This window comes from Leifsonia naganoensis (genome assembly GCF_013410615.1).
Lineage (GTDB): Bacteria > Actinomycetota > Actinomycetes > Actinomycetales > Microbacteriaceae > Leifsonia > Leifsonia aquatica.
In genome coordinates this window covers 1297499-1748627 of the sequence record NZ_JACCHJ010000001.1, presented here as the reverse complement: position 1 = coordinate 1748627, position 451129 = coordinate 1297499, and the positions used below count along the sequence as shown (strand labels likewise).

Genomic DNA, 451129 nt, shown 5'->3' with positions numbered 1-451129 from the left:
GACGCGACGTTCGAGCAGGACGTCCTCAACAACGAGAAGACCATCCTCGTGGACTTCTGGGCAGAGTGGTGCGGCCCGTGTCGCGCCGTCGGCCCGATCCTCGACCAGATCGCGGCGGAGCACTCCGACAAGATCGAGATCGTCAAGCTCAACGTCGACGAGAACCCGCAGACCGCTGCGAAGTACCAGATCACCTCCATCCCCGCGATGAAGGTCTACCAGGGTGGAGAGGTCGTCAAGACCGTCATCGGCGCCAAGCCGAAGCCCGCCCTCGAAGCCGACCTGGCCGCCTACCTCGCGTAGCCGACCAGCCTCTTCGCAGACCCGTCCGGCGCTCACCCGCCGGGCGGGTCTTTTTCGTATCCGCCGCGCCCAGCGGATTTTCCGCAGGGCGCACCACCCAAATAGCATGACTAAACGCCACTAGAAATGGAATGACTCGTGACCGAACAGGGCATCCCGCCACAGCGGGGCAACAATCTGGACCCGTGGTACAGCCACTACGCGCAGCGCACCAGCGGCCTGGCCGCCAGTGAGGTCCGAGCCCTGTTCGCCGTCGCCAGCCGCCCCGAGGTGGTCTCCCTGGCCGGCGGCATGCCCTACGTCGCCGCGCTGCCCGAGGACCTCGTCGTGGGCGCGATGGACCGCGTCATGCGCGAGCAGGGCCCTGTCGCCCTGCAATACGGCTCCGGCCAGGGCGTACCCGCGCTGCGGGAGCAGATCCTCGACGTGATGGCCCTGGAGGGCATCAGCGGCAGCGCCGACGACGTCGTCGTCACGACGGGCTCGCAGCACGCGCTCGAGCTCTTCAGCAAGCTCTTCATCGACCCGGGGGATGTCGTCCTCGCCGAGGGGCCGAGCTACGTCACCGCGATGGTGATCTTCCGGTCGTACCAGGCCGAGGTGGACCACGTGCCGATGGACGAGCACGGACTCATCCCGGAGGCGCTCCGCGAGCACATCGCGCGCCTGAAGGCCGCGGGGCGTCGCGTGAAGTTCCTGTACACGGTGCCGACCTTCCACAACCCGGCCGGTGTGACGCTCTCCTGGGAGCGGCGCCTCGAGATCCTCGAGATCGCGCGGGCGAACGACATCCTGGTGCTCGAGGACAACCCGTACGGCCTCCTCTACTTCGGAGAGCGCCCGCCGGCGGCGATGCGCTCGGTCGAGAAGGAGGGCGTCGTCTACCTCGGCACGTTCTCGAAGACGCTCGCTCCCGGCTTCCGGGTGGGCTGGGCTCTCGCGCCGCACGCCATCCGCGAGAAGCTCATCCTCGCGAACGAGGCCGCCGTGCTGAGCCCGAGCTCGTTCAGTCAGCTGGTGATCTCGGAGTACCTGCGCGACGCCGACTGGAAAGGTCAGATCGACACCTTCCGCGGGGTGTACCGGGAGCGCAAGGAGGCGATGATCTCCGCGCTCGAGGAGCACCTGCCCGAGCTCAGCTGGACGAACCCCAACGGCGGCTTCTACGTCTGGCTGACCCTGCCGTCGCATCTCGACTCCAAGGCGATGCTCCCGCGTGCGGTCACCGAACTCGTCGCCTACACGCCCGGCACCGCCTTCTACGCGGACGGGTCGGGTTCCCAGAACATCCGCCTCTCGTTCTGCTATCCCACGCCGGAGAACATCCGGGTCGGGATCCGCCGCCTCGCCAATGTGATCAACGGCGAGCAGGACCTGCTCGACACCTTCGCCGGCACCGGCCCGCTCACCGCAGCGCGCACCAACCGGACCAGCGCCAACCCGCCGACCGACCTGCGCTGAGCGCACGCTCCACAAGAAAGAGCTGATCATGGCAGAAAAAGAAGCCTCCGAAGCCCTGGAGATCGTCGTGCTCGCCGGCGGGATCTCGCACGAACGGGACATCTCGCTGCGGAGCGGCCGCCGTGTCGCCGACGGCCTGAACTCGCTGGGCCACCGCGTGAGCGTCCGCGAGCCCGACAGCGCCCTGCTCGGATTCCTGACCGAGACGCGTCCCGATGTCGTCTGGCCCGCGCTGCACGGCGCCAGCGGTGAGGACGGTGCCCTGCGGGCGCTGCTCGAACTCACCGGCATCCCGTTCGTCGGCTCGCGCACCGACGCCGCCCGTCTCGCGTGGTCTAAGCCGACCGCGAAGACGGTGGTCGCCCGCGCCGGCGTTGCGACCCCTGACGCGGTCACGCTGCCCAAGGAGACGTTCCGCGAGCTCGGCGCCAACAGCGTCCTGGCGACGATCATCGACGGGCTCGGGATGCCGGTGGTCGTCAAGCCGGCGCAGGGAGGCTCGGCGCAGGGCGTCACCATCGTGACCGCCGCCGAGGAGCTGCCCCGGGCGATGGTCGATGCGTACACCTACTCCGAGGTCGCGCTCATCGAGCGCAAGGTCGAGGGTGTGGAGGTCTCGGTCGCCGTGATCGACACCGGCGACGGCGCCGAGGCGCTCCCCGCCGTCGAGATCGAGCCGGTCGACGGCGAGTACACCTTCGACGCCCGGTACAACGCGGGGGAGACCCGCTTCTACGTGCCGGCGCGCCTGTCCCCGGAGGTCGCAGCGGCCGTCGCGCAGGCCGCGTCCACCGCCCATACGGCGCTGGGCCTGCGGCATCTCTCCCGCATCGACCTGATCGTCGACGACGCGGGGGTGCCGTGGTTCCTGGAGGCCAACGTGCTCCCCGGGCTGACGGAGACCTCCATCATGCCGCAGGCGATCGCGGCGTCCGGCCGGGACCTCGGCGACGTCTACGCCGCCCTCGCGGTGGCGGCGATCGCCGAGGGGTAGCCTCCCGGATACATCCTCCGGGGATCGGCCGGCCCGCAGCGTCAGCTGTAGCTGGGCTGGCCGATCTCGTCGAGGATGCGGTTGAGGTCCTGGATCGTGGCGAAGTCGACCACGATCTGGCCCTTGCGCGCGCCGAGCGTGATCTTGACGCGCGTGTTCAGGCGGTCACCGAGCTTCTCGGCGATCTCGTCCAGGTGTCCGCGGTGCTTTCCCGGAGTGGCCTTCGAGCGCGCCGGCTTCGGGGACTTGCTGGCGACGGCCTCCGCGGCGCGCACCGAGAGGTCCTCGTTGACGATCTTGTCGGCGAGCTTGACCATCGCCTCTTCGCCCTCACCGAGGGAGAGGATGGCGCGCGCGTGCCCGGCACTGAGGACGCCGGCTGCCACCCGGCTCTGAACCGGGGCGGGGAGCTTCAGCAGACGGATCGTGTTGGTGATCTGGGGGCGGGAGCGTCCGATCCGGGTCGCCAGCTCGTCCTGTGTGATGCCGAAGTCGGCGAGGAGCTGCTGGTAGGCCGACGCCTCTTCGAGCGGGTTGAGCTGCGAGCGGTGGAGGTTCTCGAGCAGGGCGTCCCGGAGCATCGCGTCGTCCGCGGTGTCTTTGATGACCGCGGGGATATTGGCGAGCCCGAGCTCCTTGGTCGCGCGCAGGCGGCGCTCGCCCATGATGAGCTCGTACTTGTCGGTCTGTCCGGCGAGCGGGCGGACGACGATGGGCTGCAGGACGCCGACCTCGCGGATGCTGGCGACCAGCTCCTCGAGCGCCTCCTGGTCGAACTCGGTGCGCGGCTGCACGGGGTTCGGCACGATGTCGGCGGGGGAGAGGTAGGCCAGGCGGGCACCGGGCACCGCGACGAGCTCCTCCGCCGCGGCGGCATTGGAGTCGGGGAAGAACACGTCGACGGGGCGGGCCGACTGGTCGGACGTGGGGATGAGGGCGCCGATGCCGCGGCCCAGTCCGGTGCGCTTCGCTGCCATTAGCGGGGTACTCCTCTTCGTGCGATTTCGGCGGCCGCCTCGAGATACGAGAGCGAGCCGGACGAGTTGGCGTCGTAACTGATGACACTCTGGCCGTAGCTCGGCGCCTCCGAGATGCGGACCGAGCGCGGGATGATCGTGTCGAGCACCTCGTCGGGGAAGTGATCGCGCACGTCCGCGGCGACCTGGTGCGCGAGGTTGGTGCGCGAGTCGTACATCGTCAGCAGGATGGTCGAGACCCGGAGCTTGGGATTCAGGTGCCGTTCGATCAGCTGGATGTTCTTCAGCAGCTGGCTCAGGCCCTCCAGTGCGTAGTACTCGCACTGGATCGGGATGAGCACCTCGGTCGCCGCGACGAACGCGTTGATCGTGAGGAGACCCAGGGAGGGCGGGCAGTCGATCAGGACGTAGTCGATGTCATATTCGTCGAGGAAGCGCTTCAGGGCGCGCTCCAGGCGCTGCTCCCGCGCGACCATCGAGACGAGCTCGATCTCGGCGCCGGCGAGGTCGATCGTGGCGGGGATCACGAACAGCCCGTCGAACTCGGGGCTCTTCTGGATGACCTCCTCGAGCTCCTTGTCGTTGACGATCACGTCGTAGACGCTGGGAGTACCCTCGCGGTGCTCGACACTCAGCGCCGTCGAGGCGTTCCCCTGCGGATCGAGGTCGATCACAAGGACACGCGCACCCGACTTGGCCAGGGCAGCGGACAGGTTGACCACAGTCGTGGTCTTGCCGACACCACCCTTCTGGTTCGAGATGGTGAACACCCGTGTCCGCGAGGGGAGGGGAAGGGTTGTCGCTGCGATCGCTTGCCTCCTGCGCGCCAGGTCCTCGATCTCCCGAGCCAGGGGTGTCGATTCATCGAAGGCGGGCTTTTCCGCCTCGATGGACGGATCCTGATCCGGTTGTTTCACGTGAAACCTCGTCGCTCGATCTGGTGCGCGGCACCGGTCTGGTCGGGTCGGCGCGGGTCGATTGCGCCTACTTCCAACTCTAGCTTGCGCATCCGACGCGACCCTCGATCCGGGGGAGAAGTGGGGGAATCGGCGCCGATCGGGCGAGAGCTGGGTGTCGGTGAGCGGGATGTTTCACGTGAAACCCCCGGGATGCGCGCACGCGAGGGCTGGCTGAGGCGGACCCACGCACGACGGTCGCGGCACCAATGCCGGCCGCGGAGCGCTGCGAGGTCGGTTCTGCTAGCAAGCCTCTCGGGCACGAGCACACAGCCCAAGGTTTCACGTGAAACGTGATGCACTGAAGCGGATACATGCTGGTCGGCACTCTCGCATCGTCGTGTTGGGGGACTGGAGGAAAGGCCTGGCGACTATCATCCGCGCCTCTGCTTCACCCACCCATCCTCCGCCTGGCTCCGTCTCCGTGGTGACGGCAAGCTCCCGCTGATCTGAGTACCGACCTAACCGTGGCGACAGCCGGCTTCACGAGCAGCCGGATCTCGGGGGCTGACGCGGACCCGCGTGGGCCACCATGCAGCCGCGAGGTTTGTGGCGCCGTAGGGAAGCGGCTGACAGTAGCTCATGACATCGGAGCCACCCGCTGTGTCGCACCGACAGTCCCGGTCCCGCCTGCGAGGTACCCCTGGTTGCTCACATCTCGGAAGGTTTCACGTGAAACGAAAAGAGGGTTAGTGAAGGTGGCGGCCCTCCGCACGCTCGGCCTCACAACCGCCCGGGAAACGACCCTCGCAGACCCGAGTCTTCTGCCCACGTTTCACGTGAAACGTTAACCCCGTAGAGCGCACCCGACGTGGAGTGTGCCCTCCCGGCATGGTGATGCGACGGCGCTCAAGAGGCACCGTCGCCAGATGCCCTGTCAGGCCAGCATGGCCCGGGGAGGCAGTGGTCCGCGCGGGAGCCCGTGGCCTCGCGGGGGAGTGGGTGGCGATCTTCATGATCTCGCGGCCAGCAACCGTGGGGTCCGGGGGCTCATGCCCCGCCAGCACGGCACTTCGAGGCGAGCGGTTGTCGACAGGTCTCACCTGAAGGCGACAATGAGTCAGGGTCAACACGACACCGCCCTGAGCACCCGGCTTCCGGATGCTGCGAGACGTGAGCACGACATTGACACGTCCCGCCGAGCATCCACGCGCCGCCTGTCTGCGTCGCAGTACTAGTGCGCCAGACGCGCGTTCCGGCCCTTGGGGCTGGTCGAATCAGTCCATCCCTTTCCGATGAATTCGCCCCTCGCTGCCGACGGGGATCGGACCCAGGCGACATCGCACGACCATGTTCCACGTGAAACGCACGACCGGAGCGCGCGAGAGCCCTTCCGCGACGGGTCGAACACGGACGCTCCGAGAATGCGTCGAGCGGTCCAGAATGCGGATGCCGGAGACCCTGCTTCACGTGACACAGCGCCGATGCCCTATTTGGCAGAACCAGGGGAGGGCACACGCCAGTGCCCGATCAGGGAGGGGGAGTGATCACCGCGCGGGCGTGACACGATGGATTCATGCCGAGCGCCGTCACCCTGATCAGATCGTCCGCACTGAGTGATGTCGCGCAGTACGCGTACGCGGCGACCGCACCGAAAGACGCGCGACTCATCTTCCTCGCCGGCGCGTGTCCGCTCGAGTCCGATGGATCGACCGCCGCCGTGGGCGACTACGGGGGCCAGGCTGCGAAGTGCATCGAGACCATGACGACAGCTCTGCACGCGGCCGGTGCGACCTTAACCGATGTGATCAGCACCCGCGTGCTCGTCGCATCGACCCAACAGTCCGACCTCGTGACCGCGTGGGAGGTCGTTCGTGATGCGTTCGGCGATCACGATGTGCCGAGCACCCTGTTCGGAGTGACCGTCCTCGGCTACGACGATCAGCTCGTGGAGATCGAGACAATCGCGGCTGTCGTCGACTGACACCGGCCTCGACCCGGCCAGGTCGTCCGAGCCGAGAAATCGTCGAAAACGACCGATTTGAACGCCGAATCCGGCCGATCCCTCCCGCCGAAACGGAGCGGAGAATGGCTCCCACAGCGCCGAAGCACCCCACTTCCGCGCTGTCAGAGCCATTCTGCGCCTCGATCGCGAAGTCCGGCCGGACGGAAAATCGGCACGAATCGCCGAGAAATCCAGGAAATCGGAAGAGGACTCAGCGCACCGACGCGCGGATGACCCGGGTGACCTCGTCCAGCACACCCTCACCGAGCGTCTCGACGACGATGTCGTGCACTTTGTACTTGCGCATCTCCTTGGTCGCCGCATCCACCTCGGCCTGAGCGCCGGCGCCCTTCATGAGGACGAGCTCGCCGCCATCACGAACCAGGGGCGCGGTGAGGGGGAGGAGCTTGCGGAACGCGCTCACCGCGCGCGCCGTGACCTGATCGAGCGGAGCCGAGAGCTTGGCCTCTTCCGCTCGCGCGCGAACGACGGTCACGTTCGACAGGCCGAGCTCATCGACCTGCTCGTTGAGCCAGGCGATGCGGCGCTCCATCGGCTCGATCAGCACGAACGAGACGTCCGGGCGCGCGATCGCGAGCACCAGCCCGGGAAGTCCGGCGCCACTTCCGATGTCACCGACCACCCCGGGCCGCAGAAGCGGAGAGACGATGGCGCAGTTCAGGATGTGGCGGGACCACAGCCGAGGGAGCTCGAGCGGGCCGATGAGACCGCGCTCCTCACCCTGGGCCGCGAGGTTCCCAGTGAACGCTCGAGCAACATCCAGCCGGTCCCCGAACAGGACGGCTGCTGCGGGCGGCTCGGTTTCCAGCGTGTCCGTCACGGTCTCAGCTGAAAACTAGGCGGCGGTGATGACCGTGTGGCGGTCGCGACCCTCGCCGCGCGAGTTCGACACGAAGCCCCGCTCCGAGACGATGTCGTGGACGAGCTTGCGCTCGTAGGAGGACATCGGCGGCAGTGCCGCCTCCGCCGCACCCTCTTCGATCCGCGCGATGGCGCGGGCGACGAGCTGGCCGAGTTCGGCCTGGCGGGCATCGCGGGAGCCGGCGATGTCGAGGATGAGCCGCGAGAAGCCGCCGGTCTGGTTCTGGACCGCGAGACGGGTGAGCTCCTGCAGCGCGGCCACGGTGTCGGGCTTGGCGAGCAGCTGGAGGTTGGTGCCGTCCTCGGCGTTCACGGAGATGTAGGCGCGTCCGTTGCGGGCGTCGATGTCGATGTCGCCATCGATGTCGGCGATGTCGAGCAGCTCCTCGATGTAGTCGGCTGCGATGTCACCCTCACGGTCGAGTTCGCCGGCCGTCGGCTCCGCCGCGGTCGTGTCCGCCGCCTCGGTGTCCACGGCGGGCGCCTCGTCGGCGGGGGAGGTGGTCTCGGTCTGCACGTCGGTCATGGCTGTCCCTACTTCTTTCCGGCCTGCTTCTTGGCGCGGTTCTTGCTCACCGGCTGAACGCGCTGCGTGGTGATGGGCTTCTCCGGCTCCGACTCCTGCACGCTCAGGACGATCGAACCGTCCTGTGCGACGAGCTTGCCCTTCTTCGCGAGGCGAGCCTCACGCGCCTTGGCGGCGTCCGAACCGGGGGTCGGCATGTTGCGGATGACGAGGAACTGCTGGCCCATGGTCCAGATGTTCGAGGTCAGCCAGTAGAACATGACACCGAGCGGGAAGGCGAAGCCCGAGAAGAGGAAGACGAAGGGGAGCAGGTAGAGCAGGATGCGCTGCTGCTTGAACTGCGGGCTCGCCTTGGTCTCCGGCGACATGTTCTTGGAGACGATCTGGAGCTGCGTCAGGAACTGCGAACCCGTCATGAGCACGACCATCACGGCCGCGATGACCATGACGACGACCTGCGGCGGGTTGGCGTTCATCGCACCCTGGAAGCTCTGGTGCAGGGGAGCGACGCCGAACAGGCTCGCGTTTCCGAACTGCACGGCGAGCGTCTCGTTGAGCGGACCGACGCCGGCCTTGCCGCTCTGGGCGCCGTTGAGCACCTGGAAGAGGGAGAAGAAGATCGGCATCTGCAGCAGCAGGGGGAGGCAGGAGCTGAGCGGGTTCGTGCCCGTCTTCTTGTAGAGCTCCATGGTCTCGCGCGACATGGCCTCGCGGGAGAACTGGTCCTTCTTGCCCTTGTACTTGTCCTGGATCTTCTTGAGCTGCGGCGCCACCTCGAGCATGCGCCGCTGGTTCTTGATCTGGCGGACGAAGATGGGGATGAGGGCGGCACGGACCACGACGGTCAGTCCCACGATCGACAGCACCCAGGTGAGACCCGCGGCCGGGTCGAGCCCGATCTGCGAGAACAGCCAGTGGAAGGCGACCAGGATCAGCTCCACGACCCATTTGATGGGCCAGAGGATCGTACCGATGATGTCCATGTCTGCTTGCTAGGCCCTTCTCTGGCTAAAGCTGCTGCCGCCCGTGGCGACGACGAATCCGAACGGAGTGACCCGGTAGCGCTGGCGCTTCTTCACGGGGACGTCGTCGACCCCGCCCGCTGCCCACGGATGGCAGCGGATGATGCGGCGCACGCCGAGCACGCTCCCGACCACGACGCCGTGCTGCTGGATGGCCTGGAGTGCATAGGCCGAGCACGACGGGTAGTAGCGGCAGACGTCTCCGTAGAGCGGCGAGATGACCGCCCGGTACGCCCGCAGGATCAGCACGGCGACGTTCCGCGGAACGAGCAGAACTGCGGTGATCGCGGCGTACATGGACGGACGTTGCCCTTTTATCTGGTGGAGCTACGACGGACGTAGCGGCTGACGGCTCGGGTGAGCTCTTCGTGCAGGGTAGCCCACCGGGCCTCCGCAGAAGCTGGTAATGCTCTGATCACGATGTCCACTCCGCCCACCGTCCCGGCGCTCTCTCGGAGAGCCGGGAGCACCTCGTACGCAGCTGCCTTGAGGCGGCGGCGCACCAGGTTGCGGCGCACGGCGTTACCGACCGCCTTGCTCACGATAAAACCGAATCGCACCACGTCGGGGTCGGCGTTCGGACGGACGTACGCGATGGTGTTGTCCGCGGTGAAGCGGGCACCCTTGCGCACCGTCGCCCGGTAGTCCGCCCCCCGCGTGATGCGATTGGCTTTCGCGAGCACCGGCCGGTACTACGCCGAGAGCTTCTCGCGGCCCTTGGAGCGACGGGCCGAGAGGATGGCGCGGCCGGCACGCGTGCGCATGCGGAGGCGGAAGCCGTGGGTCTTGGCGCGCTTGCGGTTGTTCGGCTGGAACGTTCTCTTGCTCATAATCTCTATCTCCGTGGTGGTGTCTTCGCAGGCCGGTGCTGATGGATATCGCCAGCACGGGGAGGCCAGAAAAGTTTCAGGGCAGCCTGAACGGCTGAAGTCAACTGATTAAAACTACGGCCTATAAAGGACCGAGGTCAAACCGATCGAGTCAAATCCACTGATTATGCACGGGATTTGCAGGATCCGTCGCGGCGACGCGCCGTGGATCCGCGACGTATTCCAGGAGTCGAATTTGATCCACAACCTGTGGACAAGTTACCGTGAGGACCAAAGTTATCCCCAGCCTGACTCACAAAAGGCCGGAGATCACTACGGTATTGCAGACACATCAGTGGATAACTCTGTGAATACCCACCGACGGCACATCTGCTGCAGCCTGACTCGAGCCCTCCGGGGGACGAATCGTCTCCGTCGGGCGACGGCATCCACACGAAGAACGAAGACGGGGAACGATGGCAGGCGGCGAAGAGTCCATTTCTGCGGCATGGCAGTCCGTGCTGGGAAAGCTCGAGACGGACGACCGCATCACGCCGCAGCTCTACGGATTCCTCAGCCTGGTCGAGCCCAAGGGCATCATGGCCGGGACCTTCTATCTGGAGGTCCCGAACGAGTTCACCCGGGGCATGATCGAGCAGCGCAGCCGCGTCCCCCTCCTGAGCGCGATCGGCGCCCTGGACGAGGCTCTCGCGGTCAACACCTTCGCGATCGTGGTCAATCCCGAGATCCAGCAAGAGACGATGGCCGGCCCGGTCGAGCCGGAGCCCGCCCCCTACCTCGAGAACGCGTCGCCGATGGTGTCCCCTCCCACGGAGATCACGGCGCCCCCGCGCAACGGCGACACGCGCCTCAACTCCAAGTACAGCTTCGACAACTTCGTCATCGGCCAGTCGAACCGGTTCGCTCACGCGGCCGCCGTCGCTGTGGCCGAAGCGCCCGCCAAGGCGTACAACCCCCTCTTCATCTACGGGGACTCCGGACTCGGCAAGACGCACCTCCTCCACGCCATCGGGCACTACGCGATGAGCCTCTACCCCGGGATCCGCGTCCGGTACGTGTCAAGTGAGGAGTTCACGAACGACTTCATCAACTCGATCGCCAACAACCGCGGCTCCTCCTTCCAGGCGCGCTACCGCAACATCGACATCCTGCTGATCGACGACATCCAGTTCCTCCAGCGTGCGGTCGAGACGCAGGAGGCGTTCTTCCACACCTTCAACACCCTCCACGACCACAACAAGCAGGTGGTCATCACCAGCGACCTGCCGCCGAAGCACCTCACGGGCTTCGAGGACCGCATGCGGTCGCGCTTCGAGTGGGGCCTGATCACCGACGTGCAGGTGCCCGACCTCGAGACCCGCATCGCCATCCTGCGCAAGAAGGCGCAGAGCGAGAAGATCCAGGTGCCCGACGACATCCTCGAGTTCATGGCGTCGAAGGTGTCGAGCAACATCCGCGAGCTGGAGGGCACGCTCATCCGCGTCACCGCGTTCGCGAGCCTGAACCGCACGCCGGTCGATATGCCCCTCGTTCAGACCGTCCTGAAGGACCTGATCACGCTCGACGACGACAACGTGATCGCGCCGACGGACATCATCACCAACACCGCCGAGTACTTCAAGCTCAGCGTCGACGACCTCTACGGCTCGAGCCGGTCGCAGGCCGTGGCAACGGCTCGCCAGATCGCCATGTACCTGTGCCGGGAGCTCACGAACCTCTCGCTGCCCAAGATCGGCCAGCTGTTCGGCGGCCGCGACCACACCACGGTGATGTACGCCAACAAGAAGATCAGCGAACTCATGAAGGAGCGGCGCTCGATCTACAACCAGGTCACCGAGCTGACCAGCCGGATCAAGCAGAACCACCGCTACGGCAAGTAGCCCTCCGACGCGCGCCACACCGTCGTCTCCGGATCAGTTATCCACAATTTCATCCCCAGAGTGGGGAGAGATCGTTATTAACACGTGTGGATAACTTGTGGAGAAGTTCCGGAAACTCCGCCGTTTAATGGGGACGAACGACCGGGCCCTGTGAAAAGCGCTTCGGAGCGCCCTCGGCTCCCCTGCTTGTGAACAAGCGGATTCCTCAGGTCATCAACAGGGGCGACCCCCGCGCTTCCCTGTCATTTCCTGGTCTCAACAGAGTTATCCACAGTTTCCACAGCGGTTAACACGATTAATGATTAACTCTTCTCAGTTAAGGCCGGTCGACAACCTCAAGCGCTGGACCGAATGACAAACTCCTCGCCTAGAGGGCAAGCGCTAGGATTCTTTCGATCCGTATCCGTCAGCTGGCAGGGGTGTCTTCGTGAAGTTCCAAGCAAACCGGGATGTCTTCAGCGAGGCCGTCTCCTTCGCCGTGAAGCTCCTTCCGCAGCGGACGACACTGCCAATCCTCAGCGGCGTTCTCATCGAGACCACCGACACGGGCCTCCAGCTCTCCTCCTTCGACTACGAGGTCTCCGCTCAGACGCAGATCCCTGCCGAGGTCGAGGAACCGGGTCGCGTCCTCGTCTCCGGACGACTCCTGGCTGAGATCGCCTCGAAGCTCCCGAACGCACCCGTGCAGTTCTCGACCGACGAGTCCAAGATCAGCGTGCGCGCCGGATCCGCGAACTTCACGCTGCTCTCCATGCCCGTCGAGGAATACCCGAGCATCCCCCAGGTCAGCGGGGAGGCGGGCCTCGTTCCGGCCGAGGAGTTCGCGGAGGCCGTCGCGCAGGTCGGTGTCGCCGCCTCCCGCGACGACGTGACGCCGGTCATCACGGGTGTGCAGCTCGAGGTCGGCGACAACACGCTCGGCCTCGTGGCCACCGACCGGTACCGCGTCGCCGTCCGCCAGATCGACTGGGATAACGGCACCACCTCGGGCGAGACGCAGACCGCGCTCGTCCCCGCCCGCACCCTCACCGAGATCGGTAAGACCTTCGGTCACAGCGGCACTGTCTCGGTCTCGATCACCAACCGCGACGACCGTGAGCTCATCGCGTTCACGGCCGACAAGAAGACCGTGACCTCGCTCCTGATCAAGGGAAACTTCCCGCCCGTGCGCCGGCTCTTCCCCGAGCAGGTCGACAACTACGCGGTGCTGAACACCGCGGAGCTCATCGAGGCGACCCGTCGCGTCGCCCTCGTGCTGGAGCGCGAGGCCGCGCTCCGCTACACCTTCACCGCCGACGGACTGACGCTGGAAGCGATCGGCTCCGAGCAGGCTCAAGCATCCGAGAGCATCGACGCTCTCCTCACAGGCCAGGAGACCGTGGTTTCATTGAAGCCGCAGTTCCTGCTCGATGGTCTCGGTGCCGTGCACTCCGAATTCGTGCGCATCTCTTTCACCAAGACCGAGAACCCCAACAAACCGGGACCTGTGCTCATCACGAGCCAGACGTCCAAGGACCAGGCGGGCTCGGACTCCTACAAGTACCTGCTGCAGCCCAACCTGCTCCTGCGCTAGGACACGGTCCCACTCCACGAGAGAAGAAGGACAATCATGCACATCGGCCTCATCGGTCTCGGACGCATGGGCAACAACATGCGTGCCCGCCTCGAGAAGAACGACATCGAGGTCACCGGCTACGACACCAACCCCGAGGTGTCGGATGTCGCCACCCTGGCCGACCTGGTCGCCGCGCTCCCCGCGCCGCGCACGGTCTGGGTCATGGTGCCGGCCGGCGAGATCACCGATAACGTCATCCGCGACCTGGAGCCGCTGCTGGAGAAGGGCGACCTCGTCATCGACGGCGGCAACTCCCGCTTCACCGAGGACTTCACGCACGCCGAACTTCTCGCCCCCAAGGGAATCGACTTCATGGACGCCGGCGTCTCCGGCGGCATCTGGGGCCTCGAGAACGGCTACGGCCTGATGGTCGGCGGCAGCAAGGAGCAGGTCGAGCGGGTCATGCCGGTGTTCGACGCGCTCCGTCCGGAGGGTCCGCGCGAAGAGGGCTTCGTCCACGTCGGCGACGTCGGTGCCGGCCACTACGCGAAGATGGTGCACAACGGCATCGAGTACGCGCTGATGCAGGCGTACGCCGAGGGCTACGAGCTGCTGGACACGCGTAAGGACATCATCCACGACGTCACAGGCACCTTCAAGGCGTGGCAGCGCGGAACCGTCGTGCGCTCCTGGCTGCTCGACCTCCTGGTGCGCGCGCTCGAGCAGGACCCGGAGTTCGAGCACATCGAGGGCTTCGTGCAGGACTCGGGCGAGGGCCGTTGGACCGTGGAGGAGGCGCTCAACAACGCCGTCCCCGTGCCGACGATCAGCGCCTCGATCTTCGCCCGCTTCGTCTCCCGTCAGACGGACTCGCCCGCCATGAAGGCCGTCGCCGCGCTGCGCAACCAGTTCGGCGGCCACGCGGTGAAGGCCGTCGACTGACGAGCTAACCCTCTGTGCGAGTTACACATCTCTCCCTGACCGACTTCCGCAACTACCGCACCGCGGAGGTGCCGTTCGCGGCCGGCGCGAATCTCTTCGTCGGCCGCAACGGCCAGGGAAAGACGAATCTGGTCGAGTCGCTCGGCTACCTGAGCACCCTCGGGTCGCATCGGGTGTCGAGCGACCAGGCCATGATCCGCAAGGGGGCGGACGCCGCGATCGTCCGCTCCCGGATCCAGCACGAGGGACGCGAACTCCTCGTGGAGGTGCAGCTCAACCGGAGTTCCCCCAACCGCGCGCAGGTCAACCGCGGCGCGATCAAGCCGCGTGAGCTGCCGCGCTACTTCTCGAGCGTGCTCTTCGCTCCCGAGGACCTCGCGCTCGTCCGGGGCGAGCCGGGGATCCGGCGCCGGTTCCTCGACCAGCTGCTGATTCAGCGCAACCCGCGGTACGCCGCGGTGATCGCCGACTACGAGCGCGTGCTCAAGCAGCGCAACACCCTGCTGAAGTCGGCCAGGGCCTCCCGGATCAAGGCCGACCAGCTCGGAACGCTCGACATCTGGGACGACCGGCTGGTCGCGCTCGGCTCGGAGCTGATCGACGCGCGGCTCGATCTGGTGGCGCGGCTGAGCGACCCGCTCGTCGCCGCCTATCGCTCCGTCGCCGGCGACGACCACCACCCGCGCCTGCTGCCGCAGCTGACGATCCGCGGGGCGCACGTCGAGGACGACGACGACGACGAGGCGGAGCCCGTAACCGACTCGTCCGGTGTCGATACTCCGACCGTCTTCCGCCAGGGTCTCGCGGCCGTGCGCCCGAAGGAGCTCGAGCGCGGCCTGACCCTGGTCGGGCCGCACCGTGACGACCTGCTCTTCGAGCTCAACGGGCTGCCGGCCAAGGGGTATGCAAGCCATGGGGAATCGTGGTCGTTCGCCCTCGCCCTCAAACTGGCGTCGGCCGAGCTCCTGCGCCATGAGTCCAGCACCGGCGACCCCGTGCTCATCCTCGACGACGTCTTCGCCGAGCTGGATCAGGCGCGGAGGCGGATGCTTGCAACCGCCGTAGCCGGTTACGAGCAGGTGCTCATCACCGCCGCGGTCTACGACGATGTGCCTGCGGAACTGGCCGCCCACACCGTGCGGATCGAGGCGGGGGCGGTGGTGGAGGCCACGGATGCCTGAGCGCGCTGCCCTCAGCGAGGCGAGCATCGTCTACCTCCGGATGAAGGAGCTCTTCACCGGGTCCCCGTCGCGACGCCGCACCAGAGTCCGTCCCGACGAGGTCGGCGGGAGCAAGCCGTTCACCGCCGGGCGCGATCCGCGCGGGCTCGGCGAGGTGGTCGACGCCCTCGCGTCGCAGCTGGGCTGGACCTCCGCGCTCGCGCAGTCCGACCTCCTCGAGGGATGGCGCGAACTGGCCGGCGAGGAGACGGCGAAGCACGCCATCCCGGATGCCATCACCGACGGGGTCCTGGTCGTGCGCTGCGAGTCGACGGCATGGGCGACGCAGCTGCGCATGATGCGCTCCGAACTGCTCGTGCGCATCGGCGAGAGGTTTCCGGAGGCGGACATCCAGTCGATCCGCTTCCAAGGGCCGGACGCCCCCACCTGGAAACGCGGTCCCAGGTCGATTCCAGGGCGCGGCCCACGCGATACTTACGGCTGAGTGCACAAAAGAGGTAGACCGAGCGAAGAAAACGCGTCAGAAGGGCATTTTCCGCCATTTCTCCAGTCCGCTCTTGGTAGAATGGAGAGTCACTGTTGAGTGCGGTCAGGAGCCTAATTTCATATGACGACGGAACCGAACAGCGCCGAGACGGATCACGAGTACGGCGCGAATGAGATCCAGGTCCTCGAGGGTCTCGAAGCGGTCCGCAAGCGACCCGGAATGTACATCGGCTCCACCGGTCCACGAGGTCTCCACCACCTCGTCTACGAGATCGTCGACAACTCCGTCGACGAGGCGCTCGCGGGCCACGCCGACAACATCGAGGTGACCATCCTCCCCGACGGCGCCGTGCGCGTCATCGACAACGGCCGTGGCATCCCGGTCGACGAGCACCCCGTGCAGAAGAAGTCGACCGTGGAGGTCGTGCTCACGATCCTGCACGCCGGCGGCAAGTTCGGCGGCGGCGGGTACGCGGTCTCCGGCGGTCTGCACGGCGTCGGCAGCTCGGTCGTCAACGCGCTCTCGTCGCGACTCGACATCGAGGTCTACCGGCAGGGCTCGGTCTGGCGGCAGAGCTACCGCGACGGTGTGCCGCAGGCGCCGCTCGAGCAGGGCGAGGCATCGGACCGCACGGGCACGACGATCACCTTCTGGCCCAGTGCCGAGACGTTCGAGACCACGGTCTTCGACTACGACACGCTGCGCACCCGATTCCAGCAGATGGCGTTCCTGAACAAGGGACTCCGCATCGCGATCACCGACGAGCGCACCGACCTCGGCGAGGTCGAGCCCGTCGAAGGCGAGGTCGTCGACGGCGAGGTCGCCGAGGAGTTCACCCCGCGCAGCGAGGTGTTCCTCTACGAGCAGGGCCTCACGGACTACGTGCACTACCTCAACTCCGCCAAGAAGGCGGAGGTCGTGCACGACGAGATCATCTCGTTCGAGTCCGAGGACACCGAGCGCAAGATCGCGCTCGAGGTGGCCATGCAGTGGACCACGAGCTACAACGAGAGCGTCTTCACCTACGCGAACACGATCAACACGCACGAGGGAGGCACGCACGAGGAAGGCTTCCGCGCTGCGCTGACGACCCTCGTCAACAAGTACGCCCGCGAGAAGAACATCCTCAAGGAGAAGGACGACAACCTCTCCGGCGACGACGTGCGCGAGGGTCTGACGGCGGTCGTGTCCGTGAAGCTCTCCGAGCCGCAGTTCGAGGGTCAGACCAAGACCAAGCTCGGCAACACGGAAGCGAAGGCGTTCGTGCAGAAGGTCGTCGGCGACCAGCTGGGCGACTGGTTCGACCGCAACCCGAACCAGGCCAAGGACATCATCCGCAAGGCTCTCCAGGCCGCGACCGCTCGTCTCGCCGCCCGCAAGGCGCGCGAGACCGCACGGCGCAAGGGCCTCCTCGAGAGCGGCGGCATGCCCGGCAAGCTCAAGGACTGCCAGTCGAAGGACCCGACGGTGTCCGAGATCTTCATCGTCGAGGGCGACTCGGCCGGCGGCTCCGCCGTGCAGGGCCGCAACCCCGAGACGCAGGCGATCCTCCCGCTGCGCGGCAAGATCCTGAACGTCGAGAAGGCCCGCCTCGACCGCGCCCTCGCGAACAACGAGGTGCAGGCGATGATCACGGCGTTCGGCGCCGGCATCGGCGAGGACTTCAATCCCGAGAAGGCGCGGTACCACAAGATCGTGCTGATGGCCGACGCCGATGTCGACGGCCAGCACATCACCACGCTCCTGCTCACCCTGCTGTTCCGCTACATGCGCCCGCTGGTCGACCTCGGCTACGTGTACCTCGCGCAGCCGCCGCTCTACCGCCTCAAGTGGTCGAACGCCGAGCACGAGTACGTCTACTCGGACCGGGAGCGCGACGCGTACCTGGCCGAGGGCCTGGCCGCCGGCAAGCGCATCCCCAAGGACAACGGCGTGCAGCGCTACAAGGGTCTGGGCGAGATGGACTACAAGGAGCTGTGGGAGACCACCATGAACCCGGAGTCGCGCACGCTGCTTCAGGTGACGCTCGACGATGCGGCCGCGGCCGACGAGATCTTCGCCACGCTGATGGGCGAGGACGTCGAATCGCGCCGCTCGTTCATCCAGAAGAACGCGAAGGACGTGCGCTTCCTTGACATCTGATGAGACCGGAACCCCGGGAGAAGAGAACATCGTGACCGACGAAGAGACCGCCGCCGGCGCAGGCTTCGGCATCCACGGCCGCATCGACCAGGTCGATCTGCAGTCCGAGATGCAGCGCTCCTACCTCGACTACGCGATGAGCGTCATCGTGGGCCGTGCGCTCCCCGAGGTGCGCGACGGCCTGAAGCCGGTGCACCGCCGCGTGATCTACGCCATGTTCGACGGCGGCTACCGCCCCGACAAGGCGTTCTCGAAGTGCGCCCGTGTCGTCGGCGACGTGATGGGCCAGTTCCACCCGCACGGCGACTCGGCGATCTACGACGCGCTCGTGCGACTCGTGCAGCCGTGGAGCCTCCGCTACCCGCTCGCGCTCGGCCAGGGCAACTTCGGCTCGCCGGGCAACGACGGTGCCGCGGCCCCTCGGTACACCGAGACGAAGATGGCCCCGCTCGCCCTCGAGATGGTCCGCGACATCGACGAGGAGACCGTCGACTTCCAGGACAACTACGACGGTCGCACCCAGGAGCCGGCCGTGCTGCCGGCGCGGTTCCCGAACCTGCTGGTCAACGGCTCGGTCGGCATCGCGGTCGGCATGGCCACCAACATCCCCCCGCACAATCTCCGCGAGGTCGCGGACGGTGCGCTCTGGCACCTCGCCAACCCTGACGCATCTCGCGAGGAGCTCCTCGAGGAGCTCATCAAGCGGATCAAGGGCCCGGACTTCCCGACCGGTGCCCAGATCCTCGGCATCAAGGGCATCCAGGACACCTACCGCACCGGCCGCGGCTCCATCACGATGCGTGCCGTCGTCAGCATCGAGGAGATCCAGGGCCGCGTGTGTCTGGTCGTCACCGAACTGCCGTACCAGGTGAACCCGGACAACCTCGCGATCAAGATCGCCGAGCTCGTGAAGGACGGCCGTGTCGGCGGCATCGCCGACATCCGCGACGAGACCTCGGGCCGCACCGGTCAGCGCCTCGTCATCGTGCTCAAGCGCGACGCGGTCGCCAAGGTCGTGCTCAACAACCTGTACAAGCACACGCAGCTGCAGGAGAACTTCGGCGCGAACATGCTGGCGATCGTGGACAACGTCCCGCGCACGCTCGCGCTCGACGGCTTCATCACCGCGTGGGTCGATCACCAGATCGAGGTCATCGTCCGTCGCACCCGGTACCGGCTGCGCAAGAAGGAGGAGCGGGCGCACATCCTGCGCGGCTACCTCAAGGCGCTCGACGCGCTCGACGAGGTCATCGCCCTCATCCGCCGGTCGCCCACGGTCGACGACGCGCGCGAAGGCCTGAAGACGCTGCTCGACGTCGACGACATCCAGGCCGACGCGATCCTGACGATGCAGCTGCGCCGTCTCGCCGCCCTCGAGCGTCAGAAGATCATCGAGGAGCACGACCAGATCGAGCTCGAGATCGCCGAGCTCAAGGCGATCCTCGAGGACCCGGCGCGTCAGCGCTCGATCGTGAGCGAGGAGCTCACCGAGATCGTCGACCGCTTCGGCGACGACCGTCGTACCGAGATCATGTTCGGCTTCGACGGCGACATGAGCGTCGAGGACCTCATCCCCGAAGAGGAGATGGTGGTCACCGTCACCCGCGGCGGCTACATCAAGCGCACCCGCAGCGACAACTACCGTTCGCAGCACCGCGGCGGCAAGGGCGTCAAGGGTGCTCAGTTGCGCGGCGAGGACGTCGTCGACCACTTCTTCGTGACGACGACCCACCACTGGCTCCTCTTCTTCACGAACAAGGGACGCGTCTACCGCGCCAAGGCATACGAGGTGCAGGAGGCCGGCCGCGATGCGAAGGGTCAGCACGTCGCCAACCTGCTCGCGATGCAGCCGGACGAGGAGATCGCCGAGATCCTGGACATCCGGGACTACGAGGCCGCGAAGTACCTGGTGCTCGCGACCCGTGACGGCCTGATCAAGAAGACCGCGCTGAGCGAGTACGACACGAACCGCTCCGGCGGCATCATCGCGATCAAGCTCCGCGACGAGGACGAGCTCGTCTCGGCCCTGCTGGTGGAGGAGGACTCCGACCTGCTGCTCGTCTCGCGCAAGGGCATGTCCATCCGCTTCACCGCCAGCGACGAGGCGCTGCGTCCCATGGGCCGCTCGACCTCCGGTGTGATCGGGATGCACTTCCGCGGCGAGGACAGCCTGCTCGACGCGTCGGTCGTCTCCGACGAGGGCTACGTCTTCGTGGTGACCGAGGGAGGCTACGCGAAGCGCACCTCCGCCGACCAGTACCGCCTCCAGGGGCGCGGCGGTCTGGGCATCAAGGTGGCCAAGTTGAGCGACGATCGAGGCGACCTCGTGGGCGCTCTGATCGTGGATGAGGACGACGAGGTCTTGGTGGTTCTTGCCAGCGGCAAGGTGGTACGCTCTGCCGTGGCCGAGGTACCTGCCAAGGGCCGCGACACCATGGGTGTCGTCTTTGCACGTTTCGCCGAGACCGACAAGATCATCGCTCTGGCAAAGAACACCGAACGAAACCTCGATTCGCAGGATCCAGCGGATGACCAGCCTGATGGGTCAGAATCGGAGGCCGTCGGGAAGGAAGAGACCGTAGATGAGCAGTAGCGTCGCCGAGAAACTGGCCAAGAAGTCGTCGCGCCGGCCCGCATCCTCCAAGCAGGTGCGGCTCAAGCTGGTGTATATCGACTTCTGGTCGACCGTGAAGCTCTCGTTCCTCGCCGGCATCTGCCTTGCGATCATCGCGGTCGTCGGGACCTTCCTCATCTGGACGGTGCTCGACCGCACGGGCATCTTCGACCAGGTCAACAGCCTGGTCAAGGACATCTCCGGCGCCGGAGGCGGCGACCTGCGGGCCGTGCTCGGCCTCGGTCAGGTGATGGGCTTCTCGCTCGTGGTTGCCGTCCTCGACATCGTCGTGGTCACCGCTCTCGGCGCGGTCTTCGCGCTCCTCTACAACCTTTCCGTGAAGATCACCGGCGGCCTGCTCGTCGGCTTCACCAACAACTGACGGATCGAGCCCCGCTCGATTTCGTTTGCGGTGACAGATCAGGTACCCTCTAATCTGTTGCCCATTCGGGGATATAGCTCAGGCGGTTAGAGCGCTTCGCTGATAACGAAGAGGTCCGAGGTTCAAGTCCTCGTATCCCCACCATTCACCCTCCCGGGGCCTTAGCTCAGTTGGTAGAGCGCCTGCTTTGCAAGCAGGATGTCAGGAGTTCGAATCTCCTAGGCTCCACCCTCATCCGGCGGGATGATCGTCCGCGTCGGGAACGGACTCGAGTACGAGACGCTCGTCGTCACGCTGCCGAGCGTTCCGATCTTCCCGCTCACCTGCTCCAGGTGCCGCATCGACGTCGCCACGACCTTCAGGATGAAGCAGTCGTCCCCCGTGACATGATGTGCCTCCACCACCTCCGGCGTCTCGGCCAGGAGGTCGTGGAGCGGACCGTAGACGCTGCTCGGGTAGCGCAGCCGCAGGAACGCGAGGATGCCGTAGCCCAGGCGTTCGGGATCCACGAGTGCGCGGTATCCGCCGATGACGCCGACGTCCTCGAGGCGGCGTATCCGCTCCGCGACGGCGCTGCCGGACATGTGGACCGTGCGCGCGAGCTCGGCGATCGACTGGCGGCCGTCGCGCTGCAGCTCGGCGAGGAGCGCGCGGTCGACCGCGTCGGCAACGAATGGAGGATTCACGGCCATGCGCCGATTCTTCCACGAGAAGCGCGGTGGACGCTCGCGCATGCCGTGGATAATCTCTTCAGATCGCGGATCCGCTTCCCTAACGTGGTGTGCATGACCGAAACCTCAGAAGCATCCCGTCACTTCGCCGCCAAACTTCGCTTCGAGACCGACCCGTCCGATGTGCGTTCGGCGCAGGAGGCGGGCGACGCCTTCGTGCTGATCGACAGCCGCGGGGAGGAGGCCTGGCGGCAGGGACGCGCGGTCGGGGCCATTCACCTCCCGACGGCGCAGATCGCGGACCGCGCGATGTCGCTCGTACCGGCGGGGACGCCCGTGGTCGTCTACTGCTGGGGTCCGGGATGCAACGGGTCCACGAAGGCGGCCCTCGCCTTCAGCCTGCTCGGGTACGACGTGCGCGAGATGATCGGCGGCTTCGAGTACTGGGCACGCGAGGGGCTCCCGGTCGAGGACGACCACGGAGTCGTGACGCGCGACGCCGATCCTCTGACCGCTCCGGTCGACGGGGTCAGCTGCGCGTGCTGAGGCGCGCGTCGCGCGCTACTTGAGCAGCCGGGACAGCACTCGATCGGCCAGCGGCTTGCCACCGGTCTGACACGTGGGGCAGTACTGCAGGGTGGAGTCGGCGAAGATCACCTGACGGATGGTGTCACCGCACACCGGGCAGGCCTGCCCCGTGCGGCCGTGCACGCGGAGGCCGGACTTCTTCTCGCTCTTGAGCTCGGAGGCGGCGAGACCGTCCGCTCGCGCGAGCGCGTCGCGCAGCGTGGACTGGACGGCGTCGTAGAGACGGTCGAGCTCGTCGTCCGACATGGCCGCAGGCTTGAACGGCGACATCTTGGCGACGTGCAGGATCTCGTCCGAATAGGCGTTGCCGATGCCGGCGATCAGGGACTGGTTGCGCAGCACCCCCTTGATCTGCGCACGGCCCTGTTGCGCGAGGATCCCGGCGAAGACGTCCCGGGTGAAGGCGGGGTCGAATGGATCCGGTCCGAGCCGCGCGACACCGGGGACGTCCGCAGGGTCGTGCACCACGGAGATCGACAGACTCTTCTTGGTACCGGCCTCGGTGATGTCGAGACCGGTCCCGTCGTCGAGGACGAGCCGGGCGGCCAACGGTCCCTTGCCGGGCCGTCCGGTGGGCGGAGGCGGAGGCGCATCCCGCCAGCGGATCCAGCCCGCTCGCGCCAGGTGGAGGACGACGTGGAGGTCGCCGGCAGCGACGTCGAGGAACTTGCCGTGGCGCGAGACGCCGGCGATCGTCAGCCCGTGGAGCGCATCCACCGGGGGATCGAACGTCTTGAGGGCCGCGAACGCGACGACGCTCAGCCGGTCGATGACACGACCGGCCAGTCGCGCGTCGAGGTCGGCGGCGAGTGCTGTGACTTCCGGAAGTTCGGGCACCACCCCAGTCTGCCCTTCTCCTCCGACAACGGCAGTAGGGTGTCGGCATGGATATCAGGGTTGCGGCATACGGAGTCATCGTCGACAACGACCGCATCCTCCTCGCGCACTGGAACGAGGGAGGCCGATCCGGCTGGACGCTCCCGGGCGGAGGGATCGACCCGGGGGAGGACCCGATCGACGCCGTCGTGCGGGAGATCGCCGAAGAGACCGGCTACGCGGCGCAGGCAGAAGAGCTGCTGGGCATCGACTCGAAGATCGTCCCTGCCGAGCAGAGGTTCACACCGGACGCGGGACCGCTCCACGCGCTCCGCATCATCTACCGGGCGACCGTCACCGGCGGCAAGCTCACGAACGAGCTCGACGGCTCGACGGACGAAGCGGCCTGGTTCGCGCTGACGGGCATCCCGAACCGACGGGTCGACCTCGTCGACGTGGCGCTCGGGATGGCCGGGCTCCGCTGACGCACCGCCGGCGTCGCGCCCGCGTCAGAGCGTGACAACTTCGCGTCGTTCGCTCGGGATGATGATCCACATCGCGATGTAGGCGATGAACTGCGGCCCGGGCAACAGGCACGACACGAGGAAGAGCACGCGGACCGTGGTGGGCGTGAGCCCGAACCGCTGCGCCAGCCCGGCGCAGACCCCGCCGAGGACTCGACCCTGGAGTGGACGCTGGAGAATGTTCATGACTCCAGCCTCGCGTCCCGATGCCCGGCCCACCATCGGGGAAACCCCCCAATCCACCCCGGGGCGAACCCCGGGGTGGACTCTTCTCGTGGTCGGGGGGACTACTCCGCAGCGGGAGCAGTCGGCTCTTCGTCGGCGACCCACAGCTCGTCGTCGGCGCGGAACGTCTGCCAGACCGCATACAGCAGCCCGGCGGCCGCGACGACCCCGAGGCCGATCGCGATCACGGTGCCGGCACCCGGGCCGGACTTCTGCGGAGCGACCTGCACCTTGCGGGTGAGCTCCTTGCGCGCCTTGGTGAAGTCGCCGTTGAACGCCGCAGCGCGTGCAGCGCGGGCGTGGTCGACCACCGAGAGCGCGGTGCCGACGGCGGAGCCCACGGCGGGGATCACGTCGCCGACGAAGCGGTCGCGCGCGGCACCGGCCACGTGGCCGGCCGTCTGGGCGGCGGGACGCACGTAGGAGTCGTAGCCGTCACGGACGCGCGGTGCGATCTCCTCGCGGGTGTAGTAGGCGGCCTGCTTGCGGGCTTCCGCCGCAACGGCGTTCGCGTTCGCGAGCACCTCCTGCTGCTTGCCCCACAGCTCCTCCGCGCTGCTGCGCAGTCGCTTGAGCTCCTTCTTGCGCTTCCGTGTCAGGCTCATTCTGGACCTCCATTGCGTCGGAATAGCGAACCGTCTCCATCTTGCCACCGAAAGGGCTGGGGATGGACCGAGAGGTGAAGTCCTCTGCCGATAACCAGCTAACCCCCTGTGCAAGAATTGGACTCATGTCTAAGCACACCGCCGTCGCCACTCTCCACACCAACTACGGAGACATCAAGGTCAACCTCTTCGGCAACCACGCGCCGAAGACGGTGCGCAACTTCGTCGGCCTGGCGACCGGTGAGACCGAGTGGACCCACCCGGCCACCGGCGAGAAGACCACCACGCCGCTCTACGACGGCGTCATCTTCCACCGCATCATCCCAGGCTTCATGATCCAGGGCGGCGACCCGCTCGGTCAGGGAATCGGCGGCCCCGGCTACCAGTTCGACGACGAGATCAGCCCCGAGCTCGACTTCACCCAGCCGTACATGCTCGCAATGGCCAACGCCGGCATCCAGGGCGGCCACGGCACCAACGGCTCGCAGTTCTTCATCACCGTCGGCCCGACCACGTGGCTGCAGGGCAAGCACTCCATCTTCGGCGAGGTCGCCGACGACGCTTCGCGCAAGATCGTCGACAAGCTGGCCGAGGTCCCGACCGACGCACGCGACCGGCCGCTCGACGACGTCGTCATCGAGTCGGTCGAGATCGAGCAGGTCTGAGACCGGACGGGCGAGTCGGAAGGATGTCTCAGCCCGTCGACGCGCGAGCAAGCTATTGCTACCGCCACCCGGACCGGGTCAGCTACGTGCTGTGCCAGCGGTGCGGGCGCACGATCTGCGGTGAGTGCCAGACGCCCGCTGCGGTCGGATTCGTCTGCCCGGAGTGCATGGCCCAGCAGCGCGCGACCGCACCCAAGACCAAGCCGGCCTGGATCCCGCGCCTGACAGGTGCGGGCGCGCCCGTCGTCACGTACGCGATCATCGCGGTGTGCGTCGTCGTGTTCATCCTGCAGTCGCTGCCGTTCATCGGCGGACAGGTCACACAGGCGATCCAGTACGCCGGCGTGTACTCCGATCCGCGCGCCTTCGAGCCGTGGCGGATGCTGACGTCGGTGTTCGCGCACGCGAGCATCATCCACATCCTGCTCAACATGTACACGCTGTGGATCTTCGGCAGCATCCTCGAGCCGATGCTCGGGCGTCTGCGGTTCCTCGGCCTGTTCCTCATCAGCGGGTTCGCCGGATCGGTGGGCGTTCTGCTCCTGGGCAACCCGCTCCAGCCGGTGGTCGGCGCCTCCGGTGCCATCTTCGGCATGTTCGGCGCATTCTTCATCATCCAACGACGCCTGGGCGGCAACGCGACGCAGATCCTGGTGCTGGTCGCCCTGAACATCGGTATCGGATTCCTCCCGGGCCTCAACATCGCCTGGCAGGCGCACGTCGGCGGCCTGATCGGCGGCGTGCTGGTGGGGCTGATCTACGTGGAGACCCGCACGGCGTCGCGGCGCGCCCTCCAGCTCCCGCTCATCATCGTGCTGAGCGTCCTGCTGATCGCGCTGAGCCTCATCCGCTTCCTCTGAGCGGCTCTCCCAGGCGCCCGCACGACGTGGATAAGTTATCCACAGGGTTGTTAACAGTGGGGATAATTACACACGTGTAACTCTCCACAGGCTTATTAACACTGGGGAGAACCGCCCTCGGGGAGTTCTCCTCAGTGTGGATAAGCACCTGTGGACAACTGTGGAAACGGAAGAAGCCCGGTCCTCGACGGACCGGGCTTCTCGACGCGCAGCGTCAGTGACGGGGAGGGGCGTCAACGCCACCTGGTGGTCATGAGGAAGCCGATGAAGGCGATGCCGAAGCCGACGAGGATGTTCCAGGCGCCGAGGGCCGGGATCGGGTACTGGTTCTGGCTCACGTAGAACACGATGATCCAGACGAGCCCGAGCAGCATGAAGCCGAACATGACCGGCTTGAACCAGACGGGGTTGGGCGCTTCCTCTCCGGAGGCGGCTGCGGTCCGCTGGGTGCGCTCGGGCTTGATCTTCGACTTGCTGCGTGCCATAGCACCACAGTGTAGCGGGACCGGTCTGAGGGTTCCGCCAGCTTTTCCTCTTAGAATCTGTCATATGGCCGACCCGACCGAACCCGAGCTGCGACGCCCGCGCGGCGCCGACCGGCGCGAAGGCGGTGGCCGGAAGACGAAGAAGCCTCGCAAGCCCCCTCGAAGGCCGACCGTGGTCGGAGTGCTCGGGGAGCTGCTCATCACCGCGGGCGTGCTCGTCCTGCTCTTCCTGGGCTGGCAGATGTGGTGGAACAACCTCGTCGTCGACAACCAGCAGAGCTCGGCGGCCGCGACCCAGAGCCAGAAGTGGATCGACGACGCGATCAAGGCACCTCGCCCGACGCCGACGCCGGACGAGAACGGTGTCACCGACATCCCCGTGATGGCGCAGCCGGCCGACTACCAGGCGTTCGCGGTCATCTACATCCCCCGCCTCGGCGCGGACTGGAAGCGGACGATCCGCCAGACCGTCGACGTGGAGAAGGTGCTCAACAGCTACACGGCCGGTGTCGGCCACTACGCGGACACGCAGATGCCCGGCCAGATCGGCAACTTCGCGGTGGCGGGGCACGACAGCGGCTGGGGCAACACGTTCATCGACCTCTCCAAGCTGCACATCGGCGACCACATCTACGTGCAGACGCAAGACGGCTGGTACACCTACACGTTCCGCAACTTCGAGTACGTGCAGCCGTCCGCCGTGCAGGTCCTCTTGCCGGTCCCGCGACAGCCCGAGGCGACGCCGACCGAGCGACTGATGACGATCACCACCTGCAATCCGCCCTTCGCTGCCGGTGAGCGACTCATCGCCTACAACGTCTTCGACAACTACGCCCCGCCGCAGGACGTGCCCAGCGAGCTCGCCGGCGTCCTGAACACGAGCCAGGGAGGCTGACATGTACGCAGCGCTGTGGCGCATCCTGCCCGGACCGGTCTGGGTGCGCATCATCATCGTGCTGGTCCTCGTGGCCGTCGTGCTGTTCGCACTCGTGACCTGGGTCTTCCCCTGGGTGGATTCGCTCTTGGGTCCGCAGGAAGGTACCGTGGGCCCGTGACCCGCGTACTCGTCATCGACAACTACGACAGCTTCGTCTACACGCTGAACGGCTACCTCCGGGAGCTCGGCGCGCAGACGGAGGTCGTGCGCAACGACGACATCGCGGTAGAGGACATCCCCGCCCGTCTCGCCGAGTTCGACGCGGTGCTGATCTCTCCCGGGCCGGGCAAGCCGGCCGACGCCGGTGTCTCGATCCCGGTGGTCGAGCAGGCGCTCGCGACCGGCCAGCCGCTGCTCGGCGTGTGCCTCGGGCACCAGGCGATCGCGGAGGCGTTCGGCGGCGTGGTCACCAACGCCGAAGAGCTGATGCACGGCAAGACCTCGCAGGTCGGCCACGACGACAGCACGCTCTTCGACGGCGTGCCCCAGCCCTTCACCGCGACGCGCTACCACTCGCTGGCGGTCGTCGACGGCACCCTCCCGGACGACCTTGTCGTCACGGCTCGCACACCCGGGGGCGTGATCATGGCTCTGCAGCACAGCGACGCACCGATCTACGGCGTGCAGTTCCACCCGGAGTCCGTGCTCACCGAGGGCGGCTACCGGATGCTGGGCAACTGGCTCGAGGTCGCCGGCCTCGCCGGCGCTGCCGAGGCGTCGCGCGCGCTGAACCCGCTCGTCAAGCTGGGCTGATCAGCCCGAGCAGTAGGTCAGGTCGACCGTCGATCCCTGCGGCACGTCGCCGGGCGCCACGGACTGCGTGTGCACCAGCGGGGCTCCGCTGTCCTGCGGGCAGGAGGGATCGGGTTTCGGGTTCGCGGTGAGACCCTGCTGCGACAGGATGCCGGTGGCCGCCTGGATCGTCTGCCCCGTCAGATCGGCGAGGGTGACCTTGCCGCTCGACACGGTGAGCGAGATCGGGTCGCCCTCGTGCGCCTTGCCGGTCGCATCGGGATCGGTCGAGATCACGATGTTGGCGGCGACGGAGGAGGAGTTCTCGGTCGTGACCGGGCCGACGGTGAGCCCGGCGGCCGTGATCGCCGCCTTGGCCGCGTCCAGATTCATGTTGTGGACGTCCGGGACGGCGACGGTCTTCTTGCCGGTCGAGACGTAGAGGTTGATCGTGTCACCCGTCGCGACGACGATGCCAGCGCCGGGGTCGCTGCGGATGATCTGGCCCTCGGGATAGGTCGCGCTCGTTTCGGTGGTCTGCGTCCACTTGAGCTTCATCTTCTCGAGGGTCGCCGTCGCCTCGTCGACCGTCTGGCCGGCCATGGTGGGCACGGTGCGCGACGTCTCGGGCATCGTGGTCGTGGGGGCGAGCCGCAGCACCCACGCGAGCACGGCGACGATCACCACCGCCATGACGGCGATGCCGGCCCAGATCCAGATGACCGGGGGACGGCGCTGCGTGCGCGTCATCGTCTGGTCCTCGGCGAGCTGGCGGAACGCCGCCTCCGGGCCGGAGACCGAGCTCGGCGGGGCGCCGAACAGGGTCTCGGAGAGCTCGTCGCTCTCCTTGTGGACCGGGACGCGGCCCGCGGCGGCCTCTTCGAGGTCGGCGCGGAATTCGGCGACGGTCTGGTAGCGCTCGAACCGGTCCTTGGTCAGTGCGCGTGCGACGACGACATCCATCGCCGGAGACACCTTGGGGTTGAGCGTGCTCGGCGCGACGGCCGCCTCGCTCACGTGCTGATAGGCCACCGCGACCGGGGTGTCCCCGCGGAAGGGCGGGCGGCCAGCCAGCATTTCGAACAGCACGACGCCGGTCGAGTACAGGTCGGTGCGCGCGTCGACCGACTCGCCCTTCGCCTGCTCGGGCGAGAAGTAGCTGGCCGTGCCGAGCACGGCGGTGGTCTGCGCGACGGTCGCCGAGGAGTCGCTGATCGCACGGGCGATGCCGAAGTCCATCACCTTGACCTGGCCGGTCTTGGTGATCATCACGTTGCCCGGCTTGATATCGCGGTGCACCACGCCCGCGCGGTGCGAGTACTCGAGGGCGGTCAGGATGCCCTCGGTGATCCGCACGGCCTCCGAGACCTCGAGCGGTCCCTTCTTGATGAGGTCCTTCAGCAGGATGCCGTCGACGAACTCCATCACGATGAAGGGCAGCTGCGCCTCGTGGCCGTTCGGCTCGCGCACCGTCTCTTCGCCCGCGTCGAACACACGGACGATGGTCGGGTGCGCCATGCGCGCGGCCGCCTGGGCCTCCTGGCGGAACCGTGTTCGGAACGCCGGGTCGGTGGCCAGAGAAGGCTTCAGCAGCTTGATCGCGACCGTGCGGCCGAGCCGTGTGTCGGTTCCGCGGTGCACGTCCGACATGCCGCCGCGCCCCACCAGCTCGCCCAGCTGATATCGGCCTGCGAGCAGGCGGCTATCTGGGCTCAAAGCGGACTCCTTCTCGGGCGGTGGCTGTCGGATAGTGTATCGGGCTGTTTCTGAAGATCTCCCTCGTGCGGGGGCCAGGCGTACCGGGTGGGACGAACCGGGGTCAGCCGTTTCCGCTCGCGCCTCCGGTGCCGCCCTGCGCCGGCGGGGTGCTCGACGAGATCACGTAGTCGACCGTGGGTGACTGGCCCGACTCCACGGACTCGCCGCAGAAGATCGTGTACGAGAGCTTGTACGTGCCGGCTGCGGTCGGAGCCCACACGGTGGTGTTGCCGGACGTCGGAGTCTGCTGGGCGCCGTTCACATAGAGCGCGCGGCCGACCAGGTTCTGACCGGCCGGGCAGCCCGCCGAGCCGAAGGTGACGGTGATCTGCGTGGCCGGGTCGGCCAGCTGCTGCGGCGACGCCGGGTTGGCAGACACGGTGTCGGTGGGCGTCGGGATGGCGGCGACGTCACCGTAGACCTGGACCGTCACGGTCGAGCCCTTCGGGACCGGACCGGTCGGGTTCACGCGGTAGACCGTGTTGACCGCATCCTTCGACGTGGCCGGCGAGCCGGTCTGCACGTCGGCGACCATGCCGAGGCCCTGGAGCATCTGGCGCGCTTCATCGGCCGTCTTGCCGAGGAACTCGCTCTCGGTGATCTGCGCGGTGTTGGCGGTCGGAGTCGGGGTCGGTGTCGTCGGCTTGGGCGTCGGCGTCTGGCTCGTGGTGGTCGTCGCCGTCGGCTTGGTGCCACTCGGCTGAGCGACCAGCGCGATGATGGTGCCGATCAGCACCAGCGCGAGCAGCGCGATCAGGGCGATGAGCGGCCAGGTCCACGGGCTGCGCTTCTTCTCCTCGACCGGCTCCTCCGGCGTCTCGTCCGCAGCCTGGGCGGCGGTCGCGGACGGCAGCACGGTGGTGGCCTGCGTCGGCGAGCCTCCCGGAGACGGCATGAGCATGGTCGCGGCGTCCGTCGCGGCGGCACCGCCGAGGATGGCCGGGACCGACGCGGCCGCGGCGCGGACGTCGCCGCGGCGCAGTGCCTGAGCCGCACGCGCAAGGTGGGCCGCGGACGCCGGACGGTCGGCCGGGTTCTTGGCGATGCAGGCGAAGACGAGGTTGCGCACGGGCTCGGCGACCGTGGCAGGGAGCTCGGGCGGGGCCTCGTTGATCTGGGCCATCGCGATGGCGACCTGCGACTCGCCCGTGAAGGGGCGGCGTCCGGCGAGGCACTCGTATGCGACGATGCCGAGCGAGTAGATGTCGGTCGTGGGCGACGCGGGGTGGCCCGACGCCTGCTCCGGCGAGAGGTACTGCACGGTGCCCATGACCTGGCCGGTGGCGGTCAGCGGCACCTGGTCGGCGATGCGGGCGATGCCGAAGTCCGTGATCTTCACGCGGCCGTCCGGCGTGATCAGCAGGTTGCCCGGCTTGATGTCGCGGTGCACGAGACCGGCCGCGTGCGCGGCGTGCAGGGCGGCGGCGGTCTGCGCGACGATGTCGAGCGTGCGGTCGGTGCTGAGCACGTGCTCCCGCTCGAGGATGCTCGAGAGCGCCTCGCCGGGGACGAGCTCCATGACGAGGAAGGCGCTGCCCTCCTCCTCGCCGTAGTCGTAGACGTTCGCGATGCCCTCGTGGTTGACGAGCGCGGCGTGGCGGGCCTCGGCGCGGAAGCGCTCGAGGAACCCGGGGTCGCCGAGGTACTCGTCCTTGAGGATCTTGATCGCGACCGTGCGGCCGATCACGAGGTCCGTGGCCTGCCACACCTCGCCCATGCCGCCGATCGCTATGCGCGACTGCAGCTCGTAACGTCCTCCGAAGGTGAGCCCTGCTGTGGGTCTCATTTATTCAGCACCGCCTCTAGTACTTTCTTCGCGATCGGCGCGGCGATGGAGTTACCCGTGCCGCTCTGACCTCGTCCACCGCCATTTTCAACGACTACTGCCACAGCGAACTGAGGATCGTTCGCCGGCGCGAAACCCGTGAACCAGAGCGTGTACGGCTCATCGTCGCCGTTCTGCGCCGTCCCCGTCTTCCCGCCGACCTGGACCCCACCTATTCTTGCATTGCTGGCCACGCCTTCATTGACGCCGTCGACCATCATCTGCTTGATCGTGTCGGCGTTCTCCTGGCTCATCGGCTCCGACAGCTGCTTCGCCTGGAAGCTCTCGATCGTCTGCAGATCGGACGAGCGGATGGAGTCCACCAGGTTGGGGTACATCAGCTTGCCGCCGTTCGCCACCGCGGCCGACACCATCGCCATCTGCAGCGGCGACGCCTTGTCGTCCTTCTGCCCGAAAGAGCCGAGTGCGCGGTACGCGTCGTTCTCGTAGAGCGGGTACACGCTCTTCTCGACCGGGATCGGGATCTTCAGGGCCTGGTTGAAGCCGAACTTGTCGGCCTGGTCCTTGATCACCTGCGGGTCCAGCTGCATCCCGAGCTCGGCGAACGGGATGTTGCACGAGAGGATCTGCGCGGTCGCGATCGACACGGTGTCGCCCGAGCCGCACGTGGTCAGCGAGTCGTTCTTGACCACGGTGGGGGAGTCGGGGAGCTGGAGGCTCGACGGGTTGGGCAGCTGGCTGTCCTTGGTGTACTTGCCGGTGCCGAAGGCGGTCGCGCTCATGACCGGCTTGAAGGTGGACCCGGGCGGGTTCAGGTTTCCGCCGATGGTGCGGTTGATCAGGGGATCGCCGGACGCGTCGAGCAGCTGCTGATACGTGTCGTTGACGGCCGCCGTGTCGTGGGACGCGAGCACATTGGGGTCGTAGTTCGGCTTGGACACCATGGCGAGGATGCGGCCGGTCTTGGGCTCCAGCAGCACGACGGCGCCCTGGTAGTCGCCGAGGGCGTCCCACGCGGCCTGCTGGGCGACCGGGTCGATGGTCGTCTCCACCGTCGCGCCCTGCGGGTTCTTGCCCGTGAGGATCGAGTTGATGCGGTCGAAGAACTGCGAGTTGGAGGTGCCGCTGAGCTGCTGGTCGAGCGCGCCCTCCAGCCCCGTGGCCTCGCCGTTTATCGGGTAGAAGCCGGTGACGGCCGAGTAGAGCGGGCCGTTGCTGTAGACGCGCTGCCACTTGTAGACGTCGTCGGAGGGGACGGACTGGGCGATGGGCTGTCCGGCGACCAGGATCGCGCCGCGCTGGGCGGCGTAGCTGTCGTTGCGGGCACGGGTGTTGCGCGCGTCCGCCGAGAGCGAGTCCGCCTGGAAGACGGTGAGGATCGACGTCGACACCAGCAGGGCGACGAACATCGCCAGGACGATCGTGCTGACGCGCTTGATCTCGCGGTTCATGGGCTAGCTCACCACCAGACGGGGCTGATTGCGGACCGTGTCCGACAGGCGTAGCAGCAGCGCGACGATGATCCAGTTGGCCACCAGCGACGAGCCGCCGGCGGCGAGGAACGGCGTGGTCAGACCGGTCAGCGGGATGACGCGGGTGACGCCGCCGATCACGATGAAGCACTGCAGGCCGACCGTGAACGCGAGGCCCACGGCGAGCAGCTTGCCGAAGTCGTCCTGGCCGGCGAAGCCGATGCGGAGGCCGCGGGCGACGAAGACGAGGTAAAGGGCGAAGATCGCGAACAGGCCGGCGAGGCCGAGCTCTTCGCCCAGGCTCGCGATGATGTAGTCGCTCTGCGAGACCGGGGTGACCCACGGCTGGCCCTGGCCGAGTCCGGTGCCGATGAGGCCGCCGTGCGCCAGGCCGAAGAGCCCCTGCACCAGCTGGAAGCTGCCGCCGTCGGCGTCGTAGACCTTCTGCGCGAACGGGTTGAGCCAGTTCTCGAACCGGTCGTGCACATAGACGAGCACCTGGCTGGCGACGATCGCACCGCCGACGATGAGGAGCACGCCGAGGATGACCCAGCTGATGCGCGCCGTCGCGACGTACAGCATCACGAGGAACAGGCCGAAGATGAGCAGACCGGTGCCGAGGTCGCGCTGGAACACGATCACGGCCATCGACATCAGCCAGACGATGAGGATGGGGCCGAGGTCCCTGGCGCGCGGGAAGCGGATCCCGAGGATCTTCTTGCCGACCATGGAGAGCGAGTCGCGGGCCTGCACGAGGTAGCCGGCGAAGAAGATCGCGAGGCACAGCTTGGCGATCTCACCCGGCTGGAAGCTGAACGGGCCGATCCCGATCCAGACCCGCGCGCCATAGATCTCCTTGCCGATGCCGGGCAGCATCGGCAGCAGCAGGAGGATCAGGGCGGCGAAGCCGAAGATGTAGGTGTACCGCTGCAGCACGCGGTGGTTGCGGATGACGATGATGACCGCGAGCGCGCAGACGATCGCGATCGCCGTCCACGCGATCTGCTTGACGCCCGCGCTGTCCCAGCCGGCATCGCCGTAGTGGATGTCGATGCGGTAGATCTCGGCGATGCCGATGCCGGTGAGCACCGTGGCGATCGGCAGGAGGAACGGGTCGGCCTGCGGCGCCACGAAGCGGAGGGCGATGTGCATCCCGATCACCAGCGCCGAGAGCCCGGCGCCGAGGTAGACCAGGGTGAGGTCGACGTGGCCGATCGCTCCGAGCTGCACGAGCACGACCGCGGCCGCGTTGATCGCGCAGGCGATGAGGAGCAGGAAGAGCTCGAGGTTGCGGAGCTTGGCGGGCAGGCGCAGCCGCTTGACCGGCCCGGTGGCGGCCTTCGCCGTGGCTCTGGCGGTGGAGCGGGACTCCGCGACGCTACTGTTTGACGGCATCGCTCAACTGCTCCACGATCGATCGGGCCGCCGTGAGGTCGTCCGCGTTGATGGTCTGCTTCACCAGCTGCTTGTCGTAGGCCGGGAGGTCGTTCACGACGACGGGAGTCTCCTCGTAGACGTGCGAGAGGCTGATGGGGCCGAGGTCCTGCTGGACGCCCTGGAAGATGGCGACCTTGCCGGCGGAGGACGCCCCGACGAAGTAGCGCGACTGCGTCCACTGGTAGCCGATGAAAGCCGCTGCGACGATCGCCAGGACGAGGACGACGAGGCCCACCATCCACGTGACGCGGCGGCGGCGGGCGCGGCGGGCATCCTCCTCGATGAGCTCGTCGAGGTAGTCCTCCGACTGCGGCTCGAAGTGGGTGGGACCGGACGACGGGCGCACGGGGTGCAGGCGCAGGGTCGGCAGCCGCGACGCCCGGGTCGCGGGCTTGGGCTCGCCGAACTGGAGCGGGGCGGCGGCCGAGCCGACCGTCACCGGGTCCTTCACGACGTCGCCGGGTATGACGTCCGCGATGTCGAGGATGACCACGGTCACGTTGTCGGGGGCACCGGCGTCGAGGCTCTGCTTGAGGAGCTTCTCCGCGACCTGCTTCGGCGCGTCGCGCGTCGCCAGCGCGGCCTGGAGCTCGTCGTTCTTGACCACTCCGCTGAGGCCGTCGGAGCAGATCAGCCAGCGGTCGCCCGGCTTGGTGTCGAGCACCCAGGTGTCGATCTCGGGGGAGGCGTCCACGTCGCCCAGCACGCGCATCAGCACGGAGCGGCGCGGGTGGACCATCGCCTCCTCCTCGGTGATGCGGCCGCTGTCGACGAGCCGCTGCACGAAGGTGTGGTCGGTCGAGACCTGCTTGAGCTCGCCGTCGCGATAGAGGTAGATGCGGGAGTCGCCGATGTGGGCGAGCGCGATCTGGTCGCCGACGCGGATCATCGCGCTGACCGTGGTGCCCATCCCGGTGAGCTCGGGGTGCTCGAACACGGTCTCGGCGAGCAGCGAGTTCGCGGCGATCAGCGCGGACTGCAGCGCGAACTCGGCTTCCGTCGCCGATGCGTACTCGGTGTCCGCCTCGCGGATGCGGTTGACCGCGATGGCGCTGGCGACGTCCCCTCCCGCGTGGCCGCCCATCCCGTCGGCGACGACGAACAGCCCGTGACCCGCGTAGCCGGAGTCCTGGTTGTTCGATCGGATCTTGCCGACGTGCGAGAGCGCCGCCGCTCGGTTGGAGTTCGCCACGGCTACCGTCGCAGCTCGAAGGTGGTCGTCCCGATCTTGATCGGGGTGTCGAGCGGGACCTGGGTCGGGACGGTGACCCGGCGGCCGTCGAGGAACGTGCCGTTGGTGGAGTCCAGATCCTGGATCATCCACTCGTCGTTCCAGAGGAGCAGCCGGGCGTGGTGGGTGGAGGTGTAGTCGTCGCGGATGACCAGTCCGGACTCGCTGGAGCGGCCGATCGTGATGGGGTCGCGGCCGAGGGAGAGCTCGGTGCCGGCGCGCGGGCCGGACGTGATGACGAGACGGTGCGCGGTCTGCACGCTGGCCTTCGTGCCCCCGGTGACGGTGTTCGCACCGGAGGGGAGGCTGGAGACGGGGGCGTGGCGCTGCACCGGCTCGGTGACGGCGGCCGCGGCGGCTGCACCTACCGGGGGAGCGGGCGCGGCGGAGGCCGGGAACGGCGAGAGGGGCGCCGCCGCCGCCTGGGCCTCGGGGAGCTTGCGGACGCGTTGCCCGAACAGGTCGGTGCGCAGCGCGTAGACGATGCCGAAGACGAACAGCCAGAGCAGCAGCAGGAAGCCGAACCGCAGGACCAGCAGCGTCAGCTCGCTCGGGTTCACGAGGTGCTCCAGAAGTTGCCGGCGTCGTGGCGGCGGGTCGCGTCGTCGACGGGCGCCTGCGGTCGGCTCGGCGCGGCCTGCGGCAGCACGCGGAACACGATGCGGGTGCGGCCGATGGTCACGACCGACTCCGGCTCGAGGATGCCCTTGCGCACGGGCTCGCCGTTGAGCTTGGAGCCGTTCGTCGAGCCGAGGTCCTCGACCTGGGCGCGGTGACCGTCCCAGGTGATCATCACGTGGCGGCGCGAGATGCCCGTGTCGTCGACGGTGATGTCGGCGTCGCCACCGCGGCCGACGACCGTGCGGGCGCGCGTGATCGGGTAGTGGGTGCCGTTGATGTCGAGCACCGGGGTCCAGGCGACGTCGCCCTTCACGTTCTCGGAGTCGACCTGCAGCATCCCCACCGAGATGTCCGTGTCCTGCGCCAACTCGATCGAGATGCCGCCGGCGAACTGGTAGTGCTGGGTCGTCGCGTGCTTCTGCACGAAGCTGATGAGCTCGTCCGTCAGCGCGGCGCCCATGGAATGCATGCGCTGATAGTCGGCGGGCGACATCCGCAGCACGAAACGGTTGGGCGCGAGCACCCGGTCACGGGCCACGACGGCGGCCTTCGTGTCGAGCTCCTTGCGCAGCGCGCTCGTGAGTTCGACCGGCTGCAGACCGGAACGGAAGGTCTTCGCGAACGCGCCATTGACAGCGCGCTCGAGCCCCCGCTCGAAGTTGTCCAGTATGCCCACAGTCTCCCGCTCCCGGCTCGCCAGCTACATGCATGTTAGTCGGAACCCTTGCGAAGAGGCCTCCCGGCGCCTGACCGTCCGGTGAAGATACACCCCGAGATGCAGGCGCGCGAGCCCTTCGGCCACGGTGCACCCGCCGGCGGAGCGCCCCGGATTCGTGGTCGGGACGGCTGCCGTGTTAGTCTTCCTTGGTTCGCGCGAGTGGCGGAATTGGCAGACGCGCTGGCTTCAGGTGCCAGTGCTCGAAAGGGCGTGGGGGTTCAAGTCCCCCCTCGCGCACGAACGAAGGGCCGGTACGACGGAAACGTCAGACCGGCCCTTCTTGTATCTCGCTGCGGCGTGTCGGAGGCCGAGGCCCGCGCCGCTACTCCGCCAGGTTGGTGCTGATCGCGTCGAGGGCGAGGCTCTTGGCGTGGAGGGCGGCGTCGCCGAGGCGGTCCGTGGTGGCGGCGACGAGGCCCTCGATGAGGATGGCCTGGGGGAGGCGCGAGGCGAGAGTGATCTCGTCGCGGAACGTCAGGTCGGGCATGGTGACGACGAGGGCCAGGGTGGCGGCCAGGGCGATCGGGCTGCGGCCGAAGGCGGTGACGGCGATGACGTCGGCGCCGGCGGCGTTCGCGGCGGCGACGGTGCGCAGAGTGACGGCGTTGGAGCCGCTGCCGCTGATGACGAGCAGCAGGTCGCCCGGCTGGAGCAGGCGGGCCGTGATCTGCTGGCCGATGACGTCGGACTGGGCCTCGGCGGCGCGGCCGATGCTGGTCAGGCGGGCGGCGGCATCCCAGGCGAGCGGGGCCGAGAGGCCGTTGCCGACGACCACGACGCGGCGGGCGCCCGCGAGCAGGGTGACGGCCTGCTCGATCGATTCGGGGTCGAGGAGGGCGAGCATGTCGGAGACGCGGTCGGCCAGCTGGGTGAAGGTGTGCGCGACGATGCCGGCGGCTCCGGTGGGGGAAGTGGCGGCCGACGCGGGCAGGGCGGCGGCATCCCGGGCGAGCAGCACGCGCAACTGCTGGTAGCCGGTGAAGCCGAGGCTCTGGCAGGTGCGCACGACGGTGGCGCGCGAGGCGCCGGAGAGGTCGGCGACCTGCTGGGAGCTGAGCTCGACGATCTCGGCGGAGCGCTCGAGCAGCACGGCCGCGACGGCGCGCTCGGTCGGCAGCAGGGACGGCAGGAGGCTGCGGATCGTCGCGATGACGGCGCCGGGCCGCTGCTCGGCCGGGCGCGACGGTTCGGGTGTCGTCGGTTCGCTCATGCGCCGCTCCCGGCGGCAACGGCGATCCGCGCGACCTCTGCGGCGTCGAGATCGAAGATCTCCACGCCGTCCTCCGGCCCGGGAGCGGGGAGGAAGACGGCGCGGGGCTCGCCCTCGACCGGCAGATCGACGACGGCGAAGCCCGAACCGATGACCGCTCTCTCGGTTCCGGCGGCGGCGATCGGGTCGGAGCTGTTCGCGACACCGGGAGCGACGACGACGGGGATGCCGCGTGCCTCGGCCGCGAGGGCGTGGTGGTAGTGCCCGCCGAGGATGAGACGCACGTCGCCGGCGGCGCACACGTCGAGCAGGGCCTCCGGGTTGGTCAGCTCGAGCGCGGCGAGCAGGGCGCTCGCTGCGGGCACGGGCGGGTGGTGCAGGACGACGACGGTGCCGTGCGGAGCGGGGACGGCCAGGATCCCGGCGAGGCGATCGAGCTGCTCGGCGTCGAGGGCGCCGTAGCCGGCTCCGGGCACCGAGGTGTCAAGCGTCACGACGCGGAATCCGCCCCGGAGGGTGACCGTCTCGCGCGCGCCGAGCACGGTCTCGAAGCCGCTCCGGAGGTCGTGGTTGCCCATGGCGTACACGACATCGGCACCACGGTCGTCGGCGAAGGGAGCGAGTCGCGAGGCGAGCAGCCGGTAGCTCTCGTCGCCTCCGTCGTCGGAGAGATCCCCGCTCGCGACGACGAGGTCGATCGCGTCGAGCGCGGCGGCCCGCGCGAGCGTCCGGTCCAGAGCCGCGAGGGTGTCCACGCGGCCGTAGTGGAGGCTGCCGTCGCTGAAGAGGTGGGTGTCGCTCAGGTGCAGGATGCGGAGGCCGGCGGGCGTCTCGGCGAGGGTCACGAGGTCACCCTACTGGCTCGGCGGCGCAGCGCGGAGACCACGGGGAGCTCCCACCGGCCGGCGATGATGCGGTGCCGCACCATGCCCGACAGCTGGTCGATGATCATCGTGACCACGACGACCACGAGCATCAGGATGCCGACGACGTCCCACACCCGGAACTGGATGTTGTCGATCAGCATCTTGCCGATGCCGCCCGCGCCGATCAGGCCCAGGATGGCGGACGCGCGCACGTTGATCTCGAAGCGGTAGAGCCAGAACGCGAGCACATCGGGCTTGGCGCTCGGCCAGACGCCCCAGCGCATGATGCGCACCCGGGAGGCGCCGGCCGCGGTGGCGGCCTCGATGGGGCCGCGGTCGACCGACTCGAAGCTCTCGTAGCCCCACTTGCCGAGCGTTCCGATGGAGCCGATCGCGATGGCCAGGGCGCCGGTGTAGGCGGTCAGGCCGGTCACGGAGAGCATGAGCACCGCGATGACGACCTCCGGCACGGCCCGGAGCACGGCGAACACCGCGCGCAGCGGCCAGCGCACGAAGGCGGGCGTGAGCCCGCGGGTCGCGAGCAGGCTGAGCGGGAACGAGACGATCACGCCGAGCACGGTACCGAACCACGCCATGGCGACGGAGAGCATGGTGGCGGAGAGGGCGTCGGGCAGCTTGGACCACGCCGGCGGCAGGAACATCAGCCCGAGGTAGTGGGCGAGCTTCTGCGGCAGCTGGAGGAGGGCGTCCCACGAGATGTCGACGCCCCAGAAGGCGGCCACGACGACCACGGTGATGACGACCCACACGATCGCGCGACCGACGCGCAGGGGACGCTTCGGGCGCTCCTGCCCGGGGCGGCGGGGCGCGTCCGGCGCAGTGCGGGGAGCGGCGCCGGAGGCGGAGCCGGTGTCGGTGATCGCGGTCATCGGAGCAGCCTCCGGCGGGCGAAGGAGCTGAGCAGCTCGAGCAGCACGACGAGCACCAGGACCTCCAGGATGATCATGCTCAGGTAGTGGTACTGGTAGAAGGTCCGCACCTTGTCGATGAGCATGCCGAGACCGCCGGCGCCCACGAGACCGATGACGGTCGACGCGCGGATGTTCAGCTCCAGCACGTAGATCGTCTGCGAGAGGTAGGTGGGTGCGACCTCCGGGACCATCGCGGCCCGGTTGGCGCGGAACCAGGTGGCGCCGGACGCGAGCGCCGCCTCCTGGCCGCCGCGGTCGAGGCCGTCGAGGGCCTCCGACACGAGCTTCACCAGGATGCCCACGTTGAACAGCACGAGGGCGAGGATGCCGGAGAGCGCGCCCGTGCCGACGACGGTGACGAACAGGGACGCGTAAAGGAGGTCGGGCACGCTGCGCACGATGTTCATCACGAAGCGCACGACGCCGAGCACCGGCCCGTTGGGGTTCGTCGCGCGCGACGCGAGGAACGAGAGCGGCAGGGCGATCACCACGCTGACGGCGGTCGCGATGACCGCCATCTGGATGGTCTGGAGGAGGGCGGGCAGGGTCTCCGGGAAGAAGGAGTAGTCGGGCTGGAAGAGCTGGATGAACGTGTTCGAGGCGTTCTGCGCGTTGGCGAACAGCGCCCCGACGTCGACCTGCACGGCGAACGCCGACCACACGGTGATGCCCGCGATGACGACGACGGCGATCAGCGCCTTCCAGCCGGTGCGCGGCCGCGCGGGGCGCAGCGAACCGGGTGCCGTCGTCACAGCTGCACCGTGGGGGCGTCGAGCACATCGTCGGCGGTGAGCGAGCGGCCGTAGATCGACTCGAACACGCCCTCGTCGGCATCGGCGCCGGTGCCGTCGAAGACGATCTCGCCGCTCCGGAGGCCGATCAGGCGGGAGCCGTAGCGCCGGGCGAGGTCGAGGAAGTGGAGGTTGACCACGACCGTGATGCCCAGCTCGGCGTTGATGCGCTGCAGATCGCGCATCACGACGTGCGAGGTGGGCGGGTCGAGGGAGGCCACCGGCTCGTCGGCGAGGATGACCTTCGGTCGCTGGGCGAGCGTGCGCGCGATGGCGACGCGTTGCTGCTGACCGCCGGACAGCTCGGACGCGCTGGAGTACGCCTTGGGCACGATCTCCACGCGCTCGAGGGCCTGCATCGCGAGCTCGACGTCGTCCTTCGCCCACGCGCCGAGCAGGGCGCGCCAGGCGGACGTGTGGTAGAGCCGGCCCATCAGCACGTTGTTGAGCACGGTCGTGCGTTTGGCCAGGTTGAAGCTCTGGAAGACCATCCCGACGTCGCTGCGCAGGGCGCGCAGCTTGCGGCCGCCGAGCCCGCGCAGGCGAGCGTCGCCGACGGTGATCTCCCCGGAGGTGATGGGCACGAGGCCGTTGATCGTGCGGATGAGCGTCGACTTGCCCGCCCCCGAGAGGCCGACGACCGCGGCCATCTCGCCGGGGGCGATGTCGAGGCTCACGTCGCGCAGCCCCACGTAGCCGTTGGGGTAGGTGACCCCGACGTTCTCGAACCGGACGCCGGCGCCGGTGGATGCGGCGGTGGATGTGGTCACGTCTCTCCCTCTTCTCCTGCTCGTGTTTCGTGCGTCGTGCGGAAGACCCCGCCGGCGAGAGGCGCCGGCGGGGTCGAACGCGGTCGTCAGCCGAGGCCGATGCTGGCCGCGGCCTCCTGGGTCTTCTTGAGGCTGGACGGGTCGGCGTCGACGAGGCCGGTGATCTGGTAGATCGCGGTGAGCGCCTTCACGCCCTCCTCGGTGCCGGCGTAGTCCTTCATCGCGTCGGCGATCTTGGTCTGCCACTTGGCGCTGATCTTGCCGGTGATCGAGACGCCGTCGTTCGGGATCTCGTCGGTCAGGGCGAAGACGACGACTTTCTGGCCGACGTCGGGGGTGTCCTTCGCGACGACGCTCCGGGCGTCCCAGTAGCTGGTGCCGACCTCGGCGTCGCCGTTGTAGACGGCGAGCACGCTGGCGTCGTTGGCCGTGACCTGGACGGTCTTGATGTCCTTGTCGACGTCGAGACCGGCCTTCTTCATCGCCGCGACCGGGAAGATGTACCCGGCCGGGGAGGCCGCCTGGAGCAGCGAGACGGTCGCTCCCTTGATCTTGGTGATGCTGTCGAGCCCGGCGGGGCCGGTGCCCTTCTCGGTGCCGTTGCAGTAGAGCATCCCGTTGGCGCCCGCGACGGGCTTGTCGGAGCAGTACTTGTCGGGCTCGTTGGTGAAGAACTGCGCCGCGTAGGTGCTCTTGCCGTTGCGCTGCGTCTGCAGGGCGGGGACCGCGCCGTACTTGTCGCACGCCTGGCTCATCTGCAGGCTCGGGAGCATGCCGATCTGGGCCTGGTTGCTGCCGATGGCCTCGACGGCCGCCTGGTAGTCCTGCGTGATGACGCCCTTGACGGGGATGCCGAGGCGCTGGGTGAGGGCGTCCTCCAGGGGCTTGACCGTCTCGACGAGCTTGCTGGCGTCGCCCGACGGGACGAGCGCGAGCGTGAGCTGCGTGGGGTCGGCCGCCTTGTCGTCCGAGCTGCCGGAGCAGACGGAGGCCGGGGTGCTGGTGCCGCCCGCGGCGGCGGTCTGCTGGCTCACGCCGCAGCCGCTGAGGGCCAGGACGGTGAGGAGCGCGAGGCCGGTGGCGCTCGCGGCGGCGGTCGTGCGGAGTTTCATTGCGGTTCCCATTCTGTGCGGGTGGTCGGTTCGAACGGTGCGGTGCGATGGATCGGTGGAGAAGTCGTCAGGCGGAGGGGATGTGGGAGGGGGTCATGCGGTCGACGGGGTGTGCGAGTGCGAACGCGATCGGGTCCTCAGCCCAGGCGGCGATGCCCGGGTAGAGCTCCGGGAACGTCGGCGCGACCAGGTGGGCGGGCCCGGCGCGGTGCCCGAACCGGTCGATGAGCGCGGTCGCGCATCCCGCCGCGAGGGGTTCGGCGAGGTCGTTGCCCCAGATGTCGCCGACCGAGAGCAGGGTGCGCGGATCGCGGCCGTCGAGCAACCGCGGGAGGAGATCCGCCCAGCCGGCGGGCTTGCGGGCCTCGGCGTGGACGCGATCGATCGACCCGGCGAGGCCGAGGGCCTCCAGCGTCTCGGTCACACCGTCGAGCGGGGCGTTCGTCACCAGCACCCGCTCGGCCGTGCCGGCGAGCCCCTCGAGGAAGTCGGCGAGGCCCTCCGGAGCGGAGACGTCCAGGCGGCCGCCGGCCAGCTCGCGCCGGCTGCGCTGGTAGGCGCGCTGCAGAAGCTCCTCGTCGGCGTGGCCGGCGGCGAGCTCGGCGACCGCGGCATAGCCGTCGGCGTATGCGGGCGACCCCGGCTCGCCGTCGAGGAACGCCCCGAGACGGGCGCGCAGTCCGGCGTCGAGCTCTCGGCCGGCGATGTCGTCCCGGTCGAGGATGCCCGCGATGACCGCCTCGGCGTACGCCCACACGGGGGCGTCGCCGACGCACACCGTCCCGTCGAAGTCGAGGACGAGCAGGGGCAGGATGGAGGTGGTTCCGTCGGTCACGTTCAGCAGCATAGGCGTCCATGAACGTTTCGTTCATAGAAATCTGTGTGATGAAACGATCGTTCACGCAGTGTTCACACGCCCGCCCGCTCGTAGACTCGGGACGTGACCGAAGGCATCCCGGCGTCGAGCGAGGAGCTGTTCGAGCTGTTCGGGACCGGCAGCTGGGTCTTCCTGCCCCAGGCTCCGGCACGGGCGATCGCGGCGGAGCTCACGGCCGAGATCGTCGACGAGCGGTTCGCGTGGGGCGAGAACCCGCATGTCGGCGAGGGTGGCGCGATCCTCGTGCTCACGGCGCCGATGAACGGGTGGATGCTGCTGCACGGGGCCAGCGAGACGGTCGGCGTCGTGGCGGCCGAGCTGAGCGAGCGGCGCGACGTCTACCGCGCGATGATCGACGTGCGGCTGCCGGCGATGAGCTGGGCGTACCTGGAGGGCGGGATGCCGGTCCGCACCGTGTCGGTGGAGCTCGGCGACGACGGCGACCTGGTCACCCGCACCGCGGGCGATCCGCTGCCGTTCGAGCGCGACGGAGCCCTGGGTGCGGGAGGTCCGCACGGGCTCGACTCCTTCTTCTACCCGCTGGCCGTGCTCGGCGAGCACGGAGTGACGCTGGATGAGCTGCGGCGCGGCCTCGGCCTCCCGAGCGTCACCTTGCGGATCGGTTGACGCGGTAGCGCAGCAGCACGGTCCCGCCCGAGAAGGCCCGCTCGTCGAGGAGTTCGAGGTGGAGTGACAGGGCACGCGGGAGGGCGGGGGTGCCGCCACCGACGGTGACCGGCACGACGAACAGCGAGAACTCGTCGATCAGCCCGGCACGGAAGGCGGCCGCCGCGAGCGTCGGGCCGCCGATGGACACGTCCCGATCGGATCCCTCGACCAGCGCCCGCACGATGTCGGGGTCGAAGGAGCGCTCGAGGCGGCTGCGCTCCATGTCGACCGTGTCGAGAGTGGAGGAGTACACGATTTTGTCGATGCCGCGCCAGACCTCGGCGAAGCCGGCGACCACCGCCGGGTCGCCGGGGCCCGGGAGGGTGTCCCACGCGCGCATGGTCTCGTACATGCGGCGCCCGAAGAGGTAGGTGCCGACCGTGCGCTCGCGCTCGTTGATGAAGGCGTGCACGTCGTCGGTGGGCGCCGTCCAGTCGAAGGAACCGGCGGCGTCCGCGGTGTACCCGTCGAGCGAGGCGCTCACGGAGTAGAGGAGGCGGCCCATGCGCCGACCCTAGGACGCCGGGCCGCCTGCGGCCAGCCCTAGCCGCCGATCCGCGGGAAGAGCGCGGCCAGCGCGGCGAGCTGCTCGCCGAAGAACAGCGGCACGATCAGATCGATCACGACGGCTATCCCGACGGCGAGCAGTGCCGCGCCGGCAGCGATGACGACGAGGACCGCGAACAGCCTGAGGTAGGCGTTCTCCGCCACGGCCGCGAGCACCCCTCGTGCCCGGCGGCCCGGCGAGCTCACCCGAGGGACGGGCGAAGTGGCCGTGAGGCGGTGGTCCAGTGTCGTCATGATTCTCTCCCTGCTTCCCCCTGAAGCGGCCGGACCCCCGTCCGGCCGATGAATCCAGTCAAGCCGGGCGCGGGCGGCGGGGCATCCACCCGCGGTCGGGATCGTGTCATCCCTCGGTATGATTCCTCGTGCGCCGGAGGGTCGGGGGCGCACGAGCGAGGGGGCGCCGATGACGTCACGCAGACCGCTGTGGATCGCGGTGATCGCGGTGGGCACCGCGCTGGTGCTGGGGCTGGGGGCGACGACGCTCGCGCTCTACTTCACCGCGCGCGACGCGGCGCGCCCGGAGGCGCTGGTTTCGCGTTACCTGACGCACGTGCAGCACGGCGAGATCGAGGCCGCGATGAAACTGGAGGGGCGCAAGCCCGATGCGACGCAGGTGCTCCTCACCGACGCCGCGTACGCGAAGGTCTCGCAGCAGCTCTCCTCGTTCCGCATCGAGCGGGTCCGTTCCGTGGGTGAGAACCAGCTGCGCGTCGACGTGCAGACCGTCGCGGGTGGGAAGACGGGGGCGGCGTCGTTCACGGTGGCGCACGGCGACGACGGGCCGGTCGGATGGCTCGGCGTGCACGCCTGGAAGCTGAAGCCGGTCTCGCTCTCGACCGTGACGGTCGCGGTGGGAACGCACGACGCCGTGGATGCGACGATCGGCGGTGCGACGCTGCACTGGGACGGGAAGGTACGGCGGCTGCTGGCCTTCCCCGGACGCTATTCGCTGACGGTCCCGGGAGGGAACGCCTGGTACTCGGTCACCGGCGCCGACGCGGCCGTGACCGGGTTCGGCCAGAGCGCGGATCTGCGCGCGAGCAGCACGCTGACGCCGGCGGGCGTCGAGGCGGCGACGGCGGCGACGAACGCCTGGGTGAACACCTGCCTCGCCGGGGGCGCGCAGCCGCAGGGGTGCTCGTTCGGCCTGGATTCGGGGCAGCCCGACGACGAGACGTGGACCAACGTCCGCTGGGAGCTCACGGCGCCTCCCGCCGTCGCGTTCGGCGCGTGGGACTTCGACTGCACCCAGGGCACCGTCCTCACGGCCGGCTGCTGGCCCGTGACGACCACGACGTCGGGGTCGGCCGACTTCCACGCCGACTACCGCGTCGCGGCCAACGGTGAGACCGGGGAGATCTACTCGACGACGCCGGGGGAGGTCGAGGTGCAGGGATCCATCCTCACCATCGGCCCCGCCGGCGCGACCTTCCAGTCGATCAGCTGGGGGTGACGTCGCAGCCGCAGCCGAGCTCCGGCGACGGGATGCTGTCGTCGCGGGCGGCCAGCCGCCGCGCGAGCTGATCGCGCCGGCGCTCCAGGTCGGCGATCGCTGCGTCGAGCTCGGCGATCCCCTCGCGGTAGGCGGCGACGGAGGCGGGGCACTCGTCGCTGCGGGCGTGCCCGGAGCCGAGGCAGTCGATGAACGGCGCGGCCTTGCCCGGCGGGATGCCGGTCAGGGCCAGCTCCCGGATCTCGAGCACCGCGCGGAGCTGCTCGTCGTCGTAGTCCCGGTATCCGTTCGGCAGGCGCTCGGGCGCGACCAGACCGAGCTGCTCGTAGTACCGGACCGCCTTCACCGTCACGCCCGCCCGGCCGGCGAGCTCGCTGATCTGCATGGGAGCCTCCGCCGACAGCGTAAACCTCTCCCCTGAGGTCAGGGTCAAGCGCGCTACACTATTAGTTAGTGCCCTAATGAATCGAGGAGACATGTCCGGTGGGTTTGCGCGGTGGTACGCGCGCTGGAACGAGAAGCTGATCCGCGTCGCCGGTCCCGCTCAGCTCGGCGCCGGACATCCCGAGGGCCCCGACCACCGCTCGCCCGCTGCGCCGTGCCCGATGTGCGGGCGGCCGATGACCGAGCACACGGTACTGCGCCCGGGCGGTCAGCGGGACGCGACCCGCTTGGTGTGCCCCGAGGTGCAGGGCGCCGCCTGACCGACCGCGGTCACGGCCGGCGCGGGTGTCACTGAGCCTGCGTCGCCGCCGCGATGATGCCGTGCAGGCTGCCCCGCAGGCTCTCCAGCTCGCTGATGGGCAGGCCGAGGCGCTCGACGATGCGGTGCGGGATCTTCTCCGCCTCCGCGCGCAGCTCGCGTCCCGCTGGCGTCAGCCGCACCTCCAGCGCGCGCTCGTCGGCGGTGCTGCGCTTGCGCTCGACATAGCCCGTCGTCTCCAGGCGCTTGAGCAGCGGGGAGAGCGTGGCCGGCTCCAGCTGCAGCGCCTCGCTGAGGTCCTTGACCGACCGCGGCTCGCGCTCCCAGAGGGCGAGCATCACGAGGTACTGGGGATGCGTCAGCGACAGCGGCTCGAGCACCGGGCGGTAGAGCGCGATCACGCTCCGGGCCGCCACGGCGAGGCCGTAGCAGACCTGGTTCTCCAGGGCGAGCAGGTCATCGGACACGGGGACAGTCTAGGCGGGGCCCGGGTCCGCTCACTCGGCGCGCGAGAACTCCGAGGCCCGGGCGACCTGGTCCGCGGTGAGTGTCACGCCGGTGTAGCGCTCGAACTGGCGCGCGGCCTGCAGGGCGATCACCTCGGCTCCCGTGATGAGGGTCTTGCCGGCCGCGCGTCCCGCCTGGACCAGCGGCGTCTCGGACGGGAACGCGACCACGTCGAAGACGGTCGTCGCACGCTCGATGTGCTCCTCGCCGAAGGCCAGAGCGGTCTCGTGGTCGCCGCGCATCCCGAGCGGCGTCACGTTCACGATCACGTCGTACTCGGCGCGCGGCTCGTCGGCGGTCCACGTGTAGTCGTAGCGTTCGGCGAGGGCCCGGCCCGCATCCGCGTTGCGCGCGAGCACCGTCAGGTCGTCGAAGCCGGCGCCACGGAATGCTGCAACGACGGCCTTGGCCATGCCGCCCGAGCCGCGCAGCAGCACGCGCTGCGCCGGGTCGACGGCGTGCTCGGCGAGCAGCTGCTCGACGGCCTCGTAGTCGGTGTTGGAGGCGGTCAGCAGGCCGTCCTCGTTGACGACCGTGTTGACCGACTCGATAGCGACGGCCGAGGGCTCGAGGTTGTCGACCAGCGGGATGATCGCCTCCTTGAACGGCATCGACACCGAGCAGCCGCGGAAGCCGAGCGCACGGATGCCGCGCACCGCTCCCTCCAGGTCGCTCGTCGTGAACGCCTTGTAGACGAAGTTCAGGCCGAGCTCGTCGTAGAGGTAGTTGTGGAACCGGGTGCCGATGTTGCTCGGACGCGCAGCCAGCGAGATGCAGACCTGCATGTCCTTGTTCAGGATGGGCATGGCTTCATTGTCGCAGGACGGGCCGGGCGACTCACCCCTCGGCGGCGGCCCCCAGCTCGTCCAGCCGCAGGACCGCGGACGGCCCCGCCGGGTCGAGCAGCAGGCCGGCATAGCCGTCCTCGCGGGCGACGCGGGCGACCGCCTCGACGGTCGTGCCGCGTGCGGTCAGCCCGGGGGACCAGGCGAAGACCTCGGCAGGAGAGGTGAAGACCGGATGCAGGAGGTCGCCGTCCTGACCGACGGCGGAGGGGATGGCGCCCTGGCCCTCGTCGAGGCCGACGTAGACGACCGGGGCGGCGGTGACGAGCGCGAGGAACGACGGCCACGGCAGGTCGCGGTCGACCAGGGCGTTCTTGAGAGCGGCGTTGCCGCCCGGCTCGTCGGTCACCTGGCCGCGCAGCTCGTCGGCGTAGGCGATGAGGAGGGCGTCGTCGCCCGGGTCGAGGGCGAGGCCGTCCGCGCGGTTCATCGCCTCCGCGAGCACCGACCAGCCGGGCTGCGCGAGGGAGCGGAACTCGGCGCCCCCGCGATAGGCCGCGAGTCGCTCGTTGCTCGTGAAGGCGACGAGGAGGTCCTTGCCCGCCGCGTCGGTCTGCTTGGCGAGCGCGAGCGTGTCTCCCGCCCGGAACCCGGCCGACGGGTCGGCGAAGACGGACGCGCTGATGTCGAGCAGCAGTTCGCCCGCGACGCACTGCCGCAGGACGCCGGAGAAGGTGCGGGCGTCCTTCAGATCGGCCCACGCCTCCAGAGCGGTCTGGACGGGGAGGTTGCGCACCAGGCGATCGTTCACGCGTCCCAGTATCCCCGAGACGGCCGTCTGGGAACTCTCTCAGCGCCGTGACAGCCGACCGTTACGTTCACAGCTTGACTCCAACCCGAGGATGATTCACGCTTGTCCCTATGACCGCCACTCCGGGCCTCGCGCCCCGTGGCGCTCGCAATCCCGGGTCGCAGGGCGCATTGAGGCACTTGAACCAGGAGCGGCTCGTCGAGTTCCTGCTGGCGAACGGTCCCTCCACCCAGGCTGAGCTGGCGCGCGGGACGGGGCTGTCGACCGCCACCGTCTCGAACATCGTCCGCGACATGGCCGTCAAAGGCGTCGTCGCCACGAGTCCCGTCACGTCGAGCGGCCGCCGGGCGCTGCTCGTGCAGCTCACCGACACCGGCGACATCGCCGTCGGGGTCGACTTCGGCCGCCGCCACGTGCGGATCGTGCTCTGCACGCTGGGCTACGCGGTGCTCGCCGAGCAGGAGCTCGCGCTCCCGCTCGGTTACGACGTCGCCGGTGCGGTCGTCGACGCCTCCGGTCTGCTCGACAGGATGCTGGCCGACGGCGGCCACGACCGCGAGTCCGTGCTCTCGGTGGGCATCGGCATCCCGGGCCCGATCGACCGACGGACCGGCACGGTGCTGCAGGGCGCCATCCTGCCGGAGTGGGTGGGCGTCAACCTGCGCGACCTGGAGAACGCCTTCCGCTTCCCGGTCGTGCTCGACAACGACGCCAACCTCGGCGCCCTGGGCGAAGTCACCTGGGGTGCGCATCGCGGCGCGCGCAACATCATCTTCGTGAAGATCGGATCGGGCATCGGCGCCGGGCTGATCATCAACGGCCAGACCTACTACGGCAACCTCGGCATCACCGGCGAGCTGGGGCACACGCCCGTCGTCGATCCGGGCGTGATCTGCCGGTGCGGCAACCGCGGATGCCTCGAGACGGTGGCATCGACCACCGTCATGATCGAGTCGCTCGGCCGGAGCGGGACGGAGCCGGTCACGACCGCCGACATCCTGCGCCGCGGCCTCGAACGCGACCCCGCGGCCCTCCGCGTCGTGGGCGACGCCGGCCAGGCCATCGGCCAGGCGATCGGCAGCATCGCGAACGTCATCAACCCCGAGCTGGTGCTGATCGGCGGCCCGCTCGTCGGGCTGGGAGAGGCGCTGCTCGAGCCGATCCGCCGCGGCATCCAGCACAACGCCATCCCGATCATCGCCGAGACCACCACGGTGAGCGTCTCGTCCCTCGGCGACCGGGCCGAGTCGCTCGGCGCCGCCGCTCTCGTGATCCAGGGCGCCCTCGCCGGAGCGGAGTAGTCGACCGCACCGCAGGCGCGTACCGTGGCGGTCACAGCAAACCGTTATCGTCTCGTTGTCTTCACTATTTGACGCCAAGTCCAGACATAGCGTTTACTACTTAGGCACATGACCGAACATGTGCGGCAGGAATCCGAAACCAAGGAGCGACGATGTCGTCGAACGCAGTCATCCTCGAGATGCGCGCGATCACCAAGGAGTTCCCCGGTGTCAAAGCGCTGGAGGATGTGTCCCTGACCGTCAAGGCCGATGAGATCCACGCGATCTGCGGCGAGAACGGTGCAGGCAAGTCCACCCTCATGAAGGTCCTCTCGGGCGTGTACCCGTACGGCACCTACTCCGGCGACATCGTCTACCAGGGCGAGGTCATGCGCTTCAAGGACATCAAGTCCAGCGAGCAGCAGGGCATCGTGATCATCCACCAGGAGCTCGCCCTCATCCCCGAGCTCTCGATCACCGAGAACATCTTCCTCGGCAACGAGCCGCGCCGCTGGGGCGTCATCGACTGGAACGAGGCCAAGAAGCGCGCGGTCGAGCTGCTCGCCCGCGTCGGCCTCACCGACGACCCCGAGACCCAGATCAAGAACATCGGCGTCGGCAAGCAGCAGCTGGTCGAGATCGCCAAGGCGCTCAACAAGTCGGTGAAGCTGCTCATCCTCGACGAGCCGACCGCCGCGCTGAACGAGGCCGAGTCGGCCCACCTGCTCGACCTCATCCTGGGGCTGAAGAGCAAGGGCATCAGCTCGATCATCATCAGCCACAAGCTCAACGAGATCGAGCGCGTCGCCGACGAGATCACGATCATCCGCGACGGCCACAGCATCGAGACGCTCAACGTCAAGGCCGACGGCGTCGACGAGGACCGCATCATCCGCGGGATGGTCGGCCGCACGCTCGAGAGCCGCTTCCCCGAGCGCACTCCGAACATCGGCGAGACCTTCTTCGAGGTGCGCGACTGGGTCGTCCAGCACCCGCAGGTCGCGGACCGCCTCGTCGTCAAGAACTCCAGCTTCACCGTCCGCCGCGGCGAGATCGTCGGCTTCGCCGGCCTGATGGGCGCCGGCCGCACCGAGCTCGCGATGAGCGTCTTCGGCCGCTCCTACGGCAACTTCATCTCCGGCGAGATCTACAAGGACGGCCGGCAGATCCAGGTCCGCAACGTCTCCGAGGCGATCGACAACGGCATGGCCTACGTGAGCGAGGACCGCAAGGTGCTCGGCCTCAACCTCCTCGACGACATCAAGGAGTCGATCGTCGCGGCCAAGCTCAGCAAGATCGCCAAGCGCGGCGTCGTCGACGACCTGCAGGAGTACGCGGTCGCCGAGCAGTACCGCAAGAGCCTGCGCATCAAGACGCCGGACGTCGACCGCGGCGTCAGCACGCTCTCCGGCGGCAACCAGCAGAAGGTCGTCCTGGCCCGGTGGATGTTCACCGACCCCGACCTCCTCATCCTCGACGAGCCCACCCGCGGCATCGACGTCGGGGCCAAGTACGAGATCTACGGGATCATCCAGGAGCTCGCCGCTCAGGGGAAGGGCGTCGTCGTCATCTCCTCCGAACTGCCCGAGCTCCTCGGCATCTCCGACCGCATCTACACGATCTTCGAGGGTCAGATCACCAACGAACTCCCGATCGCGGAGGCGACCCCCGAGACGCTCCTGAAGAGCATGACATCCGCCAAGAAGAGGGTGACCGCATAATCATGACCACACAGATTCCCGAGAAGAAGAAGTCCGGAGGGATCCGCGACCTCGGCAAGATGTTCGGCAACGGCCAGTCCACCGGGCGTCAGTTCGGCATCCTGGGCGCGCTCGTCGTCATCGTCGTGTTCTTCGAGATCATGACCGGCGGCAAGACGCTCGACCCGGTGAACCTCATCAACCTGGTCAACCAGAACACCTACGTGCTGATCCTCGCGATCGGCATGGTGATGGTCATCATCGCCGGCCACATCGACCTGTCGGTCGGCTCGGTCGCGGCGGTGGTCGGCATCGTGGTGGCGCAGGCGATGACGCAGTGGAACATGCCCTGGCCGCTCGCGGTCGTCCTCGGTCTCGTGCTCGGCGCCGTGATCGGCGCGTGGCAGGGCTGGTGGGTCGCCTACGTGGGCGTCCCCGCGTTCATCGTGACGCTGGCCGGCATGCTCATCTTCCGCGGCCTCAACCAGTTCATCGGAAACGCCAACACGATCCCCGTGCCGGACGGCTTCACCTACATCGGCGGCGGCTTCCTCCCCGAGTGGGGCCCGGACACCGGCTTCAACAACTCGACTCTGCTGCTCGGCCTCATCATCGTGATCGCGATCGTGCTGATCGAGGTCCGCACCCGCCGCAACCAGACGAAGATGGGCTCCGAGAAGGCGCCGCTCTGGGTCAGCGTGTTCAAGGTGATCGTGCTCGGCGCCGTCGTGATCTACTTCACCTTCGTCTTCGCGGGCGGCCGCGTCGGGACCTCGTTCCCCGTCGCCGGTGTCATCCTCGGCGTGCTGATCATCCTGTACTCGTTCGTGACCCGCAGCACGATCTTCGGCCGCCACATCTACGCGGTCGGCGGCAACTGGCACGCGGCCGAGCTCTCCGGCGTCAAGATCAAGCGGATCAACTTCTTCGTCATGATGAACATGTCCGTGCTCGCCGCGCTGGCCGGCATGATCTCGGTCGCCCGGTCGGTCTCCTCCGGCCCGCAGGACGGCCTCGGCTGGGAGCTCGACGCGATCGCCGCCGTCTTCATCGGTGGCGCTGCGGTCTCGGGCGGCATCGGAACGGTCGCCGGCTCCATCGTCGGTGGTCTGGTCATCGCCGTCCTCAACAACGGCCTCCAGCTGCTCGGCGTCACCACGGACAAGGTCCAGATCATCAAGGGCCTCGTCCTCCTCATCGCGGTCGGCATCGACGTCTACTCCAAGCGTCGCGGCGGCCCCTCCTTGATCGGCCGGATGTTCGGCGGCGGCAAGAAGCAGGAGGCCGACGCCCTGGGCGCCGACCAGCCCGCCGTCGCCCCCTCGGACGACTCCGCCGAGGCCTCGTCCCGTTCACTGACGAACTGACTTCCACCTCACACCTGCACCATCCAACACACAGAAAGTAGAAACGCCATGCGCAAATTCGCACTCGCGACAGTGGCTGTCGCAGCTGCCGCCGCGCTCGCCCTGACGGGTTGCTCGAGCCGTGACAGCTCGTCCGGCTCGTCGTCGGCTGCCGGCTTCGACAAGGGCGCCACCATCGGCGTCGCCCTCCCGACCAAGACGTCGGAGAACTGGGTGCTCGCCGGTGACCTCTTCACCAACGACCTCAAGGACGCCGGCTTCAAGGGCGACGTGCAGTACGCCGGTGCCTCGGGCGCCGTCGCCGACCAGCAGTCGCAGATCCAGTCGATGATCACCAACGGCGCGAAGGTCGTCATCATCGGCGCCGTCGACGGTGGCCAGCTGGCCGCCCAGGCCAAGGCCGCGCACGACGCCGGCGCCGTGGTCATCGCCTACGACCGCCTGATCCTCAACACGAACGACGTCGACTACTACGTCGCGTACGACAACGAGAAGGTCGGCGAGCTGCAGGGCCAGGCCCTCCTCGACGGGATGAAGAAGCGCTTCCCGGACAAGAAGACGTACAACATCGAGCTCTTCTCCGGCTCGCCGGACGACGCGAACTCGAAGGTCTTCTTCGACGGCGCGATGAAGATCCTCCAGCCGAAGATCGACGACGGCACCCTGAAGGTCGTCTCGGGCCAGACCGACATCAAGCAGACCGCCACCCAGGGCTGGCTGCCGGCGAACGCGCAGACCCGCATGGACAACCTCCTCGCGGCCAACTACGCGTCGACCGAGCTCGACGGCGTCCTGTCGCCGAACGACACCCTCGCTCGCGCGATCATCACCTCGGTGCAGGGTGCGGGCAAGCCCGTCCCCGTCGTGACCGGACAGGACTCGGAGGCCGAGTCGGTCAAGTCGATCATGGCCGGCGTGCAGTACTCGACCATCAACAAGGACACCCGCAACCTCGTGAAGCAGGCCGTCGCGATGGTCTCCTCGCTGCAGAAGGGTGAGAAGCCGAAGACGAACGACGACAAGTCGTACAACAACGGCAAGAAGGTCGTCCCGGCCTACCTGCTCACCCCGGTCGTCGTGACCAAGGAGAACGCGGCGGAGGCGTACGCCAACGACCCGACCCTGGAGCCGCTGACCAAGTAACACCGGTCTCGCCCGCCGAGAGGCGGGAAGGCGAGAAGGGCCGGAGCGACGATGTCGCTCCGGCCCTTTCGGTATCCCCCTGGATGTGTCCCCCTGGCCGAAAACCTGTGACAACCCTATGAGCCCGTGGCGGGAGTGGGCATCGGGGCTTCCACTGATTTCCGGGCCCGTGGTGGCCCGTACCGAAAAGTTTGTTTTGACGGGAGAGCCCTGAGTGAACTAAACATATATCAGGGTACCCGCATCCCATCCGCCTCACCCGGCGAAAGTACGACATGACCCTCGACAGCGTCACCGACCACTATCCCGCTCCGAACCGCTCCGCCGATCGGAGGCTGCTGCGCAACGACGTGTTCGAGCTGCTGCTGGAACGCATCATGGACGGCTCCCTGGAACCCGGCTCCCGCCTGAAGGACGCCGAACTCACGGCCTGGATGCGCGTGTCCCGCACGCCGGTCCGCGAGGCGCTCGGCAAGCTCGGCAGCATCGGCCTCGTCCAGACCTCGCCCAACCGGTACACGATCGTGGCGCCCCTCGAAGGAGCGGAGGCCGCCGATGCGATCCAGGTGCTCCGGCAGCTCTACCCGGACGCCATCCGTGCGGGCATGCCCGGCCTGGACGCCGACGCCGAGCTCGAAGTGGGGCTGCTCGCCGGGCGGCTCGACCGCGATCCCGACCAGAACCCGGTCGACGTGTTCGTCCGCATCGTGCAGGTCGTGCTCGACGCGCTGCCCAACGGCGTGCTCGTCGAGGCGGTGGACACGGTCCACCTCCGCGTGCTGCGCTACCTCCGCCTCGCACCGTGCGCCGCGGACGTGCTGTCGCGGGAGCGGGTGCTCGCGTTCGCCGCTGCGCTGTGCGCGCACGACGACCGGGCGGGCACGATCATCGAGAGCGTGCTCGACGATGCGGAGCGGGCGGTCACCGCGCAGTGACGGGCGCGCGCCGCGCCGTCGCCGCCTCGGTGCGGCGCATCGCCGCCCGGTAGAAGCGCACCAACTCCGCCGCGCGCGGGCGTTGCGCGGCCATGGTGGCGGCATCGACCCGCCGCGAGGCCATGTGGTGCCGCCACGACTCGGAGGCGCACCGGTAGTCCCACGCCACTTTCGCGGCCGCCTCGAGGGTGCGGCACCAGCCGATCAGCTCCCGTTCCGCCGACGCGGCGGCCCAGGTGACGACGCGGAACCAGACCTCCGGGCGTCCAGGGTCGCCGAACGCGAAGCGGCGCACCACCGCGTACGCCATCCCCGCCGCGCCCTGCCGCAGCACCCACTCGGTGGGGTGGGCGTTCGCCACGGGATGCCAGGATGCGGTCACGGCGAAACTGTACGAAACGCCCCCGACACCGGCCTCAGGTGAAGAGGCGGATGAGGGCCGCGACGACGGCGGCGGCCGGCACGACCACGATGAACGGCACCCGCAGGGCGTAGAGGCCGGCGGCGATCGCAACGGCGGGCAGGCGAGCGTCGAGCTGCAGCGATTGACCGGCGCCGAAGGTCTGCACCGCGATGAGCGCCGCGAGGAGCGCCGCGGTCAGCAGGTCGCTCACGCGCGTGACGGTCGGGTGGTCGAGCGCCTTGGGCGGGACCAGCCACCCCACCGCCTTGAGGGCGAGCACGGCGATGGACGCGAGCAGGATGATGTTCCAGGTGGTCACGGCTCGACCTCCCGTTCCATCGGGATGGCTTCGGGATGCGGCGGATCATCGCGCCTCCCGAACAGGTTGAGCACGCCGACGATGATCGCCACCGCCGCGGCAGCGAGCACGGGGAGGCCCGGCAGGATGAACGGGGTCAACAGGGTGGCGACGAAGCCGGCGGCGACCGCGACCGCCTGCGTCTGACGTGCCTTGAGCCGCGGCCAGAGGAGGCCGAGGAAGGCCGCTGCGGCAGCGGCATCCAACCCGTAGGCCCGCACGTCGCCGATGAGGTTGCCGAGCAGGGCGCCGGCGAGGGTGGTCAGGTTCCAGCCGATGTAGACGACCAGGCCGGTGACCCAGAAGCCCACGCGCTGGGCCCGGGGATCGGTCTGCGCCGTCGCGACCGCCGTCGACTCGTCGATCGTGAGCTGCACGGCCGCGGTGCGGCGCCAGAGACCGCGGTCGATGATCCGGGAGAGCCGGAGGGCGTAGAAGGAGTTGCGCACGCCCAGCAGGGCCGCGCTCGCGATGGCGGTCGCGCCGGCAGCGGTGCCGCCCGAGGCGAGGACGCCGATCAACGCGAACTGCGACCCGCCGCTGAACATCAGCAGGCTCAGCACGCAGGCCTGCCAGACGTCGAGACCGGACGCCGTGGCGAGGGCCCCGAACGAGATCCCGTACGCCGCCGTCGCGAGCCCCACGGCCCAGCCGGAGCGCGCCGCGGCCCGGACCTCTGGGGAGCGGTCGACGGCCATCCTGCGAGACTAGCGCGCCGACGGATCGGGCGACGGTCGGATGTCTAGCGCCCGGGTCGGCCCCCGACGGCGAGCTCTCGGTCGCCGACGACGACCGTCAACTCACCGGTGAGCGATTCCGCTCCCGGTACCCGCACCTCGTGCGTGACCAGGGCCAGATCGGCCGTGCACACTCCGAACGGGCTTTCACGACGGTCGACCGTGATCTCCACGCGGTCACGTCGGAGCTCGCGCAGCCCCGTCGGCTCGGGCGGGCAGCTCGAACTGCCCCACAGTGAGATCGCCAGCAGACCGGGTTCCGTCGCCCACTGCACTCGAGGACCGAGATCCGGGTCGGGCAGGTCGATCGCGCCCGATTCCGGAGCGACGGTGGCCAGCGGAGCGGCGTCCTCCGGTAGCCCGGGGTAGGACCTCTCGGCGATGGAGGCGGAGGCGCATCTCGTGACCGCGAGCAGGGCTGCAGTCGCCGCGAAAGCCGCGATGCCGCCTCTGCCCCAGGGGATCATGACCGCACTCTACCGATATCGTGCGCGCGGAGGACTACCGGAAGAGGCGGGCGACGAGTCCGTCGGCGGTGCTGTCGTCGAGGGTCCAGGGCAGGAAGATCGTCCGGTAGACGATCGGCGCGACGACGACGTCGACGATGTCGTCGACGGTGATCGTGGCGTCGGGGTGGCGCGCCAGCAGCATCCCCGCCTCCGCGCGGCGGTTGCGGAGGCAGTCGGACTGGCGTTCGCCCGCGCTGGAGGCCCCGCCGCGGAGCAGGGCGGCGTTGACCGGCTTGCGGTAGTGGGCAGCGATCTCGCGCGCCCAGCCGGCCAGGTCGTCGTGGAGGCTGTCCGTCTGCGCGATCGGCCGCTCGGGGTCGAGCTGGTAGGTCACGATGTCGTTGATGAGCGTCGGGAGGTCGCCCCAGCGGCGGTAGATGCTGGTCGGGTTGACGCCGGCGCGCTCGGCGATCATCGGCACGGTGACGCGCTCCCGGCCCTTCTCCTTCACGAGCTGCTCGACGGCGGTGCGCACGTTGTGGATGACGGCGGCGCTGCGACCGCCCGTGCGCTTGGAGGTGGCCTCGTCGATCGTGGAATCGGACATGGGAATAGCTTAAAGCAAATCCTGTTGCTTTAACTCGAACAAGGCCTTAGAGTCCACTAAAGCAACGGTATTTGCTTTAAGGAGGCAGTCATGACGACCACAGCGGACGAGCTCTGCGCAACCGGCTCCACCGCCGCCGTCCCGGGCGCGGTGCGGTCCTCCCGCCGTGGGTTCCGGCTGCGGCCCGTCGCGGCGTTCGCGGGCACGGCCCTGGCGTTCGTAGCGGTCGCGCTGGCCGTGGGCGCCCCGAGCCCGCTCTTCGTGCTCTACGAGCAGGAGTGGGGCTTCGCGCCGTGGCTGCTCACGGTCGCCTTCGCGATCTACGCGGTCACGCTCCTCATCACCCTCCTGGTGGCGGGATCGCTCTCCGACCACATCGGTCGCCGGCCCGTGCTGATCGGCGCGCTGGCGCTCCAGGTCGTGGCGATGCTGATGTTCCTGTTCGCGTCCGACATCGGCTGGATCATCGCGGCGCGCTCGGTGCAGGGCGTGGCGACGGGCGCCGCCATGAGCACGTTCACGGCCGCGCTGGTCGAGCTGGCGCCCGAGAAGCAGAAGAAGCTCGGGGCCACCATCGGCAGCACCGCGCCGGTCGGCGGGATCGCGCTCGGCGCCTTCTTCACCGGCCTGGCCGTGCAGTTCGCCTCCGCACCGACGGTGCTCGTCTTCGTCACGCTGGCCCTGCTCTTCGCCGCCGGCATCGTCGTGGTCGCGGCCTCGCCCGAGACGGTCCGCCGCCGCCCCGGAGCGGTGCGGTCGCTCGTGCCGCGGCTCGTGATCCCGCGTGCCGCACGGAGCGAGTTCGTCGGGGCGATCCCGCTCTTCCTCGCCACGTGGATGCTGGCCGGGCTGTTCATCGGGCTCTCGCCCTCCATCCTCCACGGCGTCTTCCACCTCGACAGCGGACTGCTGAACGGCGCGATCGTCGCCGTGCCGCCCGCGGTCGGCGCCGTCGCGGGCCTGGCGCTCACGCGCGCGCCCGCTCGGCGCACTACGGTGTGGGCGATGGCCGCGATCGTCGCGGGGATCGTGCTGGCGGGTGCGGGGATCGCTGGTGCGATCCTGCCCCTGCTGTTCGCCGGGGCGACCGTGGCGGGTGCGGGATTCGGCGCCGGCTTCTCGGCGATGCTCCGCATCCTGGCTCCGCTGGCCCCGAACGACAAGCGGGCGGAGCTGTTCGCCGGGATCTTCCTGGTCAGCTACCTCGCGTACGGGGTGCCCGCCCTGGTCGCGGGCGAGCTGATCGCCACGGTCGGGCTGCTGCCGACGGTGCTCGGCTACGCCGTCGCGATCGCGGGCGCCGCCGTCGTGGCCCTGGTCGTGCAGGCGGCGCGCGTGCGCCGCGAGTTCACACCAGGTCGATGAGCACCTTGCCCACGATGCCGCCTTCGACGGCGTCGTGGGCGGCGGCCGTCTCGGCCAGCGGGAAGCGGGTGATCGGGAGGCCGTGCTCCGCCCCGACCGGCAGCGCGCCGTCGGCGACCGCGGCCGCCACGGCGCGCACCGCGGCATCCTTCACATCCGCCGACGTCGTGTAGGTCAGCACGAACTGCCAGCGCAGGTTCTTCGACATGCTGGGGCGGACGGGGACGCTCACCTCGGACTCGCCGGGGGTGTCCGCGTAGACCGCGATCGTGGCGCCGGTGGCCGCCACGCGAACGTCGAGCTCGGCGTTGGCGGCAGGGTTGACCTCCACCACGATGTCGACGCCGCGTGGAGCCAGCGCACCGATCGCCTGGGCCGTGTCCGGGTCCGTGTAGTTGACGACGTGGTGGGCACCCGCCGCGCGGGCGAGCTCGGCCTTGTCGTGACTGCTCACCGTCGAGACCACGGTCGCTCCGGCCCACACGGCCAGCTGGATGGCGGCGTGGCCGACGGCTCCGGCGCCACCGGCCACGAGGACCGTGCGGCCCTCGAGACTGCCGCGGGAGAGCTCGGTGGGTGCGTGCTCGTACGACGTCAGCGCGCGATGCGCCGTCAGCGCCGGGATGCCGAGGCTGGCTCCCACGTCGAAGCCGACGTCGTCCGGCAGGGCGACGACCTGGCGCTCGGGCAGTACGACCAGCTCCTGCGCGGTGCCGTCCGGACGCTGGTACGCCGCGTCCCACACCCAGACGCGGTCGCCGGCGCGCAGCGACGTCACGCCGTCGCCGACCTCGTCGACGATGCCGGCTCCGTCTTGGTTCGGAACCTGCGGGCGGGGGAGCGGGGCCTTGTCGCCGCCGCCGCGCCGCGACTTCCAGTCCGTCGGGTTCACCCCGGAGACGTGGATGCGCACGCGCACCTGGCCGGGGCCGGCGTGCGGCTCCTCCCGCTCGCCGAGCACGAGCACGTCGGAGTCGCCGGTGGAGGAGTACGTGACAGCCTGCATGCCCCTAGCCAACCACGGGTCAGCCCGCAGAGCACGCCCCCGAACTGATCGGTGCGCTGCCGACGGAGGAGAGCACCGGCCGCAGCTCGGACAGGGCGAGCGCGTACCCGGTGTCGGGGTCGACGGTCGACCGGGCGAACACGACGCCGACCACATCCCCCGCCGAGTCGAGGAGGGGGCCACCGGAGTTGCCGGGGCGGATGGTGCCGCGGAGCGAGTAGATCTCGCGCTCCACGGATCCGCTCTGATAGATGTCGGTGCCGCGGGCGACGAGCTGGTCGCGCACGCGCTGCGGGCTCACGGTGAAGGGTCCGTTTCCCGGGTAGCCGACCGCGTACGCCTGCGCGCCGGACGTGAGGTCCTGGCCGATGTCGAGCGCGGGGGCGCCGAGCCCGGTCACGTCGAGCACCGCGAGGTCGCGGGAGGGGTCGAAGGCCACCAGCGTCGCGCGGTCGAGCGTGTTGCTCCCGGCCTCCCGGACGACGATCGAGGAGGCGCCGGCCACGACGTGCGCGTTCGTGACGACGCGGCCGCGCTGCACCACCCAGCCGCTGCCCTCGGAGTCGACACCGCACGCGGGCTTGGAGGCGAGCACGGTCACCACGGACTGCTCGGACTTCGCGATGTCCGCCGGAACGGAGGCATCGGGCGCCGCGATGGTCTTGATCGACTCCTCGCCCTCGAAGACCTTCGGCAGTCCGGCGCTGGCGAGCGCATCATCCATCGCTCCGAGCACCGTCGAGGCGGGGAGCGGGGCGATGCCGTTGAGGGTGGCGACGACGCGGGACGAGTTCGCGGCCTGGACGACGGTCGCGAGGCTCGTCGACATGGCGAAACCGGCGACCAGCCACACCACGACCGCCCAGGTCGCGAGGCCGAGCACCGCGCCGATCAGCGAATCGAGCCAGCGGATCGGGCCGCGCCGGAGCACCTTGCCGAGCAGGGCGGCGATGCCCCCGGCGATCGCGTAGACGACGCCCGCGCAGACCAGGATGACGACACCGGCCACGATCGATCGCTGCGTGACGCCGGTGAGTCCGTACGAGACGCCCCAGCCGACGACGGTCGGGGCGAGGAACAGGCCGAGCGCGACGCCGCAGCCGAGACCGACCAGGGAGCCGGCCGCGCGGATGGCGCCGTTGGTGTATCCGGCGACCACGGCCAGCACGCCGAGCACCAGAAGCACGACGTCGACCACGATCTCCACGCGCCTTACGATGCCGCACCAGGCTGTGCGGAGCCTCCACTCCCGGTGAGCATCCTCTGGCCCTTGCCTCCGAGCCACCCGGGGCCTACCGTCCGAGGCTCAGAGAGCGAGAGGAACGGACATGAGCGACGAGCAGCGCGGAGACCTCGACCCCGGAGAGCGGGAGATGACGAGCGCGGACCTGACGGCCCACGACGGAGAGCACGGCGAGCTGCCGGACGGCGCGGAGCCGTCGCAGCAGAGCCACCACGACGCCGAGACCGAGGAGGACACCGCCTCGGGCGGCGCTCCCGACTGAGCCGGCACCGCAGCTATCGGACGAGACACGCCGCGCGGTCAGACGACCGCGCGGCGTGTTGCGTCAACTGGAAGGAGGAGTGTTCGCGTCGGCGCCGGCCGCCGCCTCGGCCGCCGGGGGCTTGCGCCGGGCGGTCAGGATGACGATGACGACGCCGATGATGGCCAGCACGACGATAGCGACCGCGATCCCGATGACCAGTCCCAGCCCCGAGTCGTTCGCCGCCGCGGCGGGCTGCGGCGTGGAGGCTGTGACGAGCGGCTCCGAACCGCCGGCGGTCGCCTCCGGGGTCGCCGGATCGGAGGCCGCCGGGGTTTCCGTGCCCGAGCCTCCCGCTGCCGCACCGCACGGGGTCTTCTCGCTGCCCGCCGCCTCCGTGGCGCCCGCGGGCGGCTGGTAGGCGAACGCGTACGAGTTCGAGACCGTGTGGCCGTCGGCCGACACGATCTGGTACGTCACCGTGTACGACCCTGCGCCGCCCAGGGCGACCGGGGCGCTGACGTTGACGTCCGCGACCGTGGCGCAGCCCGTCTCGAAGTGGCGCGTGCCCGCGTCGGGCCCGGTGACCGTCAGCAGCGTGCTGGAGCCGTCGCCGGCCAGGTCGAGCACCCGGTCGTTGAAGGTCAGTGTCACCGTGCTCGGCGGTGCCGTGACCGTCGAGTCCGCCGCCGGGTCGCTGCTCACGAGGTAGTCGTGGGCCGAAGCGGCGACGGCGGGGAGCAGGGCGAGCGCGACGGCGGCGGCGAGGCCGGCCGTCGCGGCGAGGGCGCGGCGCATCATGCCCGCACCTTACCCCGGCGCACGAGCGCCAGCACCGAGATCACCAGGGCGATCGCGCCGAGCGCGAGGCCGCCGATCCCGAGCCCGATCGAGACGGCGGTCGCGGTCGTACCGGCAGCGGGCGCCGGTGCCTCGGTGCTCGTGGCGACCTGGGTCGTCATCGTGCCGCCGTCCTCGGCGGGTGCCGGGGTGTTGACGTAGAGCGTCGGCGCCGGGTGCTCCGGCTCCTTGCCCGAGGCGGGCGTCGCCTCCGCCCAGTCCACGACGCTGCCGTCCGAGTAGTACTGGTGGGTCGGGAGCAGGATCGAGCCGGTGTCGGGCACGGCGCCCGCCGAGATGGTGAACTCCTGGAACTGCCCGGGAGCGATCTGGGTGCCGCTGTCGGCCGTCCAGGTGATGCGCACCGGGGCCTGGGTGATGGTGCCGTCGTCGGTCTTCACCGGCTTCGCGAGCGTCTCGGTGTCGACGGAGGCCGACCATCCCGGGATCGGCTGGTAGCTGACCGAGGTGAACGGCGTCTCGGTCGGCAGGTCGACCACGAGCTTCACCGTGCCCGCAGTCGCGGACTCGGTGGGCACCTTGAACGTGAGGGTGGCGTAGCTGCCGGGGGTCGCCGCGTCGGGGGTGACGTGCACGTGCGCGCTGGCCGCGAGCGGCGCGGCGAGCAGCAGGAGGGCGGTGGAGGTCGCCGCGACGGAGGCGGCGAAGGTCGTCTTCTTCATGAGGGTCCTTAAGTACGGTGCAGGGTCGTCGGATGCGCGTGCGCGCACGCGGACGAGCCCGATCGCGACCGGGACGCCCGTCAGAACGCGCTGGCGAGCGCCGGAGGACCGCGGTGCCGCAGCCGGGCGAGGGGGAGACCGAGGTCGCGCAGGCGGGCCGGCTCGGCCGCGGCGACGGCGGAGACGACCGCGACGACGCGGACGGGGATGGGTGTGGCTCCCGCGACCAGCGCGGCGAAGCGCAGGACGCCGACGCGGGCCGTCGCGAAGAGGCCCCAGAACGCGCGCTCGCCGAACCGGAGCGCCACGACGGTGACGAGCACGGCCGTCGCGTGCGTCAGCCACATCGAGGGGGAGGCGGGGTCGCTGTGCGACGCGGGCATGGCCGCACCGGTCATCGTGAGGTGCGCGCCGGTGTGCAGGTGCCCGAGCGTCGACGTGCCGTCCGCGCCGACGAACCGCGCCGTCCCGTCGCCCAGGCTGAACAGCGCGTGGAAGAGGAACTGGCTCAGCACGACCGAGACGGTCAGCCGCCAGAGCGAGAGCCGCCGCGACGTGAGCGCGATGGAGGCGAGAGTGGCGAACGCGAGGCTGAGCGCCACCGGCACGATGCCGGGCGCAGCGCCGCCGCCTGCGACGTGGAAGAGGGCGGCGACGAAGATCGCGACGGCGGACGCGAGAGTGCCGCGCATTGCGCGTGCCGGCCTCGATCCCATCGGTCCGTCCTCACTCGTCGCCCTCGCGGGCCGCCCTCGTCCGTCGTGGGGCATTCGGAACCAGTCTAGAGAACGGATCGCCGCCGCCATCGCGGTCTGGCGTCGCGGGCCGCGGCCGCAGTATCGTGCGGATCGTGGAGGTGGCCGGATGACATTCCGAGCAGTGCTGCAGCTGGACGGTGCGACCGCGACCGGGATCGTCGTCCCGCCCGAGGTGGTGGAGGCTCTCGGCGGAGGGGGTCGCATCCCCGTGCGGGCGACCGTCGCCGGGGTCGAGTACCCGAGCACGATCGCGATGCGTGCCGGCCAGGCGAAGCTCCCGGTCAGCGCCGACATCCGCACCCGGGCCGGCATCGCGGCGGGCGACGACGTCGAGGTCGACCTCGTCCGCGACGACCAGCCGCGCACGGTGGAGGTGCCGGAGGATCTGGCGGCGGCGCTCGCCGCGGTGCCCGGCTCGCGCGAGCGGTTCGACGCCCTGTCGGTCAGCAACCGCAAGCGCCACGTGCTCGCGGTCGAGGGCGCCAAGGCCGCGGAGACCCGCGCGCGCCGCGTCGCCAAGGTACTGGAGGAACTCGCGGGCTGAGCGCCGCGCGCCGGTTATCCTGTGCTGGATGGCCGAGGAGAGCAAGGGCGTGTGGAGCAGGCGGGTGCTCGTTGTGGAGGACCACGCCCTCATGCGCTCCCTGGTCGCCGACGCCTTCCGTCAGCGCGGGTTCGAGGCGACCGCCGCCGCGTCGGCTCCGGAGGCGCTCGCGGCCCTCGACCAGGCCGACCCCGACCTCCTCGTCACCGACATCGATCTGGGGGAGCGCCCGAACGGCGTCGAGCTCGCGACCATCGTCCGGGAGCGTGCGCCCCACGTCGCCGTCCTCTTCCTGAGCAACCTGTCGCGCGAGGCCGCCGCCGCGCGCGCCAAGGACACCGTCGCCGACGCGTCGTACGTCAACAAGTCCGCCGTGGAGTCGGTCGACGAGCTGGTGGATGCCGCCGAGGCCGTGCTCGCCGACCGTCCCGTTTCCCACGACCGGCCCGGGACGGAGCGCCGCGACGCGCTGCTCCGTCTCAGCGAGGCCCAGCTCGAGACCGCCCGGCTGCTGGCCGCAGGGCTCACCAACGCCGAGATCGCCCGCCGTCGCGGCATCTCCGTGCGGGCGGTCGAGAAGAGCGTCGAACGCGTCTTCCACGCCCTCGGCCTCTCGGCGGGGGAGAGCACGACGCCCCGGGTCGCGGCGGCCACGCTGTACGTCACGACCTTCGGCGATCCCACGTCCGGCCTATGACCGGCCTCGCCCGGGTGCGCGCACGCCGGCTGCTCGCGCGGGCCACGGGCCGGTCGGCGATCACCGTCTGGACCTGGGCGATCACGGCGCCCTTCGCGCTGACCGTCATGTCGGGGCTCCAGTACGTGCGTGGCGGTCCGGGCGCCGTGCTGGCCCTCTCGATCACCCAGCACGTCGTCGTCGGGCTGCTGCTCGCCGCGGGCTGGGGTGTGCTGCGGGTCACGCCGCCGCGGATCCGCGTCGTCACCGTGTTCGTGCTCTTCGCCGCCATCGGCGTGCTGCGGCCCCTGATCTTCCTCGGGGTCGGGCGGGTGCTCGACATCACGGTCGAGACGGGCGACCTCGGCGGCCGGATCGGCATCAACGTCGTCACGACCGTCACGATCTTCACCCTCATCGCCGTCGCGGTCGACCTCGTGCGCGACCATCTCGGCGTCTACCGGCGTCTGCGCGCGGCGCAGCGCGCGTCCGAGCTGGATGCGGAACGCGCGGCCCTGCGCGTCAGCAGCCTGCGGCACGCGGCCGTCGACGACGTGCTCGCCGAGATCGAGCGCGCGGCCGCGATCGCCGACGCGCCGCTGCCCCCGCGCGAAGCCGCCCGCGTGCTGCGCGGGCTCGCGACGGACGTCGTGCGGCCGGTCAGCCACTGGCTGTACGAGAACGACGACACGGCACCGGCGGGTGACGCCGAGGCGCCGCCGGTGCGGTGGCGCGACTGGGTCGCCTCCGTCCTGGGCGGGATGCAGCCCGCGCCGCCCCTCCTGCTCGCCGTGCTCTTCGCGGCGCTCGTCACGCCGTTCGGCTTGTCGCAGTACGGGCTGCTGCAGTGCCTGCCGGCCATCGTGGGCGGCCTGGTCGTCGTCGGGGCGGGCAACCTCGTGGTCTCCCGTGTCGCCGACCGCACGGCCCGGCCGTATCGGGGCATCGTCCTCGTCGTCGGTTACCTCGTCGTCGGAGTGGCGCTGTCCGTGACGACCGACGCGGCCATCCGGGTGCAGGGATTGCGCCCCCATTTCATCTGGTTCGAGGCGGGCACCTACCCCCTGATCGCTCTCGGGGTGGCGCTGGTCGTCTCGCTCTCGGCGCGCATCCGGCTCGACCAGCAGGGGCTCGAGGCCGCGGTGCAGGCGAGCGTGTTCGACGCCGCGCGGCTGCGCGCCGACTACGACCACCAGCGCGCCGCCTTCGCCCGCGTGCTCCACTCGGGCGTGCAGTCCGAGCTGATCGCGGCCGCTCTGGCACTCGGCGCGGGAGGCGGGGACGACGCTTCGGGCGAGCTGCGGAGCGTGGTCGACCGCATCCGTACGGAGCTGCTCGCCCCGCCCGCCGCGCCCGACCCCGAGACCCGCGTCCGCGCGCTCGTGGAGAGCTGGCGGTCGGCCATCGCGCTGCAGGCGAGCGTGGCGCCGGACGCCTGGGACCGCCTGCGCGAGCCGGCGCGCTGCGAGGCCGTGGTCGACGCCATCTCGGAGGGGCTCGCCAATGCCGTCCGCCACGGCGACGGCGGCCCGGTGACCCTGGACGTCCGCTCTGCATCGCCATCAGGGGTCACCGTCGTCGTGTCGTCGGGCGGGACCCTCTCGACGGCGTCGCCCGGGATCGGTCTGCGGCAGCTCGCCGAGCAGGGGACGGTGGAGCTGCGGGAGCTCGGCGGGCGGGTCGAGCTCGCCGTCGTCGTCCCCTGATCCCCGTCGTACCAGCCGTACCCGGGCCGGGGATGTCCGTCGGGCCGGGTTAGATTCTGTCGGTCGGAGCCCCGCATCCGTGCACGGAAAGCCGGGGCGCTTCTGCGCGACCCGAACGCGCGGGATGCGCCCCAGCAGCGGGCCTGCGCGAAAGAATCCGGAATCCATTCGTCTGCATTGATAGAACGTTCAGGCGAAATGGGGTAGAAAGGATCGGGTACGCCCCCGCCCCCTGCCCCACAGGAAGACCAGCTTGCCCCGTTCCACTGCCTCCACGCGGCCCCGCCGCGGATCTCGCGCACCCCTCGTTGTGGACGTCGAGCAGCAGTCGGAACTCACGGCGGACCCGGTCGAGGACTTCACCCGCGGTGAGCACCTGACCGCAGCGGAGGAGCCCGCGGAACAGGTCTTCGGCAGCCGTCGCGCCCGTCTCGAGGCGGAGCGCTCGCGTCCGCGCAAGCGGGAGCGGATCGTCGTCAAGCCGACCACCGCCCCACGCGACGTCGCGAAGAAGTCCGCCGCGCGCGCCGCGGCCGCGAACACCGGCGGTGGCGTCGCCCGCCGACTGCGCGGGACCGGGCGCCCCGGAGAGCACCGTCGCCGCGGCTTCCACGTCGTCGTCATGCTCGCCCTGACCGCCTTCTTCGGCACCGCCGCGCTGCCGGCCTACGCGACCACCAGTGAGGGCTCGGCCATCGGCACAGCCCGCACCGCCCTCGCCGTGCAGACCCTCACCGGCGGCAACACCGACGCGGTCCAGGTCGTCGCGCGCGACGGCATGGACATCCAGGAGAGCCCGCAGGCGCTCGACTCGACCATGAACTCCACGGTCTCGCCGACCGTCCAGGCGCTCGCCATCCAGCTGATGGGCGCCGTGTCGTCGGGCCGGCTCGTCGGATCCACGCCGAACCACCTCCCGGAGATCGCGAACCTGGCGGAGGGCAAGGCCGTCCCGGGCTGCGGCATCGACTACCGCGTGCTGCAGACCATCTCCTTCGCTCTGGCGCACTTCAGCCAGGTGGGCATCTCGGACATCAACCGCCGCTGCACCGGCCAGATCGAGGGCGCCGGAACCGAGTCGGCGCACTACGCCGACGGCGGCGGTCACGCCCTCGACTTCTACCTGCTCAACGGCTCGCCCCTCACCGGTGGCGACGCGAGGTCCATCGAACTGATCCAGCTGCTCGACCCGATCGTCCCGGCCGGTACCGGCCTCGGTCAGATCGGCTGCCGGGCCTCGATCTCGCTCGACAACTTCAAGCCGTTCGACGATACGTGCAACCACGTGCACATCGACTTCCTCAACTCGCAGGGCACCACGATCAAGTACTGATCGGGGGCCGCCCGGCCGCCGTCCACAGCCCGCTCATAGGCGTGACCTGGAGTCCGCCCATCGCTGCGCGGATAGTGGAAGGCATGGACCAGAACCCGAGCCTCTCCCGTCGCGCCCTCATCACGGGAGGCGGTGTGGTCGTGGTCGGGATCGCGTCCGCGCTCGTCGTGGCCTCGCGTTCGACGGCGGGCTCGAACCCCTCTCCGACGGCCACACCCTCCGCGGCCGGTCCGACGATGCGCACCTTCCACTCGACCGACCTCACCGTGCCCGCGGTGTCGACGGTGAAGACGGGCACCACGGCGGCGGGGCTGGTGTTCGTGACGCAGCAGGTGTCGGGATTCAACGGGCTGATCATGGACGACGACGGCGAGCCGGTCTGGATCGAGCCGACGAAGGCCAACGTGACCGACCTGCGGGTCCAGTCGTACGGCGGTGCCCCGGTGCTCACCTACTGGACCGGGAAGAGCACAGGCGGTCACGGCGCAGGGACGGGTGTCATCCTGGACACGTCGTACGCGCAGGTCGCGACCGTCTCCGCGGGCGGCGGCCTGGATGCGGATCTGCACGAGTTCAACCTCACGGATCGCGGCACCGCGCTCATCACGGTCTACGAGACGGTCCCGGCCGACCTCAGCTCCATCGGCGGCCCGAAGCAGGGCTTCATGTACGACTGCCGGGCGCAGGAGATCGACGTCGCGACCGGAGCGGTGCTGCTGGACTGGAAGGCCAGCGACCACATCCCCGTCTCCGAGACGTATCTGGGGCTCAGCCAGGACGCCGGCCACGACGGGACGACGGCCGGACGCGCCTTCGATCCGTACCATCTCAACGCGGTCGACGACGCCGGCGAGCGGCTGCTCGTCTCCTCCCGGCACACGCACACCGTCTACGCGATCGACCGTTCGACCGGCGAGGTGGAGTGGCGGTTCGGCGGCAAGAAGAGCGACATCGCCGTACCCGATGACGCGGCGTTCGCCTGGCAGCACGACGTGCGCGCGCAGGACGACGGCACGATCACCCTCTTCGACAACCATCTCTACTCCAGCAGCGCCGGAGGGACCTCCCGCGGGCTCGCGTTCCGCGTCGACGAGACGGCGAAGACGGCGACGCTCCTCCAGGAGTACGCCACCGCCGGCCATCTCGGCACCGCGATGGGGAGCACCCAGGTGCTTCCGGGCGGGAACGTGCTCGTCGGGTGGGGCACCGACCCGACCGTCACCGAGTTCACGGCCGCCGGCGACGTGGTCTGGGAGGCCACCCTCGGCGCGATCTCCTACCGGGCGGCGCGCAACGAGTGGGCGGCGCATCCCGCGTCCGCACCGGACGTCGCGGCGAAGGCGGAGTCCGGAGGGACCCGCGTCTACGCGAGCTGGAACGGCGCGACGGAGGTGGCCGCCTGGCGCGTGCTCGCCGCCACGACCGGCGACCCGAGAGCCGTCGGCCAGGTGACGCGCTCCGGGTTCGAGACGTCGCTGCTCGTGCCGGCGGCGGCCACGGTGGCCGTGCAGGCCCTGGATACCGGCGACGCGGTCCTCGGGACGTCGAAGACGGTCACGGTCTGAGCGCGGCCGGCGCACGGACTCAGCCGAACAGGTTCAGCGCCGCCCACTGCAACAGGATGACCGTCTTGCCGTCGGCGATGCGGCCGTCGGCGATCATCGCGAGGGCGTCGTCGTAGGGGACGACGACCGGCTCGATCTCCTCGCCCTCGGCCTCCACTCCGCCGCCGCCGTCGATGTCGGCCGGTCGGTAGGGCGCCGCGTAGAAGTGGACGCGTTCGGTCACCGAGCCGGGGCTCATGTAGAGGTCGAAGAGGTGCTCGAGCTCGCCGATGCGTACGCCGAGCTCCTCGGCGGCCTCGCGGCGGATGGCCTCGTCGGGCGCGTCGCCGTCGAGCAGGCCGGCGGCGGCCTCCACCAGCATGCCGTCGGGATGGCCGTTGACGTAGACCGGGAAGCGGAACTGGCGGGTCAGCAGCACCGTGCGCGCCTCGGGGTCGTAGAGCAGCACGGTCGCGCCGTTGCCGCGGTCGTAGGTCTCGCGGGACTGCGTGGTCCAGGAGCCGTCGCGGCCGCGGTAGTCGAAGGTGGTGCGGCGCAGCACGTGCCAGCCGTCGGAGGTGACCTCGACGTCGCGCACGCGCACGTCCGCGTTGCCCGTGAGGTCGCGCCCGGTCAGGTGGAGGCCGGTGCGTCCGCGCGCGTCCGCCCGGTCGTGTCCCGCTCGCTCGTCCCGTGCATCCTGCTGATCGTTCACGTTCGGACTATTCGCCGTCTCGGGCGGCGTGCTCCTTGCGGAGCTTGCGGGCCGCGAGGACGACGCCCGCCTCCGCGTCGCGCGCCTTGACGATCGCGGCGTCGGACTTGAGCGGCAGGCTCAGCCCGTACTCCGCCTCCTCGCCGGCCAGGATCTCGCGGGCGCGCTCGACCTCCCGATCGAGCTCGGCGCCGAGGAGCAGCGCGACGTTGGCGATCCAGATCCAGAGCAGGAAGACGATGATGCCAGCGAGTGCTCCGTAGGTCTTGTCGTAGCTGCCGAAGTTGGCGACGTAGAACGCGAACCCGGTCGACGCGATCCCGATCACGACGATCGCGGCGATGGCTCCCGTCGTCAGCCAGCGCAGGCGCGGGTAGCGCACGTTCGGCGACACCCCGTAGAGCAGGGCGACGAGCACCACCAGCGCGGCGACCACGATCGGCCAGCGCAGGATCGACCACGCCGTCTGCGCGGCGTCCCCGAGCCCGATGGCGTCGCCGATGGCCTGCGCGATGGGGCCGGAGACGACCAGCAGGATCGCGACGATGGCCACGAGGGCGAGGGCGGCGATGGTGACGAGGAGCTGCGCGGGGCGCAGCGCGAACGTCGTGCGGCCCTCCTCCACGTGGTAGACGCGGTTGAGGGCGCGGCCGAACCCGCCGACGTACCCGGAGGCCGACCACACGGAGCCCACGATGCCGATGGCCAGGGCGATCCCGGTCGCGGGGGACTCGGCCAACGCCTCGATCGGCCCGCGCACCACGTCGAGCATCCCCGGCGCCAGCTGGTTCACCATCCCGAACAGTGCGTCGATGCCGGTCTTGCTCTGACCGACCAGGCCCAGGATGCTGACGAGCGCGATCATCGCCGGGAACAGCGACAGCACGCCGAAGTAGGTCAGACCGGCAGCGAGGTCGGTGCAGGCGTCACGGGAGAAGCGGCGGAGCGTGCCCTTCAGGATGAAGCCCCAAGGGAGCCTGACCCAGGGGACCGTGGGGCGCTCAGCCGTCACGCCGGCGCTTCCGGATGAGCAGGGCCGCGATGCCGGCCGTGGCCGCGACCACGCCGAGGAGCACGCTGCCGGCGGCGACTGGGTGCGAACGGATCTGGATGCGCGGGTTGAAGGTGGCGAAGATGTCGTCGAGGGTGCGCGCGAGCTCGCTGCGGGTGACCTCGAGGTCGAGCTGGATGGTGTTCATCCCGGCGCCCTTCGGCAGGGGCGGGCGGGTGGTGGTCGGCGCGGTCACGGCTGCTCCCCCTTCAGGGCGTGTGCGTCGGCCCGCAGTTCGGAGCCGAGGTCGTCGGGGATCGGCGGCACGCCGCGCTTGAGGCTGGCGCGGCCGATCAGGGCGGCGATGATCGCGAGCACGATGAGGATGCCCGCGACGATCAGGGCGGCGAGCCAGGCCGGCACGATGAGGGCGAACCCGAGCACCGCGGCGGTCACCAGCACGCAGAGGGCGAAGAACACGAAGACCAGCGCACCGACGAGCAGGCCGGCGCCGATCCCGGCGGCCTTGGCCTTCGCCGACATCTCGGCCTTGAAGAGGGCGAGCTCGGAGCTGACGAGCCGCTTGAGCTGCGCGACCAGATCCCGGGTCAACTCGGGCAGGGGGCGCAGCCCGCGCGTCGTGCGCCGACGCTCTCGGGGGATGGCGGAGCCCGCCGTGGGGGCTCCGGTGCTCGTGTTGTCGTGACTCATCCTGTGCCGTCTCACCTTTCGCGTGTACCGCGACCGTACCCCGATGGGATGGTGCACACTAGGGACATGAGCGGCAACGACTCCCTCGGGCGTGGCGGCGTGCTGGTCGCGGTGGTCGCCGGGCAGCCGGTGGCGGTGCTCGAGCAGGCGGCCCGTCTGGCCGGCGATCTCGGGGTTCCGTTGGTGTGCGCCACGGTCGACCCGAACCGGTACCTGGTCTCGAACTACGTCGACGGCACGGTCGTCGCCCTGCCGTACGACCCCGATCTGCCGGAGGCGGCCGAGGAGGAGTTCGACGCCGAGCTGGAGGAGCGCGTCCGGGCCGTGCTCGAGGGTCGCGGGGTCCCGTTCGGCTTCAGGCAGCTCGCGGGCGACCCCGCGTGGGCGCTGACCAGGCTCGCCGACGAGGTGGACGCGCGGTACATCGTGGTGGGCACGCGCGAGGCGGGCCTGCGCGGGAGCCTGCGCGAGTTCTTCAACGGGTCGGTCGCCGTGCACCTGGCGCACCGCCAGCACCGGCCGGTGATCGTGGTGCCGCTGGCGCCGGTCGCCGGCGCCGAGTCCCTGCCGTGGGAAGACCCCACGGAGAAGTGACGCCGCGCCCTCCCGTTCCCGTCCACCTCCACTGGCGCTCCGTGCTGCTCGTGTTCGTGGGGGGAGCGCTCGGCACGACCGTGCGCTACCTGATCTCCGGTGCCGTCCCTTCCGTGTACGGCCTCCCTCTCGCGACGTTCGGGATCAACGTGGTGGGCGCGTTCGTGCTGGGCTGGCTGCTCGAGGCGCTCGCCCTCCGCGGGCCGGACGAGGGCCGTCGCCGCTCGGTGCGTCTCTTCGTCGGCACTGGCATCCTGGGGGGCTTCACGACGTACAGCGCGTTCGCCGTGGACACGGACGGGCTGATCGTGGCGCAGAACGTCGGCGGCAGCATCCTCTACGCCGTCGCCACGATCGCCGTGGGTGCACTCGCGTCCCTCGCCGGCATCGCCCTCGGCGCCGCGCTCGGACGTCGCCGAGCTGGCCGTCTCCGGCGCAATGAGGACGCCTCGTGACGCCCCTCCTGGTGCTCGCCGTCGCCGTGGCGGGCGGCCTCGGCGCCGTCGCACGCCTCGTGTTGGACGGCGTCACCCGCAGCCTGGTGCGGGTGAACTTCCCGCTCGGCACCACGGTCATCAATGTGACGGGTTCGTTCCTGCTCGGACTCGTCACCGGGCTGGCACTCGCGAACGGGCTGCCCGCGGAGTGGCGCGCCGTTCTCGGCACCGGCTTCCTCGGCGGGTACACGACCTTCAGCACGGCCAGCTTCGAGACCGTGCGGCTGGCACAGCAGCGCCGCTACCGGGCGGCGGCGTTCAACGGCGTCGGGATGCTGCTGCTCGCGCTCGCCGCGGCCGGGCTCGGCCTGTGGGTCGGGCAGCTCTGACGGCAGGCGACGGGGCGCACCGGCAGTGTCGCTCCCCGGCGCTCACTCTTCGCCGGCGTCCTGCTCCATCCACCACTCCGTGAACTCCTGCGCGCGCCCGTCGGGTGCCAGCAGGATGATCCAGAGGTTGCTGTAGGTGGGGCCGTCCCGGTAGTCGGTGACGCCCTCCACGAAGTACTGGGGGCCGTCCTGCCCGACCACCCGCCACTCGAACGCCGCCGCGCCGGGCTCGTCGCGCGCGTCGAGCCACCCCTCCACGATTTCGATGTGGCCGTCCCACGGCTCGGCGAAGGGTTCGGTGCGGTAGCTCGCGTCCTCGGTGAAGAGCGCCCGGATGTCGTCCGGGTCGTTCGACTCCCACGCGCGTCGGTAGTCGTCGATCCAGCTGGTGATCGCGTCGGCCATGACCCCGTTATACGCCTTGCCCGCACCGGCCCACCAGCCTGGTGCGCGGCCGGCCGATACGATATGCGCCATGGATCCGCTGTTCGAGGACTGGGTGCCGTTCAACACCGCCGTCGCGGGCGCCGGCGCGGCCCTCGGCGGCCTGCTCATCGTGGCGCTGTCGGTGAACATCAAGCAGATCGCCGAGTCGCGCGGACTGGCCGCGCGGGCGGGTGCGTCCATCGCCTCCCTCATCCTGGGCGTCGTGCTCTGCTGCCTCGCGCTCATCCCGCGCCAGGAGCCGGTCGGCTACGCGATCCAGGTGCTGGTCGGCGGCCTCGCGGTCGCCGTGGTGGCCGCCCTCGCCGCGCGGGCGATCCGCCACGACGAGACGCGGGCCGGATTCCACCAGTACGACGCGTCGCAGATCGTCCCGTTCGTGATCCCGGTGCTGACCTACCTCGCCGGGGGTGTGCTCCTGCTGATCGCGCAGCCGGCCGTCGGGCTCGTCGTCGTGGCCGCGGCGAGCATCCTGGCGATCGTCGCCACGGTGCTGTTCTCGTGGGTGGCGCTGATCGAAGTGCTGCGCTGACGCCTCAGGGGCGACTCAGCGCAGCGCGAACGGAGGCGTCTCGACGCCGGGGGTGAGCGCTTCGGCCGGATCGGAGCCGAGAGCGACGATGCGGTTGCGCTCGTCGACGTGGACCACGCGAGGCACATAGGAGCGGGCCTCCGTGTCATCCATCTGCCCGTAGGCCATGACGATCACCAGGTCGCCGACGTGGGCGAGGTGCGCGGCCGCACCGTTCACGCCGATCACTCCGCTGCCGCGCTCGCCCGGGATGAGGTACGTCTCGAACCGATTGCCGTTGGCGATGTCGACGACGGAGACCTGCTGACCGGGCAGGAGGTCGGCGGCGTCGAGGAGGTCCTGGTCGACGGTGAGGGAGCCGACGTAGTGCAAGGCGGCGTGGGTCACGGTCGCGCGGTGGATCTTGGACGTGAACATGGTGCGGAGCATGCGGGCCTCTCTCAGGCGGTCGCGAGGGTGAGCTGCGGCAGGGCGGCCACGAGCGCGGCCAGCTCGGGCACATCGGTGGCTTCGGCGAGGGCGCGCTCGAGGGCGGCGTCGTGCACCGGGCGTGCGGTGTCGAGCAGCGCGTGGCCCGGCCGGGTCAGCTCGGTGTAGATGCCGCGGCGGTCGTCGAGGCAGTCGACCCGGGTGAGCAGGCCGCGCTCCTCGAGCCGGTTGACGAGGCGGGTGGTGGCGCTGGGGCTCAGGGCGCTCGCGCGGGCCAGCTGCTGCATGCGCATGTGCCAGCCGTCCTGGCGGTTGAGGGCGTCGAGCACCGTGTACTCGACCACGGAGAGCCCGGCGTCGCGGGTCAGGGCGCGTTCGAGCTCGGTCTCGATGAAGTTGTGCAGCGCGGCGAGCGTGCGCCAGCCCTGCGCGCGCACCTCGACGGCGTCGTCTCCGATCCCCACGGGGTCTCCTGTCTGGTCGTGCAGAGGCGCCGGGGTTGCGCAAAGTAATTGCACGTGCAACTATTTATAGCGCGTCTGCAAGTAACAGGATAACGCGCTCACCCCATCCACCCCCTCACTCACGGAGTCTTCACATGCCTGCTGGCCTGATCGCCCTCGCCCTCGGCGGATTCGGCATCGGCTTGACCGAGTTCGTCATCGCCGGGCTGCTGCCCGAGGTGGCCGCCGACTTCCACGTCGACGAGGCCGCCGCCGGCTGGCTCATCTCCGGCTACGCGCTCGCCGTGGCCGTCGGCGCCATCGCCCTGACCGCCGCGGCGACCCGCATCCCGCGCAAGGCCGCCCTCCTCGGGCTGATGGTGCTGTTCATCGTCGGCAACCTCCTCTCGGCCCTCGCCCCGACCTACGCGATGATGCTCGGGGGACGCGTCGTCGCCGCGCTCTGCCACGGTGCCTTCTTCGGCATCGGCTCGGTCGTCGCGGCCGGTCTCGTCGGGCCCGAGAAGCGCGCCCGCGCCATCGCGATCATGTTCACCGGCCTGACCGCCGCCAACGTGCTCGGAGTACCCCTCGGGACGCTGCTCGGACAGGCGGCGGGGTGGCGCTCCACCTTCTGGGCCATCACGGGCATCGGTGTCATCGCCCTGATCGGCGTGGCCGTCCTCGTTCCCCGCGAGGCGGCGGACTCCGGCACCACCAGCCTCCGCCGCGAGCTCAGCGCCTTCCGCTCGGGCCAGGTGTGGCTCTCGCTGGTCGCCACCGTGCTCGGCTTCGGCGGGATGTTCGGCGCCTTCACCTACATCGCCTACACGCTCACCGGCGTCTCGGGCTTCGCGGCCGGCGCCGTGCCGTGGCTGCTCATTCTGTTCGGCCTCGGGCTCTTCGCGGGCAACTGGGTCGGCGGCCGCCTCGCCGACCGGTCGATCGACCGGACGCTGCTCGTGCTGCTCGCCGTGCTCGCGGTCGTGCTGGTGGGCTTCGCGCTCGTCGCCGGGATGCCCGTCCCGGCCGTGATCGCGCTGGTGCTGATGGGCGCGGCCGGCTTCGCCACCGTCCCCGCGCTGCAGCTGCGGGTGCTGACCTACGCCGACCACGCGCCGACCCTGGCGTCGGGTGCGAACATCGCCGCCTTCAACGTCGGCAACGCGATCGGCGCCTGGCTGGGCGGCCTCACGATCGCGGCCGGGCTGGGCTACACCTCGCCGCTCTGGGTCGGTGCCGCCATGACCGTGGGGGCGCTCATCGTCGTGGCGCTGGCCGCCGGGGCCGCCCGGTCGGCAGCGCGACGCGGGGGAGCGGTGTCCGACGGGGTTTCCGATGTGAAGCTTCCGGTCTAGTAGACGGAGGCGTACACTCTGGCTTGTCCCGAACGAACCGGACACCAGAAGTATCTGAAGCGTGACGATCAGGGGGTGATCGTGATGGTTGATGTGGCTGAGGAGCTGCTCCCGTCACGCCTGCGCCTCCGCGTCCTGCTCGGTTCGATGATCGGCGGCGCCGCCCTGGTCGGTCTCGGCCTGCTGTTCGGCGGCGGGTCCGCGCACGCCGACGAGGCCGCGCCCCCGCCTCCGCCGCCCGCCGCCTCCTCCGGTCTCGGCGGAGTCGTGACGGGACTGACGAGCGGCCTCGGCCAGACGGTCGGCGCGGTCACCTCGAGCGTCGCCCCGGTCCTTCCGGAGCCGGTCACGGAGGTCGTCTCGGCCGTCGTGACGCCCGTCACCTCGGCCGTCTCCGGCATCGCGGACTCCGCGCCCGTGACCGCCGTCGTCCAGCCCGTCGCCACGACGGTGGACACGGTCGTCACCTCGACGCCGGTCGTCGGCGACGTCGTGACCGGCCTGCTGGGAAGCACCCCGGTCCAGTCCGTCACCACGCCGGTCACCGGTCTCGTCGATCAGACGGTCTCGGGAGTCGCGGGCGTGGTCACCGACACCGTCACCCCGCTCGCGCCGGGTGCCTCCGAGCCCCCGGTCGTCTCGCAGCCGCCCGCCGGCAGCGGGGTCGACGGGCCGGCCGTCAACGCACCGGCCGCGACCTCCGTATCCGGCTCCACCGCGGCTCCCGCAGCCACACTCGATCTGCCGATCGGCTTCGCCGCCGCCGGCTCGTCGGGCCTCGGCATCGCCGGATCGGCGCTTGTCGGCGGCGTCGCATCCAGTGCGCCCGCAGACCCGTCGTCCCCTGTTCCCGGATACCCGGGCGGGGGCGGCCAGGCGCCGCCTCCCGGTGTGCCCTCGGGCAGTGCCGGTGCCGGCTCGACCTCGGCAGGCGGTGGCGGCGCCGCGCTCTCGGCGGTCGCCGACGGCATCGCCCTGCCCTCCTGCGCCCTGGGCGGCGCGACCAGCGCTTCAACGGACGACCGTATCCCGGCGTCCCCCGTCGCCGACCACGACACCAGCCCCGACTGAGTGGGTCCCGTCTGCCTTCGGGCAGAACGCGACCATGCCTCCCACGCGGAGGCGACATCACTCATTCGAAAGGCTGAACCATGAACAAGTACGTCTCGCGAGGGTTGTGGATCACCCTCTGCACCGGCGGGCTGTGGCTGGCGGGGACGGCGGCGGCGAACGCCGCTGAGGCCCCCACCGCCGACAGCGCCGGCTCCGGCACCCAAGCGGTGGTCGGACTCTCCGTCCCGGTCACGATCTCCGGCAACGGGATCTCGGTCCTGGGCGACTCGTCCTCGGCCGGGGCGACGACGAGCGCTCCGGCGCCCGCCGCGGCTCCGTCCGTGACGATCGACCCGTCCGCCATCGGCGGCGTGCTCGACGGCACGCAGGCCGTCGCCGACGTCTCGGTGCCGGTCACCGTCACCGGGAACGCGATCAGCGTGGCCGGCGATGCCGGCAGCGACCAGTCGCAGACGGCTCCGGCCGCCCCTGCCGCGGCCCCGGCGCCGACGGCGACCACGGCCGACTCGTCCGGTGACGGCGGCCTGCTCGGCGACGTGCAGGCGCCGGTGAACGCGGCCGTCCCGGTGACGGTCGGCGGCAACGCGATCAGCGTGCTGGGCGACTCGTCGTCGTCCGGTTCGACCGCGACCGCCCCGGCGGCGGCTCCCGGCGCGACGGTGACGTCGACCGGAGGCGGCTCGGACGACGGACTGCTGGGCGGCCTGCTCGGCGACGTGCAGGCGCCGGTGGATGCCGCGGTACCGGTGACGGTCGGCGGCAACGCGATCAGCGTGCTGGGCGACTCGTCGTCGACCGGCTCGCAGACCTCCGCTCCGGCGGCGGGAGCCGGCACCACGGTGACGAGCGACCCGGCCTCCGGCTCGGGCGACAGCGGCCTCCTGGGCGGCCTGCTCGGCAACGTGCAGGCGCCGGTGGATGCGGCACTGCCCGTGACAGCGGGCGGCAACGCGATCAGCGTGCTCGGCGACTCCACCACGACGGGGTCGACGACCTCGGCGCCGGCGACGGGCTCGGGCACCACGGTGACGAGCGGCCCGGCCTCCGGCTCGGGTGACTCCGGCCTCCTGGGCGGCCTGCTCGGCGGCGTGCAGGCTCCCGTGAACGCGGGTGTCCCCGTGACCGCGGGCGGCAACGCGATCAGCGTGGTCGGCGACTCGTCGTCGACCGGCTCCTCCACCACCGCCCCGGCGGGATCCGGTACCGGCACCACCGTCACCAGCGGCGGGACCGGCACCGGAACGGACGGCGGCCTGCTCGGCGGCCTGATCGGCGGCGTCCAGCTGCCGATCGACGCCGGTGTCCCCGTGACGGCCGGCGGCAACGCGGTGAGCGTCGTGGGCGACTCGTCCAGCGGCGACTCCACGGTGACGGCGCCCACCACGGGCGGCGGCACCACCGTCACCGGCGGAACCGGCACGGGTGACTCCGGCACCGGCCTCCTCGGCGGTCTGCTCCCCGTCGAGCTGCCGATCGGGCTGGATGTGCCCGTGACGGTCGGCGGCAACGCGATCAGCGTCATCGGCGACAGCGGCACGACCGGGTCGACCACGACCCCGACGACGCCGACCACCCCGACGACGCCGACCACCCCCACCACGCCCACCACGCCCACCACGCCGACGACCCCGGTCGTCCCGGGTGACGGCGGCATCGGAACCGGCGCGGGCACCGGCACGACGACGGCCTCGGTCGGCGCCGTGATGGCGCTCGGCTCCGGCGGTTCGGCGATGCTCGCCTCGACCGGCTCGAACGAACTGGCCCTGGGCGGGCTCGCCGCGCTTCTGGCGCTCTTCGGAGTGCTGGCGCTCTTCACGGCGGCCAGCCGCGAACGGCGGCACCACCGCACGCGCTAGTCGCGTGCGAACGGCGCGCGGGCCGTCGGTCGATCCGGTCGACGGCCCGCTTCGCCACGCCCGCCGTGAGGCGTGGTCTCGCCCGCGAATGCATCTTTCCGCCGCTCCGCCCGACCACTACGGTGTGAGTCATGATGAGCCTGAGACCCGCCCGCGCCGCCCTCGCCCTCGCCGCTGTCGCCGCGGTCGTCGCCCTCAGTGGGTGTTCGTCGCCCGGTTCGTCCTTCACCGGCACCTGGGGGTCGTCGGCAGCGGGACAGCCGAACCTGACGATCAAGGACGACGGCACCTTCAGCGGCAACGACGGCTGCAACGACATGTCGGGCAAGGGGACGGTGAGCGGCGACACGTTCACCTTCGGCCCCTTCGCCTCGACCCTCAAGGCGTGCGACGGCGTGAACCCCTGGCTCAGCCGGGCGAACACGGCGAAGATCTCCGGCGGCGACCTCGTCGTCTATGCGAACGGTGGAGAGAAGGTCGGCACGCTCGCCAAGGGCTGAGCGTGCCGACCGGGGAGTGAGAGGGCGCCCCGCGGGGAGTTGGGGGGATCCGCCAGGCGGGACGCCCTCTCGGCCCGGTCAGAACCCGATGGGTCTGCCGGGGGTCAATGGTTCGTCGGTGATGACGAAGGGTTCGCCGTCGTTGTGCTCGAGCTCGCGGCGCTCGACCTCGGCGAGGAGCGCTTTGGTGAGCATCTCGGACCAGCTGCTGTCTCGCTCGGCGAACGAGGTGGCCCGATAGACGGACCGGGCGCGATTGCGCAGGGCGTCGGTCAGATAGAACGTGATGGTCGTGCGGCGGCGCGACCCCGTAGGGCTGCCGACCGCGCTGGGCTGGGCGCGAAACGGCGAGGTGTCGGGAGGCTTGCGCCGACGGGCTGAGGAGCTCTCATCGGAGGGTCGGCTCATGAAGACCTCACAGAATATCAGTAGGTGATAATCGATCTTCTATATTCTAACCGGCAGACACCGGCGAGCACACCATTTAGACCCTCCTATGCATGCATTGTCAGCGCGAGAGGCGCTCGACGATGGAGCCGAAGAGCTCGGGCCGCGCCGCGGCGGTCGGCACGATGCGGGGCCGGAATCGCGAGCGCGCCGCGATCACCAGCGCCGAGGTCAGCATCCGGAAATCCCGGGTCGTCGCCCGCCACGCCCGCTCGTACTGCTCGGTGTCGCCCGCGCGCACGGCAGCGACCGCGGCCCGTGCCTGCGCGAAGCCGACGCGCATCCCCTCGCCCGTGAGGGCGTCCACGTACCCGGATGCGTCGCCGGCGAGCAGCGTGCGCCCGGACGACCGCGATCGGGCGCGCTGCAGCAGGGGGCCGGCGCCGCGCAGCGAGCCGATCGTCTCGACGCCGGTGAGCCGGGAGGCGAGCCCGGGCAGCGACGCGAGCACGGCCTCCTGATCCAGCGGCCGCCGCCCCAGCACGGCGACCCCGACCGTGCGCTCGTCCACCGGGGTGACGTAGGCCTCGGCGACCGGGGACCAGTGCACCTCCACCAGATCGCTCCACGGCTCGACCGCATAGTGCCGCCGGACGCCGAACCGGCGCCGGGCCTCGGCCTGCGGGCGCCGCTCGAGCCCGAGCAGCCGGCGCATCGGGGAGTGGAGGCCGTCGGCTGCGATCGCCCAGGGGGCCTCGAGCGAGCCGCCGTCCGCGAGCTCGAGCCGCACGCGGTCGCCGCGATGGGAGACCCCGGTGACCCGGCCCTCCGCCCTCCGTGCGCCCAGCGACTCGGCGCGCTCCGCGAGGGCGGCGTGGAGGACCGTGCGCCGCACTCCGCGCCCCGGGCGCTCGGCGAACCGGTGCTCGACCCGCGCGTCGCCATCGATGTACGCGATCCCGGCCAGAGGACGACCGTCGGGATCGACGCCGATCCGGTGCAGGGCCGCGAGCGCGCCCGGCATGAGCCCCTCCCCGCACGCCTTGTCGATGGGGCCGCTGCGCGGTTCGACGACGAGCACGTCCATCCCGTCGAGCCGCGCCTCGATCGCGCACGCCAGCCCCACCGGGCCGGCGCCGACGACGATCAGGTCGGGGGCTGTCATGCCCGTGCGGGGGCGACGGTCGCCAGGGCGCGGTTCTCGCAGGGGATGCGCACGGCCAGCAGCAGCACCGCGTTCAGCACGGTGAAGGCGAGCGCGGTGATCCACGCGGTGTGCACGAGGGGGAGTGCGAATCCCTCCACCACGACGGCGATGTAGTTGGGATGCTTCAGCCAGCGATACGGGCCGCCCGCGACGAGCGGGAGGTCGCGCACGATGATGACCCGCGTGTTCCAGCGCGGTCCGAGCGACGCGATGCACCACCAGCGCAGGGCCTGGCTGGCGAGCACCAGCGCGAACATCGGCCAGCCGAGCCAGGGGAGGAACGGCCGGTCGCCGAACCACACCTCGGCCAGGCAGGCGAGCAGCAGGCCCGTGTGAAGGGCGACCATCGGCGGGAAGTGCCCGCGGCCGAACTCCACCCCGCCGCGCGCGAACGACCAGCGGGCGTTGCGGGCGGAGACGACCAGCTCGGCGATGCGCTCGCCGCCGGTCGCCAGCACGAGCAGTGTGTACCAGATCACGACGCCGCCCAGATCACGCGGCCGCGCCGATCGCCGCGGGGGCCTGCGCAGCACCGGCCGCCCAACGCAGCAGCACGAGCTCGCTCGTCACGCCGGGGCCGAGGGCGAAGAGCAGGCCGACCGTGCCGGGTTCGTGGGCGTCCAACTGCTCGGCGAGCACGTGGAGCACGGCGGCCGACGACAGGTTGCCGACACGGGCCAGCGACCGCCAGCTCGCATCCAGGGCTCCTTCGGGCAGGTCGAGCGCTTGCGCGAACGCCTCCAGCACCTTCGGGCCGCCGGGATGCGCGGCCCACGCCCCGACGTCGGAGACCTCGAGGCCGTGCGCCGCGAGGATCCCGCGGGCGTCCCCCGCGAAGTTGCGCTCGATCACGTCGGGCACGCCCGCGCTCAAGACGATGCGGAAGCCGGTGCCGCCGATGTCCCAGCCGATGACGTCGGCGGTGTCGGGGTAGATGTGGCTGCGGGTGTCGACGACCTCGGGGCCCGGGAGTCCCAGGGCCTCGGCCCGCTCGTCGCCGACCATCACGACCGCCGCGGCGCCGTCGCCGAAGAGGCCGCTGGCGACGATGTTCGCCATCGAGTCGTCGCTGGCCTGCACCGTGAGAGAGCAGAGCTCCACCGACAGCAGCACGGCGACCTCCCCGGGATGACCGGCCAGATAGTCGTGCACCCGGGCGATGCCCGCGGCGCCGGCGACGCAGCCGAGACCGAAGCTCGGCAGCCGCTTGACGTCGGGGCGCAGCCCCAGCCGCGCGACGAGCTGCGCGTCGATCGACGGGGCGGCGATGCCGGTCACCGAGGTGAAGAGCAGGAAGTCGACGTCGGCCGGTTCGAGCCCGGCCGACGCGAGCGCCCCGGTGATGGCGCGCTCGGCCAGGGTCGTGCCCTCGGCGATGAAGAAGTCGTTCGACTCCTGGAACGACGCGATCGAGCTGTACCGCTCCAGCGGCATGACCAGACTGCGCGTCTCGACCCCGCTGGAGGCGTGGATGCGGCGCATCACGGCCTGGCGCTTCGGGTCCGGTGTGATCATCCCCAGAAGCGCGGTCGTGATCTCCTGCTGGGGGTAGCTGCGGGCCGGGAGCACCGGCGCCACCGACACGATTCGGCTCACAAGCGCAACGTACACCCCGTGGCTCCGTGCGCCACAGGGAGCGCGCAGGCCGGGTCCCCCACCCCCAGATTTGGACCAAATGCGGTGTTAGCGGCGCCCTTTCACGACATTCGGCACAAATCTGCGGAGGCGAGGGGCGGCGTATCAGGCCAGGACGGCGAGGGCGTCGATCTCGACGAGCATCTCCTCGCGCGGCAGGCCGGTGAAGACCGTGGTGCGGGCCGGGAGCACGCCCGACGCGACGCGCGCGCCGACGAACTCGCCGTACGCCTCGTTCATGAGGCCGAAGTCGTCGCGGGTGGTGAGGTAGACGCGCAGCATCATCACGTCGTCGAAAGTCGCGCCCCCGGCGGCGAGGATGGCCTCCACGTTCTGGAGGGTGCGGATGGTCTGCGCCTTCACGTCGCCCGGGTGCAGGTACTCGTTGGTGGCGGGGTCCACGGGCCCCTGGCCGGAGACCTGGAGGAACGGTCCGCGGCGGACGCCCTGCGAGAAGGTGTGGGCGGGCGCGGGCGCGTCGGTGGTGGAGACGGCGATGCGGTCGGTCATGCGGAGCCTTTCGGTGCGGCGGGCGCGCTCGCGCCCGGCAGGGTGGCGGTCGGGATGCTGGAGGCGGGCGCCCCCAGCTCGGCGGAGATGCGCGCGGTCGCCGCGAGCAGCGACGGGAGGAGGCCGAGCACACCCTCGTAGGGCAGCACGACGTTCGGCACCGAGACCGAGACGGCCGCCGCGATGCGCCCGTCGGCCCCGAAGACCGGGGCGCCGACGCAGTTCATGAACGTCTCGTGCTCCTCGTGGTCCTCGGCCCAGCCGCGGTCGGCGCTCCGGCGCACCTCGGCCACGAGCTCGGGGACGCTGGCGATGGTGCGCTCGGTGTAGCGCTCGAACGGCACGGCGGAGACGACGCGATCGAGCTCCGCGGCATCCAGCGCGCCCAGCAGCACCTTGCCGACGGCGGTCGCGTGCAGGGCGGCGGGGAGGCCGACGCGGGAGTACATGCGCAGCGGCTGCCGCGACTCCACCTTGTCGATGTAGGTGACGACGCCGTCCTGGTAGGTCGCCAGGTGCACGGTCTGACCGGTTTCGGCGGCTAGCTCGCGCAGCGCGGGGGCCGCGGCGGTGCGCACGTCGCGGGCGTCGAGCGCGCTCTCGGCGAGGGCGAAGACCGCGGGGCCGAGGTGGTAGCGGTGGGAGCTGTCTCGCCCGACGAAGCCGCGCTGCTCCAGGGTCTGGAGGAGGCGGAGGACCGTCGTCTTGTGCACCCCGACCTCCTCGGCCAGGGCGTCGAGCGTCGCGATGCCGCGGGAGACGAGGTCGAGCACGTCGAGCGCACGGGCGAGGGACTGACTCATGCGGACCTCCAGGGAATCTCGCCGGGATGCACGCGCCACCCGGCCCACTCGTCGCCGGCCGCGGCGATCGTCTCGCGCTCGGCCGCGGTCGGCACCGTGAGCGGTCGGTCGCCGTGGCCGATCAGGGTCAGCGCAGCGAGGGCGTGCCCGAGGCGCAGGGAGGCCGCGTCGTCGCGTCCCTCGGCGAGGCCGGCGAGGAACCCGGCCGCGAACGCATCGCCCGCGCCGACCGGCTCCACGACCTCCACGGTCAGGCAGGGCACGTGCGTCGCGTGGCCGTCGCGGCGGTGCACGGAGGCGCGGTGCGCGTCCTCCTTGAGCACCACCGCGTCGAGGTGCGGGTAGGCGGCGAACAGGCGCGCGGGTTCGGTGTGGCCGAAGTGGGCCTGCGCCTCGTCGTGGCCGGCGAAGAGCAGGTCGGCTTGGGCGACGAGGGCGTCGAGCGGCGCGGTGTCGCGGTCGTGCCAGAGCCGGGGACGGAAGTTGAGGTCCACGCTGATGAGCGTCTCCGGGCCGACGACCTCCCGGAGCCCGGCGGTCACCTCCGCGGCGCTCGGCGAGAGTGCCGCGGTGATGCCGCTGGTGTGGAGGTGGGAGGCGCGGCGCAGCAGGGCGGCGGCCGGGGCGGCGTGCAACTGCTCCAGCCCGAGGGCGGACGCGGCGGAGTCGCGGCGGTAGTAGTGCATCCGGGTCGCGACGCCGTCGGCGCCGGGCGTGGACTCCTTGACGTAGAGGCCCGTCGGGCGCTGCTCGTCGAGCTCGACGGCCCGCGTGTCGAGGCCGGCGTCCGCGGCGACGCGCAGGATGCGCTCGCCGAAGCCGTCCGCGCCGAGGCGGGAGATCCACGCGGTCGGCAGGCCGAGCCGGGCGAGGGAGGTGGCGACGTTGAACTCGGCGCCGCCCACGTCGGAGCCGAAGGCCGTCGCCTCGGCGAGCGGGCGGTGCGCCTCGGGGTAGAGCACGACCATGGCCTCGCCGAGGGTGACGAGCAGGGGGGACGGCATTGCCCCTCCTCTCTGCGGTGGCTCTCGGTGACACTCGGCGGATCTGATCGTGGCTCGCGCCGGTCTTGGCGGACGCCCAGAGGCATGCTAGAACAGAACGAGCACACACTGCAACGCGCGTTGCAAAATACGCAACGCAGTCGTTCAGTCCACCCGCATCCACGCCCCATCCCGGAGGACCGACGTGAGAGAGTACAAGGCCGTACCCCTCGGCTACGCCGCCACCGATGTCGCCGCGCTCAGCGACGCGCGCGCCGCGCTCCGCGACTTCCCGACCCCGCTCGTCACTCTCAGCGAGAGCGCGGTCGCGCACAACCTCGCGACGATGGCGGAATGGTGCCGCACCGCGGGCGTCGGCCTCGCGCCGCACGGCAAGACCACGATGAGCCGGGAGCTCTGGCAGCGCCAGCTCGACGCGGGCGCCTGGGGCATCACGGTGGCGACGCCGTGGCAGGCCTCCGTCGCGCTCGGCTGGGGCATCCCGCGGGTGCTGCTCGCGAACGCGCTCGTGCAGCCTGCGGCGCTGCGAGCCCTCGCTCCCGACACCGACCGGCTGACCGTCTGGGCCGACTCCCTGCGGGGCGTCGAGATCATGACGGAGGCGCTCACCGACCTCGACCTCCCGGAGCCGCTCGCCGTGCTCGTCGAGCTGGGCGCTCCCGGCGGCCGCACCGGTGCGCGAACGGCGGACGAGGCGGTCGCGATCGCACGCGCCGTCGCCGCGTCGCCCGTGCTGCGGCTGGCCGGGGTCGCGGGCTACGAGGGCGCGCTCGCGCACGACGCCCGCCCGGAGTCGCTGGCGACCGTGCGCGGCTACCTCCAGTCGCTCAGCGAACTGCACGACGGCTTCGAAGCCGAGGGCCTGTACGCCGCCGCTGCGCCGGCGATCATCACGGCCGGAGGGAGCGCCTACTTCGACGTCGTCGCCGAGGTGCTCGCTCCGCGCCGGGATCTCGACGGCACCCGTGGTCGCGTGGTCGACGTGCTGCTGCGCTCCGGCGCGTACATCACCCACGACGACGGCTTCTACAGCGTCATCACCCCGCTCGGCCGGGTGGGCGGAGACGCGTTCCGCTCCGCCATCCACGGCTGGGCGACGGTCGTCTCGCGCCCGGAGCCCGGTCTCGCGCTGGTCGACGCGGGCAAGCGCGACTTCCCCTACGACGAGGGGATGCCCGTCCCGCAGGCGATCCGGGCGCTGGGGGCCGCGAGCGGCATCCCGCTCGACGGCGCCGTCGTCACCGCGATGAACGACCAGCACACCTTCGTGCGGCTGCCTTCCCACGCCCGCGTCGAGGTCGGCGACGTGATCCGCTTCGGCCTCTCGCACCCCTGCACGACCTTCGACAAGTGGCGCGCGCTCGCCGTCGTCGACGACGCGCTCGCCGCCGAGCCGCACGTCACCGGCTTGCTCGAGACCGCCTTCGGCTGAACGGACCCCGGATGCTCCTCGACACCCTCCGCCACGACCGCGCGCTCGCCGTCGTGCGCGCGCCCCGCATCGACGACCCCGTCGGGCTCTGCCGTGCGCTGGCCGCGGGCGGCATCCGCACGGTCGAGTTCACCTTCACGACTCCCGGCGTCGAAGACGTGATCGCCGAGGCGGTCGCGGGGGAGCACGACGCCCTCGTCGGGGCCGGCACGGTGACCGACGCGCGCACCGCCGAGGCGGCCATCGCCGCGGGTGCGCGCTTCCTGGTGACGCCCGGGCTCAGCGAGAGCGCGGCGGCCGTCGCACGGGAGGCGGGCGTCCCCATCCTGCTCGGCGCGCTCAGCCCCACCGAGGTGATGCGCGCGGTCGAGCTGGGCGCCGCCGCCGTGAAGGTCTTCCCGGCCTCGCTCGTCGGCCCGCGCTACCTGCGCGATCTCGGCGGGCCGTTCACCGGCACCGCGTTCGTGCCGTCCGGCGGCCTCGACGCCGGCAACGCGCGCGCGTGGATGGAAGCGGGCGCCCTCGCGGTGACCGCCGGTTCGAGCGTGGTGAGCGCGGCTGACATCGCCGCCGCCTCCTGGGCCGCCGTGACCGAGCGCGCGCGCGAGTTCGGCGCCGCCGCGACGGGCGCATGACCGGGCCGGCGCCGACGCTCCTCCGCGGAGCGCTGGTGCTCGACGGCACCGGACGGCCGGGGCGGACCGGGGATGTGCTGCTCGCCGAGGGACGGATCCAGCGGGTCGGCGGCCGGATCGACGCACCCGACGCACGGGTCGTCGACGCCGACGGCCTCGCCGTCGCTCCCGGTTTCATCGACATGCACGCCCACTCCGACCTCGCGGTGCTCACCGACCCGGTCCACCTGGCGAAGGTCTCGCAGGGGGTGACCACCGAGGTCGTCGGTCAGGACGGACTCTCGTACGCTCCCGCGACGCCCGCCGCGATCGAGGTGCTCCGCGAGCAGCTCGCGGGCTGGAACGGCGTGCCGGCCGGCCTCGCCCTCGGCTGGGAGACCGTCGGCGACTACCTCGCGGCCGTCGATGCCGCACGCCCGGCCGCCAACGTCGCCGCGCTCGTCCCGCAGGGCACCGTGCGGCTGGACGTCGTCGGTGCCGCCGACCGCCCCGCCACCGACGCGGAGATCGCGGCGATGCGCGCCCTCGTCGACCGCGGGATGCGGGACGGCGCGTTCGGGATGTCGTCCGGCCTCACCTACGTGCCCGGGATGTTCGCCGGGACGGATGAGCTCGTCGCCCTCTGCGAGGTGGTCGCGCGCCACGGCGGTGTCTACGTGCCGCACCAGCGCTCCTACGGCGCCGGGGCGCTGGAGGCGTACGCCGAGATGGTCGAGGTGGCCCGTCGGTCCGGGGTCGCCCTGCATCTCGCGCACGCCACGATGAACTTCGGCGTCAACCGCGGGCGCGCGGGCGAACTGGTGGCGCTGCTGGATGCGGCTCTAGCCTCCGGTGTCGACCTCACCTTCGACACCTACCCGTACCTCCCGGGCTCGACGACGCTCGCCGCCCTGCTGCCGTCGTGGGCCGCGGCCGGCGGCCCTGCCGCCACACTCGGCCGCCTGCGCGACCCCGCCTCCCGGGCGCGCATCGCGTACGAGCTCGACGTCGTCGGCACCGACGGCTGCCACGGCGTCCCCGTGGAGTGGGGGACCATCGAGATCTCCGGCGTGCGCGATCCCGCACTCTCCGGCCGGGTCGGGCGCACCGTCGCCGCCCTCGCCGCTGAGACGGGTCGGCCCGCCTCCACGGTCGCCCTCGAGCTGCTGGTGGCCGACCGGCTCGGTACCGGCATCCTGCAGCACGTCGGCGACGAGGCCAACGTGCGCACGATGATGGCGCACCCGCGGCACACGGGCGGCAGCGACGGCATCCTCGTCGGCGACAAGCCGCATCCCCGCGCCTGGGGCACCTTCCCGCGCTTTCTCGGCCACTACGTGCGCGGGGAGGGCGTGCTGCGCCTCGAGGACGCGATCGTGCACCTCTCCGCTCGCCCGGCGGCCCTGCTCGGACTCACCGACCGCGGTCGCATCGCTCCCGGGATGGTCGCCGACCTCGTGCTCTTCGACCCGGCGACCGTCGCGGACCGCGCGTCCTTCGCCGAGCCCCGGCGGCAGGCGGCCGGCATCCCGTGGGTATTCGTCGCGGGTGAGGCGGTCATCGCCGACGGGGAGCGCACCGAGGCCCGCCCGGGCCGCGCGCTACGCTCGACGGCATGCGCAGCTTCCTGATCCTGCACGGCTGGGACAACCACCGACCGCCCGGGCACTGGCAGCACGAGCTGGCCACGGCGCTGCGTTCGCGCGGCGAGCGGGTGGAGTACCCGCAGCTGCCGAGCGCGTCGGCGCCGTCCGTCCCGGCGTGGCGGGATGCGGTGGCGCAGTCGCTGCGCGCCGCGGCGGCCGACGGCGCCGAGGTCACCGTGATCTGCCACAGCCTCGCCTGCCTGCTCTGGCTCGGCGCGCGCCCGCTCGACACGGTGGTGGACCGCGTCATGCTCGTCGCTCCGCCGTCGCGGGAGGTCGTGGTCGGCATCCCCGAGATCGCAGCCTTCGCGTCGCCCGACCCGGCCCGGCCGGCGTACGCGACGACCATCGTCGCCTCGGACGACGACCCGTACTGCCCCGAGGGTGCCCAGGCCGCCTACGGTGCGCCGCTGGGCATCCCGGTCCAGATCATCCCCGGCGGCGGCCACCTGGAGCTCAGCGCGGGCTACGGCGAGTGGCCGTCGATGCTCGCGTGGTGCTTCGACCCGACCACGACGCTGCAGCCGCGCTGAGCAGAGGAGCCGAGCTCAGCCCTGCACCTCGCGCACGACCGCGACGAGCGGCTCGTAGAGGGCCTCGCCCGGCACGACCCCGGTGATCTCGGTGACGATGTCCTCCGGGGTGGCCTCCTCGAGCAGGCGCCGCAGCTCCACGCTCTGGGTGTCCTCCGGCACGTCGAAGCGGAGCGCCGCGCCGACCGCTGCCAGCAACGCCTGCGGCACGGAGCCGACGTAGGCGACGTGGTCGATGGCCGGCCCGATGAACCGGTCGTTGCGGCCGAGCTTGCGCAGCGGCTCGCGGCCGACGCGGGTCACCTCGTCCACCAGGTGCGGATTCGTGAAGCGGTCGAGGATCTTCGCGCGGTACGCGGCCATCTCGTCCTCGTCCAGCCCGTGCTTGGCGACGAGCGCCGCCGACGTCTCGCGCAGCGCGTCCTCGGCGGCCTCGCGCACGAGCGGGATCGCGATGGCCTCACTGATGGTCTTCGCGCCCTGCAGGAAGCCGGTGTACGCCACGGTCGCGTGGCCGGTGTTCACCGTGAAGAGCTTGCGCTCGATGTACGGCGCCAGCGAGTCGACGAAGTGCGCGCCCGGGATGACGGGCTCGTGCCCGGCGAACGGGCTGCGGTCGACGACCCACTCGTAGAACGTCTCGACGGTCACGTCCACGCCCGACCCGGGGGCCTGCGCGGGCACGATCCGGTCGACCGCGGTGTCGGCGAAGACCGCCTTGGCGCCCAGCGCCTCCCGGGTCTCGTCGTCCGGCAGGCCGTCCATCAGCTCGGCGGCCAGCAGATCGGTCGCGCCGATCGCGTTCTCGCATGCCATCACGGCGAGGCGGGGTGCGTCGTCCGCGCGGGCGGCGAGGCCCTTCGCGATCACCGGCGCGACGAAGCGCAGGATGCGCGGGCCGACGGCGGTCGTGACGATGTCGGCCGTCGCGATCTCGGCGACCAGCGCCTCCTCGTCGGTCGCGCTGTTGATGGCGCGGAACCCGGTGACCGTCTTGGTCTCCGACTCCTCGCCGACGAGGTGCACGTCGTACGAGTCGGCGGCGGCCAGCGCGTCGATCAGCTCGGCGTTGACGTCGGCGAACACGACCTCGTACCCGGCTTCGTGGAGCAGGAGCCCCACGAAGCCGCGGCCGATGTTGCCCGCACCGAAATGGACGGCCTTCATGCGTTCGGTCACCTCACTCGTTCACGTCGCCGAGGAGCGCGAACAGGGCGTCCGCGTCCGGGGCGTCGATGAGCTTCTGCACGTCGTCCTCCTCCGAGAAGAGGATGGCGATCTTGGACAGGATCTCGAGGTGCTCGTTGTTCTGCCCGGCGATGCCCACGACGAACCGCACCTCCTCGCCGCCCCAGTCGAGCGGCGAGGAGTAGCGGATGAAGGAGAGCGCCGAGCGGGTGATCTCGTCCTTGGACTCGTTGGTGCCGTGCGGGATGGCGAGCCCGTTCCCCATGAAGGTGGAGACCGTGTTCTCGCGGTCCTGCATCGAGTCGACGTAGCCGGGGAGGACGGCGCCGGCGTTCACCAGCAGCGCGCCCGCCTCGCGGATCGCGTCCTCCCGCGTGGTCGCGGAACCCGCGGCCACGACGTTCGCCCGGTCGAGAATCGTGTCGGTCATTTGTTGGCGTCCTCCGGTGCTGCTTGGGCCTGCTTGGCGACGAGGTCCACGACCTCGTCGTACCGCGGGCTGTTCATGAAGTTGTCGACGGACACGTGGACCGAGTCCGGGGACTGGCCCTTCGCGCGGTCGGTCAGCTCGCGCTGCGTGATGACGAGATCGGCCGTGCCGTCGAGGTTCGCGATGGCCTGGTTGGTCACCGTGACGCCCTCGACGCCCGCCTTCTTGATCTTGTTGCGCAGCACGGACGCGCCCATCGCGCTCGAGCCCATCCCAGCGTCGCACGCGAACACGATGTTGCGCACCAGTCGATCGGTGCCGTCCCCCTGGGCGTCGCCGGCGTCGTGCTCGGCCTCGTCCACGAGGCCGCCGAGGACGCTGGACGACTTGCCCTTGTTGGCCTCGGTCTGTGCGACGGCGGCCGAGAGGTCGCCCGCGTTGCCGGCGGCGAGGTCGCGCTTGCGGCTGGCCCGCAGGATGATCGACGCGACGATGAACGACACGGCCGCGGCGCCGACCACCGACAGGATGACGCCGACGAAGCTGTCCGCCGGGGTCTGCAGCAGGACCGCGATGATCGATCCCGGGGAGGCCGGGGCGCGCAGGCCCGAGCTGAAGGTGACGTTGATCGCGATGCCGGTCATGCCGCCGAGGATCGCCGCGATGATGATCATCGGCTTCATGAGCACGTACGGGAAGTAGATCTCGTGGATGCCGCCGACGAACTGGATCAGCGCGGCGCCCGGGGCGCTCGCACGGGCGATGCCGAGACCGAAGATCGAGTAGGCGATCAGGATGCCGAAGCCGGGGCCGGGGTTCGCCTCCAGCAGGAACAGGATCGACTTTCCGGTCTGCTGCGCCTGCTCGATGCCGAGCGGGGTGAGCACGCCGTGGTTGATGGCGTTGTTGAGGAACAGCACCTTGCCCGGCTCGATCAGGATGCTGGCGAGCGGCAGGAGGTGCGCCGACACCAGCCAGTTGACCGCGCCGCCGAGCACGGAGCTCAGCCATTCGACGATCGGCGCGATGCCGAAGAAGGCGCCGATCGAGAGCAGCATGCCGACGATGCCCGCCGAGAAGTTGTTGACCAGCATCTCGAAGCCGGCCTTGATCTTGCCGTCCCAGATCCCGTCGACCTTCTTCATGATCCACGCGGCGAGGGGGCCGAGGATCATGGCGCCGATGAACATCGGGATGGTCGAGCCGACGATGACGCCCATGGTGGCGATCGAGCCGACCACGCCGCCGCGGACGCCGTAGACCATCCGGCCGCCGGTGTTCGCGATGAGCAGGGGCAGCAGGTAGGTGATCATCGGGCCCACGAGGCCGACGTACTGCTGGAAGGTGCGGCCGTCGCCGTCCTGCGCGAGCACCGTCGCCGCGCCCTGCCAGCCGATCTTCGCCTGGTCCCCGAAGCCGCCGAGGATGCCGTTGATGTCCCAGCCGGTGTTCTGCAACCAGCCGGTCGCGATGAACAGCGCCGTGATGAACCCCCACGCGATGAACGCGGGGATGTTCGGCATGACCATGTTCGAGAGGAAGGTCCCGAAGCGCTGCACGTGGACGCGTGCGCCTCCGGGCTTCTTCGGCGTCGTCGCTGTCGCCGATGTCATGATGGGGCCTCGTTTCTGTCGGGGATCACGGTGAGGTGGATCACTGAGGGGGTGGGGTCGCGGCCGCACGGACCGCGTCCCGGGCTTCGGCCGCGCCGTCGGCGGCCAGGGCGACCTCGGCCAGGGCTCGTGCCTGGTCGAGGGTGTAGCGGGTGAGGGAGAGCCGCACGTCGGCGAGCGCCGCCGGCGACATCGAGAGCGTGGTGGCGCCGAGGCCGACGAGCACGACCGCCAGCAGGGGGTCGGCCGCGGCCTCGCCGCAGATGCCGACCGGCTTGCCGTGGGCAGCGCCCGCAGCGCCGACCTCGCCGATGAGGCGGAGGACGGCGGGGTGCCACGGGTCCTGGAAGCCGGCGACCGAGCCGAGGAGGCGGTCGGCGGCGAGCGTGTACTGGGTGAGGTCGTTCGTGCCGATGGAGGCGAACGCGGCCGTCTGCAGCACGCGGTCGGCGAGCAGGGCGGCGGAGGGGACCTCCACCATGACGCCGACGGTCTTCAGTCCGTACTCGGTCGCCAGCTCGACGAAGTAGCGCGTCTCCTCGACGGTCGACACCATCGGCGCCATGACCCAGAGGTCGGCCTCGGTGGCGGCGTCCGCCTCGGCGAGGGCGGTGAGCTGCTCGCGGAGGAGGTCCTCGTTGGCCCGCAGTGCGCGCAGGCCGCGCAGGCCGAGCGCCGGGTTGTCCTCGTGGGCGTCGTTCAGGAAGGCGAGCGGCTTGTCGGCGCCGGCGTCGAGCACGCGCACGACGACCTTCTTGCCGGGGAAGGCGGAGAGGAGCGCGATGTAGTGCTCGCGCTGCTGCTCCACCGTCGGGGCCATGCGCTGGTCGAGGAAGAGGAACTCGGTGCGGAACAGCCCGACGCCTTCGGCTCCGGCGTCGAGGGCCTTCTGGGTGCCATCGGCCGAGCCCAGGTTGGCGAGCAGGGGGATGGGCGTGCCGTCGGCGAGGGCGCCGGGCTCGAGACCGCCGGCCAGGGCGGCCGCACGCTCCTCGATGCGGTGCTGCGCGTCGGCGCGCTGGTCGTCGGCCGGGGCGACCGTGACCGTGCCGGAGGCCGCATCCACGATGACCTCGGTGCCGTCGGCGAGCGAATCCGCACCGGCCACGCCGACGATGGCGACGATCGCCTTCTCCCGGGCGAGGATCGCGGTGTGGGAGGTCGGGCCTCCCTCGCGCGTGACGAGGCCGAGGACCTTGGTCAGGTCGAGCAGGGCGGTGTCGGCCGGGGCGAGGTCGTGCGCGACGAGCACGTACGGCTCGTCGGACTCCGGAACCCCGGGAGCGGGACGACCGGCGAGAGCGGCGATGACGCGCTGGGCGACGTCGTCGAGGTCGGTGGCGCGCTCGCCCATGTAGCCGCCCAGGTCGATGAGCATGTCGCGGAACACCGCGAAGCCCTCGAACACGGCGCGCTCGGCGGTCGTGCCGCCGTCGATCCGGGTGGCGACGTCGTCGGCGAGGGTGGAGTCCTCCGCCATCATCGACTGCGCCTCCAGCACGTCCGCAGCGACGCCGGTGACCTTCGCCGCGCGGGACCGCAGGTCGTCCGCGACGGCCGCGACCGCCTCGGCGACGCGCGCCTTCTCTTCGTCGGGGGTGCGGGTGCTGGGCGTCTCGGCGGGCTCGGGGAGCGGGTCGGACATGCGGAGCACCCGGCCGAGGGCGACGCCCTGGCCGATGCCGGCGCCGGTGAGCTGAGTGGTCGTCTCGGCCATGATCAGGCGTCGTGGTCGGTGGTCAGGATGTCGGCGAGGTCGTCGAGCACCGCGTCCGCGTCCGCCGCGTCGGTGGTGAGGACGATCTTGTCGCCGTGGTCGATGCCCAGCGAGATCACGCCGAGGATGCTGCCGGCGTCGACGGTCTTGCCGCCCTCCTTCGACAGCTTCACCGCGGCGCCGGAGCTCTTGACCGCCTCGACGAAGAGTTTCGCCGGTCGGGCGTGCAGTCCGTGGGTCGATCCGACGGTGATGATCCGCTCAGCCATGTGTGTTCTCCTTCGATCGTTCGATGCCCCGGGTGCCCGGGCGAGTGGCTCGTGCTCTCATAGTGCCGCCGTCCGGGCGCCGAGAGCCAGATCCAGCGCCTGGGCGCCGTCGAGGGCGGCCGGGGAGATGGGCGGGAGCACGGCGACCGACGTGCCGGAGGCGGCGGCGCGTTCGCGCAGAGCGGGCACCGAGGCTTCGAGGTGCGCCCCGACGAGGATCACGTCGACGCCGGTCAGCGCGTCGAGCTGGGAGACGCTCCCCGCCTCGACGGTCACCGGGACGCCGCGCGATGCAGCCGCGTTGCGGAGCTTGACGGCGACGAAGGTGCTCGAGGCACCCGCGCCGCAGACGACCACGATCTTCATCGACCTGTGCCTTTCGGTAACGCGGAGTTGCTGGGTGGAGCGGATGGATCTGGTGGATCGTCTTTCATGCTCGTCCGGTCGCATCAGTCGCTCCAGCCGGCTTTCTTCCGGGGGAGCGGAAGTCGAAGAGCGTGGACGCTATATATATGCAATACCGACTACGGAACTCGGCGGTTCCCGCTTCGGTTAATCCCGTCCGCCTGCGGAGTCCGAGCATCCGGACCACCAGGTTGGGAGCATCATGCGCATCTCTCCGATCTCCCACCCTCGTCGTGCCCGGCGCCACGCCACCAGGCTCGCCGGCGTCGTCGGCGCTCTCGCCGCTGCCGTCGCCCTGGCATTGGCAGCGCCCTCGGCGGCCGTCGCCGACGAGACGATCACGTCCAGCGGGCCACTCGTCGACGTCAAAATCACCCCGTACCTCAACTGCGCCGTCAACTACGCAGGAGACACGCACACGGAGTTCTACGGCGGGACCGCGTGCGGGACCTTCGTCGCCTTCGACGAGGGAGGCACTCGCTCGCTGGCCGGGCCGGCGTCCGTGCCGGCGGGGCAGGCGGCCGTCGAGGCCGGAAGCCCCTACATCCCGGTGAGCCAGAGCCGAGCCGGGTCCGGAACGAGAGCGGACCCGCACTCGATCACGACGACCGTCCGCGCCCGGAACGCCGCGGGCGTCGACGTGCTCGAGCTGACCCAGGTGGACAGCTACGTGGTCGGCGACAACTTCTATGCGACCAGCACCAGTGTCCGCTCCCTCGACGCGCAGGGCCACGACATCATCCTCTATCACGGAGGGGATTGCTACCTCGGCAACACCGATGTGGGCTACGGGGACTACTCCTCCGCGACCGGCGCCGTGACCTGCAAGGCATCGCCGGGCTCCTCGTCCCGCATCGAGCAGTTCATCCCGAAGACCCCGGGATCGGCGTTCTACTACGGCAGCTACACGTCGATGTGGCTGAACATCGCCTCCAAGGAGCCGCTCCCGAGCCGGTTGGACGGGGCGGACACGGCCCAGGACAACGCCATCGCGCTGTCCTGGAACCTCCACGTGCCGGTCGAGGGGGCAGCGACCGCGTCGATGCTGACGAACTTCTCCCCGGTCGACCTGCGGGCCCTGCCCACCACGATCACGCCCGACCCGTCATCGGTCGCCGCCGGTTCGAGGGTCTCCCTCCGGGCGGAGGTCAGCAATGCGGCCAACACGGCCGACGTGTCGATGGACGCGCTCGCCGTCCGGCTGCCGCGTGGCGGCGCGTATGTCGACGGATCCCTCGTGGGAGCTTCGGGTCCCGCCTCGCAGACGGGTGACACGCTGACGATCCCGCTCGTGCAGGAGATCGCCGGTCAGGCGTCGGCAGCGGTGACGTTCGACGTCGTGCTCAGCGAGCAGGGCGCGGCCGCGTTCGAGCTCAGCGGTTCGGCCCTGCTCGCGCCGGTCCTCGAGTCGTCTACCACGGTGACGGTGACGGCTCCCCTGGAGGATGCGGCGGCGGCCGATGACACGGCGTCGACTCCCTACGCGACCGCGGTGACCATCCCGGTGCTCGCCAACGACCGCGGAGACGGGATCGTCGTCTCCGCGATCGGCGCGAGCCCCGACGGAACCGCGACGGCGAACGCGGACGGCACCGTGACCTTCATGCCGAATGCCGGCTTCGCGGGCGAGGCGTCCTTCGTCTACACGATCACGGACGAGCGGGGGAACCGCTCGCAGGCGACGGTCGTCGTGACGGTCGCGGATCCCGCGGCTCCGGTGGCGGCGGACGACACGGCGTCGACGCCGTACGCGACGGCCGTGACGATCCCGGTGCTCACCAACGACGACGGCACGGATCTCACTGTCTCGGCGGTGAGCGAGAGTGCGGATGGAGTGGTGACGCTGAACGCGGACGGCACGGTGACGTTCGTGCCGAACGCGGGATTCGCGGGCGAAGCCTCGTTCGGGTACACGGTCGAGGATGTGGTGGGGCAGCGCGCCACCGCGACGGTCACCGTGACCGTGGAGGCGCCGGCAGCGCCGGTCGCCGCGGATGATGCGGCACGCACCGGCGCGGGCATGGGCGTCGTCATCCCCGTCCTCGACAACGACTCGGGCGAGGCGATCGTCGTCGCCGAGGCCGAGACGCCGGAGGACGGCACGGTGACCCTGAACGACGGTACGGTCACCTTCGCCCCGAACGACGGCTTCGCCGGGACGGCGACGTTCGGCTACACGATCGAGGACGCGGTCGGGCAGCGGGACACGGCGACGGTCAGAGTGGTCGTCGACCCGGCGCCCACGACGGCTCCCGCAGCGACGGAGCCGGGCGGACTCGCGGTGACGGGATCCACGCTCCCGATGGGCCTGGGAGCGGCAGCGGCGGTGTGCCTCGTCGCGGGCCTGACGCTCCTGATCGTCCGGCGCCGTCGCACCGACCGGGCGTAGCGCGACGCCCGGTGAAGGGGCCGCATCCGCGAGGGTGCGGCCCTTTCGCGCGCCCGGCGACCCGGCGATCCCGCGGCAGCCTTCCGGGGGGAGCGGAAGATCTTCTCCGTGCGCGAGCCCCCACCGATGCCCTCGTGGTTGACTCGGTGCAGAAAGGTGGTTCGGGTGGCGCTCTCGGCACAGCAGACGAGGATGCTGGACATCCTGGCGCGCCGTGCTGCCTGGGTGACCGCGGCCGAGCTCGCACACGATCTGGGCGTCACGACACGCAGCATCCGCACCTACGCCGCCGCACTGGGAGACCTGGTCGAGTCGGGCGCCAGCGGATACCGGGTGCGGACCGAGGCGTACGCTGCCCACCTCGACGACGCAGAGGCCGCCGAACCGAGCGTCGGCTCACCCCAGGAGCGCCTGGTCTTCCTCGCCCGTCGCCTCCTCGACGAGCCCGAGGGCGTCGACGTGTACGAGGCGGCCGAGAGCCTGTTCGTCAGCGAATCCACCATCGAGTCCGACCTGACCCGGCTGCGCGGCATCCTCGCCGACACCGAGCTCGCGCTGCAGCGGCAGGGCCCCGTCGTGCAGCTCACCGGCCCGGAGATCGCGCGCCGCAAGCTCATCAGCCGGCTGTTCCGCGATGAGATGCGGCAGGGTGTCGTCGACGTTGCGCGCATCCAGGAGGCGTTCGCGTCCCGCGGGCTGGCCGAGTTCAAGTCCGACCTGGTCGGGATGCTCGACGCCCGCGGCTTCTTCGTCAACGAATACGGGATCAACGACGTGCTGCTGCACATGGCCGTCGCACTCGACCGCGTCGCCAAGGACCGCGTGCTGCCCGCCGCGGGCGATCCGGAGGTCAGCGAGGCCATCCGTGCGCTCGCCGACGACCTCGGCGGATTGATCGACACGCACTTCGACGTGGTGCTCGACCCGACCGAGCTGCGCTACCTCGCCATCCTGCTGCGCACGCGGGTCATCGCGCCGGGAGCCGGCCGCGATCCGGTCGAGGAGTTCGTGAGCGAGCACGATCTGGAGGTCGTGCGCGGCATCGTGGCACGCGCCTCCACCGAGTACCTGGTCGACCTGCGCGACGAGAACTTCATCGTGCGTCTGACCCTGCACGTGCAGAACCTCGTCGCGCGCGCCCACGAGAAGACGTACTCGCGCAACCCGCTGACCCGCTCGATCAAGAGCTCCTACCCGATGATCTACGAGCTGGCGGTCTACATCGCGAGCCGCCTGCAGACGGCCGAGGGCATCGAGGTCAACGAGGACGAGATCGCCTACATCGCCATGCACGTCGGCGCTTACCTCGAGCAGCAGTCCCGGCGCCGGGATGCGGTGACCTGCGCCGTCGTCTGCCCGAACTACTACGACATGCACATCCTGCTGCGGGAGCGGCTCGAGAGCGCCCTCGGCGACGAGCTCGACGTCACGAGCGTGATCACCTCGACCGACGTGGACTGGGCCGCCCTCGACGCCGATCTGGTGCTCACGACGATCGACCCCCGCGGCCGCCGCGAGAACGCGGTCATCGTGCAGCCGTTCGTGACCGAGACGGATGTGGAGCACATCCGCCAGGCCGTCGCCCGCATCCGCCGGCAGCGCCGGCGCGCGCGCATCAAGAACGACCTGCTGGAGTACTTCGACGAGCGCCTCTTCCTGCGCAACTTCTACGCCCGCGACGCGATCACGATGATCCGCGCGCTCGGCGACCGGATGATCGCGGTCGGAGCCATCGACCAGGACTACGTCGACCAGACGATCGAGCGCGAGCAGATGTCGTCCACGGCGTTCACGGACTCCCTCGCGGTGCCGCACGCCATGACGATGAGCGCCAAGCGCACGGCGATCGCGATCGTGGTCAACGACACGGCGATGGACTGGGGCGACGCGCGCGTCAACGTCATCGCCTTCATCGCGTTCGACGCCGGTGGTCGCGCGTCGTTCCAGACCGTGTTCGATCAGTTCGTCGAGGTCTTCGGCGATCGGGAGGCCGTGCTCGGCCTTATCCGCCGCGCCGACACCTTCACTGCCTTCATCGACGAGCTCGTCCGCATCATCGACTCGTAAGCCCGCCGCCTGTTCGGCCCTCGAGTACGCGGATTCTCTGCGCACTCGGCGGTTTTCGCCCCACTTTCTGCGTACTCGCGGGCCGCGCGGGGGAGAAACGACGAACCGCCGGCGCACGAGGCGGCCGGCGGTCCGGGAGGCGAAGCGGCGCGGAGCCTAGTTCGCCGTGACGGTGTAGGTCACCGAGACGCCGGGGGTGCCCACGGCGACGGTGTACTTGTCGTTGGTGTAGACGGCCTTGGTGTCCGTCGAACCGGCCTGCTTCGTGTAGCCGGCCTTCTCGAGGGCGGCGGTCGCGTCGGCGAAGCCGGTCTTGGTGGTGGGCTGGACGGTGACCGACCAGCCGTTGTCCTTGTCCCCGCGGGCGACGACGACCTGGCCGTCGACGAGCGGGACGTCGTTCTTCGGGAAGTCCGAGGGCAGCGTGGCCGAGGCCTGCGACTGCGACGAGCTGGGGGTGGACGACGAGTCCGATCCGGTGCTGGAGCAGCCGGCGAGGGTGGCGATGGAGAGAGCCGCGACGAGGGCGGCGGGAGCGAACAGAGAGGTACGGGTGCGCATGATCTTCCTAGTGCTGTATGTCTGGTGGTGCGGTGTTGCAACAACACTCCAGCGTACTCGCGCCCCCGCTCGGGCTCCGCCTCCGCTCAGCCGAGGAGCAGGCTCCGCAGCTGATCCGCCGAGTGCACGACGGCGATCGCGCCGGCGGCCTCGGCGGGGGAGCCGTAGCCCCACTCGACGAGGATGGTCGGCAGCCCGTGCGCACCCGCACCCTCGACGTCGTACTGGCGGTCGCCCACCATGACGGTGTGGTCGAGGTCGACGCCCTCCGCGGTGAGGCGGCGCAGGGCCTCCTCGACCACGTCCGCCTTGGCGCTGCGGGACTCGTCCTCGCTGGCGCCGGTGATGACCGTGAAGTACTGGGCCAGGCCGAAGTGCTCCAGGATGCGGGTCGCCTGCGACTCGGGCTTGCTGGTCGCGATGGCGAGCGGGATGCCGGAGGCGTGGAGGCGCTCGAGCAGGCCGCGGATGCCGGGGAACACCGCGCTGTCGAAGGCGCCGTGCTCGGCGTAGTGGGTGCGGTAGACCGCGAGCGCGGCACGCGCCTCGGCCTCGTCCATGCCGGCGAACTTCTCGAGGGAGTCCAGCAGCGGCGGGCCGACGTACTCGACGAGCTCGGCGGGGGTGGGGACGGGGCGGCCGAGGTCCTCGAACATGCTGACGAGGGAGCCGGTGATGCCGGGGGCGGAGTCGGTGAGGGTGCCGTCGAGGTCGAACAGCACGCACGTCCACGTCCGGGTGACGGTGGGGGTGGGGGTGGTGGTCATAGCCCACCCATCGTATGTGGCGTTCGTGAACGTTCGCTCAGCGGTCGCCGAGTGCCGTCTCGATGTGCGATCGGGCCACGACCATCGTCTGCTCCGAGCCCGGGTCGAACTGTACGGCGACGAACTCCGCGGTGCGGACGAATCCGAGCGCTTCGACGGCCGGGACGATGACGGCCTGCACCTTCGTGCCCGCGCCCTCCGCGGTCTGCCCGACCGCCGAGCGCAGTGCCTTCATCGAGGTGAAGAGGGGGAGCACCGGTTCGCCCGTGGTCGAGCTGATCGTGCGCAGGCGGGTGTCCTCCGGGGTGGACCCGGTGACGTCGACGACCAGGCCGCCCTTGACCGCGGCGGCGAGCAGCGCCTCCAGGTTCGGGAGGGTCGGCTCGGCGGCGATGTCCGCGAGCGCCTTGCGCACGGGGACGTTCTCGTAGGTCTGCGGGAAGCGGGGGGAGGGTGCCATCAGAAGAGCCTGCTGTCGCTGTCGTCGAGGCCGCGCATCGCGTCGTAGTCGAGGACCAGGCAGCGGATGCCGCGGTCCTCGGCGAGCGTGCGCGCCTGGGGCTTGATCTCCTGCGCGGCGAAGACGCCGGAGACGGGCGCGAGGAGGGGGTCGCGGTTCATCAGCTCGAGGTAGCGGGTCAGCTGCTCGACGCCGTCGATGTCGCCGCGGCGCTTGAGCTCCACGGCGACGGACGCTCCGGCGGCGTCGCGGGCCAGGATGTCGACCGGACCGATCGCCGTCATGTACTCACGGCGCACGAGCACGTGCCCGTCGCCGAGCAGGTGGATCTGCTCCGCGAGCAGTTTCTGCAGGTGCGCCTCCACGCCGTCCTTCTGCAGGCCGGGGTCGATGCCGAGCTCGTGCGCCGAATCGTGCAGCACCTCGTGGATGGAGACGATCAGCATGTCGGCGGTCTTCGCCTGGGTGACGCGCCAGACCTCGGTGACGCCGGCCTCCCGCTGCAGCTCGTCGGGCTCCATGACCGCGAGCGTGCAGGGCGGGCTCATCCAGTTGAGCGGCTTGTACGAGCCGCCGTCGGAGTGGACGAGCAGGCTGCCGTCGGACTTGAGCATGAGCAGCCGCTTCGCCAGCGGCAGGTGCGCGCTCAGGCGTCCGGCGTAGTCCACGGAGCAGTTGGCAATGACGAGACGCACCGGAACATCCTACGGGGGCGCCCTGGCAGGATGGGGGCATGCCCCACGATCTCGTCATCGGCACGTACACCGAGCAGCTCCCGCACGTCGACGGTCACGCGGAGGGCGTGCTGGCCGCCCGGTTCGACGGGTCGGAGGTGTCGGGCGTCTCCGTCGCCGCGCGCGTGCGCAACCCCTCGTGGGTGGCCGTGTCGCCCGACGGCACCCGGGTCTACGCGGTCGCCGAGACGGGACCGGACGGCGGCCTCCTCGCGTTCTCCCGCTCGGGCGACGGCGCGCTCGCCCTGCTCGGCGAGGTGTCGAGTGGAGGCGCGGATCCCGCGCACCTGGCCGTCCACCCCTCCGGTCGGCGGTTGATCGCCGGCACCTACAGCGGCGGCACCGTCTCCGTCTTCACACTCAACGGGGACGGATCGATCGGCGCCCGCACCGCGTTCGTGCAGCACGAGGGCCGCGGTCCGGACGATGCGCGGCAGGAGGCGCCGCACGTCCATCAGCTCAGCGTCGACCCCGTGACCGGCGACGTCGTGGTCGTCGACCTGGGCCTCGGCGAGGTGCGCTGGTACGCGCTGGACGACGACGGCGGTCTCACCCTCCGGCCTGAGGCGACGCTCTCCTCGGGCGCGGCCGGTCCGCGGCACCTCGCCTTCCACCCGGACGGCCGTCACGCCGTCGTGGTCAACGAGCTGGACAGCACGCTGGACGTGCTGCGACGCGACGGCGACCGCTTCGTGCGCGTCTCCACCGTCTCCACCCGCGAGCCGGGCGCGACCGGGGACAACTCGCCAGCCGCCGTGCGCGTCAGCGACGACGGCGGCACCGTCTTCGTGACCAATCGCGGCGACGACACGATCGCCGTCTTCTCGTTCGACCCGGACGTCTCGCGCGCGGCGCTCGTCGCGACCGAGCCGGCGCGCGGGCGCTCCCCGCGCGACCTCGTGATCGCGCCCGAGGGCGACCGCGTGCTCGCCGCCTGCCAGGACAGCGACGAGGTCACCGTCTTCGCGTTCGACGCGCGCACCCGCTCCCTGCGCTTCCTCGGCGCCTCGTCCGTCCCGACCCCGGTCTGCCTGGCCTTCGTCTGACCCGCGCCGACCGGCCGGACCGCCAAGGGAACGGAGGGGATCCCGGCCTCAACGGCCCGGATCCCCTCCGTTCCCTGCGTTTTGGGCGTCCCCACCCCGGAATCTCCTCCGTTGCCGACGCGGCTCAGGCCGCGACGCGCTGCTTCTGCGGCCGCACCGCCGGTGCCGCGAGGAACGACGCGAGCAGCAGCAACAGGATGAGGTAGAGCGCGTTCAGGAGGCCGAAGTCTTTGCCGAGGAAGCCGATGAGCGGCGGCCCGACGAGGAAGGCGCAGTAGCCGATGATCGCGACGGCGGAGACGCGCGCGGCCGGGTTCTTCGCGCCGTCCGCCGCAGCCGACATCCCGAGCGGGAAGCCGAGCGAGACGCCGAAGCCCCAGAGCACCGTGCCGATCACGACCACCCACATCGGGCCGCCCAGGATGAACAGCAGGAGGCCGACCACGCCCATCCCCGCCGTGATGCGGATGGCGTTCACGCGGCCGATGCGGTCGACGATGGGTCCGCCGGCGACGCGGCCGACGGTCATGGCGGCCACGAAGCAGCCGAACACGACTGCCCCGGTGGAGTTCGCCTGGCCGTGGCCGTCGACCACCGCGAGCGAGATCCAGTCGTTCGCCGATCCCTCGCCGAAGGCCATGCCGAGCATGACGACGCCGATGAGGATGAGGCGCCAGTCGGCCCAGACGGCGAGAGCGGTGCGCATGCGCTCGCCGAAGGGGACGCGCGTGGTCGCGGCCTCGTCGCCGAGCTCGGCTTCGCGCGGGATGAAGCGGATGGCGACCGCGATGCCCGCGACCAGAACGACAGCGATGCCGATCAGGTGCCAGGCGACGCCGATGTGGAGGGCGGCGGCCGCGGCGCCGACGCCCGCGCCGATCACGGTGCCGAGGCTGAAGCAGGCGTGCATCAGCGGCATGAGGGTCTTGCCGATCTCGCGCTCGACCGCGGTTCCCTCGACGTTCATCATGACGTCGAGCATCCCGTTGCCGAAGCCGAGCAGGATGAGGCCGATCGCCACCATCGGCACGGCGTGGAAGACCGTCGAGCCGAGTCCGAGCACGACGGTGCCGGCGGCGGCGATCGTCAGCGAGCCGAACATCCCCTTGTGCGGCCCGAAGCGGACCAGGACGGGCGAGGAGAGGGCGAGGCCGAGCACGGCGCCGGCCGACATGCCCAGGATGAGCAGGCCGACAGCGGACGGGTCCTTGCCGAGCCCGAGATCGTCGCGGACGCCCGGGATGCGGGCCACCCACGTCGCCATCGCGAGACCGCTCAGCACGAAGACGGCGAAGACGGCGTTGCGCCAGGCGACGAGTTCGCGGCGGCTGCGCGCCGGCACGGAGGTGGATGAGGTCGGGGTCGGCTGTGACATCGGCTGTCCTGGTGGTTCGAGCGGGCGACGGGTGGGTTTTTTGGCTATCGAATCGTTTCGATCGAAACGATTCGACTAAGCTACCACACGTGAACGACAGCAGCACAGCCCCTGTGACCGCCCGGCCGACGCTGGCCGCGGTCGCCCGCCTCGCCGGCGTCTCCAACTCGACCGCCTCGCTCGCCTTCTCGGGCACGGGCCCGGTCTCCGATGCGACGCGCGACCGTGTGCTCGCCGCGGCGAAGCAGCTCAACTACGCCGGACCCGACCCGCGGGCGCGCTCGCTGCGCCGCGGCCGCTCGGGCATCGTCGGCGTGGTGATGGAGGAACGGGTCGGGGATGCGTTCCGCGACCCGATCAAGATCGCGCTGCTCGACGGCATCACCGAGGAGATCGGGGCGATCGACGCCGGCCTGCTCATCCTCACCGACGCGGGCGACGCCGCCCAGCGCATCGAGGACGCCCCGATGGACGCGGTCGTGCTCGTCGGCTGCAGCCCGCGCCTCGACGAGTCGGTCGCCATGCTCCGCCAGCGCGGCATCCCGCTGATCGCGATCGAGGGCGACCCGGCTGTCGGCGTGCCCGTCATCGGCCAGGACAACCGGGAGGCGTCTCGCATCGCCGCGCAGCACCTCCACGATCTCGGCCACCGCGACGTCGCCGTGGTGGCGCTGCCGCTCACGCGCGACCGCAATCGCGGCCGGTTCACCACCGAGTCGGCCCGCAGCGCCAGCTCGACCACCGCCGTCGACCGCCTCGCCGGGGTGCAGGACGTCTTCCCGGGAGTCGGGGGATGGGTCACCCGCGGTTCCTTCGTCGAGGAGGGCCGCCTGGCCGGCACCGCCCTGCTCGAGCGGGCGCAGGACCGCCCCACCGCGATCGTCGCGCAGAGCGACCTGCTCGCCGCCGGCGTCATCCGCGCCGCCGAGGAGCTCGGACTCGAGGTGCCGTGGGACGTCAGCGTCGTCGGCTTCGACGGCGTGCGCGTCGACGGCCTCTGGCCCTACGACCTCACCACCCTCGTGCAGCCCGCCATCGACAAGGGCCGCGCGGCCGGCCGCGCCGTCGTCGACATGCTGGAGGGCCGCGAGATCACTCCCGAGTCGTTCACCTCCGAGTTCCACCAGGGCAACACGACCGCCGCCCCCGCGCGCCGCTAGCGCTGCGCCTCTCGCGACCCGTCTCCCTCCCCACCCTCCCGCCGACATTTGTGCCAAATGTCGCGAAAGCGCGGCGCTTTCCCCGCATTTGTGCCGAATGTGCAGCCCGCACAACGCACCTGACGGCCCGCGCCTCCGGGTGCGTAGGGTGAGGGGTATGGATCTTGAGGCCCTCTACCGCGATCTCCACGCCCACCCCGAGCTCTCGTTCGCCGAGCACCGCACCGCCGGCATCGTCGCCGACCAGCTGACCGCGCTGGGGGTGGAGGTGCACACGGGCATCGCCGGCACCGGCGTCGCCGGCGTGCTCCGCAACGGGGAGGGCCCGACGGTGCTCCTCCGCGCCGATATGGACGCCCTGCCCGTCCGCGAGCTGACCGGCCTGCCCTGGGCCTCGACCGTCACCACCGAGGATGAGGAGGGCAACCCGGTCCCCGTCATGCACGCGTGCGGCCACGACATCCACATCACCTGCCTGCTGGGCGCGGTGGAGGATCTCGTCGGCTCCCGCGACGCCTGGTCCGGCACCGTGGTCGCCGTCTTCCAGCCCGCCGAGGAGCACGGCGGCGGGGCGCAGGTCATGGTCGACAGCGGGCTCTACGACACCGTACCCACGCCGGACGTCGTGCTCGGCCAGCACGTCACCCCGCTGCCCGCCGGCATGCTCGGCGCGCACTCCGGCGCCGCGATGGCCGCCGTCGACACGATGGAGGTCACCCTCCACGGCCGCGGCGGTCACGGCTCCCGCCCCGAGACGACCATCGACCCGGTCGTGATGGCGGCCTCCGCGGTCATGCGCCTGCAGACCGTCGTCTCGCGCGAGATCGCGCCGCAGGACACCGCGGTCGTCACCGTCGGCACCCTGCACGCCGGCACCAAGAACAACATCATCGCGGCGGAGGCGACGCTCGGGATCAGCGTGCGCAGCTTCAACGAGGAGGTGCGCGAGCGCGTGCTCGGCGGTGTCGACCGCATCCTGCGCGCCGAGTCCGAGGCCTCCGGCGCGCCGCAGGCTCCGGATGTGGTGTGGGGCGAGCGCTACCCCGTCACCGTGAACGAGCCCGAGGCGACCGCGCGCGTGACGGCGGCCTTCACCGCCGAGTTCGGCGCCGACCGCATCTTCGACCCGGGCGCGCTCTCGGGCAGCGAGGACGTCGGCAACCTCGCGACTGCAGCCGGCGCTCCGCTGGTCTACTGGATGCTGGGAGGCGGCGACCCGGAGGTCGTGCAGGCCGCGATCGCAGCGGGGACGGCCGACACCGACATCCCGTCGAACCACTCGCCGTATTTCGCGCCGCTCGCGCAGCCGACCATCCCGACCGGCGTGCGCGCCCTGGTCGTGGCCGCGCGCGAATGGCTCGACTGAGACGCGCCCGACGGAGCGGCCCCGAGTTCGCCGCTAGAGCTCCGCCCCCGCGCGCATCCACACCCGCCGCGGGCGCGGAGCCCGAGCGTGACCGCGCGCGCCCCGAGGTACCCGAACACGAACGCCGCGGTGAGCCACGCCAGCCCGGCGGCGTCGTGGCCACCCCAGGCGACCACCGCGAGGGCGAGCGGCACGAACACGGCGACGTTCGCGATTCCCGTGAGCGCCAGATAGCGAGCGTCTCCCGCGCCGATCAGCACGCCGTCGAGCACGAACACGTACCCGCCGAGCGGAGCGCTGATCCCGACCAGGGCCAGGCCGACCGGCAGCAGGGAGGCGACGGTCGCGTCGTTCGTGAACAGCCCGACGGCGACGGGGCTGAGCAGCACGGTCACCGCTCCGAGCACGACGCCCGCGCCGACGCCCCACTGCAGGCAGCGGCGCAGGACGGCACGCACCTGCTCGAGGTCGCCCGCGCCGAGTCCCTTGCCGATCAGCGCCTGCGCGGCGATCGCGAGCGCGTCGAGCGCGAAGGCGAGCGTCGCGAAGATCGTCATCGTCACCTGGAACGCCGCGAGCTCGTCCGGGCCGAGCCGGGTGGCGGCGAACACCGCGAGCAGCATGGCTGCGCGCAGGCTCGCGGTGCGCAGCAGCAGCCAGCCTCCGGCCCGCGCGCTCCGGCCGATGCCGGAGTGATGGGGGAGGAGCGGCGCGCCCACCCGCCGCGCGTGCCGCGCCACGACGACCACGTAGACCACCACCATTCCCCATTGGGCGGCGACGGTGCCCGCGGCCGATCCCGCGATGCCCCAGCCCGCGACGTAGATGAAGAGGTAGTTCAGGGCGATGTTGGCCGCGAAGCCCGCGACGGCGACCGCAAGGGGCGTGCGGGTGTCCTGCAGGCCGCGCAGCAGGCCGGTGGCGGCGAACACGATCAGCATCGCGGGCAGCCCGAGCATCGAGAGCTCCAGGTAGCGCGTCGCTTGCGCGGAGATCTCGGCCGAGGCGCCGAAGAGGTCGACGAGCGCGGGCGCCGCGAACCATCCCGCCGCCGCGAGCACCACACCGAGGCCCAACGCCAGCCAGGTGCCGTCGACACCGGCCGCGACCGCGCCCCGCTCGTCCCCGGCGCCGAGGCGCCGCGCGACTGCGGGGGTCGTGGAGTACGCCAGGAACACCATCAGCCCGACGATCGTCTGCAGCACCGCGCTGGCGATCCCGAGCCCGGCGAGCGGGGCGACGCCCAGGTGCCCGACCATCGCCGAGTCGGCGAGCAGGAAGACGGGCTCCGCGATCAGCGACCCGAGCGCGGGGACGGCGAGGCGGAGGATCTCCCGGTCGACCGGGCGGCGGAGGAGGGCTTTCACGGCGAGGTCAACGGTAGCGCGGAACCCCGACACCCGTTCGGCGCGCCGGATACGATCGCCGGATGCGGCTCACCACCCTCGGCGTCTCCAGCCACTATCCCGTGCCGGGCGCACCATGCACCGGGATGCTACTGGAGCACGGCGACGTCTCCGTCTGGGTCGACGCCGGCCCCGGCACCCTCGCCGAGCTGCAGCGTCACGTTGCACTCGCAGACCTGTCGGCCGTCTGGATCTCGCACGGGCACGCCGACCACGCGGCCGATCTGCTGCCCGCCTTCTACGGCTACCGGTACGGCGACATCCCTGCTCCCGCCGCCGTCCCCCTCCTGGCGCCCGAGGATGTGCGCGGGAGGCTGATCGGCTTCCTCGGCCCGGCATCCGGATCGGAGCTCGATCGGGTCTTCGCGTTCGACCCGCTGACCGACAGCGCTGGGCGCGAGCTCGGTGGGATGAACCTCCGCTGGGTCGCCGTGCAGCACGACGTGCCCGCCTTCGCCCTGCGCGCGGAGGCGGGCGGAGCATCCCTCGTCTACACCGGCGATTCCGGGCCGTGCTCCGCGCTCGACGAGCTCGCGCGCGGCTGCGATCTGCTGGTGAGCGAGGCCGGGACCGACCGGCGCGAGCCCGGCGAGGCTTCCGTGCACCTGACTCCGGAGGAGGCCGGCGAGCTCGCTCAGCGGGCCGGGGCGCGGCGCCTGCTGTTGACGCACCTCGCACTCGGCATCGATCCCGCAGAGGCCGTGCGGCGCGCATCCGAGCGCTTCGACGGCACCGTGGAGGCCGCGGTCGTGTCGGGGTCGCCGATGTCGGTGGTCCTTCCTACAGTGGACACATGAGCACCCTCATGCCGCAGCTCCTCGCCACCTGGACCTGGCGTCTGGAGCGCGTGCGCAGCGGGCGCACCATCCTGAGCCGTTCCCAGGCGTCCACCGCGCGGTCCGACCTGGTCAACGACCGGGCCGCGCAGCCCGAGGCCTACGTGGATTACGACGAGGAGTACACCGCCGCGGTCGACGCGCTGCAGGTGCTCGCGCAGCAGCAGAACCGACGCGACGACCTGCTCTCCGTGCTCTCGACGGAGCGTCGCCGCCGCGAGGGCGACGACGCGCCCATCGCGTCGACCGACCGCGGCCGGGTGTCGCTCGCGCCCGAGCACGACCGTGTGCCCAGCGGTCTTCCCGAGATGCTGGACCAGTGGGTGCACCGGCTCATCCGGTACCGCAACGGCGCCAAGATCATCGACCCGGTGGAGGCCGCGCGCGCCGAGATCCGCCTGCGCAACGAAGCCGACCTGCACCCGGGCGCGTACCGCAACTCCACCGCCAACCCGTACTACGGCCGCGTGATGCGCGAGCTCGGCGAGATCTCCACCAGCGAGCGTCCCGGCGTGCACCTGGGCGGTCGCGGGCTGCACCGCGGCATCCCGAGCGACAGCATCCGGTGACGCGGCGGCGTTCCCCCGCCCGGCTCGTGACGACCCTGGCGGGGATGGCTCTCGCCGTCGTGCTCGGGCTCTGCGGGTACGCCGTGGTGACGGGCGGAGGTGCGGGAGGTGCGGGCGCGTTCGACGGCTCGGCGGCTGCGACGCCGGGAACGGCGACCGAGGTCGCCCCCGCAACGCCGGGCGCCCGGGATGCGGGCGTCCCGTCGGCGGCGGAGGCCCGCACCCTGCTCGCCGGCCTCCCGGTCAAGGGCAGCGCGCCGAAGACGGGCTACGACCGTGTCGCCGATTTCGGCGAAGCGTGGCTCGACGTGGATGGCAACGGGTGCGACACCCGCGACGACATCCTCGCCCGCGACCTGACCGGCGTCGTGGGCCGGGGAAGCTGCACCGTGCTCTCGGGCACGCTCGACGACCCGTACACCGGCACGCGCATCGCCTTCGAACGCGGGGTCGACACGTCGGCGCGGGTGCAGATCGACCACGTCGTCCCGCTCATGGACGCGTGGCGCACGGGGGCGCAGGGCCTCTCGCAGGAGGCGCGGGAGCACCTCGCGAACGACCCGCTCAACCTGGTCGCGGTCGACGGCCCGACCAACCAGCAGAAGGGCGCCGGTGACGCGGCGACCTGGTTGCCGCCCGCGAAGGCCTACCGCTGCACGTACGCGGCCCGGCAGGTCGCGGTGAAGTCGGCCTACGGCCTCTGGGTCGTGCCCGCCGAACGCGCCGCGCTCGAGCGCATCCTCGCGGCCTGCTGAGAGCGCCGTTCGGCGCGGGCGGGATGTGACTTTCCGGGGATGCGCCTGGCGCGGCCGATCGTCTAGCTTCGTCTCATGACCGAAGCGCTTCGTGCCCGCGCGCGCTGGAACCCCGCCGTCGTCGTCCTGCTGGTGCTCGGCGTGGCGCTGGCTGCCGGAGGGGCGACCCGGGCGCTGATGGCGAAGTTCTCGATCGACCATCCGGCCCCGCTCGACCTCACCATCCGGCCCCTCCCGGTCTTCGTGTACACGCAGTACACGCAGCGCCTGCCGCCCCCCGACTACGCCGGCCTGTGGATGGGCGTCACCGTCGCTGTGATTGGTGCGGCCGTCGTCGCCGTCGGGATCGTGGTCGCGCGGCGCGGGTCGCTGCGCCATCCCGGGCACTAGCATCGAGCCATGCTGAGCCCTGTCGAGGCCGCGGCGCTCCTCGGAGTGAGCCCGTCCGCCGCCTCCCACGACGTCGAGAGCGCCTACCTCGCCCGGTTGAACGTCGTGCCCGCATCCGATATCGAGACGCGCGATCGTCTCACCGCCGCACGGGATGCGCTGGTGGCGGCGGCCCGATGGCAGGCGCCGGGCGTGCCCGGGGCTCCGCTGGGCCAGCCGGCCGCTCCCGCGCAGCAGTCGGCCGCCCCCGTGCAGCCCGGGCCGCCGCAGCAGGTCACCGCGCCCCCGTATCCGCAGCAGCCATACGGCACCCAGCCGTACCCGCAGCAGCCCTACGGCACCCAGTCGTATCCGCAGCAGCCCTACGGCGCGCAGCCGTATCCGCAGCAGCCCTACGGCGCGCAGCCCTACGGCGCGCAGCCCTACGGCGCGGAGCCTCAGCCGCAGCCGGGTCAGCCGCCCTACGCCCCGTACCCGTACGCGCAGCCGCACCAGCCGCACCAGCCGTACCCTGCTTACGCGCCGCCTCGGCGCGGCCCCTCCACCGGCGCGATCGTCGGCTGGGTGCTCGGTGGGTTCGCGGTGCTCCTCGTGATCGTGGTGGTCGCCGTCGTCGCGATCGTGGGATCCGCGCGGTCGCAGGTCTCGTATACCGACGCGGGTGGCGGCTCCAGCGACTCCGCGTCCGGCGAGTATGTCGTCGACGGGGTGCGCGTCGAGTACAACGAGGACGGCTGGGACTTCACCCTCACCTCCCCGCGCGACTGCCCGGCCGCCACCGTGACCATCGGATTCGGCGACGACGTCAGCGGGCCGGCCCAGGAGGAGTTCACCGACACCGTCGCGCTCGAGGCGGGTCAACCGCACGTGTACTCGGTGCCCTACGACGCGTCGAGCCTGCAGTACGCGAGCATCGACGCGATCGACTGCGGCACCTGACTCCCCGGCACCTGCCGCCCGTAAGGATTCCGTTAGAGTTTTCACAAATTAGTGAAACAAGCGTAGAGTCCCGCGCATGGACACAGTGATCAAGGCCACCGGCCTCGAGAAGCGGTTCGGGCGCGTGCGCGCCCTCGACGGGCTCGACCTGTCCGTCGCGGCGGGCGAGGTGCACGGCTTCCTCGGCCCCAACGGTGCAGGCAAGTCGACCACCATCCGCATCCTGCTCGGTCTCGCCCGCTCGACGGGCGGCAGCGCGACCGTGTTCGGGCGCGACCCGTGGACGGATGCGGTCAGCCTCCATCACCGCATCGCGTACGTGCCGGGCGACGTGAACCTCTGGCCGAATCTCTCCGGCGGGGAGGCCATCGACCTGCTCTCCCGACTGCGCGGCGGGACAGCCGACCGTGCGGCCTACGCCGAGCGCAAGAAGCGCCTGATCGACGTCTTCCAGCTCGACCCGACGAAGAAGGGACGCGCCTACTCCAAGGGCAACCGCCAGAAGGTCGCCCTCGTCGCAGCGTTCGCGACTCCCGCCGACCTCTACATCCTCGACGAACCGACCAGCGGTCTCGACCCGCTGATGGAGGCGACGTTCGACGCCGAGATCGCCCGCATCGCCCGGGCGGGCGCGACCGTCCTGCTGTCGAGCCACATCCTCTCCGAGGTGGAGCAGCTCTGCGATCGCGTCAGCATCATCCGGGAAGGCCGGACGGTCGAGACCGGCACCCTCGACCAGCTGCGCCACCTGACCCGCACCGAGGTCTCGTTCGCGGCCGACGGGGTCACGGAGGCCGCGCTCGCGAGCATCCCGGACGCCCACGATCTGCGCGTGCAGAACGGCCGCGTGACGTTCACGGCCGACAGCGACGCCCTGCCGCCGGTGCTCACCGCCCTGGCCGCGCTGGACGCGAAGAGCCTGACGGTCGCGCCGCCCTCGCTGGAGGAGCTGTTCCTGCGGCACTACGACGCCGAGGCGGCGACGGCGCGATGAGCGCCACCACCGCGACCGGTCGCCCGGCCGGTCATCAGTCCGCAGCACCCGCGCGCGCCGGTACGGGAGGCACGCTGGGCGCGCTGCTCCGCCAGCGTCTGCGCCGCGACCGCTGGCAGCTGGTCATCTGGCTCGTCAGCATCGCGGTCCTGGCCCTGTTCTCCGCCGCCGCCATCCAGCAGACCTATGGCGACGAGGCCAGCCGCACCGAGCTGCTGCGTCTCGCGATCGCCAATCCGACCGTCCTGCTGCTGCGCGGCCTGCCCGCGGGCACGGGCCTCGCGGCGGTCACGTTCTTCGAGATCTTCACCTTCCTCGCGCTGCTCGCGGGCCTGATGAACACCTTCCTGGCCGTGCGGCACTCCCGGGCGGAGGAGGAGTCGGGACGCGCCGAGCTCATCGGCTCGACCCCGGCCGGTCGCCTGCTGCCGACGGCCGCGACGGTCGTGCACGGCGTCCTCGTCGATGTGGTGCTCGCGCTCGTGACGGCTCTCGGCTTCATCGCGGCCGGGCTGCCGGCGGGCGGATCGTTCGCAGCCGGTGCGGCGGTCGGCGGTGTCGGGATCGCGTTCCTCGCGGTCGGTCTGCTGCTCGCCCAGATCATGAGCACCTCCCGCGGCGCCAACGGTTTCGCCGCCGCGCTCGTCGTGCTGGCGTACGTGCTGCGCGGCATCGGCGACGCCACCGGCACGATCACCGGCGACGGCACGCACATGGTGACCGGATGGCTCAGCTGGCTGAGCCCCATCGGCTGGGGCGAGCAGTTCTCGCCGTACTCGGGAGCGGACTGGTGGCCTTTGCTGCTCCAGCTCGGCTTCGCCGCGGTGCTGATCGCCGTCACCTTCTGGATCCAGACGGTGCGCGACTCCGGCGCCGGCGTCATCCCGGAGCGGGCCGGGCGCCGGGACGCGCTTCCCGCCCTGCGCGGCCCGATCGGCCTCGCGTGGCGGCTGCAGTGGCCGACCATCCTCGGCTGGACGATCGGCGGCGCCGCGACCGGTGCCCTCGCGGGGGCGCTCGGCAGCGTGGTCAGCAGTTCGATCGCGAACGACCCGAGCCTCTCCGACATCCGCTCCGCGATCGGTCGCATCGGCGCCGGGGGCAGCGGACCGCTCACGCAGCTCTTCATCGCGGCGATCTTCTCGATCGTGGGCGTGCTCGCGGCCGCGTGCGCCGTGCAGGCGATCATCCGGCTGCGGCAGGAGGAGGCCGCCGGCACCGCGGAGGTCATGCTCACGACGCCCGTGTCGCGGGTCCGCTGGCTCTTCGGGTTCGTCGTCGTCGGCGTGGTCGCGGTGCTGCTCGTGCTGGTCGCGGCCGCTCTCGCCTCGGGGCTTTCGGCGGTGGCGGCCGGGGAGGATGCGGCGCGCATCGGGGACTCCTTCGTCGCGGCGACTGCGCAGCTCCCGGTGGCGCTCGTCTATCTCGGCGTCCTTACGTTGGTGTTCGTCCTGCTCCCGAGCTGGACCGTCGCGGTCGGCTGGGCGACGCTCGGACTCGGCGCGTTCATCGGCATCTTCGGAGGCCTGATCGACCTGCCCGACGCCGTGCGGCACCTCTCGCCGTTCGCCGACGTCCCGGTCGTCGTGGGACACGTGGACTGGACCGGGGGATACTGGATGCTCGGCATCGCGGTCGTCGCCCTGGCCGCTGCGGCAGCGCTCATCCGCCGCCGAGACGTCGCGATCGGATAGGGAGCAGGCATGGCGAAGGACCCGATCGCGCTCGGCGATGTGCGGGAGCACTCGTCGGCGATCCTCACCGCGGCCGGCTTCCCCAAGATGCCGGCCCGCGTGCTCATGGCGCTCACGGTCACCGAGCAGCCGGGCCTCACCGCCGCCGAGCTCGCCGAGACCCTCTCCGCGAGCGCCGCCGCGATCTCGGGCGCCGTCCGCTACCTCCAGACCCTCGGCATCATCCGACGGGTCTCGCAGTCCACCAGCCGCCGCGACCGCTACGAACTGCCGTCCGACTGGTACGCGCTCATGGTCCGCAACAGCCCGATCTACGCCGCCCTCGCCGACCAGGCCGACCTCGGCCTCGCGGCCGTCGGCGACCCGGATTCGCCGGCCACCGAGCGCCTCCGCGACATGGCCGGCTTCTACCGCTTCCTCCAGGGGCGGCTGCCGGAGATGATCGGGGAGTGGGAAGCGCTGCGCGCGGGTTCCGCCCCACGCTGACCCGCCTCCACCGCTCCGGGCCGTTCGTCGGCGAGACTGGGCGTGGAGCATCACCAGGCTCCACGCACCGCACGCACCACGCACCGCACGCACCACCAGGGGGACCCATGCGTTTCACCACGCCCACGCAGAAGGCGATCGTCATCGCCGTCCTGGTCGCGGTCGACATCGTGCTCGTCCTCCTCTTCGACGCCCTGCACTCGGAGGCCGGGTCCATCGTCCTGACCGTGCTGCAGGCGCTCGGCTGGTACATCGCCACGCGCACGTTCCGCGGTCCGGGGGAGTCGCCGTCCGCCGCGCGGCCCTGGTGGCGGATGACGAACCGGTGGTTGCTCTCGGCCGTACTCGGCGGTGTGTACGCGTTGTCGGCGCTGGCGAACGCGGTGTTCTCGGTCGCCGGTTACGGGAGCCTCTCCGGCTGGGTGTCGGTGCTCGCGCAGGCCGCGCTCGCCGCGCTGTTCCTCACCTCGGCCAGCCGGTTGCGCGCCCTGGCCCGCGTCCCGGCCTGAGCCGTAGGCTGGGGGCATGACGCTCGCCTCCGGTATCGCCTCCGACGAACTCGACCCCACGATCCGCCCGCAGGACGACCTGTTCCGCCACGTGAACGGCAAGTGGATCGCCCGCACCGAGATCCCCGACGACAAGGCCCGCTGGGGCTCGTTCATGGTCCTCGCCGAGCAGTCGGAGGCGGCGGTGCGCGAGATCATCGAAGCCGCGCAGACGGCGCCGGAGGGCACGGAGGAGCGCAAGTTCGGCGACCTGTTCGCGAGCTTCATGGACGAGGAGCGCGTGGATGCGCTGGGCATCCGCCCGATCGAGGCGCAGCTCGCCCTCGCGAGCGACGTGAGCTCGGTCGCCGAGCTGCTGCAGACCCTCGGCAAGCTGGAGCGCCACGGCGTCGGCGGCTTCTACCAGCTGTTCGTCGACAACGACCCGGGCGACCCCGAGCGCTACCTGGTGTTCGCCGAGCAGGGCGGCATCTCGCTGCCCGACGAGTCCTACTTCCGCGAGGAGCGCTTCGCGCCCATCCGCGAGGCGTTCGTCGCGCACATCCAGCGCCTGTTCGAGCTGGCCGGGCTGGAAGGCGCCCCGGAGCGCGCGCAGCGCGTCTTCGACCTCGAGACCGAGATCGCGGCCCAGCACTGGGACAACGTGACCTCCCGCGACTCCGAGAAGACCTACAACCTCTACAGCTGGGCCGACGCCGACGCGCTGTTCGCAGGCGGCGCCGGCGACCCCGCGGCGAGCCTCGACGTGTGGGCCACCGCCCTGGGCGCTCCGGAGGGTGCGCTCGCCGAGGTCGTGCTGCGCCAGCCATCGTTCACCTCCGGCCTCGCCGGTCTGCTCACCGAGTCCCGCCTGGACGCGTGGAAGGACTGGCTCGCGTGGCAGATCATCCACGGTGCGGCCCCGTACCTCCCGGGCGACTTCGTCGACGCGAACTTCGACTTCTACGGCCGCACCCTCACCGGCACGCCGCAGATGCGGGCCCGCTGGAAGCGCGGCGTCTCGCTGGTGGAGGGCGCGATGGGGGAGGCCGTCGGCCGCATCTACGTCGAGAAGCACTTCCCGCCCGCCGCGAAGGACGCGATGGACGCCCTGGTCGCGAACCTCATCGAGGCCTACCGGCAGAGCATCCGCACCCTCGAGTGGATGGGCGAGGACACCCGCGACCGCGCCCTCGACAAGCTCGAGAAGTTCACGCCCAAGATCGGGTACCCGGTGAAGTGGCGCGACTACTCGGCCCTGCAGGTCGACCCGACCGACCTCGTCGGCAACGTGCGGGCCGCTGCGCTGTTCGAGTTCGACCGGGAGCTGGGCAAGATCGGAAAGCCGCTGGACCGCGACGAGTGGTTCATGACGCCGCAGACGATCAACGCGTACTACAACCCCGGCTTCAACGAGATCGTGTTCCCGGCAGCCATCCTGCAGTACCCGTTCTTCGACGCCGACCGGGACGCCGCCGCCAACTACGGCGCCATCGGCGCGGTCATCGGCCACGAGATCGGTCACGGCTTCGACGACCAGGGCTCCAAGTTCGACGGCGACGGCCGGCTCGAGGACTGGTGGACCGCCGCCGACCGCGCCGCGTTCGAGAAGCGCACCGCCAGCCTCATCGAGCAGTACAACGCCCTCGCCCCGGAGCAGGTGCCCGACCACCACGTGAACGGCGCGCTCACCATCGGCGAGAACATCGGCGACCTGGGCGGCCTCGGCATCGCCTGGAAGGCGTACCTGCTGTCGCTCGACGGCCAGGAGCCTCCCGTCGTCGACGGCCTCACCGGCGCCGAGCGGTTCTTCCTCTCCTGGGCGCAGGCTTGGCAGCAGAAGGGGCGCGACGCCGAGGTGATCCGCCTGCTCGCGATCGACCCGCACTCGCCGAACGAGTTCCGCTGCAACCAGATCGTGCGCAACATCGACGCGTTCTACGACACCTTCGGGGTCGTCGAGGGCGACGCGCTCTGGCTCGACCCGGCCTCCCGCGTCACGATCTGGTGAGGTGGACGCGTGCGTCGCCGATCGGTGACGCACGCGTCCCCCGATCGGGGTAGCATCGACCCCAGCCGCGGCTTCGGGGGGACCGCGCGCACCCGAAGAACGCTCGCAGGAGAGACCCGAACCACGTGACGATGCAGACCCAGGAGTCCGAGCGCCGCCGGCGCCATGCCACGGCCCGGCGCGCCCGCCACCGCGGCCCCGCGACGCCCGACGACGCCTTCGCGCGCAGCTTCAACAGCCTCGGCCAGCTCGCGCTGCAAGGCGTGCAGGTCTCGGCCCGCGCGACGGATCTCAGCACGGGGGCGGTGCTCTTCTCGGTCGACGACCACGTCGTGATGCCGACGGCCAGCATCGGCAAGGTGCTGCTGCTGGTGGAGGTCGCGGCGCGCCTGGAGTCGGGGCAGCTGAGCCCGCTCGTGCAGCTCGACCGCCTGCCGCAGGACGCCGCCGGCGACTCCGGCATCTGGCAGCACCTCCAGGTCCCGGCCCTGCCGGTCGCCGATCTCGCGGCCCTCGTCGGCGCCTCCAGCGACAACCTCGCCACCAACGTCCTCCTGCGCCGCGTCGGCCTGGAGGCCGTCAGCGCCCGCACCGAGGCGCTCGGCCTCACGCGCACCGGGCTGCTGGACCTCGCCCGCGACCACCGCGGACCGGACGACGCCCCGCAGCTCTCGGTCGGCAGCGCCAACGAGCTCACCTGGCTGTTCTCGGCGCTCGCGCGCGGGGAGGTCGTGGATGCGGCCACCAGCCAGCGCGTCATCTCCTGGCTGTCCCTGAACAGCGACTTCTCCCTGGTCTCGAGCGCGTTCGGGCTCGACCCGCACTCGCACCGCCACGCGGAGCACGGCATCCTGCTCGTCAACAAGACCGGCATCGATGCAGGCGTGCGCAGCGAGGTCGGCGTGCTGCGCGGACCGAACGCCGGTGTGACGTACGCGGTCTCGACCTACTTCGACGACACCGAGCTGCCCGAACGCCTCGCGGTCATCGAGGGCATGCGCACGGTCGGCATCGACCTGCTGGAGTACGTGTTCTGAGTGATCCCGTGACGGCTCAGCGCGCCGCCACGAACGCGTCCTCCGCCGCGTAGTCGAACCAGCGGTCGGCTTCCGCCCTCTTCGCGAGACCCGGGAACGCCGCCGTCCAGTCCTCCTGGCGCAGCTCCGCCGCCTTCACCTCGCGGACGGCCCAGTCGACGGCGGCCGCGACGGCCTCCTCGTAGTGCACCTGCTGACGGTAGCCGAGCTCGACCGCGGCGCCCGCCATGCTGAGGAGCAGGGGATGCGCGACCGTCCAGGGCGTGCTGCCGACGCCGTCGACGGGCGGACCGGGGAAGGCGACGACCTCCAGGTCGCGGTCGAGCGCGCGGTAGACGGCGCCGGCGATGTCGGCGACGCTGAGGTCGTCCGTGTCGACGGCGTTCAGCACGCGCTTGCCCGGCCGGTCGGCGCACAGGGCGACGAGTTCGGCGATGTTGACGGTCGAGGAGGTGCTGAAGCGGTTGGCGCCGTCGTCGGAGAGCACGACCCGGTCGCGGCCGTCCAGCGCGCGCTTGATGAAGTACCACTCGCGCAACGCGGGGCTGAACGGCCCGTACACGGCGCCGGGGCGGAGGATGCTGACCGGGAGGTCGTCGACGGCGAGCAGCGTGCGCTCCAGCGCGGCCTTGAGCGGCGAGTAGGTGCGCTCGTCGTTGTCGACCGTCGGATCCGTCTCGCGCAGCGGCACGGGATAGTCGGGGAAGTCGTCGGGGCCGGTCACGATGTCCAGGTAGCCGCCGTCGCGGCCGGTGTAGACCGAGCCGGTGGAGATCACGACGAGTGAGCCCACCTCCCCGGCAAGGCGGGCGAGCTGTTCGCCGTGGCGCGGTTCGTACGCCACGGTGTCGAGCACGAGATCGTGGCCGCGGGCCCGCTCGATGAGGGCGTCGGTGTCGTCGCGGTCGAGCCGGATGGAGGTGACGTCCAGCTCCGTCAACTCGGTGTCGCCATGGTGCTCGCCCCGGTGCGCGACGAGGACGGACCAGCCGTCCGCTGCGAGCCGCCGGGCCACGGCGGAGCCGATCTGCCCGGTGCCGCCGATGAGCATGGCCGTGCGCGTGGTGTCCGACATGGCACCACCGTACGCCGGGCCCGGCGACGGGGAGGCGGTGTCTGCCGTCAGCGAAGAAGGGTGCGCGCCAGCGCCACGTACTCGCGTGCGTTCGCGTCGGGCAGGTACGCCTTGCCGATCGCGCTGCCGATCGCCGGCAGGGCCAGCGGATCCGCGTACGTCATGTAGATGGTCTCGTACGTCGGGTTGAACTTGCTCTTGAACTTGAAGAGCGACGCGAAGCCGTAGGCGGGCTCCAGCGTCTTCGCGAGGAAGCCGAGGAGGCGGTCCATGGTGTCGGGCTCGCCGGGCTCCTCACCGGGCGCCAGCGGCTTGCTGGCGAGGGGTGCGCCCGACAGGCTCAGCACCTCCACGCCTTCCTCCCGCATGCGCAGTGCGGCCGACGCGATGATGAACTCCATGATGCCCGGGATGCTGCCGTCGGCCCGGCGCATGAAGTCGATCGTGTAGGCGACCACCCGGCCGTCGCGCCAGCTGGGCATCCAGCTCGTGACCGCCTGCAGCGCGCCGGACGGGTCGAACGCGAGGTAGAGCTGCACGTCCGGATCCTTGAGCTCGGCCATCCCGCCGAGGGTGAAGCCCATCTCGGGCAGCTCCTTCTCGGCCACCCACTGCTCGCTGATCGCGGCGATCTGGGTCTGGTAGAGCGGGGGCAGGTCGTCCCAGGTGGACCACACCGTGGTGATGCCCTCCTTGAGCCCGCGGTTGTGGGCCTGGCGCACCTTCTGCCAGGGCTTGCCCTGCATGTCGAAGGTCTGCGGGTGCATCAGCGTCTCCTCGCCGACGGAGACCGACTGCCAGCCGAGCGAATCGAAGACCGGCAGGTACTCGCCGTGGACGCTGTAGAAGACGGGAGTCCAGCCGTTCGCGTCGCAGAAGCCGATGAACTCGATGATCGTCCGCTCGGCACGATCGGGACGGCAGACCGGGTCGGAGAGGGTGATCGCGATCCCGTTGATCACCCGGTAGGCGACCGCTGCGTCGTTCTCCTCGCTGAACCAGTAGACGTTGCCCGGCCAGGTGCCCATGAAGCCGAGCGTCCCGCCTCCTCCCGCCCGCAGCAGCTCGCGGAAGTGCAGCTCGTCGCCGACCGTGCGTCCGGTCGATGTGGCGCGGTAGAGCCGCAGTGTCGCGAGCACGAAGATCAGCCAGAAGACCGGCCCCACCCACTGGTAGAGCACGATCACGATCGGTGTGGTGGGCACGATGACCTGCCCGAGCACCGACTCGAAGCCGGACGGCACGAAGCGCCGGACGGTGGAGACGAAGACGTCGCCGATGGTTGCGTCCGGCACGAACTCGACGAGGGAGGCCAGCGCGGCGATGAGGTACGCCACGGCCAGCAGCACGAACGACGAGACCGCGAGCAGGGTGAACCGCACCACCGCCTCCCGGGGCGCGCGGATCTGGAACTGGCGACGGGTGAGCAGCAGCAGGACGATCGAGGCGAGCGGAACGACGACGACGGCCAGCAGCCAGGCGAGCGCTTCGATCGCGGGCGCGAGGGCGTCGATGCCGTCCACGTCGATGCGGAGGTCGCCGTCGGGCAGCGCCGTGAAGGGGAGGACCATCATCCCGGCGTTGACCACGATGCCCAGGATGAGCGCGAAGTGCCGTCCGCGGCGCAGGCCGATCGCGGTCACCAGCAGCAGCACCAGGGGCAGCAGGGTCAGCAGCAGCGGGCCGAGACCCTGCACCGACACGACCGCCAACTCCAGCCGGCAGTTCGAGGTGTACACCTGGTCGCACTGCTGCAGCACGCTCGCGGTGTCCACCTGCTGGTGCTGAAACAGGCTGGCGATGAAGGAGAACGGACCCAGACCCCCGGGCGGCAGCAGCGCCACCAGCGGACCCAGCGCCGTGATCGCGACGATCGCCGCGACCAGGTTGCGCGTCTCCCCGTGCGAGCTGCGCCGGATGCGCTGGATGCGGCCGCCGCGCAGGATCGCCCCGAGCGCCAGCCCGAGCAGCGCGGCGAAGAGCCGGTAGACGTTGTTCTGGTCGCCGTTGTAGAGCACGAACGCCAGGACCGTCGCGAAGGTCAGGAGGCGGATGCGCCGTCGCCAGAGGGCGGAGGCGAAGGCGCTCGCCGTGATGAGCGCGCCGACGATGCCGATGGTCGGGTCGAGCGTGAAGTCGTACTCGGTCGCCGAGGCCAGCAGCTCGCCGACGCTCGCAGCGGCCCATTGGCCGATGACCCCGATCGTGATCCCGAGCACGCCGGTCGCCACGAACGCGATCGAGGCGCGCAGCGTGCCGAGCAGCCGCTCCGCGACGGCCATCAGGGTGAGGGCGAGGATCACCGTCACGATCAGCTGGACGGCGTTCTCGGGCACGAACAGCGCGGTCAGCGGCGTCCACCAGAAGCCGCCCTGGACGGTCGTCGTCACGCCGGCCGCCCAGACCAGCGCAGTGCCGCTCTCGGTGGCCGGGCTCCACATCGTCGCCGTCACGATGGAGGTCGCGATGACGACCAGCGCCAGCACGATGCTCGCGGGAGCCACCCGGGCGTATCGGCCGAGGGCCACCCAGAAGGCGGCCGGGGGCTTGCGGCCGCGGCCGGGCTGCGCGGTCGCCGGGTCGGCGCGTCGGTCGCTCGCGGGAGGTGCGCTGCTCATGCTCGGTTCCGGTCGTCGGCGGGGAGACCCGTGCGGATCCCTGAGACGAGTATGGCCCGGGGAGGCGCACCGGCCTACCCGCCGGGCGCGGCGTCGCGTGTCGCCGCGAGGTGCCTCAGAACTCGCGCAGGCGCTCCGCCAGGTAGCGGTCGAGGCCCTCGAGGGGGATGCGCTCCTGCTTCATCGTGTCGCGGTCGCGCACGGTCACGGCGTCGTCCTCGAGCGAGTCGAAGTCGACGGTCACCGCGAGCGGCGTTCCGATCTCGTCCTGGCGGCGGTACCGGCGGCCGATCGCGCCCGAGTCGTCGAAGTCGACGTTGCGGCGCTGGCGGAGCCGGTCGGCCAGGGAGCGGGCGAGCGGCGACAGTGCCTCGTTGCGCGAGAGCGGCAGCACGGCGACCTTCACCGGCGCGAGGCGCGGGTCGAGGTGCAGCACGGTGCGCTTGTCGGTGCCGCCCTTTGCGTTCGGCACCTCCTCCTCGTCGTACGCGTCGACCAGGAAGGCCATCAGCGCGCGCGTGAGGCCGAAGGACGGCTCGATCACGAACGGCACGTAGCGCTCGTTCTTGTTCTGGTCGAAGTAGCTGAGGTCCTTGCCGGAGTTCTCGATGTGCGTCTTCAGGTCGTAATCGGTGCGGTTGGCGACACCCATGAGCTCGCCCCACTCGCTACCCGCGAACTCGAACTTGTACTCGATGTCGATGGTGCGCTTCGAGTAGTGGGCGAGCTTGTCCTTCGGGTGCTCGAACCGGCGGATGTTGGCCGGGTCGATGCCGAGGTCGACGAACCAGTCCCAGCAGAGGTCGATCCAGGTCTGGAACCAGTCCTCGTCGGTGCCGGGCTCGACGAAGAACTCGATCTCCATCTGCTCGAACTCGCGGGTGCGGAAGATGAAGTTGCCGGGCGTGATCTCGTTGCGGAACGCCTTGCCGATCTGGCCGATGCCGAACGGCGGCTTCTTGCGCGACGTCTGCAGCACCGAGGCGAAGTCGGTGAAGATGCCCTGCGCCGTCTCCGGGCGCATGTAGTGGAGGCCGGACTCGTCGTCCACGACGCCGAGGTAGGTCTTCATCAGGCCCGAGAACTGGCGGATCGGCGTCCACTGGCCCACCTTGTCCGGGTGGTCCGGGTCGGCGATGTCGTCCAGGCCGTTCACCGGCGGGTGGCCGTGCTGCGCCTCGTACGCCTCGAAGAGGTGGTCGGCGCGGTAGCGCTTGTGGGTGATGAGCGACTCGGTGAGGGGGTCGCTGAAGACCTTGACGTGGCCGGAGGCCTCCCACACCGCGGTCGGCAGGATGATCGCCGAGTCGAGGCCGACCATGTCGCCGCGGCCGCGCACGAAGCGGTTCCACCACTCGCGCTTGATGTTCTCCTTCAGCTCGACGCCGAGGGGGCCGTAGTCCCACGCCGAGCGGGTACCGCCGTAGATCTCACCGGACGGGAAGACGAATCCGCGGTGCTGTGCCAGCGTGATGACGGAATCCAGCTTCGACGTGGCGGCCATGGTGCTCCCTGCTCGTGGGGTCGGTGCGGGTGGGTGGAGAAGTCCGCAACCATCCTAACGAGGATGCGCCTGTGCCCGCGCCGGGCGGCCCGGCTCAGCGGGCGCGCCACTCCTCTTCGAGCAGGGCGTAGACCGCGGTGTCGGACCATTCGCCCTTGAAGATCTCGGTCTCGCGCAGGAGAGCCTCCTGCTTCATCCCGATGCGCTCGCACAGGCGTGCTGATGCCTCGTTGCGGGCGTCGAGCTGGGCGAAGACGCGGTGCGCGCCGAGGGTGTCGAAGCAGAGACCCAGGACGGCGTCGGCCGCCTCGCTGGCGAAGCCGTTGCCGTGGAAGGCGGGATGGAAGACCCAGCCGATCTCGAACTTGCCCCACGCGGCCGACTTGAGGAAGACGCTCATGTCGCCGATGACCCGGCCGTGGCCGCCGTCGGCGTCGGGCAGCTCGACGGCGTAGACGATGCCCTCGCCGTCCTTCTCGAGGCGGTTCATCGCGATGCGCTTGCGCAGGTGCTTTGCCGACTCCTCGTGGTCGTGCACCTCCCAGTAGAGGTAGCGCACGACGTCCTTGAGCTTCTGGTACGCGTGCACGTCGTCCAGGTCGCCGGTGTTGAGCGGGCGCAGCACGAGGCGCTCGGTGCGCAGCTCCTGCGCGGCGTAGGGGAGGCCGGTCGCGCCGTGCGGCTCGACGGTCTCGGTGGGGGCTGCGGCGTCGTTGCTCACGTGTCCTCCGATGGGATGGTCAGGCGGTCTGGTCGTCGATCGCGCTGAGGCGCGGCCGGACGGATTCGGGTTCGATCTCGAGACCGAAGAGGGCGGCGGCGCCGGCGACGAACGTCTCGGCCTCGCCGCTCCGGGCGAGCTCGCGGGCACGCACCGACGGCGTGTGCAGGAGCACCCCGGCGAGGTGGCGCAGGGCGACCTCCGTCTGCTCGTCCGCTCCGCGCGAGCGGGCTCGCTCGATCTCGGCGTCGAGCACGTCGAACACGTGCTTGCGCAGGGCGACGAGCGCCGGCGTCACGGCCTGCTCGGCGGTCTGCGCCGCGAACTCGGCAGCGGCGGCGCCGACGATGCTGCGGGCGTCGTCGGCGGCCGAGAGCTCCTCGAGCGGCGCGTGGATGCTGATGGTCTCGAGGTCGAGCAGCTCGGCCCCGTCCAGCTCGGCGACGGCGGGGTCGACGTTGCGCGGCAGGCCGAGGTCGACGATGAGGCGGCGCTCTGCGGCGCCCGGCTGTGCGGCGGCTTCGGCGAGCAGATCGCGGGTGAGCACGTAGTCGGTGACCGTGGTGCAGGTGACGACGAGGTCGGCGCGGCCGAGCGCCTCGAGCAGACCGCCCTCGACGACCGGGCGCACGTCGTGCGAGAGCGCGAACTTGGCGGCGCGGCCGGACGCGGAGTAGACGCGCACGTCCTCCGCTCCCTTGTCGCGCAGGGCGGCGAGGCTGGCGCCGGCGTACTTGCCGGTGCCCACGAGCAGCACCTTGGTCTGCGACCAGTCGGTGATGCGGCTCTCGGCCAGGTCGAGCGCGAGGCGGACCATCGAGCGGCCGGCGGTCATGATCCCGGTGCGGTTCTTCACGCCCCGGGAGGTGCGGGAGGCGACCTGGAACAGGCGCTCCAGATCGCTGGTGACGGTGCCGGCGGCGCGGGCCGACTCGAGCGAGCGGCGCACCTGGCCGGCGATCTCGCCTTCGCCCACGACGACCGACTCGAGTCCGCTGGAGACGGCGAAGAGGTGCTCGGCGACCGAGTGGTCGCAGTAGACGGCGCTGGCCCGGCGCAGCTCGTCGGCGGAGATGCCGCTGGCCGCGCTCACCGCGTCGATCACGGTCTCGGACGACACCGCGCGCGCCGAGGGCAGCGGGTCGTCGATGTCGAGATAGGCCTCGAAGCGGTTGCAAGTGGCGACGACCACCGACCCGGCGACGAGCTCGCTGTGCTCCGCGAGCGCCGCGGTGACGGCAGGAGCGGATCGCTCGAGCCGTTCGAGGAGGTCGAAATCCGCCGTCCGGTGGCTCGACGAGAAGCAGAGAAGCACGAGCGGAAGCCTACGCTCGCGCGACGCGAACCTCGAATCCGCGAGGGCCCGGATCGGGACCGTCGCCCGGATTCCCGGGGGATTGGCAGATTCCCCCCTGGCAGAATCAGGGGGTGACCGCACTCGCCCCCGCCCATCCCCTCGCCTCCGGCCTCACCGCCTCCAGCCGGCTCGTCCGCGCCTACCGGGCCGATCGTCCCGAGACCACGCCCGTCTGGTTCATGCGCCAGGCCGGCCGCTCCCTGCCGGAGTACCGCGAACTGCGCGTCGGCACGCGCATGCTCGACGCGTGCCTCGACCCCGCGATGGCGAGCGAGATCACGCTGCAGCCGGTGCGCCGCCACGGCGTCGATGCGGGCATCTTCTTCAGCGACATCGTGGTCCCGCTCAAGCTCGCGGGCGTGGAGGTCGAGATCCAGCCCGGCAAGGGTCCCGTGTTCGCGCAGGCGGTGCGCACGGCGGACGACGTCGACCGGCTGACCGCCGTCGACCCCGCCTCCCTCGGCATCGACGCGTTCGCCCCGATCGCCGAGGCCGTGCGGCTCACCATCGCCGAGCTGCGGGAAACCCCCTTGATCGGTTTCGCCGGTGCGCCGTTCACCCTCGCCGCCTATCTGGTCGAGGGCGGGCCGTCCAAGGACCACATCCGCGCCCGCACCCTGATGCACGCCGACCCCGAGGCCTGGGCGCGCCTGATGGCGTGGACGGCCGACATCACCGGCATGTTCCTGCGCGCGCAGGTCCTGGCGGGCACGAGCGCCGCCCAGCTGTTCGACTCCTGGGCCGGGTCCCTCTCGCTCCACGACTACGTGCAGCACGTCGCGCCGGCGTCCGCGCGGGCGCTGTCCCACGTGCGCGACCTGACCTACGAGGTGCCCGCCGCCGAGGGCAGCGCGACGGGCGAGGCCGAGGCCCGCAACGTGCCGATCGTGCACTTCGGCGTCGGCACCGGCGAGCTGCTCAAGGCGATGCACGATGTCGGGGCCGACACGGTCGGCGTCGACTACCGCATCCCGCTCGACGAGGCCAGCCGCCGCCTGGGCCACGTGGTGCCGCTGCAGGGCAACGTCGACCCGGCGATGCTGGATGCGCCGTGGGAGGTGCTGCAGGCCCACGTCGCCGATGTGCTCGAGCGCGGCCGCGACGCCCCGGCGCACGTCCTGAACCTCGGCCACGGCGTCCCGCCCGAGACCGACCCGACCGTGCTGACCCGCCTGGTCGAGTTCGTGCACGGCTGGCGGCCCGAATGAGCGAGGACGCGCTCGCCGACGAGATCCGGCACGCCGTCGAGGCGCCGCCGACCCGCATCGTCGTCGTCGGCGGCGGGGTCGCCGGCCTGGTCGTCGCGCGCGAGTGCGCACGGCCGGGATTCGCGGTGACGCTGCTGGAGGCCTCCGGCCGCGTGGGAGGTTCGGTCGCGCCCCTGGAGCTCGACGGCCTCACGCTCGACGCCGGTGCCGAGAGCTTCGCCACCCGCGGCGGCCACGTCGCCGCGCTGCTGGAGTCGCTCGGCCTCTCGGACGACGTCGTCCAGCCGAACGCGGCGGGCGCCTGGGTGCGCCACGGCAGCCGGTCCGTCCCGCTGCCCAAGGCCGGGCTGCTCGGCATCCCGAGTTCGCCGCTCGCGCGCGACGTGGTGGCGGCGATCGGCCGCCGCGGCGCCTTCCGCGCCTATCTGGACCGGCTCAAGCCCGTGCTCAAGATCGGCCAGGAGAAGCGGCTGGGCGCACTCGTCCGCCAGCGGATGGGCGACAAGGTGCTCGACCTCCTGGTCGCCCCCGTCGTCACCGGCGTGTACTCCGCCAGCCCCGACGACCTCGACGTCGACGTGGTGGCGCCCGGCCTCAACGCCGCCCTGACGCGCCTCGGCTCCCTGTCCGGCGCGGTCGGCGAGCTGCGCTCGACGGCCAAGGCCGGCAGCGCGGTCGGCGGCATCCGCGGCGGGATGTGGCGGCTTCCGGCGGCGCTCGCCGACGACATCCGCGAGCGGGGCGGCTCCATCCGGGTGGACGCACCCGTCGTCGCGATCGATCCCGTCGTCGCGCCCACGGAGGAGGAACTCGCCGCCGATGCCGTCGAGGCCGTGCTCGAGACCATCGTCTCCGGAGAGCTCGACGCCATCCCCTCGGTCGACGAGGCGGACCGCCCGGCGCGCTGGACCGTGCGCCTCGCGGACGGCGAGGAGATCCCCGCCGACGTCGTCGTGGTCGCCGCCCCCGCCGACCCGGCCCTCGACCTCCTGGCGACCGCCGATCCCGCGCTCGCCGAGCTGGCCGAGCTGGAGTGGCCCGCCGCGTCCAGCGTGGAGCTGGTCACCCTCGTCCTCGCCGACGACCGGCTGGCCGCGGCGCCGCAGGGTACCGGCGTGCTCGTCGCCGACACCGAGGACGCCGACGTGACGGCGAAGGCCATGACGCACTCCAGCGCCAAGTGGGCGTGGGTCGCAGAGGCCGCCGGATCCGGCCACCACGTGGTCCGGCTCTCGTACGGACGGGCAGGCCGCCCGGCCGAATCACGCGACCTGGACGACGCCCGATTGCGTGAACTGGCCATCGCCGACGCGAGCCGCCTGCTCAATATTCCGCTGCGGGCATCCGATCTCGTCGCATTCGCCCGCACCCCCTGGACGAACGCCCTGCCCTATGCAACAGTGGGGCAGCGGGACCGCATCCAGCGGGTCCGCGAGGGAGCCCACGCCATCGAAGGCCTCGAGGTGACCGGCTCCTGGCTGACCGGCACGGGCCTCGCCTCGGTCGTCCCGGACGCACGCCGGGTCGCCGAGAATGCACGGGGTCTACGCTGGAAGGCACTGACCGACAACCTGTAGGCCGAGCAAAGGGGACCACATGCGCGGAAAGCTTCTCTTCGTCACGGGCGCGGCGGTGGGCTACGTGCTCGGCACGCGTGCCGGGCGCAAGCGCTACGACCAGATGAAGGCGGCCGCGACCAAGGTCTGGGAGTCGCAGGGCGTGCAGAAGCAGGTCCACGCGGTCGAGGATTTCGTGGCCGAGAAGGTGGGCGAGCTGCCCGAGACGGTGTATGTCACTGTCAAGAAGTTCGTCGTCCGCGCCAACGAGCGCCGTCGCGAGTCGCGCGGCACGTACCCGTCCCCGGCCGCCGAAGCCGCACTGCGAGCCGAACGGGACGCCTGAGCGCGTCCGTCCGAAGGGAGTGAGCGGAATGACAGATCGTGAACGTGCAGGGTCGAAGTCCCTCGTCGAGCTGATCTCCGACCTGCCTCGGCTGCTGATCGAGCTACTGAAGGCCGAGTTCGCACACTTGAAGGCGGAGTTCGCCGCGAAGGCGAAGTATGCCGGCGTGGGCATAGGCCTCTTCGTCGTCGCGGCGGTGTTCCTGTTCTTCGCGCTCGGCGTGCTCGTCGCCGCGGCCATCCTGGGCCTGGCGGTCGTGCTCCCTGGCTGGGCCTCCGCGTTGATCGTGTTCGGCGCCCTGCTGGTCATCGCCGCGGTGCTGGCGCTGATCGGGGTGTCCTCGCTGAAGAAGATCCAGGGCGTCGCCCCGCAGAAGACCATCGACAGCATCAAGGAAGACGCCGACGCTCTGAAGGGACTGGGCAAGTATGACCACTGACCGCAGCGACGTCGACCGCGCCCGCGCCGAGCTGGCCGCGACCCTCGACGCCATCGAGTACAAGCTGAACGCCCCGAAGCGCGCCACGCAGCGCGTGAAGACGCTGGCCTCGCAGAACCCCCTCGCCTTCACCGGCGTCGTGGTGGGCGTGGCCGCCGCCGTCGGCGGGGTCGTCTGGGGCATCGCGCGCCTCACCCGGCGCTGACGCGCCTCCCTCACCGCCGGTGCCGCGCCGGCGGTCCCGTCGCGTGGTTTTGGCCTTCACAGGATTGAGAGAGAGACTGTGGGTATGAGTACCCCGGCTGCCGTACCGGCAGAGTCGACCGCCCCCGAAGAAACCAGCGACACTCCAACCGGCTTCGCCCTGTGGGCGGTGCTCCGGCGAGACCCCGCCCGCCCCGACGACCTCGACGGGACCGACGTGCCCAAGGCCGTCGCCGAGCTCGAGGGCGTCATCGCGGACATCACGCTGCAGGGTGTCACCACCCGCGGCCTCTACGACGTCTCCGGCCTGCGCGCCGACGCCGACCTGATGATCTGGCTGCACGGCCCCGATGCCGAGGGACTGCAGTGGGCGCTCCGCCAGCTGCGCCGCACCCAGCTGCTGAAGGCGCTGCTGCCGACGTGGAACGCGATGGGCGTGCACCGCGACGCCGAGTTCAACAAGGCGCATGTGCCCGGCTTCCTCCGCGGCAAGGAGCCGAAGGCGTGGCTCTGCGTCTACCCGTTCGTGCGCAGCTACGAGTGGTACCTGCTCCCCGACGAGGAGCGCGGCCGGATGCTCTCCGAGCACGGCCGCAAGGGCGCCGCGTTCCGCAGCGTGCTCGCCAACACCGTCGCGTCGTTCGCACTCGGCGACTACGAGTGGATCCTCCCGCTGGAGTCCGACGAGCTCGTCGACCTGGTCGACCTGATGCGCGACCTGCGCCAGACCGACGCCCGCCTGCACGTGCGCGAAGAGGTCCCGTTCTTCACGGGCCGCCGCGTCGAGCCGGCCGAGGTCGTGGAGGTGCTCCAGTGAGCGCCGAGACCACCGCGCGCGTCCTCGGCGCGACGCCCGCCGCCGCCGACGGCCCCGAGCACGTCACCGAGCCGGTCGCGTACGACGCCATCCTGCTCGCCGGCTTCGGCGGTCCCGAGGGCCAGGACGACGTCATCCCGTTCCTCCGCAACGTCACCCGTGGGCGCGGCATCCCCGAGGAGCGCCTGGAGGAGGTCGCGCACCACTACCGCCATTTCGGCGGCGTGAGCCCGATCAACGACCAGAACCGCGAGCTCAAGGCCGCGCTGGAGGCCGAGCTGGCCTCCCGGGGCATCGACCTGCCCGTGCTGTGGGGCAACCGCAACTGGGACCCGTACATCGAGGACGCGCTGAAAGAGGCGCAGGAGCAGGGTTTCACGAAGCTCATCGCCATCGCCACGAGCGCGTACTCCTCGTACTCCAGCTGCCGTCAGTACCGTGAGGACTTCGCGCGCGTCCTGGAGGAGACCGGCCTCGAGGGCACCATCCAGATCGACAAGGTCCGCCAGTTCTTCGACCACCCCGGCTTCGTCGAGCCCTTCATCGAGGGCGTGAAGAACGCAGTAACCGAGCTGCAGGAGAAGATCCCCGGCATCGACCCGGCGACCGAGATCCGCATCCTCTACTCGACCCACTCCATCCCCTCGACCGACGCGGCGAAGTCCGGGCCGGCCGAGCGCGGCTTCGGCGAGGGCGGCGCCTACGCGGCTCAGCATCTCGCGGTGGCCGAGGTCGTGTCGCAGGCCGCGACCGGCGGCGTGATCGGCTGGGATCTGGTCTACCAGTCCCGCTCCGGCCCGCCGTCGATGCCGTGGCTCGAGCCCGACATCAACGACCGGATCGCCGAGCTGCCCGCCACGGGCGTCAAGGCCGTCATCATCGTGCCGCTGGGCTTCGTGAGCGACCACATGGAGGTCCTCTGGGACCTCGACAACGAGGCGATGGAGAGCAGCGAGGAGAACGGCCTCGTCGCCGTCCGCGTGCCCACCCCCGGCACGCACGCGAAGTACGTGAAGGGCCTCGTCGACCTGGTGCTCGAACGCCGCGACGGCGTCCCGGTGGACCAGCGCCCCGCACTGACGGACCTCGGGCCCTGGTACGACGTGTGCCGCCCGGGCTGCTGCGAGAACGTGCGCCTCGGCTTCAAGCCCGCCGCTGCCGGACTGGCGCCGTGAGCGGCTCCGTGCGCCGTGCCGAGGGGCCGGCCGAGCGTCGCGACGGCGTGCTACGCGTGGGGACACGCGGCAGCGCGCTCGCGGTCGCGCAGACGACGGCGGTCGCCGAGGCGATCGCCCGCGCGACCGGCCTGGACGTCGAGCTGGTCACGATCACGACGCACGGGGACACCTCCCGCGAGTCGCTCTCCGAGCTGGGCGGGACGGGCGTCTTCGCCACCGCGCTGCGGGAGGCGCTGCTCGCCGACGAGTGCGACCTCCTGGTCCACTCGCTGAAGGACCTCCCGACCGCCGCCGCCCCCGGTCTCGTGATCGGCGCGGTGCCCAAGCGCGCCGACGCCCGTGACACCCTGTGCGCCCGCGATGGCCTCACCTTCGAGACGCTTCCCGAGGGCGCCCGAGTCGGGACAGGCTCGCCGCGTCGCGTCGCCCAGCTGAAGTCCGCGCGTCCCGACCTCGAGGTCGTCGACATCCGCGGCAACGTCGACACCCGGCTCGGCCGCGTCGCCGAGGGCGACCTCGACGCCGTGGTGCTCGCCGCCGCCGGTCTCGGCCGTCTCGGCCGTCTCGACGCCGTCACCGACTACTTCGCCCTCTCCCAGATGCCGACCGCACCGGGGCAGGGCGCGCTCGCCCTGGAGGTCCGCGCCGGCGACGAGAAGGGCCGCGGGCCGATCGCCCGGGCCCTGCACGCCGTCGACCACGTCACCACCCACGCCGTCGTCACCGCGGAGCGCGCGGTGCTCGCCGGACTGCAGGCGGGGTGCGCAGCCCCGATCGGCGCGACTGCCCTCGTCGACGACGGCCTGCTGTTCCTGACCGCCTCGGTCTACCGTCCCGACGGGTCCGAGCGGATCACCGCATCCCACGCCGCCACTCCCGAGTCCCTCAGCGCCGGCCACCTCGATGAGGCCGCACGCGACGTGGGGGAGCGCGTGGTCTCCGAACTGCTCGGCGCGGGGGCCGCCGGCCTGGCCCCCCTGGGGAGTACCCGATGACCCAGCCGTCCGCTGCACCCAAACCCCTCGCCGGTTGGCGCGTCCTCGTGCCGCGCGGCGGCCCCTGGGGCGACTCGGTCGCGGCGGACCTGCGCTCGAAGGGCGCATCCCCGCTCGTCGCGGCCATGATCAACTTCGCCCCGACGGCTGACGCGCCCGCTCTGGAGCGTGCCCTGGAGCGCCTCGCGGCCGGTGAGTTCGACTGGATGACCGTGACCAGCGCGACCACGGTCGACGTGCTGAGCGCTCAGCGCGCCGTCGTGCCGTCGACGACCCGGATCGCCGCGGTCGGCGAGACCACGGCGGCGGCGCTCGCGGCTGCCGGCTACAAGGTCGACCTCGTGCCGTCGGAGGACAACTCTGCTCGCGGCCTCCTGGAGGAGTGGGAAGCGGCCACGCAGGGCGTCGTGCCGCTGCGCATCCTGACGCTCCGCTCCGAGATCGCGAAGCCCCTGCTGACCGAGGGCCTGAAGCGGATCGGGCACGACGTCGAGTCCGTCGTCGCCTACCGGACCGTCGGCGTCTCGGTGCCCGAGAACGTCGTGACGGATGTGCACGACGGGCTCGTGCAGGCCATCCTCGTCACCAGCGGCTCGGTCGCCGAGCAGGTGCAGCTGCAGCTCGGCCCGGTGCCCGAGTCGACGCTCGTCGCCGCCATCGGCCCGCAGACGGCCCGCGACGCCCGCTCCTTCGGCCTGCGCGTCGACGTCATCGCCGAGGAGCGCACCGCCGCCTCCCTCATCGACGCCGTCGTCGCGGTGGCGGTGGCGCGCGCGTGAACTAATCCCCCCTTTCGGGCCACAGTCAAGTGTTCATGAGGATTTTCTCATGAAATATAGGTATCGCTCAGATTCTTCGAACCGATAGCTTTCCTCTGCATCCAGTCGAGGATGGATTCGGGGGAGTGCGATGCAACGGTGTTCGACCATGGCGTCTGTCGCGGATGGAGTAGGCCGCGAAAGCACCGAACGGTGAGCGGGGCGAAGCTGCGGGCGATTATCGAATCGTCCGCTGTCCTTTCGCTGCTTGCGATCGGCCTGCCCTTCTTGGCTGCCCCGGTTCCGGCGCGCGCGGAGGAAGCGACGCCGACGATCGCGGACACCGATCGTGCCGCTGACGAGGCGACAGCCAAGGCGGTGGCAGCGGAGTACGGGCATGCTGTCGCGATCGACAGCATGACAACTCCGACCTCTCAGACTTCGGCCGAGGCGGACGGCTCGATGGAGCTGATGTCCAGTTCGGTCCCGGTACGGGTCGAGAAGGACCACGGCTGGGTCCCGGTCGACGTGTCGCTGGCGCCGACGGTGGATGGGATGGTGGCACCCAAGACAGCTGCCGTCCCGGTCGAGTTCTCCGCCGGTGGATCCTCGACCCTCGCGCGGGTACAGACTGCGAGCGGGCAGTGGGTGACCGAGACCTGGCCATCCGCTCTTCCGGCACCGAGTCTCGACCGAGCGACCGCGACCTACAGCGAGGTGTTCTCCGGGGTCGATCTGAAGCTCATCGCCACGCCGGCCGGCATGTCTGAGGTGCTCGTCGTGAAGTCGGAGACGGCTGCGGCAAACCCTGCACTGGAGAGCCTGAACCTCGGCGTCACAGGCGCCACCCTCTCGCGGGCCGCCAGCCAGTCGATCACCGCGACGACCCCCAGCGGGTCGGTCGCGTCCTCGGCGGCGCCCTCGTGGTGGGACTCCTCGTCACCTGACTCCGGACCGGAAGGTCCGGGCGGCGATGGCGGTCTGCGCCCGCTCGATCACACCGCCTCTGCATCTGCCGTCGAGCTCGACGTCACGAGCGCGACCGACACTCCGGATGTCACCTACCCCGTGTACGTCGACTTCATGGTCCACGAGCTCACGGAGAAGGCGCTAATGGATCGCGGCGTGCCCCAGGACGTGGCCCACTCGACTGCGTTGGAGACACATCCCTTCGGGAAGAACTTCGATCCAGACATTCTCCGCGATAGTGGGTACTTCAACGAAAAATATCTGAGAGCTTGGGAATAGTCGGAATGCCCCAAGCCGAGGAGTGAATACGTGGACTATCGCCCCTGGGTCGGGGTGTCTCGACGTTCAAGATCTAGATCACCGAAAGGAGCCTGAAGAGTGGTATGGGGACAAGGGCGGCTGCTCGTCCGAACGACGAATCGGCAGGCCGCAATCAGCTCGGCCGACCAAGGGCTCCCGACAACAGGGGAGAACTCGTTCATCGCGACGATACCGTTTGCAGACCATGGCGGCGGATCCGCGCGAAGCGTAGTAGTGGAGACGCGCAAGAACTATGGTGGGTTCTCGGCCGCCGCGTGTCTGGGGGGCAGATTCGACCCCGGAGGCGACAGCCTCATCCTTCAGCTCGCTGACATGTCTCTTCCGATACCGGCGAAGCTCGACTTTCGCATGACCAGTGATCTCGGCAGTGATCTTGTCGTGGGCCTGCCGCGTGAATACGCGCGTGGTGCGTTCATCGGCCTCGTCGACGCTGCGATGTTTCTCCCGCTGCCCGCCGGACGGCTTCGCGTTGATATCGCAGCACACGATGAGCGTGATTCATCACCCATGGCGTTCAAGATGGTTGCCGGCCTACTCATGTGGGTGGTCTGCGCGAATGAATCCGTACACGACCTAGCCGACGTTGCCGTCACAGAGCAACTCGCGAAGTGGACAGGTGACACGTACCGCAAGAGCGCATGGCGCCAGGGGTCGCCGCAGTCGCGGTAGGTACGGCCAGCGAATCGGTAGAATATCTCAGAAAACCCGGCCCGGCGTCACAACCGAAGCTGGGTGCCGCGTTGTTGCAAACGGACCCGATCGGTGGGAGCACACTGTTCCTCGGAGCCTCCGAGCTTCATCTTGCGAACGGGGCCACGACCGCCAGTCTGACCCGCACGTACACCGCTGCCGGGGTGCCGGTCGCGGAGCGGACCACCCAGGCCGGTGTGAGCGGGGCGACGCTGCAGTGGATATCCGGGGATGCCAACCACACCCAAGACATCGAGGTCAACTCGACAACCGGTGCAGTCACGCGACGGTATGCCGATCCCTACGGAAACAACCGCGGCACCGCGGCTGCCTGGAGCAGCAGCCACACTTATCTCAACGCTGCCGCCAACGCGTTCGCCAGCCTGGTACAGCTCGGCGCGAGGGCCTACGACGCGACACTGGGGAGGTTCCTCTCCGTCGACGCGATACTCGCACCATTGAATCCGCAGCAGAACAACGGGTACAGCTACTCCGCCAACAACCCGATCACAAATAGTGATCCGGACGGGAACTGCTACGACGTCGGATCCGACTCACTCAGCTTTCACACGAGCTGCGTTGGCTCGACAGGCAGCGCTGCGGGCAATGGTGCCGGAGTAGCACAAGGTGGCGGACCCTCCTCCCGCGGAACCTCAAGCAATGACTACGTGCCGCCGACGAAGGGTGCCTCGTCAGCGACGACAGTCACCCTGGTCCCGCCTGCGACATTTGTCTCCCCCCTAACCGGAGCGTTTCTGAGCCGCCTGTTCACGGCGGCACTCGCGGGTGCACTTGCGGGTGAGGGGCTCATTATCTTGTCGATGAGAGGCGACACCGCCGATGGTCCTTCCCGTGACACGAGCAAAGATACGATTGCCGCTGATCCAGGAGGCTTGTGCCCACCAGGGCGCGAGCTTGGCCCCGGAGGGTGTGTCCCCTCTTCTCGACCTGCGAAACCCACTAATGAGGGTACGGAGATCCAGGGCGAGGCTTCAAACTTTGACCTTGAAGAGCTCGCCGAACTTGCAAACTCCCACGCTGGGGACGGCTGGGCCAACAGCCTGACGCGCCCAGATGCGAAGCAGATTCTCGATGTGCTTCAGAAGGGAACTAGAACTCGACTGCCCAACCAGAATGCCATTAAAATCGAAGGCCAGTCGGGGCTGAATTGGGTGCGTGTGATTATCAATGAGGATATGCCGTGGCGTAGCACGGCGTACTTTCCATATAGGTAGGAGAGAAGTCTTGGCCGATACCTCTAACGCCAATGAACTGGGTCCAGCTTCAGCCCAACTCCTGGACTACTGGGTGAAGAGTGTGGCCGGTTTTGCTCACGACACCGTAACCGGTCGGAATCCGACCGACCGTACGGTGCACGACCTGATAGCAGTCTTATACGCCCGTAACGAATTGGTCGGTGATTTGCGGGCCGATGACCGGTCGCGACTGCAGCAGGCTGATGCACTCTACGAGTCCGTGACTATTGCCGATCCCCGAAGCCTTGGCGAATTGGTCGGCGATGTGTCAGCGTCGACAAACCACTGGTGGTTTCGGCGCGTCCCGAAGTCAGGCGCAATTCGAGAGGAGATTGACAAAATACGCGCAGGCTAGGCGTGCGACCGGGGGAGTTCGCTTGAATCGATGGACTATGGGAACGGAATAGACCCGAATTAGGACACATCTGATGCCAGACCAGCCCTACTCGGCCCCCACGTCGCTTTGAAGAACGCAGACGGTCAGAGAATTGACCCCGATGAAAACTTGGTGCAGCGCCGGGACATTGGCAACCACACCCCGATCGTCTGGGATCTCCCATGAAGCCCTCATGGGAGCATCCCGTATTCCGCGACATCCTCCTCACGGAGACCTACGTGTTTGATTTCGAGCTTCATCCTGGCTTATTTGAGTTGCAAGTTGATTTCGTGCTTGCTTCATCGCATCCTCTCTACGAGGGCGCCGCACCGGGCGAAGCGTTCGATTATCGTCGGGGGAAGATCATCTTCAGCGGCGTGTCCGCGTTCCGATGGGAGTCGACCGGCGGTCGGGTCACGGTAGATCTCGACGGTTCCAGCGATTGGGATACCTTCGACAGCGCCGATTGGGACGATTCTGTGTGGGAACTTCGCGGCCAATTCGGAAACATCACACTGACTGCGGACACCGTCGAAGCCGTATTCAGTCATGTTGCTCGAAGGCGCGCGGATAGTTGACTCCGTCGAGTTGAATTGGCCCAAGGCTGTCGGCTTGATCTGACCCAGGGCTTAGCGCGTTATGGCTGCCGAGGCTAGGGTGTGGGGGAGGCGGCAGGACTCGGTTCCGGTTCGATGATGTGGCCGTTGAAGAAAATATGCTCATCCCAACGGCTGCGTCGTCTATATGAACAAGCGTGGCCAAACCCTCAACCCGTTCACAGGGCGAACCACCAGCGGGAAGGATGAGCCCTGGGCACACGTCGAATTGCCTGGATGGTGATCTGAGGACATCGATCAGGGTGCGTGGGACTGCTTCGCCACGCACGTCTGTCCCCGCTAGCGAGCATCAGATCAGCGCGGTGGCTGCAGCCGTGCTCTCCGGAAGGGACTGCCGATTCTCGATGTACTTCCCCGGTGCGGCACGTACAAGTGAAGCCGCATTCAGGCGCGCGAGATTGTGAATGGTGAGTAGCCAACGGGAACTTGATCTACTCGCAGATCGGAGAAGATCAGAGTCAGGTTGTGACCGTTCGACCCCATCCGCGCCTCATGGAACGGAATGCCGAGCTTGTCCGACCATTCCTGCGCGACCGGCGAGTCCGCGATCAGCTCGAAGCCCGGATAAACCGGCTGCCACTTGACGCCCCACACGAAACCATAAAGGTCAGCCCCGGTCTGGTATTCGATCAGCCGCTCATCCAGTGATCGAGACCACCCGTCCACCGACAACGCTGTCGTCGTCTGAGCGAAAACACAGTCGACGAACCGATACCGCACGTACTCACGGGGGAGCCCCAGGTTGGAAGGCGGAGAAACGTCGATGATCATGTCGTAATCACGCATGTAATCGGTGAACCCGTGGAAGAGCAGACCCTCGTCGAAGACCTCGGTGAACGCTGCCCTTATCTCATCACTATTCACACACCCCACAGTACGGGAGGAGCACATCGGTGTGCCACGTGAAATGTCACGGGCAGATGCACGCCTTTGTTTCAACGACGCGATCGATCGCAGAGGTGAGCGTGAACGCGAGCTGCGGGACCTCGTGCGAGCCAACGGCCTGGATCTGCACCCGGAGCGCTCGTCGATATTGGCCATCGGCAGATGGATTTGTGGAGAACGTCGTCGAAGACCCACAGAAGTCCTGCAGACGGGACTCGACGTTGGATCGAGCATCGTTGCGATCTCGACAATCGCGTCCGAGCTTCATCTCGCGTACGGGGCCACGGCGGCCAGTCTGACCCGCACGTACAGTGCTGCCGGTGTGCCGGTCGCGGAGCGGACCACGCAGGCGGGGGTGAGCGGGGCGACGCTGCAGTGGATCTCCGGCGATGCCAACAACACCCAGGACCTTGAGGTCAATGCGACAACCGGTGCGGTCACGCGACGGTATGCGGATCCCTACGGAAACAACCGCGGGGCCGCGGCTACCTGGAGTAGCGGGCACACCTACCTCAACGCTGCCGCCAACGCGTTCGCCGGCCTCGTGCAACTCGGCGCGAGGGCCTACGACACGACACTAGGCAGGTTCCTTTCCGTCGACGCCGTACTCGCACCATTGAACCCGCAGCAGAACAACGGGTACAGCTACTCGGCGAACAACCCGCTCACAAATAGTGATCCGGACGGTCGCTGTTACCTAGCAGGTTCTGACTTCCTCAGCCATTTCACCAGCTGCGATGGTGGAAAAGGGGGTCACTGCTGCACAGGTCAAGGGTTAGGATCAGTACGGGGTTGCGTGAATGAACCTAGACAGCGAAGACCAGGCGTGGGCCGAGCGGGAACAGGAGCTTCGGGAACGGATCTGGCCAGCGTTCGAATCGATGGACATTGTCCTCGAAGCCAACTCGCAAGCAGGCACCCTCTTGATTGTTGAACCTGGCGTCGAGAATGCGCATCAGATGCGAGTCAGCTTCACGGCCTCTCAAGCAGTTGCCGACTGGGATGATCTGCTCAATGAGCCAATAGCTCCGCGCAGTCGGGTCGGCATTTCGGACGTTGACTTCATTGTCGGTGAGTTATGTCGACGACTGTGGGAGGCTTCGGTTGTGGTCTCCTCGGTCGTGCACCGGCTCGTCTATGAGAGGGGTTACTTCGAGGGTGTCGTGGAGCCCGATCTCCCGCCATCTCGTCGCCCCACTGAAGGTCTTTCGCTGCGCTGGGAGATTGATCGCAGCGATGACAAGGGAGAACCTCGATCCCAGCGCTGAGACGGCCACGACGCGTGGATGTTGTCGGTGACCCAATGTGGACGGCAGGTTGGCTACGCGTATCCGGGCGGCCGGCGCGAGCCAACCGCACGCCAGCTACGACGCTGCAGGAAACACGGTCGCGGTCGGATCCGACACCCAGTCGAGCATCTACGACGCCGGCGGGACCTTGTTGCTGCAGACGGATCCGACCGGCGGGACCATGCTGTTCCTCGGAGACGACATCGGCTTCTCCGGCAACATTTCGGGTAGCGCTGTTCGGGGCGGAGGGGGCCTCGTTTCCGGAGGTATGCAGAACGACTACTCCGGCAGCTCAGAGATGATTTACTCAGGTGGAACGGCGGTCGGTCTTGGACTCGGCGCATCGGCGAATTTTCTGTGGAGCTGGTAATTCAAACTATCGATGCGAACAACCCGTTCCTGATCGCGGCAAGCATTGCGTGTCCGTTGATGGGCGCGGTCCTCATTGTCGCCCTCCGCCGGAGGATTGTTCCGTGGCTCCTGCAGATCGTCCCGCAGAAGAACCAGACAAAGGTCCGCGCCTCGGTGTATGTAGCTGCATTCGCGATCGCAGCATTCATCGCCGGCTGGTTTCTCGCGCTATTCGTTCCAATCGCCCCGCCTGCTTTATGGCTCTCAATCCTGGGCGCAGCACTACTGGCGTGGCTAGTTGTGTGGGCACTCCTGGCTAACGAGAACTGAGCGAGCCCTTGAGGGTGGGAGCATGGTGGCGTTGAGAGTCCGATCCGATCGGTATCGGGTGAGCCATTCAAGTCCGATGAGGGCGATCCGCTTGAGGATCTCGACGTCGGAGCGCCATAGGTGTATCGAAATGAACCTGGAGCCGACATGACTATTTTGCTGACGCCATTCGCAGGCGGCGGATGGCGGGTGCGCCTTTCCGGTGGCGATGAAGTGATTGTAGTGGCGGACGGTGTTGGTCTCGACATGGATCCACTTGTATTCTCCGGCGGAATTGCGCGGGATGGCAGGCGTGAAGAAATGCCAGTCGTTGTGACTCGAAGGTCCGATACTCGAGGGATCGTTTGGACGCATCGTATTCCGATGGCATCGCGCCAGCCCCCGAATGGAGATTGTGAGCAGCCCCTTACCCCTATGGGAAGTTGCGCTCCGCGGCGGCACGCATTTCCAGGTTCGAGCCAATCAGATGGCGCGATGTGGACCGTGGCACGCCTTTTCATTCCGAGTTCGAAGTGCCGGATTCGAGCTGGATGAGCCTGTGGCTTTCGTGCGCGCGAATCGGCTTCTGAATCTGAGCCAATCGGACTAGCAGACTGCGACTGGACCGCCAACATTTCTCGACGAGAACGGAGTGGATCGCGTGGTGATAGGGAGAGCTAGCGTGGGACTCCTGGCAGCGAGACCCCCACGTCGCTTTGAAGAACGCAGACGGTCAGAGAATTGACCCCGATGGAAACGTGGTGCAGCGCCGGGACATTGGCAACCACACCCCGATCGTCTGGGATCTCCCATGAAGCCCTCGTGGGAGCATCCCGTATTCCGCGACATCCTCCTCACGGAGACCTACGTGTTTGATTTCGAGCTTCATCCTGGCTTATTTGAGTTGCAAGTTGATTTCGTGCTTGCTTCATCGCATCCTCTCTACGAGGGCGCCGCACCGGGCGAAGCGTTCGATTATCGTCGGGGGAAGATCATCTTCAGCGGCGTGTCCGCGTTCCGATGGGAGTCGACCGGCGGTCGGGTCACGGTAGATCTCGACGGTTCCAGCGATTGGGATACCTTCGACAGCGCCGATTGGGACGATTCTGTGTGGGCGTTTCGCGGCCAGTTCGGAAACATCACACTGGTCGCGGAGACCGTCGATGCCGTGTTCAGTCATGTAGCCCGAGGCGCGGGATACTGAATGTCGCGCTCAACAGGTTGTTCGCGCGCGAGGCTGGGGCGTCGCGGCACCGCAGCTGTCATGGATACGACATCCGCGAGATGATCGGGGCGGGCGATGTCCGGACGGGGATGCGCGGGATGTCGAACCGGCCCGCGCGCCACATCCCAGTGTCCCCGACATTCGTCGACATCGCTGCGGCCATCGCTCGCGGATCCGTGGAACAGCCCAGGATGTCGAGCGGTTCGCCTGGCGCCTGCGGAGCGTCCGGTCGCCGCTGTCACCTTCACCCGCACCTCCCGGCCCCACGCCCCGGGCCGGCGCACAGCCCCGCAGGCGTAGGGTGGTGAGAGTGAGTGAGCTGCATCCCGTCATCCGCCCGCGTCGCCTCCGGCAGAGTCCGGCCCTCCGCCGCCTGACCGCGGAGACGCGGCTTCACCCGGCGGAGCTGATCCTGCCGATGTTCGTGCGCGAGGGCACCTCCGAGCCCGTTCCGATCGGCTCGATGCCCGGTGTGCAGCAGCACTCCATCGACTCCCTGAAGCGTGCCGCCGTCGAGGCGGCCGAGGCCGGCGTCGGCGGTGTGATGCTCTTCGGTGTGCCGGAGATGCGGGACGCCGTCGGCAGCGCAGCGACCGACCCCGAGGGCATCCTCAACGTCGCCACCCGCGCCCTCGTGGCCGAGGTGGGCGACGCGCTGGTCGTGCAGACCGACTTGTGCCTCGACGAGTTCACCGATCACGGCCACTGCGGCGTGCTCGACGATGCGGGCCACGTCGACAACGACGCGACCCTCGAGCGGTACCGCGACATGGCGCTCGCCCAGGCGGAGGCCGGCTCGCAGCTGCTCGGTCTCTCCGGGATGATGGACGGCCAGGTCGGCGCCGTGCGCGACGCGCTCGATGCCGTGGGCCGCCACGACGTCGTCCTGCTCGCCTACGCGGCGAAGTACGCGTCCGCGTTCTACGGCCCGTTCCGCGAGGCCGTCGACTCCCAGCTCTCGGGCGACCGGCGCGCGTACCAGCAGGACCCGGCCAACCGCCGCGAGGGCCTCCGCGAGGCGCGGCTCGACCTCGACGAGGGCGCCGACATCCTCATGGTCAAGCCGGCGCTCAGCTACCTCGACGTGCTCAGCGACGTGGCTTCGATCAGCGACGTGCCGGTCTGGGCCTACCAGGTGTCTGGCGAGTACGCGATGGTGGAGGCCGCGGCCGCACACGGCTGGATCGACCGCCGCCGCATCGTGGAGGAGACGCTGATCGGCGCCCGCCGGGCCGGAGCCGACGCCATCATGACCTATTGGGCGACCGAGGTCGCGGGGTGGCTGCGATGAGCGGCGTGCAGGGCGCAGACATCCAGGGACTCGCGGACGGCGCCGTGCTCGGCGACGTGAACCTCGCCCAGTTCGAGCGCGCGCAGCGCGTCATCCCGGGCGGCGTGAACTCGCCCGTGCGCGCGTTCCGCTCCGTCGGCGGCACACCGCGCTTCATGGTGTCGGCGCAGGGCCCGTACATCACCGACGCGCAGGGTCGCGAGTACGTCGATCTCGTCGCGTCGTGGGGGCCGGCCATCCTCGGCCACGCGCATCCCGCGGTCGTCGCCGCCGTGCAGGAGGCCGCCGCCAAGGGGCTGTCCTTCGGCGCGTCCACCCCGGCTGAGACCGAGCTCGCCGAGGCCGTGCTCGGCCGCGTGCCGTTCGTCGAGAAGCTGCGCCTCGTCTCCACTGGGACCGAGGCGACCATGACCGCCATCCGGCTCGCCCGCGGCTTCACCGGCCGCCCGCTGCTCATCAAGTTCGCCGGCCACTACCACGGCCACTCCGACGGCCTCCTCGCCGAGGCCGGCTCCGGTCTCGCGACCCTGTCGCTCCCCGGCTCGGCCGGGGTGACCGAGGCGACCGCCGCCCAGACCCTCGTGCTGCCGTACAACGACCTCGACGCGGTCCGCGCCGCCTTCGAGGCGAACGGCCCCGACATCGCCGCGGTCATCACCGAGGCCGCCGCAGCCAACATGGGCGTCGTCCCGCCGGACGCCGGCTTCAACGCCGCGCTGGCCGACCTCGCTCACGAGTACGGGGCGCTGCTCATCTTGGACGAGGTGCTCACCGGCTTCCGCGTCGGCGCATCCGGCTTCTGGGGCCTCGACCGCGGCTACACGCCCGACCTGGTGACGTTCGGCAAGGTCATCGGCGGCGGGATGCCGCTGGCGGCGCTCGGCGGACGTGCCGAGCTGATGGACTTCCTCGCCCCGACGGGCCCCGTCTACCAGGCGGGCACCCTCTCTGGGAATCCGGTCGCCGTCGCCGCCGGACTGGCGACGCTCGCGCACGCCGACCAGGCCGTCTACGACCGCCTGGACGCCGTCGCCGGGACCGTCTCCGCCGCCGTCTCCGACGCGCTCGCGGCCGAAGGCGTCGCGCACCGCGTGCAGCGCGCCGGCAACCTGTTCAGCTTCGTCTTCGGCGACTTCGCCTCGGCACCGCGCACGTACGCCGAGGTGCAGACGCAGGAGGCGTTCCGCTACCGGCCGTTCTTCCACGCGATGCTCGACGAGGGCGTCTCGCTCCCGCCGAGCGTCTTCGAGGCGTGGTTCGTGACCGCGGCCCACGACGACGCCGCGGTCGGCCGCATCCTGGACGCGCTGCCCGGCGCAGCCCGCGCGGCGGCGGCTGCCACCCCCGACGAGAACGCCTAGCGGCAAGGCCGCCAAGCGCCGAACCCGTCTAGTCGTCCGCCGCGGAACGGGCGGGCGAGAGCGTCTGCACGAAGCTGTAGGTGGCCGTCGCCGGCCAGCCCTCGGCGTCGAGCAGCGTGTAGATGTCGTAGATCCCGCTCCCGGACGCGCTGCGCCGCAGGGTACGCGGCGGCACGTCCGACGGCGCGCGCTCGGTCACCGTGCGCGGCGGCTCGCCCTCACGCAGAAGGCGGGCGCGGAAGGTGGTGGTGCGGGTCACCCGACCACCTTCTCACACCCGCCCGCGCCTAGGCCTGGCCGTGCGACGCCCTCGACCGGCGCGACAGCGAGTCGATGATGACCGCGAGCAGCAGCACCGCTCCGGTGATCATGAAGCGGTACGAGGAGTCGAGGTTCATCAGGGTCAGGCCGTTCGAGATCGACTGGATGACCAGGATGCCGAGCAGTGCCGACCACGCGGATCCGCGCCCGCCGAAGAGGCTCGTCCCGCCGATGACCGCGGCCGCGATGGCGTTGAGGTTGGTGTCCGTGCCACCGGAGCCGGCGCCCACCGACGCGAGCCGGGCTGCCGCGAGCAGGCCGCCGACCGCCGCGAAGGTCGAGCAGAGGATGAACACGCTGATGAAGACGCGGTTCACCTTGATGCCGGCGCGACGGGCCGCCTCCACCGAGCCGCCGACCGCGAAGACCGAACGACCCCACTGGGTGCGGGTGAGGAAGAAGTTCATCACGATCACCAGGATCACGAAGAACAGGAACATCGCCCCGGTCCCGCGGTCGGTCGAGAGGTACCAGACGCTGATGCAGAGGCCGACGAGCAACAGGACCGCCTTGATCGCCATGACCGAGAACGCCCCCTCCGAGAGGCCGGCGCGACGGCGGCGCGCGTTGCGGCGCACGTCGGAGAGGAACATCCCGCCCGCGGCGATCACGGCCAGTGCGTAGGCGGCCCACGGCGGCAGGAACGTCTGCTGGGCGAACTGCACGATCCAGGAGTCGTACGGGATGTTGATCGAGCTGTTCGGGCCGAGGATCCACAGCTGCACGCCGAGGAAGCCGAGGAGGCCGGCCAGCGTGATGACGAAGCTGGGGACGCCGAAGCGGGTGAACAGCAGGCCGTAGACGTAGCCGATGAGGCCGCCCGCGAGGATCGCCACGATCACGGTCGCCCACAGCGGCCAGTGGAGCTGGGTGAAGCCGACGCCGAGGATCGCGGCGGAGACGCCGCTGACCGAGCCGACGGACAGGTCGATCTGGCCGAGGAGCAGCACGAGCACGATGCCGATCGAGATGGTGCCGATCGCGGCGCACTGCAGCGTGAGGTTCACCAGGTTGTTGGCGCTCAGGAAGTTGGGGTTGAGCACCTGGAACACGACCCAGATGACCACGAGGCCGATGACGACCGGGAGGGAGCCGAGGTCGCCGCCCCGCACGCGGCGCCCGAAGGTGCGCATGGCGCCGCCGAGTCCCTCGTCGCGGATGAGGCGCTCGTCCTGCAGGTCGGCCGCGGCCTCCGCGGGGGTCTCCGCTGTTGCCTTCGTCATGCGTCGGCCTTCCCTTCGCTGGTGCCGGTGGTCCCGTCGGCCTCGGCGCCGCGGCCGGCCCGGCGGCTCACGACGTTGTCGGTGGCGCCGGTGATGGCGGAGATGATCTCCTCGTAGCTGACGTCGGCCACGTGGAAGTCACCGTTGTTGCGACCGAGGCGCAGCACGGCGACGCGGTCGGCGACGGCCTGCACGTCGGCCATGTTGTGGCTGATGAGCAGCACGCCGAGCCCGCGCTCGCGCAGGCGCTCGATCAGGTTGAGCACCTCGGCCGTCTGGGCGACGCCGAGCGCTGCGGTGGGCTCGTCGAGGATGACGACGCGCGGGTCGCCGATGAGCGAGCGGGCGATCGCGACCGTCTGCCGCTGGCCTCCGGAGAGGGAGGCGACGGCGATGCGGACGGAGGGGATCCGCGCCGACAGCTGCCGGAGCAGGCTCCACGACCGCTTCTCCATCTCCTCCTCGTCGAGGGTGCCGTGGGTGATCTCGCGGCCCAGGAAGAGGTTCGAGACGACGTCGAGGTTGTCGCAGAGGGCGAGGTCCTGGAACACCGTCGCGATTCCGAGTTCGCGCGAGGCGGACGGCGACGGGATGCTGACCTCCTGGCCGTCGAACGTGATCGTCCCGGAGTCCTGCGGGTGCACGCCCGCCAGGATCTTGACGAGCGTGGACTTGCCGGCGCCGTTGTCGCCGACGAGGGCGACCACCTCGCCGGGGTAGACATCGAGGCTGATGTCGGTGAGCGCCTGCACGGCGCCGAAGCCTTTCGAGACGCCGCTCAGCGAGAGCACGGGCCGACGCTCGGTCCGCTCCTCCTCGGCGATCGCGGTTTCCATGGTCACGGCGTTCTCTCCTTCGAGGTGAGCTGGGTGGTTCGGGTCCATCGTAGGGCGGGTGCACACGGCCCTCCAGGTGCGTCGATCCGCATCTGGAGGGCCGTGCTGCCAGGTGTTACTTGATTCCGTACTTGTCGCACGCCGCCTTGTAGTCCGCGGTGCAGATCTTCGCGGCCGAGTCGGCCCCGTAGAACTCGTCCTTGACGACGGTGCTCTCGATGTTGTCGGTCGTGACCGCGACCGGCTTCAGGAGGAACGACGCGATCTTCGCGCCGCCCGCCGTGTCGACGCTCGTGTCACCGGCGGGCTTCTGGGCCTTGGTGAGCGCGATGGCCAGCTCGGCCGCCTTCTCGGCCTCCGGCTGGATGGCCTTGTAGACGGTCATGTACTGGTCGCCGGCGAGGATGCGCTGGATGCCCGCGAGCTCGGCGTCCTGACCGGTGACCGGCGGGATCGGGGAGACGTTGGCCGCCTTCAGCGCCGCGATGGCGCCGCCGCCCGTGCCGTCGTTGGCCGCGTAGACGGCCTTGATCTGGCTGCCGAACTGCGTGATCTGGCCGGATACCCAGTTCTGGGCCTGTGCCGGGTCCCATCCTGGTGTGTCGTACTCGGCGAGCACCTTGTAGCCGCTCGTGTCGATGACGCTGTGGGCGCCCTTCTTGAACAGGGTCGCGTTGTTGTCGGTCGGCGAGCCGTTGACCATCAGGATGCCGCTGCCGGCGGGGACGCCGTCCTTCTTGAGCTTGTCGACCAGGGCCGTGCCCTGCAGCTTGCCGACCTCCTCGTTGTCGAAGGAGATGTAGTAGTTGACGTCCTTGCTGTTGATGAGGCGGTCGTAGGAGATGACCGGGACGCTCTTGGCCTTGGCCTCGCCGACGATGGAGGCCGCGGCCTCGCCGTCGAACGGGTCGAGGACGAGCACCTTGACGCCCTGCGTCAGCATGGACTCCGCCTGCTGCTGCTGCTTGCTGGCGTCGCCGTCGGCGTTCGCGTAGAGCACCTTGCAGTCGGGGCAGAGGCTCTTGATCTTGGCCTCGAAGAAGGGCTTGTCCGCTGCCTCGTAGCGGGCGGTGACGGAGTCGGGGAGGAGAAGGCCGATCTGGGCCTTGGAGGCGTCCGCAGTGGAGGAGCTTCCACTCCCGGAGCCGTTCGAACAGGCAGTGAGACTGAGTGCTGCGAGGAGGACCGCGGATGCCGCGATCATTCCTCTCTTGGTGGCGATCTTCATTGAAAAACCTCCGGTTCGAGCCCGCCGTCCTTGGCGGCTGGGTTGAGTGTGTCAGGTGCGGGTCTTGGCGTCAATACTTGAAGTCAACGCATTCGATAACGGTTGGTCACGTTCGGGGGACGGCGGGGGACAGCGGGGTGCGCAGGGTCAGAGCGACGCGCTCTGCGGCGTCAGCGAGACCCGGTCGACCGCGTACGCGACGGCGCCGAGGGTCGCCGCACGCGTGCCGAGCTGGCCTTGCACGATGTCGGGCATCAGATCCTCGCCGACGATGATGGAGCGCTCGACCGCGTGGCGCATCGGGCCGAGCAGGAGCTCGCCGGCGCGGGCCAGTTCGCCGCCCACCACGACGCGCTCGGGATCGAGCAGGTTGCAGAGGTTCGCGGTGGCGACGCCGATGTGCTTGCCGGCGTCGGCGATCGCGCGGATGCAGCGCGCATCCCCGGCCATGGCCTGCAGCACCACGTCGCCGAGCTTGAGGCTGCCGAGGTGGTCGCGCAGCTCGTCCAGGATGGCGGGGCCCCCGGCGATCGCCTCCAGGCAGCCGCGGTTGCCGCAGCGGCAGAGGGGCCCGTTCTCGCGGATGGTGGTGTGGCCGAACTCGCCGGCGACGCCGTTGTTGCCCCGGAAGAGTTGGCCGTTCACGAGCAGTCCGGCGCCGATCCCGTCGCCGATGTCGAGCGTGATCGAGTTGCCCTTGCCGCGTCCCGCGCCGAAGCGCGACTCGGCCAGCGCGGTCAGATTGGCCGCGTTGTCGACGAACACCGGGCGCTTCACCCGGCGCTCCATGGCGTCGGCCACGACCACGCCGTCCCAGCCGCGCATGATGCCGCTGCGGGCGATGGTCCCGCTCGCGCGGTCGAGCGGCGCCGGGAGGGCGATGCCGACGGCGAGGACCTCGTCGCGGGAGGCCTCGACCGAGTCGAGCATGTCGCTCAGCAGCATCGAGACCTTGTCGAGCTCGTTGTCGGCGCGGTGGTCACGGGCGAGCGGCATGTGGTTCTCGGCGACGACGGTGTGCGCGACGTCGGCGAGCGCGACGCGCAGGTGCCGGGTGGAGAAATGGACGCCGACGACGAGGCCGAGGGCGTGCGCCAGGGTGACGTGCTGGGCGCGTCGACCGCTGCGGATGCTCTGCGTGGTGTGCAGCACGCCGGAGGTCGACAGCTCCTTGACGATGTTCGACACCGTCGCGGGGGAGAGGCCGGTCGCGCCCGCCAGTTCGACCTGGGTCAGACCGCCGTGCTTCTTGATGGCATCGACGATTCGAGCCCGGTTGGCTTCACGAAGTGAAGTCTGCGAGCCCGGAGTCCGTCTCTGGGTTGCCACGACGAGAAGGATACATGCAGCGTCGACGCACGGACTCGTCGAGCGTCACCCGACGAGCACAACCCAAGGGTTATGGCTTTGTGAGGTTCGGCACTGCCGCACGACCCGAGGGCTTGGCAGGATAGAGGCATGGCCGACCTGTACGTGCACCCCGACCGCCTGGAGGTCCATCTCACGCGGGCCGAGAAGGTGCTCGCGCTCAAGCGGGACGACCTGGTCATCCCGCGCGACAGCATCCGTTCGGTCGCCATCACCGAGGACCCGTGGATCTGGATCCGCGGCATCCGCGCCCCCGGGGCGGCCGTGCCCCTCACGCTGTCGGTCGGCACGTGGAAGTTCCACGGCGGCCAGGACTTCCTGCTCATCAAGGGCAAGCAGCGCGCCGCGGTCGTGATCGACCTCGACGGCGAGGACTACTCGCGGGTGATCGTCTCGACGCCGCACGCCGCCAAGCTGGTCGAGGCGCTCCGCGTCGACGTCGATGACCTCCCGGCCGAGGGCGAGATCATCGAGTAGACCGCGCGGCGCTCAGCCGGCCTGGGCGACGATGAAGAGCACGAGCCCGACGAGCGGCGGGAGGCCCTGCACCAGTGCCGCCAGCGGTTTACGGCCGCCGACGGTCAGCTGCACCACCGCGGCGAGCACCATGCAGGCGCAGGTGAAGAACATCAGCCCGAACCCGACGTGCCGCAGGGTCGTCCAGTAGAGCACCAGGCCCACGATGGCGCCGCCCGCCAGGAACAGGTTGTGGAAGCCCTGCGTGTAGGCGAGCGGCCGGGTGACCTCGGCATCGTGTTGCGAGGCGACGCCGTAGCGCCGCCAGACGGACGGCGACGACCAGCCGATCGTCTGCGACGCGAACACGGCGAGGTGCACCACCGCGGCGAGGGAGACGAAGACGGACGCGACGATGGCCATGGCGGGAGGATACGCTGCGGAAGCATGGATGTGCTTCAGGCGGACTGCGTGATCTCCGGAGGCGGCCCGGCCGGCGTCATGCTCGGCCTCCTCCTCGCCCGCAACGGGCTCGATGTCGTCGTGCTCGAGAAGCACGCGGACTTCTTCCGCGACTTCCGCGGCGACACCATCCACCCCTCGACCATCGGCGTGCTCGGGGAGCTGGGGCTGCGCGACCGGTTCCTCGGCCTGCCGCACACGAGTGTGCGCACGCTCGACGCGGTGGTGAGCGGCACCCGGCTGCACCCGGTCGATTTCGCGCGCCTCGGGCCGCCGGACGACTTCCTCGTGCTGGCGCCGCAGTGGGACTTCCTGTCCTTCCTCGCGGGCGAGGCCGCGCAGTATCCAGGCTTCCGGCTGCTGATGGAGACCACCGCGACCGGGCTGACCTGGGCTGACGGCGCTGTCACCGGGGTGACGGCGCACGGCCCGGATGGCGACCTCACGATCGCGGCAACGCTGACCGTCGCCGCGGACGGCCGGGACTCGGCGCTCCGGGAGGCCGCCGCGCTCCGGCCGCGCCGGTTCGGGGTGCCGATCGATGTGCTCTGGTTCCGGGTGCCCAAACCGACTGATCCGCCGCCGAGCACCCTCGCCTACCTCCGGCACGGTTCGATGGTGATCACGATCGACCGCGGCGACTACTACCAGACCGGTCTCATCATCGCGAAGGGCGGCATCGACCAGCTGAAGACGGCGGGGCTCGACGCGTTCCGGCGGGCGGTGGAGGCGGCCGCGCCGTTCCTCCATGAGTCTCTGGCGACGATCGACGACTGGGAGCAGGTCAAGCTCCTGAGCGTGCAGATCGACCGGCTCGACCGCTGGTACCGGCGGGGCTTCCTCGCGATCGGCGACGCGGCGCACGCCATGTCGCCGGCGTTCGGGGTGGGCGTCAACTATGCCGTGCAGGATGCCGTGGCCGCCGCGAACGCCCTGGTCGCGCCCCTGCGCGCGGGGGAGGTCGACCTGCGGGTGCTCGACGGCATCCAGCGCCGTCGGCTGCCCCCGGTCGCGGCGATGCAGCGCATCCAGCTCGCCGCGCATCGCGGGATCGCGCGGCCCGGCGGCCCGGAGGGGCTGCCCGACCCGCTGCCTCCCGCGGTCAGGACGGCGCTCGCCGCAGCGACCCCGCTGCTGCAGCAGGTGACCGCGCGGGTGATCGGCCGGGGACTCCGGCCCGAGTCGGTGGCGCCGGAGCTGCGCTGACGCCGCCGCTGCGCTGACGCCGCCGCTCAGGCCGCCGTCTCAGGAGAGCAGCATCAGGATGAAGCCGATGAGCGGCAGCGTGCCCTGGGTGATCGACGCGCGCCAGTATCCCTTGCCGGTCGTCAGCAGCACGACCGAGGCGGCGAACATGCTGCCCATCGTGAAGAGGATGAGCGCCAACCCGGCCGGGTGCAGCCCGACGCCGTAGAGGATGAGGCCCACCACGGCGCCGATCGCAAGGAACAGGTTGTAGAAGCCCTGGTTGTATGCCATCGGCTTGGTGGTGTCAGCCGCCTGCTGGTCGGCGACCCCGAACCGCTTCCAGACGGTGGGGCGACCCCAGGCGACGCTCTCCATGAAGAAGATCGCGACGTGCAGAGCGGCGGCGAGCGTGACCACGACGGTGGCGAGGACGATCATGCCGCCCAGCATACGGGGAGGCTCCGCGGCGGCGCGCTCAGGCGCGCACGTCGACCACGGTGCGCCCGCGCAGCCGCCCGCCGAGGATGTCCTCCGCGGCGGGGATCGCGTCGGCGAGCGGGATGACCGTCGTCATCGCGGCGAGCGTCTCCTCGTCGAGGTCGAGGGCGAGTCGCCGCCAGGCCGTCTCACGCAGCGCGGCGGGCGCCTCCACCGAGTTGATGCCGACCAGCGTCACTCCGCGCAGGATGAACGGGAGCACGGTGCCGGGCAGGTCGGGGCCTTGGGCGAGCCCGCATGCCGTCACGGTGCCGCCGTAGCGCGTCTGCGCGAGGGCGTTGACGAGGGTGTGACTTCCGACCGCATCCACGACGCCCGCCCAGCGCTGGCTCTGCAGCGGACGGCCCGGGTCCGAGAGCTCGGCGCGGTCGATGATCGTGGACGCGCCGAGGTCGGTCAGGTAGCCGGCGAGCTCCTCCGGCCGGCCGGTGGAGGCCGTCACGGGGTAGCCGAGTCCGGCCAGCACCGCGATGGCGACCGAGCCGACGCCGCCCGCCGCGCCCGTCACCAGGACGCTGCTCCCGCTCTCGTGCACCTCGTCCGGGTCCACGCCGTTGCGTTCGAGCGCGAGTACCGAGAGCATCGCCGTGAAACCGGCGGTGCCGATCGCCGCGGCCTGCGCCGACGCGATCGCGTCCGGGATGCGCACGAGGGAGTCGCCGCGCACCCGCGCCCGTTCGGCGAGGCCGCCGTGGTGCGACTCGCCGATCCCGTCGCCGTTGAGGACGACCCGGTCGCCGGGCGACCAGCGCGGGTCGTCGCTCGCCTCGACCGTCCCGACCAGATCGATGCCGGGGATCAGCGGGGACGTTCGGGCCACGCCGGGCCTGCCCGCGATCGCGAGGCCGTCCTTGTAGTTGAGGTCGGAGTACTCGACGGCGACGGTGACATCGCCCGGCATCAGGAACGCGTCGGTCACCCGTCGCACCTCCGCCGTGTGCGCGGTGATGGTGCCGCCCTCGATCTCCTGCTCGATCACGATCGCCCGGAAGTCGCTCATGGCTGCAGCCTACGCGGGGTCGTCCGGCGGTCGCCCCGGAGCCGTCCGGCGGCGTCAGTTGAGGTCACGGGTGCCCTCCGGCAGCGCGCCGCCGGCGTAGATCGCCTGGGCCGCGTCCTGCAGTGCGGTGAGCGCCACGCGCTGGGTCCACGGGCCGTAGGAGACCCGGGCGACGCCCAGCTCCTGCAGTCGCGCGGGAGCGAGGGAGCCGGGCACCGCGATCACGCTGAGGGTGCGCTCGCCGAGGCCCGCCACCAGGGCGGAGACGGTGGCTTCGTCGAGCAGTCCCGGCACGAAGACGCTCGTCGCCCCGACGTCGAGGAAGGCGCGGCCGCGGCGGATCGCCTCCTCGGTCTTCTCCTCCACGGTGGGGAGGCCGTCGCGGATGAACGCGTCGGTTCGAGCGTTGAGCGCGAACGGCACGCCTTCGGCCTCCGCGGCCTGGACCGCGTCGCGCGCCACGGCGACGGCCTCGTCGAACGGCCGCATCCGGTCCTCCAGGTTGGCGCCGACGGCGCCCACGCCGATCGCCCGGCGGATCGTCTCGCCCGCGTCGGCGTAGCCGCCCTCGAGGTCGGCGCTCACCGGCAGGTCGGTGGCGGCGACGATCCGGCCGACCATGTCGAGCATCAGGTCGAGCGGGATGTTCTCGCCGTCCTCGTACCCGAGGGTCGCGGCGATGGAGTGGCTGGCGGTCGCGAGCGCGTGGGTCTCGGGCAGGGCGGCGATCGTCGTGGCGGTGATCGCGTCCCAGACGTTGACGACCTGGAGGAGTTCGGGGGCGTGGTGGAGGCGGCGCAGCTCGGTGCCGCGTTCGGTGATGGTGGCCATGACGCCACCATACGACCGTGCGCGCGTGACCTCTAGGATGGCCCCATGACCCAGCCGGTGGCGCCCAGCGAGGCGCCCCACGACGCCCCCGGCGAGGGGCGCAAGACCCTCTCGGCGACGGGGCGCCGCCTCTCGGTCAACGCCGTCGTCGACTACGCGTTCTTCCTCTTCGGCGGGGCGTCCGCGATCTGGCTGGCCTGGCTGGTCTTCACCGAGAGCTTCGGCTGGGGCTGGTTCCTCATCCTGTTCTTCGTGCTGTTCTGGCTCGTGCTCGCCTATCTGGTGCTGCCGCGGCTGCACCGCATCCTGACCCAGATCTACGTCCCCGACTACTTCATCGGCCGGGCGCGCACGAGCGACGGATTGCTCGGCGATCCCGTGAACCTGGCGCTTCTCGGAACGGAGGAGCAGCTGGACGACGCGATGCGCGCGGCCGGATGGACGCGGGCCGACGACGTTACCTTCGCCTCCAGCCGCCGCATCGTCACCTCCACCCTGCTGCGGCGCAGCTACGACGAGGCACCGGTCAGCCCGCTGTTCCTGTTCGGCCACCAGCAGGACGTCGCGTACCAGCAGGAGGTGAAGGGCAACCCCGCCAAGCGGCATCACGTACGGTTCTGGAAGTGCCCCGACGGCTGGCTCCTGCCGGGCGGCCACAAGGTGGATTGGCTCGCCGCCGGCACCTTCGACAAGTCGGTCGGGTTCTCGCTCTTCACCCTGCAGATCACCCACAAGATCGACGCCAACACCGACATCGAGCGCGACCACATCGTCAGCACCCTGCTCTCCGCCGACGTGGGGGTGGAGGTCGACGTCATCCGCGACTTCTCCACCGGCTATCACTCGCGCAACGGCGGCGGGGACAGCATCGAGACCGACGGCGACCTCCCCGTCATCGATCTGGAGCGGGTGCCCGTCGACGCCGAGGCGACGCGCGTCGTGCAGCAGGCGGAGGCGCGCAGGATCGCGCTCGCCGAGCGGCGTCCGGTCCCGATCGCGCTCGGGTTCCTGCTCATGCTGCTGCGGGTGGGAGCCGGCGCGCTCTTCATCGCCCTCACGATCCTGAGCTGGCGTGCCTGGGTGGGCTCGCTGTACGCCTCCGGCGACCTGGTCGGGGTCGATCGCCATCAGGCCGACGTCATCTTCGGTGTCCTGCTCGGCATCTTCGGTGCGGGGCTCGTCTTCTACTTCCTGCTCGGCCTGCTCGTCTTCTTCGGCAGCAACTGGGCGCGGATCGCGTCGATGTCGTTCAGTGCGATGCTGATCGTGTTCGCCGCCATCGACTTCTTCAACGGTGGCCCGCAGGTCTCGCTGCGCAACAACCTGTTCGGCCTGCCGCTCGACATCCTCGTGGTGCTCGCGCTCTCGTCGCAGCGGGCCCGTCAGTGGGCGCGCCGCCCGCGCGGCTCGCGCCGGGTCGGGACCGCGACGGCGGATGCGCAGGCGCTCGCCGCGGCGCGGGCACCGGCGGACGACACGACGACCGCGTAGCCGCCTAGGCTGCGTGTCCGCGCAGGCGCGCGACCTACATCAGAGTCTTCTTGCCCGGCCCCGACGATTTGAGCGCCGCCTCCTCCGCGTCGAGGAACGCCAGCACGGAGCGCACGGCCGGCTCCTGGTAGCGTCCCTCCGCGCGCGCGGTCAGCACGGCCTGTCGCTCGGCGGTGATCATCGTGCGGCGCAGGTGCCGGTACTCCATCGGGGTGTCCTCCGTCTCGTCGGGCGACGGGTTCTCCAGCGCGTCGGAGAGGAAGACGGCGTTGACCCGCAGCCGTTCGATCACCCGTTCGTCCTCGTTGCCCGTCACCTGGGTCTCCAGGTGCTCCAGGCCTGCCGTCTGGGCTTCGGCGAGCAGTCGCTGCATCTCGCTCGCCTCCTGCGCGAAGTCGGGGGAGGGCAGGTGGAGGCGACGGATGACCCAGGGGAGGGCCAGCCCCTCCAACAGGGTCGCGACCACGACCACGAACGCGAGGAACTGCAGGAACTCCCGGTGCGGCGTCTCCTTCGGCAGCAGGAACACCGCCGCGAGCGTCACCACCCCGCGGATGCCGGCGAACGACACCGCGATCCCGGTCGGCCACGACCACCCGCGCTCGCGCAGCCGCCGGGGGCCGTACTTGTAGAGCGCGGTCGTCCCCACCATCCACAGGAATCGCGACAGGAACAGCGCCACCAGCACCACCGCGCTGATGACCACCGTCTCCCACACCGTGATGCCCGACCGGAACGCCCCGCTCAGGATGCTCGAGAGCTCCAACCCGATGAACAGGAACACCGCGTTCTCGAGCAGGAACTGGATGGTGCGCCAGTTGATCGTCTCCGCGATGCGGGCCTCGGCCGTCTGGATGGTCGGCGACCGGTACCCGAGGTACAGGCCCGCCACGACGACGGAGAGGATGCCCGACCCGTGCAGGAACTGCGACGGGATGAACGCCAGGTACGGCGTGATGAGACCGAGCGAGGTGTCCAGCACAGGGGAGCGGAGCTGCTTGCGGATGATCGCCAGGATCCAGCCGACGGCGAGCCCGACCCCGATGCCCACCACGACCGCCAGACCGAACTCGCCGGCGATCGCCCACGGGTTGATCACGCTGATGATGGCCGCGATGCTCGCGTTCAGGGCCACGAGCGCGGTCGCGTCGTTGAGCAGGCTCTCGCCCTCGAGCACGGTCACGAGCCGGCGCGGGAGGTGACCGCGGCCGGCGATCGCCGTCACGGCAACCGTGTCCGTCGGCGCGACCACCGCCCCGAAGGCGAAGGCCGCCGCGAGGGTGATGGCCGGCACCACGAGCCAGGTGGCGAACCCCACCGCGATCACGGTGAACGCCACGAGCCCGACGGAGAGCAGCAGGATGCCGTCTCGCCTGGCGCGGACGTCGACGATCGAGGTCTGGATGGCGGCCGCGAACAGCAGCGGCGGCAGCAGACCGTAGAGCACGACCTCGGGTTCCAGGGCGATCTGCGGCACTCCGGGGATGAACGACGCCACGGCGCCGACGACCACCAGCACCACCGGGGCCGACCAGCCGACGCGGCGGGACAGCCCGGTGACGGTGACCGTGACGAGGACGAACGACACGATCCAGACGATGGTGGCTACCGGATCCATGCTGTTCATGATGGCCGCAACGCGAAGCGGGCAGCAATGGTTCCCACGAGTCGGTGGAGAACCCGTTCGCCGTCAGCGATGGGGAGCGTCCGGTGCCGCAGTGCCGGCAGCCGGGCCGACAGCAGGGCCGGCCGCGGCGCCATTCGCGTGCGCCGCGCACCGCAGCACCTCGCACTCCTCGCAGACCACGAGCTGCTCGCGGCACGACGGGTCCGCGCAGTTGCGCATCCGGCTGGTCGCCGCACCGCATCCCGCGCACCGGCCGATCACCGCGGCCTCCTCGCCGAAGGTCACCGACCCGCGCCCGTCGAAGACGTACAGCGAACCCTCCCAGAGACCGCTGTCTGCGAACGCCTCCCCGTACCGGACGATCCCGCCGTCGAGCTGGTACACCTCCTGGAACCCGCGCGACTTCATCAGCCCCGACAGCACCTCGCAGCGGATGCCGCCGGTGCAGTACGTGACGACCGGCTTGTCCTTGAGGTGGTCGTACGCGCCGCTCTCCAGCTCCGCCACGAACTCGCGCGTGTTGGCCACGTCCGGGACGACGGCGCCCCGGAACCGTCCGATCTCGGCCTCGAAGCGGTTGCGCCCGTCGAAGAACACCACGTCGTCGCGCGCCTCGATCAGCTCGTGCAGCTCTCGCGGGGCGAGGCGCTCGCCGCCGCCCACGACGCCGTGTTCATCGACCCGCAGCTCGGCGGGTGCGCCGAAGGACACGATCTCCTCCCGCACCTTCACCGACAGCTTCGGGAAATCGAGGCTGCGCCCGTCGGCGTCGAGACCCGAACCACTGCTCCACTTCGCGTCCAGCTCCCGGAACCCGGGGTACTCGCGGGTGGAGCGCAGATACCGCTTCACGGCATCGAGCTCGCCCCCGACCGTGCCGTTGATGCCGTCCTTCGAGATGAGGATGCGGCCGCGCAGCCCGAGCGACGCGCAGAGGTCGCGCTGCCACAGCCGCACCGCCTCCGGATCGGGGAGCGGTGTGAACGCGTAGTAGAGCAGGATCTTGGGCACGGGCACCTGACGATGGTAGGCGACCCGTGCCGTGAGAGGCCCCTCCGCCAGCGGCCCGCGCGCGCGAAACTGCGAGCGTCGGAAGTTTCGTTCGCCAAGTGTTCAGCCAGTTCGGGCAAGGTGGGAGTAGCCTCCACGGCGCGCACTTCGGCAGAAAGGCGGTTCCTTGCGAACCATCGTCATCATCCCCACCTACAACGAGCGGGAGAACGTGGGCCCGATCGTCGGTCGGGTGCGCGCGTCCGTCCCCTCGGCCGAGGTGCTCGTGGTGGACGACAACTCCCCGGACGGCACGGGCGAGATCGCGGACGCCCTCGCGGCGACCGACGCCAATGTCCACGTGCTGCACCGCGCCGGTAAGGACGGCCTCGGCGCCGCCTACCGCGAGGGGATGCGCTGGGCGCTCGACGCCGGCTACGACCGCATCGTCGAGATGGATGCGGACGGCTCGCACCGCCCGGAGGAGCTCTCCCGCCTGCTCGACGCCCTGCGCGGGAGCGAGCCCGGAACGGGCGCCGACCTCGTGCTCGGGTCGCGCTGGGTCCCCGGTGGCGGCGTCGTCAACTGGCCCGCCCGCCGCCGACTGCTGTCGCGGGGAGGCAGCGCTTACTCGCGCATCGCGCTCGGGGTGCCGGTCCGCGACGTCACGGGCGGGTACCGCGCCTTCACCGCCGACGCGCTCAGCCGCATCCACTTCGCGGACGTGGAGAGCCAGGGGTACTGCTTCCAGATCGACATGCTGCGCCGCGCCTATCGTGCGGGGCTCTCGGTCGCCGAGGTGCCGATCACGTTCGTCGAGCGCGAGCACGGCGCGTCCAAGATGACCGGCGGGATCGTCGCCGAGGCGATGCTGCGCGTCACGGGATGGGGGATCACCGGGCTCCCGGCGCGCTTCCGACGGCGTCCCGCGCCCGCCGGGATCTCCGAATCCGCTCAGCGCGTCTGATCCACCGGCCCACTGCGCACGGGGCGAGCGTAGGTTACGGATATGACCTCGAATGATCCCCTCGAGCGCTTCGGCGCCGTCCCTCACTTCAGCCTGACCAGCGATGACATCGCCGACGACCGGCCGCTCTCCCGTGAGCAGTGGGGCGCCGGCGGCGGAGGCGGGGACGTCTCGCCGCAGCTGGCGTGGAGCGGGTTCCCGGCCGAGACGAAGAGTTTCGCCGTCACCATCCACGACCCCGACGCCCCGACCGGCTCAGGGTTCTGGCACTGGGCCGTCTTCAACATCCCGGCGGACGTCACCTCCCTTCCGGCCGGAGCCGGCGCCGAGGGCGGGGCCGACCTGCCCCAGGGCGCCTCGATGCTCTCGAACGAGCTGGGCGCGAAGAGCTTCACCGGTGCGGGCCCTCCGCCCGGGACCGGCACCCACCACTACAACGTGATCGTGCACGCCCTGGACGTCGAGCGCCTCGACCTCGATCCCGCGTCGACGCCCGCCGTGCTCGGTTTCAACGCGCACTTCCACACGCTCGCGCGTGCGGTGCTCACCCCGGTCGCCACCGCCGGCGACATCTGAGCGCCGCCCGGACTCGTGGGCCGTGAGGGGCCGTGGGCGGCCGCGCGGGCCGCTCGTCAGTGCTTGGTGCCCGTGAGGGCGAGGACGCCGCCGAGGCCGATCATCATCACGCCTCCGGCGGCGCCCAGGCGCTCCACGCGCTTGGGAGAGCGCCCGAACCATTGGCGCGCGGTGCCCGCGGCCAGCGCCCAGACGCTGTCGAAGAGCAGGGCGAGCACGAGGAAGACGACCCCCAGCTCGAACAGTTGCAGCGGGATGCCGCCGGCGCCGTAGTCGACGAACTGCGGCAGCACCGCGACGAAGAACACAAGCGACTTCGGGTTCGTCAGTCCGACCAGGAACCCCTCGCCCAGGATGCGCCACGGCGACCGCGACGGCTGTTCCTCGTGCGTCACCGCCGTGTGCCGACGGTGTCGGATCGCCTGGATGCCCAGGTACACCAGGTACGCCGCGCCCACGAGCTTGATCACCGTGAACACGACGACCGACTGCGCCACGAGCGCGCCGATCCCGAGGGCGACGGCGATCACGAGGGGCAGCATCCCGAGCGCGTTGCCGAGGACGCTCAGCAGGCCTCCCGCCCGGCCCAGCGCCAGTGACCGGCCGATCACGAAGAGCACGCTCGGGCCCGGGATGACGATGAGCGCCACCGAGGCGAGCGCGAACGCGAGGAGGGAGGGGCCCGGGACCATGAGCAGAGCGTAGCGAGGTAGGTTCGATACGTGAAGATCCACAACGTCCGTGTGCACCGTAGCGAGGAGAACCTCGCCCGTCAGGACCAGCTCGCCTGGAAGATCGCGGAGGTCGCTGCCGATCCCGTGGAGGTCGATGCCGAGGTCGCCGAGATGGTGATCAACCGCGTGATCGACAATGCGGCCGTCGCCGCTGCGTCCCTCACTCGCCGCCCGGTTGTCTCCGCGCGCTCGCAGGCGCTCGCTCACCCCCTCCCGGTCCGCGAACTCGAGGAGCTCACCGGCTCCACGGACCGCCCGCAAGACGGTGCCACCGTCTTCGGCGAGCGGGAGGCCGTGCGCGTCTCCCCGGAGTGGGCCGCGTGGGCGAACGGCGTCGCCGTGCGGGAGCTCGACTATCACGACACCTTCCTGGCTGCGGAGTACTCGCATCCCGGCGACAACATCCCGCCGATCACGGCGGTCGCCCAGCACGCGGCCCGCGCCTTCGGCCTGACCGGCCGCGAGCTGGTCCGGGGGATCGCGACCGGGTACGAGGTGCAGATCGATCTGGCGAAGGCGATCAGCCTGCACGCGCACAAGATCGACCATGTCGCACACCTCGGCCCGTCGGCTGCCGCCGGCATCGGGACGCTCCTCGGCCTGCCGGTGGAGACGATCTTCCAGGCGATCGGCCAGGCGCTGCACACCACGACCGCGACCCGGCAGTCCCGCAAGGGGGAGATCTCGTCGTGGAAGGCGCACGCCCCGGCCTTCGCCGGCAAGATGGCGGTCGAGGCGATCGACCGGGCCATGCGCGGCGAGACGAGCCCGACCCCGATCTACGAGGGCGAGGACGGTGTGATCGCCTGGCTGCTGGATGGCCCGTCCGCCTCCTACGAGGTCCCGTTGCCGGTGGCGGGGGAGGCGAAGCGGGCGATCCTGGACTCGTACACGAAGGAGCATTCGGCGGAGTACCAGGCGCAGGCGTGGATCGATCTGGCCCGCAAGCTGCACCACGCGTATCCGGAGGTCGCGGACCCGTCCCGGGTGGAGTCGATCCTGATCCACACCTCGCACCACACGCACTTCGTGATCGGTTCGGGGGCGAACGACCCGCAGAAGTACGACCCGACCGCGTCCCGGGAGACCCTGGACCATTCGATCCCGTACATATTCACCGTCGCCCTCCAGGACGGCGGCTGGCACCACGTCGACTCGTATCTGCCGTCGCGGGCCGCCCGCCCGGACACGGTGGAGCTCTGGGGCAAGGTGACCACCACGGAGGATCCCGAGTGGACCCGCCGCTATCACTCGATCGACCCCGTCGAGAAGGCGTTCGGTGGTCGGGTGGAGATCCGGCTCGCCGACGGCCGGGTGATCACCGATGAGATCGCCGTCGCCGACGCCCACCCGCTCGGAGCGCGGCCGTTCGCCCGGGCGGACTATGTGACCAAGTTTCGCACCCTCGCGCAGGATGTGCTGGAGGAGGCCGAGATCGAACGCTTCCTCGCCCTGGCCGAGCGTCTCCCGTCGCTGTCGGCCGCGGAGCTCGGTGGTCTCACCATCACCGCCGCGCCGGGGGTGCTCGCGTCCGTTCCGACTCCGAAGGGACTGTTCTGATGTTGTACTCCTCTCTCCCCGCCCACGAGAAGCGGGCGGCGTTCCGTGCCCGACTGGCCTCCGGTGAACTGATCCGGATGCCCGGGGCGTTCAATCCCCTCTCCGCCCGGCTGATCGAGCGCAAAGGCTTTGAGGGCGTCTACATCTCCGGTGCCGTCCTCTCCGCCGATCTCGGTCTGCCCGACATCGGCCTGACCACCCTCACCGAGGTCGCCGGCCGGTCGGCGCAGATCACCCGGATGACCGACCTGCCCGCCCTGGTCGATGCGGACACCGGGTTCGGGGAGCCGATGAACGTCGCCCGCACCGTCCAAACTCTGGAAGATGCGGGAGTGGCGGGTCTGCATATCGAGGACCAGGTCAACCCGAAACGGTGCGGCCACCTCGACGGCAAACAGGTCGTGGATGAGGACACCGCTCTCAAACGCATCCGCGCCGCCGCCGACGCCCGCCGCGACCCCAACCTCCTCATCATGGCCCGCACCGACATCCGCGCCGTCGACGGCTTGGGCGCCGCCATCGACCGCGCCAAAGCCCTCGTCGATGCCGGTGCCGACGCGATCTTCCCCGAAGCGATGGCCGACCTGTCCGAGTTCGAAGCCGTCCGCCAGGCGATCGACGTGCCCATGCTGGCCAACATGACCGAGTTCGGCAAGAGCGACCTCTTCACCGTCGACCAGCTCCGCGACGTCGGGGTGAACATCGTCATCTGGCCCGTCTCCCTCCTCCGCCTGGCCATGGGTGCCGCCGAACGCGGCCTCGACCAGCTGGTCGGCGAGGGAACCCTGAAGCCGATGCTCGGCGAGATGCAGCATCGCGCCGACCTGTATGACCTGATTGACTACGAGGGATACAACGCGTTCGACACTTCGGTGTTCAATTTCGACGTGCGCCGCTAGCGCGACGCAGGACGGAGCGAAGGAGCTCGCATGACCGATCCGCAGATCCACAAGGGCCTCGCCGGGGTCGTGGCGGACACCACCACCGTCTCGTCCGTGAATCCGGAGACCAACTCCCTGCTCTACCGCGGTTATCCCGTGCAGGAGCTCGCGGCGCACTGCTCGTTCGAGGAGGTCGCCTTCCTCCTCTGGAACGGGGAACTGCCCACCGCGGATCAGCGCGAGGCGTTCGAAGCCCAGGAGCGCTCCCTCCGCCGTCTCGACGACCGCACCCGCCGCGCTCTCGATGACATCCCGACCTCGGCCCACCCGATGGACGCTCTCCGCACCGCCGTCAGCCAGCTCGGCGGCCTGGACGACTCCCTCGAGCAGTCCGACGGAATCCTCGATCCCGAGCTCAACGCGGGCCGAGCCATCTATCTCCTCGCCCAGCTCCCGACGATCGTCGCGTACATCCAGCGCCGCCGCCGCGGCCTGGAGCCGGTCGAGCCCCGCGACGATCTGGACTATTCGCGCAACTTCCTGTGGCTCACCTTCGGGGAGGTTCCGGACGACGTGGTCGTCGACGCCTTCCGCGTCTCGCTGGTGCTCTATGCGGAGCACTCCTTCAACGCCTCCACCTTCACCGCGCGCGTGATCGCCTCCACTCTCTCGGATGTCTACTCCGCCGTCACGGGCGCGATCGGCGCCCTCAAAGGCCCCCTCCACGGCGGTGCCAACGAGGCTGTCATGCACGCCTTCGATGAGATCGGCAGCGCCGATAAGGCCGAAGCCTGGCTCGACTCCGCCCTGGCCGAGAAGCGCAAGATCATGGGCTTCGGCCACCGCGTCTACAAGAACGGCGATTCCCGCGTCCCGACCATGAAGGCCGCCCTGGAGTCCCTCGTCGAGCACTACGACCGGCAGGAAGTGCTCGACCTCTACAACGCCCTCGAATCCGCGATGGTCGAGCGCAAGAACATCAAGCCCAACCTCGACTACCCGTCGGGCCCCGCCTACAACCTCATGGGTTTCGACACCGACACCTTCACCCCCCTGTTCGCCGCTGCGCGCGTCACCGGCTGGACCGCCCACGTCTTCGAGCAGTACGCAGCCAACTCCCTCATCCGCCCCCTCTCGCAGTACACGGGCCCGGAGGAGCGCCACCTGGATCGCTGACCAGTCCGGGCGACGCCCTCGCTCGCGGTTGCTTCCGCCGCCCTCAGCGCCAGAGCAGCAGCGCTTCCCCCTGGCCGCCTCCACCGCACAGCGCCACGGCCGCACGCCCGGATCCTCGGCGAGCGAGTTCGTGCGCGGCATGGCCGGCCAGCCGTGCACCCGACGCGCCGATCGGGTGCCCGAGCGCGATCGCGCCGCCGTGGACGTTCACAATGTCGCTGTCCACACCGAGATCGGCCATCGACTGCAGCGCCACCGCGGCGAACGCCTCGTTGATCTCGATCAAGTCGAGGTCATCCACGCTCCACCCAGCTCGGGACAGGGCGGCCTCGATCGCGTGCGACGGCTGCGAATGGAGCGAGTTGTCCGGTCCCGCCACCTGGCCACTCGCACCCACGACGGCCAGCCAGTCCAGTCCGAGCCGCTCGGCGTTCCCCCGAGTGGTCAGTACCAGCGCTGCCGCGCCATCACTCAGCGGGGAAGAGTTGCCGGCCGTCAATGTGCCGCCCTCCGCGAAGCTCGGGGCGAGCCGAGCCAGTGTCCCGGGCGTCGAATCGGGGCGCACCCCCTCATCACTGCTGACGACGATCGGCTCGCCCTTACGCTGCGGAATGCTGACCGGTGCGATCTCGTCGTCGAAGACGCCCGCCGCCGCAGCGGCTCCCGCCCGCTGGTGCGACGCAGCGGAGAATGCGTCCTGCGCCTCCCGGGTGAGCCCGAGCCGTTCGGTGTAGCGCTCGGTCGACGCTCCCATCGAGATCCCGTCGAAGGCGTCGGTCAGTCCGTCGTGCGCGGCGGAGTCGAGGGCCTGGATGGATCCGTAGGTCCAGCCCGTGCGTGAACCGGGAAGGACGTGCGGCGCATTGGTCATCGACTCCTGACCGCCGGCGACGACGACCGTCGCCTCGCCCGAACGGATCAGTCGTGCCGCGTCCGTCACGGCGGCGAGCCCGGAGAGGCAGACCTTGTTGATCGTGGTCGCCGGGACGTTCCAGCCGATCCCCGCCGCGATGGCCGTCTGTCGCGCGGGGTTCTGGCCGGCGCCCGCCTGGAGCACCTGCCCGAAGATCACCGCGTCGACTGCATCGGCATCGAGTCCGGAGCGCTTCAGCGCTTGGGCGAGCGCTGCGGCACCGAGCTGGACCGCGGTCTGCGAGGCGAGGGCTCCCTTGATCTTGCCGAACGGGGTTCGGGCGGCGGACAGGATGACGACGTCGTCCGGACTGACCATGTGCTGCTCCTTACGTTGCTGTGACTCCATTGTGTCTCCGCCGGCGCCGGCCATCCCGGATCGCGAAGAATCCGTGGACAGATCGTTGATCCACAGGCCTGTGGAGAACTTTCGTCGCGCTTCTCCACAGCAATGCCTCATCGGAGACTTCTCCACAGATTTCCGGTCCCATGGCCGGGTGCGCCCAGCGATTCCTACCGTGGTGTCATGTCCCAGCAACCACCAGATGAGGAGGAGTCCCTTGCAAGCGTCCCCGTACACGACCGGCCGCGCGAGCGCATGCGGCGGCTCGGTGTCGGATCACTCACCGACGACGAGGTGCTCGCGCTCGTGCTCGGATCCGGGCAGACCGGGAAGAGCGTGCGCGCCCTCGCACGCTCGATCCTCCGCCGCACCGGCGGGTTCCCCGGCCTCGCGATGATGGACTTCGCGCGGCTCGAGACCCTTCCCGGCGTGGGCCCCGCGACGGCGGGCCGCCTCGTCGCGATCATCGAGATCTGGCGGCGAGCCGGCACGTCATCCGCCTGGACGCGCCTGGTCGACGACAAGGCGATCGCCGACATCGTCAGGCCGGAGCTTCTGCATCGTGACAGCGAGCGCTTTCTCGTGGTCGTCGCCGACCGCGCGTCCCGTCCGCTCGAGCTCGTCCTCCTCCGCGACGGCGGGGTCGACGACGCACGCATCCAGCCGGCGGACGTCCTGCAGTCGGTCATCACCCGGGGAGGCAGGTCGTTCGCCGTCGCGCACAACCATCCGTCCGGGGTCACCGATGCGTCTGTCGCCGACCTGGTGCTCACCCGTCGACTCGATCAGGCGGCTGCGACGATCGGGCTCCGCTTCCTCGGCCACATCCTCGTCGCGGGCGACCAGTGGTCGGCGATCGCCTCGCCCGGGACGGGTCCTACGGGGTCAGGCGGGTCGGCCCGCGGAAGAGATAGGTCGTCTCGCGAAGGTTCGAAAGGTGGAGCATGAGCATCAGCACGCGCGCCAGGCCCATCCCGAATCCGCCGTGCGGCGGCACGCCGTAGCGGAAGAAGGCGAGGACATCCTCGAGCTCCTCGACCGAGAGGCCCTTCTCGCGTGCCTGCTTCTCGATGACGTCGACCCGGTGCTCGCGCTGGGCCCCTGTGGAGATCTCGACGCCGTTGAAGATGAGGTCGTAGCTCTTGGTGATCGAGTCATCGTCCTCATGACGCATGTGGTAGTACGGGCGGATCGTCGAGGCGTAGTCCGTCAGGAAAACGAACTCATGACCGTAGGTCTCCTTCACGTACGCGGAGATCTGGCGCTCGCCCTCGGGGTCCATGTCGTCGTCGTCACGCGGAACCTCGTAGCCGCGCTCGGCCACGATCCGCTTGGCCTCGGCGAGCGGGATCCGCGGGAACGGCGTCGCAGGCACGGTGACCTCGACGCCGAACAGCGCCTCGATCTCCTCGCCGTGCTTCTCCTTGACCGCCGTGAATCCGGCGACGAGGAGTTCCTCGTGCACCTTCATGACGTCCTCGTGACTGTCGATCCAGCTGAGCTCGGTGTCGATGCTCGTGAACTCGGTCGCGTGCCGGCTGGTGAAGCTGGGGTCGGCGCGGAACGCCGGCCCGATCTCGAACACGCGGCCGAAGCCGGCGGCCTGAGCCATCTGCTTGAAGATCTGCGGGCTCTGCGCGAGGTAGGCGGTGGTCTCGAAGTAGTCCAGCTCGAAAAGCTCGGCCCGCGACTCGGAGGCGGAGGCCATCAGCTTCGGGGTGTGGATCTCGACGAAGCCGTTCTCGACCCAGTACTGACGGAGCGCGTGCTCGAACGTCGTCTGCACGCGGAAGATCAGGTTGTTCTTCGGCTCGCGCAGATCGAGGAAGCGCCAGTCCATGCGCTTGTCGATACCGCTGTCGGCGGCGATGGGTGTCTCCGGGATGGCGGCGGTCTCCACGGTGAGAGAGCTCAGCTTGATCTCGATGCCGCCGAGCTTGACGCGCTCGTCGTGCTTCAGCTCGCCAGTGGCGCGCACGAAGCTTCCCTGAGAAAGACCGGAGATGGTGGTGGCGGGCTCGTCGGCGACGACCGTGCCGTCCTCCGCGACGGTGCGCGGGTTGACCAGCTGCACCGCTCCGGACTCGTCGCGCAGCACGACGAACTGCACCTTCTTCTGGTCCCGGACGGTTTCAACCCATCCGGCGACGCTGACGGGGCCGTCAGGATGGGCGGCGAGGTCTCTGATCAAAACGCGTGCGGTCACGATCAGCAAGCCTACCGCCCGGGCCTACCGCCCGGAGGGGGCCCGATGCGGGTGCCCGTGCCCGCGCTCAGTGAATTCAAGGGAAGAGGCTCCGTAGACTGGGGCTGTGGTAGCAAGCCAGGTTCATCTCGTCCGCCATGGCGAGGTGTTCAATCCCGACGGCATCCTGTATGGCAGGCTGCCGGGCTTCGGCCTCTCCAAACTCGGGCACAGGATGGCTCAGGCCGCGGCCGACGAGATCATCTCGCGCGGTCGCCCCGTGACCGCTGTCCGCGTCTCCCCGCTGCAGCGGACCCGCGAATCGGCCGCCCCTGTCCTGGCAGCGGTCGGGTTGGAGCCCATGATCGACGAACGGATCATCGAGCCGACGAACCACTTCGAAGGCACCGTCATGCGGCGCGCGCTCAAGAAGCCGCAGAACTGGCCGTTCTTGATCAATCCGATCCGCCCGAGCTGGGGCGAGGCCTACGCGAGCATCGAGAAGCGTATGCGGGCGGCCATCGACGACGCCTTCGAGTCCGTCGACGACGGCGATGTCGTCCTGGTCAGCCACCAGCTCCCCATCTGGATCTCCCATCTCTCGGTCGCCGGCGAGCGGTTCTGGCACGACCCGCGTTCCCGGCGCTGCGCCCTCTCGAGCATCACGACCTTCGAGCGCACCACCGAGCCGGCAGCGACGCCGGCCGGCGGAGCAACAGCTCCTGGACCAGCAGCGGATTCCGCAGATGCCACCGCACCTGTCCTCCGTCTCATCGAGGTCGGGTACGTCGAGCCCGCCGCCGATCTCCAAGCATCGGCGACCGATGTGGGAGCCGTGTGATGCGCACCCCGAAGACCCGAACCCGACGGCGCCTCGCTCTCGTGCTGCCCGCCGCGGCCGCCGCGACCGCGCTCCTGCTCAGCGGCTGCACGGCCAACGACAGCCTCGCCTCGCAGTACCGCTCCGGCAGCGGCCAGAACTACATCGCCGGGGACGGCACGGTCAGTGAGTTCGCCGCAGGCAGCCGTGGCGACGCGGTCAGCTTCCAGGGCGAACTCGCCGACGGTTCACCGGTCTCCTCCAAGGACTACACCGGCGACGTCCTCGTCGTGAACTTCTGGTACGCGGGGTGCCCGCCGTGCCGGGTCGAGGCTCCCGACCTCGAGGCGCTCTACCAGAAGTACAAGACCGAGGGAGTCGATTTCCTCGGCGTCAACCTCTACGACTCGGCAAGCACGGCCGCGAGCTTCGAGAAGGACAAGGGCGTGACGTACCCGTCGGTCCTCGACCGTGACACCGGATCCGTGCTCCTCGCCTTCAGCAAGACCGTCCCGCCGAAGGCGACGCCGACCACTCTGGTGATCGACAAGAAGGGGCGCGTCTCCGCGCGCATCCTGGGCGCGATCCCCGACCGCAGTATCCTCGACTCGCTGATCTCCGACGCCGTGGCCGAGAACTGACGTGGGAGGCGTGGGAGAGATCGTCTTCAGCGGCCAGCTGGCGCTGGCGCTGCCGATCGCGTTGCTCGCCGGCCTCGTGTCGTTCGCGTCGCCGTGCGTGCTCCCGCTCGTACCGGGATACCTGGCCTACGTCGGCGGCATCAGCGACCCGGGAGGCAAGCGGGATCGGTCCCGTGTGGTCACCGGAGTCGCGCTGTTCGTCCTCGGCTTCGCCGTCGTGTTCATCGCCTACGGCGCCGCTTTCGGCGCGCTGGGGCTCTGGCTGGTGCGCTGGCAGGAGATCGTGATCCGGGTCCTCGGCGTCCTCGTGGTCATCATGGGCCTGGTATTCATCGGGCAGTTCTCTTTCCTCCAACGCACGATCAAGCCGGGCTGGCGGCCGGCGACGGGACTGATCGGTGCCCCGCTCCTCGGGATCGTGTTCGGCCTCGGCTGGACGCCCTGCATCGGTCCGACCCTCGCGGCCATCAGCGCGCTGAGCGTGGGCACGGGCTCACCGTGGCGCGGTGCCCTCCTCGGGCTCTTCTACTGCATCGGGCTCGGCATCCCGTTCTTGCTCGTGGCTCTCGGCTTCGACTGGGTTGCGGGGTCGGTCGCCTTCATCAAGCGACACATCCGCACCATCAACATCATCGGCGGCGTCCTGCTGGTGATCATCGGCATTCTCATGGCCTCGGGCCTCTGGAGCGCAATCATGTCCCAGTTCTTGGCGGTGATCCAAGGTTTTGAGCCGGCCCTCTGATCACATCGACTCCGCGCCTCCGCACGTCGACCCCGACGTCGTCCAGCCGAAGCTGGGCCCCCTGGGGTGGCTGCGCTGGTTCTGGCGGCAGCTCACGAGCATGCGGACGGCACTGTTCCTGCTCCTGCTGCTGGCGGTCGCGGCCGTGCCCGGATCCCTGGTCCCGCAGCGCACAGCCGACCCGAACGGCGTCATCCAGTACTTCACCGACAACCCGCAGCTCGCGCCGGTTCTCGACAAGCTGCAGTTCTTCGACGTCTACACGTCGGCATGGTTCTCGGCCATCTACCTGCTGCTGTTCGCATCCCTGATCGGATGCATCATCCCGCGCACGAAGCACCACTTCATCGCGATGCGCGCCAAGCCGCCGAAGACGCCCGTACGCCTGACCCGGATGGCGGGGTTCCAGGCGCGGATCCTGCCGTCGGAGCTCCGAGCCGACGCGCCCGAGCCGATCGCCGAGGCGCGGGAGATCCTCCGGAAGGCCCGCTACCGGACCGCGATCTACGAAGACGGCCGTTCGGTCTCCGTCTCGGCCGAACGCGGCTATCTGCGTGAGAGCGGAAACCTGGTCTTCCATATCGCCCTCCTGGGCGTCCTGGTCGCGATCGGCGTCGGCGGCGGCTTCGGCTACACCGGGCAGAAGGTGGTCGTCGAGGGGCAGAGCTTCGTGAACAGCCTGCCCTCGTACAACTCGTTCAACCCGGGACGCTTCTTCAGCGACGCGGCTCTCGCACCGTTCTCCATCCGCGTTGACAAGCTCGACGTGTCGTACGAGACCAAGAACAAGAACGCGGTCGGCGCTCCGCTCGACTACACGGCGCACGTGAAGACGACGGGGCCGGGCGATGCGTCGAGCTCGACCACCATCAAGGTGAACGAACCTCTCGCCATCGGCGGGACGAACGTGTACCTCCTCGGAAACGGATATGCGCCGACCGTCACGGTGCGCGACCCCAGCGGCAAGGTCGTCTTCAGCGACTCCGTCCCGTTCCTGGCGGAGGACGCGCGGCTCACCTCGTTGGGCTGGATCAAGATCCCGGACGGATTGAAGGACCAGGTCGGGATGAGGGGCTTCTTCTATCCGACCGTCGGCGACAGCCAGACGGCGAGCGGAGCCCTGACCTCCACGTTCCCGGGTCTGAACGATCCGCTGCTCAGCCTGAACGTGTACGTCGGAGATCTCGGCGTCGACAGCGGCGTCCCGCAATCGGTCTACAGCCTCAACACGGACAAGCTGAAGCAGGTGGCCGGCCCGCCGACTACGACCAAGGCCCTGCAGATCAAGCTCGGCCAGACGGTCGAGCTTCCGAACGGCCTCGGGACGATCTCGCTCGACAACGTGAAGCGTTACGTCTCACTCGACGTTCATCACGATCCCGCGCAGGGGTGGGTGCTCGCCTTCGCGGTGCTGATCTTCGCCGGACTACTGACCGCCCTGTTCGTCCCGCGACGTCGTATCTGGGTGAAAGCCGTCGAGAACCAGGACGGCTCGCTCACGCTGGAGTACGCTGGCCTCGCCCGTGGTGAGGACCCCAACCTGATCGCCGCCGTCTCCGCCATCGCGGACGAACACGCGACCTCCCTCACCCGCCAACAGAAGAATTAGGTTTTCACCGTGACCGAGACCCTGTCCCAGCTCTCCACCGTGTTCATCTACGCGGCGATGGGGGTCTACGCCGCCGCGTTCATCGCATTCGCGCTCGATCTCGCCAGACGCGGGGCGCGGGTGACAGCGGTCGAGGCCGCATCGGTTCCCAGCGCCGTCGCCCGGCGCGCCGCCGTGCCGGCGAACGCGGGAGCGCGCACGACGATCACAGCCGACACCGGTGGATCCCCGCACGTGGAGGCACCACCGAGTTCTGCGCTCGGACGGCTCTCGTCCCGGATCAGCTCGCGCATCGAGGACGATGTGATGAACGGGTCGGTCTCGTCGACGTCGATCCGCTGGGCTTTCACGCTCACGATCATCGGCTTCGCCTTCCACCTCGTGGCGACGGTGCTCCGCGGGATCGCGGCCGCCCGGGTCCCGTGGGCAAACATGTGGGAGTTCTCGATGACGGGGACCCTTGTCATCATCGGCGTCTTCTTGGTCGCCAACCTCAAGTGGGACATCAAGTACCTCGGGACGTTCATCGTCGGGTTGGTCCTGGTGCTCCAGGGCATCGCCCTTCTTCGGTACTACGTTCCGGTGGTCCCGCTCCAGCCGGCACTGCAGTCGTACTGGCTCGTCATCCACATCATCGTCGCCGTGCTGGGCACGGCCTTCTTCGCGCTCGGTTTCGCGCTTTCCGGTCTGCAGTTGCTGCAGTACCGGCGCGAGCGGCAGATCGTGGAGTCGCGTCCGCAGCAGTTCCGGTTCCTCGCGACCCTGCCGAGTTCGGTCGCGCTCGAGAACCTGGCCTACCGGATCAACATCGTCGGCTTCATCGCGTGGACCTTCACCCTCATCGCCGGAGCGATCTGGGCCGAGAAGGCATGGGGTCGTTACTGGGGTTGGGACACCAAGGAGGTCTGGACCTTCGTGATCTGGGTCATCTACGCGGGGTACATCCACGCTCGCGCCACCCGCGGATGGCGCGGATCCCGTTCGGCTTGGCTGGCGATCATCGGCTTCGCCGCCGTGATGTTCAACTTCGGGATCGTGAACGTGTTCTTCAAGGGACTGCACACGTACTCGGGGTTGTGACCCGCCCCCTCACGTCGACCGAAAAGCGTCGGCCGGAATCCTGCACAGGATCCGGGCCGGCGCTTTCGTCATTCCGGGGCTGGTTCTTCAGCGGGGACTACCGCCGACGGCGGGTCGGCACCCGTCGGGGCGCTTCACGAAAATCCGCGTGATTCCGCGGAAGTCAAGCGCGACACGCCCGGGATGATCGCGAGATTTGCACGCTCTCGGGGACCTGCGTAAAGTACTTACTTGTCACCCCAAAGGTGCGGGAGAGCGGAAGAGCTTCCCGGCCTCAAGAGGGACCAAATCCTTAGCCTAGCGGCAAATCGGAACTTGTAAGAGTTCCTTTGTTGCGCTTAGGATTAACACCCCACTCACTGAACAGGTCTAACCGGTTCGGTTCGTGCAAATCGGATGTATCCCACGATGGATGAACGAAAGAGCGCGAAACGGCCGACTTGACAAACTGACTGAGAGTGGTAAGGTAGAGAAGTTGCCTCACAGAGCAGCCCGAGAGGGTGAAAGGTGAGAGCGTCCGATCCTTGAGAACTCAACAGCGTGCACAATGTCAAATGCCAAATAACCTCGGTATTGACTTGAAAGACTTCGGTCTGATGGTCGATACGAGATTCCTTTGGATTAGAACAGAATGTCAGTAGATATTCGAAACTAGTCAAGACAAACTCGCAGTGCTTGGACACATTTCCTGTCCTGCCTGCACAATGTTTCCCAGTCGCTTGCGACTGTGGAGCTAAACATTTACGGAGAGTTTGATCCTGGCTCAGGACGAACGCTGGCGGCGTGCTTAACACATGCAAGTCGAACGATGAACCAGGAGCTTGCTCTTGGGGATTAGTGGCGAACGGGTGAGTAACACGTGAGTAACCTGCCCTTGACTCTGGGATAACCTCCGGAAACGGAAGCTAATACCGGATACGAACTGCGAAGGCATCTTCAGCAGTTGGAAAGAACTTCGGTCAAGGATGGACTCGCGGCCTATCAGGTAGTTGGTGAGGTAAAGGCTCACCAAGCCTACGACGGGTAGCCGGCCTGAGAGGGTGACCGGCCACACTGGGACTGAGACACGGCCCAGACTCCTACGGGAGGCAGCAGTGGGGAATATTGCACAATGGGCGCAAGCCTGATGCAGCAACGCCGCGTGAGGGATGACGGCCTTCGGGTTGTAAACCTCTTTTAGTAGGGAAGAAGCGAAAGTGACGGTACCTGCAGAAAAAGCACCGGCTAACTACGTGCCAGCAGCCGCGGTAATACGTAGGGTGCGAGCGTTGTCCGGAATTATTGGGCGTAAAGAGCTCGTAGGCGGTCTGTCGCGTCTGCTGTGAAAACCCGAGGCTCAACCTCGGGCCTGCAGTGGGTACGGGCAGACTAGAGTGCGGTAGGGGAGAATGGAATTCCTGGTGTAGCGGTGGAATGCGCAGATATCAGGAGGAACACCGATGGCGAAGGCAGTTCTCTGGGCCGTAACTGACGCTGAGGAGCGAAAGCGTGGGGAGCGAACAGGATTAGATACCCTGGTAGTCCACGCCGTAAACGTTGGGCGCTAGATGTGGGGACCATTCCACGGTTTCCGTGTCGCAGCTAACGCATTAAGCGCCCCGCCTGGGGAGTACGGCCGCAAGGCTAAAACTCAAAGGAATTGACGGGGGCCCGCACAAGCGGCGGAGCATGCGGATTAATTCGATGCAACGCGAAGAACCTTACCAAGGCTTGACATATACGAGAACGGGCTAGAAATAGTCAACTCTTTGGACACTCGTAAACAGGTGGTGCATGGTTGTCGTCAGCTCGTGTCGTGAGATGTTGGGTTAAGTCCCGCAACGAGCGCAACCCTCGTTCTATGTTGCCAGCACGTAATGGTGGGAACTCATAGGAGACTGCCGGGGTCAACTCGGAGGAAGGTGGGGATGACGTCAAATCATCATGCCCCTTATGTCTTGGGCTTCACGCATGCTACAATGGCCGGTACAAAGGGCTGCAATACCGCAAGGTGGAGCGAATCCCAAAAAGCCGGTCTCAGTTCGGATTGAGGTCTGCAACTCGACCTCATGAAGTCGGAGTCGCTAGTAATCGCAGATCAGCAACGCTGCGGTGAATACGTTCCCGGGCCTTGTACACACCGCCCGTCAAGTCATGAAAGTCGGTAACACCCGAAGCCGGTGGCCTAACCCTTGTGGAAGGAGCCGTCGAAGGTGGGATCGGTGATTAGGACTAAGTCGTAACAAGGTAGCCGTACCGGAAGGTGCGGCTGGATCACCTCCTTTCTAAGGAGCATCTGGCACCCTCGGGTGTCCAGGCGCCGGATCTGAGCAAACGTCTCAGCCGGTAGCTCATGGGTGGAACATTGACATTGGTGCAGAGCCGAACGGCTCGAACTCAGTACATCCCTTGCGGATAGGAAAGGCTCGGACCCGGAAGTCCTGCACATGCACGCTGTTGGGTCCTGAGGGACCGGACCTCATCGGAACAGATGAGAACCGAATCCTCTGGACCTTTTCTTGTCGGTCATAACTCGGCCGGCGGAGAAGGTACCGCCCGTACTTTGAGAACTACACAGTGGACGCGAGCATCTTAGATTCGAACCTTCGGGTTCGGATCACAAAAGATGATCTGATTTATTAGATCATTGGTCAATCTGCTCACTTAGGTGAGCCGATCGATTCAAACTCATGTGATTTCAAATTTCTAAGAGCAAACGGTGGATGCCTTGGCATCTGGAGCCGAAGAAGGACGTAGTAATCTGCGATAAGCCTCGGGGAGCTGATAAACGAGCTTTGATCCGAGGATCTCCGAATGGGGAAACCCCGCTGGGCCCTTTGGGTGACCCAGTGACTCCCGCCTGAATATATAGGGCGGGTAGAGGGAACGTGGGGAAGTGAAACATCTCAGTACCCACAGGAAGAGAAAGCAAAAGCGATTCCGTTAGTAGTGGCGAGCGAAACCGGAAGAGGCTAAACCGATCATGTGTGATAGCCGGCAGGCGTTGCATGGTCGGGGTTGTGGGACTTTTCTGCTGCTTCTGCCGAACAGCGAACGTTACAAAGGATCATAGGTGAATGGCATTGAAAGGCCAGCCACAGAGGGTGCCAGCCCCGTAACCGAAATGGTCCAATGGCGTGAAGAGTATCCCAAGTAGCACGGGGCCCGAGAAATCCCGTGTGAATCTGTCAGGACCACCTGATAAGCCTAAATACTCCCAGATGACCGATAGCGGACAAGTACCGTGAGGGAAAGGTGAAAAGTACCCCGGGAGGGGAGTGAAATAGTACCTGAAACCGTTTGCTTACAAACCGTTGGAGCCTCCTTGTAGGGGTGACAGCGTGCCTTTTGAAGAATGAGCCTGCGAGTTAGTGATATGTGGCGAGGTTAACCCGTGAGGGGCAGCCGTAGCGAAAGCGAGTCTGAATAGGGCGATTCAGTCGCATGTCCTAGACCCGAAGCGAAGTGATCTATCCATGGCCAGGTTGAAGCGACGGTAAGACGTCGTGGAGGACCGAACCCACTTAGGTTGAAAACTGAGGGGATGAGCTGTGGATAGGGGTGAAAGGCCAATCAAACTTCGTGATAGCTGGTTCTCTCCGAAATGCATTTAGGTGCAGCGTTGCGTGTTTCTTGCCGGAGGTAGAGCTACTGGATGGCCGATGGGCCCCAAAAGGTTACTGACGTCAGCCAAACTCCGAATGCCGGTAAGTGAGAGCGCAGCAGTGAGACGGTGGGGGATAAGCTTCATCGTCGAGAGGGAAACAACCCAGACCACCAACTAAGGTCCCTAAGCGCGTGCTAAGTGGGAAAGGATGTGGAGTTGCACAGACAACCAGGAGGTTGGCTTAGAAGCAGCCACCCTTGAAAGAGTGCGTAATAGCTCACTGGTCAAGTGATTCCGCGCCGACAATGTAACGGGGCTCAAGCACGCCACCGAAGTTGTGGCATTGACATTATTGGTAGGCCTTCGTGGTCCAGCCGTGTTGATGGGTAGGAGAGCGTCGTGTGGCCAGCGAAGCGGCGGTGTAAACCAGCCGTGGAGGCCACACGAGTGAGAATGCAGGCATGAGTAGCGAAAGACGGGTGAGAAACCCGTCCTCCGAAAGACCAAGGGTTCCAGGGCCAGGCTAATCCGCCCTGGGTAAGTCGGGACCTAAGGCGAGGCCGACAGGCGTAGTCGATGGACAACGGGTTGATATTCCCGTACCGGCGAAGAACCGCCCAAGCTAATCCAGTGGTGCTAAGAGTCCTAATCCTGGTGACGGATCCCTTCGGGGTGAAGCTCCAGGCCTAACGCTCGACCCCATGCTGGTGCGGCTAGCGTATTAACAGGTGTGACGCAGGAAGGTAGCTGTACCGGGCGATGGTTGTCCCGGGGCAAGGATGTAGGGCGAGAGATAGGCAAATCCGTCTCTCATACAGCCTGAGATCTTACGCATAGCCGTCAAGGCGAATTCAGTGATCCTATGCTGCCAAGAAAAGCATCGACGCGAGGTTCAAGCCGCCCGTACCCCAAACCGACTCAGGTGGTCAGGTAGAGAATACCAAGGAGATCGAGAGAATCGTGGTTAAGGAACTCGGCAAAATGCCCCCGTAACTTCGGGAGAAGGGGGGCCTGAGGCGTGAAGGGATTTACTCCTGGAGCGTTTGAAGGCCGCAGAGACCAGTGGGAAGCGACTGTTTACTAAAAACACAGGTCCGTGCCAAGTCGCAAGACGATGTATACGGACTGACGCCTGCCCGGTGCTGGAAGGTTAAGAGGAAGGGTTAGCTTCGGCGAAGCTCAGAATTTAAGCCCCAGTAAACGGCGGTGGTAACTATAACCATCCTAAGGTAGCGAAATTCCTTGTCGGGTAAGTTCCGACCTGCACGAATGGCGTAACGACTTCCCAGCTGTCTCAACCGCGAACTCGGCGAAATTGCACTACGAGTAAAGATGCTCGTTACGCGCAGCAGGACGGAAAGACCCCGTGACCTTTACTATAGTTTGGTATTGGTGTTCGGTGTGGCTTGTGTAGGATAGGTGGGAGACTTTGAAGCGGACACGCCAGTGTTCGTGGAGTCAATGTTGAAATACCACTCTGGTCACTCTGGATATCTAACTTAGAACCGTAATCCGGTTCAGGGACAGTGCCTGATGGGTAGTTTAACTGGGGCGGTTGCCTCCCAAAAAGTAACGGAGGCGCCCAAAGGTTCCCTCAACCTGGTTGGCAATCAGGTGTCGAGTGTAAGTGCACAAGGGAGCTTGACTGTGAGACTGACAAGTCGAGCAGGGACGAAAGTCGGGACTAGTGATCCGGCAGTGGCTTGTGGAAGCGCTGTCGCTCAACGGATAAAAGGTACCTCGGGGATAACAGGCTGATCTTGCCCAAGAGTCCATATCGACGGCATGGTTTGGCACCTCGATGTCGGCTCGTCGCATCCTGGGGCTGGAGTAGGTCCCAAGGGTTGGGCTGTTCGCCCATTAAAGCGGTACGCGAGCTGGGTTTAGAACGTCGTGAGACAGTTCGGTCCCTATCCGCTGCGCGCGCAGGAAATTTGAGAGGATCTGACCCTAGTACGAGAGGACCGGGTTGGACGAACCTCTGGTGTGTCAGTTGTTCCGCCAGGAGCACCGCTGATTAGCTACGTTCGGGATGGATAACCGCTGAAAGCATCTAAGCGGGAAGCCGGCCTCAAGATGAGATTTCCATGCCTTCGGGCGAGAGGCTCCCAGCTAGACTACTGGGTTGATAGGCCGGATGTGGAAGTGGGGACTAAAGACCCATGGAGCTGACCGGTACTAATAAGCCGATAATTTGATAATCACTATCTTCATACTGTTGTAAGGCTGGTATGAGGAGCCAAGATTGCTTGCGTCCACTATGTGGTTCTCGATGTACGGTCGAGAACTGAAACAATCGTGATGATTGTTCGTTCACTTTGATACATCAATAGTGTTTCGGCGGCCATAGCGAGAGGGAAACGCCCGGTTACATTCCGAACCCGGAAGCTAAGACTCTCTGCGCCGATGGTACTGCAGGGGGGACCCTGTGGGAGAGTAGGACACCGCCGGACTTCTTTGTGAGATGGCCACCCAGTGATGGGTGGCCATTTCGCGTTAACAGGTCCTTTTCCGCGCTCGCAGACCCGCGCGTGAACACCCCAACGTAGGCTGGGCTCGAAAGCCCGCCATTCGACAGGAGACGTCGTGAGCGACACCCCAGACGACAAGGACGCCCGGAAGAACGGGCGCAGTGATCGCGGAGCTGCGGGTAGCGGCGATCGACGACGTTCGGACTCCGGTCCTAGCGACCGCGGGGATCGTGGTGCCGGCTCGGGTAGAAGCGATCGCTCCGGCGGATCCGACCGTGGCTATGGCAAGGGTGCCGAGCGTGGTGGAGCTCCGAAGCGTGGCGGATATTCGCGCGATGGCCAGGGCTCGAGCGGGCAGCGATCGGGTTCCGATCGGCCGGCCGGCGAGCGTGGCGGATATTCGCGTGATGGCCAGCGTTCCGGGGGTGACCGTGGCGGCTACTCGCGTGGCGGTCAGGGTTCGGGTGGTGAGCGTGGCGGGTATTCGCGTGATGGTCAGCGCTCCGGTGGCGACCGTGGCGGGTATTCGCGTGATGGTCAGCGTTCTGGTGGCGACCGTGGCGGGTATTCGCGTGATGGTCAGCGTTCTGGTGGCGACCGTGGGGGCTACTCCCGCGGCGGTCAGGGTTCGGGCGGTCAGCGTTCTGGTGGTGAGCGCGGTGGATACTCGCGTGACGCGCAGCGTTCTGGTGGTGAGCGCGGTGGATACTCGCGTGACGCGCAGCGTTCGGGTGGTGACCGTGGCGGGTACTCCCGTGATGGTCAGCGTTCTGGTGGTGAGCGCGGCGGGTATTCGCGTGGCGGTCAGGGCTCTGGCGGTCAGCGTTCCGGTGGTGAGCGCGGCGGGTATTCGCGTGATGGTCAGCGTTCCGGTGGTGAGCGCGGTGGCTACTCACGCGACGGCCAGCGGCCCGGTGGTGACCGCGGCGGTCGTGGCGGTCGCGATGAGAAGCTGTGGACGCGCGACGGGGCGCCGGCGCGCGGAGATCGGGACGCGCGCGAGCGTGAACTGCGCTCCGATGAAGAGATCGAACGCTCGCGGGAGCTGCGCTCGGTGCGGCCGCACCACGATGACCCGGAGATCCCCGAGGGCGTCGTCGCCCGCGACCTCCCGGGCGAGGCACGCGTCGAGCTCAAGACCCTCAGCAAGGACAACGCGGAGTGGGTCGCCCAGCACCTGGTGATGGTCTCGCGACTCATCGAGAGTGACCCGGAGCAGGCGCACCGCCACGCTCTCTCCGCAGCCCGACGTGCCGGCCGGATCGGCATGGTGCGCGAGACGCTCGCCATCACGGCGTACGCGACGGGCGATTTCGCGCTCGCGTTGCGCGAGCTCCGCACTTATCGACGCATCTCCGGATCCAACGACCAGCTTCCGCTGATGGTCGACAGCGAACGCGGGGTCGGCCGACCGGACCGTGCACTCGAGCTGGGTCGATCGGTCGAGAAGGCGTCGCTGCCTGCCGACGTACAGGTGTCCCTCGCGATCGCGATGTCGGGCGCCCGCCTGGACCTCGGACAGCCGGAGGCCGCGCTGGCCGAGCTCGAGATCCCGCAACTGGACCCGAATCGTGCGTTCAGCTGGAGCCCCGACCTCTTCCACGCCTACGCGGAAGTGCTCGAGGAGCTCGGCCGCGACGATCAGGCGGCCTCGTGGCGCGAGCGGGCCGAGCACGCCGCCGAAGCGCTGGCGGACGCCCTCGACTTCGACGAGCACGAGACCGTCGACGTGATCGAGGAAGAGGTCTTCCTGGATCCCGCCGACTTCTCCGCTGCGGCCGTCGAGGCCGAGGTGGACGAACTGCTCGCGGACGACGTGGACGAACTGCTCGCGGACGACGTGGACGAGCCGGCCGAAGCTGAGGCCGACGGCGAACCGGTGGACGACGTCGAGACCGAAACCGAAATGGAATCGGTGGAAGACGTCGAGCCCGAGCCCGAGGCTGAGCTCGAGACCGCCGAGGAGAAGGGTGAGCTCGACGATGGCGCTGTTCCGACGGAGCACTGACACATCAACCCCTCTGGACGGTGTGGACGTGCTGCTCGCCGACCTGGACGGCGTGGTCTACAAGGGTCCATCGGCCATCCCGCACGCGGTCGAAAGCCTGAACGGCGCGGCTGAAACCGTGCGTGTCGGTTACATCACGAACAATGCCTCCCGCACCGATGCGTCGGTCGCCTCCCATCTGAGCGAGCTCGGCCTGCAGGTGCAGCCGAGCGACGTGGTGACCTCACCACAGGCAGCGGTCCGCCTCCTCAGCGCACACGTGGCAGCCGGATCGCGGATCCTCGTGATCGGTGGCGACGGCCTGGTCGACGAGGTCGAGAAGGGCGGGTTCACCGTCACGCGGTCGGCTGACGACGACCCTGCCGCGGTCATCCAGGGTTTCGCTCCCGAAGTCGGCTGGGCGCAGCTCGCGGAGGCCGCGTTCGCGCTCCAAGGGCGCACGGACACCGAGCGTCCGTGGATCGCGACGAACACCGATTGGACGATCCCCGTGGCGCGGGGCATCGCCCCGGGCAACGGGACGCTCGTGTCCGCGGTGCACACGGCCGCCGGCCGACTGCCTCTGGTGGCGGGTAAGCCCGAGGTGGCGATCTTCGAGGAGGCGGTCGCGCGATTCGGCGCGAAGAAGCCGCTCTTCATCGGCGATCGCCTCGACACCGACATCCTCGGCGCGAACCGCGCGGGCATCGATTCGGTGCTCGTGCTGACCGGCATCGACGGCGCCAAGCAGCTCATCGCGGCTGACGCCAACTCCCGGCCGACCTACATCCTCCGCGACTTGCGCGGGCTGGCCCAGCCATATCCCACGACCACGACCGCCCGTGACGGCGCGGTGACGGTGGGCGACGCGACCGTCGCGATCGAGGGCAACGACGTTCGCATCCGTGCCGCGGGGACGGACGAACTCGACCTGCTCCGCGCCGCGTGCGCCGCGATCTGGAACTCCGGCCGGGCGATCTACGGACTCGAGGTCCCGGAGAGCCTGTACGCCTGAGCGTGCCCGCCGAGAGGCTCACAGGGCCGTGGCGTGCTCCACGATGCGGTAGCAGCGGCGGACCCGGTCGAGCCACCACTCGCGCCGGTCGGCAGGCGCCTCCAGCGCGGCCAGCTTCGACGCGTCGACCGCCGGCCGGACGACCGGGATGAACCCGTCGACCGGGAGGAGTGGCTCGACCGCCACATCCTGCACGAACATCGCGACAGTGCCCAGCCCGCAGTCGAACTCGAGCTCGGGAACCGCAGCGGCGAGATGGGCGCCCATTGCGATTCCCACCGAGGTGTCGATGGCGCTCGAGACGACGACGGGCAGCCCCGCCTCGGCGACGATGCGCAACGCGGAGTGGATGCCGCCCAGCGGCTGCGCCTTGACGATCAGCAGATCCGCAGCGCCGGCACGGGCGACCGCGAGCGGATCCTCGGCCTTGCGCACGCTCTCGTCGGCTGCGATGGGGATGTCCATGTAAGCGGTGCGGCGGCGGATCTCGGCGAGCTCGTCGACGGTCGCGCACGGCTGCTCGACGTACTCGAGATCGAAGGGGGCCAGGGCGTGGATGGCGTGCTCCGCCTCATCCACGTTCCAGAGCGTATTCGCGTCCACCCGGATCCGGCCTTCCGGACCGAGCCGCTCCCGCACGGCGCGGACGCGTTCGACGTCGTCCGCGAGGGACTGGCCGGGCTCGGCGACCTTCACCTTCGCGGTCCGCGCCCCGGGGTACCGATCGAGCACGGAGCCGACCTCGGACGCGGGGACGGCTGGGACGGTGGCGTTCACGGGGATCCGGTCGCGCTGGAGCGGAGGCGTGGGACGCCAGCCGAAGTCGATGGCCGCGTGCAGCCAGGCGGCCGCCTCGTGGTCCGCGTACTCCACGAAGGGTGAGAACTCGGTCCAGCCCTCGGGGCCCTCGAACAGGACCGCCTCCCGGACGGTGATTCCGCGGAAGCGGGAGGTCATCGGCACGCTCACCACGCGCGCTGTCATCAACAGGTCGCGCAGCTGGGGCTCCATTCCACAAGTTTGGCACGGCCGACCCCGCACGGAGCCGCCGACCATAGTCTTGATGCATGGCAGCGGCAATCTCAGAGATCTTCGATCCGACGCAGTGGGTGGAGGCACCCGGCTTCGGTGGGCTCACCGACATCACCTATCACCACGACGTCTCGGGACGGATCGCGCGCGTCGCGTTCAACCGCCCCGAGGTGCGCAACGCCTTCCGGCCGCACACCGTCGACGAGCTCTACGCGGCACTCGAAAACGCCCGCACCAACTCGCGCATCGGTGTGGTGCTGCTGACGGGCAACGGGCCGAGTCCGAAGGACGGGGGATGGGCGTTCTGCTCGGGCGGCGACCAGCGCATCCGCGGTCGTGACGGCTACAAGTATGCGGAGGGTGAGACCGCTGCCGGGATCGATGCGGCGCGCAGCGGCCGCCTGCACATCCTCGAGGTGCAGCGCCTGATCCGGTTCATGCCGAAGGTCGTGATCGCGGTCGTGCCCGGCTGGGCGGCGGGTGGAGGCCACTCGCTGCATGTCGTGTGCGACCTGTCGATCGCGAGCGCCGAGCACGGACGTTTCAAGCAGACGGACGCGGACGTCGGCTCGTTCGACGCCGGTTACGGGAGCGCCTACTTCGCGCGGCAGGTCGGGCAGAAGGTGGGCCGGGAGGTCTTCTTCCTGGCTCGGGAGTACTCGGCGCAGCGCGCCTACGAGATGGGGGCCGTGAACGCCGTCGTCCCGCACGCGGAGCTCGAGTCGACGGCTCTGGAGTGGGCCAGGGAGATCCTGACGAAGTCGCCGACCGCCATCAGGATGCTGAAGTTCGCGTTCAACGCCGTGGACGACGGCCTGGTCGGGCAGCAGGTCTTCGCCGGGGAGGCGACGAGACTGGCATACGGCACCGACGAGGCGGTCGAGGGGCGCGACTCCTTCCTGCAGAAGCGCGAACCGGACTGGTCGCCGTTCCCGTGGCAGTACTGAGCGGAGCGACATGACACGGGAGGTGCGGGCTGTCGATGCCGGGCAGCCGGAGACGGTGTTCGAGGCGTTGCGCGACGCGCTCGTCGGAGCCGGGCCGGCCGTCGTCCCGAAGGAGGCGGCTGACCGTTCGGATGAGCGCGCCGCTGGTGAGACGGTCGCGCAGAACATCGCGCTCGTGATCGAGACCTCCGGGTCGACGGGGGTGCCGAAGCGCGTCGCGCTCTCGGCCGATGCCCTGCTCGCCAGTGCGGCGGCGTCCGCGGGAGCGATGGGGGGACAAGGGCAGTGGGTCCTCGCCCTCCCCGCCCACTACGTGGCCGGCGCGCAGGTGCTCGTGCGGTCCCTCGCAGCGGAGACGGAGCCGCTGTACTACGGGAGCGGTCACTTCGACGCGGGACGGTTCGCGGCGCTCGCCGAAGGACTGAGCCACGATCTGCGGTACACCTCCCTGGTTCCCGTTCAGCTGGCCCGGCTGGTGGAGGCGGCCGAGGGGGGAGCCCGAGACGTCGCGAGAGCGCTGCGGCGGTTCGACGGGATCCTCGTCGGCGGGCAAGCGCTCACCCCCGCTCTGCGCGAGCGGGCCGAGGAGGTGGGCGCACGCATCCTGAGCACGTACGGGTCGAGCGAGACCGCAGGGGGATGCGTGTACGACGGCGTCCCGATCGGGACGACCGTGGTGCGCGCCGTGGACGGCCTCCTGGAGATCGCCGGCCCGACGCTCGCCGAGGGATACCTCGGGGACGAGGGGCGGACGCGCGCCGCCTTCCACGAAGCGGGCGGTCACCGCTGGTACCGGACGGGCGACCTGGGTCGAGTCGACGACGGGCGCGTCACCGTGCTCGGCCGGGCGGACAACGTGATCATCTCGGGCGGCGAGAAGGTGCTCCTCGACGCCGTCGAAGAGGCGGTGCGCAGCATCCCGGGTTTGGAGGGTGCGGTGGTTGTCGCCAGCGACGACGAGGAGTGGGGACAGGTGCCCGTCGTCGTCGCGCCGGGTGGGAGAGAGCAACGGGACGACGAGAGCCTTCTGGGCGAGCTGCGGGGTCTCGTCGCGGAGCGCGTGGGCCGAGCAGGAGCGCCCTCCCGGATCGTCGCGGTGGCCGAGCTGCCCCTGCTGAGCAGCGGGAAGCCCGACCGGGTCGCGGCAGCCCGGATCGCGGCCGCCCGGATCGCGGCCGGCACGCGCGAGAGCGGGGCATAGGCGATGTTGTTAAGATTCGCACTGTGATGAGTGAGAACAAGCCCCGCATGCAGAGGATGGCGCCGCCCCCGGCGCGCGGACCGCGCGGAGGGAAGAGCGGGCGTCCCGGCGCCGCACGGGCGACCGCTGCGCGTCCCGCGACCGCGGCCGACTGGATCGCCGGTGCTCGCCTCCGCACCCTGCCCCTCGCCATCGCCCCGGTGCTCATCGGTGTCGGAGCGGCGAAGGTCGCCGAGGGGCCGGGCGTCTGGCACCCCGTGCGCTCACTGCTCTGCCTCGCCGTCGCCGTGCTGCTCCAGATCGGCGTGAACTACGCCAACGACTACTCCGACGGCATCCGCGGCACGGACGAGTACCGGGTCGGTCCCGGCCGCCTGACCGGATCGGGGAAGGCCGCACCCAAGAAGGTGCTGACCGTCTCCCTCGTGTTCTTCGGGCTGGCCGCGCTCGCCGGTCTCGTGCTCGTCATCCTCACGCAGCACTGGTGGATCCTGCTCATCGGCGCCGCCGCCATCGCCGCGGCCTGGTTCTACACCGGAGGCAAGCGTCCCTATGGCTACTTCGGCCTCGGCGAGCTCTTCGTCTTCGTGTTCTTCGGCCTCGTGGCCACCGCCGGCACCACGTTCATGCTCGCGGGAACGGTCAACCAGGAGGCCTGGTACGGAGCGGTCGTCGCCGGACTGATCGCGTGCGCCGTGCTGATGGTCAACAACATCCGCGACATCGAACCGGACAAGGCAGCGCGTAAGCGCACCCTTGCCGTCCTGATCGGCAACGTCGCGTCCCGGATCGTGTTCTGCGTGCTGCTGCTGGTGCCGTTCCTGATCGTGGCCTTGCTCGCGCTCTTCTACCCGATCGCGTGGTTCGGGATGTTCGCGCTGCTCGCCGCACTGCCGGCGTGCGCCATCACCCTGTTCGCGAAGACGTCACGGGAACTCATCACGGCGCTGCAGCTGACGAGCATCACTGGCCTGCTGGTCGGGATCGCCCTCGGAGTCGCGTTCGCGTTCTGACCGGCGCGCTTCGCCTGGCGGATCAGGCGGTCGGAGGCTTCGTACCCGCGTCGTGGTGATCCACGGAAGCGTCGACAGCAGCCTCAGCGGGAGCGTCGACAGGCGCATCCGTGCGGGCGGCTTCGGCGGAGTCGACGACAGCATCCTCGACCTCGTCGTCCTCCGACGGGACGGGCTTCTCGCGGTGACGGACCTCGTACAGATCGGACGAGACGGCATTGCGCGGCTTGCTCAGGAAGATGTACGAGAGGCACAGCCCGATCAAGGCGGCGGCGATCACCGACGCCCACCACACGATGCCCAGGACCAGCAGGATGGCGAGCGGAATCGCGAAGACCAGCAGGCGCAGGACGGTGTAGATCAACCAGGAGGGAATCCGCTTCACCCTCCCAGCTTAGAGACGGACTCTGAGAGTTACGATTGACCCATGGTTCGCCTCTGGATAGTCCTCGGCGTCGCAGCCGCGGTCTTCTACATCTATTCGGTGGTGGACTGCGCGCTCTTCGATCGACTGAGGGTGCGCGGCCTTCCCAAGCCCGTGTGGCTGCTCATCATCATCCTGTTCCCGGTCATCGGCGGGATCCTCTGGTTCCTCATCGGCCGCGGCCGACGTCGGGCGGGCGACCGTCGCCTGATCGCTCCGGACGACGACCCCGAGTTCCTCGGCAAGTTGAAGCTCGACCGTGACCAGGAAGAGCGCATCCGCCAGCTCGAGAAGGACCTCGCCGACCTCGACGACAACGGACCCGACTCCGACCAAACCGGCCGCCGGGATGGCTGACCCTCTCACCGCGGACTCCGACCAGGGAGTCCGCGACTCAGGCGCGTCCGTGCCCGACGCCGAGACGGCGACCGGCAATCCCGCCACCGACTACTCGACGGCGCTGCTGAGAGCATTCGTGCGCAACGGTGTCCGCGACCTCGTCGTCAGCCCCGGATCGCGCTCCCAAGCGCTCGCCCTCGTCGCGGCCTCGCTCGAGCACAGCGGTCACGCGCGACTGCACGTGCGGATCGACGAGCGGGTCGGCGGCTTCCTCGCGCTCGGCCTCGCCCGTGAGACCGGCGCGCCTGCCGTCGTGATCACGACGAGCGGTACGGCGACGGCCAACCTCCACCCCGCCGTGCTCGAGGCGCACGAGGCGGGCATCCCCCTCATCGTGCTGACGGCGGACCGCCCGGCCGAGCTGCGCGGCATCCGCTCCAACCAGACCACCCAGCAGGACGGCCTCTACGGCGTCGCCGTGCGCCTGTCGCGAGACGTCGATGCGCCCCGAGCCACGGATGACGCGGAGCGGATCGCCGAGGCCAACGCGGCGGAAGGCCTCGCGCTCGCCGCGGTACGCGCCGCCGTCGGCGCCGACACGGCCGACCCCGGTCCGGTCCACCTCAACGTGGCCTTCCGCGAGCCGTTGTCCGTCGCCGCCCCCGCGCTCCAGGGGCCGATCGACGGAGCGCTCCCCGCCACGGCGGGCCCCGAATCACTCGGCAGGCAGACGAGAGAGCTGACGGAAGGGCCGCGCACCGTCGTGGTCGCCGGCGCGGACGCGGGGCCAGCAGCAGAGGAACTCGCGCGCGAAGCCGGCTACCCGCTGCTCGCTGAGGTCTCCAGCGGAGCTCGGTTCGGGCCGAACCTGGTCGTCGCCTACCGCGAACTCCTGCGCGAGGAGGCGTTCGGCGCCCGCGTCGAGCGCGCGATCGTCTTCGGACATCCCACGCTCAGCCGGGAGGTCCCCGCGCTGCTGACGCGCTCCGACGTCGAGGTGATCGTCGTCGCTCCTACCGGGGCCCAGGCGTACGACCCGGGCCACCGCGCGTGGATCGTCGGAGGCGCGCGGCCGCCCGCGACGGTCGACCTCCGCTCGCCCGAGGTGCGCGGCTGGGTGGGCAGCTGGGTCTTCGCCAGCCGCCGGCTCATCGATGCCGCCGAGCGCGCGGCCGATCCCGCGGCGGTGGCGCCCGACGTCGACAAGGCCCGCTCGTACGAGCCGGCCGATGCTCTCGCGTTCGCGAAGGCCGAGCTCGCCGCGGTGCGCGCTCCCATCACGCGCCCGCTGCTGGCGGAGGCGCTCTGGCGCTACACCTGGCCGCACGACCGCCTGGTGCTCGCGGCCTCCCGCCTGATCCGCGACGCCGACCGGATCGTCCCGGGCAAGAAGATCCAGGTGCACTCCAACCGCGGCCTCGCCGGCATCGATGGGACGATCGCCACGGCGACGGGCATCGCGATCGCCAGCCAGGCCGCTGCGGCCGAGGCGGGGACCCCGTCCGGCGTGACGCGCGTGCTGCTCGGCGACCTCGCGCTCCTGCACGACGTGGGAGCGCTCCTCGGCGCGCCCGGAGAGGACCGGCCCCACCTGCAGCTGGTGCTCGGCAACGACGGCGGCGGGACGATCTTCGATGGCCTCGAGGTGGCCTCGACAGCCGGGACCGCGGCGTTCGATCGGGTGCTGTATACGCCGCACGAGGTCGACGTGCCGTCGCTGGCCCGCGCGTACGGATGGGACTACCGCGCCGCGCGGACGAAGGGCGAGCTCGATCAGGCGCTCTCCGCTCCGCCCGCGGGCGTCAGCATCGTGGAAGTGCCGCTCAGCCGTTGATGATCTGCGGCACGGCGACCGCCTTCAGGCCCTCGACGCCGAACTCGAGGCCGTAGCCGGAGCCCTTCACTCCGCCGAACGGGATCATCGGGTGGACTCCGCCGTGCGAGTTGATCCACACGGTGCCCGCCTGCACGCGTGCGGCGACGGCGCGCGCCTCGTCGCGGTCGCCCCACACGGAGCCACCGAGTCCGACGTCCAGTCGGTTGGCGCTGGCGACGGCGTCCTCCACATCGGAGTACCGGATGATCGGGAGTGCAGGGCCGAACTGCTCCTCGTCGACCAGGGCGAGGCCGTCAGCGACGTCGGCGACCAGGGTGATCGGGTAGAACAGCTCGCCGAGCTCGGTCGCGGGGGAGCCTCCTGTGACGATGCGGCCGCCGTTCGCCTTCGCGTCCTCGACGAGACGGTTCACGATGTCGAACTGCTGCTTGTTCTGGAGGGGGCCGAGCACGTTCTGCTCGTCGAGCCCGTTGCCCATCGGGGTGGCGCGGGCGACCTCGGCCAGCGCCTCCACCGTCGCGTCGTAGATCGAGTCGTGCACGTACAGGCGCTTGAGCGCGGCGCAGGTCTGGCCGGTGTTGATGAACGCTCCCCAGAACAGGTCCTGCGCGATGGCCTGCGGGTCGGCGCTCGGCAGCACGATGCCGGCGTCGTTGCCGCCGAGCTCGAGGGTGAGGCGGGCCAGGTTGCCGGCCGAGCTCTCGATGATGCGCCGGCCGGTCGCGGTGGAGCCGGTGAACATGATCTTGTCGACATCGGGGTGGCTCGCCAGACGCGCGCCGACCTCCCGGCCGCCCGAGACGGCGGTCAGCACGTCGGCGGGCAGGACCTCGTTGAGGACGCTCACGAGAGCCAGGACGCTGAGCGGGGTGTACTCCGACGGCTTGAGCACCACGGTGTTGCCCATGCGCAGTGCGGGGGCGAGTTGCCAGATGCCGATCATGAGCGGCCAGTTCCACGGGCCGATCGCGCCGACGACACCGATGGCGCGATAGTGGAGCTCGGCGTGCACCTCGCCGTCGTCGACGATGACCTCCGGCTCGAGGGCGACGGTCGCGGAGGTCCGCAGCCAGGCGGAGCAGGCGCCGATCTCGAAGCGCGCGTTCGGGCCGTTCAGCGGCTTGCCCTGCTCGCGGGAGAGCAGCTCAGCGAGAGCCTCCGCGTTCACGTCGATGGTGTCCGCGGCGCGCAGGAGGATCTCCGTGCGGGCTTCGTGGCCGAGCGCCTCCCACGCGGGCTGTGCTGCGCGGGCGCGCGCGATCGCGGCGTCCAAATCGTCGACGCTCGCCTCTGGGGCACGGCCGATCTCGACTCCGGTGGCGGGATCGTGGATCGGGCGACCCGATCCTTCCGGCGCGCTGACGCGGGCGAGCAGTTCGGTGTAATCCGACATCGGGTCTCCTCCAGTGGAACGGTCCTCGCCCCAGTCTCCGACCGGGAGGGCCGGAGACGCTTGACCGTGCACGCACGGCCGATGACGAGCGGTGCAGAGCTGTCGGGCGCGGGTGCCGGAGAGGTGGACAGCCTCGTTCTCTGGCAGCCCCGCAGGGCGGGGTGATACGATCCGCATCACGGATCGTATACAAAGTCGTCCCCGGTCCGCAGTGAGGTCGATCGTGCTCATCGCCCAGCAGCAGGCTCCCCAGTCGTCGCACCAGCCGGCGCAACCGTCGCAACCGTCGCCGTCGCGCTCAGAGAGTCGAGTGGCGTCCAGTGCCATGCGCGACTTCAGCGCGTTCCGCACCGCGGTCTCCGAATCGTTCGTGCCACTGCACGTGACCAGCGACCGGCCCGACCCGTTCTGGGGCCGCATCCGGATGGCCACCGCCGACACCGTGCACGTCTCGGAGGTGAGCGCCTCCCAGCACGTCGTCGAACGGACCCCCGAGCTCATCGCGCGATCCGACCGCGACTACTACAAGCTCAGCATGATGCTCTCGGGCACCGGGCTGCTCATCCAGGACAACCGGGAGGCGTTCCTGCGCCCCGGCGACCTCGCCGTCTACGACACGCACCGGCCGTACTCGCTCGTCTTCGACGACGACTTCCGCACCATGGTCGTGATGTTCCCGAAGCACCTCATCGACCTCCCGCGCGAGCTCGTCGCACAGCTGACCGCCGTGCGCTTCGATGGACGCTCGGGCGTCGGCGGCATCATCGTGCCGTTCCTCGCCCAGCTGGTCGGCAACCTCGACCAGCTCTCCGGGCCGACCGGCACCCGGCTCGCGCACAGCGCGCTCGACCTGGTGACCACGCTCTTCGCCGACGAGCTCGACGCCCGCACGGAGACGATCGACCCGCACCGCGCGCTGATGCAGCGCATCCGGATGTACATCGACGCGAACCTCGCCTCGACCGATCTGGGGCCGACCCAGATCGCGGCCGCGCACTTCATCTCCACCCGGCACCTGCAGGGCCTGTTCCAGGAGCAGAGCACGACGGTCTCGGCGTGGATCCGCACTCGTCGGCTCGAGCGGTGCCGACGCGACCTCGTCGACCCGCTGCACGCCGACCAGTCGGTCGCATCCATCGCGTCGCGGTGGGGGTTCGTGGATGCGGCGCACTTCAGCCGGGTGTTCAAGGCGGCGTACTCCGAGTCGCCGTCGGACGTGCGGGCCGCGGCGCGCGCCTGAGCGGGGCCGGCCGGCACACGCGGAACGGGGCGCCCTCCGTGGAGAGCGCCCCGTTGCCGTGTCGCGTCGTGCCGGTCAGCCGGCTCAGTCGTCCTCGGCGCCGAGCTCGGGAGCTCCAGCCTCCTCGGTCCCATGGCCGATCTGCGCGTAGACCTTCGGGTTGCGGCGCTTCAGTGCCATCCCCCAGAACACCCCGATGATGCCAGGGACGATCACGATCGCCGGGAGGATGAAGGTCGTCGCGCTCGGCGGCGCCGTGGGGTCGCTTGTGAGCAGCGTGTTGAAGTAGACCAGGATCAGCACGAAGACGACGGTCAGGGCGACGCCCGACACCACCGGTGCGATGATGCGCTGCCAGGGGCCGAGCCCGCGCCCGTCGCGCCGGAAGAACCCGATCACCGAGAACGACACGATCGCCATGAGGAGCACCAGCCCGAGCGCACCGCTGTTGGTCAGCCACGAGAAGAGGGTGAGCACCGGGAACAGTGTGGCCGGCGCCCCCTCCGGCGGCGTCCATCCCGTGCCCGCGATGGCGAACGCCACGATGACGACGGCGGCGAGGATGGTCTGCGTGACGGACCCGGCCCAGGGTGCGCCGCTGTGCGCACGGATGCGCGACAGCCAGTTCGGCAGCACGCCCTCGCGTCCCAGCGAGAAGAAGTACCGGGCGACGGCGTTGTGGAAGCTGACGAGGGAGGCGAACAGGCTCGTGATGAAGAGCAGCTGCGCGATGTCGCTGACGATCACGCCGACGTGCGAGGACAGGAAGTTGAAGATGAGGTCGGGGCCCTGTTCCGTGGAGGCCCTGATGACGGCGCTGGGACCAGTGCCGACGGTCATCGCCCAGGAGGAGAGCGCGTAGAAGATCGCGATGACGGCGACCGCCGTATAGGTCGCGCGGGCGACCGTGCGCTTCGGATCCTTCGACTCCTCGCCGTAGATCGCCGCCGACTCGAAGCCCATGAACGCGGCGATGCCGAAGGCGAACACGGCGCCGATGCCCGGCACGAAGAGCGAGGACGGGCTGAGCGCCTCGGGGCTGACGCCCTCCGGCGCGACGATGAACGAGACGATGTCGTAGACGATCACGACCACGAACTCGAGCGCGACCAGCACGCCGAGCACCTTGGCCGAGAGGTCGACGCGGTTGACGCCGAGTACCGCGATGAGGGCGATGCACACGAGCACCGGGATCCACCACGGCACGTCCCAGCCGAACTTGCTCGACAGGAGGGAGGAGACCTGGAAGCCGAACATCCCGTACACGCCGATCTGCATCGCGTTGTACGAGATGAGGGCGACGATCGAGACACCGACGCCGCCGGGCCGGCCGAGGCCTTGCGCGACGTACGAGTAGAACGCGCCCGCATTGGTCACGAACCGGCTCATCGCCGCGTAGCCGACGGCGAAGACGGTGAGCGTGACGCCCAGGATGAGGAACGACAGGGGGACGCCGAGCACGCCGGTGACGGCGAACGTCGTGGTGACGCCTCCCGCGAGGACGGTCAGCGGCGCAGATGCCGCGACGATCATGAAGGTGACAGCGGGGACGCCCAGCCGGCGGTGGGCGGCGGTTCGCGTGCCGACGGCGGTGTCGGCGGATTGGGTGGAGGTCAACGGATTCTCCTCGATCGGTGCGCAAAGAAGGAAGAACTCGGGAATGCGCGATTGCTGACGATTGAATCGGTTGACGGCCCCGAGGGGTTGGCCTGCGACGCAGACCGGTTGTCTGAATCGGAACGTTCGGCCGGCCCCGCCTTCCTGGCCGCGGCGCCGAACCCGGATACTGAACGGACGAGCTCGACGTAAGGAACACCGATGTCCCACCAGCACACCTCCACCGTCACGGCGCCCACCGAGGTCCGCCATCCCCTCGACGCATTGACCGCGCAGGAGATCGCCGACGGCCGCGACATCCTGGTGGCGGCGGGGCTCGTTGGGGAGACCACGCGGTTCCCGTCGGTGCTGCCGGTGGAGCCGTCGAAGGAGGCGGTGGCCGCGTTCCGGGACGGGGATGCCATCGACCGCCGCATCCTCTTCGTGCTGCTCGACACCGCGACCGGCGCGTCGGCCGAGGCCATCGTGTCCGTCACCACCCGCGAGCTGGTCGATCACCGCCCGCTGGGCACGGCCGAGGCGCCCTACGGCCAGCCGCAGTACCTCTTCGAGGAGTACGCGCGCGCCGAGGAGATCGCGAAGGCCTCGCCGGAATGGCAGGCGGCCATGGTCCGGCGCGGGCTCGGAGACCGGATCGAGCTGGCCTTCTGCGCGCCGCTCGCGCCCGGCTTCCACAACCGCGCCGAGGAGACCGGCCGCCGCGTCATCCGGTCCCTGACCTTCCTGCGCTCCACGCCGACCGATTCGCCGTGGTCGCATCCGGTCGAGGGGCTGATCGTGCACATCGACCTCACGACCGGAGCGGTCCTGCGCGTCGAGGACGACGGCGACGTGCCGGTGCCCGAGCTCGACGGCAACTACGACGCCGCCACGATCGGCGCGGCCCGCACCTCCCTCAAGCCCATCGAGATCACCCAGCCCGAGGGGCCGAGCTTCCGCGTCGACGGCCAGCACGTGGAGTGGGAGAACTGGAAGCTGCGCGTCGGCTTCAACGCCCGCGAGGGGTTGGTGCTGAGCCAGGTGACCTTCCGCGACGGCGACGAGGACCGCTCGGTGCTCTACCGCGGGTCCGTGCCCGAGATGGTCGTGCCCTACGGCGACACCACCTCCACCCGCTTCTGGATCAGCTACTTCGATGCGGGCGAGTACCTACTCGGCAAGAACGCGAACACGTTGACCCTCGGCTGCGACTGCCTCGGCGTCATCCACTACTTCGACGGTGTCGTGGCCGACGACCGCGGCAACCCCGTGACGATCCCGCAGGTCGTGTGCATGCACGAGGAGGACTACGGCATCCTCTGGAAGCACACCGACCTCGACGGCAAGACCGAGGTGCGCCGCTCCCGCCGGCTCGTCATCTCGTACTTCTCGACCATCGGAAACTACGACTACGGGTTCTTCTGGTACCTCTATCTCGACGGCACGATCCAGGTGGAGGCCAAGGCCACCGGCATCGTGTTCGCAGGTGCGGGCGTGCCCGGGTCGACCGACCCGCACGCGCCCGAGATCGCGCCCGGCCTGTTCGCGCCCGTGCACCAGCACCTGTTCTGCGCGCGCCTGGATGTCGCCATCGACGGCGCTCGCAACTCGCTCTCGGAGATCGACGCGGTCGGCATCCCGATGGGTCCCGACAACCCGCACGGCAACGCGTTCACGTGGACGAACACGCCGCTCGCCAGCGAGTCGGAGGCGCAGCGGCTCGCCGACCCCTCCCGGGCGCGGGTGTGGGAGGTGCGGAGCGCGGACCGGCGCAACGCCGTCGGCGCCCCGACGGCCTACCACCTGCTGCCGCAGCCGAGCGCGACGCTGCTCGCACAGCCCGAGTCGACCGTGTGGGGGCGCGCGACCTTCGCGACCAAGCACCTCTGGGCGACGCCGTTCGACCCGGCCGAGCGGTTCCCGGCCGGCGACTACCCGAACGCGCACGCCGGCGGCGCCGGGCTGCCCGCGTGGACGGCGGCGGACCGCTCGCTCGAGGAAACCGACCTGGTGCTCTGGCACGTCTTCGGGCCGACGCACATCCCGCGCCCCGAGGACTGGCCGATCATGCCTGTCGACTACTCGGGCTTCCACTTCAAGCCCTACGGCTTCCTCGACCGCAACCCGGCGCTCGATCTGCCGGACGGCGCGGCCGGCGGTACGAGCTGCTGCGCGGGCGGGGAGTGCAGCTGCGAGCACTGAGGCGGTGACGGGTCGGCGGGGCGTCCCGTCGACGCCGTCCGGCCTCGTCCGTCAGCGCGGGAGCAGCATCCCGGCGGCCATGATCGTCAGCGCGCCCGCGGCGACCACGGGAAGGGCGCCGCGCGCGAAGCCGACCCGGCGCGCGTGACGCACCGCCAGCAGCGGGCAGAGGGCGGCCAGCACCGCGACGGTGACCGGGAGGATGAGCGCGAGCCCGTCGGCGTGACCCGCGTGGGCCGCGGCCGTCGTCGACTCCGCCCTCCCGTGCGTGTGGAACAGGTCGAGGACCACCATCAGGGCCATGGCGAACGGTTCCACGGCGAGGTGGGAGGATGTGCCGGTCCGCGTGCCGCGTGCGCGTCGTGCCGCTGCCGCGCATCCCACGGCCACCGCGACCAGCGCGGCCGCCCACGCGAGCGGAGGCACCACCGGGAAACCCGCCCACATCGCGGCCGTCGCCAGGAGGGACAACACGGCGACGGCCGTCGGCAGCGCGAGGGCCGGAGCCGGAGTGCGGGCCGCGCGCGCCGGAGCGGTGGTCATGCTGCGACGCTACGGGAGTGGCCGCGTGCACGTCTTTCCCGGGCGCGCACGGTGGTTGAGCGTGGCGGAACGGTGTCGCGGGTGAAATCGCACAACACGTGAATACCGGGGCGGGAACCGGTTTGGAGATCGGACACAACGATTGCGCGAGATCGTTGGCCGGTGGCTACTCTGGCTCGGTGCACATGATCTTCCGGACGATGCTCCACTTCTGGCTCTCCCGCTTCGGACCGCGGCTCGGACACTGGGATGTGGCCCGCACGACGTTCCGGGTGATGCCGACCGACCTCGACATCCTGAAGCACATGAACAACGGGGTGTACCTGTCGATCGCCGACATCGGCCGCTTCGACCTGCTCAGCCGCAACGGAGTGTGGGCGGTCTTCAAGAAGCGCGGGTGGTACCCGGTGGTGGCGTCGGAGACGATCTCGTTCCGCAAGTCGCTGGAGCTCTGGCAGCCGTTCGTGGTCGAGTCGCGCATCCTCGGCTTCGACGAGAAGGCCGTCTACGTGGAGCAGCGGTTCACGGTGGACGGCGAGATCTACACGCAGGCGTTCATCCGCGGCCGCTTCCTCAAGCGCGGTGGCGGCATCGTGACGATCGACGAGCTGCTGGAGGCCGTGGGCCCGGCGCCGAGCGATGTGGCCGTGCCCCAGTGGCTGCTCGAGTGGGGTGCGGATGCGGCGCTGCCGTCGACCCGTGCGGCCGCGCCCAGCGTCTGGAACGAGTGACGCCGAGCGCGGCCGGGCGCAGCCGCTAGTGAGGCTCGCCGCTAGGCGGGGCCGAACGGGAAGACGCGCTCCGGGTCCCACTGGGTCCGGGTCTCGGCGAGCCGGTCCGCGATCTCCCGCGGCCACATGCGATCGAACTCGGTCGGGTCGTTCAGATCGGTCGCCCAGTTGATGTTCGTCACCGGTGAGACGCGGTCGCCGAGCACGGCGGCGATCGCCTCCGCGTGAGCGGGCGCGGCTTCGGCGAAGGTCGCCGGGTCGGCCGCGATCGAGCTGAACGTGTGGGTGCTCGCCCGGCCGCCGACCGCCGTGCCGTCCGCCGGGTCGCGGTGGGTCGCACCGCCGAGCTGGCGCACCTCGACCGCGAGGAACGGCGACTCCGCACGCGGGCCGATCAGCGGCAGCAGCGCCTCCGCCAGCTCCCGATCGAACGAGTCGAGCATGTGCCCGCGGATCCAGCTCGGGCCGCCCACCTCGGGGTCGTTGTGGATGGTCGCCACCGCCGTCGTGGGCATCTCGGCGACGAAGTCGAGGTAGACGGGAGCCGCGGCGCGCATCGGCGCGAAGAGGCGCTCACCCTCCTCGGCGTCGCCGGGATACGCGAACCGCACGTTCAGGAGGGACCGCCCGCGGAGGGGCGGCGGCGGACCCTCCACGTCCGGGATGCGCAGGAACGCCACGGACGTGGTCGCCTCCTCGGCGAGGCCGGCCGCCCAGTCGGCCCAGGCGCGGAAGGCCTCCTCGATCGCGTCGCCCTCGAAGAAGACGCTGCCGCCGTACAGGCTGGAGAGCGGGACGAGCTCGAGCGTCATCTCGGTGACGACGCCGAGTCCGCCTTTGCCGCCGCGCAGGGCCCAGAAGAGTTCGGGATGGGTGGTGTCGTCGGCGGTCACGAGCTCGCCGTCGGCGGTCACGAGACGGAACCCCCGCACCCAGTCGGCGGTGAAGCCGTGACTGCGGGCGAGCGGGCCGAGGCCGCCGCCGAGCGTGTACCCGACCGCTCCGACGCTGGTCGACGAGCCGGTGACCGGCGCGAGCCCGTGCTCGGCGGTCGCGGCGATGACGGGTGCCCAACGGAGGCCGGCGCCGATCCGTGCGCAGCGGGAGGCGGCATCCACGTCGAGCAGGTCGAGGTCGCGGGTGATCAGCAGCAGGCCGCCGGAAATCGGAGCCTCTGACCCGTGGCCGGTCGCCTGGATGCGCAGCGGCAGACCGTTCGCGCGGGCGAAGCGCACGGCCTGCACCACGTCGCCTTCGTCGCGGGCGGCGACGAGGATGTCGGGGTCGTGACGGATGGTCGGGTTGAAGCACGTGGCTTCGGCGGCGAGGCCGTCGTCGCCGCGGAGGAGGACGGTGCCGCGGACGGATTCACGCAGCTGCGCGACGAGTTCGTCGTCGAGTTCGATTCCCATGGCGCCGAATGTAGGGGAGTCCACCGACACGCGGGAAGGGGCCTGGGGCGCTCATCCGCTGTCAGGAGGCTGACGTAGCATGTGCCGCATGACCGCCGTGCTGCCCGCCGCCTCCGGGTCGCACGCCCTCCCCGACGCGGAGACCGTCTACCGGCCCGCTGTCGCGATCGACGTGCCGGCCACGCTCGGCCTCCTCGGGCGCGGGCCCTACGACCCGACCACCCAGTGGGACCTCGGGGGCGTCTGGCGCACCTGGCGCACGCCTCACGGCCCGGCGACACTGCGCATTCATCGGCCGGCGCGGGACGGCTCGATCCGGGCGACGGCGTGGGGGCCGGGTGCCGCGTGGGCTGTCGACGCCGTGCCGGCGCTGCTCGGCCGCGACGACGACTGGAGCGGGCTCGACGTGAGCGGGCATCCACTGCTGCGCGGAAGCCTGCACCGTAATCCGGGCCTGCGGCTCGCCCGCACGGGACGCCTCCTGGAGGCACTCCTGCCGGCGATCATCGAGCAGCGGGTGACGAGCCTGGAGGCCTACCGCTCGTGGGCGCGTCTGCTCCGCTGGTACGGCGAGCCCGCACCGGGACCGGCTCCCGAGGGGATGCGCGTGGTGCCGACGATCGAGCAGTGGCGTGGCATCCCCTCCTGGGACTGGCATCGGGCGGGCGTCGACCCGCGGCGGGCGCGTGCAGTCCAAGCGGTGCTCGTCGTGGCCACCTCGCTCGAACGCGCGGCCGAGCGGGCGGAGACGCTGGCCGCGGCGGCCGACGCGCTGCGGACGGTGCCGGGCGTCGGACAGTGGACCGCCGCCGAGACCCTGCAGCGGTCGCACGCGCATCCCGATCTCGTGAGCGTCGGCGACTACCACCTGGCTCACTACGTCGGCGAAGCCCTCATCGGGCGCCGCGTGGATGACGACGGGATGCTCGAACTGCTGGAACCCTGGGCCGGGCACCGGCAGCGCGTGGTGCGGCTGATCCTCGCGAGCGGATTCCGGTTCGAACGTCGCGGGCCGCGGATGACCGTGCAGGATCACCGCTGGCACTGAGCCGTCAGCGAGGCGGGTTCTTCGGTGGCTGCCTGGTCAGCCGGTCGTGCCGTTGCGCAGGGCCTCGGCGTGCTCGACCTTCAGATCGTGGTCGAGCTCACGGCACAGCGTCTTGTAGTGGTCGAGGAAGTCGGGGTAGTACTCGTCCCAGACGGGCAGCGGCTTGCCGTCGTGCGCCGCGATCATCCGGTCGAGGTAGTAGTCCCAGCCCACCCCGTAATCCGCGCCCTCCGCGACGGTGTGCAGGAGGTCGCCGAAGGTGATCGTGGTGTGGCCGCTCGACTCCGTCAGGTGTACGAACATCCGGCGCGCCGGGGCGGTGCCGACGTCGACGTGCAGCCGGTGCGGGGCGTCGCAGAGCCGGATGGTCACGTTCTCCCACTCGGCGCCGTCGCCCTCCGCGTTCATCCGGAACTTCACGGCCCCGGTGGAGGGGGTGCCGGTGAACTCGCCGATCCATCGGCTGAGGTACGCGGACCTGCTGAAGTAGGCCCAGACCTCCTCGATCGGCGCGTGGACGATGCGGTCGAGCACCACATAGACCCCGTCGTCCTTGCGGACCAGTCTTCCCGTCGGCTGCGGTGTCATGATGACCTCCCATTGAGTCCGACCCTCGTGTCCCTCACCATAGTCACCGCCCGGGCATCGCGGCAGTGGTGGCGCTGGGCGGGTGATGGGTGGTGGGTGCGAGTCCTCTCAGCCCGCGCACGTGCCGCTCTCAGCCCTCCAGCACGGCCATCGCGGCGTTGTGCCCACCGAGCCCGCTGACCGCTCCGCCTCGGCGCGCGCCCGAGCCGCAGAGGAGGATGCGGGGGTGCTGCGTCGCGACCCCCCAGCGCTGTGCCGGCGTGCCGAGGGGTTCGTCGTCCTCGGCGAACGGCCACGACAGCGGTCCGTGGAAGATGTTGCCGCCGGGCATGTTGAGGGCGCGTTCGAGGTCGCGGGTGGTCTTGGTCTCGATGCAGGGATTGCCGTCGCCGTCGGTGAGCAGGAGGCTCTCGATCGGCTCGGCGAGCACGGAGTCGAGCGAGGCGAGCACGGCATCCTGCAGGCGCTGGCGTGTGGCGTCGTTGTTCTCGTCGGTCAGCCAGCGGTCGGGGGTGTGGAGGCCGAACACCGTGATGGTCTGCGCGCCGCTCTCCGCCAGCTCGGGATCGAGGATGCTGGGATCGGCGAGAGTGTGGCAGTAGATCTCGCAGGGCAGGAATTCCGGCATGACGCCGCGCAGCATTCCGGCGTGTGCGGCCTCGAGCTGCGTGTAGGTCTCGTTGATGTGGAACGTGCCGCCGAAGGCCGCCTGCGGGTCGAGCGACTCGTCGCGGAGCCGGGGGAGGCGGCTCAGCAGGAGGTTGACTTTGACCTGTGCGCCCTCGGCGCGCGGGCGGGCCGGGGTATCGGTGTCGGTGCGGGCACCGGAGTCGCCGTCCGCGTCGAGCAGGCGGTCGAGGACCTCCGGCGCGACGTTCACGAGGACGTGCTCGCCCTCGACATGACGCTCGTGGCCGTTGCGCAGGTAGGACACCGAACCGTCCGGATGGATGGCCGTGACCTCGGCGCCGGTGACGATGCGCGCGCCGGCCTCGCGAGCGACGCGGGCGAGCTCGCCGGTGACGGCGCCCATCCCGCCGATCGGAACATCCCACTCGCCCGTGCCCTGGCCGATGACGTGGTAGAGGAAGCAGCGGTTCTGATCGAGCGACGCGTCGGAGACGCTGGCGAACGTGCCGATGAGTGCGTCGGTCGCGGCGACGCCCCGGACGAGATCGCTCTGCAGGCGCGACTCGATGAAACCGCCGATGGGCTGCTCGATCAGGGCGTCCCAGAGCTCGTCGTCACCGACCAGGCCGCGGGCCTCCGAGCGGGTCAGGAGGGGCTCGGTCACCGTCGGCCAGAGGGCGCGCGCGACCTCTCCCGTCGACTCGTAGAAGGCGGTGAAGGCCTCGGCGTCCGCCGCTGCGCCGACGCGCGCGAAGGACGCCGCCGTCGCCTCCTGGTCGGTGTTGTCGATGAGTAGGCCGGCGCCCGTGGGGTCTCCCGGGACAGGCGTGTACGACGAGTACCGGCGGCGGGCGAGCCGGATGTCGAGCCCCAGGTCGTCGATGATGCGCTGGGGGAGGAGGCTCACGAGGTAGGAGTAGCGCGAGAGTCGCGCCTCCACCCCGGGGAACGCCTGCGCGCTGACCGCTGCACCGCCGACGTCGTCGAGGCGCTCGAGCAGGATCACGCTCTTGCCGGCCTTCGCGAGATAGGCCGCGGCGGTGAGCCCGTTGTGGCCGCCGCCGACGATCACGACGTCGTGCGTCGCGGCGGGGGAGGAGGGTGCGCTGTCCGTCATGCAAGAGAGCCTAGGCGACGCCCACGGCGAGACGAATGCTCTCCACAACGGTCGCTCCGGCTGCGACTTCTCCACATGTTCGAGCGCCGCCAGCGTCCGCGCGGCCGGGGTCGTTACAGTCGTGATCATGGTGGATGACACGGACGGCGCCCCGCAGCGCCCTGCTCAGCTGGCCCACGAGGCCGTCGAGCTGGTGCGCGTCTGGCTGACCGAGAGTGCCCGCGCGAGCGACGGCTCCCGGCAGGACCCGGCGGCCGAACGCCTCGCCGGCGTGCTCCGCGACCCGGACGGCCTCGATTTCGCGGTCGGGTTCGTGGACGGCGTCGCCCGCCCGCAGGACCTCTTCGTGGCGGGCTACAACCTGCAACGGGTCGCCAAGCGCATCCCGCGCTTCCTCCCCTGGTACATGCGGCTGGCGATCTGGCTCGGTGGCGTCTTCGGTCCGGTGGTGCCCTGGATCGTCATCCCCATCGCCCGGCGGGTGCTCCGACGCATGGTCGGCCACCTCGTCGTCGACGCGACGCCGCAGAAGCTCGGACCGGCCATCGCGCACCTCCGCACTCCCGCCGACCCGCAGGGCCACGGCGCCCGGCTCAACCTGAACCTGCTCGGCGAGGCGGTGCTCGGCGAGGCGGAGGCCGCACGCCGTCTGGAGGGTACGCGGGCGCTCCTGGCCAGGGACGACGTCGACTACGTGTCGATCAAGGTCTCCTCGATCGCGTCGCAGCTGTCGATGTGGGCGTTCGACGAGACCGTGCAGCGCGTGGTCGAACGGCTCACCCCGCTCTACGAGCTCGCCGCGACCTCCCCCACCCCCAAATTCATCAACCTCGACATGGAGGAGTACCGCGACCTCGACCTCACCGTCGCGGTCTTCACCGGCATCCTCGGCAAGCCGCAGTTCAGAGGACTCGAGGCGGGGATCGTGCTGCAGGCGTACCTGCCCGACGCTCTCGACGCCCTGCAGACGCTCACCGAGTGGGCCGCGGAGCGACGCGTGCAGGGCGGAGCCCCCATCAAGGTCCGCGTCGTCAAGGGAGCGAACCTCGCCATGGAGCACGTGGACGCCGCGATTCACGGCTGGCCGCTCGCGACCTATGGCAGCAAGCTCGAGACCGACGCCAACTACAAGCGCGTGCTGGACTGGGCGCTGACGCCCGAGCACACGGACGCGGTGAAGATCGGCGTCGCCGGCCACAACCTCTTCGATGTGGCGTACGCGTGGCTTCTCGCTTCACGACGGGGCGTGACAGAGCGGATCGACTTCGAGATGCTGCTCGGGATGGCGACAGCGCAGGCGGACGCGGTCAAGCGGACTGTTGGCGGCCTCCTGCTTTACACCCCCGTCGTCGACCCGGGCGAGTTCGACGTGGCGATCTCGTACCTCATCCGCCGGCTGGAGGAGAACGCGAGCCAGGAGAACTTCATGTCCGCGGTCTTCGAGCTGGACTCGGACCAGGCGCTGTTCGACCGGGAGAAGGAGCGCTTCCTCGCCTCGGTGGCGGCCCTCGAGGCCGACGCGCTCCCGCGGGGCGCCGCGCCCGTGCCGCATCGTCAGCAGGACCGGACCCGCGAGTGGGAGGAGGCGACCGCTCCGTCGTTCACGCGGCCGCCCGCAGTGCTTCCCGCCGGCCAGGGCGACGAAGGACTCACGAGCGTGGTCCTGGGTCTGTCGCGCGGATCCGCGGGCGACGGCCTGTTCGACGTCGAGGATCCCGCGCTCCCGTCGGCGGAAGCGGCGGCGTCGTCCGACTCGACGGCTGCGCCCGCTGCGTCGCCTCCCGTCGCGGCGAGGACGGCGGCCGCCGCCTTCCGCAACGCGCCGGACACCGACCCATCGATCGCCGCGAACCGCAGCTGGGGGCGTCGCATCCTCTCCCGGTCCACCTCCTCCGACCTCGGCTCCGCGACCATCGCGGCCGCCGCCGTGACGGACGCCACCCGGCTCGAGACGATCCTCCGGCAGACCGTCACCGCAGGCACCGCGTGGGGGGCGCGCAGCGGATACGACCGCGCCGCGGTGCTCGACCGTGCCGGGCACGCGCTGGAGGCCAACCGCGACCGCCTCATCGAGGTGATGGCCGCCGAGACGGGCAAGACCATCGCAGAGGCCGACCCGGAGGTGAGCGAGGCCGTCGACTTCGCCCACTACTACGCGGCGCTCGCGCGCGACCTCGACCGCGTGCAGGGCGCGCGATTCGTCCCCTCCGCGCTCACCGTGGTCACGCCGCCGTGGAACTTCCCCGTCGCCATCCCGGCAGGATCCGTGCTCTCCGCGCTCGCCGCGGGCAGCGCCGTGATCATCAAGCCGGCACCGCAGGCCAAGCGCTGTGCAGCGGTGCTCGTCGAGGCGCTGTGGGAGGCCGGAATCCCGCGAGAACTCCTCGCGCTCGCCGATGTGCCGGAGAACGAACTCGGCCGCTCGCTGATCGCCGACCCACGGGTCGGTCGCGTCATCCTCACCGGCTCGTACGAGACGGCGACGCTCTTCCGCTCGTGGCGGCCCGACCTCCCCCTCCTGGCGGAGACCAGCGGCAAGAACACCATCATCGTGACCCCGAGCGCCGACTACGACCTCGCCGTCTCCGACATCGTGAAGAGCGCGTTCGGCCACGCCGGGCAGAAATGCTCCGCGGCGAGCATCGTCATCCTGGTCGGCTCGGTCGCGCGCTCGGAGCGGTTCCGGCGCCAGCTGATCGACGCCACCACGAGCCTGCGCGTCGGCTATCCGTCCGATCCGACCAGCCAGATGGGCCCGTTGATCGAACCGGCCGCAGGAAAGCTCCTGCACGCCCTCACCACGCTCGGATCGGACGAGGAGTGGCTCGTGGAACCGAAGCGGCTGGACGACACCGGCCGTCTCTGGTCCCCGGGCATCCGCACCGGGGTCCAGCCCGGCTCCTACTTCCACCTCACCGAGTTCTTCGGCCCGGTGCTCGGGATCATGACCGCCCGGACTCTCGACGAGGCGGTGCGGTACCAGAACGCCGTCGAGTACGGCCTGACGGCCGGGCTCCACTCCCTCGACTCGAATGAGCTGGCGGAGTGGCTGGAGACCGTCGAGGCGGGCAACCTCTACGTCAACCGCGGCATCACCGGCGCGATCGTGCGGCGGCAACCGTTCGGCGGCTGGAAGCGTTCCTCCGTCGGGGCCGGCACGAAGGCGGGCGGTCCCAACTACCTCCTCGGACTCGGCGGATGGGTCCCCGAGGCGGGGCGATCCAGCGCCAGCCTGCATCTCCGCGGCCTCGAGGACCGCGTGTCGGATCTGATCGAGTCCGGGCAGTCGTCGATGGACTACGCCGCGTTCGACCTCGTCCGGCGCTCGGCGCTCAGCGACGCGATCGCCGTCGCCACCGAGTACCGCCAGGTGAAGGACGTGTTCGCGCTCGGGGTGGAGCGCAACCTCTTCCGCTACCGTCCCGTCCCCGTGACCATCCGGCTCTCGGAGGGGAGCACACTCGCGGAACTGCTGCGCATCATCGCGGCGGGGACGATCGCGCGCTCGCCGTTCGCGGTGAGCACCGCGCTCAAACTGCCCCGTGCGACGCACCACCTCCTCCGCGAACGCGAGATCGAGGTCACAGTGGAGGACGACGCCCAGTGGCTGGCGCGACTGCGCGGCGGTATGGCGGGCGTACACCGCATCCGGCTCATCGGGGGCGACCCGGTGGCCCTCGCCAACGCTCTCGGCGGCGCACCTGACATCGCCGTATACTCCGGGGCCGTGACGCCGTCGGGGCGGGTGGAGGTGCTCCCGTTCCTGCACGAGCAGGCGATCTCGATCACGAACCACCGCTTCGGCAACCCGACCTGGCTCTCCGACGAGGTGATCCGGACCGCGAGCGTAGGCTGAAGGCATGACGACCCCCGCCTCCGTCCCGTCCGCCGTGCCGTCTCTCGCCCTCAACTCGGGCGGCTCCATCCCGCAGCTCGGACTCGGCACCTGGCCGCTCGACGACGCCGAGGTCGAGAAGGCCATCGTCGCGGCAGCGGAGCTGGGCTACCGCCACGTCGACACCGCGGTCAAGTACGGCAACGAGATCGGCGTGGGCCGGGGCGTCGCCGCGAGCGGTGTCGCCCGCGAAGACTGGTTCGTCACCACCAAGCTCGACGGCGAGTACCAGGGACAGGACCGAGCCGTCGCCGGCCTCGACGCGAGTCTCGAGCGACTGGGGCTGGACTACGTGGACCTGCTCCTGATCCACTGGCCGCTGCCCGCACGCGGCGAGTTCGTCTCCACCTGGGAGACCTTCATCCGTCTCCGCGAGGCAGGGAAGGCCCGCGCGATCGGCGTCTCGAACTTCAAGCCGGCGCACCTCGACAAACTCATCACCGCCACGGGCGTCGTCCCCGCCGTCAACCAGATCCAGCTCAGCCCGGCGATCACCCGCCGAGAGCAGCGCGCATACGACACCGAGCATGGCATCCTGACCGAGTCGTGGAGCCCCCTGGGTGGCGGCTCGGGCGACCTGCTCTCCTCCCGCGTGCTCGCCCGCGTGGCCGAGAAGCACGACCGCACGCCCGGTCAGATCGTCCTGCGGTGGCACATCCAGAACGGCCTCGTCGTCATCCCGAAGTCGGCCAACCCGCAGCGGATGGCCGACAACCTCGCGGCGTTCGGCTTCGAGCTGGACGCAGACGACCTCGCCGCCATCGACACCCTCGACGAAGGCCCCGACGCCGGAGTCGACTCAGACCGCAGCGGTCACTGATCCGCCGGCCGCACGAGCGGCAGCGACACCGCGACGACCAGCCCGTTCGGTCGCCCGTTGGCGAGGACGACCTCGCCGCCCGCCGCCCCGGCCAGAGCCGCGACGATCGCCAGCCCGAGGCCGCCCCCGGCGCCCGACGTCGACGTTCGCGCCCCGTCGGCACGCGTGAAACGGTCGAGCGCGACCGGGATGAAGTCCTCCGGCATCCCGGGACCGGTGTCGCGCACCGTGAGCACGACGCGTTCGGCGTCGACGGTGATCTCCGCCGTCACCGTCGCATCCCCGTGCCCGGGCACCGAACGGATCGCGGTGATCGCGTTGCCCAGGAGGTTGTCCAGGATGCGGCCGACATCGGTCGGGCTCAGCGCGATGCGGGCGTCCGCGGCCGGCCTGCGCCGAGGGTCGTACTCGAAGTCGACCGAGATGCTGCCCGCGTCGTCGTCACCGCTGGCGAGGAGACGAGCCCGATCGATCGCGTCCGTGAGTTCGTCGACGAAGGTGCGCCAGTCGATGCGACCGCTCGTCGGGCCGGCCTCGATGCGGGACAGCTCCAACAGGTTGTTGGCCAGCTGACCGAGGCGCAGTGCGGTGGCGTGCGAGGAGCGGATGTCGTGGAGAAGTGCGGTCGGGTCGCCCGCATCGAGCTCGGCGAGTTCCAGCTGTCCGCGCAGCACGGCCAGGGGCGTGCGCAGCTCATGGCTGGCGTCGGAGACCATCTGGCGTTCACGGTCGGCGGAGGCGCGCAGCCGGCGGATGAGGTCGTTGAGCGTGGTGGCCAGCTCCGAGAGCTCGTCCTGCGCCGGCCCGACGGTGAGCACGCTGGTCGACGCCTCCTGGCCCGTGCGCTCCTCGCCCGCGATCAGCTCGGCCTGCTCGCGCATCCTGCTCACCGGTCGAAGGGCGGCCCGCGCCAGCAGCCAGGACGCGCCGCCGAAGCCGAGGATGAGCACGCCGGCGCCGATGAGCAGCGCGGCCGTCAGTCGGTCGAGGATGAGCGCGGTCGTCTCGTCGTTGCGCGCCGCGACGATGTGCACGACCCCTTCGGGCGTACTGACGGTCTGTGTGAGCACGAGGTACTGGTCGTCGCCGAGCTGGTACATGGTCGGCGTGCTGCCGAACGCGATCAGCTTGTCGACCTTCGGTTCCATCGCGGCGGGCAGAGTGGAGGCGAGGATCGCGCCGCTGGCATCCACGACGGCGAGCTCCTGGCCGCCGCCGGGGAGGTCGAACGGTCCCTGCGGACTGTTCTTCACCGACTCGGCGGGAGCCGCGATGTCGTTGTCGAGCAGCGTGACCGTCGCGTTGTGGAGGATCGAGGCGACGCCGATGCGGATGACGACCACCGCCGCGAGGCCGAAGAGCGAGGCGACGAGGAGGCTGCCGATGGTGATGCGCGCCGTGATCGACAGCCGTCGCAGCCACCTCACGACGTCGACGTCTCCAGCTTCTCGTCCTGCTTGCTCTCGCCCGTCGCTTTGGCGTCGAGCGCGTTCTTGGCGTCGAGCCGGTAGCCGCGGCCGCGCTCGGTGACGATCGAGAGGCCGGCCTCGGCGAGGTCGAGCTTCTTGCGCAGGTACGAGACGTACTGGTCGATGACGTTGGTGCCGATGTTCTCGGTCGTCCCCCACACGGACTCCAGGATGTCGGCGCGCGAGAGCGTCTTGTCCGGGTTGGTCGCGAAGAGGCGCAGCAGCGTGAACTCCCGGCGGCTGAGCGGCATCTCGTGTCCGTCGACGAGGGCCTGGTGCTCGTGCGAGTCGACGGTGAGCCGGCCCACGGTGACCTGGGGGCGCATCCCGGTCGGCTCGCGGCGCAGCAGAGCGCGCACGCGGGCGGCGAGCTCGGCGAAGGCGAACGGCTTCGTGAGGTAGTCGTCGGCGCCAGAGTCGAGCCCGTGGACGCGGTCCTCGATGGCGTCGCGCGCGGTGAGGAGCAGGATCGGCATCGGGTTCGCCGCCTCGCGGATGTGGCGGCACAGCTCGAAGCCGCTCATCCCGGGCAGCATCACGTCGATCGCGGCGGCCGAGTAGGCGTCGCTGCGCAGCGCGATCAGGGCATCGACACCATTGGTGACGAGGGTGACCTCGTAACCTTCGGCGGCGAGACCGCGCTGGACGAGGCCTCCCATGTCGGGGTCGTCTTCCACAACGAGCAGCTTCATGCGCCCATCGTGCCACTCTTCGCCGTGGTGGCGCTCGGTTACGTGGTCGCCGGGCGTCGCGCGGTCTGAGGATTCTCGCAGAGGACGTTCAGGATTGCTCGACCACGGATCGCAACGACTCGAGTGTCGACGCCCAGTTCGCAGACATCCGGTCGGCCTCCGCCCGGTCGGAGCAGCCGTCCTGGGTGATGGTCACGAGGGTGCGATCGCCGTCGTCGGCGAGCAGATAAGAGACCGTCTGGTAGCTCTCCGGGACGTCGGGTTTGCCGCTGAGAGGGCTGTAGTAGCTGGTCACGAGGCGCTCGCCGGGGACGATCTCGAGGATGGTCCCCTTGTCCTCGTAGGGTTTGCCCTCCCACTCGCCGCGGTACGTGATCGGCGAGCCCGCCTGCCAGTCCGTCGTGACGCGCGCGCCGTACATGTAGCGGGCGATCGTGTCGGGGTCGGTCAGTGCGTGCCAGATCGCGTCGCGACGCGCGGCGATCGGGAGGCTCGTGCGTGCTGTCTCGGTCATGCCACGAGTGTGCGCCGGCCCGCCGCCGTCGTCTTGAAGATTCGCGACGCGGTCAGGAGTTGCCGCGGTTGATCAGGCGCGACAGCACGATCGCGCTGCGTGTGTGATCGACGTTGGGGGCCAGGCGCACCTTCTCGAGGGCGGCCTCCAAGCTCGGGATGTCGCGGGAGCGGATGTGGACGATCGCGTCGGCGCTGCCCGTCACCGTGCCGGCGTCGACGACTTCTGGGACGGCGGAGAGGATCCGCAGCAGCTCCTCGGGCGAGACGGTGCCACGGCAGAAGAGCTCGACATAGGCCTCGGTGCTCATGCCGTCGATCGCGGGGTCGACCTGGATGGTGAACCCGCGGATGACGCCATCGGCCACCAGCCGGTCCACGCGGCGCTTCACGGCGGACGCGGACAGCCCGACGACCGAGCCGATGTCGCCGTATCCCGCCCGCGCGTTCTGACGGAGGAGGTCGAGGATGCTGCGATCGAGGTTGTCCACGGCGCAAGCTTAGGGTGGATCGTTGCGTGGCCGGGAGTGTTACGCGGGAATCGTGCGTGGATACGCAGGGAGTGGTCAACGACGGGCCCTCTGCGCCGATCGTGACATCTCGTTCTTTCCATGCATTCCAAATATTGAGCTGGGTATTTTTGATCGATACCTTCGAGTCATGTCTGTTGTGGGGGTGGATACCGACGACGTCGGGGCGTGCGGCAGGCGATTCGAGGGATATCCGGAATCGCCGGTCGCTGTCGCGATGTCCGGGTCCGAGAGCGTGAGTACGGCCGTGTCGGGCTTCGCCGTCGCGTGGGGGAGGGCCGATGGGCTGGTCGCGAACGACGACGGGGAATTCGTCGCGCGGCTGACCCGGGCATCGAGCCTCTTCGCGGAAGCGGAGGCGTCGATCGCCGAGCAAGGAAGGCGGTCGGGCTCGTGACGCTCGAGCTGGGGCAGACTTCGCGCCCGGAGGACCTCGTCGAGGGCGACCCGCACGCGCTCGGCGAGCAGGCGGAACGGTGGGAGGTTCAGGCGCGATCAGTTGTCGCGGCCGCCGCGGAATATCGCAAAGCCGTACCGGAAGTGTGGGAAGGGGCTGCGGCGGAGGCGTTCAGCGCTGCGCGAGAGCGGCACCTCACCCGGACGACGGCGGCGGCGACGGCCTATCGGGAGGCTGCCGCTGCACTCTCCGCGCACGCTGCGGAGATCGCTGCTGCACTCCGCGTCGCCGACCGGGCGATCGCCGAGTGGTCGCGGGGCGAGACGGCGACCGCGGCCGCCCGTCGAAAACATGACGACGAGAAGGCGCGTGCAGCGAGCACGCCGTTCGCGCTTCCGGTGCTGTCGGTCTTCGTCGATCCGGGAGTGGCGATCCGGGACAACGCCGAAGCGCTCCTGACGGATGCGCGCGCGGCGGTCTCCACGAGCGACGGTGACACCGCCCGAGTGCTGCGCACTCTCACGGGCCGGGCCTTCACGGGATCCGTGTTCGGGACGGCTCCGCTGCCCGCGGGGCTCGCCGAGGTCATGGCGTACGCCGGCGAGAAGAAGCTGCTCCGCGACCTCCGGCGCATGTCCGGCTCCGAACTCGAAGCGTATGCCGCGGCGCACCCCGAGCTGCTCGACCGCCTGCTCGATCTCGGACCGGGACACATCGCCGCCTGGTGGCGGAAGCTCGACGACGCCACCCGCTCCCGCCTCGCCCGCAGCATCCCGCGCGTCGTCGGCAATCTCGACGGCGTCGACGCCCGCACCCGCTCCGAGGTGAACGAACGGATGCTGACGAAAGACATCGCCGCCCTGGAAGACGAGCTCGAGAGGCTGCGACGAACCACGGACGGCCTCGCCCCTGGTAGTCGCGCCCTCTTCGACCGACTCATCGAGAAGGACGAGAAGCTCCTCGCCGAACTCACGGCCATCCGCCGTGCTTTCGGCGGCGGCCCCGAGGGCACCCCGCCGCACCAGCTCTATGCCTACCAACCGGGCGAGCACACCAAGGTGGCGCTGAGCACCGGCCTCATCGACGACGCCGAACACGTCAGCCTGATCGTGCCGGGCATGGGAACGACGGCGGGGGATATAGGGAGGTATGCCAAGGCTTCAGAGAATCTTTTGCGGCTCCAGAGCGCAGTTTCAGGTCTCGGAGCCTCGAAGATCGCAGTTCTGGCCTGGCTCGACTACAAGCCGCCGATGGCGCTGGATGTTTCTGGCGTACTTGGAAATGACCTTGCAGAGGCCGGAGCGGACCGACTGGTAAACACGTTGCAGGGTATGCAAGCGATCAAGGGCTGGGAGGCTCAGTCGCCTCATCTTTCGGTCGTCGCCCATTCTTATGGCACCAATGTCGCGGCGGTCGCTCTCGCACGCCCAGGGGGAGGAGCGGGCAACGTCGTGATGCTCGGATCCGCGGGCGTCTCCGGCGGAGCTCCGGTCGCCGCCGCACTCCACGTCCCCCTCGGTGAGGTCTATGCGACACAAGCTGTCGCTGATGAGTGGGCTCCGATCGGACAGGCGCTGTCGGGGCGCACCGATCCCACAGGTGCGGCGTACGGGGCTCACGTCGTCACGTCCGAAGGGACGACGATCGACGGTCGAGAGATGAAATGTGTGGACAGTCATGGGCCGTTCGGCAACGGGGCTGGACTGAGCTATCTCGACGAGTATTCCGCGGCGCAGTACGCAACCGCGAAAGCCACGATGGGGCAGGGTGCGACACTTCCTCACGACGGGGATCCTGACGATCGGTCGTGGCAGAGAACTGAGAACAGGATCGCGAAATGGGGACGTTGAGGTTGCGGGTGGTGCGCGCATTGAGCGTGGCAGCAGTGATCGCATCTGCCGGTGGATCGCCCGCCTGCACGCAGACGAAATTCGAGCAGGAGGGTCATCTGATGAAGCATGAGGAGGCGAAGGCGGAGGTCGAGAAACTGTACGAGCAGACCCTCGCGATTGTGGGTGACGGATGGGACGCGCCTTCCTCCGCATCGTGGGGAGCGTGCGGAAAGTGGAGTCTGGGAAAGGACAGGGACAGCTGGTCGCGCTTCACTCAGCGCTTCGGGCAGCTCGAGGAACCCCCGGAGGAAATCGCAGCGCGCGTGGCTGAACTCTGGAACGGACTCGGTTACGCCGTTCGAGTTGTTGCGGACGACACTCTCACACCTCCGCGGAAAGTCGTCTCGTATCCCGGTTATCTCGCGGGGACCACGTCCGACGGATTCGGGGCACTGTTCACCGTCGGTGACGGGTACGCCGACTTCAGCGCCGGAAGTCGTTGCGTCCCCTCGGATCCGGACCTCGAGGGTCAGGTCCCGTCATGACCGCGTTCAGAGTGGATCCGGAGCAGCTCGAGGAGCTGGCGGGGGAGTTGCGGCGGCGAGGGGAGCAACTCGTGGAGGGGCGCGAGGTGCTCGCGAAAGCGGCGCGCGGGGTCGCCGGCAAGTGGTCGGGCGGTGCGCGGGACGAGTTCGTCGCGGCCCACACGCGCTGGGACCAGGACCACCGGACGCGCGTGGAGGCGCTCGCCGGGGCCGCTGCAATGGCGGAGGAGTCGGCGGCGACCTATCGCGAAGTCGACCGGGCCGTCGCGGAGATGTTCGAATGAGCGCGGCCTCCCGCACGCCCCGACGCGGTGGGAGCATGTGCGCATGAGCGACACCAGTGAAGTGAAGCCGGCACCGCAGCCGGAGGACCGCGAGAGCCACGGCTTCTTCGGCCAGCCGCGCGCCCTGGCGAACATCTTCGGGGTGGAGATGTGGGAGCGGTTCTCGTTCTACGGCATGCAGGGCATCCTGCTCATCTACCTCTACTACTCGGTCGAGAAGGGCGGCCTGGGGCTCGACCAGGCGACCGCGGCGGGGATCGTCGGCGCGTACGGCGGAGCCGTCTACCTCTCGACCATCCTCGGCGCGTGGCTCGCCGACCGACTCTTCGGCTCCGAACGCATCCTGTTCTGGAGCGCGGTCGTCATCATGGCCGGACACATCGCACTGGCACTCCTGCCCGGATTCGCGGGTGTCATCGTCGGCCTGATCTTCGTCGCCGTCGGCAGCGGCGGCCTGAAAGCCAACGCGACCCGGATCGTCGGGACGCTCTACGACGAGCACGACTCCCGCCGCGACGCGGGGTTCTCGCTGTTCTACCTCGGGATCAACCTGGGCGGCTTCCTCGGACCGCTGCTCACCGGACTGCTGCAGACCACGCTCGGCTTCCACTACGGCTTCGCGCTCGCCGCGCTCGGGATGGCGATCGGCCTCATCCAGTACTCGATCGGCCGCAAACGGCTCCCGGACGAAGCACGCGCCGTACCCAACCCGCTCCCGGCGAAGCGGTACCCGCTCGTCATCGGCGTCACCGCCGCAGCCCTGGTGGTCGTGGTCGCACTCGTGCTCACCGGGGTGATCACGGCGCAGAACCTCGCGCTGGTCGTGATCGTCGTCACCATCGCGGCCGCGATCGCGTACTTCACGGTCATCCTGACGTCCCGCCTCGTCACCAAAGAGGAACGCAGCAGGATCCTGGCGTTCATCCCGCTCTTCATCACCAGTGCGGCGTTCTGGTCCCTCTACCAGCAGCAGTTCACGGTGCTGACGATCTACTCCGACGAACGCCTCGACCGGAACCTGTTCGGCTGGGACTTCCCCGTCTCGTGGGTGCAGTCCATCAACCCGATCTTCATCATCATCCTCTCCGGCGTCTTCGCTGCGATCTGGACGAAATGGGGCGACAAGCAGCCGTCCACCCCGATCAAGTTCGCCGCAGGGACGATCCTCATGGGGCTCACGTTCTGGCTGTTCCTGTTCTGGGCGGGAGGGGGCAAGAACAGCACGCCCCTCCTGGCGGTCGTCGGCATCCTCCTCGCCTTCACGATCGCCGAGCTCCTGCTCTCCCCGGTCGGCCTCTCCGCCTCCACCAAACTCGCGCCACATGCCTTCCAGGCGCAGATGGTCGCCCTCTTCTTCCTCTCCGTCGCCCTCGGGACGGCGATGGCCGGACAGCTCGCCAAGCTGTACACGCCGGCAACAGAAGGGGTCTACTTCGGCATCATCGGAGGAGTGGCGGTCGGCGTGGGTGTCGTCCTCGTGCTGCTCACCCCCTGGGTCCTGCGCATGATGAAGGGAGTGCGCTGACCGGCCACCGTCAGGGAAGCGCACAGAACGACCCGCGTCCCGCATGGGATCCGTCAGGACCAGCCCGCGGGAGGCGCTCGCCGCGTAGACCGGATGCATGACCCTCACCCGCATCATCCCCACGCTCCGCTGCAGCATCCCCGAACCCCTCGACGCCACCCGCTGGCCCGCCCACACCCACCCCACGACGACGGACGTGGTCATCGCCGGCGTCTCGCTCGTCCGCCTCGCCGACTGGTGCACCACCCCCTGCGTCCACACGGACGACGACGCAGCCGCCGTCGTCACCAGCGTCACGAACGTGGTGCGACACCCCGGCGGCGGCCTCGACATCGAACTCGACGCCGACCTGCGCACCATCGCCGCCGAGACCTCCCAAGCGCGGCTCATCGGCCGCGCCTCCCCGGCGCCGCTCTGCACCGTCCACGCCGGCCCCCGCCTCATGGACCTGCCGGCGGACCTGCACCCGAGCGACCTCGTCGCCCTCCCCGCCCACGGACCCATCACGCTGAGCAACGTCGACCCCCACCGCCACGCCCACACCGGCGAAACGACGGCCGCGCCCACCGGTCGCTGCGGCCGCTGACAGGCTCCGCCGCGCACCCCAGGCATTGGTCGAGCAAATCGGAAAGGCCGGATTCAGCAGTATCCTTGCTGAATGGAACTGCGTCAGCTCGAGCACTTCGTCACCGTCGCGGAGGAGCGGCACTTCACCCGCGCCGCCGAGCTGCTGCAGATCTCCCAATCGGGACTGTCGGCTTCCATCCGCTCCCTCGAGCAGGAACTGGGCACCTCCCTCTTCATCCGGAGCACCCGCCGCGTCGAGCTGACGACGGCCGGACAAGCCCTCCTCGCCGACTCCGTGCGCACCCTCGCGAGCGCCGCCGCCGCACGCGACGCCGTCGCGGCCGTGCGCGGACTGCAGCGCGGACGACTGACCGTCGGCGCCGAGCCGTGCCTCGGCTCCGTCGACCTGCCCGCCGAACTGGCCGCGTTCCGCACCGCCAACCCGGGCGTGGAGGTGCGCCTCCGCCAGACCGGATCGGTCGAACTCGTGGACGCGGTCGCGAACGGGCAGGTGGATGTCGCCCTCGTCGTCGACACCGGCCACACGCCCGTCGGAGTGCGCCTGCGCCGGCTCAGCACGCAAGACCTGCTCGTGCTCTGCCACCCCGACCACCGCTACTCCGGCGAGGAGAGCCTCCCGATCGAAAGCCTGCGCGGCGAGACGATGATTGGCTTCCAGGAGGGCTGGGGGGCGCAAGCCCTGACGCGGCGCGCGTTCGCGGCGGCCGGGCTGGACTACCGGCCCGCGATGGAGGTCAACGACGTGCACCCGCTGCTCGACCTGGTCGGGTACGACCTGGGAGTGGCCGTCGTCCCCGCGAGCTTCGCCCGCAAGCGCCCCGACACGCTGCGGGCCGTCCCGCTCTCGGGCGACGTCCCGAAGTGGACCGTGGCGGTCGCGGCGTCGGAGGAGCCGAGCCCGGCTGCGGCGGCGTTCCTGCGCCAGGTCAGCATCGCCTGAGCACCCTCCACCGATCGGTCGTCGACTCCGGCCGATCGGTTGATCCGGCGAGCGGGCCGCGTCGCGACGCTGGAAGCATGATTCGCACATCCATTCGCGCCGCGTTCCGTCCAATCCTCGTTCTGCTCACCGCCTTCCTCGCGGTCAGCGTGGCGATGGAGGCCGCGCTCATCGTCCAGAGCACGAGCGGCGGCGATGTCGCCATCGCCGTCTGGATCCGTTGCTCCCTCGTGCTCGGCAGTGCGGTCGTGCTGCTGCTGATCGCGCGCTCGGCCGCACGCGGCTCCCGATCGTCCTGGCTGCGGCTGGTGATCATCGCCCCGGTCGTGGTCGCGGCGGTGATCGTCATCGTCTCCATCCCCGGCTTCCTCCCCGACTGGGTGCGCATCGAGCAGGCAGCGTGCGGCGCCCTCGTGCTCCCTGCCGCGATCCTGGCCGCCCTGCCACGCACGCGTGCCCTCTTCCCGTCGGACGCGTAGGGTCGGCAGCATGGTCGATCCTCGCTGGCGGACCGTGCTCGCGGTCACGCCCTATCTGGTTGCGGGGATGCTCGCCGCCTTCGCGGTCGGGGTCGGATGGGGTCGGTGGGCGACGCTCGTGCCCGAGCTCATCCTGTGCGCAGCGTATGCGGCCTGGGTGCTCGTGCTGCGCGACCTCCCGCTTCCGTGGCGCGGACGTCCGACTGCGATCGCGACCCTCATGGTCGGCACCATCGCCATCAACCTCGCCCTGGTCCAGCTCGACAGCTGGTTCGCGTTCCTCACGATCGCGACCTTCTCCCTCGCGTACTCGCTCGTCGAGTGGCCGTGGGAGCTGGCGGCGGTCGGCGCCACGGCGGTCGTGGCGGGGCTGGCCCAGGCCTCCGGGCTCGAGCTGGGGCCGGCAGGGGTTGTCGGACGGGTGGTCGTTGTGGCGATCAACGTCATCATCATGTGCGGCCTCTCGTTCGGGCTCCGCGTCGCGCGGAAGCAGGAGGAGCGCGCAGCCACCATGCTCGAGCGGGCGAGGCTCGCCCACGAGATCCACGACACGCTTGCCCAGGGCTTCGCCGGCATCGTGATGCAGCTGCAGGCGGCCGAGCAGGCCGACGACGATGCGAGCCGCGACCGGCACACCGGTGCGGCTCTGGCCCTCGCCAGGGAGGGGCTCTCGGAGGCCAGGCGCTCGATGCACGCCCTGCGTCCGGGCGCCCTCGACGCGGCGGGCCTGGCCGATGCGATCGCGGAGGCCGCACGGCGCTGGTCGGAGCGGACGGGCATCCCGGTCGCCCTCGACGCCAGGGATGCGGCGGACCCGCTCCCGACGGACGCCGAGGTCGCTCTGCTGCGGACCGCCCAGGAGGCGTTGGCGAACGTGGAGCGCCATGCCGACGCGCGCCACGTCACCCTGACCCTGCGCCACGACGCCCGGGGCGCCCGGTTGGAGGTGCGCGACGACGGCCGCGGCTTCGACCCGGCATTCCCGCGCCGGGACGACATCGACGGCGGCTACGGACTGATCGCCATGCGGGAGCGCATCTCCGGGCTCGCTGGCACGGTCGAGATCGAGTCGAGCCCGGGGCGGGGCACGGCCGTGCGCGTCGAGGTGCCCGCATGAGCCCGGTGCGGCTGATGGTCGTCGACGACCACCCCGTCGTGCGCGACGGCATCATCGGCATGGTCTCCTCTGATCCGGGGATCGACGTCGTCGGCGAGGCGTCCGACGGTGCGGAAGCGGTCGGCCTGGCGCGCGCGCTCGAGCCGGACGTCGTGCTGATGGACCTCCGGATGCCGGGGATGGACGGCGTGAGCGCGATCCGGGAGCTCTCGCGTCTGGGGGTGTCGAGCCGGGTCGTGGTCCTCACCACCTACGCCTCGGACGCGGACGTGCTGCCGGCGATCGAAGCCGGTGCAACCGGCTATCTGCTCAAGGACGTCCCGCGCGACGAACTCGTGCGTGCCATCCACGCGGCGGCGAGTGGACACGCACCGCTCGCGCCGGCGGTCGCGTCCAGGCTGGTCGATCGCGTGCGGACACCGGAGGCCGGCCTGCTCAGCACCCGCGAGCTGCAGGTGCTCGCCCTGGTCGCCGACGGTGCGACGAACCGGGAGGTGGGCAGCCGGCTGCATGTCAGCGAGGCGACGGTGAAGACGCACCTGCTCAGCGTCTACACCAAGCTCGGCGTTGGTGATCGTGCGGCGGCCGTGGCGGAGGGCTTCCGTCGGGGGCTCCTCGGCGCGTCGTCCTCCTCCTGAATCACCGACGCGTCCGCCCATCGATCGCCCGTCACGGCGCCGTTACATACCTTTTACATGTGTAGAGTGGAAATAACTTGCAAGCACACGTCGAAGTGTGAAGGATAGTTTCATCCCGGATGCAGGGCATCCACCAACACATTCCCGGTTTCGAAGAGGAGACAGCACCATGAAGAAGCGCTACCTCTCCGTCGCCGCCGTCACGATCGCAGCATTGGCCCTCACGGCCTGCTCGAGCGGTGGCAGCGGCGATGGGGGCTCGGTCGACGCGAAGGGCCAGAAGCTCAGCGTGTGGATCATGCAGGGCACCAACCCCGACTCCACGGCCTTCTTCAAGGAGGTCGGCGACGAGTTCAAGAAGGAGACCGGAGCCACGCTCGACGTGCAGTTCGTCCAGTGGGCCGACGCGCACGACCGGTTCGTGACCTCCATCGCCGGCAACACGACGCCGGACGTCGCGGAGACCGGCACCACCTGGACCGCCGAGTTCGCCGACGCCGGGGCGCTCGCCCCGATCGGCGACTACGTCGAGAAGGCCGGACTCGAGGACGACCTGGTGAAGGGCCTCAAGGAGTCGGGCACCTACGACGGCGAGCTCTACGGCATGCCGTGGTACGCCGGCGTCCGCTCGCTGGTCTACCGCGCCGACGTGTTCAAGGAGCTCGGCATCGAGGCTCCGAAGACGTGGGACGACATCGTCGCCGCCGGCGAGAAGATCAAGGCCGCCAAGCCCGACATGATCCCGTTCGCCGTCCCCGGCACCGCCGAGTTCGGCGTGTACCCGTGGGTCTGGGGCGCCGGCGGCCAGGTCGCCACCGAGAAGGGCGGCACCTGGACCTCGGGTCTCGACAGCGCCAAGTCGCGTGAGGGCATCCAGTTCTACACCGACCTCGCCACCAAGTACGGCTTCTCCACCTCCGGCGCCACCACCTGGAAGGAGACCGACGTGCTCGACAACTTCAACCAGGGCAAGGTCGCGATGGCCATCCAGGGCTCCTGGACCCCGGCCACCATCGTGCAGAAGGCCCCCGACCTCGAGGGCAAGATCGCCGCGACCCCGATCCCGGGCAAGGACGGCGGCATCAGCCCGTCGGTCCTCGGCGGCTCGCACCTGAGCGTGTTCAACACGGCCAAGAACAAGGACCTGGCCTGGAAGTTCGTCGAGATGATGACCACGGGCAAGTACGCCCAGGAGTGGGCGTCGCAGACCGGCTACTTCTCCGGTCTGAACTCGCTGGTCAAGAAGGCGATGGAGTCGGACGACCCGCTGGTCAAGCCGTTCGCCACGCAGATGGTCGACGGCGGCGCGTCCGTGCCGGTCACCCCGCAGTTCGGCGCGGTGCAGGCCAAGCAGACGACTAACGCGATGATCCAGTCCATCCTCTCCGGGCAGAAGACGGTCGACCAGGCGACGACCGACGCGGCCAAGGAGATGACCCAGCTGCTGAACGACAAGTAGCCCGATGGCCATCGACGTTCGTCCCGAGACGCCGGCCGTGCGCACTGCGCGCGGCCGGCGCCCCGGCGCCCCCGCCCCGAAGCGCAAGCGCTCGTTCATCGCCGTGAGCCGGCCGTGGCTGCTGCTCGCCCCCGCGCTGGTCGTGCTCGCCGGGCTGCTGCTGTGGCCCCTGATCCGCGTGGTCATCATCTCGCTGCAGGACTACGGTCTGCGCGAGATCGTCAGCGGCAAGACGAACTTCATCGGCTTCGACAACTACGCCGAGATCTTCGGCAATGCCACGCTGTGGACGGTCGCGCTCCCTAACACCGTGATCTTCGCCATCCTGTCGGTCGCCGGCACGGTCGCCCTCGGCACGCTCGTCGCGCTGCTGATGGCGAGCCTCGGCCCGACCTGGCGGACCATCGTCGGCAGCGCGATCATGGTCGCCTGGGCGATGCCCGCAGTGACCGGCACCTATGTCTGGGTCTGGATCTTCGACGCGGACAACGGCATCGTCAACCAGGTGCTCAAGAACCTCGGGCTGATGCACGAGTCGTTCAACTGGTTCACCAACCCGTTCACGTTCTACGGGATCGTGCTCCTCAACATCATCCACCACGGCTTCCCGTTCGTCGCGATCACCGTGCTCGCCGGCCTACTCGGCGTCTCGAAGGAGATGCTGGAGGCGGCGGCGATGGACGGCGCGGGAGCGGTGCGCCGCTTCTTCTCGATCATCGTGCCGTCGCTGAAGCAGGTCTTCGCCGTGGTGATCATCCTGTCCACGATCTGGGACTTCAAAGTCTTCGCGCAGGTGTATCTGATGCCGGGAGGCTCGGGGTCCAACCGCCAGGTGCTCAACCTCGGCGTGTGGTCGTACGTGGAGTCGTTCGGTCAGAACCGGTACGGCTTCGGTTCCGCGATCGCCGTCCTGCTGACGCTGGTGCTGCTCGCGATCACGGTGGTCTACGTCCGCACGATGCTCAAGGAGGACAAGCTGTGAAGCGCTCGATCGGCGGCAAGATCGGCAAGGGCGTTCTCGTCGCCCTGCTGCTCGTCTTCACGCTCTTCCCGGTCTACTGGATGCTGTCCAGCGCGTTCGACAAGCGCGCGTCGAGCGGTGGTCAGTCGCTCATCCCGCAGGAGTTCACGCTCGACAACTTCGCGTACGTGCTCACCAAGGGCGGCTTCGACGTCTTCCTCCGCAACTCGCTGATCGTCGCGGTCGCCGTCGTGGTGATCTCGGCGGTCCTCGCCCTGCTGGCGTCGGTCGCGGTGGCGCGGTTCAACTTCAAATTCCGCACCGCGATGCTGTTCATGATCCTCTCCGTGCAGATGGTGCCGCTGGAGGCCCTCGTCATCCCGCTGTTCGTTCAGGTGCGCGACCTCGGCCTCCTGAACCAGCTGCTGGGCCTGATCGTCGTGTACGTCGCGCTGTCCCTGCCCTTCGGCATCTGGATGCTGCGCGGTTTCGTGGCGGCGGTGCCGGTGGAGCTGGAGGAGGCCGCCTACCTCGACGGCGCCAGCTGGTGGCGGATGTTCCGCTCTGTGCTGTTCCCGCTGGTGATGCCGGGCCTGGTCGCGACGAGCGTCTTCGCCTTCATCACGGCGTGGAACGAGTTCATCTTCGCGATGACCCTGCTGGGCGGCGCGAGCGACAACTACACGGTCGCGATCGGTCTGAAGCAGTTCTTCGGCGAGCACACGAACGAGTGGGGCTACGTGATGGCGGCCTCGACCATCATCACGATCCCGGTCATGATCTTCTTCGTGCTGGTGCAGCGCCGCCTGTCGAGCGGCCTGGTCGCCGGCGCCGTCAAGGGCTAGGGGGAGCGGGATGAGCGCGAGCACCGATCCGGCCGTTCGCTCGCTGGTCGCGAGCGTGCTCTGGCCCGGTTTCCTGGGGCGCACGGCCCCGGACTGGCTGCTGCACGCCCTCGACGAGGGGCTCGCCGGCGTCGTGTACTTCGGTCAGAACATCGACCCGGAGGATGCGGAGCAGCTGCCCGCGCTCTCCGCCCGGCTGCGGGAGTCGCGCCCCGGCGCCCTCCTGGGCGTCGACGAGGAGGGCGGACCGGTCACGCGACTGGAGGCCGCCCTCGGCTCCACGCTGCCGAGCGCGTCCCAGTTGGGTCGCGTCGACGACACCGCGGTCACCCGCGCCGCCGGCGTCGAGCTCGCGCGCCGCCTGCGCGCATCGGGCGCGAACGTCGCCCTGGCTCCGGTCGCCGACGTCAACACGAACCCGCGCAACCCGGTGATCGGCACCCGCGCGTTCGGTGCGACCGCCGACCTGGTCGGCCGGCACGTCGCCGCGATGGTGTCCGGCATCCAGGCCGGAGGCGTCGCCGCCTGCGTCAAACACTTCCCTGGTCACGGCGACACCGCCGTCGACTCGCATCTCGGACTGCCGCACGTCACGCTCCCCGGCGCCGAGGTGGAGGCCGAGCACCTCCCGCCGTTCCAGGCCGCGATCGATGCGGGCGTCGCCGCCGTCATGACGTCGCACGTCGTCGTGGATGCCTTCGGCGACCTCCCCGCCACGCTCGACCCGCGGGTGCTCGGGATGCTGCGTGACCGCGGCTTCGCGGGCACGATCATCACGGACGCGCTCGACATGGCCGCCATCCGCTCCGAGTTCGGTGCGGGCCCCGGCGCGGTCCGGGCGATCCTCGCCGGTGCGGACCTCCTGTGCATCGGCAACCCCTCCGATCTCGGCCCGAAGCACGGCGCGACGAGCGACCTCGACGACTACGCGGAGGTGCGCGACGCGCTGCTGGCTGCGGTGGACGACGGCACCCTGCCCATCGCCGCGCTCGAGCGCGCCTCGCACTCGGTCGCCGGGCTCTCCGACTGGACCGCCGCAGCCTCGCGCGCGGGCGGCGCCTCGACCGGCGAGGTCGGTGCCTTCGACGCGCGGCAGGTCGTGCGCGAGGCGATCGTGGTCCGCGGCACGGTCTCCGTCGCCGCGGGCGACCGCGTCGTGCTCGATCTGCGCGACCGTGCCAGCGGCGCCGTCGCCTCCACCGCCGAGCCTTTCAGCGTCGCCCTCGGCGCCACGCGCGTCGTCGTCGGCCCGTTCGGAGGACGCGACGTCGTCGCCGCGATGTGCGACGCGCTCGGCGGCATCCCGGAGAGCAGCGCGGTGGTCGCCCTGGTCGATGCCGTGCAGCCCGGATCGCCGCAGCGCCGTGCGCTCGGGATCCTCGCAGCCGCTCGCCCGTCCGCGGTCATCGTGAACACGGGACTGCCCGCGCCGGACGAGCTCGCGCTCCCCGGCCTCGACACGTACGGCTCCAGCCGGGTAACGGCGCAGGTCGTCTCCGAGGCGTTCGAGGGGGTCGCGGCGTGAGGATCCTCTCCCTGCAGTCCGGGACCAGCGTCGACGGGATCGACGTCGCCGTGGTCGACATCGACCCGCTCGACGCGAGCGACCGTCCCGTCGTCCGGCTCACCTCCGTCGTCGCCCGCACGGTGGCGTGGTCGGAGACGACCCGCGCACTCCTGCTCGCGGCGGTCGAGGGGCAGAGTCTGGCTCCCGCCGAATTCGTCCGGATGGACACCCTCGCCGGCCAGGAGTTCGCGGAGGCTGCGGCCGGCGCGGCCGAGGAGGCCGGCGGTGTCGAGCTGGCGGTCTCGCACGGCCAGACCCTCCACCACTGGGTCGAGGACGGCCACGCCCGCGGCACCCTCCAGGTCGGCCAGCCGGCGTGGATCGCCGAGCGTCTCGGCGTCCCGGTGCTCTCCGACGTGCGGTCGGCCGACATCGCCGCCGGCGGCGAGGGTGCTCCGCTCATGGGGCTCTTCGACCGCGCCTGGCTCGCGGGAGAGGCCGCGCGCAGCGGCCGTCCCGTCGCGACGGTCAACCTCGGCGGCATCGCCAACGTGCAGATCGTCGAGCCGGACGGGGGCCTCGTCGCGTTCGACAGCGGACCGGCGAATGCACTCATCGACGCCGCGGTCGCCCGCGCGACCGACAGTCGCCAGGGGCAGGACACCGACGGCCTGCTGGCCGCCACCGGCCGCGTGGACGAGCGGATGCTGGGCGAGCTGCTCGCGCATCCCTACTTCTCGGCGCCGACGCCCAAGAGCACCGGTCGCGAGACGTTCGACCTCGCCGTCGTGGACGCCGCGGCCGCGCGAGCCGGCGTCGAGCCCGAGCTCGCCGACCTCGTCGCGACCCTAACCTCCCTCACCGCCCGCACGGTCGCCGACGCGGTGCGGTCATCGTCGTCGCACATCCCGTCGCGCGCGATCGTCTCGGGAGGCGGCACGCGCAACCCCGCCCTCATGCGCGCCCTCAGCGCGGTGCTCGGGCTGCACGGCGTCGACGTGACCAGCAGCGACGCGCTCGGCATCGACGCCGACCACAAGGAGTCGCTGCTCTTCGCGTTCGTCGGCTACCTCAGTTGGCACGGTGTGCCCGCCGACCTGCCGGGCACTCCCGCCGGACGCGCGCGCGTCCTCGGGCGACTGACCCTCGCCCCCGACTCCGTCCCCGGCCGCCGCCTGCGCGGCGTCGCCGGGCTGACACTGGCCGCCGACCCCGCCCTGGCGGTGGCGCGGTGACCGACGCACCGATGAAAGGATCTTCCGTGGCTGAGCCGCATCCCCTCGCCGACCTCCGCGAGACGCTCGGTACGCTCGCGACCGAGGCGGTGAGCGAGACCACCCGCGACCTCGACATCATGTCGATCGAGGAGCTGGTGGCCGCGATGAACGTCGCCAACACCGAGGTGCCCGCCGCCGTCGCACGCGAGAGCGCCAGCATCGTCGCCGCCGTGACGGGCGTCTCCGAGCGGATGCGCCGCGGCGGCCGCCTGATCTACGCCGGAGCCGGGACGGCCGGACGCATGGGCGTGCTCGACGCCAGCGAGATCCCGCCCACGTTCGGCGCCCCTCCCGAGCTCGTCGTCGGTCTCATGGCCGGCGGCCCGGAGGCGCTGCACACGGCCGTCGAGAACGCGGAGGACGACGAGGAGGCCGGCCGCGCCGCCGTCCGCTCGATCACCATCGGCCCGCTCGACGCGCTCGTCGGCATCTCGGCGTCCGGCCGCACGCCCTTCGTGCTCGGCGCGATCGACCAGGCCCGCCGCGCGGGCGCGTTCACGGTCGGGCTCTCCTGCAACGCGGACTCCCCACTGGGTCGGGAGGCCGAGGTCGGCATCGAGGTCGTCGTCGGCCCCGAGATCCTCACCGGCTCCACCCGGCTCAAGGCCGGCACCGCGCAGAAGCTCGTGCTCAACATGATCAGCACCATCTCGATGGTGCGGCTCGGCAAGGTCTACGGCAACCTCATGGTCGACCTCCGGGCCACCAACGCCAAGCTGCGGGCCCGGTCCGAGCGGACCGTTATGCTGGCGACGGGCACCGACGCGCAGCAGGCCGCGGAAGCGCTCGACGCGACCGGCGGATGGATTAAGGCGGCGATCCTGATGAGCGAGACGACCCTCGATGCGGACGCCGCCGTGCGGCTCCTCGCCGAGCACGGCGGACGACTGCGTGACGCACTCGCGGCCGTCGACGCCGCCGAGGGCACGCGGACACATGTCGGCTGACGTCCTCTCCGCGGTGCGCCAGGCGGTGCCGCGGCTCAGCGCCACGGAGGCGCGCATCGCCCAGGTGGTGATCGACCATCCCGAGCGCGTCGTCGACCTGACGATCTCGGAGCTCGCCGCGGTGTGCGACTCGTCCCAGGCGACCATCGCGCGGTTCTGCCAGAGCATCGGCTTCACCGGCTACCGGGAGTTCCGGCTCGCCATCGCCGCCGCGACCAGCCGTGAGCAGGCCGCGCGCGAGCGGTTCGAGCTCACCGAGAGCGAGGTGGACCCGGCCGACAGCGTGCAGGAGGTAGTGGCCAAGATCGCGTATCAGGATGCTCTGGCGATCGAGCAGACCGCCCGCGAGCTCGACCTCGACGCCCTCGACCGCGTGGTCGCCGCCATCGTCGGTGCGGGCCGCATCGACCTCTACGGCGTGGGGTCGAGCAGCCTCACCGCGCAGGACCTCCAGCAGAAGCTCTCCCGCATCGGGCTGACCGCCTTCTGCTCCGTCGACTCCCACCTCGCCCTCGCGTCGGCCGCACTGCAGAAGCCGGGCAATGTGGCCATCGGGTTCTCCCACTCGGGCGAGACGCTCGAGACCACCCACGCGCTCTCGGTCGCGCACGCGGCCGGGGCGACCACGGTCTCCATCACGAACTTCCCGGAGTCCAGCATCGGCCGCGTCAGCGACCACGTGCTCACGACCCAGGCACGCGAGAGCCTCTACCGCTCGGGCGCGATGTCGAGTCGCATCGCGCAGCTCGCGCTCGTCGACTTCCTCTTCGTGCGGGTGGCCCAGCAGATGTACGACCAGATGACCGAGTCCCTGCGGCTGACGTACGAGGCGGTGCGCAGCCAGCGTCCCGTGCGTCCCGAGCGATGACCGGCGCGATCGCCGACCGCCTGCTGCCGCGCCCGCGGCGGGCGGAGGAGCTGCCGGGCGAGTTCGTGCTCGACGCCGCGACGACGGTCGTCGCCGACGAGTCGGGAGCTCCGATCGCCGGGTGGCTGCGGGCTCAGCTCGCGGCGGCGACCGGGTTGCCGCTCGCGGGCGCTTCGACGGGCGGCGGGGGCGCCGGCGCGATCACCCTCGCCGCCGATCCCTCCCTCGCCGACGAGGAGTACCGGCTGACGGTGGAGCCGGACGGCGTGCGCATCCGAGGCGGATCGGCCGCGGCTCTCGCGCAAGGGGCGCAGGCGTTCCTGCAGCTGCTGCCGCCTGCCGTGTATCGACGCGGCGCCCTCGACGGCGTGCGCTGGGCGGCTCCGGCGTGCCGCGTCCACGACAGCCCGGCGTTCCGCTGGCGCGGGCTGATGCTCGACGTGGCCCGGCACTTCCTGCCGAAGCACGACATCCTCCGCTTCGTCGACCTGCTCGCGATGCACCGGATGAACGTGCTCCACCTGCACCTGACCGACGACCAGGGCTGGCGGATGGAGATCCGCCGCTACCCGCGCCTCACCGGGATCGGGGCGTGGCGGCGGGAGTCGCAGGTCGGATTCGGGCCGGACGCGCCGACCGACGGCCGCCCGCACGGCGGGTTCTACACGCAGGACGACCTCCGCGAGATCGTGGCGTACGCCGCCGCGCGCGGCATCACCGTGATCCCCGAGATCGAGTCGCCCGGGCACGTGCAGGCCGCGATCGCCGCGTATCCCGAGCTCGGCGTCGCCGGCGGGGACGAGCCGCGCGAAGTGTGGACGCGGTACGGGATCAGCCGCAACGTCCTGAACCTCGAAGAGTCGACGGTCGAGTTCTTCCGCAACGTGCTCGACGAGGTTATCGAGGTCTTCCCCTCCACGTACATCGGCATCGGTGGGGACGAGTGCCGCAAGGACCAGTGGCGCGCCGACCCGCGCACGCAGGAGCGACTGCACGAGATCGGCGCCGCGACCGAGGAGGAGGGGCAGAGCTGGTTCGTCCGCCGTATCGACGAGCACCTCACCGCCCGCGGCCGCCGGTCGTACGGCTGGGACGAGATCCTGGAGGGCGGCCTCGCCCCGGGTGCGACCGTCGCGAGCTGGCGCGGTGAGACGGGTGCCGTCGCGGCCGCGCGGCAGGGTCACGACGTCGTGTTCTGCCCGGACCGCGTCCTCTACTTCAACTACCGCCAGTCGGAGTCGATGGAGGAGCCCATCCCGCTGGTCACGGTCACGACCGTGCGCGACGTGTACGAACTGGACCCGGTGCCCGCCGAGCTCACGGCCGAGCAGCGCGCCCACGTGCTGGGGGCCCAGGCGAACCTGTGGACCGAGTACATCGACCAGCCGCGCGGGCTCGACTACTTCGCGTTCCCGCGACTGGCCGCGCTGGCCGAGGCGTTGTGGACCGCCGACGAGGCGGGCGAGCGGTCGTGGGAGGCGTTCGCGCCGCGGCTCGAGGCCCACCTCGCGCGGCTCGACGCGGTCGGGGTCGAGTACCGCCACGCGGGCGGACCGCTGCCGTGGCAGCAGCGGCCCGGCATCCCGGGCGCCCCGCGCGATCGCGCCGACCGCGCTGCCGAAGTCGCCGCGCTCACCGCGACCATCGCCTCCTGACGCGCGCCATCCGTTCCGGACTTCTGGACGTGCACGCGCGGCGTGTCGCGTACAAAAGTGGGGAACGGATGGCGGAGCCGGGAGCCGGGTCAGGCGGCGTTGAGGCGCGCGAGCTCGTCGGCGGTGAGCTCGACGTCGGCGGCCGTGACCGAGTCGCGGATCGTCTCGGGGCGCGAGGAGCCCGGGATGGGGATGACGTGCGGCCCCTGCGCGAGGTGCCACGCGAGCGCGACGACCTGCGGGCTGATCCCGCGGGCCTCCGCCACATCCTTGAACGGCTCGAACCGGGAGCCGAGGTCGGCGGCGTTGGTGATGCCGCCGAGCGGGCTCCACGGCAGGAACGCGATGCCGAGCTCGCCGGTCAGCTCCAGCTCCGGCGCGCTCGACCGGAACGCCGGGGAGAACTGGTTCTGCACCGACGCCAGCCGCCCGCCCAGGATGTCCTGCGCCAGGCGGATCTGCTCGGGGTTCGCGTTGGAGATGCCGGCGAGTCGGATGATGCCCTCGTCGAGCAGGTCCCGCACGGCTCCGACGGAGTCCGCGTACGGCACCTCCGGGTCGGGGCGGTGGAACTGGTAGAGCCCGATGGTGTCGCCGCCGAGGCGCGCCAAGGAGGCCTTCGCGGCCTCCTTGATGTACTCGGGGCGGCCGTTCAGCGTCCAGCGGCCGTCGCCCGGGCGGAGGTGGCCGCCCTTCGTCGCGACGAGCACGGTGGAGGCGTCGCCGCTCCACGAGCGCAGCGCCTCGGCGATGAGCTCCTCGTTGTGCCCGACCTCGTCGGCGTGCAGGTGGTATGCGTCGGCGGTGTCGATGAAGGTGACGCCGGCATCCAATGCGGCGTGGACGGTCTTGATCGAGCGTTCGCGGTCCGGGCGGCCCTCGATCGACATGGGCATGCCGCCCAGGCCGATCGCGCTCACCTCGACGTCGGCGATCCTGCGTGTCTTCACTCTGTTCCTCTCTGCGTGGTCGTCCGTCGTGCGCCCGGGGGTCACCAGGCGTAGTCCTCGGGCGCGGTCTTGTGACCCGGGAAGATCTCGTCGAGACGCGCGAGGGCCGCCTCGTCCAACTCGACGTGCAGGGCGCGCAGGCCCGCGTTCAGCTGGTCGAGCGTGCGCGGTCCGATGATCGGGCCGGTGACTCCGGGCCGGCTCAGCAGCCACGCCAGCGCGACGTCACCCGGCTCGTGGCCGAGCTCCTCGGCGAAGGCCTCGTACGCCTCGATCGCGTCGCGGTGCTTCGCGAGCGTGTCGGCGGCGCGTCCCTCCAGACGCCGCTTGCCCTCGTTCTGCTTGCGGACGACTCCGCCGAGCAGGCCGCCCTGCAGCGGCGACCAGGCGATCACGCCGATGCCGTTCGCCTGCGCGGCGGGCAGCACCTCCAGCTCCACCTGCCGGGTGAGGAGGTTGTAGATCGACTGCTCGCTGACGAGCCCGAGCAGGTTGCGCTTGCGGGCCTCCGCCTGAGCGGTCGCGAGGTGCCAGCCGGCGAAGTTGCTCGAGCCGGCGTACAGGATCTTGCCCTGGGCGATCGCGGTCTCGATCGCCTGCCAGATCTCGTCCCACGGGGTGTCCCTGTCGACGTGATGGAACTGGTAGATGTCGATGTGGTCGGTCTGCAGCCGCTTCAGGCTGGCGTCGAGCGCGCGGCGGATGTTGAGCGCCGACAGCCGGCCCTCGTTGGGCCAGTCGCCCATCTCGCCGTAGAGCTTCGTGGCGAGCACCGTGCGCTCGCGCCGACCGCCGCCGAGGGCGAACCAGTCGCCGATGATCGACTCGGTGGCTCCCTTGCCCACGTGCTGCCCGTAGACGTTGGCGGTGTCGAAGTAGTTGATGCCCGCCTCGTGAGCGGCATCCATGATCGTGTGTGCGTCGTCCGACGACGTCTGCGGGCCGAAGTTCATCGTTCCGAGGACGAGGCGGGATACTTTCAGGCCGGACCGGCCGAGCTGGGTGTACTCCATGTCGTCAGCATCCGCCCGAGCGGGACGGAAGTCCAACAGGAGGTTCGGATGGGATTGTGCGGTGGGGCTCATCAATCCGGGCGCAGGGATAGCATCCACCGTATGAAGCTGCTGATCGACGGCCTGTACCGGGTCGAGAGTGCCAGAGCCGGGAACGCCTACCTCATCGAGGAGGACGGCCGTTCGGTGCTCGTCGACACGGGCCTCGCATCCGGTGCGCGGGCGCTGGTCGCGGAGCTCGCGGCCGCCCGCATCTCACCGATCACGGATGTCGTGCTCACCCACTACGACCCCGACCACGCCGGCGCCGCGGCCGCCGTGCAGCGCGCGACGGGGGCGCGGGTGTGGATCGGTGCGCCGGACGCGCGCATCCTGCGGGGCGAGCAGCAGCCTCCCACCTCCACTCGGCGCGCGATGCAGCGACTGGGCTGGCTGGGCCGTCCGGAGGTTCCCGCCGGTCTGCACGAGCTGCCCGGCCATGCCGAGATCGAGATCGCGCCGGGTGTCATGGCCGTGCCTGCTCCCGGACACACGCCCGGGCATCACCTGGTGCGCTGGCGCGGCGTCTCGTTCATCGGAGACGCGGCTCGGATCTCGCACGGGAAGCTCGTCCACTTTCCGGGATTCCTCATCAGCGACCGCGATGCCGCGGAGGCGACGCTGACGGCGATCACCGTCTCCCGGCCCCGGCTGGTGTGCCCGGGGCATGGGTCGCCGGATCGGCTGGTCTGAGGGCCGTCGGCAACGGAGGAACTTCCGCGCGCCACGCCGGGCCGTGACGGACAACGGAGGAGACGGGCGGGAGACCGCTCCGGATGTCCTCCGTTGCCCGCGTCCGGGTCAGTGGCCCGGGTAGGCGCCCGCCGCGATGTCCTCGAAGAGGGTCGGGCCGGTGGGGGTCCAGCCGTAGCGCTCGCGGGTGAGGGCGCTGGAGGCGGGGATGTCGACGCCGAAGAAGGCGCCGATCCAGCCGAAGTGCGCGGCCGCGTCCTCCGGGGCGATGGAGGCCGTGGGCACGCCGATCGCGCGGCCGAGGGCCTCGGCGATCTCGCGCGTCGGGATGCCCTCCTCGGCGACGGCGTGGACGATGCCGCCGCCCTCCGGCGCTGCGTCGAGCGCGAGCGCGATCAGGCGGCCGGCGTCGGAGTGGTGCACGGCGGGCCAGCGGTTGGCGCCGTCGCCGACGTAGCCGGCGACGCCCTTCTCGCGGGCGATCCCGGCGAGGACGGTGCTGAAACCGTGGTCGCCGACGCCGTGCACGGTCGGGGCGAAGCGCAGCGCGACCGGGCGGATGCCGCGATCGGCCGAGCCGAGCGCGAAGCCCTCCGCGCCTCCACGCGGCGACGCAGGGTCGGACGAGTGGGCGGCGTCCTCCTCCGTCGCGACGCGGCCGGGCGCGAGCATGGCGATGCCGGAGGCGAAGAGGAACGGCTTGTCCGTGCCGGCCAGCGCGTCGAGCATCGTCTCGACGGCCGCGCGCTCGGTGCGGCCGGCGCCCTCGAAGTCCGAGAAGTCGTGCTTGAAGGCGAGATGGATGACGCCGTCGGCCTCGGCGGCGCCGGCGCGGAGGCTCTCGAGGTCGTCGAGGCTGCCGGTCCGCACCTCCGCGCCCGCCTCGTGGAGAGCGGCGGCGGAGGCGTCGGAGCGGGCGAGGCCGACGACCTCGTGTCCGGCGGCGAGGAGTTCGGGTACGGCGGCCGAGCCGATCCAGCCGGAGGCTCCGGTGACGAAAACGCGCATGGGATCATCCCTTTCCAGGTCATGTCAGTGACTGACATCGACGATAGCACTGATGTCAGCCGCTGTCATCACTAGACTGTGAGGATGGGACGCTGGGAGCCGGACGCGCAGGGGCGCATGCGCCTCGCCGCGCTCGAGCTCTACCTCGACCCCGGCTTCGAGCAGACGACCGTCGCCGACATCGCGGAGCGCGCGGGCGTGACGGAGCGCACGTTCTTCCGCTACTTCACCGACAAGCGCGAAGTGCTGTTCGACGCGACCGGCCAGATGGAGCACGACGTGCTGGCGGTGCTCGCCGCGACCGATCCGTCCCTCCCGGCCCTGGATGCGGCGGGGGAGGCGCTCGCCGACGGTACGGCGATGCTGGAGGAGCGGCGCGAGTACGCGCGGCGCCGAGCGGCGGCGATCGCCGCGAACGCGAGCCTGCAGGAGCGGGAGCTGCTGAAGCTCGCCCAGCTCGGGGAGGCCGTCGCGGCCGCCCTTCGCGCGCGCGGGGTGGCGGAGCCGGAGGCGTCCATCGCCGCGGAGACGGCGGTCGCGGCGTTCAAGGTCGCATTCGCGGCATGGATCGGCGACGACGCGCCCGGCTCGCTGGCCGAGCGTGTGCGTGGTGTGATGAGGCGGCTGCGCGCACTCGCCGCTCTCGACTGAGGCGTCAGGCGCGCAGCCCGGGCGCTACTGCGCCAGCGCCGCTTCGAGCTCCTGGTCGGACGGCTCGGTGAAGTGGCGGCCGTCGGGGAAGACCACGACGGGGATGTTGGTGCGGCCGCTGATCGCCTTGGCGCGGTCGGCCTCCTCGGGGCGCTCCACGAGGTCGATGTACTCGTAGTCGGTGCCCAGGCGCTCGAGCAGCGCCTTGGAACGGATGCAGTCGCGGCACCAGTCCGCGCCGAACATGGTCACCTTGTCGAACGTGTCGGTCATGCCTTCAGCCTAAGCGCCGATGCCTAGGAGCCTTCCGTCCACGACGAGCGTGGCCCGGTCGCGGGTCGGCTCGATGATCGCCGCGTTCGCTCCGTCGACGTCGCGCGCCCAGGCCAGGGCGGCCTCCGGTGTGCGGCCGTGCCGGGTGTGCCGGTCGACCAGCCGGGCCTCGCGCTCAGCCGCGGGCGTCGCCACGAACCAGCTCTCGGCGAGGAGCGACAGGATGCCCGACCACGGCTCCGCGTCGACCAGCAGGTAGTTGCCCTCTGTGACCACCAGCCGCGTCTCGGGGCCGACCGCGATGGATCCGGCGACCGGCTCATCCACCGACCGCTCGAACGCGGGGGCGAACACCACGTGGTCCCGCTCGGCGAGCAGGCGTCGGAGCAGCCCGACGTACCCCCACGCGTCGAACGTATCGATCGCCCCCTTGCGATCCCGCCGGCCGAGCGCGTCGAGGGAGGCGTTGGCCAGGTGGAACCCGTCCATCGGGACGTGCACCGCGATCCCGTCGCCCGCCAGCCCGTTCACCCGCTCGGTGACCGCGCGGGCGAGCGCCGTCTTCCCCGACCCCGGGCTGCCGGCGATCCCGAGGACCACCCGTGCACCCTCCGGGGCGAGGGCGAGTGCACGGCGGGCGAGATCGTCGAGGGTCACCCGTCCATCTTGGGGGATGGGGAGGGCGAGTGAACGAGCCGTGTGCGCGCGCCCACAGCCAGACCGCCTATGCGCTCTCTTTCTTGACCAACCATCCACCGTCGACCGCGAGTTCGGCTCCGGTGATGAACGATGCCTCGTCGCTGCAGAGGAAAGCGATCGCTGCGGCGACCTCGTCGGCGCGCCCGAGGCGCAGCAGGGCGGTGGCGCGAGCAGACACGTCGATCTCGTCCTGGGTCGAGTCGTCCCAGACGGCTGTCCGGATCGGCCCGGGCACGACCGCGTTGACGCGGATTCCAGGCGCAAGCTCCACTGCTTGCTGGCGGGTCAGCGCCAGGAGTCCGCCTTTGCTGGACGCGTAGGCGGAGTATCCCGGGATGCCGATATGGGCGTGCACGGAGGCGACATTCACAATGGATCCGCCCACCTGGAGCAGGGCAGGGGCGAGGGCCCGGATCGCGAGGTACGGGCCGACCAGGTTGACTCCGAGTTGGCGGCGCCAGTCCTCCGGCGTCTGATCGGCAGCGGGGAGCACGGTGGCGGTGTATGCATTGTTGACCACGGCGTGAACCCCGTCGCGCGTGCCGTTCCGGACGGTTTCCCACAGCAGCTCGTCATCGACGCTGCCCGTCAGTTCGACGACGTCTGCGCCCGATTCCTCGGCCAGCGCCGCCGTCGCGTGCAGGCCGTCCCCGTCGACATCGACGAGCCAGAGGCGCGCGCCGGGCGCGGCGAAGCGCGCCGCAGTGGCGCGGCCGATGCCGCTCGCCGCGCCTGTGATCACGATCGTGCGCGCCGCCGTCATGCGTTCTCCTCTGCCAGCAGAAGGGCCAGCGGCCCTTGACCCCACGGTACGACGAATCCGGTGGGCACGTTCGCGTAATGCGAAGGGGTGGTGCAGGCCATCACCGCGGCCGACACCCCGATGCGGCCACGCGAATCGGTCGCCGCGAGTGCGGCGGTTCGGGCGCGGTGCGCGGATTCGCCGACCAGCGCACGCTCCGCCTCGGGCACCAGTCCGATCTCCAGTGCGCGACGGAATCCGAGTGCCATGAACACGGAGGTCGAGTCCTCGACTCCCGTGGCCGCATCGCGGACGTCGGTCGACCAGGTGCCGTCCGGCAGCTGGAGCGCGATCATCCCCCGGATCAGTCGCAGGGCCGCCGCCGCAAGTTCTCGGCGTTCCGGCGAGTCGGCGCCGCGCGTCGCGTCGACGGTATCGATGAGCCCCAGCAGTGCCCAGCCCTGTCCTCGTCCCCAGCCGGGCCCGAACGTGCCCGATTCGCCGCGCAGCTCGAAGTGGTCGAAGAGGCCGTCGGCCTGCTGGAGGCGGCCGATGTACGCCGTTGCCTGGTCGAGAGCGGCAAGTGTGTACCGATCCTCGCCGGTCTCCGCTCCGAGTGCGGAGAGGAAAGGCGGATCGAAATGGAGGCAGTCGATGAACGCTCCCGGTGGCGGGTCTGCGAGGAGGAAGGCGCCGCGGACGTCGAGCGTTCCGCCGTATGGTTCGCGCAGAGGCGAGTGCTCCCACGTCGCGAAGATCCCGCTCTCCATCCGGGGTCGGGTCAGGAGGTAGTCCGCAAGACCGACGGCCGCGGAGAGGATGCGGCTGTCGCCGGTGGCACGGAACACCTCCACCATCGCCCGTCCAGGCGCGGTGCAGTCGAGCCGGCGGTAAGGCTGCGCGCGCGTCGCCCAGGAGCGGATCCACCCGTGCGCGAAGGCCAGGTATCGGGGGTCCCCGAGGGCGGCAGAGGCGGAGACCATGCCTTCGAAGGCGACCGAGTCGCCGAACGCCCAGGTCTCGTAGTCGAGTTCGAGGAGCGAGTCCGCGACGGTGCGGAGAAGTGTGGCGGCGGTCATCGGCCGTGGAACTCCGGTGCGCGCTTCTCGGCGAAGGCGCGCTGCCCCTCGGCTGCGTCCTCTGTGGTCATCAGATAGGCGAACGAGTCGTTCTCCACCAGCAAGCCCGTCTCGAGGGGCACGTTCTGTGCGACGCGGATCATGTGCTTCGTGCGCTCCACGGCGATGGGTGAGAGTCCGGCGATGTGCTTGGCCAACGCGGTTGCGCGCGGGAGCACCTCATCCGGGGTGACGAGCTCCTGCAGAAGGCCGTAATGGTCGGCCGTCGCGGCATCGATGCGGTCGCCGGTGAGGAGCAGCCGTGCTGCGTTGCCCGGGCCGACGGCGTGGGTCAGCAGCTGGGTGGCTCCGGATCCGCCGTGCCACCCCCACCGGATCTCGCCCGCCGCGAAGCTCGACCGTGTGCTCGCCACCCGGATGTCTGCGGCCAGCGCCATCTCCAGGCCGCCACCGATGCAGTACCCGTCGATCGCGGCGATGACGGGCTTGCGGAGGAGCCACACGGCGCGCGCGTAGTCGCGCCGCGCATCGAAGCGGTTGCGGTACTCCCAGTTGGAGCCGTACCCGTCGAGGTCGCGGATGTCGCTACCGGCGCTGAACGCGCGATCGCCCGCGCCGGTGAGGATGACCACCCGCGTCGTCGCATCGTTGTTGATCTCGTGGACGACGGCGTTGAGCCGTTGGTCCATCGCCACGGTCATGGCGTTGAGCTTGTGGGGCCGGTTGAGCACCACGGTCGTGACGTGCCCCTCGGCGGTGACCAGGATCTCGTCGCTCATGCGACCGACCCCGCCGCGACCCGCTCTGTCGCCTGGCGCACCGCTCCGGCGCGCTCCAGCTCGTCGATACGGTCGGCGCCGAAGCCGAGCCCCTCGAGGATGCTGCGAGTGTCCGCCCCTAGCTCGGGAGCACCCGTGCGGATGGTCGGCGCCGTCTCAGAGAGGCGGATGGGTACGCGGGCGGTGCGGATCGTCCCGCCGTCGGCATGAGGCTGGTCCACGAACATCCCGGTCTCGCGCACGTGCGGATCGGCGGCGACCCCTGCGTAGTCGAGAACCGGCCCCGCCCAGACGCCCTGAACGTCGCACGCGGCGATCCACTCGTCGGTGGTGCGGTCTGTGAACGCGTTGCGGATGCGGGCGTAGACCTCGTCCTTGTGCGTCGCGCCGTCGTTGTAGGCGGTCAGTGATTGCAGCCACTCATCTCCGATCACGCGACCGAGGCGAGGGAGTTCCGTCATGGCGAGGGCGAGCCAGCCGTCGGAGGTGCGGTAGACGCCGTACGGCGCGGGGATGAACGAGTGGGCGCTCCACTCGGCGGTGCGCTCGGGCTGGCGTCCGCTGTTCAGATAGGTGACGTACTCCTGCAGCTGCGTGTCGAGGACGACCGAGAGCATGTCCACCTCGACGTGCTGGCCGCGGCCGGTGCGGTCGCGGTGCTGCAGGGCGGCCAGGATGCCGATGACCGCCTGGTAGCCGGTCATCGTGTCCGCTGCCCAGAGCGCGCCAGGGAGGGGGAGGTCGTCGTTCCGACCCACCGAGAACATCGATCCGCTGTAGCCCTGGATGATGAGGTCCTGGCCGGGGCGGTCGCGGTAGGGCCCGGTGGGGCCGTACCCGGAGATGGAGCAGTAGACGATCCCGGGGTTGATCGCGGCGAGGGCGTCGTAGCCGATGCCGAGCCGGTCGGCCGTCCCGTGCCGGAAGTTCTGGAGGACGACGTCGGCCGTGGCGGCGAGCTCGAGGAAGGCCTCGAGGCCCGCCGGGCTCTTGAGGTCGACGCAGAAGCTGCGCTTGTTGCGGTTCACCGCCAAGAAGGTGGACATCTCCCCGCGGATACGGATGTCTTCGAAGCCGTGCGTGCGGTTGAACTCGCCCGCGGGGCCCTCGATCTTGATCACGTCGGCCCCGAGGTCGCCGAGACGGGTGGCTGCGAGTGGGCCCGCCAGCATCTGCGTCGCGTCGAGCACGCGCAGGCCGGCCAGGGCCCCGTCGGTTGTGATGTTCATCTGCGCTCCAATCGTACTAATACTATTATACGATCCAAGCGCCGTCCATCACCGGATGCGCGCCTCCCTGATCTGGTCCAGCAACCGCCGGATCCGCACCTCCGGCCGTCCATCGCCAGATGCCGTCAGGGCCGATCCCATCCCGACCGCCACCGCGCCGCTGCGGATATAGTCCGCGGCCTGGTCGAGGCCGACGCCGCCGGTGGGCACCAGCGGGAGCGCGGGGAGGGCGGCGAGCAGGTCCTTGATCGCGGCTGGTCCGTACATGCTCGCCGGGAAGAGCTTGATGAGGTCGGCCCCGCGGTCGCGGGCGCGGATCGCCTCTGTCGGCGTCGCGACACCGGGGAGGACGGCGAGGTCGTTGCGGGCGGCGATCCTGATCACCGTGTCGTCGAGGTTGGGGGCCACGAGGAATTGCGCGCCCGCCCGCACGGCGGCCTCGGCATCCGCCGCGTCGACGACCGTCCCCGCGCCGACGAACCCGAGGCCGGACCGCCGGAGGATGCGGATGGCGTCGAGCGCTCCCGGTGTGACGAGAGACACCTCGACGGTCTCGATGCCCGACCGCAGCAGCAGGTCGCCCTCATGCTCTGCGACTTCGGCCGACACAGCGCGGATGATGCCCACCACGCCCGTCCGTCGGATCGCAAGGGTCACGTCATCCCGGGTGCTCATACATTCCTCCTGATCATCGATCGACGTCGCCTGCGTGTCGCGAGACCGGTTCCCGCGGCAATCCCGCGGTGTCTCCCGGGGTCTGCGCCACCAGTGCTCCGGCGCGGCAGGCCTCATCGAGGCTCATCGCCAGACCGCGTCCGCGCAGGAGCCCGGCGAGGAAGGACGCGTCGAATGCGTCTCCCGCTCCGACCGGGTCGACCGTCGGGACCGGCAGCGTCTCCACGACGGTCCACGCTGTGCCGTCCCAGGCGCGTGCACCCCGGGGGCCGTCCTTGACGACCACGAAGCGGGATCGCTCCGTCCAGAGTGCGGCCACGGCGTCATCGGTCTGTTCCTCGCCGGTGAGCGCGAGCAGCTCGTCCGCCCCGACGAGGACGATGTCGGCGCGGCGGGCGAATGGGATGCTGAGCCGTCGCCACTCCGGGAGCGGGGCCAGGCGCAGTCGGAGGTTGGGATCGAACGAGGTGAGCGCGGCGCGGGCCTCCGCCCTCCTGAACAGCTCGGTCACGGTGTCGTGGGCGCTGGCGGACAGCATCGCTGTGATGCCGGAGACGTGGGCCGCTCCCACGTCCGTCCAGTCGATCAGGTCGAGGTCGCCGGGTTGCAGCCGACTCCCTGCCGAGCGGGTTCGACCGTAGACGACCTCGGTCCGGCCGGATGAGGAGGCGCTGCGGACGAGGATCCCGGTCGGCGCCGGATCCACCGTCACGCCGTCCGTGCCGACGCCTTCGCCGCGCAGGAACCGCACTGCGGCGCGACCGATGGCGTCGTCGCCGACCCGGCCGACGAATTCCGCGCCGATGCCGAGACGTGCCAGCCCCACGGCCGTATTGCTTTCCGCACCCGCGAACGAGAGTGTGAACGCGGAGGCCGCATCCAGGGGGACGTCGGCGGCCGAGACCATCGCCGCGAGCACCTCTCCGATGAGGACCACGCGCGGCGCGTGCGCGCTCACTTCGAATCCGGGCCCGAGTACAGCGATTCCAGGTCGCCCGCCGCTTCGGTGAGGAGTTGCAGCATGGCCCGTTCGGCCCCGTCCGCGTCGCCGCGCGACACGGCCTCGACCACAGCGGTGTGTCGTGCGATGAAGTCTTCGCTCTGCTGCGCCTCCGGAATGAGGTTGTCGCGGAAGCTCAGGATCGGCTGGAGCATCATGTCCATGTGCTCGATCAGCTCGTTGCCGGTGGCGCGGAGCAGGGCTGTGTGGAAGTCGACGTCGGCCTGGACATGCTCCGCCAGTCGACTGACGCTGGTCGTGCGGTGGGCCTCGAAGGCGACCTTCATGCGCTCGAGCGCCGACTCGAGAGCGGCGACATCCGCGTCGGAGCGGTGCGTGGCGGCCAGGCGGGCGGCCGCTGGCTCGATGACGCGGCGGAGCTCGTCGAGCTCGACCAGCAGCTTCTCGCTCATCCCGTTCTCGGCGCGCCACGCCATCACGTCCTCGTCGAGAAGTCGCCAGGCCGTGCGGGGGCGCACGAATGTGCCCGTCCGGGGGCGCGCGTCGACGAGGCCTTTGGCACTCAGCACCCGCAAGGCCTCCCGCACGACCGTGCGGCTGACCGAGAACTCGTGCTCGAGGGCGTCGACATCGATGGTCTCGCCCTCGGCGAGCGTGCCGGCGAGAATGCGCCTGCCCAGGGTGCCGGCGAGCTGACCCTGCAGCCCACGAGTGGAATAGACCGTCACGAATTGCCTCCTATGTATATAATAGTATCAAACGATTCCCGGCCGCGACAGGGCCGACTGAGCGGGGCGGGTGAACGATGGCGGGCTTCACTGTTCGCGTCGACGAGACGCACGGCGGCCGCTGGACGAGTCTCACGGACCCGCACGGCCGAGAATGGCTCTGGTCGCGAGCCGAGCCCCGTCGGCCCACGGCGGCTCCGGGCGATTCGTTCCCCGACGCGGGCGGTCTCGAAGAGTGCTTCCCCACGATCGGTGCGTCCCCCGACCACGGCGAGCTCTGGAGCCGCCCGTGGCGGACGGTGGTAGACCGCCCCGACGTGCTCACCCACGACATCGCCTATGCCGACATCCGGATCGAACGTACCATCACGGTTTCGGCCGATCGGGTGGAGGCGGAGTACGCGCTGACGGCACCGCCGGGGATGCCGTTCGTCTGGGCGGCGCACGCCCTCCTGGCCCTGCCGGTGGAGGCGCGGGTCGAGACCTCCGCGAAGCGCGCACGAATCTGGGAGGGCGGCCGCCTGGTCGAGACCGGCTGGCCGCGGGTGACCGACGACGGTGACTTCTCGCTCTTCGGACCGGACGACGGCTCGGCCCGGTTCTGTCTGTTGCCGGATGTCGCGAGCGCCACGGTCGTCGCCGGGCACGCGCGCCTGCGGTTCGGGATCGACTGCGACGATCAGCCCGTCGGGATCGGCGTCTGGCGCAACCTCGGCGGCTTCCCGGATGGCCCGGATCGCTATCGCAGCATCGGGGTCGAACCCGTGGTCGGCCACACGTTCGACCCGGATCTCGATCCGCTCGAGGCTGCGCGCGTCCCGGCCTCTGGAGAAGTCCACTGGCTGCTGTCCATCGACGCCGGTCAGAACGACCCCGGCTCGAGCTGCTGATCGAAATCGGTCAGGCGCTCGAGTCCGTCTCCGGTCACGAGATACAGGTGCTCCAGACGGACGCCTCCGACGCCGGGAAGGTACGCTCCCGGCTCGAGGAGGATCACCATCCCCGGCTCAAGGAGCGCCCGCTCACCCGGGATGATGCGTGGCCATTCGTGCACCGAGGTCCCGATGCCGTGTCCGGTGTGGTGCGGATAGGCGAGGTCGTGCCGGGCCAGATCGCGGCGCACCGCCGCGTCGACCACCGAGGCAGCGATGCCCGGTCCGGCGGTTGTCTCGGCCGTGTGGAGGGCGTGAGCGACGGCGTCGTGGAGGCGGCGCTGGGCGTGCGTCGCCCGGCCCAGAACGAAGGTGTTGCACGAGTCCGCCCAGTATCCGCCGACACGGGGCGCGAGATCGGCCATGACGAGGTCCCCCGTCCGCAGGGTGCGCGAACCCGGCCAGCCGCCGATGCCCGCCGTGCCCTCGACGCCGGAGACGAGGTCCCCGGCGAACGCGCAGCGTTCGCCGGCCTCGATCTCGGCCGCCGCCCGTACCGCCCCGAACAGCTCGATCTCGCTCATCCCCGGCCGGGCGATCCGCACGGCGGCGCGCTGGGCGGTCGACGCAGTGCTTGCGGCCGCCCGCAGCAACTCGATCTCGAAGGGCAGCTTGACCGCGCGGGCGCGTGCGATCGCGGCGGTGGCGTCGGTCCACTCCAATCGTGCCCGGGAGAGGAGGCTCGCGATCGCGAGCGGCAGCGCCTCCTCTTCCACGGCGACGCGCCCGGACAGTGGGACGAGGTCCAGCGCGGATCGCACGGCGTCCACATAGTTCGCCAGATGGTCCTCGGGATCCGCGGCCGTCATGCCTGCGTAGGTGACCGTCTCCTCGCACGCCGCAGGCGCGGCGTCCGTGGAGTCGCGGACGAGCGCGACCCGGCCGTCCGAGCCGACGATAGCGAGTGCGGGTCCGCCGGAGAACGGCGACGGGCCGGTCTCGATCGGCAGGGAGCAGCGCGCGGCATACGCGACCGCGGCCGGGGACGAGAGAACGCCCCCGCCGAAACCGGCTCGTTCGAACTCTCGAGCGAGCCTGACCCCTGTGTCGCTCATCTGCATCCTTCCGCTCGTCCGAGCCTACTGAGAATGCCCTGCGCCGCTCCGGCAGGCGAGCCGGAGCGGCGCAGGGCGGGTGCTGCAGACGTGCGTCACCCCGCAGCGGGCGGCTCGCCGAAATCCGGGACCGGCAGCCGGGCGCCATCCTGGAGCGCGGACTGGTGTGCCACGATCCCCGGGACGGTGTAGCGGGCAGCGGTCCAGGCGTTGACGGGAGGCACGGAGCCGGTGCTGACCGCGACGGCGAAGTCGTTCACCAGGAACTGGTGGGATCCCTCGTGGCCGTTGGACTTGCCGGCGAATGAGTGCGGGAGGACGTCCGTATCGTGCACCGGGGCGAAGCCGCTGGTGAACGTCTCGGCCAGTGCCGCGTCGACATCGCTGCGCTCGGTCGTCTGACCGGCTGATCGGGCCGTCACCCGGGCCGTCACCTCCTCCCAGCCGTCGTGCGTCTGCCACACGGACGACCCGGTCTGCTGCTCGTACGCGCCCTGGGTGCCGTAAATGCTGAAGCGCACCTCCGGCCGGAAGGGCGCGATGCCGACGCGCCGGAACTCGTTCACCCGCAGGATGCCGCCGTCAGCCGTCGTGAACAGGGCGCTCTCGTTGCTGAACTCGTTACCCCACGCGGACACCGCCGTGTCGAACACGCCATCGTCCGTCGTGTCCTTCACGCCCAGGCACGAGACGCTCGTTATATGCGAGCCGGTGACGGCGAGCACACCTCCGACGGAGTGGGTCGGGTACAGCATCGGCGGGAAGCTCGCTGTCGCCCTCCACCCCTCGCCACCGCTGTACTTGAACGCCTCGTAGAAGCCGTCCGCCATGTCGTGCAGGTACTCGCCCTCCGCGTAGATGATGTTCCCGAAGGCCCCGCGGGCCAGCTGATCGCGACAGAACACCACCGCGGGGTAGTAGTAGCTCGTCTCGCCCATCATGTAGGTCAGGCCCGTCGACCGGGTGAGCTCCACGATCTCGCGGATCTCCTCCACCGACACCCCCATGGGGACCGCCGAGTAGACGTGCTTGCCTCGGCGCAGAGCCTCGATCGCCATCGGGCCGTGCATCCAGCGCTGCGTGAAGATCGCCACGGCGTCGACGTCGGAGTCGAGGACGGCTTCGAAGTCGTCGAACGTCCGCGTCAGCCCGTTCCGCTCCGCGACGGATGCGACCCGTTCGGGAACGATGTCGCAGACCGAGACCTCGGAGACGGCCGGGTGGGCCTGGAAGAGTTCGACGAACTCCGGGGCGAATTGACCGAGGCCGACGATGGCCACACTGAACCGGCGCATACTCGCTTCTCCGTTCACTTGTAGAGGGCGTCGACCTTTTGCTGCAACGCCGTGAGGGTCTTCTTCGGGTCGGCGTTGTTCAGGAAGATGTCCTGGATGGCGGACGGCGCGTATTGATTCACCTGCGAGATGTGCGAGGTGACCGGGAGTGCTTCGGTGGCCTTGGCGTCAGAGATCGTCGTGAAGATGGCGCTCATGTCCAAGCCCTTGCTCTCATACGCGGCCTTCGCCTTCTCGGACGACGTCGTGATCGCGGGGATCACGACGGCGTACGACGCGACCGTGTCCTGGCACGCAGGCGAGGCGAGGTACTTCACCCAAGCCCACGCCTCGGCCGGGTGCTTGGTGCCTGCGCTGATCGAGTCGGCCAGGCTGTTCGAGTAGGTCCGCCGACCCTTCGGACCGGTGGGGAGGTTCTGCCAGGCGATCTTCGTCTTCGTCGCGGACAGGGAGGCCGCGTCCCACGAGCCGTCGGTCGCCATGGCGATCTTGCCCGCGTCGAACAGGGCGGGCAGACCCAGTCCGGAGTTGAGCGACGAGGGCTGGATGAACCCGTCGGCGACCATCTTCTGGTACCAGGAGATCGTGGCGATCGTGTTGGGGTCGTCGTACTTCCAGGTGGTTCCGAACGGGTTCGGGGTGAGGAGGTTCGTCCCCAGCGACATCGCGAGGTTGCCCCAGCTGGCCTGGCCGTCGAACGAGGTCAGGTCGACGCCGGCGATCCCGTAGCGGGCGACCTTCGTCTTGTCGAACGCCGGGTCCAGGCCGTTTCGTCCGCTGGTGTCGACGGTCAGCGTCTTGATCAGCTTGCCGAAGGTTCCGCCGTCGGTCGGGTTCCAGGTGAGCGAGCCGAGGGAGGAGGGATCGACTCCGGCAGCTGAGACGGCCTGGGCGCTGTAAGCGAGACCGATCGCGTCCAGATCCTTCGGGAGGCCGTAGTACTTGCCGTCCATCTTCCAGTTCTGCAGCGTAACGGGGATGTACTGGCCGAGGTCGATCCCGTCCTTCTTGATGAGGGGGGTGAGGTCGGTGATCTGCTTCTGGTCGACGAAGTCGGGGTAGTTGCTCGTGACGTCGGTGAAGACGTCGGGGGCGGTTCCGGCGACGAATCCGGTGGCGAGCCCGGTCCAGTAGTTGCCCCAATCGGTCTGCTGGACGTTGACGGTGATCCCGGTCGACTTCTTGAAGTCCGCGGCGCACTGCTGATACGCGGGCTTCTGGTTGCTGTCCCACAGGGCGTAGGTGATCGTGGTGCCGGCCTTCGGCGTACTGTCGGTCGACGGCGCGCTCGACGACGAGCACGCGGTGAGGGTTGCGGCGGCCAGCAGCAGCAATGACGAGGCCGCCAGCACCTTCTTGCGCATCATGGTGACTCCTTCGGGTCTTCGGTTGGGGTTGGAGAGGGACGTGGATCTTCTCGGGGTGCGGGGTCAGCGCAGTCCCGCGAGCTGGATGGAGCCGACGAGCCGCCGGCCCACGAGGAGGAGCACGAGGATCACCGGCACGATCGAGAGAGTGCTGGCGGCCATCAGGCCCGACCAGTCGACCTGGCTTCCGAGCGACTGGTCGCTGAAGGTCGCGAGGCCGACGGTCAGCGGCTGTGCGTCCGCGGACTTGGTGACGAGCAGCGGCCAGAGGAACTCCTGCCACTGCGCGACACCGGCGATGACGGCGAGGGTGATCATCGGCGGGATGCTGGTGGGGATGACGATCCGGCCGAAGACGCCCAGCGTGCCGAGTCCGTCGATCCTGGCCGCCTCCTCGAGCTGCGCCGGATAGCCGAGGAAGAACTGGCGCATGAAGAACACGGCGAACGGGGTCATCAGGAAGAACGGCGCGACGAGGCCGGGGAAGGTATTGATGAGCCCGAGGTCCTTGATCAGCACGAAGTTCGGGATAGTCGTCAGGATCGCGGGGATGAAGAGCCCGGCGACGAAGGCGACGAAGACCGCTTCCCGCCCCCGGAACCGCACGCGGGCCAGTACGTACCCGGCCGCCGTGCAGAACGCCACCTGGCCGATCACGGCGACGCCGGTGAACAAGATCGAGTTCCACAAGTAGCGCAGGAAGCCGAAGCCCTCGATCGTGACGCCTCCGCTCTTCGCCGCGTCCTCAGCGGAGGCGAGGCCGAGCACTCGGGCGAAGTTGATCCAGGTGAAGTCCTGGGGCCACCAGGCACCGGGGTCCTTCAGCAGATCACTGTTGTAGGAGAACGCCGTCTTGAGCATCCAGAGCAGGGGGAGGACGGTGACAATGGTCGCCACGGCCATGAAGACGATGCCGAAGATGCGGCTGGGGGTGAGTCGGCGGACGCGTCGCACGGTCAGACTCCTTCGATCTCGGACTCGTTCGCGCGGCCCAAGCGCATCGAGAAGAACGTCAGGATGGCGATCACGACCATGAACGCCACCGCGACGGCAGAGGCGTACCCCAGGTCGAAGTCCGTGAAGGCCGTGCGGAAGATGAACGGGTAGAAGGCATCGGTCGAGTCGACCGGGCCGCCCTTCGTCGTCACCTGGATGATGTCGAACACCTGCAGCGAGCCGACCGTGGTGGTGACCAGCACGAATCCGATGATCGGGCGCAGGAGCGGGATGGTGATGGTCCGGAACATCCGCCACTCGCCGGCGCCGTCCAGGGAGGCCGCCTCGTAGAGGGATCGAGGGATCAACTGGAGGCCTGCGAAGAAGAGGAGGGCGACGTAGCCGACGTAGCGCCAGGTGTTCACCAGCGCAATCGCCGGCATCGCTTGCGCGGTCGAGTTCAGGAACTGCTGCGCTGGCAACCCGATGGAGGTGAGGAAGGAGTTCGCCACGCCGAGTGAGGGGTCGAGGATCCACTGCCAGAGGAGGCCGACGGTGACGCCGGGCACCAGCCACGGGATCAAGAGGAGAGCGCGGAGCCAGATGGAGCGCGTGAGGCGGTCGAGCGTCACTGCGATTGTCAGGGCCAGGACGGTCTGTACGACGATGTTGATGAGCGTGTACTCGGCGGTGACGAGGATGGAGTGACCGAGCGTGCTGTCCGACAGCATGTGGGCGTAGTTGTCCAGGCCGATCCACTTCCCCGGTACAAGCAGGGTCGAGTCGGTGAAGCTGTAGTAGACGGAGCGGATCGCCGGCGCCAAGTAGAAGAGGGCGAATCCGATGGCCGCCGGCGCGAGGAGCAGGAACGCTCCCATGCGATCCCCGCGCGAGCGGCGGGCGCTCGTGCGACGCCCGGGGGTTTCGGGGAGGATGCTTCCGGTTGGTCGGATCCTGGTCTTTGCGATTGTCACTCACCAGCTCCTTTGCAGATAATAGACTTATACTATAAATGAAATAGAGGCGGCGTCAACCTTTTCATCGTGCTCATGGAGGATATGCGTTAGCCGAGTTCCCGCTGCGCGAACGCAGAAGGCGGGACGCGCTGCCGTCAGGAGCAGCGCGCCCCGCCTCGTCTCGGGGTTGGTCAGCGCGTCGGGCGCAGGACCGGCTCGTACCGCACCGGCGCGTAGTGCCGCGCGACTAGTGCGCGCAGCGTCTCCAGGTCGCCGCTGAGCAGACCCGCGGTGCGTCCCTGGATGAGAGCGTTGCCCAGGGCCGTCGCCTCCACCGGGCCGGCGAGCACGGGCACGCCCGCGCGGTCGGCGGTCGCCTGGCAGAGCAGGGCGTTGCGTGCCCCGCCGCCGACGATGTGGATGGTCTCGACCGGGACGCCGGAGAGCTCCGAGGCGCGCTGCACCGAGCGGGCGAAGGCGTCGGCGAGGCTCTCGATGATCACGCGGACCATGCCGACCGGGCTCGCGGGCGCGCGCAGGCCGTGCTCAGCGAACCAGTCGGCGATCCGGGCGGGGAGGTCGCCGGGCGCCATGAACCGCGGGTCGTCGGCGTCGAAGAGGTCCGTCGGGCGGGGCAGTTCGGCGGCTTCGGCGAGCAGCGACTCGAGGGTGACGTGCAGGCCGCGGCGCTGCCACTCGCGCAGCGACTCGCTGAGCAGCCACAGTCCCATGACGTTGTGGAGGTAGCGGACGCGCCCATCCACCCCGCCCTCGTTGGTGAAGTTCGCCGCGCGGCCCTCGTCACTGACGACGCGATGCTCCAGCTCGACGCCGACGAGCCCCCAGGTGCCGCACGAGATGTAGGCGGCACGGGTGGCGTCCATCGGCACGGCGACGACGGCCGAGGCGGTGTCGTGCGAGCCGACGGTCGTGACGGTGGGGCCGGCGCCGGCGAACGGGAGGTCGGCGGCGAGCGACGACAGGAGGGGGCCGACCGCGGTCCCGGCGTCGACGAGCGGCGCGAACAGGCTGCGCGGCAGGCCGAGCCGCGCGATGAGGGCGTCGTTCCACTGCCCGTCCGCGGTCAGCAGGCCGGTGGTCGAGGCATTGGTGCGCTCGGCGTGCTCCTGCCCGGTGAGCCAGTAGGTCACGAGGTCGGGCACGAGGAGGAAGCGGTCCGCGTCGTCCAGGTTGCCGGCCGCCCGGTCGTACGCCAACTGGTACAGCGAGTTGAACGGCAGGAACTGCAGGCCGCCCTCCCGGTACAGCTCGTCGGGCGCGACGGCGGCGTGCACGAGCTCCACGCCGCGCGCCGCGCGCTCGTCGCGGTAGTGGTACGGCTCGCCCAGCAGCCTCCCCGCGCGCAACAGGCCGTAGTCGACGGCCCAGGAGTCCACGGCGATGCTCGCGAGCCCGGGCTCGGTGCGGGCGACCGAGCCGAGCCCGTCCAGGATGCTGCTGAACAGGCCCGCGAGGTTCCAGTGCAGTGCCGGGCGGTCGCCCTCCCACAGCCGCACGGGAGTGTTGAGGAAGCGGGCCGCCTCCGTCAGCTCCAGGGTGTCGGCGCCGACGCGCGCGTGCATGACGCGCCCGCTGGTCGCCCCGAGGTCGACGGCGGCGACGGCCCCCGTGCGCGACGCACCGCTCATCGCACCCGCGCTCATCGCAGGAAGGCCGCGGCGACGCCGGCGTCCACGGGGATGTGGAGGCCGGTCGTGTGGTCGAGGTCGCTGCTGCAGAGCACGAACACCGCGTTGGCGACGTGCTCCGGGAGCACCTCGCGCTTGAGCAGGGTGCGCTGCGCGTAGTACTTGCCCAGCTCCTCCTCGGGCACGCCGTAGACCGCGGCGCGCTTGGCGCCCCAGCCGCCGGCGAAGATGCCGGAGCCGCGCACGACACCGTCGGGGTTGATGCCGTTGACGCGGATGCCGTGGTCGCCGAGCTCGGCGGCCAGCAGGCGCACCTGGTGGGCCTGGTCGGCCTTCGTCGCCGAGTACGCGATGTTGTTCGGCCCGGCGAAGATCGAGTTCTTCGACGAGATGTAGACGATGTCGCCGCCGAGCTTCTGGTCGATCAGCACCTTCGCCGCGGCGCGCGAGACCAGGAACGAGCCCTTGGCCATGACGTTGTGCTGGAGGTCCCAGTCGGCGGTCGTGGTCTCCAGCAGCGGCTTCGAGATGGAGAGCCCGGCGTTGTTGACGACGAGGTCGAGGCCGCCGAAGGCGAGCAGAGCGGCGTCGATGGAGGCCTGGACGGCATCCTCGTCGGTGACGTTCGCGACGACGCCGATGGCGACGTCGGCGTTGCCGATCTCGGCGGCGGCGGCCTGCGCCTTCTCGAGGTCGAGGTCGGCGATGACGACGCACGCGCCCTCACCGGCGAGGCGGGTGGCGATGGCCTTGCCGATGCCGGAGGCGGCGCCGGTGACGAGCGCGATGCGGCCGGCGAGCGGCTTGGGCTTCGGGAGGCGGGCGAGCTTGGCCTCCTCCAGCGCCCAGTACTCGATGCGGAACTTCTCCGACTCGTCGATGGGCGCGTAGGTCGAGAGGGCCTCGGCTCCGCGCATCACGTTGATGGCGTTGACGTAGAACTCACCGGCGACGCGGGCCGTCTGCTTGTCCTTGCCGTAGGAGAACATCCCGACGCCCGGGATGAGCACGATCGCCGGGTCGGCGCCGCGGATCGCGGGGGACTCGGGGGTGGCGTGCCGGTCGTAGTAGGCCTGGTAGTCGGCGCGGTACTGCTCGTGCAGCTCCTCGAGACGCGCGAGCGACTCCTCGACGGACGCGGTGGCCGGGAGGTCGAGGACCAGCGGCTTCACCTTGGTGCGCAGGAAGTGGTCGGGGCAGGAGGTGCCGAGCGCAGCCAGCCGCGGGTGCTCGCTCGCGGCGAGGAAGTCGAGGACGACATCGGAGTCGGTGAAGTGCCCGACCTGTACGCGATCCGTGGAGGCGATGGCGCGCAGGTGCGGGGCGAGTGCGGCGGCCTTGGCACGGCGCTCCTCCTCCGGCAGGGCGGTGTAACCGTCCAGGGCGGTTCCGAACGGCTGCGGACGGCCGTGGGCGGCGATGTAGTCCGCGGCGGTCTGGATGATCCAGAGCGAGTTGGCCTCGGCCTCCTCGCTGGTGTCGCCCCAGGCGGTGATGCCGTGGCCGCCGAGCACGGTGCCGATGGCCTCCGGGTTCGCGGCCCTGATGGCGGCGATGTCGAGACCGAGCTGGAAGCCCGGGCGGCGCCACGGCACCCACACGACCTTGCCGCCGAAGATGGTCTTCGTCAGCTCCTCGCCGTCGGCCGCGGTCGCGATCGCGATGCCGGAGTCGGGGTGGAGGTGGTCGACGTGGGCCGCATCCACGAGCCCGTGCATGGCGGTGTCGATCGACGGCGCCGCGCCGCCCTTGCCGTGCAGGGTGTAGTCGAAGGCCGCGACCATCTCGTCCTCGCGGTCGAGGCCCGGGTAGACGTCCTGGAGGGCGCGCAGGCGGTCGAGGCGCAGGACGGCCAGGCCGGACTCCTTCAAGGTGCCGAGGTCGCCTCCCGAGCCCTTCACCCAGAGCAGCTCGACCGGCTCGCCGGTCACGGGGTCGGTCTCGACGCCCTTGGCGGACGTGTTGCCGCCGGCGTAGTTGGTGTTCTTCGGGTCGGCGCCGAGGCGGTTCGAGCGGCCGATGAGGGCAGCGACGGTCTCGTTCGTCATGATGCGTGATTCCTTAGCGAGGAGGGGCGGTGGTCAGGGATTCAGGGGAGCGCCGGCGTGGACAGCCACGTGACGATGCGCTCGATGCTGCGGCGCGCGGCCGCTTCGGCGGGGCGATTGAGGTGGCCGTGCTGGGCGCCCGGCTCGAAGAGCGAGAGCACAGTGACGCCGTGCGCGGCGAGGGAGGCGGCGAACGCCTCGCCCGACGCACGCAGCGTGTCCACCTCGGAGTTGAGGACGAACACCGGCGGGAGGGCCGTCGGGTCGGCCAGGCCGGGGAACGCGTACGGGTCGGCCATCGTGGCCTCGTCGCCCGCGAAGTTCAGGTTCATCTCGCGGACGGCGCCCGGCTCAAAGGGCGGGTCCTCGGGGGAGTGGCGTTCGACCGCGGCGGCGAGCTCGTTCGTGAAGGGCGGCAGCTCGGGATGCACGATCGGGTAGGCGAGCAGGGCGCGGGCGGGCAGCGGGCCGCCCTCATCCCGCAACCGGAGGAGTGCCCCGGCCGTGAGGTCGCCGCCCGCCGAGGCGCCGCCGATCGCGATCCGGTCGGGGTCGATCCCCAGCTCGGACGCATGGGCGGCGACCCAACGGAAAGCGGCGACGACGTCGTCGGACGGCACCGGGAAGTGCACGCCGTCCACGGCGAGCCGGTAGAAGACCGACACCACCACGAAACCCCGCTCCGCGACGGACCGGGAGACCCAGTCCGCCTCGGGCATGTCGAGGTCTCCGCCGACGAAGCCGCCGCCGTGGTTCCACACGAAGCCCGGGTGCACTCCGCCCGCGGACGGTGCATATACCCGGATCGGAATGGACCCGTGCGGACCGTCGGCCGCGCCATCCCGGATGGTGATGCCGGCGTTGCTGCCGGTGTCGCCGGTGTCGGTGGTGTCGGTCACGGAGGTTACGCTCCCCAGCTCGCCTGGGTGCCGCCGACCCGGTCGGCCTCGATCTTCTCCTGGTAGCCCGACGCCTTGTAGGCGGCCATCGGGTCGGCCGGGAGGCCGCGGGTCTCGCGCCAGGCGGCGAGGTCGGCGCGCACGTCGGTGTTGAAGGCGTCCATGAACACCGTGTTGGCGGCGAGCACGTCGTTCGCGCTCTGTGCGGCGGCGAGGGCCTCGGTGTCGACGAGGAGGGCCTTGGCGGTGGCCTCCTGCACGTTGAGCACCGAGCGGATCTGGCCCGGGATCTTCGCCTCGAGGTTGTGGCACTGGTCGAGCATGAAGGCGACGTCGGGGTTGGCGTAGCCGCCGCCCTGGATGACCTCGAACACGATGCGGAACAGCTGGAACGGGTCGGCGGCGCCCACGATCAGGTCGTCGTCGGCGTAGAAGCGGCTGTTGAAGTCGAACGAGCCGAGCTTGCCGAGGCGCAGCAGCTGCATGACGATGAACTCGATGTTCGTGCCGGGCGCGTGGTGGCCGGTGTCGAGGCAGACGAGCGCGCGGTCGCCGAGGGCGGAGGTCTGGGCGAAGCTGGTGCCCCAGTCCGGAACGTCCGTGTGGTAGAAAGCCGGCTCGAAGAACTTGTACTCGAGCACGAGGCGCTGGTCGTCGCCGATGCGCTCGTAGATCTTCTGGAGGCTGTCCGCCAGACGGTCCTGGCGGGCGCGCAGCGAGTCCTGGCCGGGGTAGTTGGTGCCGTCGGCGAGCCAGATCTTGAGGTCGCGCGAGCCGGTCTCGTTCATGACGTCGATGCACTCGAAGTGGTGGTCGATCGCCTTCTGGCGGATCCGGTCGTCGTGGTGGGTCACCGAGCCGAACTTGTAGTCGTCGTCCTGGAAGGTGTTGGAGTTGACGGTGCCGAGCTCGACGCCGTTGTCCTGCGCGTGCTTGCGCAGGTCGGCGTACGAGTCGACCTTGTCCCACGGGATGTGCAGCGCGACGCTCGGGGCGAGGCCGGTGTGCTTGTGCACCTGCGCGGCGTCGGAGACCTTCTCGAACGGATCGCGGGCGGTGCCGGCCGTGCTGAACACCTTGAAGCGGGTGCCCGAGTTGCCGAACGCCCAGCTCGGCAGCTCGATCGCCTGCAACGCCAGCTGCGAGCGGATGTCATCGGTGAGTGTCATGGATATCGCTTTCTGTCGGACGGATCGATGTCGGGGGAGGCGGTCGCCTCAGTCGAGGTGGAAGTACTCGGTCAGCCGGTTCATGGTGCTGTCGGGCGGGGTCTCCTCGGCGAAGAACTCGGCCATCGTCGCCTGCCAGCGGTCGTTGACCTCCCGGGCGTTCATCCCGGCGACCGCGGCGTCGAAGTCGTCGGTCTCGAGGTAGCCGACGACGAGGCCGTTCGCGGCGTCGACGAACAGGGAGTAGTCGTGCCAGCCGGTCTCGCGCAGCGCGTCGAGCATGTCGGGCCAGACGGTCGTGTGCGCGGCCAGGTAGTCGTCGACCCGGTCGGGCTTCAACCGCATGGTGAAGCAGACGCGGCGGGAAGCGGACACGGGGACTCCTTCGTCGTGGTCGGCGCGGACCGGATCCGCTCTGAAACGATTCAAGACTAGCGCGCGAGCGGCGGGTGCACAAGCGGCAGGAGCGAACCGCGGAGGGTTACGCGGCGGGAGCCTCGGCGGAGGAGGAGCGGCGGACGACCAGCTCGGGCACGAACCGCACATGCTGGTGCACGTGCGTGGCGCCGGACTCCATGTCCTCGATCTCGCGGAAGAGCAGCTCCCCGGCGGCGTAGCCGATCTCGCGGCGCGGCTGCCGCACGGCCGAGAGCGGCACCGCGGCCGTGGCGGCGAAGTCGATGTCGTCGTAGCCGACGAGCGCGATGTCCTCCGGCACCCGGAGGCCGCCGGCGACGAAGCCCTGGAGCAGGCCGAGCGCGAGGAGGTCGTTGGCGGCGAAGACGGCGGTGGGCCGCTCCTCCGGCGCCTGGGCGACGATGCGCTCGGCGGCGTCGCGGCCATCCACGGCACCGAGGTGCTCGACGGCGACGGTCTCGAGGTCGATCGGGGCGATGCGGGGTTCCGCGGCCTCCGCCTCCGCGATCGCGATGCGCGCGCCCTGCACGCGGTCGCGGATCTGCTGCAGATCGGCGGGACCGCCGACGAACGCGATGCGGCGGTGGCCCTCGGCGATCAGGTGGCCCACGGCGAGTCTCCCGCCCTCCACGTCATCCACGGCGACCGAGCAGGCCTCGAGGTCGGAGGCGACGCGGTCGACCAGGACGGTCGGGATGCCGTGCTCCCGCAGTCGCTCGATCACGGGCTCGGCGCCGGCGATCGGCGCGAGCAGCACCCCGCGCACGCGCTGCTGCTCGAATGCCGAGAGCTGCTGCTGCTCGCGCTCCCCGCTGTTGCCGCTGTTGCCGAGCTGGATGGAGTAGCCGCGCTCGAGGGCGAAGCTCTCGGCGCCCACGTAGAGGTCGGTGAAGAAGGGGTTGGCGACATCCATGACGACCATCGCGATGCTGCGGCTCGCGCCGGCGCGCAACTGCCGAGCAGACTCGTTGCGGGTGAAGCCGAGGGTCGCGATCGCGTCTTCGACCGCGCGCCGTGTGGGCTCGGCGACGATGTCGGGCCGGTTGAGCACGTTGGAGACGGTACCGACGGCGACGCCGGCCAGCGCGGCGACGTCCTTCACGCTCGGGCGCTTGGCTGCGGCCATCGGTGCTCCCTCCCCCCTCGTCCCCGGATCGATCAGCAATCGTATCGTCCCCGGCTCCGGGAGCGGCGTTCCCGGTCGTCGAGGTTCACGACGTGGCGCTCATTCCGACGCGGATGGGCGTCACTTCGTGAACATCGGCGTCTCAGGAGGTGCGGGTGGCAGTGGCCTCGGTGTCGGCGAGCTCCTCGCGCAGCTCTTCGCGCGCGTTCACGGTGACGTGCGGGCGCATCCCGGTGAACCGCACGCGGAGGCCGCGGTACTTCACGAGGTAGAAGACGCCGACCAGGGCGGCCGCGAAACCGCTCGCCCCGCCGACCCCCATCGCCCAGCGCGGCCCGAAGGTGTCGGCCACCCAGCCGACGATCGGCGCGCCGACCGGGGTGCCGCCCATGAAGATCGCCATGTAGATGGCCATGACGCGGCCGCGCAGCATCGGGTCGGTCGTCATCTGCACGGTGCCGTTCGCGGTGGTCATCAGGGTCTGCGACGAGACGCCGATCAGGATGAGGGCGATCGCGAACAGCCAGTAGGTCGGCATGACGGCGGCGATGGTGCATCCCGCGCCGAACAGCGCGGCGCCGGCGAACAGCAGCGCGACCCGCGGACGTTCCCGCCGGGCCGAGAGCAGGGCCCCGACCACCGAGCCGATCGCCATGACGGACGACAGGATGCCGTACTCGCCGGCGCCCTGGTGGAACACCGTCACCGACATGGTGGAGATGAAGATGGGGAAGTTCAGGCCGAAGGTGCCGATGAGGAACACCATGATGAGGATGACCATGATGTCGGGGCGCTTGCGGACGTACGTGAAGCCCTCGACGAGTCCGCCGCGCGTCCGCTTCGCCCGCTCGGTGCGGTAGAGCTGCTCGCGCCGCAGCGTCATCAGGGAGATCAGGACCGCGGCGAACGTCCCGGCGTTGATGAGGAAGACCCAGCCGGCGCCGACGGCGGCGGTCAGGAGGCCGGCGACCGCCGGACCGAGGAGTCGCGCCGCGTTGAACGATGCCGAGTTGAGGGCGACCGCGTTGGAGAGGTTCGGGCCCGCCACGAGCTCGGAGACGAAGGTCTGCCGCGCCGGGGCGTCGAACGCCGCCACCACGCCGAGCAGCAGGGCGAACACGTACACGTGCCAGAGCTGCACGACACCGGTGACGGTCAGGAGGCCGAGCCCCAGACCCAGGACGCCCATCGCCCCCTGCGTCGCCATGAGCAGCTTGCGGCGGTCGAGGTGGTCGGCCGCCCATCCCGTCACCGGGAGGAGGAGCAGCTGCGGCCCGAACTGCAGGGCCATGACGAAACCGACGGCGGCGGCGTTGTTGTGGGTCAGCTGGGTCAGGACGATCCAGTCCTGCGCGGTGCGCTGCATCCACGTGCCGACATTGGAGACCAGGGCGCCGCCGGCCCAGATGCGGTAGTTGACGCCGGCGAGCGAACGGAACATCGCGCTCACGAGTCGGCGACCTCTCGCATGATGGCGGCGGCCTCGGCCAGCACAGCGCGTTGCTCGGGGGAGAGCTCCCGCAGCCGCAGGTGCAGCCAGGCGTCGCGACGGCGGCGCGTCTCGGCGATGAGTGCGCGACCGGCGTCGGTCGGCACGACGACGACCTTGCGGCCGTCCTCCGCGTCGGAGGTGCGCTCGACGTAGCCCGCCTGCTCGAGGTGGTTGACGATCCGGTTCATCGACGGCGGCTTCACCCGCTCGTGCTCGCTGAGGCGGCCGATCGTCCCGGAGCCCTCGCGCACCAGGAAGGCGAGGGTCGAGGTCTGGGAGTCGCTCAGCTCGTCGTCCTCCTTCTCCGCGCGCAGACGGCGCGAGAGACGTGCGACGGAGATCCGCAGCGCGCTGCTGAGGTCGTGCGTCGAGAGACGGGAGGATGCCATGAATACTTAGCCTAGCAATTTAGGCTTGCTAAACAAATCCCGTCCGCTCTGCGCGTACAGGAGAATGGGCGAGTGGCGACCTTCACCGACGACGACGGCATCCGGATCCACTACGACGTGTACCCGGCCCAGGGCCCGGCCCGCGCCGCGGTGCAGATCGCGCACGGGGTGGGTGAGCACGCGGCCCGCTACCGCCCGCTCGCGGACCACCTCGCGAGCCTCGGGTACGTGGTCTACGCCGACGACCACCGCGGGCACGGGCGCACCGGCATGGAGCAGTGGGGCGGCGACGCCTCGCAGATAGGGCGGCTCGGCCCGGGCGGCCTGCGCGCGGCGATCCGCGACGTGCGGCAGTTCAGCGAGCTGATCCGCGGGGAGCACCCGGACCTGCCGCTGGTGTACCTCGGGCACAGCTGGGGCTCGCTGATCGGGCAGATCATCCTGAACCAGCACAGCGACGGCTACGACGCCGCCGTGCTCACCGGCACGGCGTACCGGATGGTCGGCTCGATGAACAGCGGCGACCTCAACAAGCGGCACGCCCACCTCGGCACCACCGGTGCGGAGTGGCTGAGCCGCGACCCGAGGGTGGCGCAGGAGTTCGTCGACGATCCGCTCACGACGCTGACGCCGCTGCAGAAGCTCTTCGGGTTGGCGGATGCGGCGCGGCTGCTCGGGCGGCCCGCGCGGCACCTCGCCCGCGACCTCCCGCTGCTGATCCAGGTGGGCGCGGACGACCCGCTCGGCGGGGAGGCGTCCGCGCGCAAGCTGGAGCGCGCCTACCGCGACCGCTCGGGACTCACGGACGTCACCACGATCGTCTACCCGGGCGCCCGCCACGAGGTCTTCAACGAGACGAACCGCGCCGAGGTCATCGCCGACCTGACCGCCTGGCTCGGCGACCGCTTCCCCGCCCGCGCCTGACGCACTCCATCGCTTCCGCACTTGCGTACGCAACACGCCGCATCCGGGCGTGCAACACTCCGGAAGCGATGGAGGCCGGCGGACTTAGGCTGGGGGCATGCATGGTGAGTACAAGGTTCCCGGCGGCAAGCTCGTGGTGGTCGACCTGGAGGTCGTGGACGGGCGGATCAGCGGATTCCGGCTCGCCGGCGACTTCTTCCTCGAGCCCGACACGGCCCTGGAGGCCATCGACGCCGCGGTGAACGGCCTCCCCGCCGAGTCCGACGCCAAGACGATCGCCGCGACCGTCAAGGATGCGCTGCCCGAGGGCGCCAGCCTGCTCGGCTTCTCGCCCGACGCGGTCGCGGTGGCGATCCGCCGCGCGCTCGCCAAGGCGACGAGCTGGCGCGACTACCCGTGGGAGATCGTGCACGCCAAGGCCGTCTCGCCCCTGATGCACCTGGCGCTCGACGAGGTGCTCACGAACGAGGTCGGCGATGGCCGCCGCGGCCCGACGCTGCGCATCTGGGAGTGGGACCAGCCCGCCGTCGTCATCGGCAGCTTCCAGTCGGTGAAGAACGAGGTCGATCCCGAGAACGCCGAGAAGTACGGCATCCAGGTCGTGCGCCGCATCACCGGCGGCGGCGCGATGTTCATGGAGGCCGGCTCGGTCGTCACCTACTCGATCTACGCGCCGGCCGACCTGGTCCAGGGGATGAGCTTCGCCGACAGCTACGCCTTCCTCGACGAGTGGGCGATCGTGGCCCTGAAGTCGCTCGGCATCGACGCCGTCTACCAGCCGCTCAACGACATCACGAGCCCGTCGGGCAAGATCGGCGGCGCCGCGCAGAAGCGTCTCGGCTCGGGCGCGGTGCTCCACCACGTGACCATGAGCTACGACATGGACGGCCAGAAGATGACGGAGGTGCTCCGCATCGGTCGCGAGAAGATCAGCGACAAGGGCATCACCAGCGCGGCCAAGCGCGTCGACCCGCTGCGCAGCCAGACCGGCCTGAGCCGGGCCGAGATCATCGACCGGATGAAGCAGACCTTCGCGAGCCTGTACGGCGCGACGGAGGGAGACCTCACCGACGAGGAGTACGCGGAGGCCGAGCGCCTGGTCGAGGAGAAGTTCGGCACGGACGAGTGGCTCTACCGCGTGCCATGAGCCTCCCGCGAGCTGAGAGAAACCCGTATGCCCTCGGCGGCATACGGGTTTTTTCGTGTGGGCCACTTGCGTTCGCGCCTGAGGGTTCTGTTAGGTTAGGCAGGGCTTAGTTAGCTGAGCCTTACCTAAACCTCACCCTCACAGATCGCTGCGGATCGGCCCGTGCCGACCGCTGCCAGGAGTGCCATGACAGCGTCCCGAACTGCTTCGCCTGCCCCCGATCCCGAGAGGCCGCGCGCCCCGCGCCGTGCGCGCCGGGTCCTCGCCGCCGCCCTCGCGACCCTGCTCGCGGCTGCCGGCCTGAGCGCCATCGGCGCCGCGCCGGCGATGGCCGCCGGCCCCGCCGTCTCCGCTCCGGAGGTGCCCGCCGCCGGCGGCACGATCACCGTGACGGGCAGCGGTTTCGCTGCGACCGCCCCCGGCATCTACCTCGCCGTCGGCCCGGCCGGCCTGGGCGGCTTCTACCAGGGTGCTTCCAGCCTGCTGCCGACCGAGACGGTCTGGATCGCTCCCGGCAACGAGCCCGTGCCCTCCGGCACCGCGCGGCAGGAGCCGATGGCGGAGGACGGCAGCTTCACGGTGAAGCTGACCGTCCCGGCCGCCACCGCCGAGACGCCCGCCTACGCGATCTACACGTCGAAGGCGCACGGGCAGGGCTTCGCCGACCCGTCGCAGAACACGATCACGGCCCTCACCTACGCGGCTCCCGAGCCGACGACGACCTCGGTGACGCTCACCAGCGACGTCGCGACTGTGGAGGAGGGCGCCGCCGTCACGCTGACCGCGACCGTCAGCCCCGCGGCCGACGGCACGGTCACCTTCTCCGAGGGCTCGACCGAGCTCGGCAGCACGCCCGTCGCCGACGGCACCGCCTCGCTGACGACCAGCGCGCTGACGGTCGGATCGCACAGCATCACCGCCGTCTTCGCTCCGGCGGACACCGCGACGCACACCGGCTCCACGTCCCCGTCGACGACCGTGACGGTGAACGCCAAGCCGCAGCCGACCGGCCCCTCCGTCACCGTCAGCCCCTCCACCGGCGTCGACCCCGCCGCGGGCACGGTGACGGTGAACGGGACCGGCTTCTCGACGACCGGCACCGGCTTCTACGTCGGCGTCGGCCCGAAGTCGGCCACGGACAACGCCGACTGGTTCGTGAGCGCCGCCTACTACCAGGGCGTCAAGTGGGCCACGACGGCCGGAACCTACGGCGCGAAGATCAACGCCGACGGCTCGATCTCGATCGCGCTCACCAAGCTCAAGCGCGTCTTCACCTCCAACGGCACCAGCGTCGACTGCGCCGCCGTCGAGTGCGGCGTCTACACCTTCGCCGCGCACGGCTCCGCCGACCGCAGCCAGGACACCTACACGCCGATCGCCTTCGCTGCTCCGAAGGCGACCACCACCGAGCTCGCCGTGAGCGACTCCGCGGTCCAGGCCGGCTACACCGTGTCCCTGACCGCGACCGTCGCACCGGCCGTCGCCGGCACCGTCCAGTTCTTCGACGGCAGCACCTCGCTCGGCTCGAAGACCGTCGCGGACGGCGTCGCGACCCTCGACACCACGTCGCTCGATTCGGGCGCCCGCTCGCTCACCGCGGTCTTCACGCCGGCGGATCCGACCGTCGCCAGCGCATCCACGTCAACGGCGAACACGGTCACCGTCTACGGCCAGAACGACGCCGTGCCGGTCTCGGTCAGCCTCTCGGTGGACCCCGCGACCGCGCAGGAGGGCACCCAGCTCACGTACACGGCCACACTGAAGGCCAACCTCGCGGGCTCGTCGCTGCCCACCTCCTTCCCCGGCTCGATCGTCTTCGGCGAGGGCAACGGAACGACCGGACCCGACGCCGCCACCACCTACGGCACGGTCGCGGTCGACGGGGCCACGGCGATCTTCCGCACCTCGTCCCTGTCGGTCGGCCAGCACAAGCTGCGCGGCTGGTACACCCCGGCGGACCCGTCGAAGCTCGCCGCCGCACGCTCCAACTCGATCTCGGCGACGGTCACGGCCAAGCCGGTCACGCCGGGCGTCCCGACCGTGAACGTCCCGCAGGTCCCGGCCGGCGGCGGCACCATCACCGTCACGGGAAGCGGCTTCTCCACGACGGCACCCGGCATCTACCTGGGTCTGGGCCCGGCAGGCCTCGGCGGCTTCTACGCGGACTCGGCCAAGCTCATCCCGAGCGAGACCGTCTGGATCGCCGTCGGCAACCCGTCGGTGCCCACGGGGACGACCCGTACCGCCCCGCTGAACGCCGACGGGACCTTCTCCGTCGCCATCACGGTGCCCGCCGCGAGCACGGCCATCCCGGCCTATGCGTTCTACACCTCGAAGGCGCACGGCCAGGGCATCGCGGACCCGTCGCAGAACACCATCACTCCCGTGACCTACGCCGCGGCCGGCACCGCCATCACGCCGACGATCACCCTGACCACCTCGGGCAGCACCGGCAACGCCGGTGACCCGGTCGACGTCACCGTGCGCGTCACCCCGGCGGCCGATGGCACCATCAGCATCCTGGACAACGGGAAGGTCGTCGCCAGCGGCCTTCGGCTGGTCCCGGATGTGTCCGCTCCCGTCGCCGGCGTGACGGCCTTCGCTGCCCTCGCTGCGAGCTCGTCCTCGGTGAGCGCTCGCGTCCCCGGTCTGACCTCCGGCACGCACGCCTTCTCGGCCAGCTTCACGCCGGACGACCCGAGCCTGTTCACCCCGACCGTCTCGCCGCAGGTGAACGTCGTCATCGCCCCGGCCGCCGTCGTGACTCCGGAGGCCCCGGCCCCCGTCGCCGCGGCGCAGCCGACCTGCGTGGCCCGCGCCGTGAGCGACGCGTCGCTGAACTGGGGAGTGAAGACCAGCTTCCGCAACTACATCAGCGGCGGCATCGCGAACGGCTCGTGGACCCTCGCCGGCGTCACCTACGCCGGCGGCCAGTACGGCTGGAGCGGCGGCAAGGGCACCTTCAACCCGGATGAGACCCGCGGTCTCGTTCGGTACTCCGGCTCGGTCTCGTTCACGGGACACGACGGGGTGCTGAACCTGGTGCTCTCGAACCTCGCGATCCGCGTCACCAGCCCGACCCAGGCGACGCTCATCGCCGACGTGCACTCCACCGACATGGCGGGCAAGCCGAGCGACTACTCGGGCGTCTCCTTCGCGACGATCGCGCTCGGCGGCGGCACGGCCTCCGGCTCGACGTTCTCGGTGGACGGCGCGGCCACCGCGCTGACCGCCGACGGCGCGAAGGCGTTCGCCGGGTTCTACAACGCCGGCGAGGCGCTCGACCCGATCTCGTTCCGGTTCCCGCTCGGCGCCGAGGTGGCGTGCGACAGCACCACGACCTCGGGCCTGGCCTCGACCGGCAGCACCGGATCGGGTTCGGCTCCGCTGTTCGGCGGCCTGCTGATCCTCGCGGGCATCGCAGCGGTGGCGGTCGTGCGCCGCCGGGCCGTGCGCGCGGACGTGGAGGCCGTGTGACCTCGACAGGCACGAAGACCATGGGCGGCGCTTCCGGCGCCGCCCATGGGCGTTCCCGCACCACCCGGATGCGCGCCGCCCGCGCCGTCGCCGTCGCCGCCCTCGTGGCGGTCCTGACGGGATGCGCGGCAGGCGCCCCCGCCGCCAAACCGACGACCGCGAGCCCTTCGGCTTCCGCGACCGCGACGGGGGAGGCGCTGCCCGACCCGCGCACCATCACCGGTCCGTCGACCGCCGCCTCCATCGCCGAGATCGAGCCGGTGGAGAAGAACCCGAAGCCGTCGCTGCCGGTCACCGTCACCGACGCGTCCGGCACCTCCGTGACCGTCACCGACACCAGCCGCATCCTGGCCCTCGACATCTACGGCACCCTCGCCGAGACGGTCGTCGGGCTCGGGCTCGGCGACAAGCTGGTCGGCCGCGGCTCCTCCAACACGCTGGATGTGATGAAGGACCTCCCCCTGGTCACCCAGAACGGCCACGAGCTGAACGGCGAGGCGATCCTCGCCCTGCGCCCGACGCTCGTGCTCACCGACACGACCCTCGGCCCGCGCGAGGTGCAGGACCAGCTCCGCGCCTCCGGCGTGCCCGTCGTGTTCTTCGACCCCAAGCGCAGCATCGCCACCATCGGCGCGCAGACGAAGGCGGTCGCGCACGCGGTCGGCCTCGACGCCGTCGGCGACACGCTGGTGAAGCGCACCGACGAGGAGCTCGTGACGGCGAAGGCCGACATCGCGAAGCTCGCCCCGAGATCCGACGCCGACAAGCTGCGCGTCGCCTTCCTCTACGTGCGTGGCACGGCCGGCGTGTTCTTCCTCTTCGGCAAGGGGATGGGCGCCGACGACCTGATCTCCGGCGTCGGAGCCGTGGACGTGGCGACCGCGGCGGGCATCACCGGCGCGAAACCCGCGAACAGCGAGGCGCTGCTGGCGACCAACCCCGACGTCTTCCTGATGATGACCGACGGGCTGGAGTCCACGGGCGGCGTCGACGGCCTCCTGAAGCGGCCCGGTGTCGCGGATACACTCGCCGGCCAGCACCGCCGCATCGTCGACATGTCCGACGGGCAGATCCTCTCCTTCGGCCCGACCACTCCCGCTGTGCTGCGCTCGCTCGCCGACGCGCTGTACCGGCCCGGGGCGACGGGATGACCGCGCAGGCCACCCGCACCGAACGGGCGGGTCGTGCCTCCCGTGCCGACCGTGCCTCCCGCGCCGACCGGGTCGCCGTCGCTGCGGTGACCCGGGCGCGAGGGAGGCGCGCGCTCGTCATCGGCTCGATGATCGTGCTGCTTCTGGCCGTCGTGCTGACCTCGTCCGCACTCGGGCAGTTCTCGCTGTCGCCGGCCGAGATCTTCGCCTCGTTCGCGCGCCGGCTGGGACTCGCGCCCACCGCGCCCGCCGACGCCTATGCCGACGGAGCGCTCTGGAACGTCCGCTTCCCGCGCATCGTGCTCGGCCTGATCGTGGGCGCCGCCCTCGGCGTCGCGGGCGCGCTGATGCAGGGCGTGTTCGCCAACCCGCTCGCCGAGCCCGCGGTCGTCGGCGTCTCGGCGGGCGCTGCGGTCGGGGCCTGCGCCGCGATCGTCTTCGGCCTGCAGACCTTCGGCGCCGCCACGGTCCCGGCCGCGGCGTTCATCTCCGGTGTGATCACCACCGTGCTCGTGTACGTGCTCGCCCGCGCGCGCGGCCGCACCCGCGTGCTCATGCTCGTGCTCACCGGCATCGCCGTGAACGCGATCGCCAACGCGGTGATCGCCCTCTTCGTCTTCCTCGCCGACACCGCCAGCCGCGAGCAGATCATGTTCTGGCAGCTGGGCTCCCTGAACGGCGCGACCTGGTCCGCGGTCGGGGTGACCCTCCCGCTGCTGATCGTCGGCGTGCTCTGCGCGTGCCTGATGTCACGGCGGCTGGATGCGCTGGCGCTCGGCGACCGCAGCGCCCGCCACCTCGGGGTACCGGTCGAGCGCGTGCGGCTGGTCTCCATCCTCCTGGTCGCCCTGCTGACCGCGGTGGCTGTGTCGTTCGCCGGGATCATCGCGTTCGTCGGCCTGATCGTGCCGCACCTGCTGCGCCTGCTGATCGGGCCCGGCCACGGCGCCCTGCTCCCCGCGAGCGCTCTCGGCGGCGCACTGCTGATCTCGGTCGCCGACGTCGTGGCCCGCACGGCCATCCCGTTCGCCGACCTCCCGATCGGGATGTTCACGGCCCTCGTCGGCGGTCCCGTCTTCTTCGTGCTGCTGCGGCGCACCGTCGCGGCGGGGGAGAGCGCATGAGCGCCATCACCGGGACCGCCGTCGCCACCACCGCGGGAGCCGAGCTGCGCGGCGTCGGCGTGACGATCGCCGGCCGCCGCATTCTCGACGGCGTCGACCTCGCGGTCCGTGCCGGCGAGCTCGTCGCGCTCATCGGGCCGAACGGTGCCGGCAAGTCCACCGCGCTCGGCGTGCTCGCCGGGGACACCGCACCCGAGTCGGGCACCGCCCTGATCGACGGGCGGGATGCCCGCACCGTGAAGGTCGGGGAGCTCGGGAGGCTGCGCGCCGTGCTCCTGCAGCAGAAGGGCGTCTCGTTCTCCTACCCGGTGCGCGAGGTCGTCGCGATGGGCCGCATGCCCTGGGCGCGCACGCCGCAGAGCGACGACGACGCCGCGATCGTCGCGGACGCGCTCGAGCGCACCTCCACCGCCCACCTCGCCGACCGCGACGTCACCACGCTCTCGGGCGGCGAGCTCGCCCGCGTCTCGCTGGCGCGGGTGCTCGCGCAGCGCTGCCCGATCGTCCTGCTCGACGAGCCGACTGACGCGCTCGACCTCGGGCACCAGGAGCAGGTGCTCACCCTCGCGGCCGAGCTGGCGCGGGCCGGCTGCGCCGTGCTGGCCGTGCTGCACGACCTCAATCTCGCGGCCGCATACGCCGACCGGGTCGTCCTCCTGAGCGACGGTCGCGTGGTCGCGGAGGGGACGCCGGAGGAGGTCCTCACGGCCGACCGGCTGGCCGACGTGTACGCGTATCCGGTCGACGTCATCCCGCACCCGGAGAGCGGCGCACCCTTGGTGCTTCCTGTGCGTCCACAGGGTGTGCGGCGACCCTCCGGTACCATCGAGGGGTGAATTGGTGGGTCGTCGGCGTCGTCGTGGCGCTCGTCGCGGTGATCGTCGTGGCGGTGAAGCTCGGCTGGATCGACCTCTCCAACAAGGCGCAGCGCGGCTCGGGGACGATGAGCGGCGCCATCGGCGGATCGTTCGACGAGATCTTCGCGCCCACCCGTCACGAGGCCCAGCAGGAGCTCGACCGCCAGTCGTTCCTGCCGGCGCCCGCCCCGCTCCCCGGCGACGGGGAGAAGGGCGTCTGGGAGGGCGGCAAGATCACGATCGACGTCGGCTCCCAGGGCAACGGCCAGCGGGCCGAGGGCCGCGCGGTCGACGACGACGGCCGGGCTACCGCCGTTGCAGGGCGTCGTACTCGGGGTGCTCGCTGATCCAGCTCCGCACGTAGGGGCAGGAGGCGATCACGCGTCGCTCGGAGTTGTCGCGCACATCGTCGAGCGCCGTCTGCACGAGTGTCGACGCCATCCCCTTCTCGCGCTTCTCCGGGTCGACCTCGGTGTGGGTGAAGACGATCGCGTCGTCCCGGAGGTCGTACTCGGCGACGCCGATCCGCTCGCCGTCCTTGTAGAGCGCGTACCGGGACGCGTCGGGCTCGTTCTGCACCGTGAGGCTCATGGAGGCCACGCTACTCCGGTCGCCTCGGGGCGCTGCGAGAATGGACCCATGCTCGAGACCGTCCCCGCCGCCGACGATGCGGCGCCCTTGTGGCACCCCGCCGCACCGAGCACCGTCGTGCACGCCGACAACCTCGACGTGGTCGCCGCGCTGCCGGACGAGTCGTTCCGGCTGATCTACCTCGACCCGCCCTTCAACACCGGGCGGTCGCAGGCGCGGCAGGCGATGACGTCGAAGCGGTCCGAGCCCGGCGCCGGCGGCAGCGTGATCGGCTTCAAGGGCCGCAGCTACGAGCGGATCAAGGGCGACCTCCTGAGCTACGACGACCGGTTCGAAGACTACTGGGAGTTCCTCGAGCCGCGGCTCATCGAGGCCTGGCGGGTGCTCGCCGACGACGGCACGCTGTACCTCCACCTCGACTACCGCGAGTCGCACTACGCCAAGGTGCTGCTCGACGCGCTGTTCGGCCGGGAGAGCTTCCTCAACGAGATCGTCTGGGCGTACGACTACGGCGCCAAGTCCAAGACGCGCTGGCCGGCGAAGCACGACACCATCCTCGTGTACGTCAAGAACCCGTCCGCGTACTTCTTCGACTCCTCGGCCGTCGACCGCGAGCCCTACATGGCGCCGGGTCTGGTGACGCCCGAGAAGGCGGAGCTCGGCAAGCTTCCGACCGACGTCTGGTGGCACACCATCGTCTCGCCGACCGGCCGCGAGAAGACCGGCTACCCGACCCAGAAGCCGGAGGGCGTGCTGCGCCGCATCGTGCAGGCGTCGAGCCGTGAGGGCGACTGGGTGCTCGACTTCTTCGCCGGCAGCGGCACGACGGGCGCGGTCGCGGCGGCGCTCGGCCGGCGCTTCCTGCTCGTCGACAGCAACCGGGAGGCGGTCGCGGTCATGCGCGAGCGGTTCGCGCGGGACGAGCGCGACGTCCGCTTCGTCGACTGACGTCATCCCGTCGCGGCGACCGTGATCCCGGCTGCAGCAAGCAGCGCCACGTAGGACCACGCGTGCACGCCGTCCGGGATGCGCGGCGGGCGGCGGCGCAGGAGCACGACCACCGGGATCGAGCCGAGCAGCAGGGCGACCGCGGCGAGCACGTCCACCGACCCGACGAGCCCGGGGGTCGACGGCACCGCACCGCGCAGGAGCAGGGACACCGCCAGTGCGGGCGCGACGATCGCGAGCGTGAGCGGATTGGCGAGGGAGGTGGCGATCGGCATCGGCGCGCCCGCGCGGCGCATGAGCGGCACGGTCATCACGCTCCCGCCGACGCCGAGGAAGGCAGCGATCGAGCCGATGGGGAGTCCGAGCCAGGTCGGGAGGCCCGCGGCTGCGGGGGCGCTCGTACCGGGTTCGCGGCCCCCGATCGCCGGTGCCGGACGCAGGAACCCCGGGCGCACGATCAGGTCGACGATCGTCGCGCCGATGTAGAGCACGAAACCCCAGCGGATGATCGCGTCCGGGGCCACGCGGGCGAGCGCCGCACCGACGGCCCCGCCCGCGGCGAGCAGGGCGAACAGCGCCCCGCGTCCTGACAGCCGGCGCAGGACCTCCCGTCGCGTCGAGACCGTCGCGACGACGGCGTTGACGAGCATGACGAGGGCGGAGGTCGCGGTCGCCACGCGCACCGCGTCCGCGCCGAGGGAGAGGTCAGCGATGACGATGACGGGAACGGTGACGAAGCCGCCGCCGAAGCCGAAGAGCACGGTGGTCACGCCGACGGCGAGGCCGATGAGAGCGAGGATGAGGAAGGACACCCGTCCATCCCATCCCGGACGACGCTGGCGAGCAATCGTAGTTGCGCCCGATGTTATTGAGACTCAGCCAATCGCAGCGGCGCCGAACCGCGACGGGGGAGCGCCGAACGCACGCGTGAACGCGGCGGTGAACGCCGCCGGCGACGCGTAGCCGAGCTGCCCCGCGACGTTCGTCACGCTCCGAGACTGCAGCAGCGGGAGGCTGGCGAGCAGCCGGGCGCGGGAGCGCCAGGTCGCCGGTCCCGTGCCGGTCGCCGCCCGGAAGTGCCGGTCGAAGCTGCGATCGCTCATCGCGATCCGGCGTGCCCATACCGCGTTCGTCACGCCGGCATCCGGCGCGGCGAGGTAGTCGCGGCAGAGCGACCGGAAGGGCTCCTCCCGCGGAAGGGTGATGGCGAAGGGTGCGGGGGAGACCCACTGCAGCTCGTCGAGCGCCAGCCGCACGAGCGTCCCGTCGCGTCCCGCCGTGTCGTAGTCGGCCTCCAGCTCGTTGGCGGCGCGGAGCACCTCCCGCAGCAGGGGGCCGACCTCCACCACCGTGCAGACGGCCGGCCACCACGGCACGGCGTCGGGCTCGATGTAGAGGCTCCACGTCGTCACCCCGCGCATGAGCACCTCGTGGCCGACGCCCGGCGGGATGAGCACGGCGCGGTCGGTCGGGACCGTCCACGATCCGTCGTCGGTGACGACCTGCATCACACCGCTGGCGCCGTACAGCAGCTGCGCACGGCGGTGCCGGTGCCGCGCGAGCAGGTGATCGGGCGGATACTCGGTGCCCACGGGGAGCACATCGACGGGCAGGTGGTCCAGCGCGTCGATCGAGACGTTGCGCACGGGACCAGGCTAGCGGCGCGCGCTCCCGACCGGCGCCTTCCCGGTCTCCGTCCGGAGATTTCCGAGGCGCGTGTGGAAAGGTTGATGACTATGCGACCGGTCCTGCGAGCCCTGCCCTTCCTGTGGGGCGCGATCGGGACCGCGCTCGCCTTCACGGGCGTCTATCTGCTGTTCGTGCGCAGCTATGTCGGCCAGGTGATCGACGAGCGCGCCTTCGCCGGGGCCGACGCGTGGAAGGGCGACCTGATCGACTTCGCCCACACCTTCCTCAACGCCCTCCCCGTCGCCGCCGTCTTCATCGGTGCGGTGATCGCCGTGGTCGTGGTGCTCGTGCGCCGCAACTGGCTGGTGTTCGCGGTGGCGGTCGGCGCGGCGATCGGCGCGAACGTGAGCACGCAGGTGCTGAAGTACTCCATCCTGTCCCGGCCCGAGAAGGGGGTGGATGCGGGGCTCTCGAACTCCCTGCCCTCCGGTCACACGGCCGTCGCGGCCTCGGCGGCGCTGGTCGTCTTCCTCGTCGCGTCGCCTCGCTACCGGCCGCTCGCCGCGGTGGTCGGGGCCGTCTTCACGATCGCGGCGGGAGCCTCCACCCTCGTCGAGCAGTGGCACCGGCCGAGCGACGTCATCGCCGGGATGCTGGTCGTGGCGTTCTGGGCGTGCATCGCCGGTCTCGTGCTGAGTCAGCTGCGGCTGCGTCCCGCCGACCCGCCGGTGCGCACAAAGCTGTGGCCGCTGCTGTGGATCGCGGCCGTCTGCGCGATCGGCGCGCTGGTATCGCTGCTGGTCACGTACTTCTCGTCGCTGGACGGGTCGTCGCACCTCTTCATCGCTTACGCCGGCGGGGTCGCCGCGATCGTCGCCTCGGGCTTGACGCTCGCCGTGCTCGGCAACCGCGTCTACCGCGCGCTGGCGTAGCGCGGCCTCCGCCTCCGCCGCGCCACCCACGCCGCGCGGTCCTCGCGATTTGTGCCAAATGTCGCGAATAGCGGCGCCATTCCCCGCATTTGGCACAAATCTGCGGGAGGGAGGGCACGTGGTGCAGGAGGAGGGGAAGCGGCGCGGCGTGCGTCAGGTCGAGGCGCGGATCGTGAGCGTCGCGGCGAGGGGGCCGGGGGCCTCCTCCGGAGCCGCGTCGTCGGGCGCGATCAGCGCGAGCAGCCGGTGCGCCGCCGCGCGGCCCAGCGCGTCGCCGGGCAGCGCCACGCTCGTGAGACTCGGCGCGGTGACCGCCGACGCGGGGAGGTCGTCGAAGCCGGCGACCGCGACGTCCTTCGGAACCCGCAGCCCGGCCTCCGCGCAGGCCGCGAGCACGCCGTGGGCCAGCGTGTCCGCCGCGGCGACGATGGCGGTCGCTCCCGCCTCGCGCCACGCGGGCAGTGCTGCGAGCGTCGCTGCGGCGGCCTCCGCGAGGTCCGGTCCGCTGCGGACGTCGGGATCGGCCAGCAGTGTCATCCCGTGTCGGGCGGCCGCCTCCCGCAGCAGCTCGCGCCGCAGCAGGTAAGTGGCGGCGGGCGTCGCGCCGTCGAGGTAGCCGATGACGCGGTGGCCGCGCTCGGCGAGGTGACGCGCGAGCTCCTCCACCCCGGGAGCCAGGTCGTAGTTGACGGCGGCGGCGCGGGCCTCGAGCCCGGGAGCGTCCAGCAGAACGAGCGGGGTGCCGGTGGGGAGGTCGTCGAGGAAGTCGGGGCCGGGCGCCGAGACGAGCAGCCCGGCGGGGCGGAGGGACGAGAGGCGCCGCACATCCGTGGCGTTCGGCTGCGCACCACTCGCGGCGGCCGACAGCAGCAGCTGGTAGCGCGAGCCGAGCTCCTCCTGCACCCCCTTGATCACGCGACCGAAGAACGGGTTCGGGAGGTCGGGGGCCAGCAGCACGACGATGTCGCTCGTCCCGCGGGCCAGCGCGCTCGCGGCGCCGTCGACCACGTACCCGAGCTCGGCCACGGCGGCGAGCACGCGCGCGGCGTTCTCGTCCGAGATGCGCCCGCGGGCCTTGCCGTTGACGACGAGGGAGACGGTCGCGATGCTCGTCCCGGCCCGCTCGGCGACCATGGCGGCGGTCACCCGGCGGGGCGCGGGAGGGAGCGTGGGCATGGTCTCGATCGTATCGGTGGGCGTCCGCCGGTTTGCGGCGTCAAGCGCTTTACGTTTACAGTGTCAAGCGTTTGACGTCCCCGACGAAGCGGAAGGCTCCCCATGGAGAAGATCATCCTGGACTGCGACCCGGGGCATGACGACGCGATCGCGCTCATGCTCGCCCACGGCAATCCCGACATCGACCTGCTCGCGGTCACGACCGTGGCAGGCAACCAGACCCTCGAGAAGGTGACCCGCAACGCGCTCGCCGTGGCACGCGTCGCCGGGATCGCCGGCGTGCCGTTCGCCGCCGGAGCCGACCGTCCGCTCACGCGGCCCGTGGAGGTCGCCCCCAGCATCCACGGCGAGTCCGGCCTCGACGGCCCCGAGCTCCCCGAGCCGTCCTTCGAACTCGACGGACGCCACGCGGTCCAGCTCATCATCGACACCGTGATGGCGCACGAGCCCGGCACGGTCACGCTCGTCCCCACCGGTGCGCTCACCAACATCGCGCTCGCCGTGCGGCAGGAGCCGCGCCTCGTGGAGCGCGTCAAGCAGGTCGTGCTCATGGGTGGCGGCGTGCACGTCGGCAACTGGAGCCCGGTGGCCGAGTTCAACATCGTCATCGACCCGGAGGCCGCCGACATCGTCTTCAGCGCGGGCTGGAAGGTCGTCATGTGCGGCCTCGACGTCACGCACCAGGCGCTCGCCACCCCGGAGGTCGCCGCCCGCATCGCCGGGATCGGCACCGCACCGGCGCAGTTCGTCGGCGAGCTGCTCGAATTCTTCGGCCGCACCTACGCCGACGTCCAAGGCTTCGACAGCCCGCCCGTCCACGACCCGGTCGCCGTCGCCTACGTGATCGACCCGACCGTCGTGCGCGCCGTGCAGATGCCGATCGCCATCGAGACGCAGGGCCGCCTGACCACGGGGATGACCGTGGCCGACCTCCGCTCGTCCGCCCCCGCCGACTGCCCGACCTGGGCCGCGATGGAGCTCGACCACACGGGCTTCTGGGACCTCGTCGTCGACGCCCTCGAGCGCATCGGCGACCCCTCGGACGCCGACGTCGCCGCCGAGGCCGAAACCGCGGGAGCCGCCGCGTGAGCATCACCGCCCCCACCCCGGTCTCGTCGCCCACCGGGCGCCCCGTCCGCATCGCCGCGCTGACCGCGGCGCTGCTCGCCGCCTGCGTGGCCTTCCAGCTCAACGCCAGCATGCTGAGCCCCGTGCTCGTCACGATGTCGCACGAGCTCCACACCGACGAGGCCACCATCGGCCTCTCGCAGACCCTCTTCTTCACCATCGCGGCCCTGTTCTCGCTGTTCCTCCCGCGGCTGAGCGACATCGTCGGCCGCAAGCGGGTGCTGCTCGCGATGCTCGCCGTCATGCTGATCGGCAGCGTCGTGGCCGCTCTCGCCCTGAACGTGGGGATGCTGTTCGCCGGCCGCCTCATTCAGGGCGTCACCGGCCCGGTCGTCCCGATCTGCCTGCTCATGCTGCGCGCCGAGATCTCCGACCCGCGCAAGTACGGAGCGGCTATGGGCCTCCTCACCGCGGTCAACGGCGGCATCGCGGGCATCGACGCGATCGCCGGCGGCTGGCTCGCCACGACGTTCGGCTTCCGCTCCGTCTTCTGGGCGATCGCGGTCGTCACCGTCGTCGCGCTGGTCATGGTGGTCGTTTGGGGCGCCGAGTCCCGGCCCTCCGAGGGCGTGCGGATGGACTGGTGGGGCGTGCTCCCGCTGGTCGTCTCGATCGGCGCGCTGCTCACCGGCCTCAACGAGGCGGGTCGTCTCGCCTCCGCCAACTGGGTCCTCGTCGGGCTGTCCCTGGCCGTCGCCGTCGTCTCCTTCGTGATCTTCTGGCGGGTGGAGAACCGCGTCGCACAGCCGCTCGTCCCGACACCGCTGCTGCGCCGCCGCTCGACCTGGGCGCTGCTCGCCACCACCCTGCTCACGATGACCGGCGTGTTCGCCGTCGTGAACGGCCTGGTGACCTCCCTCGCGCAGAACGCGGACGCGGGCTTCGGGATGGCGCCCGACCTGGCCTCGCTGGCCTTCCTCACCCCGTACGCGCTGGTGGGCTGGATCGTCGGCCCGCTGGCCGGCCGGCTCGCGCCCGTGCTCGGCTACCGCCGCATCCTGCGCATCGGCCTCTCGGGCACCATCGTCGCGACCGTCGTGATGGCGTTCGTCGGCGTGCACTCGCTGCCCGTGCTGATCGCGACCACCGTCGTGATCGGGATCGGCTACGCCGGAATCGGCAACATCATGCTCAACGGCCTCGGCATCGTGCTGTCGCCGGCCGAGAACCCCGGCTTCCTCCCCGGGCTCAACGCGGGCGCGTTCAACCTCGGCGCCGGGCTGAGCTTCGCCCTGCTGCCCGCCCTGCAGGTCGCGACGTCGGCGGCGCCGGACTCCACGACCGGATACTCTGCCGGAATGATGCTCGGAGCCGCCATCACCGCCGTCGCCCTCGCGGTGTCGTTCCTGATCCCCCGGCCGGACTCGGCCGAGGTCACGGCCACGGCGGCCTCCCGATGAGCAGCACCCCGGACCGCGGCCGGATCGTCGTCGTCGGCTCGCTGAACGCCGACCTCGTCGTGCAGACCGCCGCCTTCCCGAAGCCGGGCGAGACCGTCTCGGGAGGCGACCTCTCGACGGGCGCCGGCGGCAAGGGCGCGAACCAGGCCGTCGCCGCCGGACGGCTCGGCGGTGCGGTGACGCTCGTCGGGGCCGTCGGTTCGGATGCGCACGGCGAGCTCCTCCGCTCGGCCGTCGCCGACTCCGGGGTCGACGTTTCGTCCGTCGCCGTGCGCGACGGTGTGGCGACCGGCACCGCGCTCATCACCGTCGACGCCCGCGGCGAGAACACGATCGTGGTCTCGCCGGGCGCCAACGGTACGCTCGCTCCCGCCGATCTGGACGACGCCGTGCTCGCCGGCGCGTCCGTCCTCGGGCTCTGCCTCGAGGTGCCGGAGGCGGTGGTGGTGGATGCCGCCGAGCGCGCCCGTGCCGCCGGGCTCGCGGTCGTGCTGAACCCCTCCCCGTTCCACGACGGCGCGCGCGCGCTGCTGCCGCTGGTGGATGTCCTGCTCGTCAACGAGGGGGAGGCCGCAGCGCTGCTCGGCGTGGCCGAGGACTCGACTCCCGACGCGCTGCGCGACGGCCTGGCCGCGCTCGGCGTGACCCGCGCCGTCGTCACGCGGGGAGCCGACGGGTGCGTGGTGGTCGACGGCGATGACGAGCTCGTTGCCGTGCCCGCCGTGCGGGTGGATGCGGTCGACACGACCGGCGCCGGCGACGCCTTCATGGGCGCGCTGCTCCTCCGACTCGCCGACGGCGACGCCCTGCTCGACGCGGCCCGCTTCGCGGTCGGGGTCGGCGCGTTCGCCGCCTCCCGTGCCGGAGCGCAGGCCTCCTACCCGACCCCCGCCGACCTCACCGCATTCCTGCGCTGACCCCCGCCCGCGCCGCTTTCGCGACATTCGTGCCGAATGTCGCGAATGCGGCGCGCAAACTCCACATTCGTCACGAATCCTCAGCGCTCTCGCCGGAGGTGGGACGGGACGGGACGTGGCGGGACGGGGGTGGCGTGGCGGGGCGAGGTGGGGCGTCACGCGTCGCGAACCGCCGCGCACATTCGGCACAAATGTCGTGAAAGCGGCGCGCTAACGCGACATTTGTGCCAAATCCGGGGCGGCGAACAGCGTCAGGTCGACTCGCGGACGACCAGCTCGGTCGGCAGCAGCGTCACGCGCTCGGCGGGCTCGCCCGCGATGCGCCGCACCAGCACCTGCGCCATCGCCTCGCCGAGGCCGATCGACGGCTGGTGCACGGTCGTGAGCGGCGGCGCGGCGGTGATGCCGAAGTTGTCGTCGTCGTACCCGACCACGGCGATGTCGTCCGGGATGCGGAGGCCCGCCTCCCGGATCGCCGAGTAGGCTCCGGCGGCCATCTGGTCGTTCGCCGCGAAGAGCCCGTCGATCGGTACCCCGCGGGCGAGCAGCCGGCGCATGGCCTCCTTGCCCGAGAGGGGGGAGAAGTCGCCGATCTCGACGAGGGAGGCGTCCAGCCCGTGTGCGTCGAGCGCCCGGCGCCAGCCGGTCAGCCGGTCGAGGCCGGCGGGCATGTCCTGCGGGCCGGTGATGAGGGCGATGTTGCGGCGCCCGCGCGCGATGAGGTGCTCGGTGGCGCCCGCCGACCCGGACACGTTGTCCACGTCGACGAAGTACGACTCCCCGGTCTCGTCGCCGACCGGCCGGCCGCCGAAGACGATCGGGAGGGAGGCGCCGAGCGCGACGTAGGAGTGGTCGCCCGAGTGGTGCGACACGACCAGCGCGCCGTCCACATTGCCGCCCATGAGGTAGCGCCGGGTCTTGTCGGGGTTGGTCTCGGACGAGATGACCATGTTGAGGGTGTATTCGGTGTCGGCGAGGCTCAGCGCGACGCCCTGCACGATGGAGGCGAAGAACGGGTCGGCGAAGACCTTGGCCGTCGACTCCGGCACGACCAGCGCGATCACCTGCGTGCGGCGGGAGGCCAGCGAGCGTGCAGCGCGGTTCGGCACGTAGTTGAGGTCGGCGATGGCGGCGGTCACCGCGGCGACGACCTCGGGCGTGACCTTCGTCGAGCCGTTGACGACGCGCGAGACCGTGGCGCGCGAGACTCCCGCGCGTGCCGCCACCGCCTCCAGGGTCGGGACGGCCACGGCATCCACTGCATCCGTGGTCATCGCTCTCCTCCTCGTCCGTCGTCCATGCTAAGCGCGCGCCGCCGCTGCGCCGACGTCCGACGACTCCGCGGCGCCCGCGTCCGCGATGAGCCGGGCGAACGCGTGCCCCGACTCCTTCACGGTCCGCACCTGGGTCTCGTAGTCGACGGACACGATGCCGAAGCGCTTCTCGTAGCCCCACGCCCACTCGAAGTTGTCGAGCAGCGACCACACGAAGTAGCCGCGCACATCGGCGCCCTCGTCGATCGCCGCGTGCACGGCGTCGATGTGGGCGAGGATGTACGCCTCGCGCTCGGTGTCGCGGATGTGACCGTCCGGGTCGGTCGCATCGTCGTAGGAGGCGCCATTCTCGGTGATGTAGAGCGGTGGGAGGGTCGGGTAGTCGGCGGTGAGGCGCACCAGCAGGGCGCGCAGGCCGTCGGGGTTGACCTCCCACCCCATCGCCGTGGTCGGCAGGTGCCGCGACGGGAAGGTGACGAACTCGCTGCCGACGAAGGGCGACGCCTTCGGGCTGTCGGTGGGCACCAGGGCGGCCGGGGCGTCGGCGGGCAGGGGATGTCCGCTGACGTTGTCGTCGTGGTAGTGGTTCACGCCGAGGAAGTCGATCGGCTGGGCGATGGTCTCCAGGTCGCCGTCGTGCACGAGCGCCTCGAACCGGTGCTCGCGCAGGTCGTCGAGCACGTCGGTCGGGTAGGCGCCGAGCAGCAGCGGCTCGAGGTACATCCGGTTCCAGAGCCCGTCGATGCGGCGGGCGGCGTCGAGGTCGACGGGGTCGCTCGGGTCGTTCGGCACGGCCGTGGTGAGGTTGAGCGTGATGCCGAGGCGCAGGCGGTCCAGCCGCCCGGAGTCGCTCCCGGCGCCGACCGACGCGATGGTCGCCCGCTCGCGGATGGCGTGGGCGGCGAGGCCGTGCGCCAGGTGCTGGTGGTGCAGGGCGGCGAGGGCGGCGTCGGGCTCGCGGCGGCCGGGTGCGTGCTCGCCCGCGGCGTAGCCGATGAGGGAGGAGCACAGCGGCTCGTTGAAGGTCGTCCAATGGTCGACCCGGTCGCCGAGCGCGTCGTAGACGGCCACGGCGTAATCGCGGAAGCGGTAGGCCGTGTCGCGGTTCGCCCAGCCTCCCTTCTCCTCCAGCGCCTGCGGCAGGTCCCAGTGGTAGAGCGTCAGCCACGGCAGGATGTCCGCGCCGAGCAGCTCGTCGACCAGCCGGCTGTAGAAGTCGAGTCCAGCCGCGTTCACCGCGCGGCCGCCGGGCACGACACGGGCCCAGGAGGTCGAGAAGCGGTACGACTGGAGGCCGAGGGAGGCCATGAGGGCGACGTCCTCCGGCATGCGGTGGTAGTGGTCCACCGCGCGCTCGGGGGTGTCGCCGCCGGCGATCGCGTTCGGCACGCGGGCGAAGGCGTCCCAGATGGAGTCCTCCTTGCCGTCCTCGTGGGCGGCGCCCTCGATCTGCGCGGCGGCGGTGGCAGAGCCCCACAGGAAGCCGTCGGGCCAGCGGTTGTCGGTCATTCTTAGCCTTTCACCGCGCCGGCCATGATGCCGGAGACCAGCTGCCGGCCGGCGAGCACGAAGAGGATGAGCAGGGGGATGGTCGCGAGCACCGCGCCGGCGAGCACGATCGAGTAGTCGACGTACTTGGCGGACTGCAGCTGGCTGAGGGCGACCTGCAGGGTCGGGTTCTGCGGGGCGACGAGCAGGGGCCAGAGGTAGTCGGTCCAGGCCGTCATGAAGGTGAAGAGGCCGAGGATCGCCATGGCGGGCCGTGCGGCCGGCACCCCGACGTGCCAGAAGGTGCGGATCATGCTGGCGCCGTCGACGCGGGCCGCCTCGATCAGCTCCTCGGGGATGACGTCGACGAGGTACTGGCGCATGAAGAACACGCCGAATGCGGTGACGAGGGTCGGCACGATCACCGCTCCGAGCGTCCCGGTCCAGCCGAACTGCTTCATGACCATGAAGAGGGGGATGATGCCGAGCTGCGTCGGGACCGCCAGGGTCGCGATGACGAACACCATGAGCCCCTCGCGACCGCGGAAGCGCAGCTTGGCGAACGCGTAGCCGGCGAGCGTCGAGAACAGCACGACCGAGACGGTGATGACGGTGGAGACGATGATCGAGTTGCCGAGCGCCTGCCAGAACGGCACGGTCCCGAGCACCTCGCCCACGTTCTTCCAGAACTGGCCGCCCGGCAGCAGCGGCGGCCAGGTGGCGGTCAGGACGGTGCTGTCGCTGGAGCCGGCGACCGCCGACCACCAGAGCGGGTACGCGCTGCCGACGAAGAGGACGAACAGGATGCCGTAGGTGAGGAAGCCGGGGCGCCGGTCGATGCCGAGGGCCTTGCGCTTCGGGGGCCGCTGCGCGGTGGTCGGGCGCGGCTTGGAGGCGGTCGTGGTCACAGGTTCTTCTCCTCGCTGGCGGCGGCGAGAGCGCGGGCGCCCTCGGCGGTGGACTCGCCGCTGTCGATGCCGCCGTCGATGCGGGTGTCGGATGCGGCGGCCCGGCTGCGGGCGAGCCGCTTCGCCGTCCGTTTGGTGTGCAGCCGCGCCTCGGTGGAGGCGATGCGGCGCGAGATCAGGAAGTTCAGGAGGCCGAACAGCACGATCAGGAGGAACAGCATCCACGCGATCGCGGAGGCCTTGCCGAAGTTCTGCCGGTTGAAGGCCATGTCCCACAGGTAGAGCACGGTGGTCTGGTACTGCCGCTGCGGACCGCCGGGCACGGCGCTCGACGGGTTGAACAGCTTCGGCTCGGTGAAGATCTGGAGGCCGCCGATGGTCGCCGTGATGATGACGAAGATCATGGTCGGGCGGATGCTCGGCAGCGTGATCGAGAAGAAGCGGCGGAACGCGCCCGCGCCGTCGAGGGAGGCGGACTCGTGGATGTCGCGCGGCACGGCCTGCATGGCGGCGAGCAGGATGAGCGCGTTGTAGCCGGTCCAGCGCCAGTTGACCATCGTCGCGATGGCGACGTGCGACGGGAACGTCTCGGTCTTCCACATCACGGGGTCGAGGCCGATCGCCTGGAGCATGTTGTTGATCAGGCCGTACTTCTCGTCGAACGCGCTCGAGAAGATCAGGGTGACGGCCACCGGGGTGACCACGTAGGGGAGCAGCACGCTCATCCGCCAGAAGGTCTTGGCGCGGATGTTCTGGTCGAGGATGGCCGCGATGAAGACGGCGCCGATCAGCTGCGGGATGGCGGAGAGCAGGAAGATGCTGAGGGTGTTGAAGAGCGAGTTCCAGAAGAACGGGTCCTTCAGCTCGGTGAGGTAGTTGCTGAAGCCGACCCACTCGCCGGGGCCGGTGAGCAGGTTCCAGTTGTTCAGCGACACGACGAACGTGTACACCAGCGGGAACAGGCCGACGAGGGCGAAGAGGATGAAGAACGGCGCAACGTAGAAGTACGGCGACGCCTTGACGTCGAAACGGTTGAGCTTCTGCTTGAAGGTGAGCGCGTTGCGCGCATCCCGGTCGCGCCGGGCCGCGGAGGCGGTCTCCGGGCGGGTGACGGTTGTCATGCGGATCTCCGGTGGGTCGGGTCGTGCGGGGTGCGGGCCCCCGCCGCCGGCGAGCGGCGGGGGCCCGGGAGGGTCGTGCCTACTTGTTGACGACCAGCTGGTTCAGCAGCGTCATGGCGTTGGCCCAGGCCTGGTCGCCGTTCGCCTTGCCGGAGTCGAGCTCCTGGACGGACGGACCGAAGACCTGCGACTGGATGACCGAGTCGTCCGGGCCCTTGTACTGGGCGACGACGCCCTTGGCGCGCTCGCCGAGGATCTGGCCGATCGGAGCGTTGTCGAAGAACTTCGTCAGGTCGCTCTCACCGGTCACGCCCGGGTCGCTCTGCGCTGCGGTCACCGAGGGGAAGGTCCCCGCGGCCTGGAAGGTGGCGACCTGCGACTTGGCGGTGGTCAGCCAGGCGGCGAGGTCGGCCGCCTCCTTCGGGTGCTTCGACTGCTTCGGCACGGTCAGGAACGAGCCGCCCCAGTTGGCCGCGCCGCCCGGGAACACGTTGGCGAAGTCCCAGCCGGTGTCGGCGTTGCCGCCGCCCGCCTCGACCTGGCCCTTGACGACGCCGAGCATCCAGCCCGGGCAGACGAACGTGGCGAACGAGCCGTCGGTGAACGCCTTGCCCTTGCCCCAGTCCCACTGGGTCTGGTTGGAGGAGAGGCCGGCCGCCGCGCCGTCGGCCAGCTGGCCCCACAGCGCCTTGAGGTCGGAGTTGTCCTCGATGTTCAGCTTGCCGTCCTTGGTGTAGTAGCCCTCGGGCTGCTGGTTCACCATGGCGTTCCAGAGGAAGCCGGACTGGTCGTAGAAGGCCTTGCCAGTGGCGGCCTTGTACTGCTCGCCGATCTTGAAGTAGTCGGCCCAGGTGGCGCTGTCGCCGCCGAAGAGCTTGGCGACGGAGTCGCGGTCGCTCGGCAGGCCCGCCGCGGCGAAGAGCTTGCTGTTGTAGCAGAGGCCCTCCGGTCCGATGTCGGTGCCGTAGCCGATGATGCGGCCGTCCTTGTCGGTGGCCTGCTTCAGCTTCCAGTCGACCCAGCGGTCCTTGATCTTGTCGGCGCCGTAGTCCTTGAGGTCGTTGAACTGGTCGGAGACCTGCATGACCTTGGACAGCCAGCCCTCCTCGACGGCCTGGACGTCGGGGAGGCCGCTGCCGGCCGCCTCCTTGGTCTGCCAGTCGGTCAGGGCGTTGTCACCGGTGTCGATGTTGGTCGCCTTGATCTTGATGTTCGGGTGCTCCTTCTCGTACTGCGAGTAGAGCTTGTCGAAGCCCATCGTGCCGAACGTCGTGACGGTCAGCGTGATGGGGTCAGAGCTGCTCCCGCCGTCGCTGCCGCTGGATGAGCAGCCGGCGGCGAGGAGGGCGAAGGACGCGGCGCCGGCAATGGCGGCCGCGACCTTGGTGCGTCGTGAAAGCTTCACGGTTCACTCCCTTGTGGTGTGTGCTGGGTCTGATGAGGCGCTGTGAGAGCGCTCTCAGTTCGCGACCGTGAGAGCGCTCTCACGCGTTGCTGGAGAATCTAGAACGAGTCAGGTGGCAATGTCAAGCGCGGCCGTGATCGCGCTCTCATCGTTGAAAAGACGGGGAACTCAGGACCGCGGAATTCCGCGGGACTCGGCGGCGCCTCCCTTCGCGCCGTGACCTAATCGTGACCTGATCGGTCTCGTGTCCAGTCCCGGTGGCCGGGCGTCCGCCGACCAGACTGGACGACGACGAGGGGAGACCGTGGATGCCGATCATCATCCTCATGGGGTTCGCCGCGGTCGCGCTCTGGTCGCTCGTCGCGCACCGGTTCGACCGCGTCGGCATCGCCGGCCCGGCGGGTCTCGCCGCGCTCGGAGCCCTCGCGGTCGTGCCGAACGTGTCCGCGTTCACCGCGGCCATCGACAGCGACGTCGCCCAGCACGTCGTCGAGCTCATCCTGGCCGTGCTGCTCTTCGTCGACGCGTGCGAGGTGCGTGGCGGCCTGTTCGGCGGCGAGGGCCGGTCTCTCGCCCGCCTGGTGCTCGTCGCACTGCCCCTGTCGCTCGCGCTGGTGGTCGTGGCGGGCGTCTGGCTGCTGCCGCAGACGGGCGTCTTCGTGCTGATCGTGATCGCCTGCATCGTGATGCCGACGGACTTCGCGCCGGCGACCGCCCTGCTCCGCTCGGAGCGCATCCCGGCTCGCGTGCGCCGCATCCTCAACGTCGAGAGCGGCTGGAACGACGGCCTCGTCTCCCCGGTGTTCGGGATGTCGCTGGCCATCGCCGTCGCGCTCCCCACGCTCATCCGCATCGTCGACACGGGTGGGGAGACCGCCGGAGACGAGAGTCAGCTCGAGAAGAACTTCACGGACTTCTTCGAGGCGTTCTTCGGGGCCGTGCCCGCCACCCTGTCCGCCGTCGTGGTCGGCGTCCTGCTGGGAGGGGCGTTCGGCCTCCTCACCCGCTGGGCCGCACGCCGCGGCTGGGCCGATTCGACGGGCATCCGGTTCGGCACGCTCCTCACGCCGCTGCTCGCCTATGGCATCGCGACGCTCCACGGGCTCGGCGCCAACGGGTTCGTCGCGGCGTTCGTGGCGGGAGTTATCTACCGGGTGGCGCGCACCCGGCGCACAGAGCTGCGCTCGGTGCCGCACGAGGAGCTCCTGCTCGTGGAGGAGGCCAGCGCGGTCGCCTCCAACTTCGTCTGGTTCATCCTCGGCGGGATGACGACGGCCGTGATCGCGGACGGCATCGACTGGCGTCTGCTGGTGATCGCGGTGCTCGCGCTCACCGCCTTCCGCGCGGTGCCCGTCTATCTCTCGATGCTGGGTTCGCCGATCGGCTGGCGCGATCGTACCTTCCTGGGGCTCATGGGGCCGCGGGGGACCGCGTCGATCGTCTTCGGCCTCCTCGCCTTCAACCGCCTCCCGGAGGCCGACAGCGGCGACGTGCTGACCGTCACCGTGCTGACCGTCGTGGGCAGCATCCTGCTCCACGGCGTGGCCGCGCCCTTCGCGCTGCGGAGGATCACCCCGGAGACGACGATGGCCGCCGTCCCGGGGGACGACGGCCATCGAGGCTGAGCTGCTGGTGCGGTGCTACTTGCCCGCGGAGGCCTGCGGGTGCTGGGCGCGCACCGAGGCGGTGTCCGCCCCGGGCTCGATCAGCGCGCCGACCTCGGCGGCCGCGCGGCTGGCGAGGATCCCGACGTCCTCGTTCTCCTCCTCCTCGCGGTCGGCGGCATCCTTCTCGGCCTTCGCGTCCGCGGCCTCCTGCAGCGCCGACTTGGCGCGCAGCGGCGGGGTCTTGAAGAACCAAGTGAGCACGAACGCGATCAGCACCACGATCAGCGCCACCCAGTAGACCTGGATCGCGGAGGCGTTGAAGCCCACCAGGAACGGCTTGGCCAGACGCGGGTCGGCGTCGTTGAGGAACGACGTGTCGTCGAGGTTGCCGCTGCCGGTGGCCGCGGTCGACTTCTTGAGGCTGCTCGACAGGCTCGGGGCCACCGTGTCGACGAAGTCCTGACGGACCGTGTCGTTCGAGAAGTCGAGCGTGACGGTGCCGTCGGGGGCTACGGTCGCGTACGGGGCCTTCGCCGTGATCGCGGTGCCCGCCGCGGCGGTCGCCTTCTCGACGGCGGCTGCGGTCGCCTGCTCCTGAGCGGCGGCCGGGATCTGGCCCGCGGCCACCGCGTCGGCCACGGCCTGCTTGGCCGCGTCCTGCGCCTTGGTGACACCGGCCTGGAGGCCCGCCGTCGTCTTGTCCTCGATGCCGGAGACGATCTTGTTGTAGCTCTGCTCCATGATCTGCTTGTTCTCGGGAGCCTGGGCCACGGCCGGGTCGAGCGCGGCGTTCAGCGCGCTGTTCAGCGTCGGCTCGTCCGCGAGGGACGACTTGATGTTGCCCGGCATGACCGTGAACAGCAGCGACAGGAGCACGGCGGTGCCGAGCGTTCCACCGATCTGGCGGAAGAACGTCGACGCGCTGGTCGCGACGCCCATGTCCCGCACGCCGACCGAGTTCTGGCTGGCGATCGTGAGGGTCTGCATCAGCTGGCCGAGGCCGAGGCCGATGAGCAGCATGGCGCCGGCGATGAACCAGTAGGAGTCGTCGTACTTGATGAAGGTCAGGTAGAAGAATCCGCCGGAGAGCAGCGCGGTGCCGATGATCGGGAACTGCCGGTAGTGACCGGTGCGCGCGATGATCTGGCCAGAGGCGATCGAGGAGATCATCAGACCGAGGATCATCGGGAGCATCTGCAGACCCGACTCGGTCGGGGTCGCGCCGAGCACCAGCTGCAGGTACAGCGGGAGGGTCAGCATGGCGCCGAACATCCCGAAGCCGACGAAGACGCCGATGATGGTGGCCATCGAGAAGGTGTTCGAGCGGAACAGCTTCAGCGGGATGAGCGCGTCGTCCTTCATGCGCATCTCGATGAGGATGAAGGCCAGGATGCCGATGGCGCCGAGCACGTAGCAGCCGATGGCGCCCACGCTGTCCCAGCCCCACTCGCGACCCTCTTCGGCGACGAGGAGCAGCGGGACGAGGGCGACCACGACCGCCGTCGCGCCCCACCAGTCGATCCGCACCGAGCCGCGCTCACGCTTGGGCAGGTGCAGGAACCGCAGGACCATCGCGAGGGCGATGAGGCCGATCGGCACGTTGATGAGGAAGACCCAGCGCCATCCGGCGATCCAGAGGATCTGGTCCGCGCCGGCGAACAGGCCGCCGACCAGCGGGCCGATGAGGCTCGAGATGCCGAACACGGCGAGGAAGTACCCCTGGTACTTGGCGCGCTCGCGCGGGGCGAGCATGTCGCCCATGATCGCCAGCGGCATCGACATCAGACCACCGGCGCCGAGGCCCTGGATGGCGCGGAACGCGGCCAGCTCGATCATGGAGGTCGAGAAGCTGGCGAGGATCGAGCCGATGATGAAGACGACGATCGCGAAGATGAACAGCGGGCGCCGGCCGAAGATGTCGGAGAGCTTGCCGTAGATCGGCGTCGCGATGGTCGAGACGATGAGGTACGCGGTGGTCACCCACGCCTGCTGGCTCAGACCGTGGAGGTCGTCGCCGATGGTGCGGATGGCCGTGCCGACGACGGTCTGGTCGAGGGCCGAGAGGAACATGCCGGCCATGAGACCGAAGATCACGAAGAGGATCTGCCGGTGCGACATGATCGGTTGGGGTGCGGCGGGAGCCGCGGGGGCAGTGCTGGACATTGAACTCCGAGTCGAGAGTCGAAAGCGCGACGCCCGGCGCTCGGGCGTCACACCGGTGTGAGAGTCGTGAAGATTTTTGCGGAGAGTGCAAAGTTACACCCGGTGCGCGTCTTTGAGCAACGCGGGGACCACGTTCCCGCGCGCGTTCGCGAGGGGCGAACGCACGCACGCGATCCGCGGAATCATGCGGAACTCCCGCGACGCTACGCCGCCGGATGTCCCCCGTCCAGGTGGCGCATAGGTAGGAGGCGTAGCGTGAAGAGTACCCGAACCCGTCACCCTCCGAATCCCCTCCGAAGGACGTATGAGTTCTCTCATCTCCACGCTGCGTTCCCCCGGACGCGGCCCGCACCGCACTCGATCCCGCCGCATCGCCGGCGTGATCGCCGTGGCGGCCTCCGCCGCGCTCCTCTTCACGGGATGCGCCGGTGAGCCGTCCCCCGCGACGAAGGCCCTCGTCGGCGCGACCACGAAGGCCGCGCCCGCCGGCGCGAGCGTCTCGGCCGTCGAGCCCGCCGCGGGCAGCGTCTCCGGCGGCACCATCACCCTCACCGGCTCGAACCTCCAGAACGTGGCGAGCGTGCAGATCGGCACCCAGCCCGCGGCCGTGACCGCGGCCACGGCCGACAAAGTCACCGTCGCCGTCCCCGCCTCGCAGAGCTTCCAGGCGGGCGCCGTGCCGATCGCCGTCACCGACAAGTCGGGCAAGGCCGTCGCGACCGACGGCAAGACGTACGACTACCAGGTGCAGACTCCGGTCGACAAGCAGCTCGCCTACGCGATGACCTACTGGAAGAACTACAACTCGGCCGAGTGGGGCGACCTCAACTCGGTGGGCGGCGACTGCGCCAACTTCGTCAGCCAGACCCTCATCGCCCGCGGGTGGACGATGAACGACGACTGGTACAACAAGGACGCCGCCGCCGACTGGAGCCCGGCCTGGGGCTACGTGCCCTCGATGGACGCCTACTTCCAGGCCAACGCGGCCTCCCTCGGCCTGACCGAGTACCCGCTCGACCAGCGCGACAAGATCAAGGTCGGCGACATCGTCATGTTCGACTGGAACGACAACGACTCGCTCGACCACGTGCAGATCGTCTCGGCGGTGGAGAACGTGGACGGCAAGATCCAGATCAAGATGGTCGGCCACAACGAGGACACCGACTACCGCGACCTCGACACCACGATCACCGTGGACCACCCGGGCGCCATCGGCCACTTCTGGAGCCTGTCGAAGTAACCGGCCGGCGCGCGCCTCCCTCCCGGGCGAACGGGTTATGCTCAGCCCGTGATCTCGGGGGGAAACCGCCTACGGGCGACGACGCTGGGCGCGGCCATCGTCGCCGGCGCACTGGCCGTGCTGCTCCCGCTCGGCGGCTGCGCTGCCGTGCCGTCGAGCCCGGCGGCCGGCGGCCGGCCGACCCACCACCGTCCGCACAGCGATCCCGATCCGGACGCGCGCCCGCATCCGCGGCCGACGCCGACCAGCATCCCGGCTCCGACCGCTGCGGGATTCGACGCCTCCGCCCAGTCGCACGACGATCCTGCGAGCAGCTGGGTCGTCGTGAACAAGCCGCGCGCCCTCCAGCCGCTCGCCTTCACGCCGCCCGACCTCGTCTACCCGGACGTCACCTATGTGAACCGCCAGCCGATGCGCCCCGAGGTCGCAGACGCGCTGGTCGCGATGTTCCACGCGGGCAAGGAGGAGGCCGGGCTCGACTTCTCGGTGCAGAGCGCCTACCGCTCGTTCGACTCCCAGACCCGCGTCTACGACGACGACGTCGCGCGCAACGGGCAGGCCTACGCCGACACCGACACCGCGCGCCCCGGGCACAGCGAGCACCAGACCGGCCTCGCGGTCGACATCAGCGCCGTGCCCGCGCGTTGCTCGCTCTCCGCCTGCTTCGCCGACACCCCGCAGGGGCAGTGGCTGGCCGCCAACGCGTGGCGCTTCGGCTTCCTGCTGCGCTACCCGGCCGACAAGGTTCCGGTCACCGGGTTCACCTTCGAGCCGTGGCACTTCCGCTACGTCGGGGTGCCGCTCACGACGCAGATGCACGCCACGGGCGTCACGACGCTGGAGGAGTTCTTCCACTGCCCGGGCGGCGCCGACTACCACTGACATCCGCCGGGTCTGCCCGCTCCGAACCTCCGTCGATAGGCTTGACGGACGTGACGACGGGAGGCCGGATGACCATCGAGGCGGTAGGGGCGCTGGAGACCGAACTGCGCAGGCAGAGCGCTGTGGAGGCTCTGGAGATCCTCGATACGCCGCCGGAGGACCGGTTCGACCGCATCACCCGGATGACGCAGCAGCTGTTCGGCGTGCCGATGGTGAGTATCACCCTGCTCGACGACGAGCGCCAGTGGCGCAAGTCGCACCTCGGGCTCACGACGGAGGCGGCGCGCGCGGACTCCTTCTGCGACCTCACCGTGCGCACGGACTCGCCCGTGATCATTGCCGACACGACGGCCGACGAGCGCTTCCGGGACAACCCATTCGTCGCGGGCGACCCGCACCTGCGCTTCTACGCGGGCGAACCCATTCACGCGCCCGGCGGCGAGGCGGTCGGCACCCTCTGTGTCGTCGACACCGAGCCGCGCACGTTGACGGCGGGCGAGCAGCGCCTGCTGCGCGACCTCGCCGACTGGGTGCAGGCCGAGCTCGACCGCGACGAGGAGCTCGACCGTACGGCCGTCGTGCAGCGCGCGCTCCTCCCTCATCGCAAGCCGGCCGCTCACGGCTACGACGTCGCGGCGGCGTGCGAGCCCGGCGAGCGCATCGCGGGCGACTTCTACGACTGGTACGACACGGAGGACGGTTTCACCGTGACCGTCGGCGACGTGGTCGGCACCGGCAGCCCGATCGCCATCATCGCCGCGTCCGTGCGCGCCGCCCTGCGCAGTGCCACCGCCTTCGCCGACCTGGAGCCGGCGGTCGCCGAGGCGTCGCGCATGATCGAGGAGGAGCTCGACCGCCTGGCCGCCTACACCTCTGTCTTCCACGCCCGCGTCGACGGGGACGGCCGGGTCCGCTTCGTCGACGCCGGCCACGGTCTCGCGTTCGTCGTGCGCGTCACGGGCGACATCGAGCGGCTCGCGACCTCCACCCTCCCGCTCGGGATCGCCGGCGAGCGTCCCGAGCACTCCGTCTCGCTCGGTACGGGCGACGCGTTGCTCGTCATCAGCGACGCCGTCTTCGACGCGCTCGGCGGCGAGGCCGGGCTCGGCGTGCTGCAGTCGCGCGTGCGCGGCTCGGCGACCTCGGCCGGTGCCGTCTCCCGCATCGTCGGCGCGGCCCGCGACGAGCATGGCGCCGCGCCCGTCGGGGACGCGCTCGCCATCCTGGTCCGCCGCGACTAGCGCGGATCAGCCGAGCGCGTCGCCCACGATGCGCTTGGCCTCCTCCTGCACCTCGCGCAGGTTCTCCTCACCGGCGAAGCTCTCGGCGTAGATCTTGTAGACGTCCTCGGTGCCGCTGGGGCGCGCCGCGAACCACGCGGTTGCGGTCTCCACCTTCACGCCGCCGAGCGAAGCGTCGTTGCCGGGAGCGCGGCTCAGCTTCGCGGTGATCGGCTCGCCCGCCAGCTCGGTCGCGGCGATCGCGTCGCCGTCGAGCTTGCCGAGGGCCGCCTTCTGTGCGGGCGTCGCCGGGGCGTCGACGCGCTGGTAGACCGGGTCGCCGAAGCGCTCGGTCAGCTCGCGGTACAGCTCCGAGGGCGACTTGCCGGTGACGGCGCGGATCTCGCTGGCGAGCAGGGCGAGCAGGATGCCGTCCTTGTCCGTCGTCCACACAGAGCCGTCGAAGCGCAGGAAGCTCGCGCCGGCGCTCTCCTCGCCGCCGAAGCCCACCGAGCCGTCGATCAGGCCGGGGACGAACCACTTGAAGCCGACCGGGACCTCCCACAGCCGGCGGCCGAGCGACTCCGCGACCTTGTCGATGATCGAGGACGACACGAGCGTCTTGCCGACCGCGGCATCCTCACGCCATCCTGTGCGCGTGCGGAACAGGTAGTCGATCGCCACCGCGAGGTAGTGGTTCGGGTTCATCAGGCCGCCGTCGGGCGTGACGATGCCGTGGCGGTCGGAGTCGGCGTCGTTGCCGGTGAGGATGTCGTAGTCGGCGCGGCGCTCGACCACCGACGCCATCGCCGACGGGCTCGACGGGTCCATCCGGATCTTGCCGTCCCAGTCGAGGGTCATGAAGCCCCAGGCCGGGTCGACCTCGGGGTTCACGACGGTCAGATCGAGCTCGTAGCGCTCCGCGATCGCCTGCCAGTAGTGCACGCTCGCGCCGCCGAGCGGGTCGGCGCCGATGCGGATGCCGCTCTCGCGGATCGCCTTCACGTCGATGATGTTCTCGATGTCGTCGACGTACTTGCCGCGGAAGTCGTAGGTCTCGACGCCGCTCGGCTCGGCCATGCGCACGTCCCGCATCCCGCCGGCGATGATCTCGTTGGCGCGCGCCGCGATCCAGCTGGTCGCGTCGGTGTCGGCCGGGCCGCCGTGCGGCGGGTTGTACTTGAAGCCGCCGTCCGCGGGCGGGTTGTGGCTCGGCGTGACGACGATGCCGTCCGCCTGGTCGGGGTGCCCGGCCTTGTTGTACGCGATGATCGCGTGCGACACCGCCGGCGTCGGCACCCAGTCGTCGAACTCGTCGACGAGCACGCGCACCTCGTTGCCGACCAGCACGGCCAGCGCAGTCGTCATCGCGAACTCGCTCAGGAGGTGCGTGTCGGCGCCGATGAACAGCGGTCCCGTGATGCCCTGGCCCGTGCGGTACTCCACGATCGCCTGCGTCGTGGCGGCGATGTGATCCTCGTTGAAGGCGGTGTTCAACGAGCTGCCGCGGTGACCGGAGGTGCCGAACACCACCCGCTGCTCGGGGATGCTCACATCCGGCTTGAGCTCGTAGTACGCCGTGCGGAGGGCGTCCACGTCGATGAGGTCGGAGGGCTGCGCGGGGGTGCCTGCTCGGGGATCCATGCCCCTATGCTTCCACGGTCGCCCGGCCGAGGGGAGTGGGGAGTGCGCTCATCGCTAAGCTGAACGCCATGTCCACAGACCCCGCCGAGCCCACCGCCGAGCTGCCCGCGTCCGTCGACGAGGTCTACAGCTTCCTGGGGCCGTCCGGGACGTTCACGGAGGCCGCGCTGGCCCAGGTTCCGGAGGCGCGCGGCAAGCGGTGGAAGGCCGTGAACAACGTGGGGGAGGCGCTCGCCGACGTCGTGGCGGGCCGGAGCGTGGCCGCGATGATCGCGATCGAGAACTCGATCGAGGGCGGCGTCTCGGTGGCGCAGGACGCCCTCGCGACCGTACCGGGCCTGCGGATCGTGGGCGAGTACCTGGTGCCCGTCAACTTCGTCCTCGTGGCGCGGCCGGGCACGACCCTCGCCGACGTGCGCACCGTGAACGCGCATCCCGTCGCCTACTCCCAGTGCCACCAGTGGCTGGACGCGCACCTGCCCGAGCACGGGCACCTGCCCGCCTCGAGCAACGTCGCCGCGGCCGCCTCGCTCTTCGAGGGCAGCACGGCGGACGCCGCCGTCGCCCCTCCCGGGATCGTCGACCACCACGACGTGGTCGTGCTCGCCGAGAACATCGGCGACAACCCCAACGCCGTCACGCGCTTCGTGCTGGTGAGCACGGCGCGCACGGTGCCGCCCGCGACCGGGGCCGACAAGACCAGCCTCATCGCCGAGCTGCCGGACGACCGTCCGGGCGCGCTGCTCGACCTCCTGGAGCAGTTCTCGACCCGCGGCATCAACCTGAGCCTGATCGAGTCGCGGCCGATCGGCGACGCCCTCGGCCGATACCGGTTCGTCATCGATGCCGATGGCCACATCCACGACGAGCGCGTGGCGGACGCCCTGCTGGGTCTGCGCCGGTTCAGCCCCTCGGTGATGTTCCTCGGCTCGTACCCGCGTGCGGACAGCGTGCCGGTGGACTTCGACCAGCGCTACCGCGACGAGGTCTTCACGGAGGCGAGGCAGTGGCTCGCGTCACTCACCGAGAGCGGCGCCGGGGAGACCCCGCAGGGGTAGGCTGCGCAGCAGCAGGAGGAGGTCGGAGATGATCGCGGACGACGAGCAGGACACCGCCCGTCCCGGCGGGTTCGACCCCCGCTACGACCCGGCGTTCCAGCGCGGCTACCGGCCGCAGCCCGGAGAGCGCGCCCGCACCCGCGTGCGCGCCGTCGCCCCCGCCCCGACCCGGGACCGGCCGCGCTCCGACGTGCGTGCTGCAGCCTCCGCGCCGCAGACCGTCGAGGAGGCGTGGGAGGCGACGGCCACGCCGGTGGGCGAGCTCCCGGTGGCGACCGACCCCGTGCCGTTCACGACCGTGTCGACGCCCGTCCCGGCGCTCGCCGCAGAACCCGCGACCGTCGTGGTCGCCGGCCCGGGCCTCCTCGCCGGCGCCGAGCTCTCCCCGCGCCGCAACCCGCTCATGCTGGCCCTCTGGATCGTCGGGGCCGGTCTCGTCGTGCTCGGCATCGTCATCTACGCGGTGGCGGTCAACGCCTCCTACACGACCAGCTACAACGGCGCAGCGGGCGATGTCGGGATGCAGGTGCTGACCCAGATCGGCTGGGTGCTCGCCGGGCCGATGATCACGATCGGGTTCGCGACGCTGGTGGCCCTCCTCTTCATCACCGCGCTCGCCGGCCGCCGCCGTGCGGGCGCCGCGGGTGTCGGCGCGGAGGACGACGGCGAGCCGCAGGACGACGAGCTGTAGCCTCCACCCGGCTCCGCGTCCGGAGTTCCGGCGCTCCGAAACGGCCGGACCGGGCTAGCCGCGGCGGGGCACCCGCACGCGCAGGCCGCCCTCGTCGACGGCCAGGTCGAGTGCGACCACGTCGCCGAACGCGTCGCCGTCGAGCTCGAACGGCGCGGGCTGTTCCATCCGCAGCCGCACGTCGGCTCCCCGCAGGTAGCTGAGGCGGGTGCGGATCGCGCGGTCGGTGAAGCGGATGATGCGACGGCCGAGCGCGCTCTTGCGCAGCACCCGGTTCTCCCACGTCACCTTGCGCCAGATCGCGAGCCACCCGAAGACCGACTCGGGCTGCAGGATGGCGACGTCGAGCAGGCCGTCGTCCACCGCGCCGTCCGGGATGAGCTCCATGTTGCCGGGGAGCGTGCCGCAGTTGGCGATCAGGATGGTGCTGACGTGCGCCGACCGCTCCTGGCCGGCGTCGAGGCGGTACCGGATGCGGACCTTGCGCGCCTTGGGCAGCGCGCGGAACCCGGCGTCGACGTACGCGAGCCAGCCGAACCGCCGTTTCAGCTCCGGCCGGGCGTTCGCGATCATGGTCGCGTCGATCCCGATACCCGCCATCACGAGGAAGGCGTGCTCGGTGCGCTCGCCGTCCTCCCGGGTCGCCGTCGCGACGCCGAGGTCGATCGCGCGGGTCTCGCCGTCGAAGGCGATGGCGCACGCCTCCTCCACATTCGCGTACGGCACGCCGATGTTGCGGGCGAGGAGGTTGCCGGTGCCCGACGGCAGCAGGCCGAGCGTCGCACCGCGGTCGCGCAGGGCCTCGGCGACGGCGCGGACCGTCCCGTCGCCACCGGCGGCGAGCACGAGCGTCGCACCGCGCGACAATGCCTCCCGCGCCTGGGCCTGTCCGCCCTCCTCTGGGGTCGTCTCGAGCCAGATGAGCTCTACTCCGCCGGCGCGTTCGGCGGCGGCCTCGACGGCGCCGCGCACCCGCGGGACGTCGATGCGGACCGGGTTGTAGATCACGGCGACGGTCGCGTCCCGCATCCCTCCCCATCCGTTCACGGGGTTCACGCTACCTGTTCCCTGTGGAGAACCAGGAGACGCGGCGGCGCGGTCGATAAGCTGGGGCACGTGATCGATCCAGTCCTGCTCCGCGAGAACCCCGATGTCGTCCGCCGATCGCAGGAGGCGCGCGGAGATTCCGTGGAGGTCGTCGACGAGGCCCTGCAGGCCGACGTCGAGCGTCGCGCCGCCATCACCGCGTTCGAAGAGCTCCGCGCCGAGCAGAACGCCTTCGGCAAGCAGGTCGCGCAGGCGCCCAAGGAGCAGAAGAAGGAGCTCGTCGCCCAGGCGCAGGAGCTGGCCGGCCGGGTGAAGGAGGCGCAGCGCACCGCGAGCGACGCCGAGACCCGGTTCTCCGAGGTCCTGCGCCGCATCGGCAACCCCATCATCGACGGCGTCCCCGCCGGCGGCGAGGACGACTTCGTCGTCATCAAGACGGTCGGCGACATCCCCGCGTTCGACTTCGAGGCGCGCGACCACCTGGAACTCGGCGAGCTGCTGGGCGCGATCGACATGGCCCGCGGCGCCAAGGTCGCCGGGGCCCGCTTCTCGTACCTGCGCGGCATCGGCGCCCGCCTCGAGATCGCCCTCATGAACATGGCGCTCGACAAGGCCGTCCACAACGGCTTCATCCCGATGATCACCCCGACGCTCGTCAAGCCCGAGATCATGCAGGGCACCGGCTTCCTCGGCGCCCACGCCGACGAGGTCTACCACCTGCCGGCCGACGACCTCTACCTCACCGGCACCAGCGAGGTCGCGCTCGCCGGCTACCACGCCGACGAGATCATCGACGTGACGGAGCCGCTGCGCTACGCCGGCTGGTCCACCTGCTACCGGCGCGAGGCCGGCTCGGCGGGCAAGGACACCCGCGGCATCATCCGCGTGCACCAGTTCAACAAGCTGGAGATGTTCGTCTACACCCTGCCCGAGAACGCGGAGGCCGAGCACGGCCGCCTGCTCGGCTGGCAGGAGGAGATGATGCAGGAGCTGGGCCTCAGCTACCGCGTCATCGACACGGCCGCCGGCGACCTCGGTTCGAGCGCGGCGCGCAAGTACGACGTGGAGGCGTGGATCCCGACGCAGGGCCGCTATCGCGAGCTCACCTCCACCTCCAACTGCACCACGTTCCAGGCGCGCCGCCTGGAGGTGCGCCACCGCGGCGAGAACGGCAAGACCTCGCCCGTGGCGACCCTGAACGGCACGCTCGCCACCACGCGGTGGATCGTCGCCATCCTCGAGACCCACCAGCAGGAGGACGGCTCGGTGCGCGTCCCGGAGGCGCTGCGTCCCTACCTCGGCGGCCTCGAGGTGCTGGAGCCGATCGCCCGGTGAACGACTCCGCTCCCGGCGGCGCCGGCCGCCGCCTGCTCATCGCGCTCGACGTCGACGGCACCCTGATCCACGAGGACGAGACGGTCGGCGACGCCGTCCGCGAGGCGGTGACCCGGGCACGCGCCGCCGGTCACGAGGTGATGCTCGCCACCGGCCGCAGCTGGGAGACGGCGAAGCCCATCCACGAGACCTTCGGTCTCGACAGCACGTTCGTCGTCTGCGCCAACGGCGCGCTCACGATGCGCCGCGACGATACCGTCGACGAGGGTTACCGTCGCGAGTTCGTGGAGACCTTCGACCCGACCGAGGTGCTGCGCACCATCCGGCCGCACCTCCCGAGCGGCAGCTTCATGGTGGAGGACCCGACCGGGTTCCGCCGCTACACCGCGGGCATGACCGAGTGGGAGCTCGTGAACGCCGAGGAGGTGAGCTTCGAGGAGCTCTCCGACCATCCCGCCACCCGCGTCGTCGTGGTGTCGCCGCAGCACGACGAGGAGCAGTTCCTCTCGATCGTGGAGCGGATGGGCCTGCACAAGGTCAGCTACGCGATCGGCTGGACGGCGTGGCTCGACATCGCGCCCGACGGCGTCAACAAGGCCACCGCGCTGGAGCGTGTGCGCGCCGCGCTCGACATCCCGCTGTCCGATGTCGTGGCGGTCGGCGATGGTCGCAACGACATCGACATGCTCACCTGGGCCGCGTCCCAGGGCGTTGGCGCGGCGATGGGACAGGCACCCGACGAGGTCAAGGCGGTCGCCTCGCGCGTCGTCGGCACCGTCGTCGAAGACGGCCTCGCCGAGCTGCTCGACAGCCTCTGAGCTCGGGATTCCCTCTCCGGATCAGCACTTTCGTCCGCGTCGTCCAGATTTCTGCCAGGGTGATCTGCCAAGCTGGTGGATAGTGTGCCCGGTGGACCGCGGCGCACCCGATGCGTTTCCGTGAAGGGGAGTGAATGAACGAGGTGCCCACCCGTGCCCAGGCGCGTGCTCAGGAGAAGTCCGCTGGACCGACCATCGCCCGCCACGGCCGGCTGAAGCAGCACCACCCGTTCCGCACGATCCTCGCCGTGCTCGTCACCGTCGTCGCCGTGCTCGGCGTCTCGACCGCCGGGGTCGCCGCCTACGCGGTGCTCGACGTCACCGGCACCGCGACCGCGAAGAAGGCCGTCACCCTGGTCGATGCCAAGGGCAACGCCGTCGTCCCCAAGGTCGGCGCGATGGACGGCGCGTTCAACGTGCTGCTCGCGGGCTCCGACAGCGGCGGCGGCAATGCTGCCTACGGCGACCGCGGCGAGGTCCTCAACGACGTCACCATGGTGCTGCACGTCTCCTCCGACCACAAGAACGCCACGGTCATCAGCTTCCCCCGCGACATGTTCGTCGCCATCCCCTCCTGCCCCGACCCCCAGGGCGGCAGCTTCGACGCGATGAGCCGGCAGAAGATCAACTCGTCGCTGAGCTACGGCGGCCTGGCGTGCACCGTGCTGACGGTCGAGAAGCTCACCGGCCTCGACATCCCCTACGCCGGCGTCATCGAGTTCGACGGCGTGATCGAGATGTCGAACGCGGTCGGCGGCGTCCCGGTGTGTGTGGCCGGAGACATCACCGACCCGTACACCGGCCTGGATGTGAAGGCCGGCGACAACACTCTGGAGGGCTCGCAGGCTCTCGCGTTCCTCCGCACCCGTCACGGCGTCGGCGACGGCTCCGACCTCGGCCGCATCAGCAACCAGCAGGTCTTCCTCTCGTCGCTCGTCCGCACCATCAAGAGTGCGGACACCCTGACCAACCCGCTCAAGGTGTACGGGCTGGCGAAGGCTGCGGTGAGCAACATCCAGCTGTCCGACAGCCTCCAGAACGTCACCACCATCGCGTCGATGGCCGTCGCGCTGAAGGACATCGACGTCAATAAGGTCGTCTTCGTCCAGTACCCGAACCACTACGTGGACGGCGGCGTGGCGCCGACCGTCGACGCGGCGGACACCCTGATGTCGGCGCTGAAGAACGACCAGCCCGTCACCCTCACCGGTGACACCGGGATCGGTTCGGAGGCTGCCGCAGGCGACGCCGCGACGCAGGCTCCCGCCGCCCCGACGGACACCGCGACCCAGGCGCCCGCCGCCCCGACGGACGGCTCGACGGACGCCGCGACCGACAGCTCGGTCACCCTTCCGTCGGACGTGCACGGCCAGACGGCCGCCCAGGTCACCTGCTCCAAGCCCTTCCAGGACTGACGCCCTCGCCGCGACTGCGGTCGTTCGGTACGTTTGCCCCCGCTCGCCCGGCCGCAAACGTACCGTGGCACCGCAGTCGCCGCCGCGGGTGCGCGGTTCGGTAGAATCGGGCGACGCCGGTCTCCGGTGCCAGGAGGGCTGTCCGAGCGGCCGATGGAGCCAGTCTTGAAAACTGGTGGGCAGAAATGTCTCGTGGGTTCGAATCCCACGCCCTCCGCAGAAGAAACAGTTGATGAATCCCGGTCGTTTACTGGGATCAAGCACGGCAACAAAATGACAACAAGTGAGCGTCCACTGTGAGCGCCAAACTGGGCCCAGGCGAGCCAAAAGTGGCCGAGCCCCTCAACCTATGGTCGGGATCCTAAGAAGACAAGATCACCCTTGAGGACATGGACCAGATCCGTCATCTATTCGACTCAGTGCCGACTCCGTGACGCTAGGTCACACCCATCACGAACGGAGCGCAGCTCGACTCCGATGTTCATCCTCGACATTGCGCGGTCGAGCTGAGTGCGCAGCCGGCCGTTCCCGTCGATCTCGTTGCAGGTCTTCATCGCGGCGATCAGCATGCAGATCGCGGTACCCAACCAGGCCTGGTGGTAGTCCACGCACACTGTGACATGTCGTTGTGGGAGGTGGTCTGGCACACGCGCCACACCTTCCAAGCCATCTAACGCAATTTCAGAAGAGACGTCCCCGTTGGCGCACCAGCGGAACCACGACTGGGCGAGCCCGGCGCCATCTCTAGCCATCGGTAGGAGCTCCTTTCCATCCGAGCTACCCGATCCGCTTCGGCAGGGAGGGATAGGCGGTGACGATGTCGTCGTTGGCAGACCTCAACTGACTGTGACGACGGATGAATACTGTACGACTGCACCGGACGATTCGATTCTGGCGCCAAAGTCCTTGTGCGAGTATGTCGCCACTGCTGCTTGCCGGGCGAGGAGCCTGACGATCGCGACGAGCTCGCCGCCTGGCGGCCGTTCGTCAATTCTGGCTGCCTGAACGGTCGATGCCCGAGCTGGTGCCGGTCAGGCGGCCGGCCCGTCGAGGTCGGACATATCGAGAATGAAGCGGTAGTGAACGTCGCCGACGGCGAGCCGGTCCAGGGCCGTCTCGATCTTGCTCGATGGGAGGACCTCGACGTCGGCCGTGATGTGATGCGCGGCGCAGAATTGGAGCATCTCGACGGTCTGGGGCAGGCCGCCCGTGCCCGAGGAGGTGAGCTTCTTGCGGCCGGCGCCGAGCGCCCAGAGCTTCGGACCGTCGAGCAGCGGGTTCCCGAGGACGCACAGGGTGCCGTCCAGGTCCAGCATCCCGATCATCGGCAGGAGGTCGTGCTCGGCCGAGATCGTGTCGAGAACGAAGTCGAAGCTGCCGCGCGCGGCAGCGATCTGGGCCTCGTCTGTGGTCACGAGCAACCCCCTCGCTCCAAGACTCAGGGCGTCCTGTTCTTTGGCCGCGCTGCGGCTCAGGACCGTGACCTCGGCGCCGAGAGCCACGGCGATCTTCACCGCGAGATGACCGAGTCCCCCGAGCCCAGCGATGGCGACGCGGGTCCCGCGGCCGACGCCGGCGGCGCGCAGGGGTTCCCACACGCTGACGCCGGCGCACATCAGCGGTGACGCGGCGGCCGGGTCGAGCCCGTCGGGCAGGTGGAACGCGAACTTCTCCCGCAGGACGTACTCGCGACTGTAGGCGCCCTGCGTCGGGGTGCCGTCGACGCGATCGATGCCGCCGTAGGTGGTCGTCGCACGGTTGTAGCAGTAGTTCTCCTGGCCGGCCAGGCACATGGCGCATTCACCGCAGGAGTCGATGATCGTGCCGATCGCGACCCGCTCTCCGACGGCGAATCCGGTGACCGCAGGACCGACCTCGGTCACGACACCGGTGGCCTCGTGCCCGGGAACGAGATCCTTCTCGCCGAGCATGCCGTGGATGCGGTGCAGGTCGCTATGGCAGACCCCGCAATAATCGATCCGCACCGCGATGTCGTCGGGACGCAAGTCGCGGCGCTCGATGGCGACGCGGGTGAGCGCGTTGGTATCGGGATCGAGACTCTGCCAGCCCGTGGTTGTTCTCATGGTCGTCTCCTTAATCGGAATCTGTATTCATCTTAGCACGATGATGAATGTCGATTCCGCTTTACTAGGATTGGTCCATGCCCATACCGACCGACACATCTCGCCGCCGCGGGCCACGCCGAGACGCCCTGCGAAACGACGCCATCGTGATTGAGGCAGCCCGCGCGGTCTTCGCCGAGCAGGGGCCCCAGGCGAGCATGGAGGCCATCGCGACCCGAGCCGGGCTCGGCGTCGGGACGATCTACCGACGCTTCGCCGGCAAGGACGCCCTCCTGGATGCCATCGCCCAGACCTTCGTCGAGGAGATGGATGAGGCCGCCGAGGCCGCCGTCGCCGACCCTGACCCCGCTCACGGCCTGGAGCGATTCCTCGACTTCGTCGGTGCTTTCAACGCCGAGAAGCGCCGCTACGCCGGCGCATTGATCGACCGGGTCGCCAGCGACGAGGTCAGCGCCCGGACGGCAGACAGGATCCGGCAGCTCACCCAGGCCGCGGTCGACGCGAAAGCCCTCGCGCCGGACGTGACCGCCCACGACATCAAAGCGCTCATCATCGCGTTGCGCGGCGTGGTCGCCACGGCGCCCGACGGAGACGACACCACCTGGCGACGCTTTATTCGCATCCACCTCACCGGACTTCAAGACAGCGCCTGACACAGAGGCGGACACGGGCCGGCTGACCCGACCGCAGACCATCCGCTACTTCCCCGTTGGTCTCCCAGCACGGATCTACGCCGTGTTCCAGGACGCCTGCCGCAACCGCGGCCATAGTCGGCACCAGTGCCGGCTGCACCATGCCGCCCAAAGAGCATGTACGGAAGTCACGCCGCCCATTCGAATGCCGCTGGGCCGACATCGTCTTCTACAACGAGCCCACCGAAGGCAGCCACTTCTTCGCCCTCGAGCAACCCGAGACTCTTGTCAAGAATGTGCGCCCAACGTTCACCCAACGGCGCTGACCGAACCGGCTCCGCGACCACACCGGTTCCCTGTCATTCATTGCATCGCGTCCCTCCAGGCGGGGCGCTGACGGCGAGATGGTCCGAGGGTGCAACGGCAAGGTGGCCCGCGCTCGCCTGAACCGCGAGGAGCGCTTCGGCGGCGTAGGCCTGGAACGTCTTCACACCGAAGCGGAGCCATTCTTCGAGTGCGATCGAGAACGCCACGAGCACGGTCTCTGCCGCAAGCCGCGCTGTCACATCGTCGATGCCCCGCCCGAATAGAGCCGCGCGGACCGCCGCAGCGGTGCGAGCATGCTTGAGCGCGCCGCGCTCCTGCACCTCGCTGCTTTCGGCGAGCACCCGGACGCGATGCGCCGCTTTGCCTCGTTGCTCGGGGCTCATCGCTGCCCCAGCGGCCTCAAGCGCCGCTCCCAGGAGTTCCTGCAGGGACGCGCCGGCCGGCGCGACACGGATTCCCTTGACGAGGAGCCCGGCCAGCCGGTCTTCGTCGCCGAAGAGCACTTCGCGTTTGTCGGAGAAGTGGCGGAAGAACGTCGCGCGGTTCAATCCCGCGCGGTCTGCGATCTGAGCGACCGTGGTGTTCTCATAGCCGTTCTCGGCGAACAGCTCGAATGCCGCGCGCTCCAACCGTTCCCGCGCATCCGGAGTCCACCTGCTCACCGTCCCAGTCTAAGGTCTCACGCGACTGCATCGCATGACTTGACATGGATGCGACCGAGTCGCATGATGAAGGAGTGATGCGACTGCATCGCATTACTGTACCCACAGAGGAAAGTTCTTATGCGTATCTTCGTCACCGGAGCCTCCGGTTGGATCGGCTCGTCCGTCGTCCCAGAACTCATTGGCGCGGGCCATAGCGTCGTCGGGCTCGCACGCTCAGATGCCGCCGCGAGTGCGGTCGCCCATTTCGGGGCTGCGGTCGTCCGGGGCACACTGTCCGATCGTGACGTGCTCCGAAGCGCCGCTGTCTCGAGCGACGCGGTGATACACCTCGCCTATGACCATGGCCTCGGCCAGATCGGCGGCGCGCCCATCGATGCGGAGGCGATCGACACGTTCACTGCTGTGCTCGAGGGCACCGGGAAGGCGCTGCTGATCACCGGCGCGACCCTCGCGGTTCCCGGCCGCGTAGCGACGGAACACGATGAGCTCGTTCCCCGCGGCCCGATCGCGGCGCGCATCGAGAACATGCGGACAGCTCTCACTGCTGCAGACCGCGGCGTCCGGGTCGGTCTCGTGATGATTCCCCGGTCGGTGCATGGTCAGGGCGAGCGACACGGGTTCATTCCGCAGCTGGTCGCACGCGCCCGCGACGCCGGCGTCTCCGCCTACGTCGGCGATGGATCCGCGCGCTGGCCCGCTGTGCACGTGAAGGACGCCGCAGCCCTCTACCGGCTCGCCATCGAGAAGGCACCCGCTGGCTCCATCCTCAACGCCGTCGGCGACGAGGGTGTGACCGTCAAGGACATCGCCGAAGCAATCGGACGCGGCCTCGACCTGCCGGTCGAGTCGCGCCCCGCCGAGGAGTTCGGCATGCCGTTCTCCGCACTGTTCAGCCAGGACATGCCTGCCAGCAGCGCTGCGACTCAGCACCTGCTCGGTTGGACACCCACTCACGCAGGCCTGATCGAAGACATCGACCTCGGCCACTACTTCGACTGAGATCACCACAGACCCCATCCACACACTGCATGCTCGTCGCGTGCGCTTGACAGGTCTCACGAGCCCCGATCGCTCAGGGCCGTGATGTGGTGCGGGTGATCGAGAGCGCGATTCCGGCGAGGACGATGAGCCCGGTCGCGACGAGGAAGGACAGCCGGTAACCGCAGACCAGATCGCCTGTCGTGTCGGTGACGGCCGCGGCGATGGTGGCGAGCACGGCGATCCCGATCGCAGAACCGAGTTGCTGCCCCGAAGCGAAGAGTGCTCCGGCAGTGCCGCGCTGGTGCGGGGGTGCGTCGGCAGTGAGGGCGAGGGATGCGGCAGGCAGGGCCAGTCCCATTCCGGCGGCGGTGAGTAGGATGCCGCCGAGCACATTCACCGCGTAGCTTCCGGTCGCCGTCACCTGTGAGAGCCAGAATTGTCCTGCGCCCACGAGGGCGAGGGCGAGCAGCAGTTGACGTCGGTAACCGAGACGGGGCAACATTCGGCGGGCCATCTGCGTGGAGACGAGCAAGGCGGTCAGGGTAGCCGGCACCAGGGCCAAGCCGGTCTGGACGGCGGAGAGTCCGAGCACGTGCTGTAGGTACATGGACACGAAGTACACGTAGCCCGCGAGCACAGCGCCGATCACGAGGATGGCGATGAGTGCAGCGGGTCGTCCACCGCCGCGGAGCAGCGAGAAGGGCAGAATCGGGTCGGCGATGCGGCGCTCGACGAGCACGAAGACGACGGCGAGGACAGCGGCGGCCACGAGGGCGATCCACGAGTCGGGGCTGCCGAAGCCGTTCTGCTGCCCCTGGCTGACGCCGTAGATGAGGGCAGCTACTGCGGCGGTGGCGGTGAGCGCGCCCGGCAGGTCGAGCCGGATACCGCTGTGGCCGGGGATCGCGGGCACGCGCCAGAGGATGAGCGCGATCAGGATCACGATGAGCGGCGGGTTGATCAGCAGCACCGACCGCCACCCGACGTACTGGGTGAGGATCCCGCCGAGAACGATGCCCGCGGATGCTCCCGCCGCCACACTTCCCTGGAAGATGCCCATCGCCCGGATGCGCGCCCTCGGCTCGGGATGCGCATGGGCGAGGAGGGCGAGGGCGGCGGGCGCGATGAGCGCGGCACTCGCCCCCTGCACGATCCGTGACGCGACGAGCACCCCGGCGCCGGCCGCGAGGCCGCCGGAAAGGGAAGTGAGCGCGAAGAGCGTCAGCCCGCCGATGAGGGTGCGTCGGTAGCCGATGAGGTCGCCGAAACGTCCGCCGACCAGGAGCAGTGCGCCGAAGGTCAGCGCGTAGCCGGTGACGACCCACTGCAGGCCCGCCTCGGTGAAACCGAGTTCGCGCTGGACGGTGGGCAGGGCGACGTTGACGATGGCGAAGTCGAGTTGCAGGACGAACTGGGCTGCAGCGGTGAGGGCGAGAACCCATCCGGAGGAGAGTTTTTCAGGCACGAGGGCTCCAGGCATGCGGAACGGGTCGAGGCTCCCGCCGCGTGATCGCGAGGGGAGCCCCGACGGAGCTGGTGGGGGTGGGGTGTCGGTTCAGGCGGTGAAGGCGGGCTTGAGCGTGTCCTCGACCCACTCGCGGAACGTCGTCGGCGTGGTGTTCTCCGGAGTGCGGACGACCGCGTTGTCGAGGCCCTGGTCCTTCGCGGCGGCCATGTCGACCATCCCGTCGGCCATCGCCTCGCTGTAGCCGCGACTGAGGAAACCGTCCTTCTGCTGCTGAGCCGGGACCTGCTGGAACCGGATCGGGGTGCCGAGCACCTCGCTGATGATCATGGCCATGTCGTTGAAGGAAAGGTCCTCCGGACCGAGGAGGGGGACATCCTCGCGTCCGGTCCAGGTCGGGTTCAGCAGCAGGCGCGCGGCCTCCGCGGCGATGTCGCGGGTTGCGACGGCGGGCAGCTTCCGGTCCCCGTCGATCGGGGAGAAGAACGCGCCGGCGTTCTTCATCGCGCCGACCTGCCAGATCAGGTTGTCAACGAACGAGGGCATGACGAGCGCGCGGAAATGCACGCCGGTGCTCGCGATCAGATCTTCCATCGCGTTCGACGCCGACGCGTAGCCGGCGTAGATCTGCGTCCCGCGCCCGAGCGCCGAGACCGTGACCACACGCTTCACGCCGTGGCGGACGATCGCGTCGGCGGCGGGAATACTGAAGCCGACGTACGCGTCGTAGACGCTCGCCGCGTGCTCGTCCGCCGGCACGAGCCAGAAGACCGAGTCGGCGCCCTCGAAAGCCTTGTCGACGACGACCGGATCGCGATGCGAGCCCTCGACGACCTCGACCCTGTCGCGTACCTCGGCAGGCAGCCGGCTCGCATCGCGGACGACCACGCGAATGGGCTCGCCTCCGTCCAGGAGACGGGCAAGGACTTGACCTCCGATGAGGCCGGTGGGGGCGGTTGCGACGATCATGGGTAGATACTCCTCGTTCAGCTAAGTAAACTCGACTGTACCGTTTACTTTATCGGAAGGCAACACATGGCGCGCCGCGGTAACGAACTTCGCGAGCACATCCTCGCCGAGGCCAAGAACGTCTTCCTCGAGCTCGGGTTCGAACGCACCTCGATGGATCTCGTCGCCCAGCGGGCTCAGACCTCGAAGCGGTCCCTGTACGCGCACTTCGACACGAAAGACGCGCTGTTCGTCGCCGTGATCGAACGCATCCAGGAGCTCTTCGACGGGCGGATCAAGACCCCCGAGCACTACTCCGATGACCCCACGGACGCGGCTGTACTCTTCTGCGGGCGGTTCGCGCAGATGCTCACCTGGGCACCGATCCTGCGGACCTGCCGACTCAGCATCGCCGAAGCAGAACGGCTCCCCGAGGCATCATCGAAGCTTTATGAGGCATTCTTCGGCAAAGCCCACGGACGCCTGTGTGCGTTTCTCGCGGAACGATTCGACTTTGAGGGAGCGACCACGACCCTGCTCGCCGATCAGGTATTGACGAGCGCCGTCCAACCTTGGCTCACCCGAGCGCTGTTCGGACTGGAGGAACTCCGCGACGAGGTCCCCGATGAAACGACCATCTCCACCGACGTCGAACTCGCCCCGCTCCGGGCGTCGCTTGAAGCCTTTATCCAAAGCCACACCGCACCTGAACGCGCCTCGACCTAAGCAGTACCTCAAGGCTGCGCTACGCGACCGCCGCCGACGCGTGCACCCTAGGAACAGGCGTCTTACTCACGGTGCAAACCGGCAAAGACGGTTGACCATCGATATGTGAGCGCGTGACAACAGGAGGGACCGAGGACACGCGTTTTCTCGACGACGTCTCGTCGCTGCCAGCCAGACGCAGAGCCCGGGTTCCGCTACCAGGTTCGTAGGTCACAGGCATCGGCGCCTGATCCGTCGGCGTCACCATACAGGCAGGCTGACCGGTCCCGCCTGCTGGACCTATTGGCGCTGCGGTCTACAACGGCACAAGTCGAGGAGCCTAAAACTTCCACTGAAGTTCCGATTGCCTCCAGCGACTTGAAACAGTTTGACCGTATCGCGGAGGAAATCCTCCGCCAGTCGTCGTTCTCCAACGACAGTACGTGCATTGCTCCGTAAGTGAGCGCGCCCTCGTGGTCGATCGACGCGTACGCCGGGCGCGCGGCAAAGGGGTTCGCTCGATCCTTCACGCTCTCTCCAGCGTGGCATTGGCCGAATACTGCTTGCGTCGCGAATACCGGCACCCGGGCTTTGTCCTCCTCGACTCACCGATCGCCAGCCCGACGATCCTGATATTGAGGGCGAAGACGAGACGATCACAACCAAAATGTCATGGATGCGTTCTACGCGTATCTGCAGAATGAGTTCCTTGGCCGGTCACTCATTGGAAAGCGCCCCGGGTTCTACCCACCCGCTGCGGTTTAGTGTGTCGCTCGACGCCGCTGCGCAGTACGCGCGTTTGAGTGCTCTCAATGCCGAACGCCGGTAGGCGGCAGGCCGCGCCACCCGATCACCGCAGCCGGGCTGCCCGGACGCGGACGGCGAGATGCAGGTTGAGCCTCGAGTCGGGATCCGTGAGGTCTCGGCCGCTCATCTCGCGGATGCGGCCGAGCCGGTACCGGAGTGTGCTGCGACCGATGGTGAGCGCATCGGCCGTGCGATCGTAGTTGCCCCCGGCGTCCAGATAGACGGTCAGCGTGTGCACCAGTTCGGAGTGGTGGGACCGGTCGTGAGCGATGAGCGCGCCGAGCCACTCGTCCACGTAGCGGTCGACCTCGGCGCCGCCGTCGGACAGGTCGAGGATGCGGAGCAGGCCGAGGTCGTCGTGATTGGAAAGGCCGTAGGGGCGGCGTGACTCGACCCGGAGCCGCTTGGCCCGGGTCGCCTCTGCGAACGAGCGGGGAAGATCCCCGGCGATGCATCGTCCGCCGACTCCGATCGTGCCCCGCACGCTGAAGACGGAGGCCGAGAGCCGCGCGTACAGGCCGGAGAGGTCGTCGCGGTCGGCGACCACCACGAGCACTCCGTCGCCGCGACGGGAGATGAGGGCCGGGATCCGCATCGCTTCGAGCGCGTGACGCACCGCGTCGCCGATCTCGACACCGTTCGGCGTCGGGCGCTCCCAGGAGACGAGCGCGACCCGATGGAAACCGCTGAGATCGAAGTGGAGCGACTCGGCGCGGGCGAAGGCGTCGACGACATCGCCGCCGGTGACGAGCTCGTCGGCGAGGTCGCGACCCAGGCGGACCTCGACCTCCGCGACGCGACGGTGGTTGGCGAGCTCGACAGCGATCATCGCGCCGGCGAAATCGACGGCGAAGCGGTCGTCGGTGCTCTGGTCGTCGTCCGGATCGTAGATGCCGATCACACCGAGCGTCTCCCCTCCCGCGCGGATCGGGGCGGACCGCCACCCGGCCGTGGGCGCCGCGCCGGCGACGAGCGTCGCGACGGGCCCGTGCACGTCGTCGGGCGCTCCTGAGTAGCCCACTCCGATGAACGCGCGCTCATTTCCGAAGGAGTCCTGCAGCACGACCGAGCGATGTGTGAGCGCACTCAACGCCTCGACGATCCGCGCTTCTCCGTCGGCGGATCCGGCGGCGGCGACGATGGAGTCGCGGATCTGCTGGTGCATGTTCAACCGCACGATGGTCGCCGCCATGGTGCGGTTCGACCCCACCTGCGCCTCCCCGCGCTGGCGGAGCTCGGCCGTCTCTCTGTGCTCCCGGCCGATCAACTCGGCCGCCGCCAGGGCGGCGCCGGTCGGCTCGGCCAACGCGCGGAGCAGGAACATCTCCTCCCCCGACGGTTCTGCTGCCGATCGGAGCACGAACGCTCCTCTGACCTTTCCCGTCCCGCGGAAGAACAGGGCGTAGCGCCACGCCCTCGAGCTCTCGAGCGCCCCGTCGGTGCCTGCGCGAGCCTCCACCAGCCGATCGAGTCGACGGTTCGCCTTGCCCGAATAGCGCGCGAGACGATCACCGGCGGCCACATACGCTGCGAGGACGCTGCAGGCGGCGATCGCCCTCGCCGAGGCGGACGCGATGCGCAACGTGCGGCGGATGGTCGGCTGTTCGAACATCGTGGAGCCCGCCCTGAAGACGTCGTATAGATCGGCCCGTGGCTTCACCTCCAGGCCGACCCGCGCGACAAACTCTGGATCGTTCAGTGAGCACATCATGGTGGACTCCCGCTCCCCTCATGCTAGCCGCCCGTGCGTGGGCCTGACAGGGCAAGGGCGGGATCTCCTTTGGCTCTCCCAGGCCGAAGAGGCGACTGCCGCGCGGGCCGCACACTCGTCTCGGCGAGACCGTGACCGGTTGAGCGGGGAGGAGATCATGACGCTCGTGGGATTCGACTCAGTCCGCGATGTCGACCGTGCCGTCGAGCAGGCGCTGGGCAGGAATCGGCGCACTGTCGCCGTTCCCCTGGAGGCGTACCGCCGTGGCGGCGACTATGTCGTGGTGGCGGATGTCCCCGGCACCGATCGCGCCGATGTCGACGTGCGCGTCGAGCGGAACGTCGTCACCATCACGGTGCAGCGACGGGCGGCGTTCGGGACCGGTGACGTGGTATTCATCGACGAGCGTCCGCGCGGCGAGTTCGTGCGCCGGCTCTTCCTGGGCGACAGTCTCGACAGCTCGGCGCTGTCGGCGGATTTCGGGAATGGCGTGCTCACTCTCCGCATCCCGGTCGACGAGACGAGCACGCCGCGCCACGTGGAGATCTCCTCGCAGCCGGGACCGTCGACATGAGTGCGACGACACAGGGGGCGCACCAGGCGTCGGATACCGGTAGCGACAGCACGACCGTGGGCGTCGTCGACGACTTCGCCGCCGCTGAGGCCGTCATCCGCCGGCTCGCCGACGCGGACTTCCCGATCGAGCACGCCCGCACCGTTGGGGGCGACCTCCGCCTCATCCAGCACACCACCGGACGCGTGACCTTCTGGGGCGCGGTCGGCCTAGGGGCTGCCGGAGGCGCTATCACCGGACTGCTGATCGGCTGGATCTTCGGCGCGGTGGTCGGTGGGCTCACGGGCGCGCTGTGGTTCTCCGTCTCGGGAGGATCCCGTCTCCTGAACACCGAACCAACCGCGGACGACCACGAGCCGTCCGACGACTGACGTGACGAAACTACGAAAGGGCACCTCTCATGGCCAAAGCAGTCGGCATCGACCTCGGCACCACGAACTCTGTGATCGCCGTCTGGGAGGGCGGCGAGGCGCGCGTCATCCCGAATGCGGAGGGTGCGCGCACGACCCCGTCCGTCGTCGGATTCACGGACACAGGGGAGCGCCTCGTCGGGCAGCTCGCCCGGCGGCAGGCGATCCTCAACCCCAAGGGAACGATCTCGTCGGCCAAGCGCTTCATCGGGCGCACGTTCGACGAGGTCCACGAGGAGGCCAGAGCGGTCGGGTTCGACATCGCGGCCGGTCCGAACGGGGAGGCCCGGTTCACGATCCGCGGAAAGCTGTACGCGCCGGAGGAGATCAGCGCGCTGGTCCTGCGCAAACTCGTCGACGACGCCGCCAAGTTCCTCGGCGAGAAGGTCACCGAGGCCGTCATCACGGTCCCGGCGTACTTCAACGATGCTCAGCGGACGGCGACGCGGGATGCCGGTCGCATCGCGGGGCTCGAGGTGCTCCGCATCATCAACGAACCGACCGCGGCGGCTCTCGCATACGGGCTGGACAAGAAGGAGCACGAGACCGTGCTCGTCTTCGACCTCGGCGGCGGCACGTTCGACGTCAGCCTTCTCGATGTCGGCGACGGCGTCGTGGAGGTGCGCTCGACCGCGGGCGACACGCACCTCGGCGGCGACGACTTCGATCGCCGGATCGTCGACTACCTCGCCGACGAGTTCCAGAAGGAGAACGGCATCGACCTTCGCAACGACCCGCAGGCCCTCCAGCGGCTGTTCGAGGCCTCCGAGAAGGCGAAGGTCGAGCTCAGCACCGTGAGTCAGACGCAGGTCAGCCTGCCCTTCGTCACGGCGGACGCCTCCGGACCGAAGCACCTGACGGCCACCCTCAAGCGCGCCACGTTCGAGAACATCACCGCCGACCTGGTCGAGCGCTGCCTGGCCCCGGTGCGCCGTGCGATGGAGGACGCGAAGGTCTCGGAGAACGACATCGACGAGGTCATCCTGGTCGGCGGTTCGACGAGGATCCCGGCCGTGCAGAACCTCGTCAAGCGGCTCACCGGTGGCAAGGACCCGAACATGACCGTGAATCCCGACGAGGTGGTCGCCATCGGCGCGGCGATCCAGGCGGGCGTGCTCAAGGGGGAGGTCAGCGACGTGCTCCTGCTCGATGTGACCCCGCTGTCGCTGGGCGTCGAGACGCGCGGCGGCGTGATGACGAAGATCATCGAACGCAACACGACCATCCCGGCACGCCGTAGCGAGGTGTTCTCCACGGCGCAGGACGACCAGGACTCGGTGGAGATCGTGGTCCTGCAGGGGGAGCGCGAACGCGCTGCCGACAATCGGGTGCTCGGCCGGTTCACTCTGACCGGGATCCGGCCGGCGCCCCGCGGAGAGCCGCAGGTCGAGGTCACCTTCGACATCGACGCGAACGGGATCCTGGATGTGAAAGCGCGCGACAAGGACACCGGGGTCGAGCAGGGCATCACGATCAGCGGCACGACGAACCTCGATCAGGCGGAAATCGAACGCATGGTGCAGGAGGCCGAGCAGCACCGGACCGAGGACCAGCGTGTGCGCGAGGACGTCGACGCCCGCAACGAGCTCGACGCGGCCTCCTACCGGGTGGAGCGCACGCTCTCGGATCGGGGTGCATCGGTACCTGAGCATGAGCGCTCCCGCGCCGAGCTGCTCATCGGGCAGGCCAGGGAGGCCGTCGCACGAGAGGTTCCGGCAGCCGAGGCCCGCGAACTGGCGAGCGAACTGCTGCAGGTGGAGGCGGCCCTCTCCGTCGACCGCCCGGTCGAGGGGACCTCGGCCGGGACGCCCGACTCCGCGGATCCCGCAGACACCGACGACTCGGACGATGTCGTCGATGCCGACTTCGATCGCGACTGAGGACTTCGGACCATGGACGACCCGGAGACCCGCAGCACGGACACCGAGCGGCCGGAGGAATCCGCCGCGTCCCCGAGCGACGAGCTCGTCGCGCGCCTCGCCGATGTCGAGGATCGGTGGCGTCGCGCGGCGGCGGACCTCGACAACAGCAGGAAGCGGGCGGCCAGGGAACTCGCGTCGGCACGAGACGCCGAACGGGTGCGCGCCGCCGCCGTCTTCCTGCCGGTCGTGGATGGGCTGCAGGATGCCGTCACCTACGCCGAAGGCGTGGACACCGGGCTCGCGGCGGGTGTCGGATCGATCCGGGAGCTCGCCATCGCCGCCCTCGAGCGGCTCGGCTTCCCGCGCATCGACACCGTAGGGGTGCCGTTCGACCCCCGCATCCACGAGGTCGTGTCGGTGATCGATCGGGGCGAGCAGCCTCCCCGCACCGTCGTCGCCGTCACGCGGCTCGGCTTCGGCAGCCCCGAGCACCTTCTGCGTCCCGCCGGCGTCGTCGTGACCGCAGCGGAGGAGTGACGCCGTGGCCGACGACTACTACCGGCTGCTCGGTGTTCCACGGTCGGCGGACGCGAAGGAGATCCAGCGCGCGTACCGCGAACTGGCGCGCAAATACCACCCCGATGTGAACAAGCAGCCGGGCGCCGAAGAGAGGTTCAAGGAGATCAGCGAGGCGTACCACGTGCTGGCCGATTCGGAGTCGCGGGCCCAGTACGACCGGTTCGGACCGGAGTTCCGCCACTACGCGAGCGCCGAGCGCGAACCAGCCTCCGCGTCCCGCCGCGACGGCGGCCGAGGGGGGCGCCGCCCGCGGCCGGGCCCTGGACCGTCCGGGTTCAGCTGGTCGAGCGCCCAGGGCGCCGCCGGTCCTGGCGGCACCGCGGTCGATTGGGACGACCTCTTCGGCGACGTCTTCGGCTCGATGCGGGGGATGGACGCCGAGGCCGACCTCGAACTCACCGTCGAGGAGGCCTACCGCGGCGGGCCCCGGACCCTCGTCCTCTCAGGCCCGGATGGCAGCCGTCAGACCTTCGACGTCCAGATTCCGGCCGGCGTGCTCGACGGCCAACGCATCCGCATATCCGGCGGCGGAAACGCCGGCAGGCAGGACGGCGGGACCGGCGACCTCGTCATCACGGTCAGAGTCCGGCCCTCCCGCCGATTCCGGCTCGACGGGAAGGACATCGAGATGGATCTGCCGATCGCCGCCTGGGAGGCCGCGCTCGGGTCGAGCGTCCCGACGCGGGCGCCCGGCGGCCAGATCACCGTGCGGGTCCCCCCGGGTTCGTCCAGCGGCAGGCGGCTCCGTCTGAAGGGCCAGGGGATGCCGCAGGCGGGCGGAAAGGCCGGCGACCTGTTCGCGAAGGTCAAGATCATGGTCCCCCCGCACCTCAGCGAACGCGAACGCGAACTGTACGAGCAGCTGAAGCACGAATCCACCCACTACTCGAGGTCGTCGCCATGAGTTCATCTCTCGTTCTGGCGCTCCCGCCGCGCCTCGATCTCGGCACGGTCGCCGCCGCATCAGGGATCCATCCCGACCTGGTGCGACGGTTCGTCGACCTCGGGCTCGTCCCCGCCTGGGAGGACGCGTCCGGCCGGCTGTGGTTCTCCCCGGCCACGCCGGGCCTGGTCCGCCGCATCGTCCGGCTCCACGCCGATCTCTCACTCAATTACGCCGCCGTCGCCCTCGTCATCGACCTGCTCGCCCGGATCGATGCGCTCGAGAACCGACGTCGGGTGCTCCGCTGACGCCAAGGAGATTCCACCATGGACATGAACAAGCTGACCCAGAAGTCCCAGGAAGCCCTGCAGGAAGCGCAGAGCATCGCGGGCAGGAACGGCCAGACGGAGACCGAGAGCGAGCACCTCCTGCTCGCCCTGGTCGTCCAGGAGGGCGGCCTGATCCCGCGACTGCTCGAGGCCGTCGGCGTCGATCTGACCGTCCTGCTCGCAGAGCTTCAGCAGCTGATCGCCCGCAAGCCCAGGACGACCGGCCCCGGTGCGACACCGGGCCAGGTGTTCCTGTCGAGGAGCCTCGCGGCGACCCTGGATCGGGCGGAGCGGGAAGCGGCGCGCCTGAAGGACTCGTACGTCTCGGTCGAGCATCTGCTCCTCGCGCTCGCCGACGACCCTTCCGGTAGTGCGGCGGCGCGTCTTCTGCAGAGCAACGGCGTCACCCGGGAGACCTTCCTCGCAGCGCTCACCTCCGTGCGGGGCAACCAGCATGTGACGTCCGCCACACCGGAGCAGACCTACGAGGCTCTGGAGAAGTACGGTCGCGATCTCGTCGCCGACGCGCGCGCAGGCCGCCTCGATCCGGTCATCGGGCGGGACGCGGAGATCCGGCGCGTCGTGCAGATCCTGTCCCGCAAGACGAAGAACAATCCCGTGCTGATCGGGGAGCCCGGTGTCGGCAAGACGGCCATCGTCGAGGGCCTGGCGCAGCGGATCGTGCGCACCGACGTTCCCGAAGGCCTCCGCGACAAGACGATCTTCCAACTGGACCTCGCCGCTCTCGTGGCCGGTGCCAAATACCGCGGCGAGTTCGAAGAGCGCATGAAAGCCGTCCTGGCGGAGGTCATCTCGTCCGACGGGCGCATCCTCCTGTTCATCGACGAGCTGCACACGCTCGTCGGCGCCGGTGCGACCGAGGGCGCGATGGATGCGGGCAACATGCTGAAGCCCATGCTGGCGCGAGGAGAGCTCCACCTCATCGGCGCGACCACGCTGGACGAGTACCGGCAGCACATCGAGAAGGACGCCGCCCTCGAACGCCGGTTCCAGACCGTGATGGTGGAGGAGCCCGATGTCGAGGACGCCCTCTCGATCCTCCGCGGACTCCGCGAACGCCTCGAGGTCTTCCACGGCGTGCGGATCCAGGACAACGCGCTCGTGGCCGCCGTGACCCTCTCGCACCGGTACATCACCGACCGGTTCCTGCCCGACAAGGCGATAGACCTCGTGGACGAGGCCTGTGCCCGGCTGCGCACCGAGATCGACTCGATGCCGGCGGAGCTCGACGAGCTCACCCGGCGCCTGACGCGACTCGAGATCGAGGCGGCGGCGCTGGAGAAGGAGAAGGACAAGCCGAGCCGGATCCGCCTCGACGAGCTGCGCCGGGAACTCGCCGAACTGCGAGCAGAGACCGACGCGAAGCGCGCGCAATGGGAAGCCGAACGTCAAGCCATCCGCAAGGTCCAGGAGCTGCGCGGCGAGCTCGAGCGCGTCCGGCGCGAGGCGGAGGACGCCGAGCGCAACTACGACCTCAACCGTGCCGCCGAGCTGCGCTACGGCACTCTCGCCCAACTCGAACGGCAGCTCGCCGCCGAGGAGGAGCGACTCCGGTCCAAGCAGGGGCCGCAGCGGATGCTGCGGGAGGTCGTGACCGAAGAGGAGATCGCCGAGATCGTCGCGGCGTGGACGGGCATCCCCGTCGCGCGGCTGCAAGAAGGCGAGCGCGAGAAGGTGCTGAAGCTCGACGAGATCTTGCGCGAGCGCGTCGTCGGTCAGGAGGAGGCCGTGCGGCTCGTCACCGACGCGATCATCCGCGCTCGGTCGGGCATCCGCGACCCCCGGCGGCCGATCGGGTCGTTCATCTTCCTGGGACCGACGGGCGTCGGCAAGACCGAGCTGGCGAAAGCGCTCGCGGCCGCCCTGTTCGACAGCGAATCCGCCATGATCCGGCTCGACATGAGCGAGTACCAGGAGCGGCACACGGTCAGCAGGCTGGTCGGAGCCCCTCCCGGGTACGTCGGGTATGACGAGGGCGGCCAGCTCACGGAAGCGGTGCGGCGGCGCCCGTACTGCGTCGTCCTCTTCGACGAGATCGAGAAGGCGCACCCGGATGTCTTCAACACGCTCCTGCAGGTGCTCGACGACGGTCGCATCACCGATAGCCAGGGTCGCACGGTCGACTTCCGGAACACCATCGTGATCATGACCTCCAACATCGGGGCGGAACACCTGCTGACCGGCGCCCGGGACAGCGACGGGGGCATCACCGAGGACGTCCGTGATCTGGTGCTCGCTGAGCTGCGCGGCCGCTTCCGCCCGGAGTTCCTCAACCGCGTCGACGACACCATCGTCTTCGCGCCGCTCGGTCTCGACCAGATCGAGTCGATCGTGGTCCTGCTGACGGACGACCTGCGCCGCCGTCTCGCCGAACGGGGCATCGCCCTCGAGCTGACCCGGGAGGCGCGGCGGCTGATCGCAGAGCGCGGCTACGATCCGCTGTACGGTGCCCGGCCGCTCCGACGGTACATCTCGCACGACATCGAGACGCGCCTGGGCAGGGCACTCCTGTCCGGAGCGGCGCCGGAGGGGTCCACCGTGCGGATCGACGTGCACGACGGCGACCTCGCCGTCGACGTCGTCCCGGCGCCGGACGATGTGGATGTCGAGGCGGCGAGATGACGACCGCGATCACGATCATCCGCTGCCCGAACTGCGAGCACAAGAACCGGGTCCCGCTCGCCGCCGCCGGTCGTCCGCGTTGCGGGAACTGCCACAACGCGCTCCCCTGGATCGTCGACGCCCTCGACGACACGTTCGCGGAGGTCGCCGAGAAGGCGGACCCGCCCGTGATCGTCGACATGTGGGCCACCTGGTGCGGACCCTGCCGGATGGTCAGCCCGGTGCTGGAACGGCTGGCCACGGAGCGGGCGGGCGACGTGAAGCTCGTCAAGGTCGACGTCGACCGCGCCCCGCAGCTGTCCTCGCGGTTCGGCGTGCAAGCCGTTCCGACCCTGCTGATCCTTCACCACGGCGCAGTGATCGCCCGGCAGGCCGGAGCCGCTCCCGTCGACGTGTTGCGCCGCTGGTTCGACGACGCGATGGAGAAGGACGCGCGCGACGAGGACAGATCCTCCGGCGATTCCGAGCAGGGGCGCCGATCATGATGAGCCGTCCCGATGCCCACCTCGTCTACGTCCGTCGCGTGGCGCCCCGCACTCCCGGCGTCTGCGAGGACTGCGTGGCCCTCGGCACGCCGTGGGTGCACCTCCGGCTGTGCCTCACCTGCGGCAAGGTCGGCTGCTGCGACTCCTCGCCGATGAGGCACGCCCGTGCCCATGCCCTGCACGACACCCATCCCATCGTCCGTTCCCTCGAGCCGGGAGAGAGCTGGCGCTGGTGCTACCTCGATGAGGACTTCGTCTGATGGGGAACTCAGCACCAGAGAGCCTGGTGAACGAGACGCCCGACACGTCCGGGGCGTTCCCGCGGCTCACGCCGCCGCAGCTGGACCGGTTGCGCACGGTCGGGAGGATCGTCCCGGTCGCCGAGGGACAGGTGCTCGCCCGGGCGGGCGAGTCGTTCGCCTCCTTCTCCGTTGTGCTCGACGGCCGGCTCCTGGTCTACGAGGGCGATCCGGTCGGTGCGGACGCGCTGTTCGAGATCCACGGTCCCGCACGCTTCGTCGGCGACATCGGGCTGCTCGAGGGCGAGCCGTCGTTCGCCACGATCGCCGCCCTGGAGAGCGGCAGCGTGCTCGATGTACCGATCGGCGAGCTGGAGCGGATCGTGACCGGCGACCCGCTGCTGGGTGACGTCATCCTGCGCGCGTACCTGATCCGGCGGTCGATGGCGATCGGCTTCGGCGCGGGCCTGCGGATCATCGGGTCGCGCTTTTCGCCCGCCACCCGGCGGCTCCTGGACTTCGCGGCGCGCAACCGGGTGCCGCATCGCCTCCTCGACGTGGAGCAGGACCCTGCCGCCGACGCGATCATGCGCCGGATGGGCCTGGAGGTCGCCGACGTGCCCGTGGTGATCGTCTCCGGATCGCGCGTCCTGCGGAATCCGTCCGTCATCGAGCTCGCACAGGCGCTGGGCCTGCGGAAGGCCCCTCCCGCGGCGACCAGCGATGCGCTCGTCGTCGGGGCGGGCCCGGCCGGGCTCGCGGCGGCGGTCTATGCCGCCTCCGACGGGCTCTCGGTCGTGCTGTGCGACGCTGTCGCGACCGGCGGCCAGGCAGCGCGATCGTCGCGGATCGAGAACTACCTGGGGTTCCCGTCCGGGATCTCGGGCGCGGAGCTCGCCGACCGGTCCACTCTCCAGGCCGCCAAGTTCGGTGCCACGGTCTTCGCCCCCTCGACCGTGGAGGGCCTCACCTCCGACGCGGGGGCGCTGGTGGTGCGCTTCTCCGACGGGACGAGCCTCCGTCCCCAGACCGTGGTCGTCGCCTCCGGGATGAAGTACAACCGTCTCGCCGTGGCGGACCTCGATCGGTTCGAGTACACCAGCGTCTTCTACGCCGCCACGATCGCCGAGGCGCGGGAGTGCGGCACCGACCCGGTCGTCGTCGTCGGAGGCGGGAACTCGGCCGGGCAGGCGGCGATCTTCCTGGCCGGCACGGCCTCGCGTGTGCACCTGGTCGTCCGCGGGGGCGACCTGGGGGTGAGCATGTCGCGGTATCTCGTCGTGCAGGTCGAGGACCACCCCCGCATCAGTGTGCACCGCACCTCGGTGGTGGTCGGCGCGAACGGCGGCGCACACCTGGAGTCGGTCCTCGTCGAGGATGCGGCGTCCGGCGTGCGGGAGGAGATCGTCACCGCGCACCTCTTCGTCTTCATCGGCGCGACCCCCGCGACGTCCTGGCTCGGACCGGACATCGTGCGCGACGAGGGGGGCTACGTCGTCACCGGACACGGGGCGACTCCGGCGGGCGCGAGCCGCGCTTTCCTCGAGACGTCGATGGCCGGTGTCTTCGCCGTCGGCGACGTTCGAAGCGGGTCGGTGAAGCGCATCTCGGCGGCGATCGGCGAAGGCGCGAGCGTGGTCCGGATGATGCACGAGCACCTCGAGACGGCGGGATACCGCGGGTGAGCGCCGTGCGGGTGCGTCGGTACGACGCCGACGGGACGTTCACCGAATCCGACGAGGTCGCTCCCGGCGACCTCCGCGGGGATTCCGTCGACCGGGAGGGCGGCTTCGTCTGGGTCGGGCTGACGGATCCCGACCCCGCGCGGCTGGAAGCTCTCGGCGTCGCCGTGGGGCTGCACCCGCTGATCCGCGACGACATCGCCGGGGGGCGGCAGCAACCCAAGGTGCAATGGTTCGACGACCAGCTGTTCATCGTGCTGCGGGTGCTGCGCTCGGTCGACGGCGAGTCCGAGTCGATGTCCGAACTGTACGTCTTCGCCAGACCGGGCGTCCTCGTCACCGTCGGCTCGCGGGGAGAGATGGGGGGCTTCGACGTCTCGGCCGCCCTCGACGCCGGCTACCCGGCTGTTCTCGGCCTGGGCACCCTCGGTGCCGTCCACGCGATCGTCGCCAGGGTCGTCCGCGGCTACCTCGTCGTCGCCCGCGACATCGAAGAGGACCTCGGCGAGCTGGAGGACCAGGTGTTCGACGAGACCCAGGAGGACGACCCCCTTCGCATCTACCGCCTCCGCCGCAGGATCGGCCGCGTCGATCGAGCCGTGACGACACTGGCCGTCGCGTTCGAGAACAGCCGGGACAAGCTCGTCGACTACTCGCGCGTCCACCCCGGCCTCGCCCCCTACGTGATCGACCTCATCGAGGATCTTGCCGGTGCGGCCCGGCTCGCCAACGACCAGCGGTCGGCGCTCGACGGGGTGATCTCGAGCCATGAGAACGCGGTCGCCTCGGAGCAGAACAGCGACTCCCGCACCATCTCCGCTTTCGCCGCCCTCCTCGCCATCCCGGCCGTCGTCGCCGGCCTCTACGGGATGAACTTCACGGACCTCCCCGTCACCGATTGGCGGTACGGGTGGGTCGTCATCATCGCCTTCATCGCGTCCCTCGAGCTCTGGGCGTACATCGCGCTCAAGCGGAGGCGCTGGTTCTGACGCCGGCGCGTGCGCCGGTCCGGTCGCGTGAGCCCGCGCTCAGAGCCGGATCTTGCCGAGCACTCGGAGGACCTTGCTCAACCCCGGCAGGATCAGAGGTCGGTTCTTCCGGATGCCGGCGATCATCGTGCTAACGACGGTGGCGATCGGCATCTGCGGGATACGGTCGACTTCCTGGTTGTCGGCTGCCGAGCCGTTGAACATCGGCTTGGACGTCCGTGGCGGAGCCAGCTCGAAGACTCGCACCCGGGTGTCGCGCAATTGCGTGCGGAGCGACTGCGTGTACGAGTGCAGGCCGAGCTTCGATGCGCTGTAGAGGGGTGCCTTGTCGAAGGGGAAGTAGGCGATACCCGACGTCACGTTCACGACCGCCGCCTCCGGCCGTCCGAGCAAGTGCGGCAAGAAGACCTGGGTGACCAGAACGGGTCCGGTCAGGTTGACGGCGATCTCGGTCGCGATTCCGGAGGGCGCCGCGGTCGTGAAGGAGAGGGGCTGCATGAGTCCGGCGTTGTTGATCAGGACGTTGACGTCCGGGAAGTCCGCCAGAACCGCTTCCGCGAAGGCCGTGATGGACGCGAGGTCGGTCACTTCGAGAGGGTAGGCCTGGAGCCGAGGATGGGCCTGCCGGAACTGCCGCAGCCGCTCTTCGTCTCGTCCGGTCACGATGACGGTGTTGCCGGCGGCGGAGAGCTGTTCGGCCATCTCCAGCCCGATACCGGATGTGCCGCCGGTGATGATGATCGTGTCGTGCCGCAGATCTACCACGGAACACCCTCCTTCTCGAACGGCCCATGTCTTCGAAGCCCTCTCGATCCTTTCTCCCCACCCCCGCCGCCACCAGTCCCCGCGGACACTGGTACTGCCAGGGGCAGGCTCCGGGCAGGCATCGTCGCCCGTGCCATCGCTCGTGCCTGCCCCCCATAGGACGATGCGGTGGATCCTCAGACCGTCTCGAGCTCAGACCCGCAACGGCGGATCCTGGTCATGCTGCTCGCCCTGCTCGAGCAGCGGGACCGGGAGATCGCGAGCAGCTGGTGCGGCCGCGGCCGCTCCCGAGTCCGGCCCGGAAAACGAGAACAGCCGTGAGAGCATGACGCATGGCCAGTCTGCTCGCCCGGTTCCGCACCGCCGTGACGGACGCGGCCTCGTTGCGGTCATGGACGGTGGATGCGAACGACGGCATCATCGCGACGGCCGGTGTGCTGGAGGGATTCGCGGGAGCGGGTGCGTCCGACGCGACGCTCCTGACCGCGGCGATCGTCGCGACCGTCGCCGGCGGGCTCGGCCTGGGCGGCGCGAAGTGGTCGGAGGAGGCCGCCGAGCGCGAGGCGCAGCTCCGGGTCGCCCGCGAGGAGGCCGCGCAGCTGGAGCTCAGTCCCGACGAGGAGGTCGCCGAGCTGGCCGGGTACTACGAGCGCAAGGGGCTGACCCCCGACCTCGCCCTCCAGGTCGCCGAACAGCTGACCGCCGCGGACGCCTTGGGCGCGCAGCTCGAGGCGGAGCACGGCATCCGGGAGGTCATGTCGCGGGCGGCGCCGGTCTGGGCCGGCGTCACGGCCACCGCGGCGTTCGTGCTGGGCGCCCTCGTCCCCCTCCTGATCACGATCCTGGTACCGGGGAGGCTCGAAGCGTGGGCCGTGCTGCTCGCCGCGATCGTCTCGCTCATCCTGACCTCGATCGTCAGCGCCCGCAGCGGAGGGACCGGCGTCCTGCGCACCATCGCGCGCTCCCTCACCGTCGGGGTCGGGACCCTGGGCGCGAGCTACCTCGCGGGGCTGCTCATCTTCTAGCCCGCTGAGACGATGAGGTGCGTGAGGGGGCGCGGCTCACGAGCTCTCGGCCCGGTCCGCCGACCGCACGGCGGCGAACCCGTCCCGGATGGCGACGACCAGCTGCCGCACGGCGGGGGAGGGGTGGCGGGACGCGTCCTCCGCCGAGGTCGCCACCAGGATGGAGCGGGCGAACGACGGGTCGTTGATCGGCCGCAGGACGATCCCGGGGTGCTCGGCGTTGGTGGCGAGGCGCGGGATGAGCCCCACGACCATCCGCGCGGCGGTCATTCCGAGCAGGACCTGGAACTCGTCCGTCCGGATCGCGACGTCGAGGGTGTGACCTTCTGCCGCGAAGGCGTCGACCACGATGCGGTCCATCGGGTCGTGCACCGTCGTCGCGAAGACCCAGCGTTCGTCCCGCAGGGACAGGAGCGCGGGTACATCGATCGACGGACGTGAGGCGAGCGGGTGACCCACCGGGAGGGCGAGCATCAGCGGATCGCGGTGCACCTCCGTGGTCACCACGCCCGGGCGGAACGGGAGTTCGTAGCCGGGCACGGTGTAGACGAGTGCGACATCCAGGGCTCCCCGGTTCATCTGCTCGACGAGCGCCGGCACCTCCTCCAGCAGTGCGTCGATCTCGATCCCCAGGTCGCCGATGCGGGAGGCGACGAACGGCAGGACGTTCGCCGCGGCGGTCGCGAACGTCCCGAACCGGAGGCGCACCCGCCCCAGCTGGCCGAACTCCCGCGCATCCCGGATCGCACGCGCGCTCAGCGTCAGGACCTCCTGCGCCCGCTCGACGAGGAGCATACCGACGGGGGTCAGCCTGCTGCCGCGGGGAGAGCGGGTCAGCACGGGGGATCCGACCAGCCGCTCCAGGTTCTTCAGGTGGTAGTCCACCGTCGGCTGGCCCCAGCCGAGCCGGCGCGCGGCGGCGGACACCGAGCCCTCCGCGTGCACGGCCGTGAGCGCCTCGAACTGCCGCAGATCGGCCATGGATGATCCCGTCCCTCTGTCGGTGACGCGCGCGTCGAGCGCCTGAGCCACATACAGTGTATGTGGGGCACGCGAAGATGCGGGGATTCCCACGGCGGACCGCGACCCTCACGATGGAGCAATGGCCTCCACACGTCCCTCCCCGGTCGACGGCGTGCGTCCGCCGGCGACCGCCGATGATCTTCGCCAGTGGGAGACGCCGTACGCGGACGCTCTCGACCGTCACGCCGCACGGGAGCAGATCCCGCTCATGGTTCCGGGGCACGGAGGCGACGGGCTGGGTCTCAGCGCCCGGCTCGCCGAGTTCATCGGCGAGCGTCCGCTGCAGCTCGACGTGCCGATGCTGATGGACGACATCGATCTCGGGGAGGACTCCCCGCTGAGCCGGTCCCTCGACCTGGCGGCGGAGGCATGGGGCGCGCGACGCACCTGGTTCCTCACCGGCGGCGCGTCCCAGGGCAACCGGATCGCCGCACTGGCGGTCCGGGGCCTCGGCGCGAACATCCTGTCCCAGCGCAGCGCGCACTCGAGCTTCAGCGACGGCGTCCTCTCGGCGGGACTGGTGCCCTCGTTCGTCCTCCCCTCCATCGACACCGACCACGGCGTGGCGCACGGCGTCTCGCCCGCTGCGCTCGACGACGCACTGGTCGCAGCGGCGGCCGACGGGCGCCCGGCCGACGCGGTCTACATCGTCTCGCCGAGCTACTTCGGCTCCGTCGCCGACGTCGCGGGCCTCGCCCGTGTCGCACACGCCCACGGCGCGCCGCTGATCGTCGACGGCGCGTGGGGACCGCACTTCGGATTCCACCCCGACCTCCCGGAGTCGCCGGCCCGGCTCGGTGCGGATCTCGTGGTTTCGAGCACGCACAAGCTGGGCGGCTCGCTCACCCAGTCCGCGATGCTGCACCTCGGCCACGGCCCGTTCGCCGACGCCCTGGAGCCGCTGGTCGAACGCGCCGTCTCGATCACCGCCTCCACCTCGACATCCGCGCTGCTCCAGGCCTCGCTCGACATCGCCCGGCACTCCCTCGCGACCGGTGCCGAGCTGATCGGCCGGTCGATCGTGGCGGCCGACGCGTTCCGGGATGCGCTGCGCGACGACCCGCGGTTCGGCGTCCTCAGCGACGGGTTCGGCGCCTTCGACGACATCGTCGCCGTCGATCCGCTGCGCGTCGCCATCGACGTGTCGAGCGCCGGTGTCAGCGGTCACTGGTTGCGCCAGCGCCTCGCCGACACGGACGGGATCTTCTTCGAGATGTCGACCGCGACCTCCCTCGTCGCGCTCATCGGCGCGGGCACGACGCCGGATCTCCAGCGCGCGCACCGAGCGCTCGCGGCGGCCGTCGACTCCGAGGAGGCGCAGACCCAGCGCTCCCGGGTCGCCGACCACGGGTTTCCCGCCCTGCCCGATCCCGGCGCGCTGCGGATGTCGCCGCGCGACGCCTTCTTCGCCGCCACGGAGCTCGTTCCCGCGGCGGACGCCGTCGGCCGCATCTCCGCCGACACCCTCGCCGCCTACCCGCCCGGGATCCCGAACCTCATCCCCGGCGAGGAGATCACGGCGCAGACCGTCGCGTTCCTCCGCGCGGTCGCCGGGTCGCCCTCCGGTTTCGTCCGCGGCGCCGCCGATCCCGAAGTCGGGCGGTTCCGAGTGACCCGCATAGGCTGAATCGGCACGACGACAGCGGCCGACTCCGACCCCCACCATTCAAAGGAGACTGGTATGCCCACGATCGCCCAGCAACTGCTGCGCAGAAAACCGACGACGCCCTCCGGGGTCGAAGACGGGCAGCTGAAGCGCAGCATCGGCCTGTTCTCGCTGACCATGATCGGGGTAGGAGGGACGCTCGGCACGGGCATCTTCTTCATCCTGTCCCAGGCCGTCCCCGTCGCCGGACCGGCGGTGATCTGGTCGTTCGTGATCGGCGGCGTCGTCGCCGGACTGACCGCGCTCTGCTACGCCGAGATGGCGGGGGCCGTCCCGGCGTCGGGTTCCACCTACTCGTACGCGTACGCGACCCTCGGCGAAGGCACGGCGATGGCGGTCGGGGCCTGCCTGCTGCTGGAGTACGGCGTCTCGACGGCCGCAGTCGCGGTCGGATGGTCGCAGTACGTCAACCAGCTGCTGCAGAACCTCTTCGGCTGGCAGCTGCCGGTGCAGCTCTCGCAGGCTCCGGAGCAGGGCGGCATCGTCAACGTCCCCGCCGTGATCGTCATCGTGCTGTGCTCGCTGCTGCTCCTGCGGGGCGCGCGCGAGTCGACGACGGTGAACAGCATCATGGTGGTCATCAAGATCGCCGTCGTGCTGTTCTTCTGCGCCGTCGCCTTCACCGGATGGAACGCCGACCACTTCCACAACTTCGCGCCGGCCGGGTTCGCCGGAATCGTCGGCGGCGCCGGCATCATCTTCTTCTCGTTCGTCGGCCTCGATGCGGTGTCGACAGCAGGAGAGGAGGCCAAGAACGCCAAGCGGAACCTCCCCCTCGCGATCATCTTCGCGCTCGTGATCATCGTCCTGCTCTACGTCCTGACCTGCCTCGCTGCCCTCGGCGCGCAGGCGCCGGAGAAGTTCGCGAACCAGGATGCGGGACTCGCCGCGATCCTCCAGAACATCATCGGGTCGGCGTGGCCGGGGACCATCGTGGCGATCGGTGCGATCATCTCGATCTTCTCGGTGACGCTGGTCGTCCTCTACGGGCAGACGCGCATCCTCTTCGCCATGTCACGCGACGGGATGATCCCGCCGGTGTTCGCGAAGGTCAATCCGCGATCGATGACGCCGGTGCGGAACACCATCATCGTGATGATCGCCACGAGCATCCTCGCCGCCGTCATCCCGATCGACTTCCTCGCCGAGATGACGAGCATCGGCACGCTGGTGGCCTTCCTCGTCGTCTCGCTCGGCGTCATCATCCTGCGCGTTCGCGAGCCGGAGCTGGAGCGCGGGTTCCGCCTCCCGCTCGGCTGGACCATCCCCATCCTGTCGATCGCGGGCTGCATCGCCATCATCACGCAGCTGCGGGTGATCACCATCGTGGTGTTCCTCATCTGGACCGCCGTCTTCCTGGCCTTCTACTGGTTCTACGGCCGCACGCACTCCAAGCTCGAGACGGGGCAGGGGACCGGCGAGGGGGAGGCCCCGTACACCAGCAACTTCGCGCAGCCGAGCAAGAGCGAGATCCGTGAGGCCGCCGCGCGCCGACGGGCCGGCCGGAAATGAGCATCGTCGTCGGGGTGGATCCCGCGCACCGCTCCGCGTCGGCGCTGCACCTGGCCGGGATGCTCGCCCGCTCCTCCGGCACCAGTCTGATCGTCGCCGCGATCGTCCCGTCCGCCTGGCCCGCGACGGCGGGAGGCGCGGACGCCGAATGGCGCAGCTACACCCGGGACGCTGCGGACAGCACGCTCGACCACGCCGCCGCCGTGCTGGGCGGCTCCATCGCCGCGGAGTACCTCGTGTACGAGGCTCCCTCGGCCCGGCGCGGCTTGAACAGCCTCGCGGAGGAGCGGGATGCGGGGCTGATCGTCGTGGGATCGGCGACGCAGGCGCCGCAGGGGCGCATCGCCCTCGGCGCGGAGAGCGACGCACTCCTCCACGCGTCACCGGTTCCCGTGGCGATCGCGCCGCGGGGCTATCGCGTGGAGCAGGGCTCCCGCGTCGACCGCGTGACCGCCGCCTACCGTGGGACCGGTGCCTCGGCCGGCCTCGTCCTCGGCGCGGCGGCGGTGTCGGCGTCGGTAGGTGCCGCGCTGCGGATCGCATCCTTCGCCGTCGTGCCGCCCGACTCCGGGACCTCGGGAGCCGGGCTCGACGCCGAGACCGCCATCGCGGACACCTGGGCCGCCGACATCGAGAAGCACGCGACGTCTCTGGCGCGCCGGGTGTCGGAGCTGGACCAGGCTCCCACCGTCTCCGACGTCGCCGTCGGCAGGGGCGAGACGTGGGAGGCGGCCATGGCGGCCGTGGACTGGGAGCCGAACGAAGTCCTGGTCGTGGGTTCGAGCACCCTCGGCCCCCTCGCGCGCGTGTTCCTCGGCTCGCACGCCGCCAAGATCGTCCGCCACTCGCCCGTGCCGGTCGTCGTCGTCCCGCACGGCGTCGCCACCCGGGACCGGGAGTGAGCGGCCGCCGCACCGGCGCACCAGAAGCAGGCATCGCCTGACCCGACATCGATAGAAGGACCCAGCCATGGCGCACCCCATCCTCGACCTCTTCCCGGCCGGGGCCGCCGTCGACCCCGACGGCACCCTGACGATCGCCGGGTGCCGGGTCGACGACCTGGCCCGGGACTTCGGGACCCCGGCCATCGTCGTCGACGAGGCGTCCCTCCGGGCGCGTGCCAGGGAGTACCGCGACGCCCTCACCACCCGCTGGCCGAACGCGCGGGTGGTGTTCGCGTCGAAGGCGTTCCCGGCGACGGCCGTGCAGCGGCTCATGGTGGAGGAGGGGCTCGGTCTGGATGTGGCGGGCGGCGGCGAACTGCTCAGCGCGCTGCGGGCCGGCGTCGACCCGGCGCTGATCGTGATGCACGGCAACGCCAAGACCACGGAGGAATTGCGGATCGCGGTGGAGGCGCGGATCGGCCTCGTCGTGGTGGACAACGAGGACGACGTCGACCGGTTAGAGCAGCTGGTCCCGTCCGGAGCCGTGCAGCGCGTGCTGGTCCGCATCGTCCCCGAGGTGGCGTCGTCCACGCACCCGCACGTGCAGACCGGGCAGGTGGGGTCGAAGTTCGGCCTGACCGCCTCGGCTGCGCGCATCCTCATCGCCCGGATCGAGGCCAGCCCGGTCCTCGACATGCGCGGTGTGCACGCTCACGTCGGGTCGCAGATCATGGACCCGGCGGAGCTCGCGGCGGCCGTCGCGCCGCTGGCTGCGCTCGGCACGTTCCCGGTCTACGACCTGGGCGGCGGCCTCGGCGCCCGGTACACGTACGACGACCGCCCCGCGTCCGTCGACGAGTACGTCGGTGCTCTGCTCGCGGCCGCTCAGGAACACCTGCCCGCGGATGCGGAGCTCATCATCGAGCCCGGCCGCAGCATGGTCAACGGGTCCGCGTTCACCCTCTACACGGTCACGACCGTCAAGCGGGACGCCCGCACCTTCGTCGCCGTCGACGGCGGCATGGGCGACAACCTCGAGGCGGCGATGTACGACCAGCGCTACGAGGCCGCGCTCGCCGGCCGCATGCACGACGAGGATGCCGAGGACGTCGTGGTGGTCGGCCGGCATTGCGAGTCGGGCGATGTGCTCGTCGATCCGCTGCGGCTGCCCGCGGCGCGCGTCGGTGACCTGCTCGCGGTGCCCGCGACCGGTGCGTACACGCACACCATGGCGAACAACTACAACGGCTACCGCCGCCCGCCCGTCGTCTTCGTGCGCGACGGGGAGGCGCGGGCCGTCATCCGGCGCGAGACGTGGGAGGACCTGTTCAGGCGCGACGTGTGAGCGCCTACTCCGCGTCGTCCTCGCGGTCCGCCCGGAGCGCGCCCCGCGCGGCGATCGTCACGTCGGCGGCCGACGGCCGGTCGGCTGCCCGGGCGGCGGTCATCTGGCGGATCAGGGGCCGCCACCGTTCAGGGACGGCGCCCGTCAGCTCGGGGTCGCGGTCCAGCCGGCCGAGGGCGGACTCGACCGGGTTGCCGGGGAAAGCGATCGTGCCCGAGAAGCACTCCAGCAGCACGAGGCCGAGGGAGTAGATGTCCGAGGCGGGGGTCAGCGGCTCGTTGCGAACCTGCTCGGGGCTGAGGTACGCGGCCGTCCCGTTCGTCGTCCCCTCCGGGTCGCGCGGGATCGAGCCGTGGATGGCGAGGCCGAAGTCGGTGAGGCGCGCTCGCGGCCGGGAGAAGCGGGTGCGGTAGTCGACGATCATGATGTTCGACGGCGTGACGTCGCGATGGATGACGCCGCGCGCGTGGATGTACTCGAGGGTCTCGGCGACTTCGAAGACGAGCTCGCCGATCTGCCTGGTCGTCAGTGCGCGGGTGCCCAGGGCCGCGCGGAGGGTGTCGCCCTCGACGAGCTCGATGACGAGGAACGGCCGCGGGTCCTCGGGGGACGAGTCGTCGACGCCCGCGTCGAGGATGGACACCACGCCGTGGTGGCGCAGCCCGGCCAGCACGCCGACCTCGGTGCGGAAGCGGACGACGTCGTCCTGGGTGCCCGAGGAGAACAGCTTGATGGCGACGTCGCGGCCGAGGTTCTCGTCCACCGCGCGGAAGACCATCGACGAGCCGCCGCGCGCGAGCAGCTGGTGCGGCCGATACCGTCCGAGCAGCAGCGGAACCGAGGTTTCAGGAATACCCACCGGACCATTCTCCGGTATGCGAGGCACTCCAGTATTCCGGTAGACAATCAGCCGAGAAGGTGCTTGAGGTGCGCGGCCAGCTGGTCACCGACATCCACGCTCTCCGGGTCGTAGAGCCACTGCAGCTGGAGGCCGTCCCAGAGGGCGACGAGCCAGAGGGCCTCGGCCTCGGGTGACAGGCCGGGCCGGAGGTGGCCATCGGCTGCCGCGCGGGCGAAGAGATCGCTGAAGCGGGCGATGGCGAGCTCGAACCGCCGCCGGAAGTACTCGTGGGCCGGATGCGCGGGAGCCGCCGCCTCCGCCGACAGTACGGCGTAGAGCTCGATGAGTCCCGGCTCCTGGCGTGCGTCGCGGCGGCTGGCGTCGGGCAGCTCGAGCAGGAGCCGCAGCGGGTCGTCGGAGTCGATGCCGTGGCGCTCATCGAGCGTCGCGTCACGGTGGGCGATGACGGCGGCGAGCAGCTCCTCCTTGGTCGAGAAGTGGTGCAGGAGGGTCGACTTGCCGATGCCGGCCTTCTCGGCGATCTCGCGCAGGCTCGTCGCGTGAAAGCCGCGGCTCGCGAACAGGGCGGACGCGTCCAGGATGATCTGCGCCCGGCGAGCGCGGCCCGGAGCGTACCCGAGGGCGTCGGCCCAGGTGGTCTCCGCCGGCCAGGGCGGCGCGACCGGAGTGACGGGGGCGTCCATCACTGCGAGGCCTTGCAGCCTCCGCACGTACGCGTCGACCATCCCGGCCACATCCACGCGCGCCGGCAGATAGAGGGACATGAGCTGCAGACCGTCCCACGCGGCGGCGAGGCGCACGGACTCGCCGGCGATGTCGGTGTCGTGCGGCAGCAGACGGTCCTCGACGGCGGCCTGGAACTGCTGCATCGTCCGGGTGCGGATCTCGCGGTGCCGCTCCCGGAAGCGTTGATGCGCGGGATGGTCGGCTCGTGTCGCCTCACCCGCGAGGGTCGTGAAGAGGGCGGTATATCCGGGGATCTCGGCATTGTGCCGGGCGAGGTCGCCGTACATGTCGAGGCCGAGCCCGTGCGCGTCGATCCACTCGCCGTTGCTCCGCTCGAAGCCGTCCACCACGGCGTCGAGGATCTCGTCCTTCGAGGCGAAGTGCTTCAAGACGCCGGGATGCGAGAGCCCCGCCCGCGCCGCGATGTCGCGGAGGGAGACGGCTCCGAAGCCCTGCTCCACGAAGAGGTCGGAGGCCGCTTCGAGGATCGCTTCGCGCGTCCGCATCGCCGCGGCCGCGCGCCCGGAGGCGGGGCGCTCGTCGGTCGCCAGTCGTCCGCTCATCGATCCCCCCTCTCCTCGAGCCTGGTCCATTCTGCCACAGCGCGGTTACCAGTCGGACAGGTTTGAGTTACCACGCGGTCTAATTGTGTGTACACTCATCCCGAGCCGACGGAGGCTCCGGTCCACCGAAAGGAACACCATGACAGAGTCGTCTACGGCGTCAGGGGCGGCCACGGGCACGCCTGCCGGCGTCGGCCCCGCAACCGCGGACGCTCCCACGAGCGGCAAGGCGCCCCGCGGTTTCATCCCCGGCCTCGCCTTCGCGAACTTCGGCCTCTACCTCGCCCTGCTCACGCCGGTGCTGGTCTCGCTCGCCTTCAAGGTGCAGCACATCACCTCCTCGCCTGAGGAGGCCACCGCCTCGCTCGGCATGATCACCGGCGTCGGCGCCCTCTTCGCCCTGATCTGCAACCCGCTCGTCGGCCGCCTGTCGGACCGCACGGCCTCCCGGTTCGGGATGCGCCGCCCCTGGATGCTCGGCGGCGTGCTCGTCGGCCTCGCCGCGTTCGTGCTGATCGGCGTCGCGACGAGCCCGTGGATCGTCCTGATCGGCTGGTGCATCGTGCAGGCGTCCCTCAACGGCGTGCTGGCCGCCTCCACCGCCACCGTGCCCGACCAGGTGCCCGTCGAGCGCCGCGGCAAGGTCTCCGGCATCGTCGGCATGACGACGCCGGTCGCCATCCTCGGCGGCAGCTTCATCGTCAACTTCCTCGCCGACGACTTCAGCCGCTTCGTCGTGCCCGCCGTGATCGCCGTGATCCTCGTCCTCGTCTTCGTGCTCACCCTGAAGGATCGCGTGCTCGCCGAGAAGCCGGCCGAGCGCTACGGCCTCAAGGAGTTCTTCGGCTCGTTCGTCTTCAACCCGGTCAAGCACAAGGACTTCGGCTGGACCTGGCTGACCAAGTTCCTCATCTTCTTCGGCTACGCCGGCATCGCCACCTTCCTGCCGTTCTACCTGACCGAGAAGTTCCACCTGAGCGAGTCGGCCGCGATCGAGACGATCCTGCTGGCGAACGTGGCGTCCACCCTCGCGATGGCGCTCTCCGGGCCGCTCGGCGGCATCCTCTCGGACAAGATCGGCAAGCGCCGCCCGTTCGTGACCGCCGCGGGCCTCATCATGGTGGTCGGACTGGTCGTGCTCGCCTTCGCCCCGAACATCGGCGTCGTCATCGTGGCGCAGGCGATCATCGGCTTGGGCACGGGGTCGTTCCTCTCGGTGGACACCGCGCTCGCCACCCAGGTGCTGCCCAACAAGGCGGACACGGCCAAGGACCTCGGCGTGCTCAACATCGCCAACGCCCTCCCGCAGTCGATCGCGCCCGCGATCGCCCCCTCCATTATCGCCTTCGGGGCGACGACCGCCCTCGGCGGCTACACGCTCTGGTACCTGCTCGGTGCGCTCGTCTCCCTCGCGGGGGCAGTGCTCGTCTATCGAATCAAGGGAGTCAAGTAACTCATGACCGACACCATCGACGTCACCGGCGCGGCGGACGAACTGCCCGTCGACCCCACGTACCGCGACGCCTCCCTGCCCGTCGAGGAGCGGGTCGAGAACCTCCTGGGCCAGATGACCCTGGAGGAGAAGGCCGGCCTGTTCTTCCAGACCATGATCTCCATGAGCCAGGACGGCGGGCTCGCCCCCGCCGACCCGATGTTCGGCCTGCCGTCGAACGAGGAGTACGTGATCGGCGCGGGCATGACGCACTTCAACGTGCTCGGCTCCGCCCCCACGGCCGAGCTCATGGCGCAGTGGCACAACGCCCTCCAGGAGCTCGCCGCGTCCACCCGCCTCGGCATCCCGGTCACCATCTCCACCGACCCGCGCCACTCGTTCAGCGACAACCCGTTGGCCGGGATGATGGCCGGGCCGTTCTCGAGCTGGCCGGAGTCGATCGGTCTCGCGGCGACCCGCGACGAGGGGCTCGTCGAGCGCTTCGGCGACATCGCGCGCCAGGAGTACACGGCGGTCGGCATCCGCGTCGCCCTGCACCCGCAGATCGACCTCGCCACCGAGCCGCGCTGGGGGCGGCAGGTCGCGACGTTCGGTGAGGACCCGGACCTCACCTCGCGGCTCGGCGCCGCCTACATCCGCGGCTTCCAGGGCGCGGCGCTCGGCCCCGACTCCGTCGCCACGATGACCAAGCACTTCCCGGGCGGCGGGCCGCAGCTGGACGGCGAGGACGCGCACTTCGCCTACGGCCGCGAGCAGGTCTACCCGGGCGGCCAGTTCGAGCTGCACCTGAAGCCGTTCGAGGCGGCGTTCGAGGCCGGCACCAGCCAGATCATGCCGTACTACGGCATGCCGGTCGGCACCGAGTACGAGGAGGTCGGCTTCGGCTTCAACAAGTCCGTCATCACCGGCCTGCTGCGCGAGCGCTACGGCTTCGACGGCATCGTCTGCACCGACTGGGGACTGATCTCGGACTCCGAGATCATGGGCCAGCCGTTCCCCGCCCGCGCGTGGGGCGTCGAGCACCTCAGCCCGCGCGAGCGGATGAAGAAGGTCATCGAGGCCGGGGCCGACCAGTTCGGCGGCGAGGCCGTCCCGGACCTCCTGATCGACCTTGTGCGCTCGGGCGAGATCTCGGAGGAGCGCATCGACGTCTCCGCCCGCCGTCTGCTGCGCGAGAAGTTCGTGCTCGGACTCTTCGACGCGCCGCTCGTCGACGTGGAGAAGGCCGGTCGCGTGGTCGGGTCCGCCGCGTTCCGGGAGGCGGGGGAGGCCGCCCAGCGCGCGTCCATCACCGTGCTGACCAACCGTCCCTCCGCGGGCGGCGTGCCGACGCTCCCGCTGCCCGCCGGCACCCGCCTCTACGTCGAGGGCATCGACCCGGCCGTCGCCGGCGAGTTCGGGACGGTCGTGGCGACCCCGGAGGAGGCCGACTACGCGATCGTCCGCACGCACGCGCCGTTCGAGGTGCGGGCGACGACGTTCGAGAACTTCTTCCACCAGGGGTCGCTCGACTTCACTCAGGAGGCCGTCGAGCACCTGCGCACCATCGCCGCGGCCGTCCCGACCATCGTCGACGTGCACCTCGACCGCCCGGCCATCCTCACGCCGTTCGTCGACGCGCCGGCCGCGATCGTCGCGAACTACGGCGCGAACGCCCGCGCTCTGCTCGACGTGCTCACGGGCGCGGCGACCCCCCACGGCGCGCTGCCGTTCGACCTCCCGTCGAGCATGGCGGCCGTCGAGGCCAGCCGCGAGGACGTGCCCTTCGACACCAAGGACCCGCTGTTCCGCTTCGGGCACGGCCTGTCGCTCTAGCTGCGACCTGCGCGAATCACGAGGCCCCGGACCTATGTCCGGGGCCTCGTTCTGTCATGCCGCTTGCGCGAGTCGAGCGTCCGACCGAACGCGTGTGCCACGATCGGTCCCATGACTCGCGCCTACGATTCGATCGCTGAGGGCTATGCGGCCATGAACGAGACGAGCCTCCTGAACGAGTACTACAACAGGCCAGCGCTCGCCGAGATGGCGGGGGATGTCACGGGACTGCGCGTACTCGATGCCGGCTGCGGCTCGGGCCCGATCTACGCCGATCTGCGTGCCGGCGGCGCGATCGTCACCGGCATCGACTCCAGCGCCGGCATGGTGGAACAAGCCGCACTCCGGCTCGGCCATGACGCTGATCTCGTCGTCGCGGACATCGGCGAAACCCTGCCGTTCGACGACAGCATCTTCGACCTCGTCGTCGCCTCGCAGGCACTCCATTACCTCCGGGAGTGGGAACCCACTCTGGTCGAATTCCGGCGCATCCTGAAGCCCGGCGGGAGGCTCATCGTCTCGGAGGAGCACCCGTCGGCCACGTTCCTCGGCGACCGGCTCTCCGGAGGCAGCTCCGAGTACTTCGGAGTGCGGCGCCGGACCGAACAATGGAACCTGGGCGGGAAGAGCGCAGAACTCGTGTTCTGGGATCGACCGCTCCACGCGATGACGGACGCGTTCGCCTCGGCCGGGTTCCGGATCACCACGATCAGCGAACCGGCGCCGTCGGCCGCCGCCTACGAACGGTTCCCCGAGGAGTTCGCCGACCGCCCGAGCGGCCGGTTCCTGGCCTTCCTGCTGTTCGAGTTGGAGTCGTCCAAGGGCTGAGGCACCCGCCGGCCGGGTTCGAGAGGGGTGTCTCACGCCTCGTCGAGACGCTCATCCAGCACGTCGAACAGCTCGCGGCTGCTCGGTGTGCTCACGGGGTGTGGCGGCCACGAGCGGCAAGGACGGCATGACATTCGGGCGTCGATCGTCTGCTCCTACTCGGGTTGTCCAGCCGTCGGCAGATCTTCGCTGTCATGCCGCGATCTCTCAGGCCGCTCCCAGGTTCAACGTTATGCCAGCGAGGATTCCGCGTCTGTATAGGCACACGGGCTCGGCTCCGAGCCCCACCCGAACTCGCCTTCACCCGATGAGGAATCCGCCATGCAGAAGAGAAGCGCGCTTGTTGGCGCCCTGATGGCAGTGTGCCTGTCCTTTGCCGCTGTCGTCGTGCCTGTTGCTCCCCAGGCAGCGGAGGCGGCGGCGATCGCGAATGCCTGCTCGACCGGCGGCACGACCCTGGCCGACTCGTACGGGTACTGCTGGTTCGACTTCACCGGCCTCAACCCGAACTCGAGCACGGGGACGGTCTCGCAGCCGTTCACAGAGACGGTCGGCAACGGCTTCACCATGTCGTTCACGGTGACGATCACGCAGACTTCCACCGGCGCGTTGCCGGTCTGGGGAGCCTATCCGACGCCGACGTGGGCTTCGGCGTTGTTCGGCAACACGGCGAAGAACACGACGCAGGTCGCCGGGAACCCCGCCATCCAGGACGTGCTGTCGTCCGACTCGACCAGGGGGTTCGACAACGGTAACGGGACCGGGACCATCTCAGTGAGCGGCATCCAGCTCCTGGACCCGGCAGGTAATCCGGTGGGCGCGTACTCGCTCGCCGTGGCGGATGCCGAGACCACCAACAAGGGCGAGTCGTGGAAATGGACGACCGACGGCGGCGGCTGGGCAGTGCAGGATCTCCTCGACCCGGACTCCGGCGACGGGGCCTGCCGCGGACCGGCCGACTCCACCAACTTCGCCGGCCTCAGCGGCGCGGGTACGCAAACCGTCACGTGCGACGGCTCGCCCAACAGTTGGGGTGCCTTGGTTGCCACCACGGGTAACGCTCCGACACAGATCACTGCCGTCAACACTCAGGTGAATACGCCCGGCAAACAGGCTCTCGCGATCGGGATCAACACCGCGACGATCAAGCTCACGAAGAGCGTCCCCACCCGGGCTGCCGCCGGCGATCAGTTCGCGATGAACGTGGTCGACGGCTACAACACGCCGATCGGCTCCGCGACGACTTCCGGCACGGCGAAGACGGTCACGACGGGGACGCTGGTCGTGCCGGTGAGCTGGTTGCAGTACACGCTCAGCGAGGCCGCATCCGGCACGGCGTCGTTGTCCGACTACACCCAGAGCTGGTCGTGCACGAGTGCGAGCGGAGCAGCGACAGGGCTACCCGCATCCGGAAGCTCTGGGACCGCGCAGGTCATATGGTTGCGGGCCGTCGACCAAGTCACGTGCACGCTGACGAACACCGCGATCTCGAACCCGATCACATTGACGAAGAGCTGGGTCAACGCTCTCCCCGGATCGAAGGCCAGGCTGACCATCGGCGGCACCGGTGTGACCGGCGCGGTCAACAGGACCTCGACGGCCGGGACGGGACCGAACCCGGACACGGCGAACGTCGCTTCGGCGACCGGTGTGGTTGGAGCGTTGGTCACTCTGTCTGAGACGTTGACCGGCACCGCTGCGGAGTACGCCGCGAGTTACGCCTGCACACAGGCAGGAACGAGCTGGACGTCGACGGGAGCCAGCTTCACGATGCCTGTATCGTCCGGCGCGATTAGCTGCACCGTGACGAACACCACCACTGCACTGTCCGTGCAGGTGGACAAGACCTGGATCATCAAGAACTCATCGGGCAGCGTGCTCGGCACCTACAACGTTCCCGCACAGAGCAGTGACACGGCCCAGACGGTTCCGGCGGGTTTCTCGGCCGCTCCGACGCTGACCGGCCAGGTCGAGCCAGCCTTCGGCGTTGCCTACACGGGCTATGTCGCCGGGCAGGCAGTGACGGTGGGCGAGGGCTTGGTGACGGTGCCCACAGGCTGCACCCTCACATCCCAGAAGATGACTGCGGTGAACGGGACTGCGTTGTCGACGGCCGCCGCCCTGCCGTACTCGGGAACTCTGGCCGGCACGTCAGTGCCCACTTTCACCATCACGAACACCGTCACCTGCGCGCAGACCCTCACCCTCGTGAACAAGGTCGGCTTCGGCTCTCTGACGGCAAGCGACTGGACGCTCACGGGCAACGGTCCGACAGGTACTCTCGTAGGCCCGAATGGGAGGACGGGCACGGCAGCCGTCACCTTCATCCCGGTGACTCCGGCCGCGGCGTATGGGCTGGGTTCAACGTCGTCAGCAGCGGGCGCACAGAACTACGCGGCCAGTGACTGGGTTTGCACGGCAGGCGGCACGTCCGTGCCTGTGTCGGGCAACTCTGTCGTGGTCGGCTACGGACAGGCTGTGACCTGCACGGTTACGCAGAGCACCGCCGACGTGGTCATCCTCAAGCACATCCAGGGCTCGAGCGGGCTGAGTGCTGGGCAGTTCACCCTGACGCTCACGCCACCCTCGGATGTCGGCTCCGCCGTCAGCTTCTCCGGTTCGGAGTCGGCAACGGCAGCGAACAGCCTCGAGGTGAAGCCCGGCGTGTCCTTTTCGCTCACTGAGCAGGCCTTGTCGTCGACGACGGCCTACCTCGCCATTGGTCTCCAGCAGTCGACAGACGGCGGCAGCAGCTGGACGAATGTGAGCGGCAGTTCGTTCATCCCAGTGGCTGGCTCCACGGTGCAGTACCGCTTCGTGAACCAGGCCGTGCCCGCCCTCATGCTGCCGCTGACCGGTGGCGTGGGCCTGGACGTCGTCGCCTATTGGTCCATCGCCTTGCTGGCGGCAGCTGCCATCGCACTCGCCTGCCTCATCCGGCAGCGAAGTCGCCGTGCTCACAACTAGGTGTGATCTCCCCAAGACCCAACTGACTCCCAATACCCGAAGAGAAGAGAAACACGATGAAGAAGAAATCCACTGTCCGGCTGACAGCCGCTCTCGGCGCGGCCGCTCTCGGCGTGCTCGCCTGCGTGGCTGTTGCAGGGCCCGCGAGTGCGGACACGACGGGCGGCAACGTCCCCGCAGGTCCATACAACCTGACGATCACCAAGCTGCAGAACCCGGCAACTGGTGGCACGCCCACGGACGGCGCACAGCAGACTCTCACTAACCCGAAGCCGCTCGCGGGCGTCGACTTCAGCATCGCGCCCGTCCAGGGTGTCGACCTGACGACCTCGGCGGGCTGGAAGACCGCAGCGGACCTGAAGGTGAACAGCACCGGTCAGGTCGTCGACGGATCCGGCACGGTGTACTCGACGGGGTCCCAGACCCCGCTCGCGACGACCGGCCCGGACGGTGTCACGACGTACTCAACCACGACGGCGAGCGTCTACGAGGTCACCGAGACCAGCGCACCGGTCGGCGTCCAGCTCGGTGAGCCGTTCCTCGTGGAGCTCCCGCTGCCGCAGGCCAGCACGAACAACTGGCTGACGAACGTCTTCGTCTACCCGAAGAACACCGTGCAGGGTGCGCCGACGAAGACGGTCGACGATTCCAAAGCCCACGCTGTCGGTGATTCGGTCGACTGGACGATCACCGACACCGTCCCCAACCAGGCAGCCGGCAACCCGCTGGTGAAGTACACCATCACCGACGCGCTCGACTCGCGCCTCACTGCGCCGAAGAGTTCCGACGTGACGGTGTCCCTCGCGGACTCGACCGGTGCCGCGATCACACTGTCGGCGGCTGACTACACGGTCGACGTGACCGGCCAGACTGTCACGGTCGACTTCAACGCGGATGGACTTGCACTGCTGACGGCGAACCCATCCGCGGTCATCACGACCACGTTCTCGACCGTGGTCAACTCGGTCGGCGACGGCACGATCACCAACACCGCGGACCTCACCAGCCAGTCGAAGACCGAGGCCGACAACGGCACCGCGCCGAGCACGACCCCGTCCAACCCGGCGGATTCCACGTTCGGCGACGTGACTCTGCACAAGCAGGACCCGAACGGCAACGCGCTCAAGGGCGCCGAATTCCAGGTCTTCACCTCGGCCGCCGACGCGAAGAACCTCGCGAACCCGGTCTCCGTCGACGGTGCCACCACGTTCACCTCGGACACCGCCGGTACCGTCGCGATCGACGGCCTCAAGGCCCAGGAGAACGGCCAGGGCGCTGACCTGACGTACTACGTCGTCGAGACCAAGGCTCCCGCCGGCTACGGCATCGCCTCTGCCTGGTCGCAGGCGCAGGGAGGAACCGCCGTCACGGTGAACCCCGGCGATGCCGGCGCGAACCCGGTCGTCACGGTGACCGACCCGCAGGCGCCCGCGATCGCGCTGCCGCTGACCGGTTCGACCGGCACGGCGATCTTCCTCGGCGGCGGAATCGCCATCGCGGCCGCAGCTGCCATCGGCGGCGTGTTCATCGTGCGTCGTCGTCGTGAGGCGGCGGTTCCGGTCGACGCTGCCTGAACCCAGAAGTAACCCATCGGCCACGGGCGACGGAGCCGCACGACGTGCTCGTCGCCCGTGGCCATCTCTCTGCCAGCCCATCGAATGGAGGTGCCCCGATGAACGGCCGCCACGCAGGCAAACCCACGCGGACGTGGCGTCTGTCGATTCTTGCCCTTGTCGTCGCGCTGTTTTGCCTGGGTGGCATCAGCATTGCGCTCTACCCGTCGACGGCGCAGTGGTTCAGCGCCACAGCTCAGGCCGACCAGGTCCGTCAGGGCATCGATGACGTCAAAGTCATTGGCCCAGCCAGTCGCCTGAAGGCACTCCAACAGGCCGCCGCCTATAACGCCGCCCTGGATGCTGGGGCCGCCGTGAAAGCCAACGAGCGCGTTCCCGTCGATTCCGGTGCGACTCTGCCCGGCGGCTACAACTACTCGCAGCTTCTGGCTGCGAACCGGGACGGTCTCATGGGGCGCATCGTGATCCCGTCCATCGACGCCGATCTCCCTATCTACCATGGCACCAGCGATGCGACGCTCGCCGAAGGCATCGGCCACCTCGAAGGCAGCTCGCTGCCCGTTGGCGGCACGGGCACCCACGCGGTACTCGCCGGGCACCGTGGCCTCGCCTCTTCGACCCTGTTCACACACCTTGACCAGGTTCACAACGGCGACACCTTCACGATCTACGTGTTCGGCGAGACCCTCACCTACAAGGTGAGCAGCATCAAGATCGTCGACCCCGACCAGACGAAGACCCTCAACCCTGTGCAGGGGAGAGATCTCGTGACCCTCGTCACCTGCACACCCATCGGTATCAACAGCCAACGCATCCTCGTCACCGGCGAACGCGTGACCCCGACCCCGGCGACAGCAGTCTCCGGCGCAACCCAAGAGGCGAGGGGCCCAGGGGTCCCGTGGTGGGCGGTCGGCTTCGCGGCTGTTCTTTCAGCAGCCGCGGTCTTCCTCTGGTGGTCGGGGCTCCCACCCAGAACCAAACCCACCAGGTCGGGGAGCACGCGGCGGTCTACGCGCTCGCCCGCGCCGGAACCCACGACGCCGTCAGACCGAGCCCTCCATGTCTGAGCGGCGCCGCCATCGGACGCCGGCGCCCCGCCGCTCACGCCGGGGCCTCTGCGCCCCGCGCATCGTGCTGCTCGGTGTACTCGGTATCGTCGCGATCGCAGCGGCTGCATATACGGTGTCGACGTACCTGCACGAGCAGAACCTTCCGAAGGACATGAAGGGCAACCCTGTCGTCATCGAGTCCATCGCCGCGCCGAAGAACCATGCGGTGCCGCAGGTCGACGGCAGGACGTTTCGCGTCCCCTCCGAGAAACTGTCCGTCCCTCTCGGCGAACTTGACCAGGTCGATGGCGTGATCGACCCGCCCGGCTTCGCCTCCGCCTATGTCGTCCGCAACCACGGCGCCACCCTCGACAATGCCGCCGAAGGCACCGTGTACGTCGTCATGCACTCCTGTCGCGGTGGAGCGACCTGCCCTGGAAACTACCTGATCGACGTTGCAACAGGTGAGGCCTCCGTGCAGTCCGGCGCCGACGTGTATGTCGCCGGTCTGCACTACCGGGTCACCGGATCGCACTCGGTGTACAAGCCCGAGGTGAGTTCAGACATCGATATCTGGCAGAACACTCCGGGCAAGCTCGTGCTGCTCACGTGCCTTCAAGTACCGGCACAGACGAAGTCGATCGACAACATGGTGATCACCGCGCAGCTTGTGTCCTGACGGGCAGTCGTGCCCTGCGTGACGCAAGTCATGGCGAGAGAACACGTAGCGGAACACGTAGTTCTACGGGTTACAAACCGACCGATAGTTGGGATTCTCATTCCGCGGATGAGACAGCTGCCCGGTCTCATCCGAAACCCGAACCCGAACCCGAACCCGCGCCGACATCGCGAGCAGAGCGATGCGCCGCAAGAATACGATGCTCTCTACACTCACACCCGCCCTTCCCTGCACCTCGCGTCCGACCACCTCCCGGCCGGTGTCGTCCCATATCGACTACGAGACGCTCAGCGACGTCGACCTCCTCGCGCTGACCCGCGCCGATGACGAATGCGCCTACGGCGAGCTCTGGAGCCGACACGTGAGAGTCGGCCTCGCTGTCGCACGCCGCGTCACCCACCACTTCGACGCCTCCGACCTGGTGTCCGAAGCGTTCGCCCGGATCCTGCGGGCGATCCGCAACGGCTCCGGTCCTCGCGAAGAGTTCCGCGGGTATCTCACCACCACTATCCGCGCCATCGCCGCATCCTGGGCGAAAGGAATACGGACCACGGTCGACCTCGACAGCGTTCCCGAGCAGGCGATGGACGACGAGCGGTTGAATGCGGTCGAGGATCTCGATAGCCGCCACCGCGTCGCAGTTGCATTCCGGGCGTTGCCCGAACGGTGGAAGGCGGCTCTGTGGTACTCCACTGTCGAGGGGCGGTCCAACACCGAGATCGGCAAAATCCTGGACCTGAAGCCCACCGCCGTCGCCATGCTGACCCTTCGCGCCCGGGCGGGACTGCGTAAAGAGTGGGACGCGTTATCGTCGGAGGCCACCCCGGTCTAGTCATGTAGAGCGCCGTTCGGGTAAGCAGCGCTCTCCTGTCGGAGGGCTTTCGGGGCTCTCTGCCGGAGTGCGGTGCATGGATGTCGGGCATCCGTGCACCGCGCTCCGAACCTCTCACCTTCCGCTCGTCACCCGTACCCTCCACGCGGCCAGCTGCGTTCTCGAGTTCAAGCCGAGCTTCATCAGGCTCTTGGCGACATGCCCTTCTGCGGTCCGCCGCGAGATCGACAGCCTCGCCGCGATCTCCCCGTCGCTCAGACCTTCCGCCACGAGAGTTGCGACCTCGAGCTCGCGCCTGCTCAAGGGGATCTCGCGCTCCGTTTCGCGGCTTTCGGCACTCGTGGGGGCAATCACGCCGAGCGCGTACTGGACGGCTTCTCGCGCAGGCATCTTCTGTCCGCGCCTGAAGACGGCGTCGAAGGCTCTCGTTCCGAGCATGTTCCGAGCCTCTCGTTCGACTTCCGGCCTGTGCACCGAGGTCCGCGAGAACGGCGATGCGGTGATGCCCTCGTTACCCCAGAACGCTTGTGCTGCGCCGAGCAGCGTCGCCGCACGCGGGTAGTCACGCTTCTTCATCGATACCAGCGAGAGGGCGTCCAGTGCCATTGCAATGCCGAACGGGTTCCCGAGAGCCTGCTTCAAAACAAGCGCCTGGCGAAGCCGAGATGTCGCGTCGGCGAAGGCGTCGCGTCCGAGAGCCGTGATTCCCGCATTGAAAAGGAGGTTCGAAGTCTCGTAGGTGTCACCGGCTTCGCCCGCCCGTTTCACCAACGACGAGATCATCGCATTCGCTGTCTCCGCATGTCCCAGCCTATTGTGCGCATCCGCCAGGCGTTCTTCGAGATCGATGCGGGTGAGGACCTGGTTCGCACCTCCTTGAACAGCGAGGCCACGCTCGAAGGCGTCGACCTTCACCGCCGGGTCCGGCTCCATGTAGCCGCGGGCTCCTTCGATCGTTGCGAGAGTGACTCCGTCGTGAATGCCCTCGCCCTCGGCAGCTTCCGCTGCCTCGGCGAGCCGAGCACGACCGGCGGCCAGATCTCCTTGGCTCGACTCGAGGGCAGCCACCAGAGCGAGGAGCTGGCATCGGATCGCTGACGGTGGAGCAGACATGTCGAGCACGCGGAGCGACCAGCGCCGTAGCTCATCACCGCGCCCGTGGGCTATCCACGTGATCCGGCAGCCAAGACCGACCAGAAGAGCCGCTTCGTCGGCGTCTCCCCGGTCGATACTGAACTGGATCGCTGCCCGCAGGTTCGGCAGCGCTCGCTGGGTCAACTTCAGCCAGTAGAGCTGATCAGGGCCGAACCATTCCGCCTCGAGCGCTATGAGACGATCCAGGACCAGATCCCGCTGAGCCGTCAACGCCGATTCGCGCTCTCCGGGGGTCGATATCTCCAGTCCGAACAGCCTGATCGTTTCGAACATGGCATAGGTCACGGACCCATCGTCATTGCCGCGTCGTAGAATCGACTTTTCCAGTAGCGATTCCACAGTGTCGAGGGCATCGATGTCCTTCCTCATCGACGAGGCCATCGATTCGGCAGTCGCAAGCGACCACTCGCCGCCGAAGGCTGACATCATCCGCCACAGTTCACGCTCGTCATCAGTGCAGAGCTCGTAGCTCCATGCGATCGCGGTCCTGAGCGTGCGCTGTCGATCAGGCAGGTCACGGTCGCCTCGCGTGAGAAACGCTAGTGGCGAATCGAGCCGCTCCACGATCTGACGAGGAGTCAGGGCCCGCACTCGCGTTGCCGCAAGTTCGACGGCCAGGGGGATACCGTCCAGGCGTCGGCAGATCGCAGCGATGTCGTTCAGTTGGGCCGCCGAGGGGTCCGGCATGACGTCACGGACACGGTCGAGAAACAGCTGCACCGCGGAGGCTTCGATGGGCACGTGTTCGCTCGGCACAGGGAGAGGGCCGAGTACGTAAACATACTCGGACGAGAGGCGCAGCGTCGACTGGCTGGTCGCGATGATCGCTATATGAGGGCGGGTCTCAATCAGGTGCCGAATGAGATCGCTGGCGCTATCAAGGACGTGTTCGCAGCCATCCATCACGAGGAGGGCAGGGGCTTCTCCGAAGAAGTCGGCGACCTCGCCTGCCGGGTCTGTGCTCGACGCCTGTACGTTGAGGTTCGTCGCGACATGATCGACGACCGATCCGCCCGCGGTCACAGCGGACAAATCAAAGAACCAGACGTTCCCTGCGTAGAGCTTGCGCACGTCGTGCGCGAGCCGTTTCGCGAACCGTGTCTTGCCGATGCCGCCGGGACCCAGCACCGTGAGAAGGCGAGTGCGTCCGAGCGCGGCACGCGCCTCGGCGAGCTCGTCGCGGCGACCAACGAACGTCGAGAGCTCTTCGAGGAGAGCCCCGGACGCAAGACGGGATTCGGTCATCAGTCAGGTTCTCTGTCACTGGGTCGGTGAGACCTATCTTGACGCATCTGGGACGCGCAACCGGTGATCTTGTGATGCGATGAGTCTCGAAGATGAAAGGATATTCCCCATCCTCCACGCGAAGGGCCCCTCGCTCAGAGACGGGCTCACGGACTCTCACACCCCGTCGAGGTCTTCGTCCAGCACGTCGAACAGCTCGCGGCTGCCGAGGATGCGGAAGTGTCCGCTGATCCCGAGGCGGATGTTCGTCGCCCGGTCCAGGTGGCCGCCGCACGGGATGTGCGGGTCGAAGTCCGGGCTCACCGCGACGATGCGCGCGTTCGCCGAGGTGCGCCGGGCGAGCTCGAGCACCTCGGCACCGGACGGCCCGAGCGCGCGCACGGTCGGCAGCGGCACGAAGCGGGCCAGCGAGGAGCCGGCGAAGGGTGTCGCGATGGTGATCGCCCGCACCACCTTCTCCCCGACGCCGGGCGACTCCATCAGATGCTTGGCGATCAGACCGCCCTTGCTGTGCGCCACGATCGCCACCCGGTCCAGGTCCGCGTGCTCCAGGTAGGCGGCCACGCGTACCGACCCCTCGGCGATCGTCGAGACGTTCCAGCGCAGCGTGTTGACGATGTGCACGGGATGCCCGCGCTCGTGCAGATGCCGCGCCAGCGGGAGCAGGAACCGCCACGTCTCGTACACACCCGGCAGCAGCACCACCGGGATGCGTTGTCCCGCCGAGCGCACCAGCACCCCGGGATCGCTGCGATCGAGACCGGCCCTCAACTGGTGCCGCGCCGCGAAGGCGTAGTCGGCCGCGACCACCGCCAGCCTCCGCAGTCCGCGCAGCACGTCGCCCCCTCATCGCTCGCTCGGTGCGGCCGACGGTACACAGGGCTGTGGCCGGCGGGAAGGGGTGCGGTACGGCGCATCTTCCGTTCACAAGCGCTGGGCCCCATGACGGCAAACACTTGCGCGCCTGTTTTGGGTACGTTGTCTGAGAGAACGCTCATCGAAGTCCCCTTCCTTACGGGCTCGGCTCTCCGCTAGCTTGTGTCTGCGCTTGGCCACAGGGGGAGCGTTGAGCTCTGTCGGGGGATAACGTCACTACGGCGGCGCATCAAAACTCAAGGGATTCTGACCATCGAGCCGAGTTGGAGGTCACGACTACGCCGGCTCAGCTCGCGTTCAGCGCGAGGGAGCTCACAGGTGAGCTGCGCTCCTTCCCGACGCGATGAAACCCGTGAGCGGTTTGACTGGAGGCCGCGGAATGGCAGACGGAGGAGTCGTTGATGTCCGCAGTTGACATTGGGCATTGGGTCGGCGCGCTGATAGTTGGACCCTTCCTCTTTGTAATCGGCCTCATATGTGTCGTCTTCCGGCAACAAATGGCACGAAACGCTCAGCGTGGGGCCGATGAGGTGGCGAAGGAGGATCTCCCGCGGTGGATCCGCTCGGGCAACTGGTCCCCGGCATCTGCAACAGCGTTCCTTGTCACCGGCATCGTAATGATGGTCGTTTCTGCGCTCGTGTTCCTCTACGCGCTCTTGCATGTTGTCTGAGAATGCCAAGCCGGACTTCGGGCAATCTCGCTCCGTCGACAGCGAGGACCTACTTCACGAGCGCAGCCGCGGTCTAACTGTGCGTGCCGTCGTAGAGCGTCGAACGACTGGGGAACGGGGCTTATCAGCGCCTAAAAGCGTAAGGTTTTTAGGTCCCATTTACCGCCGCGTAGCGGGCCTCCCCGCGACCACCGGGCAAAACCAGCTCACTCGCGGATTCGTCAGGTCCAGAAAATACTGCTGAACGGAGAGCCCATGTGGAGCGATGTCGGAACCTCTGTGCCACTTGGCGCCGCTGAAGCATTTGCACCGCTGCTCGAGGCCGACATCCGCTACGGCTACGCGCGCGACCTCCTGAGTCCAGAGGCGGTGGTGGCTCACTGCCTGAAAAGGTTTGAACAGGGCGAAACGCTTTCAGATGCAGCAGAATCTGTTGCGCTTCTGTTGTCCGATCAGCTGGAGGACGTTGACGTCCTGATTCGCCGCCTGGACTCACCGGTTGATCAGGAGAGCAGGAGGCTGTGGATCGCTATCTGTCTCGATCAGGCCCGTCGTCTTCCCGAGGCCGAACTTGAGATCGAGAACGTCTATGAATTCTTCGACTACGACGAAGGGCTCTTGCCATTCGTCGGTTGGATCCATACCGGAATGGCTTCGGAGGCTGACCGTGCCGAGCGATTGGCCGTCCACCTCCGCAACGAGAAGATCTGGGCGCATCTTCGCGCGAAGAAACGTCTCGAATAGCCCTCCGCGCGCTCAGAAACACGGCGCGGCGCATGACACTTCAGCGGAGAGCGCTCACAAAAACCCTCGTCGCACACCGTATCGTCCGCGCCTTCAGTACGTACGGTGGGAAGGATCTCACCGAAGCTCCACGAACCCTAGGGAGCGATCGACACAGTCCGAACGGTGGTGACAACAGCGTGCTCGGTGTCGTAGCCCTGACAGATCAGTTGCTCAGAACGGCTACGACCATGGTGACGATGAGGCCGATCGAGCCGACAACGAAGACGAGGGTCGCCGCCACCACCAGCCGATGAATGATCCGGCGCTGATGCCCAGCCTTGGGGCTCGACGGGTCCACAACCAGCTTGGTCAGGATCGATTCCGTCATGCCGACGTACGGTTCATGTGGCTGGTATGCGTCCCCAGGATCATCCCCGGAAGGGTGAGGAGTACCCGCGTCCGGAGTCATGGATTGACCTTGGCCGTCCGCGGCCGGGTGGACGAGGCGCAGCGAGTCGCCGACGACGCACGCACGAAGGAGCGGGAGTCGGCATGTCGAATATCTCGGTCTACTAGTCTTTGACGGCAAGGAGCAAGATGAAGATTCGGGTGTTCGCATTCAGGTTTGACGAGCTCAGTCTGGGGACGCGGGTCCTGGTGACAAGTTCTATCTTGTCGACGGTCATAAGCGGAACCCTGACGACGTCGACCCTCTTGGGGCTGACGCAAACCTGGGTGACAGAGGCTGGGCCGATCGCGCGGACCGCCGTCCTATGGCTCGTTGCGGCACCGCTCGCCTGGGCCTTCTACGTTCTGATTCCGCTCTTCGCACTTCGGCTGACAACGCAGGGCCGGTTGCTCGGTCGGATCGGACTCAGCGTGGTCGCAGTGGCCGACTTCGTCCTTCTGTTTCAAACGGCGACACCGTTGTACTGGTGGGCCAACGTTGCGCTGACGGCAGCCGCGTGCCTCAGCGCGGTGCTCGCATGGTCGGTGCCGATCACGGCGGGAGGTCAGCGAGTCGCGCCGGGTCGCGACGATGGGGCCGTCGCGAGAAGCACGAGGCTCGCTCTTGTGCTGTTCGCTGTCGGAGGCCTCGTCGGACTCCACGCCGTCTACCTCCGGCGATCGTGGCGGTGCGTGCTCTACGTCGTGCTGCTCGCACTCGCCTTCGTCGGGAGCAACGGGCCGATCGGTCCGGTGATCGTAGCCGCGGTCCTCGTTCTGGTGATCAGTGATTTCCTCTGCCTGGATACGTGGGCCGCGGAGAGATCCCTCGCGCGCGCACTGAGCTACCGAGGTTGATGCTGGACCAGCCGTTCTGCTGGCTAAGGTGGGGCCGGGCCCGGGAGCGGACATCGAGCCACCTGGAAAACACGTCGGGTGAGAAGAGGGGTGGGGCGTCCGATGAGTCGAGGCCGAATGTGGCGGGGCGTTGCAAGTGTGGCTGTCCTCGGCCTTGCTATCGCCGTCCTCGTCCTGAATTTGAGACGCGCGGGGGCGAGTGGCGTCAGCGTCGTTCCGGCTGTCGTGATCGGGTTCGGCGTCTCGCTCCTCATCGCCTGCGCGATCATGGCGATCTGGGCCGTGCGAGTGACTGTGGCAATGCGTCGCATCCGTCGGCGCTCCGACAACGACCTCGTCGCCGCATCGCTTGATCGCGGGTCCCCGCGGGCGCTGGACATGTCGACGACGTCCACGGCTCCGAAGACGTGCGTCCTCGAGATCGGCGATGACTCTCTTCGCGTGTGGAGTTCAGGCTCGACACCGTTCGTCATTGGAACCTTGAACCGCGCCCACGTGCAGGACGTAGATATCACCTCCCGCTCTGATCACGCCGTTCATATCCTCCTCCGACGCGACCTGCGACCGAACGGCGTGACGGTCTTTCCCAATCGCTTTCGGCTTCTCCTGCCGATCTGATCCTCACGCACGCAGGCCCTGTCCCTCGCGACCGACTGCGGACGTCGCTCGGGGCTACTTCCGGCTAAGGGCCACTACTTTGCATTCAGAGGACCGAGACGACATTGAGTGATTCACATCCAGAGCTCGAATCGATAGTCAGCGAGATCGAACGCGAATTCGCGGATTGGGTTCACGTCGCGCGTGTACCTCTGATTGATGGGGCTGGCTATGTGGTTCGATTCACACCGGCCAACCCCGGCGCTGCCGTAGTAACAGTCGACCATTCTCTTGGCGTCTACACGATTGACGCCGCCACGAGCACATTCGATGGCTACGATGGCGTCGGCCGAGGGTCTGAATGGGCCCTCGCAATAGTGCAGGGCATCGGCAGGCGCGGGATGCGCGTGGAGAGAGTTACTCGCTTTGGACTGCCTTGGGGGCGTGCGACCCTACTCGGGGTCGACCCCCCGAACGCGAGCATCGACGCAAGGTTCTCGAGTCCTGGGTGCCGTGGGTGTCGGACGCTTCTGTGGCCCCTCATGAATGAACCCAGAATCAAGTGGCTTGCGTTCAAGCACGTCCATGACATCGATACACGCGTGGGCTTCTGGGATCTTCTGATGCGGAGGTCCATGGCTGTGAAGAAATGGTTGAGGCTCGCGCTTGGTGGACTCGTGTTCGTCGTCGTCGTCGGCGTCGTCTACGGGGTCTTGTCCCGATAGCGAGTCGGCAGCGGGCGGCAACGGGGAGTGCTGCGCGGACAGGTGTTCGCAGAACGCTCGACGCCTGGTAGAAAGTAGGACGTTGCAGCTGGTGGTCGTTGGCGCGCTGGCGCTCATCCGAGGAGTCACCGCCGGCACAACCGCCTTCCAGGAGTGACGATGAGACCAACTGCCCTCAGGGCGAGACCTGGCCACCTCGCGCGTTTCTGGCGGGACGCCCCTCTCAGCCTTCAGATCGCGTCCGGGTTGGTTTCGGCCACGGCCGTTCTCACGTTCGCCTGGGATGTCATTGCACTTGTCGGCGGCGGCCTGAGACCGCTGTCGATGGAGCAGATCTCACGGATGACCGCGGCAGGTGCGAACCCGAAAGGTGATGTGGGGGTGATCCTCATCTTCGTCGCGTTCGCCTTCGGGATCGTGATGGTGACGCTCGGACCCCTGGCGCTCGCGCTACTGGTCGTGATGAAGGTCAAAGAGGCCCGGATTGTCCTCGGGGTCGTCGCTGTTATCTACTTCCTCGCGGCCGTTTCGTCTGGCAACGTCGCCCTGGTCGTCTCGTCGACGGCACTCGTCGTGGCGTGGGGTCTGATGCTGTTCGCTCCGACGACCGCCTACCTCGGTTCCGAACCTTCGTAGCCTCCTTCCCCTCCAACGACTGTTCACCTTCGTCGAACACCGCATCTGCTTCGGAGACATGGCGTGAGCTGGTGCCGCGCCGCGAACGCGTAGTCCGCGGCTGGGGGCTGGCGGGGCCGGGCGGCGCGCGCGACGCGAGCACAAACTGGTGCCTTCGCGCAAACTTTGTGACGTCCATTGCGTGCCGCTACCGACTGTGACGGGGAGGGTCGCGGCGGGCTGCGGGGGAGTCCTAGCCTCGGGTCACCCCGACCCCCTCCCGTTCGAAGGACACCCCCATGAAGAAGTTCCTCCGTGGCGCGGCCGTTGTCTCCGTGGCCTCGCTCACCATCGTCGGCCTCGCCGCCTGCGCCAGCGACTCCGCGGCGTCGACGGACAGCTCGTCCGGGAAGAGCACGGTCTACTTCGGCGTCTCGGCCGCGACGACCGGCCAGTACGCGCAGTACGGCGAGCAGTTCAAGGAGGCCTTCGACCTGGCGGTCGAGCAGGTCAACGCGAAGGGTGGCATCGACGGGCACCCGGTCGCGCTCAAGTACGAGGACTCGCAGTCCGACCCGAAGCAGTCGGTGGCGGTCGCGCAGAAGTTCGTGGGCGACGACAGCATCAGCCTCGTCTTCGGCGACTACTCGTCGGCGGCCTCCATCCCGGCGTCACCGATCTACACCGCGGGCAAGCTGCTGCAGTACGGGTTCAACAACTCCAACCCCGACTTCACGGCCAAGGGCACGCAGTACCAGTGGTCGACCTCCATCACCACGAGCGCGACCTACACGTGGACGGCCGACTACATCAAGAAGCAGGGCATCGACTCGGTCGGCGTGACGTACCTGAACACCGCTGATTGGGGCATCCCCGCGTACGACGCGTTCAAGACCGAGGCGAAGAAGATCGGGCTCAAGATCGTCGACGCCGAGGGCGTGCTCGACACCTCCGACGACTACCGGCCGTCGCTGACGAAGGCCGTGGCCGACAAGCCCGAGGCGTTCGTGCACATCGGCTACGGCCCGGACGCGGCGAAGATCGTCACCCAGCTGCGCGCGATCGGCTACGACAAGACCTTCTACGGCGGCCAGGACGAGGAGTCGTTCGACGGCACCAAGGACGCCGAGGGAGCGATCAACGGGGCCGAGTTCCTCGCCTCCAACCCGGCGACCGAGGTGCAGGACTTCGTGAAGGCGTTCAAGAAGAAGTACCCGCAGGAGACCGAGGTCACGGGCTTCGAGGCCGGCGCCTACGACGCCCTCAACGTCGCCGTCGCGGCGGCGAAGATCGGCGGCACGAGCCGGGAGGGCATCCTCGCGGGCTTCAAGAAGGTCAAGGACGTGCCGAGCGTCGTCTACGGGAAGATCACCTTCGACCAGTCGACCCGCCGCGTCGCCTCGCCGCAGCTGACCCCGAGCATCCTGAAGGACGGAAGCTGGGTCGCGTACAACGGCTAGTCCGTCGACGCCACCGCACACACCATGCTCGACACTCTGATCGCCGGCCTGCTCCGAGGGAACGTCTACGCCCTCGGAGCGGTCGGCATCTCCCTCGTCTTCGGCGTCATGAACGTCGTCAACTTCGCGCAGTTCTCGTTCTTCGGCCTCGGCGCGATGCTGTCCTGGTTCTTCATCGTGAAGATCGGGCTCCCGTTCTGGCTCGCGCTGATCGTGGTGCTCGCCATCTGCGGCGCGCTCGGCCTGCTCATCAACGTGACCGTCGTCCGCCCGCTCGCGAAGTACCTGCCGCTGGCGGCGATGCTCTCCACGTACGCAATCTCGCTGATCCTGGACAACGCCTCGCAGATGGCGTTCAGCGCGCAGTTCCGCGTCTTCCCGGACGTGCTGCCGACCTCCAACCTGCACATCGGCAACATGCGGTTCGGCACCTCGGACGTCGTGATGCTCGGGACGACGGCGGTCATCATGATCGTGATGACGCTGTTCCTCAAGTACGGCAAGGTCGGCCGCGCCATCCGTGCGACGGCGCAGGACCAGGAGGCCGCCCTCCAGATGGGCATCCCCGTCGGCCAGGTGCAGCACGTGTCGTTCGTGATCGCGTCCGCGCTCGGCGGTCTCGCCGGCGTCTTCATCGCCCTCTACGTCGGCGTCGCGAACCCGACCTCGGGCCTGGATGTCGGCCTCACCGCGTTCGTCGCGGCCACGCTCGGCGGCCTCGGGTCGCTGGTGGGGGCGGTGATCGGCGGCTTCGTGCTGGGCGTGCTGGAAGCGTTCGGCATCCACTTCTTCGGCGACACGGCGCGCGAGATCATCGTGTTCGTCATCCTGATCGTGGTGCTCATCGTGCGTCCGGGCGGGCTGCTCGGCAAGGTGCCGCTGGTCTCGAGCGAACCGTTGACGGGCACCTTCCTCGGCAAGGGCCGCCCGATCCGCATCCCGCGCTGGGTGTGGCTGGCCGCGTTCGTCGTCGGCGGCGTCGTCATCCCGCTGGTCGCGAACGACTACGTGCTGACGACCGGCACCCAGGTCCTGATCTACGCGATCATCGCGGCCGGGTTCACCGTGACCGCCGGACAGGCGGGTGTGCTCGCCCTCGGCCAGGCGGGCCCGATCGCGATCGGCGCGTACGCCTCGGCGCTGCTCTCGCTGTACCTGCACTTCCCGTTCTGGGTCGCGCTGCCGGTCGCGGGGATCGTGGCCGCGGTCGTCGCGTCGATCCTCGCCTCGCCGATCTGGGGCGTGAAGGGCCACTACATCTCGATCGCGACGCTGGGCCTCGGCATCGCCATCGTCGCGGTGATCCAGCTGGTGCTGCCGCAGGGGCTCTACAACATCCCGGTGCCCGAGTGGTTCGGGACCCCGCTGAACACCCCGCAGGCGTACTACCTGATCGACTTCGGCGTGCTCGTGGTGACGCTGCTGGTCATGTGGCGGATCCGCGGATCGCACCTCGGCAAGGTGATCTCGTCGGTCGGCTCCGACGAGGTCGCAGCGCTCGCCTCCGGAGTCCGCGGGCGCAACTACAAGGCGCTCTCGTTCGCCGTCTCGGGCTTCTTCGCCGGTATCGGCGGCTCGCTGCTCGCGCACCAGTACACCTACATCGACCCGACGATCTTCACCATGCTGATGTCGCTGCTCGTGGTGACCATCGTGATCCTCGGCGGGATCAACCTGCCGTACGGCGCGGTGATCGGCGCGATCGTGCTGATCGGGGCGATGGAGCTGCTGCGCTTCACTCCCGAGCTGCGCATCATCGTCTACGGGCTGGTCCTCATCCTCGCGGTGCGGTTCCGGCCGGGAGGGATCCTGGTGAAGAACGCATGAGTGAGCCGCTGCTGGACGTGCGCGACCTCGCGCGCCACTTCGACGGCGTGAAGGCCGTGGACGGCATCTCCTTCTCGGTTGCGCCGGGGGAGGTCGTCTCGATCATCGGGCCGAACGGCTCGGGCAAGACCACCACGCTCAACCTGGTCACCGGCACGTTCCGCCCCAACAGCGGGACGATCTCGCTGGAGGGGGAGCGGATCGAGCGCGCCGACAGTGCGCGGATCGCCGAGCACGGCATCGCCCGCACCTTCCAGAACGGACGCGTCTTCGCGACCCTCTCCGTGGCGGACAACATCGAGGTCGGCCTCCACACGACCCTGCGGGCCAACCGCCCGTTCCGCCGGCTGTCGAACCTGTTCCTGCTGCGCTGGATCCCGCTGCTCGCCGAGCTGTACATCGCGATCGTCGGCACCCCGGCGTCCCGGCGCGAGCAGAAGGAGATCGCGGCGGTCGTCGAGTCCGAGATCGACCGGTTCGAGGCGCGCCTCGGGCCACGCCGTGACGACCCGGCCTACTCGCTCAGCTACGCCAACCGCCGGCGCACCGAGATCGCCCGCGCGCTGGCGCTCGCCCCCAAGCTGCTCGTGCTCGACGAGCCGACGGCCGGGATGAACCAGTCCGAGACGGCGGAGGTGCTCGAGCAGCTGCTGGAGCTCAAGGCGGCCGGGCAGACCATCCTGCTGGTGGAGCACAAGCTCGACCTCGTGATGACCGTCTCCGACCGCGTGATCGTGATGGACGGCGGCCGCATCATCGCCGAGGGCCGCCCGGACGAGGTGCGCGCGGACCCCGCCGTGGTGGAGGCCTACCTCGGCCGCCGCCGCGGCCTGGGAGGGGTGGACCTCAAGTGACCGAGCTGCTCGCACTGGACGACGTCAACGTCTACTACGGTCCCTTCCATGCGCTGCGGGGCAACTCGCTGACCGTGGGGGAGGGGGAGATCGTCTCGCTCCTCGGCGGCAACGCCAGCGGCAAGTCGACGACGATGAAGACCATCCTCGGCTTGGTCCGGCCGAAGACCGGCACCGTCCGGTTCGCCGGGGAGGACGTCACGCACGCCCCCACCCGCCGCCGGATCGCCGCCGGCATCGCCTCGGTCCCGGAGGCGCGGCGCGTCTTCCCCGAGATGACCGTCGACGAGAACCTCATCGCCGGCGCGTACACCCGGCGCGACAAGGCCGGCGTGGCCGAGGACCTCGACCGGATGCGCACCCACTTCCCCCGCCTCGCCGAGCGCCGCCGCCAGCAGGCCGGGACGCTGTCGGGCGGGGAGCAGCAGATGCTCGCGTTCGCCCGCGCCCTGATGAGCCGCCCGCGCCTGGTGTGCATGGACGAGCCCACGATGGGGCTGTCGCCGAAGCTCGTCGACCAGGTGCTCGACGAGATCGTGCGGATCAACCGCGAGCTCGGCGTCGCCGTGCTGTTCGTCGAGCAGCAGGCGGAGCTGGCGCTCTCCATCGCCTCCCGCGGCTACGTGCTCGCGACGGGCGCGATCGTGCTCGAGGGCACCGCGCAGGAGCTGCTCGACGACCCTCAGATCCAAGAGGCGTACCTCGGAAAGGCGGGACAGTGACCGGCACGGCCCAGCGACCCCAGCGGCTCGGGTTCTTCACCCGGCTGCTCGACGACGGGAGCGCGCTCGACCGCTACCGCAACGCGATCGACCAGTTCGCGCGGGCGGAGGAGGTCGGGCTCGACAGCGTCTGGGTCGCCCAGCACCACTTCCACGAAGGCGAGGGCGGCCTCCCGTCGCCGTTCGTGCTGCTCGCGCAGGCGGCGGCGCGCACCTCCCGCATCCACCTCGGCACCGGCATCGTGACGCTGCCGCTGGAGGAGCCGCTGCGCGTCGCGGAAGACGCCGCCGTGCTGCAGCTGCTCTCGGGCGGACGGGTCGAGCTCGGGATCGGTTCGGGAGGCACGCCCTCCTCGTTCCCGCCGTTCGGGCACGAGTCGGGCGACCGCGCCGCGATCTACGACCGGCACCGCGAGACGCTGGTGGCCGCCCTGCGCGGGGACGAGCTCACGTCGGACGGCGGCGCGCTGTATCCCGCCGCACCCGACCTGCTCGGGGCGATCTGGGAGGCGACCTTCTCGGCCGCGGGCGCCGAGCGCATCGGGCGCCGGGGCAACGGCCTCATGCTCTCCCGTACCCAGCCGCGGAAGAACTGGACCGACCCGACCTCCCCCGAGCTGCAGGAGGCCATCGTCGACGCCTACCTGGCGGCGCTGCCCGAGGGCGTCGAGCCGCGCATCCTGGCGTCCCGCTCCGCGCTCGTCGTCGACACCGAGGCGGAGGCGGCGGCGTGGATCCGGCGCGGCATCGACCGCGGGCGCAGCTTCATCGACGCCCAGGGGCTGGAGGTGCCGGCCGGGGTCTCCGACGCCGAGCTGCTGGCCTGGCTCGATGTGCACATCGGGACGCCGGAGCAGGTGCTGGCGACGCTGCGCGCCGACACGATCCTGGCGCGCGCGACCGACGTCGCCTTCCAGCCGCATCCCATCGACCCGCCGCACGCCGCGGTGCTGCGCTCCCTCGAGCTCATCGCCGCCGAGGTCGGGCCCGCACTCCTCGACTGGACGCCGGCGCTCCCCGCGCCCGTGACTCACACGAACCGCTGACTCCCGCGAACCACCGAAAGGACCGTCCATGCCCACCGACGTCATCGACCAGCTGGTCGGCATCGCCCCCGGCGACGCCCTCGACGCCCTCCGCGACCAGCGGCCGAACGCGCGCGCCAACGCGCAGGCCAGCTACGACGCCCTCTTCCATTCCGACGAGCGAGAGGAGGTCGGCCAGCGCGAGCGGCTCGCCGTCGCGTACTGGGCGGTCGCGCTCTCGCAGTCGCCGACCGCCTCCCACTACCGCGAGCTGCTCGCGGCGGAGGATGCCGACCTGCTCGCCGCGCTCGACGCCGCCCTGCCCGGGGCGCTCACCGAGGGACCGTACGGCGACTACCCCGCCGGGCCGCTGACCGTCGAGAACGTCGCGGGGCTCGTGTGGACCCCGGACGCGGCGCTCTCCGCGGCGGCCGGCGAGCGTCTCGCCGCCGCCCTCGCCCACACGCATCTGCTCGTCTACCGCCCACGCGACTCGTCGGCCGACGCCCTGCAGGCACTGCTCGACGCCGGCTGGTCCACGACCGGCATCGTCACGCTGTCCCAGCTCGTCGCGTTCCTCAGCTTCCAGCTCCGCGTCGTCGCGGGGCTCACCGTCCTGAAAGGAGAGCTCGCATGAGCGGCACCGTCATCCGGCACGACGTCGAGGCCCCCAACGCCTTCACCCAGGCCGAGCTCGGCTGGGAGGCGTGGCTGGAGCCGCTGCCCCTCGACGAGCTGACCGAGCGGCACTACGAGGGGCTCGTCGACAAGGGCCGGGCGAACAGCCCGTACTTCCGCCTGCTCGTGCGCGACCCCGACATCCTGGGCGCCCGCACCCGCACCGACAACGACATCTTCTACAACGAGAAGGGCGGCCTCACCCGCGCGCTGCGCGAGCTCTCGGCCGCCAGCGCCTCCCGCACCAACGGCTGCATCTTCTGCGCGTCGGTCCACTCCCGCTTCGCGACGCACAAGTCCAAGCGGCCGGACGACGTGCAGCGTCTGCTCGACGAGGGGCCGGCCGGGCAGCAGGACGACCCGCAGTGGCGCGCCGTCATCGACGCGTCGGTCGCCCTCACCGTGATCCCGGGCGCGTTCGGCCCCGAGCACGTGCGGCAGCTCCGGGAGGCCGGGCTCGACGATCTGGCGATCATCGACGCGATCAACGGTGCGGCCTTCTTCAACTGGGCCAACCGGCTCATGCTGTCGCTCGGGGAGCCGACGCCGCCGGCCGAGTAGGGCGGGGCTCAGTCGCCGTTGCGGAAGTCGCCCGGCACGTCGGTGGAGTACGCGATCGTGTCGAACGCGGCGACACAGGTGTCGCCCATCGGCGCCTGCGACAGGAAGCCGACGTTCACCGGGCCGTCGTAGTCGAGCCGGAAGACGCGCACGAAGTCCCAGGTCACGCCGTCGCGCGAGGAGTGGAACGCCCAGCCGGTGCCGGAGCGGACCACGCGCAGGAACACGTGGTCGTCGGTGACGATCGTCGAGTTGCAGTCGTCGGAGAACGTGTTGGTGACGACGGACACGACCATCGGCTGCCCCTGCGGCGAGTTCTCGAAGCAGAGCTTCGCCCAGTGGTCCCGGTCGCCCCAGATCGCGAGCACGCCGGCGTCGAAGGTGGTGCGCGGGGACGTCACCCGCACCCGCGCACTGAGCGCGAAGTCCTCGGTCGGCGTGAAGCCGAGCGAGGTCGCCGCGTGCTGCTGCGGGCCCCCGAAGGCGTCGTTGGTCCAGTCGCTCCCGGCGGCGGCCGTCACGACGACCTCACCGCCCGCGGTCTGCTCGGCCTGTCCTGCTCCGTTGCTCCACGTCAGCGGCGGGAGGTTTTCGACGACAACTGTCATGCGAACCAGGCTAGGGGATGGGACGCACCGCCGTGACGGAGGTGTCGACCCGGGCGGGGGTGCGGACGCGTGCCCGGAAGCCTCCCGTCAGCTGCGCGAAGACCGTCGGCTGCGTGCCGAGCGCATCCCCGAGCCGGAGGACCGCGTCGTCGATCGCGTCGACGATCGTGCGAGGAGAGGCGCCGCGCCGGCAGTCGACCGTCACCTTGAGCGCGGGCTGCCGCCGCACGCGGTACGCGCTGACGGCGACGCCGGCCACGCCGGGCACGGTGCGCAACCGCTCGACGAGCAGGCTGGCGGGCACGGCGGTATCGATCTCGATCCCGCCGTCCTCGCCGCGGGCGCGCACGACCGTGGCCGTCGAACCGCCGCCCTGCCGGAGCACGAAGTCGAGAAGCAGCACGATGACGACCACGGCGACGGCCAGGGCGATCACGGCGGCGAGGCTCACGGTGGTCCCCGTCCACAGCGGCCGGCCGAAGACGTCGTCCGTCCAGGTCAGCGCTGCGGTGCCCCACTCGCGCCAGAGCCCACCGGCACCGGGAACCACGAGCAGCCAGACGAGGGATGCGGCGACCGCGAGGGCGAGCAGCCCCACGACGGCGAGCAGTGCGCGGTTGAGCGCGCGATTGGTGGTGTTCACGATCCGACCTTTCCTGCCGCGGAGACGAGCACGGCGACGCGGACCGGCCGTGCCGGCCCTGCCTGGGCGAACTCTTCGGAGACGGCGGCGCGGACCGCGTCCCGATCGACACGCGTGCCGGTGACCGGCACGACGCGGACGGTGGCGGTGCGGCGACCGAGCGACACGCTCACGGCATCGGCGGAGACGGCGGCGGTCCTGGCCGCGGTGCGGGCGAGCGCCGAGGCGAGCATGGTGTCGTCCGCGACAACGATCGCGTGCTCGGCGTCCAGCGCGCGGCGCGCCCGGCGACCGGGCAGCAGCGCGACGGCGAGCAGCAGGACGCCGACGAGCCCGGCCACCACGGCGACCGCGATGACGGAGGCTGCTGGAGCGTCGGGCGCTCCGGCGACGGAGGTCAGCATCCCGCGCGGCGACAGGAGGAGTGGATGGGCGCCCAGGAGTGACAGCACGCCCTCGGTCGCGACCCAGGCGATCACCAGGGCCGCGCACAGCGCGACGATCACGGCGGCTGTCGACCGCGGCGAGTGCGTCTCGCGACGCACGATGCGGGTGGCGGGGGAGCTCATCGCACTCTCCTTTCCTTGATGACGGCGGACGTGGCGCGGACATCGACGCGTGCGACCTCCAGGCCCGTGAGCTCCGCGAGCCGCCGGCGGGCCTCCGCGGCGGCGTCGGCCAGCCGGACGGTCAGCCCGCCGCCGGACGCGTCGCCGAGGGGCGGCAGCGCCACGGGCGACTGCACGCGGACCGCGAGCGCGCCGCCGGTGTCCGAGATGCGCACGGAGGTCTCCGCGACGCGGACGCCGAGCGCCTCGGCCGCGACCGCCCGCGCGAGGCGCTCCAGCGCCTTGGGTGCGAAGCGGTCGCGCCCGGCCGTCATGACGACGAGCGGCGGCCGCGCAGCGCGTCGGCCAGACGTGCCACGTCGATCTCGCCGCTGAGCAGGCGCCCGACGAGGTAGCCGACCAGCATCGCGGCGGCCACGCCGAGGAACACCCAGAAACCGAACACGGCCCAGACGACGGCGAGCGCGCCGGCGACCAGGACGCCGAACCGGGCGGAGGTCACTGGACTCGCGCCTCCTGCCCGTCCTCATCGTCGTCGGACGGCAGGTGCACGTCGTTGATCGTCACGTTGACCTCGGTCACCTGGAGCCCGACGATCTGCTCGATCGCCTGGGTGATGGCGGTGCGCACGTCGGCGGCGACCTTCTGGAGGGCGACGGGGTACTCGGCGACGATGGTGACGTCGGCGGCGACCTGCGTCTCGCCGACCTCGACGCTGATGCCCTGACCCATATCGGTGGCGTTGATGGCCTCCCGGATCGCTCCGAAGGCACGGGCCGCACCGCCGCCCAGCGCGAACACGCCGGGGACCTCACGGGCCGCGATGCCGGCGACCTTCGCGACGACGGCGTCGTTGATGACCGTCCTGCCCTGCGCCGACACGATGCTCGATCCGGCCGTGGTCGTGGTGGTCGTTGTGTTTGCCATGCGTGATCCTTCCCTCTGTCCGCGGGGACGTCCCGCGGTGGTCACCGTGGTGACTCCTACTGCTGGGACGGGCGCAGGCGTGCATTCGTCACGCTCCCGCACGAAGTTTTTTCTGTCGACCGCGCTCGGCGTGCTGATCGCCTGTCTAACATGATGCGTGTGGTCGCTCAAGAGACCGCCGAGCAGAGGGGGTGCTGTGCCGAGGTCCAGCGTGTCCGAGCTGTGGGAGGCGGCCGACGGCCTCCTCGCCGGTCGCGCGGCCGACGGCGACACCGTCGCGTTCGAGGTGCTGGTGCGCCGGCACGGTCCGCTGATGCGCGCCTACGCCGCCCGGATGCTGGGGTCGACCGACGAGTCGGACGACGTCGTGCAAGAGACGTTCGTCACCGCGTGGCGGCGGCTCGGCGAGCTGGACGAGGGCGCGGCGGTCAAGAGCTGGCTGATGCGCATCCTGAGCCGACGGTGCATCGACCGCATCCGCGTGCGCCACGAGCACGACGACATCACGGAGCTCGACGCACCGGCACCGGCGCGCGAGGAGCCGAGCCGGCTGGCCGAGACGCACTCCGCGACGGAGGCGCTCGGCGCGGCGCTCGATCAGCTCCCCGAGCTGCAGAGGCGATGCTGGGTGCTCCGCGAAGTGGGGCAGTACAGTTACGACGACATAGCGGAGGAGCTCGGCATCCCCGCATCCACGGTGCGCGGCCAGCTCGCCCGCGGCCGCAAGAAACTGCTCGAGGCGATGGAGGACTGGCGATGACCGATCCGCTCCTCCCGCCCGACGAACTGATCGACGGGCACACCCTCGACCAGCTGAGCGACTACCTCGCCGCCGGGCGGCAGCCCGCCGACCCGACGATCGACGACTCGCCCCAGTGCCGGGCCGCGTTGACCGCCCTGGAGCGGCTCGGCCGCGCCACGCAGGACCTGTTGGACGAGGAGGCCGCGGCCAGCCCCGCCGACGACGACTGGGTGGGGCGCATCCTCACCGGCATCCGGCTCGACGTGCAGTCGGGCCGCCGCATCCCCATCGCGCATCCCGACCCCGCCGCCGACCTGGCTCTGACCGAGGGCGCGGTCCGCGCTCTCGTGCGGGGCGTCGGCGACGAGATCGACGGCGTGCTCGTCGGGCGGTGCCGGCTGGACGGCGAGGTGGAGACGCCCGGGGCGCCGGTCGCCGTCCACATCGAGATCTCCGTGCGCTACGGGGTGTCGATGACAGAGACGGCCGAGGCGGTGCGCAACGCGGTCGCCGCGGAACTCGCCCGGCACGCCGAGCTGACGATCACCTCCGTCGACGTGCTCGTCACGGACGTGCGGGAGCCCCGCACCGGAAAGGACGCGCGATGAGCGGCACGCTCGCGACCGACGGCACCGCGCCCGATGCCGGGTCGACCGCGGCGCTCTCCGCCCTCATCCTCGAGGTCGACGGCGTCGCCACGCTGTACCCGGCGGCCTCCCCGGCCGGCCAGGTGGTCGCGGCGATCGGCTCGGCCCTCACCGCCGGCCCGGCGGATCCGGGAACGGTGCTCGTGAGCGGCGACCGCATCCGCGTGCGCATCGGCGTGGACGGCGTCGACGCGGCCGGCGAGGTGTGCCGGCGCGTCTACGACGTGGTGCGCGACTGGGCCGCGTCGACGGGCCGCGCGGGCGCCGTCATCGACGTCACGGCCGCCACCATCGGCGGCTGACGCGCGACATTCGTGCCGAATGTCGACTTTGACGGCGCGTATCCCCACATTCGGCACGAATGTGCAGCACCCGCTCGCGGCGCGCTCGCAGCCCGCAGGGACTACCGTTGGACGATGACCACGTCCGATTCCGTGCCCAGCGAGGCCGAGACCGCCGAAGCCGCGTTGACCTTCTCCGACCTGGGGCTCGACAGCGCTGTGCTGAAGGCCCTGAAGGACGTCGGCTACGAGACCCCGTCCGCGATCCAGGCGGCCACCATCCCCCTCCTCCTGGAAGGCCGCGACGTCGTCGGGCTCGCCCAGACCGGAACGGGCAAGACCGCCGCGTTCGCGCTGCCGATCCTCTCCCGCCTCGACCTCTCGCAGAAGACCCCCCAGGCGCTCGTGCTCGCGCCCACCCGTGAGCTCGCGCTGCAGGTCGCGGAGGCGTTCGAGAGCTACGCCGCGCACCTCAAGGGCGTCCATCTCCTCCCCGTCTACGGCGGCCAGGGCTACGGCGTGCAGCTCTCGGCGCTGCGCCGCGGCGTCCACATCGTCGTGGGCACGCCCGGCCGCATCATGGACCACCTCGACAAGGGCACCCTCGACCTCTCTGCGCTCAAGTACCTGGTGCTCGACGAGGCCGACGAGATGCTGAAGATGGGGTTCGCGGAGGATGTGGAGACCATCCTCGCCGATACGCCCGACGACAAGCAGGTCGCCCTCTTCTCGGCGACGATGCCCGCGCAGATCCGTCGCATCTCGAAGAAGTACCTGCACGACCCCGAAGAGATCACGGTCAAGTCGAAGACCACCACGTCGGCCAACACGACGCAGCGCTACCTGGTCGTCTCGTACCCGCAGAAGGTGGATGCGCTCACCCGCATCCTCGAGGTCGAGAACTTCGAGGGCATGATCATCTTCGTCCGCACCAAGAACGAGACGGAGACCCTCGCCGAGCGGCTCCGCGCCCGCGGGTACTCGGCGGCCGCCATCAACGGCGACGTCGCCCAGGCCCAGCGCGAGCGCACCGTCGACCAGCTCAAGTCGGGCAAGCTCGACATCCTGGTCGCCACCGACGTGGCGGCGCGCGGACTCGACGTCGAGCGCATCAGCCACGTGGTCAACTTCGACATCCCGATCGACACCGAGTCGTACGTGCACCGCATCGGCCGCACCGGCCGCGCGGGCCGCAGCGGCGCCGCGATCAGCTTCGTCACGCCGCGCGAGCGCCGGCTGCTCACCGCGATCGAGAAGGCGACCCGCCAGCCGCTCACGCAGATGCAGCTCCCGAGCGTCGACGACGTCAACACCACCCGCCTCGCCCGCTTCGACGACGCGATCACGGAGGCCCTCGGCCAGGAGGACCGCATCTCGCGGTTCCGGGACATCATCGCCCACTACGTCGAGCATCACGACGTGCCCGAGGCGGACGTCGCGGCGGCGCTCGCCGTGGTCGCCCAGGGTGAGGAGCCGCTGCTGCTCAGCGGCGACGACGCGCTGACCCAGCGGGTCGAGCGCGACTCCCGCTCCGAGGACCGCGGGGGGCGTTCGGACCGTGGAGGCCGTGCCGGCGACCGCGACGGTGCCCGCGGTGATCGTGCCGCGCGCCGTGAGCGCAGCGACAAGACGATGGCGCCCTACCGCATCGAGGTGGGCAAGCGGCAGCGCGTCGAGCCGCGCCAGATCGTCGGCGCCCTCGCGAACGAGGGCGGCCTGAGCCGCGACGACTTCGGGCACATCCGCATCATGCCCGACTTCTCCATCGTCGAGCTGCCCGCCGACCTCCCGGGCGACACGCTCTCGCGCCTGTCGGGCACGCGGATCAGCGGCAAGCTGATCGAGCTGCGCCCCGACCGCGGCGCCGGCGCGCGCCGCGAGTCCCGCGGTCGCGACGACCGCGGCCGCGACGAGCGGCCGCCGCGCAAGCCCCGCCACTGACCCGCGCGCCGACATTCGTCACGAATGTCGCGAAAGCGCGCGCCAAAGTCCACATTCGGCACAAATCGCGCGGTAGACGTAAGGCGACATTTGTGACGAATGTCGTGAAAGCGCGCGCCAAAGTCCACATTCGGCACGAATCGCGCGGGTGGACGCGCGCGAACGAACGGTGCCCCCGCCCCCGGTGATCGACCGGGAGGCGGGGGCACCGTCGTAGCGGCGGCCGGGCGCTACGCCCGGCGCGTCCGCCGCAGGCGGAGCACGACGCCCGCACCGATGCCGGCCGCGGCCAGCAGCGCGAGCAGCGCCGCGACACCGAGCGCGGTCGAGCCGGTGGAGGCGAGCGGACCGTCGAGGCCCGGCGGGACGACCGCCGCACCGCCGCCTCCCGAACCGCCACCCGCACCGCCGTTCCCGCCCGGCACGTCTGCCGCCGTCACGGTGATCGCACGCTCGGCGACCACGTCGCCGTCCACCACGACCTGCAGGGTGTGCGGGCCGGTGGCGAAGTCGGCCGGGACCGTGGCGGTCAGGCTCGCCTCCCCGTGCGCGTCCGTCGTCACCGTACCGAGCGTCAGCGGGTCGGAGTGCAGGACCACGGAGGCGCGCACGCCCTTGCCGAGCCCGCTCAGCCCGACCGTGAGGTCGTGGCCCGCCGTGACCGCGACCGGGGCCGAGATCGCGGGCGTCCCGGCGGCGCAGGGCTCGTCCGCCGCGCGCACCTCGGGCGCGATCCCGGTCGGGTGGTCGGCGGCCGTGCCGTAGACGCGCATCTCCGCGGCGGCGGCGAACGGCTGACCGTTGAGCGAGCTCGTCGCGGTGAACCGCACGAACGACGCGGTCACCGGCGCGAACGGCACGACCTGGGTGTCGGGGGAGTCGACCAGCGCGCCGGTCGCGACGGTGGTCCAGGAGGCGCCGTCATCCGAGACGGCGATCTCATAGCCTTTCACCCGCCCGTTCTGGCCGCCGCTCTGCCGGCCGAGGTAACCGAACCCGTCGACCGTCGACGGACCCGCTAGAGCCAGGGTGACCCAGTGCGGATACGGCGCCGACGAGTTGGTGTAGTCGGTGTGCCAGATCGTTCCGGGATCGCCGTCGAGCACGTTCCCGACGGGGCCTTCGCCGGCTCCGGAGGAGAGGTTCTCCGAGTCGGCGGTGGCCGTCATCGAGCCGGGAGACAGCATCGGCCGGTCGGAGACGGTCGTCTTGGCCGCTCCGGTGACCGACTTGGTGACGCAGTCGTTCGCGTAGGTCGCCACGACCGTCAGGCTCGCGCTCGTCCCCGCGGCGGCGGCGGGAGGCGTGACGAGCCAGGTGGTCGTCACGCTCGTCCCCGGGGCGACGCTGCCGAACAGGTTGCCGCCCTTCTTCGCGACCTGCGCGGTCCACCCGTCGGGCAGGCCGGTCAGCTCGATGCCGACGTTGGTCGCCGCCGTCAGCTCGTTGTTGGCGAAGGTCGTGACCAGCGAGCCCGCGACGCCGGGGCTGAGGTCGGTGCTCGCCGGAGCGGCCACCGAACCGCAGGACGCGCCTCCGGCCTCCTCGCCGAGGTCCTCGACGCGGAAGTCGTCGAGCACGAAGTCGGCGCCGTTCGCACCGCCCAGCTTGCGCAGGCCCACCCAGGTGTCGCCGCAGCCGGCGACGATGTCCTTCGCGTAGTGCGCCGTGTCGAGGGCGGGAGCGATCGCCTCCCGGTTCACGTCGGCCGAGGAGACCGCGCCTCCGCCGACCGTGTCCGCGCCGGTGACCCAGGCCCACTGCCCGTCGAGGTTCGTCTGGTAGTCGAACGACACCCGGTACTCGTGGCCGGCGACGAACGGGACCGTGGCAGGAATCGTGCGGTAGACGAGGCCGGTGTTCTCCTCGTGCGCCTTGAGCGAGTGCTCGCCGCTCAGCACGTCGTCGACGCCGAGGCCGTTCAGGGCTCCGGAGTCGTACGGCGAGTGCGTGTTCTTCCACGCCTTCTGGCTGTACGGGTCGTGCAGCTCGCTGATGGAGGTGCGCGGGTCGGTGCTGCCGCCGGCGTCGCCCTTCACGAACGGACCCCAGCCGGGCTGGTTGCCCTCGAAGTCGTCCGCCGCGATCACCGCGCCGTCGGTGGGGAGGGCGGTGGAGGTGTCGAGCATGACCCGGGCGTCGTCGAACGTGACCGCGGCCTTGCCGGCCACCGCGCCGAGGGCGACGGTCACCGTCCCGTTCGCGGGCGCGGTGAAGCCGACGGACGCGCGCTGCGAGTACGTGCCCTTCTTCGCGTCCGAGTCCATCGAGTTGGCGGCCGGTGTCGTATCGAACGTGTTCGCGGCGATGGTCCCGGCATCCACCGAGAGTGTGGTCGCCCGGCGCTCGCCCGGCCCGATCTCCACGTTCGCGCTGAAGGAGTACCGCTTGCCGGGCTGCAGCCCGGTGACCTTCTGCGAGAGCGACGAGCGGTCGGTTCCGAGGACCGCGACGTTGTCGCCGCTGTCGGCCGTGGCGACCTTCGCGCCTCCCGTGGCGTTCCAGGCGGTCAGGTCGCCCGCGTTGAAGCCGGGGTCGACCAGCCCGCTGCCCGCGCCGTACTCGGCCGAGGCGTGGGGCGCTGCGCCGTTCGCGGGGGCGAGCACGTACGGCACGCCCTTCGCGCCGGTCAGCGTGACGGCGCCGTCCGTCGCGTGGACGTCGGAGACCTTCACCCTGCCCTGGTCGGTCAGCCTGTAGAGGGTGAAATCGGTCGTGCCGGCGAACTGCGGGGTGAGCGTGAAGGTCGCCGCGCCTCCCGTCGCGTTGACGTAGTACATCTTGTCGGCGTGGGCCGGCGACGAGACGCCGTCGGCATCCGGCTCGCCCCACGGGAGCAGGTAGGTGCCTCCCGTGGCGACGGTCGCGCCGTCCATCGCGATCTGCCGCTTGCCGTCCTTCATCGAGACGGTCACGCCGCCGGTGAGGGTCGCGGTCTTGCCGAAGTCCCACGACTGCACCGGGAAGTGCTGGAGGAACTTGGTCGGGAGGTTCGCCGACCAGATGTTCGAGTAGAAGGTGTTCCAGTCGTTCTGACCGGTCCAGCCCTCGAACTCCTTGACGTCCGCGCCGCCGAGCAGCGGGTCCACGTTCCAGACGTCGCGGTCGGTGTTGGCGATGAAGCGGACGATGTTGGAGTTGATGCCCTTGTTCGTCGCGCCGCCGTAATTCTTGTCGTTGGCCCAGTGCGACCAGATCGACGAGCCCTCGAACTTGTACGCCCACTCGGTCGCGACCTGGAGGTCGAGGTCGCGGAGCTGCGCCGCGAGCCCGTCGGCCAGCCAGCCGCTCGAGTAGTAGGCGTCGATGTAGACGCCGGCCAGGTCGGGCACCTCCTGCTTGAGCTGCGCGAACCGGTCGACGATCGCGCCGGAGCCGAGGTCGTAGCGCTGGTCGATGTGGTAGCTCTGGTTCAGCCAGTCCCACCCGTTCACCTGGCCCTCCACCATCCGGTCGCTGAAGGTCTTCGCCTGCGGGTACGCCTCGGTGGCGTTCACGTGCACGGCGACGTCGGCGTTGTACTTCTTGCCGTCCTCGACGAGCGTGTTGAAGTCGGCGAGACCGCCGGCGCGCGTGTTGTAGTCGCCGCCGTAGTCCGGGTGCCCGGAGTCGTGGCCCTCGTTGGCGTAGCCCTTGTCGAGCACCCACTGGCCGAGGTCGTCGGTGGTCATCGAGATGCGCTTGACGTTGTCGAGCGTCTTCAGGAACGGGTTCGTCGCCTGGCTCGCGAAGTTGAACGGGATGTGCTGAACGACCCGCTCGGCGACGCGCTCGGCGCCGAGGGGCCGGGTCGAGGCGTCGCGATAGGCGATTGCGGCATCCTGCCAGTCGACCTTCCCGTCGCCGTTCGCGTCGGCCGAGAGCACGACGGTCGCCTGCGGCAGGGCGTAGACCGCGACGCGCGGGTCGGTCGCGCCGGCCGGGGCGTAGGTCCAGTTGCCGACCGAGAGCTGCGCGCGGCGGGCGCCGTTGCCGGCGTCCACGATCTGCGACTGCAGGCGCGTGTTCCAGTTGGTGTTCGAGTCCTGGGCGGAGTCGTCGGTCGCGTTGGTGAGGATGCCCGCGGCGAGCTGCGAGCCGCTGACGAAGCCGTACGGCGTGCCGACGCTGCGCGCGTCCACCGGGGTCGAGCCCGTGATCGCGAGGAACCGGTCGCCGGTCGTCGTGGAGTCGGTGGAGATCTGGGTGCGCGCGAGGGCGGCGGCCGGGTCGGACGAATCGACCGACACGAGCGACAGGTCCGGGATGGCGAGCTGGTCGACGGTCGCGGCGGCGCCTCCCTCGATCTTCGTCACGGCGAACTCGACGGTGCCCTTCGCGGTGGCGGTGATCGCCGTCGTGATCGTGAGGTCCGGGAGGTCGGCGAAGGTCGACACGTACGTGGCGGTGTCGGCCGTGGTCGTCATGGTCGTCGCCGCGGTGTGCGCGGTCCCGTTGATCGTGAAGGTGTCGAGCTTCTGCGCCTGTCCGCCGAGGGGCTTGCCGTCGAGGTCGTACGAGACGACCTGCGGGAACTCGCGGGCGACCTGAACGGTGAGCCCGGCGCCGTTGCCGATCGCGACGGGGGTCGCGGCGTCGGCGGGCGGGTCGGGTGTGACGGGCGGCGGGGTCGTGTCGCCGGTGGCGAAGATGCGCAGCTCCCCGGCGGAGACGTTCGCGCTGCCGTTGATCGTGCTGGTCGCGACGAACTTCACGTAGCGGCCGGTGACCGGCTGGGAGAAGACGAGGTTCTGCACGTCCGTGGCCGAGGTCGGCTGGCGGAAGGTGCCGGTCTCGGCCGGCGTGCCCCAGTCAGCAGCGGCATCCTTCGCCACCGCGGCGCTGTCCGTGACGTAGACGGCGACATCGGCGACCGGCCCGTTGGACTGGTTCTTCACCTGGTACTGGAGGCCGGTGAGCGGGAACGAACCGCCCACGTCGAGGGTGATCCAGTGGGGGAGCGGGTCGGGGTCGCCGCCGTTGTACTCGGTGGCCCACTGCGTGTTCGGGTCGCCGTCGAACGCCGCGAGCGCGGTGCCGTCAAGGGCGGGAGGCGCGGGATACGGCGCCGATTCGGAGTCCACGCCGACCAGCGCGTACTGGGTCTGGGCGATGGCCGCGCCGGCCGGGGGAGGGGCGTCGGCGGCCGCGGCCGGAGCGGCCGCGATCGGCACGAGGGCGCCGGCGGCGACGAGCGCCGCGGCTCCGATCGTGGCTGACAGGGCGCGGAGGCCGCGCGGGGGATGAAGGCTCACAAGGTCCACCTAGCTGCATCGTTGGGAAGGTACTGCCTGTATGGCATCGATAACACTAGGGGATTAAAGCGATGACGGGAACCCCCTGTTACCGCTAGCAGCGTTCAGGTGATTCCGAGATCGCGGGTGCGAGTCAGCCCGCGGCGGGCGCGGCGGCGGGCGCCGGCCCGGTCGACGCGCGCACCACGAGCGTCGGCTCGACCGAGGCGGGCGCGAGCGTGGTCCCGGGCTCCGTGATGTAGCGCAGGAGGTGCTCGACCGCCAGGCGGCCCATCTCGTCGAAGGGCTGCGCCACGGTGGTGAGCGACGGGGAGCAGTACTCGGCGAGGGTGATGTCGTCGACGCCGACGACGGAGATGTCCTCGGGGATGCGGCGACCCAGCTCGTGGAAGGCGCGGATCACGCCGAACGCCATCTCGTCGCTCGAGACGAACACGGCCGTCACATCCGGGATCCGGCCCAGGATGAGGCCGTTCTGGTACCCGGAGGCGGGCGACCAGTCGCCCTTGAGCTCCGGCGGAGGCGTGATGCCGGCGGCCTCGAGCGTGCTGCGCCAGCCCTCGCTGCGGCTGACCGCATCCAGCCATTCCGTGGGGCCGGAGACGTGCCAGACGGTCTCGTGGCCCAGGTCGAGCAGGTGCTGCGTCGCGAGCCGGGCGGCCTGGGACTGGTCGACCGCGACGATCTCGGTGGTCGACGTGCGGGAGCCGTCGATCGTGATGGTCGGGATGGAGCGGGTGAGCTCCTCGATGCCCTTGGTCACGTGGATGAGCGGCAGCGCCAGCACGATGCCCTCGACGCCCTGGTCGGCGAGGCGCGACATGGCCTCCTCGATCGCGGAGGGGTCCAGCGACGGGCAGGTGGCGGCGCTGACCGCGTAGCCGGCGTCGCGCGCGGCGGCCTCGACGCCGACCGTCACCGCGGTGCGGGAGTAGAAGCCGGTCTGCAGCAGCACGATCCCGAGGGTGCGGCTGTGCCCGGAGGAGAGCATGCGCGCCGCGTTGTTCATGCGGTAGCCCAGCTGCTCGACGGCGGCGAGCACCTTCGCGCGGGTCTTCTCCTGCACGTTGGGGTGGCCGCTGAGCGCGCGCGAGACGGTCTGGGCGGAGACGCCCGCCACTCGCGCGACGTCCGTCATCCCGGGCGGCTTCGGCGCAGCCTCACGCCCGTCGGTAGTACTCATGCATGCAATGATAACGGCCGCATCGGCCGGACTACGGAGATTTCCATCCCGATTACCCCCTTCGGGTCGCACGGGTTGTTATCGGTATCATTCTGTGCAACACTCGCTTCTCGAACCCGCTGAAGGGTGTCTGTGTTCAAAGGAGAGGCAGTGAAGAAGTCAGCAGCAATCCGTTTGACGGGCGCGGCGGGGGCGGTCGCGCTCGGTCTGATGAGTCTGGCCGGGTGCTCCGGGGGATCCGGTTCCGGCTCGTCCGACTCCGCACCGGCGACGGTCACGTTCTGGGGCTGGGCCCCGGGCTACGCCGACGCGGTCAAGGCGTTCAACGCCTCCCACAAGGACGTCGTCGTCAAGTATCAGGAGGTGCAGCCCGGCTCCAAGGGCGGCTACCAGAAGATGCTCAACGCCGTCACCGCGAACAACGCCCCCTGCCTCGCGCAGGTCGGCTACGAGACCCTCCCGAGCTTCGCCGCCCAGGGCGCGCTCGAAGACGTCGCGAGCTACGCGAAGGCCGACGAGAAGGACTTCCAGCCCGCCGCGTGGAAGTCGGTGAGCATCGGCGACGCCGTCTACGGCGCCCCGGTCGACACCGGCCCCATGGGTCTGTTCTACAACAAGGAGCTGTTCGACTCGCTCGGCCTGAGCGCCCCGGCCACCTGGGACGAGTACAAGGCCGACGCCGAGAAGATCCACGCGTCCGACCCGAAGAAGTTCATCTCGTCGCCGTACCTCGACTACGACTACGCCGGCCTCGCTTGGCAGACCGGCGCGAAGTGGTTCGACGTCGACGGCGACTCGTGGAAGGTGACGATGGCCTCCGACGCCAACGCGAAGGTCGCCGACTACTGGCAGGGCCTCGTCTCCGAGGGCCTGATCAGCAGCGCCCCGATGTACGACCAGGCCTGGTACACCGGCCTCGGCGACGGCAGCATCGCCACCGTCGTCGGTGCCGTCTGGCAGGCGGGCGTCATCAAGGGCGGCGCCGCGGACGCCTCCGGCAAGTGGGCGGTCGCCCCGATGCCGCAGTGGTCCGCCGGCGACGACCAGGTCGGCAACGCCGGCGGCTCGGCCACCGCCGTGCTCAAGGGCTGCTCGAACGCGAAGGCCGCGTGGGAGTTCGCGCACTGGATGAGCACCGACAAGGACACCTACAACACGCTCGTGCAGAAGGCGGGCCTCTACCCGGCCGCCACCGGCCTGAGCGACCTGCCCGCCCTCACCGAGGCCGACCCGTACTTCGGCGGCCAGAAGATCTTCGACGTGTTCGCCGACGCGGCGCCGCACGTGAACCCCGACTGGACCTGGGGCCCGGTCATGACGAAGACCGCCGCCGACCTGGACGACGGGCTCGGCAAGGCGTGGGCCGGTCAGGGGACGATCACCGACGCGCTGAAGAGCGCGCAGGACAAGACCGTCGCCGAGCTGAAGAAGCAGGGGCTGAAGGTCTCCGAGTAGGAGCCGACGGCGACACGGGGGCGAGGGATGCGGCGGTCCGATCAGGGACGGATCGCCGCATCCCGTCGTGAGACTGCACGGGCGACCGTGCGCAGAGAGAAGGAATCGTGACCGACCTGGATGTCGCCGAGTACCGGGCGACCCCACCGGCGGGACCGGCAGCCTCGCAGGCGCCGCGGAAGCCGCGCCGGCCGCGCCGCTCGTTCAGCTGGCGCGCGCCGCTGCTCTTCCTCGGGCCGTTCGTCGTGCTGTTCGCGGCGCTGAACATCGCCCCGATCGTCTACGCGTTCGTGAGCAGCCTGTTCACGGTCAAGCGGTCGGGCCTCGGCCTGACGGCGCCGACGCAGGAGTTCGACCCGTTCGCGAACTACGCGAACGCGTTCGGCGACCCCGACTTCGTCGCCTCGCTCGGCCGGGTCGCGCTGTTCGGCGTCGTGCAGGTGCCGGTCATGCTCGGCCTCGCGCTGGTGCTCGCCCTGCTGATCGACTCGAAGTCGGCGCGCGGCAAGGGCTTCTTCCGGCTGTCGAGCTTCCTGCCGTACGCCATCCCGGGCGTGAGCGCCGCGCTGGTCTGGTCGTTCATGTACTCGACCACCTCGAGCCCGATCAACCACATCCTGGAGCCCCTCGGCATCCAGCTGCCCTTCTTCGACGACGGCACCGTGCTGTGGTCGGTGGCGAACATCGTCACGTGGAGCTGGACCGGCTACAACATGATCATCATCTACGCCGCGCTGCAGTCCATCCCGGCCGAGGTGCTGGAGGCGGCGAAGCTCGACGGCGCGTCGGCGTTCCGCACCGCGTGGAGCGTGAAGATCCCGATGGTGCGCAGCGCGATCATCCTGACGGCCGTCTTCTCGATCATCGGCTCCGCGCAGCTCTACAACGAGCCGACGGTGCTGCAGCCGATCTCCGGCGGATCCGTCTCCTCCACCTTCACCCCGATCATGTCGGCGCAGGCCGCCGTCGGCGCGGGCAACTACCCGTACGCCGCCGCCCAGTCCGTCATCCTCGCGGTGATCGTCGGCGTGATCTCGTTCGTGTTCTTCCGACTCACCAGCAAAGGGGACAAGGCGTGACCCTCCTCAGCCCGCGGCGGGACACCACTCCGCTCAGCCGCACCGTCGTGATGGTGCTGCTCGCCGTCTCCACCGTCTACTTCCTCTTCCCGCTCTGGTGGCTGCTGGTCGCGGCGACCAAGCCGTTCGGCGAGCAGTTCTCGGGCAACGGCCTGTGGTTCGACGGCTTCGGCCTGTGGGACAACCTCGCCCGCCTCACCGCGCAGGGTGACGGCATCTTCTGGCAGTGGATGCTGAACAGCCTGATCTACTGCGGCCTCGGCGCCGCGATCGGCACCCTCCTCTCCGCGATGGGCGGTTACGCGCTGGCCAAGTACGACTTCCCCGGCCGCGGCGCGTTGTTCGGCGTGATCCTGGCGGCGGTGCTCGTGCCGAAGATCCTGTTCACGCTCCCGCTCTATCTGATGTTCTCGGGGGTGCACCTGATCAACAACCCGCTCGCAGTGCTCCTCCCGAGCATCGTCAGCCCGTTCGGCGTCTATCTGGCGCGCGTCTTCGCCGCCCAGTCGGTGCCGGACGAGGTGATCGAGGCCGGCCGGATCGACGGCGCGAGCGAGTTCCGCATCTTCCGCGCCATCTCGACCAAGATGATGCTGCCGGCGCTCGTGACGATCTTCCTGTTCCAGTTCGTCGAGATCTGGAACAACTACCTCCTGCCCGCGATGGTGCTCGGCGACGACCGCATGCAGCCGGTGACCGTGGGCCTGGTCGGCTGGAACGCCAGCCACGTCGCCGTTCCGCCGCCGCTCGTGGTGATCGGCTCGCTGGTCTCGGTCGTGCCGCTGATCATCGCTTTCCTCGCCCTGCAGCGCTTCTGGCGGGCCGGGATGACTGCGGGAGCGGTGAAGTGACGCGCGCCGACGCGACCTTGACGGCGACCGCCTCCCTCCTGACGTACGAGGACGGGGTGCTGCTGCGCGGTGGCGTGCCCCACCAGGTGCTCTCGGGCTCGCTGCACTACTTCCGCGTGCATCCCGCGCAGTGGCGGGACCGGCTGGAGCGGCTCGCCGCGCTCGGCCTCAACACGGTCGACACCTACGTGGCGTGGAACTTCCACCAGCGCCGCGCGGACCGGCCGGCGTCGTTCGACGGCTGGTGCGATCTGGAGGCGTTCATCGCGCTGGCCGGCGAGATCGGGCTCGACGTCATCGTGCGTCCGGGACCATACATCTGCGCCGAGTGGGACAACGGCGGCCTGCCCGCGTGGCTCACGGCACGGGTCGGGATGCGCGCCCGCAGTTCGGAGCCCGCCTTCCTCGACGCCGTCGGCGCCTGGTTCGACGACCTCATCCCGCGCCTCGCCGCCCTGCAGGTCGCGAACGGCGGACCGGTCGTCGCCTTCCAGGTCGAGAACGAGTACGGCAGCTACGGCGACGACGGCGACTACCTCGCCTGGCTGCGGGATGCGCTCGTCGCCCGCGGCGCGACCGAGCTGCTGTACACCGCGGACGGCCCGACCGATCTCATGCTCGACGGCGGCAGCCTCCCGGGCGTACTGGCCACGGCGACCTTCGGCACGCGGGCGGGGGAGGCGTTCGGCCTGCTGCGCGCGCGCCGCGACGGCGAACCGCTGCTCTGCGCCGAGTTCTGGAACGGCTGGTTCGACCACTGGGGCGAGCGGCACCACGTGCGCACGGTGCCGAGCGCGGACGCGACGCTCGGGGAGATCCTCGACGCCGGCGGCTCGGTCAGCCTCTACATGGCGCACGGTGGCACGAACTTCGGGCTCTGGGCGGGTGCGAACCACGACGGCCGCCTGCAGCCCACGGTCACCAGCTACGACTCGGATGCGCCGATCGCCGAGCATGGCGCGGTCACGGCCAAGTTCCACGCGTTCCGGGAGCGGTTCGTCGCCGCGGGCGGGCGGGAGCTGCCGGTGCCGGCCGACCCGCGCATCCTGGACCCGCGCGCCGTGCCGGTGACACGAGGCGCCGGTCTGCTGGAGGCGCTGCGCACCGTGCCCCCCGCCATCACCGGGGCGACACCGCCGAGCTTCGAGGAGCTCGGCCTCCCCTCCGGGCTCGTGCTCTACACCGCGACCCCGCGCCTGCCGCGCGGCGAGAACACGGTCACCGTCAGCGGCCTGCACGACCGCGCGCAGGTATTCGTCGACGGCGTGCCCGTCGGCATCCTAAATGCCGACGGCTCGGTCCCGGTGACCGGCCGCGGCGAGCGGGTGCAGCTGGAGATCCTGGTCGAGAATCAGGGCCGCATCAACTACGGGCCGCTGCTCGGGCAGGGCAAGGGCATCCTCGGCGGCGTGCAGATCGGCCGCCGGCTCGTGCACGGCTGGACGGCGCGGGCGCTGCCGCTGGACGAGTGGACGCAGGAGGAGGTCGCGGGGTTGGCGGGGGCGGGTGCTGGTGCTGCCGCGGGCTTCTCGACGGCGCGGTTCACGCTCGACGACGGCGAGCCCGCCGACGCCTTCCTCGCGCTGCCCGGCTTCGGCAAGGGCTTCGTCTGGGTGAACGGCCTCCTGCTCGGCCGGTACTGGGAGATCGGGCCGCAGGTGACGCTCTACGTGCCGGCGCCCGTGCTGGTGGCGGGCGCCAACACCGTGACGGTGCTCGAGCTGGAGCACTCAGGGGAGCGCATCGAGTTCCGGGCGCGCCCCGAGCTCGGGCCGCCCGAGGAGTACGTCGAGATCTTCTGACCCCCCCGAGATTTGGACCAAATGTCGACTCTGGCGCCGCCAAACGCGACATTCGGTCCAAATGTGCGCGGGCATCCCGGCCGGAGGCGGGGCGATAGAATCGGGCGATGCCGGTCCGCCGGCGCCGGCAGGGCGGTCGGGCGGCTGATTTTCGAACAGGGGTCATGGATGGTTGAGCGGATTTCACTGAGGCAGCCGATCGCCGATCAGATGTACGAGGTGCTCCTCCACCAGTTCATGTCCGGCGAGCGTGCCGCGGGGGAGAGCCTCAACATCGGCGCCCTCTCGCGCGAACTCGCCGTCAGCCAGACGCCGCTGCGCGAAGCTCTCGCCCGGCTCGAGCACACCGGCCTCGTCGAGCGAGAGGCGCTGCGCGGCTACCGCGTCGCACCGGCCATGACGCGGGACGAGGTCGAGCAGCTGAAGGAGGCGCGCCTCCAGTTGGAGCCGACCCTCGCCCGCGAGGCGGCCCTGCGGAGCACGAGCGAGTTCGTCGACGCGCTCCGCGAGACGCTGGACGACTTCGAGCGCTCCGCCGAGGTGGCCGACCTCGAGACCGAGGGGTTCGACCTCTACTGGCGCTCGGACGACCGCTTCCACATGCTCATCGCGGCGCAGGCCGGCAACAAGTTCCTCGAACTCGCGTACGCGGCCCTGGGCGGCCAGATCCAGCGCTTCCGGCTGTTCTCGAAGTTCGGCCGCACGGGCGCCCAGGGGGCGGCTCCGGAGCACCGCGAGATCTTCGACGCGCTCGCCGCGGGAGACGCCGATGCCGCGGATGCGGCGATGCGGACGCACATCGCGGGAGCCGCGGAGCGCCTGCTCGCCCGCTGACGCCGGCACCCGGAGCGGTGTGGAGGAGCTTTGACTCCGTCCTGTGATCGCTATACTATAGTCTTCGTAACGAAGCGGAGAGAGGACGACGGCGTGACCATCTACACCGCGCACCCGATCGTCGACGGGTTCCCCGGCAAGTCGCACTCGCACGGCGCCTTCGGCTGGAGCAGTCTGTGGCTGCTCGACGACGGCACCCGGCGCGTGCTGATCGACGCGGGACAGCCCGCGTACATCCCGCTCATCCACGAGGGGCTGGCCCGCCACGGACTCACCGCGGCCGACGTCACCGACGTGCTCATCACGCATCTCCACTGGGACCACGTCGCGAACTTCACGATGTTCGAGAACGCGACGACCTGGGTGGGGGAGGCCGAGCTCGCCTGGGCGGCCGAGCAGCCTCCCGGCACGACGTTCATCCCCGACCTCCACGTGCGCGAGCTGCTGCGGCGGACCGACGGCGTCGAGCGGATGTCGGCCGGGCAGGAGGTCCTCCCCGGCATCCACTCGATCGCCAGCCCCGGTCACACCCCGAACCATCTGGCGTTCTTCGCCGAGAGCACGGACGACCGGCTGATCTTCGCCGGCGACTCCGTGAAGAACATCCACGAGCTCAGCACCGCTCGAGCGGACTCGACGATGGACGCCGACGCCAGCGTCGCCACCATCGATCGCCTGCGCTCGCTGCTGGCCGACACCGCCGGTGTGCTGGTGCCGGGCCACGACGTCGGGCTGCGGCTCGACGGCGGGACGGTCGAGCGCGTGCGCCCGCAGCGCGCCTCCATCGGCTACTTCGCCGACGGAGCGCGCGGCGAAGAGGACCGCAGCATCGGATGAGCTGCACCACGACGAAGGGACGACGATGACCACAGTGCTCTACACCGGCGGCACCGGCCGCATGGGCCGGGTGATCCGCGACGGACTGTCCGGCCGCTACGACCGCGTGGTGCTCTTCGCACGCAGTCAGCCGGAGGAGCCGCTGCATCCCGGTGAGGAGGTCGTCGTCGGCGACCTCGCCGACCTGGATGCCCTGGTGGAGGCCGCCAAGGGAGTCGACGTCATCGCCCACTTCGGCGGCGTCGCCGACGAAGCCCCCTTCCACGAGGTGCGTGCGGCGAACATCGACGGGACGTACAACGTCTACGAGGCCGCGCGCCGGGCCGGTGTGCGCCGTGTCGTCTACGCCAGCTCGAACCACGTCATCGGGTTCCACCCCGCCACCGAGGTGCTGGACGAGACCGCGACGCTGCGCCCCGACACCTACTACGGGGTCTCGAAAGCGTTCGGCGAGGCGCTCGCCAGCCTGTACCACGACAAGTGGGGCGTGGAGTCGGTGATCCTCCGGATCGGCACGTTCCGTCCCGAGCCGGAGGACGTGCGGCAGCTCGCCCTCTGGCTGAGCTGGCGCGACGGCATCGAGCTGACCCGCTGCGCGATCGAGAGCGGACCGGTGGGCTGCCAGGTCGTGTACGGCGCCTCCGCGAACACCGGCGGCTGGTGGGACGGCCGCGCCGGCTGGGAGGCCATCGGCTACACCCCGCAGGACGACGCCGCCGATCACGCCGGCGCCATCGACCGCGACACCGCCGCCCCGCTGTTCCACGGCGGCGCGTTCACCGCATCCGACTACGAAGGAGGGATCTGGTGAGCGACGCCACCGAGCCCATCGATGTCCTGATCACCACCGCGTTCCTGCACCCGGGCGACGAGGTCGACCATGCGCTGCGGGAGGCCGGACTGGCCACCCGGCACGAGCCGGACCTCCTCGCCCTCCCGCGGGCGGAGCGCTCGCTGCTGCTGTCGCAGGCGCGGGCGATCATCGCCGGCACCCAGCCGCTGCGCGCCGAGGAGCTGCAGGCCGCCACCCGCCTCGAGGTCATCGTGCGCACCGGCGTCGGCTACGACAGCGTCGACGTCGCGACCGCCACGGCCGCCGGCGTGCCGGTGTGCGTGACGGCCGGGGCAAACCGCCAGGCCGTCGCCGAGCACGTGTTCGCCCTGATGCTCGCCGTCGCGCGGCGCGTGCCGGAGAACATCGCCAACCTCGCCGACGGCACGTGGCAGCAGCTGACAGGCCGCGAGCTGCACGGGGCGACCCTCGGCATCCTCGGCCTCGGCTCGATCGGCAAGGCCGTCGCGAGGATCGCCGCCGGCTTCGGGATGGACGTCCTCGCCTACGACCCGTATTTCGACGAGGCGTTCGCGGCCGCCAACGGCATCCGTCGCGCCACCCTCGACGAGGTCGTGGCCGAGGCCGACGTCATCACCCTGCACCTCTTCCTCGACGACTCGACGCGCAACCTGATCGATGCCCGGCGGCTGGCGGCGATGAAGGACGACGCGATCCTGATCAACACGGCGCGCGGTGGCATCGTGGACGAGGACGCGCTCGTCGCCGCGGTGCGCGACGGGATCATCGGGGGCGCGGCCCTCGACGTCTTCGCCGCCGAGCCGCTCCCGGCGGACAGCCCACTGCTCCACACTCCCGGCATCCTCGCCACGACGCACGTCGCCGGCGCGACCCGCGAAGCACGCGGCGAATCGGGGCGGATGGCCGCGGCGAACGTCATCGGCGTGCTCGGTGGCGGGGCCCCGCAGTTCGTCGTCAACCCCGACTACCAGGCGGTGCCGGCGTGATCGTCGAGACCACCGCCGGGCCGGTGCGGCTCGCGGCGAACCTGAAATGGCTCTTCACCGAGGTGCCGTTCGAGCGGCGCTTCGACGCCGCCGCCCGAGCGGGGTTCACCGGCGTGGAGTTCGCATCGCCGTACGAGCTCCCGGCCGGGACCGTGCGCCGGCGGCTGGACGACGCCGGACTGGAGCAGGTGCTCATCAACACACCGGCGGGGCCGGCGGGATCGGCCACGATCATGGGTGCGGCGTACGTGCCCGGTGCCCGGGAGGAGTTCCGGGAGGGGGTGCTCCGGGCACTGGAGTACGCGGCGGTGCTCGGCACCCCGGTCATCCATGTGATGTCCGGGCTGCGTCCCGCCGACGCGGATCCCGATCTCGCCTTCGCGTCCTACGTCGCCAACATCGGCTGGGCCGCCGCGCAGGCCCGCGCCGCCGGCGTGCGCGTCGCGCTCGAGCCCATCAACAAGCGCGATCAGCCCCGGTACGGACTCGCCTCGATGGAGACCGCGGCCGCGGTGGCGGAGGCCGTCGATCCCGAGACCGTCGGCGTGCTGTTCGACGTCTATCACGCGCAGGTCGACGGCGGGAACCTGATCGACCGGTTCGAGCGCCTCCTGCCGCGCATCGCCCACATCCAGATCGCCGACAACCCGGGCCGGGGCGAGCCCGGCACCGGCGAGGTCGCGTTCGACCGCGTCCTGGCGCGGATCGCCGCCAGCCCGTACGACGGCTGGATCGGCTGCGAGTACGGCCCCGTCGCCGGCACGGTCGACGGGCTCGCCTGGACCGAGAGGATCGCACGATGACGAAGATCGCACTGATCAGCGCGACCCCGCTCGCCATCCCCCCTGCCGCCGCTGCGATCGCGACGGCCCTGCCGGACACGACCGTGTGGAACCTCCTGGATGACCGGCTGCTCGCCGACGCCGAGGAGCAGGGCGGCATCACGGCACCGCTGGCCGCCCGCATGGACGACCTCATCGAGCTCGCCCTGGCCGGCGGCGCGGACGGCATCCTGCTGACGTGCTCGCAGTTCGGCACCCGGGCCGACGTGCGCGACCGCGCGACCGATCGGGTCGCGGTGCTCTCTGCCGACGGCCCGCTCTTCGCGGAGGCGGCGGAGCATCGGCCGACGCGGATCCTGCTCGTCGCATCGCTCGAATCCGCGGCGGCCGACAGCGCCGGCCGTCTCGCGGCCGTGCTGGCCGCATCCGGCTCGGCTGCGTCGGTCACGCCGCTGGTCGTCCGCGCAGCGGCGCGTCCCCCGCAGGGCGAGAGCCTCGACGAGGTGCTCGGGGCGGCCATCGCCGGTGTCGCTGAACCGTACGACCTCGTCGTGCTCGCCCAGTACTCCCTAGCCGCGGCGGCGGGCGCCCTCGCAGCGCGGTTCGGGGTGCCCGTCCTGGACGGCCCGAGTGCGGCCGCCCGCCGACTCGCCGCCGAGATCGCCGAGGGGTCCCGATGATCGGCGTCATCGCCGACGACGTGACCGGAGCGACCGACGTCGCGGCCGCGCTGAGCCGCGCAGGGCTGCGCACCCTCCTGTCGCTCACCGCCGAGGTGGACGACCACGAGGTCGTGAGCGACGCCGACGCCGTCGTGATCGGATTGAAGACGCGCTCGCTCCCGGCCGCCGACGCGGTCGCCCAGAGCCTCACCGCGCTCGACGCTCTGCAGCGGCTCGGGGCGGACCAGTTCTACCTCAAGTACTGCTCGACGTTCGACTCCACCCCGGAGGGCAACATCGGGCCGGTCACCGAAGCTCTGGCCGTGCGGCTCGGGGCGCGGACCGTCGTGACGACGCCCGCCGCTCCGCTGCACGGCCGGACCGTCTACCAAGGGCACCTCTTCGTCGGGGACACCCTGCTGAACGAGACGCACATGCGCGAGCACCCGATCACCCCCATGCGGGACTCGTCCGTGCCGCGCCTCCTGGCGCCGCAGACCGAGCGGCCGGTCGGGCTGCTCCCCCTCGACATCGTGCGGGCCGGTGCCGAGCTCATCCGCGAGACGATCACCGCCGCCGAGACGGACGGCACGACCCACCTGGTCGCGGACGCCGTGTCCGAAGACGACCTCGCGGCGCTCGCCGAGGCGATCGGCGACGCGCCCCTGATCGCGGGCTCGGCGGGACTGATCGGAGCGATCGCCCGTCGTCGCCCCCGATCCGATGCCTCGGTAACGCGCCCGCCCGCGGCCCGCACGGCGATCATCGCCGGAAGCTGCTCGCGGCGCACCCTGGAGCAGATCGCCCGTTTCCGGGAGGAGGGCGCGCCGGCGTACAAGGTCGTCGCGGCACCCGGCGACACCGCGGCCGGGCTGGCCCAACAGGCGCTCGCCTGGTGGGACCGACTGCCCGCGACCGCGTCGGCACTCCTCTACTCCTCCAGCACGGCGGAGGAACGGGACGCCTCCATCGACGGAGCCGCGGAGCTCTACGAAGAGGTGGCGGGGCTGATCGCCCACGGGCTCGCAGAACGCGGTGTCACGCGCATGCTCGTCGCCGGAGGCGAGACCTCCGGCGCGGTGATCCACGCCCTCGGGACGCGGGTCGCGGTCGTGGGGGAGGAGGCGGCGCTCGGCGCACCCTGGATCCACGACGTCGCGCACGACCTCCATCTCGTGCTGAAGTCGGGCAACTTCGGCGAGCCCGGACTGTTCGTCGACGTCGCCCTCCGGGACCCGGCCGTGATCGGGGCGGACGCATGACCGCCGCCGCAGCCATCGAGCGCGTGGCTCACGACATCCACCGCCGCGGACTCACCCACGGACGCACCGGCAACCTCGCCGTGCGCGACGGGGATCGCGTGCTGGTCACGCCTACCGGCGTCAGCCTCGGTGAGGTGCGAGCCGATGCGCTCTCCGTGGTGGATGCGAGCGGGCGCCATCTGGCCGGCCCCCGGCCGACGAAGGAGGCGTTCCTGCATGTCGCGATGCTGCGGGTGCGCCCCGAGGCGAACGCCGTCGTGCACACCCACTCGGTGCATTCCGCCGCCCTGTCGTGCCTGGACGGACTCGATCCCGAGCGGCCCCTCCCTCCGCTGACCGCCTACTACGGGATGCGCGTCGGATCGCTGCGGCTGCTGCCGTACGCGGCCCCCGGCGATCCCGCAGCGACCGCGGCCGTCGAGGACGCCGCGCGCGCCTCCCACGCCCTCCTGCTGCGCAACCACGGCCCCGTCGTGGCGGGCGCCGACCTCGATGCGGCCCTCGATGCCCTCGAGGAGCTCGAGCACACCGCCCAGCTCTTCCTCCTCACCCGCGGACTGCCGACGGCGCCGCTCTCGGATGCGCAGGTCGCCGCTCTGCGGCCCGCCGTCTCGCGGTCCGCAGCCCCGACCGGAAAGGCCCTCACGCCGTGATCACCCTCTACAGCGGGCTCGTCGTCCGCCAGCCTCTCGTCGACACCGTCATCCCGGCGTTCGAGCGCGCGCACGGCGTCCGCATCGAAGCGACGTTCGAGCCCACCTCGAAGCTCCTGCAGCGGATCGGTGCGGGGGAGCGGCCCGACCTCGTGCTCGGGGTCTCGTCGTCCGTCCGCGACCTCGCCGACGAGGGCGTGGTCGACGGGGAGGCGATCGCCGACATCGCGGTCTCGGCGGTCGGGTTCGCGCGGCTCCCCGCGACCCCCGCCCCCGCCGACCCGTCGGCGTCGACGTTCCTGGACTATCTGCTCGCTGCCCGGGCCGTGGCCTACACGCTCTCCGGAGCGAGCGGACTCCACTTCATGGAGGTGCTCCGCACGCGCGGGCTGCTGGACCGCATCGACGAGCGCGCCGTGCGCTTCGAGTCGGGTCTGACCGCAGAAGCCGTCGTCGACGGCCGTGCGGAGGTCGCCATCCAGCAGGTGAGCGAGCTGCGGTCCGTCGCCGGCCCGCACATCGTCGAGCCGATCCCGCACGAGCTGCAGGCGTACGCGCGATTCGCCATCGGGGCCCGCACCGGCGCGCCGGACGAGGCGAAGGACTTCGCCCGAGCCCTGACGAGCGCACCCGCGCAGGACGCGTTCGCCGCCGCCGGACTGAGCACACCGTGAGCACGACCGCTCACGGGAATCGAACCGAGAAGGAGACTGGAACGATGAGAAAAGTCGTGGTCGACACCGACACCGGCGTGGACGACGCCCTGGCCCTGATGCTGCTGGCGGCCGATCCCGAGGTCGAGATCCTGGCCGTGCTGAGCGTCTTCGGCAACACGTACGGCGATCGCGCCGCCGACAACGCGCGCTACGTGCTCGACACCTGCGGACGCGAGGACGTGCCGGTCTATCGCGGCTGCGACGCGCCGCTGGAGCAGGAGCTGCGCCTATCGGCGGGCATCCACGGTGACGACGGGTTCGGCAACACCGGCCTGCGACCGCGGACGCCGGTGCCGGCCGAGCCGAACGGCATCCCGATCCTCCTCGACCTCGTCGACGCGCACGAGGGCGAGATCGACTACGTCGCGCTCGGGCCCCAGACGAACCTGGCGACGGCACTGCGGACCGACCCCGCGCTGATGGAGCGCCTGAAGAGCACGACCATCGTCGGCACGCTCGGCCCGGCGCTCTACCAGGACACCGAGCCGTGGGCGGATCGCCGCTTCCGCGTCTCCCGCGATCCCAACGTCTCGTTCGACATCGATGCGGCCCAGGAGGTCGCGAAGCGGAAGGGCGACATCACCTGGTGCGGGCCCTACGTGACGCGGCAGGCCATGGTCCCCGAGGAGTTCTTCCTGGAGATCGCCGCGTCGACCGGGTTCGCACCCGCGGAGCTGATCACGAAGATCAGCGCCGACTACGCCGGCTTCTACACGCGCTCCTACCCGCGGCCCGACGGCAAGCGCACCATGGGCATCAACGACAGCCTCGCCGTGGCGAGCCTGCTGCGGCCGGAGCTGGTGACCGGTTCGGTGCAGCGCCCGCTGCAGACCTTCGAGGATCCGCAGACCGGCGACCGTTACCTCGCGGGCGTGCACCCGGTGAAGGGGGAGACGCGGCCCCTCCACCGGGTGATCTTCGACATGGACTTCGACGGCGTGCTGGAGTTGATCGGCGACGTGCTGCGCCGGCCGCTTCCCTGGCGATGAACCGGTCCGCGTGGAGCGGGTGCGCTCAGTCGTACGAGCGCGCCCGCTTCCAGGGCATCGGCAGGAGGTCGGGAGAGCCGACGGCGACCACGTGGCCGTCATTGTCCACGAGCACGCGCACACCGGGCGCGACGGCGGGGACCAGCTCGCGGCACACACCGCAGGGGTTGATCACGACCGGCACCCCGTCCTCGCCGAGGCCGACGGCGACGATCGTCTCGATCGCCTCCTCACCGGCCGCCTTCGCGTTCGCGACGGCCGTGCTCTCCGCACAGACGCTCACGCGCGGGGAGCGGAGGCTGACGCCGAGGTGCACCGCGCCCGACTTCCCGAGCGCCGCGGCGGCGACCCGCGTAATGGCGGCATCGTGCACGCGGACGAGCAGCGCGGACGCCTCCGCGATGAGTTCCTCGTCCGCAGCCGTGATCATCTGAACCATCGTCGGTCCCTTTCTCTTGAGGTCGTTGTCGCTATACTATAGTTTTGTCAGGCACCTCGACCCCCTCCGTGAACCACCCAACCCGTCCCCCGATCTGCGATGAGCGAAGGAGCTCACAGAATGTTGGAAAACCAGGACACCGCGGCCCCCTCGGCCTCCGCCGTCCCCACCGCGGCGCGGCCGCACACCACCCGGAACCTGTTCGCGCTCAGTGCCGGGCACGCGCTCGAGTGGTTCGACTGGGCGATGTTCGGGCTGCTGTCCGTCTACATCGGCAACGCCTTCTTCCCGGGCTCCAGCCCGGCGGCCTCCACGCTGAACTCGCTCGCCGTGTTCGCCGTCGGGTTCGTCGCGCGGCCCGTCGGCGGCGTCGTCTTCGGCCTGGTCGCCGACCGGATCGGCCGCAAGGTCGTCATGCTCTGGGCCGTCGGCGCGACCGCGCTGGCCAGCCTGATCATCGGCTTCCTCCCGACCCACGAGGTGCTCGGGATCTGGGCCGGCGTCATCGTGCTCGTCCTCCGTCTGGTCCAGGGGTTCTCGACCGGCATCGAGGCGCCGCTCAGCAACGCGTACGGCGTCGAGCTGGTGCCCGACCGCCCCGGCTACGTCGCCGGCTTCATGGCGTTCTTCAACAACCTCGGCAACCTCCTGGCGCCGCTCACCGCGTTCACGGCCAGCGCGCTCCTCGGACCGGCCGGCATGACCGCGTACGGCTGGCGCATCCCCTTCATCCTCGGCGGCCTGCTCGGCTTCATCGTGCTCTGGCTGCGGCGCTCGCTGCCCGAGACCCTGGGCTCCGAGGACGGCGCGGCCGACCCGGGGACGATCGCCACCCGCACGGAGTCGATCCGCGTGTGGCGCGGCGTGAAGCACTACTGGCTCAGCATCGTCGCGGTCGTCTTCGTCGTCGGCGCGATCCAGGCCTACAACTACACCTGGCTGTCGGGCCTGCCCTCGCTCGCGACCGGTTCGTACGGCGAGGACCCGACGAGCGTCTTCGCGGTGAGCACCACCCTCAGCATCATCCTGACGGTCGGCGCGCTCGTGCTCAGCCGCTTCCTGGACAAGTGGGCGCTCTCGCGCTGGTTCGTGCTCGGGCGGGCCCTGGCCATCCCGACGATCTTCCTCGTGCTGATCTACACGGGCAACGGCGTCGGCTCCCTCGCCGGTGTGATGCTCGGCGGCTCGCTCGTGCTGCTGCTCAACCTGACGATCTACAACACCGTCGCCAACTCGCTCATCCCGCAGTACTGCCGCGGCACCGCGGTCGGCATCGGCTACGGCATCGGCGTCGCCCTCTTCGGCGGCACCGCCTCCTACCTGTTCGTCTGGCTGCAGAGCGTCGGCCTCGGCAGCGTGTTCCCGATCTACGTCGCGGTGCTCTGCGCGATCAGCCTGGTGCTGTACCTGCTGGCCAAGCGCCGCCACGGCGTCTTCTACGGCGAGTAGCCGGCGGCTCCATTCGTGCCGAATGTCGCCTTTGGTCCCGCCGAAGTCGACATTCGGCACGAATGTGCGTGCGCATCCCCACCACGGCCCCGCGAAGTCAACGGTTTTACGCGCGGGCGCGGCGCGGAGATGATGAGGTGGTCCCTTCGAAAGGAGACCGCTGATGGAGCTGCGCTGGAATCGTCCGCGACCGGGAGGCGCATCCGCCTCGAGAGCGACCGGTCCGAACTCCACCATCCCGAGCGGCGTGCGGTCGGCGTCGGAATGGTCGTGGCGCCTGCTCGTGATCGTCGGGCTCGCGGCCGTGGTGATCTACCTGGTGATGGTGTTCCAGGAGATCGTCATCCCGCTGCTCGTCGCCCTCCTGGTGTCGGCGCTGCTGCAGCCGGTCGTCGCCTCCCTGGTCCGCCGCCACTGGCCGAAATGGCTGGCGATCCTGCTGACCCTCGTCGCGTTCGCGGCGGTACTCGGCGCGCTCGTGCTGCTCGTGGTGTGGCAGGTGCGGGCGGGACTCCCGCAACTGGAGCGCGAGTCGGTCGCCGCGTACGACCGGGTGCGCGACCTGCTGCGTCAGCCGCCGTGGAGCGTGAGCGACGCCCAGCTCGCCGGCTACATCTCCAGCGCGGGCGACCTGATCACGAAGGACAGCGGCCAGATCATCGGTGGGGCGGTGCGCGTCGGGTCGACCACCGGCCACCTCCTCGCCGGCGCGCTCATCGCGGTGTTCGCCACGATCTTCATGCTCATCGACGGCGGCGGCATCTGGCGCTGGATCACGCGCCTCTTCCCGCGCAGCGGACGCCCGGCGATCTCCGCCGCGGGTGACGCGGGCTGGACCACGCTGTCGAGCTTCGTGCGCGTGCAGATCCTGGTCGCGCTGGTCAACGGCGTCGGGATCGGGCTGGTGGCGTTCTTCCTCGGGCTGCCGCTGGCCATCCCGATCGGCGTCGTCGTGCTGCTCGCCTCCTTCATCCCGGTGATCGGCGCCATCGTGTCGGGCATCATCGCCGTCGTGATCGCGCTCGTCTTCGCCGGTCCGGTGCAGGCGATCATCATGCTGGCCGGAGTGCTGCTGGTGCACCTGCTCGAGGCGCACGTGATGCAGCCGCTGCTGGTCGGGGGAGCGGTGAAGGTGCATCCGCTCGCCGTGGTCGTGGGCGTCGCCGCGGGCACCGGCATCGCGGGCATCCCGGGCGCGCTGTTCGCCGTGCCGCTCATCGCGGTCGCGAACGCGATGGTCACCGCGATGCTGCGCACGGTGCACGGCGCCCCGCCGGCCAACGACCCCGGCCCCGAGCCGGTCGCGGTCGCGGATCCGGCCGCGCCCCTGGCCCCCGAGACGTGAGTCGTTGCGGGTGCGGGAGGCCCCGCACCCGCAACAAGTCACGTCTCGCGGGGGTCTCTCCCCAGGCCGCGGGCTAGGTTCGGAGCATGGACTCCGCACCCGAGCGCTACTGCCCGAGCCGCAACGGCGGGCGGCACTGCACCCGGCCGCTCGGGCATCCCGGGCTGCACCGGCGCGGCGCGCTGCTCTGGTCGGATGCGTCGGCCGACGCGCCCCGCTGCCCCGGCTCGGGGGAGCCCGGGACGCCCGCGCGCGAGCTCGCCGACGGGTACCCGGGAGGCCGCGCCCTCTGCGACCGCTGCCTGCGGTTCATCGCCCTCGACGGCACCGGCCGGCTCGTCGAGCACGACACCACCGACGCGGCCGAGACGGATGCGGAGATCGCAAGCCGGCGGGAGTGGTTCAACACGATCGGGTGGTGACGCGGCCGGTAGGGTGATCAGGTCCGCCTCCCGGTGCGGGCGCCTCCCTCCCGCTGCCGAAAGGACTGCCGCGCGGTCGTGCGCGGTGGTGCGCGGACGCCGGCGCACGATCCGATGCCTCTCGCCCCCTCCGCGCCTCCCTCCGCCGCGTTCCGCCTCCCGAACGGGCAGGTGCCGGTGCGCGCCGTGCTGAAGCGTCCGCGCCTGTTCGCCACCGAGGTGCTGGCCGGGATGGTGACGACGCTCGCGCTCATCCCCGAGGTGATCTCGTTCTCCCTCATCTCGGGAGTCGGGCCGGACGTGGCGCTCATCTCGTCCGTCGTGCTCGCGATCGCGATGTCGTTCCTCGGCGGCCGCCCCGCGATGGTGACCGCGGCGGCGGGTTCGGTCGCGCTCGTCCTCGCGCCGATGGTGCAGGCGCACGGCACCGCGTACGTGCTGCCGACGGTGCTGCTGGCGGGCATCATCCAGGTCGTCTTCGGGGCGGCGGGGCTCGCGAAGCTCGTCCGCTACATCCCGCGCTCGGTGATGGTCGGGTTCGTGAACGCGCTCGGCGTGCTGATCTTCGTCGCGCAGCTGTCGCATGTGATCGACGTGCCGTGGCAGGTGTACCCGCTGTTCGCGGCGACCGTGCTGATCGTGCTGTTCCTCCCGCGCCTGACCAAGGCCGTGCCCGCCCCACTGGTCGCGATCGTCGTGGTGACACTCGCGACGTTCGCCCTCGGCCTGCCCGTCCCGACCGTCGCGGACGAGGGGAGCGTCAGCGGCGTGCTGCCCGGCCTGACCCCGTGGACCGTGCCGTTCGACCTCCAGACGCTGCAGATCATCGCCCCCACCGCGCTCGCCGCCGCCCTCGTCGGCCTGCTCGAGTCGCTGCTGACCGCGAAGCTCGTCGACGAGCTGACCGACAGCCGCTCTGCGAAGGGCCGCGAGTCGTGGGGGCTCGGCATCGCGAACATCCTCGCGGGCTTCTGGGGCGGCGTCGCGGGATGCGCCATGATCGGCCAGACCGTCGTCAACGTGCAGATCGGGCGAGCCCGCACCCGTCTCTCCACGCTCGTCGCCGGGCTCTTCCTGCTGCTGCTCGTCGGCGTGCTCTCCCCGGTGATGGCGGCGATCCCGATGGCGGCGCTCGCCGCGGTCATGATGATCGTCGCGCTGCAGACCGTCGACTGGCACAGCGTGCGCCCCTCCACCCTGCGCCGGATGCCCGTGCCCGAGACCCTCGTGATGCTCACGACCGTCGCCGTCACCGTCGCGACCGGCAACCTCGCGATCGGCGTCGGGGTCGGCGTGCTGCTGGCCCTGGTGCTCTTCGCCCGCCGGATCGCGCACGTCGTGCGGGTCTCCCGCGAGGTGTCGGAGGACGGAGCCGTCGCCCACTACCGCGTGCACGGCCCGCTCTTCTTCGCCTCCAGCAACGACCTCGTCGACCAGTTCTCGTACGCAGACGACCCCGCCCGCGTCGTCGTGGACCTCAGCGCCTCCCACGTCTGGGACGCCTCCAGCGTCGCCGCCCTCGACGCCGTCGAGACCAAGTACGCCGCCCACGGAGCAGAGGTGGAGCTCGTGGGGTTGGATGAGCGCAGCGAGGCGTTCCACGGGCGACTGTCTGAACGCGTGGTCCGCGAGACGTGACTTCTTGCGGGTGCGGCGGCCTCCCGACCCGCAAGAAGTCACGGCTCGCGAGCGGTCATAGGTTCGCGCGGTAAGGTCGCGGGTGCGGCCGGAGCAGGCCGCGGGATGGAGGCGCGCACGATGACCGACGCGAATGGGACTCCCGGCGGGGTCGCCCCCGGCTGGTACGCCGACCCGTACGGCGCCGCGCCGCAGCGCTGGTGGGACGGCACGCAGTGGACCGGGCACGTCTCGCAGCCCGCGGTGCCGCAACCGGCAGCCACGCAGCCGCAGTACGCCCAGGTTCCCCAGTACCCGCAGCCGGTGGCCGTGCGCCCCGCCCGCCCCGAGCTGAACCCCGCGACGCCCGTCGGGACCGTGTGGATCTGGCTGGTCGCCCTCCTGCCGCTGCTGACCATCGCGCTGCTTCCGACGCTCCAGGTCCACCTCCCGGCGATCGACCTCAACGACCCCACGCCGACCATCCCCGACCCGCTCGCCCTCATCGGCGGACCCTGGTACTTCGTGCTGATGGGCGTCAGCTGGCTGTCGTACGCCGCGCTGGTGGTCTTCAGCTGGCTCGACTACCGCGAGCTCACGCGCCGCGGCGTCGTCCGTCCGTTCCACTGGGCCTGGTCGTTCCTCAGCCCGCTCGTCTACGTCATCGGCCGCACCGTGATCGTTCGCTCCGTCGCGAACCGCCGCGGCATGGCGCCGATGTGGGGAGCGATCGCCGTCATCGCCGTGTCGTTCATCGTGTCGACGATCTGGACGATCACCCTCACGACCAGCATCTTCGACCAGATCTCCCGGATGGCCTACACCGGAGCCTGAGAGTCCCGTGTCCCAGACGGCCGCCCGCGTCCGTTATGATGGCTGACGTGCGCCTGCTCGCAGGCGCCGAGGAGACGTCGCATAGTTCGGCCTAGTGCACCACCCTGCTAAGGTGGAGTCCCCGTAAGGGGACCGAGGGTTCAAATCCCTCCGTCTCCGCCAGAGGGCCTATCTAAGGTCATCACGAAATTGATCTCAGGTTCGGTTCCAAAAGAGAACGGCTCCGCGTTTGCGGAGCCGTTTCGTCGTTCTTGCTGCTGTTCCTGATGCTCATCGCTTCTCGGAGCACCGATTTCCGGCCGATGAGACCTCGGGTTGACTGTTTTCGGGCAGGCTGGCGCCGACTCGCTGCAGTCGTGGGCGATCTTCGACATCGCGGGCACGACAAGTAGCGCCCCGGGACGGGGCGCGATCAGTCGCGCGATGTGCTTCGCTGAATTGGGAAGAATGTCTGAGTATGGATCCGCAGGACGCGGCGGGCCTAACCCTTAGCGTCTACAACTGGTACCTAGATGAAGACAAGTTTTCGACGAAGACCTACCACGTGCCTCTTTCAGATTTCACGTACACGAATCAGATTTGGAAGAACATGCAGGGTCACTTCACGGCGCTCAATGCCCCAAGCCTCGAACCACACCAAGGCGGTCGGACGGTACGAGCGGATCGGTGCGTGCAGGCACACCGTCCAGCACGGTTGCTCACAACACAAACTACGGTCGCAGACGTTTCTTCTAGCCAACGAAGGTTGGGGCGGATGCGTGACTGCAGTTCGTGAGTATCGGAGGAAAAAGTTGAACCTCATTTCGAGGCTACGCAGTACGCCCGTTGCGGTACGGGTGGCCAGCTTGCTTGTTAGTGCCCGCTTTGCGGTGTCCGTCGTGGCACTGCTCGTTGGTGTTGTAGTCCAGGGAGTGGCGGGTCCGTCCGACTTGAGAGACCCGCGGACCGGACATGTGCCTTCTGTCGCGGTGACCGTCGTCATTCTCATCGTCCAGTTTGCTGGTGTGCTTATTTGGTTGTTGCTTCCGGTGATTCTCCTTGTTCCTGTGAGCCGGGGTTACCGCTGGGGTCGCTGGGTGCTCTCGGGCATAGCCGCCGTGAATCTCTTGTTTTCGCTGTCGAGTGTGCAGACAGCATTGGTGTGGATCCCGTCGACGATGTTGCTCGTGGGGGCCGCGCTACTATGGGCCCCGAGCTCGAGACGGTTTTTCGCCAACGCACCCGAATGAAGAGGGCTCGATCGATTGCGGCGGTTACGCGTCTGACAAGACCTCAAGGCCGTACAGGCCGATGCCCGTAGTTTCTCGCCGTAAACGCCGATCGCTGTAGGGTCCGGGCGCGCGTGCCTTGGCCGGCAAACGGGCGACTAAGCTCCGCGGCCCGGCGGCCTTGGGGGATTTTCTTCCGGGTGTCAGGGGATTCTCGAAATTCGTGCCCGCGCCACACCTGTTACCGGGGGAACCTTAGATAGGCCCGCCATTAAATATGCTGGTCAGGACAGTTTTTTTGGTTCCGTGTGGCCCGTATCCCCATAAACCCCCCTCCACGGTCTGCGCCGTTTCCCCAGTGTTTCATTGGAAAGACGGCGGGCATCAACCCCCACAACTCGATGAGGCCTATTCAACGAGCCTTCGTTGATGGCATCGAGCAGGCGGCGAAGCGCACGTGTGTCGACACCACTTCCACTGTCCTTGGACGAAGGCTGCTCATTCAAACGTGTTCTTTCCGACGAGGCTCGTGGCCGGCAGCGCGGCGGCCGCTCAGCTCAGCCGATCGGGGCGGCTCCGCCCGGCCCGGGAGACCGTGATCGCCGCCGCGCGCGAACTCGCCGGCCGCTGCAGGTCCACCGGTGAATGGTCACGAATGCGGTGCGTGTCCGAGTTGAGAAGCCATGCGTGTCCACCACCTGCACAGGGATCGGTTGTACCACGGTCATGGCCTCTTTCGCGGCGAGAATAGATCCCGCCACCTCCTTCGTGACGGCCACAAGTGCCCCGACGGCGAATGGGCTAACCCAGTCGTCTGGGCTTTGCCGATCGTCCCCCTCAGCTCGGTGCTCGTCCCAGTGACCGCGGGCTAGTCGAGCTATATGGAGGCTCGCCAACTCCACCGTGACACCAGGCAACAACACCGGGTCAGGGGAGCGTTATCCCCTGACCGGCGCTGCGTCAGCTTGCTCAAAATCGGGTGAGGATGGCGTAAAGCACCAGCATCCCGCCGGCCAACAGGGTGAGCCAGATCGACCAGCCGACGTAGCGGTGTTTCCGCCAGGCGATCTCAGCGGTCACCACAATCTGCCGGGACAGCTGGGGAAGGATGTCTTTCTCCTCCAACGCGGCGGCTAGCGCGATCGGGCTCCAGTGCCTGGCGTGCCCGAAGTAGATGAATCCGTCAGGCCACGCGGTGATCGACGACCGCCGCAAAAGGCTGGGCGCGACCCCGACGCTGGCCAGAACGATCGCCGCCGCAAGAAGGACCGCAGCGAGCACGAACGTGTCGATGAGGTACCAGTGGTCGAAGTGGATGAACACCCGATTCGTGGACATCAGCACGCCCGCCAGGGTGAACCGTGTCGTCTGCGGCGCGTGTTAGTCTCACCTGGTTCGTGAACGGGGGCCGGTGTGAGCATCGCGGGGGAGGTGTCCGACTCGGCACTGTGGTTGGAAGCCTCCACAGGAACGGAACGCTCCTTCGCCATCCTCTTCGACCGATACCGGACGCGTGTCTTCCGGAAGGCGTATGCACAGGTACGCAACGTCGCAGACGCCGAAGACGTGGTCGCGCTCGTCTTCCTCGAGGCATGGCGCAACCGAGCCAAAGTTCGCATCGTCGACGGGTCCCTCCTCCCCTGGCTGCTGACCGTGACCAACTACGTCCTGCTCAACCAGAACCGGACCGCTCGGCGGTACAGTCGTCTCCTCGCCGCCATGCCTGCGCCGGAGCAGGAGCCAGACCATGCAGACGAGGTCGTCGAACGTCTCGATCGCGACGCGCAGCTGGTCGCCATCCGCAGCGTGATGGGAAAGCTGAGCACCCAAGAGCAGGCGATCATCGACCTTTGCCTTGTGGAGGAGCTGCCAGTCGCAACTGCGGCAGCTGTTCTGGACATTCCCGTAGGCACGGTGAAATCGAAACTGCACCGCGCCAAGGAGAAGGTCCGCAAGCGGCTTCCAACGGACGTCCCAGCGAACGAGTTCGCTGCTCGACTGGACGGAGCACAAACGTGACCCCGACGTACGATCGCGACGACATGCCCGAGATGACCGAGCGTCGCACCGATGCGATCCGTGACGCCCTCATGACGCAGCTCCGAACCGACGCTGAGCAGCGCCGCCAGCGCATCCGCCGCCGCTTCGCGCTGTGGGGAGGGATAGGAATCCTCGCCATCGGAGGCGTAGCCACCGCGGCCACAGCGGTGGTCTCTGCGCAGCAGGTCACCAACAAAGACGGCGTGTACTGCTTCGCGTCCGCGGAACGCGGCGCCAACGGCCAGTACGACATGTCCGGCGCCACCATGTACGACCCCGAAAGCGGCGGCGGAAGGGTCGAGAACGCGCTCGAGCTCTGCCGAACGATGTGGAGGCAGGGAGTGTTCAACGAAGACCACGACCCGCTCTCTGCGACCGGTGCACCGGGCAAAGTGCCGGGGCAGTTGCAGGTGTGCGTCATGGATGATGGGACAGCAGCCGTGGTTCCGGGGCGACCCGGCGTCTGCCAGGCGGTGGGGCTGGCCCCGGAAAAACCTACCGGCTAGCCGACGGTGCCCGCCGGACGAAAAACCAGCGACTTCGTCCGATCGTTGAACGAAGGAAGGCTCGAGCAGCTCGGCGTGCAGTTATAGCGCTGACCGGCGTACGAGGTCGAGTCATACAACGTCACCCAGCAGGACGAGTACGCCTTCGCGCTGCTGATCGTGCCCTGCCAGTCGGACGAGAGACTCGGGAAGCCATAGGTTGAGCCGGCACACGAGCCTGAGCCGTAGAAGGTGTAGCTGCCACCGCTGTAGTTGTCGTCCTTATACACGGTTCCGATCAGCACCGACGCAGCGGACGAACGAGCGCCAGTATTCGGAGCGAGCAACGCTTCGATGTAGCTGTCGACCTCCTTCTGGCTGTCGAAGCAGGCCGGCGATGGCGGGGCCGCAGCGGACCCGATGGGCTGGATGCGCGTCGCGCAGTATTCGCCGTCATGGGAAGCGCTGAATTCAGCGGTGCCGAGCGGACTCGCGACCAGGATAGCCGCAGCGGACAGGGAGAGAACAAGACGCATGCCTTCACCTCGCGTGACGTGAGGCCGGAGTACCGGCCGAGATGTATCTCCGCGGATGCAGAGACTCACACTCGATATGTCCGTCATTCGCGGTGCGGTTCCCCGATAGTCGTGGCGATGGAACCCCGGAACGTGAGCCGGACATCCCCTTGTATGCGCGGAAAGACGGCGCGATCTGGCAAGAAGAGGGGGAACAGGGATGACACGATCAACGAGCAACCCGACATTGGGGGAAATCAGGTGAGGGGCGTCATCAGGACGGTGACTGGGATCCTCGCCGCCGGCATCGTGGTCGTCGGCGCGGTCGCAGCCGCAGCTCCGGCGACTGCGGACGACTCCGTGGACCAGCGACAGTACAGCTGGTACATCGACAACGGCGTGACGCCCGAAACAGCAAACGCCCTCATCGCGAAGTTCAACAGCGGGACGCTCTTGGATTCCATGAACGGGAGCGAGCCCGTTCGGGTTCAGAGAGCGAACGAGGCTGGGTGGATCGTTACCCGTGCGTGGTTCGAAGATGGATCGCTGTCCGTGTCGAAACTCGAAACGCCCGAGGCGTCACGGGCAAGACCTGCGGGGCAGATCGGCACACGCTCGGTCGGGAACTGCAGCCGGGTTGTAGGCGGCTCGGGCTTCGCCAACTACTACGACTGCGCGGCGTCGGGCTCGAACGGTGTCTACCTCGAAATCGGATTCCGTGCGGACTACACGCGAGTGACGAACGGCACCGGTGTGATCAACCGCGTCGGTTCGCCCTATCAGTACGCGGCCGGCGGTACGGCTTCAACGCCGGTGCTCACCATCACGAAAGCGAGCGGCGCGCCGGCTACCGCACAGGCCGTCAGCCAGTATTCGAGCACTGCGACGTCGTTCACTGCTCGCCTGTACCTGAACGTAAACGGGTCCAGCGCGTGGACTACTCAGAGCTTCTAACGAAGGGCAGAATCAAATGGTAATGCGTAAGACACTTGCTGGCGTCTCGGCGGCGCTGATCGCGGCAACGCTATCCGTCGCGACAATCACTCCGGCCCTCGCTGACACCCCGGAGAGCCAGGACTGGAGCCAGCAGCGTGAGTGGTTCTCCGACTACGGAGTCTCAGCGGCACACCAAAACACGCTGATCGAGACTCTCGACGCGGGGGGAGTCATCGATTCGATGCGATCCGGTGCAGTACCGATCGATGAGAAGGTCATCGAGAGTGCGGAAGCGACGACAACAATCACCACCTTCGCGGACTTCTCGGTCAGCGTTGGCACCGTGCAAAAGCCGACCGAGAACCCCGGCAAAGCGATTCAGCCGCGCGCCATCGCTGGATGCTCCACGTACAGCAGTGGAGGCGCCGTCTCCTACCAGAACTGCCAGATCAGCCAGAGCAATGGCACTGTCACGATGAAGTTCAAAGCCGACTACTCCCGCTGGGCCAGCGGTGCGTCGATCTCGAACTGGCGTGAGGCGAACGCGGTCGTGAACTACGGCAGCGCCACCACTCCCGATTGGTCGTTCATCAGGAGCACTGCCACCGTTACGACCCCGGCTACGGTGACCGCCCACTCGCGGTACACGTCCTACAACGGCGCTGGCAGCGAAGAGCTCTACCTTTCTCTGCGCGTCTCGTCGACGCAGGCGTGGACCACGACCTACTAGACCCCGGCTGGGGCGTCAGGACGGATACGCTCCCGACGCCCCAGCGGCTCAACAGCGCTCGGAGGGAAGATGACCGCACAAAGCAACACCAGCCACGTCGACGCCGCCAGCGTCCTCAGTCTCGTGATGGCCGCCGCCGCCGCCATCAGCTTCGGCTTCCCTCCGATCGCGATCGTGCTCGCCGCTGCGGCCGTGAGCTTTGCGGTCGCGTCGCGGCGGCGTCTGCAGCGAGATCGCGAGCTGCGTGGGGGCCGACTCTCACTCATCGGCTTCATCGTCGGCCTTGCCGTTTTGCTCCTCGAGCTCACTCCGATCGCCATCAACTACGGTCTGGTCTTGGTCGGCGCCGTCGTGCATCGCTAGGGGCACCGCAGCCCGACCGGCGAACCCGAGCGCGTTGCCGCGGGATCCGCCGGGGCCGTGACGACATGCCGGAAGACCACGGAGGCCTCACGTCACGGTCGATAGGCTACCGGCCGTGAGGGTCAGGTTTTCTGCGGTGGCTGCTGGAGCCGCCGGGGGCGCTCTCTTGCTGGCACTAGCGGGCACCCGCCCTCTGTCTTCGCCTATCGAATGACCGTGGGCCCATGCTCCAGTCGCGCACGCATGATCGCGCTCTACGCTTTCGAGTTCCGGTCGCGGCCTCGATGGATTGCGGCCGGTGTGTTGGCCTGTCTGATGCTTGTGGCTGCGGTTGTGATGCTGATCGCGGGAGGCCCGCTTGCGTGGCAGTGGTGTCTCCTCTGGATCGGAGGATGCTTGTGGTCGCTGGTGCCTTTCGGAACTCAGATGATGCGCAATATCCGTGCGGCGGGCCGCAGAGATCGGGTGGGTGACATCCTGGAGAGCGCCTTCGACGATCGCGCGATGTGGATTCGAAACGGTGAGCGTCTGACCCGGCTTCCGTTCGATGAATACTCACTCTCTGGTCGTTCGAAGCGATTCGGGTATCTGGCTGCGAGCGAACGCGGAAGGATGGGCGTTGTTCTTCCCGTCGAGTTGTTCCCGCAATCTCCCGGGGTGAAGTGAGCCGACGGTGTGAACTGGTACCCGAGCTTTCGTGTCGATGAACAGTACGTCTATTGGCCAGCGCCGGAGCGGACGACCATATTCCGTGGCCCGGCGCCCTGGAGGGGATCTTCTTCCGGGGCTCAGGGGATTCTCGAAATCCGTGCCTCGCGCCAGCACTGGTATCTGGGGCACCTTAGATAGGCCCGCCGGAGAAACCCCCGGAATCGCAGTGATTTCGGGGGTTTTCGTCGTTTCGGCCCGGGCGCGGGATCCTGTCGAGGCGGCTACTCCAGGATTCAGACGGAACCGGGAGCTCCGCCCAGAGCGTCGCCGACGGCGGTCTCCCGCGCCTCCGCCAGATCCCGCCGCAGCGCCTCGTTCTGGTCCTCCAGATCGATCACCCGGCCGATGCCGGACAGGTGCAGCCCGTCGGCCTGGAGGTCGGCGATGCGGCGCATCCGTTCGACGTCGTCGGCGCTGTAGCGGCGTGTGCCGCCAGCGGTGCGGGCCGGGGTGAGCAGCCCCTTCTGCTCGTAGAGGCGGAGCGTCGCCGGCGCCAGACCGAGGAGTTCGGCGGCGATGGCCATGCTGTAGACCGGGCGAGCCGCGGGCGGTGTGTTCATCGCAGAAAGTCTGCAGAACAGGGTTGCGTCCTGTCAATGATTGATGTAGAAAATCTATATCAACTGATCCACATCTTGTCGGAGATGGAGGTGATGAGCCGTGACCGTGGCGGACAGTGTTGATCAGGTGTCGGCCGAGTTCGCCGACATCGTCTGCTCCGATCCGGAGTGGGTCGCTGCCGAGTTCGAGCAGATCGTCGCCGGACTGTGGGACGAACCGGTCCCCCCTCGCACTGCGGCATCCGGATCCCGGTCGGCGAGTGGGCCGGCGAGCGGGGATGCGCGTCGAAGCAGCGGGGCATCGAGGTTCCTGTGGCGGGTCGACGTGCTCGCGACCATCCGCTCCCCACCGCGGAAAGCAGTGCGGTAGTGAAGGAGTGAAGCAGTACGCAGTTCGGGCGGCGGGATGCCGCCCCTATCGGAAGGAGAATCTCACCATGTCGATGTCATTCGATCCTTTCAGCCAGCTGGACCGCATCGCCCAGAGCGTGTTCGACACCAGCCGGCAGCCGCGCCTGATGCCGGTGGACCTGTTCCGCGAGGGCGATCGGTACGTGCTGAACGCCGACCTCCCCGGCGTCGACCCGGGCTCGGTCGATATCGATGTCGACGGCCACCTGCTGACCATCCGCGCCCAGCGCTCCGCGGGCAACCGGGAGAACTTCCGGTGGCTCGCCCAGGAGCGCCCGTTCGGCTCGTACCAGCGGCAGTTCACCATCGGTGACGACGTGGATGCGGAGGCCATCAGCGCCAGCTACGACAACGGTGTGCTCAGCGTCGTCATCCCGATCGCGGAGCGTGCCAAGCCGCGTAAGATCCAGGTCGAGTCCGCGGCCGAGAACGGCCGGAAGGCCGTGGCCGCCTGACCATCGCGCGGAGCGCTTCTCAACAGAAATGACGGCGCACCCGGGGCATCCCGGGTGCGCCGTCCGCTGTGCAGCGAAGGGATCACACGCTTGCAAATAAGTATCAATTAAGTCACGCAAACTCCCAGCTTGTGCAAATCATTTGACAAGCGTCGGCGCCGCATGCGAATCTCTACTCCAGCAGCACGGCCTCCACGGCCCGCACGGATAGGACTCCCATGACGACGATGTCGAGCACGACACCGGTGACGGCGCGGCCGACGCGCCGCCGCCGTCCGCGCCGCTCCCTGATCGGCTGGGCCTTCGTCGCACCGTTCACGATCGCGTTCGCCTTCGTGCTCATCGCGCCGCTCGGCTACACCGTCTACCTCAGCCTCTTTCAGCACCGGCTCATCGGGGGCAACACATTCGTCGGCCTGACGAACTACGTCGAGCAGCTCACCAGCCCCGACTTCTGGGATGCGCTCCTGCGGGTGTGCCTCTACCTCGTCGTGTTCGTCCCCGTCATGCTCGGGCTCGCCCTCCTGACCGCGCTGGCCCTGGACTCGGCCCGGCTGCACGCCCCGCGGCTGTTCCGCCTCACGATCTTCCTGCCGCACGCGGTGCCCGGCGTGGTGGCCGCCCTGCTCTGGGGATACATGTACGGCACGCACTTCGGTCTCGTCGGCAACATCGACGACTTCCTCGGGATCACCCTCCCGGACCCGCTGTCGGGCAACCTCGTGCTGCTCTCGATCGGCAACATCATGGTGTGGCTGACGATGGGCTACAACATGCTCGTCTTCTACTCGGCGCTCCGCGTCGTGCCGACGGAGCTGTACGAGGCCGCCGACATCGACGGCGCAGGACCGTGGCGCGTGATCGCGGCGATCAAGCTGCCGGCGATCCGTCCGGCGCTCGTGGTGACGGTGATGTTCTCGACCATCGCGGCCTTCCAGCTCTTCAACGAGCCGAACATCCTCAAGGCTCTGGCGCCCAACGCGATCAGCTCGCACTTCACGCCGAACATGTACGCCTACAACCTCTCCTTCGCCGGCCAGCAATTCAACTCGGCCGCCACCGTGGCGATCGTCATGGGTGTCATCACGATGATCGTCGCCTACGCGATCCAGCGCGTCGGAAACCGAAAGGGCTGAACCATGGCCATCGCCACTCTCCAGCGGCCGTCCGGCACCGAGCCCCGCACCGCCGACGACGGACGCCCGGCCCCGCGCCGGCGCAGCGGGATCAAGCCGCGCAAGTCCTGGCTGCTCACCGCCCTCATGTCGGTGCTGTTCGCGTACAGCATGCTCCCGCTGTTCTGGCTCGTCGTCAGCTCCACCAAGACCCAGGGCGCCCTCGCCTCGAGCTTCGGCCTCTGGTTCTCCGGGCCGTTCGCGTTCTGGGACAACGTGGTCCAGGTGTTCACCTACCAGGACGGCACCTTCGGCCGGTGGGTGCTCAACACCATCCTCTACACCGTGGTCGGCGCGATCGGCTCGACGTTCCTCGCCACGCTCGGCGGCTACGGGCTGGCGAAGTTCGACTTCCCCGGCAAGCGCGTGCTGTTCGCGGTCATCATCGGAGCCGTGGCCGTCCCCGGCTCGGCGCTCGCCGTCCCGACCTTCCTGCTGTTCAGCCAGCTCGGCCTCACCAACACCCCGTGGGCGGTGTTCATCCCGTCGCTGGTCTCGTCGTTCGGGCTGTTCCTGATGTGGAGCTACTCGCGCGAAGCGGTGCCCAACGAGCTCCTCGAGGCGGCACGGATGGACGGCGCGGGGGAGTTCCGCACCTTCTTCACGATCTCGTCCCGGCTCCTCGCCCCCGGTGTCGTGTCGGTGCTGCTGCTCGACGTCGTCGGCACCTGGAACAACTACTTCCTGCCACTCATCATGCTGAGCGACCCGAAGTGGTACCCGCTCACCGTCGGCCTCAATCAGTGGAGCGAGCAGGCCAACACGGCCGGAGGTGAGACGGTCTTCAACCTCGTGATCACCGGCTCCCTGCTCACCATCGTCCCCCTCATCATCGCCTTCCTCTTCCTGCAGCGGTTCTGGCAGTCCGGCCTCGCCGCCGGAAGCGTGAAGGCGTGACACGTCCGGTTCCCCGGCAACCAAGAAAGGTGCACACCCGAATGATCAACCACAGCCGCTGGCGACTCGGTGCGAAGAAGCTCGTCGTCGCCGCCACGGTGGGCCTCGCCGTCACGGCGGGTCTCGCAGGATGCTCCGGCGCCTCCTCCTCCGCCGGCGACACCCCCTCGGCGAGCGTCACCCAGGCGCAGATCGACGCCGCGATGAAGAAGAAGACGACGATCACCATCTGGACCTGGGCCACCACCCTGGGCGGGATCGTCGACGCGTTCGAGAAGAAGTACCCGGACATCACGGTGAACGTGGTGAACGTGGGCACGGGCGCCGCGCACTACCAGAAGCTCGAGAACGCGATCAAGGCCGGCTCCGGCGCCCCCGATCTCGCGACCGTCGAGTACCAGACCATCCCGCAGTTCGCGCTCGAGGGAAGCCTGGTCGACCTGAACACCTTCGGCTACGGGAAGTACAAGGACCTCTTCACGCCGGCCATCTGGAACTCGACCAACGTGAACGGCGGACTCTACGAGCTCCCGCACAACGCCGGCCCGACCGCGATGTTCTACAACAAGTCCGTCTTCGACAAGTACGGTCTCGACGCGCCGACGACGTGGGCGGAGTACGCCGCCGACGCGAAGACGATCCACGAGGCCGACCCGACCGCGTACATCGCCGCCGACACGGGAGACGCGGGAATGGTCTCCAGCATGCTGTGGCAGGCGGGCGCCAAGCCCTTCCAGGTCTCGGGAACGTCCGACGTCTCGATCGACTTCTCCGGCGCCGCCGAGAAGAAGTTCACCGACTTCTATCAGCCGCTTCTGGACGACAAGCTCCTCATGCCGGCCTCCGGCTTCAGCAACGACTGGTACCAGGGCCTCGCCAACGGCAAGATCGCGACCGTCGTCAGCGGTGCGTGGATGGCCGGGTCGCTCAAGTCCAGCGTGCCCACCGGTGCGGGCCAGTGGCGCGTCGCGCCGATGCCGCAGTACGAAGCGGGCAAGACCGCCAGCGCCATGAACGGCGGCGGCGGGTACGCGATGCTCAAGCAGAGCCCGAAGCAGCGTCAGCTGGTCGCGGCCGAGTTCCTGAAGTTCATGGAGACGGACAGCCAGGCCATCCAGCTCTCCATCGCGGCCGGGCAGTTCCCCGCGACGGTCAAGGAGCAGAACTCCAGCGAGTTCCTCGAGGCGAAGAACGACTACTTCGGCGGCCAGCAGATCAACACGATCTTCTCCCAGTCGGCCGCGGACGCCCTCAAGGGCTGGCAGTACCTGCCCTACCAGTCGTACGCGAACTCCGTGTTCAGCGACACCGCCGGGCAGGCCTGGGTCGGCAAGACGACCCTGCAGGACGGCCTGAAGGCCTGGGGCGACAAGCTCGTCACCTACGGCAAGCAGCAGGGCTTCACCGTCAAGTAGAGAACGGGGAGCGGCCGGTGCGGGGGAGCACCGGCCGCTCCTCTGCGTCGCCGTGCCGCATCCCAGCCTCCAGGAGTGTCATGTCCACCTTCACGATCGGCGAGCGCGACTTCCTGCTCGACGGCCAGCCCTTCCGCATCCTCTCGGGCGCCCTGCACTACTTCCGGGTGCACCCGGAGCAGTGGGAGGACCGCATCCTCGCGGCCAAGGAGATGGGCCTCAACACCATCGAGACCTACGTGGCGTGGAACGAGCACGAACCCGAACGGGGCTCGTTCCGCAGCGACGGCGCGCTCGATCTCGGGCGCTTCCTCGACCTCGTCGCCGAGGCCGGGATGCACGCCATCGTCCGTCCCGGTCCGTTCATCTGCGCCGAGTGGGACAACGGCGGGCTCCCCGGCTGGCTGACGCGCGAATGCGGCAGCCGCATCCGCTGCTCCGACCCCCGCTATCTGCGCGCCGTCGGCGAGTACTTCGCGCGGGTGCTCCCGATCGTCGTCCCGCGCCAGGTGGATCGCGGCGGCCCGGTCATCCTGCTGCAGGTCGAGAACGAGTACGGCGCATACGGGGCGGACAAGGAGTACCTGGCCACCCTCGTGAGCTGGATGCGGGCCGGCGGCATCACCGTCCCGCTGACGACGGTCGACCAGCCGGAGGACAGGATGCTCGAGGACGGGCGCATCGACGGCGCCCACCTCACGGCGTCGTTCGGATCGAACGGGATCGAGCGTCTCGGCCGGCTGCGGCGGCACCAACCCGACGGGCCGCTGATGTGCGCGGAGTTCTGGGACGGCTGGTTCGACCGCTGGGGCGGGCGCCACAACACCACCGATGCGACGGCCGCGGCCCGCGAGCTCGAGGAGATCCTCTCGACCGGCGCCTCGGTCAACATCTACATGTTCCACGGCGGCACCAACTTCGGCCTCACGAACGGCGCCAACCACAAGGGCTACTACGAGCCCACCACGACCTCGTACGACTACGACGCCCCGCTCAGCGAGGACGGCGTCGCGACGGCCAAGTACCGCGCGTTCCGTGCCGTGCTCGGGAGGTACGTCCCGCTCCCGGAGCGGACCCGCAACGATCCGGGGGAGGCCCCGGCGTTCACCTCCCCGTTCGACGCCGCTTCCCGGCTGCTGTCGGTCGTGCCGCTCGGAAGCGGCGGCAAACACTCGTCGGCACCGAGCATGGACGAGCTCGGCGTATATCGCGGGCTGGCGCTCTACCGGGCGGAGGCGGCCGCGGGCGTGCTCCGGGTCGGAGAGGTGCGCGACCGTGCCCAGGTGTTCGCGGACGGACGCCCGGTCGGCGTCCTCGAGCGGGAGCACAACGATGTCGCGATCGAACTGCCGGACGGCACCCGGCTGCTCGAGATCCTGGTGGAGGACCAGGGGCGGGTGAACTACGGGCCGCGGATCGGCGAGCCCAAGGGACTGATCGGACCCGTCACGCTGAACGGACGCGAGTTGCGGGGATGGTCCGTGGATCCGATCGACCTCGACCATCCGGACCGCTACCTGGAAGCCGGCCCCGACCATCGCACCGGTGTCGGCGGTCCCATCGTCGCCCGGTCGACGTTCCGCCTCGACGAACCGGCGGACCTGCACCTGGCCACCCGGGACCTGGGCAAGGGATTCGCCTGGGTCAACGGCTGGCCGCTCGGCCGCTTCTGGAGCCGCGGGCCGCAGCACTCCCTGTACGTGCCCGGCCCCGCGACGCGCGCGGGCGAGAACCAGCTCGTCGTTCTCGCGCTCGGCGGCGCCCTCCCGTCGCGTGCGACCTGGCTCGCCCGGCCGGATCGCGGTCCCCTGGAGGCTTGAACGCCCGGCGACCGGATCGCTACTGTGACGGCAAGACGTCGCGTTCGAGGAGGTCGGTTCGATGGAGCAGAAGAGTCTCGACGCCCTTCGCCGCCGTGTGAGCGGTCAGGTTCTGACTCCCGGCGACGACGGGTACGGTTCGGCGGTCGCGACGTGGGACCGGTCGGTGGTGCTCCGCCCCGCAGCGGTGGTGCGCGCCCGGTCCGTGCGCGACATCGTCGCGGCGTCGAGCTGGTCGGCCGATCAGGGGCTGGACCTCGCGATCCTGAACACCGGTCACGGCCTCCTCAGCGATGTGGCGGAGGGCGTCGTGGTCAGCGTCGACGGACTGACGGAGCTGCGGTTGGACCTCGCCGACAGATGTGTGACGGTCGCGCCCGGCGCTCGCTGGTCGCATGTGCAGGCTGCGGTGACACCGCATGGCCTCTCCGGGCTCGCGGGCGGGTCCCTCGGCGTCGGCGTCGCCGGCTACAGCATGGGGGGAGGGCTCTCGCCGATCGGCCGCACGTTCGGGATGGCCGCGGATCGGATCCGCAGGCTGACCGTCCTCGACGCCGAGAGCCGGCCGCTCGAGGTCACTGCGGAACGCGAGCCCGACCTGTACTGGGCGCTGTGCGGGGGAGGCGCGCTCGCGATCGTGACGGAGATCGAGTTCGAGGTGGTGGAGGTGCCGACCCTGTTCGGCGGGGGCGTGTACTTCGCCGGCGAGGAGGCGGCCGCGGTGCTCGCCGCCTATCGCGACTGGCTGCCGTCTCTCGACGACCGCACGTCGACCTCCATCGCCCTCCTGCATCTGCCAACCGCTCCCGCGCTGCCCCCGGAGCTTCGTGGGCAGTTCGTCGTGCACCTGCGGATCGCGCACATCGACCCCGCCGACGACGAGCTCGAAGAGACGGGCCGACGGCTCTTGGGGCCGATGACCGCCGCCGCCACGGTCATCCTCGACTATGCGCGCCCGATGACGCCGGACCTTCTCCCGGACATCCATCGTGACCCGGTCGACCCGACGGCCGCGGCGTACCGGGGTGGTCACCTGGCGGCGATCGACGATGACGCCATCGCGACGATGACCCGCATCGCGACCGCCCCGGAGGGACCCGTCCCGACGCTGCTCGAGCTGCGTCATCTGGGTGGAGCGTACGAGAGCTCCACCGCGGCGCCCAACAGCGCGACGGCGCGTGGTGCGCAGTTCAACCTCTACGTCTCGGCTCCGTACGACACCTCGGATCCTGCGTCGTCCCGGGAGCTGGTGGACGACGCCGTGTCCCGGATCGGGTCGCCCGGTCTCGGAGCCCAGTTCAACTTCTCCGGGCCGGCCCCGCAACCCGGCGCGGTGCTCTCGCTCTGGACCGAGGCGGACGGCGCGAGGCTCCTCGCTGCCCAGAGCCGCCTGGATCCGGACAACCGGCTCGTCACCGGGCGTCCCCTGCGCTGAGCGGCGTCAACCAGGGACACGACGAGGACGCCGAAGGGTTCGAGCAACGGCCGGTCGACGGCGTCGCCCGTGAGCCGATCGATCCCGACCACGTCGACGCGCACGGCGACCGGGCCGTGGTTCACCACGAACGTCAGACCGCCCCGGCGCATCACCTCGACGCCGTCCGGGGTTTCGCGCAGCTCGACGTCCGCGTCGGCGAGCACCGACGTCAGCACCGCACGGATCCCAGCGTCGTCCGGGTCCGTCGCCAGGTACCACGCCGATCCGTCGCCGACCGCGGAGCGGGTGAAGGCGGGGCCGCCGTCCGCAAGGCCGCCGTCGAAGCGGGCGAGGACGTCGGCGTCGCGCGCGTGCAGGACTTCCGACCACTGGCCGGTGGGGCCGTCGATCGCGCCTGTCAGCCGCACGGGATCGGCGGGACCGTGTGGCGCGTACTCCTCGACCCGGACGCCGAGGACGTCGGCCAGGCGCCCCAGGTGTCCGCCGTCGGGCAGAGCAGCATCCTGATCGGTGACGCCGGCCGGAGCAGCGACCAGCAGGGTGCCGCCGTCGCGCACGTAGGCGCCGAGCCGGTCCGCATCCTGCTCTCCGATGACGAAAAGGGCGGGAGCGATCACGACCCGGTAGGCGGAGAGGTCGCCGTCGCGGGCCACGAAGTCCATGGTGACGCCCAGGTCGAGCAGCGCGTGGTGCCAGGCTGCGATGACCTCCGCGTAATCGATGCGGGCGGGCGTCGCCCGCTGCTCGATGCTCCACCACGAGTCCCAGTCGACGATGACCGCGACCTCCGGCCGTTCGACCAGGGTCCCGGCGAGATCGCCGAGCCGGCGCAGCTCGTCGCCGAGCCCGCACACCTCGCGCCAGATCCGCGTGTCGGTGCCGGCGTGCGGCACCATCGCGGAGTGGAACTTCTCCCCGCCCCGGCGCGACTGCCGCCACTGGAAGAACATCACGCCGTCCGCGCCGCGCGCGATCGCCTGATACGACAGGGCGCGCATCTGCCCGGGCCGCTTCGGGGCGTTGAGGTCGCGCCAGTTGACCGCGCTGGTCGACTGCTCCATGAGCAACCAGGGACGGCCGTCGCCGAGCGACCGCATGAGGTCGCGCTGCAGGGCCCCGTCCTTCCACGAGCCGGGATCCGCCGGATCCGGGTACGCGTCGTCGCTCACCACATCCACTTCGCTCGCCCAGGACCAGTAGTCGGCGGGCTTGAACAGGCCCATGAAGTTGGTGGTGATCGGTATACCGGGGGTCGCCTCCCGCAGGACCGCCACCTCCGCCCGGTAACCGTCGAGCAGTGCGTCCGAACCGAACCGGTCGAAGTCGAGCAGCTGCGCCGGGTTGCCGAAGGTGGGGGCGGCCCGTGGTGGGAGGATCTCGTCGAAGGACGCGTAGCGCTGCGACCAGAACGCGGTGCCCCAGCGGGCGTTCAGCTCGTCGATGGAGCCGTAGCGGCGCCGCAGCCACTTGCGGAAGGCCCGCGCCGTCTCGTCGCCGTAGTCGCGCGGGTTGTCGTTGCCGAACTCGTTGCCGACATGCCACGCCACCAGGGCGGGGTGCGAGCCGTAACGCTCGGCGAGGGCGCGGACCAGCCGGACGGCCAGGCGCCGGTAGGTCGCCGAGCTCGGATTGACGTGCTGCCGGCTGCCGGGAGAGAGGACGTGACCCCACTCGTCCACCAGCAGCGTGTCGGGATGGTTCAGCGACAGCCACTGCGGAGGCGTGGCGGTCGCGGTCGCGAGGTCGACGCCGATGCCGGCCGCGTGCAGGCGGTCCAGCACCCGGTCGAGCCACGCGAACTCGAAGCGCCCCTCCTCGGGCTCGAGGAAGGCCCACGAGAAGACGCCGACGGTCGCGACGGTGACGCCCGCCTCCACCATGAGGCGCATGTCCTCGTCCTGGGTCTCCTCCGGCCATTGCTCGGGGTTGTAATCGGCTCCGTACCAGAAGCGCATGTCTCGTCCTCTCGTGTAATTTATTTTCAGTAGGCGCTTCGCGCCGCACAGTGAGGGAGGCCGTCGTGAGCACCGCAGCAGAGCCCAGCCCGCTCGAGCTCGTCAGGCACGCGCTGCCGACGTTGTCCGGTGCGCGCAAGCGGGTCGCCGAGATCGTCCTGGCCGATCCGTTCGAAGCGGGCCGCAACTCCATCACGTGGCTGGCGTCGCAGGCCGACACGCAGCCCGCGACCGTCACGCGGCTCTCCGTCTCGCTCGGCTACTCCGGCTTCCCCGCCTTCCGTGCAGCGGTGGCGAACGAGACCGGGCGCGAGTCGCAGGCGGGATGGGCGAGCGACATCGGGCCGGACGTCACTCCCACGGACTCGCCCGAACAGGTCATGAACGTGCTCGCCGGGCACGAGTTCCGGGCGCTGCGCAACGCGCTGTCGAACGTGGACCTCGGGCTGCTCTCCGCGGCGGCCGACACGATCGCTGTCGCGAAGCGGGTCGAGATCTTCGGCGAGTGGGGCGACCGCCCTCCGGCCGACGAGCTGTCGATGCGGCTCATGCGTCTCGGGGTGCCCGTCTGGATGCACGAGGGCGCCTACGCCGCGAAGGTCGGCGCGAGCCTCCTCGACGCGAAGGGTGTCGCCATCGCGGTGTCGCGCAACGGCGACAGCGACATCGTGAAGTCGTTCCTGCAGGAGGCCTCGGCCCACGGAGCGACCACGATCGTCATCACCGGCGTCCCGGACGGGCTCGTCACGCGCGACGCCGACCTGGTGCTCTACACCGGCACCGGCGGCGGTCGCACCTGGACGGAGTACTTCGCGGGGCGGGCGAGCGACGACTTCGTCGGTGCCGTGCTCTGGATGCTGGTGGCCCAGCGCCTCAAGGCGTCGTTCGCGCTCCCCGCCTGACCCGGTCACCCGAAGACGCGGACGGCGACGACGCTCGCCCAGGCCGACCCGTTGGTCGCCTCGACGACGATCCGGAGCGCGTCCGTGGACATTCCGCCGAGCGGATGGATGCGACGACGGCGGCGATTACCCTCCACCTCGACGATTGTCACCCACCCGTCGCCGGTCGCGGCCTCGATGCGGTAATCGCGCACGAGCTCGGGGATCACGGGGAACGGCGTGCGGTGGTGGTGGAGGTTCACGAGGTCCTCATCCACTTCGTCGTTGAACACCAGCTCGACGCTTCCCGCGACGACGGGGGCGTCCCAGCGCAGCTCGAGCCGCTCCTCCCGCTGCGGCTCGATGCGGTCGGACGACCACAGGTTGGGGCCGCCGAACGGTCGCGCGTAACCGCCGGCGACCTGGCCGGCACCGTAGGCGTGCGTCGCGGGCGTCGCATCGAAGACGGGGGCGTGCCTGCGCAGCTCCGCCGCCGACCATGCGTTGGACTGCGGCCGGTGCAGGTCGGTCGCGGGCGTTCGGCTGAGCAGGCCGAGCACTCCGGACGGAGCAGGCTCCGGGTTCACGATCACCGAGAGTCCCCGAGCGCGCCGGACGACGACGACCACGTCCTCCGGCGCTGTCGGCGCGTAGCCGAAATCGGCTTCGATCCGGGTGCGGCCCGGCTCGACCTGCAGGGTCCGCCGGTCGACGAACCGCACGGGGATGTGGTTCTCGCCGCCGTCGGTGCTCCAGAGTTCGACGACCACCTCGGTCGGCCCCTCCGCCTGCACCAGCAGGGCGACGCGGTCCAGCCTCGGATCCACGGGGAGGTGGAGGCCGAAGTCGTGCTCGTCGAGGGGGTACGGGGTGGCCGCAGGTGACGCGTCGACGCGCAGCTCGGTGAGGGTGCTCGACGCGGTGATGTCCGCGGTGAGCGCGAGATCGTCCGGCGACGTCCAGGTCACGCCGAGCAGGGAGGCGTCGCTGCGCAGCAGCAACTGCTGCAGCTCGCCCATCCGCTCGGTCGCGACCTGCCGCGGAGTGATCCCCTGCAGTGCCGCGAGCGCCGCGCCGGCGCCCGCAGCCTCCCCCGTGACGGCGCAGGTCGCCATCACACGGGTGGTGCCGAAGGCCACGTGGCTGGCGGAGATGTCGCGCCCGGCCATGAGCAGGTTCCGGGTGTTCCGGGAGTACAGCGAGCGGAAGGGGATGTGGTAGACGCCGGACGTGAACAGGTGTTTGGAGCCGTGGTCGGTGGAGTACATCCCTCCGGGCGGGTGGAGGTCGATGGACCAGCCGCCGAAGCCGATCCGGTCGTCGAACCGTTCCTGGGCCATGATGTCGCGCTGGGTCAGCACGTGATCCCCCACGAACCGGCGGTACTCGCGCTTGCCCGGCACCGAGCCGACCCATTCCAGCGTCAGCGTCTCGGCGTCGAAGAGCCCCGAGTTCTTGATGTGGTCCCAGATCCCGTAGACCACCGCCCACAGCTCGTCGCGGATGCGCTCGTTGTCGTTCACCGCGTCGAGCTCGCCGCCCCACTCGATCCACCAGTAGTCGCAGCCGTTGGCGCGGGTGTCGATCCGGCGGTGGACCAGGATGCTGGTCTCCGCGATGTCCTTCGCGATCGACGGCGGGACGTAGCGCACCGGCTCGCCGACGTCTTTGGTGTAGAAGAACAGGGTGCTGCCGAGCATGTTGTCGTCGGGGACTTCGGGCGCCCATTCCTCGCCGTAGACGCTCGCCGCCTCCCGGCCGGACGCGTACCAGGCGCCGGCGAGCTCGCCGACGAGTCCGTCGCCGCTGGCGTCGATGAACACCGCGCCGGTGAAGGTGAGCCGCCGCTCGGAGCCCTGTTGCCACCCGGTGACGGCGATGATCCGACGGTCGTCGTCGGGGCCGTCGGCGTCGACCTCCGTCACGTCGGTGTTGAGGAAGAGCCTGATGCCGGGCTCGGCGCGCACCGCATCCAGCACGACCTGGTCCCAGAAGTACGGGTTGCCTTCGGGATTGCGGTACTGGTTCTCCAGGAACAGCTCTCCCATGATCCCGGTCTCTCTGGCGTATTTCTGGGCGCCGTGCGCCGTGGCACCGCAGACCCAGACCCGGATCTCGGAGCTCGAGTTGCCGCCGAGGACCGGGCGGTTGTTGATCAGCGCGACCCTCGCGCCTGCCCGAGCGGCGGCGATGGCGGCGGCGACACCGGCGAGCCCGCCTCCGATGACCGTGACGTCCGAAGTGACCGTCTGTTGCTGCATGGTCGCGCTACTCCTTCGTACCGCGGAGGTGTCGATGCTCCCGGTAAATTATTTGTCACTACGCTTGCACAGCTCGCGAGAATGCGCAAATAATGAGCACGCAACAGTTTCCATCAACGGAGAGGGAACCTCGGTGAAACTCAACAGACGTGCTCTGGCGACCACGGTCGCCGCAGTGGTGGCCGCAGTCGTCGCCTCGATCGGGATGGCGGCGCTGCCCGCCCAGGCGGCCGGCCCCACCCCATCCATCGCGAACGACACGGTGTGGAACGATGACGCCGGCAATCCGATCCGGGCTCAGGGAGGCAACGTCCTCCACGTCGGTTCGACGTACTACTGGGTCGGGGTCTCGTTCAAGGACGGCCCGAACAAGAACGTGAACCTGTACAGCTCCACCGACCTCACCACCTGGCACTTCGACAAGACCCTGCTGTCCCAGGGGGTGGGCGTGCCGGGCGACACGGCGGGCGACCTGACGCCCGGAAACTGGCTCGGCCGGCCCCAGCTCGCGCAGAACCCGAACGGCACCTGGGTGCTCGACTTCGAGGTCCCGCATCTCCGGGCCGACGGCGAGCAGCGCAACGCCATCGCGTTCGCCACGAGCCCGACCATCGACGGGACGTACACCTACCTCGGCGCCTCGCTCGTCGACGGGAACACGACCGGCGACCACTCCCTGTTCGTCGACGGTGCGAACGCCTACCTCGTGTACGTCGGTGACAACGGCAGCTCGGACAACTACTGGGAGAGCATCGCCCTGCTGAACCCGAGCTGGACGGCGGTGCAGTCGATCGTCTACAAGGACTACAACAACCCGAGCAACCACCACGAGGCGCCCGCGATCATCAAGATCGGCTCGACCTACCACTGGTTCGCCTCCGGGATGAACTGGTGGGCGGGCACGGCGACCGGTCATCGGACGAGCACGAACCTCACGAGCTGGACGCCGTGGGCGAACGTCGCGACGGTGCCCGCGTCGGGCAACTCGTTCAACACGCAGTTCGAGCAGATCATCCCCGTGATCGGATCGTCGGGGACGTCGTATCTGTACAACGGCGACCGCTACTCGGAGTTCTACAAGGGCCCCGGCGACACGACGGCGCCGGGCGGCATCGGCCGCAACGACTGGTACCCGCTGACCTTCTCCGGCGACACTCCCACCCTGATCGGTGCGACCGACGTGCACGCGAACGCCGCTGCCGGGACGCTCGACTACAACGCCGTGGCGAACGGCCGCTTCGATCAGGATGTCGCCGGCACCGCGATCCCGCAGTGGGCCACGAGCTACACGGCCGGGGCGACCAAGGTCGAGGACACGACCGGCGCCTCGAATCGGCAGCTGACCCAGACCTTCGCGACGTCGTACAGCGCGTGGGCGGTCCAGCAGGTCACGCTGCCCGCAGGCACCTACACTTTCAGTGCCGACGTGAAGAGCAGCGGGGGTCAGTCGTCCGCCTATCTCGTGGTCAAGAACTACGGGGGAGCGGAACGGCACTCCGATCTGTCGACGGCGGTCCCGGGCTGGCAGACCCGGACGTTGACCTTCACGGTCAGCACGGGATCCGCGACGATCGGGATCTGGTCGGCGGGGTCCGGCGGTCAGTGGCTGAACGTCGACGACGTGTCGATCTGGCGCAACTGAGACGACGACGGCGCACCCGGGAATCCCCCGGCTGCGCCGTCGCTGTTTCGAGCCGGCTCGGCTACTGCTGGATGAACGCCAGGATGTCGGGGTTGATGACGTCCGCGTGCGTGGTCAGCATCCCGTGCGGGTAGCCCTCGTAGATCTTGAGCGTGGCGTTCTGGAGGAGCTCGGCCTGCTTGACCGACGCGTCCTTGTAGGGGACGACCTGGTCGTCGTCGCCCTGCGTGACCAGCACCGGGACGGTGATCGCCTTCAGGTCCTCGGTCTGGTCGGTCTCGGAGAACGCCTTGATGCCCTCGTAGTGGGCGAGCGCGCTGCCCGTCATGCCCTGGCGCCACCAGTTGGCGATGACCGGCTCCGACGGCGTGACGCCCGGGCGGTTGAACCCGTAGAACGGGCCGGCGGCGACGGCCTGGAAGAACTCGGCGCGGTTGGCGGCCAGCGCCTCCCGGAACCCGTCGAACACCGAGATCGGGGTCCCCTCGGGGTTGGCGTCGGTCTGCACCATCAGCGGGGGCACGGACGAGACCAGCACGGCCTTGGCGACGCGTCCCTGGGGCTCCCCGTACTTCGCGACGTAACGCGCGACTTGGCCGCCGCCGGTCGAGTGCCCGATGTGGATGGCGTTGCGCAGGTCGAGGTGCTCGACGACGGCGGACGCGTCGCTGGCGTAGTGGTCCATGTCGTGCCCGGTGCCGATCTGGGACGACCGGCCGTGGCCGCGGCGGTCGCTCGCGATCACCCGGTAGCCCTTGCCGAGGAAGTACAGCATCTGGGCATCCCAGTCGTCGGACGACAGCGGCCAGCCGTGGTGGAACATGATGGGCTGCGCGTCCGGGCTGCCCCAGTCCTTGTAGTAGATTTCTGCGCCATCGTCTGTGGTCACAAACGCCATGATCAACCTCCAGGTCGTGTCGAGCCGATCGGTGCGGTTCGACGGTGGGACGTTCTCTGCTGATTTCGGAGAGCGCGTTCACGGTAACCTCCGACGCCGCCTCCGTAGTCCTACTTTTGTCCAGAACGTCGGGCGCGGGAAGGGGCGCCCCGCTCGCTCGCGACCGTCACGCGTTGTCCGGCACGACCACGACCTTCCCGCGCAGCGTCCCCGCCGCGGACTGCTCGTGGATGGAGGCCAGCTCGACGAACGAGACACGCCGCGCGACCTCGATGTGGAGGTCGCCGCTGTCCACGAGCGACGCCAGCTCGGCGAGCTGCTGCGCGTCGCTGCGGACGAAGACGACCGTGCCGCGGACGCCGCGGCCCTCGTCGCTCGGGGCCGGCATCCACGCCGTCGTACTGACGACGATCCCGCCGTCGCGCACGAGGCCGACCAGCGCCTCGAACTCGGCGGGGTCGATCGGGGCGAGGTTGAGCAGCACATCCACTTGCTCGGTCACGGCGTCGAGCAGGGCGGTGGCGGTGTGGTCGATGACCTCGTCCGCGCCCGCGGCGGTGACGGATGCCCGGCTGCGGGGGCTGGCCGTCGCGATCACGTACGCGCCGGCCTTCGCGGCCAGCTCGACCGCGTACCCGCCGACGGTGCCGCCGGCGCCCACGATCAGGATGCGCTGACCCGACCGGAGGCTCCCCTCGTCGAAGAGCGCCTGCCAGGCGGTGAGGCCGACCGACGGGAGGGCGGCGGCATCGGTCAGCGGGATGCTCGAGGGAGCGGCGACGAGCACGTCCGCGGGGGCGATGACGTACTCGGCGGCAGCGCCATCGGCCGTCATCGGGAGGAAGCCGATGACCGCCTCGCCCACGGCGAAGCCGGTGACGTCGCTGCCGAGGGCGTCGACGGTGCCGGCGACGTCGTAGCCGGGGATGTGCGGCAGCGTCACCGGGATGGGGAGGCTGCCGGCGCGAATGCCGTTGTCGGCCGGGTTGAAGCCGGACGCGGCGACGCGGATGCGCACCTCTCCGGTGCCGGGGACGGGCTGCTCGACGTCCTCGATGGTGAGGACGCTCGGGGCGCCGAACTCGTGGAAACGCACTGCCTTCATGGTCTTCTCCTTCTGTCGATCCGGTGACCGGTTCGTGTTTTGCTTCGATGTCGAAGCAACTGAGAGTGACGATAGCAGTGCTTCGATGTCGAAGCAAGTATGATCGGTGCATGACCGACGAATCCGCCCCGCTCGAGCCCGCGCAGCTGAATGCGTACTTCGCGCTGATCGAGGTGAGCAGCCTCCTGCGCCACACGGTCGAGCAGCAGCTGCGGGATGCCGGCGGCCTGAGCTATGTGCAGTTCCAGCTCCTCGCGCGCCTCGGGGATTCGCCCGGCGGCCGCCAGCGCATGACCGACCTGGCGGACGGCGTCGTCTACAGCCGCAGCGGGCTGACGCACCAGGCGGGGCTGCTCGAGAAAGCGGGCCTGGTCACCCGCGCTCCGTCCGTCGAGGACGAGCGCAGTGTGACGGTGACGATCACGGACGGCGGCCGCGCCGTGCTCGCCGCGGTGTTCCCCGGCCACATCGACGTGCTCCGGAAGATGTTCCTCGCACCCCTCACGGACGCTGAGGTCGCCGTACTCGCCGATTCGCTCGGCAAGGTCCGTGACCACATGCGCGCCACGCCTCCCCGATCGGCGGAGGCGCGGAGGCGCGGCGGTCGGGACTCGGGGGGAAGGGGAGCGCGGGCGGGTTCCTAGTCCGCGCCCGCGCTCTGTTCCGCTGGCGACCCGAACGCCGGCGGAAGCGGCCGAACGTCGCAACCCGCGACAGAGGACGACCCGCGTCCACTCTGGGACACCGGAGGCCCCGCGAGCGCGGTGGCGGGCGCAGAATCAGTAGCGACCGTGGTCGACTGCCGTAGTCACGGCCCGCTACGGAGGGCTAGCCGAGCCACTCCAGGTAGAAGCCGCCGACGCCGACCGCCATGAGGATCCCGGCGACGATCCAGAGCCGCACGACGATCGTCACCTCGCGCCAGTTCATGAGCTCGAACGTGTGATGGATGGGCGTCATCAGGAAGAGCCGCTTGCCGTGCGTGGTCTTGAAGTAGGCCCGCTGGAGGATCACCGAGCCGGCCTCGATGACGAAGAGGCCGCCGATCAGGATGAGCAGGAGCTCCGTGTGCGTCTCGATGGCGAGTGCGCAGAGTGCGCCGCCGAGTCCGAGCGCGCCGGTGTCGCCCATGATGATCTTGGCCGGATTGGTGTTCCACCAGAGGAAGCCGACGAGGGCGCCGCAGATCGCGGCGGCGACGATCGCCAGCGAGAGCGGGTCGGCCGTCGAGTAGCACTTCGCGACGTTGTCGGGATGGAGGGATCCATTCGTGCAGGACTGCGTGAACTGCCAGAAGCCGATGAAGATGTAGGCGCCGATCGAGAGGATGGAGGCGCCGGTCGCGAGCCCGTCCAGCCCGTCGGCGAGATTCACGCCGTTGGTCGTCGCCGCGGCCAGCACGTTCACCCAGAGGACGTAGAGCACCAGGCCGACGATCGGCACGCCGGTCGCGATGCGGGCGAGGTCGAGGGCGGGGATGTCGCGGAGCGCGGAGATCGCGGTCGAGGCCGGGGCGACGCCCTCCGCGTTCGGGAGGGAGATCGCGAGCACGGCGAACAGGGTCCCGACGATGAGCTGGCCGGCGACCTTCGACCATCCGCCGAGACCGAGGCTGCGCTGGTTGCGCACCTTCAGATAGTCGTCGACGAACCCGACGCAGGCCATGCCGACGAACATCAGCAGGACGAGCAGCGACGAGGCGGTGATGCCCTCCCCGCCGTTCAGCAGGGCCGCAGCGAAGAACCCGAAGAGCGTCGCCAGGATGAAGACGATCCCGCCCATCGTCGGGGTGCCTCGCTTGACGTGATGCGACTTCGGTCCGTCCTCCCGGATGAACTGACCGAGCTCGAGCTTCCGGAACAGGCGGATGAAGGCCGGAGTGAGCAGCAGCGAGAAAAGGAGCGCCAGACTGCCGGCCGTAAGAAGAGTCCCCACGCTATGTATCGTGGCAGATCAACTTCGGCGGAGGGTTCGGGGGCTTACGCGGCCGTGCGCTCCGCGAGCGGGCGCCGACGCAGCGCGGCGTCGCCGACCTCCGGCCCGCGGTAGACCATGTCCATCGCGCCGATGCTCTCGCCGGGCGGGACGATCGCGTCGATGCGGTCGAGGATCTCGTCCGACAGGGAGACGTCCACGCCCGCGAGGGTGTCCTCCAGCTGCTCCATGGTGCGCGGGCCGGCGATGGCGGAGGTGACGCCCGGGTGCGCGATGACGAAGGCCATCGCGAGGTGGGTCAGCTTCACGCCGGTGTCATCGGAGAGCGCGACCAGCTCCTCCACGGCGGCGAGCCGGCGCTCGTCGCGGAAGTGGCGCATCCCGGTGCGGGTGGAGCGGAAGTTGTCGTTCTCCTGACCCGCGCGGTAGCGGCCGGTCAGGGTGCCGCCGGCGAGCGGGCTGTAGACGAGCGTCCCCATCCCGTAGCGCTGGGCGACGGGGAGGATCTCGCGCTCGATCTCGCGGTCGAGGATGGAGTAGTTGGGCTGCTCGGTGCGGAACCGCTCGAAACCGCGGCGCTCCGACATCCACTGCGCCTCGACGATCTCCGAGCCGCGCATGGACGAGCTGCCGATCGCGCGGACCTTGCCCTGCCGCACGAGGTCGGTCAGTGCCGAGAGCGTCTCGTCGATGTCCGTGTCGGTGTCGGGGCGGTGCAACTGGTAGAGGTCGATGTGGTCGGTCTGGAGGCGGCGCAGCGAACGCTCGACGGCCTCCATGATCCAGCGCCGGGAGGCCCCGCGGTGGTTGATGTCGTCGTCGACCGGGCCCCAGAACTTGGTGGCGAGCACGACATCGTCGCGGCGGCCCTTGAGTGCCTCGCCGACGACCTCCTCGGAGTCGCCGTAGCGGTCGGCGGTGTCGATGAAGTTGATACCGGCGTCGAGCGCGCGGTGGATGATGCGGATGCCGTCGGCGCGGTCGGGGTTGCCGAGCGACCCCAGCATCATGGCGCCGAGGGCGTAGGGGGTGACCTTGATGCCGGTGCGGCCGAGGGTTCGATACTGCATGCTGTCTGCTCCAGAACGGATCGGGATCGCGGCACCGGGAAGGTCGGGGTGTCGTATGATCGGTGAATCGGAACAATGCTCCGGTTGGAGGACCACTCTAACCGGAACAACGTTCCGTTTACAAGACGACGATACCCGGGATGCGTCCCGCACGCCAGAGGGAGCCCGCATGACCGACTCCGCCGTCCGCCCCCGGCGGGCCGATGCACGGCAGAACGTCGCGTCCCTCGTGGAGGCGGCGAAAGCGGTCTTCGCCGAATCCGGCGTCGACGCACCAGTGCGCGCGATCGCCGAGCGGGCCGGCGTCGGGGTCGGGACGCTGTACCGCCACTTCCCGCTGCGCTCCGACCTGATCTCGGCGGTGTTCCGCCGCGAGATCGACGCGTGCGTCGAGGCGGCGCCCGAGATCGAGGCGGAGTACCCGCCGGGCGAGGCCCTGGATCGCTGGGTCATGCGGTACACACAGTTCGTGGCGACGAAGCTCGGTCTCGCCTCCGCCCTCCACTCGGGCGACCCCGCGTACGAACCGCTCGCGGAGTACTTCGCCACCCACCTCGCGCCGACGCTCGAGCGGCTGCTCGCGGCGGCGACCGCCTCCGGCGACGTCGTGCAGGAGGTCGACCCGTACGAATTGCTGGGCGCGGTCGCCAACCTGTGCCACGGGGGAGGCCCGGCAGGCACCGCGACCTCGCCGCGCGCGGAACGGATGGTGCGGCTGCTGCTCGCGGGGCTGCGGGCGGGCTAAAGCGACGCCACCCCAGCGTGGTCAGAAACCCGTAGTGAGCTTCAGCCGGCTTACTTATTCGGTGTCGCGTGATCACCTATCGGCGCGCATCATGCGCGGACATTCGGGGTGTTGAGCACCAAACTCGTGGAGGCGAACTACCAGTGCTCACAGGGCCGTCTGGTCCAGGACTCGCTAGCGGCCACAATAGGCATTGTGACCGACAGCACCGCCACGACCCGCCCTCGCCGCGCCACTCGCAAGTCTGGGTGGAAGTCGCTGTTGCGGGATGTCGTCGTCATCTTCGTCGTCGCGGTCCTCGTCTCGTTCCTGATCAAGACGTTCGTCGCGCGCTCCTTCTACATCCCCTCCGGGTCGATGGAGAACACCCTCCAGATCAACGACCGGATCATCGTCAACGAGCTCCAGCCGCGCGTTTTTCCGCTGCAGCGCGGCGACGTGGTCGTGTTCAAGGATCCGGGCGGCTGGCTGCCCGCGCCCGCCCCGGACAACAGCAACGCGCTCCAGAAGGGCGTCGGCGCGGTGCTCGACTTCGTCGGACTCGGCGCCTCCGACAGTGACCAGCACCTCGTGAAGCGCCTCATCGGCCTCCCCGGTGACAAGATCAGCTGCTGCAACGCGCTCGGTCAGATGACGGTCAACGGCGTGCCGCTGAAGGAGCCGTACGTGCTCCTTCCCGCCGGCGTGCAGCAGGTCTCGGGCAAGCCGTTCGAGGTGACCGTGCCCGCCGGCAGGGTCTGGGTGATGGGCGACAACCGGTACAACTCGGCCGACTCCCGCTACCACATGGACGACCCAGGTCGTGGCACCGTGCCTATGGCGGATGTCGTCGGCAAAGCCTTCGTGGTCAGCTGGCCGCTGAGCCACTGGTCGTGGCTCAGCGACTATCCCAAGACCTTTGCCGGCGTGAGCGACCGCGAGTAGACGCGGGGGGACTGCGCCGCTTCACGTCTGCTCGAATGGCGGGCTAGTAGTCCTCGCGGCGCTCCGCGGCGACCCGGAGCTCGCTCTCGGCCCGCGCCCATTCCTCCAGCACGAGCGCGAGCTGGCGCTGCAGCCATTCGGCCTCGAACTCCGCCTCGGCGGCGAGCTCGCTCAGCCGCTGCCGGCGCTCGTCGGCGGTTCCCGTCAGATCGTCCATGGTGTCCGTCCGCCTTTCCGTGTCGCTGCCGACGTTAGTCGCGGGTGACGGGGAGGGGATAGGACGACTGTCGAATCACGGGGGCGGTGCGTACGACTCGACCGCCGGTAGTATCCGAACGCAGGGTACTATTTCAAAATTGAAACACTTCCGGATGGGAGCTTCTCGTGGTCACGCGCGCGACAGTGCTGGGCGAGTACCTGCGCGCACGACGGGGGCTCGTCGCCCCGGAGGATGTCGGCATCCCGGTGGATCCCGGACGGAAAGTGACCGGTCTCAGACGGAGTGAGGTCGCCGAGCTCGCCGGGGTCAGCGAGAACTACTACCTGCGGTTGGAGCAGGGCCGCGACCAGCGACCGTCGGAGCAGGTGCTCGGCGCTCTGGCCCGCGCACTCCGGCTCGACCACTACGCCACCGAATACGTCTTCCGGATCGCCTACGGCGAGCTCTCCGACCAGGACTCACCCGACACCCCGGACGACAGCCTGCTCGAGCTCCTCAACCACTGGCGCCAGAACCCGGCGTACATCACGGACGGCAACCACGACATCGTCGCCTCCAACGCCCTGGCCGGAAAGGTCGGCCGCGGGTTCCTCGACGTCGGGCGGAACAACGTCGTCGCGTTCTTCAGCGACCACACGCAGGAGGTGGCCATCGAGTGGGAGGAGTCGGCCGCGCATCTCGTCGCCGCCCTCCGCTTCCACAGCGACCCGCTCAGCCCCCGACGGCAGCAGATCGTCGACGAGCTCTCGGCCACGAGCCCGGTCTTCGCTCGGCTCTGGCCGCGCCACGATGCCTGGCCGCTCGCCGACGGGATCGCCCGGCACTCCGTCGACGGCTTCGGACTCGTCGACCTGCGCTACCAGAACCTCGCGATCCCCGGCCGACCCGGTCACGTGCTGACGACGATCTTCGCCGAGCCGAACACGCCGGGGGTGGCCGTCCTGGCCTATCTCGCGGTTTAATGGAATTTCTATTCCAGAATGACGATTCGAGAGGATCCCCATGGTCGCATCACCCGATGGGCGCCGGCGACCGCGAGTGGGCATCCTCGTCTTCGACGGGGTGAAGATGCTCGACTTCGTCGGGCCGGCCGAAGTCTTCCACGAGGCCTCCCAGCGGAGCGAGGGATACGACATCGTCCTCATCTCCGCATCGGGGGATGACATCACCTCGTCGATGGGGGTGCGGGTCGGCGTGCAGGCGTCGGTCGACGACGTCGGCGAGCTGGACACCCTGATCGTGCCCGGTTCCGAAGGGGCGCCCTCCGTCTTCACCGAGGAGGTGCTCAGCGCCGTGGCCGCTCTCGCCGGCCGCTCGCGCCGCGTCGCCTCCATCTGCACGGCCGCGTTCGCGCTCGCCGCGACCGGGCTCCTCGACGGCCGGACCACCACCACGCACTGGAAGTTCGCGCCGACCCTCCAGGTCGCCTTCCCGAAGGTGACCGTCGAGCCCGACGCGATCTTCGTCCACGACGGCCGGTTCCACAGCTCGGCCGGGGTGGCGGCCGGTATCGACCTCGCCCTGGCGCTCCTCGAACAGGACTACGGCGCCGACGTCGCGCGGAGTGTCGCGCAGCTCCTGCTGGTCTACATGAAGCGCTCCGGATCGCAGTCGCAGTTCTCGGCCTCTCTCAAGGGGCCGCCTGCCCGATCACCCATAGCGCGTTCGGTCACCGAGTTCGTGCACGCGGACCCGACTCGGTCGTTCGCCGTGCGCGACCTCGCCTCCCACGTGAACATCAGCCCGCGCCACCTCACCCGGATCATGCGCGAGGAGCTCGACGCGACGCCGATCGAGTACGTCAGCGCGATCCGGCTCGACCTGGCCGTGAGCCATCTCGAGTCCGGCACGACCGTCGCCGAAGCGTCCGCCGCGACCGGCTACAGCTCCCCGGTCTCGTTCCGGCGGGCGTTCGTCGCACGGTTCGGGATCACGCCGTCCGAGTACCAGCGCCGGTTCCAGACCAGCAGGTCGACCGTCGAGCCGTCGGCATCCGAAGGTGTGGATGCGGGGGTCACCTTCGGGCCGCGCTGACCACGTAGGTTCGAAGCATGAGCGCCAGGGAAGGCACCCCCGAGCAGAACGCCGGCCCGGATCGGCTCCTCGCGTTCCGCGACACCGTGCCGGCCATCCTCTACGACCGCCGGCTGCAGGTGCTCGACGCCACGCCGCTGGCCCGGGCGCTGTCCCCGGCCTTCGCGCCGGGAGTGAACCTGGCGCGATTCGCCTTCCTCTCGCCCGAGCGCAACGCGGAGCATCCGCGCTGGCGGGAGATGTCGGGCGTGGTCGCGGGGCTGCTGCGCGACTCCCTCGACCAGCACGACGAGGATCGCGCGTCGCAGCGGATCGTCGGCGAGCTGTCGGCCAAGTCGCGCGAGTTCTCCGAGATCTGGGCGGCTCCGGAGACGCTCCCGCGCACGTCGGGCTACATCGAGTTCGAGGGCACCGCCGTCGGCACCGTGCGGACGGACTACACCGTTCTGAACGTGCCCGACTACGAGGACAACGCCCTGATGGTGTTCGTCCCGGTCGACGAGGAGGCGCGGATCGCGGTCGCGCGGTTGTCGTCGAGCGACGGTCGCGCCGCGAGGTAGGCGATCGCCTGGGCGGCCGCCGATCCCGGCTCGCCGAAGAACGTCGTGATGAACTGACCGGCGGTCCGCGGGATCTCGAGCGTCTGCCAGCGGAAGTCGATCCAGCCGAGCGGTGGAACGAACGCGCGCTTCACTCCCGAGACCTGCGGTTTCGCGTCGTGCTCGGCCCAGATGGTGCGGAACAGGCGGTAGCGGGCCGACAGCGCGCCCACGATCTCCTGCAGCCGCGGGTCGTCGGGGTCGCCGTAGTAGCGCATGGAGGCCGTCAGCTCGCGGAGGGTCTGCTCCCACAGCTCGACGACCTCCAGTTCCTCCGCGGTCGGGTCGGCGAGCGTCGCGCTCAGGCGGGCGTAGCTCTCGAAGCCGGAGACGAGCATGTTCGTCCCCGGCACGAGGATCCCCGGGGCGATGCCGTCGATCAGGGCGTTCGCCGCGAGGATGTTCTGGTTCGCGTCGGTGACGTACGCCGGGGTATGGTCCCACTGCGCGAGCAGCTGGGCGACCCCGTCGCTGATCCGTCCGTCGTCGGGTGCCCGCCGGATGAAGGGGCGCGGGCGGGCGAGGCGCAGGAGGTACTGACGGCTGTCCTCGTCGAGCAGGAGGGCGCGGGCGAGGGCGGTGAGCACCTGCTCCGACGGGCGCCGGTCGCGACCCTGCTCGATACGCAGGTAGTAGTCGGGGCTCACGCCGGCCAGCTCGGCGACCTCTTCGCGGCGGAGGCCAGGGACCCGGCGGCCGGGCTGGACCACGATGCCGACCTGGTGCGGCTGGACCAGCTCGCGCCGGGCGCGCAGGTACTCGCCCAGTGGTGTGGTGCTTTTCGCGACGCTCATCCGTTCGTCCCTCGAGAGAATTCGGATAGTGATCCCGAATCATTCTCGGCGGCGCGAGCGCTTGGGCATGAGAGCGGATCAGGCCAACTCTGGCGAGGTTTAGGACATCGTCGAGCGTCGGCGCCGCGGAGCGCGGCGCCGCATGATGCTGCCGGCGAGGGTCGTCGCGACGAGCACAACGGCGATGAAGACGAGGAGCACGGTCGTCGGGGGAGCGAAGGAGAGCGAAGCGCCCACGAGAAGGGCCGGGATCGCCAGTCCGGAGTATGCGATGAGGAAGATGAGGGCGAGCGTCTCACCCCTGCGGGCGGGATCGGCGAGCGACATGGTCGTGGAGACGGCGCCCTTGAACAGCAGGCCGACCCCGAGTCCCGCGACGGGGCCCCCGGCGATGAAGACGGCGAGCTGCGGCACGAGGGCGCCGACGGCGACCAGGACGAGTCCGCTGCTGCAGGCCGCGACGGCGAGCCCGAACTGCGTACGGACCGGCAGAGGAGCGAGCAGGAGCTGGCCCGCGGCCGCCGCCGCGAACACCGCGAACGACGTCGCACCGGCGAGGAGGTGGTCCCCGGCCATGAACGTCGACACCAGGAAGGTGGGTGCGAGCGAGGTGAACAGCCCCAGGACGGCGAAGCCGGAGAACGCGCCGAAGGCCGCGACCAGGAAGGGTGCACGCGCACCCGCCGGCACGGAGAGCCGCTGCGGCCGGTAGCGCGGGGCGGTCTCGGGCACGTCGACCGTCTCCGGGACCAGCAGCAGGGCGAGCGCGGCGACGAGCAGGATGACCAGGAACACCAGGTGCGGGAACATCAGCGGCGCGGGCAGGAAGTCGGCGAAGACGCCGCCGATGAGGGGGCCGAGCGACAGACCGCCGAGATTCGCTGCGCCGGAGACCGATGCTGCGACCACCGCGTTCTCGTCGGGCTTGACCACCGAGCGCAGCTCGCCCAGATGGGCGGTGGCCGTCGCGGTCAGGATTCCGATGCTGACGCCGTTGACGAAGCGTGCGGCGAGCAGTCCAGGCACCTCCGTCCACATCAGGAACATCAGGGCGGAGACGGTCGAGATGAGCACGGCGATCACCAGCACGCGCCGTCGGCCGAGCCAGTCGCTGACGTGACCCGCGAAGTAGAGGGCCACGATGACGCCGACCGCATAGGCGGCGAAGATCGCCGTGATCACGAACGGCGGGAATCCGTCGCGCTGCTGGTAGAGCGGGTACAGGGGAGTGGGGACCGTCGAGTACGCCATCACCAGCAGGAAGGCGACGGCGACGATCCAGAATCCGGCGCCGTGCGCAACGCGCGGCGTGCGCGCGCGGGCGGTGGCGTTGGTCGAGGCGGTCATGAGATGCGGCCGGTGGCCTTCCAGTAGCGCAGGAGCTTGAGGCAGATGTGCAGTGCGCTCCGGCTCATCCCGTCGTCGATGGCGGCGCGCACCGACTCGGGGAGGTTGTCGAGCCGGTAGTACAGCGTCGTGCGGTGGATGTGGAGCCGCTCGCACGCATCCCGCACGCGACCGCAGGTGTCGAGGAAGGTCTCGACCGTCTCCAGCTGGAGGGCGTTGCCCTCCTCCCAGAGCTTCGCCGCGGCCGGGGAGAACGAGCCGACGTGCGAGCCGTCGGCGTCGATCGAGTCGAGCAGCACCCACGCGCCGAGCTGCGCGAAGTCGGCCACGCCTCCCATGTGCGGCAGCCAGGCCACGATCTCGGCGGCGCGTCGTGCCTGCTCCGCCGAGACCGAGAGGTCCTCGTCCCTCCGGTCGAGGCGAGCGGATCCCACTCCGTGCAGGCGCAGCCCGCGGGCGGCGGCCTCCCGCTGCAGGACGACGGCGGTCGGGTCGCCCGCGCCGTCAGCCGGCCGGTCGATCGTGCGGGCCACCCGCCCGACGAAGTACAGGATGTTGTCCCGCTGACCGATGAACGCGAGGTCGACGCCCTTCAGTGCGGACATGTGCCGCCCGAAGGCGAGACGGTCCAGGACGCCGGCGTCCGGGTCGACGGCGACGGCGCGCACGAGCGTCCCCTCACCGCGTTCGATCCATCGCCGCGAGGCCGCGTGCGCGAAGGCTCGCCGCCGCGCGCCCGCGTCGTCCGACAGCAGCCGGAGCATGACCGCCCCGTGCGAGGAGTCCTCCGGCGCGCCCGCCTCCTGCGACAGGATCTGCCGCGCGGCGCCGGCGGCCACGTCGATGACGGAGTACTGCGCCGAGGTGAGTGGCCGGTCCTCCTCCGCAGCGAGCCAGAGCGTGCCCAGCTGGCCGCTCTCGTCGCGGATCGGCACCGCGAGCCGCCGCGGCTGGGCCCGTGCGCCGCTGGTCGCGACCGCCATCGAGTCCGCGCCGTCGATGATCACACTGCGCCCGAGCGTCTGGGCGAGTTCGTCGACGACGTCCTGCAGGTTCATCGAAGGGCCTGTTCCCGATGCGTGTTCATAGTGCCGATCATTGTGGATCCGCGCTTCCAGTTGCCTGGCCCGCTGCCACCCTCCCAGCGGCCGGCGGTCGCCTCCGGACCGCGGAAACGCGCCGCGCCCGGGGTGGATGATCGCGCCCTCGGCCGCCCAAGGTGGTCCCGGCAGACCCCCTTTCGCGGGCGGCCCCTTCGCTATGGTGACGGGCATGACTGTCGAGGGCCCATCGAGCGCCGTCCCCCCGGAGATCCGCGGGATGATCGAGTCGTGGCCGGCGATCCCGGCGTTCGTCCGCGACCGCCATCTGACGGTGCTGGCGGCCAACGATCTGGCGCGATCCCTCTCGCCCGCCTTCCACGACGGCGTCGACCTGGTGCGGGCGACCTTCGTCGACTCCGATGCGATGCGGACCAGCCCGAGCAGGGCGGTGATCGCCGAGCACTTCGCGGGCACATTGCGCGAATCGCTCGCCCGCCACGAGTCCGACGACGCCTTCGAGCGCATCGTGACGGACCTCTCCACGACGAGCAGCGCGTTCGCCGAGGCGTGGGCGAACGGGGGAGGCTCGCGCGACGAGTCGGACGCGTTCGCCTTCCCCAACGATGTCGTCGGACCGCTGACCCTGACCTACCAGCAGCTGAACATCCCGCGCGTTTTCGACCTCACCCTGGTCGTGTGGCGACCGGTGGACGAGAACTCGCGCGTGGCACTCGGCCGCCTCGCGGAGATCGTCGCGGGCGCCGCGGAGGCCTGAGGCACCCGATCGGCCGGCGACGGGAGACTTTGCGACAACCAGAGGGTGCCGCTCCGCCGCGCCCGCGGCTATCGTGGCGGGGCAACCGACGAAGGGAACACCCGCCATGACCGGAACGACGCCCGAGCACCTGAGCGAGCACCACCGCACGACCCTCGAGCAGATCGAGCGCCACCCCACGTCGCACAACCTCGAGTGGCACGCCGTGCTGGCCCTGCTCGAGGAGGCGGCCGACGTGCGGGAGGAGCACGACGGCAAGTACATCGTGAAGCTCGGCGAGGAGCGCCTGGTGCTGACCCGGCCGCGCCACAAGGACGTCGACGAGCAGATGATCGTCGACCTGCGCCACCTCTTCACGAGCGCGGGCTACTTACCGACCGGCAAGTAGCCGTCACACCGGCTGGCGAGCCGGGCGGGCGAAGGGCAGGGACTCGCCCAGCCGCAACCCGTACTGGGCGATGGAGCGGCCGACCGGGAGGCGCTGCAGCTGGTACCGGTCGAGCGCCTCCGGCACCGGCAGCCGGTCGAGCAGGTCCGCGAGGGCGAGCGCGTCACCGGCGGCCTTCGCCGCGCCCATCGCCGTGTGCGGCCGGACCATGACGGCGGCGTCGCCGAGCAGGGCGACCCGTTGCCGCACCATCCGCGGCGGCACGTAGTCGACGATCGCCTGCAGGAAGGGCTCGGGCTCGGCGTCCACCGCGGTGGCGAACTCCGGCGGCAGCTCGGCGTGCGCGTCCGCGCGGAGCCGTTCGCGCGCGGCGTGCGGCAGGTCTCCGGGCGCCAGCGACAGGCTGCCGACGGGCCGCCCGCTCGCCTCCATCAGGTCGGCGAGGTCGACGACCGAGAGCGGCCGGTACCAGACCCAGTTGTACCGCCGCAGCCCCGGCGTCAGCTCGCCACCGGCGCCGGGGACGAGGTACCCGAGCATGTGGGCGCCCGGCCCGGTGTAGAACGCGAACCGGCCCAGGAGGGTGTCCGCCGCGCGCCCGGTGAGTGCCTGCTCGGGGATCAGCCCCCGCCACGTGACGTATCCCACGTAGCGGTTGCCGCGGCCGTCCGGGACCACGGCGTCGCGAGTGACCGAGCCGAGCCCGTCCGCCCCGACGACGACGTCGAAGAAGCGGCGCTCGCCGTCGTGCAGCTGCACCTCGGCGCTGACCTCGGTGGAGCGCACGGCGCGGACGGCGTTGCCGAGCAGATACGACTCGGGCGGGATCTGCCCGAGAAGCACCTCGTAGAGGTGGTCCCAGGAGAGCTGCATCTGCGGGGTGCGGTCGCGCGAGACGACCCTCCCGCCTCGATCGAGCGTGATGCGCTCCTCCGCGACGACGCCGACCGCCGCGGCGTCGGGCCGTCCCACCCGCTCGAGCACAGTGAGCAGCTCCGGCTGCGCCACCAGACCGGCTCCGCGGCGCGCGAGGCCGTGTCGCGACCGCTCCATCACCGTGACGTCGTGACCGCGCCTGGCCAACAGGGCGGCGGCGAACAGGCCGCCGATCGAACCGCCGACGACTCCCACACCTCGTGCTCCGGACATGGGCACGACGCTAGTGAGCGTGCCGCCTCCCGCATTCCTACAACGGACGGAAAGCCTTTCGTCCGTCGGCTCCTAGACTCCGGGCAGGAGGTCGGATGACGGACGCAGCAACGACGACGGGGAACCGTCGGGTGCCCATCGAGGCGCAGAAGGTGGACGCGCCGCTCACCCGCACCGCGGTCTTCCTCGTGCTGACGGTCAGCAGCGCGCTGGGGGCCGTGGATCGCGTGCGCGACGCGCTCGGGGATCTCGCCGGCCTGACGAAGACGGTCGCGTTCCGTGACCTCGGTGCGAACCTGGCGTGCACTGTCGGGATCGGCGCGGCGGTCTGGCCCGCACTCGCAAGCGACCCGATGCCGCACGAGCTGCGGCCGTTCGCACCGATCCAGGGAGCGAAGCACGTCGCCCCGGCGACACCGGGCGACCTCCTCTTCCACATCCGTGCGGACCGGCAGGATCTCTGCTTCGAGTTCGAGCGGCTCCTGCTCGACAGCCTGGGGGACGCTGTGGCCGTCGTGGACGAGACGGTCGGGTTCCGCTACTTCGACATCCGGGACCTGCTCGGCTTCGTCGACGGCACCGCGAACCCCGTGGGACAGCAGCTGCCCGACTCCACCCTCGTCGGCGACGAGGATGCGGACGCGGCCGGCGGCAGCTACGTCGTCGTGCAGAAGTACGTGCATCCGCTCGACGCGTGGCAGGCGCTCACGACCGAGCAGCAGGAGGCGATCATCGGCCGCACCAAGGCCGACAACGTCGAACTCGACGACGCGGACGCCGGCCAGAAGTCGCACAAGACGCTGGCGACCATCGTCGACGACGAGGGCGTCGAGCACGACATCCTCCGCGACAACATGCCGTTCGGCCGTCCCGGGTCGGGCGAGTTCGGCACGTACTTCATCGGGTACTGCCGCAACCTGTGGGTGATCCAGAGGATGCTGGAGCGGATGTTCATCGGCGACCCGCCGGGCCTGCACGACCGGCTGCTCGACTTCTCCACCGCGGTGACCGGCGGTGTGTTCTTCGTGCCGTCGCTCGGGCGGCTCGACACGCTCGGAAAGGCGAACTCGTGAACCAGGCGGACACCGGGACCTCCACGCTGGGCAACGTCGTGCGGGTGGCCGACGGCCACGCCGTGCTCGACCAGGTCGACCGGATCGACGAACTGCTCGGGCGGGGCGATGTGGAGTCGCTCGTCGGCCTCTTCACGGAGACGTGCGTCGTGCACCACCCCGAGGGCACTGCTCGCGGACGCGACGAACTGCGGCAGCTCGCGGCTCGGGTCCGGACGCTGCCGGACGGTGTCCAGCGCGTCCAGACCAGGAAGTCGGTGCGCGACCTCCCGGACGGTTCGCTGGTCGTCTCGAGCGTGAGCGTCATGGTCGAGCGCGACCGGGACTGGTTGCAGGGCATCCCTTTCGAGGTCTGGCGGGACACGTTCACGGCGGACGCCGCCGGTGGCTGGCTGGTGCGCGAGCGGTGGGTCGAGCGGGCCGACGGCGCTCCGGAGCTGCACGGCCGCGCGGACTAGGAGCGCAGGTGCTCGGGGAGGAGGCCGCCGGTCTGCTCCCCGCGGAGGTGGAGCTGCAGGGCGCCGAGGATGCGGTGGGCCGATTCGACGTCCTCGCGGGACAGCGGAGCGATCGCCGCGTCGACGATCATGTCGTTCTGCGCGCGTGAGACCTCGAACAGCAGCGCCCTGCCCTCGTCGGTGATGCGGGCGAGCACACCGCGTTCGTCGTCCGGGGCGATCGCGCGCTCGACGAGCCCGGCCTTCTCCAGCAGCGACACCTGGTAGGTCAGGCGGCTCGGGCTGCTCACCAGCTTGTTCGCGAGCTCGGCCATCCGCAGCTCGCCGTCGGCGTTCCGGAGGCGGATCAGCACCTCGTACTGCGCATAGCTGATGCCGGTGCGCGCCTTCGTCGCCCGGTCCGCCCGGCGCTCGATGAGCTTGCCGACGTCGAGCAGGCGTTCGAAGAGCGCGAGTTCAACGGAATCGACCCACTCAGCCACGACGTGCGCCTGCATCCATCGTCGAATCCCTTCCGGTTGCGACCGCGACCATGCTAGCCACTAACCTCGACCCATGGCTTCGGGGGGAGGCGCGACGAACGCGGGCGATCGTCGCTGGCGGATCGGGGGCGCCCTCGCGTTGCTCGTCCCCATCGCCGCAGTGGGGTTCCTCATCGCCACCGTCGTGAACGGGCTGCCCGATGCCCCGACGTCCGACGACGCCCGCGGGGAGGCCGCGGCGGTCCTCCGGGAGGTCGACGCGGCAGATCTCGGTGCGCTGCGCACGCGCTTCGCGACCCCCTACCCTCCCGGCGCCGACGAGCTCTATGCGAACTGCCACGTCATCGCACCCGAGGGACGAGGGATCGAGGTCTCCGGCAGCAGGGACTTTCCCGCCTCCTTCGTCATCACGGTCGTCGGCGCCGCGCGCCAGGATCCCGAACGGCACGCCAGCTGCGCATTCAGCCTCGTCAGGAAGGACCGCCACTGGACGATCGGCGTGCGGTGAGGGCTGCCGTCAGAGTCGGCGGATGTGCTGCAAGCCGACCCTGAGGCGGCGCAGCTGAAAGCGCCACGGATCGAGCCGGGGAGTCGTGAGGGGGAGTCCTGCGTGATCCGCGATCCACTCGACCACCTCGTCGGTCGTGCGGTGGTCGGTGTGCACGTGCGTGGCGTAGCGGTCATCGGCGAGGGCGGCGACGCAGCGGTCGATCTGCTGCACGGCCCAGGTCTCGCGGCGCAGCCCGGTGCGGAGGAACGCGATCCGGGTGCTCAATCGGCGACGCAGGGTCTCGGGAGAGGCGAGCAGGGCGTAGTGCCGCACGTCCACGCCCCGCGAGCGCAGACCGCCGACGATCTCATCGAAGTAGTCGTCGCGGACGATGGTCATCGGGACGAGCACCGCACCGGGATGCGTCGCATCGGCTTGCTGCAGCGTGTCGACGACAGCGGAGCGCCACTGGGGGAGGTCCTGGAAGTCGGGGCGTGCCTCGGGCGGCAGAGTGCGCTGCAGGGCGAAGCCGAGTGGTTCCGGGTCGGCGACGTGCGCGCCCGCGAGTCGTCGTCGGAGCTCGAAGGCGGTGTGGGTCTTGCCGGCACCGAAGGCGCCGTTGATCCAGATCAGCACGATCCGAGCCGCCCTGCCGTCAGGCCACGCTCTTGGGGCGGCTCGCGGCCTTCGGGGCCGGGAACACGACGCCGGTCGCATCGAGGCTGCGCAGCACATCGTCGAGCACATCCGCGCGGGAGGCGGTGTGGTCGCCCGCCCACCAGCGTTCGGCGACGATCTCGAAGATCGTGATGGCGCTGCGCGCCGTCATCATCACGAGGAGGTCGTCTGCGGGCAGGCCCATCCGGACACCGAGTTCCTTCTCGAGCTCGCTGCGGGACTGCATGAAGACGTCCCAGAGCCGGGCGCGGGGGACCGGCGAGACGTCGATGACGTGGCGCAGCTCAGCGAAGCGCGGAGTGTCGTCGAACGACTCGATCGTGGCGAGCAGGGTTGCGGCGAGCGCCTCCGGGACGGGTTCTCCGGCGGGCCGGGAGCGGAGGGCTTCACCCAGCTGCAGCGACTCCGTCAGGCGGCCCAGAAGAAGCAGGTCCTTGCTGGGGAAGTAGCGGTAGAGCGTGGAGGGCGCGATCTCGGCGCTCTCGGCGATCTGTTCCATCGTCGTCTCGTCGTAGCCCTGCGACAGGAAGAGCTCCGCGGCGGCGTCCAGGATCTGGCCTCGCGTCCGCGCCGCCTTCTTCTCCCTCAATCCCATGCGCCCAGGATACCGCGGGAATTCGCAGTTGACACCAAATGAAAGGATCTACATACTGAGAGCCACTCCGATTTTGGAGAGACACCCAAACGGCATCACATCACACAGAGGAGTGTGGAATGTCCCGACCGGCCGACATCGACGTCGCCCTGGAAACACCCGGCCCCGCGGCCACACCGTTGCCGCGCCTGATCGCTGCGATTCTCACCTCGAACATGGGCGCCCTGATCGCCCTGCTCACACCCCTGCAGCTCCTGCTCACCCTGCACCTCACCCGCATCGCCGGCCCCGGCGCCGCCGCGGCCTTCGGCGTGGTCACCGGCTTCGGCGCCCTGTTCGCGCTGGTCGCGAATCCGTTGGCCGGCCGGATCAGCGACCGCACGGCCGCCCGGTTCGGCCGTCGCCGCACCTGGATCCTCACCGGCGGCCTCGCAGGGTCGCTGGCGGTCGCCTCCCTCGCCTTCACCACCGAGGTCTGGCAGGTGGCGGTCGTCTGGTGCATCACGCAGACTCTGTTCAACTTCCAGCAGGCCGCGACGAGCGCGCTGCTGGCGGACCAGGTGCCCCCGCTCCGACGGGGCACGGTCTCGGGCTTCGTCGGTCTCGCCGCCGCTGCCGGTCCCCTCCTCGGCCTCACCGCCGTGAGCGCGATCGCCGACCCGGTCGCGCAGTGGGTCGTGCTCGGCGTCATCGCCCTGGTGTTCGCGGTCGTGGCGGTGATCCTGCTCCGTGACCCGCAGCACAAGCGCGAACCCCACCAGGCCGGGCTCAACCTGGTCGAGCTGGCGAAGTCGTTCTGGCTGAACCCGTGGCGGCATCCCGCCTTCGGGTGGGCCTGGGCGGTGCGGTTCCTCATCACCTGCGCCTACGCGAGCGGAACGTACAACGCGTTCTTCCTCATCCAGCGCTTCGGGGTGGCGGAGGCCGACGTCGCCGCGATCGTGCTCGGTCTGTCCTTGCTCTCCGTCGCCCTCCTGGCCGTCACGAGCGTGATCGCTGGACTCGTCTCCGACCGCCTCCGGCGCCAGAAGCCGTTCGTCGTGGCAGCGGGTGTGCTGGCCGCCGCCGGCCTCGCGGGGATGGCGTTCGCGCCGAACATCGGCTTCGTCTTCATCGCCACCGCGGCGATCGGCGTCGGGACGGGCCTGTTCTTCTCGATCGACAGCGCTCTCTGCGTCCGCGTGCTTCCGAGCAGTGAGAACGCGGGCAAGGACTTCGCGATCATCAACATGGCGAACACGCTTCCGCAGTCGTTCGTCCCCTTCATCGCGCCCTTCATGCTCGCGCTCGGCGGCTACACCGCCCTCTACCTCGTGCTCGCGGTGCTGGGCCTGATCGGCGCGGCCTTCGTCCTCCGCCTCCCCGAGCTCGGTCGCGAGGGCGACCCGCGCTGGGCCGTCATCACCCGGGGAGAATCGCGCCCCGCGCCCGAACCGACCGTCGTCTGAACATCCCGCAACTCCGAGGAGCACCATCGAAATGAATACTCTGTCCGTCTCCACCTACAGCGTGCGCGAGCAGCTCGGGCCCGTCGACTTCACCTTCGTCGACCCGTCCGGACGCGACGTGCACATCTCGTTCCCGTTCACCAAGGAGCTCGACCTCTCCGACTTCCCGGCCCGTGCGAAGAGTGCATTCGGGGTCGGTGCGATCGAGACCGTGGCGTTCCAGTTCGCCGGCGTGGACGACCCCGAGCTCGACCGGTTCGCCGCCGCCCTGCGCGCCGAGGACGTGCAGCTGGTGAACGTCGCCATCGACGCCGGCGATCTGCTGGAGGCCGACGCGGCCAAGCGTGCCGCCGACGTCGCCGAGATCGAGCGCTGGATCGACCGGTTCGCCGCGATGGGCTCGACCTTCGTTCGGGTCAATCCCGGATCGCCGATGGCGCAGCACACCGGCGACGACCTCCCGGACCACCTGGTCGAGGCACTCCGCCACCTCGGTGCGTACGCGAACGCGCGCGGTTCGCGCCTGCTCGTCGAGAACCACGGCGGCCCGAGCAGTGACCCGGCGTGGATGAACCGGCTGCTCGACGCGGTCGGGCACGAGCACCTCGGGCTGCTGCTCGACCTCGGCAACTTCGACGCCCTCATGCTCCCCACGATGGCGCTGCTGTTCGGCGGCCCGGACGGCGCGCAGGTCACCCCGGAGCAGGTCTTCGCCGGCCTCGACCTCACCTCCCTCTACGAGGGCATCGAGGCGCTCGCCCCGCGCGCCGAACTCGTACACGTCAAGGCGCACGCCGTCGGCGACGACGGAGCCGTCGGCCCGGTCGACCTCGGCCGGGCGCTCGGGATCCTCGCCGCGCACGGATACAGCGGTCCGCTGACCGTCGAGTACGAGGGGACCGGCGGCGATCCGTGGGCCAAGAGTGCCCGCGTGCTCGAGGTGGCGGCCGCTTCGGCTTCGGAGATCGCCCGATGAGCGCCCGCGACACAGAGACCGTCGACGTCCTCATCGTCGGGTCGGGGCCGGCCGGTTCGACCTACGCTCGCACGATCGGCGACGCGGTCCCCGACGCCCGCATCCTGATGGTGGAGGTCGGACCCGCGGTACCCGGCACGCGCGGCGACCACACCCAGAACCTCGAGGAGGCCGAGCGCCTCGCCGTCCAGCTGCTCACGCAGGGCCCCGACGCGGGTATCGAGCGCGCTGCCGCGCTCTCCGACATCGCGCCCGGGATCGACCCCAGCCTCGAGTTCCGGCAGACGATCCTCCCCGGCCTGTTCTTCGCCGACCCGCGGCCCACGCTCGCCGACGGCGATGTGGGACTGCCCGCCGCGAGCATGTCGAGCGGCGTGGGCGGGATGGGGATCCACTGGGGCACGTCCTGCCCTCGGCCGCACCAGTCGGAGCGGATCCCCTTCCTTGCGGCGGAGGAGCTCGACGGTGCCCTCGCGCACGCGGAGCAGCTTCTCGGGGTGAGCACACCGCCCGGCGGCGGCAGCGGTCTGCTCCGCGCCATGAAGGACGCCATCGCCGCGGAATTCGACGGACCCGGCCTCACCCCGACCACCTACATGCCGACCGCGACCCAGTGGGACGGTGAGAAGCTGCGGTTCTCCGGCACCGGCGTGATCCTCGGCGACCTGGAGGCGATCGTGCCCGGCTTCGAGCTGCGATCGGAGACGCTCGTACGACGGGTGATCGTCGAGGACGGCACCGCGGTCGGCGCCGAACTGGAGGATCGCGTCACCGGCGATCGGACCGAAGTGCGTGCCCGCTACGTCGTCGTCTGCGCCGACGGGCTGCGCACGCCGCAGGTGCTCTTCGCGTCCGGCGTCCGGCCGACGGCCCTCGGGCACCACCTCAACGAGCACTTCCAGATGGCGACGATGGTGGAGCTGAGCGACGAGTTCGAGCCGGCGCGCTACCCGGTGGATGCGGGCTCGATCGGCTCGGTGCTCGTCCCGTTCTCCGACGCCCGGCCCATGCAGGGCGGGATCATCTCGCTGGCGGGCTCCGCTTACAAGCTCCCCGGCATGGACGACGCGGCGACCGCACGGCTCGGCGTGCTCGCCTGGTACGCCGCGAAGGACATCCGGTTCAGGGACGCGGTGGAGTTCAGCGAGACCGAGACCGACTTCTACGGCATGCCGAAGATGACCATCCACTACTCGCGCACCGAGAAGGATCTCGCGACGATCGAGCAGATGCGGCAGAACTCGCTGCGCAGCGCCGGCCGCATCGGCACCCCGCTGGAGCAGCCCGAGCTCGCGGCCGGCGGTTCGTCACTCCACTATCAGGGCACCGTGCGCATGGGTGCCGTGGACGACGGCTCCTCGGTCTGCGACCCGTGGCTGCGGGTGTGGGGCGTTGGCAACCTGTTCGTCGGAGGCAACGGCGTCATCCCCACCGCCACAGCAGCGAACCCGACCCTCACGACGGTCGCCCTCGCCTGGCGTGCGGCGTCGCAGCTCGCACGTGAGCTGCGGGAGGCGTCGGTGGTGGAGGAGGCGCACGCCTGATCGGCAGATGCGGTGAGGGGCCTCGGGCGCGGTGCGCTCGGGGCCTTTCTCTCGCGCGATTCCCCCGCGGGCTTGACCTCAAGCGCTTGAGGTCTGTTCTGATGGACCCATGATCACGTTGGCCATCCAGGAGGTCTCCCGGCAGAGCGGACTCAGCGAGCCCACCCTGCGGTACTACGAGGAGGTCGGCCTGCTCGGGCCGATCGCGCGCGACGAGAGCAGCGGGCACCGGCGCTACCGCGAGAGCGATCTCGACGACGCGCAGGTGCTCGCGTGCCTGCGCGCGATGGGCATCGGCATCGAGGACATGCGCACCTACCAGCTCAACCGGCGCCGGGGGCGTGCGGCGGCGGGGGAGCAGCGGGTCATCCTGCTGCGTCACGCCGACCGGGTGGAGGAGCAGATCGCGACGCTCCGCGTGCACCTCGACTACCTGCGGGTGAAGTCCGCCCTGTGGGACGCCCGTGATCGCGCCGACGCCGCCGCCGAGGCGCGCGCGGACGCCGAACTCCGAACCATCCTGCCCCGACTCGAGGAGACCTTCCGATGACCACCGCACCCACCGCACCCACCATCCTCGTCACCGGCGGCACCGGCTATCTCGCCACCCGACTCATCGCCGACGTGCTCGCCACCGGCGCCGACGTGCGCACCAGCGTCCGCTCGCTCGACCGGGCCGACGAGGTGCGGGAGGCCGTCCGGCGTGCGGGCGTCGACCCCGCGGGCCTGTCGTTCGTCGCCGCATCGCTCACCGCCGACGAAGGATGGAGCGACGCCCTCTCCGGCATCACGGACGTCTACCACGTCGCCTCGCCGATGATCCAGACGGCGGACCCGGACGAGGTCGTCGTCCCGGCCCGCGACGGTGCGCTGCGCGTTCTGCGTGCCGCCCGCGACGCCGGCGCTCGCCGGGTCGTCCTCACCTCGTCGTTCGCCGCCGTCGGGTACTCGCCGAAGCCGGTGCGGGACTACGACGAGTCCGATTGGACCGACCCGGCGACGCCCGGCCTCCCGGCCTACCCGCTGTCGAAGGCGGTGGCCGAGCGTGCCGCCTGGGACTTCGTCGAGCGCGAGGGCGACGGTCTCGAGCTGGTCGTGATCAACCCGACCTGGATCGCCGGCCCCACCCTGACCGCCTCCGCCCGGTCGTCGCTGGCGCTCTTCACCGGCAAGCTCGACGGCACGATGACGGCGGTTCCGCGGCAGCGCTTCGGGATCGCGGACGTGCGCGACGTCTCGGCGGCGCACATCGCGGCGATGGGAACCCCGGATGCGGCGGGCAAGCGCTACCTGGTGCTGGCGGACGGCCCGACGATGACGTTCCTCGACGTCGCGAACGTCCTGCGCGCCGAACTCGGCGACCTCGCCGCCCGCGTTCCGACCGACGAGCTCCCGGGCGACGAACCGGCACCGCTCGTCATCCACAACGACCGCGCGAAGGCCGAACTCGGCCTCCGCCCACGGCCCGCGGTGGAGACGATCGTGGCGACCGCGGAGAGCCTGCGCGATCTCGGGCTGCTGGCGCCGACGTCCTGAGCGCCGACCGGGTGCCGCCTCACTGCAGGCAGAACTCGTTGCCTTCCGGGTCGCGCATCATGATGACGAACTCCTCGTACGGGCCCCAGTTGCCCAGGAGCGTTTTCTCCTCGGTCGCGCCGAGGGCGATGAGGCGGTCGCGTTCGGCCGCCAGCTCCTCCCGCGTCGCCCGGCGGTCGTCGAACGGCGTGATGTCGAGGTGCACGCGGTTGCGCTGCGCTTCTCGTGGCGGTAGCGGGAGAAGTACAGGCGCTGGTGGGCGGGATCCCCGTCCCATGCCTCCGCACGGTCGGCGATGGCTTCGTCGTCGAACCCGGACTCCCGGAGGGCGGCGATCTCCTCGTCGTCCCAACCGGTGAAGGCGGGATAGCCGAGCACCTCGCTCCAGAAGGCGGCGAGGGCGACGGGTTCGTCGGCGTGGAAGGTCACGTTGGCGATGCGCGCGGTCATATCGGGCAGGCTAGTCGCATCACCGCTGCCGGCCCAGTCTTTCGGTCCAGGCGCCTGGGAACGACGGGACGCGTCGGGGGGCCTCGGTAGCATCGAATCGTGCCCACTTTCAATGCTTCTTCACGCTGTAGCGCGGGGACCCCCATCGCCTTCCGGTGGTACGGATTTCCTTCGTGCCCGGTCGGAGACGATATCACCACTGCGGTGGCTGCCTTGATCGCGGCCGTGTCAGGGCAGAACCGCGTATGGAACCCGTGGTCGATGCAGATCACGAAGAGTGAGTTCAAGCGCCGACTGCAGAAGGCCCAGGCGGGCCGCCTCATGCCGGTAGAAGAAGTCAAGGCCGTCGACGTCCGTAATCCGCCGCCCCTTTACGAAATCAGGTGGTCTGGAGTCACCGTGACAGATCGCGAAGAGAACGGATCGCAAAGGCACTGTGAGGTTGAGGTTCGCATGTACCACTCCGAACCAGCTGACGCCCCCTCGCATTTCATCGGCCATCATGCTCATGAGAAGCGGATCGACGTCGAGGACGTGAATGCCGAACAGCAGCGAGAGATCAATACAGCGATCGGTTTTCACAACGCGGGTGCCTCTTCACGATGGGGAATTGCCTGAGTTATCGTTGCGGATATAGAGTTTGATCTATGCACATGGACGCCGAGCGGCTCGAGCACATAGCCGATAGCCTCGTTGATTCCCATGACAAGCTCATGGAAGACCTCGTCGCTATGCGCAAGCGGCACGCGCTTACTCAAGGCACGGTGGCGGAGCGCATGGGGGTGAGTCAGCCGACGGTGGCCGCATTCGAGCGCTACGATGCCAACCCAACCCTCAGTACCTTGCGACGCTACGCGCTTGCTGTCGGTGCCACCATCGAGCACCGAGTGATTGACGAATGTGGCGAAAGTGATGATGCTCGCGCCTTTGCTCGGGTGGTCGATAACGCTGGCTGGGTGATGAGCCAACCGTTCGACTGGGAGTGGTCGTCCGGCCACGTGGTCGGAGCCTCGACCTTTGTCTGATGAGGTCGTCGCAGATGTCGGCCAGCTAGTCGAGCATGCGGGCTTGCTGGGCATCAGCATCGTGAAGATCGCGGCCGAGCGCTTCGATGATGTGCAGCCATCCGAGGATTTTGAGATCGAGCCCCGATATTCGTTGGTGTTCATGCTCCGCGACGATGCGGCTGGATTCAGGGTGCGGATCGAGACCGATATCGAGTTGCCGGTCGGTTCTGTCAGTTGCGCAGTCGCTGCGGAATATGGCTTGGAGGGACTTGTTGTGCGAAAAGGCAGTACTGTCGCCCTTCAAGAATTCGTGAACAACGTTGCTTTGATGCACGTCTTGCCGTTCACCCGGCAGGCGATTGCGGATGTGACGCAGCGCGTGTTCAACGCCCCTCTACTCATGCCGATCATTCAGCGCGGAGCGATCAGCTTCGAGTTGGAAACGCCCGCCACAGTTCCTGACTAGCGTCCTGAGCGCCGTTCGCGGTGGATTGGGCTTCGGCCAAGGTGGGTCGGTTCATCGGCCCGATCTCGTAGCCCGTCCCGCACGGTCAGTCCCGCAGGGTGAGTCCTGCGAACAACGCCCGGATGTGGTCGGCGGCCAGCTCCGGCTGCTCCAGGCCGAGGAAATGGCCGCCCCGTGGCGCGCGCTCGAAGGAGCGCAGGTCGTCGGCCGCCCGCTCGGCGAGCGACCGCGGGAACCCGTCCATCACGGGCTCGCGGCTGAGCAGCACGCCGAGCGGTGCGACGATCGGCGGCCGGGGCGGGTTCTGCTCGTAGTCGAAGTACTGGCGGAAGGAGGTGCCGATGCTGCCGGTCGCCCAGTAGAGCGTCGCGATGGTGAGCAGCGCATCCCGCGGCACCACCCGATCCAGGTCGCCGTCGACCCAGTCGTGCCACTTGTCGGCGATCCAGCCGAGCAGCCCGGCGGGGGAGTCGGCGAGGGCGGCGGCGATGGTGTCGGGCCGGGTGCCCATGATCTCGCTGTATCCGCTGTCGGCAGCGTCGTACTCGTCGAGGGCGGTCAGGTAGGCGCGCTCCTCGTCGGTGCGCGGCTCCTCGTCAGCGGGGAAGGGTGCGTGGATGAGCTGCACGCCGATCAGCTGGTCGGCGTGGTCGACGCCGAGCCAGGTCGCGGCCCCACCGCCGATGTCGCCGCCGAAGGCCGCGTACCGGTCGTAGCCGAGCACGGTCGTCATGAGCTCGTGGAGGTCTCGGGCGATCGCCTGCCGGGTGAGCGGCCCCTCCGGCAGCTCGGAGAACACGAACCCCGGCAGCGAGGGCACGATGACGTCGAAGGCGATGCGCGCATCCGACCCCGAGCCCGCGGGATTGGCCAGGCGCTCGGCGAGCGGCAGGTACTCGGTGTACGCGCTGGGCCAGCCGTGCAGCAGGAGCAGCGGGATGCGGACCTCGGCCGACCCCGCGGCCGGCAGCCGCACGAAGTGGACGCGGTGCCCGCCCACGTCGGCCAGGTACTGGTCGTAGGAGTTGAGGTGCTCCTCCTGTGCCCGCCAGTCGAAGGCGAGCCACGAGTCCACCAGCTCGCGCAGCACCGGCTCGCCCGCGCCGCCGCTCCACGGCCGCGACCCGAGCGGTTCGACGAAGCGCGTGCTCGCGAGCCGCGCGCGCAGGTCGTCGAGCAGTTCGTCGGACAGGTGGATGCGGAACTCGTCGATGCTCACCGGGGCCACGCTACCCTCCGGCACCGACGGCGGAATCCCCTCTTGACGCCCCACTTGTTTTTTGCAAGTATCGGTCTCGACAGCACATCAGAACCCGTCGAAGGAGACCATGATGACCGCGATGTTCGTCAACCTGCCGGTGACCGACCTGGAGCGCGCGAAGGCGTTCTACACGGCGCTCGGCTTCACCATCAACCCGCTCTTCACCGACCACAACGCGGCCTGCGTCGTCGTCGAGGAGGACCACAGCTACTTCATGATCCTCGTGCGCGAGTTCTTCCAGACCTTCACCGACCTGCCCATCGGCGACCCGGCCGCGAACCCCTCCGTCTCGACCGCGATCTTCCTCGACTCCCGCGAGGAGGTCGACAAGGCCGTCGCGGACGGCGTCGCCGCCGGTGGATCCGAGCCGCGCCCCGCCGCCGACTACGGCTTCATGTACCAGCGCCAGCTCGCCGACCCGGACGGCAACCTGCTCGAGTTCGGCTGGATGGACCCGACCGCCGCCCAGCAGGGCCCCGAGGCCGCCGTCGCGAACCAGCAGGCCTGAGGTCCGATGGCCGCACGCGACTACGGGCAGTACTGCGGCGTCACGCGGGCCGTCGAGCTCGTGGGCGAACGCTGGGCGCTGCTCATCATCCGCGACCTGCTCGTCGGGCCGCGCCGCTACGGCGAGCTCGCCGCGGGCCTCCCGCGCATCCCGAGCAACATCCTGGCGGCGCGGCTCAAAGAGCTGCAGGAGGCGGGGATCATCCGCCGGGCGCCGCGCTCGCGCGTGATCGTCTACGAGCTCACGCCGTACGGCCGCGAGCTCGAGCCGGTCGTGCTCGCGCTCGGCGCCTGGGGGTTCAAAGCGATGGGCGACCCGCGGGAGGAGCAGATCGTCACGCCGGACTCCATGACGATGGCGCTCCGCACCGCCTTCCGCCCGCAGATCGCCGCGGAGCTCCCCACGACCGTCTACGGTGCGCATTTCGGCGCCGCCGAGCTGCTCATCCGCGTGGACGGCCCGACCCTCGACGTTGCTCGCGGGGACGGCCCCGCCGACCTGGCGTTCTCCGCCGGTCCTGGCATCCGCCGCCTCATCTCCGGCGAGCTCGCGCCGACCGCCGCGATCGAGGCCGGGGTGGTGGAAGTGCTGCACGGCCGAGGCGACCTGCTCGGCCGGTTCGCGGACACCTTCCACCTCGCCGCCTGACGACTCGACAAACGGAGGGACCGCGCGCGGTCCGCGTCCGTCACACTGGGTGACGGAGGTCGAGATGGAGAAGCGCGGAGAATCGTGGCCGTCCCTGGAGGTGGAGGCCTGGGCCCCCACCCGGGAGACGCTGCACATGTGGCTGCAGATCATCGGGAAGCTGCGGATGGTCGGCTCGCCGTTCCTGAACCACTGGTGGCACGTGACGCTCTCGCTGAGCGCGCGCGGCCTCTCGACCGGCCCGATCCCGCTCGACGGCGTCATCCTCGACATCGAGTTCGATTTCGTCGACCACCGGCTCGTGCTGCGGACGAGCGAGGGAGGCCGGGAGGAGATCGCGCTGCAGCCGATGACGGTGGCCGAGTTCTACCGGCTCGCCTTCGAAGCGCTCGGCCGGCTCGGCGTCGAGCTCGAGATCCATCCGACGCCGAACGAGGTGGACCCGGCGATCCCGTTCCCGACCGACGTCGAGCACCGCTCGTACGAGCCGGAGCAGGTGCACGCGTTCTGGCGGCAGCTCATCCGCGCCGACGGCGTGCTGCGCCGCCTGCGGGCCGAGTTCCGCGGCAAGGCCAGCCCGGTCCATCTCTTCTGGGGCGCGCTCGACATCGCGACGACCCGGTTCTCCGGGCGGCCCGCCCCGCTGCACCCGGGCGGTGTGCCGAACTGCCCCGACCGCGTCATGATCGAGGGCTACTGCGACGAGATCAGCAGCTCGGGCTTCTGGCCCGGGGGCGGCCGCGAGGGCGCGTTCTACTCGTACGCGTATCCCGAGCCGGAGGGATATGCGCAGACGACGGTCCCGGGAGGCGCGTACTACGACCACGCGCTGGGGGAGTTCGTCCTGCCCTACGAGGTGGTGCGGCAGTCGTCGGACCCGACCGCGCTCGCGCTGGAGTTCCTGCGGGTCACGACAGCGGCCGCCGCGCGGCTGGCGGACTGGCCGCAGGAGGGCTGACGGAAGCGCCGCGCCGAGCCGACCGCGTCAGGCCACCCGGACGAGGTCGAACAGCATCGCCTGCTGCGGTGCGAGCGTCGGCAGCGGAACGCCGACGATCCCGAGCACCGAGCCGGGGAGCGTGATGCCCTCCGCCGTCAGCGCCGCGGCGAGCCACTCGGGGTCGGAGCTCTGGTGCCGGCGTGCCGTCCCGAACTCGTCCCGGATGCGCACCGAGTAGCGCGCGGCCGCATCGAGACCGGGGAAACGGACGCGTCCCGACTGGCCGGCGGCCGAGGTCGCGAGCCGCGCCCAGGTGTGGATGGCGCGGCTGCTGTCCTGCGCGACGATGCCGGTGAGCACGGTCGCCTCGTCGGCGAGGTCGGCGTTGACGACGCGGCCGCGGTGGATGAGGTCGCGCAGTTCGCGGTACACCGCACCCCAACGCGCGATGGTCTCCAGTTCGACGTCATCGGCCTCCTGCAGGTCCCACTCGATGCCGGCGTGGGCGGTGAGGGAGACGATCAGCCGGAACGAGAGGTCGGTGCGCCGGGACGTGGTGTGCGAGCGCTCCGCGCCGAGGTGCGAGCCGATGAGCTCCGGCGGCACGAGCATCCGGGTCCAACGCTCGATCTGCAGGCGCTCGACGGGGTCGTTGCAGTCGGAGGCCCAGATGCGGTCCGTGCGGTCGAGGATGCCGAGGTCGACCCGGCCGCCGCCTCCCGAGCAGGTCTCGATCTCGAGCCCGGGGTGCCGCTCGCGCAGCGCGTCGAGCATCCGGTAGAGCGCGCGGGTCTGCTCGTGGACCGCGGGACGGTCGTTGCCCGACCGGCCGCTCACGGCCTCCGACAGGTCGCGGTTGTGGTCCCACTTGATGTAGTCGACGCCGTACTCCTCGACGATCGCGCTGATGCGGTCGAGCACGAGGTCGTAGGCCTGCGTGCGCGTCAGATCGAGCACGTACTGGTCGCGCGCCGTGGCGCCGAGGCCCGCACGCGGTCCGAGCACCCAGTCGGGGTGGAGGCGGGCCAGATCGGAGTCGAGGTTGATCATCTCGGGCTCGAACCAGATCCCGAACTGCATGCCGTGCGAGCGGACCCGGTCGACGAGCGGTGCCAGGCCCTCCGGCCACACCGCGCGGTCGACGAACCAGTCGCCGAGACCGGCGTTCGCCGCCCGTCGGCCGTGGAACCAGCCGTCGTCGAGCACGACGCGCTCCACGCCGACCCGGGCCGCGCGCTCGACCAGCGCGGAGAGCCGGTCGAGGTCGTGGTCGAAGTAGACGGCCTCCCACGAGTTCAGGGTGAGGGGCCGCGGAGTCGCGGGATGCGACGGCCGGGCCCGCAGCCGGCGATGGAGGCGGTCGGCGACGCCGTCGAGACCGTCGCCCGACCAGACGAACAGGGCGGTCGGCGCGTCGTACCGGTCGCCGGGCGCGAGCAGGATCTCGCCCGGGCGCAGAGCCTCCCCGGCGCCGAGGACCGAGGAGAACGCGCCGGCGCCCTCGGGAAGCCTCTCGACGACGTACTCGCTGTCGCCGCTCCAGGCGAGGTGGGTCGCCCAGGCCTCGCCCGTGCCGAACGCCAGGTCGCTCGTGCCGGCGACGACGAGGAAGGGGGAGTCGTGGCCCGGCTTGCCGCGCCGCGTGCGCCGCAGGTGCGTCCCGGAGAAGATCGCACCGCGCTGCGGGGAGCGCTCGCGGCACCACTTGCCGTTGAAGTCGAGGATGTCGACCGCGCGCTCGGGCAGGGGGAGGAGCACGCGCAGGGCGTCCAGCTCGTACGGCGCTGCGGTGGCGGTCGCATCGAGCAGCGCCTCATCGCGGACGACGGAGACGTCGACGGCGAGCACGCCGAACCGGTCGAGGGCGAGCGCCATCGTCGACCGCAGCCCGGTGATCTCGTCCACCAGGTCGATCTCGATCAGGCCGCCGCCGTCGCCGTCCACGCCGTCGACGCGGTGCCGCACCGCCACCGCACGCGGGCGCGGTGTGGTCGCGGAACCGGCGGCGTGACCCTCCTGCGCGGGCGTTCCCGCCCATCCCTCGTACTCGGTCGCCCACAGGCTGAACGCCCGTGGGACGTCCGGAGCGTTGTTGAGCACGGCCGGCGCGCCTGTGACGCGCAGGGCGTCGGCGGCGACCGGGTCGAGGGGGCCGAGATCCGCACCCCAGTGCAGCACCCGGGGCACGGGCCCGGCCGCATCGATGACGAGGGATGCGCCTGCCGCGCGCAGCAGGAGAACGGCGCCGGAGCCGTCGAGCATGGTGGGCTCCTCGGGGAGACGGATTACTTGACAGTGTAAATTAACCACGGCTACGGTGTGTGCGGCAACCCCCTCACGAGAAGCGGTGCAGCACATGGACGACGAGACGCGGGCCCGGACGGCGCTGCTCCGCTCCTCCTCCGACGCGGCCGCGCGCGTGTTCGGAACGATCCTCACCCGCAGCCCGATCAGCCGCATCGAGGTCGCCCGCCGGACGGGACTGTCGCAGGCGGCCGTCACGAAGGCGGTCGCGCCCCTCGTCGCTGCGGGGCTGGTCGACGACTCGCTCGAGGCGACGCCCACCGGCCTCCCGGGCCGCCCGGTCAGCCCGGTCGCCGTGGTGCCAGAGGCCCTCGTCGTCGCCGGGGTGAAGGTGAATGCGGACGAGCTCGTCGGCGTCGTCACCGACCTCACCGACCGCGTCGTCGCCGCCGAGCGGGTGCCGCTGGCATCAGCGGAGCCCGCTGCGGTCATCGACGCGATCGCCGGCCTCTGCGCACACCTGCAGACCGCCATCGGCCGGCTCGGCTCGCGGATGGCCCGCGTCGGCGTCGCCGTCTCGGGCGATGTCGACACCGCGAGCGGCGTGGTGCGCGACTCGGTCCTGATGGGCTGGCGCGACGTCGGGCTCGGCGCCGCGCTCTCCGCACGGCTGTCGCAGGAGGTCCTCGTCGAGAACGACGTGCGCGCCCTCACCATCGGTGAGCACTGGTTCGGCGTCGGGCTCGGGACCGCCTCCTTCGCCATCGTGACGATCGGGCGCGGCATCGGCAGCGGCCTCCACCTCAACGGGGAGGTCGTCGCGGGCGCGTACGGCGTCGCCGGGGAGATCGGCCACCTGCCGCTCGCCGCTCCCGACCGCCTCTGCGCCTGCGGCCGTCGTGGCTGCGTCGAGGCGGTCGCGGCGACCGGCGCGATCGTGGAGGCCGTCTCGGCCGCGCACGGCCGGCCGGTCCCGATCGAGGAGGCGGTCGCCCTTGGCCGCGCGGGCGACCCGGCCGCCGTCGCGGTCTTCGCGGAGGCGGGCCGCGTGATCGGGGCGGCCATCGCGAGCCTCGTCAACCTCGTCGGTCCAGAGCTCGTGATCATCGGCGGCGAGGGTGTCGCCGCCATCGACCTGCTCGAGGGTGCGCTCCGCACCTCCTACGCCGAGCACGCGTTCGGCTCTGCCGGCCGGTGCCGCATCGAGGTGCGCCCGCACACCTTCGAGGACTGGGCGCGCGGCGCCGCGGCCTCCGCGATCCGGTCGCTCCTGGTCTAGGCCGTCACGCCGTGTATGCGGCCAGCGGCGAGAACGGCGGCTGGCTGCCGGGATGCGCGACCGCGGCGGCGCCGACCGCGCACGCCGCGCGCAGGGCCTCCTCGGGCGTCGCGCCCGCGGTGAGCGCCATCGTCAGCGCGGCGCAGAACGCATCGCCGGCGCCGACCGTGTTGACCGGCTGCACGCGCACGGCGGGCACGCGGGCGACCTCGGTCCCCTTCTCGTAGAGGGCGGCGCCCTCGCCCCCGTACGTGACGGCGACCCGCTCGGCCCTCGCGAGCTCGGGCATCAGCGCGTACTCCGACTCGTTGACGATGAACAGGTCGACGCGCTCGATGAGCTCGACGGGGAGGGGGCGGGCCGGGGCCGCGTTCAGGGCGAGGAAGGCACGGGTGCGTGCCGCGAGCTCGAGGACGAGTTCGAGCTCGACCTCCAGCTGGGCGAGGACCACCTCGTCGTCCGCCACCTCGACGCCCGCGAGGGAGACCTCGGCGTTGGCGCCGGGGCAGACGACGATCTGGTTCTCACCGTCGTGGTCGACCGCGATGAGGGCGGTCCCGGTCGCGGCGGCCACCGTCCGCACATCGCCGACGTCGACGCCGGCCTCCCGCAGCTCGTCGAGCATCCACGCGCCGTCCGCGTCGTCGCCCACGGCGCCGACCATACGCACGCGCGCGCCGAGCCGGCTCGCGGCCGCCGCCTGATTGGCGCCTTTGCCGCCCGCGTGGCGCTGGAGGAGCCCCCCGCCGATCGTCTCGCCCGGCGTGGGGAGGCGGTCGGCGATGGCGGTGATGTCGACGTTGATGCTCCCGACGACGACGAGGGGACGGAGGTCGTGCACGGTAGGGCCTTTCGGGTCGGCGTCGGTCAGGAGACCGAGGCGGTGGACTGCATGACCGTGAGCTGGCCAACGTGCGACGACGTGATGCACTTCGCGAGGTAGAGCGGCGTGCCGGCCCGCTCGGCCACCTGCGTCAGCACGAGCACCGAGTCGGCGGGGTCGATCCCGAGCAGCTTGGCGCGCGTCTTGCCCGCGACGCTCGCGGCGATCTGGCAGACCGCGGAGTCGAACTGCGGCCCGCGCCGGGCCGTGAGCGAGGCGAGCAGGGAGGCGGGAAGGGCCGCGGCCTCCTGCAGGTCGGAGGCGATGGCGGGGCTGACATCGCTCAGATACTTGCCGGCCGGGAGGTGCTCCTGCAGGATCGCGATCGGCTCGCCGTCGCGGCGCACGAGCGACTCCCGGAACCACGTGTTCGCCGCGGAGTCGAGCGCGAGCTTGGTCGAGACGAAGTCGGTCGTCTGCTGCAGCTCGAACTCGAGGACCTCGACCTCGACGGGCGCCCCCGACTCGCTGAGCGCGACGTCGAAGGGCTGGAAGAGCTCGAGCCCGGAGCGGGGGATGGCGTCGGCGACGAAGCGCCCGACCCCGCGCCGGGTGCGGATCAGGCCGTCCTCCTCCAGCAGCATCAGGGCCTCGCGCACCGGAGTGCGGCTGATGCCCAGCTGCTCGGCGAGCTCGGTCTCGCGGGGGAGCATGGCGCCCAGCGGGAACACACCGGACCGGATGCCGTCGGCGAGCCGTGAGTACACGGCGACCCGCAGCGGCTGCCCGGCGGGCGTCATCAGTCGCTCGCCCAGGAATTCTTCCGTCGTGATCGTCATCGCCGCTCCTCGCATCGTCCGCCCATTCAAGCACCGGCCGACCGCTGTTTGCAAATGTTGTACCGGAGAGGTATAACTTCCTACTACCTGGCCGGAAGTCCTCCGGCGTCTCTGACATTGGAGTCACATGAGTCACCCGAACCTCTCGACCGCCGCAGCTCCGGCCGCGTCCGCGTCGCCCACTCTCAGAGGCGGCCGCGCGGTCGGCCTCGTCGTCACGCTGGTCCTCGGCGTGCTGTCGTACCAGCTCAACGCGAGCATGCTGTCGCCCGCCCTTCCCGACATGGCGAAGGAGCTGAACGTCGACGTCGGCTCGGTCTCCCAGGTCACCTCGCTGTTCTTCCTCGCGGGCTCGATCGGAGGCGTCGTCCTGTCGCGCTGGAGCGACTTCGTCGGCCGTCGACGGTCGCTCATCATCGTGCTGGCGATCCTCGCGGTCGGCACCCTGCTCTGCATCTTCGCGCCGAACCTGCCGATCCTCCTCGTGGGCCGCGTGCTCCAGGGGGCGTCGAGCGCCGCGTTCCAGCTGGCGTACATCATCCTGAGCGAGTCGCTCAGCGCCAAGATCTTCGGCACCACCCTCGGGATCATCACGGCGGTCAACGGCGGCGTCGGCGGTCTCGACGGCTGGGTCGGCGGTCTGCTGACGGACAACTTCGGCTTCCGCTCGGTGTTCGTCGTGATCTTCGTCTTCGGGATCGTCGCCCTGCTGGCCGTGATCGTCGTCGTGCCACGCGGTGGGCGACCGACGCCGACGGGCACGATGGACTGGTGGGGCGCCGCCGCGCTGTCCGTGGCCCTGATCGGCCTGACCTACTTCGTCTCGAACGGCTCCTCGCTGGGCTGGGTCGCCCCGCTCACGCTCGTGTTCCTCGCCGTCGGGGTGGTCGCCTTCGTGGCGTTCTGGCTGATCGAGAAGCGGCGCACCTCGCCCCTGATCGCGGTCGAGCACCTCCGTTCGCGCCAGGTGTGGCCGGTCATCGTCACGACGGTCCTGACGCTGTCGGGCATCTTCGCGGTGATCAACTTCACCGTCGTGCTGCTGAGCCAGAACGCCGAGATCGGCTTCGGACTCGACGCGGCCACATCGGCGCTGCTCTTCCTCACCCCGGCCGCCCTGATCGGCGTCTTCGCCGCCCCGCTCTCCGGCTGGCTCGCGGGACGCGCGGGCTGGCTCCGCATCCTGCGCATCGGGCTGCTGCTGAGCACGATCGCGCTCATCGTCATCGCGTTCGTCCCGACCAACCAGGGTCTCGTGCTCGCTGCGGTCGCCTTCCTCGGGATCACCTACAACGGCCTCGTGCTGACGACCGTCAACGGCCTGGGCGTGCTGCTCTCGCCCCCGGACGCGCCGGCGGCGCTGCCCGGCCTGAACGGAGCGGCCTTCGGCATCGGCGCCAGCCTCGGCATCGGCATCGTCGCCCCGTTCGCGGCCTCCGGCTCGCTCGGCGGGGTCACGACGGCCCTCTGGATCTCCGTGGTCATCACCGTCCTGGCCCTCATCACCAGCCTGCTCATCCGCCCCCGCGCCGGCCAGCGCATCTGACACCCGAACCACCGAAAGAAGAGCATGAGCACCACCGATCAGCGCCTCCCCGTCTACCTCGACTGCGACACCGGGATCGACGACTCCCTCGCCCTCGCCTACCTGCTCGCCGCGCCCGGCGTCGACCTCGTCGGCGTCGGCACCGTGAGCGGCAACACCAGCGCCTCCCAGGCTGCGAGGAACACCCTCGACCTGCTCGCGCTGGCGGGGCGCGAGGGCGTCCCGGTCGCGCAGGGGGCGGAGGACTGGTCGACTCGGGCGTTCGGCGGCGGCGTGCCGCACATCCACGGCTGGAACGGCGTCGGCGGAGTGGAGCTGCCGCGTGGCGCGGGGGAGGTGGCCGGCGAGTCCGCGACTGACCTCCTCCTCCGGCTCTCGCGCGAGCACGAGGGCGAGCTGCGCCTCGTCACCGTCGGGCCGCTGACCAACATCGCCATCGCGCTCGAGGCCGATCCGGGTCTGGCCCAGCGGGTGAAGGACGTGACGATCATGGGAGGAGCGGCCCTCGTGCCCGGCAACGTATCCGCCGTCGCCGAGGCGAACATCTGGAACGACCCCGAGGCCGCGGGGATCGTGCTCGAGGCCGACTGGGACATCACCCTGGTGCCGCTCGACGTCACCCTGGAGAACACGCTGGACGAGTCCGACCGCGCCCGCCTGCTGGGCTCGGAGGTGCCGCTGGCGGTCGCGCTGGGGCAGATGCTCGACCACTACTTCGACTTCTACGTCGACTTCTACGGGAGCCGCAGCTGCGCCCTCCACGATCCGCTGGCCGCCGCGATCGCCGTGGGCGGCGTGGTCCCGACGGTGGCGCCCGCCGTCGCGGTGGAGGTCGACGAGACCGAGGGCCCGGGACGGGGTCAGACCATCTGCGATCTGCGGGGGCAGCGCCTCGGCCCGGTCGACCAGCCGGGAGCCCGGACGCGTGTGGTGCTCGGCACGGACCGTCCGCTCGGGCCGCACCTGATCGAGCTGCTCACGACCGCATGCTGATCAACCTGCACACCCACCTCGAGGGGCGGGTCCGGCCGAGCACGGCGGCGGCCCTGGCGCCGGCCGCCGGGCTCGACGCCGGGATCGACTGGCAGCGGGCGCTCGAACTCGACGCGCCCTCGGACCTGACGGACTACCTGGCCAAGGTGTCGTCCTCCTATCCCTTCTTCGGGAGCCGCGCCTCCCTCACCCGCATCGCGAGGGAGGCGGTCGAGGACGCGCACGCGGACGGCCAGAGCTATCTCGAGCTGCGCTTCGGGCCCGCGACGCACGTCCGGGACGGCTTCGGCCTGACCGACGTGATCGCCGCCGTGTGCGAGGGGGTGAAGCAGGGGATCGCCATCACCGGGATGCCGGCGGGAGTCGTGGTCGCCGCACTCCGCCTGCACGACGCGGAGATCAACGAGGCCGTCGCGCGGGCCGCCGCACGCTTCGCCGGGGACGGCGTCGTGGGCTTCGACCTGGCCGGTGACGAGGCGCGCTTCCCCGACCTGCACGCCTTCGCGGGGGCGTTCGCCATCGCTCGGGCGGCCGGCCTCGGCCTGACCAGCCACGCGGCGGAGGCTGCTCCCGCGCAGGCGGCGCTCGACGCGATAGAGCTCCTCGGCGTCAGCCGCATCGGGCACGGCGCGCACGTCGCCGACGACGCTGAGGTGCTGGCGCGCATCGTCGACGCCGGCGTGGCGATCGAGGTGTGCCCGACGTCGAACCTCTACACCGGTGCCGTCACCTCGCTTGCCGCGCATCCGGCGGGCCGGTTCCGCGAAGCGGGCGTCGCGGTGGTCCTCGGCGACGACAACCCGCGGCAGACCGGCGCGCCGTTGTCACGCGAGCATGCGCTCCTGGCGGACACGCTCGGTTTCGACGCGACCGCCCTGCGCCGGCTCGCCGACGACAGCATCCGCGTGGGCTTCATGGAGGAGCACGTCCGCTCGGCGCTCGCCGTGCTGCGCGCCGGCTGACGGCGCGGCACGACGGCGACGCACGCGCTACCCGCTGTGCCGCTGCACGAACTCGAGCGCCTCGTCCGCGACCTCCCGCCATCCCGAGTCGATGACGAGCGAGTGCCCGCGGCCCGGCACGACGATCAGCTCGGTGACCCCGGGGTTCTTCTGCTGGATCTTGAACTCGTTCTCGACGACCGCCTGCGGCACCGTGTGGTCGTCGCCGCCGGCGATGAGCAGGAGCGGGCCGCGGTCGTGGTTGTCGGTGATGACCTTGGTCTCGGCGAACGGGTTGAAGTTGGCGGTCGCGGCCTGGAAGATCGGCACGGCGGAGGCGGGCACGTGGAACTTCTCGTAGAGGGCCTTGCCCTCCTCCTCCGAGACCGCGTTGGTCCAGCCGTAGGCGAACTGCTCGTACGTGAGCGTGACGCCGTGCTTCGTGCGGTTGAAGGTCAGGAGCGCGGGCGCACCGGCTTTGAGGGCCGACGGCGGGAGGGCGGTGACGCCCTTGAACTGCGCCGGGTCGATGGCGACGGTGACCGCGTTCTTCGCCTCGCCGGCGAGCTTCTGCGCGATGAGCCCGCCGAAACTGTGCCCGATGACGACCGGCGCCTGATCGAGCGCGTCGATGGCCTCGGCGTAGTGGTCGGTGACCTGCCGCACCATCTTGCCGGCGAAGACGTCCGGATCGGCCTTGGCCTGCTCCACCGTCTCGGGATCGTCGGGCCACCCCGGTGCGATGGTGGCGTATCCCTGGTCTTCGAAGAGGTCGCGCCAGGGCTGCCAGCTGCTGGAGAGCAGCCACAGGCCGTGCACGAACACGACGGGCGTGCGCCCGGAGGTGTTGGCGGCCTCGATCTCGTCGAGTTCCGTGGGGGTGAGGGTCATCGCGCGACTCCGTTCGTCTGTGAGAGTGCTTTCGCGCGAACGGTACCGGGTGCGAGGGGGTCGTGGGGAGGGGGAAACCGCCGGGCCGCCCGTCAGCCGCGATCCAGCCCCGCGAGGATCTCCTCGCGCACCGTCCGCCGGAGGACCTTTCCCACCAGCGATCGCGGCAGTTCGTCGACCTGCACGAACCGCTTGGGGATCTTGTAGGCCGCGAGATGCGCCCGGCAGTAGTCACGCAGGGCTCCGGGGTCCACGGTGATCCCCTCGTTCATGACGACGGCGGCGACCACGTCCTCGCCGCCCGATCCGCGGGGCAGACCGACGACGGCGGCGGCGCTGACGTCCGGGTGGGAGGCGAGGGTCTGCTCCACCTCGCTCGGGCTGACGTTGAAGCCGCCGGTGACGATGAGCTCCTTGATCCGGTCGATGATGGTCACGAACCCGTCCTCCGAGACGGTCACGATGTCGCCGGTCCGCAACCAGCCGCCGTCCAGGAGCGCCGCACGCGTGTCGTCGGGGCGCCGCCAGTAGCCGTGGAAGACCTGCGGTCCGCGGATCAGCAGTTCGCCCGGTTCGCCGGAAGGGACGTCGACGGTCACGTCGGCGGGGTCGACGACGCGGATGTCAGTGCTCGGGAACGGCACGCCGACGGTGCCGGGCCGCCGCGACGGCCCCATCGGGTTGCCGAGGGCGATCGGGGAGGCCTCCGTCATCCCGTAGCCCTCGACGAGGAGGCCGCCGGTCGTCTCCTCCCAGCGGGTCACGGTGGAGACCGGGAGGCTCATCGCGCCCGAGATGGCGTACCGGATCCTGCTGAGGTCCAGCCTCTTCGGCTGGGCCGCGCGGGCCAGCGCGTCGTAGATCGGCGGGACGGCGGGGAGGAAGGTCGGAGGCGACGTCCGCGCGGCCGCGATCACCAGGTCGACGTCGAAGGTCGGGAAGAGCACGACGCGCGCGCCGATGCTGAGAGCGGTGGTGAGACAGAGGGTCAGGCCGTAGGCGTGGAACAGCGGCAGGATGCCGTAGAAGACCTCGCCGCCCTCCCGGAGCCCCGGAACCCAGGCCCTGCCCTGCGCCGCGTTGGCGACGAGGTTGCCGTGGGAGAGGATCGCCCCCTTCGGCGTGCCCGTCGTGCCGCTCGTGTACTGCAGGAGCGCGGCATCCCCGACCCGCGGGCGCGGCGTGCGGCGCGGGAGGGGCCGGTGGGCGACGAGCTGTTCCCAGCGGACCACCCGCTTCGCCGTCGGGGTGGAGGTCATCGCGGCTCGTGCCGTGCGGGCGCGGCGCAGCGGCAGGCGGAGGGCGGCGCGTTTCCCGAACGGCAGGGCGCGCGTGATGTCGACGGAGATCACCCGCTCGGGCGCGGCGTCGGCGGGGAGACCCGCGATCATGTCGGTCGCCTTGTCCCAGACGATGGCGACCTTCGCGCCGTGGTCCTCGAACTGATGCCGGAGCTCGCGTGCCGTGTAGAGCGGGTTGTGCTCGACGACGATCGCGCCCAGCCGGACGACGGCGTAGAAGGCGATCACGTGCTGCGGGCAGTTCGGCAGCACGAGGGCGACCCGATCGCCGGCGGTGACGCCGAGCTTGCGGAGTCCGTTCGCCGCTCGGGCGACCTGATCCCCGAGCTCGCCGTATGTCGTCGTGCGACCGAAGAACTCCAGCGCCCCGCGCCGTCCGAACCGGCGCACGGACGCGTCGAGCGTATCGACGAGCGTGGTCGTGACGGGAGGGATGTCGTGGGGGACCCCCTCGGCGTAGGAGGTGAGCCAGGGGCGGGCTGCCCGGGCGCCGGGTCGATCCGGGGAAGGGGGCGTCATGGCCTCACCGTAGGCCTCCCACCTGGCGATCCCCCGCGTGCGGAGGACGCCCGGGTGGCCGGATCACTCCGGCGGGGTCCGCTCCTGGCGGAGCGCCCCGCGCACGCTCGCGAGCTCCGCGTCGGTGAGGCCGCCGGAGCGCAGGTAACCGGCGGCGTCGCCGTGGTTCGCGTCGACCCAGTCGAGCGCGGCGGTGATCGCCGAGGCCGGGGACTTCGTCGCGAGCGTCTCCAGGCGCGGCACGAGCGGGATGCCGAGCTGCGTGATGAGGCCGGTCAGCGCGTCGGCGAAGGCGCCCGCCAGGTTGGCCTGCGTGAGCTCGTAGTCCGCGACGATCGCGTCGCGATCCGCCCCGGCGATCGAGAGCAGCAGGGCCGCGGCGATGCCGGTGCGGTCCTTGCCGGCGGTGCAGTGGAACAGCACCGCGGGGCGCTCGGTGCCGACGGATTCGGCGACCGCGCGGGCGACCTGGGCGAACTGCGGGGCGCTGCTCTGCAGGATGGCGACGTAGAGCTCCTCCAGGGTCGGGATCTGCTCGACGAGGGCGGCGATCTGCTCCTGGCTTAGGGCGGCGCGGTCGCCGGAGGGGAGGAGCTGCTTCACCAGCTCGTCCATCGCGCCGCCCAGGATGGACAGCTCGACCAGCCGCGTCTCGCCGCCAGCAGGCAGCACGTCCGGGGCGCGCAGGCGTTCGCTGTCGGTGCGGAGATCGATGGCCGTGCCGATCCGCAGATCGAGGAGGGCTTGCACGCCCGCGGGGGTCAGCGTCGCCAGGGCATCCGAGCGGTACACGACTCCCGGCGCGACCACGGCGCCCCCGTCGAGGGTGATGCCGCCCAGGTCGCGGGCGTTGTGCGTGCCGTCGATCACCGATGTCAGTTCCATGCGTTCCTCCAGGCCTGCGTGTGGGATGAGGATATCAACGGCGAATGGTGCGACCGAAACCTCTCATGACCGGGGAATTAAATCGGGAACCCGCGAGATGTGACCAAAGGTGTATTCACTTCGAGAAATGCGGGGATTACTTTCATTCTGTGCGCCATCGGGGGACGGCGCTGGCGGTGGCGGGCAACGGGGGTTCCTGCCACCGCCGCCTCTGTTAACGGCCCCGACCGCCGCCGCGGGCCTCAGTTCAGCAGCCCCAGCCGGGCGGCCTTCCGGACCGCATCGATGCGCGAAGTGGCGCCGAGCTTCTCGTACATGTTCGTCGTGTGCCGCTTGACGGTGCCCTCGGCGATGGAGAGCGACGTCGCGATGTCGCGGTTGGAGTACGCCTGCGCGATCATGCGCAGTACCTCCTGCTCCCGGATGGTGAGGATCGTGCCGGTGACCTCGGAGTCGGCGCCGGAATCGGCCGGCTCGTTCGCGGGCGGCGTCGCGCGCGCGATCACCGCGATCAGCTGCTCGCTGTCCACGGTCTTGGTCACGAAGGCCGCGGCTCCCGCGCGCAGGAGCTGGCGCTCGAGCACCGCGTCGCTGTGCATGGTGAGGATGACGATCGCCGTCCCGGGGTGGTGCCGGCGCAGCCGCGAGACCGTCTGCTCGGCGGGCGACCCCGGGATCTCGACGTCGAGGAGGAGCACGTCCGGGGCGTGCTCGGAGACGAGGGTCCACGCGTCGTCGCTTGAACCCCCCTCGCCGACGATGCGGAAGCGGCCCTCGATGAGCGCGCGGATCCCCTGCCGGAACATGCCGTGGTCGTCGATCAGGACGACGGTTCGCGATTCGTCTGTCATGGAGTTCCCGGGCCTCTCGGAATGGTCAGGCTGAGGGTCGTCCCGGTGCCGAGGCCCGGGACGATGTCGAGTTCGGCGCCGATGAGCTCGGCACGCTCCTGCGCCACGATGAGACCGAGCGCTCCCGAGCGCACGGTCTCATGGGCGAAGCCGTGGCCGTTGTCGCTCACCGCGATGGTGAGGCTGCGCCGGTCCCAGTGCGAATGGACGCGGATCATCCCGGCATGGGAGTGGCGGCGGGCGTTGTGGACGGCTTCGCGGATGATGATGAACGCCTCCTCCTGCACTCCCGTCGACAGCCGGTACGGCGTCCCTTCCACCGTGGTCAGCACGGGCGGCCCGGAGTCGTCGAGGTCGTCGACGTAGTCGCGCAGGGCTTCGTCGAGCCGCTTGTCGCCGACCGCGTGACGGAGGTCGAGCGCGATCGCGCGGGTCTCGTCCAGCGCAGCCCCGAAGAGCTGGAGCCCCTCCCGGAGGCGCGGGTCGGAGCCGTCGTCGATGCCGCCCAGCTCGAACCGCTGGAGGCCGGCGGCGATGCTGTGCGCCACCCGGTCGTGCAGCTCCCGCGAGATCCCGAGCCGCTCCTCGCTGTGGGCGACGGCGAGGCGCTCGAGCAGCACGTTCACGTAGCCGACGGACGCCGGGACGACGGCGGCCATGATGGCGGAGTTCAGCGCGCGCGCCAGATCGCCGAGGCTGATGTCGGCGTCGTGGTCGGCGCTGATGATCGAGAAGGCCACGTCGAAGAGCTCGGTGGCGGCGCTGAGGCTGTCGACCGGGTGGATGTTCTGGCGGGCACGCGTCTCGCCGACTCCCGAACCGTGTCGCGCCGGGGTGACGAGGCGTTCCGCGCTCGCCGGCCGGCCGAGGGTGTCGAAGGTGCGGTCGAGGATCCAGTCGACCTGGGTCGCCAGCTGCTCCTTCACCTCGGCGTCGGCGACGAGCGTGCTTTCAGCGGCGCGGAGGCGTTCGAACAGCGTCTCCAGGATGCGGTCGCGCAGCGCGACGCCGTCGTCACCGATCACCAATTCGACCTCAACCCCCCAGTGCGCCGAGCAGCGCTGCGATGTTCAGAGCGTACTGGCCGGTCATGAAGGAGCGGTAGGGACGCTTCTCGTCGCCGCGGTCGCCTCCCCGTGCGACGAGCACGAAGACGATGACGACCGGCCCCGCGAAGCCGAGCACGAGCAGTGCGCGCAGCTGCTCGACGACCGCGCCCAGCACGAGCGCCGTGGCGGACACCGCAGCGGTGCCGAGGGCGACCACGGTCCGCGCGCGCTCCTCGCCGAGCAGGACGGGGAGTGTGCGCCGGCCCTCCGCCGTGTCGCCCTCCACGTCGCCGAAGTCCTTGGTGTGGCCGACGACCACGATCCACGACGACGCCACGGTCGCGAAGGCGTACGCGGAGGCGGATACCGTGCTCGCGACGACGTGCGCCGCAGCGAGGTAGGTCAGGAACACGCCGCCCCCGGCGACCGCGAGCGCGGCGACGCCCGCCTTCTTGGCCGCCCACGGCCCGACGGAGTAGACGAGCCCCAGGCACACGAAGGCCACGACCGCGAGGGGGAACGGGCTGGGGAACAGGGTCGCCATCAGCAGGGAGACGGCCAGGAGGGCGACCGCGATGACGATCGCCGGGCGCTTGTCGAGCCTCCCGCTGGCCAGCGGCCGTGACGACCCGTTGAGTCGGTCGCCCTCGATGTCGCTGATCCCGTTGATCAGGTAGACGGCCCACACGGCGAGCAGCCAGGACGTCCCCGCCGTCCACAGCATCGGCGACGACCACTCCGCGTCTGCGACCAGTAGTGTGCCCACGACGAAACGGAGCGCGAAGACGCCGAGGACCACGGGTCTGCCCTCCAGAAAAGCCAGCCCCACCTGCGACGCGCACTCCGCGAGCGCACGGCGGTGCGGCTGGACCACACTGCTCATGGGCTCATTGTCGAGCCCTCCTCACCATTGCGGGCGGCGTGGCGGCTACAACGAAAGTCACATCTTCAGGCCGGGACTAGCCGTCCGACGACGAACAGTCTCCGGAACCCGAAGACGGTCGCGCCGTGCTCGGCCGGATAGGCGGCGCGGAGGCGGGGTCGCAACTCGTCGACGAACGCGTCGGCGCTCGGGCCGAGAGCGGCGAGGTAGGGGCGCAGGCGGGTGCCGCTGAGCCACTGCAGCACCGCGTCGTCGCCGGCGAGGACGTGCTGGTACGTCGTCTCCCATCCCTCGACGCGGTGGCCGGATTCCAGGAAGACGTCGAGGTATTCGCGCATGCTCCCGACGCGGGAGATCACGCTGCCGACGCCGTCGAGGGCGCCCGCCCAGCGCGGTTCCGCGGCGAGCCGGCGCAGCAGCACCTGGGACGGCGAGTCCTCGTTGCCGGGGATCTGCACCGCCACCGTCGCCGCAGGATGGAGGCGGGGGAGCCAGGAGCGCAGCAGGTCGCGGTGGCCGGGCACCCACTGCAGCGCGGCGTTGCTGACGACGAGGTCGACGTCGCCGGAGGGTTCCCACTCCTCGATCGCCTGCTGCCGGAAGCGCAGGTTCGCGCGGCCGGCTGCGACCGCCTCCGCGTCGGCGAGCATCTCGGCCGACGAGTCGATGCCGAGCACCTGCGCCTCGGGCCACCGGTCGGCCAGCGTGGCCGTGAGCTCGCCGGTGCCGCAGCCGAGATCGACGACGCGGGCCGGGCTCAGGCCGTCCAGCCGGCTCGTGAGGTCGAGGAACGGGCGTGCCCGCTCGTCCGCGAACGTCCCGTACAGTCCCGGATCCCAGCGCACCATACGGGCATCGTACGCACGGGCTCACAATGGACGCATGCAGCAGCGCATCGCCCGCGTCGCGACGGCCGGAGAAGCGGAGGTGGCGTACGCGACCGTCGGCCCCGGCGACGGCCGCGCGATCGTGTACGTCTCCGGCTGGCTCAGCCACCTCGAGCGAGGGTGGGCGCTGCCGGAGGAGCGTTCCTTCTACGCGGGTCTCGCCCAGGGCGCGCGGTTCGTCCGTTACGACCGCGTCGGTTGCGGACTGTCTCCGGAGCCCGTGCCGGCCCGTCCGCCGTCGCTCGCGTTCGAGCTCGAGCAGCTGGATGCCGTCGTGGCGACGCTCGGGCCCGAACCGTTCGACCTGGTCGGGGTGTCGATGGGTGCGCTCGTCGCCGTGGCGTGGGCCGCCGCGCACCCCG

At 69.9% G+C, this 451129-nt stretch carries 439 protein-coding genes, 5 tRNA genes, 3 rRNA genes and 3 pseudogenes (2 of these 450 cut by a window edge); 262 read left to right on the top strand and 188 right to left on the bottom strand.

What is annotated here, in order from left to right:
• The 3 genes from trxA (HNR14_RS08435) to HNR14_RS08425 all read left to right on the top strand — a co-directional run.
• On the top strand, positions 1-303 hold the 3' portion of the coding sequence (gene trxA, locus HNR14_RS08435; protein WP_021763557.1) for a thioredoxin. The gene continues 24 nt to the left of window position 1, outside the view; 303 of the gene's 327 nt are visible here — the last part of the coding sequence; the start codon falls outside the window, past its left edge; its stop codon occupies positions 301-303.
• Between the two features lie 138 nt (positions 304-441).
• The gene (locus HNR14_RS08430) at positions 442-1764 is read left to right on the top strand and encodes an aminotransferase class I/II-fold pyridoxal phosphate-dependent enzyme (RefSeq protein ID WP_179700684.1); all 1323 of its coding nucleotides are present in this window, start codon (positions 442-444) and stop codon (positions 1762-1764) included.
• 28 nt (positions 1765-1792) lie between these two features.
• Complete coding sequence (locus HNR14_RS08425) at positions 1793-2758, top strand: D-alanine--D-alanine ligase family protein (RefSeq protein ID WP_179700683.1); 966 nt, start codon at positions 1793-1795, stop codon at positions 2756-2758.
• A gap of 41 nt (positions 2759-2799) precedes the next feature.
• Here HNR14_RS08425 and HNR14_RS08420 read toward each other — a convergent pair whose 3' ends face one another.
• Both HNR14_RS08420 and HNR14_RS08415 read right to left on the bottom strand, forming a co-directional pair.
• Entirely contained in the window at positions 2800-3735 is a 936-nt protein-coding gene (locus HNR14_RS08420) for a ParB/RepB/Spo0J family partition protein (RefSeq protein ID WP_179700682.1), read from the bottom strand.
• Positions 3735-4652, bottom strand: a complete 918-nt coding sequence (locus HNR14_RS08415; RefSeq protein WP_039922619.1) for a ParA family protein — start codon at positions 4650-4652, stop codon at positions 3735-3737. The genes HNR14_RS08420 and HNR14_RS08415 overlap by 1 nt, the downstream gene beginning before the upstream one ends.
• A 1555-nt stretch (positions 4653-6207) precedes the next feature.
• On the opposite strand from HNR14_RS08415, the gene HNR14_RS08410 reads away from it, so the two are divergent.
• Positions 6208-6615: a RidA family protein gene (locus HNR14_RS08410; protein WP_179700681.1), complete on the top strand. Its 408-nt coding sequence runs from the start codon at positions 6208-6210 to the stop codon at positions 6613-6615.
• Positions 6616-6847: 232 nt separating this feature from the next.
• Here the strand turns inward: HNR14_RS08410 and rsmG are convergent, their stop codons facing one another.
• The 6 genes from rsmG to rpmH are packed head-to-tail and all read right to left on the bottom strand — an operon-like array spanning position 6848 to position 9896.
• Positions 6848-7477: a 16S rRNA (guanine(527)-N(7))-methyltransferase RsmG gene (rsmG, locus tag HNR14_RS08405; RefSeq protein WP_179700680.1), complete on the bottom strand. Its 630-nt coding sequence runs from the start codon at positions 7475-7477 to the stop codon at positions 6848-6850.
• Between the two features lie 15 nt (positions 7478-7492).
• Positions 7493-8044, bottom strand: a complete 552-nt coding sequence (locus HNR14_RS08400) for a Jag family protein (RefSeq protein ID WP_179700679.1) — start codon at positions 8042-8044, stop codon at positions 7493-7495.
• Between the two features lie 8 nt (positions 8045-8052).
• Positions 8053-9027: a membrane protein insertase YidC gene (gene yidC, locus HNR14_RS08395; RefSeq protein WP_179700678.1), complete on the bottom strand. Its 975-nt coding sequence runs from the start codon at positions 9025-9027 to the stop codon at positions 8053-8055.
• A 9-nt stretch (positions 9028-9036) separates the two neighbouring features.
• Positions 9037-9363 carry a membrane protein insertion efficiency factor YidD gene (yidD, locus tag HNR14_RS08390; RefSeq protein WP_021763548.1) on the bottom strand — a complete coding sequence of 109 codons (327 nt, stop codon included), beginning with the start codon at positions 9361-9363 and terminating at the stop codon, positions 9037-9039.
• A 17-nt stretch (positions 9364-9380) separates the two neighbouring features.
• Positions 9381-9749, bottom strand: coding sequence for a ribonuclease P protein component (rnpA, locus tag HNR14_RS08385; RefSeq protein WP_179700677.1), 369 nt, complete (start codon positions 9747-9749; stop codon positions 9381-9383).
• Positions 9750-9758: 9 nt separating this feature from the next.
• Positions 9759-9896: a 50S ribosomal protein L34 gene (gene rpmH, locus HNR14_RS08380; RefSeq protein WP_021763546.1), complete on the bottom strand. Its 138-nt coding sequence runs from the start codon at positions 9894-9896 to the stop codon at positions 9759-9761.
• 455 nt (positions 9897-10351) lie between these two features.
• Between rpmH and dnaA the strand changes: the two genes are divergently transcribed.
• The 10 genes from dnaA to HNR14_RS08330 all read left to right on the top strand — a co-directional run bounded on the left by dnaA (position 10352) and on the right by HNR14_RS08330 (position 21307).
• A complete protein-coding gene (gene dnaA, locus HNR14_RS08375; RefSeq protein WP_021763544.1) occupies positions 10352-11776 on the top strand; it encodes a chromosomal replication initiator protein DnaA in 1425 nt (474 codons plus the stop codon).
• 427 nt (positions 11777-12203) lie between these two features.
• Complete coding sequence (gene dnaN, locus HNR14_RS08370; RefSeq protein WP_021763543.1) at positions 12204-13349, top strand: DNA polymerase III subunit beta; 1146 nt, start codon at positions 12204-12206, stop codon at positions 13347-13349.
• A 36-nt stretch (positions 13350-13385) separates the two neighbouring features.
• Complete coding sequence (gene gnd, locus HNR14_RS08365) at positions 13386-14273, top strand: phosphogluconate dehydrogenase (NAD(+)-dependent, decarboxylating) (RefSeq protein ID WP_021763542.1); 888 nt, start codon at positions 13386-13388, stop codon at positions 14271-14273.
• Positions 14274-14287: 14 nt separating this feature from the next.
• Positions 14288-15454, top strand: a complete 1167-nt coding sequence (gene recF / locus HNR14_RS08360; protein ID WP_179700676.1) for a DNA replication/repair protein RecF — start codon at positions 14288-14290, stop codon at positions 15452-15454.
• The gene (locus HNR14_RS08355) at positions 15447-15938 is read left to right on the top strand and encodes a DciA family protein (RefSeq protein ID WP_179700675.1); all 492 of its coding nucleotides are present in this window, start codon (positions 15447-15449) and stop codon (positions 15936-15938) included. The genes recF and HNR14_RS08355 overlap by 8 nt, the downstream gene beginning before the upstream one ends.
• A gap of 123 nt (positions 15939-16061) precedes the next feature.
• Entirely contained in the window at positions 16062-18083 is a 2022-nt protein-coding gene (gyrB, locus tag HNR14_RS08350) for a DNA topoisomerase (ATP-hydrolyzing) subunit B (protein WP_021763539.1), read from the top strand.
• 31 nt (positions 18084-18114) lie between these two features.
• On the top strand, positions 18115-20676 hold the full coding sequence (gyrA, locus tag HNR14_RS08345) for a DNA gyrase subunit A (RefSeq protein WP_179700674.1): 2562 nt from the start codon (positions 18115-18117) through the stop codon (positions 20674-20676).
• Positions 20666-21079: a DUF3566 domain-containing protein gene (locus HNR14_RS08340; protein WP_021763537.1), complete on the top strand. Its 414-nt coding sequence runs from the start codon at positions 20666-20668 to the stop codon at positions 21077-21079. The genes gyrA and HNR14_RS08340 overlap by 11 nt, the downstream gene beginning before the upstream one ends.
• A gap of 67 nt (positions 21080-21146) precedes the next feature.
• A tRNA-Ile gene (locus tag HNR14_RS08335) sits at positions 21147-21223 on the top strand.
• A gap of 11 nt (positions 21224-21234) precedes the next feature.
• Positions 21235-21307 (top strand) — tRNA-Ala (locus tag HNR14_RS08330).
• Here HNR14_RS08330 and HNR14_RS08325 read toward each other — a convergent pair.
• A complete protein-coding gene (locus HNR14_RS08325; RefSeq protein WP_179700673.1) occupies positions 21298-21771 on the bottom strand; it encodes an Lrp/AsnC family transcriptional regulator in 474 nt (157 codons plus the stop codon). The two genes, HNR14_RS08330 and HNR14_RS08325, sit on opposite strands and share 10 nt — an antisense overlap.
• 93 nt (positions 21772-21864) lie before the next feature.
• Between HNR14_RS08325 and HNR14_RS08320 the strand changes: the two genes are divergently transcribed.
• Entirely contained in the window at positions 21865-22296 is a 432-nt protein-coding gene (locus HNR14_RS08320) for a rhodanese-like domain-containing protein (RefSeq protein WP_179700672.1), read from the top strand.
• Between the two features lie 15 nt (positions 22297-22311).
• Here HNR14_RS08320 and HNR14_RS08315 read toward each other — a convergent pair whose 3' ends face one another.
• Entirely contained in the window at positions 22312-23175 is an 864-nt protein-coding gene (locus tag HNR14_RS08315; protein ID WP_179700671.1) for a DNA-formamidopyrimidine glycosylase family protein, read from the bottom strand.
• A 47-nt stretch (positions 23176-23222) separates the two neighbouring features.
• Between HNR14_RS08315 and HNR14_RS08310 the strand changes: the two genes are divergently transcribed.
• The gene (locus tag HNR14_RS08310; RefSeq protein ID WP_179700670.1) at positions 23223-23639 is read left to right on the top strand and encodes an NUDIX hydrolase; all 417 of its coding nucleotides are present in this window, start codon (positions 23223-23225) and stop codon (positions 23637-23639) included.
• Between the two features lie 24 nt (positions 23640-23663).
• Here HNR14_RS08310 and HNR14_RS08305 read toward each other — a convergent pair whose 3' ends face one another.
• Both HNR14_RS08305 and HNR14_RS08300 read right to left on the bottom strand, forming a co-directional pair.
• Complete coding sequence (locus tag HNR14_RS08305) at positions 23664-23864, bottom strand: PspC domain-containing protein (RefSeq protein WP_179700669.1); 201 nt, start codon at positions 23862-23864, stop codon at positions 23664-23666.
• 101 nt (positions 23865-23965) lie between these two features.
• A complete protein-coding gene (locus HNR14_RS08300) occupies positions 23966-24508 on the bottom strand; it encodes a hypothetical protein (RefSeq protein ID WP_179700668.1) in 543 nt (180 codons plus the stop codon).
• Between the two features lie 125 nt (positions 24509-24633).
• Between HNR14_RS08300 and HNR14_RS08295 the strand changes: the two genes are divergently transcribed.
• Both HNR14_RS08295 and HNR14_RS08290 read left to right on the top strand, forming a co-directional pair.
• Positions 24634-25173 (top strand): peptidylprolyl isomerase, encoded by a 540-nt coding sequence (locus tag HNR14_RS08295; RefSeq protein ID WP_021763530.1) that lies wholly within the window; start codon positions 24634-24636, stop codon positions 25171-25173.
• Between the two features lie 23 nt (positions 25174-25196).
• The gene (locus HNR14_RS08290; protein WP_179700667.1) at positions 25197-26033 is read left to right on the top strand and encodes a rhomboid family intramembrane serine protease; all 837 of its coding nucleotides are present in this window, start codon (positions 25197-25199) and stop codon (positions 26031-26033) included.
• Positions 26034-26266: 233 nt separating this feature from the next.
• Here HNR14_RS08290 and HNR14_RS08285 read toward each other — a convergent pair whose 3' ends face one another.
• Positions 26267-26518: a cell division protein CrgA gene (locus tag HNR14_RS08285; protein WP_021763527.1), complete on the bottom strand. Its 252-nt coding sequence runs from the start codon at positions 26516-26518 to the stop codon at positions 26267-26269.
• 64 nt (positions 26519-26582) lie between these two features.
• Between HNR14_RS08285 and HNR14_RS08280 the strand changes: the two genes are divergently transcribed.
• The 3 genes from HNR14_RS08280 to HNR14_RS08270 are packed head-to-tail and all read left to right on the top strand — an operon-like array spanning position 26583 to position 28208.
• Positions 26583-27413 (top strand): class E sortase, encoded by an 831-nt coding sequence (locus tag HNR14_RS08280; protein ID WP_218874995.1) that lies wholly within the window; start codon positions 26583-26585, stop codon positions 27411-27413.
• A gap of 1 nt (position 27414) precedes the next feature.
• Positions 27415-27573, top strand: a complete 159-nt coding sequence (locus tag HNR14_RS08275; protein WP_179700666.1) for a hypothetical protein — start codon at positions 27415-27417, stop codon at positions 27571-27573.
• Complete coding sequence (locus HNR14_RS08270) at positions 27570-28208, top strand: anthranilate synthase component II (RefSeq protein WP_021763524.1); 639 nt, start codon at positions 27570-27572, stop codon at positions 28206-28208. The genes HNR14_RS08275 and HNR14_RS08270 overlap by 4 nt, the downstream gene beginning before the upstream one ends.
• Here HNR14_RS08270 and pknB read toward each other — a convergent pair whose 3' ends face one another.
• The 7 genes from pknB to HNR14_RS08235 all read right to left on the bottom strand — a co-directional run bounded on the left by pknB (position 28209) and on the right by HNR14_RS08235 (position 37168).
• Positions 28209-29903: a Stk1 family PASTA domain-containing Ser/Thr kinase gene (gene pknB, locus HNR14_RS08265; protein ID WP_155829042.1), complete on the bottom strand. Its 1695-nt coding sequence runs from the start codon at positions 29901-29903 to the stop codon at positions 28209-28211.
• A gap of 103 nt (positions 29904-30006) precedes the next feature.
• On the bottom strand, positions 30007-31731 hold the full coding sequence (locus tag HNR14_RS08260; RefSeq protein ID WP_179700665.1) for a serine/threonine-protein kinase: 1725 nt from the start codon (positions 31729-31731) through the stop codon (positions 30007-30009).
• Positions 31728-33182, bottom strand: a complete 1455-nt coding sequence (locus tag HNR14_RS08255) for a peptidoglycan D,D-transpeptidase FtsI family protein (protein ID WP_179700664.1) — start codon at positions 33180-33182, stop codon at positions 31728-31730. The genes HNR14_RS08260 and HNR14_RS08255 overlap by 4 nt, the downstream gene beginning before the upstream one ends.
• 3 nt (positions 33183-33185) lie before the next feature.
• Entirely contained in the window at positions 33186-34598 is a 1413-nt protein-coding gene (locus HNR14_RS08250) for an FtsW/RodA/SpoVE family cell cycle protein (RefSeq protein WP_179700663.1), read from the bottom strand.
• The gene (locus tag HNR14_RS08245; protein WP_179700662.1) at positions 34582-35832 is read right to left on the bottom strand and encodes a Stp1/IreP family PP2C-type Ser/Thr phosphatase; all 1251 of its coding nucleotides are present in this window, start codon (positions 35830-35832) and stop codon (positions 34582-34584) included. Before HNR14_RS08245 ends, HNR14_RS08250 begins: the two co-directional genes overlap by 17 nt.
• Positions 35833-35834: 2 nt before the next feature.
• Positions 35835-36431 (bottom strand): FHA domain-containing protein FhaB/FipA, encoded by a 597-nt coding sequence (locus HNR14_RS08240; protein ID WP_179700661.1) that lies wholly within the window; start codon positions 36429-36431, stop codon positions 35835-35837.
• The gene (locus tag HNR14_RS08235; protein WP_021763000.1) at positions 36428-37168 is read right to left on the bottom strand and encodes an FHA domain-containing protein; all 741 of its coding nucleotides are present in this window, start codon (positions 37166-37168) and stop codon (positions 36428-36430) included. Before HNR14_RS08235 ends, HNR14_RS08240 begins: the two co-directional genes overlap by 4 nt.
• A 195-nt stretch (positions 37169-37363) precedes the next feature.
• On the opposite strand from HNR14_RS08235, the gene HNR14_RS08230 reads away from it, so the two are divergent.
• A tRNA-Leu gene (locus HNR14_RS08230) sits at positions 37364-37447 on the top strand.
• 85 nt (positions 37448-37532) lie between these two features.
• On the opposite strand, the gene HNR14_RS08225 is transcribed toward HNR14_RS08230, so the two are convergent.
• The 7 genes from HNR14_RS08225 to HNR14_RS08195 form a co-directional block, all read right to left on the bottom strand.
• Positions 37533-38420 (bottom strand): MurR/RpiR family transcriptional regulator, encoded by an 888-nt coding sequence (locus HNR14_RS08225; RefSeq protein WP_179700660.1) that lies wholly within the window; start codon positions 38418-38420, stop codon positions 37533-37535.
• The gene (locus tag HNR14_RS08220; RefSeq protein ID WP_179700659.1) at positions 38417-39265 is read right to left on the bottom strand and encodes a metallophosphoesterase; all 849 of its coding nucleotides are present in this window, start codon (positions 39263-39265) and stop codon (positions 38417-38419) included. The genes HNR14_RS08225 and HNR14_RS08220 overlap by 4 nt, the downstream gene beginning before the upstream one ends.
• Entirely contained in the window at positions 39262-40176 is a 915-nt protein-coding gene (phnE, locus tag HNR14_RS08215; RefSeq protein WP_179700658.1) for a phosphonate ABC transporter, permease protein PhnE, read from the bottom strand. The genes HNR14_RS08220 and phnE (HNR14_RS08215) overlap by 4 nt, the downstream gene beginning before the upstream one ends.
• Complete coding sequence (gene phnE, locus HNR14_RS08210) at positions 40173-40970, bottom strand: phosphonate ABC transporter, permease protein PhnE (protein WP_021763287.1); 798 nt, start codon at positions 40968-40970, stop codon at positions 40173-40175. The genes phnE (HNR14_RS08215) and phnE (HNR14_RS08210) overlap by 4 nt, the downstream gene beginning before the upstream one ends.
• Complete coding sequence (phnC, locus tag HNR14_RS08205) at positions 40967-41779, bottom strand: phosphonate ABC transporter ATP-binding protein (protein ID WP_179700657.1); 813 nt, start codon at positions 41777-41779, stop codon at positions 40967-40969. Before phnC ends, phnE (HNR14_RS08210) begins: the two co-directional genes overlap by 4 nt.
• Before the next feature lie 86 nt (positions 41780-41865).
• Positions 41866-42891 carry a phosphate/phosphite/phosphonate ABC transporter substrate-binding protein gene (gene phnD / locus HNR14_RS08200; protein ID WP_179700656.1) on the bottom strand — a complete coding sequence of 342 codons (1026 nt, stop codon included), beginning with the start codon at positions 42889-42891 and terminating at the stop codon, positions 41866-41868.
• A 67-nt stretch (positions 42892-42958) separates the two neighbouring features.
• Positions 42959-43726, bottom strand: a complete 768-nt coding sequence (locus HNR14_RS08195; protein WP_179700655.1) for an HAD family hydrolase — start codon at positions 43724-43726, stop codon at positions 42959-42961.
• Between the two features lie 105 nt (positions 43727-43831).
• Between HNR14_RS08195 and HNR14_RS08190 the strand changes: the two genes are divergently transcribed.
• Entirely contained in the window at positions 43832-44395 is a 564-nt protein-coding gene (locus HNR14_RS08190) for a hypothetical protein (RefSeq protein WP_179700654.1), read from the top strand.
• Here HNR14_RS08190 and HNR14_RS08185 read toward each other — a convergent pair.
• Both HNR14_RS08185 and HNR14_RS08180 read right to left on the bottom strand, forming a co-directional pair.
• On the bottom strand, positions 44376-44942 hold the full coding sequence (locus HNR14_RS08185) for a dihydrofolate reductase family protein (protein WP_179700653.1): 567 nt from the start codon (positions 44940-44942) through the stop codon (positions 44376-44378). The genes HNR14_RS08190 and HNR14_RS08185 overlap by 20 nt on opposite strands.
• Positions 44943-44980: 38 nt before the next feature.
• Entirely contained in the window at positions 44981-45238 is a 258-nt protein-coding gene (locus tag HNR14_RS08180; RefSeq protein ID WP_039924367.1) for a hypothetical protein, read from the bottom strand.
• Between the two features lie 169 nt (positions 45239-45407).
• Between HNR14_RS08180 and HNR14_RS08175 the strand changes: the two genes are divergently transcribed.
• Positions 45408-46457: a hypothetical protein gene (locus HNR14_RS08175; RefSeq protein WP_179700652.1), complete on the top strand. Its 1050-nt coding sequence runs from the start codon at positions 45408-45410 to the stop codon at positions 46455-46457.
• Here HNR14_RS08175 and HNR14_RS08170 read toward each other — a convergent pair.
• Positions 46444-46842 carry a MerR family DNA-binding transcriptional regulator gene (locus HNR14_RS08170; RefSeq protein ID WP_179700651.1) on the bottom strand — a complete coding sequence of 133 codons (399 nt, stop codon included), beginning with the start codon at positions 46840-46842 and terminating at the stop codon, positions 46444-46446. The genes HNR14_RS08175 and HNR14_RS08170 overlap by 14 nt on opposite strands.
• A gap of 91 nt (positions 46843-46933) precedes the next feature.
• On the opposite strand from HNR14_RS08170, the gene HNR14_RS08165 reads away from it, so the two are divergent.
• Complete coding sequence (locus HNR14_RS08165) at positions 46934-47161, top strand: hypothetical protein (RefSeq protein WP_179700650.1); 228 nt, start codon at positions 46934-46936, stop codon at positions 47159-47161.
• A gap of 28 nt (positions 47162-47189) precedes the next feature.
• Here HNR14_RS08165 and HNR14_RS08160 read toward each other — a convergent pair whose 3' ends face one another.
• The 3 genes from HNR14_RS08160 to HNR14_RS08150 are packed head-to-tail and all read right to left on the bottom strand — an operon-like array spanning position 47190 to position 49263.
• Positions 47190-47627, bottom strand: coding sequence for a transcriptional regulator, SarA/Rot family (locus HNR14_RS08160; protein ID WP_179700649.1), 438 nt, complete (start codon positions 47625-47627; stop codon positions 47190-47192).
• Positions 47628-47657: 30 nt separating this feature from the next.
• Entirely contained in the window at positions 47658-48473 is an 816-nt protein-coding gene (locus tag HNR14_RS08155; RefSeq protein WP_021763620.1) for a shikimate 5-dehydrogenase, read from the bottom strand.
• Between the two features lie 31 nt (positions 48474-48504).
• Complete coding sequence (locus HNR14_RS08150) at positions 48505-49263, bottom strand: SseB family protein (protein ID WP_179700648.1); 759 nt, start codon at positions 49261-49263, stop codon at positions 48505-48507.
• 110 nt (positions 49264-49373) lie between these two features.
• On the opposite strand from HNR14_RS08150, the gene HNR14_RS08145 reads away from it, so the two are divergent.
• The 5 genes from HNR14_RS08145 (at position 49374) to HNR14_RS20640 (ending at position 55688) form a co-directional block, all read left to right on the top strand.
• Complete coding sequence (locus HNR14_RS08145; protein ID WP_039922671.1) at positions 49374-50564, top strand: ROK family transcriptional regulator; 1191 nt, start codon at positions 49374-49376, stop codon at positions 50562-50564.
• Positions 50565-50716: 152 nt separating this feature from the next.
• Entirely contained in the window at positions 50717-52264 is a 1548-nt protein-coding gene (mmsA, locus tag HNR14_RS08140) for a multiple monosaccharide ABC transporter ATP-binding protein (protein WP_021763616.1), read from the top strand.
• A gap of 2 nt (positions 52265-52266) precedes the next feature.
• A complete protein-coding gene (gene mmsB, locus HNR14_RS08135) occupies positions 52267-53610 on the top strand; it encodes a multiple monosaccharide ABC transporter permease (RefSeq protein WP_021763615.1) in 1344 nt (447 codons plus the stop codon).
• Positions 53611-53658: 48 nt separating this feature from the next.
• Positions 53659-54753 carry a substrate-binding domain-containing protein gene (locus HNR14_RS08130; RefSeq protein ID WP_021763614.1) on the top strand — a complete coding sequence of 365 codons (1095 nt, stop codon included), beginning with the start codon at positions 53659-53661 and terminating at the stop codon, positions 54751-54753.
• A gap of 275 nt (positions 54754-55028) precedes the next feature.
• Positions 55029-55688, top strand: coding sequence for a GntR family transcriptional regulator (locus HNR14_RS20640; protein ID WP_218874994.1), 660 nt, complete (start codon positions 55029-55031; stop codon positions 55686-55688).
• Here the strand turns inward: HNR14_RS20640 and HNR14_RS08120 are convergent.
• From HNR14_RS08120 to HNR14_RS08100, 5 genes are read right to left on the bottom strand one after another with little or no spacing between them, the layout of a single operon-like run.
• Positions 55675-56070 carry a hypothetical protein gene (locus tag HNR14_RS08120; protein ID WP_179700647.1) on the bottom strand — a complete coding sequence of 132 codons (396 nt, stop codon included), beginning with the start codon at positions 56068-56070 and terminating at the stop codon, positions 55675-55677. The two genes, HNR14_RS20640 and HNR14_RS08120, sit on opposite strands and share 14 nt — an antisense overlap.
• Positions 56071-56104: 34 nt before the next feature.
• Entirely contained in the window at positions 56105-56410 is a 306-nt protein-coding gene (locus HNR14_RS08115) for an AzlD domain-containing protein (protein ID WP_179700646.1), read from the bottom strand.
• On the bottom strand, positions 56407-57147 hold the full coding sequence (locus HNR14_RS08110) for an AzlC family ABC transporter permease (RefSeq protein ID WP_179700645.1): 741 nt from the start codon (positions 57145-57147) through the stop codon (positions 56407-56409). Before HNR14_RS08110 ends, HNR14_RS08115 begins: the two co-directional genes overlap by 4 nt.
• A 44-nt stretch (positions 57148-57191) precedes the next feature.
• A complete protein-coding gene (locus HNR14_RS08105) occupies positions 57192-57653 on the bottom strand; it encodes a hypothetical protein (protein ID WP_179700644.1) in 462 nt (153 codons plus the stop codon).
• Positions 57654-57687: 34 nt separating this feature from the next.
• On the bottom strand, positions 57688-58242 hold the full coding sequence (locus tag HNR14_RS08100) for a TetR/AcrR family transcriptional regulator (protein WP_179700643.1): 555 nt from the start codon (positions 58240-58242) through the stop codon (positions 57688-57690).
• Between the two features lie 90 nt (positions 58243-58332).
• Between HNR14_RS08100 and HNR14_RS08095 the strand changes: the two genes are divergently transcribed.
• The gene (locus HNR14_RS08095) at positions 58333-59607 is read left to right on the top strand and encodes an MFS transporter (RefSeq protein WP_179700642.1); all 1275 of its coding nucleotides are present in this window, start codon (positions 58333-58335) and stop codon (positions 59605-59607) included.
• Here HNR14_RS08095 and HNR14_RS08090 read toward each other — a convergent pair.
• Together HNR14_RS08090 and HNR14_RS08085 are read right to left on the bottom strand one after the other, a co-directional pair.
• Positions 59591-60613 carry an NADPH:quinone reductase gene (locus tag HNR14_RS08090; RefSeq protein WP_179700641.1) on the bottom strand — a complete coding sequence of 341 codons (1023 nt, stop codon included), beginning with the start codon at positions 60611-60613 and terminating at the stop codon, positions 59591-59593. The two genes, HNR14_RS08095 and HNR14_RS08090, sit on opposite strands and share 17 nt — an antisense overlap.
• Positions 60614-60632: 19 nt before the next feature.
• On the bottom strand, positions 60633-61820 hold the full coding sequence (locus tag HNR14_RS08085) for a MarP family serine protease (protein WP_021758419.1): 1188 nt from the start codon (positions 61818-61820) through the stop codon (positions 60633-60635).
• 121 nt (positions 61821-61941) lie between these two features.
• Between HNR14_RS08085 and HNR14_RS08080 the strand changes: the two genes are divergently transcribed.
• Positions 61942-62118, top strand: coding sequence for a hypothetical protein (locus HNR14_RS08080; protein ID WP_021758421.1), 177 nt, complete (start codon positions 61942-61944; stop codon positions 62116-62118).
• Positions 62119-62181: 63 nt separating this feature from the next.
• Here HNR14_RS08080 and HNR14_RS08075 read toward each other — a convergent pair whose 3' ends face one another.
• The 3 genes from HNR14_RS08075 to HNR14_RS08065 form a co-directional block, all read right to left on the bottom strand.
• Positions 62182-62898 (bottom strand): copper resistance CopC family protein, encoded by a 717-nt coding sequence (locus HNR14_RS08075; protein ID WP_179700640.1) that lies wholly within the window; start codon positions 62896-62898, stop codon positions 62182-62184.
• Positions 62895-63620 (bottom strand): YcnI family copper-binding membrane protein, encoded by a 726-nt coding sequence (locus HNR14_RS08070; protein WP_179700639.1) that lies wholly within the window; start codon positions 63618-63620, stop codon positions 62895-62897. The genes HNR14_RS08075 and HNR14_RS08070 overlap by 4 nt, the downstream gene beginning before the upstream one ends.
• Before the next feature lie 80 nt (positions 63621-63700).
• On the bottom strand, positions 63701-64312 hold the full coding sequence (locus tag HNR14_RS08065) for a hypothetical protein (protein ID WP_179700638.1): 612 nt from the start codon (positions 64310-64312) through the stop codon (positions 63701-63703).
• Positions 64313-64484: 172 nt separating this feature from the next.
• Here HNR14_RS08065 and HNR14_RS08060 point away from each other — a divergent pair, with 172 nt between their 5' ends.
• The 5 genes from HNR14_RS08060 to HNR14_RS08040 all read left to right on the top strand — a co-directional run bounded on the left by HNR14_RS08060 (position 64485) and on the right by HNR14_RS08040 (position 70202).
• The gene (locus HNR14_RS08060; RefSeq protein ID WP_179700637.1) at positions 64485-64922 is read left to right on the top strand and encodes a YdeI/OmpD-associated family protein; all 438 of its coding nucleotides are present in this window, start codon (positions 64485-64487) and stop codon (positions 64920-64922) included.
• A 28-nt stretch (positions 64923-64950) separates the two neighbouring features.
• The gene (locus HNR14_RS08055; protein ID WP_179700636.1) at positions 64951-65619 is read left to right on the top strand and encodes a response regulator transcription factor; all 669 of its coding nucleotides are present in this window, start codon (positions 64951-64953) and stop codon (positions 65617-65619) included.
• Positions 65616-67304 carry a hypothetical protein gene (locus HNR14_RS08050; RefSeq protein WP_179700635.1) on the top strand — a complete coding sequence of 563 codons (1689 nt, stop codon included), beginning with the start codon at positions 65616-65618 and terminating at the stop codon, positions 67302-67304. The genes HNR14_RS08055 and HNR14_RS08050 overlap by 4 nt, the downstream gene beginning before the upstream one ends.
• 253 nt (positions 67305-67557) lie before the next feature.
• Positions 67558-68637 (top strand): hypothetical protein, encoded by a 1080-nt coding sequence (locus HNR14_RS08045; RefSeq protein ID WP_246311544.1) that lies wholly within the window; start codon positions 67558-67560, stop codon positions 68635-68637.
• An 83-nt stretch (positions 68638-68720) separates the two neighbouring features.
• Positions 68721-70202 carry an arylsulfotransferase family protein gene (locus tag HNR14_RS08040; RefSeq protein WP_179700634.1) on the top strand — a complete coding sequence of 494 codons (1482 nt, stop codon included), beginning with the start codon at positions 68721-68723 and terminating at the stop codon, positions 70200-70202.
• A 19-nt stretch (positions 70203-70221) separates the two neighbouring features.
• Here the strand turns inward: HNR14_RS08040 and HNR14_RS08035 are convergent, their stop codons facing one another.
• From HNR14_RS08035 to HNR14_RS08020, 4 genes are read right to left on the bottom strand one after another with little or no spacing between them, the layout of a single operon-like run.
• Positions 70222-70896, bottom strand: a complete 675-nt coding sequence (locus HNR14_RS08035; protein ID WP_179700633.1) for an NUDIX domain-containing protein — start codon at positions 70894-70896, stop codon at positions 70222-70224.
• Positions 70897-70903: 7 nt separating this feature from the next.
• The gene (locus HNR14_RS08030; RefSeq protein WP_179700632.1) at positions 70904-71908 is read right to left on the bottom strand and encodes a YhjD/YihY/BrkB family envelope integrity protein; all 1005 of its coding nucleotides are present in this window, start codon (positions 71906-71908) and stop codon (positions 70904-70906) included.
• The gene (locus HNR14_RS08025) at positions 71898-72143 is read right to left on the bottom strand and encodes a hypothetical protein (RefSeq protein WP_179700631.1); all 246 of its coding nucleotides are present in this window, start codon (positions 72141-72143) and stop codon (positions 71898-71900) included. Before HNR14_RS08025 ends, HNR14_RS08030 begins: the two co-directional genes overlap by 11 nt.
• On the bottom strand, positions 72140-72598 hold the full coding sequence (locus HNR14_RS08020; RefSeq protein ID WP_021757635.1) for a phage holin family protein: 459 nt from the start codon (positions 72596-72598) through the stop codon (positions 72140-72142). Before HNR14_RS08020 ends, HNR14_RS08025 begins: the two co-directional genes overlap by 4 nt.
• A 66-nt stretch (positions 72599-72664) precedes the next feature.
• On the opposite strand from HNR14_RS08020, the gene HNR14_RS08015 reads away from it, so the two are divergent.
• From HNR14_RS08015 to crcB, 3 genes are read left to right on the top strand one after another with little or no spacing between them, the layout of a single operon-like run.
• Positions 72665-73192 carry a universal stress protein gene (locus HNR14_RS08015; protein ID WP_179700630.1) on the top strand — a complete coding sequence of 176 codons (528 nt, stop codon included), beginning with the start codon at positions 72665-72667 and terminating at the stop codon, positions 73190-73192.
• Complete coding sequence (locus HNR14_RS08010; protein ID WP_179700629.1) at positions 73189-73647, top strand: CrcB family protein; 459 nt, start codon at positions 73189-73191, stop codon at positions 73645-73647. Before HNR14_RS08015 ends, HNR14_RS08010 begins: the two co-directional genes overlap by 4 nt.
• Entirely contained in the window at positions 73644-74018 is a 375-nt protein-coding gene (crcB, locus tag HNR14_RS08005) for a fluoride efflux transporter CrcB (protein WP_021757638.1), read from the top strand. Before HNR14_RS08010 ends, crcB begins: the two co-directional genes overlap by 4 nt.
• Before the next feature lie 42 nt (positions 74019-74060).
• Here crcB and HNR14_RS08000 read toward each other — a convergent pair whose 3' ends face one another.
• Positions 74061-74423 (bottom strand): nuclear transport factor 2 family protein, encoded by a 363-nt coding sequence (locus HNR14_RS08000; RefSeq protein ID WP_179700628.1) that lies wholly within the window; start codon positions 74421-74423, stop codon positions 74061-74063.
• 70 nt (positions 74424-74493) lie between these two features.
• On the opposite strand from HNR14_RS08000, the gene HNR14_RS07995 reads away from it, so the two are divergent.
• Positions 74494-74994 (top strand): hypothetical protein, encoded by a 501-nt coding sequence (locus HNR14_RS07995; RefSeq protein WP_179700627.1) that lies wholly within the window; start codon positions 74494-74496, stop codon positions 74992-74994.
• 15 nt (positions 74995-75009) lie between these two features.
• Here the strand turns inward: HNR14_RS07995 and panD are convergent, their stop codons facing one another.
• Both panD and HNR14_RS07985 read right to left on the bottom strand, forming a co-directional pair.
• Entirely contained in the window at positions 75010-75423 is a 414-nt protein-coding gene (panD, locus tag HNR14_RS07990) for an aspartate 1-decarboxylase (RefSeq protein ID WP_179700626.1), read from the bottom strand.
• Between the two features lie 11 nt (positions 75424-75434).
• Positions 75435-75887, bottom strand: coding sequence for a MarR family winged helix-turn-helix transcriptional regulator (locus tag HNR14_RS07985; protein WP_021757642.1), 453 nt, complete (start codon positions 75885-75887; stop codon positions 75435-75437).
• Positions 75888-76021: 134 nt separating this feature from the next.
• Here HNR14_RS07985 and HNR14_RS07980 point away from each other — a divergent pair, with 134 nt between their 5' ends.
• From HNR14_RS07980 to HNR14_RS07965, 4 genes are all read left to right on the top strand, one after another.
• Complete coding sequence (locus HNR14_RS07980) at positions 76022-77224, top strand: MFS transporter (RefSeq protein ID WP_179700625.1); 1203 nt, start codon at positions 76022-76024, stop codon at positions 77222-77224.
• Positions 77225-77308: 84 nt separating this feature from the next.
• Positions 77309-78295, top strand: coding sequence for a hypothetical protein (locus HNR14_RS07975; protein ID WP_179700624.1), 987 nt, complete (start codon positions 77309-77311; stop codon positions 78293-78295).
• 80 nt (positions 78296-78375) lie between these two features.
• Positions 78376-80154, top strand: a complete 1779-nt coding sequence (locus HNR14_RS07970; protein WP_246311543.1) for a hypothetical protein — start codon at positions 78376-78378, stop codon at positions 80152-80154.
• Between the two features lie 131 nt (positions 80155-80285).
• Positions 80286-80654, top strand: a complete 369-nt coding sequence (locus HNR14_RS07965; RefSeq protein WP_246311542.1) for an META domain-containing protein — start codon at positions 80286-80288, stop codon at positions 80652-80654.
• A 78-nt stretch (positions 80655-80732) separates the two neighbouring features.
• On the opposite strand, the gene HNR14_RS07960 is transcribed toward HNR14_RS07965, so the two are convergent.
• The 7 genes from HNR14_RS07960 to HNR14_RS07930 all read right to left on the bottom strand — a co-directional run bounded on the left by HNR14_RS07960 (position 80733) and on the right by HNR14_RS07930 (position 86200).
• On the bottom strand, positions 80733-81062 hold the full coding sequence (locus HNR14_RS07960; RefSeq protein ID WP_179700623.1) for a ParB family protein: 330 nt from the start codon (positions 81060-81062) through the stop codon (positions 80733-80735).
• Between the two features lie 100 nt (positions 81063-81162).
• Positions 81163-82206, bottom strand: a complete 1044-nt coding sequence (locus HNR14_RS07955; RefSeq protein ID WP_179700622.1) for an NAD(P)/FAD-dependent oxidoreductase — start codon at positions 82204-82206, stop codon at positions 81163-81165.
• Positions 82203-82727: an isoprenylcysteine carboxylmethyltransferase family protein gene (locus HNR14_RS07950; RefSeq protein WP_179700621.1), complete on the bottom strand. Its 525-nt coding sequence runs from the start codon at positions 82725-82727 to the stop codon at positions 82203-82205. The genes HNR14_RS07955 and HNR14_RS07950 overlap by 4 nt, the downstream gene beginning before the upstream one ends.
• A 13-nt stretch (positions 82728-82740) precedes the next feature.
• Positions 82741-83844 (bottom strand): 3-oxoacyl-[acyl-carrier-protein] synthase III C-terminal domain-containing protein, encoded by a 1104-nt coding sequence (locus HNR14_RS07945; RefSeq protein WP_179700620.1) that lies wholly within the window; start codon positions 83842-83844, stop codon positions 82741-82743.
• Positions 83845-83988: 144 nt separating this feature from the next.
• Positions 83989-84393 carry a RidA family protein gene (locus tag HNR14_RS07940; protein WP_179700619.1) on the bottom strand — a complete coding sequence of 135 codons (405 nt, stop codon included), beginning with the start codon at positions 84391-84393 and terminating at the stop codon, positions 83989-83991.
• Complete coding sequence (locus HNR14_RS07935; protein ID WP_179700618.1) at positions 84390-85196, bottom strand: IclR family transcriptional regulator; 807 nt, start codon at positions 85194-85196, stop codon at positions 84390-84392. Before HNR14_RS07935 ends, HNR14_RS07940 begins: the two co-directional genes overlap by 4 nt.
• Complete coding sequence (locus HNR14_RS07930; protein WP_179700617.1) at positions 85193-86200, bottom strand: sugar kinase; 1008 nt, start codon at positions 86198-86200, stop codon at positions 85193-85195. The genes HNR14_RS07935 and HNR14_RS07930 overlap by 4 nt, the downstream gene beginning before the upstream one ends.
• A gap of 184 nt (positions 86201-86384) precedes the next feature.
• Between HNR14_RS07930 and HNR14_RS21340 the strand changes: the two genes are divergently transcribed.
• Genes HNR14_RS21340 through HNR14_RS07910 form a run of 4 tightly spaced genes read left to right on the top strand, consistent with a single transcriptional unit; the run spans position 86385 to position 90425 of the window.
• Entirely contained in the window at positions 86385-87632 is a 1248-nt protein-coding gene (locus tag HNR14_RS21340; protein WP_179700616.1) for an alanine racemase, read from the top strand.
• A gap of 11 nt (positions 87633-87643) precedes the next feature.
• Positions 87644-88267, top strand: coding sequence for a bifunctional 4-hydroxy-2-oxoglutarate aldolase/2-dehydro-3-deoxy-phosphogluconate aldolase (locus HNR14_RS07920; protein WP_179700615.1), 624 nt, complete (start codon positions 87644-87646; stop codon positions 88265-88267).
• Entirely contained in the window at positions 88264-89877 is a 1614-nt protein-coding gene (locus tag HNR14_RS07915; protein WP_179700614.1) for an N-acyl-D-amino-acid deacylase family protein, read from the top strand. The genes HNR14_RS07920 and HNR14_RS07915 overlap by 4 nt, the downstream gene beginning before the upstream one ends.
• The gene (locus tag HNR14_RS07910; protein ID WP_179700613.1) at positions 89862-90425 is read left to right on the top strand and encodes an RBBP9/YdeN family alpha/beta hydrolase; all 564 of its coding nucleotides are present in this window, start codon (positions 89862-89864) and stop codon (positions 90423-90425) included. Before HNR14_RS07915 ends, HNR14_RS07910 begins: the two co-directional genes overlap by 16 nt.
• A gap of 15 nt (positions 90426-90440) precedes the next feature.
• Here the strand turns inward: HNR14_RS07910 and HNR14_RS07905 are convergent, their stop codons facing one another.
• From HNR14_RS07905 to HNR14_RS07880, 6 genes are read right to left on the bottom strand one after another with little or no spacing between them, the layout of a single operon-like run.
• A complete protein-coding gene (locus tag HNR14_RS07905) occupies positions 90441-91592 on the bottom strand; it encodes a mannitol-1-phosphate 5-dehydrogenase (protein WP_179702584.1) in 1152 nt (383 codons plus the stop codon).
• Positions 91593-91605: 13 nt separating this feature from the next.
• A complete protein-coding gene (locus tag HNR14_RS07900; RefSeq protein WP_021763896.1) occupies positions 91606-92043 on the bottom strand; it encodes a PTS mannitol transporter subunit IIA in 438 nt (145 codons plus the stop codon).
• Entirely contained in the window at positions 92040-93656 is a 1617-nt protein-coding gene (locus HNR14_RS07895; protein ID WP_179700612.1) for a PTS mannitol transporter subunit IIBC, read from the bottom strand. Before HNR14_RS07895 ends, HNR14_RS07900 begins: the two co-directional genes overlap by 4 nt.
• Before the next feature lie 40 nt (positions 93657-93696).
• Positions 93697-95373 carry a phosphoenolpyruvate--protein phosphotransferase gene (ptsP, locus tag HNR14_RS07890; RefSeq protein ID WP_179700611.1) on the bottom strand — a complete coding sequence of 559 codons (1677 nt, stop codon included), beginning with the start codon at positions 95371-95373 and terminating at the stop codon, positions 93697-93699.
• Between the two features lie 2 nt (positions 95374-95375).
• Complete coding sequence (locus HNR14_RS07885; protein WP_021764792.1) at positions 95376-95642, bottom strand: HPr family phosphocarrier protein; 267 nt, start codon at positions 95640-95642, stop codon at positions 95376-95378.
• A 57-nt stretch (positions 95643-95699) separates the two neighbouring features.
• Positions 95700-96008, bottom strand: a complete 309-nt coding sequence (locus HNR14_RS07880; protein WP_021764791.1) for a PTS sugar transporter subunit IIB — start codon at positions 96006-96008, stop codon at positions 95700-95702.
• 241 nt (positions 96009-96249) lie between these two features.
• Here HNR14_RS07880 and HNR14_RS07875 point away from each other — a divergent pair, with 241 nt between their 5' ends.
• Together HNR14_RS07875 and HNR14_RS07870 are read left to right on the top strand one after the other, a co-directional pair.
• Positions 96250-98436, top strand: coding sequence for an Ig-like domain-containing protein (locus HNR14_RS07875; protein WP_179700610.1), 2187 nt, complete (start codon positions 96250-96252; stop codon positions 98434-98436).
• Positions 98437-98601: 165 nt separating this feature from the next.
• On the top strand, positions 98602-100503 hold the full coding sequence (locus tag HNR14_RS07870; protein WP_179700609.1) for a PRD domain-containing protein: 1902 nt from the start codon (positions 98602-98604) through the stop codon (positions 100501-100503).
• A 156-nt stretch (positions 100504-100659) separates the two neighbouring features.
• Here the strand turns inward: HNR14_RS07870 and HNR14_RS07865 are convergent, their stop codons facing one another.
• From HNR14_RS07865 to nucS, 4 genes are all read right to left on the bottom strand, one after another.
• Positions 100660-101064 (bottom strand): hypothetical protein, encoded by a 405-nt coding sequence (locus HNR14_RS07865; RefSeq protein ID WP_179700608.1) that lies wholly within the window; start codon positions 101062-101064, stop codon positions 100660-100662.
• 86 nt (positions 101065-101150) lie between these two features.
• Positions 101151-101831 carry an HAD hydrolase-like protein gene (locus HNR14_RS07860; RefSeq protein ID WP_179700607.1) on the bottom strand — a complete coding sequence of 227 codons (681 nt, stop codon included), beginning with the start codon at positions 101829-101831 and terminating at the stop codon, positions 101151-101153.
• 37 nt (positions 101832-101868) lie between these two features.
• Positions 101869-102291, bottom strand: a complete 423-nt coding sequence (locus tag HNR14_RS07855; RefSeq protein WP_021763704.1) for an SseB family protein — start codon at positions 102289-102291, stop codon at positions 101869-101871.
• Positions 102291-102986: an endonuclease NucS gene (gene nucS / locus HNR14_RS07850; RefSeq protein WP_021763703.1), complete on the bottom strand. Its 696-nt coding sequence runs from the start codon at positions 102984-102986 to the stop codon at positions 102291-102293. Before nucS ends, HNR14_RS07855 begins: the two co-directional genes overlap by 1 nt.
• Positions 102987-103024: 38 nt before the next feature.
• Between nucS and HNR14_RS07845 the strand changes: the two genes are divergently transcribed.
• Complete coding sequence (locus HNR14_RS07845; RefSeq protein ID WP_179700606.1) at positions 103025-104071, top strand: lactonase family protein; 1047 nt, start codon at positions 103025-103027, stop codon at positions 104069-104071.
• 124 nt (positions 104072-104195) lie between these two features.
• Here the strand turns inward: HNR14_RS07845 and HNR14_RS07840 are convergent, their stop codons facing one another.
• Positions 104196-105446 (bottom strand): MFS transporter, encoded by a 1251-nt coding sequence (locus HNR14_RS07840; RefSeq protein WP_179700605.1) that lies wholly within the window; start codon positions 105444-105446, stop codon positions 104196-104198.
• 89 nt (positions 105447-105535) lie between these two features.
• On the opposite strand from HNR14_RS07840, the gene HNR14_RS07835 reads away from it, so the two are divergent.
• A complete protein-coding gene (locus HNR14_RS07835; protein WP_179700604.1) occupies positions 105536-106606 on the top strand; it encodes a substrate-binding domain-containing protein in 1071 nt (356 codons plus the stop codon).
• Between the two features lie 157 nt (positions 106607-106763).
• Positions 106764-107972, top strand: a complete 1209-nt coding sequence (locus HNR14_RS07830) for an amidohydrolase (RefSeq protein ID WP_179700603.1) — start codon at positions 106764-106766, stop codon at positions 107970-107972.
• A 33-nt stretch (positions 107973-108005) separates the two neighbouring features.
• Here the strand turns inward: HNR14_RS07830 and HNR14_RS07825 are convergent.
• Positions 108006-109231: pseudogene (locus tag HNR14_RS07825) on the bottom strand (MATE family efflux transporter).
• 170 nt (positions 109232-109401) lie between these two features.
• Here HNR14_RS07825 and HNR14_RS07820 point away from each other — a divergent pair.
• The 11 genes from HNR14_RS07820 (at position 109402) to HNR14_RS07770 (ending at position 119577) form a co-directional block, all read left to right on the top strand.
• Positions 109402-110175 carry an MBL fold metallo-hydrolase gene (locus tag HNR14_RS07820; RefSeq protein ID WP_179700602.1) on the top strand — a complete coding sequence of 258 codons (774 nt, stop codon included), beginning with the start codon at positions 109402-109404 and terminating at the stop codon, positions 110173-110175.
• Positions 110172-110783, top strand: a complete 612-nt coding sequence (locus HNR14_RS07815; protein WP_179700601.1) for a hypothetical protein — start codon at positions 110172-110174, stop codon at positions 110781-110783. The genes HNR14_RS07820 and HNR14_RS07815 overlap by 4 nt, the downstream gene beginning before the upstream one ends.
• 44 nt (positions 110784-110827) lie before the next feature.
• Positions 110828-111538 carry an HNH endonuclease family protein gene (locus tag HNR14_RS07810; RefSeq protein WP_179700600.1) on the top strand — a complete coding sequence of 237 codons (711 nt, stop codon included), beginning with the start codon at positions 110828-110830 and terminating at the stop codon, positions 111536-111538.
• A gap of 75 nt (positions 111539-111613) precedes the next feature.
• On the top strand, positions 111614-111928 hold the full coding sequence (locus tag HNR14_RS07805) for a hypothetical protein (protein WP_179700599.1): 315 nt from the start codon (positions 111614-111616) through the stop codon (positions 111926-111928).
• 9 nt (positions 111929-111937) lie between these two features.
• The gene (locus tag HNR14_RS07800) at positions 111938-112867 is read left to right on the top strand and encodes a hypothetical protein (protein ID WP_179700598.1); all 930 of its coding nucleotides are present in this window, start codon (positions 111938-111940) and stop codon (positions 112865-112867) included.
• Between the two features lie 76 nt (positions 112868-112943).
• Positions 112944-113861, top strand: a complete 918-nt coding sequence (locus HNR14_RS07795) for an ABC transporter ATP-binding protein (RefSeq protein WP_179700597.1) — start codon at positions 112944-112946, stop codon at positions 113859-113861.
• A complete protein-coding gene (locus HNR14_RS07790) occupies positions 113858-115555 on the top strand; it encodes an ABC transporter permease (protein WP_179700596.1) in 1698 nt (565 codons plus the stop codon). Before HNR14_RS07795 ends, HNR14_RS07790 begins: the two co-directional genes overlap by 4 nt.
• Positions 115556-115564: 9 nt before the next feature.
• Positions 115565-116041 (top strand): GbsR/MarR family transcriptional regulator, encoded by a 477-nt coding sequence (locus tag HNR14_RS07785; RefSeq protein WP_179700595.1) that lies wholly within the window; start codon positions 115565-115567, stop codon positions 116039-116041.
• A gap of 107 nt (positions 116042-116148) precedes the next feature.
• The gene (locus tag HNR14_RS07780; RefSeq protein ID WP_179700594.1) at positions 116149-116550 is read left to right on the top strand and encodes a hypothetical protein; all 402 of its coding nucleotides are present in this window, start codon (positions 116149-116151) and stop codon (positions 116548-116550) included.
• A gap of 16 nt (positions 116551-116566) precedes the next feature.
• Positions 116567-118540, top strand: a complete 1974-nt coding sequence (locus tag HNR14_RS07775; protein ID WP_179700593.1) for a M13 family metallopeptidase — start codon at positions 116567-116569, stop codon at positions 118538-118540.
• Positions 118541-118665: 125 nt separating this feature from the next.
• Positions 118666-119577 (top strand): serine hydrolase, encoded by a 912-nt coding sequence (locus tag HNR14_RS07770; protein ID WP_179700592.1) that lies wholly within the window; start codon positions 118666-118668, stop codon positions 119575-119577.
• Between the two features lie 16 nt (positions 119578-119593).
• Here the strand turns inward: HNR14_RS07770 and HNR14_RS07765 are convergent, their stop codons facing one another.
• From HNR14_RS07765 to HNR14_RS07745, 5 genes are all read right to left on the bottom strand, one after another.
• Entirely contained in the window at positions 119594-120652 is a 1059-nt protein-coding gene (locus HNR14_RS07765; RefSeq protein ID WP_179700591.1) for an NAD-dependent epimerase/dehydratase family protein, read from the bottom strand.
• Between the two features lie 47 nt (positions 120653-120699).
• On the bottom strand, positions 120700-123270 hold the full coding sequence (locus HNR14_RS07760; protein ID WP_179700590.1) for a bifunctional lysylphosphatidylglycerol flippase/synthetase MprF: 2571 nt from the start codon (positions 123268-123270) through the stop codon (positions 120700-120702).
• Positions 123271-123385: 115 nt separating this feature from the next.
• Positions 123386-124774, bottom strand: coding sequence for a glycine--tRNA ligase (locus HNR14_RS07755; protein ID WP_179700589.1), 1389 nt, complete (start codon positions 124772-124774; stop codon positions 123386-123388).
• A 94-nt stretch (positions 124775-124868) separates the two neighbouring features.
• The gene (locus tag HNR14_RS07750) at positions 124869-125495 is read right to left on the bottom strand and encodes a GNAT family N-acetyltransferase (protein WP_313543010.1); all 627 of its coding nucleotides are present in this window, start codon (positions 125493-125495) and stop codon (positions 124869-124871) included.
• Positions 125496-125514: 19 nt separating this feature from the next.
• A complete protein-coding gene (locus tag HNR14_RS07745; protein ID WP_179700588.1) occupies positions 125515-126810 on the bottom strand; it encodes a glutamyl-tRNA reductase in 1296 nt (431 codons plus the stop codon).
• Positions 126811-126923: 113 nt separating this feature from the next.
• On the opposite strand from HNR14_RS07745, the gene hemE reads away from it, so the two are divergent.
• The 13 genes from hemE (at position 126924) to HNR14_RS07680 (ending at position 138543) form a co-directional block, all read left to right on the top strand.
• The gene (hemE, locus tag HNR14_RS07740) at positions 126924-128060 is read left to right on the top strand and encodes a uroporphyrinogen decarboxylase (RefSeq protein ID WP_179700587.1); all 1137 of its coding nucleotides are present in this window, start codon (positions 126924-126926) and stop codon (positions 128058-128060) included.
• Positions 128057-129637 (top strand): protoporphyrinogen oxidase, encoded by a 1581-nt coding sequence (gene hemG / locus HNR14_RS07735; RefSeq protein ID WP_179700586.1) that lies wholly within the window; start codon positions 128057-128059, stop codon positions 129635-129637. The genes hemE and hemG overlap by 4 nt, the downstream gene beginning before the upstream one ends.
• 19 nt (positions 129638-129656) lie before the next feature.
• The gene (locus HNR14_RS07730; RefSeq protein WP_021762335.1) at positions 129657-129962 is read left to right on the top strand and encodes a scorpion antimicrobial peptide; all 306 of its coding nucleotides are present in this window, start codon (positions 129657-129659) and stop codon (positions 129960-129962) included.
• Positions 129963-129990: 28 nt separating this feature from the next.
• Positions 129991-130401: a phage holin family protein gene (locus HNR14_RS07725; protein WP_179700585.1), complete on the top strand. Its 411-nt coding sequence runs from the start codon at positions 129991-129993 to the stop codon at positions 130399-130401.
• On the top strand, positions 130391-130606 hold the full coding sequence (locus HNR14_RS07720) for a DUF3618 domain-containing protein (RefSeq protein WP_021762332.1): 216 nt from the start codon (positions 130391-130393) through the stop codon (positions 130604-130606). The genes HNR14_RS07725 and HNR14_RS07720 overlap by 11 nt, the downstream gene beginning before the upstream one ends.
• An 84-nt stretch (positions 130607-130690) precedes the next feature.
• On the top strand, positions 130691-131422 hold the full coding sequence (gene hemQ, locus HNR14_RS07715) for a hydrogen peroxide-dependent heme synthase (protein ID WP_021762330.1): 732 nt from the start codon (positions 130691-130693) through the stop codon (positions 131420-131422).
• On the top strand, positions 131419-132597 hold the full coding sequence (locus HNR14_RS07710) for a ferrochelatase (RefSeq protein ID WP_021762327.1): 1179 nt from the start codon (positions 131419-131421) through the stop codon (positions 132595-132597). Before hemQ ends, HNR14_RS07710 begins: the two co-directional genes overlap by 4 nt.
• Positions 132594-133595 carry a hydroxymethylbilane synthase gene (gene hemC / locus HNR14_RS07705; RefSeq protein WP_179700584.1) on the top strand — a complete coding sequence of 334 codons (1002 nt, stop codon included), beginning with the start codon at positions 132594-132596 and terminating at the stop codon, positions 133593-133595. Before HNR14_RS07710 ends, hemC begins: the two co-directional genes overlap by 4 nt.
• Positions 133592-134374 carry a uroporphyrinogen-III synthase gene (locus HNR14_RS07700; protein ID WP_179700583.1) on the top strand — a complete coding sequence of 261 codons (783 nt, stop codon included), beginning with the start codon at positions 133592-133594 and terminating at the stop codon, positions 134372-134374. Before hemC ends, HNR14_RS07700 begins: the two co-directional genes overlap by 4 nt.
• Before the next feature lie 192 nt (positions 134375-134566).
• Positions 134567-135601: a hypothetical protein gene (locus tag HNR14_RS07695; protein ID WP_179700582.1), complete on the top strand. Its 1035-nt coding sequence runs from the start codon at positions 134567-134569 to the stop codon at positions 135599-135601.
• 255 nt (positions 135602-135856) lie between these two features.
• On the top strand, positions 135857-136312 hold the full coding sequence (locus HNR14_RS07690) for a hypothetical protein (protein WP_179700581.1): 456 nt from the start codon (positions 135857-135859) through the stop codon (positions 136310-136312).
• Positions 136282-137568 carry an RHS repeat-associated core domain-containing protein gene (locus HNR14_RS07685; protein ID WP_218874992.1) on the top strand — a complete coding sequence of 429 codons (1287 nt, stop codon included), beginning with the start codon at positions 136282-136284 and terminating at the stop codon, positions 137566-137568. The genes HNR14_RS07690 and HNR14_RS07685 overlap by 31 nt, the downstream gene beginning before the upstream one ends.
• A gap of 579 nt (positions 137569-138147) precedes the next feature.
• A complete protein-coding gene (locus HNR14_RS07680; protein WP_179700579.1) occupies positions 138148-138543 on the top strand; it encodes a hypothetical protein in 396 nt (131 codons plus the stop codon).
• Between the two features lie 423 nt (positions 138544-138966).
• Here the strand turns inward: HNR14_RS07680 and HNR14_RS07675 are convergent, their stop codons facing one another.
• Entirely contained in the window at positions 138967-139446 is a 480-nt protein-coding gene (locus tag HNR14_RS07675; RefSeq protein ID WP_218874991.1) for a YxiG-like protein, read from the bottom strand.
• Positions 139447-139489: 43 nt separating this feature from the next.
• On the opposite strand from HNR14_RS07675, the pseudogene HNR14_RS21490 reads away from it, so the two are divergent.
• From HNR14_RS21490 to hemL, 7 genes and pseudogenes are all read left to right on the top strand, one after another.
• A pseudogene (locus tag HNR14_RS21490) lies at positions 139490-140143 on the top strand (RHS repeat-associated core domain-containing protein); the annotation flags it as partial.
• A 124-nt stretch (positions 140144-140267) separates the two neighbouring features.
• Positions 140268-140735 carry a hypothetical protein gene (locus HNR14_RS07665; RefSeq protein WP_246311541.1) on the top strand — a complete coding sequence of 156 codons (468 nt, stop codon included), beginning with the start codon at positions 140268-140270 and terminating at the stop codon, positions 140733-140735.
• A gap of 49 nt (positions 140736-140784) precedes the next feature.
• Complete coding sequence (locus HNR14_RS07660; RefSeq protein ID WP_179700575.1) at positions 140785-141126, top strand: hypothetical protein; 342 nt, start codon at positions 140785-140787, stop codon at positions 141124-141126.
• The gene (locus HNR14_RS07655; RefSeq protein ID WP_179700574.1) at positions 141114-141437 is read left to right on the top strand and encodes a hypothetical protein; all 324 of its coding nucleotides are present in this window, start codon (positions 141114-141116) and stop codon (positions 141435-141437) included. Before HNR14_RS07660 ends, HNR14_RS07655 begins: the two co-directional genes overlap by 13 nt.
• A 790-nt stretch (positions 141438-142227) precedes the next feature.
• Positions 142228-142620 (top strand): hypothetical protein, encoded by a 393-nt coding sequence (locus tag HNR14_RS07650; RefSeq protein ID WP_179700573.1) that lies wholly within the window; start codon positions 142228-142230, stop codon positions 142618-142620.
• A 340-nt stretch (positions 142621-142960) separates the two neighbouring features.
• Positions 142961-143932 (top strand): porphobilinogen synthase, encoded by a 972-nt coding sequence (gene hemB / locus HNR14_RS07645; RefSeq protein WP_179702582.1) that lies wholly within the window; start codon positions 142961-142963, stop codon positions 143930-143932.
• Complete coding sequence (hemL, locus tag HNR14_RS07640; protein ID WP_218875394.1) at positions 143929-145293, top strand: glutamate-1-semialdehyde 2,1-aminomutase; 1365 nt, start codon at positions 143929-143931, stop codon at positions 145291-145293. Before hemB ends, hemL begins: the two co-directional genes overlap by 4 nt.
• A 28-nt stretch (positions 145294-145321) precedes the next feature.
• Here hemL and HNR14_RS07635 read toward each other — a convergent pair whose 3' ends face one another.
• The 5 genes from HNR14_RS07635 to HNR14_RS07615 all read right to left on the bottom strand — a co-directional run bounded on the left by HNR14_RS07635 (position 145322) and on the right by HNR14_RS07615 (position 150230).
• Positions 145322-145552, bottom strand: a complete 231-nt coding sequence (locus tag HNR14_RS07635; RefSeq protein WP_179700572.1) for a hypothetical protein — start codon at positions 145550-145552, stop codon at positions 145322-145324.
• Between the two features lie 28 nt (positions 145553-145580).
• Entirely contained in the window at positions 145581-146837 is a 1257-nt protein-coding gene (locus tag HNR14_RS07630) for a sugar ABC transporter permease (RefSeq protein WP_179700571.1), read from the bottom strand.
• A complete protein-coding gene (locus tag HNR14_RS07625) occupies positions 146834-147673 on the bottom strand; it encodes an ATP-binding cassette domain-containing protein (protein WP_179702580.1) in 840 nt (279 codons plus the stop codon). The genes HNR14_RS07630 and HNR14_RS07625 overlap by 4 nt, the downstream gene beginning before the upstream one ends.
• 115 nt (positions 147674-147788) lie before the next feature.
• The gene (locus HNR14_RS07620; RefSeq protein WP_179700570.1) at positions 147789-148901 is read right to left on the bottom strand and encodes an ABC transporter substrate-binding protein; all 1113 of its coding nucleotides are present in this window, start codon (positions 148899-148901) and stop codon (positions 147789-147791) included.
• Positions 148902-149048: 147 nt separating this feature from the next.
• On the bottom strand, positions 149049-150230 hold the full coding sequence (locus tag HNR14_RS07615; protein WP_179700569.1) for an ROK family protein: 1182 nt from the start codon (positions 150228-150230) through the stop codon (positions 149049-149051).
• Between the two features lie 129 nt (positions 150231-150359).
• Between HNR14_RS07615 and HNR14_RS07610 the strand changes: the two genes are divergently transcribed.
• Positions 150360-150746, top strand: coding sequence for a hypothetical protein (locus HNR14_RS07610; RefSeq protein WP_021763039.1), 387 nt, complete (start codon positions 150360-150362; stop codon positions 150744-150746).
• A 12-nt stretch (positions 150747-150758) separates the two neighbouring features.
• On the opposite strand, the gene HNR14_RS07605 is transcribed toward HNR14_RS07610, so the two are convergent.
• Complete coding sequence (locus HNR14_RS07605) at positions 150759-151148, bottom strand: DUF1304 domain-containing protein (protein ID WP_179700568.1); 390 nt, start codon at positions 151146-151148, stop codon at positions 150759-150761.
• A 24-nt stretch (positions 151149-151172) separates the two neighbouring features.
• On the opposite strand from HNR14_RS07605, the gene HNR14_RS07600 reads away from it, so the two are divergent.
• Positions 151173-152393, top strand: coding sequence for an FAD-dependent oxidoreductase (locus HNR14_RS07600; protein ID WP_179700567.1), 1221 nt, complete (start codon positions 151173-151175; stop codon positions 152391-152393).
• Positions 152394-152432: 39 nt separating this feature from the next.
• On the opposite strand, the gene HNR14_RS07595 is transcribed toward HNR14_RS07600, so the two are convergent.
• The 3 genes from HNR14_RS07595 to HNR14_RS07585 are packed head-to-tail and all read right to left on the bottom strand — an operon-like array spanning position 152433 to position 154704.
• Positions 152433-152813, bottom strand: coding sequence for a DUF1304 domain-containing protein (locus HNR14_RS07595; RefSeq protein ID WP_179700566.1), 381 nt, complete (start codon positions 152811-152813; stop codon positions 152433-152435).
• A 37-nt stretch (positions 152814-152850) separates the two neighbouring features.
• A complete protein-coding gene (gene acuI, locus HNR14_RS07590) occupies positions 152851-153873 on the bottom strand; it encodes an acrylyl-CoA reductase (NADPH) (protein WP_179700565.1) in 1023 nt (340 codons plus the stop codon).
• A 54-nt stretch (positions 153874-153927) separates the two neighbouring features.
• Complete coding sequence (locus tag HNR14_RS07585; protein ID WP_179700564.1) at positions 153928-154704, bottom strand: isocitrate lyase/PEP mutase family protein; 777 nt, start codon at positions 154702-154704, stop codon at positions 153928-153930.
• A gap of 45 nt (positions 154705-154749) precedes the next feature.
• Here HNR14_RS07585 and HNR14_RS07580 point away from each other — a divergent pair, with 45 nt between their 5' ends.
• On the top strand, positions 154750-156195 hold the full coding sequence (locus HNR14_RS07580; protein ID WP_179700563.1) for an LssY C-terminal domain-containing protein: 1446 nt from the start codon (positions 154750-154752) through the stop codon (positions 156193-156195).
• Positions 156196-156229: 34 nt separating this feature from the next.
• Here the strand turns inward: HNR14_RS07580 and HNR14_RS07575 are convergent, their stop codons facing one another.
• Both HNR14_RS07575 and trhO read right to left on the bottom strand, forming a co-directional pair.
• Entirely contained in the window at positions 156230-157813 is a 1584-nt protein-coding gene (locus tag HNR14_RS07575; RefSeq protein WP_246311540.1) for a Na+/H+ antiporter, read from the bottom strand.
• A gap of 72 nt (positions 157814-157885) precedes the next feature.
• Complete coding sequence (gene trhO, locus HNR14_RS07570; protein ID WP_179700561.1) at positions 157886-158839, bottom strand: oxygen-dependent tRNA uridine(34) hydroxylase TrhO; 954 nt, start codon at positions 158837-158839, stop codon at positions 157886-157888.
• Between the two features lie 160 nt (positions 158840-158999).
• Here trhO and HNR14_RS07565 point away from each other — a divergent pair, with 160 nt between their 5' ends.
• Complete coding sequence (locus tag HNR14_RS07565) at positions 159000-159779, top strand: polyprenol monophosphomannose synthase (protein ID WP_179700560.1); 780 nt, start codon at positions 159000-159002, stop codon at positions 159777-159779.
• Positions 159780-159821: 42 nt separating this feature from the next.
• Positions 159822-160355: a YbhB/YbcL family Raf kinase inhibitor-like protein gene (locus HNR14_RS07560; RefSeq protein WP_179700559.1), complete on the top strand. Its 534-nt coding sequence runs from the start codon at positions 159822-159824 to the stop codon at positions 160353-160355.
• 56 nt (positions 160356-160411) lie between these two features.
• Here HNR14_RS07560 and HNR14_RS07555 read toward each other — a convergent pair whose 3' ends face one another.
• Positions 160412-161047, bottom strand: a complete 636-nt coding sequence (locus HNR14_RS07555; RefSeq protein WP_179700558.1) for a LysE family translocator — start codon at positions 161045-161047, stop codon at positions 160412-160414.
• A 30-nt stretch (positions 161048-161077) separates the two neighbouring features.
• On the opposite strand from HNR14_RS07555, the gene HNR14_RS07550 reads away from it, so the two are divergent.
• From HNR14_RS07550 to HNR14_RS07540, 3 genes are read left to right on the top strand one after another with little or no spacing between them, the layout of a single operon-like run.
• On the top strand, positions 161078-162649 hold the full coding sequence (locus HNR14_RS07550; protein ID WP_179700557.1) for an MmgE/PrpD family protein: 1572 nt from the start codon (positions 161078-161080) through the stop codon (positions 162647-162649).
• Positions 162649-163548, top strand: a complete 900-nt coding sequence (gene prpB, locus HNR14_RS07545; protein ID WP_179700556.1) for a methylisocitrate lyase — start codon at positions 162649-162651, stop codon at positions 163546-163548. Before HNR14_RS07550 ends, prpB begins: the two co-directional genes overlap by 1 nt.
• 30 nt (positions 163549-163578) lie before the next feature.
• A complete protein-coding gene (locus HNR14_RS07540) occupies positions 163579-164706 on the top strand; it encodes a bifunctional 2-methylcitrate synthase/citrate synthase (RefSeq protein WP_179700555.1) in 1128 nt (375 codons plus the stop codon).
• A 43-nt stretch (positions 164707-164749) separates the two neighbouring features.
• On the opposite strand, the gene HNR14_RS07535 is transcribed toward HNR14_RS07540, so the two are convergent.
• On the bottom strand, positions 164750-165937 hold the full coding sequence (locus tag HNR14_RS07535) for an acetyl-CoA C-acetyltransferase (RefSeq protein WP_179700554.1): 1188 nt from the start codon (positions 165935-165937) through the stop codon (positions 164750-164752).
• A gap of 207 nt (positions 165938-166144) precedes the next feature.
• Between HNR14_RS07535 and HNR14_RS07530 the strand changes: the two genes are divergently transcribed.
• Entirely contained in the window at positions 166145-166909 is a 765-nt protein-coding gene (locus HNR14_RS07530) for a JAB domain-containing protein (RefSeq protein ID WP_179700553.1), read from the top strand.
• Here HNR14_RS07530 and aspS read toward each other — a convergent pair.
• A complete protein-coding gene (gene aspS, locus HNR14_RS07525; RefSeq protein ID WP_218875388.1) occupies positions 166839-168152 on the bottom strand; it encodes an aspartate--tRNA(Asn) ligase in 1314 nt (437 codons plus the stop codon). The genes HNR14_RS07530 and aspS overlap by 71 nt on opposite strands.
• 121 nt (positions 168153-168273) lie before the next feature.
• Here aspS and HNR14_RS07520 point away from each other — a divergent pair, with 121 nt between their 5' ends.
• From HNR14_RS07520 to HNR14_RS07475, 10 genes are all read left to right on the top strand, one after another.
• Positions 168274-168987, top strand: coding sequence for a histidine phosphatase family protein (locus HNR14_RS07520; protein ID WP_179700551.1), 714 nt, complete (start codon positions 168274-168276; stop codon positions 168985-168987).
• A complete protein-coding gene (locus tag HNR14_RS07515) occupies positions 168987-169607 on the top strand; it encodes a TlpA family protein disulfide reductase (protein WP_021765520.1) in 621 nt (206 codons plus the stop codon). The genes HNR14_RS07520 and HNR14_RS07515 overlap by 1 nt, the downstream gene beginning before the upstream one ends.
• 1 nt (position 169608) lies before the next feature.
• Complete coding sequence (locus HNR14_RS07510; protein WP_179700550.1) at positions 169609-170349, top strand: cytochrome c biogenesis protein CcdA; 741 nt, start codon at positions 169609-169611, stop codon at positions 170347-170349.
• Positions 170333-171958, top strand: coding sequence for a cytochrome c biogenesis protein ResB (gene resB, locus HNR14_RS07505; RefSeq protein ID WP_179700549.1), 1626 nt, complete (start codon positions 170333-170335; stop codon positions 171956-171958). The genes HNR14_RS07510 and resB overlap by 17 nt, the downstream gene beginning before the upstream one ends.
• Positions 171959-171967: 9 nt before the next feature.
• Positions 171968-173038, top strand: a complete 1071-nt coding sequence (ccsB, locus tag HNR14_RS07500) for a c-type cytochrome biogenesis protein CcsB (RefSeq protein WP_179700548.1) — start codon at positions 171968-171970, stop codon at positions 173036-173038.
• Between the two features lie 740 nt (positions 173039-173778).
• Positions 173779-175302 (top strand): 16S ribosomal RNA (locus tag HNR14_RS07495).
• Positions 175303-175713: 411 nt separating this feature from the next.
• A 23S ribosomal RNA gene (locus tag HNR14_RS07490) occupies positions 175714-178826 on the top strand.
• 134 nt (positions 178827-178960) lie between these two features.
• Positions 178961-179077 (top strand): 5S ribosomal RNA (gene rrf, locus HNR14_RS07485).
• Together the 16S, 23S and 5S rRNA genes form the textbook arrangement of a ribosomal RNA operon.
• Positions 179078-180149: 1072 nt before the next feature.
• Complete coding sequence (locus HNR14_RS07480; RefSeq protein WP_179700547.1) at positions 180150-181103, top strand: tetratricopeptide repeat protein; 954 nt, start codon at positions 180150-180152, stop codon at positions 181101-181103.
• Positions 181078-182097 (top strand): HAD-IIA family hydrolase, encoded by a 1020-nt coding sequence (locus HNR14_RS07475; RefSeq protein ID WP_179702579.1) that lies wholly within the window; start codon positions 181078-181080, stop codon positions 182095-182097. Before HNR14_RS07480 ends, HNR14_RS07475 begins: the two co-directional genes overlap by 26 nt.
• Positions 182098-182115: 18 nt before the next feature.
• On the opposite strand, the gene HNR14_RS07470 is transcribed toward HNR14_RS07475, so the two are convergent.
• The gene (locus tag HNR14_RS07470; protein WP_179700546.1) at positions 182116-183108 is read right to left on the bottom strand and encodes an o-succinylbenzoate synthase; all 993 of its coding nucleotides are present in this window, start codon (positions 183106-183108) and stop codon (positions 182116-182118) included.
• A 56-nt stretch (positions 183109-183164) separates the two neighbouring features.
• On the opposite strand from HNR14_RS07470, the gene HNR14_RS07465 reads away from it, so the two are divergent.
• Genes HNR14_RS07465 through HNR14_RS07455 form a run of 3 tightly spaced genes read left to right on the top strand, consistent with a single transcriptional unit; the run spans position 183165 to position 186290 of the window.
• Positions 183165-184076 carry a 1,4-dihydroxy-2-naphthoyl-CoA synthase gene (locus tag HNR14_RS07465; RefSeq protein WP_179700545.1) on the top strand — a complete coding sequence of 304 codons (912 nt, stop codon included), beginning with the start codon at positions 183165-183167 and terminating at the stop codon, positions 184074-184076.
• Positions 184077-184086: 10 nt separating this feature from the next.
• A complete protein-coding gene (locus HNR14_RS07460; protein ID WP_179700544.1) occupies positions 184087-185277 on the top strand; it encodes an AMP-binding protein in 1191 nt (396 codons plus the stop codon).
• A gap of 26 nt (positions 185278-185303) precedes the next feature.
• On the top strand, positions 185304-186290 hold the full coding sequence (locus HNR14_RS07455; protein ID WP_179700543.1) for a 1,4-dihydroxy-2-naphthoate polyprenyltransferase: 987 nt from the start codon (positions 185304-185306) through the stop codon (positions 186288-186290).
• 22 nt (positions 186291-186312) lie between these two features.
• Here HNR14_RS07455 and HNR14_RS07450 read toward each other — a convergent pair whose 3' ends face one another.
• Positions 186313-186675: a DUF4229 domain-containing protein gene (locus HNR14_RS07450; RefSeq protein WP_179700542.1), complete on the bottom strand. Its 363-nt coding sequence runs from the start codon at positions 186673-186675 to the stop codon at positions 186313-186315.
• A gap of 42 nt (positions 186676-186717) precedes the next feature.
• Between HNR14_RS07450 and HNR14_RS07445 the strand changes: the two genes are divergently transcribed.
• Entirely contained in the window at positions 186718-187071 is a 354-nt protein-coding gene (locus HNR14_RS07445) for a PLD nuclease N-terminal domain-containing protein (protein WP_021764959.1), read from the top strand.
• The gene (gene menD, locus HNR14_RS07440; RefSeq protein ID WP_179700541.1) at positions 187064-188887 is read left to right on the top strand and encodes a 2-succinyl-5-enolpyruvyl-6-hydroxy-3-cyclohexene-1-carboxylic-acid synthase; all 1824 of its coding nucleotides are present in this window, start codon (positions 187064-187066) and stop codon (positions 188885-188887) included. The genes HNR14_RS07445 and menD overlap by 8 nt, the downstream gene beginning before the upstream one ends.
• Here menD and HNR14_RS07435 read toward each other — a convergent pair.
• Complete coding sequence (locus tag HNR14_RS07435; RefSeq protein WP_179700540.1) at positions 188877-190283, bottom strand: aldehyde dehydrogenase family protein; 1407 nt, start codon at positions 190281-190283, stop codon at positions 188877-188879. The genes menD and HNR14_RS07435 overlap by 11 nt on opposite strands.
• Before the next feature lie 325 nt (positions 190284-190608).
• On the opposite strand from HNR14_RS07435, the gene HNR14_RS07430 reads away from it, so the two are divergent.
• Positions 190609-191523 carry an AraC-like ligand-binding domain-containing protein gene (locus HNR14_RS07430; RefSeq protein ID WP_051337083.1) on the top strand — a complete coding sequence of 305 codons (915 nt, stop codon included), beginning with the start codon at positions 190609-190611 and terminating at the stop codon, positions 191521-191523.
• Positions 191524-191607: 84 nt separating this feature from the next.
• Here HNR14_RS07430 and HNR14_RS07425 read toward each other — a convergent pair whose 3' ends face one another.
• Complete coding sequence (locus HNR14_RS07425) at positions 191608-193056, bottom strand: APC family permease (RefSeq protein ID WP_425485049.1); 1449 nt, start codon at positions 193054-193056, stop codon at positions 191608-191610.
• 285 nt (positions 193057-193341) lie between these two features.
• Between HNR14_RS07425 and HNR14_RS07420 the strand changes: the two genes are divergently transcribed.
• A complete protein-coding gene (locus HNR14_RS07420; protein WP_179700538.1) occupies positions 193342-195321 on the top strand; it encodes a primary-amine oxidase in 1980 nt (659 codons plus the stop codon).
• A gap of 51 nt (positions 195322-195372) precedes the next feature.
• Here the strand turns inward: HNR14_RS07420 and HNR14_RS07415 are convergent, their stop codons facing one another.
• Positions 195373-195864 (bottom strand): hypothetical protein, encoded by a 492-nt coding sequence (locus tag HNR14_RS07415; RefSeq protein WP_179700537.1) that lies wholly within the window; start codon positions 195862-195864, stop codon positions 195373-195375.
• A gap of 185 nt (positions 195865-196049) precedes the next feature.
• Here HNR14_RS07415 and HNR14_RS07410 point away from each other — a divergent pair, with 185 nt between their 5' ends.
• Positions 196050-196595, top strand: a complete 546-nt coding sequence (locus HNR14_RS07410; protein WP_179702578.1) for an acyl-CoA thioesterase — start codon at positions 196050-196052, stop codon at positions 196593-196595.
• A gap of 41 nt (positions 196596-196636) precedes the next feature.
• Here the strand turns inward: HNR14_RS07410 and HNR14_RS07405 are convergent, their stop codons facing one another.
• Positions 196637-198007, bottom strand: a complete 1371-nt coding sequence (locus HNR14_RS07405) for an FAD-binding oxidoreductase (protein ID WP_179700536.1) — start codon at positions 198005-198007, stop codon at positions 196637-196639.
• A gap of 88 nt (positions 198008-198095) precedes the next feature.
• Between HNR14_RS07405 and HNR14_RS07400 the strand changes: the two genes are divergently transcribed.
• Complete coding sequence (locus HNR14_RS07400) at positions 198096-199055, top strand: DNA-3-methyladenine glycosylase family protein (protein ID WP_179700535.1); 960 nt, start codon at positions 198096-198098, stop codon at positions 199053-199055.
• A 36-nt stretch (positions 199056-199091) separates the two neighbouring features.
• Here HNR14_RS07400 and HNR14_RS07395 read toward each other — a convergent pair whose 3' ends face one another.
• Together HNR14_RS07395 and HNR14_RS07390 are read right to left on the bottom strand one after the other, a co-directional pair.
• On the bottom strand, positions 199092-199643 hold the full coding sequence (locus tag HNR14_RS07395; RefSeq protein WP_179700534.1) for an SRPBCC domain-containing protein: 552 nt from the start codon (positions 199641-199643) through the stop codon (positions 199092-199094).
• A gap of 130 nt (positions 199644-199773) precedes the next feature.
• On the bottom strand, positions 199774-201390 hold the full coding sequence (locus HNR14_RS07390; RefSeq protein WP_179700533.1) for a phytoene desaturase family protein: 1617 nt from the start codon (positions 201388-201390) through the stop codon (positions 199774-199776).
• A gap of 127 nt (positions 201391-201517) precedes the next feature.
• On the opposite strand from HNR14_RS07390, the gene HNR14_RS07385 reads away from it, so the two are divergent.
• Entirely contained in the window at positions 201518-205246 is a 3729-nt protein-coding gene (locus tag HNR14_RS07385) for a proline dehydrogenase family protein (RefSeq protein ID WP_179700532.1), read from the top strand.
• A gap of 4 nt (positions 205247-205250) precedes the next feature.
• A complete protein-coding gene (locus tag HNR14_RS07380; protein ID WP_179700531.1) occupies positions 205251-206105 on the top strand; it encodes an aldo/keto reductase in 855 nt (284 codons plus the stop codon).
• Here the strand turns inward: HNR14_RS07380 and HNR14_RS07375 are convergent.
• The 4 genes from HNR14_RS07375 to HNR14_RS07360 all read right to left on the bottom strand — a co-directional run bounded on the left by HNR14_RS07375 (position 206099) and on the right by HNR14_RS07360 (position 209270).
• Positions 206099-207532, bottom strand: coding sequence for an ATP-binding protein (locus HNR14_RS07375; RefSeq protein ID WP_179700530.1), 1434 nt, complete (start codon positions 207530-207532; stop codon positions 206099-206101). The two genes, HNR14_RS07380 and HNR14_RS07375, sit on opposite strands and share 7 nt — an antisense overlap.
• Entirely contained in the window at positions 207529-208266 is a 738-nt protein-coding gene (locus tag HNR14_RS07370; RefSeq protein WP_021763690.1) for a response regulator transcription factor, read from the bottom strand. The genes HNR14_RS07375 and HNR14_RS07370 overlap by 4 nt, the downstream gene beginning before the upstream one ends.
• 88 nt (positions 208267-208354) lie before the next feature.
• Positions 208355-208780, bottom strand: coding sequence for an SRPBCC family protein (locus HNR14_RS07365; RefSeq protein WP_179700529.1), 426 nt, complete (start codon positions 208778-208780; stop codon positions 208355-208357).
• 52 nt (positions 208781-208832) lie between these two features.
• Positions 208833-209270, bottom strand: a complete 438-nt coding sequence (locus HNR14_RS07360; protein WP_021763688.1) for an Lrp/AsnC family transcriptional regulator — start codon at positions 209268-209270, stop codon at positions 208833-208835.
• A gap of 207 nt (positions 209271-209477) precedes the next feature.
• Here HNR14_RS07360 and HNR14_RS21335 point away from each other — a divergent pair, with 207 nt between their 5' ends.
• The 17 genes from HNR14_RS21335 (at position 209478) to HNR14_RS07275 (ending at position 227173) form a co-directional block, all read left to right on the top strand.
• Positions 209478-211556, top strand: coding sequence for an alpha/beta hydrolase (locus HNR14_RS21335; protein WP_179700528.1), 2079 nt, complete (start codon positions 209478-209480; stop codon positions 211554-211556).
• Positions 211557-211591: 35 nt separating this feature from the next.
• Positions 211592-212083, top strand: a complete 492-nt coding sequence (locus HNR14_RS07350; RefSeq protein WP_179700527.1) for a hypothetical protein — start codon at positions 211592-211594, stop codon at positions 212081-212083.
• A complete protein-coding gene (locus tag HNR14_RS07345) occupies positions 212080-212367 on the top strand; it encodes a WXG100 family type VII secretion target (protein WP_179700526.1) in 288 nt (95 codons plus the stop codon). The genes HNR14_RS07350 and HNR14_RS07345 overlap by 4 nt, the downstream gene beginning before the upstream one ends.
• Positions 212368-212410: 43 nt before the next feature.
• The gene (locus HNR14_RS07340; RefSeq protein WP_179700525.1) at positions 212411-213892 is read left to right on the top strand and encodes a peptide MFS transporter; all 1482 of its coding nucleotides are present in this window, start codon (positions 212411-212413) and stop codon (positions 213890-213892) included.
• A gap of 97 nt (positions 213893-213989) precedes the next feature.
• Positions 213990-214478, top strand: a complete 489-nt coding sequence (locus HNR14_RS07335) for a hypothetical protein (protein WP_179700524.1) — start codon at positions 213990-213992, stop codon at positions 214476-214478.
• Positions 214479-214550: 72 nt separating this feature from the next.
• Positions 214551-215420 carry a LysR family transcriptional regulator gene (locus tag HNR14_RS07330; protein ID WP_179700523.1) on the top strand — a complete coding sequence of 290 codons (870 nt, stop codon included), beginning with the start codon at positions 214551-214553 and terminating at the stop codon, positions 215418-215420.
• A 77-nt stretch (positions 215421-215497) separates the two neighbouring features.
• A complete protein-coding gene (locus tag HNR14_RS07325) occupies positions 215498-215899 on the top strand; it encodes a hypothetical protein (protein WP_179700522.1) in 402 nt (133 codons plus the stop codon).
• A gap of 10 nt (positions 215900-215909) precedes the next feature.
• The gene (locus HNR14_RS07320; RefSeq protein ID WP_179700521.1) at positions 215910-217016 is read left to right on the top strand and encodes a sensor histidine kinase; all 1107 of its coding nucleotides are present in this window, start codon (positions 215910-215912) and stop codon (positions 217014-217016) included.
• The gene (locus tag HNR14_RS07315) at positions 217013-217654 is read left to right on the top strand and encodes a response regulator (RefSeq protein WP_179700520.1); all 642 of its coding nucleotides are present in this window, start codon (positions 217013-217015) and stop codon (positions 217652-217654) included. The genes HNR14_RS07320 and HNR14_RS07315 overlap by 4 nt, the downstream gene beginning before the upstream one ends.
• Before the next feature lie 169 nt (positions 217655-217823).
• Positions 217824-219113: a sugar ABC transporter substrate-binding protein gene (locus tag HNR14_RS07310; RefSeq protein WP_179700519.1), complete on the top strand. Its 1290-nt coding sequence runs from the start codon at positions 217824-217826 to the stop codon at positions 219111-219113.
• 4 nt (positions 219114-219117) lie between these two features.
• Complete coding sequence (locus tag HNR14_RS07305; RefSeq protein ID WP_179700518.1) at positions 219118-220095, top strand: carbohydrate ABC transporter permease; 978 nt, start codon at positions 219118-219120, stop codon at positions 220093-220095.
• On the top strand, positions 220092-220919 hold the full coding sequence (locus tag HNR14_RS07300) for a carbohydrate ABC transporter permease (RefSeq protein WP_179700517.1): 828 nt from the start codon (positions 220092-220094) through the stop codon (positions 220917-220919). The genes HNR14_RS07305 and HNR14_RS07300 overlap by 4 nt, the downstream gene beginning before the upstream one ends.
• 10 nt (positions 220920-220929) lie before the next feature.
• Positions 220930-222444: a glycoside hydrolase family 3 protein gene (locus HNR14_RS07295; RefSeq protein ID WP_179700516.1), complete on the top strand. Its 1515-nt coding sequence runs from the start codon at positions 220930-220932 to the stop codon at positions 222442-222444.
• Positions 222441-223661, top strand: a complete 1221-nt coding sequence (locus tag HNR14_RS07290; RefSeq protein WP_179700515.1) for an anhydro-N-acetylmuramic acid kinase — start codon at positions 222441-222443, stop codon at positions 223659-223661. Before HNR14_RS07295 ends, HNR14_RS07290 begins: the two co-directional genes overlap by 4 nt.
• Positions 223662-223687: 26 nt before the next feature.
• Positions 223688-224650: an N-acetylmuramic acid 6-phosphate etherase gene (gene murQ / locus HNR14_RS07285; RefSeq protein ID WP_021764398.1), complete on the top strand. Its 963-nt coding sequence runs from the start codon at positions 223688-223690 to the stop codon at positions 224648-224650.
• Positions 224640-225518, top strand: coding sequence for a MurR/RpiR family transcriptional regulator (locus HNR14_RS07280; protein ID WP_179700514.1), 879 nt, complete (start codon positions 224640-224642; stop codon positions 225516-225518). Before murQ ends, HNR14_RS07280 begins: the two co-directional genes overlap by 11 nt.
• Positions 225515-227173 (top strand): beta-N-acetylhexosaminidase, encoded by a 1659-nt coding sequence (locus tag HNR14_RS07275; RefSeq protein ID WP_179700513.1) that lies wholly within the window; start codon positions 225515-225517, stop codon positions 227171-227173. Before HNR14_RS07280 ends, HNR14_RS07275 begins: the two co-directional genes overlap by 4 nt.
• Before the next feature lie 89 nt (positions 227174-227262).
• Here HNR14_RS07275 and HNR14_RS07270 read toward each other — a convergent pair whose 3' ends face one another.
• Positions 227263-228123 carry an aldo/keto reductase gene (locus HNR14_RS07270; protein ID WP_179700512.1) on the bottom strand — a complete coding sequence of 287 codons (861 nt, stop codon included), beginning with the start codon at positions 228121-228123 and terminating at the stop codon, positions 227263-227265.
• 41 nt (positions 228124-228164) lie between these two features.
• Positions 228165-229136: an aldo/keto reductase gene (locus tag HNR14_RS07265; RefSeq protein ID WP_179700511.1), complete on the bottom strand. Its 972-nt coding sequence runs from the start codon at positions 229134-229136 to the stop codon at positions 228165-228167.
• Positions 229137-229238: 102 nt separating this feature from the next.
• Here HNR14_RS07265 and HNR14_RS07260 point away from each other — a divergent pair, with 102 nt between their 5' ends.
• Positions 229239-229868, top strand: coding sequence for an MBL fold metallo-hydrolase (locus HNR14_RS07260; protein WP_179700510.1), 630 nt, complete (start codon positions 229239-229241; stop codon positions 229866-229868).
• A gap of 108 nt (positions 229869-229976) precedes the next feature.
• Here HNR14_RS07260 and HNR14_RS07255 read toward each other — a convergent pair whose 3' ends face one another.
• Entirely contained in the window at positions 229977-230876 is a 900-nt protein-coding gene (locus tag HNR14_RS07255; RefSeq protein WP_179700509.1) for an SDR family oxidoreductase, read from the bottom strand.
• An 84-nt stretch (positions 230877-230960) separates the two neighbouring features.
• Between HNR14_RS07255 and HNR14_RS07250 the strand changes: the two genes are divergently transcribed.
• A complete protein-coding gene (locus HNR14_RS07250; RefSeq protein ID WP_179700508.1) occupies positions 230961-231527 on the top strand; it encodes a TetR family transcriptional regulator in 567 nt (188 codons plus the stop codon).
• Positions 231528-231551: 24 nt separating this feature from the next.
• Here the strand turns inward: HNR14_RS07250 and HNR14_RS07245 are convergent, their stop codons facing one another.
• From HNR14_RS07245 to HNR14_RS07205, 9 genes are all read right to left on the bottom strand, one after another.
• Positions 231552-231800: a glutaredoxin family protein gene (locus tag HNR14_RS07245; protein ID WP_021762606.1), complete on the bottom strand. Its 249-nt coding sequence runs from the start codon at positions 231798-231800 to the stop codon at positions 231552-231554.
• A 9-nt stretch (positions 231801-231809) separates the two neighbouring features.
• Positions 231810-232457, bottom strand: coding sequence for a nucleoside/nucleotide kinase family protein (locus HNR14_RS07240; RefSeq protein ID WP_343064440.1), 648 nt, complete (start codon positions 232455-232457; stop codon positions 231810-231812).
• A gap of 67 nt (positions 232458-232524) precedes the next feature.
• Positions 232525-233262 (bottom strand): SDR family NAD(P)-dependent oxidoreductase, encoded by a 738-nt coding sequence (locus tag HNR14_RS07235; protein WP_179700507.1) that lies wholly within the window; start codon positions 233260-233262, stop codon positions 232525-232527.
• Positions 233259-234320 (bottom strand): glycoside hydrolase family 88 protein, encoded by a 1062-nt coding sequence (locus HNR14_RS07230; protein WP_179700506.1) that lies wholly within the window; start codon positions 234318-234320, stop codon positions 233259-233261. Before HNR14_RS07230 ends, HNR14_RS07235 begins: the two co-directional genes overlap by 4 nt.
• Positions 234317-235099, bottom strand: a complete 783-nt coding sequence (locus HNR14_RS07225) for an enoyl-CoA hydratase/isomerase family protein (protein ID WP_179700505.1) — start codon at positions 235097-235099, stop codon at positions 234317-234319. Before HNR14_RS07225 ends, HNR14_RS07230 begins: the two co-directional genes overlap by 4 nt.
• Positions 235096-236328 (bottom strand): CaiB/BaiF CoA transferase family protein, encoded by a 1233-nt coding sequence (locus tag HNR14_RS07220; RefSeq protein WP_179700504.1) that lies wholly within the window; start codon positions 236326-236328, stop codon positions 235096-235098. The genes HNR14_RS07225 and HNR14_RS07220 overlap by 4 nt, the downstream gene beginning before the upstream one ends.
• A gap of 48 nt (positions 236329-236376) precedes the next feature.
• On the bottom strand, positions 236377-237003 hold the full coding sequence (locus HNR14_RS07215; protein WP_179700503.1) for a bifunctional 4-hydroxy-2-oxoglutarate aldolase/2-dehydro-3-deoxy-phosphogluconate aldolase: 627 nt from the start codon (positions 237001-237003) through the stop codon (positions 236377-236379).
• Positions 237004-237016: 13 nt separating this feature from the next.
• Complete coding sequence (locus HNR14_RS07210) at positions 237017-237961, bottom strand: PfkB family carbohydrate kinase (protein WP_179700502.1); 945 nt, start codon at positions 237959-237961, stop codon at positions 237017-237019.
• Positions 237958-238692: an FCD domain-containing protein gene (locus tag HNR14_RS07205; RefSeq protein ID WP_179700501.1), complete on the bottom strand. Its 735-nt coding sequence runs from the start codon at positions 238690-238692 to the stop codon at positions 237958-237960. The genes HNR14_RS07210 and HNR14_RS07205 overlap by 4 nt, the downstream gene beginning before the upstream one ends.
• 77 nt (positions 238693-238769) lie before the next feature.
• On the opposite strand from HNR14_RS07205, the gene HNR14_RS07200 reads away from it, so the two are divergent.
• Positions 238770-239582, top strand: a complete 813-nt coding sequence (locus tag HNR14_RS07200; RefSeq protein ID WP_179700500.1) for an aldose epimerase family protein — start codon at positions 238770-238772, stop codon at positions 239580-239582.
• Here the strand turns inward: HNR14_RS07200 and HNR14_RS07195 are convergent.
• From HNR14_RS07195 to HNR14_RS07135, 13 genes are all read right to left on the bottom strand, one after another.
• A complete protein-coding gene (locus HNR14_RS07195) occupies positions 239555-240679 on the bottom strand; it encodes a M24 family metallopeptidase (protein ID WP_179700499.1) in 1125 nt (374 codons plus the stop codon). The two genes, HNR14_RS07200 and HNR14_RS07195, sit on opposite strands and share 28 nt — an antisense overlap.
• Positions 240680-240774: 95 nt before the next feature.
• Entirely contained in the window at positions 240775-241974 is a 1200-nt protein-coding gene (locus tag HNR14_RS07190; RefSeq protein WP_179700498.1) for a Gfo/Idh/MocA family protein, read from the bottom strand.
• Positions 241975-241988: 14 nt separating this feature from the next.
• A complete protein-coding gene (locus HNR14_RS07185; protein WP_179700497.1) occupies positions 241989-243341 on the bottom strand; it encodes an ABC transporter substrate-binding protein in 1353 nt (450 codons plus the stop codon).
• A 63-nt stretch (positions 243342-243404) separates the two neighbouring features.
• On the bottom strand, positions 243405-244295 hold the full coding sequence (locus HNR14_RS07180; RefSeq protein ID WP_179700496.1) for an ABC transporter permease subunit: 891 nt from the start codon (positions 244293-244295) through the stop codon (positions 243405-243407).
• Between the two features lie 2 nt (positions 244296-244297).
• Entirely contained in the window at positions 244298-245155 is an 858-nt protein-coding gene (locus HNR14_RS07175) for a carbohydrate ABC transporter permease (protein WP_179700495.1), read from the bottom strand.
• A 269-nt stretch (positions 245156-245424) separates the two neighbouring features.
• Complete coding sequence (locus tag HNR14_RS07170; protein WP_179700494.1) at positions 245425-246882, bottom strand: rhamnulokinase; 1458 nt, start codon at positions 246880-246882, stop codon at positions 245425-245427.
• An 11-nt stretch (positions 246883-246893) separates the two neighbouring features.
• Positions 246894-248930, bottom strand: coding sequence for a bifunctional aldolase/short-chain dehydrogenase (locus tag HNR14_RS07165; RefSeq protein WP_179700493.1), 2037 nt, complete (start codon positions 248928-248930; stop codon positions 246894-246896).
• Positions 248931-248971: 41 nt separating this feature from the next.
• The gene (locus HNR14_RS07160; protein ID WP_343064439.1) at positions 248972-249829 is read right to left on the bottom strand and encodes an alpha/beta hydrolase; all 858 of its coding nucleotides are present in this window, start codon (positions 249827-249829) and stop codon (positions 248972-248974) included.
• Between the two features lie 5 nt (positions 249830-249834).
• Positions 249835-250998 carry an L-rhamnose isomerase gene (rhaI, locus tag HNR14_RS07155; RefSeq protein WP_179700492.1) on the bottom strand — a complete coding sequence of 388 codons (1164 nt, stop codon included), beginning with the start codon at positions 250996-250998 and terminating at the stop codon, positions 249835-249837.
• Between the two features lie 48 nt (positions 250999-251046).
• Positions 251047-251373 carry an L-rhamnose mutarotase gene (locus tag HNR14_RS21150; protein WP_343064438.1) on the bottom strand — a complete coding sequence of 109 codons (327 nt, stop codon included), beginning with the start codon at positions 251371-251373 and terminating at the stop codon, positions 251047-251049.
• 106 nt (positions 251374-251479) lie between these two features.
• On the bottom strand, positions 251480-252541 hold the full coding sequence (locus HNR14_RS07145; RefSeq protein ID WP_179700491.1) for a LacI family DNA-binding transcriptional regulator: 1062 nt from the start codon (positions 252539-252541) through the stop codon (positions 251480-251482).
• Positions 252542-252683: 142 nt separating this feature from the next.
• Positions 252684-253982 carry an MFS transporter gene (locus tag HNR14_RS07140; RefSeq protein WP_218875372.1) on the bottom strand — a complete coding sequence of 433 codons (1299 nt, stop codon included), beginning with the start codon at positions 253980-253982 and terminating at the stop codon, positions 252684-252686.
• A 5-nt stretch (positions 253983-253987) separates the two neighbouring features.
• Positions 253988-254422, bottom strand: coding sequence for a MarR family winged helix-turn-helix transcriptional regulator (locus tag HNR14_RS07135; RefSeq protein WP_179700489.1), 435 nt, complete (start codon positions 254420-254422; stop codon positions 253988-253990).
• Between the two features lie 72 nt (positions 254423-254494).
• Here HNR14_RS07135 and HNR14_RS07130 point away from each other — a divergent pair, with 72 nt between their 5' ends.
• The 7 genes from HNR14_RS07130 to HNR14_RS07100 all read left to right on the top strand — a co-directional run bounded on the left by HNR14_RS07130 (position 254495) and on the right by HNR14_RS07100 (position 263449).
• Positions 254495-255346: an alpha/beta hydrolase gene (locus HNR14_RS07130; protein ID WP_343064437.1), complete on the top strand. Its 852-nt coding sequence runs from the start codon at positions 254495-254497 to the stop codon at positions 255344-255346.
• A 97-nt stretch (positions 255347-255443) separates the two neighbouring features.
• Positions 255444-256493, top strand: a complete 1050-nt coding sequence (lplAB, locus tag HNR14_RS07125; protein ID WP_179700488.1) for a lipoate-protein ligase LplAB — start codon at positions 255444-255446, stop codon at positions 256491-256493.
• A 186-nt stretch (positions 256494-256679) separates the two neighbouring features.
• Complete coding sequence (locus HNR14_RS07120; RefSeq protein WP_179700487.1) at positions 256680-259970, top strand: HtaA domain-containing protein; 3291 nt, start codon at positions 256680-256682, stop codon at positions 259968-259970.
• On the top strand, positions 259967-261121 hold the full coding sequence (locus HNR14_RS07115) for a heme/hemin ABC transporter substrate-binding protein (RefSeq protein WP_343064436.1): 1155 nt from the start codon (positions 259967-259969) through the stop codon (positions 261119-261121). The genes HNR14_RS07120 and HNR14_RS07115 overlap by 4 nt, the downstream gene beginning before the upstream one ends.
• Complete coding sequence (locus HNR14_RS07110; protein WP_246311538.1) at positions 261118-262245, top strand: FecCD family ABC transporter permease; 1128 nt, start codon at positions 261118-261120, stop codon at positions 262243-262245. The genes HNR14_RS07115 and HNR14_RS07110 overlap by 4 nt, the downstream gene beginning before the upstream one ends.
• Positions 262242-263081 (top strand): heme ABC transporter ATP-binding protein, encoded by an 840-nt coding sequence (locus HNR14_RS07105; protein ID WP_179700486.1) that lies wholly within the window; start codon positions 262242-262244, stop codon positions 263079-263081. Before HNR14_RS07110 ends, HNR14_RS07105 begins: the two co-directional genes overlap by 4 nt.
• Positions 263078-263449 carry a hypothetical protein gene (locus HNR14_RS07100; RefSeq protein ID WP_021754521.1) on the top strand — a complete coding sequence of 124 codons (372 nt, stop codon included), beginning with the start codon at positions 263078-263080 and terminating at the stop codon, positions 263447-263449. The genes HNR14_RS07105 and HNR14_RS07100 overlap by 4 nt, the downstream gene beginning before the upstream one ends.
• On the opposite strand, the gene HNR14_RS07095 is transcribed toward HNR14_RS07100, so the two are convergent.
• The gene (locus tag HNR14_RS07095) at positions 263409-263693 is read right to left on the bottom strand and encodes a GNAT family N-acetyltransferase (RefSeq protein ID WP_021754519.1); all 285 of its coding nucleotides are present in this window, start codon (positions 263691-263693) and stop codon (positions 263409-263411) included. The two genes, HNR14_RS07100 and HNR14_RS07095, sit on opposite strands and share 41 nt — an antisense overlap.
• A gap of 48 nt (positions 263694-263741) precedes the next feature.
• Between HNR14_RS07095 and HNR14_RS07090 the strand changes: the two genes are divergently transcribed.
• On the top strand, positions 263742-264641 hold the full coding sequence (locus HNR14_RS07090) for a DNA-methyltransferase (protein WP_021754517.1): 900 nt from the start codon (positions 263742-263744) through the stop codon (positions 264639-264641).
• Between the two features lie 2 nt (positions 264642-264643).
• Here HNR14_RS07090 and HNR14_RS07085 read toward each other — a convergent pair whose 3' ends face one another.
• Positions 264644-265453, bottom strand: a complete 810-nt coding sequence (locus HNR14_RS07085) for a TSUP family transporter (RefSeq protein WP_179700485.1) — start codon at positions 265451-265453, stop codon at positions 264644-264646.
• Between the two features lie 63 nt (positions 265454-265516).
• Complete coding sequence (locus HNR14_RS07080; protein ID WP_179700484.1) at positions 265517-266287, bottom strand: helix-turn-helix domain-containing protein; 771 nt, start codon at positions 266285-266287, stop codon at positions 265517-265519.
• 84 nt (positions 266288-266371) lie between these two features.
• On the opposite strand from HNR14_RS07080, the gene HNR14_RS07075 reads away from it, so the two are divergent.
• Positions 266372-267202, top strand: coding sequence for a phosphatase PAP2 family protein (locus HNR14_RS07075; protein WP_246311537.1), 831 nt, complete (start codon positions 266372-266374; stop codon positions 267200-267202).
• Between the two features lie 153 nt (positions 267203-267355).
• Here the strand turns inward: HNR14_RS07075 and HNR14_RS07070 are convergent, their stop codons facing one another.
• Positions 267356-268378: a LacI family DNA-binding transcriptional regulator gene (locus HNR14_RS07070; RefSeq protein ID WP_179700483.1), complete on the bottom strand. Its 1023-nt coding sequence runs from the start codon at positions 268376-268378 to the stop codon at positions 267356-267358.
• A gap of 102 nt (positions 268379-268480) precedes the next feature.
• On the opposite strand from HNR14_RS07070, the gene uriH reads away from it, so the two are divergent.
• The 3 genes from uriH to HNR14_RS07055 are packed head-to-tail and all read left to right on the top strand — an operon-like array spanning position 268481 to position 271823.
• The gene (gene uriH / locus HNR14_RS07065; RefSeq protein ID WP_179700482.1) at positions 268481-269467 is read left to right on the top strand and encodes a uridine-preferring nucleoside hydrolase UriH; all 987 of its coding nucleotides are present in this window, start codon (positions 268481-268483) and stop codon (positions 269465-269467) included.
• A gap of 2 nt (positions 269468-269469) precedes the next feature.
• Positions 269470-270906: a uridine transporter UriT gene (gene uriT, locus HNR14_RS07060; protein WP_401101547.1), complete on the top strand. Its 1437-nt coding sequence runs from the start codon at positions 269470-269472 to the stop codon at positions 270904-270906.
• Positions 270903-271823, top strand: a complete 921-nt coding sequence (locus HNR14_RS07055) for a ribokinase (RefSeq protein WP_179700481.1) — start codon at positions 270903-270905, stop codon at positions 271821-271823. Before uriT ends, HNR14_RS07055 begins: the two co-directional genes overlap by 4 nt.
• A gap of 251 nt (positions 271824-272074) precedes the next feature.
• On the opposite strand, the gene HNR14_RS07050 is transcribed toward HNR14_RS07055, so the two are convergent.
• From HNR14_RS07050 to HNR14_RS07030, 5 genes are all read right to left on the bottom strand, one after another.
• Positions 272075-273097, bottom strand: coding sequence for a LacI family DNA-binding transcriptional regulator (locus HNR14_RS07050; RefSeq protein WP_179700480.1), 1023 nt, complete (start codon positions 273095-273097; stop codon positions 272075-272077).
• A 27-nt stretch (positions 273098-273124) separates the two neighbouring features.
• Positions 273125-274606 carry a GH1 family beta-glucosidase gene (locus HNR14_RS07045; protein WP_179700479.1) on the bottom strand — a complete coding sequence of 494 codons (1482 nt, stop codon included), beginning with the start codon at positions 274604-274606 and terminating at the stop codon, positions 273125-273127.
• Between the two features lie 2 nt (positions 274607-274608).
• Positions 274609-275493: a carbohydrate ABC transporter permease gene (locus HNR14_RS07040; RefSeq protein ID WP_021758005.1), complete on the bottom strand. Its 885-nt coding sequence runs from the start codon at positions 275491-275493 to the stop codon at positions 274609-274611.
• Positions 275490-276614 carry a carbohydrate ABC transporter permease gene (locus HNR14_RS07035; protein WP_021758006.1) on the bottom strand — a complete coding sequence of 375 codons (1125 nt, stop codon included), beginning with the start codon at positions 276612-276614 and terminating at the stop codon, positions 275490-275492. The genes HNR14_RS07040 and HNR14_RS07035 overlap by 4 nt, the downstream gene beginning before the upstream one ends.
• 79 nt (positions 276615-276693) lie before the next feature.
• Positions 276694-278019, bottom strand: a complete 1326-nt coding sequence (locus HNR14_RS07030; protein ID WP_021762699.1) for an ABC transporter substrate-binding protein — start codon at positions 278017-278019, stop codon at positions 276694-276696.
• A gap of 308 nt (positions 278020-278327) precedes the next feature.
• Here HNR14_RS07030 and HNR14_RS07025 point away from each other — a divergent pair, with 308 nt between their 5' ends.
• Entirely contained in the window at positions 278328-279644 is a 1317-nt protein-coding gene (locus HNR14_RS07025) for a cation:proton antiporter domain-containing protein (RefSeq protein ID WP_179700478.1), read from the top strand.
• 15 nt (positions 279645-279659) lie between these two features.
• Here HNR14_RS07025 and HNR14_RS07020 read toward each other — a convergent pair whose 3' ends face one another.
• Complete coding sequence (locus HNR14_RS07020) at positions 279660-281789, bottom strand: MDR family MFS transporter (protein ID WP_179700477.1); 2130 nt, start codon at positions 281787-281789, stop codon at positions 279660-279662.
• A gap of 304 nt (positions 281790-282093) precedes the next feature.
• Here HNR14_RS07020 and HNR14_RS07015 point away from each other — a divergent pair, with 304 nt between their 5' ends.
• Genes HNR14_RS07015 through HNR14_RS07005 form a run of 3 tightly spaced genes read left to right on the top strand, consistent with a single transcriptional unit; the run spans position 282094 to position 285152 of the window.
• The gene (locus HNR14_RS07015) at positions 282094-283029 is read left to right on the top strand and encodes a DUF1287 domain-containing protein (RefSeq protein ID WP_179700476.1); all 936 of its coding nucleotides are present in this window, start codon (positions 282094-282096) and stop codon (positions 283027-283029) included.
• A 48-nt stretch (positions 283030-283077) separates the two neighbouring features.
• Positions 283078-283911, top strand: coding sequence for a M15 family metallopeptidase (locus HNR14_RS07010; RefSeq protein WP_343064434.1), 834 nt, complete (start codon positions 283078-283080; stop codon positions 283909-283911).
• 50 nt (positions 283912-283961) lie between these two features.
• A complete protein-coding gene (locus HNR14_RS07005) occupies positions 283962-285152 on the top strand; it encodes a PP2C family protein-serine/threonine phosphatase (protein WP_343064433.1) in 1191 nt (396 codons plus the stop codon).
• A 6-nt stretch (positions 285153-285158) separates the two neighbouring features.
• On the opposite strand, the gene pgm is transcribed toward HNR14_RS07005, so the two are convergent.
• A complete protein-coding gene (gene pgm, locus HNR14_RS07000; RefSeq protein ID WP_179700475.1) occupies positions 285159-286775 on the bottom strand; it encodes a phosphoglucomutase (alpha-D-glucose-1,6-bisphosphate-dependent) in 1617 nt (538 codons plus the stop codon).
• A gap of 68 nt (positions 286776-286843) precedes the next feature.
• Between pgm and pheA the strand changes: the two genes are divergently transcribed.
• Entirely contained in the window at positions 286844-287833 is a 990-nt protein-coding gene (pheA, locus tag HNR14_RS06995) for a prephenate dehydratase (RefSeq protein ID WP_179700474.1), read from the top strand.
• A 28-nt stretch (positions 287834-287861) separates the two neighbouring features.
• A complete protein-coding gene (locus tag HNR14_RS06990; RefSeq protein ID WP_179700473.1) occupies positions 287862-288524 on the top strand; it encodes a hypothetical protein in 663 nt (220 codons plus the stop codon).
• Between the two features lie 54 nt (positions 288525-288578).
• Here the strand turns inward: HNR14_RS06990 and HNR14_RS06985 are convergent, their stop codons facing one another.
• Positions 288579-289571, bottom strand: coding sequence for a diacylglycerol/lipid kinase family protein (locus HNR14_RS06985; protein ID WP_343064432.1), 993 nt, complete (start codon positions 289569-289571; stop codon positions 288579-288581).
• A 69-nt stretch (positions 289572-289640) separates the two neighbouring features.
• Here HNR14_RS06985 and serS point away from each other — a divergent pair, with 69 nt between their 5' ends.
• From serS to HNR14_RS06965, 4 genes are all read left to right on the top strand, one after another.
• Positions 289641-290906, top strand: coding sequence for a serine--tRNA ligase (serS, locus tag HNR14_RS06980; protein WP_179700472.1), 1266 nt, complete (start codon positions 289641-289643; stop codon positions 290904-290906).
• A complete protein-coding gene (locus tag HNR14_RS06975; protein WP_179700471.1) occupies positions 290903-291724 on the top strand; it encodes a Cof-type HAD-IIB family hydrolase in 822 nt (273 codons plus the stop codon). Before serS ends, HNR14_RS06975 begins: the two co-directional genes overlap by 4 nt.
• A 134-nt stretch (positions 291725-291858) precedes the next feature.
• A complete protein-coding gene (locus HNR14_RS06970) occupies positions 291859-293139 on the top strand; it encodes an LCP family protein (RefSeq protein WP_179700470.1) in 1281 nt (426 codons plus the stop codon).
• 132 nt (positions 293140-293271) lie between these two features.
• A tRNA-Ser gene (locus tag HNR14_RS06965) sits at positions 293272-293356 on the top strand.
• Between the two features lie 814 nt (positions 293357-294170).
• Here HNR14_RS06965 and HNR14_RS06960 read toward each other — a convergent pair.
• Positions 294171-295223 (bottom strand): NAD(P)-dependent alcohol dehydrogenase, encoded by a 1053-nt coding sequence (locus tag HNR14_RS06960; protein WP_179700469.1) that lies wholly within the window; start codon positions 295221-295223, stop codon positions 294171-294173.
• A 146-nt stretch (positions 295224-295369) separates the two neighbouring features.
• On the opposite strand from HNR14_RS06960, the gene HNR14_RS06955 reads away from it, so the two are divergent.
• A complete protein-coding gene (locus HNR14_RS06955) occupies positions 295370-295876 on the top strand; it encodes a TetR family transcriptional regulator (RefSeq protein WP_218874990.1) in 507 nt (168 codons plus the stop codon).
• Positions 295877-296214: 338 nt separating this feature from the next.
• On the opposite strand, the gene HNR14_RS06950 is transcribed toward HNR14_RS06955, so the two are convergent.
• Positions 296215-296844, bottom strand: coding sequence for a TetR family transcriptional regulator (locus HNR14_RS06950; protein ID WP_179700467.1), 630 nt, complete (start codon positions 296842-296844; stop codon positions 296215-296217).
• Between the two features lie 120 nt (positions 296845-296964).
• Between HNR14_RS06950 and HNR14_RS06945 the strand changes: the two genes are divergently transcribed.
• Entirely contained in the window at positions 296965-297846 is an 882-nt protein-coding gene (locus HNR14_RS06945) for an SDR family oxidoreductase (protein WP_179700466.1), read from the top strand.
• 73 nt (positions 297847-297919) lie between these two features.
• Here HNR14_RS06945 and HNR14_RS06940 read toward each other — a convergent pair whose 3' ends face one another.
• Positions 297920-299293, bottom strand: coding sequence for an MFS transporter (locus HNR14_RS06940; RefSeq protein WP_179700465.1), 1374 nt, complete (start codon positions 299291-299293; stop codon positions 297920-297922).
• A gap of 90 nt (positions 299294-299383) precedes the next feature.
• On the bottom strand, positions 299384-300262 hold the full coding sequence (locus HNR14_RS06935) for an NmrA family NAD(P)-binding protein (protein ID WP_179700464.1): 879 nt from the start codon (positions 300260-300262) through the stop codon (positions 299384-299386).
• 66 nt (positions 300263-300328) lie between these two features.
• Here HNR14_RS06935 and HNR14_RS06930 point away from each other — a divergent pair, with 66 nt between their 5' ends.
• The gene (locus tag HNR14_RS06930) at positions 300329-300967 is read left to right on the top strand and encodes a TetR/AcrR family transcriptional regulator (RefSeq protein ID WP_179700463.1); all 639 of its coding nucleotides are present in this window, start codon (positions 300329-300331) and stop codon (positions 300965-300967) included.
• Positions 300968-301796: 829 nt separating this feature from the next.
• Here the strand turns inward: HNR14_RS06930 and HNR14_RS06925 are convergent.
• On the bottom strand, positions 301797-303365 hold the full coding sequence (locus HNR14_RS06925) for a PucR family transcriptional regulator (RefSeq protein WP_246311535.1): 1569 nt from the start codon (positions 303363-303365) through the stop codon (positions 301797-301799).
• A gap of 256 nt (positions 303366-303621) precedes the next feature.
• On the opposite strand from HNR14_RS06925, the gene HNR14_RS06920 reads away from it, so the two are divergent.
• The 11 genes from HNR14_RS06920 to HNR14_RS06870 are packed head-to-tail and all read left to right on the top strand — an operon-like array spanning position 303622 to position 314139.
• Positions 303622-304038 carry an Hsp20/alpha crystallin family protein gene (locus HNR14_RS06920; RefSeq protein ID WP_179700462.1) on the top strand — a complete coding sequence of 139 codons (417 nt, stop codon included), beginning with the start codon at positions 303622-303624 and terminating at the stop codon, positions 304036-304038.
• Complete coding sequence (locus HNR14_RS06915) at positions 304035-304409, top strand: general stress protein (RefSeq protein ID WP_179700461.1); 375 nt, start codon at positions 304035-304037, stop codon at positions 304407-304409. Before HNR14_RS06920 ends, HNR14_RS06915 begins: the two co-directional genes overlap by 4 nt.
• Positions 304410-304438: 29 nt before the next feature.
• Positions 304439-306328 carry a molecular chaperone DnaK gene (gene dnaK, locus HNR14_RS06910; RefSeq protein WP_179700460.1) on the top strand — a complete coding sequence of 630 codons (1890 nt, stop codon included), beginning with the start codon at positions 304439-304441 and terminating at the stop codon, positions 306326-306328.
• A gap of 12 nt (positions 306329-306340) precedes the next feature.
• Positions 306341-306847, top strand: coding sequence for a nucleotide exchange factor GrpE (locus HNR14_RS06905; RefSeq protein WP_179700459.1), 507 nt, complete (start codon positions 306341-306343; stop codon positions 306845-306847).
• Between the two features lie 4 nt (positions 306848-306851).
• On the top strand, positions 306852-307793 hold the full coding sequence (locus HNR14_RS06900; protein ID WP_179700458.1) for a DnaJ C-terminal domain-containing protein: 942 nt from the start codon (positions 306852-306854) through the stop codon (positions 307791-307793).
• Positions 307790-308080 carry a chaperone modulator CbpM gene (locus tag HNR14_RS06895; protein ID WP_179700457.1) on the top strand — a complete coding sequence of 97 codons (291 nt, stop codon included), beginning with the start codon at positions 307790-307792 and terminating at the stop codon, positions 308078-308080. Before HNR14_RS06900 ends, HNR14_RS06895 begins: the two co-directional genes overlap by 4 nt.
• A gap of 18 nt (positions 308081-308098) precedes the next feature.
• Positions 308099-310744, top strand: coding sequence for an ATP-dependent chaperone ClpB (gene clpB / locus HNR14_RS06890; protein ID WP_179700456.1), 2646 nt, complete (start codon positions 308099-308101; stop codon positions 310742-310744).
• Positions 310741-311229: a thioredoxin gene (gene trxA / locus HNR14_RS06885; protein WP_179700455.1), complete on the top strand. Its 489-nt coding sequence runs from the start codon at positions 310741-310743 to the stop codon at positions 311227-311229. The genes clpB and trxA (HNR14_RS06885) overlap by 4 nt, the downstream gene beginning before the upstream one ends.
• Positions 311226-311489, top strand: a complete 264-nt coding sequence (locus HNR14_RS06880; RefSeq protein WP_179700454.1) for a UBP-type zinc finger domain-containing protein — start codon at positions 311226-311228, stop codon at positions 311487-311489. Before trxA (HNR14_RS06885) ends, HNR14_RS06880 begins: the two co-directional genes overlap by 4 nt.
• Positions 311489-313153, top strand: a complete 1665-nt coding sequence (locus HNR14_RS06875; RefSeq protein WP_179700453.1) for an FAD-dependent oxidoreductase — start codon at positions 311489-311491, stop codon at positions 313151-313153. The genes HNR14_RS06880 and HNR14_RS06875 overlap by 1 nt, the downstream gene beginning before the upstream one ends.
• Positions 313150-314139 (top strand): CorA family divalent cation transporter, encoded by a 990-nt coding sequence (locus tag HNR14_RS06870; RefSeq protein ID WP_179700452.1) that lies wholly within the window; start codon positions 313150-313152, stop codon positions 314137-314139. The genes HNR14_RS06875 and HNR14_RS06870 overlap by 4 nt, the downstream gene beginning before the upstream one ends.
• Before the next feature lie 39 nt (positions 314140-314178).
• Here the strand turns inward: HNR14_RS06870 and HNR14_RS06865 are convergent, their stop codons facing one another.
• Positions 314179-314904, bottom strand: a complete 726-nt coding sequence (locus HNR14_RS06865; protein WP_179700451.1) for an SDR family NAD(P)-dependent oxidoreductase — start codon at positions 314902-314904, stop codon at positions 314179-314181.
• A 332-nt stretch (positions 314905-315236) separates the two neighbouring features.
• Between HNR14_RS06865 and HNR14_RS06855 the strand changes: the two genes are divergently transcribed.
• Complete coding sequence (locus HNR14_RS06855) at positions 315237-315929, top strand: VIT1/CCC1 transporter family protein (RefSeq protein WP_179700449.1); 693 nt, start codon at positions 315237-315239, stop codon at positions 315927-315929.
• 36 nt (positions 315930-315965) lie between these two features.
• On the opposite strand, the gene HNR14_RS06850 is transcribed toward HNR14_RS06855, so the two are convergent.
• On the bottom strand, positions 315966-316910 hold the full coding sequence (locus HNR14_RS06850; RefSeq protein WP_179700448.1) for a LysR family transcriptional regulator: 945 nt from the start codon (positions 316908-316910) through the stop codon (positions 315966-315968).
• Between the two features lie 121 nt (positions 316911-317031).
• On the opposite strand from HNR14_RS06850, the gene HNR14_RS06845 reads away from it, so the two are divergent.
• The 4 genes from HNR14_RS06845 to lysA all read left to right on the top strand — a co-directional run bounded on the left by HNR14_RS06845 (position 317032) and on the right by lysA (position 322359).
• Entirely contained in the window at positions 317032-318579 is a 1548-nt protein-coding gene (locus HNR14_RS06845; RefSeq protein WP_179700447.1) for an aminotransferase class I/II-fold pyridoxal phosphate-dependent enzyme, read from the top strand.
• A gap of 54 nt (positions 318580-318633) precedes the next feature.
• A complete protein-coding gene (locus tag HNR14_RS06840) occupies positions 318634-320130 on the top strand; it encodes an amino acid permease (RefSeq protein ID WP_179700446.1) in 1497 nt (498 codons plus the stop codon).
• Positions 320127-321032: a universal stress protein gene (locus HNR14_RS06835; protein ID WP_218874989.1), complete on the top strand. Its 906-nt coding sequence runs from the start codon at positions 320127-320129 to the stop codon at positions 321030-321032. The genes HNR14_RS06840 and HNR14_RS06835 overlap by 4 nt, the downstream gene beginning before the upstream one ends.
• A gap of 67 nt (positions 321033-321099) precedes the next feature.
• A complete protein-coding gene (lysA, locus tag HNR14_RS06830) occupies positions 321100-322359 on the top strand; it encodes a diaminopimelate decarboxylase (RefSeq protein WP_179700445.1) in 1260 nt (419 codons plus the stop codon).
• A 4-nt stretch (positions 322360-322363) separates the two neighbouring features.
• On the opposite strand, the gene HNR14_RS06825 is transcribed toward lysA, so the two are convergent.
• Both HNR14_RS06825 and HNR14_RS06820 read right to left on the bottom strand, forming a co-directional pair.
• Entirely contained in the window at positions 322364-323218 is an 855-nt protein-coding gene (locus tag HNR14_RS06825; protein ID WP_343064431.1) for a serine/threonine-protein kinase, read from the bottom strand.
• A 47-nt stretch (positions 323219-323265) separates the two neighbouring features.
• A complete protein-coding gene (locus tag HNR14_RS06820) occupies positions 323266-324510 on the bottom strand; it encodes a TetR/AcrR family transcriptional regulator (protein ID WP_179700444.1) in 1245 nt (414 codons plus the stop codon).
• A gap of 139 nt (positions 324511-324649) precedes the next feature.
• Between HNR14_RS06820 and HNR14_RS06815 the strand changes: the two genes are divergently transcribed.
• From HNR14_RS06815 to HNR14_RS06780, 8 genes are all read left to right on the top strand, one after another.
• Positions 324650-325963, top strand: a complete 1314-nt coding sequence (locus HNR14_RS06815) for an MFS transporter (protein WP_179700443.1) — start codon at positions 324650-324652, stop codon at positions 325961-325963.
• Between the two features lie 3 nt (positions 325964-325966).
• Positions 325967-327778: a glycoside hydrolase family 3 protein gene (locus HNR14_RS06810; protein WP_179700442.1), complete on the top strand. Its 1812-nt coding sequence runs from the start codon at positions 325967-325969 to the stop codon at positions 327776-327778.
• A gap of 111 nt (positions 327779-327889) precedes the next feature.
• On the top strand, positions 327890-328606 hold the full coding sequence (locus tag HNR14_RS06805) for a class I SAM-dependent methyltransferase (protein WP_179700441.1): 717 nt from the start codon (positions 327890-327892) through the stop codon (positions 328604-328606).
• Between the two features lie 321 nt (positions 328607-328927).
• On the top strand, positions 328928-331573 hold the full coding sequence (locus HNR14_RS06800; protein ID WP_179700440.1) for a hypothetical protein: 2646 nt from the start codon (positions 328928-328930) through the stop codon (positions 331571-331573).
• A gap of 56 nt (positions 331574-331629) precedes the next feature.
• Positions 331630-333147 carry a SpaH/EbpB family LPXTG-anchored major pilin gene (locus HNR14_RS06795; protein ID WP_179700439.1) on the top strand — a complete coding sequence of 506 codons (1518 nt, stop codon included), beginning with the start codon at positions 331630-331632 and terminating at the stop codon, positions 333145-333147.
• A 98-nt stretch (positions 333148-333245) separates the two neighbouring features.
• Positions 333246-334214 (top strand): class C sortase, encoded by a 969-nt coding sequence (locus HNR14_RS06790; RefSeq protein ID WP_179700438.1) that lies wholly within the window; start codon positions 333246-333248, stop codon positions 334212-334214.
• On the top strand, positions 334207-334875 hold the full coding sequence (locus HNR14_RS06785) for a sortase family protein (protein WP_179700437.1): 669 nt from the start codon (positions 334207-334209) through the stop codon (positions 334873-334875). The genes HNR14_RS06790 and HNR14_RS06785 overlap by 8 nt, the downstream gene beginning before the upstream one ends.
• A gap of 181 nt (positions 334876-335056) precedes the next feature.
• On the top strand, positions 335057-335707 hold the full coding sequence (locus HNR14_RS06780) for an RNA polymerase sigma factor (RefSeq protein WP_179700436.1): 651 nt from the start codon (positions 335057-335059) through the stop codon (positions 335705-335707).
• Positions 335708-335821: 114 nt separating this feature from the next.
• Here the strand turns inward: HNR14_RS06780 and HNR14_RS06775 are convergent, their stop codons facing one another.
• Positions 335822-338107 carry an ATP-binding protein gene (locus HNR14_RS06775; protein ID WP_179700435.1) on the bottom strand — a complete coding sequence of 762 codons (2286 nt, stop codon included), beginning with the start codon at positions 338105-338107 and terminating at the stop codon, positions 335822-335824.
• Positions 338108-338263: 156 nt separating this feature from the next.
• Positions 338264-338944: an esterase/lipase family protein gene (locus tag HNR14_RS06770; protein WP_343064430.1), complete on the bottom strand. Its 681-nt coding sequence runs from the start codon at positions 338942-338944 to the stop codon at positions 338264-338266.
• Between the two features lie 440 nt (positions 338945-339384).
• Between HNR14_RS06770 and HNR14_RS06765 the strand changes: the two genes are divergently transcribed.
• The gene (locus HNR14_RS06765; RefSeq protein ID WP_179700434.1) at positions 339385-339654 is read left to right on the top strand and encodes a hypothetical protein; all 270 of its coding nucleotides are present in this window, start codon (positions 339385-339387) and stop codon (positions 339652-339654) included.
• A gap of 255 nt (positions 339655-339909) precedes the next feature.
• Positions 339910-340398 (top strand): hypothetical protein, encoded by a 489-nt coding sequence (locus HNR14_RS06760; protein WP_179700433.1) that lies wholly within the window; start codon positions 339910-339912, stop codon positions 340396-340398.
• Between the two features lie 205 nt (positions 340399-340603).
• Here HNR14_RS06760 and HNR14_RS06755 read toward each other — a convergent pair whose 3' ends face one another.
• Positions 340604-340768 (bottom strand): hypothetical protein, encoded by a 165-nt coding sequence (locus HNR14_RS06755; RefSeq protein WP_179700432.1) that lies wholly within the window; start codon positions 340766-340768, stop codon positions 340604-340606.
• A 209-nt stretch (positions 340769-340977) separates the two neighbouring features.
• Here HNR14_RS06755 and HNR14_RS06750 point away from each other — a divergent pair, with 209 nt between their 5' ends.
• From HNR14_RS06750 to HNR14_RS06700, 11 genes are all read left to right on the top strand, one after another.
• On the top strand, positions 340978-341685 hold the full coding sequence (locus HNR14_RS06750) for a hypothetical protein (protein WP_179700431.1): 708 nt from the start codon (positions 340978-340980) through the stop codon (positions 341683-341685).
• Positions 341686-341823: 138 nt separating this feature from the next.
• The gene (locus HNR14_RS06745) at positions 341824-342303 is read left to right on the top strand and encodes a hypothetical protein (RefSeq protein WP_179700430.1); all 480 of its coding nucleotides are present in this window, start codon (positions 341824-341826) and stop codon (positions 342301-342303) included.
• 104 nt (positions 342304-342407) lie between these two features.
• Positions 342408-343007, top strand: a complete 600-nt coding sequence (locus HNR14_RS06740) for a hypothetical protein (RefSeq protein WP_179700429.1) — start codon at positions 342408-342410, stop codon at positions 343005-343007.
• 159 nt (positions 343008-343166) lie between these two features.
• Positions 343167-343643 carry a hypothetical protein gene (locus HNR14_RS06735; protein ID WP_179700428.1) on the top strand — a complete coding sequence of 159 codons (477 nt, stop codon included), beginning with the start codon at positions 343167-343169 and terminating at the stop codon, positions 343641-343643.
• Positions 343644-343921: 278 nt separating this feature from the next.
• Entirely contained in the window at positions 343922-345082 is a 1161-nt protein-coding gene (locus HNR14_RS06730; RefSeq protein WP_179700427.1) for an ABC transporter substrate-binding protein, read from the top strand.
• Between the two features lie 24 nt (positions 345083-345106).
• Positions 345107-346909 carry an ABC transporter permease gene (locus HNR14_RS06725; protein WP_179700426.1) on the top strand — a complete coding sequence of 601 codons (1803 nt, stop codon included), beginning with the start codon at positions 345107-345109 and terminating at the stop codon, positions 346907-346909.
• Entirely contained in the window at positions 346906-347763 is an 858-nt protein-coding gene (locus tag HNR14_RS06720; RefSeq protein ID WP_179700425.1) for an ABC transporter ATP-binding protein, read from the top strand. Before HNR14_RS06725 ends, HNR14_RS06720 begins: the two co-directional genes overlap by 4 nt.
• Entirely contained in the window at positions 347760-348485 is a 726-nt protein-coding gene (locus HNR14_RS06715) for an ABC transporter ATP-binding protein (protein ID WP_021761102.1), read from the top strand. Before HNR14_RS06720 ends, HNR14_RS06715 begins: the two co-directional genes overlap by 4 nt.
• Positions 348482-349531: a putative FMN-dependent luciferase-like monooxygenase gene (locus HNR14_RS06710; protein WP_179700424.1), complete on the top strand. Its 1050-nt coding sequence runs from the start codon at positions 348482-348484 to the stop codon at positions 349529-349531. Before HNR14_RS06715 ends, HNR14_RS06710 begins: the two co-directional genes overlap by 4 nt.
• Before the next feature lie 28 nt (positions 349532-349559).
• Positions 349560-350147, top strand: a complete 588-nt coding sequence (locus tag HNR14_RS06705) for a CMD domain protein (RefSeq protein ID WP_179700423.1) — start codon at positions 349560-349562, stop codon at positions 350145-350147.
• Entirely contained in the window at positions 350144-350749 is a 606-nt protein-coding gene (locus tag HNR14_RS06700; protein ID WP_179700422.1) for an alkylhydroperoxidase domain protein, read from the top strand. Before HNR14_RS06705 ends, HNR14_RS06700 begins: the two co-directional genes overlap by 4 nt.
• 8 nt (positions 350750-350757) lie before the next feature.
• Here HNR14_RS06700 and HNR14_RS06695 read toward each other — a convergent pair whose 3' ends face one another.
• The 6 genes from HNR14_RS06695 to HNR14_RS06670 are packed head-to-tail and all read right to left on the bottom strand — an operon-like array spanning position 350758 to position 353496.
• On the bottom strand, positions 350758-351357 hold the full coding sequence (locus tag HNR14_RS06695) for a DUF1349 domain-containing protein (protein WP_179700421.1): 600 nt from the start codon (positions 351355-351357) through the stop codon (positions 350758-350760).
• A 10-nt stretch (positions 351358-351367) separates the two neighbouring features.
• On the bottom strand, positions 351368-352000 hold the full coding sequence (locus HNR14_RS06690; protein ID WP_179700420.1) for a hypothetical protein: 633 nt from the start codon (positions 351998-352000) through the stop codon (positions 351368-351370).
• A complete protein-coding gene (locus HNR14_RS06685) occupies positions 351997-352569 on the bottom strand; it encodes a DUF6286 domain-containing protein (protein ID WP_179700419.1) in 573 nt (190 codons plus the stop codon). Before HNR14_RS06685 ends, HNR14_RS06690 begins: the two co-directional genes overlap by 4 nt.
• Positions 352566-352883: a hypothetical protein gene (locus HNR14_RS06680; RefSeq protein WP_179700418.1), complete on the bottom strand. Its 318-nt coding sequence runs from the start codon at positions 352881-352883 to the stop codon at positions 352566-352568. Before HNR14_RS06680 ends, HNR14_RS06685 begins: the two co-directional genes overlap by 4 nt.
• Positions 352880-353071: a hypothetical protein gene (locus HNR14_RS06675; protein WP_021765496.1), complete on the bottom strand. Its 192-nt coding sequence runs from the start codon at positions 353069-353071 to the stop codon at positions 352880-352882. Before HNR14_RS06675 ends, HNR14_RS06680 begins: the two co-directional genes overlap by 4 nt.
• Entirely contained in the window at positions 353068-353496 is a 429-nt protein-coding gene (locus tag HNR14_RS06670) for an Asp23/Gls24 family envelope stress response protein (protein ID WP_179700417.1), read from the bottom strand. Before HNR14_RS06670 ends, HNR14_RS06675 begins: the two co-directional genes overlap by 4 nt.
• Before the next feature lie 196 nt (positions 353497-353692).
• On the opposite strand from HNR14_RS06670, the gene HNR14_RS06665 reads away from it, so the two are divergent.
• The 4 genes from HNR14_RS06665 to HNR14_RS06650 all read left to right on the top strand — a co-directional run bounded on the left by HNR14_RS06665 (position 353693) and on the right by HNR14_RS06650 (position 357107).
• Entirely contained in the window at positions 353693-354256 is a 564-nt protein-coding gene (locus tag HNR14_RS06665; RefSeq protein ID WP_039924208.1) for an RNA polymerase sigma factor, read from the top strand.
• Positions 354253-354846 carry an Asp23/Gls24 family envelope stress response protein gene (locus HNR14_RS06660; protein ID WP_179700416.1) on the top strand — a complete coding sequence of 198 codons (594 nt, stop codon included), beginning with the start codon at positions 354253-354255 and terminating at the stop codon, positions 354844-354846. Before HNR14_RS06665 ends, HNR14_RS06660 begins: the two co-directional genes overlap by 4 nt.
• The gene (locus tag HNR14_RS06655) at positions 354843-355187 is read left to right on the top strand and encodes a hypothetical protein (protein ID WP_179700415.1); all 345 of its coding nucleotides are present in this window, start codon (positions 354843-354845) and stop codon (positions 355185-355187) included. Before HNR14_RS06660 ends, HNR14_RS06655 begins: the two co-directional genes overlap by 4 nt.
• A gap of 114 nt (positions 355188-355301) precedes the next feature.
• A complete protein-coding gene (locus tag HNR14_RS06650; RefSeq protein ID WP_179700414.1) occupies positions 355302-357107 on the top strand; it encodes a DEAD/DEAH box helicase in 1806 nt (601 codons plus the stop codon).
• A gap of 230 nt (positions 357108-357337) precedes the next feature.
• Here HNR14_RS06650 and HNR14_RS06645 read toward each other — a convergent pair whose 3' ends face one another.
• Together HNR14_RS06645 and HNR14_RS06640 are read right to left on the bottom strand one after the other, a co-directional pair.
• A complete protein-coding gene (locus HNR14_RS06645; protein WP_218874988.1) occupies positions 357338-362341 on the bottom strand; it encodes an endo-alpha-N-acetylgalactosaminidase family protein in 5004 nt (1667 codons plus the stop codon).
• 133 nt (positions 362342-362474) lie between these two features.
• Positions 362475-363524 carry a LacI family DNA-binding transcriptional regulator gene (locus HNR14_RS06640; RefSeq protein WP_246311534.1) on the bottom strand — a complete coding sequence of 350 codons (1050 nt, stop codon included), beginning with the start codon at positions 363522-363524 and terminating at the stop codon, positions 362475-362477.
• A 150-nt stretch (positions 363525-363674) separates the two neighbouring features.
• Between HNR14_RS06640 and HNR14_RS06635 the strand changes: the two genes are divergently transcribed.
• The 14 genes from HNR14_RS06635 to HNR14_RS06570 all read left to right on the top strand — a co-directional run bounded on the left by HNR14_RS06635 (position 363675) and on the right by HNR14_RS06570 (position 377246).
• Positions 363675-364979: an extracellular solute-binding protein gene (locus HNR14_RS06635; protein ID WP_211235402.1), complete on the top strand. Its 1305-nt coding sequence runs from the start codon at positions 363675-363677 to the stop codon at positions 364977-364979.
• Positions 364980-365086: 107 nt separating this feature from the next.
• Entirely contained in the window at positions 365087-366058 is a 972-nt protein-coding gene (locus tag HNR14_RS06630) for a carbohydrate ABC transporter permease (RefSeq protein ID WP_343064429.1), read from the top strand.
• Entirely contained in the window at positions 366055-366909 is an 855-nt protein-coding gene (locus HNR14_RS06625; RefSeq protein ID WP_313539436.1) for a carbohydrate ABC transporter permease, read from the top strand. Before HNR14_RS06630 ends, HNR14_RS06625 begins: the two co-directional genes overlap by 4 nt.
• A complete protein-coding gene (locus tag HNR14_RS06620) occupies positions 366906-368711 on the top strand; it encodes a glycoside hydrolase family 35 protein (protein ID WP_343064428.1) in 1806 nt (601 codons plus the stop codon). The genes HNR14_RS06625 and HNR14_RS06620 overlap by 4 nt, the downstream gene beginning before the upstream one ends.
• A 168-nt stretch (positions 368712-368879) precedes the next feature.
• Positions 368880-369545: a GntR family transcriptional regulator gene (locus tag HNR14_RS06615; protein WP_021763590.1), complete on the top strand. Its 666-nt coding sequence runs from the start codon at positions 368880-368882 to the stop codon at positions 369543-369545.
• 93 nt (positions 369546-369638) lie between these two features.
• Positions 369639-370382, top strand: coding sequence for an MBL fold metallo-hydrolase (locus tag HNR14_RS06610; protein WP_179700413.1), 744 nt, complete (start codon positions 369639-369641; stop codon positions 370380-370382).
• 25 nt (positions 370383-370407) lie between these two features.
• Complete coding sequence (locus HNR14_RS06605; RefSeq protein WP_179700412.1) at positions 370408-371193, top strand: NAD-dependent epimerase/dehydratase family protein; 786 nt, start codon at positions 370408-370410, stop codon at positions 371191-371193.
• Positions 371190-372182 carry an NAD(P)-dependent oxidoreductase gene (locus HNR14_RS06600; protein ID WP_179700411.1) on the top strand — a complete coding sequence of 331 codons (993 nt, stop codon included), beginning with the start codon at positions 371190-371192 and terminating at the stop codon, positions 372180-372182. Before HNR14_RS06605 ends, HNR14_RS06600 begins: the two co-directional genes overlap by 4 nt.
• Complete coding sequence (locus HNR14_RS06595) at positions 372179-372985, top strand: TIM barrel protein (RefSeq protein ID WP_179700410.1); 807 nt, start codon at positions 372179-372181, stop codon at positions 372983-372985. Before HNR14_RS06600 ends, HNR14_RS06595 begins: the two co-directional genes overlap by 4 nt.
• Positions 372982-373644 (top strand): hypothetical protein, encoded by a 663-nt coding sequence (locus HNR14_RS06590; protein ID WP_179700409.1) that lies wholly within the window; start codon positions 372982-372984, stop codon positions 373642-373644. Before HNR14_RS06595 ends, HNR14_RS06590 begins: the two co-directional genes overlap by 4 nt.
• Positions 373641-374888 (top strand): 3-oxo-tetronate kinase, encoded by a 1248-nt coding sequence (gene otnK, locus HNR14_RS06585; RefSeq protein ID WP_179700408.1) that lies wholly within the window; start codon positions 373641-373643, stop codon positions 374886-374888. The genes HNR14_RS06590 and otnK overlap by 4 nt, the downstream gene beginning before the upstream one ends.
• The gene (locus tag HNR14_RS06580) at positions 374885-375541 is read left to right on the top strand and encodes a class II aldolase/adducin family protein (protein ID WP_179700407.1); all 657 of its coding nucleotides are present in this window, start codon (positions 374885-374887) and stop codon (positions 375539-375541) included. The genes otnK and HNR14_RS06580 overlap by 4 nt, the downstream gene beginning before the upstream one ends.
• Complete coding sequence (locus tag HNR14_RS06575; protein ID WP_179700406.1) at positions 375538-376215, top strand: substrate-binding domain-containing protein; 678 nt, start codon at positions 375538-375540, stop codon at positions 376213-376215. Before HNR14_RS06580 ends, HNR14_RS06575 begins: the two co-directional genes overlap by 4 nt.
• A 44-nt stretch (positions 376216-376259) precedes the next feature.
• Complete coding sequence (locus tag HNR14_RS06570) at positions 376260-377246, top strand: nucleoside hydrolase (RefSeq protein WP_179700405.1); 987 nt, start codon at positions 376260-376262, stop codon at positions 377244-377246.
• Positions 377247-377271: 25 nt separating this feature from the next.
• On the opposite strand, the gene HNR14_RS06565 is transcribed toward HNR14_RS06570, so the two are convergent.
• Entirely contained in the window at positions 377272-377685 is a 414-nt protein-coding gene (locus tag HNR14_RS06565; RefSeq protein ID WP_179700404.1) for a cytidine/deoxycytidylate deaminase family protein, read from the bottom strand.
• A gap of 120 nt (positions 377686-377805) precedes the next feature.
• On the opposite strand from HNR14_RS06565, the gene HNR14_RS06560 reads away from it, so the two are divergent.
• The 6 genes from HNR14_RS06560 to HNR14_RS06535 all read left to right on the top strand — a co-directional run bounded on the left by HNR14_RS06560 (position 377806) and on the right by HNR14_RS06535 (position 383514).
• Positions 377806-379134 (top strand): MFS transporter, encoded by a 1329-nt coding sequence (locus HNR14_RS06560; protein ID WP_021763602.1) that lies wholly within the window; start codon positions 377806-377808, stop codon positions 379132-379134.
• Positions 379135-379297: 163 nt separating this feature from the next.
• Entirely contained in the window at positions 379298-380479 is a 1182-nt protein-coding gene (locus HNR14_RS06555; RefSeq protein ID WP_179700403.1) for an AI-2E family transporter, read from the top strand.
• 86 nt (positions 380480-380565) lie between these two features.
• Positions 380566-380901: a hypothetical protein gene (locus tag HNR14_RS06550; protein WP_179700402.1), complete on the top strand. Its 336-nt coding sequence runs from the start codon at positions 380566-380568 to the stop codon at positions 380899-380901.
• A 114-nt stretch (positions 380902-381015) separates the two neighbouring features.
• Positions 381016-382539 (top strand): SulP family inorganic anion transporter, encoded by a 1524-nt coding sequence (locus HNR14_RS06545; RefSeq protein ID WP_179700401.1) that lies wholly within the window; start codon positions 381016-381018, stop codon positions 382537-382539.
• A 120-nt stretch (positions 382540-382659) separates the two neighbouring features.
• Entirely contained in the window at positions 382660-383352 is a 693-nt protein-coding gene (locus tag HNR14_RS06540; protein ID WP_179700400.1) for a DUF2510 domain-containing protein, read from the top strand.
• Between the two features lie 70 nt (positions 383353-383422).
• A tRNA-Ser gene (locus HNR14_RS06535) sits at positions 383423-383514 on the top strand.
• Positions 383515-385529: 2015 nt separating this feature from the next.
• On the opposite strand, the gene HNR14_RS06530 is transcribed toward HNR14_RS06535, so the two are convergent.
• A complete protein-coding gene (locus HNR14_RS06530; RefSeq protein ID WP_246311723.1) occupies positions 385530-385898 on the bottom strand; it encodes a Pycsar system effector family protein in 369 nt (122 codons plus the stop codon).
• A gap of 75 nt (positions 385899-385973) precedes the next feature.
• Here HNR14_RS06530 and HNR14_RS06525 point away from each other — a divergent pair, with 75 nt between their 5' ends.
• Entirely contained in the window at positions 385974-386579 is a 606-nt protein-coding gene (locus tag HNR14_RS06525; RefSeq protein WP_179700398.1) for a sigma-70 family RNA polymerase sigma factor, read from the top strand.
• Positions 386576-387106, top strand: coding sequence for a hypothetical protein (locus HNR14_RS06520; RefSeq protein ID WP_218874986.1), 531 nt, complete (start codon positions 386576-386578; stop codon positions 387104-387106). The genes HNR14_RS06525 and HNR14_RS06520 overlap by 4 nt, the downstream gene beginning before the upstream one ends.
• Here the strand turns inward: HNR14_RS06520 and HNR14_RS06515 are convergent.
• Entirely contained in the window at positions 387103-387621 is a 519-nt protein-coding gene (locus tag HNR14_RS06515) for a hypothetical protein (RefSeq protein ID WP_179700396.1), read from the bottom strand. The two genes, HNR14_RS06520 and HNR14_RS06515, sit on opposite strands and share 4 nt — an antisense overlap.
• Before the next feature lie 153 nt (positions 387622-387774).
• Between HNR14_RS06515 and HNR14_RS06510 the strand changes: the two genes are divergently transcribed.
• From HNR14_RS06510 to HNR14_RS06495, 4 genes are all read left to right on the top strand, one after another.
• Positions 387775-388554 (top strand): hypothetical protein, encoded by a 780-nt coding sequence (locus HNR14_RS06510; RefSeq protein ID WP_179700395.1) that lies wholly within the window; start codon positions 387775-387777, stop codon positions 388552-388554.
• Between the two features lie 22 nt (positions 388555-388576).
• Positions 388577-389266, top strand: a complete 690-nt coding sequence (locus tag HNR14_RS06505) for a hypothetical protein (RefSeq protein ID WP_179700394.1) — start codon at positions 388577-388579, stop codon at positions 389264-389266.
• A gap of 69 nt (positions 389267-389335) precedes the next feature.
• Complete coding sequence (locus HNR14_RS06500) at positions 389336-389629, top strand: hypothetical protein (protein ID WP_179700393.1); 294 nt, start codon at positions 389336-389338, stop codon at positions 389627-389629.
• A gap of 243 nt (positions 389630-389872) precedes the next feature.
• Complete coding sequence (locus HNR14_RS06495; RefSeq protein ID WP_179700392.1) at positions 389873-390295, top strand: hypothetical protein; 423 nt, start codon at positions 389873-389875, stop codon at positions 390293-390295.
• 278 nt (positions 390296-390573) lie between these two features.
• Here the strand turns inward: HNR14_RS06495 and HNR14_RS06490 are convergent, their stop codons facing one another.
• Positions 390574-390900, bottom strand: coding sequence for a MerR family transcriptional regulator (locus tag HNR14_RS06490; protein WP_179700391.1), 327 nt, complete (start codon positions 390898-390900; stop codon positions 390574-390576).
• Between the two features lie 437 nt (positions 390901-391337).
• Between HNR14_RS06490 and HNR14_RS06485 the strand changes: the two genes are divergently transcribed.
• From HNR14_RS06485 to HNR14_RS20815, 6 genes and pseudogenes are all read left to right on the top strand, one after another.
• Positions 391338-391766, top strand: coding sequence for an Hsp20/alpha crystallin family protein (locus tag HNR14_RS06485; RefSeq protein ID WP_179700390.1), 429 nt, complete (start codon positions 391338-391340; stop codon positions 391764-391766).
• A gap of 218 nt (positions 391767-391984) precedes the next feature.
• Complete coding sequence (locus tag HNR14_RS06480) at positions 391985-392902, top strand: carbohydrate ABC transporter permease (RefSeq protein ID WP_179700389.1); 918 nt, start codon at positions 391985-391987, stop codon at positions 392900-392902.
• A gap of 3 nt (positions 392903-392905) precedes the next feature.
• Positions 392906-393838, top strand: coding sequence for a carbohydrate ABC transporter permease (locus tag HNR14_RS06475; RefSeq protein ID WP_179700388.1), 933 nt, complete (start codon positions 392906-392908; stop codon positions 393836-393838).
• 41 nt (positions 393839-393879) lie between these two features.
• Positions 393880-395253: an ABC transporter substrate-binding protein gene (locus HNR14_RS06470; protein WP_179700387.1), complete on the top strand. Its 1374-nt coding sequence runs from the start codon at positions 393880-393882 to the stop codon at positions 395251-395253.
• An 80-nt stretch (positions 395254-395333) separates the two neighbouring features.
• On the top strand, positions 395334-397073 hold the full coding sequence (locus HNR14_RS06465) for a glycoside hydrolase family 35 protein (RefSeq protein WP_179700386.1): 1740 nt from the start codon (positions 395334-395336) through the stop codon (positions 397071-397073).
• A gap of 61 nt (positions 397074-397134) precedes the next feature.
• A pseudogene (locus HNR14_RS20815) lies at positions 397135-397629 on the top strand (FAD-binding oxidoreductase); the annotation flags it as partial.
• Positions 397630-398270: 641 nt separating this feature from the next.
• Here HNR14_RS20815 and HNR14_RS06460 read toward each other — a convergent pair.
• Entirely contained in the window at positions 398271-400466 is a 2196-nt protein-coding gene (locus tag HNR14_RS06460; RefSeq protein WP_179700385.1) for a beta-galactosidase, read from the bottom strand.
• A gap of 65 nt (positions 400467-400531) precedes the next feature.
• Between HNR14_RS06460 and HNR14_RS21330 the strand changes: the two genes are divergently transcribed.
• Entirely contained in the window at positions 400532-401368 is an 837-nt protein-coding gene (locus HNR14_RS21330) for a MurR/RpiR family transcriptional regulator (protein ID WP_051336948.1), read from the top strand.
• A gap of 5 nt (positions 401369-401373) precedes the next feature.
• Here the strand turns inward: HNR14_RS21330 and HNR14_RS06450 are convergent, their stop codons facing one another.
• Complete coding sequence (locus HNR14_RS06450) at positions 401374-403608, bottom strand: FAD-dependent oxidoreductase (RefSeq protein ID WP_179700384.1); 2235 nt, start codon at positions 403606-403608, stop codon at positions 401374-401376.
• A gap of 133 nt (positions 403609-403741) precedes the next feature.
• Between HNR14_RS06450 and HNR14_RS06445 the strand changes: the two genes are divergently transcribed.
• Positions 403742-405250: a glycoside hydrolase family protein gene (locus HNR14_RS06445; protein WP_179700383.1), complete on the top strand. Its 1509-nt coding sequence runs from the start codon at positions 403742-403744 to the stop codon at positions 405248-405250.
• A gap of 61 nt (positions 405251-405311) precedes the next feature.
• Here HNR14_RS06445 and HNR14_RS06440 read toward each other — a convergent pair whose 3' ends face one another.
• Together HNR14_RS06440 and HNR14_RS06435 are read right to left on the bottom strand one after the other, a co-directional pair.
• The gene (locus tag HNR14_RS06440; protein ID WP_021762737.1) at positions 405312-406148 is read right to left on the bottom strand and encodes an alpha/beta fold hydrolase; all 837 of its coding nucleotides are present in this window, start codon (positions 406146-406148) and stop codon (positions 405312-405314) included.
• A 166-nt stretch (positions 406149-406314) separates the two neighbouring features.
• A complete protein-coding gene (locus HNR14_RS06435; RefSeq protein WP_179700382.1) occupies positions 406315-407253 on the bottom strand; it encodes an NADP-dependent oxidoreductase in 939 nt (312 codons plus the stop codon).
• 110 nt (positions 407254-407363) lie between these two features.
• Here HNR14_RS06435 and HNR14_RS06430 point away from each other — a divergent pair, with 110 nt between their 5' ends.
• Positions 407364-407897 (top strand): MarR family winged helix-turn-helix transcriptional regulator, encoded by a 534-nt coding sequence (locus HNR14_RS06430; protein ID WP_179700381.1) that lies wholly within the window; start codon positions 407364-407366, stop codon positions 407895-407897.
• 184 nt (positions 407898-408081) lie between these two features.
• Here HNR14_RS06430 and mraY read toward each other — a convergent pair whose 3' ends face one another.
• Both mraY and HNR14_RS06420 read right to left on the bottom strand, forming a co-directional pair.
• On the bottom strand, positions 408082-409188 hold the full coding sequence (gene mraY, locus HNR14_RS06425) for a phospho-N-acetylmuramoyl-pentapeptide-transferase (RefSeq protein WP_179700380.1): 1107 nt from the start codon (positions 409186-409188) through the stop codon (positions 408082-408084).
• A 44-nt stretch (positions 409189-409232) separates the two neighbouring features.
• Positions 409233-410258 carry an aldo/keto reductase gene (locus HNR14_RS06420; RefSeq protein WP_179700379.1) on the bottom strand — a complete coding sequence of 342 codons (1026 nt, stop codon included), beginning with the start codon at positions 410256-410258 and terminating at the stop codon, positions 409233-409235.
• A 169-nt stretch (positions 410259-410427) separates the two neighbouring features.
• Between HNR14_RS06420 and HNR14_RS06415 the strand changes: the two genes are divergently transcribed.
• Both HNR14_RS06415 and lepB read left to right on the top strand, forming a co-directional pair.
• Positions 410428-411003, top strand: a complete 576-nt coding sequence (locus HNR14_RS06415; RefSeq protein ID WP_179700378.1) for a TetR/AcrR family transcriptional regulator — start codon at positions 410428-410430, stop codon at positions 411001-411003.
• Positions 411004-411198: 195 nt separating this feature from the next.
• Positions 411199-411927 carry a signal peptidase I gene (gene lepB, locus HNR14_RS06410; RefSeq protein ID WP_343064427.1) on the top strand — a complete coding sequence of 243 codons (729 nt, stop codon included), beginning with the start codon at positions 411199-411201 and terminating at the stop codon, positions 411925-411927.
• 43 nt (positions 411928-411970) lie between these two features.
• Here the strand turns inward: lepB and HNR14_RS06405 are convergent, their stop codons facing one another.
• Positions 411971-412144 carry a hypothetical protein gene (locus HNR14_RS06405; RefSeq protein WP_179700377.1) on the bottom strand — a complete coding sequence of 58 codons (174 nt, stop codon included), beginning with the start codon at positions 412142-412144 and terminating at the stop codon, positions 411971-411973.
• Between the two features lie 167 nt (positions 412145-412311).
• Between HNR14_RS06405 and HNR14_RS06400 the strand changes: the two genes are divergently transcribed.
• From HNR14_RS06400 to HNR14_RS06390, 3 genes are read left to right on the top strand one after another with little or no spacing between them, the layout of a single operon-like run.
• Positions 412312-413109 (top strand): MmyB family transcriptional regulator, encoded by a 798-nt coding sequence (locus HNR14_RS06400; RefSeq protein ID WP_179700376.1) that lies wholly within the window; start codon positions 412312-412314, stop codon positions 413107-413109.
• A gap of 40 nt (positions 413110-413149) precedes the next feature.
• On the top strand, positions 413150-414181 hold the full coding sequence (locus HNR14_RS06395; protein ID WP_179700375.1) for a GlxA family transcriptional regulator: 1032 nt from the start codon (positions 413150-413152) through the stop codon (positions 414179-414181).
• Between the two features lie 17 nt (positions 414182-414198).
• A complete protein-coding gene (locus HNR14_RS06390) occupies positions 414199-414741 on the top strand; it encodes an MmyB family transcriptional regulator (protein ID WP_179700374.1) in 543 nt (180 codons plus the stop codon).
• Here the strand turns inward: HNR14_RS06390 and HNR14_RS06385 are convergent.
• The 3 genes from HNR14_RS06385 to HNR14_RS06375 form a co-directional block, all read right to left on the bottom strand.
• Positions 414642-415574, bottom strand: a complete 933-nt coding sequence (locus HNR14_RS06385; RefSeq protein WP_179700373.1) for a helix-turn-helix transcriptional regulator — start codon at positions 415572-415574, stop codon at positions 414642-414644. The genes HNR14_RS06390 and HNR14_RS06385 overlap by 100 nt on opposite strands.
• A gap of 99 nt (positions 415575-415673) precedes the next feature.
• The gene (locus HNR14_RS06380; RefSeq protein ID WP_179700372.1) at positions 415674-416921 is read right to left on the bottom strand and encodes an MFS transporter; all 1248 of its coding nucleotides are present in this window, start codon (positions 416919-416921) and stop codon (positions 415674-415676) included.
• The gene (locus HNR14_RS06375) at positions 416918-417979 is read right to left on the bottom strand and encodes a helix-turn-helix domain-containing protein (RefSeq protein ID WP_179700371.1); all 1062 of its coding nucleotides are present in this window, start codon (positions 417977-417979) and stop codon (positions 416918-416920) included. The genes HNR14_RS06380 and HNR14_RS06375 overlap by 4 nt, the downstream gene beginning before the upstream one ends.
• A 214-nt stretch (positions 417980-418193) precedes the next feature.
• Between HNR14_RS06375 and HNR14_RS06370 the strand changes: the two genes are divergently transcribed.
• Positions 418194-418739 carry an MmyB family transcriptional regulator gene (locus tag HNR14_RS06370; RefSeq protein ID WP_179700370.1) on the top strand — a complete coding sequence of 182 codons (546 nt, stop codon included), beginning with the start codon at positions 418194-418196 and terminating at the stop codon, positions 418737-418739.
• Positions 418740-418845: 106 nt separating this feature from the next.
• Positions 418846-419127, top strand: a complete 282-nt coding sequence (locus HNR14_RS06365; protein ID WP_179700369.1) for a hypothetical protein — start codon at positions 418846-418848, stop codon at positions 419125-419127.
• Positions 419128-419130: 3 nt separating this feature from the next.
• Here the strand turns inward: HNR14_RS06365 and HNR14_RS06360 are convergent, their stop codons facing one another.
• Positions 419131-420276: an FAD binding domain-containing protein gene (locus HNR14_RS06360; protein ID WP_179700368.1), complete on the bottom strand. Its 1146-nt coding sequence runs from the start codon at positions 420274-420276 to the stop codon at positions 419131-419133.
• A gap of 95 nt (positions 420277-420371) precedes the next feature.
• Between HNR14_RS06360 and HNR14_RS06355 the strand changes: the two genes are divergently transcribed.
• On the top strand, positions 420372-421349 hold the full coding sequence (locus tag HNR14_RS06355; protein WP_179700367.1) for a Dyp-type peroxidase: 978 nt from the start codon (positions 420372-420374) through the stop codon (positions 421347-421349).
• Entirely contained in the window at positions 421346-421807 is a 462-nt protein-coding gene (locus HNR14_RS06350; RefSeq protein ID WP_179700366.1) for a nuclear transport factor 2 family protein, read from the top strand. The genes HNR14_RS06355 and HNR14_RS06350 overlap by 4 nt, the downstream gene beginning before the upstream one ends.
• Here the strand turns inward: HNR14_RS06350 and HNR14_RS06345 are convergent.
• A complete protein-coding gene (locus HNR14_RS06345; protein ID WP_179700365.1) occupies positions 421804-422289 on the bottom strand; it encodes a MarR family transcriptional regulator in 486 nt (161 codons plus the stop codon). The two genes, HNR14_RS06350 and HNR14_RS06345, sit on opposite strands and share 4 nt — an antisense overlap.
• 73 nt (positions 422290-422362) lie before the next feature.
• Between HNR14_RS06345 and HNR14_RS06340 the strand changes: the two genes are divergently transcribed.
• On the top strand, positions 422363-422797 hold the full coding sequence (locus tag HNR14_RS06340) for a hypothetical protein (protein ID WP_179700364.1): 435 nt from the start codon (positions 422363-422365) through the stop codon (positions 422795-422797).
• A 9-nt stretch (positions 422798-422806) separates the two neighbouring features.
• On the opposite strand, the gene HNR14_RS06335 is transcribed toward HNR14_RS06340, so the two are convergent.
• Both HNR14_RS06335 and HNR14_RS06330 read right to left on the bottom strand, forming a co-directional pair.
• The gene (locus HNR14_RS06335; protein ID WP_179700363.1) at positions 422807-423415 is read right to left on the bottom strand and encodes an AAA family ATPase; all 609 of its coding nucleotides are present in this window, start codon (positions 423413-423415) and stop codon (positions 422807-422809) included.
• Positions 423416-423434: 19 nt separating this feature from the next.
• Positions 423435-424052, bottom strand: coding sequence for a TetR/AcrR family transcriptional regulator (locus HNR14_RS06330; RefSeq protein ID WP_179700362.1), 618 nt, complete (start codon positions 424050-424052; stop codon positions 423435-423437).
• A 119-nt stretch (positions 424053-424171) separates the two neighbouring features.
• Between HNR14_RS06330 and HNR14_RS06325 the strand changes: the two genes are divergently transcribed.
• The 5 genes from HNR14_RS06325 (at position 424172) to HNR14_RS06305 (ending at position 429556) form a co-directional block, all read left to right on the top strand.
• Complete coding sequence (locus tag HNR14_RS06325; RefSeq protein ID WP_179700361.1) at positions 424172-425500, top strand: MFS transporter; 1329 nt, start codon at positions 424172-424174, stop codon at positions 425498-425500.
• Between the two features lie 31 nt (positions 425501-425531).
• On the top strand, positions 425532-426476 hold the full coding sequence (locus HNR14_RS06320; RefSeq protein WP_179700360.1) for a sugar phosphate isomerase/epimerase family protein: 945 nt from the start codon (positions 425532-425534) through the stop codon (positions 426474-426476).
• The gene (locus tag HNR14_RS06315; protein ID WP_179700359.1) at positions 426473-428020 is read left to right on the top strand and encodes a GMC oxidoreductase; all 1548 of its coding nucleotides are present in this window, start codon (positions 426473-426475) and stop codon (positions 428018-428020) included. The genes HNR14_RS06320 and HNR14_RS06315 overlap by 4 nt, the downstream gene beginning before the upstream one ends.
• A 109-nt stretch (positions 428021-428129) precedes the next feature.
• On the top strand, positions 428130-428570 hold the full coding sequence (locus HNR14_RS06310; protein WP_179700358.1) for a MerR family transcriptional regulator: 441 nt from the start codon (positions 428130-428132) through the stop codon (positions 428568-428570).
• Positions 428567-429556 carry an NAD-dependent epimerase/dehydratase family protein gene (locus HNR14_RS06305; protein WP_179700357.1) on the top strand — a complete coding sequence of 330 codons (990 nt, stop codon included), beginning with the start codon at positions 428567-428569 and terminating at the stop codon, positions 429554-429556. Before HNR14_RS06310 ends, HNR14_RS06305 begins: the two co-directional genes overlap by 4 nt.
• A 19-nt stretch (positions 429557-429575) precedes the next feature.
• Here HNR14_RS06305 and HNR14_RS20810 read toward each other — a convergent pair whose 3' ends face one another.
• Positions 429576-429761: a VOC family protein gene (locus HNR14_RS20810; RefSeq protein ID WP_484497035.1), complete on the bottom strand. Its 186-nt coding sequence runs from the start codon at positions 429759-429761 to the stop codon at positions 429576-429578.
• Positions 429762-430105: 344 nt separating this feature from the next.
• Between HNR14_RS20810 and HNR14_RS06295 the strand changes: the two genes are divergently transcribed.
• From HNR14_RS06295 to HNR14_RS06285, 3 genes are read left to right on the top strand one after another with little or no spacing between them, the layout of a single operon-like run.
• Positions 430106-430624: a hypothetical protein gene (locus HNR14_RS06295; protein ID WP_179700356.1), complete on the top strand. Its 519-nt coding sequence runs from the start codon at positions 430106-430108 to the stop codon at positions 430622-430624.
• Positions 430625-430653: 29 nt separating this feature from the next.
• Positions 430654-431031, top strand: coding sequence for a helix-turn-helix domain-containing protein (locus HNR14_RS06290; protein WP_179700355.1), 378 nt, complete (start codon positions 430654-430656; stop codon positions 431029-431031).
• A complete protein-coding gene (locus HNR14_RS06285) occupies positions 431024-431479 on the top strand; it encodes a hypothetical protein (protein ID WP_179700354.1) in 456 nt (151 codons plus the stop codon). Before HNR14_RS06290 ends, HNR14_RS06285 begins: the two co-directional genes overlap by 8 nt.
• An 85-nt stretch (positions 431480-431564) precedes the next feature.
• Here the strand turns inward: HNR14_RS06285 and HNR14_RS06280 are convergent, their stop codons facing one another.
• The gene (locus HNR14_RS06280; RefSeq protein ID WP_179700353.1) at positions 431565-432698 is read right to left on the bottom strand and encodes an alpha/beta fold hydrolase; all 1134 of its coding nucleotides are present in this window, start codon (positions 432696-432698) and stop codon (positions 431565-431567) included.
• A 112-nt stretch (positions 432699-432810) separates the two neighbouring features.
• Here HNR14_RS06280 and HNR14_RS06275 point away from each other — a divergent pair, with 112 nt between their 5' ends.
• The 3 genes from HNR14_RS06275 to HNR14_RS06265 all read left to right on the top strand — a co-directional run bounded on the left by HNR14_RS06275 (position 432811) and on the right by HNR14_RS06265 (position 434854).
• Positions 432811-433248 carry a VOC family protein gene (locus HNR14_RS06275; RefSeq protein ID WP_179700352.1) on the top strand — a complete coding sequence of 146 codons (438 nt, stop codon included), beginning with the start codon at positions 432811-432813 and terminating at the stop codon, positions 433246-433248.
• 6 nt (positions 433249-433254) lie between these two features.
• The gene (locus HNR14_RS06270; RefSeq protein WP_179700351.1) at positions 433255-433896 is read left to right on the top strand and encodes a winged helix-turn-helix transcriptional regulator; all 642 of its coding nucleotides are present in this window, start codon (positions 433255-433257) and stop codon (positions 433894-433896) included.
• Between the two features lie 64 nt (positions 433897-433960).
• Positions 433961-434854, top strand: a complete 894-nt coding sequence (locus tag HNR14_RS06265) for a DUF5996 family protein (RefSeq protein ID WP_179700350.1) — start codon at positions 433961-433963, stop codon at positions 434852-434854.
• Between the two features lie 27 nt (positions 434855-434881).
• Here HNR14_RS06265 and HNR14_RS06260 read toward each other — a convergent pair whose 3' ends face one another.
• On the bottom strand, positions 434882-437098 hold the full coding sequence (locus tag HNR14_RS06260) for an alpha-galactosidase (protein ID WP_179700349.1): 2217 nt from the start codon (positions 437096-437098) through the stop codon (positions 434882-434884).
• A 94-nt stretch (positions 437099-437192) separates the two neighbouring features.
• Between HNR14_RS06260 and HNR14_RS06255 the strand changes: the two genes are divergently transcribed.
• The gene (locus HNR14_RS06255) at positions 437193-438359 is read left to right on the top strand and encodes an ROK family transcriptional regulator (RefSeq protein ID WP_179700348.1); all 1167 of its coding nucleotides are present in this window, start codon (positions 437193-437195) and stop codon (positions 438357-438359) included.
• Between the two features lie 4 nt (positions 438360-438363).
• Here HNR14_RS06255 and HNR14_RS06250 read toward each other — a convergent pair whose 3' ends face one another.
• Positions 438364-439200, bottom strand: a complete 837-nt coding sequence (locus HNR14_RS06250; protein WP_179700347.1) for a PfkB family carbohydrate kinase — start codon at positions 439198-439200, stop codon at positions 438364-438366.
• A gap of 26 nt (positions 439201-439226) precedes the next feature.
• Complete coding sequence (locus tag HNR14_RS06245) at positions 439227-440021, bottom strand: GntR family transcriptional regulator (protein ID WP_179700346.1); 795 nt, start codon at positions 440019-440021, stop codon at positions 439227-439229.
• A gap of 127 nt (positions 440022-440148) precedes the next feature.
• On the opposite strand from HNR14_RS06245, the gene HNR14_RS06240 reads away from it, so the two are divergent.
• Genes HNR14_RS06240 through add form a run of 3 tightly spaced genes read left to right on the top strand, consistent with a single transcriptional unit; the run spans position 440149 to position 443522 of the window.
• Positions 440149-441567, top strand: a complete 1419-nt coding sequence (locus HNR14_RS06240) for an MFS transporter (RefSeq protein ID WP_179700345.1) — start codon at positions 440149-440151, stop codon at positions 441565-441567.
• Positions 441568-441591: 24 nt separating this feature from the next.
• Positions 441592-442560: a nucleoside hydrolase gene (locus HNR14_RS06235; protein WP_179700344.1), complete on the top strand. Its 969-nt coding sequence runs from the start codon at positions 441592-441594 to the stop codon at positions 442558-442560.
• A complete protein-coding gene (gene add / locus HNR14_RS06230) occupies positions 442554-443522 on the top strand; it encodes an adenosine deaminase (protein WP_179700343.1) in 969 nt (322 codons plus the stop codon). Before HNR14_RS06235 ends, add begins: the two co-directional genes overlap by 7 nt.
• Positions 443523-443549: 27 nt before the next feature.
• On the opposite strand, the gene HNR14_RS06225 is transcribed toward add, so the two are convergent.
• The 7 genes from HNR14_RS06225 to HNR14_RS06195 all read right to left on the bottom strand — a co-directional run bounded on the left by HNR14_RS06225 (position 443550) and on the right by HNR14_RS06195 (position 450728).
• Positions 443550-444392, bottom strand: coding sequence for an alpha/beta hydrolase (locus HNR14_RS06225; protein WP_179700342.1), 843 nt, complete (start codon positions 444390-444392; stop codon positions 443550-443552).
• A 92-nt stretch (positions 444393-444484) separates the two neighbouring features.
• Positions 444485-446212, bottom strand: a complete 1728-nt coding sequence (locus HNR14_RS06220; protein WP_179700341.1) for a long-chain-fatty-acid--CoA ligase — start codon at positions 446210-446212, stop codon at positions 444485-444487.
• Between the two features lie 63 nt (positions 446213-446275).
• Positions 446276-447097: a tyrosine-protein phosphatase gene (locus HNR14_RS06215; RefSeq protein WP_179700340.1), complete on the bottom strand. Its 822-nt coding sequence runs from the start codon at positions 447095-447097 to the stop codon at positions 446276-446278.
• A gap of 242 nt (positions 447098-447339) precedes the next feature.
• Positions 447340-447948 (bottom strand): response regulator, encoded by a 609-nt coding sequence (locus HNR14_RS06210; RefSeq protein ID WP_179700339.1) that lies wholly within the window; start codon positions 447946-447948, stop codon positions 447340-447342.
• Positions 447945-448973, bottom strand: coding sequence for a sensor histidine kinase (locus HNR14_RS06205; RefSeq protein WP_248616246.1), 1029 nt, complete (start codon positions 448971-448973; stop codon positions 447945-447947). The genes HNR14_RS06210 and HNR14_RS06205 overlap by 4 nt, the downstream gene beginning before the upstream one ends.
• 10 nt (positions 448974-448983) lie before the next feature.
• Positions 448984-449880, bottom strand: coding sequence for a UbiA family prenyltransferase (locus tag HNR14_RS06200; RefSeq protein ID WP_179700338.1), 897 nt, complete (start codon positions 449878-449880; stop codon positions 448984-448986).
• 65 nt (positions 449881-449945) lie between these two features.
• Positions 449946-450728, bottom strand: coding sequence for a methyltransferase domain-containing protein (locus HNR14_RS06195; RefSeq protein WP_218874984.1), 783 nt, complete (start codon positions 450726-450728; stop codon positions 449946-449948).
• A gap of 34 nt (positions 450729-450762) precedes the next feature.
• Between HNR14_RS06195 and HNR14_RS06190 the strand changes: the two genes are divergently transcribed.
• Positions 450763-451129 carry the 5' portion of an alpha/beta fold hydrolase gene (locus tag HNR14_RS06190; protein ID WP_179700337.1) on the top strand. The gene runs 668 nt beyond the window's last position, so 367 of the gene's 1035 nt are visible here — the first part of the coding sequence; the start codon lies at positions 450763-450765; its stop codon lies beyond the right edge, outside the window.

Bases quoted from the DNA above. Each gene is read 5' to 3' on its own strand.
- HNR14_RS08425 (WP_179700683.1), top strand. From the start codon at position 1,793: ATGGCAGAAAAAGAAGCCTCCGAAGCCCTGGAGATCGTCGTGCTCGCC.
- HNR14_RS08420 (WP_179700682.1), bottom strand. From the start codon at position 3,735: ATGGCAGCGAAGCGCACCGGACTGGGCCGCGGCATCGGCGCCCTCATC.
- HNR14_RS08410 (WP_179700681.1), top strand. From the start codon at position 6,208: ATGCCGAGCGCCGTCACCCTGATCAGATCGTCCGCACTGAGTGATGTC.
- HNR14_RS08400 (WP_179700679.1), bottom strand. From the start codon at position 8,044: ATGACCGACGTGCAGACCGAGACCACCTCCCCCGCCGACGAGGCGCCC.
- yidC (WP_179700678.1), bottom strand. From the start codon at position 9,027: ATGGACATCATCGGTACGATCCTCTGGCCCATCAAATGGGTCGTGGAG.
- yidD (WP_021763548.1), bottom strand. From the start codon at position 9,363: ATGTACGCCGCGATCACCGCAGTTCTGCTCGTTCCGCGGAACGTCGCC.
- rpmH (WP_021763546.1), bottom strand. From the start codon at position 9,896: ATGAGCAAGAGAACGTTCCAGCCGAACAACCGCAAGCGCGCCAAGACC.
- dnaA (WP_021763544.1), top strand. From the start codon at position 10,352: ATGGCAGGCGGCGAAGAGTCCATTTCTGCGGCATGGCAGTCCGTGCTG.
- gnd (WP_021763542.1), top strand. From the start codon at position 13,386: ATGCACATCGGCCTCATCGGTCTCGGACGCATGGGCAACAACATGCGT.
- HNR14_RS08355 (WP_179700675.1), top strand. From the start codon at position 15,447: ATGCCTGAGCGCGCTGCCCTCAGCGAGGCGAGCATCGTCTACCTCCGG.
- gyrB (WP_021763539.1), top strand. From the start codon at position 16,062: ATGACGACGGAACCGAACAGCGCCGAGACGGATCACGAGTACGGCGCG.
- HNR14_RS08340 (WP_021763537.1), top strand. From the start codon at position 20,666: ATGAGCAGTAGCGTCGCCGAGAAACTGGCCAAGAAGTCGTCGCGCCGG.
- HNR14_RS08325 (WP_179700673.1), bottom strand. From the start codon at position 21,771: ATGGCCGTGAATCCTCCATTCGTTGCCGACGCGGTCGACCGCGCGCTC.
- HNR14_RS08320 (WP_179700672.1), top strand. From the start codon at position 21,865: ATGACCGAAACCTCAGAAGCATCCCGTCACTTCGCCGCCAAACTTCGC.
- HNR14_RS08310 (WP_179700670.1), top strand. From the start codon at position 23,223: ATGGATATCAGGGTTGCGGCATACGGAGTCATCGTCGACAACGACCGC.
- HNR14_RS08305 (WP_179700669.1), bottom strand. From the start codon at position 23,864: ATGAACATTCTCCAGCGTCCACTCCAGGGTCGAGTCCTCGGCGGGGTC.
- HNR14_RS08300 (WP_179700668.1), bottom strand. From the start codon at position 24,508: ATGAGCCTGACACGGAAGCGCAAGAAGGAGCTCAAGCGACTGCGCAGC.
- HNR14_RS08295 (WP_021763530.1), top strand. From the start codon at position 24,634: ATGTCTAAGCACACCGCCGTCGCCACTCTCCACACCAACTACGGAGAC.
- HNR14_RS08290 (WP_179700667.1), top strand. From the start codon at position 25,197: ATGTCTCAGCCCGTCGACGCGCGAGCAAGCTATTGCTACCGCCACCCG.
- HNR14_RS08285 (WP_021763527.1), bottom strand. From the start codon at position 26,518: ATGGCACGCAGCAAGTCGAAGATCAAGCCCGAGCGCACCCAGCGGACC.
- HNR14_RS08280 (WP_218874995.1), top strand. From the start codon at position 26,583: ATGGCCGACCCGACCGAACCCGAGCTGCGACGCCCGCGCGGCGCCGAC.
- HNR14_RS08275 (WP_179700666.1), top strand. From the start codon at position 27,415: ATGTACGCAGCGCTGTGGCGCATCCTGCCCGGACCGGTCTGGGTGCGC.
- HNR14_RS08260 (WP_179700665.1), bottom strand. From the start codon at position 31,731: ATGAGACCCACAGCAGGGCTCACCTTCGGAGGACGTTACGAGCTGCAG.
- HNR14_RS08255 (WP_179700664.1), bottom strand. From the start codon at position 33,182: ATGAACCGCGAGATCAAGCGCGTCAGCACGATCGTCCTGGCGATGTTC.
- HNR14_RS08250 (WP_179700663.1), bottom strand. From the start codon at position 34,598: ATGCCGTCAAACAGTAGCGTCGCGGAGTCCCGCTCCACCGCCAGAGCC.
- HNR14_RS08225 (WP_179700660.1), bottom strand. From the start codon at position 38,420: ATGAGCGAACCGACGACACCCGAACCGTCGCGCCCGGCCGAGCAGCGG.
- phnE (WP_179700658.1), bottom strand. From the start codon at position 40,176: ATGACCGCGATCACCGACACCGGCTCCGCCTCCGGCGCCGCTCCCCGC.
- phnD (WP_179700656.1), bottom strand. From the start codon at position 42,891: ATGAAACTCCGCACGACCGCCGCCGCGAGCGCCACCGGCCTCGCGCTC.
- HNR14_RS08185 (WP_179700653.1), bottom strand. From the start codon at position 44,942: ATGGGCCGCCTCCTCTACTCCGTGAGCGCCTCGCTCGACGGGTACACC.
- HNR14_RS08180 (WP_039924367.1), bottom strand. From the start codon at position 45,238: ATGACGACACTGGACCACCGCCTCACGGCCACTTCGCCCGTCCCTCGG.
- HNR14_RS08175 (WP_179700652.1), top strand. From the start codon at position 45,408: ATGACGTCACGCAGACCGCTGTGGATCGCGGTGATCGCGGTGGGCACC.
- HNR14_RS08170 (WP_179700651.1), bottom strand. From the start codon at position 46,842: ATGCAGATCAGCGAGCTCGCCGGCCGGGCGGGCGTGACGGTGAAGGCG.
- HNR14_RS08165 (WP_179700650.1), top strand. From the start codon at position 46,934: ATGTCCGGTGGGTTTGCGCGGTGGTACGCGCGCTGGAACGAGAAGCTG.
- HNR14_RS08155 (WP_021763620.1), bottom strand. From the start codon at position 48,473: ATGCCCATCCTGAACAAGGACATGCAGGTCTGCATCTCGCTGGCTGCG.
- HNR14_RS08145 (WP_039922671.1), top strand. From the start codon at position 49,374: ATGACCGCCACTCCGGGCCTCGCGCCCCGTGGCGCTCGCAATCCCGGG.
- mmsA (WP_021763616.1), top strand. From the start codon at position 50,717: ATGTCGTCGAACGCAGTCATCCTCGAGATGCGCGCGATCACCAAGGAG.
- mmsB (WP_021763615.1), top strand. From the start codon at position 52,267: ATGACCACACAGATTCCCGAGAAGAAGAAGTCCGGAGGGATCCGCGAC.
- HNR14_RS08130 (WP_021763614.1), top strand. From the start codon at position 53,659: ATGCGCAAATTCGCACTCGCGACAGTGGCTGTCGCAGCTGCCGCCGCG.
- HNR14_RS20640 (WP_218874994.1), top strand. From the start codon at position 55,029: ATGACCCTCGACAGCGTCACCGACCACTATCCCGCTCCGAACCGCTCC.
- HNR14_RS08110 (WP_179700645.1), bottom strand. From the start codon at position 57,147: ATGGCCGTCGACCGCTCCCCAGAGGTCCGGGCCGCGGCGCGCTCCGGC.
- HNR14_RS08105 (WP_179700644.1), bottom strand. From the start codon at position 57,653: ATGATCCCCTGGGGCAGAGGCGGCATCGCGGCTTTCGCGGCGACTGCA.
- HNR14_RS08100 (WP_179700643.1), bottom strand. From the start codon at position 58,242: ATGTCCGATTCCACGATCGACGAGGCCACCTCCAAGCGCACGGGCGGT.
- HNR14_RS08095 (WP_179700642.1), top strand. From the start codon at position 58,333: ATGACGACCACAGCGGACGAGCTCTGCGCAACCGGCTCCACCGCCGCC.
- HNR14_RS08090 (WP_179700641.1), bottom strand. From the start codon at position 60,613: ATGCAGGCTGTCACGTACTCCTCCACCGGCGACTCCGACGTGCTCGTG.
- HNR14_RS08080 (WP_021758421.1), top strand. From the start codon at position 61,942: ATGAGCGACGAGCAGCGCGGAGACCTCGACCCCGGAGAGCGGGAGATG.
- HNR14_RS08075 (WP_179700640.1), bottom strand. From the start codon at position 62,898: ATGATGCGCCGCGCCCTCGCCGCGACGGCCGGCCTCGCCGCCGCCGTC.
- HNR14_RS08070 (WP_179700639.1), bottom strand. From the start codon at position 63,620: ATGAAGAAGACGACCTTCGCCGCCTCCGTCGCGGCGACCTCCACCGCC.
- HNR14_RS08065 (WP_179700638.1), bottom strand. From the start codon at position 64,312: ATGCGCGGCACTCTCGCGTCCGCCGTCGCGATCTTCGTCGCCGCCCTC.
- HNR14_RS08060 (WP_179700637.1), top strand. From the start codon at position 64,485: ATGACATTCCGAGCAGTGCTGCAGCTGGACGGTGCGACCGCGACCGGG.
- HNR14_RS08055 (WP_179700636.1), top strand. From the start codon at position 64,951: ATGGCCGAGGAGAGCAAGGGCGTGTGGAGCAGGCGGGTGCTCGTTGTG.
- HNR14_RS08050 (WP_179700635.1), top strand. From the start codon at position 65,616: ATGACCGGCCTCGCCCGGGTGCGCGCACGCCGGCTGCTCGCGCGGGCC.
- HNR14_RS08040 (WP_179700634.1), top strand. From the start codon at position 68,721: ATGGACCAGAACCCGAGCCTCTCCCGTCGCGCCCTCATCACGGGAGGC.
- HNR14_RS08020 (WP_021757635.1), bottom strand. From the start codon at position 72,598: ATGAGTCACGACAACACGAGCACCGGAGCCCCCACGGCGGGCTCCGCC.
- HNR14_RS08015 (WP_179700630.1), top strand. From the start codon at position 72,665: ATGAGCGGCAACGACTCCCTCGGGCGTGGCGGCGTGCTGGTCGCGGTG.
- HNR14_RS08000 (WP_179700628.1), bottom strand. From the start codon at position 74,423: ATGGCCGACGCGATCACCAGCTGGATCGACGACTACCGACGCGCGTGG.
- HNR14_RS07995 (WP_179700627.1), top strand. From the start codon at position 74,494: ATGGATCCGCTGTTCGAGGACTGGGTGCCGTTCAACACCGCCGTCGCG.
- panD (WP_179700626.1), bottom strand. From the start codon at position 75,423: ATGCTCCGCACCATGTTCACGTCCAAGATCCACCGCGCGACCGTGACC.
- HNR14_RS07980 (WP_179700625.1), top strand. From the start codon at position 76,022: ATGCCTGCTGGCCTGATCGCCCTCGCCCTCGGCGGATTCGGCATCGGC.
- HNR14_RS07975 (WP_179700624.1), top strand. From the start codon at position 77,309: ATGGTTGATGTGGCTGAGGAGCTGCTCCCGTCACGCCTGCGCCTCCGC.
- HNR14_RS07970 (WP_246311543.1), top strand. From the start codon at position 78,376: ATGAACAAGTACGTCTCGCGAGGGTTGTGGATCACCCTCTGCACCGGC.
- HNR14_RS07965 (WP_246311542.1), top strand. From the start codon at position 80,286: ATGATGAGCCTGAGACCCGCCCGCGCCGCCCTCGCCCTCGCCGCTGTC.
- HNR14_RS07960 (WP_179700623.1), bottom strand. From the start codon at position 81,062: ATGAGCCGACCCTCCGATGAGAGCTCCTCAGCCCGTCGGCGCAAGCCT.
- HNR14_RS07955 (WP_179700622.1), bottom strand. From the start codon at position 82,206: ATGACAGCCCCCGACCTGATCGTCGTCGGCGCCGGCCCGGTGGGGCTG.
- HNR14_RS07940 (WP_179700619.1), bottom strand. From the start codon at position 84,393: ATGACCGACCGCATCGCCGTCTCCACCACCGACGCGCCCGCGCCCGCC.
- HNR14_RS07935 (WP_179700618.1), bottom strand. From the start codon at position 85,196: ATGAGTCAGTCCCTCGCCCGTGCGCTCGACGTGCTCGACCTCGTCTCC.
- HNR14_RS07930 (WP_179700617.1), bottom strand. From the start codon at position 86,200: ATGCCGTCCCCCCTGCTCGTCACCCTCGGCGAGGCCATGGTCGTGCTC.
- HNR14_RS07920 (WP_179700615.1), top strand. From the start codon at position 87,644: ATGCTCCTCGACACCCTCCGCCACGACCGCGCGCTCGCCGTCGTGCGC.
- HNR14_RS07915 (WP_179700614.1), top strand. From the start codon at position 88,264: ATGACCGGGCCGGCGCCGACGCTCCTCCGCGGAGCGCTGGTGCTCGAC.
- HNR14_RS07910 (WP_179700613.1), top strand. From the start codon at position 89,862: ATGCGCAGCTTCCTGATCCTGCACGGCTGGGACAACCACCGACCGCCC.
- HNR14_RS07905 (WP_179702584.1), bottom strand. From the start codon at position 91,592: ATGAAGGCCGTCCATTTCGGTGCGGGCAACATCGGCCGCGGCTTCGTG.
- HNR14_RS07900 (WP_021763896.1), bottom strand. From the start codon at position 92,043: ATGACCGACACGATTCTCGACCGGGCGAACGTCGTGGCCGCGGGTTCC.
- HNR14_RS07895 (WP_179700612.1), bottom strand. From the start codon at position 93,656: ATGACATCGGCGACAGCGACGACGCCGAAGAAGCCCGGAGGCGCACGC.
- ptsP (WP_179700611.1), bottom strand. From the start codon at position 95,373: ATGGCCGAGACGACCACTCAGCTCACCGGCGCCGGCATCGGCCAGGGC.
- HNR14_RS07885 (WP_021764792.1), bottom strand. From the start codon at position 95,642: ATGGCTGAGCGGATCATCACCGTCGGATCGACCCACGGACTGCACGCC.
- HNR14_RS07880 (WP_021764791.1), bottom strand. From the start codon at position 96,008: ATGAAGATCGTGGTCGTCTGCGGCGCGGGTGCCTCGAGCACCTTCGTC.
- HNR14_RS07875 (WP_179700610.1), top strand. From the start codon at position 96,250: ATGCGCATCTCTCCGATCTCCCACCCTCGTCGTGCCCGGCGCCACGCC.
- HNR14_RS07865 (WP_179700608.1), bottom strand. From the start codon at position 101,064: ATGCGCACCCGTACCTCTCTGTTCGCTCCCGCCGCCCTCGTCGCGGCT.
- HNR14_RS07860 (WP_179700607.1), bottom strand. From the start codon at position 101,831: ATGACCACCACCCCCACCCCCACCGTCACCCGGACGTGGACGTGCGTG.
- HNR14_RS07855 (WP_021763704.1), bottom strand. From the start codon at position 102,291: ATGGCACCCTCCCCCCGCTTCCCGCAGACCTACGAGAACGTCCCCGTG.
- HNR14_RS07845 (WP_179700606.1), top strand. From the start codon at position 103,025: ATGCCCCACGATCTCGTCATCGGCACGTACACCGAGCAGCTCCCGCAC.
- HNR14_RS07840 (WP_179700605.1), bottom strand. From the start codon at position 105,446: ATGTCACAGCCGACCCCGACCTCATCCACCTCCGTGCCGGCGCGCAGC.
- HNR14_RS07830 (WP_179700603.1), top strand. From the start codon at position 106,764: ATGGATCTTGAGGCCCTCTACCGCGATCTCCACGCCCACCCCGAGCTC.
- HNR14_RS07820 (WP_179700602.1), top strand. From the start codon at position 109,402: ATGCGGCTCACCACCCTCGGCGTCTCCAGCCACTATCCCGTGCCGGGC.
- HNR14_RS07815 (WP_179700601.1), top strand. From the start codon at position 110,172: ATGAGCACCCTCATGCCGCAGCTCCTCGCCACCTGGACCTGGCGTCTG.
- HNR14_RS07810 (WP_179700600.1), top strand. From the start codon at position 110,828: ATGGCTCTCGCCGTCGTGCTCGGGCTCTGCGGGTACGCCGTGGTGACG.
- HNR14_RS07805 (WP_179700599.1), top strand. From the start codon at position 111,614: ATGACCGAAGCGCTTCGTGCCCGCGCGCGCTGGAACCCCGCCGTCGTC.
- HNR14_RS07800 (WP_179700598.1), top strand. From the start codon at position 111,938: ATGCTGAGCCCTGTCGAGGCCGCGGCGCTCCTCGGAGTGAGCCCGTCC.
- HNR14_RS07795 (WP_179700597.1), top strand. From the start codon at position 112,944: ATGGACACAGTGATCAAGGCCACCGGCCTCGAGAAGCGGTTCGGGCGC.
- HNR14_RS07790 (WP_179700596.1), top strand. From the start codon at position 113,858: ATGAGCGCCACCACCGCGACCGGTCGCCCGGCCGGTCATCAGTCCGCA.
- HNR14_RS07785 (WP_179700595.1), top strand. From the start codon at position 115,565: ATGGCGAAGGACCCGATCGCGCTCGGCGATGTGCGGGAGCACTCGTCG.
- HNR14_RS07780 (WP_179700594.1), top strand. From the start codon at position 116,149: ATGCGTTTCACCACGCCCACGCAGAAGGCGATCGTCATCGCCGTCCTG.
- HNR14_RS07775 (WP_179700593.1), top strand. From the start codon at position 116,567: ATGACGCTCGCCTCCGGTATCGCCTCCGACGAACTCGACCCCACGATC.
- HNR14_RS07765 (WP_179700591.1), bottom strand. From the start codon at position 120,652: ATGTCGGACACCACGCGCACGGCCATGCTCATCGGCGGCACCGGGCAG.
- HNR14_RS07760 (WP_179700590.1), bottom strand. From the start codon at position 123,270: ATGAGCAGCGCACCTCCCGCGAGCGACCGACGCGCCGACCCGGCGACC.
- HNR14_RS07755 (WP_179700589.1), bottom strand. From the start codon at position 124,774: ATGGCCGCCACGTCGAAGCTGGATTCCGTCATCACGCTGGCACAGCAC.
- hemG (WP_179700586.1), top strand. From the start codon at position 128,057: ATGAGCGAGGACGCGCTCGCCGACGAGATCCGGCACGCCGTCGAGGCG.
- HNR14_RS07730 (WP_021762335.1), top strand. From the start codon at position 129,657: ATGCGCGGAAAGCTTCTCTTCGTCACGGGCGCGGCGGTGGGCTACGTG.
- HNR14_RS07725 (WP_179700585.1), top strand. From the start codon at position 129,991: ATGACAGATCGTGAACGTGCAGGGTCGAAGTCCCTCGTCGAGCTGATC.
- HNR14_RS07720 (WP_021762332.1), top strand. From the start codon at position 130,391: ATGACCACTGACCGCAGCGACGTCGACCGCGCCCGCGCCGAGCTGGCC.
- hemQ (WP_021762330.1), top strand. From the start codon at position 130,691: ATGAGTACCCCGGCTGCCGTACCGGCAGAGTCGACCGCCCCCGAAGAA.
- HNR14_RS07700 (WP_179700583.1), top strand. From the start codon at position 133,592: ATGACCCAGCCGTCCGCTGCACCCAAACCCCTCGCCGGTTGGCGCGTC.
- HNR14_RS07685 (WP_218874992.1), top strand. From the start codon at position 136,282: ATGGCGCCAGGGGTCGCCGCAGTCGCGGTAGGTACGGCCAGCGAATCG.
- HNR14_RS07680 (WP_179700579.1), top strand. From the start codon at position 138,148: ATGAAGCCCTCATGGGAGCATCCCGTATTCCGCGACATCCTCCTCACG.
- HNR14_RS07665 (WP_246311541.1), top strand. From the start codon at position 140,268: ATGAACCTAGACAGCGAAGACCAGGCGTGGGCCGAGCGGGAACAGGAG.
- HNR14_RS07650 (WP_179700573.1), top strand. From the start codon at position 142,228: ATGAAGCCCTCGTGGGAGCATCCCGTATTCCGCGACATCCTCCTCACG.
- hemL (WP_218875394.1), top strand. From the start codon at position 143,929: ATGAGCGGCGTGCAGGGCGCAGACATCCAGGGACTCGCGGACGGCGCC.
- HNR14_RS07630 (WP_179700571.1), bottom strand. From the start codon at position 146,837: ATGACGAAGGCAACAGCGGAGACCCCCGCGGAGGCCGCGGCCGACCTG.
- HNR14_RS07625 (WP_179702580.1), bottom strand. From the start codon at position 147,673: ATGGAAACCGCGATCGCCGAGGAGGAGCGGACCGAGCGTCGGCCCGTG.
- HNR14_RS07620 (WP_179700570.1), bottom strand. From the start codon at position 148,901: ATGAAGATCGCCACCAAGAGAGGAATGATCGCGGCATCCGCGGTCCTC.
- HNR14_RS07610 (WP_021763039.1), top strand. From the start codon at position 150,360: ATGGCCGACCTGTACGTGCACCCCGACCGCCTGGAGGTCCATCTCACG.
- HNR14_RS07605 (WP_179700568.1), bottom strand. From the start codon at position 151,148: ATGGCCATCGTCGCGTCCGTCTTCGTCTCCCTCGCCGCGGTGGTGCAC.
- HNR14_RS07600 (WP_179700567.1), top strand. From the start codon at position 151,173: ATGGATGTGCTTCAGGCGGACTGCGTGATCTCCGGAGGCGGCCCGGCC.
- HNR14_RS07595 (WP_179700566.1), bottom strand. From the start codon at position 152,813: ATGATCGTCCTCGCCACCGTCGTGGTCACGCTCGCCGCCGCTCTGCAC.
- acuI (WP_179700565.1), bottom strand. From the start codon at position 153,873: ATGAGCGACTTCCGGGCGATCGTGATCGAGCAGGAGATCGAGGGCGGC.
- HNR14_RS07585 (WP_179700564.1), bottom strand. From the start codon at position 154,704: ATGGCCACCATCACCGAACGCGGCACCGAGCTGCGCCGCCTCCACCAC.
- HNR14_RS07580 (WP_179700563.1), top strand. From the start codon at position 154,750: ATGACCCAGCCGGTGGCGCCCAGCGAGGCGCCCCACGACGCCCCCGGC.
- HNR14_RS07575 (WP_246311540.1), bottom strand. From the start codon at position 157,813: ATGGATCCGGTAGCCACCATCGTCTGGATCGTGTCGTTCGTCCTCGTC.
- HNR14_RS07560 (WP_179700559.1), top strand. From the start codon at position 159,822: ATGACCTCGAATGATCCCCTCGAGCGCTTCGGCGCCGTCCCTCACTTC.
- HNR14_RS07555 (WP_179700558.1), bottom strand. From the start codon at position 161,047: ATGGTCCCGGGCCCCTCCCTCCTCGCGTTCGCGCTCGCCTCGGTGGCG.
- prpB (WP_179700556.1), top strand. From the start codon at position 162,649: ATGTTGTACTCCTCTCTCCCCGCCCACGAGAAGCGGGCGGCGTTCCGT.
- HNR14_RS07540 (WP_179700555.1), top strand. From the start codon at position 163,579: ATGACCGATCCGCAGATCCACAAGGGCCTCGCCGGGGTCGTGGCGGAC.
- HNR14_RS07535 (WP_179700554.1), bottom strand. From the start codon at position 165,937: ATGGTCAGTCCGGACGACGTCGTCATCCTGTCCGCCGCCCGAACCCCG.
- HNR14_RS07530 (WP_179700553.1), top strand. From the start codon at position 166,145: ATGTCCCAGCAACCACCAGATGAGGAGGAGTCCCTTGCAAGCGTCCCC.
- HNR14_RS07515 (WP_021765520.1), top strand. From the start codon at position 168,987: ATGCGCACCCCGAAGACCCGAACCCGACGGCGCCTCGCTCTCGTGCTG.
- HNR14_RS07475 (WP_179702579.1), top strand. From the start codon at position 181,078: ATGGCGCTGTTCCGACGGAGCACTGACACATCAACCCCTCTGGACGGT.
- HNR14_RS07470 (WP_179700546.1), bottom strand. From the start codon at position 183,108: ATGGAGCCCCAGCTGCGCGACCTGTTGATGACAGCGCGCGTGGTGAGC.
- HNR14_RS07465 (WP_179700545.1), top strand. From the start codon at position 183,165: ATGGCAGCGGCAATCTCAGAGATCTTCGATCCGACGCAGTGGGTGGAG.
- HNR14_RS07460 (WP_179700544.1), top strand. From the start codon at position 184,087: ATGACACGGGAGGTGCGGGCTGTCGATGCCGGGCAGCCGGAGACGGTG.
- HNR14_RS07455 (WP_179700543.1), top strand. From the start codon at position 185,304: ATGAGTGAGAACAAGCCCCGCATGCAGAGGATGGCGCCGCCCCCGGCG.
- HNR14_RS07445 (WP_021764959.1), top strand. From the start codon at position 186,718: ATGGTTCGCCTCTGGATAGTCCTCGGCGTCGCAGCCGCGGTCTTCTAC.
- menD (WP_179700541.1), top strand. From the start codon at position 187,064: ATGGCTGACCCTCTCACCGCGGACTCCGACCAGGGAGTCCGCGACTCA.
- HNR14_RS07435 (WP_179700540.1), bottom strand. From the start codon at position 190,283: ATGTCGGATTACACCGAACTGCTCGCCCGCGTCAGCGCGCCGGAAGGA.
- HNR14_RS07430 (WP_051337083.1), top strand. From the start codon at position 190,609: ATGCGCGACTTCAGCGCGTTCCGCACCGCGGTCTCCGAATCGTTCGTG.
- HNR14_RS07425 (WP_425485049.1), bottom strand. From the start codon at position 193,056: ATGATCGTCGCGGCATCTGCGCCGCTGACCGTCCTCGCGGGAGGCGTC.
- HNR14_RS07420 (WP_179700538.1), top strand. From the start codon at position 193,342: ATGTCCCACCAGCACACCTCCACCGTCACGGCGCCCACCGAGGTCCGC.
- HNR14_RS07415 (WP_179700537.1), bottom strand. From the start codon at position 195,864: ATGACCACCGCTCCGGCGCGCGCGGCCCGCACTCCGGCTCCGGCCCTC.
- HNR14_RS07410 (WP_179702578.1), top strand. From the start codon at position 196,050: ATGATCTTCCGGACGATGCTCCACTTCTGGCTCTCCCGCTTCGGACCG.
- HNR14_RS07405 (WP_179700536.1), bottom strand. From the start codon at position 198,007: ATGGGAATCGAACTCGACGACGAACTCGTCGCGCAGCTGCGTGAATCC.
- HNR14_RS07400 (WP_179700535.1), top strand. From the start codon at position 198,096: ATGACCGCCGTGCTGCCCGCCGCCTCCGGGTCGCACGCCCTCCCCGAC.
- HNR14_RS07395 (WP_179700534.1), bottom strand. From the start codon at position 199,643: ATGACACCGCAGCCGACGGGAAGACTGGTCCGCAAGGACGACGGGGTC.
- HNR14_RS07390 (WP_179700533.1), bottom strand. From the start codon at position 201,390: ATGACGGACAGCGCACCCTCCTCCCCCGCCGCGACGCACGACGTCGTG.
- HNR14_RS07385 (WP_179700532.1), top strand. From the start codon at position 201,518: ATGGTGGATGACACGGACGGCGCCCCGCAGCGCCCTGCTCAGCTGGCC.
- HNR14_RS07380 (WP_179700531.1), top strand. From the start codon at position 205,251: ATGACGACCCCCGCCTCCGTCCCGTCCGCCGTGCCGTCTCTCGCCCTC.
- HNR14_RS07370 (WP_021763690.1), bottom strand. From the start codon at position 208,266: ATGAAGCTGCTCGTTGTGGAAGACGACCCCGACATGGGAGGCCTCGTC.
- HNR14_RS07365 (WP_179700529.1), bottom strand. From the start codon at position 208,780: ATGACCGAGACAGCACGCACGAGCCTCCCGATCGCCGCGCGTCGCGAC.
- HNR14_RS07345 (WP_179700526.1), top strand. From the start codon at position 212,080: ATGACCGCGTTCAGAGTGGATCCGGAGCAGCTCGAGGAGCTGGCGGGG.
- HNR14_RS07340 (WP_179700525.1), top strand. From the start codon at position 212,411: ATGAGCGACACCAGTGAAGTGAAGCCGGCACCGCAGCCGGAGGACCGC.
- HNR14_RS07335 (WP_179700524.1), top strand. From the start codon at position 213,990: ATGACCCTCACCCGCATCATCCCCACGCTCCGCTGCAGCATCCCCGAA.
- HNR14_RS07330 (WP_179700523.1), top strand. From the start codon at position 214,551: ATGGAACTGCGTCAGCTCGAGCACTTCGTCACCGTCGCGGAGGAGCGG.
- HNR14_RS07325 (WP_179700522.1), top strand. From the start codon at position 215,498: ATGATTCGCACATCCATTCGCGCCGCGTTCCGTCCAATCCTCGTTCTG.
- HNR14_RS07320 (WP_179700521.1), top strand. From the start codon at position 215,910: ATGGTCGATCCTCGCTGGCGGACCGTGCTCGCGGTCACGCCCTATCTG.
- HNR14_RS07315 (WP_179700520.1), top strand. From the start codon at position 217,013: ATGAGCCCGGTGCGGCTGATGGTCGTCGACGACCACCCCGTCGTGCGC.
- HNR14_RS07310 (WP_179700519.1), top strand. From the start codon at position 217,824: ATGAAGAAGCGCTACCTCTCCGTCGCCGCCGTCACGATCGCAGCATTG.
- HNR14_RS07305 (WP_179700518.1), top strand. From the start codon at position 219,118: ATGGCCATCGACGTTCGTCCCGAGACGCCGGCCGTGCGCACTGCGCGC.
- HNR14_RS07295 (WP_179700516.1), top strand. From the start codon at position 220,930: ATGAGCGCGAGCACCGATCCGGCCGTTCGCTCGCTGGTCGCGAGCGTG.
- HNR14_RS07280 (WP_179700514.1), top strand. From the start codon at position 224,640: ATGTCGGCTGACGTCCTCTCCGCGGTGCGCCAGGCGGTGCCGCGGCTC.
- HNR14_RS07275 (WP_179700513.1), top strand. From the start codon at position 225,515: ATGACCGGCGCGATCGCCGACCGCCTGCTGCCGCGCCCGCGGCGGGCG.
- HNR14_RS07265 (WP_179700511.1), bottom strand. From the start codon at position 229,136: ATGGAGTACACCCAGCTCGGCCGGTCCGGCCTGAAAGTATCCCGCCTC.
- HNR14_RS07260 (WP_179700510.1), top strand. From the start codon at position 229,239: ATGAAGCTGCTGATCGACGGCCTGTACCGGGTCGAGAGTGCCAGAGCC.
- HNR14_RS07255 (WP_179700509.1), bottom strand. From the start codon at position 230,876: ATGCGCGTTTTCGTCACCGGAGCCTCCGGCTGGATCGGCTCGGCCGCC.
- HNR14_RS07250 (WP_179700508.1), top strand. From the start codon at position 230,961: ATGGGACGCTGGGAGCCGGACGCGCAGGGGCGCATGCGCCTCGCCGCG.
- HNR14_RS07245 (WP_021762606.1), bottom strand. From the start codon at position 231,800: ATGACCGACACGTTCGACAAGGTGACCATGTTCGGCGCGGACTGGTGC.
- HNR14_RS07235 (WP_179700507.1), bottom strand. From the start codon at position 233,262: ATGACGGCGGCGCGCACGATCGTGATCACAGGCGCGGCGAGCGGCATC.
- HNR14_RS07230 (WP_179700506.1), bottom strand. From the start codon at position 234,320: ATGACCGCCGCCACACTTCTCCGCACCGTCGCGGACTCGCTCCTCGAA.
- HNR14_RS07225 (WP_179700505.1), bottom strand. From the start codon at position 235,099: ATGAGCGACGAGATCCTGGTCACCGCCGAGGGGCACGTCACGACCGTG.
- HNR14_RS07220 (WP_179700504.1), bottom strand. From the start codon at position 236,328: ATGAACATCACAACCGACGGGGCCCTGGCCGGCCTGCGCGTGCTCGAC.
- HNR14_RS07215 (WP_179700503.1), bottom strand. From the start codon at position 237,003: ATGAGCACCCGGGATGACGTGACCCTTGCGATCCGACGGACGGGCGTG.
- HNR14_RS07200 (WP_179700500.1), top strand. From the start codon at position 238,770: ATGGCGGGCTTCACTGTTCGCGTCGACGAGACGCACGGCGGCCGCTGG.
- HNR14_RS07195 (WP_179700499.1), bottom strand. From the start codon at position 240,679: ATGAGCGACACAGGGGTCAGGCTCGCTCGAGAGTTCGAACGAGCCGGT.
- HNR14_RS07190 (WP_179700498.1), bottom strand. From the start codon at position 241,974: ATGCGCCGGTTCAGTGTGGCCATCGTCGGCCTCGGTCAATTCGCCCCG.
- HNR14_RS07185 (WP_179700497.1), bottom strand. From the start codon at position 243,341: ATGATGCGCAAGAAGGTGCTGGCGGCCTCGTCATTGCTGCTGCTGGCC.
- HNR14_RS07175 (WP_179700495.1), bottom strand. From the start codon at position 245,155: ATGGGAGCGTTCCTGCTCCTCGCGCCGGCGGCCATCGGATTCGCCCTC.
- HNR14_RS07170 (WP_179700494.1), bottom strand. From the start codon at position 246,882: ATGAGCGGTGCGTCGCGCACGGGGGCCGTCGCCGCCGTCGACCTCGGG.
- HNR14_RS07165 (WP_179700493.1), bottom strand. From the start codon at position 248,930: ATGACGAACGAGACCGTCGCTGCCCTCATCGGCCGCTCGAACCGCCTC.
- rhaI (WP_179700492.1), bottom strand. From the start codon at position 250,998: ATGACACTCACCGATGACATCCGCTCGCAGCTGGCGTTGCAGGCGATC.
- HNR14_RS07145 (WP_179700491.1), bottom strand. From the start codon at position 252,541: ATGGCCGCAGCCAAGCGCCCGAGCGTGAAGGACGTCGCCGCGCTGGCC.
- HNR14_RS07140 (WP_218875372.1), bottom strand. From the start codon at position 253,982: ATGTTCCGTTCGCTCGCCGGCGTCAACTACCGCATCTGGGCCGGCGGC.
- HNR14_RS07135 (WP_179700489.1), bottom strand. From the start codon at position 254,422: ATGGCATCCTCCCGTCTCTCGACGCACGACCTCAGCAGCGCGCTGCGG.
- lplAB (WP_179700488.1), top strand. From the start codon at position 255,444: ATGCATGGTGAGTACAAGGTTCCCGGCGGCAAGCTCGTGGTGGTCGAC.
- HNR14_RS07120 (WP_179700487.1), top strand. From the start codon at position 256,680: ATGACAGCGTCCCGAACTGCTTCGCCTGCCCCCGATCCCGAGAGGCCG.
- HNR14_RS07110 (WP_246311538.1), top strand. From the start codon at position 261,118: ATGACCGCGCAGGCCACCCGCACCGAACGGGCGGGTCGTGCCTCCCGT.
- HNR14_RS07105 (WP_179700486.1), top strand. From the start codon at position 262,242: ATGAGCGCCATCACCGGGACCGCCGTCGCCACCACCGCGGGAGCCGAG.
- HNR14_RS07095 (WP_021754519.1), bottom strand. From the start codon at position 263,693: ATGAGCCTCACGGTGCAGAACGAGCCCGACGCGTCCCGGTACGCGCTC.
- HNR14_RS07090 (WP_021754517.1), top strand. From the start codon at position 263,742: ATGCTCGAGACCGTCCCCGCCGCCGACGATGCGGCGCCCTTGTGGCAC.
- HNR14_RS07075 (WP_246311537.1), top strand. From the start codon at position 266,372: ATGACTATGCGACCGGTCCTGCGAGCCCTGCCCTTCCTGTGGGGCGCG.
- HNR14_RS07070 (WP_179700483.1), bottom strand. From the start codon at position 268,378: ATGCCCACGCTCCCTCCCGCGCCCCGCCGGGTGACCGCCGCCATGGTC.
- uriH (WP_179700482.1), top strand. From the start codon at position 268,481: ATGGAGAAGATCATCCTGGACTGCGACCCGGGGCATGACGACGCGATC.
- HNR14_RS07055 (WP_179700481.1), top strand. From the start codon at position 270,903: ATGAGCAGCACCCCGGACCGCGGCCGGATCGTCGTCGTCGGCTCGCTG.
- HNR14_RS07050 (WP_179700480.1), bottom strand. From the start codon at position 273,097: ATGACCACGGATGCAGTGGATGCCGTGGCCGTCCCGACCCTGGAGGCG.
- HNR14_RS07045 (WP_179700479.1), bottom strand. From the start codon at position 274,606: ATGACCGACAACCGCTGGCCCGACGGCTTCCTGTGGGGCTCTGCCACC.
- HNR14_RS07035 (WP_021758006.1), bottom strand. From the start codon at position 276,614: ATGACAACCGTCACCCGCCCGGAGACCGCCTCCGCGGCCCGGCGCGAC.
- HNR14_RS07025 (WP_179700478.1), top strand. From the start codon at position 278,328: ATGCCGATCATCATCCTCATGGGGTTCGCCGCGGTCGCGCTCTGGTCG.
- HNR14_RS07020 (WP_179700477.1), bottom strand. From the start codon at position 281,789: ATGTCCAGCACTGCCCCCGCGGCTCCCGCCGCACCCCAACCGATCATG.
- HNR14_RS07015 (WP_179700476.1), top strand. From the start codon at position 282,094: ATGAGTTCTCTCATCTCCACGCTGCGTTCCCCCGGACGCGGCCCGCAC.
- pgm (WP_179700475.1), bottom strand. From the start codon at position 286,775: ATGGATCCCCGAGCAGGCACCCCCGCGCAGCCCTCCGACCTCATCGAC.
- pheA (WP_179700474.1), top strand. From the start codon at position 286,844: ATGTCCACAGACCCCGCCGAGCCCACCGCCGAGCTGCCCGCGTCCGTC.
- HNR14_RS06990 (WP_179700473.1), top strand. From the start codon at position 287,862: ATGATCGCGGACGACGAGCAGGACACCGCCCGTCCCGGCGGGTTCGAC.
- HNR14_RS06970 (WP_179700470.1), top strand. From the start codon at position 291,859: ATGAACGAGGTGCCCACCCGTGCCCAGGCGCGTGCTCAGGAGAAGTCC.
- HNR14_RS06960 (WP_179700469.1), bottom strand. From the start codon at position 295,223: ATGAGAACAACCACGGGCTGGCAGAGTCTCGATCCCGATACCAACGCG.
- HNR14_RS06945 (WP_179700466.1), top strand. From the start codon at position 296,965: ATGCGTATCTTCGTCACCGGAGCCTCCGGTTGGATCGGCTCGTCCGTC.
- HNR14_RS06935 (WP_179700464.1), bottom strand. From the start codon at position 300,262: ATGATCGTCGCAACCGCCCCCACCGGCCTCATCGGAGGTCAAGTCCTT.
- HNR14_RS06930 (WP_179700463.1), top strand. From the start codon at position 300,329: ATGGCGCGCCGCGGTAACGAACTTCGCGAGCACATCCTCGCCGAGGCC.
- HNR14_RS06925 (WP_246311535.1), bottom strand. From the start codon at position 303,365: ATGTTCGAACAGCCGACCATCCGCCGCACGTTGCGCATCGCGTCCGCC.
- HNR14_RS06920 (WP_179700462.1), top strand. From the start codon at position 303,622: ATGACGCTCGTGGGATTCGACTCAGTCCGCGATGTCGACCGTGCCGTC.
- HNR14_RS06915 (WP_179700461.1), top strand. From the start codon at position 304,035: ATGAGTGCGACGACACAGGGGGCGCACCAGGCGTCGGATACCGGTAGC.
- dnaK (WP_179700460.1), top strand. From the start codon at position 304,439: ATGGCCAAAGCAGTCGGCATCGACCTCGGCACCACGAACTCTGTGATC.
- HNR14_RS06905 (WP_179700459.1), top strand. From the start codon at position 306,341: ATGGACGACCCGGAGACCCGCAGCACGGACACCGAGCGGCCGGAGGAA.
- HNR14_RS06895 (WP_179700457.1), top strand. From the start codon at position 307,790: ATGAGTTCATCTCTCGTTCTGGCGCTCCCGCCGCGCCTCGATCTCGGC.
- clpB (WP_179700456.1), top strand. From the start codon at position 308,099: ATGGACATGAACAAGCTGACCCAGAAGTCCCAGGAAGCCCTGCAGGAA.
- trxA (WP_179700455.1), top strand. From the start codon at position 310,741: ATGACGACCGCGATCACGATCATCCGCTGCCCGAACTGCGAGCACAAG.
- HNR14_RS06880 (WP_179700454.1), top strand. From the start codon at position 311,226: ATGATGAGCCGTCCCGATGCCCACCTCGTCTACGTCCGTCGCGTGGCG.
- HNR14_RS06875 (WP_179700453.1), top strand. From the start codon at position 311,489: ATGGGGAACTCAGCACCAGAGAGCCTGGTGAACGAGACGCCCGACACG.
- HNR14_RS06855 (WP_179700449.1), top strand. From the start codon at position 315,237: ATGGCCAGTCTGCTCGCCCGGTTCCGCACCGCCGTGACGGACGCGGCC.
- HNR14_RS06850 (WP_179700448.1), bottom strand. From the start codon at position 316,910: ATGGCCGATCTGCGGCAGTTCGAGGCGCTCACGGCCGTGCACGCGGAG.
- HNR14_RS06845 (WP_179700447.1), top strand. From the start codon at position 317,032: ATGGCCTCCACACGTCCCTCCCCGGTCGACGGCGTGCGTCCGCCGGCG.
- HNR14_RS06840 (WP_179700446.1), top strand. From the start codon at position 318,634: ATGCCCACGATCGCCCAGCAACTGCTGCGCAGAAAACCGACGACGCCC.
- HNR14_RS06835 (WP_218874989.1), top strand. From the start codon at position 320,127: ATGAGCATCGTCGTCGGGGTGGATCCCGCGCACCGCTCCGCGTCGGCG.
- lysA (WP_179700445.1), top strand. From the start codon at position 321,100: ATGGCGCACCCCATCCTCGACCTCTTCCCGGCCGGGGCCGCCGTCGAC.
- HNR14_RS06820 (WP_179700444.1), bottom strand. From the start codon at position 324,510: ATGAGCGGACGACTGGCGACCGACGAGCGCCCCGCCTCCGGGCGCGCG.
- HNR14_RS06815 (WP_179700443.1), top strand. From the start codon at position 324,650: ATGACAGAGTCGTCTACGGCGTCAGGGGCGGCCACGGGCACGCCTGCC.
- HNR14_RS06810 (WP_179700442.1), top strand. From the start codon at position 325,967: ATGACCGACACCATCGACGTCACCGGCGCGGCGGACGAACTGCCCGTC.
- HNR14_RS06805 (WP_179700441.1), top strand. From the start codon at position 327,890: ATGACTCGCGCCTACGATTCGATCGCTGAGGGCTATGCGGCCATGAAC.
- HNR14_RS06800 (WP_179700440.1), top strand. From the start codon at position 328,928: ATGCAGAAGAGAAGCGCGCTTGTTGGCGCCCTGATGGCAGTGTGCCTG.
- HNR14_RS06795 (WP_179700439.1), top strand. From the start codon at position 331,630: ATGAAGAAGAAATCCACTGTCCGGCTGACAGCCGCTCTCGGCGCGGCC.
- HNR14_RS06790 (WP_179700438.1), top strand. From the start codon at position 333,246: ATGAACGGCCGCCACGCAGGCAAACCCACGCGGACGTGGCGTCTGTCG.
- HNR14_RS06785 (WP_179700437.1), top strand. From the start codon at position 334,207: ATGTCTGAGCGGCGCCGCCATCGGACGCCGGCGCCCCGCCGCTCACGC.
- HNR14_RS06780 (WP_179700436.1), top strand. From the start codon at position 335,057: ATGCGCCGCAAGAATACGATGCTCTCTACACTCACACCCGCCCTTCCC.
- HNR14_RS06775 (WP_179700435.1), bottom strand. From the start codon at position 338,107: ATGACCGAATCCCGTCTTGCGTCCGGGGCTCTCCTCGAAGAGCTCTCG.
- HNR14_RS06765 (WP_179700434.1), top strand. From the start codon at position 339,385: ATGTCCGCAGTTGACATTGGGCATTGGGTCGGCGCGCTGATAGTTGGA.
- HNR14_RS06760 (WP_179700433.1), top strand. From the start codon at position 339,910: ATGTGGAGCGATGTCGGAACCTCTGTGCCACTTGGCGCCGCTGAAGCA.
- HNR14_RS06755 (WP_179700432.1), bottom strand. From the start codon at position 340,768: ATGACGGAATCGATCCTGACCAAGCTGGTTGTGGACCCGTCGAGCCCC.
- HNR14_RS06750 (WP_179700431.1), top strand. From the start codon at position 340,978: ATGAAGATTCGGGTGTTCGCATTCAGGTTTGACGAGCTCAGTCTGGGG.
- HNR14_RS06735 (WP_179700428.1), top strand. From the start codon at position 343,167: ATGAGACCAACTGCCCTCAGGGCGAGACCTGGCCACCTCGCGCGTTTC.
- HNR14_RS06730 (WP_179700427.1), top strand. From the start codon at position 343,922: ATGAAGAAGTTCCTCCGTGGCGCGGCCGTTGTCTCCGTGGCCTCGCTC.
- HNR14_RS06725 (WP_179700426.1), top strand. From the start codon at position 345,107: ATGCTCGACACTCTGATCGCCGGCCTGCTCCGAGGGAACGTCTACGCC.
- HNR14_RS06720 (WP_179700425.1), top strand. From the start codon at position 346,906: ATGAGTGAGCCGCTGCTGGACGTGCGCGACCTCGCGCGCCACTTCGAC.
- HNR14_RS06705 (WP_179700423.1), top strand. From the start codon at position 349,560: ATGCCCACCGACGTCATCGACCAGCTGGTCGGCATCGCCCCCGGCGAC.
- HNR14_RS06700 (WP_179700422.1), top strand. From the start codon at position 350,144: ATGAGCGGCACCGTCATCCGGCACGACGTCGAGGCCCCCAACGCCTTC.
- HNR14_RS06695 (WP_179700421.1), bottom strand. From the start codon at position 351,357: ATGACAGTTGTCGTCGAAAACCTCCCGCCGCTGACGTGGAGCAACGGA.
- HNR14_RS06685 (WP_179700419.1), bottom strand. From the start codon at position 352,569: ATGAGCTCCCCCGCCACCCGCATCGTGCGTCGCGAGACGCACTCGCCG.
- HNR14_RS06680 (WP_179700418.1), bottom strand. From the start codon at position 352,883: ATGACGGCCGGGCGCGACCGCTTCGCACCCAAGGCGCTGGAGCGCCTC.
- HNR14_RS06670 (WP_179700417.1), bottom strand. From the start codon at position 353,496: ATGGCAAACACAACGACCACCACGACCACGGCCGGATCGAGCATCGTG.
- HNR14_RS06660 (WP_179700416.1), top strand. From the start codon at position 354,253: ATGACCGATCCGCTCCTCCCGCCCGACGAACTGATCGACGGGCACACC.
- HNR14_RS06655 (WP_179700415.1), top strand. From the start codon at position 354,843: ATGAGCGGCACGCTCGCGACCGACGGCACCGCGCCCGATGCCGGGTCG.
- HNR14_RS06650 (WP_179700414.1), top strand. From the start codon at position 355,302: ATGACCACGTCCGATTCCGTGCCCAGCGAGGCCGAGACCGCCGAAGCC.
- HNR14_RS06640 (WP_246311534.1), bottom strand. From the start codon at position 363,524: ATGAGTACTACCGACGGGCGTGAGGCTGCGCCGAAGCCGCCCGGGATG.
- HNR14_RS06615 (WP_021763590.1), top strand. From the start codon at position 368,880: ATGGTTGAGCGGATTTCACTGAGGCAGCCGATCGCCGATCAGATGTAC.
- HNR14_RS06605 (WP_179700412.1), top strand. From the start codon at position 370,408: ATGACCACAGTGCTCTACACCGGCGGCACCGGCCGCATGGGCCGGGTG.
- HNR14_RS06590 (WP_179700409.1), top strand. From the start codon at position 372,982: ATGACGAAGATCGCACTGATCAGCGCGACCCCGCTCGCCATCCCCCCT.
- otnK (WP_179700408.1), top strand. From the start codon at position 373,641: ATGATCGGCGTCATCGCCGACGACGTGACCGGAGCGACCGACGTCGCG.
- HNR14_RS06580 (WP_179700407.1), top strand. From the start codon at position 374,885: ATGACCGCCGCCGCAGCCATCGAGCGCGTGGCTCACGACATCCACCGC.
- HNR14_RS06570 (WP_179700405.1), top strand. From the start codon at position 376,260: ATGAGAAAAGTCGTGGTCGACACCGACACCGGCGTGGACGACGCCCTG.
- HNR14_RS06565 (WP_179700404.1), bottom strand. From the start codon at position 377,685: ATGGTTCAGATGATCACGGCTGCGGACGAGGAACTCATCGCGGAGGCG.
- HNR14_RS06560 (WP_021763602.1), top strand. From the start codon at position 377,806: ATGTTGGAAAACCAGGACACCGCGGCCCCCTCGGCCTCCGCCGTCCCC.
- HNR14_RS06555 (WP_179700403.1), top strand. From the start codon at position 379,298: ATGGAGCTGCGCTGGAATCGTCCGCGACCGGGAGGCGCATCCGCCTCG.
- HNR14_RS06550 (WP_179700402.1), top strand. From the start codon at position 380,566: ATGGACTCCGCACCCGAGCGCTACTGCCCGAGCCGCAACGGCGGGCGG.
- HNR14_RS06545 (WP_179700401.1), top strand. From the start codon at position 381,016: ATGCCTCTCGCCCCCTCCGCGCCTCCCTCCGCCGCGTTCCGCCTCCCG.
- HNR14_RS06540 (WP_179700400.1), top strand. From the start codon at position 382,660: ATGACCGACGCGAATGGGACTCCCGGCGGGGTCGCCCCCGGCTGGTAC.
- HNR14_RS06530 (WP_246311723.1), bottom strand. From the start codon at position 385,898: ATGTCCACGAATCGGGTGTTCATCCACTTCGACCACTGGTACCTCATC.
- HNR14_RS06515 (WP_179700396.1), bottom strand. From the start codon at position 387,621: ATGCGTCTTGTTCTCTCCCTGTCCGCTGCGGCTATCCTGGTCGCGAGT.
- HNR14_RS06510 (WP_179700395.1), top strand. From the start codon at position 387,775: ATGCGCGGAAAGACGGCGCGATCTGGCAAGAAGAGGGGGAACAGGGAT.
- HNR14_RS06505 (WP_179700394.1), top strand. From the start codon at position 388,577: ATGCGTAAGACACTTGCTGGCGTCTCGGCGGCGCTGATCGCGGCAACG.
- HNR14_RS06500 (WP_179700393.1), top strand. From the start codon at position 389,336: ATGACCGCACAAAGCAACACCAGCCACGTCGACGCCGCCAGCGTCCTC.
- HNR14_RS06495 (WP_179700392.1), top strand. From the start codon at position 389,873: ATGATCGCGCTCTACGCTTTCGAGTTCCGGTCGCGGCCTCGATGGATT.
- HNR14_RS06490 (WP_179700391.1), bottom strand. From the start codon at position 390,900: ATGAACACACCGCCCGCGGCTCGCCCGGTCTACAGCATGGCCATCGCC.
- HNR14_RS06485 (WP_179700390.1), top strand. From the start codon at position 391,338: ATGTCGATGTCATTCGATCCTTTCAGCCAGCTGGACCGCATCGCCCAG.
- HNR14_RS06480 (WP_179700389.1), top strand. From the start codon at position 391,985: ATGACGACGATGTCGAGCACGACACCGGTGACGGCGCGGCCGACGCGC.
- HNR14_RS06475 (WP_179700388.1), top strand. From the start codon at position 392,906: ATGGCCATCGCCACTCTCCAGCGGCCGTCCGGCACCGAGCCCCGCACC.
- HNR14_RS06470 (WP_179700387.1), top strand. From the start codon at position 393,880: ATGATCAACCACAGCCGCTGGCGACTCGGTGCGAAGAAGCTCGTCGTC.
- HNR14_RS06465 (WP_179700386.1), top strand. From the start codon at position 395,334: ATGTCCACCTTCACGATCGGCGAGCGCGACTTCCTGCTCGACGGCCAG.
- HNR14_RS06460 (WP_179700385.1), bottom strand. From the start codon at position 400,466: ATGCGCTTCTGGTACGGAGCCGATTACAACCCCGAGCAATGGCCGGAG.
- HNR14_RS06450 (WP_179700384.1), bottom strand. From the start codon at position 403,608: ATGCAGCAACAGACGGTCACTTCGGACGTCACGGTCATCGGAGGCGGG.
- HNR14_RS06440 (WP_021762737.1), bottom strand. From the start codon at position 406,148: ATGGCGTTTGTGACCACAGACGATGGCGCAGAAATCTACTACAAGGAC.
- HNR14_RS06435 (WP_179700382.1), bottom strand. From the start codon at position 407,253: ATGAAGGCAGTGCGTTTCCACGAGTTCGGCGCCCCGAGCGTCCTCACC.
- HNR14_RS06430 (WP_179700381.1), top strand. From the start codon at position 407,364: ATGACCGACGAATCCGCCCCGCTCGAGCCCGCGCAGCTGAATGCGTAC.
- HNR14_RS06420 (WP_179700379.1), bottom strand. From the start codon at position 410,258: ATGCAGTATCGAACCCTCGGCCGCACCGGCATCAAGGTCACCCCCTAC.
- HNR14_RS06415 (WP_179700378.1), top strand. From the start codon at position 410,428: ATGACCGACTCCGCCGTCCGCCCCCGGCGGGCCGATGCACGGCAGAAC.
- HNR14_RS06405 (WP_179700377.1), bottom strand. From the start codon at position 412,144: ATGGACGATCTGACGGGAACCGCCGACGAGCGCCGGCAGCGGCTGAGC.
- HNR14_RS06395 (WP_179700375.1), top strand. From the start codon at position 413,150: ATGGTCGCATCACCCGATGGGCGCCGGCGACCGCGAGTGGGCATCCTC.
- HNR14_RS06390 (WP_179700374.1), top strand. From the start codon at position 414,199: ATGAGCGCCAGGGAAGGCACCCCCGAGCAGAACGCCGGCCCGGATCGG.
- HNR14_RS06385 (WP_179700373.1), bottom strand. From the start codon at position 415,574: ATGAGCGTCGCGAAAAGCACCACACCACTGGGCGAGTACCTGCGCGCC.
- HNR14_RS06380 (WP_179700372.1), bottom strand. From the start codon at position 416,921: ATGACCGCCTCGACCAACGCCACCGCCCGCGCGCGCACGCCGCGCGTT.
- HNR14_RS06375 (WP_179700371.1), bottom strand. From the start codon at position 417,979: ATGAACCTGCAGGACGTCGTCGACGAACTCGCCCAGACGCTCGGGCGC.
- HNR14_RS06370 (WP_179700370.1), top strand. From the start codon at position 418,194: ATGACTGTCGAGGGCCCATCGAGCGCCGTCCCCCCGGAGATCCGCGGG.
- HNR14_RS06365 (WP_179700369.1), top strand. From the start codon at position 418,846: ATGACCGGAACGACGCCCGAGCACCTGAGCGAGCACCACCGCACGACC.
- HNR14_RS06360 (WP_179700368.1), bottom strand. From the start codon at position 420,276: ATGTCCGGAGCACGAGGTGTGGGAGTCGTCGGCGGTTCGATCGGCGGC.
- HNR14_RS06355 (WP_179700367.1), top strand. From the start codon at position 420,372: ATGACGGACGCAGCAACGACGACGGGGAACCGTCGGGTGCCCATCGAG.
- HNR14_RS06340 (WP_179700364.1), top strand. From the start codon at position 422,363: ATGGCTTCGGGGGGAGGCGCGACGAACGCGGGCGATCGTCGCTGGCGG.
- HNR14_RS06330 (WP_179700362.1), bottom strand. From the start codon at position 424,052: ATGGGATTGAGGGAGAAGAAGGCGGCGCGGACGCGAGGCCAGATCCTG.
- HNR14_RS06325 (WP_179700361.1), top strand. From the start codon at position 424,172: ATGTCCCGACCGGCCGACATCGACGTCGCCCTGGAAACACCCGGCCCC.
- HNR14_RS06320 (WP_179700360.1), top strand. From the start codon at position 425,532: ATGAATACTCTGTCCGTCTCCACCTACAGCGTGCGCGAGCAGCTCGGG.
- HNR14_RS06315 (WP_179700359.1), top strand. From the start codon at position 426,473: ATGAGCGCCCGCGACACAGAGACCGTCGACGTCCTCATCGTCGGGTCG.
- HNR14_RS06310 (WP_179700358.1), top strand. From the start codon at position 428,130: ATGATCACGTTGGCCATCCAGGAGGTCTCCCGGCAGAGCGGACTCAGC.
- HNR14_RS06305 (WP_179700357.1), top strand. From the start codon at position 428,567: ATGACCACCGCACCCACCGCACCCACCATCCTCGTCACCGGCGGCACC.
- HNR14_RS06290 (WP_179700355.1), top strand. From the start codon at position 430,654: ATGCACATGGACGCCGAGCGGCTCGAGCACATAGCCGATAGCCTCGTT.
- HNR14_RS06275 (WP_179700352.1), top strand. From the start codon at position 432,811: ATGACCGCGATGTTCGTCAACCTGCCGGTGACCGACCTGGAGCGCGCG.
- HNR14_RS06270 (WP_179700351.1), top strand. From the start codon at position 433,255: ATGGCCGCACGCGACTACGGGCAGTACTGCGGCGTCACGCGGGCCGTC.
- HNR14_RS06265 (WP_179700350.1), top strand. From the start codon at position 433,961: ATGGAGAAGCGCGGAGAATCGTGGCCGTCCCTGGAGGTGGAGGCCTGG.
- HNR14_RS06260 (WP_179700349.1), bottom strand. From the start codon at position 437,098: ATGCTCGACGGCTCCGGCGCCGTTCTCCTGCTGCGCGCGGCAGGCGCA.
- HNR14_RS06255 (WP_179700348.1), top strand. From the start codon at position 437,193: ATGGACGACGAGACGCGGGCCCGGACGGCGCTGCTCCGCTCCTCCTCC.
- HNR14_RS06245 (WP_179700346.1), bottom strand. From the start codon at position 440,021: ATGACGATCACGACGGAAGAATTCCTGGGCGAGCGACTGATGACGCCC.
- HNR14_RS06240 (WP_179700345.1), top strand. From the start codon at position 440,149: ATGAGTCACCCGAACCTCTCGACCGCCGCAGCTCCGGCCGCGTCCGCG.
- HNR14_RS06235 (WP_179700344.1), top strand. From the start codon at position 441,592: ATGAGCACCACCGATCAGCGCCTCCCCGTCTACCTCGACTGCGACACC.
- add (WP_179700343.1), top strand. From the start codon at position 442,554: ATGCTGATCAACCTGCACACCCACCTCGAGGGGCGGGTCCGGCCGAGC.
- HNR14_RS06225 (WP_179700342.1), bottom strand. From the start codon at position 444,392: ATGACCCTCACCCCCACGGAACTCGACGAGATCGAGGCCGCCAACACC.
- HNR14_RS06220 (WP_179700341.1), bottom strand. From the start codon at position 446,212: ATGACGCCCCCTTCCCCGGATCGACCCGGCGCCCGGGCAGCCCGCCCC.
- HNR14_RS06215 (WP_179700340.1), bottom strand. From the start codon at position 447,097: ATGGAACTGACATCGGTGATCGACGGCACGCACAACGCCCGCGACCTG.
- HNR14_RS06210 (WP_179700339.1), bottom strand. From the start codon at position 447,948: ATGACAGACGAATCGCGAACCGTCGTCCTGATCGACGACCACGGCATG.
- HNR14_RS06200 (WP_179700338.1), bottom strand. From the start codon at position 449,880: ATGAGCAGTGTGGTCCAGCCGCACCGCCGTGCGCTCGCGGAGTGCGCG.
- HNR14_RS06195 (WP_218874984.1), bottom strand. From the start codon at position 450,728: ATGGTGCGCTGGGATCCGGGACTGTACGGGACGTTCGCGGACGAGCGG.